Origin of the sequence: Metabacillus sp. KUDC1714, from assembly GCF_014217835.1 — a bacterium.
GTDB lineage: Bacteria > Bacillota > Bacilli > Bacillales > Bacillaceae > Metabacillus > Metabacillus rhizosphaerae.
In genome coordinates this window covers 3,220,243-3,681,615 of sequence record NZ_CP055263.1, presented here as the reverse complement: position 1 = coordinate 3,681,615, position 461,373 = coordinate 3,220,243, and the positions used below count along the sequence as shown (strand labels likewise).

The 461,373-nt window shown below is 35.7% G+C and carries 346 protein-coding genes, 3 pseudogenes and 1 other annotated feature (2 of these 350 cut by a window edge); of the genes and pseudogenes, 67 read left to right on the top strand and 282 right to left on the bottom strand.

Annotated features, from left to right (window positions below):
* The 14 genes from HUW50_RS16890 to HUW50_RS16825 form a co-directional block, all read right to left on the bottom strand.
* Positions 1 to 110 carry the 5' portion of a LacI family DNA-binding transcriptional regulator gene (locus HUW50_RS16890; RefSeq protein ID WP_185653063.1) on the bottom strand. 895 nt of this gene lie to the left of the window's left edge, so 110 of the gene's 1,005 nt are visible here — the first part of the coding sequence; it begins with the start codon at positions 108 to 110; its stop codon lies beyond the left edge, outside the window.
* Positions 111 to 244: 134 nt separating this feature from the next.
* On the bottom strand, positions 245 to 1,525 hold the full coding sequence (locus HUW50_RS16885) for an MFS transporter (protein ID WP_066325446.1): 1,281 nt from the start codon (positions 1,523 to 1,525) through the stop codon (positions 245 to 247).
* 1 nt (position 1,526) lies between these two features.
* On the bottom strand, positions 1,527 to 2,486 hold the full coding sequence (locus HUW50_RS16880; RefSeq protein ID WP_066325443.1) for a sugar kinase: 960 nt from the start codon (positions 2,484 to 2,486) through the stop codon (positions 1,527 to 1,529).
* On the bottom strand, positions 2,474 to 3,268 hold the full coding sequence (locus HUW50_RS16875; RefSeq protein WP_066325441.1) for a sugar phosphate isomerase/epimerase family protein: 795 nt from the start codon (positions 3,266 to 3,268) through the stop codon (positions 2,474 to 2,476). The genes HUW50_RS16880 and HUW50_RS16875 overlap by 13 nt, the downstream gene beginning before the upstream one ends.
* Before the next feature lie 371 nt (positions 3,269 to 3,639).
* On the bottom strand, positions 3,640 to 4,410 hold the full coding sequence (locus HUW50_RS16870) for a T7SS effector LXG polymorphic toxin (protein ID WP_066325438.1): 771 nt from the start codon (positions 4,408 to 4,410) through the stop codon (positions 3,640 to 3,642).
* A gap of 299 nt (positions 4,411 to 4,709) precedes the next feature.
* A complete protein-coding gene (locus HUW50_RS16865; RefSeq protein WP_066326269.1) occupies positions 4,710 to 5,969 on the bottom strand; it encodes a peptidase in 1,260 nt (419 codons plus the stop codon).
* 47 nt (positions 5,970 to 6,016) lie between these two features.
* Positions 6,017 to 6,679 (bottom strand): 3-oxoacid CoA-transferase subunit B, encoded by a 663-nt coding sequence (locus HUW50_RS16860; protein ID WP_066325436.1) that lies wholly within the window; start codon positions 6,677 to 6,679, stop codon positions 6,017 to 6,019.
* Between the two features lie 83 nt (positions 6,680 to 6,762).
* The gene (locus tag HUW50_RS16855) at positions 6,763 to 7,464 is read right to left on the bottom strand and encodes a 3-oxoacid CoA-transferase subunit A (protein WP_066326263.1); all 702 of its coding nucleotides are present in this window, start codon (positions 7,462 to 7,464) and stop codon (positions 6,763 to 6,765) included.
* Positions 7,465 to 7,479: 15 nt separating this feature from the next.
* Positions 7,480 to 8,817 carry an aspartate aminotransferase family protein gene (locus HUW50_RS16850; RefSeq protein ID WP_185653062.1) on the bottom strand — a complete coding sequence of 446 codons (1,338 nt, stop codon included), beginning with the start codon at positions 8,815 to 8,817 and terminating at the stop codon, positions 7,480 to 7,482.
* A gap of 191 nt (positions 8,818 to 9,008) precedes the next feature.
* Entirely contained in the window at positions 9,009 to 9,281 is a 273-nt protein-coding gene (locus tag HUW50_RS16845; protein WP_066325431.1) for a YokU family protein, read from the bottom strand.
* A 25-nt stretch (positions 9,282 to 9,306) separates the two neighbouring features.
* Positions 9,307 to 10,707 carry a lysine 2,3-aminomutase gene (kamA, locus tag HUW50_RS16840; protein WP_066325429.1) on the bottom strand — a complete coding sequence of 467 codons (1,401 nt, stop codon included), beginning with the start codon at positions 10,705 to 10,707 and terminating at the stop codon, positions 9,307 to 9,309.
* Positions 10,708 to 10,985: 278 nt separating this feature from the next.
* Positions 10,986 to 11,837 carry a putative beta-lysine N-acetyltransferase gene (gene ablB, locus HUW50_RS16835; protein WP_066325425.1) on the bottom strand — a complete coding sequence of 284 codons (852 nt, stop codon included), beginning with the start codon at positions 11,835 to 11,837 and terminating at the stop codon, positions 10,986 to 10,988.
* Positions 11,838 to 11,849: 12 nt separating this feature from the next.
* Entirely contained in the window at positions 11,850 to 13,247 is a 1,398-nt protein-coding gene (locus HUW50_RS16830; protein WP_066325422.1) for a sigma-54 interaction domain-containing protein, read from the bottom strand.
* A 159-nt stretch (positions 13,248 to 13,406) separates the two neighbouring features.
* On the bottom strand, positions 13,407 to 17,183 hold the full coding sequence (locus tag HUW50_RS16825; RefSeq protein ID WP_066325416.1) for a DUF6359 domain-containing protein: 3,777 nt from the start codon (positions 17,181 to 17,183) through the stop codon (positions 13,407 to 13,409).
* A 521-nt stretch (positions 17,184 to 17,704) separates the two neighbouring features.
* Here HUW50_RS16825 and sigH point away from each other — a divergent pair.
* The 3 genes from sigH (at position 17,705) to HUW50_RS16810 (ending at position 19,821) form a co-directional block, all read left to right on the top strand.
* Positions 17,705 to 18,352: an RNA polymerase sporulation sigma factor SigH gene (gene sigH, locus HUW50_RS16820; RefSeq protein ID WP_066325415.1), complete on the top strand. Its 648-nt coding sequence runs from the start codon at positions 17,705 to 17,707 to the stop codon at positions 18,350 to 18,352.
* A gap of 228 nt (positions 18,353 to 18,580) precedes the next feature.
* On the top strand, positions 18,581 to 19,381 hold the full coding sequence (locus HUW50_RS16815; RefSeq protein WP_185653061.1) for a helix-turn-helix domain-containing protein: 801 nt from the start codon (positions 18,581 to 18,583) through the stop codon (positions 19,379 to 19,381).
* Positions 19,382 to 19,389: 8 nt separating this feature from the next.
* On the top strand, positions 19,390 to 19,821 hold the full coding sequence (locus HUW50_RS16810; protein ID WP_185653060.1) for an SRPBCC family protein: 432 nt from the start codon (positions 19,390 to 19,392) through the stop codon (positions 19,819 to 19,821).
* Between the two features lie 62 nt (positions 19,822 to 19,883).
* On the opposite strand, the gene HUW50_RS16805 is transcribed toward HUW50_RS16810, so the two are convergent.
* The 29 genes from HUW50_RS16805 to HUW50_RS16665 all read right to left on the bottom strand — a co-directional run bounded on the left by HUW50_RS16805 (position 19,884) and on the right by HUW50_RS16665 (position 52,271).
* On the bottom strand, positions 19,884 to 21,089 hold the full coding sequence (locus HUW50_RS16805; RefSeq protein ID WP_157094279.1) for an MFS transporter: 1,206 nt from the start codon (positions 21,087 to 21,089) through the stop codon (positions 19,884 to 19,886).
* Between the two features lie 245 nt (positions 21,090 to 21,334).
* On the bottom strand, positions 21,335 to 22,783 hold the full coding sequence (gene panF, locus HUW50_RS16800; protein WP_066325410.1) for a sodium/pantothenate symporter: 1,449 nt from the start codon (positions 22,781 to 22,783) through the stop codon (positions 21,335 to 21,337).
* On the bottom strand, positions 22,780 to 23,052 hold the full coding sequence (locus HUW50_RS16795; protein WP_066325409.1) for a YhdT family protein: 273 nt from the start codon (positions 23,050 to 23,052) through the stop codon (positions 22,780 to 22,782). The genes panF and HUW50_RS16795 overlap by 4 nt, the downstream gene beginning before the upstream one ends.
* A gap of 204 nt (positions 23,053 to 23,256) precedes the next feature.
* The gene (locus HUW50_RS16790; RefSeq protein ID WP_066325408.1) at positions 23,257 to 25,842 is read right to left on the bottom strand and encodes a glycosyl hydrolase; all 2,586 of its coding nucleotides are present in this window, start codon (positions 25,840 to 25,842) and stop codon (positions 23,257 to 23,259) included.
* Between the two features lie 491 nt (positions 25,843 to 26,333).
* On the bottom strand, positions 26,334 to 26,834 hold the full coding sequence (locus tag HUW50_RS16785) for a GNAT family N-acetyltransferase (RefSeq protein ID WP_066325407.1): 501 nt from the start codon (positions 26,832 to 26,834) through the stop codon (positions 26,334 to 26,336).
* 230 nt (positions 26,835 to 27,064) lie between these two features.
* Entirely contained in the window at positions 27,065 to 27,310 is a 246-nt protein-coding gene (locus tag HUW50_RS16780; protein ID WP_066325405.1) for a hypothetical protein, read from the bottom strand.
* A gap of 413 nt (positions 27,311 to 27,723) precedes the next feature.
* Entirely contained in the window at positions 27,724 to 28,593 is an 870-nt protein-coding gene (locus HUW50_RS16775; protein WP_066325401.1) for a cation diffusion facilitator family transporter, read from the bottom strand.
* A gap of 159 nt (positions 28,594 to 28,752) precedes the next feature.
* Complete coding sequence (locus HUW50_RS16770; RefSeq protein ID WP_066325397.1) at positions 28,753 to 29,433, bottom strand: GNAT family N-acetyltransferase; 681 nt, start codon at positions 29,431 to 29,433, stop codon at positions 28,753 to 28,755.
* 64 nt (positions 29,434 to 29,497) lie between these two features.
* Positions 29,498 to 30,253 (bottom strand): APH(3') family aminoglycoside O-phosphotransferase, encoded by a 756-nt coding sequence (locus HUW50_RS16765; protein ID WP_185653059.1) that lies wholly within the window; start codon positions 30,251 to 30,253, stop codon positions 29,498 to 29,500.
* Positions 30,254 to 30,478: 225 nt separating this feature from the next.
* Positions 30,479 to 31,138: a thiamine phosphate synthase gene (gene thiE / locus HUW50_RS16760; RefSeq protein ID WP_157094277.1), complete on the bottom strand. Its 660-nt coding sequence runs from the start codon at positions 31,136 to 31,138 to the stop codon at positions 30,479 to 30,481.
* Positions 31,139 to 31,152: 14 nt separating this feature from the next.
* The gene (thiD, locus tag HUW50_RS16755) at positions 31,153 to 31,968 is read right to left on the bottom strand and encodes a bifunctional hydroxymethylpyrimidine kinase/phosphomethylpyrimidine kinase (protein ID WP_066325390.1); all 816 of its coding nucleotides are present in this window, start codon (positions 31,966 to 31,968) and stop codon (positions 31,153 to 31,155) included.
* A 22-nt stretch (positions 31,969 to 31,990) separates the two neighbouring features.
* Positions 31,991 to 32,797 (bottom strand): hydroxyethylthiazole kinase, encoded by an 807-nt coding sequence (thiM, locus tag HUW50_RS16750; RefSeq protein ID WP_066325389.1) that lies wholly within the window; start codon positions 32,795 to 32,797, stop codon positions 31,991 to 31,993.
* Positions 32,798 to 32,822: 25 nt separating this feature from the next.
* Complete coding sequence (locus HUW50_RS16745; protein ID WP_066325381.1) at positions 32,823 to 33,590, bottom strand: SDR family oxidoreductase; 768 nt, start codon at positions 33,588 to 33,590, stop codon at positions 32,823 to 32,825.
* 14 nt (positions 33,591 to 33,604) lie between these two features.
* Positions 33,605 to 34,624: an ABC transporter substrate-binding protein gene (locus HUW50_RS16740; RefSeq protein WP_066325379.1), complete on the bottom strand. Its 1,020-nt coding sequence runs from the start codon at positions 34,622 to 34,624 to the stop codon at positions 33,605 to 33,607.
* Complete coding sequence (locus tag HUW50_RS16735; RefSeq protein WP_185653058.1) at positions 34,621 to 35,376, bottom strand: ABC transporter permease; 756 nt, start codon at positions 35,374 to 35,376, stop codon at positions 34,621 to 34,623. The genes HUW50_RS16740 and HUW50_RS16735 overlap by 4 nt, the downstream gene beginning before the upstream one ends.
* Entirely contained in the window at positions 35,373 to 36,119 is a 747-nt protein-coding gene (locus HUW50_RS16730) for an ABC transporter ATP-binding protein (protein ID WP_066325371.1), read from the bottom strand. Before HUW50_RS16730 ends, HUW50_RS16735 begins: the two co-directional genes overlap by 4 nt.
* A gap of 11 nt (positions 36,120 to 36,130) precedes the next feature.
* Positions 36,131 to 37,582 carry an acyl-CoA reductase gene (locus HUW50_RS16725; RefSeq protein ID WP_066325362.1) on the bottom strand — a complete coding sequence of 484 codons (1,452 nt, stop codon included), beginning with the start codon at positions 37,580 to 37,582 and terminating at the stop codon, positions 36,131 to 36,133.
* Positions 37,579 to 38,661, bottom strand: a complete 1,083-nt coding sequence (locus tag HUW50_RS16720) for a LuxE/PaaK family acyltransferase (protein WP_232328952.1) — start codon at positions 38,659 to 38,661, stop codon at positions 37,579 to 37,581. The genes HUW50_RS16725 and HUW50_RS16720 overlap by 4 nt, the downstream gene beginning before the upstream one ends.
* A 347-nt stretch (positions 38,662 to 39,008) precedes the next feature.
* Positions 39,009 to 39,161 (bottom strand): hypothetical protein, encoded by a 153-nt coding sequence (locus HUW50_RS16715; RefSeq protein ID WP_185653057.1) that lies wholly within the window; start codon positions 39,159 to 39,161, stop codon positions 39,009 to 39,011.
* A gap of 42 nt (positions 39,162 to 39,203) precedes the next feature.
* Positions 39,204 to 40,502 (bottom strand): Glu/Leu/Phe/Val family dehydrogenase, encoded by a 1,299-nt coding sequence (locus tag HUW50_RS16710; RefSeq protein WP_066325356.1) that lies wholly within the window; start codon positions 40,500 to 40,502, stop codon positions 39,204 to 39,206.
* 118 nt (positions 40,503 to 40,620) lie between these two features.
* Positions 40,621 to 41,958 (bottom strand): YjiH family protein, encoded by a 1,338-nt coding sequence (locus HUW50_RS16705; protein ID WP_083964435.1) that lies wholly within the window; start codon positions 41,956 to 41,958, stop codon positions 40,621 to 40,623.
* A 32-nt stretch (positions 41,959 to 41,990) separates the two neighbouring features.
* The gene (locus tag HUW50_RS16700) at positions 41,991 to 42,968 is read right to left on the bottom strand and encodes an agmatinase family protein (RefSeq protein ID WP_066325354.1); all 978 of its coding nucleotides are present in this window, start codon (positions 42,966 to 42,968) and stop codon (positions 41,991 to 41,993) included.
* Between the two features lie 3 nt (positions 42,969 to 42,971).
* A complete protein-coding gene (hutI, locus tag HUW50_RS16695; RefSeq protein WP_066325352.1) occupies positions 42,972 to 44,228 on the bottom strand; it encodes an imidazolonepropionase in 1,257 nt (418 codons plus the stop codon).
* Complete coding sequence (hutU, locus tag HUW50_RS16690; RefSeq protein WP_185653056.1) at positions 44,228 to 45,904, bottom strand: urocanate hydratase; 1,677 nt, start codon at positions 45,902 to 45,904, stop codon at positions 44,228 to 44,230. The genes hutI and hutU overlap by 1 nt, the downstream gene beginning before the upstream one ends.
* A gap of 196 nt (positions 45,905 to 46,100) precedes the next feature.
* Positions 46,101 to 47,375 carry a Na+/H+ antiporter family protein gene (locus HUW50_RS16685; RefSeq protein WP_396652642.1) on the bottom strand — a complete coding sequence of 425 codons (1,275 nt, stop codon included), beginning with the start codon at positions 47,373 to 47,375 and terminating at the stop codon, positions 46,101 to 46,103.
* Between the two features lie 244 nt (positions 47,376 to 47,619).
* A complete protein-coding gene (gene hutH / locus HUW50_RS16680; protein ID WP_066325343.1) occupies positions 47,620 to 49,140 on the bottom strand; it encodes a histidine ammonia-lyase in 1,521 nt (506 codons plus the stop codon).
* Between the two features lie 123 nt (positions 49,141 to 49,263).
* A complete protein-coding gene (hutP, locus tag HUW50_RS16675; RefSeq protein ID WP_066325340.1) occupies positions 49,264 to 49,707 on the bottom strand; it encodes a histidine utilization transcription antiterminator HutP in 444 nt (147 codons plus the stop codon).
* Positions 49,708 to 49,979: 272 nt separating this feature from the next.
* Positions 49,980 to 51,449, bottom strand: a complete 1,470-nt coding sequence (locus HUW50_RS16670; protein ID WP_185653054.1) for a response regulator transcription factor — start codon at positions 51,447 to 51,449, stop codon at positions 49,980 to 49,982.
* Between the two features lie 36 nt (positions 51,450 to 51,485).
* Positions 51,486 to 52,271 (bottom strand): ABC transporter ATP-binding protein, encoded by a 786-nt coding sequence (locus HUW50_RS16665; protein WP_066325337.1) that lies wholly within the window; start codon positions 52,269 to 52,271, stop codon positions 51,486 to 51,488.
* A 185-nt stretch (positions 52,272 to 52,456) separates the two neighbouring features.
* Positions 52,457 to 52,670, top strand: a binding site (T-box leader).
* Positions 52,671 to 52,714: 44 nt separating this feature from the next.
* Here HUW50_RS16665 and argS point away from each other — a divergent pair.
* Positions 52,715 to 54,403 (top strand): arginine--tRNA ligase, encoded by a 1,689-nt coding sequence (gene argS / locus HUW50_RS16660; RefSeq protein ID WP_185653053.1) that lies wholly within the window; start codon positions 52,715 to 52,717, stop codon positions 54,401 to 54,403.
* 199 nt (positions 54,404 to 54,602) lie between these two features.
* The gene (locus HUW50_RS16655) at positions 54,603 to 54,890 is read left to right on the top strand and encodes a hypothetical protein (protein WP_066325334.1); all 288 of its coding nucleotides are present in this window, start codon (positions 54,603 to 54,605) and stop codon (positions 54,888 to 54,890) included.
* Positions 54,891 to 54,937: 47 nt separating this feature from the next.
* Here the strand turns inward: HUW50_RS16655 and HUW50_RS16650 are convergent, their stop codons facing one another.
* On the bottom strand, positions 54,938 to 55,570 hold the full coding sequence (locus tag HUW50_RS16650; RefSeq protein ID WP_066326251.1) for a LysE family transporter: 633 nt from the start codon (positions 55,568 to 55,570) through the stop codon (positions 54,938 to 54,940).
* Between the two features lie 166 nt (positions 55,571 to 55,736).
* Between HUW50_RS16650 and gvpU the strand changes: the two genes are divergently transcribed.
* Positions 55,737 to 56,165, top strand: a complete 429-nt coding sequence (gene gvpU, locus HUW50_RS16645; protein ID WP_066325332.1) for a gas vesicle accessory protein GvpU — start codon at positions 55,737 to 55,739, stop codon at positions 56,163 to 56,165.
* A 219-nt stretch (positions 56,166 to 56,384) separates the two neighbouring features.
* Positions 56,385 to 57,770 (top strand): amino acid permease, encoded by a 1,386-nt coding sequence (locus tag HUW50_RS16640; protein ID WP_066325331.1) that lies wholly within the window; start codon positions 56,385 to 56,387, stop codon positions 57,768 to 57,770.
* A gap of 127 nt (positions 57,771 to 57,897) precedes the next feature.
* Here HUW50_RS16640 and spoIIP read toward each other — a convergent pair whose 3' ends face one another.
* On the bottom strand, positions 57,898 to 59,055 hold the full coding sequence (gene spoIIP, locus HUW50_RS16635; RefSeq protein WP_066325329.1) for a stage II sporulation protein P: 1,158 nt from the start codon (positions 59,053 to 59,055) through the stop codon (positions 57,898 to 57,900).
* A 189-nt stretch (positions 59,056 to 59,244) separates the two neighbouring features.
* Here spoIIP and HUW50_RS16630 point away from each other — a divergent pair, with 189 nt between their 5' ends.
* Positions 59,245 to 59,799 carry a VanZ family protein gene (locus HUW50_RS16630; protein ID WP_066325328.1) on the top strand — a complete coding sequence of 185 codons (555 nt, stop codon included), beginning with the start codon at positions 59,245 to 59,247 and terminating at the stop codon, positions 59,797 to 59,799.
* A gap of 91 nt (positions 59,800 to 59,890) precedes the next feature.
* Here the strand turns inward: HUW50_RS16630 and HUW50_RS16625 are convergent, their stop codons facing one another.
* Genes HUW50_RS16625 through HUW50_RS16615 form a run of 3 tightly spaced genes read right to left on the bottom strand, consistent with a single transcriptional unit; the run spans position 59,891 to position 62,117 of the window.
* Positions 59,891 to 61,165, bottom strand: coding sequence for an FtsW/RodA/SpoVE family cell cycle protein (locus HUW50_RS16625; protein ID WP_232328951.1), 1,275 nt, complete (start codon positions 61,163 to 61,165; stop codon positions 59,891 to 59,893).
* Positions 61,162 to 61,578, bottom strand: coding sequence for a PadR family transcriptional regulator (locus HUW50_RS16620; RefSeq protein WP_066325323.1), 417 nt, complete (start codon positions 61,576 to 61,578; stop codon positions 61,162 to 61,164). The genes HUW50_RS16625 and HUW50_RS16620 overlap by 4 nt, the downstream gene beginning before the upstream one ends.
* A gap of 5 nt (positions 61,579 to 61,583) precedes the next feature.
* On the bottom strand, positions 61,584 to 62,117 hold the full coding sequence (locus HUW50_RS16615; RefSeq protein ID WP_066325321.1) for a sigma-70 family RNA polymerase sigma factor: 534 nt from the start codon (positions 62,115 to 62,117) through the stop codon (positions 61,584 to 61,586).
* Positions 62,118 to 62,421: 304 nt separating this feature from the next.
* Here HUW50_RS16615 and HUW50_RS27580 point away from each other — a divergent pair, with 304 nt between their 5' ends.
* The 4 genes from HUW50_RS27580 to HUW50_RS16600 all read left to right on the top strand — a co-directional run bounded on the left by HUW50_RS27580 (position 62,422) and on the right by HUW50_RS16600 (position 66,166).
* A complete protein-coding gene (locus tag HUW50_RS27580) occupies positions 62,422 to 62,889 on the top strand; it encodes a CBO0543 family protein (protein WP_396652641.1) in 468 nt (155 codons plus the stop codon).
* Between the two features lie 69 nt (positions 62,890 to 62,958).
* Positions 62,959 to 63,390, top strand: coding sequence for a CBO0543 family protein (locus tag HUW50_RS16610; protein WP_185653052.1), 432 nt, complete (start codon positions 62,959 to 62,961; stop codon positions 63,388 to 63,390).
* A gap of 860 nt (positions 63,391 to 64,250) precedes the next feature.
* Positions 64,251 to 65,792, top strand: a complete 1,542-nt coding sequence (locus tag HUW50_RS16605) for a glycine betaine uptake BCCT transporter (protein WP_066325316.1) — start codon at positions 64,251 to 64,253, stop codon at positions 65,790 to 65,792.
* A gap of 197 nt (positions 65,793 to 65,989) precedes the next feature.
* On the top strand, positions 65,990 to 66,166 hold the full coding sequence (locus HUW50_RS16600) for a hypothetical protein (protein WP_157094275.1): 177 nt from the start codon (positions 65,990 to 65,992) through the stop codon (positions 66,164 to 66,166).
* 34 nt (positions 66,167 to 66,200) lie between these two features.
* Here HUW50_RS16600 and HUW50_RS16595 read toward each other — a convergent pair whose 3' ends face one another.
* The 4 genes from HUW50_RS16595 to HUW50_RS16580 form a co-directional block, all read right to left on the bottom strand.
* A complete protein-coding gene (locus tag HUW50_RS16595; RefSeq protein ID WP_066325313.1) occupies positions 66,201 to 66,392 on the bottom strand; it encodes a hypothetical protein in 192 nt (63 codons plus the stop codon).
* Positions 66,393 to 66,490: 98 nt separating this feature from the next.
* Positions 66,491 to 67,936 (bottom strand): DEAD/DEAH box helicase, encoded by a 1,446-nt coding sequence (locus HUW50_RS16590; protein ID WP_066325310.1) that lies wholly within the window; start codon positions 67,934 to 67,936, stop codon positions 66,491 to 66,493.
* A gap of 194 nt (positions 67,937 to 68,130) precedes the next feature.
* Positions 68,131 to 68,331, bottom strand: a complete 201-nt coding sequence (locus tag HUW50_RS16585) for a DinB family protein (protein ID WP_066325309.1) — start codon at positions 68,329 to 68,331, stop codon at positions 68,131 to 68,133.
* Between the two features lie 140 nt (positions 68,332 to 68,471).
* Complete coding sequence (locus HUW50_RS16580; RefSeq protein ID WP_066325307.1) at positions 68,472 to 68,861, bottom strand: tautomerase family protein; 390 nt, start codon at positions 68,859 to 68,861, stop codon at positions 68,472 to 68,474.
* Positions 68,862 to 69,105: 244 nt separating this feature from the next.
* On the opposite strand from HUW50_RS16580, the gene HUW50_RS16575 reads away from it, so the two are divergent.
* The gene (locus tag HUW50_RS16575; protein WP_066325304.1) at positions 69,106 to 70,107 is read left to right on the top strand and encodes a DUF3231 family protein; all 1,002 of its coding nucleotides are present in this window, start codon (positions 69,106 to 69,108) and stop codon (positions 70,105 to 70,107) included.
* An 88-nt stretch (positions 70,108 to 70,195) separates the two neighbouring features.
* Here HUW50_RS16575 and map read toward each other — a convergent pair whose 3' ends face one another.
* Entirely contained in the window at positions 70,196 to 70,936 is a 741-nt protein-coding gene (gene map / locus HUW50_RS16570) for a type I methionyl aminopeptidase (RefSeq protein ID WP_066325301.1), read from the bottom strand.
* Between the two features lie 174 nt (positions 70,937 to 71,110).
* Positions 71,111 to 71,338, bottom strand: coding sequence for a hypothetical protein (locus HUW50_RS16565; RefSeq protein WP_066325295.1), 228 nt, complete (start codon positions 71,336 to 71,338; stop codon positions 71,111 to 71,113).
* A gap of 194 nt (positions 71,339 to 71,532) precedes the next feature.
* Between HUW50_RS16565 and HUW50_RS16560 the strand changes: the two genes are divergently transcribed.
* Positions 71,533 to 71,961: a VOC family protein gene (locus HUW50_RS16560; protein ID WP_066325293.1), complete on the top strand. Its 429-nt coding sequence runs from the start codon at positions 71,533 to 71,535 to the stop codon at positions 71,959 to 71,961.
* Between the two features lie 92 nt (positions 71,962 to 72,053).
* Here the strand turns inward: HUW50_RS16560 and HUW50_RS16555 are convergent, their stop codons facing one another.
* From HUW50_RS16555 to HUW50_RS16495, 13 genes are all read right to left on the bottom strand, one after another.
* Positions 72,054 to 75,278 (bottom strand): DEAD/DEAH box helicase, encoded by a 3,225-nt coding sequence (locus HUW50_RS16555; protein WP_066325291.1) that lies wholly within the window; start codon positions 75,276 to 75,278, stop codon positions 72,054 to 72,056.
* 502 nt (positions 75,279 to 75,780) lie between these two features.
* Positions 75,781 to 76,707, bottom strand: a complete 927-nt coding sequence (locus HUW50_RS16550; protein ID WP_066325285.1) for an aldo/keto reductase — start codon at positions 76,705 to 76,707, stop codon at positions 75,781 to 75,783.
* Between the two features lie 25 nt (positions 76,708 to 76,732).
* Positions 76,733 to 77,326: a YesL family protein gene (locus tag HUW50_RS16545; RefSeq protein WP_066325276.1), complete on the bottom strand. Its 594-nt coding sequence runs from the start codon at positions 77,324 to 77,326 to the stop codon at positions 76,733 to 76,735.
* 218 nt (positions 77,327 to 77,544) lie between these two features.
* Positions 77,545 to 78,426, bottom strand: coding sequence for an ABC transporter ATP-binding protein (locus HUW50_RS16540; RefSeq protein WP_066325273.1), 882 nt, complete (start codon positions 78,424 to 78,426; stop codon positions 77,545 to 77,547).
* A gap of 1 nt (position 78,427) precedes the next feature.
* Complete coding sequence (locus HUW50_RS16535; protein WP_066325271.1) at positions 78,428 to 81,250, bottom strand: ABC transporter permease; 2,823 nt, start codon at positions 81,248 to 81,250, stop codon at positions 78,428 to 78,430.
* A gap of 16 nt (positions 81,251 to 81,266) precedes the next feature.
* Positions 81,267 to 82,298 carry an efflux RND transporter periplasmic adaptor subunit gene (locus HUW50_RS16530; RefSeq protein WP_185653051.1) on the bottom strand — a complete coding sequence of 344 codons (1,032 nt, stop codon included), beginning with the start codon at positions 82,296 to 82,298 and terminating at the stop codon, positions 81,267 to 81,269.
* Positions 82,291 to 82,884, bottom strand: a complete 594-nt coding sequence (locus tag HUW50_RS16525) for an ABC transporter ATP-binding protein (protein ID WP_260445713.1) — start codon at positions 82,882 to 82,884, stop codon at positions 82,291 to 82,293. Before HUW50_RS16525 ends, HUW50_RS16530 begins: the two co-directional genes overlap by 8 nt.
* Before the next feature lie 184 nt (positions 82,885 to 83,068).
* The gene (locus tag HUW50_RS16520) at positions 83,069 to 83,908 is read right to left on the bottom strand and encodes a carbohydrate ABC transporter permease (RefSeq protein WP_066325263.1); all 840 of its coding nucleotides are present in this window, start codon (positions 83,906 to 83,908) and stop codon (positions 83,069 to 83,071) included.
* A gap of 14 nt (positions 83,909 to 83,922) precedes the next feature.
* Positions 83,923 to 84,807 carry a carbohydrate ABC transporter permease gene (locus tag HUW50_RS16515; protein ID WP_066326250.1) on the bottom strand — a complete coding sequence of 295 codons (885 nt, stop codon included), beginning with the start codon at positions 84,805 to 84,807 and terminating at the stop codon, positions 83,923 to 83,925.
* A gap of 199 nt (positions 84,808 to 85,006) precedes the next feature.
* The gene (locus HUW50_RS16510; protein ID WP_066325261.1) at positions 85,007 to 86,296 is read right to left on the bottom strand and encodes an ABC transporter substrate-binding protein; all 1,290 of its coding nucleotides are present in this window, start codon (positions 86,294 to 86,296) and stop codon (positions 85,007 to 85,009) included.
* Between the two features lie 517 nt (positions 86,297 to 86,813).
* Positions 86,814 to 87,071, bottom strand: coding sequence for a GlsB/YeaQ/YmgE family stress response membrane protein (locus HUW50_RS16505; protein ID WP_066325260.1), 258 nt, complete (start codon positions 87,069 to 87,071; stop codon positions 86,814 to 86,816).
* Between the two features lie 136 nt (positions 87,072 to 87,207).
* On the bottom strand, positions 87,208 to 87,879 hold the full coding sequence (locus tag HUW50_RS16500; protein WP_066325258.1) for a TrkA C-terminal domain-containing protein: 672 nt from the start codon (positions 87,877 to 87,879) through the stop codon (positions 87,208 to 87,210).
* A gap of 63 nt (positions 87,880 to 87,942) precedes the next feature.
* Positions 87,943 to 88,212, bottom strand: coding sequence for a hypothetical protein (locus HUW50_RS16495; RefSeq protein ID WP_066325256.1), 270 nt, complete (start codon positions 88,210 to 88,212; stop codon positions 87,943 to 87,945).
* Between the two features lie 196 nt (positions 88,213 to 88,408).
* Here HUW50_RS16495 and HUW50_RS16490 point away from each other — a divergent pair, with 196 nt between their 5' ends.
* Positions 88,409 to 89,347: a magnesium transporter CorA family protein gene (locus HUW50_RS16490; protein ID WP_066325254.1), complete on the top strand. Its 939-nt coding sequence runs from the start codon at positions 88,409 to 88,411 to the stop codon at positions 89,345 to 89,347.
* 47 nt (positions 89,348 to 89,394) lie between these two features.
* Here HUW50_RS16490 and HUW50_RS16485 read toward each other — a convergent pair whose 3' ends face one another.
* The 11 genes from HUW50_RS16485 to HUW50_RS16440 form a co-directional block, all read right to left on the bottom strand.
* Positions 89,395 to 90,579, bottom strand: a complete 1,185-nt coding sequence (locus HUW50_RS16485; RefSeq protein WP_066325247.1) for an MFS transporter — start codon at positions 90,577 to 90,579, stop codon at positions 89,395 to 89,397.
* Positions 90,580 to 90,755: 176 nt separating this feature from the next.
* Entirely contained in the window at positions 90,756 to 91,826 is a 1,071-nt protein-coding gene (gene uxuA, locus HUW50_RS16480; RefSeq protein WP_066325245.1) for a mannonate dehydratase, read from the bottom strand.
* A 124-nt stretch (positions 91,827 to 91,950) separates the two neighbouring features.
* On the bottom strand, positions 91,951 to 92,061 hold the full coding sequence (locus tag HUW50_RS27575; RefSeq protein ID WP_396652640.1) for a glycoside hydrolase family 2 protein: 111 nt from the start codon (positions 92,059 to 92,061) through the stop codon (positions 91,951 to 91,953).
* Between the two features lie 296 nt (positions 92,062 to 92,357).
* Positions 92,358 to 93,884, bottom strand: a complete 1,527-nt coding sequence (locus HUW50_RS16475) for a response regulator transcription factor (RefSeq protein ID WP_066325243.1) — start codon at positions 93,882 to 93,884, stop codon at positions 92,358 to 92,360.
* Between the two features lie 11 nt (positions 93,885 to 93,895).
* Positions 93,896 to 95,128, bottom strand: a complete 1,233-nt coding sequence (locus HUW50_RS16470) for a sensor histidine kinase (protein ID WP_185653050.1) — start codon at positions 95,126 to 95,128, stop codon at positions 93,896 to 93,898.
* 116 nt (positions 95,129 to 95,244) lie between these two features.
* Positions 95,245 to 95,658, bottom strand: coding sequence for a hypothetical protein (locus HUW50_RS16465; RefSeq protein ID WP_185653049.1), 414 nt, complete (start codon positions 95,656 to 95,658; stop codon positions 95,245 to 95,247).
* A 33-nt stretch (positions 95,659 to 95,691) separates the two neighbouring features.
* Positions 95,692 to 96,576: a carbohydrate ABC transporter permease gene (locus HUW50_RS16460; protein ID WP_066325240.1), complete on the bottom strand. Its 885-nt coding sequence runs from the start codon at positions 96,574 to 96,576 to the stop codon at positions 95,692 to 95,694.
* Positions 96,577 to 96,598: 22 nt separating this feature from the next.
* A complete protein-coding gene (locus HUW50_RS16455) occupies positions 96,599 to 97,474 on the bottom strand; it encodes a carbohydrate ABC transporter permease (RefSeq protein WP_066325237.1) in 876 nt (291 codons plus the stop codon).
* A gap of 87 nt (positions 97,475 to 97,561) precedes the next feature.
* Positions 97,562 to 98,866 (bottom strand): extracellular solute-binding protein, encoded by a 1,305-nt coding sequence (locus HUW50_RS16450; RefSeq protein WP_066325234.1) that lies wholly within the window; start codon positions 98,864 to 98,866, stop codon positions 97,562 to 97,564.
* A 250-nt stretch (positions 98,867 to 99,116) separates the two neighbouring features.
* Entirely contained in the window at positions 99,117 to 99,527 is a 411-nt protein-coding gene (locus tag HUW50_RS16445; RefSeq protein WP_066325231.1) for a hypothetical protein, read from the bottom strand.
* A 383-nt stretch (positions 99,528 to 99,910) separates the two neighbouring features.
* Positions 99,911 to 100,111, bottom strand: a complete 201-nt coding sequence (locus tag HUW50_RS16440) for a cold-shock protein (RefSeq protein ID WP_066325229.1) — start codon at positions 100,109 to 100,111, stop codon at positions 99,911 to 99,913.
* 382 nt (positions 100,112 to 100,493) lie between these two features.
* On the opposite strand from HUW50_RS16440, the gene HUW50_RS16435 reads away from it, so the two are divergent.
* Together HUW50_RS16435 and HUW50_RS16430 are read left to right on the top strand one after the other, a co-directional pair.
* Complete coding sequence (locus tag HUW50_RS16435) at positions 100,494 to 101,285, top strand: HAD family hydrolase (protein ID WP_066325227.1); 792 nt, start codon at positions 100,494 to 100,496, stop codon at positions 101,283 to 101,285.
* A gap of 346 nt (positions 101,286 to 101,631) precedes the next feature.
* A complete protein-coding gene (locus tag HUW50_RS16430; protein ID WP_066325221.1) occupies positions 101,632 to 102,741 on the top strand; it encodes a GerAB/ArcD/ProY family transporter in 1,110 nt (369 codons plus the stop codon).
* Positions 102,742 to 102,824: 83 nt separating this feature from the next.
* Here HUW50_RS16430 and HUW50_RS16425 read toward each other — a convergent pair whose 3' ends face one another.
* The 7 genes from HUW50_RS16425 to HUW50_RS16395 form a co-directional block, all read right to left on the bottom strand.
* A complete protein-coding gene (locus tag HUW50_RS16425; RefSeq protein ID WP_185653048.1) occupies positions 102,825 to 103,610 on the bottom strand; it encodes a DUF2935 domain-containing protein in 786 nt (261 codons plus the stop codon).
* A gap of 219 nt (positions 103,611 to 103,829) precedes the next feature.
* Positions 103,830 to 104,228 carry an NUDIX hydrolase gene (locus tag HUW50_RS16420; RefSeq protein WP_066325215.1) on the bottom strand — a complete coding sequence of 133 codons (399 nt, stop codon included), beginning with the start codon at positions 104,226 to 104,228 and terminating at the stop codon, positions 103,830 to 103,832.
* Positions 104,215 to 106,071: a 2-aminoethylphosphonate aminotransferase gene (locus HUW50_RS16415; protein WP_066325205.1), complete on the bottom strand. Its 1,857-nt coding sequence runs from the start codon at positions 106,069 to 106,071 to the stop codon at positions 104,215 to 104,217. The genes HUW50_RS16420 and HUW50_RS16415 overlap by 14 nt, the downstream gene beginning before the upstream one ends.
* The gene (aepY, locus tag HUW50_RS16410) at positions 106,064 to 107,200 is read right to left on the bottom strand and encodes a phosphonopyruvate decarboxylase (RefSeq protein WP_066325200.1); all 1,137 of its coding nucleotides are present in this window, start codon (positions 107,198 to 107,200) and stop codon (positions 106,064 to 106,066) included. The genes HUW50_RS16415 and aepY overlap by 8 nt, the downstream gene beginning before the upstream one ends.
* Entirely contained in the window at positions 107,197 to 108,681 is a 1,485-nt protein-coding gene (gene aepX / locus HUW50_RS16405) for a phosphoenolpyruvate mutase (protein WP_066325198.1), read from the bottom strand. Before aepX ends, aepY begins: the two co-directional genes overlap by 4 nt.
* A gap of 20 nt (positions 108,682 to 108,701) precedes the next feature.
* Complete coding sequence (locus HUW50_RS16400) at positions 108,702 to 110,114, bottom strand: Mur ligase family protein (protein WP_185653047.1); 1,413 nt, start codon at positions 110,112 to 110,114, stop codon at positions 108,702 to 108,704.
* A 25-nt stretch (positions 110,115 to 110,139) separates the two neighbouring features.
* Complete coding sequence (locus HUW50_RS16395) at positions 110,140 to 112,746, bottom strand: putative amidoligase domain-containing protein (RefSeq protein ID WP_232328962.1); 2,607 nt, start codon at positions 112,744 to 112,746, stop codon at positions 110,140 to 110,142.
* A gap of 331 nt (positions 112,747 to 113,077) precedes the next feature.
* Here HUW50_RS16395 and HUW50_RS16390 point away from each other — a divergent pair, with 331 nt between their 5' ends.
* Positions 113,078 to 113,755, top strand: a complete 678-nt coding sequence (locus tag HUW50_RS16390) for a hypothetical protein (protein ID WP_066325184.1) — start codon at positions 113,078 to 113,080, stop codon at positions 113,753 to 113,755.
* 95 nt (positions 113,756 to 113,850) lie between these two features.
* On the opposite strand, the gene speE is transcribed toward HUW50_RS16390, so the two are convergent.
* Positions 113,851 to 114,744, bottom strand: coding sequence for a polyamine aminopropyltransferase (gene speE, locus HUW50_RS16385; RefSeq protein WP_083964432.1), 894 nt, complete (start codon positions 114,742 to 114,744; stop codon positions 113,851 to 113,853).
* A gap of 246 nt (positions 114,745 to 114,990) precedes the next feature.
* Between speE and HUW50_RS16380 the strand changes: the two genes are divergently transcribed.
* The 5 genes from HUW50_RS16380 (at position 114,991) to HUW50_RS16360 (ending at position 118,977) form a co-directional block, all read left to right on the top strand.
* Positions 114,991 to 116,061: a hypothetical protein gene (locus HUW50_RS16380; protein ID WP_066325181.1), complete on the top strand. Its 1,071-nt coding sequence runs from the start codon at positions 114,991 to 114,993 to the stop codon at positions 116,059 to 116,061.
* Positions 116,062 to 116,173: 112 nt separating this feature from the next.
* On the top strand, positions 116,174 to 116,329 hold the full coding sequence (locus tag HUW50_RS16375; RefSeq protein ID WP_185653046.1) for a hypothetical protein: 156 nt from the start codon (positions 116,174 to 116,176) through the stop codon (positions 116,327 to 116,329).
* Entirely contained in the window at positions 116,322 to 117,683 is a 1,362-nt protein-coding gene (locus tag HUW50_RS16370; protein ID WP_066325178.1) for an arsenic transporter, read from the top strand. The genes HUW50_RS16375 and HUW50_RS16370 overlap by 8 nt, the downstream gene beginning before the upstream one ends.
* Positions 117,684 to 117,699: 16 nt before the next feature.
* Positions 117,700 to 118,374 (top strand): DUF2642 domain-containing protein, encoded by a 675-nt coding sequence (locus HUW50_RS16365; RefSeq protein ID WP_066325177.1) that lies wholly within the window; start codon positions 117,700 to 117,702, stop codon positions 118,372 to 118,374.
* Positions 118,375 to 118,596: 222 nt separating this feature from the next.
* Positions 118,597 to 118,977, top strand: coding sequence for a hypothetical protein (locus HUW50_RS16360; protein ID WP_066325173.1), 381 nt, complete (start codon positions 118,597 to 118,599; stop codon positions 118,975 to 118,977).
* 291 nt (positions 118,978 to 119,268) lie between these two features.
* On the opposite strand, the gene HUW50_RS16355 is transcribed toward HUW50_RS16360, so the two are convergent.
* From HUW50_RS16355 to HUW50_RS16330, 6 genes are all read right to left on the bottom strand, one after another.
* On the bottom strand, positions 119,269 to 119,958 hold the full coding sequence (locus tag HUW50_RS16355) for a pseudouridine synthase (RefSeq protein ID WP_066325170.1): 690 nt from the start codon (positions 119,956 to 119,958) through the stop codon (positions 119,269 to 119,271).
* Entirely contained in the window at positions 119,948 to 121,195 is a 1,248-nt protein-coding gene (locus HUW50_RS16350; protein WP_066325167.1) for a PucR family transcriptional regulator, read from the bottom strand. The genes HUW50_RS16355 and HUW50_RS16350 overlap by 11 nt, the downstream gene beginning before the upstream one ends.
* A gap of 212 nt (positions 121,196 to 121,407) precedes the next feature.
* Positions 121,408 to 123,516, bottom strand: coding sequence for an MMPL family transporter (locus tag HUW50_RS16345; protein WP_066325164.1), 2,109 nt, complete (start codon positions 123,514 to 123,516; stop codon positions 121,408 to 121,410).
* Positions 123,517 to 123,661: 145 nt separating this feature from the next.
* Positions 123,662 to 124,237, bottom strand: a complete 576-nt coding sequence (locus HUW50_RS16340; RefSeq protein WP_066325161.1) for a TetR/AcrR family transcriptional regulator — start codon at positions 124,235 to 124,237, stop codon at positions 123,662 to 123,664.
* Between the two features lie 417 nt (positions 124,238 to 124,654).
* Positions 124,655 to 125,698, bottom strand: coding sequence for a hypothetical protein (locus HUW50_RS16335; protein ID WP_066325159.1), 1,044 nt, complete (start codon positions 125,696 to 125,698; stop codon positions 124,655 to 124,657).
* A gap of 336 nt (positions 125,699 to 126,034) precedes the next feature.
* Positions 126,035 to 127,555 (bottom strand): DHA2 family efflux MFS transporter permease subunit, encoded by a 1,521-nt coding sequence (locus HUW50_RS16330; RefSeq protein ID WP_185653045.1) that lies wholly within the window; start codon positions 127,553 to 127,555, stop codon positions 126,035 to 126,037.
* 325 nt (positions 127,556 to 127,880) lie between these two features.
* On the opposite strand from HUW50_RS16330, the gene HUW50_RS16325 reads away from it, so the two are divergent.
* The gene (locus HUW50_RS16325) at positions 127,881 to 128,780 is read left to right on the top strand and encodes a TetR/AcrR family transcriptional regulator (protein ID WP_066325152.1); all 900 of its coding nucleotides are present in this window, start codon (positions 127,881 to 127,883) and stop codon (positions 128,778 to 128,780) included.
* A 90-nt stretch (positions 128,781 to 128,870) separates the two neighbouring features.
* Here HUW50_RS16325 and HUW50_RS16320 read toward each other — a convergent pair whose 3' ends face one another.
* The 11 genes from HUW50_RS16320 to HUW50_RS16270 form a co-directional block, all read right to left on the bottom strand.
* The gene (locus tag HUW50_RS16320) at positions 128,871 to 130,133 is read right to left on the bottom strand and encodes an MFS transporter (protein WP_066325150.1); all 1,263 of its coding nucleotides are present in this window, start codon (positions 130,131 to 130,133) and stop codon (positions 128,871 to 128,873) included.
* 259 nt (positions 130,134 to 130,392) lie between these two features.
* A complete protein-coding gene (locus HUW50_RS16315) occupies positions 130,393 to 130,989 on the bottom strand; it encodes a TetR/AcrR family transcriptional regulator (RefSeq protein ID WP_066325146.1) in 597 nt (198 codons plus the stop codon).
* A gap of 444 nt (positions 130,990 to 131,433) precedes the next feature.
* Positions 131,434 to 131,991, bottom strand: coding sequence for a ribonuclease FAU-1 family protein (locus HUW50_RS16310; protein ID WP_066325136.1), 558 nt, complete (start codon positions 131,989 to 131,991; stop codon positions 131,434 to 131,436).
* Between the two features lie 175 nt (positions 131,992 to 132,166).
* On the bottom strand, positions 132,167 to 133,630 hold the full coding sequence (putP, locus tag HUW50_RS16305) for a sodium/proline symporter PutP (protein ID WP_083964431.1): 1,464 nt from the start codon (positions 133,628 to 133,630) through the stop codon (positions 132,167 to 132,169).
* Between the two features lie 262 nt (positions 133,631 to 133,892).
* On the bottom strand, positions 133,893 to 135,440 hold the full coding sequence (pruA, locus tag HUW50_RS16300) for an L-glutamate gamma-semialdehyde dehydrogenase (RefSeq protein ID WP_066325135.1): 1,548 nt from the start codon (positions 135,438 to 135,440) through the stop codon (positions 133,893 to 133,895).
* Positions 135,441 to 135,519: 79 nt separating this feature from the next.
* Entirely contained in the window at positions 135,520 to 136,437 is a 918-nt protein-coding gene (locus tag HUW50_RS16295; protein ID WP_185653044.1) for a proline dehydrogenase family protein, read from the bottom strand.
* A 441-nt stretch (positions 136,438 to 136,878) separates the two neighbouring features.
* Positions 136,879 to 139,083 carry a dihydroxy-acid dehydratase domain-containing protein gene (locus tag HUW50_RS16290; protein WP_066325127.1) on the bottom strand — a complete coding sequence of 735 codons (2,205 nt, stop codon included), beginning with the start codon at positions 139,081 to 139,083 and terminating at the stop codon, positions 136,879 to 136,881.
* Between the two features lie 203 nt (positions 139,084 to 139,286).
* The gene (gene gucD / locus HUW50_RS16285; protein WP_185653043.1) at positions 139,287 to 140,753 is read right to left on the bottom strand and encodes an alpha-ketoglutaric semialdehyde dehydrogenase GucD; all 1,467 of its coding nucleotides are present in this window, start codon (positions 140,751 to 140,753) and stop codon (positions 139,287 to 139,289) included.
* Positions 140,754 to 140,792: 39 nt separating this feature from the next.
* Entirely contained in the window at positions 140,793 to 141,746 is a 954-nt protein-coding gene (locus HUW50_RS16280; protein WP_066325119.1) for a U32 family peptidase, read from the bottom strand.
* A gap of 208 nt (positions 141,747 to 141,954) precedes the next feature.
* Positions 141,955 to 142,632, bottom strand: a complete 678-nt coding sequence (locus tag HUW50_RS16275) for a FadR/GntR family transcriptional regulator (protein ID WP_066325116.1) — start codon at positions 142,630 to 142,632, stop codon at positions 141,955 to 141,957.
* 293 nt (positions 142,633 to 142,925) lie between these two features.
* Positions 142,926 to 143,258 carry a DUF1904 family protein gene (locus HUW50_RS16270; protein WP_185653042.1) on the bottom strand — a complete coding sequence of 111 codons (333 nt, stop codon included), beginning with the start codon at positions 143,256 to 143,258 and terminating at the stop codon, positions 142,926 to 142,928.
* A 339-nt stretch (positions 143,259 to 143,597) separates the two neighbouring features.
* Here HUW50_RS16270 and HUW50_RS16265 point away from each other — a divergent pair, with 339 nt between their 5' ends.
* The 3 genes from HUW50_RS16265 to HUW50_RS16255 all read left to right on the top strand — a co-directional run bounded on the left by HUW50_RS16265 (position 143,598) and on the right by HUW50_RS16255 (position 145,159).
* Positions 143,598 to 143,783 (top strand): hypothetical protein, encoded by a 186-nt coding sequence (locus HUW50_RS16265; protein ID WP_066325110.1) that lies wholly within the window; start codon positions 143,598 to 143,600, stop codon positions 143,781 to 143,783.
* A gap of 211 nt (positions 143,784 to 143,994) precedes the next feature.
* A complete protein-coding gene (locus tag HUW50_RS16260) occupies positions 143,995 to 144,174 on the top strand; it encodes a hypothetical protein (RefSeq protein ID WP_066325107.1) in 180 nt (59 codons plus the stop codon).
* A gap of 154 nt (positions 144,175 to 144,328) precedes the next feature.
* Positions 144,329 to 145,159 (top strand): AraC family transcriptional regulator, encoded by an 831-nt coding sequence (locus HUW50_RS16255; protein ID WP_185653041.1) that lies wholly within the window; start codon positions 144,329 to 144,331, stop codon positions 145,157 to 145,159.
* A 24-nt stretch (positions 145,160 to 145,183) separates the two neighbouring features.
* Here HUW50_RS16255 and HUW50_RS16250 read toward each other — a convergent pair whose 3' ends face one another.
* The 3 genes from HUW50_RS16250 to HUW50_RS16240 form a co-directional block, all read right to left on the bottom strand.
* Complete coding sequence (locus HUW50_RS16250; RefSeq protein ID WP_066325102.1) at positions 145,184 to 146,599, bottom strand: HEAT repeat domain-containing protein; 1,416 nt, start codon at positions 146,597 to 146,599, stop codon at positions 145,184 to 145,186.
* A gap of 469 nt (positions 146,600 to 147,068) precedes the next feature.
* A complete protein-coding gene (locus HUW50_RS16245) occupies positions 147,069 to 148,010 on the bottom strand; it encodes an aldo/keto reductase (RefSeq protein WP_185653040.1) in 942 nt (313 codons plus the stop codon).
* 18 nt (positions 148,011 to 148,028) lie between these two features.
* Positions 148,029 to 149,024: a Gfo/Idh/MocA family protein gene (locus tag HUW50_RS16240; protein ID WP_066325095.1), complete on the bottom strand. Its 996-nt coding sequence runs from the start codon at positions 149,022 to 149,024 to the stop codon at positions 148,029 to 148,031.
* Between the two features lie 124 nt (positions 149,025 to 149,148).
* Between HUW50_RS16240 and HUW50_RS16235 the strand changes: the two genes are divergently transcribed.
* A complete protein-coding gene (locus HUW50_RS16235; protein ID WP_066325093.1) occupies positions 149,149 to 149,997 on the top strand; it encodes an AraC family transcriptional regulator in 849 nt (282 codons plus the stop codon).
* Positions 149,998 to 150,133: 136 nt separating this feature from the next.
* Here the strand turns inward: HUW50_RS16235 and HUW50_RS16230 are convergent, their stop codons facing one another.
* The 10 genes from HUW50_RS16230 to HUW50_RS16185 form a co-directional block, all read right to left on the bottom strand.
* Positions 150,134 to 150,979 (bottom strand): aldo/keto reductase, encoded by an 846-nt coding sequence (locus tag HUW50_RS16230; RefSeq protein WP_066325091.1) that lies wholly within the window; start codon positions 150,977 to 150,979, stop codon positions 150,134 to 150,136.
* A 97-nt stretch (positions 150,980 to 151,076) separates the two neighbouring features.
* Positions 151,077 to 151,547: a Cys-tRNA(Pro) deacylase gene (gene ybaK / locus HUW50_RS16225; RefSeq protein ID WP_185653039.1), complete on the bottom strand. Its 471-nt coding sequence runs from the start codon at positions 151,545 to 151,547 to the stop codon at positions 151,077 to 151,079.
* A gap of 57 nt (positions 151,548 to 151,604) precedes the next feature.
* Positions 151,605 to 152,117, bottom strand: coding sequence for a methylated-DNA--[protein]-cysteine S-methyltransferase (locus tag HUW50_RS16220; RefSeq protein ID WP_066325085.1), 513 nt, complete (start codon positions 152,115 to 152,117; stop codon positions 151,605 to 151,607).
* A 342-nt stretch (positions 152,118 to 152,459) separates the two neighbouring features.
* The gene (locus HUW50_RS16215; protein ID WP_066325084.1) at positions 152,460 to 152,876 is read right to left on the bottom strand and encodes a VOC family protein; all 417 of its coding nucleotides are present in this window, start codon (positions 152,874 to 152,876) and stop codon (positions 152,460 to 152,462) included.
* Between the two features lie 188 nt (positions 152,877 to 153,064).
* Positions 153,065 to 153,493: an L-fucose mutarotase gene (fucU, locus tag HUW50_RS16210; RefSeq protein WP_066325081.1), complete on the bottom strand. Its 429-nt coding sequence runs from the start codon at positions 153,491 to 153,493 to the stop codon at positions 153,065 to 153,067.
* A 19-nt stretch (positions 153,494 to 153,512) separates the two neighbouring features.
* Positions 153,513 to 154,409, bottom strand: coding sequence for a fumarylacetoacetate hydrolase family protein (locus HUW50_RS16205; protein WP_066325077.1), 897 nt, complete (start codon positions 154,407 to 154,409; stop codon positions 153,513 to 153,515).
* A 23-nt stretch (positions 154,410 to 154,432) separates the two neighbouring features.
* Positions 154,433 to 155,206 carry an SDR family NAD(P)-dependent oxidoreductase gene (locus HUW50_RS16200; protein ID WP_066325073.1) on the bottom strand — a complete coding sequence of 258 codons (774 nt, stop codon included), beginning with the start codon at positions 155,204 to 155,206 and terminating at the stop codon, positions 154,433 to 154,435.
* A gap of 26 nt (positions 155,207 to 155,232) precedes the next feature.
* On the bottom strand, positions 155,233 to 156,027 hold the full coding sequence (locus HUW50_RS16195) for an SDR family NAD(P)-dependent oxidoreductase (protein WP_066325071.1): 795 nt from the start codon (positions 156,025 to 156,027) through the stop codon (positions 155,233 to 155,235).
* Positions 156,028 to 156,045: 18 nt separating this feature from the next.
* Entirely contained in the window at positions 156,046 to 157,206 is a 1,161-nt protein-coding gene (locus tag HUW50_RS16190; protein WP_066325069.1) for a UxaA family hydrolase, read from the bottom strand.
* Between the two features lie 24 nt (positions 157,207 to 157,230).
* Positions 157,231 to 157,545: a UxaA family hydrolase gene (locus HUW50_RS16185; protein WP_066325067.1), complete on the bottom strand. Its 315-nt coding sequence runs from the start codon at positions 157,543 to 157,545 to the stop codon at positions 157,231 to 157,233.
* Between the two features lie 135 nt (positions 157,546 to 157,680).
* Between HUW50_RS16185 and HUW50_RS16180 the strand changes: the two genes are divergently transcribed.
* Positions 157,681 to 158,541, top strand: a complete 861-nt coding sequence (locus tag HUW50_RS16180) for an AraC family transcriptional regulator (RefSeq protein ID WP_066325064.1) — start codon at positions 157,681 to 157,683, stop codon at positions 158,539 to 158,541.
* 98 nt (positions 158,542 to 158,639) lie between these two features.
* Here the strand turns inward: HUW50_RS16180 and HUW50_RS16175 are convergent, their stop codons facing one another.
* The 4 genes from HUW50_RS16175 to HUW50_RS16160 form a co-directional block, all read right to left on the bottom strand.
* The gene (locus HUW50_RS16175; RefSeq protein ID WP_232328949.1) at positions 158,640 to 159,644 is read right to left on the bottom strand and encodes a L,D-transpeptidase family protein; all 1,005 of its coding nucleotides are present in this window, start codon (positions 159,642 to 159,644) and stop codon (positions 158,640 to 158,642) included.
* A 249-nt stretch (positions 159,645 to 159,893) separates the two neighbouring features.
* Positions 159,894 to 160,514 (bottom strand): SGNH/GDSL hydrolase family protein, encoded by a 621-nt coding sequence (locus HUW50_RS16170; protein ID WP_066325061.1) that lies wholly within the window; start codon positions 160,512 to 160,514, stop codon positions 159,894 to 159,896.
* A gap of 241 nt (positions 160,515 to 160,755) precedes the next feature.
* Complete coding sequence (locus tag HUW50_RS16165; RefSeq protein ID WP_066325053.1) at positions 160,756 to 161,586, bottom strand: amidohydrolase family protein; 831 nt, start codon at positions 161,584 to 161,586, stop codon at positions 160,756 to 160,758.
* Between the two features lie 374 nt (positions 161,587 to 161,960).
* Entirely contained in the window at positions 161,961 to 164,357 is a 2,397-nt protein-coding gene (locus tag HUW50_RS16160) for a glycoside hydrolase family 95 protein (protein ID WP_066325050.1), read from the bottom strand.
* Between the two features lie 699 nt (positions 164,358 to 165,056).
* Between HUW50_RS16160 and HUW50_RS16155 the strand changes: the two genes are divergently transcribed.
* Complete coding sequence (locus HUW50_RS16155) at positions 165,057 to 168,497, top strand: glycoside hydrolase family 2 TIM barrel-domain containing protein (RefSeq protein WP_066325047.1); 3,441 nt, start codon at positions 165,057 to 165,059, stop codon at positions 168,495 to 168,497.
* 146 nt (positions 168,498 to 168,643) lie between these two features.
* On the opposite strand, the gene HUW50_RS16150 is transcribed toward HUW50_RS16155, so the two are convergent.
* From HUW50_RS16150 to HUW50_RS16110, 9 genes are all read right to left on the bottom strand, one after another.
* A complete protein-coding gene (locus HUW50_RS16150; RefSeq protein WP_066325042.1) occupies positions 168,644 to 169,126 on the bottom strand; it encodes a DUF456 domain-containing protein in 483 nt (160 codons plus the stop codon).
* A gap of 374 nt (positions 169,127 to 169,500) precedes the next feature.
* Complete coding sequence (locus tag HUW50_RS16145) at positions 169,501 to 170,601, bottom strand: Gfo/Idh/MocA family protein (RefSeq protein WP_066325040.1); 1,101 nt, start codon at positions 170,599 to 170,601, stop codon at positions 169,501 to 169,503.
* Between the two features lie 12 nt (positions 170,602 to 170,613).
* Positions 170,614 to 171,777 (bottom strand): Gfo/Idh/MocA family protein, encoded by a 1,164-nt coding sequence (locus HUW50_RS16140; RefSeq protein ID WP_066325038.1) that lies wholly within the window; start codon positions 171,775 to 171,777, stop codon positions 170,614 to 170,616.
* 19 nt (positions 171,778 to 171,796) lie between these two features.
* Positions 171,797 to 172,555 carry a sugar phosphate isomerase/epimerase family protein gene (locus tag HUW50_RS16135; protein WP_066325037.1) on the bottom strand — a complete coding sequence of 253 codons (759 nt, stop codon included), beginning with the start codon at positions 172,553 to 172,555 and terminating at the stop codon, positions 171,797 to 171,799.
* A gap of 15 nt (positions 172,556 to 172,570) precedes the next feature.
* A complete protein-coding gene (locus HUW50_RS16130; RefSeq protein ID WP_066325033.1) occupies positions 172,571 to 173,419 on the bottom strand; it encodes an AraC family transcriptional regulator in 849 nt (282 codons plus the stop codon).
* A gap of 382 nt (positions 173,420 to 173,801) precedes the next feature.
* Positions 173,802 to 174,494, bottom strand: a complete 693-nt coding sequence (locus HUW50_RS16125) for a YesL family protein (protein ID WP_066325030.1) — start codon at positions 174,492 to 174,494, stop codon at positions 173,802 to 173,804.
* A 156-nt stretch (positions 174,495 to 174,650) separates the two neighbouring features.
* Entirely contained in the window at positions 174,651 to 175,481 is an 831-nt protein-coding gene (gene kduI, locus HUW50_RS16120) for a 5-dehydro-4-deoxy-D-glucuronate isomerase (protein WP_185653038.1), read from the bottom strand.
* Positions 175,482 to 175,558: 77 nt separating this feature from the next.
* Positions 175,559 to 176,314, bottom strand: coding sequence for a 2-dehydro-3-deoxy-D-gluconate 5-dehydrogenase KduD (gene kduD / locus HUW50_RS16115; RefSeq protein ID WP_066325026.1), 756 nt, complete (start codon positions 176,312 to 176,314; stop codon positions 175,559 to 175,561).
* A 280-nt stretch (positions 176,315 to 176,594) separates the two neighbouring features.
* Entirely contained in the window at positions 176,595 to 177,362 is a 768-nt protein-coding gene (locus HUW50_RS16110; RefSeq protein ID WP_066325023.1) for a DeoR/GlpR family DNA-binding transcription regulator, read from the bottom strand.
* Between the two features lie 160 nt (positions 177,363 to 177,522).
* Here HUW50_RS16110 and HUW50_RS16105 point away from each other — a divergent pair, with 160 nt between their 5' ends.
* Positions 177,523 to 178,017 (top strand): CBO0543 family protein, encoded by a 495-nt coding sequence (locus HUW50_RS16105; protein ID WP_066325020.1) that lies wholly within the window; start codon positions 177,523 to 177,525, stop codon positions 178,015 to 178,017.
* A 112-nt stretch (positions 178,018 to 178,129) separates the two neighbouring features.
* On the opposite strand, the gene HUW50_RS16100 is transcribed toward HUW50_RS16105, so the two are convergent.
* On the bottom strand, positions 178,130 to 178,765 hold the full coding sequence (locus HUW50_RS16100) for a bifunctional 4-hydroxy-2-oxoglutarate aldolase/2-dehydro-3-deoxy-phosphogluconate aldolase (protein ID WP_066325018.1): 636 nt from the start codon (positions 178,763 to 178,765) through the stop codon (positions 178,130 to 178,132).
* Positions 178,766 to 178,778: 13 nt separating this feature from the next.
* Complete coding sequence (locus HUW50_RS16095; protein WP_066325015.1) at positions 178,779 to 179,729, bottom strand: sugar kinase; 951 nt, start codon at positions 179,727 to 179,729, stop codon at positions 178,779 to 178,781.
* Positions 179,730 to 179,958: 229 nt separating this feature from the next.
* Between HUW50_RS16095 and HUW50_RS16090 the strand changes: the two genes are divergently transcribed.
* Entirely contained in the window at positions 179,959 to 180,126 is a 168-nt protein-coding gene (locus HUW50_RS16090) for an SE1832 family protein (protein WP_185653037.1), read from the top strand.
* 45 nt (positions 180,127 to 180,171) lie between these two features.
* Here the strand turns inward: HUW50_RS16090 and HUW50_RS16085 are convergent, their stop codons facing one another.
* The 8 genes from HUW50_RS16085 to HUW50_RS16050 form a co-directional block, all read right to left on the bottom strand.
* Positions 180,172 to 180,855, bottom strand: coding sequence for a M50 family metallopeptidase (locus HUW50_RS16085; RefSeq protein WP_066325013.1), 684 nt, complete (start codon positions 180,853 to 180,855; stop codon positions 180,172 to 180,174).
* Positions 180,856 to 180,963: 108 nt separating this feature from the next.
* The gene (locus HUW50_RS16080; protein WP_066325011.1) at positions 180,964 to 181,923 is read right to left on the bottom strand and encodes a 2-hydroxyacid dehydrogenase; all 960 of its coding nucleotides are present in this window, start codon (positions 181,921 to 181,923) and stop codon (positions 180,964 to 180,966) included.
* A gap of 330 nt (positions 181,924 to 182,253) precedes the next feature.
* Complete coding sequence (gene ppc / locus HUW50_RS16075; protein ID WP_066325009.1) at positions 182,254 to 185,016, bottom strand: phosphoenolpyruvate carboxylase; 2,763 nt, start codon at positions 185,014 to 185,016, stop codon at positions 182,254 to 182,256.
* Between the two features lie 264 nt (positions 185,017 to 185,280).
* Positions 185,281 to 186,033, bottom strand: a complete 753-nt coding sequence (locus tag HUW50_RS16070) for an alpha/beta fold hydrolase (RefSeq protein WP_066325006.1) — start codon at positions 186,031 to 186,033, stop codon at positions 185,281 to 185,283.
* A gap of 171 nt (positions 186,034 to 186,204) precedes the next feature.
* Positions 186,205 to 188,427, bottom strand: coding sequence for a sensor histidine kinase (locus tag HUW50_RS16065; protein ID WP_066325002.1), 2,223 nt, complete (start codon positions 188,425 to 188,427; stop codon positions 186,205 to 186,207).
* Positions 188,405 to 189,097, bottom strand: a complete 693-nt coding sequence (locus HUW50_RS16060) for a response regulator transcription factor (protein ID WP_066325000.1) — start codon at positions 189,095 to 189,097, stop codon at positions 188,405 to 188,407. Before HUW50_RS16060 ends, HUW50_RS16065 begins: the two co-directional genes overlap by 23 nt.
* A gap of 278 nt (positions 189,098 to 189,375) precedes the next feature.
* Positions 189,376 to 194,454, bottom strand: a complete 5,079-nt coding sequence (locus tag HUW50_RS27395) for a rhamnogalacturonan lyase family protein (protein WP_083964447.1) — start codon at positions 194,452 to 194,454, stop codon at positions 189,376 to 189,378.
* 394 nt (positions 194,455 to 194,848) lie between these two features.
* Positions 194,849 to 195,664 carry a rhamnogalacturonan acetylesterase gene (locus tag HUW50_RS16050; protein WP_185653036.1) on the bottom strand — a complete coding sequence of 272 codons (816 nt, stop codon included), beginning with the start codon at positions 195,662 to 195,664 and terminating at the stop codon, positions 194,849 to 194,851.
* Between the two features lie 179 nt (positions 195,665 to 195,843).
* On the opposite strand from HUW50_RS16050, the gene HUW50_RS16045 reads away from it, so the two are divergent.
* From HUW50_RS16045 to HUW50_RS16030, 4 genes are all read left to right on the top strand, one after another.
* Positions 195,844 to 196,908 carry a LacI family DNA-binding transcriptional regulator gene (locus HUW50_RS16045; RefSeq protein ID WP_066324991.1) on the top strand — a complete coding sequence of 355 codons (1,065 nt, stop codon included), beginning with the start codon at positions 195,844 to 195,846 and terminating at the stop codon, positions 196,906 to 196,908.
* 194 nt (positions 196,909 to 197,102) lie between these two features.
* Positions 197,103 to 198,263, top strand: a complete 1,161-nt coding sequence (locus HUW50_RS16040) for a Gfo/Idh/MocA family protein (RefSeq protein WP_066324986.1) — start codon at positions 197,103 to 197,105, stop codon at positions 198,261 to 198,263.
* Positions 198,264 to 198,556: 293 nt separating this feature from the next.
* Positions 198,557 to 199,291 (top strand): ThuA domain-containing protein, encoded by a 735-nt coding sequence (locus HUW50_RS16035; protein WP_066324983.1) that lies wholly within the window; start codon positions 198,557 to 198,559, stop codon positions 199,289 to 199,291.
* A 91-nt stretch (positions 199,292 to 199,382) separates the two neighbouring features.
* Positions 199,383 to 200,480, top strand: coding sequence for a Gfo/Idh/MocA family protein (locus HUW50_RS16030; RefSeq protein ID WP_066324980.1), 1,098 nt, complete (start codon positions 199,383 to 199,385; stop codon positions 200,478 to 200,480).
* A gap of 989 nt (positions 200,481 to 201,469) precedes the next feature.
* Here HUW50_RS16030 and HUW50_RS16025 read toward each other — a convergent pair.
* The 3 genes from HUW50_RS16025 to HUW50_RS16015 all read right to left on the bottom strand — a co-directional run bounded on the left by HUW50_RS16025 (position 201,470) and on the right by HUW50_RS16015 (position 206,427).
* On the bottom strand, positions 201,470 to 202,504 hold the full coding sequence (locus HUW50_RS16025; RefSeq protein WP_083964429.1) for a SepM family pheromone-processing serine protease: 1,035 nt from the start codon (positions 202,502 to 202,504) through the stop codon (positions 201,470 to 201,472).
* A 252-nt stretch (positions 202,505 to 202,756) separates the two neighbouring features.
* Positions 202,757 to 205,513 carry a GTPase domain-containing protein gene (locus HUW50_RS16020; protein WP_066324974.1) on the bottom strand — a complete coding sequence of 919 codons (2,757 nt, stop codon included), beginning with the start codon at positions 205,511 to 205,513 and terminating at the stop codon, positions 202,757 to 202,759.
* Positions 205,514 to 205,962: 449 nt separating this feature from the next.
* Complete coding sequence (locus tag HUW50_RS16015) at positions 205,963 to 206,427, bottom strand: hypothetical protein (RefSeq protein ID WP_066324971.1); 465 nt, start codon at positions 206,425 to 206,427, stop codon at positions 205,963 to 205,965.
* Positions 206,428 to 206,791: 364 nt separating this feature from the next.
* On the opposite strand from HUW50_RS16015, the gene HUW50_RS16010 reads away from it, so the two are divergent.
* A complete protein-coding gene (locus HUW50_RS16010) occupies positions 206,792 to 207,247 on the top strand; it encodes a CotY/CotZ family spore coat protein (RefSeq protein WP_066324967.1) in 456 nt (151 codons plus the stop codon).
* Positions 207,248 to 207,293: 46 nt separating this feature from the next.
* On the opposite strand, the gene HUW50_RS16005 is transcribed toward HUW50_RS16010, so the two are convergent.
* Genes HUW50_RS16005 through HUW50_RS15995 form a run of 3 tightly spaced genes read right to left on the bottom strand, consistent with a single transcriptional unit; the run spans position 207,294 to position 209,289 of the window.
* A complete protein-coding gene (locus HUW50_RS16005) occupies positions 207,294 to 207,698 on the bottom strand; it encodes a DUF350 domain-containing protein (RefSeq protein ID WP_066324963.1) in 405 nt (134 codons plus the stop codon).
* Positions 207,699 to 207,715: 17 nt separating this feature from the next.
* Positions 207,716 to 208,969, bottom strand: coding sequence for a glutathionylspermidine synthase family protein (locus HUW50_RS16000; protein ID WP_185653035.1), 1,254 nt, complete (start codon positions 208,967 to 208,969; stop codon positions 207,716 to 207,718).
* Positions 208,969 to 209,289, bottom strand: a complete 321-nt coding sequence (locus HUW50_RS15995; protein WP_066324959.1) for a hypothetical protein — start codon at positions 209,287 to 209,289, stop codon at positions 208,969 to 208,971. The genes HUW50_RS16000 and HUW50_RS15995 overlap by 1 nt, the downstream gene beginning before the upstream one ends.
* Positions 209,290 to 209,400: 111 nt before the next feature.
* On the opposite strand from HUW50_RS15995, the gene HUW50_RS15990 reads away from it, so the two are divergent.
* Positions 209,401 to 209,841 carry a hypothetical protein gene (locus tag HUW50_RS15990; RefSeq protein WP_066324948.1) on the top strand — a complete coding sequence of 147 codons (441 nt, stop codon included), beginning with the start codon at positions 209,401 to 209,403 and terminating at the stop codon, positions 209,839 to 209,841.
* A gap of 147 nt (positions 209,842 to 209,988) precedes the next feature.
* On the opposite strand, the gene HUW50_RS15985 is transcribed toward HUW50_RS15990, so the two are convergent.
* The 16 genes from HUW50_RS15985 to qoxA form a co-directional block, all read right to left on the bottom strand.
* Positions 209,989 to 210,903: an AEC family transporter gene (locus tag HUW50_RS15985; protein WP_066324941.1), complete on the bottom strand. Its 915-nt coding sequence runs from the start codon at positions 210,901 to 210,903 to the stop codon at positions 209,989 to 209,991.
* Positions 210,904 to 211,043: 140 nt separating this feature from the next.
* Entirely contained in the window at positions 211,044 to 211,796 is a 753-nt protein-coding gene (locus HUW50_RS15980; RefSeq protein ID WP_066324939.1) for a LamB/YcsF family protein, read from the bottom strand.
* Positions 211,783 to 212,793, bottom strand: a complete 1,011-nt coding sequence (locus tag HUW50_RS15975; protein ID WP_066324937.1) for a 5-oxoprolinase subunit C family protein — start codon at positions 212,791 to 212,793, stop codon at positions 211,783 to 211,785. The genes HUW50_RS15980 and HUW50_RS15975 overlap by 14 nt, the downstream gene beginning before the upstream one ends.
* Entirely contained in the window at positions 212,790 to 213,503 is a 714-nt protein-coding gene (gene pxpB, locus HUW50_RS15970) for a 5-oxoprolinase subunit PxpB (RefSeq protein ID WP_066324929.1), read from the bottom strand. The genes HUW50_RS15975 and pxpB overlap by 4 nt, the downstream gene beginning before the upstream one ends.
* Before the next feature lie 242 nt (positions 213,504 to 213,745).
* Positions 213,746 to 214,990 carry a glutamate-5-semialdehyde dehydrogenase gene (locus HUW50_RS15965; RefSeq protein WP_066324926.1) on the bottom strand — a complete coding sequence of 415 codons (1,245 nt, stop codon included), beginning with the start codon at positions 214,988 to 214,990 and terminating at the stop codon, positions 213,746 to 213,748.
* A gap of 11 nt (positions 214,991 to 215,001) precedes the next feature.
* On the bottom strand, positions 215,002 to 216,102 hold the full coding sequence (gene proB / locus HUW50_RS15960; protein ID WP_066324925.1) for a glutamate 5-kinase: 1,101 nt from the start codon (positions 216,100 to 216,102) through the stop codon (positions 215,002 to 215,004).
* A 609-nt stretch (positions 216,103 to 216,711) separates the two neighbouring features.
* Positions 216,712 to 218,049, bottom strand: a complete 1,338-nt coding sequence (locus HUW50_RS15955; protein ID WP_066324913.1) for an MATE family efflux transporter — start codon at positions 218,047 to 218,049, stop codon at positions 216,712 to 216,714.
* Between the two features lie 226 nt (positions 218,050 to 218,275).
* Positions 218,276 to 218,614 carry a YrdB family protein gene (locus HUW50_RS15950; RefSeq protein ID WP_066324911.1) on the bottom strand — a complete coding sequence of 113 codons (339 nt, stop codon included), beginning with the start codon at positions 218,612 to 218,614 and terminating at the stop codon, positions 218,276 to 218,278.
* A 27-nt stretch (positions 218,615 to 218,641) separates the two neighbouring features.
* On the bottom strand, positions 218,642 to 219,217 hold the full coding sequence (locus tag HUW50_RS15945; RefSeq protein WP_066324909.1) for a TetR/AcrR family transcriptional regulator: 576 nt from the start codon (positions 219,215 to 219,217) through the stop codon (positions 218,642 to 218,644).
* 16 nt (positions 219,218 to 219,233) lie between these two features.
* Entirely contained in the window at positions 219,234 to 219,956 is a 723-nt protein-coding gene (locus HUW50_RS15940) for an MBL fold metallo-hydrolase (protein ID WP_066324902.1), read from the bottom strand.
* A 176-nt stretch (positions 219,957 to 220,132) separates the two neighbouring features.
* The gene (locus HUW50_RS15935; RefSeq protein WP_066324900.1) at positions 220,133 to 221,812 is read right to left on the bottom strand and encodes a glycoside hydrolase family 13 protein; all 1,680 of its coding nucleotides are present in this window, start codon (positions 221,810 to 221,812) and stop codon (positions 220,133 to 220,135) included.
* A gap of 70 nt (positions 221,813 to 221,882) precedes the next feature.
* Complete coding sequence (locus tag HUW50_RS15930; RefSeq protein WP_066324897.1) at positions 221,883 to 222,917, bottom strand: LacI family DNA-binding transcriptional regulator; 1,035 nt, start codon at positions 222,915 to 222,917, stop codon at positions 221,883 to 221,885.
* 397 nt (positions 222,918 to 223,314) lie between these two features.
* The gene (qoxD, locus tag HUW50_RS15925) at positions 223,315 to 223,617 is read right to left on the bottom strand and encodes a cytochrome aa3 quinol oxidase subunit IV (RefSeq protein ID WP_066324895.1); all 303 of its coding nucleotides are present in this window, start codon (positions 223,615 to 223,617) and stop codon (positions 223,315 to 223,317) included.
* Positions 223,614 to 224,231: a cytochrome aa3 quinol oxidase subunit III gene (gene qoxC, locus HUW50_RS15920; protein WP_066324893.1), complete on the bottom strand. Its 618-nt coding sequence runs from the start codon at positions 224,229 to 224,231 to the stop codon at positions 223,614 to 223,616. Before qoxC ends, qoxD begins: the two co-directional genes overlap by 4 nt.
* A 3-nt stretch (positions 224,232 to 224,234) precedes the next feature.
* Complete coding sequence (gene qoxB / locus HUW50_RS15915) at positions 224,235 to 226,184, bottom strand: cytochrome aa3 quinol oxidase subunit I (RefSeq protein WP_066324890.1); 1,950 nt, start codon at positions 226,182 to 226,184, stop codon at positions 224,235 to 224,237.
* A 17-nt stretch (positions 226,185 to 226,201) separates the two neighbouring features.
* A complete protein-coding gene (gene qoxA / locus HUW50_RS15910; protein ID WP_066324888.1) occupies positions 226,202 to 227,161 on the bottom strand; it encodes a cytochrome aa3 quinol oxidase subunit II in 960 nt (319 codons plus the stop codon).
* A gap of 465 nt (positions 227,162 to 227,626) precedes the next feature.
* Here qoxA and cyoE point away from each other — a divergent pair, with 465 nt between their 5' ends.
* A complete protein-coding gene (gene cyoE, locus HUW50_RS15905; protein WP_066324886.1) occupies positions 227,627 to 228,541 on the top strand; it encodes a heme o synthase in 915 nt (304 codons plus the stop codon).
* Positions 228,542 to 228,981: 440 nt separating this feature from the next.
* On the opposite strand, the gene cobA is transcribed toward cyoE, so the two are convergent.
* Positions 228,982 to 229,755 (bottom strand): uroporphyrinogen-III C-methyltransferase, encoded by a 774-nt coding sequence (gene cobA, locus HUW50_RS15900; RefSeq protein ID WP_066324876.1) that lies wholly within the window; start codon positions 229,753 to 229,755, stop codon positions 228,982 to 228,984.
* A gap of 219 nt (positions 229,756 to 229,974) precedes the next feature.
* Between cobA and HUW50_RS15895 the strand changes: the two genes are divergently transcribed.
* Positions 229,975 to 230,856, top strand: coding sequence for a dimethylarginine dimethylaminohydrolase family protein (locus HUW50_RS15895; protein WP_066324871.1), 882 nt, complete (start codon positions 229,975 to 229,977; stop codon positions 230,854 to 230,856).
* 31 nt (positions 230,857 to 230,887) lie between these two features.
* Here HUW50_RS15895 and HUW50_RS15890 read toward each other — a convergent pair whose 3' ends face one another.
* The 5 genes from HUW50_RS15890 to HUW50_RS15870 form a co-directional block, all read right to left on the bottom strand.
* Positions 230,888 to 231,664, bottom strand: coding sequence for a hydroxypyruvate isomerase family protein (locus HUW50_RS15890; RefSeq protein ID WP_185653033.1), 777 nt, complete (start codon positions 231,662 to 231,664; stop codon positions 230,888 to 230,890).
* Positions 231,661 to 232,644 carry a Gfo/Idh/MocA family protein gene (locus HUW50_RS15885; RefSeq protein ID WP_185653032.1) on the bottom strand — a complete coding sequence of 328 codons (984 nt, stop codon included), beginning with the start codon at positions 232,642 to 232,644 and terminating at the stop codon, positions 231,661 to 231,663. The genes HUW50_RS15890 and HUW50_RS15885 overlap by 4 nt, the downstream gene beginning before the upstream one ends.
* Before the next feature lie 95 nt (positions 232,645 to 232,739).
* Entirely contained in the window at positions 232,740 to 233,573 is an 834-nt protein-coding gene (locus HUW50_RS15880; protein WP_066324861.1) for a carbohydrate ABC transporter permease, read from the bottom strand.
* A gap of 19 nt (positions 233,574 to 233,592) precedes the next feature.
* Positions 233,593 to 234,543 carry a carbohydrate ABC transporter permease gene (locus HUW50_RS15875; RefSeq protein WP_185653031.1) on the bottom strand — a complete coding sequence of 317 codons (951 nt, stop codon included), beginning with the start codon at positions 234,541 to 234,543 and terminating at the stop codon, positions 233,593 to 233,595.
* A gap of 93 nt (positions 234,544 to 234,636) precedes the next feature.
* Positions 234,637 to 235,899: an ABC transporter substrate-binding protein gene (locus tag HUW50_RS15870; RefSeq protein WP_066324857.1), complete on the bottom strand. Its 1,263-nt coding sequence runs from the start codon at positions 235,897 to 235,899 to the stop codon at positions 234,637 to 234,639.
* Between the two features lie 263 nt (positions 235,900 to 236,162).
* Here HUW50_RS15870 and HUW50_RS15865 point away from each other — a divergent pair, with 263 nt between their 5' ends.
* Positions 236,163 to 237,014, top strand: a complete 852-nt coding sequence (locus HUW50_RS15865) for an AraC family transcriptional regulator (RefSeq protein WP_066324853.1) — start codon at positions 236,163 to 236,165, stop codon at positions 237,012 to 237,014.
* Between the two features lie 133 nt (positions 237,015 to 237,147).
* A complete protein-coding gene (locus tag HUW50_RS15860; protein ID WP_185653030.1) occupies positions 237,148 to 237,999 on the top strand; it encodes a DnaJ domain-containing protein in 852 nt (283 codons plus the stop codon).
* A 200-nt stretch (positions 238,000 to 238,199) separates the two neighbouring features.
* Here HUW50_RS15860 and HUW50_RS15855 read toward each other — a convergent pair whose 3' ends face one another.
* The 10 genes from HUW50_RS15855 to HUW50_RS15810 all read right to left on the bottom strand — a co-directional run bounded on the left by HUW50_RS15855 (position 238,200) and on the right by HUW50_RS15810 (position 259,375).
* Positions 238,200 to 239,876 carry an ABC transporter substrate-binding protein gene (locus HUW50_RS15855; RefSeq protein ID WP_185653029.1) on the bottom strand — a complete coding sequence of 559 codons (1,677 nt, stop codon included), beginning with the start codon at positions 239,874 to 239,876 and terminating at the stop codon, positions 238,200 to 238,202.
* A 72-nt stretch (positions 239,877 to 239,948) separates the two neighbouring features.
* A complete protein-coding gene (locus HUW50_RS15850) occupies positions 239,949 to 240,863 on the bottom strand; it encodes a carbohydrate ABC transporter permease (RefSeq protein WP_066324828.1) in 915 nt (304 codons plus the stop codon).
* 14 nt (positions 240,864 to 240,877) lie between these two features.
* Positions 240,878 to 241,849: an ABC transporter permease gene (locus HUW50_RS15845; RefSeq protein WP_066324823.1), complete on the bottom strand. Its 972-nt coding sequence runs from the start codon at positions 241,847 to 241,849 to the stop codon at positions 240,878 to 240,880.
* 313 nt (positions 241,850 to 242,162) lie between these two features.
* The gene (locus tag HUW50_RS15840) at positions 242,163 to 248,435 is read right to left on the bottom strand and encodes a TIM-barrel domain-containing protein (RefSeq protein WP_066324804.1); all 6,273 of its coding nucleotides are present in this window, start codon (positions 248,433 to 248,435) and stop codon (positions 242,163 to 242,165) included.
* Between the two features lie 176 nt (positions 248,436 to 248,611).
* A complete protein-coding gene (locus tag HUW50_RS15835; RefSeq protein WP_185653028.1) occupies positions 248,612 to 249,808 on the bottom strand; it encodes an ROK family transcriptional regulator in 1,197 nt (398 codons plus the stop codon).
* A gap of 238 nt (positions 249,809 to 250,046) precedes the next feature.
* A complete protein-coding gene (locus HUW50_RS15830) occupies positions 250,047 to 250,913 on the bottom strand; it encodes a peptidylprolyl isomerase (RefSeq protein WP_066324802.1) in 867 nt (288 codons plus the stop codon).
* Between the two features lie 126 nt (positions 250,914 to 251,039).
* A complete protein-coding gene (locus HUW50_RS15825; RefSeq protein ID WP_066324794.1) occupies positions 251,040 to 252,830 on the bottom strand; it encodes a glycoside hydrolase family 66 protein in 1,791 nt (596 codons plus the stop codon).
* Between the two features lie 227 nt (positions 252,831 to 253,057).
* Complete coding sequence (locus HUW50_RS15820; protein WP_066324792.1) at positions 253,058 to 253,915, bottom strand: hypothetical protein; 858 nt, start codon at positions 253,913 to 253,915, stop codon at positions 253,058 to 253,060.
* Positions 253,916 to 254,095: 180 nt separating this feature from the next.
* On the bottom strand, positions 254,096 to 256,639 hold the full coding sequence (locus tag HUW50_RS15815) for a glycoside hydrolase family 31 protein (protein ID WP_066324789.1): 2,544 nt from the start codon (positions 256,637 to 256,639) through the stop codon (positions 254,096 to 254,098).
* Positions 256,640 to 256,699: 60 nt separating this feature from the next.
* The gene (locus HUW50_RS15810; protein WP_198165121.1) at positions 256,700 to 259,375 is read right to left on the bottom strand and encodes a glycoside hydrolase family 31 protein; all 2,676 of its coding nucleotides are present in this window, start codon (positions 259,373 to 259,375) and stop codon (positions 256,700 to 256,702) included.
* A 697-nt stretch (positions 259,376 to 260,072) separates the two neighbouring features.
* Between HUW50_RS15810 and HUW50_RS15805 the strand changes: the two genes are divergently transcribed.
* The 3 genes from HUW50_RS15805 to HUW50_RS15795 are packed head-to-tail and all read left to right on the top strand — an operon-like array spanning position 260,073 to position 264,747.
* Entirely contained in the window at positions 260,073 to 261,884 is a 1,812-nt protein-coding gene (locus HUW50_RS15805; protein ID WP_083964424.1) for a cache domain-containing sensor histidine kinase, read from the top strand.
* Positions 261,885 to 261,887: 3 nt separating this feature from the next.
* Positions 261,888 to 263,462: a response regulator transcription factor gene (locus HUW50_RS15800; RefSeq protein ID WP_066324774.1), complete on the top strand. Its 1,575-nt coding sequence runs from the start codon at positions 261,888 to 261,890 to the stop codon at positions 263,460 to 263,462.
* Positions 263,463 to 263,514: 52 nt separating this feature from the next.
* Positions 263,515 to 264,747: an extracellular solute-binding protein gene (locus HUW50_RS15795; protein WP_157094271.1), complete on the top strand. Its 1,233-nt coding sequence runs from the start codon at positions 263,515 to 263,517 to the stop codon at positions 264,745 to 264,747.
* Positions 264,748 to 265,118: 371 nt separating this feature from the next.
* Here HUW50_RS15795 and HUW50_RS15790 read toward each other — a convergent pair whose 3' ends face one another.
* From HUW50_RS15790 to HUW50_RS15780, 3 genes are all read right to left on the bottom strand, one after another.
* On the bottom strand, positions 265,119 to 266,669 hold the full coding sequence (locus HUW50_RS15790; RefSeq protein ID WP_185653027.1) for a response regulator transcription factor: 1,551 nt from the start codon (positions 266,667 to 266,669) through the stop codon (positions 265,119 to 265,121).
* Positions 266,670 to 266,678: 9 nt separating this feature from the next.
* Positions 266,679 to 268,466 carry a sensor histidine kinase gene (locus HUW50_RS15785; RefSeq protein WP_232328948.1) on the bottom strand — a complete coding sequence of 596 codons (1,788 nt, stop codon included), beginning with the start codon at positions 268,464 to 268,466 and terminating at the stop codon, positions 266,679 to 266,681.
* 475 nt (positions 268,467 to 268,941) lie between these two features.
* Positions 268,942 to 270,342, bottom strand: coding sequence for a family 4 glycosyl hydrolase (locus HUW50_RS15780; protein WP_185653026.1), 1,401 nt, complete (start codon positions 270,340 to 270,342; stop codon positions 268,942 to 268,944).
* Positions 270,343 to 270,598: 256 nt separating this feature from the next.
* Between HUW50_RS15780 and HUW50_RS15775 the strand changes: the two genes are divergently transcribed.
* The gene (locus tag HUW50_RS15775) at positions 270,599 to 271,561 is read left to right on the top strand and encodes a D-2-hydroxyacid dehydrogenase (protein ID WP_066324732.1); all 963 of its coding nucleotides are present in this window, start codon (positions 270,599 to 270,601) and stop codon (positions 271,559 to 271,561) included.
* A 156-nt stretch (positions 271,562 to 271,717) separates the two neighbouring features.
* Here HUW50_RS15775 and HUW50_RS15770 read toward each other — a convergent pair whose 3' ends face one another.
* The 8 genes from HUW50_RS15770 to HUW50_RS15735 form a co-directional block, all read right to left on the bottom strand.
* Positions 271,718 to 273,190 (bottom strand): glycoside hydrolase family 32 protein, encoded by a 1,473-nt coding sequence (locus HUW50_RS15770; protein WP_066324729.1) that lies wholly within the window; start codon positions 273,188 to 273,190, stop codon positions 271,718 to 271,720.
* 317 nt (positions 273,191 to 273,507) lie between these two features.
* Positions 273,508 to 274,950: a PTS transporter subunit EIIC gene (locus tag HUW50_RS15765; RefSeq protein WP_066324713.1), complete on the bottom strand. Its 1,443-nt coding sequence runs from the start codon at positions 274,948 to 274,950 to the stop codon at positions 273,508 to 273,510.
* Positions 274,943 to 276,646, bottom strand: coding sequence for a glycoside hydrolase family 13 protein (locus tag HUW50_RS15760; RefSeq protein ID WP_066324710.1), 1,704 nt, complete (start codon positions 276,644 to 276,646; stop codon positions 274,943 to 274,945). The genes HUW50_RS15765 and HUW50_RS15760 overlap by 8 nt, the downstream gene beginning before the upstream one ends.
* A gap of 279 nt (positions 276,647 to 276,925) precedes the next feature.
* The gene (locus HUW50_RS15755) at positions 276,926 to 277,906 is read right to left on the bottom strand and encodes a LacI family DNA-binding transcriptional regulator (protein WP_066324702.1); all 981 of its coding nucleotides are present in this window, start codon (positions 277,904 to 277,906) and stop codon (positions 276,926 to 276,928) included.
* Positions 277,907 to 278,251: 345 nt separating this feature from the next.
* Entirely contained in the window at positions 278,252 to 278,875 is a 624-nt protein-coding gene (locus HUW50_RS15750) for a YesL family protein (RefSeq protein ID WP_066324693.1), read from the bottom strand.
* 177 nt (positions 278,876 to 279,052) lie between these two features.
* On the bottom strand, positions 279,053 to 280,600 hold the full coding sequence (locus HUW50_RS15745) for a type 2 periplasmic-binding domain-containing protein (protein WP_066324690.1): 1,548 nt from the start codon (positions 280,598 to 280,600) through the stop codon (positions 279,053 to 279,055).
* Between the two features lie 17 nt (positions 280,601 to 280,617).
* Positions 280,618 to 281,526, bottom strand: coding sequence for a carbohydrate ABC transporter permease (locus tag HUW50_RS15740; protein WP_066325779.1), 909 nt, complete (start codon positions 281,524 to 281,526; stop codon positions 280,618 to 280,620).
* 27 nt (positions 281,527 to 281,553) lie between these two features.
* Positions 281,554 to 282,522 carry an ABC transporter permease gene (locus HUW50_RS15735; RefSeq protein ID WP_396652535.1) on the bottom strand — a complete coding sequence of 323 codons (969 nt, stop codon included), beginning with the start codon at positions 282,520 to 282,522 and terminating at the stop codon, positions 281,554 to 281,556.
* A 303-nt stretch (positions 282,523 to 282,825) separates the two neighbouring features.
* Here HUW50_RS15735 and HUW50_RS15730 point away from each other — a divergent pair, with 303 nt between their 5' ends.
* Positions 282,826 to 284,526, top strand: a complete 1,701-nt coding sequence (locus HUW50_RS15730; protein ID WP_185653025.1) for a sensor histidine kinase — start codon at positions 282,826 to 282,828, stop codon at positions 284,524 to 284,526.
* A gap of 7 nt (positions 284,527 to 284,533) precedes the next feature.
* Complete coding sequence (locus tag HUW50_RS15725; RefSeq protein ID WP_066324686.1) at positions 284,534 to 286,156, top strand: response regulator transcription factor; 1,623 nt, start codon at positions 284,534 to 284,536, stop codon at positions 286,154 to 286,156.
* Between the two features lie 127 nt (positions 286,157 to 286,283).
* On the opposite strand, the gene HUW50_RS15720 is transcribed toward HUW50_RS15725, so the two are convergent.
* From HUW50_RS15720 to HUW50_RS15640, 17 genes are all read right to left on the bottom strand, one after another.
* Positions 286,284 to 287,117: an FxLYD domain-containing protein gene (locus HUW50_RS15720; RefSeq protein ID WP_066324684.1), complete on the bottom strand. Its 834-nt coding sequence runs from the start codon at positions 287,115 to 287,117 to the stop codon at positions 286,284 to 286,286.
* A 292-nt stretch (positions 287,118 to 287,409) separates the two neighbouring features.
* Positions 287,410 to 288,387 (bottom strand): sugar ABC transporter substrate-binding protein, encoded by a 978-nt coding sequence (locus tag HUW50_RS15715; RefSeq protein ID WP_066324682.1) that lies wholly within the window; start codon positions 288,385 to 288,387, stop codon positions 287,410 to 287,412.
* A 143-nt stretch (positions 288,388 to 288,530) separates the two neighbouring features.
* Entirely contained in the window at positions 288,531 to 289,520 is a 990-nt protein-coding gene (locus tag HUW50_RS15710; protein ID WP_066324676.1) for an ABC transporter permease, read from the bottom strand.
* Between the two features lies 1 nt (position 289,521).
* Positions 289,522 to 291,015, bottom strand: a complete 1,494-nt coding sequence (locus HUW50_RS15705) for a sugar ABC transporter ATP-binding protein (RefSeq protein WP_066324660.1) — start codon at positions 291,013 to 291,015, stop codon at positions 289,522 to 289,524.
* A 157-nt stretch (positions 291,016 to 291,172) separates the two neighbouring features.
* Positions 291,173 to 292,177, bottom strand: a complete 1,005-nt coding sequence (locus HUW50_RS15700) for a LacI family DNA-binding transcriptional regulator (protein ID WP_066324641.1) — start codon at positions 292,175 to 292,177, stop codon at positions 291,173 to 291,175.
* A gap of 307 nt (positions 292,178 to 292,484) precedes the next feature.
* Positions 292,485 to 293,921 (bottom strand): D-xylose transporter XylE, encoded by a 1,437-nt coding sequence (gene xylE, locus HUW50_RS15695; protein ID WP_066324639.1) that lies wholly within the window; start codon positions 293,919 to 293,921, stop codon positions 292,485 to 292,487.
* A 225-nt stretch (positions 293,922 to 294,146) separates the two neighbouring features.
* Positions 294,147 to 294,974: a sugar phosphate isomerase/epimerase family protein gene (locus tag HUW50_RS15690; protein WP_066324637.1), complete on the bottom strand. Its 828-nt coding sequence runs from the start codon at positions 294,972 to 294,974 to the stop codon at positions 294,147 to 294,149.
* A gap of 156 nt (positions 294,975 to 295,130) precedes the next feature.
* Positions 295,131 to 296,150 (bottom strand): Gfo/Idh/MocA family oxidoreductase, encoded by a 1,020-nt coding sequence (locus tag HUW50_RS15685; protein ID WP_066324634.1) that lies wholly within the window; start codon positions 296,148 to 296,150, stop codon positions 295,131 to 295,133.
* Between the two features lie 397 nt (positions 296,151 to 296,547).
* Positions 296,548 to 297,753 (bottom strand): Gfo/Idh/MocA family protein, encoded by a 1,206-nt coding sequence (locus HUW50_RS15680; protein ID WP_157094270.1) that lies wholly within the window; start codon positions 297,751 to 297,753, stop codon positions 296,548 to 296,550.
* Positions 297,754 to 297,875: 122 nt separating this feature from the next.
* Complete coding sequence (locus HUW50_RS15675; RefSeq protein ID WP_066324628.1) at positions 297,876 to 299,300, bottom strand: sugar porter family MFS transporter; 1,425 nt, start codon at positions 299,298 to 299,300, stop codon at positions 297,876 to 297,878.
* 25 nt (positions 299,301 to 299,325) lie between these two features.
* On the bottom strand, positions 299,326 to 300,303 hold the full coding sequence (locus HUW50_RS15670) for a sugar phosphate isomerase/epimerase family protein (RefSeq protein ID WP_066325776.1): 978 nt from the start codon (positions 300,301 to 300,303) through the stop codon (positions 299,326 to 299,328).
* Between the two features lie 398 nt (positions 300,304 to 300,701).
* Positions 300,702 to 301,634 carry an AraC family transcriptional regulator gene (locus HUW50_RS15665; protein WP_066324626.1) on the bottom strand — a complete coding sequence of 311 codons (933 nt, stop codon included), beginning with the start codon at positions 301,632 to 301,634 and terminating at the stop codon, positions 300,702 to 300,704.
* A gap of 294 nt (positions 301,635 to 301,928) precedes the next feature.
* Positions 301,929 to 304,838: an alpha-L-rhamnosidase gene (locus HUW50_RS15660; protein ID WP_066324616.1), complete on the bottom strand. Its 2,910-nt coding sequence runs from the start codon at positions 304,836 to 304,838 to the stop codon at positions 301,929 to 301,931.
* A gap of 128 nt (positions 304,839 to 304,966) precedes the next feature.
* Positions 304,967 to 306,235 (bottom strand): glycoside hydrolase family 1 protein, encoded by a 1,269-nt coding sequence (locus HUW50_RS15655; protein WP_185653024.1) that lies wholly within the window; start codon positions 306,233 to 306,235, stop codon positions 304,967 to 304,969.
* Positions 306,236 to 306,643: 408 nt separating this feature from the next.
* Complete coding sequence (locus HUW50_RS15650; RefSeq protein ID WP_066324602.1) at positions 306,644 to 307,633, bottom strand: AraC family transcriptional regulator; 990 nt, start codon at positions 307,631 to 307,633, stop codon at positions 306,644 to 306,646.
* Positions 307,634 to 307,734: 101 nt separating this feature from the next.
* Positions 307,735 to 309,123: an MFS transporter gene (locus tag HUW50_RS15645; RefSeq protein ID WP_066324594.1), complete on the bottom strand. Its 1,389-nt coding sequence runs from the start codon at positions 309,121 to 309,123 to the stop codon at positions 307,735 to 307,737.
* A gap of 496 nt (positions 309,124 to 309,619) precedes the next feature.
* Positions 309,620 to 312,451, bottom strand: a complete 2,832-nt coding sequence (locus tag HUW50_RS15640) for an alpha-L-rhamnosidase (protein WP_066324584.1) — start codon at positions 312,449 to 312,451, stop codon at positions 309,620 to 309,622.
* 309 nt (positions 312,452 to 312,760) lie between these two features.
* Here HUW50_RS15640 and HUW50_RS15635 point away from each other — a divergent pair, with 309 nt between their 5' ends.
* The 3 genes from HUW50_RS15635 to HUW50_RS15625 all read left to right on the top strand — a co-directional run bounded on the left by HUW50_RS15635 (position 312,761) and on the right by HUW50_RS15625 (position 315,940).
* The gene (locus HUW50_RS15635; protein WP_066324579.1) at positions 312,761 to 313,336 is read left to right on the top strand and encodes a TetR/AcrR family transcriptional regulator; all 576 of its coding nucleotides are present in this window, start codon (positions 312,761 to 312,763) and stop codon (positions 313,334 to 313,336) included.
* An 84-nt stretch (positions 313,337 to 313,420) separates the two neighbouring features.
* On the top strand, positions 313,421 to 314,425 hold the full coding sequence (locus HUW50_RS15630; protein WP_066324576.1) for a quercetin 2,3-dioxygenase: 1,005 nt from the start codon (positions 313,421 to 313,423) through the stop codon (positions 314,423 to 314,425).
* Positions 314,426 to 314,560: 135 nt separating this feature from the next.
* A complete protein-coding gene (locus HUW50_RS15625) occupies positions 314,561 to 315,940 on the top strand; it encodes an MFS transporter (protein ID WP_066325774.1) in 1,380 nt (459 codons plus the stop codon).
* 381 nt (positions 315,941 to 316,321) lie between these two features.
* Here the strand turns inward: HUW50_RS15625 and HUW50_RS15620 are convergent, their stop codons facing one another.
* The 7 genes from HUW50_RS15620 to HUW50_RS15590 form a co-directional block, all read right to left on the bottom strand.
* Positions 316,322 to 317,743 carry a sugar porter family MFS transporter gene (locus tag HUW50_RS15620; RefSeq protein ID WP_066325772.1) on the bottom strand — a complete coding sequence of 474 codons (1,422 nt, stop codon included), beginning with the start codon at positions 317,741 to 317,743 and terminating at the stop codon, positions 316,322 to 316,324.
* A gap of 259 nt (positions 317,744 to 318,002) precedes the next feature.
* A complete protein-coding gene (locus tag HUW50_RS15615; RefSeq protein WP_066324572.1) occupies positions 318,003 to 319,169 on the bottom strand; it encodes a Gfo/Idh/MocA family protein in 1,167 nt (388 codons plus the stop codon).
* 35 nt (positions 319,170 to 319,204) lie between these two features.
* Positions 319,205 to 320,128 (bottom strand): sugar phosphate isomerase/epimerase family protein, encoded by a 924-nt coding sequence (locus HUW50_RS15610; protein ID WP_066324567.1) that lies wholly within the window; start codon positions 320,126 to 320,128, stop codon positions 319,205 to 319,207.
* 332 nt (positions 320,129 to 320,460) lie between these two features.
* Positions 320,461 to 321,321, bottom strand: coding sequence for an AraC family transcriptional regulator (locus tag HUW50_RS15605; protein WP_066324558.1), 861 nt, complete (start codon positions 321,319 to 321,321; stop codon positions 320,461 to 320,463).
* A gap of 294 nt (positions 321,322 to 321,615) precedes the next feature.
* Positions 321,616 to 322,275: a 3-oxoacid CoA-transferase subunit B gene (locus HUW50_RS15600; protein WP_066324556.1), complete on the bottom strand. Its 660-nt coding sequence runs from the start codon at positions 322,273 to 322,275 to the stop codon at positions 321,616 to 321,618.
* Positions 322,276 to 322,296: 21 nt separating this feature from the next.
* Positions 322,297 to 322,986: a CoA transferase subunit A gene (locus HUW50_RS15595; RefSeq protein ID WP_066324549.1), complete on the bottom strand. Its 690-nt coding sequence runs from the start codon at positions 322,984 to 322,986 to the stop codon at positions 322,297 to 322,299.
* A gap of 28 nt (positions 322,987 to 323,014) precedes the next feature.
* Positions 323,015 to 323,179 carry a thiolase family protein gene (locus HUW50_RS15590; protein WP_083964419.1) on the bottom strand — a complete coding sequence of 55 codons (165 nt, stop codon included), beginning with the start codon at positions 323,177 to 323,179 and terminating at the stop codon, positions 323,015 to 323,017.
* A 139-nt stretch (positions 323,180 to 323,318) separates the two neighbouring features.
* Here HUW50_RS15590 and HUW50_RS15585 point away from each other — a divergent pair, with 139 nt between their 5' ends.
* Both HUW50_RS15585 and HUW50_RS27565 read left to right on the top strand, forming a co-directional pair.
* The gene (locus tag HUW50_RS15585) at positions 323,319 to 324,218 is read left to right on the top strand and encodes a LysR family transcriptional regulator (RefSeq protein ID WP_066324547.1); all 900 of its coding nucleotides are present in this window, start codon (positions 323,319 to 323,321) and stop codon (positions 324,216 to 324,218) included.
* A 195-nt stretch (positions 324,219 to 324,413) separates the two neighbouring features.
* Positions 324,414 to 324,614: pseudogene (locus tag HUW50_RS27565) on the top strand (diguanylate cyclase domain-containing protein); the annotation flags it as partial.
* Between the two features lie 239 nt (positions 324,615 to 324,853).
* On the opposite strand, the gene HUW50_RS15575 reads toward HUW50_RS27565, so the two are convergent.
* From HUW50_RS15575 to HUW50_RS15340, 50 genes and pseudogenes are all read right to left on the bottom strand, one after another.
* On the bottom strand, positions 324,854 to 325,456 hold the full coding sequence (locus HUW50_RS15575; protein ID WP_066324542.1) for a YesL family protein: 603 nt from the start codon (positions 325,454 to 325,456) through the stop codon (positions 324,854 to 324,856).
* Between the two features lie 27 nt (positions 325,457 to 325,483).
* Positions 325,484 to 326,980 (bottom strand): glycoside hydrolase family 32 protein, encoded by a 1,497-nt coding sequence (locus HUW50_RS15570; RefSeq protein WP_066324537.1) that lies wholly within the window; start codon positions 326,978 to 326,980, stop codon positions 325,484 to 325,486.
* An 87-nt stretch (positions 326,981 to 327,067) separates the two neighbouring features.
* The gene (locus HUW50_RS15565) at positions 327,068 to 328,687 is read right to left on the bottom strand and encodes an ABC transporter substrate-binding protein (RefSeq protein ID WP_066325770.1); all 1,620 of its coding nucleotides are present in this window, start codon (positions 328,685 to 328,687) and stop codon (positions 327,068 to 327,070) included.
* Between the two features lie 112 nt (positions 328,688 to 328,799).
* Complete coding sequence (locus HUW50_RS15560) at positions 328,800 to 329,708, bottom strand: carbohydrate ABC transporter permease (protein ID WP_066324535.1); 909 nt, start codon at positions 329,706 to 329,708, stop codon at positions 328,800 to 328,802.
* Positions 329,709 to 329,725: 17 nt separating this feature from the next.
* The gene (locus HUW50_RS15555; protein ID WP_066324527.1) at positions 329,726 to 330,682 is read right to left on the bottom strand and encodes an ABC transporter permease; all 957 of its coding nucleotides are present in this window, start codon (positions 330,680 to 330,682) and stop codon (positions 329,726 to 329,728) included.
* 295 nt (positions 330,683 to 330,977) lie between these two features.
* Positions 330,978 to 331,961, bottom strand: a complete 984-nt coding sequence (locus HUW50_RS15550) for a LacI family DNA-binding transcriptional regulator (RefSeq protein ID WP_066324526.1) — start codon at positions 331,959 to 331,961, stop codon at positions 330,978 to 330,980.
* Between the two features lie 447 nt (positions 331,962 to 332,408).
* Entirely contained in the window at positions 332,409 to 337,874 is a 5,466-nt protein-coding gene (locus tag HUW50_RS15545; RefSeq protein WP_066324519.1) for a GH32 C-terminal domain-containing protein, read from the bottom strand.
* 493 nt (positions 337,875 to 338,367) lie between these two features.
* Entirely contained in the window at positions 338,368 to 339,396 is a 1,029-nt protein-coding gene (locus HUW50_RS15540; protein ID WP_185653023.1) for a LacI family DNA-binding transcriptional regulator, read from the bottom strand.
* Between the two features lie 386 nt (positions 339,397 to 339,782).
* Positions 339,783 to 342,008, bottom strand: a complete 2,226-nt coding sequence (locus tag HUW50_RS15535; protein WP_066324517.1) for a GH32 C-terminal domain-containing protein — start codon at positions 342,006 to 342,008, stop codon at positions 339,783 to 339,785.
* A gap of 117 nt (positions 342,009 to 342,125) precedes the next feature.
* Entirely contained in the window at positions 342,126 to 343,727 is a 1,602-nt protein-coding gene (locus tag HUW50_RS15530) for an ABC transporter substrate-binding protein (protein ID WP_066324507.1), read from the bottom strand.
* A 672-nt stretch (positions 343,728 to 344,399) separates the two neighbouring features.
* Positions 344,400 to 348,131 (bottom strand): GH32 C-terminal domain-containing protein, encoded by a 3,732-nt coding sequence (locus HUW50_RS15525; RefSeq protein ID WP_066324505.1) that lies wholly within the window; start codon positions 348,129 to 348,131, stop codon positions 344,400 to 344,402.
* Between the two features lie 125 nt (positions 348,132 to 348,256).
* Positions 348,257 to 348,415, bottom strand: a pseudogene (locus HUW50_RS27135) (EamA family transporter); the annotation flags it as partial.
* 137 nt (positions 348,416 to 348,552) lie between these two features.
* Complete coding sequence (locus tag HUW50_RS15520) at positions 348,553 to 349,503, bottom strand: carbohydrate kinase family protein (protein ID WP_066324503.1); 951 nt, start codon at positions 349,501 to 349,503, stop codon at positions 348,553 to 348,555.
* Between the two features lie 85 nt (positions 349,504 to 349,588).
* Positions 349,589 to 351,079, bottom strand: coding sequence for a glycoside hydrolase family 32 protein (locus tag HUW50_RS15515; RefSeq protein WP_066324496.1), 1,491 nt, complete (start codon positions 351,077 to 351,079; stop codon positions 349,589 to 349,591).
* A gap of 102 nt (positions 351,080 to 351,181) precedes the next feature.
* Positions 351,182 to 352,795 carry an ABC transporter substrate-binding protein gene (locus HUW50_RS15510; protein WP_185653022.1) on the bottom strand — a complete coding sequence of 538 codons (1,614 nt, stop codon included), beginning with the start codon at positions 352,793 to 352,795 and terminating at the stop codon, positions 351,182 to 351,184.
* Positions 352,796 to 352,816: 21 nt separating this feature from the next.
* Positions 352,817 to 353,692 carry a carbohydrate ABC transporter permease gene (locus tag HUW50_RS15505; protein WP_066324490.1) on the bottom strand — a complete coding sequence of 292 codons (876 nt, stop codon included), beginning with the start codon at positions 353,690 to 353,692 and terminating at the stop codon, positions 352,817 to 352,819.
* A gap of 15 nt (positions 353,693 to 353,707) precedes the next feature.
* The gene (locus HUW50_RS15500) at positions 353,708 to 354,631 is read right to left on the bottom strand and encodes an ABC transporter permease (protein WP_396652639.1); all 924 of its coding nucleotides are present in this window, start codon (positions 354,629 to 354,631) and stop codon (positions 353,708 to 353,710) included.
* Between the two features lie 291 nt (positions 354,632 to 354,922).
* Positions 354,923 to 356,260, bottom strand: coding sequence for an ABC transporter substrate-binding protein (locus HUW50_RS15495; protein ID WP_066324478.1), 1,338 nt, complete (start codon positions 356,258 to 356,260; stop codon positions 354,923 to 354,925).
* Positions 356,261 to 356,284: 24 nt separating this feature from the next.
* Positions 356,285 to 357,880 carry a response regulator transcription factor gene (locus HUW50_RS15490; RefSeq protein WP_232328944.1) on the bottom strand — a complete coding sequence of 532 codons (1,596 nt, stop codon included), beginning with the start codon at positions 357,878 to 357,880 and terminating at the stop codon, positions 356,285 to 356,287.
* 137 nt (positions 357,881 to 358,017) lie between these two features.
* Positions 358,018 to 359,778, bottom strand: coding sequence for a sensor histidine kinase (locus HUW50_RS15485; RefSeq protein ID WP_066324476.1), 1,761 nt, complete (start codon positions 359,776 to 359,778; stop codon positions 358,018 to 358,020).
* Between the two features lie 287 nt (positions 359,779 to 360,065).
* Complete coding sequence (locus HUW50_RS27560; RefSeq protein ID WP_396652638.1) at positions 360,066 to 361,568, bottom strand: glycoside hydrolase family 32 protein; 1,503 nt, start codon at positions 361,566 to 361,568, stop codon at positions 360,066 to 360,068.
* Between the two features lie 1,449 nt (positions 361,569 to 363,017).
* Positions 363,018 to 363,635, bottom strand: a pseudogene (locus HUW50_RS27555) (glycoside hydrolase family 32 protein); the annotation flags it as partial.
* A 51-nt stretch (positions 363,636 to 363,686) separates the two neighbouring features.
* Entirely contained in the window at positions 363,687 to 364,619 is a 933-nt protein-coding gene (locus HUW50_RS15475) for an ABC transporter permease (protein WP_221629152.1), read from the bottom strand.
* A gap of 50 nt (positions 364,620 to 364,669) precedes the next feature.
* On the bottom strand, positions 364,670 to 366,235 hold the full coding sequence (locus tag HUW50_RS15470) for a sugar ABC transporter ATP-binding protein (RefSeq protein WP_185653019.1): 1,566 nt from the start codon (positions 366,233 to 366,235) through the stop codon (positions 364,670 to 364,672).
* 75 nt (positions 366,236 to 366,310) lie between these two features.
* Complete coding sequence (locus HUW50_RS15465) at positions 366,311 to 367,282, bottom strand: ABC transporter substrate-binding protein (protein ID WP_185653018.1); 972 nt, start codon at positions 367,280 to 367,282, stop codon at positions 366,311 to 366,313.
* Positions 367,283 to 367,705: 423 nt separating this feature from the next.
* Complete coding sequence (locus HUW50_RS15460) at positions 367,706 to 368,653, bottom strand: sugar ABC transporter substrate-binding protein (protein WP_066324447.1); 948 nt, start codon at positions 368,651 to 368,653, stop codon at positions 367,706 to 367,708.
* Positions 368,654 to 369,067: 414 nt separating this feature from the next.
* Positions 369,068 to 370,603: a response regulator gene (locus HUW50_RS15455; RefSeq protein ID WP_185653017.1), complete on the bottom strand. Its 1,536-nt coding sequence runs from the start codon at positions 370,601 to 370,603 to the stop codon at positions 369,068 to 369,070.
* A 26-nt stretch (positions 370,604 to 370,629) separates the two neighbouring features.
* Positions 370,630 to 372,360, bottom strand: coding sequence for a sensor histidine kinase (locus tag HUW50_RS15450; RefSeq protein WP_185653016.1), 1,731 nt, complete (start codon positions 372,358 to 372,360; stop codon positions 370,630 to 370,632).
* A gap of 155 nt (positions 372,361 to 372,515) precedes the next feature.
* Entirely contained in the window at positions 372,516 to 373,403 is an 888-nt protein-coding gene (locus tag HUW50_RS15445) for a carbohydrate ABC transporter permease (RefSeq protein ID WP_260445520.1), read from the bottom strand.
* 20 nt (positions 373,404 to 373,423) lie between these two features.
* Positions 373,424 to 374,314, bottom strand: a complete 891-nt coding sequence (locus tag HUW50_RS15440; RefSeq protein WP_066324439.1) for a carbohydrate ABC transporter permease — start codon at positions 374,312 to 374,314, stop codon at positions 373,424 to 373,426.
* A gap of 107 nt (positions 374,315 to 374,421) precedes the next feature.
* Positions 374,422 to 375,759: an ABC transporter substrate-binding protein gene (locus tag HUW50_RS15435; protein WP_185653015.1), complete on the bottom strand. Its 1,338-nt coding sequence runs from the start codon at positions 375,757 to 375,759 to the stop codon at positions 374,422 to 374,424.
* A 37-nt stretch (positions 375,760 to 375,796) separates the two neighbouring features.
* On the bottom strand, positions 375,797 to 376,924 hold the full coding sequence (locus HUW50_RS15430) for a glycoside hydrolase family 172 protein (protein WP_066324430.1): 1,128 nt from the start codon (positions 376,922 to 376,924) through the stop codon (positions 375,797 to 375,799).
* A 349-nt stretch (positions 376,925 to 377,273) separates the two neighbouring features.
* On the bottom strand, positions 377,274 to 378,566 hold the full coding sequence (secY, locus tag HUW50_RS15425) for a preprotein translocase subunit SecY (RefSeq protein ID WP_066324425.1): 1,293 nt from the start codon (positions 378,564 to 378,566) through the stop codon (positions 377,274 to 377,276).
* 34 nt (positions 378,567 to 378,600) lie between these two features.
* Entirely contained in the window at positions 378,601 to 378,777 is a 177-nt protein-coding gene (gene secE, locus HUW50_RS27130) for a preprotein translocase subunit SecE (protein WP_260445712.1), read from the bottom strand.
* A gap of 606 nt (positions 378,778 to 379,383) precedes the next feature.
* Entirely contained in the window at positions 379,384 to 385,764 is a 6,381-nt protein-coding gene (locus HUW50_RS15415) for an immunoglobulin-like domain-containing protein (RefSeq protein ID WP_185653014.1), read from the bottom strand.
* Between the two features lie 20 nt (positions 385,765 to 385,784).
* The gene (gene yjfF, locus HUW50_RS15410) at positions 385,785 to 386,780 is read right to left on the bottom strand and encodes a galactofuranose ABC transporter, permease protein YjfF (RefSeq protein ID WP_185653013.1); all 996 of its coding nucleotides are present in this window, start codon (positions 386,778 to 386,780) and stop codon (positions 385,785 to 385,787) included.
* On the bottom strand, positions 386,777 to 387,799 hold the full coding sequence (locus HUW50_RS15405; RefSeq protein ID WP_066324414.1) for an ABC transporter permease: 1,023 nt from the start codon (positions 387,797 to 387,799) through the stop codon (positions 386,777 to 386,779). Before HUW50_RS15405 ends, yjfF begins: the two co-directional genes overlap by 4 nt.
* 4 nt (positions 387,800 to 387,803) lie before the next feature.
* On the bottom strand, positions 387,804 to 389,291 hold the full coding sequence (locus HUW50_RS15400) for a sugar ABC transporter ATP-binding protein (protein ID WP_185654070.1): 1,488 nt from the start codon (positions 389,289 to 389,291) through the stop codon (positions 387,804 to 387,806).
* 132 nt (positions 389,292 to 389,423) lie between these two features.
* On the bottom strand, positions 389,424 to 390,440 hold the full coding sequence (locus HUW50_RS15395; protein WP_066324402.1) for an ABC transporter substrate-binding protein: 1,017 nt from the start codon (positions 390,438 to 390,440) through the stop codon (positions 389,424 to 389,426).
* 370 nt (positions 390,441 to 390,810) lie between these two features.
* Positions 390,811 to 392,805 (bottom strand): glycoside hydrolase family 43 protein, encoded by a 1,995-nt coding sequence (locus HUW50_RS15390; protein ID WP_269748928.1) that lies wholly within the window; start codon positions 392,803 to 392,805, stop codon positions 390,811 to 390,813.
* A 111-nt stretch (positions 392,806 to 392,916) separates the two neighbouring features.
* Positions 392,917 to 393,930 carry an endo-1,4-beta-xylanase gene (locus HUW50_RS15385; protein ID WP_066324400.1) on the bottom strand — a complete coding sequence of 338 codons (1,014 nt, stop codon included), beginning with the start codon at positions 393,928 to 393,930 and terminating at the stop codon, positions 392,917 to 392,919.
* Positions 393,931 to 394,107: 177 nt separating this feature from the next.
* Complete coding sequence (locus tag HUW50_RS15380) at positions 394,108 to 395,262, bottom strand: endo-1,4-beta-xylanase (RefSeq protein WP_066324393.1); 1,155 nt, start codon at positions 395,260 to 395,262, stop codon at positions 394,108 to 394,110.
* Positions 395,263 to 395,313: 51 nt separating this feature from the next.
* Positions 395,314 to 396,228 carry a carbohydrate ABC transporter permease gene (locus tag HUW50_RS15375; RefSeq protein ID WP_066324392.1) on the bottom strand — a complete coding sequence of 305 codons (915 nt, stop codon included), beginning with the start codon at positions 396,226 to 396,228 and terminating at the stop codon, positions 395,314 to 395,316.
* Between the two features lie 12 nt (positions 396,229 to 396,240).
* The gene (locus HUW50_RS15370; RefSeq protein ID WP_066324387.1) at positions 396,241 to 397,215 is read right to left on the bottom strand and encodes an ABC transporter permease; all 975 of its coding nucleotides are present in this window, start codon (positions 397,213 to 397,215) and stop codon (positions 396,241 to 396,243) included.
* A 129-nt stretch (positions 397,216 to 397,344) separates the two neighbouring features.
* Positions 397,345 to 399,003 carry an extracellular solute-binding protein gene (locus HUW50_RS15365; RefSeq protein ID WP_260445519.1) on the bottom strand — a complete coding sequence of 553 codons (1,659 nt, stop codon included), beginning with the start codon at positions 399,001 to 399,003 and terminating at the stop codon, positions 397,345 to 397,347.
* A gap of 341 nt (positions 399,004 to 399,344) precedes the next feature.
* Entirely contained in the window at positions 399,345 to 401,087 is a 1,743-nt protein-coding gene (locus HUW50_RS15360; protein WP_185653012.1) for a sensor histidine kinase, read from the bottom strand.
* A 25-nt stretch (positions 401,088 to 401,112) separates the two neighbouring features.
* Positions 401,113 to 402,660, bottom strand: coding sequence for a response regulator transcription factor (locus tag HUW50_RS15355; RefSeq protein ID WP_185653011.1), 1,548 nt, complete (start codon positions 402,658 to 402,660; stop codon positions 401,113 to 401,115).
* Positions 402,661 to 403,033: 373 nt separating this feature from the next.
* The gene (locus HUW50_RS15350) at positions 403,034 to 406,843 is read right to left on the bottom strand and encodes a family 43 glycosylhydrolase (RefSeq protein WP_185653010.1); all 3,810 of its coding nucleotides are present in this window, start codon (positions 406,841 to 406,843) and stop codon (positions 403,034 to 403,036) included.
* Positions 406,844 to 407,054: 211 nt separating this feature from the next.
* Complete coding sequence (locus HUW50_RS15345; RefSeq protein ID WP_185653009.1) at positions 407,055 to 411,575, bottom strand: family 43 glycosylhydrolase; 4,521 nt, start codon at positions 411,573 to 411,575, stop codon at positions 407,055 to 407,057.
* A gap of 762 nt (positions 411,576 to 412,337) precedes the next feature.
* Entirely contained in the window at positions 412,338 to 415,535 is a 3,198-nt protein-coding gene (locus HUW50_RS15340) for a glycoside hydrolase (RefSeq protein ID WP_185653008.1), read from the bottom strand.
* 269 nt (positions 415,536 to 415,804) lie between these two features.
* On the opposite strand from HUW50_RS15340, the gene HUW50_RS15335 reads away from it, so the two are divergent.
* The 4 genes from HUW50_RS15335 to HUW50_RS15320 all read left to right on the top strand — a co-directional run bounded on the left by HUW50_RS15335 (position 415,805) and on the right by HUW50_RS15320 (position 421,640).
* Positions 415,805 to 417,505 (top strand): methyl-accepting chemotaxis protein, encoded by a 1,701-nt coding sequence (locus HUW50_RS15335; protein ID WP_185653007.1) that lies wholly within the window; start codon positions 415,805 to 415,807, stop codon positions 417,503 to 417,505.
* Between the two features lie 180 nt (positions 417,506 to 417,685).
* Positions 417,686 to 419,323: a cache domain-containing sensor histidine kinase gene (locus HUW50_RS15330; RefSeq protein ID WP_185653006.1), complete on the top strand. Its 1,638-nt coding sequence runs from the start codon at positions 417,686 to 417,688 to the stop codon at positions 419,321 to 419,323.
* Positions 419,320 to 420,873: a response regulator gene (locus tag HUW50_RS15325; RefSeq protein WP_066324367.1), complete on the top strand. Its 1,554-nt coding sequence runs from the start codon at positions 419,320 to 419,322 to the stop codon at positions 420,871 to 420,873. The genes HUW50_RS15330 and HUW50_RS15325 overlap by 4 nt, the downstream gene beginning before the upstream one ends.
* 278 nt (positions 420,874 to 421,151) lie before the next feature.
* Positions 421,152 to 421,640 (top strand): pyridoxamine 5'-phosphate oxidase family protein, encoded by a 489-nt coding sequence (locus tag HUW50_RS15320; protein WP_066324364.1) that lies wholly within the window; start codon positions 421,152 to 421,154, stop codon positions 421,638 to 421,640.
* 83 nt (positions 421,641 to 421,723) lie between these two features.
* On the opposite strand, the gene HUW50_RS15315 is transcribed toward HUW50_RS15320, so the two are convergent.
* The 8 genes from HUW50_RS15315 to HUW50_RS15280 form a co-directional block, all read right to left on the bottom strand.
* Positions 421,724 to 422,113: a nucleoside/nucleotide kinase family protein gene (locus tag HUW50_RS15315; RefSeq protein WP_221629137.1), complete on the bottom strand. Its 390-nt coding sequence runs from the start codon at positions 422,111 to 422,113 to the stop codon at positions 421,724 to 421,726.
* A 276-nt stretch (positions 422,114 to 422,389) separates the two neighbouring features.
* The gene (locus HUW50_RS15310; protein WP_185653005.1) at positions 422,390 to 424,618 is read right to left on the bottom strand and encodes an alpha-galactosidase; all 2,229 of its coding nucleotides are present in this window, start codon (positions 424,616 to 424,618) and stop codon (positions 422,390 to 422,392) included.
* Between the two features lie 305 nt (positions 424,619 to 424,923).
* A complete protein-coding gene (locus tag HUW50_RS15305; protein ID WP_066325745.1) occupies positions 424,924 to 427,968 on the bottom strand; it encodes a beta-galactosidase, LacZ type in 3,045 nt (1,014 codons plus the stop codon).
* Between the two features lie 23 nt (positions 427,969 to 427,991).
* On the bottom strand, positions 427,992 to 428,810 hold the full coding sequence (locus HUW50_RS15300; RefSeq protein WP_066324360.1) for a carbohydrate ABC transporter permease: 819 nt from the start codon (positions 428,808 to 428,810) through the stop codon (positions 427,992 to 427,994).
* Positions 428,803 to 429,726, bottom strand: a complete 924-nt coding sequence (locus HUW50_RS15295) for a carbohydrate ABC transporter permease (RefSeq protein WP_066324358.1) — start codon at positions 429,724 to 429,726, stop codon at positions 428,803 to 428,805. The genes HUW50_RS15300 and HUW50_RS15295 overlap by 8 nt, the downstream gene beginning before the upstream one ends.
* A 155-nt stretch (positions 429,727 to 429,881) precedes the next feature.
* Positions 429,882 to 431,174, bottom strand: coding sequence for an ABC transporter substrate-binding protein (locus tag HUW50_RS15290; RefSeq protein WP_185653004.1), 1,293 nt, complete (start codon positions 431,172 to 431,174; stop codon positions 429,882 to 429,884).
* Positions 431,175 to 431,351: 177 nt separating this feature from the next.
* The gene (locus tag HUW50_RS15285; protein WP_066324346.1) at positions 431,352 to 433,121 is read right to left on the bottom strand and encodes a sensor histidine kinase; all 1,770 of its coding nucleotides are present in this window, start codon (positions 433,119 to 433,121) and stop codon (positions 431,352 to 431,354) included.
* Between the two features lie 11 nt (positions 433,122 to 433,132).
* Positions 433,133 to 434,689: a response regulator transcription factor gene (locus HUW50_RS15280; protein WP_185653003.1), complete on the bottom strand. Its 1,557-nt coding sequence runs from the start codon at positions 434,687 to 434,689 to the stop codon at positions 433,133 to 433,135.
* A 267-nt stretch (positions 434,690 to 434,956) separates the two neighbouring features.
* Here HUW50_RS15280 and ftsZ point away from each other — a divergent pair, with 267 nt between their 5' ends.
* Positions 434,957 to 436,099, top strand: coding sequence for a cell division protein FtsZ (gene ftsZ / locus HUW50_RS15275; RefSeq protein WP_066324342.1), 1,143 nt, complete (start codon positions 434,957 to 434,959; stop codon positions 436,097 to 436,099).
* A 223-nt stretch (positions 436,100 to 436,322) separates the two neighbouring features.
* Here ftsZ and HUW50_RS15270 read toward each other — a convergent pair whose 3' ends face one another.
* Positions 436,323 to 437,606, bottom strand: a complete 1,284-nt coding sequence (locus HUW50_RS15270; protein WP_066324340.1) for a Gfo/Idh/MocA family oxidoreductase — start codon at positions 437,604 to 437,606, stop codon at positions 436,323 to 436,325.
* Positions 437,607 to 438,100: 494 nt separating this feature from the next.
* Here HUW50_RS15270 and HUW50_RS15265 point away from each other — a divergent pair, with 494 nt between their 5' ends.
* Both HUW50_RS15265 and yidC read left to right on the top strand, forming a co-directional pair.
* The gene (locus HUW50_RS15265; protein ID WP_066324335.1) at positions 438,101 to 438,391 is read left to right on the top strand and encodes a hypothetical protein; all 291 of its coding nucleotides are present in this window, start codon (positions 438,101 to 438,103) and stop codon (positions 438,389 to 438,391) included.
* Positions 438,392 to 438,423: 32 nt separating this feature from the next.
* Positions 438,424 to 439,215 carry a membrane protein insertase YidC gene (gene yidC, locus HUW50_RS15260; RefSeq protein WP_066324332.1) on the top strand — a complete coding sequence of 264 codons (792 nt, stop codon included), beginning with the start codon at positions 438,424 to 438,426 and terminating at the stop codon, positions 439,213 to 439,215.
* A gap of 412 nt (positions 439,216 to 439,627) precedes the next feature.
* Here yidC and HUW50_RS15255 read toward each other — a convergent pair whose 3' ends face one another.
* Positions 439,628 to 441,457, bottom strand: coding sequence for an alpha/beta hydrolase family protein (locus HUW50_RS15255; RefSeq protein WP_066324325.1), 1,830 nt, complete (start codon positions 441,455 to 441,457; stop codon positions 439,628 to 439,630).
* A gap of 309 nt (positions 441,458 to 441,766) precedes the next feature.
* Here HUW50_RS15255 and HUW50_RS15250 point away from each other — a divergent pair, with 309 nt between their 5' ends.
* A complete protein-coding gene (locus HUW50_RS15250) occupies positions 441,767 to 442,342 on the top strand; it encodes a TetR/AcrR family transcriptional regulator (RefSeq protein WP_066324324.1) in 576 nt (191 codons plus the stop codon).
* A gap of 60 nt (positions 442,343 to 442,402) precedes the next feature.
* Positions 442,403 to 443,623 (top strand): MFS transporter, encoded by a 1,221-nt coding sequence (locus tag HUW50_RS15245; RefSeq protein WP_185653002.1) that lies wholly within the window; start codon positions 442,403 to 442,405, stop codon positions 443,621 to 443,623.
* Between the two features lie 528 nt (positions 443,624 to 444,151).
* Here HUW50_RS15245 and HUW50_RS15240 read toward each other — a convergent pair.
* Positions 444,152 to 445,279, bottom strand: a complete 1,128-nt coding sequence (locus tag HUW50_RS15240) for a 2-methylaconitate cis-trans isomerase PrpF family protein (RefSeq protein ID WP_066324318.1) — start codon at positions 445,277 to 445,279, stop codon at positions 444,152 to 444,154.
* 147 nt (positions 445,280 to 445,426) lie between these two features.
* Here HUW50_RS15240 and HUW50_RS15235 point away from each other — a divergent pair, with 147 nt between their 5' ends.
* Both HUW50_RS15235 and HUW50_RS15230 read left to right on the top strand, forming a co-directional pair.
* A complete protein-coding gene (locus tag HUW50_RS15235; protein ID WP_066324314.1) occupies positions 445,427 to 446,290 on the top strand; it encodes a LysR family transcriptional regulator in 864 nt (287 codons plus the stop codon).
* Between the two features lie 468 nt (positions 446,291 to 446,758).
* Positions 446,759 to 448,069 (top strand): CitMHS family transporter, encoded by a 1,311-nt coding sequence (locus tag HUW50_RS15230; protein ID WP_066324308.1) that lies wholly within the window; start codon positions 446,759 to 446,761, stop codon positions 448,067 to 448,069.
* A gap of 143 nt (positions 448,070 to 448,212) precedes the next feature.
* Here the strand turns inward: HUW50_RS15230 and yyaC are convergent, their stop codons facing one another.
* Both yyaC and HUW50_RS15220 read right to left on the bottom strand, forming a co-directional pair.
* Positions 448,213 to 448,824 carry a spore protease YyaC gene (yyaC, locus tag HUW50_RS15225; protein ID WP_066324305.1) on the bottom strand — a complete coding sequence of 204 codons (612 nt, stop codon included), beginning with the start codon at positions 448,822 to 448,824 and terminating at the stop codon, positions 448,213 to 448,215.
* A 94-nt stretch (positions 448,825 to 448,918) separates the two neighbouring features.
* Positions 448,919 to 450,055, bottom strand: coding sequence for an AbrB family transcriptional regulator (locus HUW50_RS15220; protein ID WP_185653001.1), 1,137 nt, complete (start codon positions 450,053 to 450,055; stop codon positions 448,919 to 448,921).
* 153 nt (positions 450,056 to 450,208) lie between these two features.
* Here HUW50_RS15220 and HUW50_RS15215 point away from each other — a divergent pair, with 153 nt between their 5' ends.
* Entirely contained in the window at positions 450,209 to 451,072 is an 864-nt protein-coding gene (locus HUW50_RS15215; protein WP_066324299.1) for a LysR family transcriptional regulator, read from the top strand.
* Between the two features lie 277 nt (positions 451,073 to 451,349).
* On the opposite strand, the gene HUW50_RS15210 is transcribed toward HUW50_RS15215, so the two are convergent.
* The 3 genes from HUW50_RS15210 to HUW50_RS15200 form a co-directional block, all read right to left on the bottom strand.
* A complete protein-coding gene (locus HUW50_RS15210) occupies positions 451,350 to 452,243 on the bottom strand; it encodes a carbohydrate ABC transporter permease (protein ID WP_066324296.1) in 894 nt (297 codons plus the stop codon).
* 15 nt (positions 452,244 to 452,258) lie between these two features.
* The gene (locus tag HUW50_RS15205) at positions 452,259 to 453,113 is read right to left on the bottom strand and encodes an ABC transporter permease (RefSeq protein WP_066325744.1); all 855 of its coding nucleotides are present in this window, start codon (positions 453,111 to 453,113) and stop codon (positions 452,259 to 452,261) included.
* Between the two features lie 149 nt (positions 453,114 to 453,262).
* Complete coding sequence (locus HUW50_RS15200; RefSeq protein WP_185653000.1) at positions 453,263 to 454,951, bottom strand: extracellular solute-binding protein; 1,689 nt, start codon at positions 454,949 to 454,951, stop codon at positions 453,263 to 453,265.
* A gap of 196 nt (positions 454,952 to 455,147) precedes the next feature.
* On the opposite strand from HUW50_RS15200, the gene HUW50_RS15195 reads away from it, so the two are divergent.
* Both HUW50_RS15195 and HUW50_RS15190 read left to right on the top strand, forming a co-directional pair.
* The gene (locus HUW50_RS15195; protein ID WP_066324287.1) at positions 455,148 to 456,704 is read left to right on the top strand and encodes a response regulator transcription factor; all 1,557 of its coding nucleotides are present in this window, start codon (positions 455,148 to 455,150) and stop codon (positions 456,702 to 456,704) included.
* A gap of 1 nt (position 456,705) precedes the next feature.
* The gene (locus HUW50_RS15190) at positions 456,706 to 458,415 is read left to right on the top strand and encodes a sensor histidine kinase (protein ID WP_066324272.1); all 1,710 of its coding nucleotides are present in this window, start codon (positions 456,706 to 456,708) and stop codon (positions 458,413 to 458,415) included.
* A gap of 275 nt (positions 458,416 to 458,690) precedes the next feature.
* Here the strand turns inward: HUW50_RS15190 and HUW50_RS15185 are convergent, their stop codons facing one another.
* From HUW50_RS15185 to phnE, 4 genes are all read right to left on the bottom strand, one after another.
* On the bottom strand, positions 458,691 to 459,338 hold the full coding sequence (locus HUW50_RS15185) for a GntR family transcriptional regulator (RefSeq protein WP_066324269.1): 648 nt from the start codon (positions 459,336 to 459,338) through the stop codon (positions 458,691 to 458,693).
* 254 nt (positions 459,339 to 459,592) lie between these two features.
* The gene (locus HUW50_RS15180) at positions 459,593 to 460,342 is read right to left on the bottom strand and encodes a tyrosine-protein phosphatase (protein ID WP_066324266.1); all 750 of its coding nucleotides are present in this window, start codon (positions 460,340 to 460,342) and stop codon (positions 459,593 to 459,595) included.
* A gap of 18 nt (positions 460,343 to 460,360) precedes the next feature.
* Positions 460,361 to 461,155, bottom strand: coding sequence for a PhnE/PtxC family ABC transporter permease (locus HUW50_RS15175; RefSeq protein WP_066324256.1), 795 nt, complete (start codon positions 461,153 to 461,155; stop codon positions 460,361 to 460,363).
* A 25-nt stretch (positions 461,156 to 461,180) separates the two neighbouring features.
* On the bottom strand, positions 461,181 to 461,373 hold the end of the coding sequence (gene phnE, locus HUW50_RS15170) for a phosphonate ABC transporter, permease protein PhnE (protein WP_083964411.1). The gene runs 605 nt beyond the window's last position; the window shows 193 of its 798 coding nt (coding positions 606-798); the start codon falls outside the window, past its right edge — the gene reads right to left on this strand; it ends in the stop codon at positions 461,181 to 461,183.

Sequence of the window (461,373 nt, the reverse complement as noted above, 5' to 3'; positions counted from 1 at the left end):
TTGACTCTTGTTTCTTGACTCATATATTCATATCGCTTATTTAAATATTGTGAAACCGTGCTTTTTGAAACTCCTGCCCTTTTAGCAACATCTGCCATTGTAATTGCCATGAAATCTTCCTCTTTTTACTATTATTTCTTTCATTTTATCTTTTAATGGTGGATTTAGCCAGCAAGAACATAAAAAGAGGATGACTCAAAAAATAGTCATCCTCTTCTATTATCCATTTTGTTTAAATTGACAATTATGCAATCGCTTTAACATTTTTAGCATCAATCTGCTTTTTTGCAGCATTCACCGCCAAAATTGTTAAAATTGCAGAAAGAAATAATGATCCTGCCATAAAGATATAGGATGCGCCAAAGCCTCCGGTTGCACCATTTAAATACCCGACAACATAGGATCCGGCGAATGATCCTAATGCTCCCATGCTGTTAATTAAGGCCATCGCACCTCCAGCAACATTACGAGGAAGAATTTCTGGAATGATCGCAAAGAACGGTCCGTATGGAGCATACATTGCACCACCAGCGATTACTAACAAGACGAATGATAACCAGAAGTTGGTTGTTCCGACTAGATAAGAGCCATAGAATGCAAGTGCTCCAATTAATAAAAATGGCCAAACAAATGCTTTTCTGTTTTGCAATTTGTCTGAGAAATGTGAGGCAGTTAACATTAAAACAATTGATAAGATATAAGGAACCGCAGATAACCACCCAGTTTTAATAATATCCATGTTTGGTGCGGCATTTAGAATTGATGGAAGCCACATAACGAATCCGTAAACCCCTACACTCCACAACGCATATTGTGCGCACAGCAAGATAACGGCTTTAGACTTGAACGCTTCAGCATAGTTTTTAACTGGTTTTAATCCTTGTTGCTCCTTTTCAAGTTCTTCATGCAGAAGTGCTTTCTCACGCTCTGAAAGCCATTTTGCATCCTTAGGCTCGTCATTGACAATTTTCCACCATATGAACGCCCAAATGACTGCAGGTAAACCTTCAATAATAAACATCCATCTCCAGCCATACGCTTCTAAAAGATAACCAGAAACGATCGACATCCATAAAACAGTTGCTGGATTACCTAGAATTAAAAATGTATTCGCACGAGACCTTTCTGCCTTTGTAAACCAATGGCTCAAGAACACAAGCATTGCTGGCATAACAGCGCTTTCTACAACCCCAAGCGTAAACCTGATTACAAATAGCCAACCAACATTACTAACAAGACCAGTCGCTGTCGCAAGTCCTCCCCATAAAATCAATGACCAGAAAACAAGTTTTTTTGCACTTTTATTTTCCGCATAATGTGCTCCTGGAATTTGAAAAAAGAAATAGCCTAGGAAAAACAAGGAGCCTAATAAGGATGAGATCGCAGGAGTGATTTGCAAGTCCTGAGCCATACCTGCAGCCGCACCAAAACCATAGTTTGCACGATCTAAGTATGCTAAGCTGTAAGTAATAAACACAATCGGAATTAAACGAAGCCATCTTTGTTTTGCTAATGTTTTCTGCATGTTAATTCACTCCTTGTAAATGTTTTTTCATATATTGGTCTAATTGGTGACTAGAAGGATAGCCATCATTGTCTCCAGGAGATTGAACGGCTAATGCTCCAATCGCATTCCCCCTCATGACAGACTCACGGATTGGGAGATTTTTCAGTAAACCACTAATAACCCCAACAGCAAATCCATCACCTGCACCAACAGTATCGATAACATTCTCAACATTATACCCTTTAATTGTACCTTCGTGGTTTAAGGTTTTATAATAAGCCCCTTCCTCACCAAGCTTGATAATGACTAACTTCACTCCTTTATCCAAATAAAAGGAGGCAATGTCCTGAGGTGCACTAAAGCCAGTTAATATACCACCTTCTAATATACCCGGAAGAAAAGTGTCTGTTTTAAACGCAATTTCATTTATCGCTTTCACCATTTCTGCTTTTGAATTCCACAGCGATGGACGTAAATTTGGATCAAATGAAACAGTCCGATTGTTCTTTTTCATATACTCAAGAGCGTATTTCGCAAATTCTCTCGTTTGATTTGATAGGGCTAAGGGAATTCCAGTCATATGCAGATGATTCGCTCTTAAGAAATACTCTTCTTGAAAGTCGTTTACTCCCATTTGACTTGCAGCAGAGCCTTTACGAAAATATTGAACCTCAGGATCGCCAACAACCACTTTTGATTTTACTTGAAAGCCTGTCGGAAAGTGTTCATCCACTAAAACATGGTCAATATTTACATTCTCTTCTTTCAGTCGTTGAATAATAAATTTCCCGAACGAATCATTGCCAACCTTGCTAGCCCACCCTGAGCCGAATCCTAATCTAGCCAAGCCGATTGCGACATTGGTTTCCGCACCAGCTAGACTACGCGTATAGTGATTCACTTCATGCAATGGCCCCTGCTCATCTGCGATAAACATTGCCATAGCTTCACCAAATGTAATAACATCTAAATTTTGCATATGATTTCCCCACTTTCTCTTTCTACTGCATTTTGAACCATTTCTATATAATGTTTTGTTTTAGAGATAGGATCAATTGGAAACTCAATTGCCTTTGTCAAGGATGCTGGAAATTGATTGACGATTTGTCTCCACTCTCCATTTTTGTCATCTGGAAGTGGCAAAGTAACTAGTCCGTTCTTAACCGTTTCAACATGTTTGAGATGCAGATACACAACATATGGGGCAAGCTGTTCAACAGCATAATGAACATTTTGTTCGGTATAATACCAGTTGCCTGTATCAAATGTCATTTTTACAGGTATTCCATAAAGCGAAGCGCTTTCAAAGAAAGCCTTTAATCGTTCTACATTTCCGCCATGCATCGTTTGGTCGTTTTCAACAAGTAATTGTATGGGTTCATTTTCATCATTAAGCTCTTCTAAAAACTGTTTTAATTCAATACAATTTGATCTTTCAGTTTGATAATGACCTAAAGAGGTTTTCACCCATGATGCTCCAAGATTTCTTGCTTCTACAAAGTTCCTTCGAAGGATTTCTTCATTTAATTGTGCACCTGAATTCCATAATTCTATTGGAGCCGAAAAAACGGTAAATAGCTTGAATTTTTCAACCTCCATTTTTATTTTTTCAAGTGGCAGATATCCTTCAGGAAACAATTCCCTACGAATCTCAATGCCATAAGAACCTGCAAGGGCAATTTCTTCAATAAATGATTCCTGCCCTTTCTCTAAAACTTCATTTCTATTAAAAGCATTTAAAGGAACTATTACATTATTCATTTGTAAATCCTTTCTAATCGTTTATAAATCGGTTTAGTAAATCGGTTTATAAACAGTATAAAATAAGTGTAAGCGCTTTTCAAGTAGAATATTTATTTTTTGTTTTTTACAGTTTCTATGTCTGGCGCTACTGTCCCTCAAATTTTAAGCGCATATTAGAAAAACTTGGCTTGTCGCCAAGTCTTAATGGAAAAAGCCCTTAGTTTTTCTTATATTATCAACCATAAAATATAATTTCTGATAGTATAAAAAAACTGAACCATTATCTGTAATTTCTAAAGATAATGGTTCAGGTTTTAGGGACTAGATTCAACTCGTATTTTGCTACTTTAATATCATTTTTAATCACTAGTAATCTCATTAGGATCTGTTTAACTATCATTTGATAGCTGATTTTCTAATTCCTTTTGCTTCCTCAGCTCTTCTCTAAATTTTTCTTGCTCGTCTTTAAAGGTTAGATATTCCTTAGCTTTGAGGTCTGCTTGTTTTTTTAATTGATAGACTTCGCTTGTCTTGTAGACTTCATTGTTAAAGTGTAGTGGTGAGATTTGAACTCCTTGACGAGATGATTCTTGGAGTTGCCGAAACAAGGTTGTGACATATTGTTCGTCTGCTTCAGTTGTTTGGTATTCTGTTTTAAGTTCATGATCTAAGTTATCCAATGCACGTATCGTGTCTCTGCGCATCATTTCTGCACGATCAGTACTCTCTTCAAAACGGGCTTTTGAAAATACTTCAAGTTCAATCAGGTCATCAATTTGTTTAAAAATAGAAGTTAGTGTGGAGTGTTGGGCTAAAACGATTTCTTCTGAGAGGTTAGCAGAATGGGGTAGTCCATCTTCAAGAAATGGGATATGAATCATTGTGTCTCCAGCTAAGTCCCTAGCCTCGGTTGTACCACCGATTCCATTAAAAAATGAGATTCGTTTAGTTATAAGAGAAATCCATGCTTCTATAACGTCAATTTGTGCTAGATAAAATTCTTTTATGGCAGTAGCTCCCTCTCCCGTAAAGTTTTCATCAAGATTCACAACATCCTGACATTTCTGTTTTAATTGTTCAAGATTATCATGAAGTTCATGGTACTGCCTAGCCCTTGCTTCCATGGAATCTACTAATGTCTTTGCATCAAAAACTTTCACAGGTACCTTTCCCTTCTTTGATCTTCAGATACAATTATACATTGGTGTTTCCACTATTCACATGAACCATTTTTCCTTACCTTTCCTACGTTCAACAGTACTATTTTTCAAACGATTCATTTATTTCTTTTAAAAAGTAGGAGATAAGTATGTGACGTAAAGGTTTCTAATTAATATGCATACCCGTATGCAAAAACAACTATTTACTGTAGGCTGTTAGTTTCTTTTTTTACTTTTAATGGACTCCACATGGAATAATCAAGGGCTAATGAATTTATAAAATAGGTAAACATCTTCACTTATCCTACTTCACACCAATCAACAATGGTTAATGCAATTATCTCTGCAACTTCAAACACTTTGTCAATTTCAATATATTCATTTGGAAAATGTGCTTTTTCAGTTACACCCGGTCCAAAAACGATTGTTGGAGTAAATCCAACCTTAGTTAATAGACCTCCGTCTGTCCCCCATGGAGATGCTTCAACAATTGGTGCAAAACCTAAAACCTTTTGATAGCAAGATGTCAATTTTTCAACTAATACATGCTCGATGTCAATTGCACCTGGAACCCACCTTGCACCAAACCAGTCGAGAGTAACGGGATGTTCATTAAACCATGGATCCAGTTCTTTTAATGTTAAGAGCCAGCTTTCCATCTCATGTTTTGCTTCTTCCATCGATTCCTCAGGAGAGATACCCATTCGCCCTTCTAGCTTCACACGATCAGCAACAGATGAGGGCCAATCTCCGCCCGCAATTTTTCCAATATTGATCGGAATTGGGATTGGAATGTTACTATATAGCGGGTCATTAATCCTCTCATTTCTACGTTTTTCTAGCTCGCGAATATGTTCTACAACAAGAAATGCTTTTTCAATTGCACTTACACCTTCATAGCGTGTACCGCCATGAGCTGAAAGGCCTTTCACTTGAATTTGAAACCACATTGACCCTTGTTGTTTAGGGAAGATTTTCATATTAGTCGGTTCGGGAATAATCGCCGCATCTGCCTTATAACCTCGTAAAATTGCAGCCAATGTGCCTAAACCGCCGCTTTCCTCCTCAATCACACTTTGAAAAATAACATCTCCTTTTAAAGGAATTCCAAGGGCACGAAGCGCAGATAAAGCTAAAAGAAGTGAAACATTGCCACCTTTCATATCGGTGGCACCACGTCCATATAGTTTCCCATCAATGATTTTTCCACTATAAGGGGCATGTTCCCATTGTTCTAAGTCTCCTTCAGGAACAACATCTATATGACCATTTAATATAAGGGAACGTCCTTCACCTGTTCCTTTTAAAATGCCGACAACATTTGGACTGCCAATAAACTCCTGCCGAGACGAGGAAAAATCAGGATGTTTGCTTAATTCGTTCCCATCAGGCTCCCAGACATCAACCTTTAATCCAATTTTATGCAATGTTTTAATGACAACCTTTTGTGCTTGCTGTTCATTTCCCTGTATACTATCAGCTTGCACTAATTTCTGTAGGAGCTTGACACCATGTTCTCGGTTAGATGTTAGCCATTGATTAATCTGAGTTTGTAACATTGAACGCTCATCACTCACTCTACTCTCCTCCTTATAAGAGTTCCAATTTAGGTAACAGTTTTGATCTCTTCAGAAATCATCAATGGTGCGTCCGTTTTAAGCGTGACTTCTTCTGCTGTAAAGGGTGCCATAACTTCTTTTAATAACAGCCCCTTATCTGTTACTTCAATTACAGCCATATCTGTAATGATCATACTGACACACTCTTTTGCGGTTAAAGGCAAAGTACAGGTCTTCAAAATTTTCGGTTCACCTTTTTTATTACAATGATTCATCACCACAATTACTTTTTTCGCTTTTTTAGCAAGCTCCATCGCCCCACCAATTCCCGGTACTCTTTTTCCTGGAACAATCCAATTTGCCAAATCACCTTTTTCACTTACTTCAAGCCCACCAAGTATCGTTATATCCAAATAACCTGAACGAATCATCCCAAATGCAGTAGCACTGTCAAAATAAGAAGCCCCAGGGACAATTGTTACTGGAAATCCTCCAGCATTACATAATGTTGGATCCTCTTCACCCTTATCTGGTGATTTACCCATTCCAAGTATTCCATTCTCCGCATGGAACATCACATAAACGTTATGTGAAAGGTGATTAGGAACTAGTGAAGGAATCCCAATTCCTAAATTGACAATCATGCCGTCTTTAATTTCCTTTGCTGCTCGTTTTGCAATTCGGTTTCTTATATCATGACCCATGCTCATTTCCTATCACTCCTATGCACAAAGTTCTACACTGCCTTTCTTCGACAATTTCTTACAAAACTCGGGTGGTGACAGGCACTCACTTATTCCCACGCCCACTTCCAATCAACCCCAGAACTCTGTACAACAAGATCCACATATATCCCTGGTGTAACGATCCTTTCTGGATCAAGCTCACCTATCTCAACAATTTCTTCGACCTCGGCAATTGTATATCTCCCTGCCATTGCTACTAATGGGTTGGTGTTACGGGCGCTCGTTTCATAGATTAGATTGCCAAAAGTATCGGCCTTTTTCGCGTAGACAATTGCGATATCAGCTGTTAGTGCTGATTCAAGTAAATACTCCCGGCCGTTAACCGTCACCTTTTGCTTCCCTTCCTCTACCATACTATCAAGCCCAATATCTGTTAAAATCCCAGCGAGACCAACGCCGCCCGCACGAATCCGTTCAGCTAAAGTTCCTTGTGGTGAAAATTCAACCTCCATTTTCCCCTCCATCATTAATTGACCTGCGACTGGATTTGAGCCAATATGTGAAACGATTAGTCTATTTGCTCTACCTTGACTCACCAGCCGGCCAATTCCGATGTCAGGAAATCCGCTATCATTTCCAATCAAGGTTAAATCGTTAACTCCTTTTTCAAGGATTCCATTTATAACTGTTGGAGGATTACCGATTCCTCCGAATCCGCCGAACATGATGGTACATCCATCTTGGATATGGACCATTGCATCTTCAATGCTGCCAACTTTATTGATTGATCTCTTTGGAGGTGTTGTCATCACATCCTCATCCCCCTAACTAAGGTCATGCTGAACCTCAAGTAGCGTTTCTTTGAAAATATCAACTAATTGATCCATTTCTGGTTTTGTAATGACAAACGGCGGAGAAATTATCACTGCATCACCATTAGCTCCCTCGTTCCCCGCAGATGCCGGATAAATAAGCAGTCCTTTGTCTCTAGCTTTTTCAACAACTTTACTTGTAATGTCAGCTTTTGCACTAAACGGTTGCTTTGTCTTGTGATCGGCGACAAACTCCACACCAATCATTAAACCTTTTCCACGAACATCACCAATTATGTCAACCCTGTTTTTTAGTTCTTGTAGCTTTTGTAGCAAGTAGACGCCACTTTCTTCCACTTTTTCTACCAATCTATTCGTTTCTATATATTCAAGTACCGCTAAGGCAACCGCAGCCGATTGCGGATTAGCGCTATAGGTATGACCGCTCATAATCGACCCTGAACCAAGTAAAATGGGTTTCATAACCTTCTCACTAGCAAGCGAAGCTGCGATCGCTGTATAGCCTGCACTCATTCCCTTTCCAAGAGCGATAATATCAGGCTTTATTCCCCAATGATCCATCCCTAACATTTTCCCGGTACGGCCAATGCCTGTCATCACTTCATCAGCAATAAATAAAATGTTATTTCGTTCACAAATGTCTGATAATTGTTGATAATAGCCTTTTGGTGGAACAATGACACCACCAGCAGCACCTATAATTGGTTCAGCAATAAATGCTGCAATATGCTCGGCACCGATCCGGGTAATCGCTGTTTCTAATTCATTGGCACAAAACAACTGACAATCAGGATATATTTGCTTAAATGGACAGCGGTAACAATATGGAGGTGATACGCTTGGGAAGTCTTCTAATAATGGTACAAACCGTTCCCGTCGTTTGACATGCCCTGACATTGACAAGGCTCCAAGCGTGATGCCGTGATAACTTACCCAGCGTGATAGAATTTTATGTTTCCGAAAATCTCCCTGCTCCTGCCAATGCTGGATGGCAATCTTCATCGCCGTTTCTGTTGCCTCAGAGCCACTATTGACGAAGAATGACCAATAGTCCTGATTGGCATCTACTAGCTCATTTAATTTTCGGGCGAGCTTCTCTGCTGGCTCTGATGTAAATTGTGAACGATACACAAAGGAGATCTTTTTTGCTTGCTCATGCATCGCTTCAATAATTTCAGGCACCCGATGACCAATACTTGCTGTGACAGCACCTGAGGACCCATCTATATACCTCTTTCCAGTATCATCATACAGATAGATCCCATCACCATGGGTAGCAGTTGGGTACATGTCATTCATCATTGGTTTAATCAATAACGAACGTTTCATACGAATCACCTCTTTCAACTTTGCGGTTTTCATAATTAAGATATATTGTCTGAATGTGATGTTTTTATTGTCTAAACATACCGTTTTATTATCTAGTTTTTATTTTTATTGTCCGACATCAACAAGATATCGACCAATCTACAATTTTAGGCATATTTCTCAACCGCACTGAAGCTACAAATTAGCTTAAACTAAAATTTAAAATAATTTCTTTTTAACAATTTCGGTTGAGCCATCAATGATTCATAAGAAACTTCTTTTCCAAGCTTACTCGTATCAATTAATAAAAGCTGATCTTCGAGCGCCTCAATCGTATCTTCTGATTGATATTCCATTCCACATGAAGAACACTTCATTCCAGGTGTTTCGGTTATTTCAATTGCACGTGTTCCATCTGGAAGTTCCCAATAAACGGTACAGGTGATTTCTTCGACTGTTGACTCATCACACCATTCACAGTTCATGTCATTCACACACCTCCTAAGTTAGTTACTCCGTGTCTTTGTTTTCCTTTTTTAGTTGTGCTTGATACTTTTTCTCTTTTAATTCATCACGCTTTTCACGCTTCTCTTTCAATGTTGAATAAGTTGGGCTTTGTTGAAAACTCTGTCTGCGATCATAGCGATCAAGTGAATCTGGAACAAGATTAAATTGCTCATCATTTAATAAGCCACTAATTCCTGTTTTCGTTGGTTTCATATCGTGGCTTTGATAAATTCCATTAAAATAATCATTTGCACGCCCAGCAACATAATTTTCTGGTTCTGGGTAAGTGGTAATAACACCTTCAAAATTGCGTAAAACTGTCTTTGTAGGACTTTGAGAAATCAGATAATTTGGCTGTAAAGTAATTTTACCTCCACCACCAGGTGCATCGACGACAAAGGTTGGTACTGCATATCCACTTGTGTGTCCACGTAACCCCTCAATAATCTCAAGCCCTTTTGATATCGGTGCTCGGAAATGTCCAATCCCCTCAGATAAATCACATTGATAAATATAATATGGACGGACACGAATTTTCACTAAATCATGCATTAGTTTTTTCATAATTGGAACACTGTCGTTTATACCCGCTAAAATAACTGCCTGGTTGCCAACAGGGACTCCTGCATCAACGAGCATTTCACAAGCACGTTTTGATTCTTCCGTAATTTCAATTGACGTATTGAAATGGGTATTAAGCCAAACTGGATGATATTTTTTTAATATTGAGCAGAGATTTTCCGTAATTCTCTGTGGGAAGACAACTGGCGCTCTTGTGCCAATTCGGATAATTTCGACGTGTGGAATTTCTCTTAGGTTTTTTAAAATATATTCAAGAATGTTGTCATTAATTAATAATCCGTCTCCACCTGAAAGTAATACATCGCGAACTTCTGGTGTATTGCGAATATAGTCAATCGCTCCATCTAGCTGTTTTTTCGGAACGCCCATGCCAATCTGACCCGAAAAGCGTCTTCTGGTACAATAACGACAATACATTGAGCATTGGTTTGTGACGAGAAACAAAACACGATCAGGGTATCGATGTGTTAGGCCTGCAACAGGTGAATCTTCATCCTCTTCAAGCGGGTCTTCCAAATCATATTTCGTTTTGTGTATTTCTTCCCCTATCGGAACGGATTGCATTCTAATTGGACATCTTACATCAGTTTGGTTCATTAAAGCTGCATAGTATGGGGTAATATTTAGTGGAATTGTTTTTGTAGAAATTCGTACTCCTTCTTCTTCTTCAGGTGTTAAGTCAATAACCTTTTTTAAGTCATCAAGTGTGCGAATCGTATTTGTTAACTGCCAAATCCAATCATTCCATTTTCCCTCTGGAACATCCTTCCATAATCCAATGTCTTTCCAATGCCGTTTCGGTTTATATAAATCATGTAACATGTTAGATTCCCCCTTAGTTTGCTGTTCACAAATTATATTGCAAGAATCGTGCCAACAACTTAAAAGGGGGGGATAATCCTATGAAAGCTCTTCGAAAAAGTTGAGAGTCATGACAATTGAATCGTACCATCTTATAAATAAACCTAAGGTGGTACATGTAACTGAGTATAACTGCCGAATAACTGGCAGATCTCTTATATTTGTTCTACATCTATCCTGCCTGAAAATTGGCATTGTGCTTAAAAACTGGCATTTTACTTTTTTCTATATTTTTTCACCTATCCGGACAGATCCTTTACCCAAACATTCATGTCTTCTAATTTATCAAAAATATAGCAGTTGTTCGTTAATCTTCCGTTGTACTGATAGCCAAGCTGATAAAAAGCTGCATTCATCCCAAACGAAAGGGCTCGTGCAATCGAAAATGCACAAAAAATGCCGCTACTCTTTAGATCTGCTTCGAGATGAATAAGTAGTTTTTTCATCAATCCATATTTTCTATGTTCAGGTAATGTCGCACAATCGGTTATTTCAGCATGATGAAAAACACGATTTATATCTGCTGAAGCTGCACTGACAAGCTGTTTGTCACATTCAACAATATAGAAAATGGTTCCGGCCTCAATCATACTTTTTACATATTTTGGATCATTCATCGGAGTTGGATAAATTTCAAACACCAAAGCATAAAGCTCGGCAAGCTTCTTCGCGTCTAAACTGGTTGCTTTTCGGAAATGATAGTGATCAGGTATCGTCGCTTCTATTTGTTTTCTTTCCTTTTCCTGGATTGTATGAAGGATTGTATCTTCTTGTATCCAATATTTATTCGTTCTTCGGCTAATCTCTTTGTAACAGGTCATTACATAATTGTCCGTGCCATTGAAAAAACCTTTAATTATCGCTTCTAGTTCAAATCCTCTTGTTAATAATTGCTGCCAATGCTCAGGTCTTGCAAAAAAGATAACTTTCGTAAACGAGTTTTTGTCGAGTATTTGATTAAGCTCATGAAGTATCCTTGACATATTTCCCCGGTAATTATCGACACGTAGTCGTTCATTAAAAAAATCAAGATAAAGCAGGACTGAATAATCCAAGGTTTTTATACTTTTCGTTTCATAGGCTGGTTTCATGCCCACCCTCCTCTATGTTTGTTCTGCTTGAATACTGTACTTTTTCATTTTATATTGAAGTGTTTGTCTTGGGAGTTCTAAGATGGATGAGGCTTTGAGGACATTTCCTTTCGTTACTCTTAATGCCTGTTGAATTAGCCTTTTTTCAGTCTGTTCAACAGTTACTCTTAATGGCTTTAAGTTAATCCTTTCGTCTGTTGCCGATTCTTTAAAAAAAGCGGGCAAATCATTCAATGTCATCATGTCACCGTCTGTCATATTCACTGCATATTCAATTGTATGCTCTAATTCACGGACATTCCCTTGCCAATGATGTTTTTCAAGCTTGGCAAGTACCTTTTGATCAACATTGATGACGAGCTTATTGAGGAGATAGTTATACTTTTTAATAAAATGATCCACCAATATAGGGATATCCCCATTTCTTTCTCTTAAGGGTGGGAGCTCAATAAAAAAGACATTCAAGCGGAAATATAAATCAGAACGTAATAGCTTCTTTTCGATACACTCAAATGGATGCTCATTCATTGCAACAATGATTCTCACATCAACGACATACGACTCAATGCCCCCAACTCTCCTAATTATCCCATCCTCTAGTACACGTAAAAGCTTTGTTTGAAAGTCTAATGGCATCGTATGAATTTCATCAAGAAATAGCGTACCACCATGGGCAAGTTCAAACAAACCAGCTCGATCAACAGCCCCCGTAAAGCTACCTTTTTTCGTTCCAAATAATATACTTTCTAGTAAGGATTCTGGTAAAGATGAACAGTTTTGTGCGATAAACGGTCTATTTTTACGCGAGGATTCATTGTGAATAGACTGAACAAGTAATTCTTTTCCTGTCCCTGTTTCACCGTATATCATTACAGGAGATGAACTTTCTGCAGCCCGTTTTCCTAACATCTTTACATTTTTCATTGAATCACAGTTCGTAATAAGATCATCCCATTTATATGTTGCTCCTGAAGTAGATGACGGTTTCGCTTTTTTATTATTCACTTTTTGTTGAAGCTCAATAAGCTTCTCAGCTAATTGTTTTACCCTTGATAAATCCTTTGCAATCTCAACCGCTCCAACATTTCGTTCCCCTACATGTATCGGTATCGTTGTGTTTACTGTATCAATTAATTGTCCTTTACTATTTTTATAGGTTTGAGATTGCTGGTAGATCGGTTTTCCGGTTTCGATGACTTTCAAAAGCGTGCTTGTTTGACTTGTTAATGATGGAAATACATCAAGTACATGCTTCCCAAGTACTTCATCAATCTCGACTCCGTCATGAATTGCAGCGACCTTATTATAAAAAATCGTTATGCCTTCAGAGTTAACGGCATGAATCGCTTCGTCAATACTTCCTAAAATTGCTTCAAGCATTTGCTTTGTTTCAAAAGACTCTAAAAACATATGAGGACACCTCAATTCTTTCTAGAAAGAGAAAGATCTCTCACTAGAACTTCATCTTTATATCTATTGATATTAAAAACTTTTTACAACTATTCTTATCCCCTTTAAGTATAGAAAAAGACTACTAGTAATAAGACTAGTAGTCCAAAAACTTATTTGTTATTTATCTTCGATACTAAAAATAACTTCATCTAGAAGATCTGCAATTTCTTGCTTCTCTTGATCTGATATTTGCTTTTTCGGTAAGTGTTTAACCATTTTTGACAAAGTGCCAAGAATAGAAATTGCACGGTTTGTAAAAAGTTCCTCAAATTGAGGATACCTCTCAGCTAACTCTAGGTTATTTTCAACCCTTCCAATTTGAATGGAAAGAGCCCGTTCTAATCCGAAATTTAAATCTTTTTCTTTTATGAGTTTTCTCACATCATCAATCGTTGGCTGTTTAATTAAAAATGTTACTGTCTTCGTATCTTCAACATTATGAACCTTATCAATCGCACGATAAGATAAAGTGTTTTCACCTTCATCTTTTACGGTGATAGACTGTTCATATGTTGTCCATTGACCATCATTTAGTTTGTATTCAATATGCCCTAAACCAACACCAGCATCTGAAGCAGTTAGAGTTATTCCTGCTTCTTCTGAGTATTCACCATTGTCTTTATCTGGTGCTGTTAAAGTATGTGTCGTTACTGGTGCTGTGAAATCTTCCGAAATACGACCTTCCGCGGTATACTCAATCGACCCTTCGATACTTTTCACATAATCAACTGTAGCCTGTAAGTCTTCTTGACCTTGTACAGGATTTTCACCAAGCTCAGCAATACGGTATTTGTCACTAGTATGAGGGTACATATAGTTATTTACCGTAACAGTATATGTCTTATCTGGATCTAGCTTTGAACCATCTGGTAAATACATATCAATCACTTCACCATAGGATCCCTTTATGCTATCCCATGTATAGCTAAACCCAGCAATACTTACGTCAGGACCGTAGCTGCTAAATTGGCTATTGATAATCGCTCGCATATCTGAACCTGTTACTTCAAGTTTAACCAATGTGTTGCCGAATGGTTGGATGTTGAATAGTTCATTCCATGTTATCTCACCCGCATTTAGATCATCACGGATCCCCCCACCATTCATTAAGGCGAAGTCACTATCCATTGCTGCAGCCATACCATCTGCAATTAAGTTTCCAAGTGCATTGTCACCAATTAATCCTTTTTGTGTATATCCTCCGGCCATTTCTGATTCTGCTACCCCAATTACTTCGTTTAGTTTAGGACCTACTGCTTCTAAATAATTATCTAAAATGGCTTTCACTTCTGTATCTGGAGTAATGTCAGTTTGAACAACATCCACAATATCAGCAGATTTTTTTACGATATCACCTGATAAACGATCGATTTCAAGCTCAATATCAGAAAATGCTTTTCCATATTCCCATGCTTGGACAATCAATTTATTATCAACAACAGCATTTAGCTTTACATGGTTATGTGCTGCAAAAATAACGTCAACTGCATCATTTACTTTCGTTGCGATGCTTGCGATATCACCAGAAGCAGTTTCACCTGATTGGTTTCCAGGTACATGCGCCAAAATGACGATGGCTTCAACACCTTGTTCTTGAAGCTCTGGTACGTATTTGTTTATAGCTTCCGCTTCGTCTGTGAATTGAATATGCTCATTTCCTTTTGAAATGATCATGTTTGGTGTATCGACAGTCGCTACCCCAATAAAGCCAATTTTCGCCCCATCTACTTCTTTAATTGCGTAAGGATCCAAAACTAAGGAACCTGATTCTTTATACTCTACGTTTGCTGCAACCATAGGAAAGTCAATTCCATCATAATTTGGTGTCCCATTTTCATGGTCACCTCCATTAATAAGTCGCATCATTTCATCGACACCTTCATCAAACTCGTGGTTTCCTACAGTACCTACATCAAATCCAATGGATTCCATCATTTCAACTGTTGGCTCGTCTTGTAATAGGGCAGATACAGGTGAGCTTCCACCAACCATATCACCAGCATGGACAATTAAAGTATTCGGATTTGTTGTTTCACGCTGACGTAAGTGTGCTGCTAGATAATCCATACGGCCGTAGTTCACACCACTTACGGTTCCCGTAATATCTACTTTACCGTGAAGGTCATTCACACCTAATAACTGAACACTAATATTGTCAGCTTCTTCATTGCCACTACCTGCAGAATAGCCATTTACTTCTGCTTCTTGTGCACTTGCAAAGAAAATTCTTTTTTCTACCGGTACATTCTCCCATTCTTCTGGAGTCACATATTTCTTTGTATCTGAGTTTCCTACAAATCTAGTAAACCCTTTCCCTTCTTCTCTCGCACGGAAGGCAAAAGGTAATTCCATTAACAGATCATTTGGATTCCAAATGCCTAATCCTGCAGCTTTTGCTTCTTTTACCGCTGTTTGAAACATATTGTAATCAGCTTCATTACCTACTGGCCATATAAAGTAAGTTGATGCATATCCTTTTTTCACCATCTCTAAGTTTGTGTTCAAATTATCGCTTTTTCGAATGACTTGTGCTAATAAACGCCCATAATCATCTGTAACTTCATCTCCAAGTTTAACAATAACCTCATCACCAGGCTTTAAAAGCTCATTTAAATAAGCTTTGGCTTTGTTTCCATGATCTAATTGATTTTGATCTGCTTCATTTTGTGGAGAATGATAGGTTTCTGGTGTATCAATGTTTACATATCGAACCTTTGTTGATCCTAAAACAGGTGTTTCTAAATGAATCGTGTCACCATCAACAACACTTTTCACTGTAGAAGAATACTCTCCAGCAGATTGTGGTGCTTCTGGTTGTGGATCTAGTAATTGAATATCCCCTTGCTTACGAGGTAATACCTGGTATGAATCATATTGACTTAACACGCCGGTAAATTCATACCATTTTCCAGCTTCCACTGCTGAAATCGCACTCGTTGCTTCCATAATTCGAATTGTTGTACTATTAAATTCTTCGTCAATTACAGAAACATTGTATCCGCCACCAGCAGGTGAACTTGGAACACTGTTAACATAACCTTTTACTTTAACAATTTGTCCTTCTTTTGGCTCTGCTATACTTTCATTATTTAAATCTATTAATGTCATTTCATTCGCTTGTGGCAATTGATTATTTTCTGATAAAACTTCAATCCCATTTGCGATTGGTGCAATTTCGGTTAAGCCCTTATACGAAGTAATCGTACCGGTAATTTTAATTTGCTTGCCTTCAGTTAATTCTGGAAAACTAGCTGAATTTAACGCAAAAATGTTTATACCCGCTGTTTCATCTTGAATATATGTAGATAATCTACCACCACCAATAGCCGAATTGTCAGCCGTAACTGTACCTATGACGGTCACTTCTTGTCCTGTTTTTGTCCGGGCATCCGCAATTGAAATAGGTTCACCTGGTGTTACAGGCTCTGGATCAACTGGGTCAGTTCCATCCACAAATTCTATAGAGGTTAGTGATTTCAGACCTGGTTTAGAAAAATAGGTTTCGATTTTTGCAGTGATTCTAACCTTTTTCCCAACAATACTAGGATTTGTTACTAGTCCAAAGTTTTCTCTAATAGTACTAGGGGAACTAGGGAGCTGTACTGGCATAATTTTAGCGCCATCTTTTTCCGAGGATACATCTGCTATCGCAATATTCGTATTACCAGCAAACGGTGCTTCAAAATCAAATGAAGTTGTGCCAGTCGTATATCCTATGATATATCCTTCTACAGTTACATTCTCAATACTTGAATTACTTGCAATAGCCTCTGCAACAGTACGTGGTGCTTCCTCCGCTTTTACTTCTGGTGTAAAATTTAATAACAGACTTGGTAGTACTAATGCTAGAATCATGAAAAATGATAGAATCCTATATACTCCTTTATCCCCCATTATTTCGCCTCCTAATTTGTTTTCATACATGTCTAAACTTACAATAGTATTGTTTAGGTATTGTAAATAGAATGTAAAATTTCATAGAAATACATTTAATAAACAAAAAACGAGTCGAATTTACTAGACTTTGAAAATATTTGTTTTTTCTCGTCGATGATGCTGTTTTTAAATTATTTCCTTTTCCCTTATTTGATAAACTAATTAAAATCCTGATACTCCTATATTAGATGGGAAATCTAGTTTTTATTAAAAATAAAACCCAATGATGCGAACTTTACATGTCATAATACATAGATGTTCTAATTTTTTTTAAACACTATTATATTTCGACAACGTTTTTAATTATTGTTCTTTATAATTTAGTTTAGATGTAGAATTGATTATATGATATCAAGATTAAACAAGCGTTATTTAATTTATGCGCTTTTACTTTCTATATAACTAGTATTTAAATCGAAAAAATTTCTCTATCAGTTTATTAACATTAATCAGATAGAGTTAATTGTGGAGGGGTATAAGTGAGTATAGACATCGGAGTACAACAGAGTAATAATTATGCTAAGATTGGTGATAAAATTTTGATAGAGATGGCTCAAAGTGGAGATAGTGAGGCATTGGCATTTTTAATAAATAAATATCAAAATTTTGTTCGTATGAAGGCAAGACCCTATTTTTTAATTGGTGCAGATAAAGAAGATCTTGTTCAAGAGGGAATGATTGGTTTATATAAAGCGATTCGTGACTTTAAAGAGGACAAGATGGCCTCTTTTTATGGTTTTGCTGAACTTTGTATCACACGACAAATAATAACGGCAATCAAAACCGCAACTCGTCAAAAACATGGACCACTAAATTCGTATGTATCCCTGGACAAGCCTCTTTCTAATGAGGAATCAAAATACACACTTATGGATATGATTTCTGGAGAAAAAATAACGAATCCGGAAGCAGTAATTATTAATCAAGAAAAAGCTGCTTATATCGAACTAAAAATAGCAGAATTGCTTAGTGATTTGGAAAGAAAAGTGTTGACCTTATATATGGATGGTCAATCCTATGTGGAAATTTCTGAAGAATTAAACACTCATATAAAGTCGATTGATAATGCTCTTCAGCGAGTAAAAAGGAAACTAGAACGACACCTAGAAATAAAAACGGCTATCTAATCAATATATTTTAGTACAGGACTGTCAGTGGACGGTCTTTTTTATGTCCTTATTCCCCTTTTTTAATAAGCAAATACTCCTACATATAAATCATTTTTCATGCAGATTGGGTTGAGTTAGTTCACCATTTTTTCCCATTTGTTTTACAAACCCCTTTTATGTTACTATTTAGTCACGAATTAAATGTGACCAAATGGTAACTTATTTTTAAAATTAAGGATGAGTAGCATGATTGACGAGCAACTTACGAACATTTTCAAAGCACTTGGTCATCCGATTAGAAGACAAATCTTAGACTTTTTAAAGGATGGACCAAGAACAACAGGTGAGCTAAATAACTGTTTTCAGGATGTTACGAGATTTGCAGTAATGAAGCATTTAAATTTATTAGAAGAGGCAAGCTTAATTTTAATTCGAAGAGAGGGTCGCACACGACTAAACTTCATAAATGTCGTCCCCCTTCAACAGATGTACGATCGCTGGGTAAGTAAATATCAAGCAAGCGATGTCGCTTCAATTTTAAAATTAAAACAAGTAGCTGAGAGGAGAAATGAACAAATGGAACAAGCATTAAAGCATGATACTTTTCAAATTGAGCAAGAGGTAATGATTGAGGCAGATCGTCAAACGGTATTTACTTCGTTAACGAAAGATATCAATCAATGGTGGGCATATCGTTTATTTGGACAAGAGTCTATATTGACCCTTGATCCTAAAGTCGGAGGAAGCTTTCTTGAAGATGCAGGTAATGGCGAAGGTGCAATTTGGGGGACTGTTACGTATGTGAAAGCTTACGAAGAAATTCGTTTAAATGGTTTATTAGGAATGCGTGGTGCGGTTAACAGTGCTTACTCATTTAAATTAGAGGAAAAAGTAAACTCTACTTTATTAAAGCTTTCTCATACAGCAGCAGGTCTGCTAGATCCGAATTGGAAAGATATGCATAGTCATGGCTGGGAGGAATTATTAGGTAGCTTTTTAAAGGAGTATGTTGAAACTGGCAAACTTCCTGAAGAAAGACAATCATAGGTGATCAGATGATAAAAGTAAATGTGTCGGTTAACATCAATAAACCACATCAAGAGATTTTTGCTTATATTGCAAACTTTGAAAACAACCCTAAATGGCAAGGTGGCATGCTTGAAGCTACTTTTACATCAGATGGTCCTTTGCAAAAGGGCTCAACGTATGAACAAGTTGCTACATTTTTAGGTAAAAAAATTTATACGTCTTTTGAAGTGATTCAGTTTGAAAAAGATCATTTGATTAAAATTAATAGTGTTGAGAGTTCATTCCCGATTACGGTAACACGGATTGTTGAACCTAAAGCTGCTGGTACAAAAGTATCAGCTATTGTCGAAGGTGATGCAAGTAAATTTTTTAAAGTTGCTGAAGGTTTATTGAAGGCAATGGTCAAACACTCTGTTACCTCTGATTATAAGCGGCTTAAAAAATTAATGGGAAATTAAAAAGAAGGAGAGGACCAATTTTCACTTGGTTCTCTCCTTCTTTTTGTAATTCGTTAACATTTTTAAACAGTAGCTGTTGATTGTTTTTTCTTAACTTGCTTTTGTTTTCGGTAATCAATCATTGTCATCATTATGACAATGACAAAACAAATACTGGAAATTTGAAAGACAGTACCTAATTCTACATATGAAGATACAACACCCAAAAGAATGGCACTTAAACCGATTCCTAAATCAATAGATGAATAATACATGCCATTGGCAATACCACGTTGCTCAGGCTTGGTTTTTGATAATACCCAAGCTTGGAGTGCTGGTAGCATTGATCCATAGCCTGCCCCAAATATACACCCTGCTAAAATAAGCATCCCAACAGAATAAGTGTATGATAAAACCCACAGCCCTGCAATTGTTAACACTGCACAGACAACAATCAATGACCAAGGTCCCTTAGAATCAAACCATTTCCCTGAAATAGGGCGAGCAATAGTAGCCATAATCGCATTACAGAAATAATATAAAAAGATTTGATCAATACCACGCTCTTCTCCAAAAATGACGATAAATGTAACAATTGCTCCGTAGCCAAATGTAGATAGAATTGTTACAACCGCTGGAAACCAGCTATCTTTATCGAATAAAGCGCTAATAAAAGAAAACTCCTTAGGATTAAAAGTCTTTTCTTGAACAGACTTTGGAGTATGATACTTACCGAGTGCCAATGTAACAATCGCAATCATACCTAGTGTTGCAGAACCAATTATAAGTGTTTGAAAGCCAAAGTTTTGATATAAAAAGATACCCACACTAGGAGCAACAATCATCCCAATAGTTACGGATAAGCCAAAATACCCTACTCCTTCACCAATTCTCTTTGAAGGGACTAGTTCAACCGCTACTGTACCATTTACGGTTGTTGACACTCCCCAGGCAAACCCGTGAATAAAACGAACCGCAAGGAATAGTAGAATCATGTATGTAAAGGAGTAACTAATCGTTAAAATTAGTAGAACTACAGCTCCAACAACAACAAGCCATTTACGGCTATTGGACTCTAACACAAAACCAACAAATGGCCGGACAAAAATTGCTGCAACAGCAAAAAGTGATGTGACAAGTCCAATCTGTAAGTCAGATGCACCAAGCGCTTTCGCCTGAGGAGGCATGGTTGGCATTAGCATCATAAAACTCATAAATAGAAATAGGTTTCCTATGATAAGTAAAATAAACGATTTCGTCCAAAGAACAGGAACGTCTTTCTTTTCCAACTCGATTCCTCCCTTCTCTAGCTGTGAATGACCGGTAAGCGTATAACAATTATTTTCAGGAACAATTCCATACTCTTAAAAAGACCATTCTATATTTATTCCACAAAAAGGCTTGTAGACCTTCTGAATATTTTACTTAGTTAATTAGTTAAAAATAGAGAACTACTACATGAATATCATATCACGATCCATTCATAAAATTAAGTATGAGGTGATAAGGTAAACAATTAAGAAAAAGGCAGTGATTAAAAATCAATGGCCTTTTTTGTACGAATAGATTTATGAGAAATTAAACTTACGATGACATAAGCGATAAGAGATAAGAAAATCGGTAAAACGACTGTATGCATCCCTAGTGCATTTGGTAATAAACGGTCAAACATAATATAAGAACCCATCCCAATTATCATTGATGAAATTGCACCATACTTATTGCCTTTGCTCCAATAAAGTCCAAACACGACCGGCCAAATAAACACTGATTCTAATCCACCAAATGAAAACAGATTTAACCATATTAGTAAATCTGGCGGACTTAATGCAAACAAAACAACTGATACGCCAATGATAGTCGTTACCCAAAAACTTGTCCTTTTCACTTGTTCCTCTGATGCATTTGGGTTAATGTAATTCAAATAAATATCCTTTGTTATGGCTGAACTGACTAAAATTAGTAATGAGTCTACTGTAGACATAATTGCCGCCATTGGTGCTGCAAGGACAAGTCCAGCAAGTAATGGGGGTAAAACTTTCAAGGTTAGTGTAGGCATAACCGTATCCCCCACTTCAATTCCTGGCAAGATCGGTCGCGCAAACACTCCGATTAAATGCATTCCCAGCATAATAAATCCAATGACTAACGTACCAATCACAATCGCTTTATGCATTGCTTTAGAGTTTTTATAGGACATCGCTCTGACCGTAATTTGCGGAAGACCAACAACCCCGACTCCAACTAATATCCAAAATGAAGAAACATAAAGTGGTGTTAAGTCTCTAGCAGCCCCATAAGGCGAAACTAAGTTGGGATTCTCTGCCACTAGGTCAGCCATAATATTAGGGATTCCACCGCCAGCAATTATTGTAGCAACTAACAACACAGCAGTTCCAATAAACATAATGACACCTTGAACCGCATCTGTTAACGCAACTGCCCTAAATCCTCCAATAATGACATAAACAAGCACAGATACAGCAAAAATAAACAATGCGGATGTATAAGATAACCCTGTCAATGATTCTATCAGCCTTGCCCCGCCTACCCATTGCGCAGCCATTGCTGAAAATAAAAAAACAATAATACTTACTGCAGAAATGATTACAACCGCATGACTCTGGTATCTTTCCTTTAAAAAGTCAATTAAGGTGATCGCTTTATATTGCCGAGCCATAATCGCAAACTTCTTACCTAACACCATAAGGACAAAATATCCTGTCGAAAGCTGAGCCATTGAGAGAAGGACCCATCCTAGCCCTCTCGTATAAGCAACACCCGGTCCTCCGATAAAGCTACTAGCACTTCCATACGTAGCAATCATTGTCATCGCTAAAACAAATCCACCTAACTGCCTTCCTCCTAAAAAATATTCTTGAAGAAATGAATCAGTTGATTTAACAAATTTGTTTGCCCAAAACCCAATTAAAAAAATTACAATGAGAAATAATAATAACGGAAAAATAACTCCCCAATTCAAGTACGTTCACCACTTTCCTCTTCGTCTTCAAAAGGTACATCTGAAAAGAGAAATTTCACAGCTAAAATAACAAGAATCCCGATAACAATAAACCCTAATACACAACTATAGAAAAACCATTCAGGTAGTCCAAATATGTAATTATAATGAGCTGGATCACCAGAACCTAATCCATAAGCAAAGCCGAACCACCAAATAAAATTAAAGATAACAAGTGCAATACCTATTTTCGCTTCCTTATGGGCAACTTTAAATCGTTTATCTTTCATATTAATCCCCCTCACTCACTTATCTTATGTTCCTTAAAGCAGTACTTGAAAAAACAAGATAATAGTTATCACCATTATTAGAAAAGAATATCATACCTTGTTATCTTTTTTTCATCAACAATGTAGTTCTTTTATAGGTAAAAACACCCTAAAAATAAGCTTCTAAAATTAAACCCCGCTAAGAACCTAGCGGGGTTTAAAAACTTATTCCGTTATAACACGAATATCATCAAAATAAAGCACACTAGACAAAGTCGTTCCTGGTTCTTTCGCATTTACATATATAGAGAACTCCTGAACTTTCTTCGCATTCACTGCATCTAATTTTTCACCTGTGTGGGATGTATCCCATGTTGCCACAACAAAAGTACTGAATGGAATCTGGATGAGTTGTGGTTCATCACCTGCTAGTGAAGGGTAAGCTTCAAAGGAAACATCATTTGCTTTTACTTGGATAACAAGCTTTTGGTCATTCCCATCAGGAGTATACCAAAATTGCAATGTATTTTGTTCAGACCAATCTACACCACCAAGTATTTTTGTCACACCTCCATAACCCGAGCCACCGAGGTTATATTCATATTTCAATCCATAATCCCCTGATTCTTTATGATCTTGATCAAGAGAAAGCTTTATCGGATCTCCTTGTGACGCAACTGTATACTTTTCATCAAGCTTTGCATTACTTCCATTATAGACTTCAAATTCATCAACAACTAACGGATCTAGAACAGGCTCCTTATAATCATTCAATAATTGAACATGATCAACGAATATTGGCCCCTGATAATTTAAGTTACTTGTTACAATTGATAACCCAAGTTCTGTTACTGCTTCCAGCTCCTCAACTGAGCTCAAATCGATTTCTGCTAGATATTTACCGTAAACATCATTGCCGATCTTGACTTTTTCCAAATCTGCTAATCGTTTAGATTGTCCCATTCCATATTTTTCTGACGAATTAGGAGGAACAGTTGCTACACCTTGAATAGTAGCTGATTCATTTCCTACAATTGGGAGATAGACATCATACTTCAGTTTATTAACATTGGTTAGTTCTAGGTTTTCCATTTTAAGCTTCAATTCCTGCCATGTTTGTGAAGCATCTGGAATATTTACATCTAACCTCACTGCACCATTGTTCAGCGTTTTTTTATCATGGCTTAACTCCATTGAGATCGATTCAGGATAGGTTCCCTCTGATGTCATTCCTGCAATCGAAGAATCAAAATCATAGGTTTTCGCTACAACATCGCTAGCTTCCACATTCACCGAAATCGGTTCCTCATACACTACTTCATTTCCTAAATATGCCTTTACAGTTATCTGAACAGTTTTCCCATTTTGACTAGCCTTTGGCTGCCAGTCAGCCATATAGTAGTTTTCTTTCGCATTAAACTTGAGCGTATATTCCTTATCTGAACCTTCAACAGAATACACAACCTTCGATACTGTAGAATCGATAGCACGAACACGAATAGTTGTTGTTGCATTTTTAATCGTCGCCTTATCAGTTGGTGACGCTGTATGAATGATACCATCTTCCTTTGTTGTTTTTACCTCAATATTATAAGCACCACTCACTTCACGGTTAAAGCCTGTATAACTGTCATTGTAATATGCGATAAAATCGTCTAGTAACTCATGATTACCATAGGTTCGGTGGTCACGGAAAGGTGTAAAAGAACCTTCAGCACTGAAATTTGCCCATGTTAACATGTAAGCCATTCGTTTTGCATCTGAATCAGACTTAAGTGCATTTAACAATCTTGTAAACCACTCTATATCTGGATTCCCAGATACTTTCATATTGCTATAACCAAATTCAGTAAAGGCTGCAACTTTCCCTTTTGAATCGGCAATCTTTGAAATCAATTTAGCATCTTCAACAACCTGTTTGAGCCATAATTCAGTTCCTTCACCATTGTTATACGTATCAAAGCCTAGAATATCGACATAGTCATCACCTGGATAGGTTGTTAAGTATTTAGCTTCTTCATTATTAAATGGACTCCCCGGAGAAAACGCATATAAAAAGTTACGTACTCGCTTTTTATCTCGTAAATATTCCACCGTATATCGATAGATTTCCTTATACTGAGCTGGAGTTGTAAATGCTGCTCCCCACCAGAACCAACTACCATTTTGCTCATGGAAAGGACGGAAAACAACCGGAATCGCATTTCCTTGATTATCTTTTAGATTGTTAGCAAAATCAGCAATCATATCTAAGTATTCATTGAACTCCTGATTTTTATTACCACCAGGTAAAATGTGAGTTACAACATTTCCTGTTGTATCGTAAAAGCTGCCATCGGTAACGAAATTTGGCATATGGGCACTTAAGTTAAGAACCCCACCCTTTTCATAGGCAATTCTCATTACATTAATTAATGCATCTCTGTTTTCAGCTTGAGTCCCTTCCCATTTTCCTGGTTTTTCTTTTCCTTCAAGACTTAAAGTGTCCCAGCCATACACTGCTGGAAAATCTCCAACTGCCTTGTTAACCTCTGATTCTGTCCCATCATTTACAGAAATGGTCGATCCTTCTGTTGTCGCATGTTGATGACCGAACAAAATGGAATTTCCACGAACACTCTCCAAATACGCAAAAAGTGATTTTGTTTGACTAGTAGCCTTTTGATCTACTAAATCAACATAACTTGGAGATTGTTTTTTCGTTGAAACAGGCTCTGATTCCTGGTGATTAGCATATGTTGGGATCGCCATGGAGAATAACAAAAGAATTGATAAAAGTGCTGGAATTACTTGTTTTTTAGGTTTGTTCATTCAAAAACCTCCCATTTCTTTGTTTTAATAAAACATAATTAGTAAGAATGGTATAGTCTGATGGACTTTCATTCTACTTTTCTTACAAATGTCTCTTTTCAAAGGTCGTAATGTTTACCTTTCTCATGAAAGATACTTCCTCAGAATGGAATCAATCCAACTGTCTATACCTGTAATCATCCCTCCAGTCACTTACTCATTAACAAATATATTATTTGCTAGCATTAATAATAATAGCGCTTTCATGTTGAGTCAATAATTTTATTAGGCATTCGATAAAGTTAGTAAAATAGTAGGTATATTCATATATAAGATAAATTATTTCTAAATATCAGTTCTGATCAGAATGAAAATATACGATAAATAGGGTAAACGATTAGCTATTAAAAGTAAATAAATTAGCCTTATCAGGGCCTAAAAAAAAGAACACTATCAAAATTTTTGATTGTGTCCTTCAATCTATTATTTAAAATGAAATATAGCTTTAACGCTTAGATCTTTTTATAATAAAAAACAGTAGTATGGAATTCCCCATTTTCCGATTTAGCATAGTATGGAATTTTTCCAGCTTCAATATAATTAAGTGACTGATATAGATTATTAGATGGATCTCCTTCTCTTGTGTCCAAAACAATTAAACTTCTATTTTCAAGTTTTGCTCTGTCCTCAGCCTTTTGCATTAGTGAACGACCGATTCCATTTCGTCTAAACTGAGGATCGGTCATAAGTTTGCCAATTTCAGCTCGATGCCTTCCATTTTCCTTTGTATCTAAATGTAATTGAACACTACCTGCCAATTGATTGTTTATTCTTGCTACAAATAAAATCACATCCGGCTTTAATACAGTCCGCCAATAATTTATTGCCTTGTTAAGTTTCATTGGTGGTAAAAAACCAATCGATGCACCATCATCCACTACAAGCTTCAATAATTCCGAAAGCTCATCAATTTCTTTGTCGATTACTTTAATTTCTTCTATTTTCAATACCATATTTTTGCTCCTTTCGTTTAGTTTAAACTTACTAATTATTGTATTGTTCTCCCTACCTTTACCAATTTATAGTAAATGCTTGTTATAAATATGTAAAGTTACGGTATTGTAATAATAGTAGATGTTATGACAACAGTAAAAAAATAAAAGGAAAATAGTTTGGACAGAAGTTTCAAAATAAAAAAATGAGCCACATGTAATAATGATAGCTCATTTTGTCTGCTCTTATTTTATTGTTGTGGATTGTTTTGATAGATCATTGCCGTAGCTTGTGCTTGTTGGAGTTTTTGTTGTGCATTTAGAACGTCGAGTTGCTCTTGCTCAGCTTTTTGTTGAGCTTGTTTTAGTTGATGAATTTCTGTTTGGACCTGCTGCTGAGCATGTAGTAATTGTTGATTTTCCGTTTGAAGCTGTTGATGAGCCTTTTGAACATCTTGTTGCGCTTGTTGGAATTTCTGTTGCTGATTTTGATCCATAAGGATTAGCCTCCAATAATTATAATCGGGTACAGAATTGCCCCATAATTATCGTGCTCCATATTCAATTTTCTATTCTAAGGCAACATCTAAATTGACACTACATAACCCTATTAATTGTTTCCTTAAACCTTTTCCTCATAAAGAAACTCTAAAGTTTTTACTTTACCCTTGCCATTTAAACTGTTTCCTTAATTCGCAATAAAAGGGGTTTTCAACAGATACTTGTTATCATGAATTTGCTGGATGAGAAAATGCGCAATGTCAGCATTCATTATTTTGGTACTTGGCACGTCTCTAGTATTTTCCTTTATGTATCCTGTCTATGGTCCTTCAACTACAAACGGTAGACGCACTAGGGTCCAGTCTAGCTCACTATTTTTTAGAATTTCATGTTTTGTTTCAATATCCAATTAATTAGGCTCAACATGGACATGTACGTCATAAACACCATGTTTGGTTTTTAGGACTTCTTCAACTTTTGTTGAAATATCATGTGCATCGCGAATCCCTAGATTTGAGTTCACAAGGATGACAATGTCAACGACAGAATTATTCCCATAGTTCCTCGCCTTAATATCTTTTACACCCTTAACACCATATTGAGAAAGAACAGTATCCTTATATGACTGAATCTTATCTGTATCATAACCGTCCGTTAAATGATGAGAGGCATCACGAAAAATATCCAATGCTGTTTTACAAATAAGTAATCCCACGATTACAGCTGTTAAAGGGTCTAGCCAAGGAAGTGCGAATTGTGAACCAATTATCCCAATAACTGTTCCAATACTTACCAACGCATCTGAAAGATTATCTTTTGCAGCAGCCATTAATCCTTGGCTATTGATCTTTCTACTTAAATTTTTGTTATATCGATAAACCAAAAACATAACGATTGCACAAAAAATCCCTGTCCATGCAGAAATTAAATCCGGAGCTTCATGCTCGTTCGCAAAAACAGATAAAATTGCTCCATACAATACTTGAATTCCTACGACAATCATGATGAACGATGCGACCATTGAAGCAACCGTTTCTGCCTTCCAATGACCATAAGGATGATCCTTATCAGCTGGTTTTTGTGATACCTTAAGTCCAATTAAAACTGCTACCGAGGCAATGATATCTGTGGCATTATTTAAACCATCGGCTTTTAGGGCTTCTGAATTTGCTGAGTATCCGACAATTAATTTCAACGAGGATAAACAAATGTAAGCAATGATACTAATCATTACCCCTCGTTCACCCAATTTTAAATCGTTATATTTTTGTTCTTCCATTTATGTTTGAGCCTCCACTTTTCAATTACTTGAACATAATAACAAGTAACAATCGTGTGGGTCTAGAGCAATCTTGTTTCACTATTCTATACTAGTAATGTTTGTGCAAAAAAGTTTCACCAGGCAAACTATTTTTATCTCTCTCGTAGATTTTGTTCTCTAGCTTATATGGAAGTCTACCCCATATGAATATAGTTTTAATTTCCCTGCAATTGTCTGTGAAGAAAAATTGTCCCAGGATGTGCTATACAAAGGAATAATCCCCTCCTCTTGCAATGCATTTGCCCATGCTATTGCAGTTTGAACACCATAGCCTCTACCTCGAAATTCTTCCATCGTTTCCACACTTGCCTCTGCAGCTGATGAACTTCTCCTCGCACTACAACATACTGAAACAACAAACCCATCTTCTATTATGCCAAAGCATGGTTGTCTCCACTCTAGTTGTTCAAAAATAGTTGGGAAACCTTCCAAAAGTAAATGTCTGTTCTCCTTGGTCATTCTTATAGCACTAGAAGGTCTATTGATGTTGTCTGGAAAAACATATGCAGGGCCAATCCATAAGTTTCTTATAGATTGAGTACTGCTCTTGAGTATTGTGATTAGCTTAGACAAGTTAACATTTGTTGAATCTTTAGCAATAACTTTTTTTATCTCGTCTATTTTCGTATTAGATAGAGCTGAATGAAATTTTGTAACATTTCCATCTTTTGTTCGTCCAAGAAAGAATAAGGGAGCATTCATTTTTAGAGGATCATTTATTTGTTCCATACGTCCAGATATATCATATTGAAATAAAACCTCGGCCTGAATTTCCATTAGTTCTAGATCTGAAAACATGTTACCTTACACCCCCTATAGCTCGATGCAGATATAGATTGAATGGAACCAAATTTACTCTTAGTCAATAAAACTCATCTAAAAGTTGATAATATTCGATTTTTGTCTCATCAGCTTCATAACCATACTCATTTAGAAAAAAAGGAACCATCTCTTCGCCAAAATTATACCTTATACTTCTTATTGCCAAAGCCAAGTCCTGATGTCTATCAGCAACTCCAGCTCGCCCCATATCAATAAAGCCACTGACTTTATCATTGTCCATTATGATATTTGGAAGACAATAGTCGCCATGAGTAAAGACCAATTCCTCATTTACAGGTTTCTTTATGATAAGGTCCTGAAAAAGTTGCTTGGCTGTTTTACCACTTCTTTTCTCATCAAAATCTTCTTCATCCACAAGCCCATTCTTAACTCTCCGCCTCGCTTCTTCTACTTTTTTCTCTAATTTCTCATTAAAAGGGCAGTCTTTGATGCTTATCCCATGCATCATTTTCACACCTATAGCCAACAATTTCATTAACTGCGGTAAGTTGTTTTCATAGAATTGGTTGGAGGCATCTTTTCCTTTTATTTCTGAAAGTAATAGGTATTCATTTTCTTCATCTTTTTCATAATGAAGAACCTTTGGTACAGGGAGCTTCCCCTGTAACCACTCTAAGCGATTCTTTTCATCTTGTAGATTTTCAATTGTCTTGATCGATTGTATCTTTAAATATTGATTGTGGTTATTGGTTTTCAAAAGGAAGGTTTTCGATTCAGAGAGCCCGATCGTTATCTGCTCCCATGTGTAGCCATTAACTAATTTCGTTAATGTCATTGGAAGATGCATCATCTTTGTTCACTACTTTCTCTATACTATTTTACGTTGCAACGATAAAAGACAGTTCAATTTTTAAGGATAGTTGTCAGAGTCTTTATTAAATTCGTCACTTTTAACTATGATAAATTTATGGTATAAACCTTTCTACTACAATACTCAATATTCCTCCATAAAAAAACAGCATCACTAATTAAAGTTATGCTGTCTTCGTTTTATTAATATTTAACCTAGTGAGTCAATTAATTCTTTCAGTTCTCTAGCACTTTTTGCTGGGTCTGCTGAAAGACTAATCGTTGTAATGACTGATACACCGTTACCCCCACTTTTCATTACAGGAGCTGCATTTTCTGAGGTAATCCCACCAATCCCAACGATAGGAACATTTATACCCTTGTTTCGAACCTCTAGAATTAGCTTCGTACCTTGAGCAGCTTTCGCATCCACTTTTGTTTCCGTGGAATAGATAGGACCAATTCCTACATAATCTGCTCCTTCGGCAATTGCTTTTTCAACTTCTAACAGATTATGAGTAGAAACCCCAAGAATTTTGTCCCCAATCTTTCGTCTGACTGCTTCTGCTGATTCATCATCTTGACCGATATGAACACCATCTGCATTAAGTGCTAAGGCTAACTCCACATCATCGTTAACTATGAATGGAATCATATGTTTTTTGCAAATGCTTTGTAATTCCTTGGCAAAGTGGTACTTTTCTTCACCAGAAAAAGCAGCGTTTCCTTTTTCTCTAAACTGGAATAACGAAATTCCACCTTTGATTGCTTGTTCTAGCACGTGTTTAGGGTCCGATTGGCAATTATTACTGCCCATTATAAAATATAATCGAAGCAAATCACGCATATCTTTTTTTGCAATTCTAGTCAAAAACATTCTCTCCTTTACTGACGAATCGTGGAGTGTTCTCGCTTTTGATACGCCCAGTGATTTGTTGGACCATGACCATTTCCAAGTTCTAAATCATATTCAATTGCAGCCTGGATAAAGCTTTTAGCTATTTCAACCGCACCTTGAACTGAGTTTCCTTTTGCGATCTCTGCGGTAACAGCTGCTGCAAACGTACATCCTGTTCCATGTGTATTTTTCGTAGTTATTCGTTTACCTGTAAAATAGGAAAACTCTTCACCGTTATATAAAAGGTCTATTAATTCTTCCTCTTCACCATGTCCGCCTTTAATGATGACATATTTAGTACCTAGCTGATGAAGCCTTTTTGCAGCTTCCATTCGATCATCCAATGTATGAATACTCATATCTGCTAACACTTCAGCTTCGGGAATGTTAGGTGTAATCACCATAGCAAGCGGTAACAGATGTTTTTTCAACGCGGTTACTGCTTCATTTTGAAGTAATGATGCTCCACCCTTTGCAATCATAACGGGATCAACAATAACATTTTCCCATTTGAATTTTTTTATACAATTTGAGACTGCCTCTATAATTTCACTACTAAACAGCATTCCTGTTTTTACTGCATTGGTTCCAAGATCTGTTCCGATTGCTTCTATTTGATTTATGACCGCTTCGACAGATAGAGGATATACGCCATGAACACCAAGCGTATTTTGTGCAGTAACAGCAGTAATTACCGACATTCCAAACACATTTAATTCTTGAAAGGTTTTCAAATCAGCTTGGATTCCAGCACCTCCACCACTATCTGAACCCGCAATTGTTAGTGCCTTATTAATCGCCATTTTCATTCTCTCCTCATTTCTATTACAGTTGAGTGATCTTGCCAAGCTCCCTTATATCTTCAGAAGAAACGTTGGATAATTGATTTAAAAATTCAATTTGAAAGCTCCCCGGACCTGCTTCTTCTATTTGATTTGCAGCAATCTCAGCAGCAACACCATACGTTGTAAGAGCTGCAACAGATGCATGTAGTGAGTCTTTTTCTACAGCTGCAAAGGCACCGATTACGGAACTTAGTAAACACCCAGTTCCAGTTACTTTAGTTAAAATGGAGTGGCCATTGTGAACGATATATGTGTTTTGCCCATCTGTAACCACATCATCCTTCCCGGTAATAATAACTGTAATATTTAGCTTACTTGCAGCTGTTTGTGCTAATTCAATCGTATTCCCCGTTCCTTCTCCAGCATCCACGCCCTTAATAGTCCATTCTTCACCAATGACATTAGCGATTTCTGCGGCATTTCCTCTAAGGATTGAAATTGATAGTTCCCCTACAATACGTCGTGCTGTTTCTGTTCGAAAAGGTGTCGCACCTGCACCAACAGGATCGAAAATGACCGGTACGTTATGCTCATTTGCCGATTTTCCTGCGATCAGCATTGCCTCAATTTCTGCCTGTGTTAATGTACCAATATTCAAAACGAGTGCCCCTGCAATCTTTGCCATATCTGCAACTTCTTCCTTTGCATATGCCATTACAGGTGATGCTCCTAATGCTAAAAGACCGTTTGCAGTAAAGTTTGTTACCACTACATTCGTTATATTATGGACAAGCGGATTTTGCTGTCTCACTTTTTCCAATGTATTCACGATTTGCTCATTACTCATTTCTTTTCATCCTTCCATTATTTTTTCACTTCATGACAAGTCCGCCATCTACATAAAGCGTCTGGCCTGTCATAAACTTGCTCCATTTTGATGCTAAAAATAAGACAGGTCCTTCTATATCACTTGGAGATGCTAGTCGTCTTAACGGAGTTTGAGAGATAATCATTTCTTTTACTTCTTCCTTCGTATAGCGGCTTGCATCAGTCGGATAAACGAGGCCTGGAGCAACACAATTCACGCGAATTCCGAAGGACCCTAGTTCTGCTGCTAAATTTTTACTATAACCTACTAGAGCTGATTTCGCTGTTGTATACTCTGGATATGGAATAATTGGTCTTTCTACTAAATTACTTACCATATTGATTATGCTCCCTTGGCTTTGTTTTTTCATTCCAGGTATAACAGCTTGACAAACGTTATGGGTAGAGCGAACTGCTCCATTGATCTGTCCTTGATAATCCTCCCAAGTTAATTGCCACGCCAACTTACGTTGATCTGGATCAAACACAAATGGTTTAAACGCATTGTTTACGACCACATCAATTTTCCCAGTTTCTAGGATGATTTCATCTACCATCTCAATAACAGCTTGCTCTGACGTGACATCGGCTTGGATTGCCCAGGAATCTCCGCCAAGATCAATACATGAAGAAACAACATCCTCAGCAGCTGTTTTATTTTGCAAATAGTTTACAACAACCGTACCTCCTTCTCTGGCAAATCCACGGGCAAGGGAAGCACCAATCCCACGACTTGACCCAGTAACAAGGATTACTTTGCTTTCAAACTTCATTTGATCTCACCCCATTATTTCTTTGGAAGAAGTTCTTCACTTACAATCCCTTCAATATCTAGTTTATTCTCAATCAAGCCTAATCTTTGATACGCATCTGCCGCTTCTTGAAGGACATCACGATCAAAAGCACCAAGGCCTCTTTCATCTGTTGTCGGAGAGACGCTTGATGCTTTTCGGATTTTAATGATCTCTAAATTATTTTCTTCGGCCTTACCATCAATTGCATGTTTAACAGCCAGTGTTGCTGCTTCATTTGGGTTTTCTATCATCCATTCAGCACTATTCTTATATCCTATTAAAAACTTTTGCAAAAGCTCTTTTTTCTCCTGATATGTCTCCTCAGTCACAACAAATACATCACTTGGAAAATTCAAGTAATCTTTTACCTCCATCACATTTACATCTCCAAGGCCCTTTTGTTTACCAGTATAAAGACCTGTGTCTGTAGCAGCTGTTGCATCGACTTGGCCTTGCATTAATGGCGCAAAATTCAACAGACCTGTTTCAACAATTTTAACATCCTCTTCGGTTAAGCCAGCTTCGTGTAACAGTACCAGTAGATTTTGCCTTGTACCACTCGAGAGACTATATACTCCGATGGTTTTCCCTTTTAAGTCTTCTGGTTTTGTGATGTTTTTTTCTTTTAATGACACGATATTAAAGACGTTTTGCGGATAAATATTGTAGATTACTCTCAGTTTTTCGCCTTTGTCTAAAGCAAAGAAAAGCGAACCAGGATCTGTAAAGGCAATATCGGCTTTCCTAGAAAGGATATTTTTTATCGCATCCCCTCCACCAGCACCTGGAATAAATGTCATATTTAGCCCTTGTTCCTCGAAAAAATGTTTCTCTTCATCAACTAATAGGTTAGTTTGTTCAGTAATCGGTTGACTCCAGCTAGCCACACGAATATTCTCGTTTGTTTTTTCTTTTGGTGGTGTTTCTTTTTTTAAAGTTGAATCTTGATTACATGCAGTTAATAATGTAAGTAAGCCTATTAAAACAACCATACAAACTAGTCTAAATCTCATCTTTTTTTCTCCTTTGTATATGGTCTTAAAAACCATTTTTCTATTATGTTCACGAACTCATATAGAATCATTCCTAGAGCAGTAAGTAAGATAAGTACAGCAAACATAAGTGGCGTATCCATCATTCCTTGAGAAGCAACAATCATCGCTCCTAACCCTTCACTCCCACCAATAAATTCACCAACCACTGCCCCGACAATAGCTAATACAACTGCGACACGAAATCCTGCCATAATCCCTGGCAAACCGGCTGGGATTTTAAGATGGATCAATGTTTGCCATCGCGTTGCGTCTAATACACGAAACAACTCTTTCTTGTTTGATTCTGTCTGTTGAATAGACGTAATCGTATTTTCAAGTAAGGGAAAAAAACAAATAAGTGCTGTAATCACAACCTTTGATGTCATCCCGAATCCAAACCATAAAATAAACAATGGTGCCAGGGCTAACTTCGGAACAGCTTGAGTCGCGATAACATATGGGAGTAGAATCCGACGTAAAAAGTCAACTTCCCCCATTAAAATACCTGTTAGAAGACCTAAAGCAGTTCCGAAAAATAGGCCGAGACAGACTTCCAGAGTTGTTCGATAGATATGTGGCAATAAATACCCAGTTGTTAATCCTTCCCATAGGACAACAAGAACAACGGAAGGCGCTGGTAAAACTAACTCTGACATCGAGCTTGCCGCAAACTCCCAACCAATGATCAAACAAAGGAATAGGAGAAATGAATAAAAACGATAGCTCTTCATGTCATTCCTCCATTCATAACATTTCGTACAGTTAAACAAAGTGCGTTAAAGGTTGAACTATATCTATTCTCACCCTTACGTGTCTTTGGTAATGTCACCTTGAGATCATAAGCAATTTGGCCATCTATCATTACTGCAACATGATCAGATAAGTAAACCGCTTCTGAAATATCGTGTGTAATAAACAGCACGGTTATCATATGGTTTTGACAAAGAGTTAACAGATCGTCCTGTAGTTCCTCTCTTGTCATCGCGTCAAGTGCAGCAAAGGGCTCGTCCAAAAATAACATGGATGGATTTTTAATAAGAGCACGTGCTATCGCAACCCTACTTTGCTGCCCACCCGAAAGCTCTGTTGGATAGTGTGTGTGGTAATCATCAAGCTTCATTATTTTTAATATAGAGCTTGCTCTTTCACATTCCTCTATCGTTGGCTTTCTTTTAAGTGAAATAGGCAAGAGGACATTGTCAATGACTGTCTTCCACTCCAATAAAGTAGGGGCTTGGAAAACAAACCCAACCTCAGGGGATGGCTTAAATACTTTCTCACCTTGTAAAAATACTGCTCCTTGGTCGGGTTGCAAAAGTCCTGAAGCAATTTTTAATAAGGTTGTCTTCCCACAGCCACTTCTACCTAATAAGCTATGAAATTCTCCTTCTTTTATTTTCCAAGTAGTATCTTTGATAATCTGTTTTTTATTCTCGTAGCTATATGTCACTCCGTCTATAACCAAAAAACTCATCTTGTCATCCCCTAATCTACATAAGAAGCGAGACTTTCTGCATACTCTTCTGCACTATGTTCAATATCAACCATATTGACAAGATCCAGTAAATTACAACGACCATCATGATGCCATCCCGCCTCAGGTGAAGTCATAGAACCTAACCCTGTAATGCGTGTTACACCTGCTTTCCCCAATAAATCAGAAAGAGCAAAAAGTTCATTTGGGGTACTAGCTATACCCACTGTTTGTAAATAAGCTCTATGCGTATCTATATATGGAATAACCTCAGTAAGCTCGTTTATTTCGGTCACTTTGATCACTCTATTTAAACAACTAGGTACAAGCTCTCCTTCCTTATCCGCATACACAACTGTCCATGCACCACTTACTTCACCTAAGACTTCCTTTTCACGATTTATATACATACTAAGCTCTTCACTTTGTCTCCACTCAGCCATACTCGCTCCTTCTTCGACAGATAGAGCCCGACGAGGATATCTTTTTTCAAAGCCCTCCAACTCATGTGCCAACAATCTAGCAAACTCCCTTGGAGAAACATTCCCACCCTTTTGCACATAAAAGACATGTGGGGAATAACAGCCCTGCTGATCATAGCGAATCACATCATATGCGGCATGATGGATCGTTTTCCATGATTTACGAGAGTCCAGACTCATCTTTGAAACAATCCCGAAACTAATTTTATGTCCGAATGGCAAGAAACGGGTTGTTATAGGAACTCGACTCTTAATAGAATCTAAGGATTCATTTCCACCATAAGCAAGTACAACATCTGCCTGTTGAAACAGATGTCTCTCCTTTTCTTCGTCCCCGCCCTTCCACCAGACCACCGCCATACAATCAGCCAATTTCGGTTCAACGTCTACTATCATTTTGGCAAACCAACCTGCGAATAGTGGTTCAGCACTCGGTACCTTTCCAATTGATCCTGATTTAACTAGAAGACTAGAAATCAGACTCCATAAAGGTAGAGCTGGTACATTTCCCGCCCATATTTGAACGATTAGGTTCGGACCAATTGCTTTCGAATATCCCCTTTTAGATCTCGGTTGAAAATCGTCAATAAGCAAAGGATTCCCGAAATCTTCTACGAGAAATCGCTGTAGATTTTGCTTGCGAAATGTTTTTAAATAAGCAGTTAATCCTAGTCTAACCAACTCTTCATCATAGCCTGTAATAATAGGCAAAAGCTGTTCTGCCTTTTGACGATACGGATTTGTCCTATCAAGAAGTTGTTCAATCACACGATCTATCACTTGAACAATTTCAGTAATGGTAAGTGATTTTAATACATTTGCGCTAGCTATTTTTATTCTCTCAGTAATTTTATCCATTTGTTCTTTTGTCAGAACAGGGACCTGAACAGCCAGCTTTTCATCTTTCGCTTCAAATGTTAAGGTTTTAAATGCAAACTCCTCACCTTCAATTGCTGGAAGATAGCCTGCTATTTCCATCATAATGAAGACCCTTTTGCAGCTCGTATAAATTCATCAACAGCGATCGAGCAACCCTTCGCTTCTGCTCCCTGCACCCTGCCTAATAATAGGAAACCAGCCTCTTTCTCAATTCCCAAATCCTCAGTTAAAATCGTTGTCACAGAATTAAAATTCGCTAAATCACAATGTACAAGAACGCCGCGTTCTCCTTTTGCAACCTCTCCCCCAGTCAATGGATTCACAACCCTAGTTCTAATCCAATGTGGACCTGACTTTAAAGATGGAACTACTTCATTACCAGAATCGTAGAATTGAGTACTTAGTTCTGTCATTCCATACATATTGATACAATTTGACTTTTCAACACCTAATAATGTTGATAGTTGTGTATAAAATGCTCCTAATTCAAGTTCCTTTGACTTATTTTTAAAACCACCCGTATCCAAAATTCTGCTTCCTTTTGGTAAGTTGAAAGATTTTCCCCGAGTTTGTAATTCTTCAAATAAATGAACAAAGCTAAAGGTTGCCCCTAATAGCGCATATGGTTCACCAAGCTCTTCAACTTCTCTCAGTTCTGCTAACAACTGTTCAACCTGTAATCCCTCATTATTAACAAAATAACGACTTTCACTGGTCCCGTAGTGTTTAAAAGCTAATGCTAAGTAATGAGACAACGAAGAATTAGACATCTCAGCTTCAGTCGGAAAGAGAATTCCCGTTCTTATGCTCTCATATCCATTCATGAATCGCGCATTAAAATTAATAAGCATTGAGTTGTCATAAACCTGTAGCGTTGGATGGAAATGCTTCCCCCTAACTCCCTTTGTTGTTCCACTTGTCATAAAAATATCTTCAGCTTTTTCTGGGTCTTCACAACTTAAGGTTAAATCTTTAAACGCATTGATCGGTACTGCAGGAATATCCTTCCACGTTTTGACCATTCTTGGTGTTTTCCCTTTTTGGCGACAATACATTTGAAATGGTAGATTATGTTTATATTGGTAATTGAATAGACGCAATGCCTGATCATTAAAAGCTATATCAGAAGTGGATTCATTCTTTAGAAATTGAAGTACGCTATCAACGATTTCGTGTGTCAATTTACTCAGTCCCTCTCATTTGAAAATTTCTTTGTTGACTAAACGGTTAAAGCAAAAGTTCTAAAATTTTAGCGTATGTAAACAAAAAAGAACACTCTGCTTATGCTACGCAAAGTGCTCTTAGTTTCCCTAATCACATTCCCTACGCTGGCATTATCCAACAGGTTATCACGGTCAGTAACGGAATAGTTACAATCTCAGCCAGTTTCCACCAGCCCCCGAAAAAAATTGAATTTACAGGTAGTTTACTTAAACTAGAAGGAAAAAACAAGGGATATGAAAATACTTAACACGATAAGGTTTAAAGAATTACTTCATTTCTATAAAAAAGAATTTATTTTCCTTTTTTACAGACCAACAATTAACCTATCATTAAAATAAATGACTTCAGTAAGGATTTTACTACCTGGCATTCTCTTAAATATTTCTTTTGCTTCCATTTCAGTGTCAAATTCATACATTTTAATGTTGTTCTTTGAATGAGTAGTGATGATCCACAAGAAGATCCCCTCCATTTAGTAGAAAATTAGAGAGATGGTTTTCTATACCCATCCCCGATAATGTGAAGCTTCAGCGTGTTTTCTTATGCCTACCATATATGCTGCTAATCGCATATCAACTTTATGCGACTGTGACATAGAATAAATCGCATCAAATGAATCAACCATTACTTTTCGAAGTTTCCTTGAAACCTCTTCCTCTGACCAATAATATCCTTGATTATTTTGAACCCATTCAAAGTAAGAGACAGTTACACCACCCGCACTTGCTAGGATATCAGGTACAAGGAGAACTTCTTTACTATCTAAAATTTTTGTTGCTTCTAGGGTTGTGGGTCCATTTGCTGCTTCCACTACGATCTTTGCTTTTATACGATCTGCATTTTGTGCCGTAATCTGATTAGAGATAGCAGCAGGGACAAGAATGTCACATTCCTTTTCTAGTAATTCCTGATTCGTGATAACATCAGAGAACAAATTCGTCACTGTCCCAAAACTATCACGACGATCAAGTAAATAAGGAATATCAAGTCCATCTAAATCATAAAGAGCACCATTTGCATCTGAAATACCAATTACTTTCGCTCCAGCATCATACATGAATTTTGCCAAGAAGCTTCCTGCATTTCCAAAGCCTTGAACAATAATGCGTGCTCCTTGTAAGCTAATTCCCTTTTTCTTGACTGCCTCTTCAATGCAGATTGTTACACCACGAGCAGTTGCTGTCTCACGACCTTGTGAGCCACCTAACACAAGCGGCTTTCCAGTAATAAAGCCTGGGGAATCAAATTCACGAAGGCGACTATACTCATCCATCATCCATGCCATAATTTGCGAGTTTGTATATACATCTGGTGCCGGAATATCTTTAGTCGGGCCAACTATTTGGCTAATTGCACGAACATATCCACGACTTAACCTCTCAAGTTCGCCAAACGACATATTCCTTGGGTCACAGATAATCCCACCCTTTCCACCGCCATAAGGAAGATTTGTAATCCCACACTTTAGACTCATCCAAATCGATAATGCTTTTACCTCCTCTTCATTGACTTCTGGATGGAAACGAACACCGCCTTTTGTTGGGCCTACTGAATCATTATGCTGAGAACGGTAACCTGTAAAAATTTTAATTGAACCGTCATCCATGCGTACAGGAATACGCACCGTGATCACTCTAAGTGGTTCTTTTAATAATTCATACATCTCCTCGGTATACCCTAACCTTTTTACTGCAGCTTTTATGATTGATTGTGTTGAACATAATAGATCCAGGGATTCACTTTGCTTATGCTCTGGTTTTTCAGTGTGATGACGATTTACAGGGGCTGGCGCTTTCATGCAATACACCTCTTATGTATATGTAATTTAATGAGAAAATCCTTGAATATTTTTGTAACCTATATAAAAGGGAAGGGGCGATCCCTTAAAGGAAGCCCTTAAATCTTTTCTTCCCTTACTAGAACAAGATAAATGCAAGTGGTGTTACGATGATAAGTGTAAGAATTACACGTTCAATCCAAATAATGATCAACTTGGGTATCGAAATAGGAATCTCTGTCGAAACAATACATGGTACAAGTGCTGAGAAAAAGATAATCGCTGAAACCGAAACAACAGCAATCACAAATTTTACGATAAGAACAGACTCAGTTACCAATAAAGCCGGCAAGAACATTTCAGCAATACTAAGGGCACTTGCTTTTGCTACAAGCATTGGTTCTGGTAATTGAAGTAAAGCAGTAAATGGATAGAAAATATAGCCAATCCAATCAAAAACAGGTGTATATTCTGCAAGGACCAATCCAAGTAGTCCAATCGATAAAATCGATGGAAGAATCGCCATAGCCATCTGTAATCCATCTTTCATATTCATCCAAATATTATCTAGTAAGCGAGGAGAACTAGCGACTGTTTCCTTTGCCTCATTCCAAGCTGCTGCAAGGAGATTGCTGCTTACCTTTATTTCCGGCTGTGGAGTTGATCCTTCATAGTACTCATCTTTCATTTTAGATAATGGCCATATTCGTACCGTGATTGCAGTTACTGTGAAAGTGACAATAAGTGTCAACCAAAAATACATATTCCAGATTTCCATTAAGCCTAGTGTTTTTGCGACGATAACCATAAATGTAGCTGAAACCGTTGAGAAACCTGTTGCAATGATCGCAGCTTCTTTTGCACTATATTTCCCTTCCTTATATATTCGATTGGTAATAAGAAGTCCAATCGAATAACTACCAACAAAAGAAGCTACTGCATCAATCGCAGAACGACCTGGAGTCTTCCATATCGGTCGCATAACTGTCTGTGTCAACACACCGATAAATTCAAGTAAACCGTATCCAACTAAAAGCGCAAGGAAAACAGCTCCAATTGGGACGAGCAATCCTACAGGAATAACAAGTTTATCAAATAAAAACGGTCCCATGTTAGGATCAAAAAGCCAAGCTGGTCCAAAGTTAAATACAAGCATTATACCAACAAATAAACCAAGCATCTTAAAAATTGAGAAAATAAGATTAACAGTTGACCTTTTCCATATTCCAGTCAAAAACGGATAAATAGCACCTGCTGCAATGACAAGTAACGCATAATACGGCAAAAAGGGTGAAGTGTGCGACTGAATATATGTGACAATATGATCAAGCATAATTGAGCTTTTCTCATCAATTGTGACTGGTACAAAGAAAATGAAAGCACCAATAAAGCTATAGACAAAAAATTTCCACATTTGAGGTGTTCCCAACTTTTTCTCAACTGTTGGTTTCTGTCTCGGCTGTTGATTTAACTCCATCCCAGTTCCTTCCTCTCTATGCTGAATTATGTTTATATTCTAATCTGGTTTATGCAGCCCGTAATAAATTGCAGCCATGCATATACCCCAATCTTAACTGTTTCAGATACTGCTGAATCTCTGCTCGGGTCGAGGCAAACAAAATCAATATGCTGAACCGAAGGATGCTTGCCGATTTCTAGTAAACTATCAAAAAGTTCAATTGCCGACATTCCACCTGGAGTGGATGCTGGAACACCAGGTGCAACAGAAATATCTAGAACATCCATGTCGACTGTCACGTAAATGCGATCAACTTTTTCTGATAACTGCTTAAGCGCCCCTTTAATCGTTTCAATTAGACCCAGCTTACGAGCCTGCTTTAATGTGACCATTTGAATGCTATGTTCATTTGCATAATTGATTAAAGGCTTTGCGTTGTAATAACCATGCAATCCAATATTGATGACATTTTCTCCCTTTACGATATTGCCATCGATTAATTGACGGATTGGTGTTCCATTTGCTGGTCCTAATTCTTTCGGATCCCTCACATCAAGATGTGTATCTAGCTGTAAGACCCCAATCTTTTCCCCGACAAAGACTTCTTTTATCCCACGGACAGCACAAGCTGTCGTTGAATGGTCGCCGCCAATCATACATGTTCGAGTAGTAGGATAGTGTGTAGCAAGATAGGCAGTTGTTTTCTGAATGCGTTGATGTGATAAAAGGATATCGGTCGTATGCATTGCCACATCTCCTGCATCACCTACTTGAAACGTACTTAAATCAATATCTTCGTCCAAGTTATATGTGGCGAATCCTTTCCACATTCTCCGAAATTCTGATGGGTATAAAGAAGCTCCAGATACACTGATTGAGGACCGGGAAATCGGTGCTCCATAAAGAATTAAATCCGGTGGTTGTTCCATTTCATGAAGCGGTTTAACCCAATGATGGACATATGCTGGTTCATCTTCAACAGGATGATTCCAAGACCATTCAGGTACTTGAAGAAAATGTTCACTCACAGCCTACACCACCTTTACACCTTTTTTCCATACTGCTTTAACATGGTTTACGCCGAATAAATATTGTAATTCCTGATAATTTTTCACATTCCATAGAACGATATCTGCTTGTTTTCCAACTTCAAGCGACCCCACCTTTTCCTCGCGGTTAATTGCACAGGCTGCATTATAAGTTGCTGCTGTTAAAGCTTCAGCAGGTGTGAGCCGCATTGAGATACATGCTAAATTCATCACGAGTGGCATAGATGTTGTTGGCGAAGAACCAGGATTACAGTCTGTTGAAATGGCCACAGCTACACCCTCATCAATCATTTTTCTACCTGCCGCTGCTTCTTCACGTAAATAAAGCGCTGTTGCTGGAAGTAAACAAGCGATTGTTCCAGCTTTCGCCATTGCTTTAATTCCTGCATCTGAAGCCTTTAATAAATGTTCAGCAGAAATTGAACCAATCTTTGCAGCCAATTCTGCTCCACCATATGACTCAATTTCATCTGCATGGATTTTCGGGATCAATCCAAACCTTTTTCCTGCATCTAATATTCGTTCAGTTTGTTCAGGGGTAAACACACCTTTTTCACAAAAAACATCATTAAATTCAGCCAGTTTTTCCTCAGCTACTACAGGTAGCATTTCATTTATCAATTGATCGACAAATTCATCCTCTCGTCCCTTATATTCTGCTGGAACCGCATGTGCACCCATAAATGTAGGAACGAGATCAATTGCATGTTGTTCCTGTAATTTTTTCATTACTCGCAACTGTTTTAGCTCAGTTTCCAGGTTCATACCATAACCGCTTTTTCCTTCCACTGTTGTTACACCATGTGCAAGAAACGAATCGAGACGGAGAGTGGTTTGTTCAATTAACTCTTCTTCTAATGCTTCTCTTGTCATGCGGGTGGTTGCATGAATCCCTCCACCCGCGTTCATAATATCCATATAGCTTGCACCTTCAAGTCGCATTTCAAATTCACGTTCACGACTTCCCCCATACACAACATGTGTATGAGGATCCACGAGTCCTGGAGTAACTAAATGGTCTGTAGCATCTACAACTTCCGCTTCATTAACTCTATCTGCATAACGTTCTTCAAGCTCATTTGTCGTACCAACAGCTTTTATCATCCCTTCTTCAATCCATATGCTACCATCTTCAATTAAACCAAGCTCAGACATCGCTTCTTTGGAACGCGGACCTTTTCCTTCAGAAGCTAAAGTAGCTAATTGAGCTGCATGCTTAATCCAGATCGGTTTTGACATTACTGATCAGCCCCTTTATCAAGCATTGGCATGTTGATTCCTTTTTCACGTGCTGTTTTCTTAGCTAGTTCATATCCTGCATCAGCGTGACGAACAACACCCATACCTGGATCTGTTGTTAAGACTCGTTCTATACGTGAGGCCGCTTCTTCTGTACCATCTGCAACAATAACCATACCAGCATGTTGTGAGTAACCCATTCCTACTCCACCACCGTGGTGAACTGATACCCATGTTGCTCCACCAACAGCATTTACCATTGCATTTAGAATCGGCCAGTCTGACACTGCATCTGATCCATCGATCATTGCTTCTGTCTCACGATTAGGTGATGCAACAGAGCCTGAATCTAAATGATCACGCCCAATCACAATCGGAGCTTTTAATTCACCATTTGCAACCATGTCATTGATGATTTTTCCAAAACGAGCACGTTCTCCATAGCCAAGCCAGCAAATACGAGAAGGTAGCCCTTGAAATTGTATTTTTTCCTGTGCCATACGGATCCAATTACACAAATGTTCATTATCACTAAATTCACGTAATATTGCCTCGTCTGTTTTATAAATATCTTCTGGATCTCCAGATAATGCTACCCATCTGAATGGTCCTTTTCCTTCGCAAAATTGCGGGCGTATATAGGCGGGTACAAAGCCAGGAAAATCGAATGCATTTTCTATGCCTTCATCTTTTGCAACCTGACGAATGTTATTACCATAATCAAATGTGATTGCTCCTTTTTCCATCATCACAAGCATTGCTTCAACATGCTTTGCCATGGATGCTTTTGAAAGTTTCACATACTCTTCTGGATTTGATTTTCGTAAATTTGCTGCCTCTTCAAGCGACATCCCTAATGGAACATATCCATTCAGTGGATCATGTGCAGATGTTTGATCTGTTAATGCGTCAGGGATAAAGTTTCTTGCAATCATCTCAGGAAGAAGTTCTGACGCGTTACCTAACAAACCAATTGATAATGCTTTCCCAGCAAATTTCGCTTCTTCAGCCAACTGAATGGCTTCTTCAAGTGTATAAGCTTTTACATCGGTGTAACGTGTTTCAATTCGACGATCAATTCTTGACTCATCAACTTCAATTCCGATACATACACCGCCATTCATTGTTACAGCAAGTGGCTGTGCACCACCCATTCCTCCAAGACCTGCTGTTACAGTAATCGTATTTCTTAGTGTCCCGTTGAAATGCTGTTTCGCTAGCTCTGCAAATGTTTCATACGTACCTTGAACAATTCCTTGGGAACCAATATAAATCCAACTGCCTGCTGTCATTTGTCCATACATCATCAATCCTTTTTTATCGAGTTCATGGAAGGTCTCCCAATTCGCATAAGCTGGTACAAGATTAGAATTTGCAAGTAAAACACGCGGGGCATCTTTATGTGTTTTAAAAATAACAACTGGTTTTCCTGATTGCACAAGTAAGGTTTCATCATTTTCTAGTTCTTTAAGTGATTTTACAATTGCATCAAATGATTCCCAATTACGTGCTGCTTTGCCAATTCCACCGTAGACAACAAGCTCATCTGGTTTTTCAGCAACATCCGGGTCAAGATTATTCATCAACATACGAAGTACAGCTTCTTGTTGCCAGCCTTTCGTATTTAATTCAGTTCCTTTATATTGAGTAATTTTACCATTTGTTATCGCTTTCATTTTTTCCCCTCCTAGTTGTGTTATCTTCATTTTATAATGAAAATTTAAGAAAAATATTATAAATTGATGATTTTTTTATAATTTATCTCAACTTACATTTATTCTTTTTATTTTTTATAAATGATCTCAATTCTCTTTCTATTACTCTTAATATTAATATAGGTCTTAAACCACAAACGTTTAGAAAGAACCAAAATTACAAAAACATCGCAGCAATCATACCAAATACAAATAATGGGATATTAAAATGAATAAACGTTGGAACACAAGTATCCCAAATATGATGATGTTTTCCATCTGCATTTAATCCTGAAGTTGGACCTAGAGTACTATCAGAAGCCGGCGAACCAGCATCCCCTAATGCTCCTGCAGTTCCAATTAAGGCTGCTGTAGCTAAAGGTGAGAAACCTAGTGCTGCACATAACGGGACGAACAGCGCTGCTAAAATTGGAATTGTTCCGAAAGATGAGCCAATCCCCATCGTAATTAATAATCCTACTAACAGCATGAAAAAAGCTGCCATAAACTTGCTATCACCAAGAAAACTTATTGTAGATTCTACTAAATTTTCAACTGCTCCCGTTTCCTTCAAGATCGTTGAATAACCTGAGGCGATTAACATGACAAAAGCAATCATCCCCATCATCTTTATCCCTTCATTAACAACGTGATCTCCATCCTTGAATGGAACAATTCTTAGTACGAACATAATGACAATTCCAGTCAGTGCTCCCATAATTAATGAGTTTGTCATTAGTTGTATGGCAAGGGCAGCAATTATCGCTATGATTGTAAACATATGATATTTTGTGAATGTTAAACTTTTCTCGACAGTTACAGCAATTTCAGCGATGCTTTCGTTTTCGACATTTACTACTCGGTCTTTTCGATACGTAATAAAAATGGCTATGAACAAACCAACAATCATTCCTAGCCCTGGTAAAAGCATAGCCATTGGAATTTGAGTAATATTAATTGGCATTCCATTCGCTTTCATTTCTTCTGCGATAATACCATGAAAAATAAGGCCAAACCCTGCTGGTATCATGATATATGGAGTTTTTAGCCCAAATGTTAAAGCAGTAGCTATAGCTCTTCGATCCAATTTCATCCTGTCAAATAAATGAAGCAGAGGCGGGATTAAGATCGGAATAAAGGCGATATGTACTGGAACAACATTTTGTGATAAACAAGCAACCCCAGCAATCGCTAACAGCATAATTGCTTTTTTCCCTTTCAACACATTTATTAAATAGTTTACGAGAAACCCAGTAATACCTGAGTATCCAATCATAACGGTAAATACCCCTAGCAAGATGTAACTTAATGCCGTATTTGCTTGTCCTCCCATTCCTGATACAAGGATATCTACTGTCTCGACAACGGATAATCCAGAAGTCAATCCAGCTGTTAATGCAGCGAATAAAATTGCTAACACAACATTTACCCTTAAAAGACTTAAAACGACCATGACAACCACGGAAATAAGAACAGCATTTATCAAACATTCGTCCCCCTTATGTATTAATAGTCGAAAGTTCAAATAGGTGTAGAAATTTATTAATGCTTATCACAACCTCTCTCTTGTCTTTAGTGATGTTTACAAAGGGAGACTTACATAGCCTCCCCATAAAATACTACTAATCAAGAATTAGCCTGTTACAATTTTGTTTCTATTTCTAGTAAACTACTATTTTAAAATAGCATCACTCTTATTATGAGTGAATTCCCTTTGTTACACTAGTATCAAAGTGAAATTCCCCTTCCTTTAACCACGCATTCATTGCTTCAATATCCTTAGAGAATATCCGATCTGCACTAATAAAGGGAACGATCTTTCTTCCATTTTCTAAAAATTCACTCGTCGCTGTAGCCATTTGATCTTTACCACGTATTTCGGCTGCCTGCATACTGCAAATTGCTTCGATTGCTAATACTCTGCGTGTATTCGTAATTACTTGGTAAGCATGTCTTGATCCAATTGTTCCCATACTAACATGATCTTCCTGGTTTGCAGATGATGGTATGGAATCAACACTTGCTGGGTGTGCTAATGTTTTATTTTCAGATACAAGAGATGCTGCGACATACTGCATGATCATTGCACCTGATTGCAAGCCTGGTTCAGGACTTAAAAACGGTGGTAAATCATTTAATTGAGGATTTACTAAGCGTTCAATTCGACGTTCTGAAATGTTTGCTAGTTCCGCAATCGCAATCGCTAAGAAATCCATCGCAAATGCAATTGGCTGTCCGTGAAAATTTCCCCCAGATAAAACCTTTTCACCGTCATCGAAAATTAACGGATTATCCGTAGCTGCATTCATTTCAATTTCCAATTTCTCCTTCACATAGTTTAACGTTTGCCATGTTGCCCCATGTACCTGAGGAATACAGCGAATTGAATAAGCATCTTGAACACGTATTTCCCCTTGTTTTGTCGTTAAATGACTATCCACAAGATGAGTACGCATTCGCTCAGCTACTTCTACTTGTTCCTTATAACCTCGTGCAAGATGTATATCTTCATCAAACGCATCAATAATCCCACGTAACCCCTCAATTGTAAGAGATGCGATTAACTCTGTTTGATATGCTAGTTTTTCAGCTTCTAAATAGGCAACAACCCCCATTGCTGTCATTGCTTGTGTTCCATTAATTAGAGCCAACCCTTCTTTTGCTGTTAAGGTGATTGGAAAAATTGATTCTTTCGTTAAAGCATTTATTGCAGGTAATCTCTCCCCTTTATAAAAGACCTCGCCCTCACCAATTAAGACAAGCGCCAAATGTGAGAGTGGTGCTAAATCACCACTTGCACCAAGTGATCCTTGCTGTGGAATCACTGGATGAATCTCCGCATTTAATAAATCCAACAATCGTTCAATTACAACTGGGCGTACACCAGAAAAACCTTTCAGTAATGCATTTGCTCGCAGGAGGATCATTGCTCTTGAAACAACTTCTGGAAAAGGATCGCCAATTCCGCATGCATGGGAGCGGATTAGATTTAGTTGCAATGCTTCAACATTCTCTTTATCTATAAACACATCACTAAATTTTCCAAAGCCAGTTGTAATGCCGTAAACGATTCTTCCTTCAGCAACAATCTTATCAACAGCTTTTCGACTTTCTTGAACTTTTCTCATACTCTCTTCTGAATAAACAACCTTTTCACGATCAAAAAGAACCTTCTCAACCTCTGAAAAACTTAGTGTTTGACCATTTAATGTAACCATTATTTTTTCTCCCTTCATTTCCCTTTAGCTAAGTAAAGGATCAATAGAAAAGGGGGCTATATCAATGAAATCCAAAAGGATTTCAAGATATAGCCCCCTATTAACTAAAATACTATGGGCAAATTATATGTGATTAATACCTAAACCAATGGTTTCATGCTCAGATCCCTTAACAGGTGCACCAATTGTGCCATATAAGGAAACAGCAATCCAATCTCCTTCTTGCTCATTATCATATGGGTTGCCTCGCAAAACAGCAAAAGATAAACCAACGGTTCTAAGTACTGATCCTAATTGCACTTGGCCTCTTGTAACACCATGCAATGCTTCAATAATCGCATGGTATAAAGCATGTGATTCGCGATAAACATCTGTTTTTACGATCTCATTTTTTTTAGCTGCTGTTTCAATAGCTGCAACTATTTTTTGAGCATCCATCGATCCAACTTTTCCTAAACAACCCTTCCAATTTGACTGCTCAAGCTTTGCCAACTGTTCAGTCGGATTATCTGACAGCAATAGAAGAATGGCGTGTCGACCTATTCGACGATCTTTATTCAATGCCATATAAACAACTCTTTCTTTTATCCTACTCATCTAAAATACTCTAATGTCTAATAACTAGTTTAATTGTAAGCGCTTCAACGATAACGTGTCAACCATAAGTTTCATGAATTAGTACTACATGGTTTTCTATGAAGCTCCACCTCTTATGCTAGCTTATGTAAAGAAAGCTGTAAATGTTCTTAAATACACATTGATGACAACAGCTGTCAATAAGACATAAATCCCAATCATTAGAGCTATTATCGTTTTACTTTTCCTACTTATCAATCCGTTTAAATCCCGGATCGATAGGCTAATGGTGTACAAGCTTCTAGCTGTTTGAATTTCGCACTAAAATAGGTTTGATGAGAATAACCTGTTAAACGGGAAATTTCTTCTAGAGATAAATCTGTTTCCTGCAAAAGACGTTTTGCCTCCCGAATACGTACTTGATGTAGGGTTTCTCGAAAGGACTGTCCTGATTCTACAGCAAAGCGACGACTTAGGGTACTTTTATTCATACGAAGTCCTTCAGCACATGCAGCTAAATTCCACTGGGTATCCCAATAGTTCGATTCGATCATTGTTTTTACCTTTTCGACAAGTGTACCAGCACCCTCCTGTAAACTGTCATGACCTGGTATTAGTAGCTGTGTGATAAATGTAAGCAGTTCTGAAACGATTTGATAGATTACAGGCTTTCGGATGATTTGTTGAAAGACATTATGATATGCCGCTTCCCATTCTACCTCATTTGTTTTGTAAGCCTTCATATAGCGACGGATTTGAGCTAGAACACTTGTAAGTCGGATTCTGACCATGTCGGGACTAGGATATGGCCGTCTATATGTAAAAAATTCATGTTCAACCCATTCACGAATTGCTTTTATGTCCCTCTTCTCAAGCATTTCAATCCATTGTCGTTGCTCAAGTGGTGTAAGGAACGGATCCAATTCCTGCCAGCCTGAACGATCATCTTCGGATAAAATTATGTCATAGCCCTCGAAGAAAACTTGTTCCGTTAATTGTTTTGTTTGTTGGTAAATCTCTTTTATTGTGGCCTTTTTTGTGGATGCATTTATAATAAGTGCAAGTGGCTCCTCCATTTTCTCTTTCCAGTGTGTAAGAAACCTGCGATATTCCTCCTTAAGAAGCGTTGATTCTTCCGTTTCATGTACCCCTAATATAAAGTGAGATAATGCAAAAAATTGATGCTTTCCAGTAAAGTGATAACCTTGTATGGTGTCATAAACAAATGGTAGTGTATTTACATGTGGAGTTAAAAAAGCCGACATGATAACTGGTTGGTTATACATTCTTTCTGTCATGAAAAAATCAGCGTAGTTTACGTCAACACCTTCTAATTTTTCATTCCTGCTATTTTGGACTTGGTGCTGTTCGTTCCTTATTTGAAAACGTACTTGCTGAATTTGTTTAATTAAATCTGAAGGAGAAAACGGCCGAAACAAAATGTCCTCTGCATGTAAGCAAAGTCCAAGATAGGCAACCCGAAAAACCCTTTCAGATGAAATTCCGAGCCAACGTATCTTATTAGTTTGTAAGGCATCTTTAAGTGTGTCATTTTCCCATGTCCATTTATCCATATCTACAATGATAAAATCTGGCTTTTCGTACTGTATTGTATTTAAAAGCCCTTTCATATTATCCAAAACTGTTAATTGAATTCCTGTGAAATGTGATTGTAAAATCCAGCGAATCCCCTGTGCTTCCAGTGCATCTTTTGCTACCATGAGAATCTTCATTGCTGCAACTCCAATTAATTAAAATAGTTTCAACTTTTAAAACTTTCTCCTTAAGCTTACACGACCCTTTTCCCATGTAACCAAAATATCACAGTCAAAAAGCTTTGATAGCTTTTCTTCTGATATCATCTCATTTGTTAGACCAGAATCAAATACCTCTCCATTTTTCAGCAGAAGGGTATGTGTGAAGATCGGCAATATTTCCTCAACATGGTGGGTAACATAAAGAAATGTAGGCGCATTTTCCCTCTTATTAATCGACTCGAGTCCTTCCAAAAGCTGTTCTCGAGCAAGAAAGTCAAGTCCTGTTGTTGGCTCATCTAATATTAGCAATTCAGGATCTGCCATTAACGCACGAGCAATTAACACACGCTGCCTTTCCCCCTGAGAAAGAGTTTCATATGCTCTATCTGCATAAGATAAACAGTGCAATTCCTCTAATAATCTAATTGCTTTTTCTCTCATTTCATCGGTCGGTTTTTCAAATAAACCAATCGAAGCAAATGCTCCACTTAAAACGATTTGGAACGCTGTATCAGATTGATACAACTTTTGTTGTAACTTGGATGATACAAGTCCAATTTTTTGACGGAGCTTCTCAGCTAAATAATCTCGTCCAAATACTTTTCCTAATACTGTTGCACGACCTTCTGTAGGGAAATAATAAGCACAAAGCATGTTTAATAGAGCTGTCTTTCCCGCTCCATTTAATCCATAAAGTACCCAGTTCTCTTCTTTATGGATACTCCAATTTATATCCTTTAAAAGCCAGTGTCCGTTTCTTTTTAAGGATATTTGTTCGAGTTCAACTATTTTTTCCATTTATATCCACCTCGGATTAATCTAAAACTTTTAAGCTACTATTTTTATCATATTACAAAATATTATTAAATTTTACCATTTACACAATTGATATTACATGACTAAATCCCAAATAAACTGATACCTTATTTTGTATATTCTTATTGCTTTCTCTTCATTATTTCTTTATAATCACTAAAAAGCTATACTGTTCGACGACGAAGAGAGTAATTTTATATGATGCCAAAAGCGAGTTAGGGATGGTGGGAGCCTAATGGATTCAATAAAATGAAGCGCACTTCTGAGATGCTAATCCGAAAATTCAAAGTAGGTCTAGCCGGGGAAAACCTCGTTATCAATGGCAAAGATGGTTCATGATGAACAATAAGAGTGGTACCGCGGGTTAATCTCGTCTCTAATTTAGAGACGGGATTTTTTTATTTTTCAGAAGAAAGGTGATGGATATGGAATTAATTAGCATATTTGCAAATGAATTAACCAAATGTTTAAAAGGCATTCTCCCTGTTAGTAACGTGACAAAGTTAATAGAAAAACCAAGACATACAAACCAAGGTGACATCGCATTTCCTTGTTTTACATTAGCAAAGATCGCAAAGAAATCTCCAAACCAAATCGCAATTGAGCTAGCAAACAACGTAAAACATCCTTTATTTGCAAAGGTAGTCGCTGATGGACCCTATGTGAATGGGTTCTTCAATAAGAAAATCATTAGCAAGGAAGTTATTCATTCAATTTTACAGCAGGGTGAAAAATACGGCTCGACTCAAATTGGGAATGGTGAAAACATTACGATTGATTTTTCTTCACCTAATATTGCAAAACCCTTCTCAATGGGACATCTAAGATCAACAGTGATTGGAAATTCTCTCGCGCATATTGTTGAAAAGTGTGGCTATAAGGCAATCCGAATAAATCATTTAGGTGATTGGGGTACACAGTTCGGAAAATTAATCGTCGCTTATAAAAAATGGGGTAACGAACAAAGTGTTCAGCAAAATCCAATAAAAGAACTCCTCGATCTTTATGTGAAATTTCATAAAGAGGCAGAAAGTCATTCACACTTAGAAGCTGAAGCCAGAATGTGGTTTAAAAAACTCGAAGATGGCGATGAAGAAGCTAAGACACTTTGGAAATGGTTTAGAAAAGAATCCCTTCAAGAGTTCTCAAAAATCTATTCCCTTTTAGGTATTGAGTTTGATACTTACCATGGTGAGGCCTTTTACAACGATAAAATGGAAGAAACCATAAATGTATTAAAGAATCAAGAGATTCTTTCATACTCAGATGGTGCAGAAGTAGTCAACTTAGAAGAATTCGATTTACCACCTTGTTTAATAAAAAAAACTGATGGTGCGACCCTTTACGCTACTAGAGATTTAACTGCAGCACTTTATCGACAAGAAACATACCATTTTTCAAAAGGGTTATATGTCGTTGGCCATGAACAAAGCCTTCATTTTAAACAAGTATTCCTCGTTCTTGAAAAATTAGGTTATAGCTGGGCAAAAGAATTAGTCCATGTTCCCTTTGGGTTTATATTAAAGGACGGCAAAAAAATGTCGACAAGAAAAGGGAAAATTGTTCTTTTGGAAGAGGTCATTAATGACGCGATTATTCTGGCTAATCAAAATATTGAAGCAAAAAATCCAACGTTAGAACATAAAGAAGAAGTTGCAAAAAATGTTGCGATTGGTTCACTTATCTTCCATGATCTAAAAAATGAGCGATTAAATAATATTGAGTTTTCTTTAGAAGAGATGTTAAAGTTCGAAGGTGAAACTGGACCATATGTTCAATATACACATGCCCGTGCATGCTCAATTTTAAGAAAAGTAAAGGAAACAAATGATTTACAAGCTGAAGGTTTAGAAGGAGAGGAAAGCTGGGCTTTGGTGAAACACCTTATGGAATTCCCAACTGTCATTAAAAAGAGCCTTACGTTATACGAACCATCGCAAATCGCAAAATATCTGATTGATTTGTCACAGGAATTCAATAAATACTATGGTCTTGTCAAAATCTTAGCAGAGGATAATCAAAAACAGAATCGGGTAGCTTTAGTGAAAACTGTGACGATTGTTTTGAGTGAAGGACTAAGATTACTTGGGATAAAGGCGCCTGAGGAAATGTAACAATTTTATCTATTAAGCAATAGACTCTGCATAAGTAAGTAGAGCCTATTGCAATTTTTCCCATTTCCATTCCCACGAATCTAACTAACAAAAAACTTCCTCTTTTCCCCAAAATAGTAAACTTTTCATATAATTCTCCATCATTATATTTTAGATCATAAGGTCAAACTAACAAAAAGAATTTAATGGAGGTGTAAACGTGAGCGATAATGAAGAAGAATATACAGACTTTTCGAATGTTGAAAAACAAAGGAACTTTTTAACACATGAGGATTTCCCTGAAGGTGCATATGGTTCTCCTTTCCGTAAAGATGAACCCGTAGAAAATAAGAGCACCCCATGGAAGGAAGGTCAGCAATACTATAGCAACTTTACTTACGAATACCGTAATATGCATGAAGATGTTCCTAGACAATTCCCAGGGGCCCACCCAACACATGATGAAAAAGATAAGGATACAGAAGCACCTTTTAATGATTCCCACTAAAAAATGAGGATGACTCAAAAAGATCAGACCAATTGAGTCATCCTCTACTAACCAAATAACGCTTTTAATCCTTGATATCCAAAGTACAGACCAAAGCCAAGTAATGATATCCCAGATATAATCGAAATTGCTTTTAAACTCTCATCATTTAAAAACTTACGAAAGCCGGTTGTTAAGCCAGCAACAAAAATATCCCATAATGTTAAACCTATAAAGATCATACAACTATAAATTAACAGCTGGCTTGTACCGTTTGTTTGCGCTGTTTTTGCTAATATTGATCCATATATCCCTAACCAAAATAAAATGGATAATGGACTTGTAACAGACATGATAAATCCTGTTAGAAAGCATTTTGATAAAGAGTCTTTTTTCCTGGTATATGTTAGGTTTACTTTATTCACACCTAAAATACTTTCAGTACCTGAATAGATTAAAATAAAGCCACCAAACAACCAAAGAAAAATTTGAACGATTGGTATTCCTAAGAACTGAACCATACCAAAATATACCATAAGCATGAACAAGGCATCAGCAACCATCGATCCTGCGCCTACAATCCATGCATGCCAAAATCCATTTTTTATCCCTTTATCTAAACGTGCAGAATTTACAGGTCCTATAGGTGCTGCTAAAGATAACCCTAAAAATATATAACTAATTAGAATACCAATACTCAACAAAACCACTCACTTCCATAATTAATAACTTGTACATTATATGAACTGAGTGATTTCCTATGACTTTTAATCCCAATTGGACAAGTCAAAGTCTGCTATTTATTTTTGGTTTAACTTAAAAATTAAGGACAAGATAAACATACATAGTAATGAAGAGGTGAGATATATGGCAAATAAAGAGAAAGAGAAAGAACAAGCTGGTACAGACGATGCCATTGTTCTTATGTTTTTAAATTTAGTTGAAGAAGACGGTATTGAAGTAGAAGTTACACTAAGCGTAAGGGGCACAATTGTGTCTGGCACTCTAATTGGAGCAAACGCCTATTATGAAGGAATAACAGAATCCTCTAAGAAACTAACTGATACAACGATGTCAAAAATCATCTCAAAAAAATTCGGAGATTTAAAAGATGCCTATGCAAAACAAAAACAAGATGAAGCAGATCAAGAATCAGATGAAAACACACTAACATTTATTCATTTAAAAGATGCTAAATATCTTAGTACAAGCAGTCAACCAATTCCATCTAGCGGCACATGGTGGAGAGGAAGAATTTCCTCTATAGATGGTTTTTCCTTTGACTCACTTGTTTAATTTGATATGAAAAATTCCCTTGAATATAGTTCGAGGGTTTTTTTATATGTAACACATATTAATCAGGTACATTTTGATCATGGGTAATTTTTAAGGACAAGAATAGTTCCCACTATGTAAAATTACTACGAAATTCAACTAGCCATCTGGTTGTATTCTATACATAAATAGGCCGCTTCCTTCTAACAATAATACTTAGGGAATACGAGGAGGTATTATATGAGTAACGCAAGTTGTAGTCCAGGTGGCTCTAGTCAAAAATCAAATAAAGGCCAAAATGAGGGAAATTTAAAGTGGTGGCAATTATCATTAGTCGGTATCGGCTGTACCATAGGTACTGGCTATTTTCTAGGTTCTAGTATCGGAGTCGGTATTACAGGTCCCTCTATCGTTTTTTCATTTCTTTTAGCAGCAATCGGAACATATATCGTATTTAATGTTTTGGCAAAAATGACTGCTGAAGACCCTCAGGAAGGTTCGTTTTGTTATTATGCCGGTAAGGCATATGGAAAATGGGCAGAGTTTAGTTGTGGCTGGAATTATTGGTGTTCGAATATTCTTATTATGGGGAGTCAATTGACAGCCCTTTCTATTCTTTCACGATTTTGGTTTCCTAATGTTCCTTTGTGGATTTTTGCAGCGGGTTATGCGATTCTTTCCATTCTTGTAGTATTAACTGGGACCAAGGGGTTTGACAAAATCGAAGATCTCCTAGCAATAATAAAATTTGCAGCAATCATTATGTTTATTATTCTTGCTCTTGCTGCACTTTTCGGATGGATAAATGCAGACAATGCTAAGCCTACTGGACTCCCTAATTCTGCAGGTGAATTGTTCGCAGGTGGATTTAAAGGATTTTGGGCTTCTCTCATCTACGCATTTTATGCTTATGGTGGAATTGAGGTTATTGGGATTATGGCAATGCAGCTTAAAAAGAAAGAGGATGCTCCAAAGGCAGGTACAGTGATGCTAATTTGCTTAACCTTTGTGTATGTCTTATCATTAGCACTTGCTGTAACGCTTGTATCACTCGAAGCCTTTCATGAGAAAGAAAGCCCATTTGTGACAGCTTTGGCAAATTACAATATATCGTTTTTTCCTCATGTGTTTAATGGGGCAATCATCATCGCTGGATTTTCAACGATGACAGCTTCCTTGTATGGCGTGACTAATTTACTTGTCACATTAGCAAATGGCGGTGATGCACCTGCAATATTTGCCAAAAAGCTAGATAAGTTCAAGAGCCTGCCTCTGCCATCATTAGGATTGGCAACAGTAGGTTTACTTGCATCTATCATTACCGCTTTACTGCTGCCTGGAAAAATATATGAGTATATCACAACTGCAGCCGGGATTTTGCTATTATACAACTGGTTTTTTATCATTATTTCTTCATTTCGAATCCTCGAATTTAAAATATGGAATAAAATCTTTGCCTTTTTTGGGCTAGCATTAATTTTGGCTGCTATTAGCGGAACTTTACTAGAAAAAGCAATTCGCCCTGGGTTCTTTGTAAGTTTACTTTTTATAGCAATTATTGGTTTAGTGTGCTTGAAAATGAAAAAGGGTTGGAAAAAAACGAAAAGTAAGATTCGGTATTATTAGTAGGCAAAAATAGCTATAGAACATTTAAAAGCCGAACTTTTCATATGCTGAAGTTCGGCTTTTTAAAAATTCATCCTAACAAACTTCTAATAAAAGTTATGATATAAGCAAGGATGGCAAATGGTTATCAATTGCCATTCACCTCTTTTGCTTCATTCCCTTCAAAATAATAATCAGCAAGCACATCTGAAAAGACATCGACTGTTCTTTCAAGCTCATCCAGATTATTATCAACTCCACCTATTTCCAATAACATCGCTTTTGTGGAAACATCCTGGTTATAAACCCCATTTCCTTCGCTTTTTGATTTTAGAAAAACTCCTCTACTTATACCAGGGTACTTTTTCTCTAGTTCAGCATGAAGTTTTTTGGCAAAATCAAGGTTTTCCAAATAATTTTCATGTTCTCTTCCAACTACGAAGTAAACCCTCGCATAGCTCTTTCCATTGATTGTTTTCGTTGTAATATTCTTTCGTGCAGAATCGCGATGGATATCAATAAAATAATCAAGATCATTATTTTTAGCTACTACAGCTTCATCAACAATCGTACCTGATACCGTGTATGCCTGCGTTGATTTCCACCCCTTTTTATGTAGTTCTTGTGTCATATTTGTTTTATCATGTTCTACCCCAATTCCTCTTTCCATTAAATTTTGAGCTAAACGATTGCCTAGACCTATGACGTTTACCCTCTCATCTGAGCTTATTGCATCGTTTGGATTTTCTGCACCTTCTAATAATGGAAGAAATGATTCCCAGCTATGGCTTTGATAAATAAAGACCGTTTTTTTATCAGGATTTGTTGCAGGCTTTTTATCCTCTTCAGACGTTTGTCTCTCCTGCAATTTTTCTTCTGCAACTTTTCTTTCATTAAGTAAGACCTCTGTAGGTGGTGGAGATTCATAAGGAATGTTGCTCAAATTCGTTCCTTCACCAGCAACAGCTATTTCTGTATCATATAGCCTTAATCCAGGTAATTCATTGCCAAGAAATGTTCTTGCATCAGTAGGTTTAATACTAGTTGCTAACTGGATCGCTAAAGAAGATAGAGAAGATGTCGTAAATAAGGGATCCTCTTGGTCGAGATAAAAGTAATGATTTTCTGCTTGAAGAAAATGAACAAACAAGTCTTCTGTATTTAGTTCACCAATTGTTCTCTGAATATTTTTGGAATCAATCGTTACATTCATCGTAATAATTAGTCCAATCAAACAAAACACAAAAATAATCAATAGAATCGGTACATACGCAGCCTTTATCCAGAAACGCCCTCTTGACTTCACCGAACAACCCCCTTCATTTATATATATGAAAAATAAAGGGTTGTATGGCATTTTTTTAGGATTGTTTACTTAGGTTACGATCATAAGAAAACATTCACTTTTCCTTTAATAAATCTTAAGATTTCATCGCTATACTAAAAGACATATCCATATTTGAGATAAAAAAACAAACTAGGAGGTTTTAACGATATGTCTATCATGTTCACAATTAATTCATGGTTTATTCTTGTACCATTATTCTTTATCTTTGTACTATTCATGATTTATTTCGCAAAGTCTAGAAAGCAATCATATAGTATTTTTCAATATACGTTATTAACATCGTTTGTCATTTACATATTAGGTGTCATATACTTTGTGTTCCTACCAATAGATGTAAATTTTGGAAAGTATGCTAATCAAGCACCATGGTATAGCTCGACGAATATCATACCTATCTTAACAATTGACTTAAAAACATTTCTATTAAATATCATGATGTTGATACCATTCGGAATGTACTTGCCATTTATAAACAAGAGGTTTGACAGCGTAAAAAGTGTTGCTAAACTTGGGTTTTCACTCAGTTTTTCAATAGAAGTCATCCAATTATTGATCAGGGTTTCATTAGGAAGTGCCAGGAGTACGGATATAAACGACTTGATTGCTAATACGCTTGGGAGTGTGTTAGGGTATTTGCTTATTAATATATTATCAAAATCATCATTTGCCAAAAATGTGATGAATAAGTTTTCGTTATCATAACTATTAACTTACCATAAAAAAGCAAGCAGGTTATGTATTTTGAGAAATACTCCTGCCTGCTTTTACTGATATACTAAACGACTTACTCGGGTTATATAAGACTATTTACCGATGAAAAATCTTTCCTCCTATAAACACTTAAAATAACTCCAATAATAATTGAGTTTAACATGACTGGCATAAATCCGTAGCTAATAAAGGGTAATGATACAGCTATGATCGGGAATAAACCTAGGGTCATTCCTATATTATATGAAACTTGTACAACAAATAGAGTCATCCCTCCAATAATAAGAAGATTGCCAAAGTGATCGTGGACCTTTTTTATAATAAAAAACATTCTAGCAAAAATGAACGACAACATAATAATAAGTCCAAATGCAAACAGCCAACCGAAATAATAGGTTAAACTTACGAAAACGAGGTCTGTATGTGCCCCTGGGATAAACTCATTATTACCGGTATTTCCAAACCACCCAGCGATTGAGATCAACTCCTTAATATGTAAGTAAGTGTATCCTGCAGTACTTGAATGATCCTCAGGATTCAAAAACCCTAGCAATCGTTCCAGCTGATCTGTATTTAGTGAAAACCAAAATATGAATCCAGCAATGATTGCTATACAAATAGATATGAATGTAATCTTCAGCACATTTTTTCTACTTCCTATACTCCAACATAGCATGACATAGACCATACTTGAGTATATAGCAGTGGTCGTGATACTTCCTGCTTCAAAAAAGAGAATAAATGACATTGAAAACAAAGCGGCAAACTGCCAGATTTTTAATTTATTACAATGGAAAAAGGAAGCCCATGCCAGCCAAAATATCGGTACAGCCAACATGCTTTCAATTGTTAACGGACTTACTCTTATGGCTAGTATTCCACCTACCATAGAATTCGGAAAAAAACAGATTCCAAACAAGATGATCATTCCAATGTAATAAAAAAGCCACCCGTGTTTCATTAATTTCCGATAATCAATCAACATTAGTCCTAGAGCTGTTACTCCACCTAGAACGACAAAAATCATTTTAGATAGTAAGAAATGTTTTTCATCCACGTAGCCAAGGGGGACTAATGGTAAAAACCCCACACAAAGAACTGTTATCAGTAAACTAACCATCATCCAATCAACCCTTGGTTGATGAAGTTTATTAAGTTGTTGTCCAAGCTTTATTGGACTACCCATTTGTTCAACAGCTTTTTTCTCTGCGTCAAGTTCAGGTAATCCCTTCTTAATCCACGTGTTTTTTACTTCTTTAATGTGATGATTCAATTCTACTGATACAGCTTTCTTCGCTTCCTTCGCTTTGATTTGATCTGTTACTTGTTTTAAAAAGGTTCCTCTTACATCATTCAATTCCATCCCCCCTCATACAATTCATTTAATACAAATCGTTTCCTTGCTTGTTTCTTTTCCAGCTTTCGCAAAATTTTTCTTCCCTTTTCAGTTAATAAATAATATTTGATCTCTGTCTCATCCCATCTCGATTGTAAGTAACCAACATTCTCTAATCGATGTAGCAACGAATATAAAAAACCATCATTATCCTCAAAATTCCGAATCCCCCTGCTACGTATTGAATTAGCTAGTTCGTAGCCTGATTTTTCTTGGGAAAGTAGATTCATAATCGCAAAAACAACTTCTTCTTCCTTCGTTTCTTGTTTGTTTATTTTTTCCTTGATATTCTTTTGAAGCTGTTCAGTAAATTCCAACTGGTTAAATGTATGTTTTTTCATCGCTATACGAAGTCCTTTTATACGATCTTCCATATTGCTTAGCCCTCCAATTGTATTTTCAGAAGTTCTTTAGCACGTTTAAGCCGAGTCTTTACAGTGTTTAATTTCACCTGTGTTACCTCTGCGACTTCTTTTATCGATAATTCTTCATAATAAAAAAGATAGATGACCTCACGATATTTAATTGGCAAGTTCATCACAGTTTGTGCTAATTGAGAATCTTCCTCCCTCTGAATAATTGTCTGCTCAACAGTAGTATTTTGAGTCGACCTATTCAACCAGTCATTTTCACCTATGTAAACATTTCTGTTATACCAACTTTTCAAATAATCCTTACAATGATTAATTGCGATTCGCCACAACCATGTTTTTATCGTTGATTTTTTATTGTATGTATGAAGAGCTTTATAACACTTAACAAATATGTCCTGTGTTAAATCCTCAGCCAAGGCTTTATTGTTTACATAAGAATAAACAAGCTGCAATATTTCTTGCCCATATTTGTTCATAATCTCATTGATCATCATTTCTTTATCTTCCGTTTCAATCAATTCTACTATTACGTCTTCCACAATTTCTCCCCTCTCTTAGTTCTTAGACGAGTTTAGCAAATAAAAAGTTTGCTTTTACATTAAAGTTGACTCTTTATTATTGATACTAATTATTAAGTCAGGTTTAATCGATTTTCCCATGCATAAATAAGTAGCATACTGTAAAATTCCAAACCCTTTTTCGTTTTTACACGTTATCGATTATCCAGTTACATTTTGGAAACACTATATCTATCGTCTTACTGGAAAGGGAATTAATTGCTTATGGTTTTCTTAATTATCTCTGTACTAGTTTTCATATTGGTAAAAATCTGAGTTATATGCGATTGCCTTATTTTCAATCGGTTTGGGGTTTTTTACTGATATAACCTTTGATCTTAAATATAATCTCTATGGCTATTTTACTACCGGTGTCCAGTTTGAAGGTTTTTTACCTATTTTAGTGCTTTTTCCTTGTTCAGGCGTATTATTCATGAACTTCTATCCATCTAAAAAATCAATACTTTATCAATTTTTGTATATCTTTTGTTGGACTATTTTTTGTCTTATTTTCGAGTTTCTCTCGATAAAGTCAGGATATTTTTATCACAATGGTTGGGAATACTGGCATTCTGCTATTACTTATCCTATTTTATTTTCGCTTCACATCATACACCTTAAAATTTTCAAAAGTTACACCTCTAAAAAAAATGATCTTATTAATTATCACCAATTGATTTGTTTTTCGCTTACTATATTCTTGTCTCGCATATTTTCAATAGGGAGAAAATTAACAATGAAAAATAAATTCTAACTGAACATACTTAAACTTTTAACTTTTAGTGGAATTTTAAGTTTTTTTAATTTAATGAGAAAACCACCAATGAAAGATTGGATTATGATTTTTCTTATTAAAAGTTATATTGCTACGTTTTTAGATAATCTTGCAGTAAGAAACGGGTATATTAGATACCCTGTGAAATTATTTAAATCATTTGATATAAGTGTTATTTTTAGTTATCTTATCTTTCCAATAACATGCATTTACTTTAATCAACTAACTAAACAGTCAAAGATTGTGGGCACACTATTTACATGCATAGCCTTTAGTGTTCCAATGGCTTTATTTGAAAATATTCTCGAGAAAAACACAAAACTCATTAATTACAAAAGGAATTGGAGTTGGGTACATAGTTTATGCTCCATTTTCTTTACTTTTATTGTAGTGCGGTCTTTGTATAAGCTAATTAATAGCTATGCTGAGAGACAAAGTAATGAAAAAACAGCAAACCATTTAAATACTATTGATCATTAAGGAATCGTTCTATCAACTTTTTATTTGGGTATAAAAACAGTATAATAATTCAATATTCGACTCATTTACTTTCCGTGTTTACTATTCATTCATCAGTTAATAAAAAAGCTTTGAACACAAAGAACATTTTGAAATAAGACACAGTAAAAACTCCTCTAGCTAAATTTTAGAGGAGTTTTCAAGTGAAGTGAACTAACAGTTAGTTTGAAATATGTAGTGCGAACGTTCTTTATTAGAACACATAATTGCGTCTACTTAAAATGATCAGAATGACTCTACTACAATTACTGACCACCTCCTACCTTTATAAGCGTTATAGCCTTGCTGAAAAGCCTCTTATTATATTTCTTTTTACTTTAGGAATCACCCTCTCTTAGAATGAAAAAATAAATTGAAGTAATTTAAAATATATGATTAAAACGGGATAGATTTATGGGGAATATGTAGGATATCGAAAGAATCTCTCGGATATTTGAGGATAAGTAAGGATACTAGCACTTCCTTTACTGATAGAAGTTATCCTTGTACTAGACATGTCTTAATCTATGAATATGGGATTATCAATATAGTTTTAATTACGATATAATTAATTTATACCTCTTACCTAACTCTTGGTAGCCTCTTCGAAGCGGACTGTTCACGAGACACACAAAAACACTTACTAAATTCAGACTGTAAAAATCCTGAAAATATGTATCTATCCCTTTGTTCACAGAGCGTTTAGTTTTGGTTTTCCAGTAACATTACATAGGTAAGAATAGCTTTATTTTTAAGTAAACTGATGTCGTTTTATTTTACTTATCAAAATTAAACAAAGCTATTTTGCAAGAATATAATAGATAGGAGTTTTTTATTATCATATGAAGAATGCATCAATTGTCTTTTACATTTCATTAGCCATTATGGCACTTCTTGTTTTTATAGGTGTAACAATGCCTTCAACATTAGAAACTGCAACAGGAAATCTGCAAGCATTTTTAACGGATTCATTTGGTTGGTATTATTTAATTATCGTAACCATTTTCGTTGGGGTGTGTATGTATCTATTAGTCAGTCCAGTAGGCCGCATTAAACTTGGAAAGCAAGATGAACATCCTGAGTTTTCACGTCCAACTTGGCTTGCCATGCTATTTAGTGCAGGAGTTGGAATTGGTTTAATTTTTTATGGTACTGCTGAACCGTTAAGTCATTACGCTCTCAGCTCTCCAACAGGTGAAGTAGGAACAAATCAGGGAATTAAAGATGCGATGAGATTTACTTTTTTCCATTGGGGTATTCATGCTTGGGCTATTTATGGCATTGTCGCATTAGCAATCGCTTATGCAACCTTCAGAAAAGGAGAAACAGGCTTAATCAGTAAAACATTACGACCGTTAATTGGAAGGCATGCCGATGGTGTCATTGGTAAAACAATCGATACGATAGCAGTTGTCTCGACTGTTATTGGTATAGCAACAACACTTGGATTTGGAGCGGTACAAATAAATGGTGGACTATCCTATTTATATGATGTACCTACGAATATTACTACACAGTTCTTTATCATTCTTGGTCTTACCATTTTATTCATGATGTCGGCATTAACAGGACTAAGTAAAGGAATCAAAATTCTTAGTAACTTAAATATGGGCTTAACATTTATCCTTTTCTTATTCGTGTTTATTTTCGGCTCAACATTATTTACCCTTAATATATTTACAGATACTATTGGCACTTATATTCAAAACTTTGTCAATATGAGTTTCCGTATTGCACCTGTAAATCCTGAACATCGTAGTTGGATAGACGGATGGACCATTTTCTATTGGGCTTGGTGGATTGCTTGGTCACCATTTGTTGGAATCTTTATTGCACGAGTATCAAAAGGACGAACAATTCGAGAATTTGTTGTTTGCGTGTTACTCGTTCCATCATTGATTAGCTTCATTTGGTTCTCGACCTTTGGTAGTGCAGCCATTTTAACAGAAAGAGCAGGAACAACTATTTCTTCATTATCGAGTGAAGTTTCGTTATTTGCTTTATTAGCTAATTATCCATTGCCAACGGTTGTATCCATTCTTGCAATCATAATTATTGTAACTTTCTTTGTCACATCTGCTGATTCAGGTACCTTTGTTTTAGGGATGATGACAACAAATGGATCACAAAATCCTAGCTCAAGCATAAAAGTGATTTGGGGTGTCCTTCTGGCGATTACCGCATTAGTACTTTTATATTCCGGTGGATTGCAGGCACTACAAAATACAATGATTATCGCAGCTTTACCTTTTTCAGTTATCATTGCGTTAATGGCAGGAAGTTTACTTAAGGCTCTAAATAAGGAAGCGAAGGAACTTGGAATTGGTCAATTAAAAATAAAACCTTTCAAAGAAAAGAAAGGTTTCGTCAAAACAAATAGTTAAAGGTATCAAAACCATTAGAGTTTCGATACCTCAGAGGGTGACTCAAAACCAAATGGTCAGACCCCTCCAACACAATATATAGCACCTTAAACGTTAAAGGCTACTATATATTAGTAATGTTGGGAGGTGTCAGACCCTTTTGAGTCAGCCTCTTTTTTGATTTAAACTGGAATTAAGAAAAGCTTGAGGTGATAATTATGATTTTGAAACATAATTCCTTTCAACGAGATCAAATTGAAATCATTGCTTTAGACCGACAAGTACCAGCAACCGTTTGGTTCGTAAAAGTGAGGCTGCAATTGATTTTGTCATTAGCTAAACATCACCGTCATCATAAAGAAATAAAACCAATCTCAAAAGGGTTCGGAATGTAAAAAAATCCGAACCCCTTTGTCGACAATCTGAGTCTTACCCTTTAGGTAAGTCAAGAGCTTGGTATGCTAACTGGTACTTTCCGCCTTCAGCAACTTCTGAATGATACAATGCCTTAAAGGCAAAGTTTTTCTCAAGATCGTGTTCCTCCATCATCTCTTTTAAACGAATTTGCAATTCTTTATTGTCTTTGACCAACTGTTTCATTTGTGATTTTACATATTTCATCTGATTGCTCACTCCTTTCCTATCTCATGATTCAATTATTCTATAATAGAATGAGAAAGAACGACTATGGTTGCATAATCGTCCTTGTTAATCAGTTATTACTTAATCGCCGGGCTAACCTTCAGCTTCTTCCCTTTGACTGTTGTTTTTTCCATCGCTTGTAGGACTAATGAGCCTTTTCCATTAAGAATATCAACATAGGTTAATTGATCCTGTATGGTTATAATGCCAATATCCTCTGAAGTAACTCCAGGAATTTTTGCAATCGTTCCAACAAAATCGACAGCTCTTAGCTTTTTCTTTTTTCCACCATTAAAATGTAATTTCATAATATCTTTGTTAATTCGAGCTGTCTTATTATTTTTAACGACGCGACGGCCATGGATTTTTTCTTCGAATGCTTCTTTTCCACTCGCAACTTCCTCGGGACTTGGCGCTTCCATTGTAGGTATATCAAAGCCAATGTATGTTTCAATGGCTTTAATAAATTTCCCTTCAAATGGTGTCGCAAATGTAATTGCTTTTCCTTTATTACCTGCACGCCCAGTTCTCCCTGTTCTGTGAACATAGCTCTCTTTTTCCATTGGAATATCATAGTTAATAACAAGGGTCACATTATCAATATCAATGCCTCTAGCCGCTACATCTGTTGCCACAAGATAACGGAAGTTCCCCATTTTAAAACCATCCATAACAGCAAATCGATCTTCCTGTTCCAATCCTCCATGGAGTCTTTCACATGAATAATTAGCTTGATCCAATTCGGTAAATACGTTATCGACATTTTCTTTCGTTCGACAAAAGATGATACAGCTTTCTGGGTTTTCAACGACCGTTATATCTTTAAGCAGTGACATCTTTTCATTATCTTTCACTTCGATTATACGATGTTCAATTGTGTTTGTTGTTACCCCAGTAGCAGCAATCTCAATATTCAGTGGATTTTCCATATATTTATGACAGAGACTCTCAACATCCTTAGGCATTGTCGCAGAAAAGACCATCGTTACTCTGCTAGAAGGGACTTCTTTTATTATCGCTTCTACTTCGTCGATAAAACCCATATTAAGCATTTCATCTGCTTCATCAATAATAAGATACTTTATTTGATCTAAAACTAAAGTTCCTCTCTCAATATGGTCCATTACACGACCGGGTGTACCAACGACGACATGAGTTTTTTGTTTCAATTCCTCTTTTTGTTTCGCAAAAGGTTCCTTACCATAAACCGCCATCGCTTTAATTCGTTTAAACCTTCCAATATTCGTTATATCCTCTCGAACTTGAACAGCAAGCTCTCGAGTTGGTGTAAGAATTAATGCCTGCGGCTTTTTTTCTTCCCATTCGATCATTTCGCAAATCGGAATACCAAAGGATGCCGTCTTCCCACTACCTGTTTGAGATTTTACGACAAGGTCTTGATTTTCCATTGCTTTTGGTATGACTTTACTTTGAACCTCTGTGGGAGTTTCATATTTTAACACAGAAAGAGCTCTTCTTATTTCATCGCTTAACTCGTAATTCTTAAAACTTATTTCATTCATCTAATAACCTCGATTTATTTTATTATCCGACATATATATAGGATTCTCTCGATAGAAATATCATATGCATAATCTGACTATATTCATTATACTTGAATTCTGAGTTAAATTAACTTTTATGTAAAATTTCTATTGAATATCGAATAGAAAAAAGGCAGCATACTCCTAAGTATTACTACCCTTTGATATACAGGTTATCCTTTTATTTCAAACAAATAAGAAACATAATCAGTAGGCTTTCCTTGATGTCCTAGTTGTCTCAACATAGCTGTTAGATTTCCACGATGATATGTACCATGGTTAGCTACATGTTGAATTAACTCAACACAACTTGTTGTAAAACCCCCATAACTAGGATGATAAATCGTAATAGTTTCACGTAGTGAAACATCCATATTATCGCCTCTTTTTTTGTTTATTTAATCGTTTTTTACCACCATCCATAAATACCAATCATAGATAATAGTTAATACTTGATGGTTCTCTCATCCCTGGTTTTCTTCGCAATTTATGAAACAAGTATTACTCGACAATTTTAAACATTAACCTTATAATCTAATGACAATTCATCTCCTGGTAAACCTCTTATTCCCCAATTATGCTTCGGTGTCTCAAAAATTGTTATTTCAATGTCTTGTGAGGAAATGTTTAATCCACTATTAATTCGTTCATATAGTAAACGGATCAGCTTCTTTTTCGCTTCAACCGTTCTCCCCTCAAAAATACTAACCTCAATAACCGTGTAAGATTCTGTCCGTCCATTGGCATAGTGAAAATCCTCTTTCTCCATCGGAAAAAACCGATGAAATCTTTTATCCGTCGGAATTTCAAATGCCTCTACTAAACATGAATGAATAATATTCGAAAATGACTCTTTAATTGGATTTAATCTTTCCTTAAGGCCATAAATTTTTATTTGTCCCATTTATTCATCTCATCCTCTCTCATTCTAATCATCCTGACTCAGCTATTTAACTTTAATTTATATTCGCTACAAAAAGTAATACCCCTTCCAGTAAATGCAAGAAACCTTCATACCAAAATCTTCACATTTCTCCTTGCACCTTATAACACTTTCTAATTTTAATATACGGATAATCTGTTAATAATGAATAACTTTTGAAATAAAGTGAAGTCTAAATGATAGCCAATTGTATAGGGGGGTGTCGGTGATTAAACATAATATCGGCTTAACAAGTGCTGAAATTGGTGGCTTGTGGGAAGCCTTTTTTCAAGAAACAATGTCTGTTTGTTTATTAAAATATTTTCTACACCACATAAAGGATGAAGAAATTAAGATTGTTCTAACCAAAGCATTAGATTTTTCTCATTTAAACATTAAAAAAATCAAAGAAATATATAGTAAAGAGAATATTCCATTACCTGATGGTTTCTCAGAAAAGGATATTGATTTATCAGCACCACCACTCTTTAATGAACCTTTTGCTTTAAGTTATGTTTACATCATGAGCCGAATGGGCATGATCAACTACGCGTTCATTACTGCCAATATTGCTCGCTCAGACATTCTTAGCTTTTTCACCAATGCTTTAGCCCAAGTTACAGAGCTTTATACAGATGCTACTACGATGATGTTATCAAAGGGGATTTATGACAGACCTCCTAAAATTAGCTATCCAAAAAAGATAGAATACATACAAAAAAAGTCTTATATTTCAGGTTTTATCGGGCAAAAAAGAACATTAAACGCTGTTGAGCTTACAGAAATCTTTTTTAACATTGAGCGTAATTACTTTTCGATTTTATTCTGTTTAGGTTTAATTCAAGTGGTTAAAGACAAGGAAATTAAAAACTTTATAAAAGATGGCAAAAGAATTTCTGAAAAACAGATAAACTTTTTTAACGAGATTTTGCAAAAAGAAGATTTTCTAGGCATAATTTCCGTCAGTATGGAAGTAACAGATTCAACGATTTCACCGTTTTCAGATAAACTTGTTATGTCATTATTTCATTTTTTAAACTCGATAGATATTACACTTATTGGCCATGCCCTCTCAATGTCAATGAGAGCTGATTTGTCAACTTTTTATAGTAAAGTCATTGGAGAAATATTACTTTATGCCGAATCGGGATTTTCGATTATGGTAAATCGAGGTTGGTTAGAAAAACCCCCACAAGCTACAAATCGTAAAAATCTGGAAAGCAGGTAATATGAATTGACTAATTCTTTGTTTATCGGATGCTGATTGACAAACAACAAAAAAAGACTCATATAACCGAGTCTTTTTCAGCTTTTATTTACAGTGTTAAAATAATTGGACCATTTTTCGTAAGGATAATGGTATGTTCTAATTGGGCAACATAGCTTTTTTCTGTAGCATATGTCCAACCGTCATCTTTTTGAAATACTTCCTCTTCAAGGTTAGAGATAAATGGTTCGAATGCGATAACCATACCTTCCTTTAATATTTCATCATCCCATGTATCATTATAATTATAAATATGGTCAGGTGCTTCGTGTATTGTTCTCCCTATACCATGTCCTGTAAGATTTTTAATGACAGTAAATCCGTGTTGCTTCGCAGTTTGGAAGACAGCTTTTCCAATTCTACTTTTCTTGGAGCCTGGTTTTGCTTTCTCAAGGCCTGCTTCAAAGGCCTTTTTCGCAACGTCACATATTTTCGTTAAAACTTCATCACCTTCTCCTACCACAAACGAGATGCCTGTATCTGCAAAATACCCATTCTTCGAGCCAGAAACATCAATATTTACAAGATCACCTGCTTCAATCACTCGCTTTCCTGGTATTCCATGTGCCACTTCATCATTTACGCTTATGCATGTGTAGCCTGGGAAATCGTATTCGCCCTTTGGAGCTGATACAGCACCTGCCTTCTCGAAAAGCCTAGCGGCTATGTCATCAAGCTCCTTTGTTGTTATTCCCGGTATTGTTTTCTGTACCATTTCATCTCTAATCTCGGCTACAATCTTACCAATTTCCTTTAAACCATTAAAATCCTCTTCTGTTTTTGCAATCATTGTTTTTTCCTACCTCATTATCTTTTTGTTATTACTAAGACTAAATATTATTATATCTTACCTTTATTCTCTCGAAAAATCTAACCAATGTAAAACATTTAATCCCCTAACTATTCATCGCCACTTTAGCAGTAAAGTTCTTCTGACTAAAACAAAAAAATCTAGTACAAAAACCTAGATTTTCTTTTTAACATCTTCTCTTATTGATTCAATGATCGTATCTGATAAATTTGCAGGAAGAGAGGAACCATTCTCAAAAATCCAGGTATTTATGATTTCAAGATCGGCTTTTTTAAATGTAATACTATAATCCTTCTGATTGTGAGTAATATCGGCTGTCACGAATTCTTCACCATCAAACTCGTCATCAATAATCATATTTTTTATTTCATATGGCTTCACGCGCTGTAATCTCCTTTATATCAATGTTTACTATGTATATAGAATTGACCTTATATCGTTGTTTATTCACTTTTTTCCCTCATACTTTTCGTTTTCTTTTTTAAAAAAATAACTATTATTAATTTTCGTTAATAGGCTACAATGAAAGAGTGGCATTTAACAATGTTTAGCGATTTAATTGAGGAGTGAAGCAAATGGCTGTTGAAGTGTATCTAAGTTTTAATGGTAACTGTCGAGAAGTAGTAGAGTTTTACGCAGAGGTTTTTGGAACTGAACAACCACAAATTTCGACCTTTGGAGATTCACCGCAAAATCCAGATTATCCTCTTCCAGAGGAAGCAAAAAATTTAGTAATGCACACACGACTTACGATTAGCGGAAGCACAATTATGTTTTCTGATACTTTCCCAGGTATGCCATTCGTTGAAGGAAATAATATAAGCCTTGCAATTGTTAGTAAAAACTTGGACGAAATTAAATCTGCATTTAATAAATTGAAAGATGGCGGTAATGTAGGCATGGAGCTGCAGGAAACATTCTGGAGCAAATGCTACGGCAATGTAACAGATAAGTTTGGCATTCAATGGCAATTAAACTATGACGATGGAGAAACGGGAATGTAATTTCCCTGTTTTAATGCCTTTTAGAATTTCTATGTTTTATGTGAATATCTTGATGAAAACCTCCTAAAATACTAGGAGGTTTTATAAACATTTTATATCATTAATATTTCGCGAATATCTTCTTCAGTAAGAGTAGATGAGTTTTTCTCCTTGGAATCGATGATTTCTTCAATAAGATGGCGTTTTTTCTCTTGAAGTTCATTCATTTTTTCTTCGATTGTGCCTTTGGCAACAAGTTTGATGATTTGCACCACATTTTTCTGGCCAAAGCGATGGGCACGATCTGCTGCTTGCTCTTCAACTGCTGGATTCCACCAAATATCGTAGAGGATAACAGTATCGGCACCCGTCAGATTAAGACCTGTTCCGCCTGCCCTCAAGGAAATGAGGAATAAATCACGTTTACCTGCATTAAACCGCTGACAGATCTCCACTCGCTCATCTGAAGGAGTTTGTCCATCAAGGTAGAAAAATGGTTTCCCTTTAGCAGTTAAATCTCTACCAATGAGATTTAGCATTTTCGTAAACTGTGAAAAAATCAATACCCTTCTTCCTGAAAGCTTTGATTCCTCTACGATTTTCAGTAGCTGTTCAAATTTCGCTGAGCTTCCTTTATAGCCGTCGACAAACAAGCCTGGATGACAACAAATCTGTCGTAATCGGGTCAAACCAGCGAGGATTTTGATTTTATTTTTCCGAAGTGTATCCTTATCAAGGTGTTTCAGCGTGTCGTGTCTTAGTTTTGCCAAGTAAGCAGTGTAAAGCTTCTTCTGATCAGGAAGTAGGTCTACTAATTCGATCGACTCTTTTTTTTCAGGAAGCTCTGAAAGGACATCCTCTTTCAGCCTTCGAAGCAAAAATGGGCGGATCCTTCTAGCAATCGTTTTTCTTGTGAGGTTACTGTAATCCTTTAATCCTTGGAATAATTCAGGAAAGACAACGTGAAAAATCGACCACAGCTCCTCAAGCGAATTCTCTACAGGTGTACCTGTTAGGGCAAAGCGATAATCTGCATGAAGTTTCTTCACCGCTTTTGCTGTTTGAGTAACGGGGTTTTTAAAGGCTTGTGCCTCATCAAAAAACACAGTGTGAAAAGCTTGTTTTTCATACCATTTAATGTCCCTTCGCAACAATGGGTAAGATGTAATGACTACATCTATATCCTTTACATTCTTCTGGATATCGCTCCGTTCTGTTTTATTACCATCAACGACAATAGCTTGTATATCAGGAGCAAATTTCATAAATTCACTAAGCCAGTTATACGTCAAAGATGAAGGGCAAATAATAAGAGCTGGAAGCTGTTTTTCACGGATGTTAGCAAGCTCTGATCGTACAAATGTAATACTTTGCAGCGTTTTCCCTAATCCCATATCATCTGCAAGGATTCCTCCAAATCCATAATGAGCAAGAGTTTTCATCCATTTGTAGCCATGTATTTGGTAGTCGCGTAATATCGGCTCCAGACTTTTCGGCACAGAAAACTGCAATCTATCTGGATTTCTGATATTTTCTAAAAACTGACGAAACGATTCCTCTACCGTAAAGGTATAATTGTCATCAACTGAATCTAATAACTGTAAACCTCGGATAATTGGTACATTCAAACCACTTTCTAGATCTTCATTCTGTACAGGAAGTGCATTCATGAAACGTTTAATTTCTTCAAACTCCCTTGTTTCCAACGAAAGGATCGATCCATTTCTTAAGCGGTAGTACTTTCGCTTTTCCTCAAGAGCTAATAGTACTTCACGAATGTGTTTCTCCGGAATTCCGTCCATCTCAAATTTGAATTCAAGCCAATTCGTTCTCTCCTTTTTCATCTTTATCCTGATCTTCGGACGAGCATTTCCTGTAAATATTCGGTTTCTCACTGCTGTAGTGGCATATAGTTGGAGAAGCTTTTGGAGCTTTGGAACAACATGGTACAAAAACTCATATTCCAGCTCTTCGTTATGCAAAAAATATCCGCCGTCCGTCTTGGCAAACGAACTGTTATCCATTAGCTGCAAAATCTCCTCTTCCTTCACTACATCCCTTATGAGAATAGAACTTGCTTGGAGCTTAGAAAAACTCTCCAATGGATTAATCACCACATTTTCATAATGAAACTCCAATCCTGCAAGCAGACGATTTTTCACCCTATCTAAGAATAGTTTGGCTATTAACGGTGTCTTATCAAGCTGCTCAAGCATTCTTCCCGATAATTGGACATGGCCAATTTTTTTTAAGCCTGGCACCACTTTATCAAGAAAAACACCAACTTGCTCCTGAGGAATTGGAATTTGATTTGTTCCTGATTCATCTAGCATCTCTTTTAGGTGTGAAAGTCGTTTGCAATCCTCACTTTTAAGCTTTATTAGTTTTCCTTCTGAAAGGACAGAATGATATGATTCCAATACAACCATTTGATTCATTCCTTTGATCTTCAGCTGATATCCCTTACTCTCTGTATCAGCAAAATTAAACTGTAAGGATAGAGGCTCATTTGATAAATGAATACCGTCATACACATACCCATCATTTTCTAGTTTCGCCGAGGGTGCTTTCTCAAGTAAAGGAAAAAGCTTGTCCCAAGAAGATGGAGGAATTACTAAGAGATGATTATGACTTACATAATCTGCAGTTTCAGGCAATGCCGCAAGATACATTTTTTCATCATAAATTATTTGAATGAGCTGTTTAATCACTTCATCTGTCTCTTTTTGAAAACAATGAAGGTTTGGATTGTATGTGAATAACTTAGAAAGCAAGAATGGTCTACCAGTCTTCACATGCTCGAGAAATCCCCTAATATTTTGGACATTAATTGGACCGATCTTCATTTCTATTCCAAACATATGACGTCCCTTACCTAAAATAACCGGTTTACATAAAAGCTCTGTATCAAGTACTTGCCTGTTTTCAAAGTGGCGCTGATGGCCACTTGCCCTTAAAGGCTGTTCATTGAAAAGGGACAATAAATCATTTGATAATGATGAATTTTTTGTAGACTCAGACTGATTGTTGTTCCTACTAATAGGAATAGTTCCATTACACTGATGTTCGTAAATCGATAGTAAAACAGCGGCAACATGCTGACAATCCTTTTGAAAGGAAGCAAGCTTAGGACAGCTACATTTCGTGTGAAAATCTCCACCTTTTTCCTGATCAACGGTTACATAGAAATCTTCCGTACCTGAAACCGTTGCTTCACAACCCTCATGACTGAAATATTCAAATGTTATTTTATTTGCGCGATAAAAAGCATCCCCTCTTTTAAAGGAGGCGGAACCGCACTTTTCTATAATAATTTTATGGTTTAAATGTATGTTCAAATGCCTTTCTCCTTCCTGAGGACATTTCGCATCTGTTATAAAGGCTTTTACATTAAAATGCTTTATAGTAAATGGTTTGGTAATTGTGGGATTTTATACACATTGCATGAGCACGAATTCGACAAGAAATAATTATGAACATCACGATTGTATCATATGGGGAGGCATATTTTTATTTTGTAAGTTCGAAAAGATCTATACCAAAGAAAAAAAGACCTACTCATCAATTTGAATAGGTCCCTGCTAGTATTTTTGAAATATGCTACTTTAGAGTTATGCTAGAAGTAGTGATTAGTTTAATCTATATTACATTTTATTATCCTAAAGTGTAACGGTAGGACGAAACTATACACAATAAAGAATATATGTAGGCTAAACATATGGTTCCAATGAGTAAGTTTCATATACCCTACCTGGACCACTAACCATTCAATTATAGTTGAAATTAGTGTGAATATTAACGTTTCTTCTTTTTATCGTTGTTTTTATTTGTTTTTGTTATTTAGCCATTCTCCAATTCTGCCATTTCTTCCACAGTAAGAGTCACATTGCTAGCTACTATACTTGATTGGAGTTCTTCAATATTACTTGGTCCGATAAGTGCACATGTTGGAAATGGCTGGTTTAAGACATATGCTAATGCTATTTGGTTTGTCGTCACTCCTTTTTTCCATGCTAGCTTTTCTGCTCGGCGATAGCGTTCCCAGTTTACTTCATTATAATAGACCCGGACCATTTCTTTATTTTCAAGATTTTCTGGTGTGAACCTCCCTGTGAAAAAGCCCCCTGCCTGTGATGACCATGCAAATAAAGGCAGCTGGTTTTCGGTGTGCCATTTTTTGTCCTTTTCATCTACTGATACACAGCCTGGCCATCTTGGCTCATTTGCTTTGGCTAAGCAGAGATTCGGACTATTGACCGCAAATCCAATTAAATTGTTCTTTTCAGCATATGCGTTTGCTTCTTGGATACGGCCTGTTGTCCAATTTGAGACACCAATTGCTTGAACAAGTCCAGCTTGAATATGTTTATTTAATGCGTTAATGATAACTTCAACAGGAATTGTAGGATCATCGCGATGTAGCATATAGATGTCGATATGTTCAACCTGTAATCGTTGTAAGCTCTCTTGCAAATCCTGTTCAATTGCTTCAGGTGTAACACGTGGTCCGTTTGCATCAGGGTGGGCCCCTTTATCTAATATTACGATTTCGTCTCGTAGGTTCGTTTCTTTCAGCCATAAACCCACAGCCTTTTCACTTTCACCACTATTGTATATATGTGCTAAATCAATTGTGTTGCCTCCTGCTTCAACATATGAGTTTAATAATTCTGTTGCAAATTCCATATTACTTGGTGAGAACATCATCGAACCAAGGACAATTTGCGAACAGTCTTTATCTAAACCATTTACATGAATCTTTTTCATACCAATCCCTCCATCGTTATGTTGATTAATTGAGAGTTTCTTTTCTCGTAAAAACCTTATTACAAAGTGTGAAAATAAGATAACCGCCTACACTAAAGCTAATAAAAACCGTAAAAGGTTGCCATAAAAACAAAACAAATATTCCAAAGAGAACAAGAGCAGCAAGTAAACTAGTTGGCAAAAAGCTCATCGACAATAAAAATGAATTTCTAATAATCCCGAAAACATTTAGCCTGTAATGAACCATTACCGGAAAAATATAAACGGTTGTAAAAACCATCAATACGCTAAATAGAACCAAGAATGGTAATAGGATGAATTTCATTGCTTCAAGCTGAACCATAACATTAAAGTTCATATATAAAATAAATGCAAAGAACCCCCAGAGGATACCAATTACCATGCTTTGTTTCAGATTTTCCTTGAAGTATTTCATAAAGACAGAAAATACAGCTGTATCATCATGTAAAATCCATTGTCTTACAACACCAATCATCGCTGCTGTTGCTGGGAAGATCGTAACAATCGGTAGACACATCAGCAGCCAGGTCAGGTTTAATAAAAAGAAGTTTGATAGAATTTCCATTACGCGTGTAAATTTACCATTCATTACATTCATTGTTTATCACCTCATGCTAGTTTAAAACAGGCTATTCTTGAGCCGTTTTTTTATTTTCATCGGCAAGAGTCCAACTACTGTGCTAAGGCATGTAAATGACTAATTGTCCGAAATTTCATCCTATTGCTGACTGGTTCATTTTATTGTCTAGATCTTTTATTTTATTGGGTAGAATGAGAAGAATATCGACCATTCGACAAAAAATGACAATTTCACCCTCATGAACTTTTCGGATTCACCAACGTAATTTTCCCATCTTCTAGCTCAACTCGCAGCTTGTTTGCGTCTCCAAGCTCAATCGAATCTAAATAATCGCGAGGGATTTGAATTCTTCCGGCACGATCAATGACGGCAAGCTCTACATGGGTTTCTTCCGCTTTCATCTCTTTTTCATTTAGTAGATCTTCAGCTTCATAAAAGGATTTCCGCAAAATTTCACTGGACGTCTTTCCGTCTCTTATCGCAACGACACGATCAAGCTTCTTCGTTAATTCCGTATCATGGGACACAATCACAATTGTTTTTTGAAGACTTCGATTTAATTCTCTAAAAACACCTAAAATAACATCTGCTGTTTTTGAATCTACACTTCCTGTTGGTTCATCAGCTAATAAGAGGTTAGGATCATTGGCGAGTGAGATGGCAATGGCAACACGTTGTTGCTCTCCACCAGAAAGCATGGTCAACTTATTATGAAAACGGTGTCCCATACCAACTAACTCGAGTAATTCTTTTGCTCTCTCTCGTTTATGGCGCCCTTTTAATAGCATGGGCAGCTCTACATTTTCGATTGCCGTTAAATAAGGGATGATGTTACGTGCATTGTTTTGCCAAACAAAGCCAACTGATTCTAACTTATAGCTGACTAACTCCTTAGGCTGCAGCCTTAATAGGTCCTTGCCATCTACGACACATTTTCCAGCCGTCGGTCTATCTAAGCCGCCAAGCATGTTTAATAGTGTAGACTTTCCACTTCCACTGCTACCGATAATCCCCATTAATTCGCCCTTTTGCACTTCAAGGTCTAAACCCTGTAGTGCCATGACTTCATGTTCATCATCCACTTTATATATCTTGACTAAATCTTTACACTGAATCATGTTAATCCTCACCTAACTTAATTGCTTGATAGATTTTTATTTTTTTCACAAGTACGACTAAGATCAATAAACCTACCGTTAACATGAACGATACAAATAAATATATTTTTTGTTCATCACTTGGATCGAACAATACTTGGAATGGTAATTGGTTATCCATTGAGAGATGGAAAAGTGGTACGAAAAGGACACTTGTCATTCCTCCGATTAATAAACCTAGTAAACATGCAATACCTGATGTGAATACTTGTTCATATACAAGGATTCCTATCAGTTTACGGAGTGGAATCCCCATTGCACGATACACTCCATATTGAAGAACCCTTGATTTAATCGTTAAAATCCAGAATAATAGAAAGCCAATAAAAGCAATTAAAATCGAGATGATAAATCCTAGAGAAAGCGTTCCATTTAAACCTAATAAAAAGGCACTATTTTTTAACGCTACTAACTCTGGATGAACATCATTAATCTCCAAGATTGGAAGATTTGCCTGTTTTAAATTTTCATATAAACTCTCCCTAGATGCATCAGGCTTTACTTTTACCCAGACTTCATATGGCTCAAGCCCCATCGCATTTTGAACGTAAGGTAAATTTGCTATGATTAACGCTGGCTGTTCTTCATCCTTTTCCTCTTTTTTCGGGAGAAAACCCGGCCAATAATCAATAATTCCATACACGACAACTTCCATCGTGTTTGTCTGATCCCCATCAAGCTTAATGTAATCTCCTTCCTTTACCCCAAGTGATTTTGCCACAGACCTTGAGATCAATACCGAGCTTGGTTCTTTAGCTAATAAATTTAAATAGTCGTACCAGTGATGTGGAAGTAAGGAAGGCTTAAACCAGGCTGTTTGCCCAAACTCCTTCGGTTCAATACCCATCACCTCGAAGGAATAGAGGCTATTCCCCTTTGCTTCTGCCTTCATACCATTCACGCGTAGCACCTTTGCTGCATGATCGATCTCTTCTATTTGTAAAAATGGTTCAAATGAAGGTTCTGTATAAACGATTTCATTTGCTGCTGAAACAGGTGTTTCTGTTGCTTCTGGTGCTCCATTTGTATCATTCGTCTCAGTAGGAGAAGCTACTTCTGATGTTGCTTGAATCTCATTACTTTCCCACTTAACATCTATAGTAAGATCAGCACCATTTTCATAGCGCAGCTGCTGCTCAAAATTTTCATTAAGTGTTCTTGCTGCACTAGCACTAAATACGCCAACACCAATTGTCATGATGAGAAAAAGCATTAGAAATTGATACTGCTTAATAGAGCGACTTACTTGGATAAATGTACTGTAGAGTGAAAGATTCCAATATTTTTTTCCTAGCTTGTATATTGACCCTAATAGAAGCGGGTAAAGATGTAACAGTATTAGTCCAAGTCCAATGATGAATAAAGCTGGAATGAAAAATAAAATCGGATCAACAAATAATTCTTGATTTGCTACTGGCTTTCGATTATTAAATACATATAACCCGTAACTTGAAATTACAATCAGAATTAGTCCTAGGATTAGTGTCAGCCAGTTCGTTTTTGTCATGGACTTTGCAGCAAGTTGTTTTTGATGAACAATACTTTGCCTCGATCCTTGATACACTGGGATCATAACCATAAAAACTGACGTTAATAAGGCTATTGCACCATATAGATATGATTCAGCTCCCACTCTTACAGGTAGGGACTCTCTTTGTACAAACTGAAGAAAGCCGTTTGTCCCACCTAATAATTTACACATCAGCATCCCAATCTGTGGTCCTAGAAGAAATGCAATGCCCCCTAGAATGCCAATCTCGATTAAATAGATAAACATAATTTGCAATCTTGTTGCCCCACGGCTAGATAAGACGGATATTTCGCTTAGCTGTCGATTTACAATTAAGCGTGAAACCATAAAGAGGTAGAGTGACAGCATAACAAGGACAGGTACATTTAAGGACCATAGCATTGTCTTTAATTGTTCCTCTTTTTTCTCATATGTTGCTAAAATATCAGCAATCGGAAAATTGACAATTACATTTGCGTCAATCACATCGCTAATTTCAGCTTTTACGTTTCCCTCTAATTGAAGCATGGAGGGGAGATGCTGATTTTCGATAGCATGATAATCCCAAGCTGAATAAAAACGTGCTGAAGCAAGAAACTCTTCTTTTAAAAGCTCATTTTTAAACTTTTCCTCCAACACAACAAAATCATCGGTATATCGTTCAGGTGGAATCGACCAATAAGGATCATTTTTTTCTTTTGCACGAAATGTACCGACTGGAATGACTGAAAACTTCTGATTCCCTTCTTCTGCACGTAATTTATTATTTAAGACAATACCTCTTTTTTTCAATGTTCTCTCTGGTACTAATACTTCGATAATCCCATTTTCAGTTTTTGATGGAAGCCTGCCATCTGTAATGGTAATATGCTGTTCAATATTTGTGAGGCTAACAAATCTACCATGCTTATCAGCTTCTGTCATGTTTTCCTTATAGATATTAAAAGGGACCGTATTTAGCACTGTGGTATTCGTTAAGATCGGTACATTCACTTCAGTAGTAAGCCTTTCATTTATTGCTTCGATTTCCTTCGTAGCATCTACTGAGTTTTTCCCTTCTGTAAAGCTTGTTAAAAAAGAAAATTCCCCCGGAAATTGTTTTTTATCTATTTGATGTTGTTCCAATTCCTTTACTAATAGCTTATGTAACACGCTTGAGGTATAGGTGGGTATACTTGAGACAAGTGAAACAGTCATTAAAAGCCCAAGGAATAAGCTGAAGGTTAACCATTTATTATTCAACATTTTTTGAATGATAATTTTAATTAATGCCACTCTCGCTCACCTCTTCCTACTTCAAAATGACTGTGTCTCCCACTTCTAAGCCACTAATAACCTCGACCTCAGTTGCTGAAACAAGCCCTTTTTCAATATCAATTTCTCGCTTTGCTTGACCTTCTAATATTTGTACGTAATCACGGCCAACTAAGGTTCTTAAGGCACTCTTAGGAATAATAAGGACATCCTTTTTCTGCGCAGTAATAATTTCAAAGTCAGCCGATTCTCCTACATTTATATCCTTTGGTTGCTTTTCAATGGCCATAAAAATACTTCGTTGATACAAATCAGGATTCTCTTCAAGCTTTTCGATCGGAACCTCCGAAGGTGTTTGGACCACTTTTCCTGTCATTGTTTTCCCATTAATTAAGATCTCGGCTTTCATACCAACCTTTGTATCCACTACTTCATCTCCACTGATGGCCGAGTAAACTAGTTGAAGATTTGATGTATCGGCAACATGAACAATTGATTCAAATGCTTCTACAGAATCCCCTGCCTTTTTTTCAGTAATAAATGTAACGATCCCATTTATAGGTGATATCATTTTTGTTTTCTCTAGCTCATTTCTAAGATTTTCAACCCGAATTTGCAGGCCATCAATATCTAATTCAGCCAATTCCATCGAATATGAATCAGCTGCCTGTGCACGTAATTGCTTAACCTTTATTTCTGCCTTTTTTAATTCAATTTCTGCTAACTCCAATTCAACAGTTAAGCTTCCTGGATCCAATTGTGCGATGAGCTGTCCCTTTTTTACTATCTCTCCCTTTTTCACACTCACCTTTTTCAAACGGCTACCTGACTGTGAAAAAGCTAAAGGTTGATTTTCTGCAGGTGTTAATGTGCCTAAGCCTTTTACACGTTTAATGACATCGCCTTTTTTCACTTCAACAGTATCGTATTCAATCTTAGCAGGCTCTACTAATGGAGGAGCAAGGACAGGTTCCTCTTTGGGAAGTAGTGAACAGGCTGACAAAGGTATCAGTAGGGCTAATGACAAACATGAATTTGTGACAAATCGAAACCCTTTCGTTTCATTCAATTCTTCCATCCTCCAATGTATACACATAATCCAGCATTTCCATAATAGCTGGATCATGTGTTGTCAAAATCATTGTCGTTTTTTTCTCGTTTACCAACTTTTTAAAAACTTGAACAATTTGATAGGCCATTGTACTATTCAATTCTGCTGTAGGTTCATCTGCTAAAATAAGCGATGGTTCAGTTGAAATTGCACGTGCAATTGCCACTCTTTGCTGCTCACCTCCGGAAAGTTCATACGGACGATGTTTTGCTCGATTTGTTAATCCTACTACGTCAATAGCCTCCTGAACTCTTGAATCCCATTCCTCTCTTGGAGCACCAGTAACACGGAGTCCAAATTCAATATTTTCTTCAACAGTCATAAGTGGAACAAGTCCATGAGATTGAAAAATAAAACCAAGTTTCGTTCTGCGATATTCAGCTTGCTGTTTCGTATTTAACAGGCTTAGAGGCTCCCCGTGAAAATAGATTTCTCCGTTTGTAGGTCGATCAAGTGCACCAATAAGATTCAACAAGGTTGTTTTTCCAGAACCAGATCTTCCCTTTAAGGCTATTAATTGATTTTCTTTGATGGAAAGATTAATCTGTTTTAATACTTGTACTTTTTGATTACCTCCGCCATATACCCTTTCAACATCCTTTAGTTCAACAACAGTATTGATCGCTAGTCACCTCCTGTTTGTTTTCTTTTCGAAATAAAACTCCTAATCTCATAAATTAAAAGAGGAAAAGAGCAAACATACTCTCTTTTCCTTAATTTTCATAATATTATTTAATAGACCCCTCAGTTAATCCTGCGATAAATTGTTTACTAAACATGAGGAAAACAATTAATATCGGAAGGGTTGCCATAAATGTTCCGGCTAAAATCATCGCAAAATCTTGATAGTATGCTCCATTTAATGTTCTTAGGGCAATTTGTATCGTATGCATGCTTCGATCCTTTAATACAACTAACGGCCATAAGAAATCATTCCATACATTCATAAAAGTAATTAAGCCTAATGTCGCCATCGCTGGACGTACAGACGGTAATACGACTTTCCAATATAACGTGAAGTTTGAACAGCCATCCATTCTTCCTGCATCCAAAAGTTCATTTGGAATAGTAGCTGATATATATTGTCTCATCCAAAAGACCCCAAACGCATTGACCATTGCTGGGACAATAACGGCATTTAAACTATCGATCCAACCTAATTTACTAACAATCATGTAGGAAGGAATAATCCCTAATTGAGAAGGTACCATCATTGTCGCAATGATAAAAATAAACAACCAATTCTTACCTTTGAACTCTAATTTCGCAAACGCAAAGCCAGCTAATGAGCAAAAGAACAGAACAGAAACTGTAATCGTTGTAGACGTAATCACTGAGTTCATAATTGCCTTAAAGAAATCAATATTCACAAAAACCTTTTGCGCATTTTCCATAAAATTCATACCTGGCAACATTGCTGGTGGAAATTTATTTACTGCAGATGTATGGTTAGATCCAATAACAAACATCCAATAAAACGGAAAGATCGATAGAAATGCCATAATAGTAAGCAATAAATAAGTAATTATCCTTCCAGGACTGTACCGTTTAACTCCTACTTCGTTCATTTTTATTCACACCCTTATTCAGCAGATTTGATTCGGTTTGTCACATATAGATTGACTAAAGAGAAAAGAACAATAATTAGGAAAAGTACCCAAGCAATTGCTGATGAATAACCAAATGAGTTCCGTACAAATGCTTCTTCATACAAATAGAGAGTCATTGTCAGTCCTTGGTCTAATGCTCCTCCTCCGTTTCCAGAGAACATTAGTGGCTCAGCAAAGATTTGCATTCCGCCAATTGTAGATAAAATAACTGTAAAAATCACCATAGGACGTATCATTGGGATCGTTATGTAAAAAAACTGCTGCATTTTATTCGCACCATCAATTGTAGCTGCCTCATATAAATCCTTTGGAATACTTTGAAGGGCAGATAAATAAATAATTGTGTTATAACCTGTCCATCTCCACATGACCATTGCGGAAATGGCAATATGAGTACCTAGGTAGGAAGCCTTCCAGTTGATTGGTTCAACACCTATAAACGATAGGAGGTAGTTTAAAATTCCGTAATGTTCTCCAAAGATGGCCCCAAAGATAATCGCTACAGCCACAACAGAGGTTATATTTGGTAAGAAAACAGCTAAGCGGAAAAATTCTTTTCCCTTTAGTAAGGCAGAATTTAAAATAAAAGCAAAAATTAATGCAAGAAATAGTTGGGGTAAAGTGGATATAAACCAAATACTAAATGTATTACCTAACGCCTTCCAAAAGAGAGGATCTGTAAATAGGAGTTGGTAGTTATTAAAGCCAACAAACTCTTTTGTGCCTAATATGTTCCATTTATGAAACGAAATATAGGCTGTAAAGATAATCGGAAATAGACCAAATACACCAAAAATGATAAAAAACGGAGAAATATATAAATATCCTGAAATATGATCCTTAGTCGATTGTTTCATCGTTTTTTTAGATTTCGTGACTGTCCCGATTGTTCCGTTCTTGTTCACTTCTAAATTTGAGGCCACGCTTCTCTTCCCCCTTTTAAGTAACATCTTAAAGATGAGAGACTGATAAATAACCAGTCCCTCATTTTTGAACTTTTAAACTAACGATATATAAAATGCTTACATAAATCTTTTTTCGCTTCCTCTTTTCCTATTAGCGAGCTAATTCACGTTCAAGTTGTTCCATTGCTTTATCCCAGCTAGCATCTGGTTTTGCTTGCCCGTCCTTCACTCGAGTAATGGCATCACCGATAATTTGCTCAACTTGGATAGACTCTGGTCCTTCAATGATAGGTTTTACATTTTGAGCAGCTTCTGCGTAAATTTTTCCTACAGGCGCGTTATTAAAATATTCACTAGTAAAACTCTGAATTTCTTCAGAATCGTAAATACCAGGTGTAGAAGGGAAATTACCAGATTCCTTAAATGTTACTAATTGTTGTTCAGGTGATAACAGCCACTCAATTAGTTTATATGCCTCTTCAGCATTCTTAGATTGTTTTGGAATGGTTAGGAATGAACCTCCCCAGTTACCTGATCCTTCAGGAAGTAATGTCATATCCCATTTTCCTGAAGCATCTGGTGCAGTAGCTTTCATGGAAGTCATCATCCATGCAGGAGCAAGAATTGTTGCATAATCACCATTTAACATTCCTGTTCCCCACTCTGATGAAAATTGTTCAAATCCTGCAGTTAAATCTTTATCAATAATCTCCATTGCAAAATCATATGCTTTTTTGATCTGAGCATTATCTTGTACAATGATATTTCCGTCTTTATCATAATACTTTTCGTCACCTTGTCCCTCCAAGACAGTATAAGCGCCATTAGGAGAATCAATTAATGCCTTACCTGTTTTTGCTTTAATTTGTTCACCAACTTTAAGGTAGTCATCCCATGTGTTAAACAGTGCTGCTACTTCCTCACGATCTGTTGGTAAACCAGCTTGTTCAAAAACATCTGCACGATACGCCATTGCTTGTGGCCCAATATCTGTTGGTAAACCTAGCAAGTGTTTGCCATCTGCAGTTAATGCTTGCTGCCATTTCCAGTCTAAATAATCGCCTTTTACATCTTCTGCCCCTAAATCAAGAAGGTTATGAAAGTGATCTGGATTCGCTTTCATTTTATCGATTCCTTTTACTTCAATAGCAGAGATGTCAGGAGCACCACTACCTGCAGCCAACGCAGTAGTTAAGTTACTATGTACATCTTCAAATTCTGATGTTTGTATATCAACTTCAATATTATTATCTTTTGCATATTGTTCAATCTGTTTTTCAATCCCCATGTTTGGCCATATCCAAATCGTCAGCTTTGTTTTTCCACCACTTTCTTTTTCATCACTAGATGTGTTGTTACTACTACAAGCTGCAGCACCAAATAAAAGCATGACACTAAACAAGAGTAGGACTAACTTTTGCACCCCAAACTTTTTTACCATACCAAATTCCCCCTTCTCCCCTTAAGTTTAACCATTAAACTAACTTACTTGTCTTTAATTATATTCTGATAATTCGCCATTGTAAATATTTTTGTAAGGGTTTTCATTTTACAAGCTTCGACTTATTTCTACTATCTCCAACAATAATTGACACGTATTTATTATCTTTATTAGTTGGTTGAGTATTTAACAATACAAGGAAGGAGAATTATGTAGTTTATTGTAAGTTGATGATGAAAAATTATTTAAGAATAGTTGGAATACGTTTTTTGAGTTCCGAAGACAGGTAGTAGAGATAAAACGATTAAGTAAGATGCAACTAAAAATTCGAAAATGTTCTAATTCATACTCTATATTGCACAAAAAAACTGCGTAAGTGTTTCATACCCAGTTGTAATGAACTACTATTATTCAGATGTCATAGAGAAGCTAATGTTAGCAAAAAAGGGTCAGATCCCAAAATGATTGGGTCTGACCCTAGTGTAAGTTGCAAAATTATTATTATTCTGATAAATCATTATGAAGCGTGTTTTCGCATGTTTTTCATAATAAAGCTAACAATGAATACTAAGATGATCGCTCCAATTAATGCTGGAATAATATAAAATCCACCAACCTCTGGTCCCCAGTGTCCAAATACAAGTGAACCAAGCCAAGCCCCAATAAACCCTGCAATGATATTACCAATAACTCCTCCTGGTATATCCTTACCTACTATTAATCCAGCTAACCAACCAATTATACCTCCAATAATTAATGCCCAAAGAAATTCCATCTTCAACACTCCTTTTATATTTTAGATTTAAATTTATGTTGTTGATAGTTAAATACCCCTTCTCTTAGGTCCTAAACTATTATTCTAAAAAATTTTTAAATAGATTTGTGATTAGAAGAAATGAATAACCTAGTTACTATTTTTCTTTTGTGAATGTCTTTTCAATTACTTGTTTTTTCCCGAATAAATAAAGCTGATCACCTGATTGTAATTTTGTTTCCTCAATATTTTTTCGAATCTTTACATCCTCTCTTTTTATCATCAAGAAATCAAAATCGACTGAATCTTGCTCTTTTATGATCTCTGTCATTTTATTATTAATAAGAGGAGAATCACTTTTTATTTGAAATTCAAATACTTGCTCATCCTCTTCCTTTAACGAGACTTCCCTAATTGGTAATGTAGTCGTATCTTCTTCGATTTCTCTACTTTTATATTCAAGTTTATTTAAGAGGAATTTCTGAACAAACGGTGCTTTTAACATACTAAAAACACAAATAACAAATGCTGCTATATAGAGGATGGCTCTTGTTCTTAGATCATCCTCTAAAAGACTACTAACAGAAGAGATAATAACCGCTAAGGAAAATGCGCCAAACAAGATTAAAAAGATTCCAAGCTTTCTTCGGAATGGGTGGGATAAAATGAACTCTGATTCACCTGTTGTATATCCTGTCCCCGTCATCATGGAAATAACCTGGAATCTTGACACCTTCTTCTTTAGTCCAGTTAAATGAAATAAAATCACGTGAATTTCAATAACCGTCATAATTATTGCAAAATAAATGAGTAAAAATAGTAGTGTCAATACATTCACCCCACAAAAATTGGTTGGGATTATTTGCATCCCAACCAACTAATAAACAGTTTATTACTGCTTCTTCTCATTGTAAAATTTTACAGAGTACATAGCACCTTCACTTACCATATTATTATCCTCTAGATCATAAGGATGTGGATGGCCCCCTTTTTCAACTGGAAGACTTTCACAATTATCAATTGCTGAAGGCTTCACTTTACGCTTCCATTCCCGTAAAGTATTTTCCACTTTTATACGATTTGGTTTTGATGACACCCAAAGTGCAATAGATGTTCCCATTCCAACGGCCATGATAGATTTAATCCCAATTATACGTTTCATAACACTCACTCCTCTTTAAAATAGGATTTTGTGAAACAATATTTATAGCCTTTACCATTTTGCAGGTGTAATTATTTATCTTACATACCCTTTTCAAAACTAGTAAAACATTTTTCTATTAAAAATTTAAAGGTTTTAAAGATATAGAAATCGGGCATTATCAACATTAAAAGTCTAACCATAAGTAGGGATTAAAATGGATCAAAAAAACTGGAAGTGGCACAGATTCACTAATAGTGAAGATGTGAAGAAAATGCAGCAATTTATTAATGTTGGAGAGAGCCATTTCATAAGTAAATGGCTCAGTGAGATTAATAGTAACAAATCAAATTGCATAAAAATTGAACAAATCAACGAAGATAACTATCTGCTTAAAGGAGCGCTCGTTTACGACCAAAATTTCAATGATGAACGTGAATATAAGATCTTTCATTTTTATCTAACGACAGAAACATTTATTACAGTTGATTTAGACCTTTCTATCTTTAAAAATAGTGATATTGAACAGATCCTACGTCACATTAGTAATTCAAAAAATCCTATTGAAGGATTCCTACTAATTTTAAAGGAAATACTTGCTGAGTATTTAATCAAAATTGATGTTTTTGAAGGAGAGCTACGTGAACTTGTTTGGGGAATTCACAATAAGAATAAAACGAGTATCCTCGAAAAAATTTATAAACGACGACATGATTTACTTGTTTGGAGTAATTTGCTCATTCCGATAAATGAGCTGATCATGGCAATAGAAGAAAGTTATCTTGATGTAATACATAATAATAAAATTTTTATGCGTACGGATAAACGGATAAAAAGAGCGCTTTATTTAATTAATGAATATGAGCATGAGGTTGATGCAATTATTAATTTAGAGGAAGTCATTTCTTCACATCGCGGAAATGAAATAATGAAAACATTAACTGTAATGACGGCTATATTCACTCCTGTTATGGCATGGGGTGCCCTTTGGGGGATGAATTTTAAATTTATGCCTGAACTAGAATGGAAATACGGATATTTTGTTTCCCTATTAATAATCACAATCTCGATGGTTTCTGTGTATGTCTACCTTAAAATGAAAGGTTGGACAGGTGACCTTTTAAAAGGGAAGAAAAAAGGGGCATTTTTCAAATAAATTATAAGGGACAGTCCCTTTGTTGTTGGGGACTGTCCCTAGCTTATCTAACTAGCTCCCTCTACACCTTTCATTTGCTTTAATCCTGCTTTTCTATCTTTCAAGTAAAACAGAATAAACCCAATCATTCCTGTAAAAGCGGATCCCGCTAATAATAGATATAAGGTTGTTCCGCCATAATTTTCAAACACAATACCACCGATCGATGAACCGATAATTCCGGTTATTCCAAAGGAGATTCCGACAAATACCATATGTCCGGTTGCCTGCAATTCTTCTGGAATGGCTTTATACAAATACTCAAGTGCACCTAAAAAGGCAATAGCAAAGCAGATTCCATGGAGGATTTGAATAGATAATAGCATGGTCGGATCTTCTACAAATGCTGTTAAAATCCATCGGACACTGTAAAGAAACCCAGCGATAATCATATAAATAATCGGACTAGAGGATCTAAACCACCTGCTGCTTAAAAAGAATAATAGCGCCTCACTTGAAACACCAATGAACCAAATCCAGCCCACAAGCATTTCATTTCCTCCTAGATCAAATAAATACAAGCTAATAAAGGAATCACTAGTCCTATGTGTAAGCATTATTAGTGAAATCAAGAAAAAGAATGCTAATAGTGTCGGATCCTTAAATAGTAGACCAATATTTTTATAGTTTACTTTTTTATTTCCTGCCTTAGCATCTGATAATAGCAATGCTAACAAACATGTTACAATCGCAAATACTGTAATTGGAATCACTAAAAACCCTATGCCAAACTTAGAAAGTAAAAACCCGCTAACAAGTGAGATTAAAGCAAAACCAATTGATCCCCACATTCGAATGGAACCAAATGTTACGGAATGAAGCTGAGATAGTCTTTTCCCAAGATTGTCTGCAAGGGGAATAATTGGTGAGAAAAAGAAGAAAAAAACTGAGCCTACAATAAGTACCCAGAGAAAAGAATCGATTTGAAACAACCAAATCACACTAACAACTAAGCCAAGTAAGCAAACAAACAGTATTTTTTTGACTGTTTTGTATTTATCGCTCGTATATCCCCATATTGGTTGAGCAATAAGACCAACAAATGGACCTATCGCTAAAAACCAACCGATTTGTGAACTCGTAAGTCCTTTGTTCTGAAAGTAGATTGGAAAAAAGCTGATCACCATTGAGGAAATGGCGCTAATAAAAAACATAAATAGCCTTAAAGGGAAAAGCGGATTTTTTGTTAACATTTGAAAACTTCCTTCGAGTTTAAATAGTAAGTATTAATATTGTCGTTTTATCTATTTTTAAAGTAACCGAATTCTCATCTATGATAAAAAGCATAACATATAAAAAGACACTAGGAAATATTGCATTTTCATCTAGTGTCTTTTTAATTCATTTCAGAACTTCTTATTTAATTACCTTATCTTGATTCCTTTATTCTTTCTAAAGTATCCCATATCCCCCAAAGATACATGATTCCTAAAGCACGATCATAAAGCCCGTAGCCAGGTCGGCATTTTTCTCCCCAAATATGTCTACCATGATCAGGTCTGACATATCCTGTGTAACCAACTTCATGATAAGCTTTGACAATTTCATTTATATCAACTGACCCATCACATGAACGATGAGAAGTTTCAACAAAATCACCATTCTCAAATACTTTTATATTCCGAATATGGGCAAATGGGATTCTATCTGCAAATTCTCTGATCATTTCAGGGATATTATTACTCGGATTAGCACCTAGGGAGCCACTACAGAGAGTAACCCCGTTGTAAGGACTATCTACTAAATTTAAGTGCTTACGGATATTTTCTTTATTTGTAATAATTCGCGGAAGACCAAATATAGACCATGGTGGATCATCAGGATGAATCGCCATTTTTATATCATGTTTTTCTGCTACAGGGATAACTGACTCTAAAAAATACGCAAGATTGTTCCAAAGCTTTTCTTCTGAGACGTTTTTATAGGCTTCAAAAAGATTAGACAAATCTTTTAATCTTTCTGGCTCCCACCCTGGCATTTTATATTCCAAATTGTTTGCATTTTGGTTTACAAGTTCAAATGGATCGATATCCTTTACCTTTGCATGTTCATAAAATAAAGCTGTAGAACCATCACTTAATGGTTTATATAAATCTACTCTAAACCAGTCAAAAATCGGCATGAAATTATAGCAAATAACCTTTACTCCAACAGCAGCCAGCCTTTCTATGGTTGTATTATAGTTTTGAATATACCTATCTCTCGTTGGTAATCCAAGTTTTATATCTTCATGGATATTTACACTTTCCACTACATCAATATTTAGGTTAAACTTATCTGCCTGTTCTTTTACTTCTAAAATTTTCTCCATTGGCCATTCTTCACCTACCGGGATATCATGAAGAGCCCATACAATTCCTTCTGTTCCAGGGATCTGTTTAATATCCTGTAAAGATATCGTATCATTTCCTTCACCAAACCATCGAAAGCCCATTCTCATGCTTGTACCTCCTTATTTATAGTTAGAGACTAGTGAGTTATCTTGTCTACAAATTGAATCTCCTAGTTTATTTTGACAAAAACATCTTTTTAATTGAACTACCATTTAATATATTTGTTCACTATTAATTGCAGTAATTATTATCTTCTTCCAAATGACGTAATTGAATCGATTTTGTTTCGCCTGGAGATAAATTAAAGAAGTTATCTGAACATTGAACTTCACTTTGTAAAATATCAATAATTTAGTGGTATATCAGGATCATGATCTAAAGACGCCATAACTGGATCAAAAATTTTCTTTGCATAATAGAAAGAAGCCTTTGGTAATTATTCATAATTAATTAATAACCAGCTTGTTCTTGGCAAGCAATCATTGTGATTACAAATAAGTGCCTCACAAGTACATGGCTTATTTCCACGGTGTGTTCGATGCTTAACTTAACTCCTCCTCTCTGCCTGTTTGAGCATAGAATAATTCATGATTCTTCTATATTCGATGGTATGCCTGTGAATCCTTCCCCAGTTAGCTTTAACTATTGAAATCAGTTACTATCTTCCGGTATTTAGTAGGGGTAATCGTAGTACTTTTTTTGAAAATATGAACAAAATATTTATAATCCTTGTACCCAACCATTTCAGCAATCTCAAATACACGAAAAGGTGTTTCTTTTAACAAGACTTTTGCTTGGTTTAGACGAACATCATGTAAATAATCGTTAAAATGAGTCCCTGTTTCTTGTTTTATAAGTTGGCTAAAATAATTTGGAGAAACATTTATTACATTTGCTACTTCAGACGCTTTTAGATCACTTGCATAGTTCTCTTTTATATAATTAACCGCTTTCATAATTAACCAATGTTGACCACCTTGTGTTGTAGATTGAAAACGAATGTAATCTTCAATGTCTTTCATAAATAGGCACTTAATTGCTTTATAAGAATTATAGATTGTTATATTAACGTTTTCCGAAAATCTTAAATACTGGTATTCCGGTAGATTAGTAAATAGTTTCTTTTCTAGCTTTTTTAGTACATTGACAACATCGTTCAATAAACACATTTGATTTTTCTCAAAATGAGTAAAAAGATCACCAATAATCTTTTGAATTTCTGGGTGTTCATCACTTAGCATTTTGCTCAAACATTTTTCAAATCTTGTTATTTCAAGATCAGTTATATGTGTTGGTAGTGTTTTAGCGTGATACACCTTTTCTGGTATACAATGTACAATTTCTATTCCTTCAGTAACGAGCTGATAAGATTTCAAAATATCATGTGTCTCTTTTCCCAATGACGAATAGCATCCACTTAAACTAAACCCTAATTGATTACTAACTCTTTCAACGACTTCATAAAAGAGTTCAGCAAAATCACTTAGATCGTTCATCACTTTACAACAGGTGAGTAAGCGATTTTCATCCAAAAATAGTGATACAGACATTAAGCCCTTTATTCTAAGCTCCTCACTTATTTTGGATTTCCATCTCTGTTTTAAAAGTTTCCGGTCGTCTTCATTTACTTGCGAGATGGTTGAATCATAGTCGTCTATTTCACTACAAAGAAACTGATATCCGCTGAAATTATTGTCTTTTAGGTTTACATTTATATCCACTTCCTGCCCCATAACAATTGAAGAAAGCAGTTGCTTCATACTGAAAATCGATGCTTTATCTCTTTCCTTTTCCATTTCTTTTTGGATCACTTTAACTAGTTTCATCAGTTCATCAATATCAACTGGCTTTAATAAGTAATCACTTACTCCCAACCTTATTGCACGTTTTGCATATTCAAACTCATCAAACCCACTAATGATAATCATGCGAATATGTTGGAAACGCTTTGCAACCTTCTCTGCTAGCTCTAATCCATCCATTACAGGCATGTTTACATCCGTTATAATGATATCAACATGGGTCTCTTCTAATATGCTAAGTGCTTCTTCACCATCGTACGCCTCACCAACCACTTCTACACAAAACTCATCCCATGGTACTGTCATTTTCAACCCTTGGCAAATGATTGGTTCATCGTCTACGATCAACAGTTTTAGCTTCATGTTGTTTTCACCTACACCTTTTTATCCAAGCCGTTTTCTTGATAAGGAATCATAACTCTGACCCACGCACCAGGAGAGTCTTTTAGAATGATCGAAATTTGCGCATCATCTCCAAATGCTAAATATAACCGATCTTGAATATTACTCAGCGCGTATCCATTTCTTATATACGCTTGAAAATCTTCACTTGGAAACCCTTTTCCATTATCAATCACATCAATGATGACCTTAGACGCTTCTCGAAAACAACGAATATAGATATGCCTCGAAATACGAAAATTTTCAAATCCATGATGAATACTGTTTTCAATGAGAGGCTGAATCATTTGTTTTAATACTTTTGCTTTAAGTACCTCATGATCACAATAAAATGTAAATGTTAAATGATTTCCCAACCGACCTTTTTGCAGTTCTAAATATATTTGACTATAGGTTAGTTCATCCTTAAGAGAAATCCAGTGATTTCCACGATTTAAACTAATTCGGAACATTTTTGATAACTGTTCAATTAATTTGCTCGTTTCCATTGCATGTTCAAGTCTTGCAGTCCAGCGAATCATATCTAGTGTGTTATAAAGAAAATGAGGGTTGATTTGGCTTTGTAATAATTTTAATTCAGATTCTCTATTTCTAATTTCCATTTTATATTTACTATCGATTAGAAATCTTATCCGGTCGACCATTTGATTGAACCTATAACCTAATAAGCCAATTTCATCACTTGACATATCAGGAACCCTAGCAAAAAAATCTCCTTTTTCAACTCGTTGAGTTTGGTTTGTTAAATAAAGAATGCGCTTAATATTAAAATGATAAAAGCCAATCATCGCGAGTATTCCTAATAAGGTTAATACTATGATCATCAATTTAATCGAAGCTTGTAGACCTGTTAATCCTTCTGCAACAGATTCCTTGTCAACTAAAGCAACTAGTGATAAATTCGTACCAGTTAATGGCTGTGTTACAACAGTAAAGTCTTCTCCACTCTTCTTATAATTAATAGCCCCTACCTTATCATCAATTTTTTTGATAGATACCAAGAGAGCTTTATCAGGATATTTCTTACCAATGTATTTTTGATTATAATGAAGAACAACATCGTTATTTTGATCTAAGACAAACATTTGTTTTTTTCCGCGTGAATTCGTTTCGATTAAATCATATAACTTACTAGCATCAAGCCGGATCGTTACCAAGCCAATTGGGCTAGACACATTATTGATGTCATTTATGACACGAAACAAGCTAATCACCTTGTTTTTTCTATCCCAATAGTCAGTAACGGTATATGCCCCACTCCATTGCACCATACCCTTTAGGACAATGGCTTTACTTTTCCAAACTTTCTCATCAGATGAAACTAGAGGGGGCCAATATGAAACCGATTTTCTTTCATACCTTCTATGGTAATTGAGTCCATGTACGGCTTTGAATTGAGATGAAAAACGGAATACCCATTTATACGATCCTCAATATTATTTAATGTGATTCTATTTTGAGCTGTATTACTAGTATTAAAAAAACTTCTAAAATCCTCACTATAAATCATATAAGAAGAAATATCCTCGATATCCTGTAGAACAGCAGATAAATTCTTTCCAGTTTTTTCTAGATGACTTTTTGTGTTATCAATTGCTTGCAGCTGGATGGCATGATTGGCTTTGGAATTAATAAACAAACTAAATGCCAGCATTGGGACAATAATTAAGACAATGAATATAAATAAAAACTTCCAAATAAGTTTCCAATTAGAAAAGAACAGGAGCTGTTTCATACAATCTTCCTCTTATACTTGTTTTCTATTAGATTACCCTTTTACTGCACCAGCTGTCATCCCTTTCACGAGATGTTCTTCTAAAAGCATATAGATAATAATGGTTGGAATAATCGCAATTGTAAGTCCTGCCATTTGTGCACCATAATTTGTTGTAAACTGTCCAGCAAAATTAGCTAGCCCTAATGGAAGGGTTTTAAGTGCTTCATCATTAATAAGCACTAGTGCAAACGAAAACTCATTCCAGTTATGAATAAAGTTTAAAATGACAACTGTTGCAATTGCCGGCTTTGTCATCGGGAGTATGATTGACCAAAAAATGCGAAATACTCCACATCCGTCCATAATTGCAGACTCTTCAATATCACTTGGAAAAGCCCTCATAAAACTAACTAAAATAAAAATCGTAATCGGTAGATTAAAGGCAATATAGGGTAAAATTAACCCGATATGTGTGTTTAGTAATCCGATATTCTTCATTAGGATAAACATGGGTACTAATGTTGCATGAATCGGTATTAGCATTCCAAAAACAAAGAATCCATACATTGCCTTTCCCCACTTATACGTAAAACGAGCGAGAAAATAAGATGCTAGGGCACCTGCAAATACTGTGATAATAACCGCTGCAACAGATACAATGACACTATTTAAAAAATACGTATCAAGTCTTGCGGTCTCCCAAGCAGTTTTATAGTTTTCAAACATCCATTGCACCGGTAATCCAAAAGGATTTTTCGCAAAATCCATATTGTCTTTAAATGAATTTAGGAACATCCACAAAATAGGATAAGCATTTATTAAAGCATATACACCTAGTAGAAGATAGATAATCGTCTTTTTCGAGACCTTTTTTGCCTTCAACGTTCGATCTTCCACACTGATATTTCTCTGGTTATAGATAATTGTTTGTGGCATAAGTAACTCCTCCCCTCATTTTCTACTCGGATTTTCTTCTTAGAATGAGTGTTGATAAATAGACGAGCCCTAAGCTAAAGAAGAAGATAAATAATGATAACGTACTTCCATATCCATATCGTGTGGAAGAGAATGTTTGATCAAACATATACATAGCTAAAACCTCTGTTGAATGACCTGGTCCCCCAGCTGTCATGACGTAAATTAAATCAAACGTCCGCAAGCTTCCACTAATACATAAAATAACAGCTACAATGATTGTTTCTCTCATCATTGGGAGAGTAATATGCAACGTTCGTTTAAATCCAGAAGCACCATCAATCTCAGCTGCTTCATACAACTCTTGTGGAATATTTTGCAATGCAGCTAAGAAGATAATTAAATATAGACCAACAAACTGCCAAATCATTGTGATACAAACGGAAATCATCGCCCATTTTGGATCTCCTAGCCAGTTTTGGGTTAAGTTTTCTAATCCAACTCCTTCAAGCATCTGGTTAAACAACCCTCGTCTAGAGTTATACATCATTCCCCATACTAAAGAGATAATGACAGTTGAAATAACGACAGGCATGAAGCCAATTGTTCGAAATAATTTTCCGCCCTTCATTTTTCTATTTAGCAAAAGAGCAAAAAATAATGCAATTGGAACCTGACCAAAAACAGATGCCACGACAACAAACAGGTTGTTTTTCAGAGCCTGCCAAAAAATCGGATCAGATAATGCCTCTTTAAAGTTACCTAATCCAATAAACCTCATTTCGGTAAATCCATCCCACTCCATCACAGAATAATAGAAAGAGATAATAATAGGGATAATCGCAAACAATACATATATGATGAAAGCAGGAGCTAACCCGATAATAGCTGGCCATTTATTTCTACTTAATAAATGCATGAAATTCCCTCCTTTTTAAATGCCCGTTAAGAATGGGGAAAAAGAAGGAAATCAAGTATTACGATAACTTGATTCCCTTATCTTCATTTACTTCTGTTTATCCACTGCTGCTTGGAGCTTTTCAGCTAGTTCTTCTGGTGTCAGCGTCCCAATTGAAACTTCTTGAAGTCCGGAATTGATCGCATCTGTAACATCTACCGGTACAGTTGCATCGTAAACAGGTGACGTTTGTTTACTAACGATTTCAGATACCTCTTTTAATGCGTCACTTACACCCTCAGGAGCTTCAATGTCAGCTGCTACTAAAATATCTGCTTTCATTAAATCTGAGTAATATTCTTCATCATAAAAGCTTTTCAAAAATTCCTGTGCAGCTTCTAATTTTTCACCTTCAAGCTTGCTATTTAAAGAAATCCCTGTCCCAGTTACTGCTGAAACAGCCTCTGGATTTCCGTCTCCACCTTCAATGGCTGGAAATGGAGCAATACCAAGATTTTCATCATCTTCCATTGCTTCTAATAATGGTCCAAGTGACCATGCTCCATCAATCATCATAGCAGCTTCATCTAATACAAATAGGTCACGATGCTGAATATTGTCTATGGAGTTAAAATCTTCATTAAACGCTTTCATATCTGCCAATTCTTTAATTACACCAACTGCTCTAACAAATCTTTCATCCGTAAATTTCTTTTCTCCATTTAAAACAGAAGTTAAGAAATCACTGCCAGTCATCCGATCTCCAATTGTTGAGATATAGCTAGACTGTAGCACCCACTGTGCTTTATTTCCAAGTGCGATCGGAATGATATCTTTATCCTGAATTTTAGTTACTAATGTTTTAAATTCTTCATATGTTTTTGGAAACTCATCATAACCTAGTTCAGCTAGCATGGCTTTGTTGTAATAGACAAGGCTTGTAGGTGTAACGTTAGCTGGTAATGCATATTGTTTATCCCCAACCTTATAATCACCTAACATCCCTTCATTAATTAATCCATCCCAATGGCTTAAAATATCATCGATCGGTTGAATCAGTTCACCATCAACTAATGGTGTTAATTCCGCACCTGGGAATACTTGAATTAAATCTGGAAGCTGTTGACCAGCTGCTTGTGTTTTCACTTTTACCTTAAATTGATCATGTGGTATGTTTTGTTGCTTAATGATGATATTAGGATGTTCCTCCATAAATTTTTCTACTTGTTTCAAACTTGCTTCATTTTGAGGTGATGGCTCAGTCCAGATGTTCCAAAATGTTAATTCAATCTTTTCCCCATTTTCCTTTGAACTACCCGAAGACTTTTCATTACTATTCCCAGAACATGCTGTCATGATAGATAAAACCATGATCATGAGAATAACTAAAGCTTTTATTTTGAGACTTTTCATAATTCCTTACCCCCTATGAACTGTTTGTATCATTCGTACAAATTAATTGTAAACGCTTTCTGTTAGATGGATAATCCCAAAATTTTAAGAAACTATCCTAAATTTTCACACAAAGATCGGAAAAAGAGTATTAAATTTTCACATAGATTAAAAGTGATTAGTCAGTTACAAAGTTTTTTCAAAATGAAAATAAGCCCTGTACGTTACAGGACTTGTTTGTTTGACCTATTATTAAAGACAATCTCCATCCCTACTCACCCGATGTGTTTAATGTTTCCTTTTCTCTTATATAGTTTAGGTAGTTTGTCTTATCCTCAAGTTCTCGTTCTAGGTAGCCGAGATAAGCAAATAGTAAGCTAATATCTTTTGATAAATTTCCATCATGATGGATATATTTTTCTCTAATTTTTTTAACTTCCTTTTTCACAATCCATCGTTCACTTTTATCCTCTTTTTCAACAATGTCGAAGCCCACTACATCCTCTGCTGGAATAAGCTCGATTCCCATAAAACGTTTCACTGGGTTCGCCGAACTGTTATTTATCATATAAACAAACTTTTCAGCTTCTAGCTCAGAAATTGCATCTGGATGAATTTTAATTGATTTTGGAATCACATCTTGATTGACGATAAATTCCTTTAATTGGTCAACTATCTTCATTTTCTTGCCCCCATTCAATAACTCTACATAGTACAACCTATTCGATGGGGCGATAAATAATAACTTGCAAATAATGTTCCTTAGGAAGCTGTTTTAATCACTTGAACCAGTTGCCAACGTTTTTTACCAACTTATTCAAGTATTAATTTAAAAATATAGTCACATTTACAAAACAAATTTATTAAACAGATCATTTGTATAAGTCAAAATTAATGGGGGTATAATGTAAATAAACCTTTTTCAATACCTGTTTTGTAGATGGATTCTCCACTGGGGGCTGGCTCATATCTTGAGTCAGCCCTTTTGTCTTTACACTTTTAATATTAATGGACATACAAAAACAGACCCTATTGTGAGGGCCTGTTTGTATGGTTCATTTGGTTTTATATTTTTTGAACGTTCGCAGCTTGTGGTCCTCTGTTTCCTTGCTCAATATCAAAAGAAACTTCTTGACCTTCATCTAAGCTTTTGTAACCTTCTCCTTGAATTGAAGAAAAGTGAACAAATACATCTTCTCCACCTTCAACTTCAATAAATCCAAAACCTTTTTCTGAATTAAACCATTTTACTTTTCCTTGTGCCATTAACTATTTCCTCCTAAATCAATCAAAACACGTTTGATGATAATTTCGATTACTATTATACCCGCCAGGAAACATAATAAACCTAAATTTGATAAAAATTTTTATTTCATTAAAAATAGGATATTTTCGCAAACTTTTTTTTGCTATTTACCTAGTAGTGTAGTGTGGTTGATTTCCGCTCCAATCAACCTTAATCAGTTTTCGCTTCAAAACAACAATTTCTTAGAAAAGTGCCTGAAAATAAGAACAAAACTCAAGTGTATAATCCTTCTAATATCCATAAATACACATTCCTAAAGTCTGGAAACTTTCACTTATGGGATTTTTTATGATAAAATTTGATTATAGAATGTAAACAAATAATAAAGAGCTGGAGTAGATAATGACTAATTATAAAATTTTATTTCTAGACATTGATGGAACCATATTAAAACCTGATGATACTATCGAAGATTCAACGAAGCAAGCTGTAGCTGAGGTAAAGCAAAAAGGGATCGAGGTTTTTCTAGCTACTGGTAGACCCTTGCATGAAATTGATCATATTGCAGAAGAGTTGAACATTCAATCCTTCATTGGCTATAATGGTGCATATGCGATTTATCAAGGAAAGGATATTTTCAAGTCACCAATGAGCGCAGATTCGGTTAAAAGCTTTGTCGACATTGCAAAAAACAACGGACATGAGCTTGTTTTGTACACTCATGAAAAAAATATCTTTTCAGATCTAGAAAGCTCTGTTGTACAAGAGTTTATTCACGCATTTCATTTACAGAAAAATGACCATTATTCTTTAGATGTTATTAATCAAATTCTAGGTATTACGCTAATTAATTTAAGTGAAAACGAACCTGCACTTTATGAAAAAAACGATCACAATATTCATCTATCTCAAGTAAATGTTGATGGATTACGTCATTGTTTTGACGTGATTAGGGATAATGTCAACAAAGGTATTGCCATTCAACACATACTTGAACTTCTCCAGATTCCTAGAGAATCATCGATTGCATTTGGCGATGGTATGAACGATAAAGAAATGCTTAGCTTTGTAGGTGAAGGCTTTGCAATGGGAAATGGGCACCCTGATCTGTTTCAGTATGCAAAGCACAAAACAACAAAAGTAACGGATTCTGGTATTTATAATGGGTTGAAATCACTTGGCCTTGTTAACTAAGAACAAAAGCGCAAGCGCCTTAATCAGCCCCCCGAGAGGCTAGGGGCTGGAGCTAGAAACCAAAAATAAGTACAAACTTTTATACTTTCTTACCTTTGAACAAAAAACCCTCACTTCTATTATAAGTGGTCATTGCCTTCTGCCATTTTCATAACAATAAAAAACAGTGCAATTCACTTATGAATTGGCACTTTTTTTATGAATCAAGAAAGTATTTCAATACACTTTTTAAAAGAGCTATATATATGTCACTACCCTACTGTATATCATTTCCTTTAATGTACATACTATTAAAATGTGAAAAAAGGTTAAGAATATTTATCATTCACTTTTATAGGGTGATCAAATGGGACAAACAAAAATAAATGCTCTTCAGCTATTTTATGTCATAGTTGGCTTTCAAATAGGAAACACCTTAGTTTACGGATTAGGAGGCGGGGCAAAACAGGATGCTTGGCTTGTTACTTTTACTGCGATGCTTGGTGGTTTAATCTTAATGTTTGTCTATATAAAATTAGCATCCTATTATCCAGAGGATACATTGCTTCAAATGATCCCTAAAATAATCGGTAAATACCTTACCTATCCGTTTATTTTAACTTACATCATCTATTTTACGTATCTAGCTTCAAGAGCTTGTCGGGATTTTGCAGAACTCATCGCAGCAACAATCTTAGTTGATACTCCATTGGTCTTTGTCATTGGAAGCTTTATGGTATTAATGGTTTATTGTCTAAGAGGTGGAGTGGAAACCTTCGGGAGAATGGGAGAAGCTGTGTTTCCAGTTTACGTCATGTCCATGTTTGTCATATGGATTCTATTATTTAGTGTAAAAGAATTCACTATTAATAATTTGACACCAATTTTAGGAAATGGACTGACCCCGATAATAAAAGAGGTATTCCCAACCGTATTAACCTTTCCTTTTGGAGAGTCGATCATTATTATGATGTTTTTTCCATTTTTGAATAATAAAAAGAATTTAATAAAAATTGGAATGGCAATTGTTCTAACTACAGGTGTTTTAATGACACTAAATTTAATCATGACCTTAGCCGTTTTAGGCCCAGAAATATATAGTCAGGATTTCTTCCCTCTTCTTTCGGCAACTCGAATGGTGTCGATCGCTGATTTTCTTGAACGATTTGATGCTTTAATTATTTTAATGATGGTAGCTGGGGTGTTTTTTAAGGTCGGGGGCTGGACATTTGGTGCTGCAATTGGGATTTCTCACCTGTTTAAATTAAAACAGACTAAATCAGTATTCCTTGGATTAGGTACCATTATCGTTCCACTTGCAATCGTATCTTCGCCAAATCAGGTAGCATATAATGAATTGGGATTGGACTTTATCACTTTATACGTACATGTACCTTTGCAAATTATGTTCCCGATTTTATTGCTTTGCATTGCATTTATTCGCAAAAAATTCAGCTCTTCCAAAAGTCAATCTTAACGATACAAAACACCGTACAAAATATCATTTCGTATTTAGAGATGGGGTTGCTGTAGCACCCCACCCTCATTTCAACTGTTAGTTTATCTTTTCAAACTAGCTTCAAATAGATCAATGATTTCCAAAAACCTTTCAGCTTCTCTAAATGTATGGTCCGCTAAAAGTGGATGAATGTTGCTTTTGATACGACATTCTTCTATCAATTCTCTTGCTGTTTTCTTAAAATCCCTTAAAGAAGCAACTGATACTTTATTTTGGTTTAAAAACTGACTTAGTAAAGGCTTAGTTTCAGATTGAGGTCTCATTGAATCCAAATCTATTGCCTGAAAGACTAATTGGTCAAAGTCATGACTAAATTCTCTAGCCTGTTCTACTAACTTTCTTTCCGAAGGGTCTAAAAGATGCCCTATAAATTTTGCATGGTCTGCCATGATTTTAAGAAAGAATACATTTTCTTCGATAATTGCTTCTGGTTTTGGATCTAGTACTCCTTGATTAAGTTCCTTTAATCGATTGGCAAAATAAGCTGCTTCTCTACTAATATGATCTACCAATAAAGGGTAGTTATTTGATCGAATTTCACAGCGTAAAGTTAAACCCAATACTTTTCTCTTATAGCTCCATATTGCAGCTGCAGCTTGGTAAACCTCGTTATTAAAAGACTGGATTTGTTGCCAATCAGAATTTATCGAAAAATTAGTCAACTTTTCCTCTATTCTTTCAAAAAGCGTGATAAAATGTTTTGCTTCATCAATTAATTGTTTCTGTTCATAAGTAAAACCCAAGCTCAAAAATAATGCATGCTCTTTCATAATCCTAGACCAAAATTTTATTTCATCTAATGACCTAGCAACAATCGGATTAGCCATATTGACCCCTCCTATTTTCCTAACATTCCTTTAATATAAATATGTTGAGTTTAATTGTCCTAATACAAACTTTCTATGTATATTCCTTCTTCAACTAAAATTCTGATTTTCCCCCTTAACAAATTAATAAATAAAAGCAGTCCAATGAATACAAGTTTTGGACTGCTAATTGGTATGTTATTTAATATTTTGTACCCGAAAACCGAAACCGTTAATAATCTATCGTGTAATAATCGAAGGGATTTCTTCATCATTTAAACATCGAAAGATTCGTTCTTTGAAATGCTCTATTGAGATCATATTCATAACTTCATCAAGAGGATAGTAGCCAACATCCTCTGTTTCGTAAGAGCTTGTAAGCTTTCCGCTAACTGGTCTTCCTTTAAACAAAAAAACACATGTTGTTCTTTCTATATCCTGCTCTAATCCTAAAAACTTCATCAGTTCGATGTTAATTCCTGACTCTTCCTTAACCTCTCTTATTGCAGCATCTTTGATTGCTTCTTCATCTTCAATAAAACCACCAGGGAATTCCCAGCCTCTCCGACTCTTAACAAGAAGAAATTCATCTTCAGCATTTATTACCATGACAGCAACAGCTACTTTATATCGTTTCATGTTTATTCCCCTCCCTCAGCCATTCGAGATATCGTTCAAGTAGTCTGATAAACCTCTCAATGTCCAGGTATGAAATGTCGCCTATATTCGCAATTCGGAAGGTTTGTAGCGTGTTCACTTTTCCAGGATAAATCGTAAAACCATTTCTGTAAAAATAATCATGCATCTCATTAAAATCATAGGTTGGCTGGGAAGGTTCGATAATCGATGTGATGATTCTAGAATGGCTATTTTTATCAACAAGATGCTTCAATCCTAGTCGACTAACCCCTTCTATTAATGTTTCCCATGATTTTGTATATCTTTTATAGCGCGACTGAATTCCTTCCCATTTTGTTTCAAGGATCGCTTGCTTTAAGGCATAAAGAGTTTGTACAGGAGGAGTAAATTGCATTTGATTTGTTAGTTTAAAATAATGATATTGTGTAAATAAATTTAGATACACATTACGCTGTTTATATTGCTTTGTTTTTTCTAATTGCGCTTTATCAGCAATGACAAATGAAACACCCGCCATACCTTGAAGGTTTTTATTTGAGCTTGCAGCAAGATAGCTTATATTCATTTTGTTCATATCGATTGGGATGGCTGCAAAGGAACTCATTGCATCAACGATCATCGATAATTTATATTTTTGGCACAGCTCTCCAACAGCTTCAAGATTATTTAATAGACCTGTTGATGTTTCGCAATGAACAACGGCAAGATGTGAAAGTTTTGTTGGGACATTGTTAATAAATTGTTCAAGAGAAGATAGATCAATTGCTTCATCAACAGGACTTGCATATTCAAAAAATTCAAGCCCATATACATCAGCAATTTTACACATGCGCTTACCATATGCCCCATTATTAATAATCAAAATAGCTTGATCATCAATTACTGAGCTTAGGATGGATTCAACTGCTGCTGTACCAGATCCACCAAATAGAACTGTTGTATATTCCTCTAGATTCCCAACAAACTCTGTTAATTCATTTGAGATAAATTCCATAACACGACCGAATTCTTCTTCTCTCGGACAAATATCCTCTACAACTTGAGCATACTTCACAGTATCTGTTGTTGTTGCCGGTCCTGGATTTAATAAGATCGTTCGGTTAATGGACTTCAAAACATTTTCCCTTGCCTTTATTAGTGGATAAATAAACTGAACAGCTCTCGTCCAATGTCCCTCGTCATCAACCTCACACCAAACGAGATCGTTTTCTTGATGCACATAAAAAGGAATTTGATCTGCAATTGCAACAATTCCATTTTCATAATCCATCTTGTGAAAATTAGGAAGAAGCTCTATATGGCTGCATATTTTTTGAAAGGTTGAATAAGAGAGCTTCGTTATTCCAACTAGCTCTCCAGATATGTTCATTAAATCCGCTTTCGCTTTCGACATGTTGACAAGATGATGTTTTTCATCTATTTCAATTAGAACCTCATCACCTGAGTCCGTTAACTTACTTGATAAAATAACATCCTTATATCCATGATTCATTAAAATAGATAATGCAGACCTTTCATAGATTAAATCTGATTCAACTAGTAAAAAGTCTTCGTTTATAACATCCTTCAACCTATATAGCGTATACATGCTTCCTGTGGTTTCAAAGTCTGGATTATATACACATTGAATTTGCTCGTATTTGTAAGCAAGTTTTTCATATGCTTCCTTCATAAAACCTGTGCCGATGAAAATTTTCTTAATTCCAGCAGTTAACATTTTTGAAATAGAATGTTCAATTAAAGGTATTTCATCAAGTTGTAAAAACCCCTTAGGATTGTACCCAGTTCGTTCACGAATTCGACTCCCCATCCCTGCTGCTAATATAACGGCTGTTTCAATCATCTAAAAACACCTGCAATCGCTCTTTGACTTCGAATGGCTTGATCGTTGGACGTCCAAGTCCTTTTTTAGAGCCTTCTGCAATTTTCATATATAAAAAGGTCAATTTTTGATGTTGTTTCCACTCCTTGATATACTCCGATAATTCTGCAAGTGTATGAACATAGATTGACTGTTCATATTTACATGCTGCAGCTGTATCAACAAAATCAACATTTGGTGATACAGTGAATTGTCCCCCCGTTGAGTCATGTATATGGTTATCAAGCAGTATATGAAGAAGATTATTTGGAGAATAGTAGCCATTTGTTGCTAAGTTGCCCATCCTCATAAGGAGTGCTCCATCACCATCCAGAGCAATAATTGCCTTTTCTCTTCTTACTAGAGCTAAGCCTAAACCAATTGAACTAATACAGCCCATTGATCCTACCATGTAAAAATTATTCGGTGTATCTTCTACATCATACAACTCTCTACCTAATTTTCCTGTTGTCGCCAAGTGAATCGTGTTATCATCCCTCAAGGCTGATATGACTTGCAATGCTTCGTATCTTGTTGGTTTTTCATCATCAAACACTTTCTCTCGTTTAATTGCTTGTATTGCCTTTTGTTTATTCAGTTGTTTATCCTGAAGGGTAACAGGCGCGAATGTTCCTTTTTTCACAATGAAAAAATATGGTTGATTTTGTTCGATACATTGATTTGCCCACTGAATCTGTTGTTTTGCATCATCAATGTTTGAGGATAAATAATCCCATTTAATTTGCATTAAATTTAGCATTTCTGGTGTAATCTGACCCATTAATTCATGCTGTGGTTCATCAGGGAATCCTGGTTCTCCCCTGAGGCTTACGAAACCTAGGATTGGAATTCGAAAGGGGTGAATGAGAGATGTTAACGGCGAAACGGCATTGGTTAATCCTGAATTCTGCATAAGTACAACAGACTTTTTTCCACCAATTGATGCTCCAGCAGCAATCGCTACAGCGTCCCCCTCATTGTTCGCCATGATAAATTCACATTCATTAATCGCGAAGTTTATAAGACTCTTTAAATATGAGCAAGGTACTCCGCTATAAAAATCAAAACCTAACTCTTTTAACAAAGAGCCAAACTGTGCGGTGTCCATCATACTTGATCACCTGCTTTTAGGTTCTTTTCATAAGCCTCCAAATCTAGCCAAGATCCTTTAATATAATTTATTGTAATCGGATGTAAAGTTAAAACATGATTTAACAAATCACCTATCGTTAGGTCAATACTATTTTCCTTATTTATTAGATCTTCTAATGCCCCCTTAATTACAGCTGCTCCTTTTTCGGACACCTTCCATAAGCCGATAAACTCACCATGAATATCATCCATACCTTCCTTATTTGCCATCGCTACTAAGTCTACTGTTTTACCGTACAAATACTTTGAATAAGGTTGAGATGCAGAAACAAGCTCCCGCTTTTCACCTGTTTTTTCAATGTCAGCGTCTACAACAATCGCAATTTCGTTATCCATTTCGATTAGATCTTGGAGAATATAAGATTTGTAGATGATATCATTGTAGCTAATGATCGTATTCTCACCGATATGATCCTTGGCGTTATAAAGCGATAGTAATTCTCCAGTATCGCCTTCAATTGTTACGATGTCTTTCACACCACACTCTTTAAATTGATCGATTTGCTCTGTTATAATGTGATTTGCAGTGGATTGTCTGGAAAGAATCATCGCATTTGCATTTTTCTGTGAAGAGGAGAGATACCTTTTCTCTGCAGCAGCAAGCTCTTCTTCTCCTTGCAATCGGAACACTTCATTTAATGGAGCAACTGCCTTTTCGACATGTAACAAGCTATCATCATGAAAAATTCGACTTGAGGTTTCTTGCATGGACTTAATGGAAGCACGTAGATTGTGATTAGCCCAGATTGTCAAACTGACACCCAATTCTCGAAATAGGTCTGTGGGAGTGGTATAATATTTCGTCGGAACAATGATAACAGGATGTCGATTTCCCCATTCCTTCATAAATGCTTCAATTTCTTGTGTATCCGATCTTTTACTATGCATGAGAATTGCGTCTGCCCCAGCTAGTCGGTAGGCTTCGGCACGCTTTAATGCTTCTTTTAATCCCCAGCCAGCAATAAATGCTTCAACTCTTGAGACAACAACAAAATCTTCATCCTTTTGCGTATCCTTCATCGCTTTTATTTTCCCGCAAAACTCATTGATATCAGCGAGGGGTTGAGCCTCACCTCTAATAAATGAATTTGTCTTCGGAAAAAGCTTATCCTCAATACATACACCAGCAATGTCTCGTTGCTCCAATTTTTTCACTAATCTTCTTGCATTGTTAAAGTTCCCGTAACCTGTGTCACCATCAAGTAGAATTGGAATGGTTGTCACATCACTCATAAATTCCAACACATCTAAAACTTGTGTCCAGGAAGCCTCATTGTTATCACGAACACCTAATGCCGCAGACATTGACAAACCACTTGCCCATATTCCTTTAAAACCAGTTTCCTCCACGATCTTCGCAGACAAGGCATTATGAGCCTCCATAATGGATTCAAGCTGGTTACTCTTTATTAACTTTTTAAGTTGTGTTGTTTTCTTCATCGCCATTCTCCCTTGCCCTTTTACTCATCATCATGTTGAATGAGGTTTTTTCTAAGTTTTTTAAAGCTTTCTCGCTTCATCACCCGATAAGTAATTTTTAAAAGAATATTTGTGTCGACTGATAAATATGGCTCTATAAGGTCAAACACCTCGTAACCTGTTTCACAGTAGTGAATCTTGTTTGGATCCATCCCATGCTTAATTGCTCCAAGGCCTATATACTTCGCTTTCTCCCCTACCACGACAAGCATGTCAATATTAGCTTCTACGGCTTTTCTTCCCATTTCTTCATACTGTTCAACTGCATATGGTCCTTTACCAAGCTGTGGCATATAGCCTAAAAGGGCAATTGACTTCTTGTCTTTCGATACATCACTTAACACTTGCAGCCCTGTTGCCATTGAGAGAGGTGCAGAGTTCCACGTATCGTCAATCACTGTACAGCCACCTTTTCCAGCTTTAAATTCTAAATGCTCTTTTACCTGTTCAAAGCTTGCCAACAATTCAATTGCCCGTTCAATCGTAACACCAGCATATGAAACAGCTGCAATCGATGCTAGAGCATTATAAATATTGTGCTCTCCATATCCTGGTACGAAGACATCATACTCATCGTCTAGGTATGCTAATGTAAATATCATGCCATCGTTAGCATATTGAATATTTGTTGCTCGAAAGTCAGAATGCTCACTCTTTCCAAAATAAACTACTCTTTTTAAGTGGTTAACATTCACTACTCTCTTGATATTTTCATCATCAGCATTTAAGATGAGTACTCCATGTTCAGGATCTAAACCATCAACAATTTCTGCCTTTGCCTTCATATATTCTTCAGGTGTTTCACAGTCAGCAAGATGATGCACACCAATATTTAGTAAAATTCTAATTTGTGGTTGAAAATACGTACAGGCTACCTTTAAATAACCTGGATATGCGACAGGCATTTCATAAACTGCAATCTCTGTTTCTTTTTCTAATTTCATTAAATAACGGAGATTAACAGACATAGAATTCATACTCATCCATGTTGCTTTTACGTTAAAATCATATTTTAGAATTTGCCGAATCATTTCTTTTGTTGTAGTTTTCCCACATGTACCTGTTACACCAATGACAGGGATATCAAAAAGCCCGCGATAATAGGTGACAAATTTCCAATAGGCTTCATCTAAATCTTCCGTCTTAATTAAAAAAATGGAATCACCAAGGTCGGTGCATAAATCTGGTCGATCTGTTACAATAACGATTGATTCGTTATTCTTCCAATACTTACCGTTTATTTTTTCATGATCCATATGAAATACCAATGTGTTGTCATCAATTTCCCTTTTTGACACATTCATGACATAGTGGATCACTGGATTCCCATACCCCTGTAGGAACTCAACACCACCGATTTGTAAAAGAATCGTACTTAAAGGTAGATGAATCACCGTAGATCACTCCTCACTTTAAATTTTATTGATCCCTGTAGCCAGCAAGTGAAGCTGCATAATTAAGCAAACGAATGCCAGCAAGAGAGCGCAGTTTATAAGCTCTAATTTGTGAGAATAAGTTGTCTGGCTTTGCGTTGATTTCAAGGAGCTTAATTGAATCATATTGATCAATACATAAATCTACTGCCAGCTCTCCAAAGCTTCCAATTTCCTGTTCCACAGTTGCGACAATCTTTTTGGACACCTTACCTAATTGATTTGTCATATATCGCCGTTCAGTTGGATCTAGATACAAGTTATTCATCACTTTGCTTAACCGCAAGTTCACCTCTAAATCCTCTGTCATCACTTCTTCACTCGTGAGTCGGGTAACCATCCCTGTTCGAAACCAAGTATGCTTTTCATTTTTTTGCATATACACACGAATCTCCAAATTTTTACCATTGTACTTTTTCCGACGAATTCCTTCCTGTATTAGATGTGGAGTTCGTTCAATAAGTGGAGATATAACTTCAAATAACTCATCTTCCCGACTAAATTGTTGCAGTGTTTTCGTATTCAAATGAAACATCAAGATTTCAGTTGGGCGCCTAATAATCCGAATGACTCCTTTACTCATCGAGCCACCTAACACCGGTTTTATATACACTTCCCCATAGCGATCAAGCATCTCTGTTAAATCTGTTAAATGTTCAATTAGACGTGTCTCTGGTAAATATTCTTCATGTTTATCCAATAAAAGTTGATGTGTTTCCCACTTGTTACCTGTCAGTTGAAATAATGCTGGTGGGTTAAGAAACGGGATTTTATAAAGTGTTTGCAGCTTCACTCTAATTTCATCGATATCATAGGTAATATTTGTTTTTCCACGAAATAAAAATCGATCATAAATTACTGCGGGGAAAGGAAAAATCCCTTCACCATCAAGTGTTGTTCCTTTAATAACCTGTTGATCCCAATTGATATCCTTAGGTTCGAATACATAAACAAACATTTGCTTTTCTTTGGCAAGTCTAAATAAATGATGAAAGTACGTGGTTTGCCGATCAAAAGGTCGTGCAGCTAATATCCCAATAATTGGCCCCAGTGTAATGACGCCACCAGCAGATACTAGTTTAGGATTCCAGTCTTTTGGAAGAGTTAATTTTGCGCGCAATGATTTTGAAAGCTGAATCATATTTGAATTGCGGAATGAAAAAGGATACGCATGAATGGTTGCCGGCGACATATTTTTCCCTGCGCAAACAAAGGTTGAATCTCCTTCTTTCAGGTTATACTTTTGCCTGATTTTTTTCGGAATTTGTATAATAAGACCGGTATCATATGTTTGATTCGGAATTGTCAACTCCCAGTTTTGACGCATGTCAGATGCCTCATGAACGCACTTTCCGTTTTCAATAATCTCAAAAAGGTAGACTAATTCACTTTCAAATTTTGAATAACTTGATGTGTTCATAAGTGTTGTTTTTATGTCTGGCCAAAGTGTTTTGAGTATAGGGAGGTTAGCATGGTAATACGCTCGTTGTATTGTCTGGTGGAATAAGAACTCACTTTGCAGCTCATGATGATGGGCAGCTACTAAGTAAGCAAGACATAGAATTGATTTCGTAAGCTTAGGATCCACAAGCCAAGAACTTAAGGATATATATTCAAATCCATATGTTTTTTTACGGAACCGACCTAATCCTCCGTGATTCGTTCTTCTTCTTAGTTTTGCTGTCCTTGGTTCCTCTATCAACGCGAATGGTACAGCAAGATAGTGATCAAGCGCTCGTAATAATGATAATGATGCTGGAATACCAAAATGGAGATGTCCCCCACATTGATAACCTCTAAAAGGCATACTTCCTGCAAGAAATTCAATATTTTCATAGGGGGCCATTTGAGATGCTTTTTCTACAAGATCTTTAACATGAATGTATAACTCCTGCGGGGACTCTCCCTTCTCTGGTCTTATTTCTACTAATGCATATTCCCCACTATCTTTTTCGATCTGTCTTTCATCACAGCCAACATCCCCATCTACTGGAAAGAAGGTTGATGCAGGTAATAACTCATGATCACAACTCAGCATAAATTCAATGTCCGCTCCAATTGAAAAGGGGAGCTTTGGTTCAACAATATCCTCTAAAAACGTCTTATTTGAGGGATTAATATCTAAGACTACGACTGATTCATTTGGTAGAACACCTATCTTTACAAAGCCATGTGTTAGTCCTGTCACATAGAGTGCCCGAATCGCCATTATCTTCCATTCAATTGGGATTGAGCTTTCGTCAACCTCTCTCCACTCCCATCCAAATGATGCGGTTCGAATTGGAATTTCATTGAAGATCGCCTGTTGGACAAAAGCGAGTTCCACCCCTTTTATGAAAAGACCTTCAACTTCCAAGCAGTATTCTGTTTCAATGGGATATAATTTCGTATAAAAGTCATAGCCTTCATCTATCGCTTGTTCCTTTGTATGAATCATTGAAACATCTTTCCCACCATGTTTTCCATACTTTCGACCAATGATCGGATACATACACGTTTTTGGATCTACTAATTCAATGGATGGAACATTGTTTAAATTTAGGATTTGTAGCAATAATTCCTTATCAGATTCGATCCAGAATCTCTCCTTCATCAAATCCACACAAAAAACCTCCAATACTAAAAAATCTAGGAAACTTCTATTATCGTTCCAGTACGCTTTACAGACCTTTACACTCTGTTTAAAGAAAGAAATTTGTTTCCGCTCATACTAGACAAAAGTAGTTTTTATATACTATGACACTCTTAATAATTTTCCAGTATGTTTACCCTAGAGCTATCGCCCTTTTAAGCTAAATGCTCACACTATTAGCATGGCAACAATATTTACTTTAAAATCGTTTGTTATAGTTCACATTATTCAACATTTTTGCATTTGTTAGTATAGGTGGAATATAGACATTAATACGTAAGGAGCATTCATCATGCCATTGAAATACATTCAACAAAACTATGTAAAATACAATAAAGGGAATGGGTATATCTGTTGTCTTTCCGATGCCTTACATGCCACACCACCAGCTGCAGATGTATTTACCGACAACATTGTTGAAGGCATTATGGAAAGAACAGGGTGTCCAGGCATTATTAGTACCGTTTCGAGAAAGCTAGCAGATTTGAATCGGAGTCCAAATGGTGATAATGATTTAGCCATAAAAGAATATAGGCATGCCCTAAAAGATATTTTGGAATTTCTGAACATTGTCGATTATGATCAACAACATCTCACACATCCATTCCTACATGTATCATTTCATGGGATGAAGGATGACCATTATGGTCCATACGGTGTGGAAATTGGAACTGTTCGCGGGCGCTCCTGTTCGGTAGAAATAAAAAATTGGTTTGAAGAAACACTTACGAAAAAAGCAAAACAATTGTTACCTAACATCAACCTTATCTTTGATCAAAAATTTGTTGGGAATGAGTCTATTACCTATCATAGACTTGGAGATGGAAATCGTTATCAAGGGTTTGGTTCCCACTTTCACACCTTTCAAATTGAACTATCCCGAACAATGCGGAAAGAGTACCGACCTCAATTAATCGATATCTTTTCAGAAATAATAATCGACTTCCAGACTACATGTGTGAGTAAGTAAGGACTGGGGATATGGATTAAAAAAGTAAAAAAATAAGTAGCCTAATGGCTACCTAACTTCTTTTTTAGGATTCCATCTTAAATCATAGAATCCCCCTAATTCGATTCTAATATCTCCTTCACATAATTAGGTAAAACGAATGAAGCATAAACAATCTCAGAGTTAATATATTTTGTGTCCTCAGCTTTTAGTCTAGATAAATCGGCATCTAAAGGATCGAATTTTTTTGATGCAATTGTAAAGCTCCACAATCCACATGGGAAGAGGGGAATTGTCACCAAATAGGTCCTAACGATTGGAAATAGTTCACATAATGAATGGTACGTTTTTCGTAGAGTCGAGGTGTTATAAAAAGGAGATCCAGACTGAAATACTGCAACACCTTCATCAGTAAGGCACTCAAATACATCCTTGTAAAATCCTTGGTTAAACAATTTTGCTGCTGGACCAACTGGATCTGAACGATCAATCATTAATACATCATAGTTACCTTTGTTTTCTTGTATCCAATCCACTCCATCCTTATGGATCATACTGAAGCGCTTATCACTATCATAATGGGAGGATGGCGTTAACCAAGTTCTACATACATCTGTCACTTGCTGATCAATTTCAACTACACTGATCTTTTCAATTCCTGAATACTTCATTGCCTCACGAGCAGGACCACAGTCCCCTCCTCCTATCATCCCAACAACTTTCGGATCGGGGTGAGTAATGATTGGGATATGGCTAATCATTTCATTATAGATAAAGCCTTCCTTAGATGAAACTTGTGGAACTCCATCTAAAACTAGCATTCTCCCAAAGCCCTTCGTATCGACAATGCTAATTTCTTGGAATGGAGATACTTCATGATGCAGTAATGAGTTTACTTTATAGTCTGTTTTAATTCTTGCCCTGGCCACATAATTTGAGATCCAGAGTTCTTCATCTTCCCACTTGTATTCTTTTAATGCATGTTCCTCTAACGTAGCTATCACCTCCATTTGATTCTCTTTTCTTATTAAATTATGAGAACTTATCCATACTTGCTATCCACATATAGCACAAAAAATGATAATTAGACTGATTGCCTGAATTTTTAACCATATGATGAAGAATAGGTTAAATGTCCTTGAGTCGTTAATGGATTTTTGCGGAATAGGGTACTAGTTTAATACCAAAGAGACCCCCACCACATATACTTACATTACAAACATAATTATAGTGAAAATGATAGGGAGGAAAAATCTATGAGTAATAAAAATAATTTGTCATATTTATTATCATTAATAGGTCGAAAAGTTCGCACATATAAAGGGGGACCTGAATCAAGGGAAGGTATATTACTTCAGGTAAAATCTGATTTTATTGCCCTTTTAACTGACAATAACGAAGTCGTCTATTATCAAACAATGCATCTAAAGAGTGTTGTAGAAGATACAAAAGCAAACTTTCAATCTACGACAGAAGCGGACACGAAACCTAAGGTCCTTAAATCTGAGTCTTTTAAAGACATGCTAGGTCAATTGAAGTCCCAAAATGTTCAAATTGATCGAGGTGGTCCTGAAAGTCTAAAAGGTAAGTTATTAGATGTATACGATGACTTTTTAACATTACAAACAGAAAAAGATGGTGTTGTCTTTTATCAAATCCATCACATTAAGAGTATTAGTGTTGATAATGGTCCATCAAAAGAAAATTCAAACCTAAGTTTACCTAAAGTAACTGCAAAAGTCTTTGCTGATTTGTTAAAAGGATTCCAACACAGCTGGGTAACAATTAACCGTGGCGGACCAGAAAGTGTTGAAGGTGTATTAGCTGATATAACAAGTGATTATGTAACAGTCATTCATCATGAAAAAGTTTTTCGTATCACGAATTACCACATTCGTAACATAAGCCATGGATCAAAACATGATCAAAAGAAACAACAGGAAAGCGAAAATAACGAGAACAACGAGGATAACAAGGACAATCAAAATAATCAGAACGAAGAATCCACTAATGAAAAAGATAAGAACCAAGAAAATGATACAAAACAAGAAAAAGATAATAACACTGAGCAAACAAGTAAACAAGAATCAAAACAATCTAACAAAGAAAAAAGCTCTAACAAATCGAGCAGCAAAAATTCTGCAAAAAATAGTGAAAAAGAAGCGAAACAAACGGACGATAGTCAATCTGTTCAAATGAACACAGACGTTAGTAAAAGTAACGAAGAAAAGTCTAATAAGAAAAAGGCCATTTACGATATGCTTATGTCTCAAGTCTCTGCAAACCTTGAGGAAGCATTAAAAAAGGCAAAAAATCTTAGTAACTAGCAGAGCGTATCATTATGCATTTTTTTGTTATTTGTGAAAATCACTGTTATTCATAGCCGTACAAATAATAAGCTGTGCGGCTTTCTAAAAAGAAATGGAAGAGGGTGATGAAATGCTGATAACACTCTTTTTTATTCTAGCTGGTTCTCTATTCTACACGATTTTATGTCCACCTAGACAAGAAAAGGAAACGATGGTTAGAAATCAAAAATTAGATATAAAAGGTAATGATTCTCCCTTAACAAGAGGAGCGAAACAACATGTTTGATTTTCAAGCTATGTTTATGTTGATGCTCTTTGTATTAACAGTCTCTTTTATTGTGTGGAAACCCCGAGGAATTAGTGAAACAGTACCAACTTCGATTTGTGCTTTTATCGTCCTATTAGTAGGGATTGTTCCTCTTTCTGATGTAAAAGAAATTTTTAATATTGTTAGCGGAGCATCTATTACTATAATATCTACAATTGTCATGTCAATTGTTTTAGAAAGTGTTGGATTTTTCAAATGGGTTGCTCACAATCTAGTAAAAAAATCCCGTGGCTCAGGGATCATTCTATATGTCTACATCTTAACACTATGTTATTTAACCACTTTATTTTTTAATAATGATGGCAGCATATTAATTACAACCCCCATTATTATACGAATTGTCACACTTTTAAGGTTAAAGCCACATCAACAAATTCCGTATCTACTATCTGGTGCTTTAATTGCAACGGCATCAAGTGCACCCATTGCGGTAAGTAATATTGCAAATTTAATTGCCCTTAAAATTGTTGGTCTTGATTTAAACAGCTATGTTGCTATGATGTTTGTCCCCTCTATGATAGGTATTGTGGCAATCTCACTTTTACTTTATCTGTATTACAGAAAGGATATACCGAAGAAAATCCCTTCGTTTAACCTTCCCTTTGGGATTCACTCTCAAAATAACATTCTTCTTGAACATCCATTAGCTGACAAGGGTAATCCCTTACATGACATTGACTGGTCAACATTTCGTATCTGTATCATCGTAGTGGTATTAATTAGAGGGGGATTTTTTGCCCTTACTCCGTTCGGTGTACCACTTGAGATAATAGCCATTGTCGGTGCTTTGTTACTAATCTATATCCGCTGGCAAAGGCAAGGAATCGGTGGTATGGATATTTTGACAAAAACACCGTGGCATGTATTATTATTTGCGTTTAGTATGTACATTTTAGTGTATGGTCTCCATAACGTTGGAGCAACAACATTAATTGTTGATTCGTTAAAAGAATATATGATTACAAATCGGTTTAACACAATCATGATCTCAGGAGTATTACTAACAGTCCTTTCAAATCTTTTTAATAACTTACCTGCTGTCATGATCGGCACGTTATCGTTTGTTGAAATGGGTTTAGATACACACACCTTACAGCTTGCCTATTTAGCTAATATTATCGGTAGTGATATAGGAGCACTTATCTCTCCAATGGGGACATTAGCAACACTTATTTGGATGTTTATTTTGCGTAAAAACAAGATTCAGATCTCCTGGGGACAATATGTTAAGGTGACAATCCTTGTTATCCCAATCGGTTTAATCATTACATTACTTGCTTTATATCTCTGGACAGAATGGCTATATTATTAGAAAAGGAGGAGGCTATATGAACAATTTCAAGGTATACATTGGCAAAAACATCTGCGTGGAAATTCCAGGACAAATCCATACAAGAGGATTACTAGTAGATACTGGTACAGATCTGATTGTTCTATTCAATGGAAAAGACTTTATCTATATTCCTATCGCTCACATCCACCTCTTATATTTAGATGAAGAAAATTATGAATCAATCGAGTTTCCAGAAGAATTACCATTAGAAACTGAATCAGATACATTATCCGTAAGAAAAATATTAAATAATTCTAAAGGCATGTTTTCTGAAATTGTCGTCGCGAATAATCAAGCAATTCACGGGTATGTCACGAATATCATGAATGATTATTTTGTTTTCTATTCACCCGTTTTTCATACGATGTACATTTCATTGCAGCATTTAAAATGGCTAATTCCATATAACAGCAACCAAGTCCCTTATGCATTAGAAAGATCTACATTTACTAGCTACCCTTCAACTCTCTCCCTAGCACGGTCCCTTGATGCCCAAATTAAAAAAATGTTTGGTAACATTGTTATTTTCGACTTAGGTGAAAATGTTCGGAAAATTGGTCAGCTCCGCAGCTTTCAAAACAATATGTTAGAATTGGTGACTGCTAGGGAAGAAGTAACTTATGTAAATGCTCGACATGTGAAATCAGTCCACCTACCTAACAAGGGTTAGACTAAAACATCATTAATACCCCGGCACATGTCAAATTGGGGTATTTAGTGTGGAAGAAGGATGGACAAGGCCTTAATTTCTAAAAAATTAGATCTCTGCTAGATGTTTAGAGCAGTGGTCTAATTCTTGATTAACGTCATACGAAAGTATCGAATATCCAAATTGAATAATTATCTATTATTTTGTACATATTAAAGGTAAAAACTTTAGGGAGCTATATGCATGTTAAATAATACCAACAATAATGATATAGAATTCATGGAAAAACGAATGAGGATTGCTAATATTACGAAGGATCCCTTATTACAGATCGAAATGTTCGAAAATGAATCGGCGAAAGAAAGATTATTGCAGACTGTTTCTGTTGCTCAAGAGACCTTTCTATATACTAGAGATACAATTGAAATTCACAGCTCTGACCTAAATCTCCTTTTTAGAGCCATCTTGCACTTAACACGATTAACAAAAGATGACCTCTCTGATCTTGAATATTGTTATGTTTTAAGTAATTTAGACCATGTAACAAATAAGCTATTAAAATCTTGTGAAGAAATGAAAAAACACTCTGATACACCTATGGTACGAAATAAAAGTAAATATTAACAAAAGCGTAAGCGCCCGTTTAACGACGAGAAACAAGAGCACTCCGTATGAGATAAAGCGAGACTTCCATCAGTGGGTTATCTGATGGATAGCGAGACTTATCGGACCTTTACGGGCAGTTATTATCATTTACTGCCCGTTAAGGTGGGGCAAAGGAAACACGAGGTGCACGAGCGTTCGATGTTGACTTAGCGTATAAGGAGTGTGAAGTTCACTTCTGCTTTAGCGCTGGAGCTGGATGTCAAAGTGTTACCCATAGTTTTAATAATTACCTAATTTTTGAAAACAGTGTTACTGTAACTTTCCTTTTAATTGAAAAAGTTCTTCTTGAGTAAGCTCTCTCCATTTCCCTCTCGGCAAATTATCCAGTGCTATATTCATAATTCGAATCCGCTCAAGTTTGATGACTTTATATCCGAAAACCTTAGACATTCTCCGAATTTGCCGATTAAGGCCTTGCGTCAAAGTGATCCTAAAGATGTTGTCGCTTATTCTAGTTACTTTACAAGGCTTTGTTTTTACACCAAGAATTTCAACCCCGTTTGCCATCCCATCAATAAACGAGTTACTAAAAGGCTTGTCCACTGTGACAACATATTCTTTCTCATGATTATTTTCTGATCTCATTATTTTATTTACAATATCTCCGTCGTTTGTTAAAAGAATCAGACCTTCTGAAGCTTTGTCTAAACGACCAATCGGAAAAATACGTTCTGGATAATTGATAAAATCGATAATATTTCCTTCAATATGCTTTGCGGCAGTACAAGTGATTCCCGCCGGTTTATTTAATACAAGATAAACTAGTTCCCCATTGCTACCCAATGGTTTCCCATCGATTAACACAAGATCCCCTTCCTCAACTGTAGCACCTGCTACACAAATCACACCATTTATCATAATTCGTTGTGACTCAATCAATCGATCTGTTTCTCTCCTTGAACAAAAACCTGTCTCACTGATGTATTTATTAATTCTCAAGATGCTTAATCCCTTTCATTAGCATTAGATCAAGATAAAGCTGGCATTTTTGATTAAAGTCTGAAAAATCAATCGTTGTGAGCTCCGTTATCTGTCTTATTCGATAGTTCAATGTATTAGGATGGATAAACATTTGTTCTGCAGTAGGTTTAAGTTTACAGTTATTAACCAAAAAGTATTCAAGTGTTTTTAGTAATTCTGTTTGGCTTTCCCTATCTTTTGCTTTTAACAATTGTAAATTCTTATTTAAATAATTACATTTCTTGTTTTTATAGTTGATCACATCAAGATAACGGAATATCCCTAATTTGTCATATTCGTATGGCACATTTTCCTGTGTTCCTAGCTTTTCTGCAATATCAACAACTTCAAGTGCTTCCTCATAGCTAGAATAAAGCGAGCCTAACTGCTGATATTCATTACCAATTCCAATATAAATATTTGAATAGCGTTTCTCATCAAAATTCGTTAATAAATTTTCAACGATTTGGAGCCCTGCTTCGATTGGAGAATATTTAAGTGAATAGCAGCCGACGATAATCACGATACTAGACTGATAAATTACAACATGACTCGTATTGTCCTTTAAATTTAGGTAGGATCTAATCGTTTCTTTTAATTCTTCAACAAGCTCTTCTTCTGCATTTATCGCATTAACAACCATGATACTGAATATAGAAGGTAAGATGATGTCTAGCTGTGCTGCTTCCCATCTAAGCTCTTTCTCGCTTTTATATCCATTATTAATCGCTTTTCTAAATAAATGTTCAATCGCTTCTTCTTTTTGCTGCTTGATTTTATTCCTTTTATGTATGATTTTCCCAACATGAAAAGAAACGTCATATAAAAACTCCATTTCTTCGTCAGTTAAATTCTCATCAATTTCTTGTACCCAAATATACCCCATGATCGTTTCTTTAAATTTAGCACTTACAACAACACGTTGGTTTAAACCAATTTCTGTCATTTCCTTAATTCGAAAAGGTGTTGGAATTGTTTTAAGCTGATCTATTACTCCTGTCTCAACAAATTTTTCAAAAATATTTAGCGGGCATTTTTTTGAAAAAATCGTTTGCTGATTCGCTAAATCAAAGTGATCTACATAATAGGAATTGTATGCTAATAGGAAAAAATGATCACTTTCTAGTATGACTGGCTTTTTTAAGCTATTACTAATATGATCAATGATTTCATTTATATCAGATAAAGAGAAAATTCTTTCTAATAATTCGTTCATACACACACTATCTCCTACACGGTTTTATCCTTATCATACTTTGCAATTCGTTGAATGTATAGTTGGTTTGTTAGGAAATCTTCAGAGACTTTTCGACCTTTACCGTGAACTTATGGTACCTTTTGGTTTACTGCTACAAGCTTGTAAAAAAGGGCAGTATTATTTAATATAATACTACCCTTTAGAACCATAAGTTTATTTGTATTAAAACCTTACACGTTTTTACTCACTTCTTTATCTTTTTCAAATAATACAAGCAAGCTTGGTAATAAAACCCCTCTTATTAAAAACGTATCTAATAAAATCCCAACTGCAACAATAAAGCCAAATACGAATAAAATTTCAATCGGTTGTGTCATCAAGACAGCAAATGTTGATGCAAGAAGAATTCCAGCAGATGAAATGACACCACCTGTTGATGAAACAGCTATTTCTACTGATTTCTGCACAGAATGCTTTCTTCTTTCTTCCATAAATCTTGAAATTAAAATAATATTATAATCAATTCCAAGTGCTACTAAGAAAACGAATGAATAAAGCGGTACTCTGTTACTGATCGAATCAATATCAAAGAACAAACTAGTTAAGAACATTCCTAACCCAAGTGCAGCCAAAAAGGATAGTAATATGGTTCCCATCATATATAATGGCATTTTAATTGATTTCGTTAGAAAAATTAACATGATAAAGATTAAAATGGTCTCTAGTAAGACGATGACTACAAGATCTCGATTATTTACTGATCGATCATCTACTTGTGTAGCTGTTTCTCCAGCGAAATATAGCTTCCCTTCAAGATGACTCTCTGTTAACAGATGTTCAGATTCATCAATCATGGTCACTAATGCATCCATCGTTTTAGTTGAATAAGGATTTTCTTCAAAAGTTAGACTATATTTAATGACTTTTTTATCGTCAGTGCTATCATCTATTCGAACATTACTAACAAGTGATTGAGCAGATAGCTGATTTAACAATTCCTTTTGTTCTTCAGCAGAGACCGCTTTTTGTGATTCAAGCAAAACAGTTGTCGGTGCTAAATCACCTTTTTCAAACTTGTCTTCTAAAATTTCAAAGCCTTGGCGAGAAGGCATATCTTCTGGAAATGACTTCAATGTATCAAACTGATAGTTCAATTGAAACATATTACTTGCAGATACTAAAAGAATGAAACCAACAACTATTGCCGATCCAATTGGTTTTTTTACAACAATTTGACCAATTTTACCCCAAAATGAACTTTTTGCAACCTTTTCAGCCCCTACTTTTGGTACTTTAGGCCAAAATGATTTTCTGCCGAAAAGAGTAAATAGGGCAGGTACCAATGTTATCGATGCTAACATAATAACAACCATTGTCGTTCCAAACGTTGGAGCAAAATTTCGATAATCACCAAATTCAGCAAAGAATAATACGAGCATTGCAGCTAAAACTGTTCCACCCGAATAGAAAACTGGTATTCCGGTTTCTCTCATTGCCGATTTCATTGCCAAATATTTATTTTCATGATCTTTTAACTCCTCACGAAAACGTGAGAAAACAAACAATGAATAATCAATGACGGCAGCAAATAACAAAATACTCATAATTGACAAGGTTTGTTTATCCATAACCAATCCAGCCTTACCCATTAATCCAAGAGTTTGGTTTACTACCTCATATACAATAGCTGCAGCTATTAATGGTATTAATGCTAATAATGGTGAGCGATAAATAACGATTAATAAAACTAAAATAATTCCTACTGTTGATAAAATCAGAACTACGTCTGCTCTAGAAAAGAGATCTAAGGTATTAACAGCGATCCCTGCTGGTCCAGTAATATACAATGTTAAATCTGTCGATGCTTCAGATATTTCTTGAATTTTTTCTTGAGCTTCTTTCATTTCCGTTGTGTCGAGTGATGATTCAAACGTTAATGGTATGACAGCTGTGGTTCCATCCTCTGAAAAGAACCCAGCAGCAGCCTGTGGCGGTAACTCACTTAAAGGAATAATTTCTTTTACACCTTCAATATCTTCCTCTTCCACTTTTGCTAATAATTCTGTCAACTCGGTTATTTCGATCTTGTTTTCTTTGTTTTGGAACACTAACAACGCTGGAAGCCCATCATTATCCTTAAAATAGTGATCAACTTTATTTTGTGCAATTACAGATTTTGCATCATCAGGTAGTGAATTGATGCCTGACACTTCATAATCCTTAGCACTCGGTGCAAGTCCTGCTAATAACAAAGTTATTACTAACCAAGCACCTAGTGTTAGCCACATCCCCTTTCTTGTTGAAACAAAATCGGTTATATAATTAATTACTTTTTTCATCTTTCTTTCCTCCTTTTTTAAGTACTTAAATGCTCGCCGTTTTGGTATACATACAACTTAAAAGTGACAGTAGTGTCACTTTAGTTAAAAATAAAATGACACTACTGTCACCTTTAATTATCATTAAGAATGATGCAAGTGTCAATTATCTAGGTGTGAACATTCCATGACTAATAATATGCTTAATCGATTCCACCCATTCATTGTATGGCACTCCGAAATGGTTCGGAATGGCGATCGTTTGAAATATAAAACCTAATACCAATCCGTCTGGTATTGCTTGTTTTAAGACGTTTTCTTTTCTTCCGAGTTCAACAAATGCTTGTAAATGGTGATACATATCCAGATGATGTTTTTCTAAATGATTGATATTTGCTCTTACCTTTTCATTTGATTCTTTTGGAATTTGTTGAGCAATCCCTATTAGGTGCTGAACTTCACTATGACTAAATATGAGATTTAACAGGAAGTCAAATTGTGCTTCAAAACCTTTAACATCCTTAATTTGTTCTAGTTCTAATAAAAATTGTTGCATTTCATAAATCATAAAATCTGTTATTAATTCATCTTTATTCTCATAGTATTTATACAAAGTCCCTCGAGCTACATGTAAACGATCAGCAAGGAGACTAAATGTAAAACCTTCATAGCCAATATCAAGAAGTAGTTCTTTTGTAGCTTTGAATAAATCCTCTGTCGAAAATTTCCGCTCGCGTGCCATATGTTCACCTCAATATCTATTATCATACTACTACTTTGCGATGAAATGAACCTCAAGAATTAATATGCTATTAGAAAGTAAGTTGTGGCTTCTAGATAATTATGTATTACTTCTTATGTTTGTTTGACGAAACTTAGGCTCACTCAGATTGAACTTACATGGATTAACGCCACGTTTACGATGCTTTAAACATAATTGGGCAGGTTACCCTACCCAATTATAACTACCGTATTTCTCAGACTCTGAAACTAATGTAAAGCGCTTATTTATATGCTGAGGTTTATCGATTCCAGTTATATTTTGTAATTCTTCGAGATTTTTCCCTTGATTTATTGACTTTTCCTTCTTTTATATTCAATGAATTTCCTCTTATGCTCTCACAAATTCATCAAACTCATCTAATGAACAAGCTCTATACTATTTGGCCACAATATTGGGATTGGCCAATATAATTTTCTCGGTTATCTCCCATAACCTAGGTAAAAACTTCATAACATCTTCAGCACGACGAATGATGTCTGCAGTCGAGGTGATACCAAGGTCTGCGACGATTGCTGCAAATGCTGGATAGTGTGCGCGGCGTAGCTCAGGTGTAGCATCTGCCGCTAAGATCTTGTGACAGCGTGCAAAGGTTGCAACGATCCAAAAGACAGCTTCCCTATGGTTACCAGCACGGATGAGTTCACGGCAACCATCAATTGCAATCGGTCTTGCTTTCGCGGTTATGTCTGTACTGAAAAAGAACGGTGTCTTCGCAACACTAGCAGTATCGTCAAAGGTTTGTGCAAGCTCATCAAGATGCTGTTCGACGCGCTCGGGAGTTAGATGTGCAAAACCAAGTAATTTTAGCAGATCTTCGTAAAGACTGTCATAACCGTATTCCATAAGCATCTCGCGAGCAGCAAGATAGCGAAGCCGAACGGTTGGATTTCTGAGTGCGGCTACGAGGAGGACGTGAGTAGTCACACCACCCGGAAAGATCAAAGACATTATCTGATCATGCAATGGTGCTGAGATATCAATTGCCCTTAGTCCGTTTTCTACCCTCTGTCGGGCATTCTCACACCTTCGTCGTACCCACATCTCTTCAGCAAAATGACGAGACACCTGTTTTTGTAGTCTGCTCAGACATCCGGTATGATCGGAAATAATCGTGTCGACTCGGAAGCTGCCTGCAAGGTGATAGGATGTTAGGACCTCTTCTACAGAAGCTAACTGTTTCCAAGTCAAATACGTGGCCTCAACCAGTGCATCGCGATAGATAAACTTCCCAAGCTTAGGTGGAGGCTCCGAATGTGCAGTGACAATGATTACGTCGACATCAGAACCCACCGATAACTCTTCCTCATCAGGCAATCCAACCGTCGATCCGCTGAAATAAGCCCCAAGAAATTCATTCATCTGACTTGCTTGCTGCATGACCCACTCAACAGCTGCAGCTCGAGCTGAACCTACTTTCATGTGCACCATCCCCTTCACATCGTATAGATTAGTAGTTTAACACCATATAAGAGTGGCCTGTTCTAAGAAATGTTTTTCTTTTCGAAAGTCTGTTAATAGGATGAACATTTAAAGGATATCTACTTGGTTAAACTGTATTACATTTACATTTTATCGGAATTTACCTTATAGGCACAATATACTTATAGCGAAAAACAGTCTTTATTTTTTAAACTTGTTAATTTTTTAATTCTAGAAAAAAAGCCAAAAACCACTAGATAAAAGCTCCAATGTTTTTTGGCCAGTCTATATATGTTTCGTAAATTAAAATATTATAAACTATAAATACGCGTGAGCTTACACAGCTGAACCTACTTTTTCATAAGAAGATTTTTGTTCATTTAGATCTTCAGCTGGTTTTGCTCGCTTAATAAAGAAAGAGAGAATCAGTGCTACTGCTGCAATAAATGCTGCGATAAAGAATGCAAAATTAATACCTTCTAACATGGCTTGGATAGCAATTTGTTGTTGCATGTCAGCAAGTGCAGCTTTTGTTGGTTCGCCAACGATATTTTTTGTTGCATCAACTGCTAACTCTGTTGTAGTTGATTCTGTACGATTAGACATGATTGTAACCAATAACGCTGTTCCAATCGCTCCAGAAACCTGGTTTAACGTATTGTTCATGGCAGTACCATGCGGATAAAAACGTGCTGGTAATTGATTTAAGCCATTTGTTGAGACAGGCATCATAACCATTGACATTCCGAACATTCTAACAGCATGCAAGATCATTAGGTACGTGTATGTCGTATCTAGTGATAATGTACTAAAAAAATATGTCGTTACTGTTGTAATACTTAAACCAATAATTGATAATACACGTCCACCAAATTTATCAAATAATCTTCCAGTAATCGGTGACATGAGGGCCATCGCAAGCGCTCCTGGCAGCATCATTAGTCCAGCATCAAATGGAGATATGCCACGAATTGTTTGGACATAAATTGGTAAAAGCAGCATACCTGAAAACATCGCCATATTTAAGACCATCGTAATTGATGAAGATAAAGCAAACATTGGATATTTAAAGATACTGAAGTTAAGCATTGGTCGTTCTAATTTTGTTTGACGTACGATAAACGATAGTAATGAAATAATCCCAACGATAATTGTTAAGTAAACTTGAGGACTAGCCCACCCTTTACTTCCAGCGGAACTAAAACCATAGAGGATACCACCAAAACCTATGCTTGATAATAAAAGTGAAAATATATCTAGACGGATATCGACTTTTTCCTTTTTATCTTTAAGTAAGAAAAAACCAATTAAAAGAACGATAATCGCAATTGGCGTGACAAAGTGGAAGAGCATTCTCCAGTCATAATGCTCGATAATCCAGCCTGATAAAGTCGGACCAATTGCTGGTGCCGCCATCAAAATCAAGCCAAAAACCCCCATCGCTGCTCCCCTTTTTTCTACCGGAAAGCTAACTAGCATAACATTCATTAAGAGCGGCATCATAATGGCCGAACCAGAAGCTTGTAGCATTCTACCTGCTAATAATATAGGAAATATTTCTGCAATCCCTGCGATAAGTGTTCCAATCGTAAACAATCCCATTGCAGCTATGAAAAGATGTCGAACAGAATATTTTTGAATTAAGTATGCAGTTGTTGGAATCATAATTCCATTTACTAACATAAAACCTGTCGTTAACCATTGGACAGTCGCTGTTTCAATATCTAAATCGATCATAATTGATGGTAAAGCAATATTTAGTAATGTATTGTTTAAAAATGCAATAAACGCACCTATCATCAAGACAGCAAGGATGCCGTATTTTGGACGATCAGGCTTATTTATGGAATGATCCATCGTTGTTCCCCCTCTATACTTCGAGTTCATTATTTTGTACTGTCATTTTACACAGACAATATCATATACCAATAGTTCAATTAATGCAATGATAATTTATTCCTTTATTTAAGGGGTTTGTTTAAAATTAAAAAGTGAGGTACGATGATTTTTATACTAGCAGTATAATAATGTATCTTATTAAAGCAAACTAGAAGGAAGAAGAAAATATCGACATTTTTTAAAGGGATGGGTATTGTGGTTTTTTAGGCCATAGAAGCGTCATTTGGTGTCTTTATACAGAAGTCAATTGAGCCTATAATAAATAAGAAGGTAGGTGATATATATGAACGATCGGAAACAGCATGTAATAAAAATGTCGCATCAATTATTTATTGACAAAGGTTTTCAAGCCACATCTATTCAAGATATATTGGACTACAGTGGTATTTCAAAAGGTACATTTTATAATTATTTTTCATCTAAAAGTGAATTATTAATCGCTTTATTTAAAGCCATTTATAAGAAGATGGAACAAGACCGGAATGAGCTACTTATTGGCCAAGATCCTACTTCAATTGAAATCTTCATAAAGCAAATTGAATTACAAATGAACACAAATAAAAAAAATAAATTGATTGCGCTTTTTGAAGAAGTCCTTGTCTCCAACGACCCAGAGCTCAAACAATTTATTAAAATGGGGCAATTAAAAAATCTTCAGTGGATATACAAGCGTTTCTTAGAAATCTTTGGTGAAAATAAACGAAAATATTTATTAGATTGTGCAATAATGTTCATGGGAATTTTGCATCATAACGTAAAGTATTATGTCATGGCACATGGTTCAAACTCCAGCATGCATCAAGTAGTCTCATATAGTGTTGAAAGAGTTGCGAACATCGTCAATGAAGTGGCAGCATCTGGAGAGCAACTAATCAAACCTGAGACTTTAGAGAACTGGATTCCAGAAAACAACAGAACCGACCAGGCACTTCAACAAAAGATTTCTGAAACGATATTAACTTTGAAAAAAAGTCTATACTTACATGAAGGACAGGCAAATTACAACGAGTTAATAGACTTTATCCAAGATGAACTATTACACTCAAAGAAACCTCGAAAATTTCTGATTGAAACTAGCCTGTTACCACTAAAAAATGTTCAGGATACTATAGTAAAGGAACTAGTTGAAAAGCTTGCTCAACTAGTTGCTAATTACTTTTCTATTTTAAAAGAAATAGAGTAAAGAGATTTGTTTTCTATAGATACTGTTATTATTTCCCTTTTATTTTTCAAAAAGGCTCAGTTACCATGCTGAGCCTTTTTGAACTCATATTCACCCTTTACTATCAAGAGAGGGAACCTTTAAAACAGGCTTTCCTGTTTCTATTAATACTTTGTTCCTGCCTAAGAAAAAAGAAAGTATTAAGATTAGTAATCCTGTTCCTATCAGTAACCATTCAATTTTCATTATATCCGCGATTGGACCGAAAATGAGCATCCCAATCGGCATCATTGAAGTAGAAATCATCCCAAATACACCAAAAATCCGTCCTAGATAATTCTCATCTATTTTCTCCTGTAATAATACAGTTGTTGGCGTATTAAAAATAGGCATCGCAAGTCCAAATACGGCCATAAATATTAAATACATCCAAAAGATAGGAACAATACCTAGTGCAAATGTACAAGCACCCATTAAAAGACTTGCAAATGTCATCGTATGAACCTTATTTTGAAAACCTCCCCAAGACGCGATTATTCCTCCACCAGCCATCATGCCAATTGAAAAAGCAATTTCGATTGCTGTTAGTCGCCAAACATCATCTCCAAAGCTACGGGTAACCTGCAGTGGTGTTAAAAATGCAGCAGGTGCCATTAAGACAAAGAAAATGGCAAAAAACAGAAAGAACGTCTTTAGAAAATCATGTTTATTAATATATATTACGCCTTGTTTAAAGTCGTTGAAATAGCTAGTTGTTAGTTTTTCGGATGCCTTCTCATGCAGAGGAATTTGAAAAAATGCAAGTAGCGTGAAAATTGCAATCACCGCAGTAATGACATCGATAAAGAGAATTATTTCGATGGAAGCCATTGACAATAGTGCCGCGCTAACCATTGGAGCCACGAACATAATGATTGCTTGCAGACTTCCATTAGTACCATTTACTTTCGTCAGCCTATCCTTTGGCACGATTTGCGGTAAAATAGCACCGACCGCTGGGGTTTGAATTCCTGTCCCGATTGCACGAATAGCAGCCATGACAAAAAGTAACCAAGTCGCATCATACCCCATTAAAAATACAATTGCGAGTATCAATGTCGCAAGCGCAATTAGTGCATCTGATAAAATAATCAAGATTTTTCGATTGTAGCGATCCGCCCATACCCCTGCTATAGGGGATAAAATAAAGGTTGGAATGAAGCCACAAATGATAAACAACGTCATCATCACACCTGACTCCGTAGTTAGCGTTACATACCACATAATCGCATATTGAACTAAGGCCGAACCAAAAAGTGAGATCGTCTGACTACTTAAAAAGAGAATAATATTCTTTTTCCAATTTCCCATTGCATGTTCATTTACTGAGTTCATATTTTCACGACCCTTTTTATTCATATTAAATTGTTTGATGCAATTTTTTTGAAATTTCATTCTAAAAAAACGCTAGGATATTTAACTACTCTCGATATTTTCTAAGGGCTACTTTATCTCCAATTCTAAAGCCATTAACACTTCATCTGGAACATCAAAAGGTGCTTTTATTCCCCATAAAGAAGCTTTTTGGAAGCCGATTTCTGGATAAAACTACGAATAACCCAAAACAAGACATTATCAAGCTGTACATTTCTTTTTAAGACTTGGTTAATATCCGCATTAAAAGATCGACTTTTGGTATCTGATAGAAGCTATTTTCTTGCGAATTTATTACCATTACTCCAGAAAGAATTGATAAATAGCTAGAAATCATTTCTTCCAAATCCCCTTCTACGATTTCGCCAACCCGCTGACCTTCCCTGAATAAGGGAAGCAAAAGGTCAATATACAATTTTAATGGATACTGTTCAAGTAACTGTTTTGTTTTTTCCGAAACTCCACTAGAAGTATGTGCTTGATGAATAAGCATGAAATAATACTTTCCACCATCGTCAAGAATAACCTCAGTCAAAGTTCTAATTTTCTCTTTAGGCGGGACAGATAGGCTATAGATTTTCTCTATTGAAGAAACCGACTCTTCCATTGCCTCCTGAATAAGCATCATGAAAAGTTCATCTTTTGATTTAAAGTAACGATAGAAGAGTCCTTGACTAACCCCTGCTTCTTTAGCAATCATGCTCATTTTAGTACCATTAATTCCATACTTTGCAAAGACTTTAAGCGCTACATGCTTGATTTGTACTTTACGATCATCACGAATTTGATGAAGCTGTTCTTCGTTTAGCGGAGCCATTCCACTACTCTCCTCATTTATTTATTTTCTTTGAATTTATAAGATTGTATTTTTAAAATGAATTGTTCATTCATTTTAAAAAATATAGGACTTTATTAAAACTGTCAATATCTAACTTGCTATGTCGGACGATTTTCAACGTATGGACCTCGCGAAATAGTATTAATTCATAAAATAAAAAAGCATCTCTCTAAGGAAAGATGTGTTCAGCGACACTAGAGTTTGTTTATAAAAATGACAAAAACCCCGTTCAGATCATTAAACTGGGTATATCATGTTATTAAGTTGAAAGGAATTACTTTATAAAGAACTAAAATTATCTTTAATGCTCCTTCGTATAAAAACAAACTGCTTCATTAAAATTATGTGCCCTCATCCATTTTTACATAAATGGAAACACTAAAATCTATTTATCCCTGACATGAACATCTAATTTTTATTTACCTAGGTTTTAACTCTATTCAGCCAAGGAAAAAGTTCTTCATGACTATAAGTATTCTCAGTTTCTGAAATAACTTTGGATAGAAAAATATCAATTGTATCTGTTAATAAGTTTAGAGTATGTTGAACATACCCATTTTCAAAATGATCTAATGGCTCTGGTAACTCATCCTCGTCTAAAATAAAGTATTCTCCACTTGGGAGAACCATAATATCAATAATCAAATCCTCAAAAGATACAAAATGATCATTCATATAAGTATTTTTTATAATATTAAAATAAGCACCTAAATAATTTCCTTTATTATCTCTCCAGATGTACAAATTATATGGACGATCATTCCAGTAATATGCAATTGTATAACTACCTTTGGGTATGGTTAATTTTGTTTCATTTGCTTTCATTGTAAAAGAATCTACTATTTTATGAAAAAGCACGATATTTTGATTTTTTGTTTCTAACACTAGACAGCTATGTTCTACAACTGTGGAGTCGTACCGTATTTTTCTCTCTTTCATTTGATCATAACGTTGCGGACTTGGTGTACTTAAATTGACCATTGCTTTCGTTTCTCCTATCTAATGTTATTTCACCAGGATAAATGGCTCTTATTCATTGTAACATCAATAAAACCATCAAGTAATTGTCACTCAAAGTGTTTATTGCTTGAAAAAAGCTCTATTCGCTTTTACACAAACAGAGCCTCGATTTAAGATAATTCTTTTGATTTTACTTTCACATCGATTTCGTAATCTCACTAAACTTCTCACTTACCTGCACAGAGGGCTTAGAAGTTAGTAAACTCACAATATAAACAGCTAAAAGGCTAGCAGCAAACCCTGGAATAATTTCGTATAACACATCAGATAACCCCAATTTCGACCAAACAATAACTGTTACCGCACCAATAATCATCCCAGCAAGGGCGCCCCATTTTGTCATTCTACTCCAATATAAACTTAAAATAATAACAGGCCCAAATGCAGCACCAAATCCAGCCCAAGCGTAGCTTACAAGACCAAGTATCGAGTTATTTTGGGTCCACGCTAAGCATAAAGCCAGGATGGATACAACTAATACAGATAAACGTCCCATGAAGACTAATTCTTTATCAGACGCCGATCTGCGGAAAAAGGTTTTGTATAAGTCTTCTGTTAATGAGCTTGATGTCACTAGTAATTGTGACGAAATTGTACTCATAACTGCAGCTAAAATGGCAGAAATTAAAAAGCCGGTTATGATTGGATGGAACAGAATATTTCCTAATTCAATAAAAATCGTTTCAGGATCACTGATTTTCATACCTTCTTTTGAATAGTAGGCAATGCCAAGAAAACCTGTTAGTATTGCACCGATACTTGAAAAAATCATCCAGCTCATTCCGATGCGACGGGCCTTCTTTATTTCTCTTACTGATGTAATCGCCATAAAACGGACAATGATATGTGGTTGTCCAAAATAGCCAAGACCCCAGGCAAATAATGAAATAATGCCGAGTAAACTTGTTCCTTGAAATATATCTAGCAGATCAAGATCAATCGAACGAATTTCAGTAACAGCTTCTGTTGGACCGCCAACGTGAAGCAATGTCACAACAGGCACTAATATTAATGCAACAATCATAATAATTCCTTGTACAAAATCAGTCCAACTAACCGCCAAGAATCCACCAAATAATGTATAGGCTACAACTACCCCAGTAATTAACCATAAACCGGTATGGTAATCAAGATTTAAAATACTATTAAACAATACCCCGCCTGATACCATTCCAGAAGAAACATAAAAGGTGAAAAAGATGATGATAATAATTCCTGAAAATAAACGCAGAATCATTGTTGTGTCATTAAAACGATTTTCTAGAAATGCTGGTATCGTAATTGAGTCATTTGCCTTTTCAGTATATGTACGCAACCTCGGTGCAACATAAAGCCAGTTAGCCCATGCCCCCAATGTTAGACCAATGACAATCCAGGTAGCTGATAAGCCAGTCGAATACATAGCACCAGGCAAGCCCATCATAAGCCAGCCACTCATATCCGATGCACCAGCACTTAACGCTGTTACTGCCGGACCAAGGTTTCTTCCCCCGAGCATATAATCTGATAGATTTGAAGTACGTTTATACGCATAATAACCAATTAAAAGCATCCCAACCATATAAACGCAAATCGATAAAATCAGCTGTAAATTAACCATCTTATTCCCCCATCGTCCACTTTCCCTTAATTTTTATATAAAATATTGTATAAATATACTACAAAAGTAGAATAATAGAAAGCAGATTTTAATATCACATCTTAACGGGCAGTAAAACCCCCACTTCAAGATTTGAGAGAAGCAAAGAAGATAAGTTTGGCTAACTGCCCGTATAGATCCGATAAGTGTCGCTAACCATCAGTGGGGGATGAAGCCCCCCTCTGATGGAAGTCTCAGTTTATCTACTTTCTATCAAAAATGGTTACAGCATTTCACTAATTGTTTTTGCTTGCATATGAAGAGCTAAGTAATCTGGACCACCTGCCTTTGAATCTGTTCCAGACATTTTGAAGCCGCCAAATGGATGATAGCCAACGATTGCACCTGTACAGTTTCGATTAAAATATAAGTTCCCTACATGGAATTCATGTTTTGCGCGCTCAATATGTTGTCTGTTTTTTGTAATGACAGCACCTGTTAAGCCATATTCAGTGTTGTTTGCAATTTTTAGAGCCTCATCAAAGTCTTTAGCTTTTGCAAACGCCACAACAGGACCAAAGATTTCTTCCTGCATGAGGCGAGAATTAGGATCTAAATCAGCAAAGATTGTTGGTTCGATAAAGTAACCTTTCGAATTATCACCTTTACCACCGCTCATTAAGCGGCCTTCTTCCCCGCCAATTCGAATGTAATCCATAATTTTATCATAAGAACTTTGATCAATAACGGGACCCATATACGTGTCTGCATGTTCTGGGTTGCCAGTGATTTTTTGTTCTGTAATTTCCACAACACGTTGAAGCACTTGATCATAAACTTCTGCATGAACTACAGCACGGGAGCCTGCAGAGCATTTCTGACCGGCAAATCCAAACGCAGAAGCGAAAATGGATTGAGCAGCTAGTTCCAAATCACAGTCTTTGTCGACAACGACTGTATCTTTTCCACCCATTTCAGCAATGACGCGTTTTAAATGCATTTGCCCTGGTTGAACCTTTGCAGCACGTTCAAAAATACGTGTACCAACTTCACGAGAACCTGTAAACGTAATAATACTTGTTTTTGGATGGTCGACTAAATAGTCGCCGACTTCAGCGCCACTACCAGGAACAAAGTTTACAACCCCCTTCGGTAAACCTGCTTCTTCTAACACTTCAACGAATAAAGCAGCAATTACCGGGGTAGTACTAGCAGGTTTTAGAACGACTGTATTTCCTGTCACAATTGGTGCAACAGTTGTACCAGCCATAATCGCAAATAAAAAATTCCATGGCGGGATGACAACTGTTACTCCTGTTGGCGTGTAAATATATTTATTGATCTCACCTTCTCGGCTATTCACTGGCTTTCCTTTTGCTAATTCAATCATTTGGCGACCATAGTATTCCAAAAAGTCAATTGCTTCAGCCGTATCCGCATCAGCCTCATTCCATGGCTTACCAGCTTCTTTAACGAGTAGAGCAGAAAAGTCATGCTTTTTACGACGAATAATCGCAGCAGCTCTAAATAGAATATTCGCCCTTTCTTCTGGATTCCAATATCTCCACTCTTCAAATGCCTCCGCTGCAGCTTGGATAGCCATGGACGCATGTTCTTTGTTCGCTTTCGATACAATACCGACAACCTCTTTTTTATTAGCGGGATTATAAGAAACAATTTTATCCTCTGTTGAAATTTTTTCTCCATTTATCACAAGTGGATAAGCTTTTCCCATTATTTCATTTACATTGGCAAGTGCCTTTTCAAACGCAATACGGTTTTCCTCAATGCTAAAGTCAGTAAATGGTTCATGCTTGTAAGCTGTTGTCATATCAATCGACTCCTTCTATTTTAATTTTCCCATTCTTAACGGACAGTAAGACCTTACCGAAAAAATTCAAAGACTCTTCTTATTTTTGTGTCATTCCTTTTAAAGCAAAAGCAATATTTGATGGACGCTCAGCAAGCCGTCTCATAAAATAGCCATACCAGTCATTCCCGTACGGAACATAAACACGCATTTTATAGCCCTCTTTGACCAATTCCTTTTGTGTTGCCGTGCGCATTCCGTATAGCATTTGAAACTCAAATTGAGTTGTTGGGATATGGTGTTCTTTTACTAGTTTTTTTGTATAGTCAATCATTGCATCATCATGTGTGGCAATGGCTGTGTAATTCCCATTTAATAAATGCATTTTAATAATTTTTTTGTAATTTTCATCAACATCCGCTTTATCAGGAAATGCAACTTTAGCTGATTCTTTATAGGCACCCTTTACTAGACGAAGAAATGGATTGTATTGATTTAAATCCTTCATATCATCTTCCGTACGATATAAATAGGCTTGTAGAACAGTACTAATATAGGTATAGCGTTGTTTAAAGTCTTTGAAAATATCAAGTATTTTTTGACAACGTTGTTCATCTTCCATATCAATTGTGACCATTATGTGGTGCTTTTCCGCGATGTCAAGGATTCTAGTCATATTTTCATAAACAAGTTTCTTATCAATATCTAAGCCTAATGACGTCATTTTTAGTGATACTTGTGAATCTAAACCTTGTACTGTGATATTCTCAATCGTCTGAATACACTCAGCTGTTCTTTCTCTTGCTATCTCATGGCTTGTCACAAACTCACCTAAATGATCCACTGTAACGGATAAACCTTCCTCATTTAGCTCTTTAATAAACTTAATTGAGCTAGGAAAATCTAGACCACCAACAATTTTGCCAGCAGCAATATTCCCTCCCCAATTTTGGGCTGCTCGATTCAACGCTTTGTTTTTTGATAGATATAAGAAAAAGTCTCTTGTAATAACCTGCACTGCATACACCCCCAGAGGATATAGATGAATAAAAGTTTCATAATGTTTTCTTACTGATAATTTTACAATTGTGAACAATTTGTAACAATGTATCGGAAATACAAAGATTCGGTTCAATCATTGTGTAAAAAACACAATATGATTGGAAACGCTTTAAAGAGTTAGATTTAGAGACTTCCAAACTCATGAGCGTTCTATATAATAACTGTTCCACACTTGAGGCTAGGTTAAACAATAGTTTTTCAAAAAACAAAAGCGCAAGAAGCGATCGATGTTGACTTAGCGTACAAGGGGTGTGAAGTTCACTAGTCGTTGGGCGCTGGAGCTGGATCTCAAAGTGTTATCCACAGTACAAGAATTTTATAATTTACGCTAATCAACAAAAAAAAGATGGATTCTCTTTATGAATAGAATCCATCTTCTTAATAGTTTATGTGTTAGTTAACTATTCTTTTGTTTTTCATTAGGGATGCTAACGTCTACGCGATAATCCAGTTCAGCATCACTCGATACTGCCAGTGGAACAACTCCGTATGCTGCATCAGTGTGTCCAAGCATTCGATTGCTGGCTGCAATTAACTTCTGGCGCTTCTTAATCCGTGATAGACGTTCTTCACCAAGATCATGACGAGTTGATTTTATTGATTCAAAAGAGAAACATACCTCTCCATTACGAAATGCTGCCTGATCTAGAAACTCAATGCTGTGTCCACGGAAATTTAGATAAAGCAGATCTCCTGTTTGTAAATAAAGAATGCCTCCTCCATCTTTAGCTTCTGGTGTCATATGTCCAATCGCAGCACCGTATGTGACTCCCGAGTAACGACCATCACTGATTAAGGTTGCTAGACGTTTTAAATTTCGATTTGCATTAATATGCTGCATCGGCGTAAACATTTCTGGCATACCAAAGGCAAGTGGACCCTGCCCCGAAATTATAATAGATATTTTTAAACTACCTTCCTTTACCATCACTTCAAATAACTCATCATATTCTAAGAGCTTACAAGTTTCATATAACTCAGGTGTGTTATGACGTACCATCGCGATCATATCTTTAAATGAAAAGCTTCTTTGATCCTTTAATTCCTCGAGAAGCTTACTATTCAATAAACTTTGATTTGCATCATCTTCATTTTCATAATAGAGCACAAATGCTGCTTTTTTATCAAACACATTCAGCTGATTTGTCGTCATTCCGCTAATTTTTACGACAGCGCTTTCAAAGAAGTTCCCTTTAAGTACATCAACACCACTAAAGGAACGTTTCGGAGTTGATAAAATGACAGGATTATCTCTAACATTTTTAGCCGATAATGCAGCTGTTTCATCTGATAAGCGCTCAAGCCAAGTCGTACCAGTAACCGTAGGTGCGTTAACATCCATTGGTACACCATTTTCTAGCAATTCGTGGAAAAGCGTCTCCATCCCGCGGCTTGATCCCGAACAGCATTGAGTAGCTAATGCAAAAATATCTCTGCCTTCTGTTAAGCTATAATTAAATAAATCTGGAATTGGTACTTCATGGTGAATCTCATCCAAATCCCACAAACTAAATTTAAATCCGCCATAGAGCATTGCTGCAACGATATGCATCATGAGATTGGTCGATCCACCTGATGCACTGTGGATACGAATAGCATTTTTAATATTAGCAGCTAGTATATTTGATACACCATATATAGGATCATTAATCATCGTTGCTAAGCTATCAACTGATTTATTTATTTGTTCCTGTGTTGGTGGTGCTGCCAGCAGCTCAAGCTCGGGATGAACAAGCCCCATACCTGCTACAAGATGTCGTGAGCTATTACCAGTACCATTAAATGCGCACACACCACCTTGACCATCACATGTATGAACCGCTAGTTGTCTTTCATATTCATCATGCTCTGCCTGTGTAATAAAACCATGCTCCTTAGCTCGTTGAAGGACACCTTGAAACGCTGTGTTTGAAGAGCACTGTAATATATAGGCCATAGTATCACGGAGGTCGAATGCAATATCCTCTGCACCTTGTGATTCCGCTCGTTTAGCAACTTCTTCTAACTCTGCAAACAATTTCTCTGGTATTGTTCCACCCTGAAGGACATGTGCTGGAGCAAAGGTTGCAAAAAATGGTGCCTCTCCACGGTCCTTTCTCACCCGGTCTAAATGAGCAAGCGCACTGACAACTCCTAAAGGTTGTTTATCACAGCCTTGAATCACAAAAGCTCCATGATAACTATGTGCCTCTAGCTGATTGACAACCATTTGTGCTACAGCATTTCGACTTTGTAGAGAATAGCTCATTCCTTGATTGCTTTGTGCCGTTCCATCACACATAACAGGAGTTGAAAAATAAAATGGTACACCGCCATTTTGCCAAATGCGAATAGCCGCTCGTGCCGACGTTTGAAAATCCATAATATGTGCAGGATGGTCCGACGATCCACCGATAATCGCTATCCTAGGGGCATTCTCGTGTAAACGATTATATACCTCTTCTAATGTCCAATCAGGCTTATCACCTTCATACGCTGCGCCTAAAATTTGTTTGGAACGATCTAGCAAACCAGCAACACAAATCGGCTCATTAGCCTTCCCCTGCACATTGTCGCGGTACGGGTTGATGCTATTGTTGATATATGGATACTTTACTGACATTTTTTGAGTCCTCCCTTGTGGTGGGGGACTGTCCCTCATCTAAGTGTGGGGACTGTCCCTCTTTTTATATTAATATCTTTATATAGGGCCATTTTCTTTATATGTAGGGGCTATCCTCCATTTATGGTTTAGGAGATGCAGTTTGGGGACTGTCCCCCATCAATGCGTAGGGACTGTCCCCAATCAACCGATCAATAATCAAATCACCCTTTTACAAACACTGTTTTAATAGAAGTAAAAAACTCGATTGCTGCTTGGCCTTGTTCACGTGAGTGGGAGCTGGATTGTTTCATTCCACCGAATGGTGCTTGTAATTCAACTCCTGCAGATTCTGCATTTATTCGAACGAGACCTGCCTCAATATCATTGATAAATGAAAGCATGTTTCCGATATTAGTAGTAAAGATTGACGCACTTAGTCCAAATTGAACATCGTTTGCAACTTGTAGAGCTTCTTCAATCGAATCAACTTTGATTAAAGCTAGTACAGGACCAAAGATCTCCTCTTGTGCAATAGTCATGTTTGGTGTGACATCTTCAAAGAGTGTTGGCTCAACGTAAAAGCCATCTTCAAATTCAGGACCTTCTAGTTTCTTTGCACCATAAAGGACAGTAGCGCCTTCATTTATCCCTTTTTCGATGTAAGAAAGAACTGTGTTTTGCTGGCTTTCACTTGCACATGGTCCCATCCAGATTCCCTCATGTAATCCGTCTCCAACTGTTATCTCACTAACTTTTGCTACTAATTTTTCTTTAAATTCATTATAGATTTCCTTCTGTACAATGACGCGGCTAGTTGCCGTACATTTTTGTCCTGTTGAGCGTAGACCACCGCTAATTGTAGCCTCTACTGCCAGATCTAGATCAGCATCAGCTGTTACAATTACTGGATTTTTCCCGCCCATTTCAAGCTGATATTTTGCACCGCGTGCTAATGCTGCTTGACCAACTCGTTTACCTACACTGTCAGAACCTGTAAATGTGATACCATTTATATCTGGATGATCACTTATTCCTTGCCCAATGACAGTACCTTTTCCAGTCACCATATTCACAACACCGTTTGGCAAGCCTGCTTCATCAAAGCATTCAATTATTTTAGCTGCAGTAACCGCTGTCTCTTGCGCTGGTTTAAATACGACTGAGTTTCCATAGACAAGAGCAGGTGCCATTTTCCAAATTGGAATGGCTACCGGGAAATTCCAAGGTGTAATCACACCAACTACACCAAGTGGTACACGGCTGGTGAACATTAATGCTTCACTATCTGTTGATGGAATTACATCGCCAACTTTACGCATTCCCTCACCAGCGTAATAGCGGAGAATGGCCACTCCACGAGCTGTTTCACCTTTTGCTTCCGGGAATGTTTTACCCATTTCCTTTGTCATCGTTTCTGCGATTTCGTCAATACGAGCTTCAATCGCATTAGCAATTTTAAAGAGAAACTCACCTCTTGCAGGTGCAGATAGCTTTCTCCAACTAACTTGTGCCTGTTTAGCTACTGCTACAGCTTTATCTAAATCCTCTTTATCAGATGTTTGCACATATCCGACTATTTCGTTCTTATATGCAGGATTAATGCTCGCACATACTTGCTCTGTTGTTGACGGCACCCAACTTCCATTAATGTAATTCAAATATGTTTTCACGTCTGCTAATGTTGTCATTTTAATCACCTTCCGTATTTTTATTAATTTACTAATTTATTAACCTCTAAATGTAGCATTTTCACTAATAGCAGGAATTCCTAGTCCTTCTGCACCTGATTTGGACATGATCGCATCTGGGCAATAGCGCTCAATGATTTGCATTCCTAGTTGTGCTCTACGTACTCTTTCTTTACATAAAGCAATATTTGTTGAATCGAGATGTGTTCCTGATGGATACACATCAGGATGATTTCGTAATCCAAATTTTATATAAACAGGTGCTAAGACTCGGATAAATTCTGGAATTTCATAATGACGAATAAATCCGCCAAAATTATCTGGAACTTCAACATAAAGATCAATTGGTATATCAATTGCTTGTCTGATTGCCGCTAATTTTGGAAGAGTAAGAGCAGTAGGCACGTTATATGTATCAGCTCCTAAATCCTGCATTAATTTAATCGAAACAGGATTTGAGGCCATCATTTGTACGGATACTTTCACAACAAAGTTTTGCGGAAGGATACCTTGCTTTTTCATTTCCTTTGTTAATATCAATAATCCCTCATCTGCTACTAAAGCTCCGCGTAAACCTAACTCTGCTCCACGTTTTAAATCTTCCATTGCATATACGAGCTGATCAGCACCTTCATGACGTAGGGCCACAACCTTCCCTGCACTTGTTAATGGTTGTGCACTAATATCCCAAGTGCCTCGTGGTCCAACAAACAAACTTAATTCCATTTGTTTCTGTGCACTCATCTCACACATCTCTTTAATTTCATCATCTGTTAAGAGCATGATGCCACTTCCTTGTGACACGCGATGTACTGTTAATTTTAAGCGTTCAATTTCCTCAAGAGTTGCCTCAAGTGCTCTTGGTCCCTCCACACTAGGAATTTCTACTCGATATTGTGCACCATCAGGAAAACGCTTTGTTGATGTTGGCAAATCGTATAAATCACCGGATGCAAAACCTAATGATGCAAGAAAGTCTTTTGACTCCTTCATTTGCTACACTCCTTTTAGGAATTCTCTTATAAAAAGATTTTAATAGAATCCACTAGTAGTGGAATCGCTTACATTTATTTAGTAAAGAAAATTCTTTTTGTAGTTTAAACACCATTCTATTAATGAGAAATGTTATGTACTTTTGTAATGTAAAAACAAGATCAGGCCTTTATTACGCTTGACCTGTCCTGATTCAAGTTAATTATCTTTAGACAGATGATTTTCCGCCAAAGTTAATATCGGAAATTGTATCATTTAGATGTGATTTCATGAGTAATTTTGCACGATCTGGGTCGCGATCACGTATAGCTTGCGCAATCATTAAGTGGTATTGTGCTGCTTTTTCAATTGCACCTGGAATTAGATTTGTATATTTACGAGATTCTAGTAGTTGAGGTTCTAGTGATCTAAACATGTCAAAAAGGAAGTCACTGTGTGCTGCTTTTGCGATTAAAAAGTGGAAATAAACATCTTCGTCTGCAAAACTTTCAAAACGTTCGATATGTTTTGCGATTTTTTCAGAAGAATGACAAATTTCTTCAATTTCTTGAATAAATGCTCTTTGTGCTGCAAAATATGCAAATTCTGTTTCTAAAAGTAGCCTTGCTTCAAATAGTTTAAAGAGGGATTCTGTACTTATTTTTTCTTGAGCTTTTTCAGAATAGATCATATCTTTTCGAACAAAAATTCCACGACCATGTTCAATGGAAATGATTTTTTTATCTTCTAATATTCGTAAGACCTCACGTAAAGTAGATGTACTTACGTTCAGTTCCTCTGTAAGTTTTACAAGAGTGGGTAACCGTTGTCCTGGTCTCCATATGCCATTCTTTATTCTTTCCATTACAAGTTCCAATGTCTCATCGAAAACTTTTCTCTTTTCCAACGATCATCCCCTCTATTCATCATATCAATATGTATCTTTTCACCATAATGATATGATCTATTTTCATAGATGTCAATATTATTCATTGTTATTTTTTGACTTTAATGAGTTTTAGAAAGAACAACTGCCTTTTCAAGGGCTTAAACTTGAAAATCTTTTTACCCTTAAACAGCCTTTTCATCATTGTGTCTCTTCTTGAATTAAACTCCTAATGCTCATTAATGAAAAGACCCAACAACAAACAACAATAACGATGGGCCATTTCATGAGTCAAGTGCTTCTTGTCAGTCCATTTATTCTGCACAGTGCTTTCCATTAGTATAGTACGCTTCTTCAGAATATGCAGTAAAGACAACCTCTACTTCAGGTAACCCTAATTCGAGAAGATAGTTTGTTACTGCTTGGGCAAATAGATTACGGATCTGTTGTCCACGCTCAAACCACTTCACTTCAATAAGCGGGAATGCTTCGGTTTCTTCACCATTAAATACAAACACAGAGCTTGGTAGCTCGAATGTGAAATTATCTGTCCCACATTCACAAATGTCTGCAAGTTCTTCTAGTAGTGGTTTACTGATGTTTTTTAATTGTTGAATGTTTATTCCGCGAAATACGATATGTGGCAAGGTAATTTCCTCCTTTGTATTTTCCATTATCTTAACATGATTTAGCTAGGCATCCATATAACCGATTATCTATTTAATAGCAGACGAAAAATAGAAGCATGTCACCTGTTCGACCTTATTATCAATTGATTTTTATTTTTTGACATTCGTCATACTTTATTCAATTGTTTAGAGAGTTTATTGGCCTTACCCAATTGAAGTATAGAAATTTACAATAGACTAATATAATATGTAGTTAGAATGATAAGCTAAATTTCAAGACGTAATTATTAATCGGTTATTATTAGTAGGAACAAACATATATCTTATATCAAACATCTTTTTCTTGGGGGGAATACCATGAATATAGCCATTATATTAGTCATTATTATCGGTTTATTAGCTCTTGTTGGAACTGTCTTTTTAGGTGGTAAAGGTGATCATAACTACGACAATGCGACAAAAGGAAACATCTCTCGCCTTTCTTGGATTTATATTATTCTTGGAATTGCTGTTGTTATTGCATTCGCAGTTTATCTTTTTTAATCAATGACAAAGGTTCTTCTTATGTTTATAAGGAGAACTTTTTTAGTAGATCGAAATGTAGTTTTCTCACTCACTTATCTTGTTAAAAGCATTATGAAAACACTTTCACACTATGTACACAATTATTTTAAAAAAACGCTTTCACAAATTGATAGATTTATTTTATAATAGGATTAACAAAACATAATTAAACATCTAAGGAGAAATCATCATGAAACAGTTTGTCTTTTTAATAGATACAGGTAATGAAACAAGAGAACATAAAATAGCAGCATCAGGTATGACGGATGCCGTGAATCGTATTAAGGATATAAAGAATCATTTAAAGAAAGACAGTAATTCAACCTTAAAAATTAAATTTAAAGGTGTTATTTATGAAAACGCTTTCTGACATATTTTTCAGTTAGGATATCCTTTTTCTAATCAAGCAACTTAGTATATACCCAACAATGATGTTCTAAACGATGACGAGGATGGCTCAAACGAAATGAGTCGTCCTCTTTTTCTATTCAACAAAGGATAATCGAAAGCGAGGGATAGATAATATGGAAACTCATAAAGGAAGGCTTTTGGGGAAGTATCTTGCGAATGTGCAGTTGGACGTTACAATTGCGGCTTATACGAAAGTCCCTATCACTTGGAATGAAGATCGATACACTACTGATTTTAATAAGTTCTATTACATAATGGAAGGTGAGGGATTTGTCAAAGTGAATGATGAAACGTACTATCCTAAACCTGGTGAACTTTATCTCCTCCCTTCAAGTTCTGTACAATCTTATGGAACAATCAGCAAAAATACATTCGGTAAATATTGGTGTCATTTCACTGCTAAGATCGGGGATTTTGATTTATTTCAACTGATGAAAACACCGGTATTTAGTAAACTAGATGATTTTGAACTGAAGGAAAAATTCGAGCAACTTATTTCCAATTGGCAAAGTGACAAGTTATCAAGCCATTTCCGGGTTCATTCAATATTATTGGAAATTATTGCGTTGTTTATTGAAAGAAGTGATCACATTCAATTAAAAGTGGATACATCTCCTTCTTTTAATAAAATGGATATCATTCTTACATATATAGAAGAACATTTGGATGGAAATTTATCAGTAGAAGATTTAGCATTAATAGCTAATTTCCATCCAAATTATTTCATTTCAGTTTTCAAACAATTCACTGGCTATTCTCCCATACAGTACATGAATCGAAGACGTATTGAGAAAGCCAAAGAGTTATTAATTATCAGTGAGCTTACTGTTTCTAACATTTCAGACTCGCTTGGAATGGAAATATCCTATTTTTCTCGATTGTTTAAGGAACTAACTGGATTCTCGCCAACTTCTTTTCGAAATTTGGCGAAAAATCTTAGATAAACCTCTAGCCAACACCTAAACTGATCAAGGATAAAACGTATTCGCAGGTGTGGTAGTCGGACACCATCTTGAATTAAATAAAAATGTGATCAGAGCTTTGTTTGCTTGTTCTGTTCCTATATATCGAAGTGCTTCTGCCGCATGTGCACGGACATATCTATTTTCATCCTGTAATGCGACTTCCAATTGAGGTACTGCTGAATCAGCAGGAGCACCGATTCGAGCTAATGAAAGCCCAGCCATAAAGCGAGTTTGGGCGTCTGGGTCTTGTAAACATTTTGTTAACCCAGCGACAATTTCGTTAGCTGGAGTAGCAATCATACCAAGTGCTTCAGTAACAGATCTGCGTATAATGACAGAAGGGTGCTCTACTAATTGAGTTAAAGCAGGAACAGCTTCTGCAGCCAAATGTCTATGTTCACTTAGGGCAAAAATAGCACGTATCACCGTGGACGTACGGCTACTATTCAATGCAATAATTAAACCTGGTATCGCATCTTTTCCTGCAATTGATAACCCATATGCTGCAAGTCGAGAAACATTAGCTTTTTCGTGATGCAGTGCTGATAAAAGGTTTTGCACGCCATACTTCCCACAGCATGCAAGTTCATATGCTGCATTCAGTGCTACCGGCTCATAGTCATCCTCTAAAGCATTAAGCTTATTTTCTATAAAATTCGAATCGTTCGTTGCTTTCTCTGACATGCTGCCAATTTTACCAGTTAACCAATTCCATGTTTCTTCCCACATCACCTCATGCTGTGCAAATAAAGGGCTTGTTGATTCGGGAAGCTTCCACTCACTTTCTGCATTGTTCCAGCTTGGCTTTGTCGGAGCTTGAGTACGCATAAATTCAAACTTCAGCATAAAGCGAGGATTTCCTAGTGTATTTGGTGTTGCACGATGCCAAATATCATAATGAATTAAGGCAAACGTTCCTGCTTCACCACAGGCTTTTACCTCTTGGTCCAATTCGTCAGCCTCAAATACACGCGAATCATAATTCTGCGTACCAGGCAGAATTCCCGTTGGCCCTAATTCCGCTGGTGTATCCTGTGGAAAATACATGATCATCGCCCACCATGGATGGTGATTTCTCATGCGATTATATCCCCAATAGCTATCTTTATGCCATTCACCAGCTACTTCAGAAGCATTATAATGTCCATGTCGATGTGCATGTAGCATGTAATCAGGCCCAAGTACACTTGTTAGTGCACCAGTAATTACTGGATGTTCAAATACTCTTTGAAGCTCAGTTACTCTAGGTAATAAATTATTTCCAGGATTACCTTCTTCTTCGTAAACATTCAATAATTGATCATTTAACTTTTCATGAAACCCCTTAGAAAAATCGGTTTTTAAAATTAGAAATCCTTCTGTAATAAACTTTCTCATCTCTTCATCTGTTAATAAAAGTGGTTTACTTTGTCTTTCCATCCCATATTGCCTCCTCTAATCGTTAGTTGAAGCTACATGATTATTATAAAAGAGGTAAATTTGTAAAAACATAGACGAAACTCATTTAGATTTGTACAAAACTAAGGTGTTTTCGCCTTAATAATTTTTTAAAGAAGTAAACCTATATAGGTCATACAATTACTAGGTTCACCTAAAAAAAAGGCTGTTTTCGCAAACTTTGTTGCTTTTAAAATAGTATTGGGTTGGTTGATTGGCACTCCAGGATGCTCGCTTTCCGTGGGGCGGGCGATGAGCCTCCTCAGCGCGAAGCGCCTGCGGGGTCTCATCTGTCCCGCTACTCCCACAGGAGTCTCGCATATCCGTTCCAATCACCCTAATCAGTTTTGTTCAAAAACAACAATCTTTTAGAAAAGAGCCAAAAAAAAAAAAGAATCAGGTGCTACCCCTAAAAGAGGAAAACACCAGATTCTTTTTAATTGCAAACTACCTAACGTACACTTTTTTCAACGTGTTCTAACCAGTTCAATTCTTCTGGCGTCAAGACTATATTGGATCCTTCTTCACAAGATAGTAATTCTTCTTCGTTTTGAGCACCAATGAGGGCACAAGTTGGAAACGGTTGATTAAGCACATAAGCAAGAGCGATTTGAATTGTGCTAACACCCTTTTCTTTTGCTAATTGTTCAGCACGGCGAAGTCGTTCCCAGTTTTCATCACTGTAGAAAACACGGACAAGATCTTCATTGCTACGGTCCTCTGGCGTAAATCGGCCTGTAAAGAAACCTCTTGCTTGAGAAGACCAGGAGAGAATTGGGAGCTGATGTTCTTCATGCCATGCACAATCAGATGCATCAGCAGAAACACAGCCAGCCCAGAATGGTTCTTTTGCCTTCGCTAAGCTAAGATTTGGACTACTGAAGGTAAAGCCAATTAATCCGTTTGCAGCAGCATATTCATTTGCTTCTTGTAATCGTTGTACAGTCCAGTTTGATCCACCTATTGCATTGATACGTCCCGCTTTGATATGTTCATTTAACGCATCGATAATAACGCTAACTGATACTGAAGGATCATCACGATGTAGTGCATATAAATCGATATAATCGGTTCCAAGGCGTTCTAGGCTTTCAAATAAATCTTTAGAAATTGCCTCAGGATTTACACGAGGACCGTTTTGATCATGATGTGCACCTTTTGTAAGGATTACGACATCTTCGCGATTATTGCGATCTTTCATCCATTGACCGATTGCAACTTCACTTTCACCACCACAGTAAATATGTGCGGTGTCGATAGTGTTTCCACCTATCGCAAAATACCGATCTAATACACTACAAACCTTATCATATACACTTGGTCTAAAATAGTCTGAACCTTGAATTAAGGTTGTTACTGGCTTTGCTAAGCCTGGAATCATAATCGTCTTCATAATGCATACCTCCTGAAATTATATTTCTACACGACGGCGTTCTTTCGCCGATGTTAAACAAGCATCAAGAACCTTCATATTATGGATCGCATCTGTTGCTGGAAAAGGAAGCGGCTCACCAGTTCGAATACTTCTTCCCAATGCATCCGCTTGTAAAGCATATTGATTCAAACGTGGGACTTCTACTTCTCTACGTCCGTCATTCGTAACCACATAAATATTGTCTGTTTCGTCCTGATTAACAACAAATGCTGAAGGAACTTCAATTCGGCCTTCTGTGCCAAGAATCTCAAGATTATTTCTAAACGCAGCCCACATTCCACAATCAAAGGTTAGTGCCACACCTTTATCAAACTCAAGTATTCCCGATGCCATCATGTCTACATTGTCATGCTCTTCAGAAAATAAAGCATGGACAGTAGCAGCTTGTGGTTCTTGATCCAACAGCATTCGCGCTGCACTTATTGGGTAAACACCAACATCATATAATGAACCACCGCCCCATTCTTGCTTATAACGAACATTCGCCATGTCTTTCGCATTGTTAAAGGTAAAGTTTCCATGGATGCCACGCAGCTCACCGATTTCACCTGATTTGATAATGTCCTGAATCATTGTGTAACGAGGGTGATAACGATACATAAATGCTTCAGCAAATACAACGCCAGCTTTCTCACAAGCTTCAACCATTTCCTCCGCTTCACTTGCATTGATTGCTAAAGGTTTTTCACATAATACATGTTTTCCTGCTTCTGCTGCACGAATCGCCCATTCTTTATGTAAGTGGTTTGGTAGCGGAATGTAAACGCCATCAATATTTGGATCAGCTAGTAACTCCTCATAACTCCCATAAGCAGTTGGAATATTCAATTCTTCTGCAGTTTGCTTTGCTTTGTCTAGGCCACGACTTGCAATTGCAGAGACTACCCCTGTTTCAGATTGTTGAATACCAGGTATAACAGCTCTTTTTGCGATACCTGCACATCCAATAATTCCCCAACGAATCTTCTCCATTCCGTTCCTCTCCTTTTTGTTAACTTAATACTATATTGTCATTATATAAGACTCGTATTAAAATAAAAATAGAATCTTATTGCTCTATATATAAAAGAATATTGCTGTGAAAGAGTGATAACTAATGCTTAGACAATACTTATTACCAACACTAAATGACCATGAATATATGGTCCTTCCCGAATCAATTGGATGGTATAGGGACTCACCTGAACATGAGGTAGATCGAAAAGTAGGCACACTAAATAATTTTAGTATTCATTTTGTTTTATCAGGATCTGGATTTGTTGAGATCGAAGGAAAGCAATTTTCGTTAAAACGTGGAGACGCCTTTTTATATTTTCCGATGCAGGAACAGCGGTATTATAGCAGCAAAAATGATCCTTGGGATATTCGTTGGGTTCATTTTTACGGGAGTATCCTAAATCAATTTTTATCTGAAAGAGGTTTTCATCGGTATTCACTTTGGAATGTTCAACATATTCGACCATTAGAGGAAGCCCACGAGCAACTTCTCATCGAAGCAGAAAAGAATAGTTTTTTACATTTGTCTCGATTATCAACTCTAACTTACACGTTTTTGATGGAGTTCATTACAAGTACAGTGCCCAGAACTTCTGATAGAAGACAAGAGTTAGATGATCGCATTCACCCTCTACTGCCATTAATGCAGAGAAAAGCATGTGAACCATTTGAATTGGATTACTGGGCGGAACAAGCTGGTGTGAGCACCTATTATTTTTGCCGATTATTCAAACGCGCTACACAAATGACACCAATGGCATTTATTACGTTATGCCGACTACAGATGAGTAAGCAATGGTTGTTAGACAATAAAGAGATGACGATAAAGGAAATTGCTTTAAAGGCTGGCTATCCGAGTATTAGTTATTTTAATAAACGATTTTTAGAACAGGAAGGTAAGACCCCTACAGAGTATCGTCAGCTGTTTCATCATAAAACAATCGAGTAAGGCGCTAAGTTTGTATATTCTAAAAATCCTAATCTCTCACTATCTTACGTGAGAGATTAGGATTTATTAATTCTAAGATACGTTCCCGATTGTTGAAGAGCTTTCTCTTTAAGAAACTTTAATAAAATCTAACAACCTAAAATTCTTCATATATAGCAGGGTCTTGATTGTTAATTCTGCCGTCATGTCGAGTTAACTGTGAAATAAGGCTCATTTCTGCTTCATCTAGGGAAAAGTCAAAAATTGATATATTTTCAAGTTGTCTAGTAGGAGATGAAGATTTAGGAATGACAATGGCCCCTAGTTGATAATGCCAACGCAAAATAACCTGTGATATAGATTTGTTATGGTCGTTGGCAATTTGTTGAAGAGTACTATTTTGTAAGACTTCCTTAGCTCGAGCTAACGGACTCCAGGATTGTGTCTTAATATTATTCTGTTCATGCCATTTTCTTTGCTCTGCTTGATTAAAAAATGGATGTAATTCGATTTGGTTTAAACTCGGCTTAACGCCTGTTTCCTTTTCTAAACGCTCAATATGTTCAGGCAAAAAATTACAAACACCAATCGAACGAATAAGGCCCTGCTTTTTAGCGTCAATTAATGCATGCCAAGCTTCCACATAATGATCTTGTATAGGGTTAGGCCAATGAATGAGATATAAATCATAATAATCTAGATTTGCACGATATAAGGATTCTTGAATGGTAGTAACAGCTTTTTCATACTGCTGGTAGCGTCCAGGTAATTTGGATGTAACTCTTAATTCTTCTCTCGGAACCGAACTACGTCTAACAGCTTCACCTACAGTGCCTTCGTTTTCATAATTATAGGCTGAATCAATTAGTCGATATCCTTTATCATCAATAGCACTTTGGATAGCATTCGCACCTTGATTCCCCTTAAGTGAATATGTACCCAAACCGATAACCGGCAAAGTAACACCATCATTAAGCGTTATTTCTGGAACTAACTTGTCCACAACCAACCACTCCTTTCAATAATATTTTAAGATTATCATAATTTCTGATGGATTACATAGTTTTGGAACTTTTGGGAGTAGTTTAAACAGATAGGTCTCATTTTGTTAATTCTAGAAACTTCGCTGCAACACATTTTGCAAGCAACTGAGGCTCAATTTCGATCTGCATACCTATCTTACCGGCACTTACAACGATCTTTTTTAAACCGTTGGCATGACGATCGATAAACGTTGAATAGTTCTTTTTCATACCTACAGGAGAACAACCTCCACGAATATATCCCGTCCATTTTTGAAGCTCTTTTACTGGAAGCATTTCTAGCTTTTTTTCACCTGCTGCTTTTGCGGCTTTTTTTAGATCAAGCTCCTCAGCTACAGGAATGACAAAGACATACAAACTTTTTTCTCGGTAAGCAACTAAGGTTTTAAAGACCACTTCCTGTGATCTGTTTATTTTCTCAGCAACAGCAATTCCATTTATCATTCCATCGCCTACATCATAGGTCAAAATGTCATAAACTATTTTTTGCTTATCTAGCATTCTCATTGCGTTTGTTTTATTGCTCATAAATCATCATCCTCTTCAGCATTTGAAATTTCATAGGACAATTAACTTTACATAACGTTACCGCTCCAACTCAAGGAGCTTTGTCTTCATTTCTAATCCACCACGATAGCCGGTAAGTTTTCCATTTTTTCCAACAACACGATGACAAGGGATTGAAATTAACACTGGATTCGCTCCAATTGCCGCTCCGACTGCACGTACTGCAGCTGGTTTATTGATTGTATTTGCTATATCTGAATAGACAATAGTTTCCCCATATGGAATCTCACAAAGTGCCTTCCATACGGCCATTTGAAATTCTGTCCCATGGTAATCAAATGGTACAGTAAAGCTTTTCCGTTCCCCTTCAAAATACTCAATTAGTTCATTCACATAAGGCTTAAGCCTTTCATGATCTTGAGTAAGCCGTCTTCCTGGAAAATGCTTCTCAGCCCATACTATTAATTCATCGACTGGCATATTCTGCGACCCTACGTAGCAAAGTCCTTGCGATGTGGCGGCTAGATAAATATTCCAATCTTTATGATGAAGCAATGTCCAATAAATTGTTGGCTTATTTTCTGTATTCACTTTTTTAGTCCCTCCTATTTCAATAACTAGCAATATTGGATTGGTGTTTATCCGTTAATATAAATTATAGCTTAACCGAATCTTTTATGTGGTGAAGATCATCATTCATCAGCCGAGCGCACACAATTCTCTACTCAACGGACACCTTCTAAACCAGCTTCAATTCCAGGATCCAAAAATCATTTAACTTTCTCCACAATCAAAAGCTCCCATCGCTCTCACTATTTACAACCCATAGATATTATTATAGAAAATAGTATATTACAAGCTGTTGTTTACACAAAAAAACCTCCCATAGTGCAAGGAGGTTACCGTCTAATATTTAACTCAAAACGTTCCTTCTCAATCTTGATTGCCTGCACTTTCATCCATGTACATAAGTTCCCACAAATGACCGTCAATATCCTGAAAACTCCATCCATACATAAAGCCGTGGTCGACTGGTTCATTTGAAGGCATCCCTCCAGCTGCTAAAGCCTTATGTACAATCTCATCAACCATTTCTTTGCTATTAGCAGAAAACGCTACAATAACCTCTGTACTCTTCGTAGCATCAGCAATGTCTTTTTTCGTAAAGGTTTTAAAAAATTCTTCTACCAACAGCATAACAAAAATGTTTTCGCTTACGACCATACACGTAGCATTTTCATCGGTAAATTGAGGATTAAACTCAAAACCTACTTTTGTGAAAAACTCAACTGATTTATTAAGATCTTTAACTGGTAAATTAACATAAATTTGAGCTGCTTTTAGTCCCATCTATTTATCACCTCCCATTTTTTACAATATCATCCATGTATTACTATAGTCAATTTTAAACACAGCACTATAAAGCATGCCACCAATCGGGAAAGTAGATTCCATTACCTTACAGAAATATGCTCCATATTGTGGAACTTTCACATTCCCGAGTTCATGTTTGTCTCTGTAAGTGATGATTGTTTCAACTATCCAATAACTCCCTTCTTCAAGATGACATTTGCGTAAAGTGCCCTTTCTCCAGTAGCAACAATCGCATACGTCTCTTTCGCTCTTTCATAAAAAGAAAAACGATCGATCATGTCAATTGAGATAGGCTTTCCTTCTTTTTCATTAGCAATCTGCTGATACTGTTGCCAGATAACTGGTTCTCCACCATCACCTGGCTCAACTGCCATTAGTGTGATCGGCTGTTCGACATACGAATCAAGTGGAAATAACGTTAGGATCGCCTTAAGTAAATCGGGAATAGAATGTCCATCTGCTCGAATTAATCTTTGCGCATGGCTTGCTGCTGGAAAGTTACCATCTGCTAAAACAATTTCATCACCATGTCCCATTTCAGTAAGAATTTTTAATAAATCTGGAGACAAGATTGGTGGGATCCCTTTTAACATATTATCAACCTACAATCGATTATTTTTCTTCAATAAAGATATTGGTTAACGAACCTAATTTTTCAATTTCAACAGTAACTTCATCTCCAGGATGTATGTACACTTGCTTTTCATCTGGGTAACCTAATACAACACCTTCTGGAGTCCCTGTTAAGATAACATCTCCCGGTGTAAGCGTCATATGCTGAGAGATGTAACTAACGATTTGATCTACGTAAAAGATCATATCTGATGTATTTGAATCTTGACGTACTTCGCCATTTACATACGTTTTTAATTGGAGATCATTAGGATTTCCAACTTCATCAGCTGTTACTAAATATGGTCCCATCGGGCTGAAATCATCACATGTCTTTCCGAGTAACCATTGAGGAGTTTTTAATTGTAAATCACGTGCTGATAAATCATTTACCGTACAATAGCCAAATACATGTTCCAACGCCTCTTCTTTGCTTACATATTTTGCTTTTTTCCCAATAACGACACCTAGCTCTACTTCGTAATCTAATTGTTTCGTTACTTTTGGTACAGCAATTTCACTTTTATGACCTGTCAAAGTATTATTAAATTTATTAAATAAGATCGGTACTTCTGGATATGGAGCATTTGTTTCATCCGCATGCTTGCGGTAATTTAATCCGACACAAATGATTTTATTTGGTTGTGTGACACAAGGTCCCCATTGGACTTCTTCTTCAGTTTTTAGATATGATGCTTCATTTGATGTTGGAAGTGTAGAAAGATAATCTTCGAGTACAGAAATGGTTTCCTTCCCGCCAGCGATGATTTCCATGATATTTGTTTGAATTTGAGCATTTGGTTTTTCATTTAATGCTGCTTCAAGATCGATAATACCATTGTCAATTTTTACTCCCAATGCTTGCTTTCCTTCTTTTATAAATGTTAATAGTTTCATAGAAAAATCCTCCTCTTTCGTTTTTACGCATCCTTACCAAATACAACGCCACCATCAATATAAAGCGGAGAGCCCATCATAAACCTTGATTCATCAGATGCTAGGAAAAGGGCTGCATAGGCCACATCTTCAGGTCTTCCTAAATCCCCACTTAACTGGCGGGTTTTAATCTTTTCAATCGCTTCCTCAGGATTTTCATACGATTGTTTTAAATAATGCTCTACAAAAGGCGTTAGAATGGTTCCTGGCAAAATAGCATTTACTCGAATATTATAGGCAGCATAGTCCACCTGCATCGATTTAGTTAAGGCTAAAATCGCTCCTTTTGTCGTTGAATAGGAGGCACGGTCAGCTAGTCCCATTTCAGCAATACATGAAGACATATTAATGATCGAACCCTTGTTTTGTTCCATCATATGAGGAATAACATATTTACTTGGCAGCATCACACCATTAATATTAACATTCAATGTTTTATTCCAGGCATCTAGATCAACCTCATGAAGCTTGCCTACACCGCTAATACCAGCATTATTAAACAAAACATCGATCTTCCCATATCTATTTATCGCTTTATCAACCATTGCTTTAACAGAGCTTGCATCAGTAACATCAGCTTGAATGAAATAGGCTTCACCATTTGCTTCGCTAATTTCAGCTACGGTGTTCGTCCCGCTTTCAACATTTAAGTCATTAACAATGATTGATGCTCCTTCTTTCGCAAACAATAAAGCTGTACATTTCCCAATTCCAGACCCTGCACCCGTAATTAGAATTACTTTATCTCTCAATCTCATATTCTTATATCCCCTCCCTTTGTCTGTTAATGTTCCATATGATCCTCTGGTTGTGCTGCTTTAACTGTTAATCCGCCGTCAACCATCATTAAATGACCATTGATTTGTTCTGCTTCATTTGATGCTAAAAACACAACTGCATCCCCTATTTGCTTTGCAGTTCCTAGCCGTTTCATCGGATTTGCTTCAATTTCCTTGCTTCGTATTTCCGGATCTGCTAGAAAATCAGTACACATATCTGTATCAACTGTACTTGGTCCTACTGCATTTACATTAATGTTGTATCTTCCAAGCTCGATAGCCAATCCTTTAGTTAACATATGTCCTGCTGCTTTTGAGGCTTGATAATGAGGAATTACTGGACTCGTAACCATGAGGCTGGCAGTGGATAAAATGTTAATTATTTTTCCATTGCGCTTGGGAATCATTCGCTTGGCCGCTAATTGGGATGTTAGAAAAATAGCCTTCACATTTGTATTAAAGGTACGGTCCCATGTTTCTTCTGTTACTTGCATAAAAGGCTCAAAAGGAGCAATTCCAGCATTATTAACCAGAATTTCAATTTCTCCAAGCTGTTCCTCTACTGCCTTGATCATTGCTTCTACATCTTGTTTATTGCCAACGTCGGCTTTAATTACAATTGCTCTTCTACCAATCCCCTCTACCTTTTTCCTAACCTCTTCAGCTTGTTCTCTTGAACGGACAGAGTTAAAATTAATTGCGACATCTGCCCCCTCTTCAGCAAGTCGCAAAACAATAGCTTCACCGATTCCACGGTTTCCACCTGTAACTAACGCAATTTTATTAAGTAAGCGCTTCACTAAATGTCCTCCTTTTTCCTACAGACTAATTCCTATTCGACTAATACTAAATTCTTGATGACCAAGAATCTCTGCTTTTGTAAGTTCTCCAGATGCGACACTGACAATTTCTTTAAATATCCGTTCCCCAGCTTGTTGAAGAGACTCTTTTCCTTGCAATACAGGACTTGTATCAACATCAATATTGTCAGCCATGCGCTTTGCCATAACCTCGTTTCCAGAAATTTTAATAACAGGTACAATTGGATTTCCAGTCGGCGTTCCACGGCCTGTAGTAAAACAAACGAGCTGAATGCCTGCTGCTGCCATTCCTGTGACACATTCAATATCATTTCCGGGCGAGTCCATAAAATAAAAGCCTTTTCCAGGTATTTCACTCGCAAAGTCAACGACACCTTGTAATGGTGCTGTGCCAGCTTTACTTATACACCCCAATGATTTCTCCTCAATGCTAGATAATCCCCCCTCAATATTTCCGGGACTAGGGTTACTACCTCGCATGTCAACACCCATTCGTTCGATCTCTGTTTCAAATTTCGCAATCGAATCATATAATTTTTTCGTCACTTCTTCATTTACTGCCTTTTCAGCTAGGATGTGTTCTGCTCCAATGATCTCAGTCGTTTCACCCATCACTATGCTTCCGCCTTTATCAATAATCATGTCTGACGTTCTTCCTAAGGCAGGATTACTGCATAAACCTGATGTTGCATCAGAACCACCGCATTTAACACCAACAATTAGCTCTGAAAGTGAAATATTTTCATATGGAATACTTGCAATTTTTTGTTCAAGTTCTTTTGCTATTTCTGTTCCTTTTTTAATTGTATTGACCGAGCCACCTTCATCTTGAATATCAATCCAAATCACTGGTTTTCCCGTCTCAGCAATTTCGTCACGTATTTGTTCAGCATTCATGACCTCACAGCCTAAGCTTACAACTAGGACAGCACCAACATTTGGATTTTTCCCCATCCCAACAAGAACCTTGTGTGTCCGCTCTTTATCATCACCTACTTGGCTGCAGCCATGCTGATGTGGAATAGCTACCGATCCTGGTACCTGCTGTTGAATTCGATTAACTACTTGATTTGCACACACCACTGTTGGTAAAAGCAGCAAATGATTCCGAATCCCTACTTTTCCATCTGGTCTGCGATATCCTTTGATCATTGTCATTTTTTCTCACTCCTCTTTCTAAAATTATTGGTCACCTCGACCGCGAACACCGATAAGATTGTGTACATGAACATGCTCACCTTCTTCAATAGTGGTTGTAGCGATGCCAATAGACTCTCCATATTTCAGGATTGTATCACCAATTTTAATTTGATTAAGTGCCAGTTTATGACCGAAAGCAACATCCTCTTTAGCTGTTAATGTACATGTTTGATCTTCAATTTGAAATGTTAATACCTCACCCTTATTAATCGAGCGCAGCAATGTGACAACGTTATCATTCTGATTCATGACAATACATGAAACACCTGCACCAAACGTTTTCTCTTTTGTTTCCATTCTTTTATCTTCCTTTCAAACTTGCTTTTTTTCATTCTATCACCTGTTAATTGTTATAAAAATTGCCTGAATTGACTTCTTTGTAACATATTTTGATATTATAGAAAGGAGAGATTAAGTGAGGTGGTTGAATAAATGTTACCAATTCGTAAACAATTTGAATCTAAAAAATCTTTCCCATTTCATATCGTCTATAAACAAACGAAAGATCTTCAAGATGAGCTTCCAGAACATACACATGAATGGTTAGAAATTGTGATGATTCATGAAGGAAAAGGAACCTTTTTCATAGATCAAACTTTTTATGACATACAAAAAAATGATCTAATCATCATTCCAAGTAATACGATTCACCGTACCATACCTGATAAGGATCATTCCCTTACTTCTACTGCTATCTTCTTTAGTCCTGCCCTACTTAATCATTCTACTTTTGGTAATGGTTTTTTATATTTGAAGATTTTTGGTGAATCAAAAAAAGGAAAGAATTATAAATATACGTTAGAGCATAATCACCAAACTAAATTAAATGACTACATTGATACCCTTATGCATGAAGTGGAGACAGAAAGCCCAGATCAAGTGAATGCGATCCTATTATGGTTGCACGTGACTATGCTTCACCTTAATCGAAATTGCCTTACTTGGAAAACAGGAATAGAAAAGCAGTCTTCCTTCGGACCAAAATGGTTTAAAGAGGCATTAATTTATATTGATCAACATTTAGATACTAGTTTAGATTTGAATTCTCTATCAAGACGCTTTTCCGTTTCAGCCGCTCATTTTAGCCGTGTCTTTAAACAGTTGATTGGCATTAATGTTACCGATTATATTACAATGAAGCGGATATTATTAGCAAAAGATCTACTAAGTAGTTATAATGAGAAAATTTCAACTGTGGCTGAGCAATGTGGATTTACGAGTATGCCCCATTTTTTTCGGACATTTAAGAAACTTACGTCGATGACCCCTTCTGAGTACAGAAAAAAAAGATGATTGATAATTTGCCTTAGTTCATTAAAAGGTGAAAAAATCCTCATGGGAAATAGTTTCCTTTCCATGAGGATAAAGGTGAAACGAGTAATTGTGTAAGATTATCTAAGTTCTTTTTTAGTGTTCGGTCCAACAATTCCATCTACTGCTAGACCACGTGCCTTTTGGAATTTACGGACTGCTTGATCCGTGTTTGAACCAAAAATTCCGTCCACCCCTTTTGTATTGTACCCTTTAGCAGTAAGGATACGTTGAAGTTCTTTTACAGAAGCACCTTTGCTTCCTTTTTTAAGGATGCCACTTTTGGCTAGGTCTGACCCATTTGATGGTGAAGAAGGAGATGTTGGCTTTGTCACTGTTGTTCCTCCAAGTGCTTTTCTTGTTGCTGGACCGACTACGCCATCTACAGTAAGACGTCGAGCCTTTTGAAATGAGCGGACTGCAGATTCTGTATTTTGACCAAATACACCATCTATCCCTTTTGTACTAAACCCTAGAGAAGTAAGCTTCCGCTGAAGCTCTTCAACAGCAGGTCCCCTGTTCCCTTTTTTGAGAGCGGTTCCATTTACAGTAACTGGAACTGAGCTTTCAGTTACTTTATATCCGTAAGAAACCGCTATTGAATCAAATGATTTCCCTGAAGTTGTGATTATAACAGGTGTATTGACAGGCACTTGATTGAACAGCCATTCCACCTCGTTATCATACATCCGTACACAACCGCTACTCACATAACCACCAATTGAATTAGGGTTGTTGTTACCATGAATTGCATAAGTCGTGCCCCATGTTCCCCTTGCATTTATTCCAAGCCATCTATTACCAAGCGGATTACGTGGGTCACCACCTGGAATGCCATCAGTGTAGTAAGGTCGATTCTTTATCTTGTTTACAATTTTAAATTTTCCCTCTGGTGTTAAGGATTGACTCCTCCCTGTCCCGACTTTAAACACTTTAGTTAGTTGATTATTTTCATAATAAGCAAGTTGGTTGTTTGACTTATTAATGATAATAAATTTGCTACCTGCTGCAGAACCAGAAGATATCCCTATACTACAAAACATCAGAATTGCCAATACAAATAGATAAAACCATTTTTTAATCAACTCTGTTCCCCCCTTAGTTGTGAATACACTTTATAAGACGGTATATATGCTAAAATTGTTTGATTAATTTACAATTTTTTGAAAAAATATTTAATTTTACTAAAATTCCACCATACAGCCTTAGCGTTTTCTATGCCCATTGTTGAGGAAATCATTATTTCGCTGAATATTGCTCATTCCTTTTTAGGTTCAGGAAAACATAAAAAAGAAGCTGACCCTTTTATGAGCCAGCCTCTTATCCCTATAATCTTATTTTAGTCGTTCTTCACACGCTCTAAGCCAAGTAGTTGCCATTAACATGTTTCCCGCGGAATTCATGTGAACGCCGTCTGTCGTGAGCTTATAATTGTTTTCAGCTTGTAAATACTTGATAAATACTTGATGCGTAGGCACGATTGTTGCATCGAATTGTTGTGCAAGATTAGTTATGATCTCCACATAGTCTTTTAACATCTTATTTCCTGTGGATTCTGTATCTTCCTCAATAATTGTTGGTTCCATTAATACAATTTGTGCGTTGGTTTCTTCTTTTACTTGAGTTAACAATTTTACGTAAACTTGGTGAAATGTCTCTGAAGTTACTTGCTCTATTTCAGGACGGTCAAGCTGTCTCCATACATCATTTATTCCTATTGAAATCGAAACATAATCTGGTTGATGATCAATGACATCTGTTTGCCATCTTGCAGCGAGGTCAGTGACTCTATCTCCGCCTATTCCTGTATTCACAATTTGATAGTCAGCATATGGATACGTTGTCACCAAGTAATCATGTAAAATTCTTACATACCCATATCCTAGACCCTCTTGATCTTCTCGTCTTCCACAATCTGTAATACTATCCCCTATTAATAAAATTTTTTTCGCCATTATCTAATCTCCTTATTCTCTATTAAAAATTAAGATATCTATTACTTTCATAGTTTATTATTTTACACTTATTGTATAAATACCTTCTCATTATGTAGGAAAACAGATTATTTTATTATTTTCATTTAAAAATCTATTTTTCCGTTATTTTTTATTTTATAAAAGGATCACTCTTGTTTATTTGCACCCAACTTATAGAATAGAACTACTACCTTCTCAAACCGATGGCTTCTCACCTTTCTTATTTTATCGAATAAAATTTTGCACAGTTCTCACCAAGGATCAGATTCTCCGATTCTGGAGCAAATCGCTTAACATAATCCAAGACAATTTCCATGACCGTTTCATAGCGATTACTAACAGTACAAACGGGCCAATCAGAGCCTATCATGATTCTGTTTGGTCCAAAGGCTTTAAATACTACGTCTAAATATGCTTCAAAGTTCTCTTTTCTCCAATTCTTCAAATTGGCCTCAGTCACCATGCCGGATAGTTTCACATAGACGTTCTGGTGTTCTGCTAGTTTTGTAAGATCTTCCTTCCATGGCGAAATCACTTTATTCTTTATATCAGGCTTGCCGATATGATCCAATACAAATTGCTGTTTCGGGAATGTTTCTACAAGCTCGATGGCATAAGGGATATGCACTGGAAAAAGCAGTAGATCATAGGTGAGGTCAAAATCGTTTAGTTCACTGATGCCTCTCTGAAAATCTTCTCTTAACAAAAATTGATCATCTACTTCATCATGGATGACATGACGAATTCCTTTAAGATAAGGATTATCTGTGAAATGTTTCAATTGTTCTGTTACATCAGGCGAACAGAGGTCAACCCAGCCAACAACTCCCTTGATACAATCATATTTTTGTGCTAGTTTTAAAAGCCAACTTGTTTCCTCTAATGTTTGTCTAGCTTGAACAGCAATCGCTCCATTAAAATCAAGAGATTGTAACAGTCCTTCAAGATCTTCTGGTAAAAAGTCACGTTGTAATTCAGACATGTCTTCACTAATCCAGCTATATTCGTTTTCGTTATAAATCCAAAAATGTTGATGTGCGTCTATTTTCATAACTGACTGATCCCTCTCTTTCCTAATGATGAGGCCCGATAACTTAGAGTAGAGATTTCTAGATTCGTATTCCCAAGTTTTCTATATTTCATCATGGTCTCTCTTTTTTAAAAGCGTTTTCAAAATTTTAACACGAGTATCAAGATATAAAAATGACTTATTCTGATGCTTTTATATCTTCTCATGTTATCTATCAAAAGGTACGGATCACTTCCAGGAAAAATATAAATGGGCGAACCAATACCAAAGGTTCGAATTCCTCCATCACAACATATAGCTCCTTAAAAGTTGAAAGGAGCTATATATTAGTGATGTTGGTAGTTGTCAGACCCTTTTAAGTCGCCCTCTAGCTAGTTATCAAATCTATTTCTCAACTAAACAGTAGCTGCTTTTATTGGGAGAATGGTATAATATACTCCTGCAACAGTAGCAAAAGAAATGGCGCCATATCCTATCTTTTCAATTTCAACAACTTTTTCCCCTACTTTTACTTCCACATTGACATCTGTTTTAAGAACACATCTTTCTCCTTGTAATGAATGTATCTCGACTTGCTTTAACTTCTTATTCTCCCACTGTAGAGCTATTTCAAATCCACCACGTGCTCTAAGGCCACGAACATGCCCATTTGGCCATGCATCAGGTAATGCAGGTAATAAATGAATTTCCTTTGTATGAGATTGAAGTAATAACTCAGCAACCCCAGCGACAAAACCAAAATTCCCATCAATTTGAAAAGGTGGATGTGCATCAAACAAGTTGGAATACACTCCACCACGCTGATAATTTGTGCTATTCTCATCAGTTACAAGCTGAAGAAGGTTAGTTATTAGACCTAGAGCCCGATTTCCATCTTTAAAACGAGCCCATAATGATATTTTCCAAGCAAGGCTCCAGCCAGTCCCTTCATCACCTCTACGCATAAGAGAATGTTTAGCAGCCTTAAATAATTCAGGTGTTTCCTTTTCAGTAAACTGCCTCCCTGGGAAAACCCCAAAAAGATGTGAAACATGGCGATGGTTAAGTTCCTGATCATCCCAATCTTTATACCATTCCTGTAGTTGCCCATATTGACCAACCTGAAGTGGAAATAATTTTGATCTTTTTTCTTCTAATTCTTGTCTAAACTCGATGTCATTATTTAACTCTTTTGTTGCTTCGATACAACTTGTGAATAAGTCCCATATTAATGACAGATCCATGGTTGTCGCCATACTAACTGCTGCCATTTTACCATCTTCCGTTACAAATTTATGCTCTGGGGAAGTTGAAGGCGCTGTCACTAAATATCCTTTTTCATCTTCAATTAGCCAGTCCATACAAAATAATGCTGCTTTTTTCATAATTGGGTAAGCCTTATTACGTAAAAATTGTTTGTCTCGGCTAAATGCAAAATGCTCCCATAGATGCTGTGAAAGCCACGCTCCAGCCATTGGCCAAATCGTCCAAACTGGATCACCATGACCATATGCCCCTACAGGAGCAGATTGACGCCAAATGTCTGCATTATGGTGTGCAGTCCAGCCTCGCAGACCATAATTTGTTTGAACTGTTTTTTCTCCATTGTGGGCTAATTCCTCTATGTAATTTAGGAATGGCTGATGACATTCAGCTAAATTACATGTTTCTACAGGCCAATAGTTCATTTGTGCATTAATATTGAGTGTGTAATTACTACTCCAAGGTGGCTGAATCATGTCATTCCAAATGCCTTGTAAATTGGCAGGCTGTGTTCCAGGACGGGAACTTGTGATCATTAAATATCGGCCAAAATGAAACAGAAGCTCCACTAATTTAGGATCACTTGCTCCATATTGTTCAATCCATTGGTCTGTCATAATCTCATTAGTAACTAATGATGGACCTAAATCAAGCTCAACACGATCAAACAGTGATCTGTAGTCTTTAATATGAGTTTCTCGAAGTGTTTCAAATGTACTTTTTTTCGCTTCATATAAGTGTTTCATGACTGTAACTGAAGGATCTTTCCCTTCTTTACGAGGGGATTTATCAAATCCATTGAAGCTTGTAGCAGCTGAAAAGAACAGTGTTACTGTTGTCGCATTTAAAACAGTAAGACCTTCATCATCTAAATAGGATACACCACCATCTTTCTGAACAGCTAACCGCCCCTCAAATGTTAGTGAGTTACCATTTCCCTCTTGTTCATAAATAATGGGATTCTCATTATCTCGGAAATAGCCTGGATCTACATTTTCCGGGCAAATCCCTCTAAGAATAAGTTCTTCATTAGACTTTTCTATTACGGTTTGAAGTAAGCTTTCTAATTTAGCAGTAAAGTTAATCTTGCCCGGTTTATTTGCCCTAAGGTGAATAACAATTACTTGATCCTCAAAAGATGAAAACATTTCGCGTGTATAGGTTACATCATCAATATCATATTGGACACGAGCTATACCATCCTGTAAATCAAGACTTCGTCTAAAATTTTTTTCATTTCCATCGTGAGCAAATTTTATTAATAAATCACCAAAAGGTAGATAGGATTGGGTATAGGGACCCATCATGTTTTTTGCAATATGATCAGCTTCTTCATACTTCCCCTCAAAAATAAGCTTTCTAATTTCAGGTAAATACTTTTTTGCCTCTGGATTATTAAAATCTTTCGGGCTTCCTGACCATAAAGTATCTTCATTTAATTGTAATCTTTCCAGTTCAACTCCACCAAAAATCATTGCTCCAAGTCGACCATTTCCGATAGGAAGTGCCTCTGTCCATGTCTTTGCACTAGTTTGATAGTTTAACTTCATTATGAATGTCCCCCTTTTATAATAATTAATAGGATAATAATTGAACATTTACCGACAGCAAAATCAACAATAATCTTAGTTCTTATTCTTTCATATTAACAATGTCCTTCAATGGTTCTTTAGAGGAGATCTCAATTATCTAACTTTCCATTCTGATAACGTCCTTTGATCATTTTTTTAAAAGGAGCGTGTAATTTAAAATCCACATCCCAATTGTCAGTCCATATTGGTAATAAATAAATGAGACTTCTAGATTAGTTCTTACAAGTTTTCTACATTTCATCATGACCCTTCAAATATGAAAGCATTTACAAAATTTTATCATGTGTATCAAGATATAAAAATGACTAATTATGATGTTTTTACACCTTTTTATGTTATTAACCTTAGTATAAGAAACACTTCTGCTCATAAGATATGTGTATCCTTTAAATTTCAATGGACATTTAATTAGCAGCCTCTTGAATGTTTATAGCGAATCTTCTTTATTTTCCCTCGTTTTATTACACTATTTTTTTTTGCACTCTCATTTCTTGAATGGAAATGTTAAACCATTCATTAATCCATCTTAAATTGCAAATCTACATAGATTGTTATATAGTAAGTATAGTCAATAAACTAAGTTCATGCTATTTTATTTGTATATTCAATCTTTTTCGACATTCAAAAAAATAAATGAAGAAAGTGAGTATTACAAACATGAATAAAAAAGTACTTTTTAATGATGGATGGGAGTTTTCCAAAAGTAGTTTAGAAGTTAGCGAAAGTGCTACTTTGACATTTGAACCAGTTGATTTACCTCATGATTGGCTAATATACAATACTTTAGACTTATATGAAAACAGTATAGGTTGGTATCGTAGGAAATTTATATATACGAAAGATGAAAAACAAAAACAGATTCTCTTGTGTTTTGATGGGGTTTACATGGATTCTTCCCTTTATGTGAATCAACAATTTATCGGAGAATGGAAATATGGGTATTCCTCTTTTGAACACGATATGACAGATACATTGGTTGAAGGAGAAAATGAAATTGTTGTAAAGGTCGTGCATCAAAGCCCAAATAGCAGATGGTACTCTGGTGCTGGAATTTATCGTAATGTCTGGCTAAAAACAAGGGATAAGAATCATATAGTTACAGATGGAATATACAGCACAACAAAAAAGAAAGAGAATGGATGGCAGTTAGAAGTCGACACAGAAATAGATATCTATGATGAAGTACAAATTTCGCATAGTCTCGTTTATAAGGATGAAATAATTACATCTACATCAGAGAGAGTTATTGCGGGCAGTGATTCTAGTACACTTAATCAACAAGTGTTATTTCTAGAAAATCCATTGTTATGGAGCACAGATGACCCTAATCTTTATCAGCTTATAACCCACCTACATGTGATAAATAACGATAAAAATCAGAGTTTAGAAGAAGTTGAAACAATCTCACAGAATATCGGATTTCGAGTAATAGAACTTGACCCTCATAATGGATTTCAACTAAATGGTAGAAAGATGAAATTAAATGGGGTTTGTGAACACCACGATTTAGGAGCCCTAGGAGCAGCCTTTAATAAAGCTGCACTAAAAAGAAGATTGGTAATATTGCAAGAAATGGGTGTTAACGCTATTCGAACTGCCCATAATATGCCAGCAAAAGAACTTATGGAATTAGCGGATGAAATGGGCTTGCTTGTAGTCACGGAAGCTTTTGATATGTGGGAGAGAGCAAAAACTCCTTTTGATTATGCTAGATTCTTTAAGGATTGGGCTCATATCGATGTGAAAAGTTGGGTAAAGCGGGATCGGAATCATCCGAGCTTGCTAATGTGGAGTATTGGAAATGAAATTTATGATACCCATGCAGATGATCGAGGACAAAAAATTACAAGCATGCTTATCGAATATGTACGAAAATATGATCCGAAAGAAAATGCAAGCGTTACCATCGGTTCAAATTATATGCCGTGGGAGAATGCACAAAAATGTGCTGATCTTGTTAAGGTTGCAGGTTATAACTATGCAGAAAAATATTATCAAAAACATCATGAAGAACATCCCGATTGGATTATTTATGGTAGTGAAACAGCATCTGTTGTGCAAAGTAGAGGGATCTATCATTTCCCATTTGATAAATCAATTCTTGCAGACGATGACGAACAATGTTCTGCACTTGGAAATAGTACAACCAGTTGGGGAGCAAAATCAGCCGAAGCTTGTATTTTAGCAGAAAGAGACACCCCCTTCTCACTCGGTCAGTTTATATGGACTGGGTTTGACTATATTGGAGAACCTACACCTTATCATACAAAAAACTCTTATTTTGGACAGATTGACACTGCTACTTTTAAGAAAGATTCGTATTACATCTATCAAGCAGCATGGACAGATTATAAAACAAAACCAATGGTCCATATCTTCCCCTTTTGGAATTTTAATAAAGGGCAAATGATTGATGTTAGAGTATGCTCGAATGCGCCAAAAATTGAACTTCAATTAAATGGGAATACAATCGGAATCTATGATATTGACCATGAACATGGAACACAGCTTGTTGGATGGTGGAAGATTCCTTATGAAGAAGGTGAGTTAACGGCTATTGTTTATGATGAAACAGGCAACATCATTGCGACAGATCGTAAAATATCCTTCGGAGATGCTAAAAAAATCTGCTTGAATACTGATAAAGAAAAACTTCTTGCTAATGGTACGGATATACTTTTTGTAGAAATAACAATGAAAGATAAAGATGGGAATCCAGTTGAGAATGCAACGAATAGAGTAAATGTACATGTCTCAGGAGCTGGACGTCTTATTGGTCTCGATAATGGCGATAGCACAGATTATGATCAATATAAAGGAGTAAGCAGAAGATTATTCAGTGGAAAATTAATGGCGATCATAGGGGCAACTTTAGAACCTGGGAAAATCCAAATTGAAGTTTCATCAAAAGGTTTGGAAACTAAAATCGTTGAATTTGAGTCACAAGCAATGAATAACCTAGCTTTAAATGGGATTTCTGCCAGTATGAAAAATCAAGAATTACCTGTTGTCATGGGTGGCAATGAGGAGATTCCTGTTCGTAAGATTGAAATAATCAGTGATTCTGGACAAGTATTTGATGAATCAAAAAAAGAGATTCTTGTTCGAGCAAGATTGTACCCAGTAGATACTTCTTATCAAGAAGTTGAATGGAGTGTAGTTAATGCTACAGGGATTGTGTCAAATATTGCAAAAGTAGAAGCATTTGGTGATGAGGCCAAAGTAACCGCATTTGGTGATGGAGAATTTCTACTTCGCTGTACAAGCAAGAATGGTAGTAACAAGACAAAAATTATCTCCCAGCTAGAATTTAAGGCAGCTGGTCTAGGTACAGCCTACAAAGATCCTTATGGATTTATTTCCGCAGGACTCTATGATTATAGTAAAGGGGAAGTTGGAAACGGTAACGAACGAGGAGTAGCGACAAGTAGAGACGGTGAGACTCAAGTAGGTTTTCGTGAAATTGACTTTGGTCCTTACGGCTCTGATAAAATAACAATTCCAATTTTCGCTTTAACAAGTGAAGAGTATTCTCTTCAGATTTGGGAAGGAATTCCAAATGAAGATGGATGTGAATTACTAGCTGATGTGACCTACCAAAAGGAATCCAAGTGGAATGTGTATCAAGAAGAAACTTATCAATTGTCAAAAAGACTGAAAGGTATTACAACCATTTGTTTTGTTCTCCAACAGAAGGTGCATATTAAAGGATTTTCATTTGAGAAAAAGAATAGAGCCTTTGAAAAAAATATCACGTCAGAATGTGACCACATCTATGGGGATACATTTACCTTAACAGAAAATAGTGTTGAAGGAATTGGAAACAATGTATCTCTAGAGTTTGAACAAATGGATTTTACAAGTGATGGTACAACGAAACTAATCATTTTTGGTAAGTCACATAATGATAAAAATACCATTCAGATCCGTTTTGCGAATGATGAAGAAGAAAGTAATCAACTCATCGAATTCACACAGTCAGATGAATATGAAGAACAACAATTTGAATTGAATAAAGTAACCAACCAACAAAAAGTCACCTTCATCTTCCTGCCTGGATGCCATTTTGATTTTGGCTGGTTCCGTTTTGAGAGGTAATAACCCTAACAAATGAACAAAAAGTCGATTTTCTTAGATAAATAAGAAATCGACTTTTTGTTTATTTCGCTGAAATTATTCGTATGTTAAATTACACGGATTCCAACTGTATTAAGTTGATTGGAGAAAAATTCAATCATTATTAGTTAAAAAACAACAGCCACAATGAACCAAATGATCATTAACAATTGAATTAATATTTTGGCTAAGCTTCCGCCTAAAAAACCAACGATGGTAGCAAACCCAATTTTAATGGCCTTCGTAGTATCTTTATGAATAATATACTCTGTAACAAGAACCGCTAAAAAAGGTACGAGAATAATCCCGAAAGGTGGGAGTATAAATGAACCAACAATAGTAGCAACAGCAGCTATTTTCTCAGACGTTTTAGAACCACCGTATTTTTTCACAAAATAACTGTTGGCAATAAGGTCTGCCGCGATTAAAACTGCACTTAATACTGTCATACTGATCCAGAACCATACGGATAGCTCATTCGAATTAATCAGAAATTGATAAACAACAAATCCTCCCCAAATGGCTACAACCGAAGGAATAATAGGATAGACTATTCCTACAAAGCTTAATACAAATAAGAGGATCGTTAATCCCCACCATAAAAATTCCATTTTTAATACCCTCTATCTTTAATTGATTTTTGTGTAAAAAATTGATGAATTAATAAATACCAGAAAGATATCACTGTGTCAGATTTGGAGTCCGCATATTTTTTCTTGAGTTAGTTAGGATGTAATATCCCATCAACATACTGTCCCTCTTTTCTTTATTTTGTATCTTATACGTATTTACATGAACAAAGGTTTCAATTTGTTTTTATTAACAACTTCTATCCGAACAATCTTACTTTTAACGATTGAAATTGAATTCTTTTGAAATATCGATTGAACTTAGGATATCAAACTTTTAATACAAGTTTTAGGGAGTTTCTCTATTATAGAATAAAACAGCCCCAGCACCTGTTTACGAGGAGCTGGGGCTGTTTTTATTTAATTTCACTTACACTTCTTTGTTCTGAAATGAATATTGCCTGCTCTTGAGCCCGCAAGCATAATTCAGCCGCTTTAAAGGCATGGGCTTGAGACATTGCTGTTTCTGTACGGTTCATACAATCAAGTATTAATTTCCCGAAGAAGGGGAAGCCAACCTTTCCAGAAACGTTGAAATGTTGTTCTCCGTCTTGATTTACTAAATAGACGTGATTTCCGTTTTTTTCTCTTGCAATATCAACGTATTTGCGGATTTCAATTGTCCCTTCTGTTCCAATAATAAAGGTTCTTCCGTCACCCCAAGTACTTAACCCGTCAGGTGTAAACCAATCGACACGAAAATAATTAGTTGCACCATTATCTCCTAGCAGCGTTGCATCCCCATAATCGTCTAATTCAGGGTATTCATTATGATGATAGTTTCCTATTTTACTATGCAATACTTTCGCATCGCTACAGCCAGCATAATATAAAAATTGTTCAATTTGATGACTGCCTATATCACATAAAATACCACCGTATTGTTCTTTCTTAAAAAACCACTCAGGACGGCTAGAAGCATTAAGTCGATGTGGGCCGAAACCAGTAACTTGAATAACACGCCCGATTGCCCCGTTCTCAATTAATTCTCCAGCAAAAACTGCTCCCTCTACATGAAGGCGCTCACTATAATAAACCATATACTTTTGTCCCGTTTGCTCCACCACTTGTTTTGTTTCTTCTAACTGTTCAATAGTGGTAAAGGGTGTTTTATCGGTAAAATAATCTTTACCCGCATTCATTACTTGAATTCCGAGTTCACTCCGTTTTGAAGGAATTGCAGCGGCGGCGATAAGCATGACTGATTGATCTGCTAAAATTTGCTCTAAAGATTCAGCTGGTAGCACATTAGGAAAAGCCTTGACAAACTGAGCTACTTTTTCGGGATCAGGGTCATATACCCATTTCAATGTTGCTCCCGCTTCAACTAACCCATTGCACATCCCATAAATATGACCATGGTCAAGGGCAGCTGCTGCGAATTGAAAAGCCCCTTTTTCCACCACAGGATTTGGTTTCCCTTTTGGAGCATAGTTCATTCCATCTTTCGTCATCATGATTCCCCTCTCTTAATGAGTACCTGCAACGTCTAAATTTACTTTCTTTACGTTCTTTTTTTGAAAAGTTGATTGGCTTATTTTTTCTTGTAATTTTTCATAATAAAGGTCTGCATCAATTGGCAATTCAACAGGCTGGTTTAACCAGGAGGATAAATAGATTGCATTTGAGATTTCCAAGCCTTTTATTCCTTCTTCACCTGGTGCCAACAATGGTGTACCCTTTATGATGGAATCAATCCAATTTTGAATAATACCTTGGTGTTCAGCGCTTTTACCTTGAATGGGGATGTCGATTGTCCAGCATTCAGGATTTCCAAAACCACCGGTATAGGTTGCATTGAATTCACGTTCTGATTGGGTTAAACGGTAAAAAGTAAGTTTATTATTTTCAACAACCATTTTCCCGCGATCACCAGCGATCTCAAAGCGGTTTGTTCCTGGTGTTTCACCTGTAGACGTAATGAATACACCTGTAGCACCATTTTCATATTCTACGTATGCTGTGATATCATCCTCTACTTCAATATCATGATATTTTCCATAGTTGCAAAACGCTTGAACTCTTTTTGGCATAAGTCCTGTGGTCCACTGCCATAAATCTAGCTGGTGAGGCGCCTGATTTAATAACACACCTCCACCTTCGCCTTGCCAGGTTGCCCGCCATTCGCTTGAGTCATAATAGCTTTGTGAGCGATACCAGTCCGTAATAATCCAATTTGTCCGTTTAATCTCGCCTAATTCACCAGCTTGAATAATTTCGCGCAATTTTTGATAAATTGGGTTAGACCGTTGGTTATACATAATGCTAAAGACTTTTCCACTTTCTTTGGCTGCTTTATTCATCTCAGCCACATTTTTTGTATAGACACCTGCTGGTTTTTCAATAAGAACATGCATCCCTTTAGCGAATGCCTTCATCGCTAATTTTGGATGATCGTAATGAGGCGTCGAAATAAGAACTGCATCAATACCAGATTCATTCAAAAATGCATCTTCATCTCGAAAAATCTGTACATCATCTTTTGCTTTAGTTTTTATCAATTCGAGTTGATCAGAATTTGGATCACATACTGCAGTAAGAGTAGCTCCGCTTATTTCACCTTTACCCAAAAGCTTTACATGAGAGCTTCCCATATTCCCAATACCTATTACACCAACTTTAATCAAACTCATATACCTCACCCCGTTTATATTATTTCACTTGTTTTGCGAAATTCTTTAAGTTTAGTAAACTAGTTTCTAAGCAATCCAAAGGAGAACGTTCGCATATGTCCTGCTCAACGGCATACCATTCAATACCATTCTTTTCACCCCACTCTAAAATCGGAACGAAATCAATGACACCGGTTCCCACCTCAGCAAAGGTTTGGCGTTGATCATTCGTCATATCCTTTAAATGAATGATCGGCATCCGATTGGCATAAAGAGTTATATAGTCGAGCGGATTTTTGCCAGCCTTTTTTAGCCAATACACATCAATTTCTGCTAAAATTTTATTATCATTAGTAGGTTCAAGTAGATAACGAAGTGCATCTTGCCCATCTATTTCAATATCAAATTCGAATGCATGATTATGATAGGAAATTCGATACTCTGGGGCTTCCATTGCAATTCGATTTAATGTTTGTTTGATTTCTTTAAATCCAGATTGGTTTTGTAATTCCGGAGCAACTGATGGAAGTATAATGTCTTTCGTTCCATATAAATCTGCTTCTTTCAAAACACCATTCAAGTTGTCTTTCAAACGGTCTAACGATATATGGATTCCTACTGCTTGTAAGTTATTTTCTTTCAGAGCTATCGCAACTTCGTTTTGATCATAGTCTTTTGGCAAGGCGGAAATTTGTACCCCTGCCCACCCCATATCTTTAAGCGTTTTGAATAACGGACGGATTCCTTCTTTTAACTCTTCTCGTAATGTATATAATTGTGCTGCAAATTTATGCTCCACTACAAAACACTTCCTTTATCTATTATTGAGGCGGATATGGCGATATTCTTTTGCCGACACACCTACCTTTTCTCGGAAATAACGGCTAAAATGTGTAGCGCTTTCAAATCCAGATTCATAAGCAACATCTTTTAACGGTTTTAGTGGCTCCATTTCAATTAAATATTTTGCCTGTGTTAATCTGCACTCCATGACATACTCCATAACAGTATAGCCTGTCATTGTCTTAAACACTTGTGCAACATAGGATCTGCTCAAATTCAGTTTTTCTGATATCCTCTGCAATGTTAATTTGTTCATATAATGCTGCTGAATATACTCTGCAATATTTTCAGCATGTACCGCTTTATCCTCTTTTTGATTTGGAATCTCAATCGAATTCATTTGTCCAAGTCTATGTAAGACAATTAATGCTTGGAGTAACAAAACCTTCATTTCTGTCTCAGCTTGAATGTTAGGTAATTTAGCTGTTCTTTTTAACTTAGCAAGACGACAAAAAACATGTTCCAATTCCTTTGATTGCTCATTTTCATTTGTTCGTATCAAACAATTGTGTAACGTTTGAAAGGTTTCAAGTAAATACATACTTCCCATTTCCATTAGAAGGCTTTTAATCCATAGAGGCGAGAATTGAATCACACTACGAACATAATCGGTGGTTGGTTTAACATTCGGCTTATGCAAAGTTAGACCATCCATGACTAAAATATCCCCAGGCTCAAGGTCATAAATTTGATTATGAATCAGATATCTACATTCCCCAGCATGGAAAAAATAAATTTCATAATCTTGATGAGAATGATAGTGAAAGGGATGCTCCCCTTTCCACTTATTTCGATAACTTGCTGTCAGCGTTTCATTCAAATCACTCAAACCTCCAATAAAACTATTATCATTATAGTGTAAATAATAAGTATATTCATGGTCTCAAATTATCTAGTTTTCTTCTAATATTATCTGAGCGTCTTTTTTAGGTTTGTCTCTAAAATATGAAGTACTTAAAAGAAAATGACTTAGCAAAACAAAATACTAAGCCTTTTCTATATGGTAGTTAATTTGTGATAATTCTAAATTCTATAGATTGTATGAAAAGATGTTAATTACAAAAAACTTTATTGCTTTATAAGGATATACTACCTTTTCGTGCCTATTAACACAGGATGAACTATAAAATATTCGTTGTTTCTTTATAGTATAAAAAACTTGGCTGCCTCATAGACAAACCAAGTTTTATTTGAATTTATTTTTATTCCGTTACTTCCCTATTGTCACCGTGAATCTTCACTACCTTTTGGTAATATCCAGCAAAAGCTATAAAAGCAATCAACGTGCCCATGAAAAACGGGATAAGAAATGTAAACATTGTTAGGCTGACATAGATGATGATTCCAGTAATAACAACAATCACGAGATTCGTTAATGGATATACTAATGATAGGAAAAACGAATTTTTAATGCTTGTGAATAACTTTAAGTCAGCATGTACTGTATTTGCAAAAAAGAATAGTGTAATTAAAAAAAGAAAGAAAAACCCTACTAAAAAGAGAGAACTAATGATGATGTTTACTTTTGAAAAAAAGTAGAAATCCACTCCCCAAACGATCCAAATCAGAGTAAAGATGATTCCTCCACATAAACTTCGAACATAGTTTTCCTTGTAATATTTCCAATATGACTTTACTAGAGGAACATCATGATCACCCATTACCCACTTTCTAGCAACCCCGAACATGGCAGTTGTTGCAGGGAAAAAGAAAAAAGGTGCTAAAATAATGATGGTTGCTAATAACATAAATAATGCGGATGAGTCATTTGCATATAATAAGGAAAGAACCAAATAACAGATTGGTAGATTAAATCCAATCCAAAGTAAATTTATCACGGACAACCGCATGACCCATTCTAGTATTCGATTTAGTCCACTCATTAAATCTGTCATTTACATCCCGCTTTCTATCTTTGTATTCTGTTACGTTTATTATATCATTTATTTTCATCTTATTATATGTTTCTACAAAATGAAAAATAGTGCCCTAATCCTTAACTTTTGTTTTCAAAGTTAAGAGATAACGGGCACTATTTATAATTTGATTATTTATTTTAATTCTTCCATTTTAACTGCATCCATATCAGTAAACGTATAGTTCTCTCCTGCCATTGCCCAGATAAATGTATAGTTGCTAGTTCCTACTCCAGAATGGATTGACCATGGTGGTGAAAGAACGGCTTGTTCGTTTTGGACAACAAGGTGGCGAGTTTCTTTAGGTTCACCCATGAAATGGAATACTCTAGAATTCTGATCCATATCGAAATAGAGGTAAACTTCCATACGGCGATCATGAAGATGTGCAGGCATTGTGTTCCACATATTGTTTGGTTCTAATAATGTCATACCCATCATTAATTGACAGCTTTGAATACCATCAGCATGAATGTATTTATAGATCGTACGTTTATTTGATTCACTATCAGAGCCTAAGTGATTCGGTTCAGCATCTTCGATTGGAGCTTTTTTCGTTGGGTATTGCTTATGTGCAGGTGTTGAAACGATATAAAATTTAGCTGGATCTGAAGCATTGCTGCTTTCAAATAAAACTTCTTTATTTCCTAATCCAACATACAGACAATCTCTTTTATTTAATGTATAAGCTTGACCATCAACTAAAACCGTTCCTTCAGCACCGATATTAATAATGCCTACTTCACGTCTTTCTAAGAAGTATTCTGTTTTTAATGTTTCTTGATCTTCAAGCTTAAGCGCTTGTGCTGTCGGAATTGCCCCACCTGTTACAACACGATCATAGTGTGAATAGGTCATATTAATTTGTCCTTGTACAAATAAAGAATCCATTAAAAAGTCACTTCTTAATCTTTCAGTCGTATATGATTTGAAGTCTGCTGGATTTGTCGCATGTCTGATTTCCATTATTATTCCCCTTTCAAATTTGAGAGTATTCAAAATTCAATGTTTAGCATAGTCGGGTTAAGACCCATTGGTATTTGTTAAGAGCTCATCCATCCACCATCAACACATAGGATATGACCATTCACATAATTTGAAGCATCTGATGCTAAGAATACGACAGCTCCTTTTAAGTCTTCTGGTGTACCCCAACGCCCTTGTGGGATTCTTGAAGTAATGTATTCATTTCGCTCAGAATTTGCGCGTAGCTGTGCTGTGTTGTCTGTTTCCATATACCCTGGTGCAATAGCATTTACATTGACACCTCTACTTGACCATTCATTCGCTAGTGATTTTGTTAATCCTGCAACAGCATGCTTACTTGCTGTGTAGGCAGGAACTCTTAAGCCACCTTGGAATGATAACATTGAAGCCACATTGACGATCTTTCCTGACCCATTTTCAAGCATATGTCTTCCAGCTTCTCTACATAGTTGGAACACCGCATGCTGGTTCACTTTGATAACTTCATACCAATCATCATCTGAAAAGTTCTCTGCATTTTCACGACGAATAATTCCCGCATTGTTTACTAAAATATCAATCTTGTTCGTTAATGTTAAAGCTTCAGAAACTAGTTTCTGAGGAGCCTGATCTTGTGATAGATCAATTTTCACCTCATGGAACGTTCCACCTATTGCTTCAATTTTATTTCGCGTTCCTGACATATCACTCATACCTGCACCAATAACTGTTGCTCCTGCTTCAGCAAGACCAACTGCCATCCCTTGTCCTAAACCACGACTAGCACCAGTTATTAATGCCACTTTACCTTTTAATGAAAAAAGAGATTCCATTTCCTAGCCTCCTCTACACCTGTATGTAAATGTTTATTTGTGTTCGTTATGGTTTGATTATAACACAAATAAAAAAGATGACAACGGTTAAATGTTCGTTTGTCATCTAAATTTGTTTTATAAGGGAAAAAGGAATAGCATTATGCACTATGCACTTTACACGATCCTAGATCAAAAATTGGTGAATTTTGATTAATATAGAAGCATTCTTCTAGATCTGTTCACACTACCATATTTGACTTCCCCTCATTTTCATATTTGTGTTGCCATCCAAAGCTTTTTACAAAATTTTCGCAAGATGTAAAGCTAATTCTTTATTTTCTAAATTCACCTTTATGTTTTCATCCAACCTTGAGTCGGTAATAATCTCATTAACTTCTTCAAGTGATGCGAATCGAATAAGTGCAACTTTATCAAACTTCGTAGAATCTGCTAATAATGTTACATGATCCGCACAATTAATAATTTGTTTTTTCCAATCAGCATGGATGCTGTTAATGACAGTTAAACCATGTTCAATTGAAACACCAGTTGTCCCAAAAAACAACCTATTGACCCTAATTCTTTGGAGCATTTCTGTTGCTTGTGCTCCCATTAATGAGGATGAATTATCAATCCTTGTTCCACCTAGGACCATCAATTGGACATTATTTTTTCCTAATAGAATATTGGCTATTTTTAAATCATTCGTGATTACCGTTATTGGGAATTCTCCAAGTAATTCAGCAATTGCAATCGTCGTACTTCCGCCATCCATGAGAATTGTTTCATTTGGTTTGATAAGCTTAACAGCCTCTTTCGCAATCGCAAGCTTAACCTCACTATGCCTAGATTGTCGCTCAGCAATTGGTAGCATTCTTCCTTCTTCTTCTACTATGACTGCACCACCGTGAATTCTTTTAAGAAGACCCCTTTGCTCCAGTAACTCAAGGTCACCTCTAATTGTTTTTTCGGTAACTTCTAATAACTTACTAAGTTCCGAAACTTTAACAATTTTACTTTGATCTAATTGATCTAATATTCGTTCATGCCTTTCAACTGAAAGCATTAATTGTTCCCCCGTTAAAATCGATTTAGTTTTTATTATAGAACAATTTCGAACAAAAACAAACAGTATTTTTGATAAAATTAACCTTTCAGACTAAATGGTATTATTTGTAATTGATTTGTTGATACTATGTAACAGAATGTAATCAGGAGAATTGTAGATGCACATAATCGTTATTATATTGGTGATATTATTCGCCTTGTTTAAGGGAGATTGGAAAAACTGGGAAGATTACTACCCTACAATGCTTTATATTTCTTTAGCAACTTTCCTTTATGAGTTTATATCACACAGTCATTTCCATTTGTGGGAGCTTCAAGAAACCTCTATCCTTACTCTTATGAATGTTCATTTTGCACACAACCTTATTATAAACCCTTTATTAGCAATTGTTTTTTTGTCTAATTATCCCAGCAAACTTAAGAAACAATTGACTTACATGTTAAAATGGATTATTCCTTTTTTATTAGTCGAATGGGTATGTAAACGTTTTGGGATACTAACTTATCATAATGGATGGCATTTTGGATGGTCAGCTTTATTTGTCATCATCATGTTTCCAATGGTTAGACTTCATCATGTAAAAAAATTGTGGGCACTAATCCTTTCCGTATTTTTTGCAGTATTTTATTTGAAAATTTTTAACTACATTTAAAATAATGATAAAAAAAAGGATAGACCATAGCGTGATGATCTGCTTTGGTCTATCTTTTAGTAAAACTAATTTTGTATTGTAAAAGGATTATCATAAATACCCTTTAGTAAATTCACCCACGTGCCTCTTTAACGGCTTGGATAAACCTTGATGCTGTTGCTGTGATTTCACTCAAATACGCATCTGTTAATTCCTTTTTCGTATTGACTAATGAGCTACCAACACCGACACCAACTGCGCCTGCTTTAATATAGTCTCCAACATTATCAACAGAGATGCCTCCAGTTGTTATTAGAGGTATCTGAGGCATTGGTCCGTGTATATCCTTTATATAGCTTGGTCCAAATACATTTGCAGGGAATACTTTGATTAAATCTGCACCGCTTTCAAAGGCGGTTAATATTTCAGTTGGTGTTAATGCACCAGGGATACTAACAACACCATATCGCTTAGCCATTTCTATTGTTTTGATATTCGTTGTTGGAGAAAATACAAATTTTGCCCCAGACATAATTGCCGTTCTTGCAGTTTCCGGATCTAATACTGTACCCGCACCAACTAACACATCGTCAAATTCAAGTGAAGCTTTTTCAATTGCCGCACATGCACCAGGGGTTTCAACTGTTATTTCTAATACTTTTACTCCACCCTCTTTTAACGCCCCTGCAATCGCGATAATATTGTCTTTTGTTGCACCACGAATAACTGCAGCAACACCAGTTTCTTTTATTATGTCAATATGATTCATTTCTTTATCCTCCTTATCGAACTACATCTTCGCCATTTTTTGATATTACTTGCTCTACTTCATCTCGTTCAGGTAATCCATCAACATCCCCATTTACCATAGTAACAAGTGCACCAACTGCATTTGCACGTTCAACTGCTTTGCTAAGTTCCAGCCCATCAATTAATCCTGATAGGAAGCCTGCAGCAAATCCATCTCCTGCACCAACTGGGTCGACTACCTGCTTTACAGGGAATCCAGGGATTAAAGCGCTCTCTTTTTCAGTGAAATAATAAGCCCCTTCAGCCCCCATTTTCATAACCACAACTGAAGCACCGTGGTTTAAAAATAATTGTCCTAGTTTAAGAGGATCACTTTCACCGAATAAAAATTCCCCCTCAGCAACTCCAGGTAAAATGATATCAGCTTCAGCCGCAATTTCAAGTAATGTAGCTCTTGCTGTTTTCTCGTCCCAAAGCTTTGTACGAAGGTTTGGATCAAACACAATTGTACTTCCATTGCTTTTTGCAAGTTTAATAGCCTCAAAGATTGTTTCCTTACAGCTATCACTTAACGCTGGCGTGATTCCTGTAATATGGAGGTATTTTGCTTTTGACAAGTAGCCATTGTCAAGATCACTAGGTGTTAGCTTACTAGCAGCAGAACCTTTCCGATAATAATAGACTCTCATATTATTTTGTCGTCGCGGCTCTTTGAAATAAATTCCAGTAGGAGCTTGCTTATCAAAGGTCACATTACTAACATCAACATTTTCACCCTTTAAGGATGCTAAAATAGCTTTTCCAAACTCATCATCCCCAAGCTTACTAATCCAACCAGCTTGATGACCTAATCTTGCAAGACCGATCGCAACATTGGATTCTGCTCCGCCAATCTTTTTCGTGAATTGAGTTGCATTTCGCATAAATCCGTCACTTGTCGGTGTAAATACAACCATTGATTCTCCTATTGTTACAACATCCATATTAAGTCCCCCCTATCTTTGTGCTTAGAAACCTTTCTATAACGATAAGTATATATATGTACGAGCATTTTCTCTACCATTTTTTAAAATAAACGGATAAATTTGTTCACTTATTTCCTTTTTCGTTTGTTTTTGATGTTAAAATGGAGGAATGTAGGGAGTTTTTGACCTTTGTAAAAGATTTCACATTTCGATACACTTTAAATAGAAGTTTGAAAGGGGGATCACATTGGACACACAAGAAATAAATCAAAAAATTGACGAACTAAAAATGGAGTATGTAAAGGTACAAGGGGATATTGAAAAGCTTGAAGCCACCGGACATTCAACAGGAATATTAGAAGCTAAGTTAAGTGAGCTTGAAAACAAGTTAAGAGAATATCGTTCTAAACTATAATCTCGATGATTAAAGAAGGCTGACTCATAATTTACAAAATGTGAGTTAGCCACTCAATGTAAAAGTAGGTATACCCTTTAAGTTTTGATATTGATTAATAGCTAAATACGCTATATATACTGCCTGAGCAAAAAAGAGAAACCCCCAAATGATTGCTGGGATCTTTGTATAATTGGCCAAGCTCGTTGCATCACCTGCAGACCTTCTCCTAACTATGCTTAACATAAAAATCTGTAGAGCAGATGAAACAGACTGTGTTAAAAGAACAGATGATAAAAAATATGCAAGGTTAGTCTGGATGCTGCTACTTCCGCTATGTAAAGTCCAGCCACATAAAGCAATAAAAGAACCAAGCCAAATTGCTCCATACATATTTCTAATCCACAGAATTAAATTCAACAGAGCAATTAAAAGTAATGCATATAAAATAAATCTTATATAACCTTTATGAAGCAACATAAAACAGGCATATGCTGTAATTGAAGAAAATGTATACCCCGCATAGGAAATAATGACATTAGAAATCCATCCTCTTTGACCTGTTAATGCTTCACCAGCTGTATTACTAAATAATTTTATTGAATAAACCTTTCCATTTAGAAGTAAAGCCGCAATTGCATGTCCACTTTCATGGATTAAAGTATTGAATATGGCTAAATAACGCCCAAGAAAGGGAACATGAGAAATAACATAAGCGACGATTAAATAAACAAATAAATGATTTTCCACCCTTGACTACGATCCCCTTTCTAGTTACACATATAACTAGTTTAGGAAAGAATCAATAAACATAAACATACCGTAAAAAAGAGACAGATCTAAATCTGTCCCTTTTCGTTATTTAATCAAGTTCAGCGGAACTTTCCCCGCCAACCCTTCCGCTAAATTTTTTGCTGCTAACCTAGCCATCTTTTCTCTTGTTTCCTTTGTTGCTGACCCAATATGTGGCAAGGCAACAACATTTGGAAGCTTTAACAATGGATTGTCTTTGTTTATCGGTTCGATTTCATATACGTCTAAACCAGCTGCAAGTATCTGCTGATTTTGCAGAGCATAAATTAATGCTGCTTCGTCAACGTTTTTACCTCTTGATCCATTAATAAAAATGGCGGTATCCTTCATTAAATGAAATTCCCTTTCTCCAATCATTTTGTCTGTCTCTGGAGTATGAGGTGTCATTAGACAAACGAAATCAGATGTTTTTAACAACTCATCAAGTTCACAGTAAGCTGCATTAAACTCTTTTTCAACCTGCTCATTGCGCGAACGATTATGATATAAAATGTCCATATCAAATCCAAAATGCGCTCTTTTTGCAATGGCTTTCCCGATACTTCCCATACCGATTATTCCAAGGACTTTATGGTGAACATCAACACCAAACAAGTCCTCATTTTTTGTGCCATTCCACTTTCCAGACTTCACATAGAAGTCCAGCTCAGGCATTCTTCTTGCTGTAGCAAGTAATAAGCCAAAAATCGTATCAGCTGTAGTATCAACCAATACCCCTGGAGTATTGGTTGCTTGTATGCCTCTTTTATTCAATTCCTCAATATCAAGATTATCATATCCTACTGAAATGTTTGAAACGATTTTTAAGTTTGGTGCATGGTCCAGTAATTCCTTATCAATTTTCAAACTTGATCCGAGTAATCCATGAGCAGTATGTAGTTCTTGAATAAAATTAGAATCTTTTCTGTCTTCTAAATTCTTGAAATATATCACTTCAAACTTTTCACTTAAAAACATTAATACATCTTCTGGTACTTTTTTATAGACAACGACCTTCTGTTTCAAAAACTTCACTCCTATATTCAACTTAAAGTTATCCTTTTACTTCTTTAGGTTAATACCTAATACTTCAAGTTAAGCAACAAAAAGTCCTGCTTTTTCCAAATGGAATTAATCCAAAACAACTTTTATTTTGAGTTCCCTAATCCAACAGTGGTGACTCAAAGGGTCAAACACTCATAACCACACAAATACATAGTGAATCAGCCTCTAAAAACAAACGGTCTCAACATACTTTTGAGCAGAGAATTGAAGAATTGTTGGAATTAGTAAGCGATTGAGATTAAATGCAAAGAGAGCTGCCAATTATGACAGCTCTCTTTGTATTATCGCAAATCAGCCTGTATTACGTAAGCCTGCAGCAATGCCACTAATTGTTAATAACACTTCATTTAACAATTCTTCATTAGGTTCTTCTTGTTCGCGAAGCTCTTTAATGAGTTCCACTTGTAAGAAGTTTAATGGGTCTACATAAGGGTTTCTACGATGAACAGATTCTTTAATATTAGGTGTATGATCTAATAGTTCTTCATCACCAGTTATTTTAAGTAGAATCGCTTTCGTTGCTTCATATTCCTCGACAATATTGTTGAAAATACGATCTGCAATTTCTTTGTCTTTGACAAGAGAAATGTATTCTTTAGCTGTAGTGATATCTGCCTTCATTAGCGCCATTTGCAGGTTATCAACTGTTGAACGGAAGAATGGCCATTCCTCGTACATACGTTGCAATAGTTTTAGGTTTTCTACATCTTTTGAAATAAAGCTATATAACCCTGTTCCCGCTGCATACCATGCTGGTAATAATTGACGACTTTGCGTCCATGCAAAAACCCAAGGAATCGCACGTAAATCTTCAAAACGATTACGGTTTTTACGCTTCATAGGTCGAGAGCCAATATTTAATTCAGCTAGCTCATTTAGAGGCGTTGCTTCTGTAAAATAAGTTAAAAAGTCAGGATCCTCAAAAACGAGTGATTGATATTTTTTTAGAGATATCGTTGAGATCTCTTCCATTGCATTTTCCCATGCTGTTTCACGAATATGTTGCTGTTCTGATTCTTCTGATAGGTTAACAGAAGCCTCAAGTAAAGTGGAAGTAGCTTGTTCTAGACTTCGGTAAGCAATATCTTCTATCAAGTAACGAGAAGACAAGACCTCACCTTGCTCTGTAATTTTCACTCCATCTCCAATTGTTTCAGCTGGCTGTGAAAGAATGCTTCGATTTAATGGACCGCCGCCACGACCTAATGAACCACCGCGACCATGGAAAAATTTCAGTCCGATTTCATAATTCTTCGCCATGTCATGGATTTCAAGCTGTGCTTTATAAAGCTTCCAGTTGGCTGTTAACGTTCCACCATCTTTACTACCATCAGAGTAGCCAAGCATGATTTCTTGAGAATCACCATGTATGCTCAAGTGATTTCTGTATACATCCATTTTAAAAAGTGTCTCTAAAATTACTGGACCAGCAGTTAAGTCGTCAATTGTTTCAAGAAGTGGTGCAACATTTAAATGACTTTCAACCGTACCGTCTGCATGAAGTCTGTAAATACCTGCTTCCTTCGCTAGCACCAATACTTCAAGTAAGTCACTTGCAGCCTGTGTCATACTGACAAGGTAAACCAGAATTGATTTTTTCCCAAAAGTATCGTGTGCTTTTTTGATCATCGTAAAGACCTTGATCATTTCCTGTGTCTCTTTTGAATAATCTTCATTTAATAATAGAACTGGGCGTGGATCTTTTAGCACAGCTTCTAATGTTTTAATTTTTTCATCTTCAGAAAGTGCCGTATAATCATCGGTTACTTTCACTTTGCGTAAGATTTCTGTAATAGCTGCTTCATGCTCTCCACTATGGTTACGAATATCAAGAGTAGCTAAATGGAAGCCAAATAACTGAACTTGGCGAATCAATTTTTTAAGCATTTTCAATTCACGAAGTGCTGGTTGATGATTGTTTATACTATTTTGAATTAAATAAAGATCTTTTAACAGCTCTTCAGATGTTTGATAACCGATTTCAGATTTACCAACTTCTTTTAAACGTGCTAATATCACCGCAATTTTGCGACGGTAGACCTCATTTTCAACAGGCCATTTCTTTTCATTTTCTAAGTAAGCAGCCTCTTCCTTTTCAACATTATCAAGTAGCTCTTTACTTACTTCTACACGAGTTGTTGAGTGACTAAAACGTTTCATCACTTCGACTAGGGCTTCTTTATATTTTTTTACCGCTAGATCGCGATGTCTTTCTAATGTTTCCCATGTGACTTCAGGTGTAACATTTGGGTTTCCATCACGATCCCCGCCAATCCATGAGCCAAAACGTAGGAAATTAGGAACTTCCCAATTATGACCTGGAAATTGTTCAACAAGACCTTCCTCTAGATCCTGATGTATTTCTGGAAGCACATCAAAAAAGGTTTGATCAAAATAATAAAGCCCATTACGTACTTCATCCATGACAGTTGGTTTACGATCACGTAATTCATCTGTTTGCCATAGAATTGTTACATCATTTAGTAAACTATCCTCAAGCTTTTTACGCTCTTTTTTCGTTAACATGTTATTATCTAAGCTTTTCAATATTGTCGAGATTCGCTTTTGAATCTCGATTACTGAACGCTTTGTTGCTTCTGTAGGATGCGCAGTAATAATTAGTTCCAATGATAACGTGTTCAGTACGTTTTGAATGGTCGTCACATCTATTTCATTTTCTTTCAGAGCTAATATAGCACTTTCAATCGATGCTGGTTGTACAACATGGTTATCTTGAAGCTGATATTCGCGACGTCGACGAATACGGTGATTCGACTCTGCAGCATTTATAAGATGAAAGTAAATAGAAAAAGCTCGAATAACTTGCTTTCGCATCGGAGTATCCAAATTCACAATTTCTTCTTTAAGTTCATTATATATTTGCTCGTCAAATTGATTTCGAAGAGTTTTCGCCATTCCCCTTAGCTTTTCAACTTTATCAAGAAGCTCCGTTCCCCCATGATGAACAAGGATTTCTCCCAAAATATGCCCAAGAGATTTTACATCGCGACGTAATGGAAGACTGCTATCATTTGTTTCAATTCTAGTTGTCATCGTGTCACCTTCTCCTTAAAAATTGTTATTCTATTAAATAGTAAGATAATTCTATCATATCATTTCTAAAGGAAAATTTCATCTTTAATTGCTAAAAGTGATATCATTTTAAGATTAAAAGCTAAATTTCTATCTAATTAATATATCATTTCCGCAAATAATCAACTAAATAATCCAATAAAGTAATTTTTTACCTATATACTTTATATTTTGAAATAATAAAAAGTCTGACACTTTATTCTTTTCAGACTTTTATTATTTGAATTACCCCTTTGCTTTGACTATTAAACTAGTTAAAAACTCTTCGTACATATCCCTAAAACAACTTGGACGGAACATATTTGCTGCATGCCCTGCATGTTTGATCTCCTTATATATAACGTGAGGGATTACTGTATTTAAATCTGTTAATGTCGATTTGTACATACTGTCATGATCCCCCATCACCCACAGAATTGGTACTTTTAATAAAGATAAGTCGCTTCGCAAATCATATTTAAGACGATGTTGAATCGCACTTTTTAAAATATTATCATTTAATTCAAGACCATATTTATAATAAATTTTGTTTGAAATAATTGAATAAGGATCTAACAAACTCTCTTTTGGATAGATATCATGGGAATATTTCCTTAACCATGTTGGGTAGTCTTCATGACGAATCTCCCAATAATGCTTGAACACATCAAATAGTTGTGATGGTGAATTATAATGACCACCTATAAAGCACAGACTTTTCACTTTATTATTCCACTTTTTTGCAAATATCGTACTAGGATAACACCCATAGCTAAGTGAGCATAAATGAGCCTCTTTAAGTCCTTCCTGCTCATAAAAATCCTCTAATTGTGAGACCAAATTAGTTAATGTAAAATCAACTGCTTTTCCTCGATCCTCACCATGTCCAAGTAAATTGTAAGAATACGTGTTAAACTGGCGGTTAAAGTACTCCATTGGCTTTTTAAACGCATCCTTTGTTCCAGTTAGTCCATGTATAAAAATTATATTTTCTTTCATTTTTCCTCCATTCAAAAACCGCAAGCACAACAAGAAACCTGAGAATTATAATAGTACTTTATATCCCAAATAATAATACATTAATGTAAAAAAACAATAACTTATTAGTTAATATTTTGTAATATGAAATAATAAAAAATCACCCTGCTTATAAAAAGCAGGGCTATTTACTTAATCATTCATTTCCTTTAACACAATTGTCACTTTAAACAAATCACCATCTACATCAATATCTAAAACACCATCATGTAAATCAATAATTGATTTAGCAATCGCAAGACCTAAACCAGACCCTTCTGTATGGCGTGATTCGTCACCGCGTTTAAATCGTTCAAATAGCTCATCACTATCATCGCTTAGCTCATATTTTGATACATTCTTGAACGTGATAATCACTTCGCTATTTTCCATTTTTATATTAATATACGCTCTAGTGTTTTCTAATGAATATTTAAGGATGTTGCCAATTAAGTTTTCAAACACACGCCAAAGCTTTTGACCATCCACAAATGCATATACTGGCTTATCTGGATTTCCAACGCGAAATTGCACCTGTGAAGCTTGAATAGTTTCATTGTATTCAGCTAAAGCCTGCTGGAGCAATTGAACAATATCAACTTTACTTTTAATTAGTTCAATGTTCCCGCTAGCCATTTTTGAGGCTTCAAAGAGATCATCAATCAACACTTTTAACCGCTTTGACTTCCGATCAATAATTTCAATATACGTACTACGTTCATCATCCGCTAACTCTGGGTTTTTCAAAAGTTCAGAATACGTGATAATTGAGGTTAAAGGTGTACGTAAATCATGGCTAACATTTGTAATTAACTCCGTTTTTAGTCGCTCACTTTTTGCTTGAGCTTTTTGTGAAGTTTTCACACCGCGCTTCATGATATTAATATCTTTCGCTAGGTTAGCGAGTACTGATTTTCCGACTATCTTTACATCTGGTTCAAAACGACCATTTGCTAAAGCACTTGTGTTGCGAATAATCACGTTAAAATAACCTATTCTTTTTATAATTAGAATAAAAAGTGGTATTCCTACTATAACAAAAGCAGGTATATATAAAAGAAGAAAAGCCTGTTCAACAAAAATGAGGACTGTCCCTACCCCAAATGAAAATACAATGGCTAATAGAAGAAACACTTGTGTTCCTACACGCCTATTTAGGAATGAGGTACTTACTATTTGTAAAAATTGTGCTATTAATGTATTTTTCCAGATTTCTTGATCAGAAGGTAAAGCTTTTAGTCTTGGATACAAATAAATTCCTTGTACTACTGTTAATCCAAAAAATATTGACAAGGTGATAAGGTGATAGATGATTATCTCCAGAATTCCTAATATATATACACTGTAACCTAAATAGGGCTGATCAAAAATAAATGCAATTGTTATGATTGCTGTGATACCACAAAGAAGCAGTGCAACATCAAATGGAATTTTATTATATAAACCTACCCATTTATTTGGTTTAATTCTTCTTAACAGCTTTGATTTTTTTTCAATGATTATACTTATAAGTAATGCGATGATCGCCCCAATTGTGTAAATCCAAAACACAATTCTTTGTATATTATAATCATGATAGTTAGCCATAATAAAATTTGAGTTTGGAGTTTTTTTCGAAATTGCAATCTTCCCTTCATATAAAGCGTTCGAATTATTGGTTATTTCATTGATGATTTCCTCATTCGCTATATGTAAAGGTACTTCCTTCATGTCAAGATAGCTTTGCTTTTGTGTAGGAAAACTACGGATAAAATACATACTTTTATCATTTATGCTATCTACTGATTTACTATCATTTTCAGGGAGATTTGTGTAAACTTCACCAGTTGTTGTGTTTTTCAGGTAATAAACAAATGCTTCTTTATAATTTGCAAAATCCCCTCGATAGCTTTCTAGCTCCTTATAATATTCATCAATTCTTTGTTCTTTTTCTTTGACAATTTTATCTTTGATATACTCATCACTCTCAAAATTTTTCGTGATGTCTTCAATCTTTTTATCTCTTTCTTTAATATAGATATCGGCAACTTTTTGGTTATCTTTCTCTAATGCGACATTAATTCTAGATTCATATTGCTGCTCAATACTTGTTATTTGTTCGGTTAAGTCGCCATATTGATACCGATGCTCTTCTATTTCATCATTTGATACAGTAATCGATTTTTTCATGTCTTCTTTCATTGGATAAGAAATTTCAAACGCATTTACATAATTCAATAATTGATCTACCGTGTCATCAAATTGCATTGTCTTAAAATAACTTTGTTTCGTAAACTCACTATTATTAGATAACGCTGACAAAACACCACTAATGCCATAGGTTACTAAAAAGAACCATGCGATAATCGCAATTCTATTTTTCCATTTTGTATCCAATTCCCCATACCACCTTTAAATATCTTGGATTTTTAGGGTCGATTTCAATTTTTTCACGAATTTTACGAATATGCACAGCAACGGTATTATCCGCATTGTAGCAAGGTTCCTTCCAAACCTTTTCGTAAATTTCAGAGATCGAAAACACTCGACCAGCGTTCATCATCAACAGCTCAACAATTTTATATTCGATCGGCGTTAATTTTACCGCATCTCCATTAACGGCAACTTCTTTCGCTGCTTGATCTATCGTAAGTCCGTTAAGATCAATCGTTTTATTTATTCCTTCAAACGGTCCTAATTTAACATATCTTCTAAGTTGGGATTTAACCCTAGCAATGAGTTCAAGAGGATTAAAAGGCTTTGTCACATAATCATCTGCACCTACTTGCAAGCCTAAAATCTTATCGGTATCTTCACTTTTAGCACTTAAAATAATAATCGGGATATTCTTTTGTTCACGTATTTTAAATGTCGTTGCAATTCCATCCATTCTTGGCATCATAATATCCAATAGAATAAGATGAACTTCATGTTCATATAAACGCTCAATTGCTTCGACTCCATCCTGTGCCGTTAACACGGTCATTCCTTCATTTTTTAAATATATTTCAATTCCATCACGGATTTCTTTATCATCATCCACTACTAAAACAACATAATTATTCATCGATTCACTCCTCCTTTCCAAAGTATACCATGAGTGTATTTGCTAGGAATGATCTAAGTATAAGCAAGAGTTCTTAAAATAAAGGTAGGGGAAAAATGAAGAATTTCTTAAGATATGTGAAGAATTGGAGAATTGTTTCTTTACTAAACAACGAAAAAACCCCCATCAAAAAATGGGGGTTCCTCAAGTTTTTCATATAATGAAAGTATCAGGGGGGATACTGTCACGTTTTTATTACCCTCTGTTCCTAGATGATAAACCTAAAAAAATAACTTTTTTTATTTAACGATTGATTGAGCGAGATTTATTAACACTTCTGCATGTTCTTCAGAAAATACTTTACCAGATTTCGCTTTTATTTGATTGATATAAGCTCCTATCTGTCCATCTCTAGCCTCCTTATTTCCATTTTCTTCAGATGCTTTAGCTGCCTCAAGTTTGCTAATAAATGGTTTAGCATTTTTCCCTTTGTCACCACTTTGAACTAGGAAGTGTTCAGTTAAATTCCTTAAACTATCATAGTTCACCGTAACCATAAAGTTTACCGAAGCATTTGACATATTTCCTGCGTTATCTGTAGCCTCTGCTTTTATAGAATGTGTCCCTAACCCTAACTGATAAGCCGGTGCTATTACATCCTCACAAGTTGAGGAGGAAATCCCTGATAGCTTATCTTCAGCTAAGCATGAAACTCTCACTTCCTGGTCCACACTGAACTCAGCAGCATCTTTTAAAGAGAAAGTAATTGTTGGTGCTGTTTGATCCAGATTGATTTCGACTGAATTCTTCTCTTCACGATTACCTGCCTTATCAACACTCCAGTAATGTAAAAGATGTTTGCCATCATTAGAAATCTTAACTGAATTTCCCGTTTTTTCTACTTCTTCATTTAACTCGTAGTGAGTCATATCAATACCAGAATCATTATCTTCAGCAATAAAATTCACAGTAACAGGCTCCAAATACCAATGAGTGTTTTCCTTCCCCTCAATTTCATGCTTCGTTATCGGAGCTGTTTTATCAGGTCGTTTAACTTCTACTACATCGATATTTGGTGCTGATGGTTTTTTCATTCCTTCACCAATAAAGAAGCTTGGATGTGGTGGCTGATTATAGCCGACATTTTGCCACGCTATCGCTAATCTGTATTGCGGGTCATGCATCAACGTAAAGATACGATGATCTGTTTTCTCTGTTGTCATAAAAATTCGTAATGCACTGCTATCCTCAGTTCTCCAAATGATCTCTTCACGCCAATCACCAAAAAGATCAGCTTGTAGGGCAGGACTACCTTTTGTTCCGTTATTAGATAAAGTTCCTTCTGCGGTTAGTAAGTTTACTAGCTTTCCATTTTCATAATCCCACTTGTCAATTGTTCCTTCTCCGGCGCCTTTTGCTTCATCAAAATTATGATCAGATACTTCACGAAGCAAGTCACCATCCCACCAAGTTGCAAAGTTGGAAGTAGGAATGCTTTCTGAAATTTTTTCACCCTTTGCTGTGTGTAAACCACCAATTTTGCTGTTCCATGCGCCTGAAATTGCCCAAGCTTCAGCCCCAGAATGTCTTGGATCGATATCTGCTGTCAATCCTCGACCTGTATCCTGTCCTGTTTTTTGCCCCCAAATAATGTCACCTGTGGCTGCATCACGCATATCATAGCCATATTCTCCATCCTTATGTTCCTGTACAGCATAAACTTCAAGTCCAGATCGTTCTGGTAAGAAATCACTTACATGAAGTGCGTCACCATGACCTAAGCCTGTTGTATAAAGACCTGTACCATCATCATCTACAACCATTTGACCGTATACAATTTCATCCTTACCATCTTTATCAATATCTGCAACGCTAAGTGAATGATATCCTTGTCCTGCATAATCTTGATTTCCATCATCATTTGAATCAAATGTCCATTGTTTTGTCAGCTTACCGTCTCTCCAATTATATGCAGTAAGCACAGTTCTTGTATAATAACCACGGGCCATCACAATGCTCGGTTGTTCACCATCCAGATAAGCAACACCTGCAAGGAAGCGATCAACACGGTTACCGTATCCATCACCCCATGAAGAAACATCACCACGTGGTGGTTCGTAATCAGTAGTTTGCAACTCTTTACCTGTTTTTCCTTCGAAAACAGTCAAAAATTCTGAACCTTGTAAAATGTAACCTGAACTATTTCGATGATCAGCCTCCGCTTTTCCGATGACATTTCCTTGTCCATCAACCGTGCCATCAGCTGTTTTCATCGCAATTTCCGCTTTTCCATCACCATCAAAATCATAAACTAAAAACTGCGTATAGTGTGCACCAGCACGGATATTTTTTCCCAAATCAATGCGCCATTTCAATGTTCCATCAAGCTCATAAGCGTCGAGATAGACATTCCCTGTATATCCAGCTTGAGAATTATCCTTTGAATTTGTTGGATCCCATTTTAGGATAACTTCATACTCTCCATCACCATCAAGATCACCCACACTCGCATCATTGGCACGATATGAGTACGGATCTCCCAGTGGTGTTACGCCGTCCTCAGGCTTTTGAAGAGGGATATCTAAGTAATTATTACTTAATACCTTGATGTTTTCTTGTGACTTCTGTTCTTTTCCATCTAAGACTGCACGAATCTCATAAACTGAATCAGTCTTGCCGTCCTTATCAACAAAGTTCGTACTTGATGTAATTGGTGAAGAATTAAGCTTTTCTCCATCACGATACACATTAAAGCTGATATTTTCAGGATCTGTTCCTAACATCCGCCAGCTGACATGTACACCCTCTTCTGTTTTAATGGAAACCGGTGAACGACCTAAATCCTCCATTTGTCTCTTTAAAACTGTAACTACTGGTGTTTCGATACTGTCAGAATGTTCAGAGATACCACCGGCATTTACGGCAGCAACCTTGTAAAAGTAAGGAATTGTTGTTAAAACCGTTTCATCTTTATAGCTTATTTTGTCTGTTCTACCGACTAATTCGTAAGTTCCATCCTTTTTCTCAGAGCGATAAATATTATAAGTGATCGCACCTTCAACCCCGCTCCAACTAATGATAAGATCGTTTTTGTTCACTTTACCCACTTCAAGATTCTCTGGAGCCTGAGGGACTGGCTGTGAATCATCGATCATTGAAACCTCAAGTGGCATTGATGGGACCGTTTCGACGTCTATCCGATCAATTGTCGTAACGGAATACTCATAATTCATTCCAACTTGAACAGAAGTGTCAGTAAAAGAGTTTGTCGTTGTACTATCAATTAACTCAATAGAATCTGAGCCAACCACTTTTCGATAAACATTATATTTAACAGCTTCTTCTACAGACTTCCATGATAAAGTAACTGATGGTTTTGAAACGTCAATGTTTTTGGCTTCAACCTTTAGTTCCGAAGGAGCTAACAAAACCGGTGTGAGTTCTACACCATTTACAATCCCAGTAGAACCACCAAAATCAAAATTCATTTGACCATCTTTAACAGAAACTTGAGGAATTACCTTCTCTGTGTAGTTTTTGCTAGGCGCTGAAATTTGCCCATAATCTTGACCTTCAATTTGAACTGTTGTTCTTGCACTACCTAAGAAATCTCCTACATACACCTTTACCGCATAGAGACCATTCGGAACATCAGCATTAAATTTCCAACCAACATTAAAATAACCGAGCCAGTCACGCAGAAGATCTCCACCTGTTCCGCGATCCCTGCCGATCATTCCAGTTGCATCAACGATCCCATAACCTCTTTCCTTCGTATATACTGTGGAAAGATTCACTTCTGTATATCCTTCAGCAACTGGATTTCCAGCTAGTCCAAAATCAAATTTAGTCGTTGCTTTTTTCGTTTGAATGTTTACGACATCTGATTGCTCTGATTCACCTTTACCGTTTATCGCAGTGACAATCACATCATATGCCTTATCCTCTTCCATACCGGTAATATTCAATCTTGGAACTGTAGCTGTCCCAATTAAATCGTACTCACTATCAGTTGAAAGCTTGCGATAAATCTTATATATATCAGCTGATTCTACTTCATTCCAGGTTAATACAGCTCCTGCATTACTGATGCTACTTGCGACTACACCAGTTGGCTTAGCAGGTACATTTGCTGGTGGTTCAATATCAGTAACATAAGAAGATAGCGGAATATCAAGCTCTTTTACATCACCAGAAATCAACCTTGCAAGTTGAATTGCTCCATATTCTTGGAAATGTGTATTATCTTGTGAACCATTTGGGAACGCTGTATACATTCCTGGCTCTGTATGAAGAAATACAGAAAGTGTCCCTTCAGGACCAATTGAATCATAATAAGCAACACTTAAAGTACTTAGGTCTACCAAAGTTACTTCAAGTTCTTCTGCAACTTCCTTCATCCCTTGTACATATTCAGGAAAACTAACATTAAATTTACCAGTATCTGCGTTAAAATCCCTGCGTCCCACAGGAGTTATCAATACTGGCTCAGCCCCACGTTGACGAGCTCCATTTATATATGTTTTTAAATAATTTTTGTAATCTGGAACCGATGCATAACGTTCAGGTCGACTGATTGTTGCATCATTGTGTCCAAATTGGATAAAGAAATAGTCATTTGGTTTAAGTTCTCTTAAAACTGCATCTAGTCTGCCTTCATTAATAAATGATTTCGAGCTTCTCCCACCTATTGCATGATTTTCAAATGTAATATCAGAGCTAAAGAAACGAGGTATCATTTGCCCCCAGCCTGCTTCTGGCTTCCAATACTCATCATATGTCTGTACTGTAGAATCTCCTGCAATAAACACGGTTGGATGCTCTCCAGCTGTTCGCTCCGGAAGCTTCTCAATGACTAATCCATTTAACTTAGGTGTTGTACCTGTAAATTCGAGTGTAAGTTGCCCATCAACAAGTGCGATGTCAAATGATCTTTCTACAAATTCTCCTGCTTGAATTGATGTGTTTTGGATCTTTTGAATATTTTCAGCCTTCACACCAATCTCAGTTGCTTCCTTCTCATCACCTGTTACCACCGTAACGGCATAATCTCCATTTGGAAGATCGACAATGAAAGAAGTTTCAACAGTCAACGTAAAATCTGATTTTAAAGGATCAGATGTCGCACGATCAGTTGCAGTCACCTTTGAAGTATCTGCAAAACCAAATGTACGTTCAGCTGTATAGCCTGTTTCATTGGTCACTTTCGTATAGCCTTCCATAACTGCACTATCTCCAGTACCAAAATCAAATTTTTTCTCTACTAATTCTTCGGCATTTGCATCGTGAGGTAAAATAGGAGCTGACGACAATAGAAGTAATAAACTAAGAAGTATAGCAAAAAACTTTTTTCCTTTGTTTTGTTTCTTAGTGTTCAATAAGTTTTCATTCCTTTCAAAATTCGTTATTTTTTTTGGAAAAACTATGGAGAATAACTCACCTCCTCCCACTTATTAGAAAGCGCTTACAAGTGTATGCTATCTTTTTGTTCATTCATTTAGTAGTTAAAAAACAGATGTAAATGTTTAAAAAACAGTCATGGACTAAAAATGAATCTATTTAACTAGTAAAATAAGTAAACCGATAGAACTACTTTTTCTTTTTTGTGTTTCTTATCTCCTACCTTTTTGAGCTGAGGGGATTTCTAATCTATAAAACGTAACGCGCCTCCATAGGATGAAGGCGCGTTACGTTTTTGGGAATTTTTTTTGTACTTATCATGTATCTAAGATTGTTTAATCGTATTTGTCATTAAGTAACAGACAAATTTCATTATTTTTCAACGGCTGGTGGATCGATATTGGTAACGTAAGAAGCAAGCGGAATATTAAGATCTTTAATTCCCAGGGATACCAAGCGAGCAATTTGAAGTGCTCCATTTTCCTGGAAATGGATATTATCATGTACACCTTTAGGGTACGCTTTATACATACCTGGTTTTGTGTGGAGAAATACAGAGAGTGTCCCTATTGGACCTAGTGTGTCATAGTACGCTACACTTGATAAACTTAAATCAACTAGTAGCACATCAAGTTCTGATGCAATTTCCTTCATTGCTTGTACATATTCAGGAAAGCTAATATTAAATTTCCCAGTATCACGATTAAAATCTCTAATCCCAACAGGTGTTACTAAAATTGGCGTTGCTCCACGACCACGTGCTCCATTTATATATAATTTTAAATAATTTTTAAAGTCTGGCAAAGTGGTGTAAAGGTCTGGGCGATTTTTTCTCGAATCATTGTGTCCAAATTGAATCAATAAGTAATCATTAGGTTTTATTTTTCTTATTATGGTATCAAGTCTTCCTTCATTAATAAATGATTTCGAACTTCTCCCCCTAAAAGCATGATTTTCAAACGTAATTTTAGGGCTGAAATAATTTGGTATCATTTGTCCCCAACCTGCTCTAGGCTTCGAAGTCTCATCATATGTCTGCACAGTCGAGTCCCCTGCTATAAACACTGTCGGATTTTCTCCAGATTTTCGCTCGGGAAGCTTCAAAGAAAAAACAGGCACCGAAATCAATAAAAGCAGTAAACTAAGAATAATAACAACATTACCTTTTTTCTTCCCCTTATTAAACATATGCTTTCTACCCTTCTTTAGAAAATTCCATTTATAGCATTACCAAAAAAATTCTTTAAAATGTATTAGTATTGCTAATCTTTATTTTAGCATCTCATAAGGAACAATCTTACTATAATGAAAAAAAGTTTACGAAATTAACAATTTAATAATTGACAAATCATAGAAAAAAAGAGAAAATGAACGCGTGTACATATTTTCGTTTGGAGGTGAATATCTTAGCTAATAGAAAAGATGTTGCAAAATTAGCTGGAGTGTCTGAAGCCACAGTTTCACGCGTATTAAATAATATTGGACCCTTACGCGAAGAAACAAAACGTAAGGTCTTGCTGGCGGCTGAAGAGCTTAACTATCACCCAAATGCAATTGCACAAAGCTTTGCAAGAGGTAAGAGTAACAATATTGGCGTCATTGTTCCTTATTTGCCAAAGGTTAACCTAATGTCGACACATTATTTTTCCGAGCTATTAAGCGGGATTGGTGCAAAGCTTGGAGAACTAGGTTATGGTTTGCTCCTGTTGTTTCAATCACCAGATGCACCAAAAGACTATGTTCAGCTTTTTCATTCCCAAAAGGTAGATGGATGCATCATACTAGGTTCAAAGAATGTTCCAGGTGAGCTCGAAGCACTTGAAAAGCTCCAACAATTGAACCTGCCATATTGTCTTGTGAATCAGACCTTTTCTGGTTATTCTCTTCATTCTATTGATGCAGATCATAGCAGTGGTAGTTTTCAAGCAGTGACCTCACTGTTAAAGAAAGGGTTTGAACACGTTATTTTTTTAAATGGTCCCACTGAATATTCGAATAGTATTGAGCGTTTATATGGATATGAAGATGCACTCGAAAAAGCGGGTATTCATCTAAATAAGGAGCTAATTTTCCAAGGGAATTACAGCAGAAAAAGCGGTGTTCAAGCTGCTGACTATATAGCTCCATTACTTCCAGATTTCCGAGCTATTTATGCTGCAAATGATCGAATGGCTATAGGTCTTATGCAAGCGTTAAGCGAAAAGGGCTATCAAGCTGGTCGTGATTACGCACTAATTGGTTATGATGACTCTGAAATTTCAAGAATGACCTCTCCGCCACTTAGCACAGTAAAGGTACCGCTTTTTGATATGGGGCAATTGGCAGCAAAAAAAGTGCTTCAATTAATCTCGAAGGATAGTGAGGAAGCAAGCACTGTACGTTTGCCAGTTACTTTGATAGAACGAGCATCCTCATTAATTAGCCGTTCATGAATCATTTCTTTTAGAATCATTCATGAGTGATTAGTCTCTGAGATACTGAATACTTAGATAAGCACAAGCACCACACAGACTACTAGAAGAAACCCGTAAAATAGCAGAGTTTCTCTTTAAGAAAGGGCGCTTGTGCTTTACAATAAAGAACTATCAACATCCTATTCTATAAAATAACGAAAAGGGGATTATTTATGGAAACGCTTAAAATTGGAATGATAGGTTATAAGTTCATGGGTAAAGCTCACAGTCACGCATATCGTGACATCCCACTCTTTTTCCCAAAAACCATACGTCCTGAGATGAAGGTTATTTGTGGACGTAATGCCAGCGGAGTAGCTGAAGCCGCTAAACAATTTGGCTGGGAGGAATATACAACAGACTGGCAAAGTCTTTTACAAAGAGATGATATTGATTTAATCGATATTAATGCACCTAGTAATGTACATAAAGAAATAACAATTGCTGCTGCAAAAGCTGGCAAACATGTTTTTTGCGAAAAACCGTTAGCGCTTACATTAGAGGACTCAAGAGAAATGCTCGAAGTTGTTGAAGCTGCCGGAGTTAAACATATGGTTGGATTTAATTATCGATTTGCTCCTGCTGTTATGCTTGCGAAAAAACTAATCGACGAAGGAAAATTAGGAGATATTTATCATTTCCGTGCTTGGTTTTTACAAGATTGGCTTGTCGATCCAAACTTCCCTCTTGCATGGAGACTACAGAAGGACATTGCTGGATCAGGGTCTCATGGAGATTTAGGAGCACATCTTATCGATATGGCCCACTATCTAATTGGAGATATTACTGAAGTGATTGGCATGAACGATACGTTTATTAAAGAAAGACCCATTCCTACTAACATGACTGGTTTATCTGCAACTGGTAGTGATAATGCAGAAAAAGGCGATGTCACAGTTGATGACGCTACCCTATTTATGGCTCGCTTTGCTAACGGAGCCTTAGGAAGCTTCGAAGCTACTCGCTTTGCTGCAGGTCATCGCTGTACAAATTCCTTTGAAATCAATGGTAGTAAAGGAAGCGTCATTTTCGACTTTGAGCGCATGAATGAATTGCAAGTCTATTTCACCGACGACCGAGATGATGTGCAAGGCTTCCGTCGTGTATTAGCAACAGACCCTGCCCATGCTTTCTCTGAAAACTGGTGGCCACCAGGACATACAATCGGTTATGAACATACATTTATTCACGAAATTGTTGAGCTAATGGAAGCCTTCCGCGAAGACCGACAGCCAGTTCCTAACTTCAAAGATGGTGTAAAATGCCAAGAAGTTTTGGAAGCAGTTGATCAATCTATAGAAAAACGCCAATGGATTAAAATTTCTGAGGTATAACCAAAAGCGCAAGCGCCCGTTTAGCGACGAGAAACAAGAGCACTCCGTATGAGATAAAGGAAACACGAAGAGCGTTAGCGATTCGATGTTGACTTATCGTAAGGAGGAGTGTGAAGTTCACTAGTCGCTGGGCGCTGGAGCTGGATGTCGAGCGCTTATTCAAAGGACTAGAATTTTATAGTTTCATACACAAGTCAAAAGCGCGCTGACGCCTTACAAACTATACTCTGAAGTTAGATGTCAAAGCGCTTATCTAATTAATTTTATCCAAATCAAAAAAGGAGTGTTGGAAAATGAAAAAAAACGCATTGATCGTATGGGGCGGTTGGGATGGTCATGAACCAGAGCAAGTCTCACATATTTTTAAAGGAATCCTTGAAGAAGAAAACTTTAATGTAGAGGTATCAAATTCACTAGATTCATATGCAGATCCTGAAAAGCTGAAATCATTAGATTTAATCGTTCCTCACTGGACAATGGGTGAAATTGATAAGAAGTATGTATTAAATATTTCTGATGCTGTTATGAGCGGTGTCGGTTTAGCCGGATGTCATGGTGGAATGTGTGACTCTTTCCGAAACAATGTTGATTGGCAATTTATGACCGGTGGAAATTGGGTAGCACATCCCGGAAATGATGGTGTTGAATATATGGTCAACATCAAGCATTCCACAAGCCCACTTTTAGAAGGTTTCTCAGATTTCAAAGTCGTGAGCGAGCAATATTACCTTCATGTCGATCCAGCAGTGGAAGTACTAGCTACAACACGATTCCCAGTAGTTGATGGTCCACATGCAACGAATAAAGCAGTCGATATGCCTGTCGTATGGACGAAACGCTGGGGTCAAGGACATGTATTCTATAATTCACTAGGTCACCAAGCTAATATTGTTGCTATGCCAGAGGTTTCCCTCATTATGCGCCGCGGATTTTTATGGGCAGCAAAAGAAAAGAACAGCTCTGAAGGATTAGTAGCATCTGCTAACAGCAATGGCCGTGTATATACCGGTATGGGTGATAGCCAATAATTTTATCATTTACATCGAGAGCACTGTACTGCTGCAAGAAAAGAAAACTCGGACAAAAACTTTTCTTATCTAAAAAAATGGAGGTTCTACAATGAAAAAACTTAAAATTGGTATTGTCGGTTGTGGGAATATTAGTTCAATTTACATGGAAAATTGCCAAAAGTTTGATCACCTTGAACTTGTTGCTTGTGCAGATTTAGATGAACTACGTGCACATTCTCAAGCTGAAAAATACGGTGTACCCAAAGCCTGCTCAGTTAATGAGTTGCTCTCTGATCCTGACATTCAATTGGTCATTAACTTAACAATTCCAAAAGCACATGCAACGGTTTGTATCCAAGCACTTGAAGCAGGTAAGCATGTGTATACAGAAAAACCACTTGCTGTCACACGCGAGGAAGGTAAACAAATTTTAGAAACAGCTAAAAAACATAATCTCTTAGTTGGCAGTGCACCTGACACCTTCTTAGGTGCAGGAATTCAAACAGCCATCCATTTAATTGAACAAGGAGAAATCGGTGTTCCGATTGGGGCATCTGCATTTATGATCCACCGTGGTCATGAGCATTGGCATCCAGATCCAGCCTTCTTCTATGACATTGGCGGCGGTCCGATGTTTGATATGGGACCATATTATTTAACAGCATTAGTGTCACTTTTAGGACCTATTGAACGGATATCAGGTTCTACTCGTATTAGCTATCCAGAACGGACAGTGACAAGTGAACCAAAAGCAGGCACTAAAATTCAAGTGGCAACTCCAACACATATTTCAGGAGTTATCGACTTTGCATCAGGTGCAATTGGCTCTATCACAACAAGTTTTGACGCATTTGGCGGAACAACACTGCCACCTATTGAAATTTACGGTAGTGAAGGTACTTTACTAGTTCCAGATCCAAACACATTTGGCGGTCCTGTCCGTATCAGAAAACGTGATGAAAAGGAATTTGTCGAAGTACCATTATCATACGGCTATTCACAAAACAGCCGCGGACTTGGAGTAGCAGATATGGCCAAGGCAATCCTTAATGGGGGAAAATACCGTGCAAACGGAGAATTAGCCTACCATGTATTAGAAGCGATGCACGGCTTCCATGATTCCTCTGATAATGGAACACATTACAAAATGGAGAGTACATGTGAAAGACCTGAATCTTTGGCTGTTGAACAACAGGTTTCTAAGTAGGTTTTATTCTTTTTTGTAGATTTACTTACTAGCATATTTAAAAAGCGTTCAGAGAATGGCAACATTTTTCTGGACGCTTTTGATTTATTTGTAATTTGTTTAGTGTGGATTGAACCGTTTTCCTGTAATTGATCCACTCTTCTTGTTTTATGAACCAAACTCCTTGCCAACCTCACTTTTAGCGGGCGATTGAACCGACTTTCACTATAATTGAACCACTTTTTCTTGCTTTTGAACCACTTTCACCCGTAATTGAACCACTTTTTCTTGCTTTTGAACCACTTTCACCCGTAATTGAACCATTCTCCTTGTTTTATGAACCAAACTCCTTTGCCAACCTCACTTTAGCGGGCGATTGAACCGACTTTCACTATAATTGAACCACTTTTTCTTGCTTTTGAACCACTTTCGTCTTTAATTGAACCACTCCTCTTGTTTTATGAACCAAACTCCTTTACCAACCTCACTTTAAGCAGGCGATTGAACCGACTTTCACTATAATTGAACCACTTTCGCCTTTAATTGAATCATTCTCCTTGTTTTATGAACCAAACTCCTTTGCCAACCTCACTTTTAGCGGGCGATTGAACCGACTTTCACTATAATTGAACCACTTTCGCCTTTAATTGAATCATTCTCCTTGATTTATGAACCAAACCGCTTTTCCCCTTCGATTGAACCTCACTCCAATTAATACATACCAGAACTCCTTACCTACCCTCTACTTATGCATTAAAACGAATCAGATACTATCCTCCCAACAAGAACAAAAGCGCAAGCGCCTTGAACAGCCTCAAGGAATATGATGATTTAGAATAGAAGGCGTTCTGTGCCTTCAAATCTAAATTAGCTAGACTCTAGAGGGGCTAGGAGCTGGATGTCGTGCGCTTATCCACAGTTTAAGAATTTTATAATTTCCTAACCGACAACAAAAAACCTCCATTCCCACGGAGGTTCCTCACCTTTTCATAGATTTTGAGTTTTGTAATCTATTCCTTAACATCAAGTCCTTGCAAATAATCTACTGCTTCGGCTATTGTAGCAATGGGTACGATTTCAATTTCATACTCATTTTCCTTTACTTCAGCTAGGACGTCTTTTTCATTCGTGTCTATTGAAGTGAGGTCTTTTGGTGTAAAGAAGATATCTGCCCCCTCTTCATTAGCAGCTGTAACCTTATGTTTTATCCCACCTATTTGACCAACATTGCCGTTATGGTCAATTGTACCAGTTCCGGCTATTTTATAGCCTTTTGTTAAATCTTCTGAAGTCAGTTGGTTGTAGATTTCTAAGGAAAACATCAAACCTGCAGAAGGTCCGCCAATGTCCTCACTATTTATTTTTACTTTTCTTGAGACCGTTGCTGTGAACTCTTCCTCTGGCGCAATTCCTATTCCCACTCGATCTGTCAAGTCATCTAGGGCAATCATATCGACTGTTTCTTCCAACTCTTTATCACCACGTTTTATTGTTAGGGTTGCGTGGTCTCCAACTTTTTTATTTTCTTCTATGTATGATATAAACTCTGGAGCTTCATTCATATCTTTACCATCAATGCTTGTAATCAAGTCACCGACTTTCAGAACTTTTTTTGCTGGTGAATCTGGTAAAATCGTACGAACAAAAATTCCATGGTACTCAATATCCACTTCTTCCCCAGCTTCAGTAAATCCTGCTACTAATGCATTTTGCTTTGAATCCTTCATCATAAAGTTTAGTATTTTCGTATATTCTGCATCTGTTAAATCACCTTTTACATCTTCTTCCTTAACGATATCTGTGTGGGGAGCAACTAGTCCATACACTAAAATATAAGGATTAAAAGCTTTCACAGATAATACAGTAGTCAAGTTAAAGCTTCCTTGTTCATCTTTATGTCCACCCTCTACCGACACTTTTGGCTCTAAATCTTCAATAGGTCCTGGTTGGTAAAGATAATATGGGGTCGGTATAAATGCAATGATCACTAAGAGTAGCAAAATGATCAATATTCGTTTAAATGTCAGTTTATTGTTTTTTCTCAAAATCGTAGTCTCCTTGTTTATGTCATAGCCGCTTACCTATCATTATATTCTAAAAGAATAAAAAATAGAATTTCCTATCTATTAAATAGGCACTATTAAACTTAGTTGTTGATTTCCACTATAGGCGTTCGCTTCAATCAACAAAGTGCAAAAACTCAACAATGAGCTCTACAGAGTCATTAAATAAAAAAGAGACTTCATTCATACGGAAGCATAGCCCTCCATACAAATTCAGTCTCTTTATAAGGTATACTATACCATTCGGCTATAATCCTTTTTCGCTTGTAGCATAAATTCCTGCTGAAGAAGATTAACTTCAAACAATTTTAATGGATCGTAAAAGAGCTCAGGATTTGCTTTCATTTCACTTAGCCCTTCTTTCTCCTCTTGGATAGTCGTTTCGGTTTCAACAATTGTTTCCTCAACCTCGCTAATTGGAGTAGTAAAGAAAGAGGATATATCTTGATTTAAGCCTTTTTCAAACAACTCAAATGGTAAAAATAATTTCCGGGAAATTGATTCCGTTACTTCTTCAAAGGTTTCATTCTCAACGTATTTTTTATATTGATTCACAAGCATCATCTTATTTTGATTCATGGCTCCGAATAGCTTTCCAGCACTTTTTAATAGGAGTTGTGCTGGTTTATTTTTCAGCATAATATTTTCGTTTTCATACTGAATTCTCCCTGTCATCCGATTAATATCACGACGCCAATCCTCTAAAATCGTAAACTCACAATTTAATTGAAGCTTTTCTTGCTGATAGATTTCATTAAAGGTTTCGCTCATTTCCTTTAAGTAGGATTGACTTTCATGTAATTCATCCTTTGATGTGGAAATCCAATTCTCAAGCTTATCGCAAAGCATCGGCACCAAGGTCTGTTCATAATATTCCTTTACTTTGGCATTCATGCTGTTATTAAGCATAATATGAATTTGTTTAAAATCACTGTCTTCTTTAATTTGCTCTGCACTTTCTTTTAAAAGCCTAGGTATTGTTACTTGTAGTTCTGTTTTACTTTCCTTCATTAATTCTTTATATGCAGCTACTATGGTAGCAACTTTTTCTTGTTGAAGATCAGTAAGTTTATTCGTAAAGCCTTTTAAACGACCTAATATATCTTCATTCCATTGAATGGAATCGATTAATCCCTTCTCCATATCAACGCGTTTTTGCAATAGATCCGTGAGCATTTTACGGATTAAGGTTAGTACCTTTGCTGTTCGTTTTTCTTGTTTTTCTTTTATGCTATAAGGAAAATGCGTGGATAAAAATATATTAAGCTTACTTAATTGCTGACTAAATGGATGTAATGATGAGTAAGGTAAAATTTCCGCCTCAGGATAAATAGCTCCAATTTGTGATTTTATTTCGTCCGTAAGAGCAGCGGTATGTGCGTCACTTGCAATTAAATCAACTTTATTTAATAAAAAGTGTACCTTTAAGTCTGGCGCAAAGTTTTTCATCTGACATAAAACATCATATTCTCGTTCTGATAATGACGAACCATCTAAAACATACAACAACCCGTCAGCTAATGGCAATGAATCAAATATCTGGTTTCTCATCTCATTACTACCATTGATTGGTGGTGTATCTATAATTGCACACTGATGCTCATGCAACAAAATACATGGTCGTTTAACATGGATAAGTGATTTCTCATCAGCTTGAATGTATTCATCTAATTCACGTTGATTGTGAACCGTTTGTTGTTCAGAATCAGAAATGTGATTCATTGTTAACTCGTCATCATCATGTAGGATTACGAAGGATGTTGTTGATCCTTTGAATAGTTGGTCTCCTAGTAAAGAGTTAACAAATGTCGTTTTTCCGCTTCCTGATTTTCCAGCTAACAGAAAATGATTCTTAATTTGTGGGTTGATTAGCTCTTCCAACCACCAATTTACTTTATTATTTACTTCAACTGAATGATTTTCTGCCCAGTCACTAATCGTTTTAAATAGTTGTAAGGCGTTTTCTAAGCCACTTTGCTCATTTTCAGCTTCAAAAATGATTGATTCTGCTTTATAGACAGCATCAGGTAGAACCGTTCCTGGAAAAATTTCATTCCAGGCTAATACTGTCGCCGATGGAAACAATCCATTCTCTCGTGTTGAAAGAAGTAACCAATTAGCCAATAAATTAGGAATAATATCGTGAAGCTCCCTTAGATAGTAGGATCCCTCAGTTAACCCAATAAATGTCTCCTCAAAAAGATGTATTGTGTGATCCCATTGATGATCATTTGCTTCAAGGTCAACAGTAAAAAAGAGATCATTGATTGTTCTTAACCAGGTTAGATATGATTCTTCATTTTTGTAGCTATGCCATAGAGCTCCGATAAATTGTGAAAAGGAATGTTTACTTACTTCAAAAAACGTTAGCAATGCTTCAGCGAAAAAATCAGGCTGAAACTGTTTTGTATACCCTGCTTTTACATATGAGATTAGAACTTGGAACCATTCTTCACGCTCAGTTCGAATCGATTCAGTAACCGCGAGCTTTATTGCATGAGCAAAATCATTCTTCTCTTCATAAAAGTCTCGAGCAATATTTGTTACTTGTGGATAATCTGGGTTAATATGTAATGCCTTTTGGATGATTTCATAAGCATTCTCTATCTTATTTCTTTCTTGATAAAGAGAAAAAAGCTTGAGAGCTACCTCAATGCTTAAGGTTTTGTCTTCTGTTTCAATTGAAATGTACTTATCTTCAGCGGCTGAAAGCAAGCCCAATTGATAATAGGCATCGCCAATATTTTTATTAGCCCATGGTTCGAGCTCGTTTTTTATATTTTCCCATTTAAAAATGGCTGTTTCATAATCCTGATACAGATAATAAATCTCGCCTTGAGCAAAACGTATGTAGGACAAATCGAAACTCTCATCGCTGTTCTGCTCCTCAAAATATGCTTGACCAAGTACTTCAGCCGGTTGTCTTTGGTCACTTCCAGCTATAAACGTCTCATAAAAGGTTTTATGAATTAATTGTTTTTCCGTTTGCATAGTATCCTCCTGCTAAAAATATAAGTTTATCATGAACATGTATAAAACATAAAATAGGAACAAAAGCTCAAGGCGCCTTTATCAGCAACATAGAAAAAAGAGCACTCCATATGTAATAAAGTGACTTAGTGTATAAGGAGCGTGAAGTTCGCTAGTCGCTGGATGTCAAAGAGCCTATTGGTTTATTTTAACAGAAATTCGTTCCCGAAAATGTTAATTTTATTTCAAATTTATTTATACTTAATTATCCTAGTAAAAAGAACAAAAAACCAATACCTTCTTAAACAATTCGTAAAAGGCATTGGTTTTATTAGGGTGTATGAAATAAACAAATTGTGAAAGTGACATTGGGGTTTTCAAGAAGAATTACTTAATTTTTTCTTCACTAAAAATAATTACATTGTAAAAAATTGTAGTTTGGTTAATACACTTGTCGATTATTTCATTTTTCATTTCTTATACTTCTTTACCCTATTTAAGATAAACCATATGATATAACCAATTAGTAATCCAGGAATGAGTGATAGCATTGGTGTCCAAATGGGGCCTAATAGCACACCATTTATTTTAAAAATCGGTGAATACATAAGACCAACGGTTACAAAATAGGCCCCAAATACAAAGGGAAAAAATGAATATGGAGACCTCTCACCCTCCGCATCCTTAAATGCATCCCACATAGCAAACATATATACACATGGATAAAACATAAGCCATTGATAGTTTACGATTTGGAAAGCTTTGTCAATTTCCCCTAAAAAGCTTGCCATAATCGCTGAATTAAAATTGCTGTTCACATTAATAAGAAACTCTAAAAAAATAAAAACAAAACCCTTGGCTAATTTTTTATTCAGAATTTGGGCAAATCCAGGTAGTGCTATACTCCATAAAATTGCTTCTGTTTTTGACGTCATATTACTGCTTCCTATTCATCATTATTAATAACAAATTACCTCACTAATTTCCCCTGTTTCATCCATAACTATTACGCTTATTAACGTCTAAAACAAGTACTTCAACCGTTTAATTGTTAACAAATGAAATACTTTGTTTTATTACTATTTACAATCACTTCCATTTATATTCTTATTTTGATAGAACAAACAGTAAAATATTGCAATATCAATATGATGGCTTTTTTCATACGAATTCTAAACCTTTAAGTAGATTAGACGATCTACCCAGCACGAATTCAATAGAAAATCTATATTCTAACATTAAGTAGTTCTTCGTTTAGTTGGAGATTTACTGTTTTTATGTGTAAGGTGGGAAATACAAATGATTGAAGACACGAACGATATGAATGCACATACGATTTCCTGTATTTGGACCGCACTCGAAACAATCAAAAATTCCCAGGACAAAGCCGCGTATCTTCGGTCCACCTGCAAACTAATTGAGGCACCGGCATTTAAAACGATTCCATTTATCCTGCAAACCCAAAAGGGAGAGCCATTTTTCACATGGGCTAAAGCTGGAAAACCAGAATGCTTTGTAACTATTTTCTTTAAAGTTATCAAATTGGATCGTGAATCAGGGTGTGTAACATTACGTTTATTACGTCCAAATAAATGTATATGGGATGACGAACTTAATGGGGTTAGATTCAGAAGAATCTGTGAGGTAGACTTTGTAACTGAATCGGATGAAGGTGTTACTATTGACCCTACTAACTTTAGTGCCATAAAATGCTTTGATCCCGCTTTTGTTAAGGAAGAAGAAGGTCTAGATTAAAAAAGCACAAACATTCAATTTCTTGTTTGTGCTCGATTGTTATTATTTAATACGTAAGTGATGCTGCAATAATTAGTCCGATTGATACAGATAAAAATAATAGAAATAATCCTACAGCTTGATTATCGTCATCAATTGCTTTGGTAATATTAAATTTAGGTGTTAAAAGCTCTGCCAAATAAAAAACAATGATCTGAATGACAATCGCTATGCTTCCCCACACCACCATATCCAGTATATTGACAGAGTTTGATATTGATGAATAGAGGACAATTGCTAACCCTAAAATACGACCACCAAATGCATAGACAGCCGCTTTGTTTCCATTTTTAATTAATTCAAATTCTTTATTTTTTGTTGTTACTTCAAATAGGATAATTCCAATAAATAGTAATACAACAGCTAATCCAATATAAGAAACTGTCGACAAAAACAATTCTGTAAATGACATACTATCAGGTCCCTTCTTTAACGTTTTACTCCTACTGGTAAAAAATAGGCATTGTTATCCGTTATTTGCTGTCCAGCTCTTAAACCGATTCCACAAGCTTTTCCATTTATTAAAAAGCTTCCGATTAATAGCTTCCCTTTTTTTAGCCCATCGATCGTTTTAATTTCTTTTGTCGGGAGTTCAATAAACTTTTGATAAACCGGCAATGACTTTTCATAGCTTTTATTCTTGTCTTCAAGAATCTTCTTTGTCCCATGAAAAATTGATACCGTATCTCCTTCCCGACCAAAGCTTGGTTTTTTTACATATTTTATACCGCTTGTTAGGAATACATCTTCCTCGAGATATGTAGGCAAAAAATAGGTTGAAATCCAATGCTTTTCTTCATCTGAGAAGAACGGATGATCACACTCCATCATCCCCCAAATAACTGCTTGAACAGCCTTCGATTGCAAAAGAAACGCTGAAATGGGATTGATCATTTGCAGCTTGTTTGAAGCAACTAGCTCGAGTAGTTGTAAACCTATTTTTTCATTTGTTTCTTCTTCGACGTCTTCAATTAAATGCTCTAACGGATATGTTTGCCGATAGAGAAGATCAATCTTTTTGCCTTCATCATCATACAATCCTACTTGCTCTTTAATTGTGAGCTTATGCAATGGAACATATTTCGCCGAAACATTTGCTGCTTCCATTAAAAACAATGTTGTTAATTTGTCTTCTTCATGTTCATCATGTGATGTGAAAACGATATGTGGTTCATCTGTAAGTTCAGAATGATGTAGCACTTCTGCTAACGCTTTTCGTATTTCTTTTCCTAGTATATCAACTAATCCCTTATTCGGATTCTCAACATTAAACTCTTCACACATGGCACCATTTACATAAAAAACTTCCTTCTCAAAAGTCGGAGTATCACTATTAAGCTCAAGTAGCTTCAATCCATTAGTCGTTTGAACTAAGTCCACACGAGCAATAACCGTTTCAACCGGTAAAGACCGATGTCTGATAAATGGGAGCATGCTTCTTGGAATATCTAATTGTAATAATGTTTCGTTAGATGAGTTTCTCAGTAAGTTTCCTAGCTTAAAGAAAATTTGACCGACTCTGTTTGTCACGTTACATACTTCATTAACCTCTTCTTTTGTCATAAGAGCGATATCATATAACGCATATTCACTATCATAAAGATTATGCCAAAAGGAGTTCATCTTGCTGTAAGCTTGATTCCGCTTTTGTCTATGATACTCTAGATTAAATGAGTGTAACATTACCCACCAAAACCTCCACTAGACCCAGACCCAAATCCAGATTTTCCTCCTTTAAATGAGCTACTCGATTTATAGCTTTGATAAGCGGAATTTGTTTTTAAGCTGCTTTTAGATGAAAACATTTTTCCACCGTAATAAAAATGACCATAGTGAGATGAATCATAATCATCACATTCCCAAACGCCTTCATCAGACTCCCATTCCCAATCCCCACAATCAGTTCCCTCAGGAACAGGTGGTAACGACTCATCACTACATCCAGTAGCTGTAATCATCGTAGCAGAAATGATTCCAGTTAATAATTTATTTGTCTTACTCAAACGCCTTCCCCCCCTTAAATAGCTTTTCTCTGTTAATAATTACAAATTAATTCATGATAAACTGCGCCCTAATATAGTATAGTAGAAATAATGACATCTTTGGAGGTATATATGAAAAAAAGTTATAAATTGGAATATCGTTTAAACGATGAACGGAATAGCTACCCTGCATTGTTTCATTACGAGTTTGCAGAGCCCTCAGAAATCTTTTGTCGAAGACTATGTGATTATTTTATAAAAAACAAAGAGGTGTATCATCAAACGTCTTCCAGTCTTGAAGACGAATATTATGTTATTTATGTAGAAAAAGATGATGAAGAACATATTTTTGACCATGCTATGCACTATACACATGTAACACTTGAAGTACGTGACTTTAAGGAATACAATGATTCACCACTTATCTTTACATATGATTTATATTCACATGAAGAAGCATTATCCCTGATCGGAAATGATTATTTATGGATCCAGGATCAAGAGTACGAAAAAATATCAGCTGAAATTGATGAGGACCGTTCTACATATGTTCTATATATGTCGAAGGCTTAGAACCTTTTGAATGCCTTTAGGAGGGATTATTAGCGCGTAATGTCATTCTTTAAAAAATACCGATAATCACTCAATATTCTAAGAAAATGTCTTGTATTTGGGTTTGTGATTAAATAAAAACCCCTGATATGCTCAGAGGTCTAAAAATCATCCATATATTAAACTAGATACATATAAAACAATTGGTAATGTCACCAAGCTTAATACCGTACTAAATAATGTAGCTGTTGATACAAATTGTGGTTCTGTATCATATTGGAGTGCATACATAGTTGTATTTGCAGCTGTTGGCATCGCTGAAAGTACGATCATAATTTGTTTTAATAAATCATCAATTGGCAGGAATAACGTAAATACGAATGCAATAACAGGTGATATAAACAGTCTTAAACCTAAAGATAATGACAGTGGAGCAAAATCTAATTTTTTTACAGATATTTTAGCAAGCTGCATTCCTAAAATAATCATAATTGTTGGAACTGCTGCATCCCCCACCATCTCAATGGCATCCATAAATGAACCTCCGACCGGTATGTGAAAGAGATGAAAAATGACCCCAAGCAGTGCACCGTAAACAATAGGTACTTTCACAACCTCTTTCAAAGCCATTTTTATACCGCCACCATCTGGAGAGCCCTTTGCAGCATAATAAATACCAACTGTACACATAAGAAGCTGCTGAATAACCATTAAAATAACGGCGTAATGAAGCCCTGCCTCACCGAAAGCAAAGAAAATAAGGGGTGTTCCATAATTTCCATTATTCATAAATGCAGATGCTAGGATCATTCCACATGTTTTCTTTACAGAATATCTTCTAATAAATGCAATAATATAAATAATGATAATAAGGCAAAGCGCAAGCCCGACCGTGTAAAAAGTCATCATTGCATAATCAATCGTCAAATCTGTTTTATAAAATGTTTGAAAAGCTAAAAAAGGAAGCATTAAATATATGGCCATAACAGATAATGGCTTCGTATCAAATCCAATCATTTTCTGACCAACAAACCCAATACCAAAAATAAAAAAAATCGGAATTAATACCGTGAAAAATTCCATTAGATCACCTTACCTAACTACGAATCTATGAATTGATTCTTCTAGTATACCATATCAATATAAATGGATTGGTTTATTTAGTTGTAGGCTATATTTCACCCGTGTGGGCAAAAATATTTCCCGGGCACTTAAATTCTCAGTTACAATCCTTTAACCTCTATACCATTATCCTGCAAAGCTCTATTTATTTTCTTAGCGAATTCAACCGAGTGTTCCCCGTCACCATGGATACAAATTGTATCAGCAGTTATTGGCACTTCATGTCCTGATGTGATAACCTTTTGATCAACAACCATTTTTATCACTTGAGCAATTGCTATGTTTTCATCTTTAATAAGTGCACCCTCTTGATGACGAGGTGTTAACGTACCATCTCTTTGATACGTTCGATCTGCAAATACTTCATTCGCTGTTTTTAAGCCGAATTTGTTTCCTGCTTTTATTAATTCACTTCCAGAAAGCCCATATAAAATAAGCTCAGGATTTATTTTATAAATAGCTTTGGCAATCGCCTCTGCTAAATCCTTCTTTACGGCAGCCATATTGTATAACGCACCATGTGGCTTTACGTGTTTTAATACGGCGCCCTCAGCTAATACGAAGCCGTGAAGTGCACCGATTTGGTAAACAACTAGATCATACACCTCCTCTGCTGTAATAGACATTGTTCTTCTACCAAAGCCTTTTAAATCATCTAAACCTGGGTGTGCGCCTATACTTACAGAATGATCCAATGCAAGACGTACGGTTTTCTTCATCGTTTCCGGATCGCCAGCATGAAACCCACATGCAATATTTGCAGATGTAATAGAAGTAATGATCTGCTCATCGGCACCGATTGTATATCTACCAAAACTTTCCCCCATATCACAATTCATATCAATACGAACCATGCTTCATCCTCCTAAAAGCTAATGAAATACCAATTTTCACTTTTGAAATCATATGCTCTCTCTCTAATAGCAGTCTTTGAGCATCTTGTATGCTTATTTCCTTAAAAGTCAGATTTTCACCTGGCATCACTTGTGATAATACTGAAAAATCAATACTTGCTACATAACCTATTTTCGGATAACCACCGATTGTTTGTCGATCTGCCATTAAAATAATCGGTTGACCATCATTTGGCACTTGAATCGTTCCCATCGTTACAGCTTCTGATAAAAGTTCAACATCTTTGGTTAACTTAAGTGCTTTTGCAGATAGGCGATATCCCATGCGATCTGAATTAGGTGTAACCTTATATTTTTCTGAAAGAAATTCTCTTTTAGATCTTTCTATAAATAGATCGAATTGAGGTCCTTTTATAAATCGTATTTCTGGGTCTTTCTTATAAACTGGTTTTATTAGCGAACTTACAGTCCAATTGACTTGTTTAAATGGTCCTGACCAAATTCTCGTACAAAGGAATTTTGCTAAATCACTCGGCTTGTAGTTGAGTACATCTCCCTTTTGCAAAGTACGGCCATGATAACCACCTAAACCACCCCTTACATATGTACTTCGGCTTTCCATTACCAATGGAACATCAATTCCCCCTGCAACAGCTAAGTAAGTTCTACAGCCTTGTAGTGGACGGCCGAAGCGAAGGACACTTCCTGCTTTCACAAAAATTGGTTTCCATAATGGTACAGGTTTGCTGCCAATGCTCGCAGACAAATCAGCTCCACAAAGCGATATTAATGTATCCTGTTGAAATAACAATGTTGGTCCTATTAACGTCATTTCTACCACTGCATCATCTTCGTTATTGCCAATGAGAAGATTAGCAATTTTTGCTGCGACCTCATCCATCACACCACCAACAACAACTCCATATTGCTGAAATCCAATTCTCCCTAAATCCTGCACTGTTGTCGATAAACCTTGTTCTAGCACCTTTATCGTCATTGCTTCTCTATCCTTAGAGCTTCAAATTGCTGTGGAGTAATTGGTTGAAAACGGACGAAATCTCCTGCACGTAATAGACTAGGTTGTTTTGCATCTTGCCGAAATAACCGTATAGGTGTTCGTCCAATTAACTGCCAGCCTCCTGGACTTTCAATCGGGTATACCCCTGTTTGTTCCCCGCCAATCCCAACACTTCCTACTGGTATCTTCAATCTTGGCGTCGCTTTCCTTGGTGTTGCAATTTCTTTTGACATTCCACCAAGATAAGGAAAGCCTGGCGCAAAACCAATCATATAAACTAAGTACTCTTGGTTAGCGTGGATATTAATGATTTGCTGTTGTGTTAAATGATGGTAGTCTGCAACATCTTGTAAGTCAGGACCAAAATCTCCGCCATAGCAAACTGGGATCGTGACTGTTTTTGATGGATGAGAAATGGATACTGGTAGGTTAGTTAGTCTGGATTTTAGTATGCTAAGGACAACGTCATATGGTGTTTTTTTGGGAGTAACCATCTCAATCTTTGTTGGTTCATAACTAATTGTGGCAGAAGTAAAGCTTGGGATGACCTCGAGCAATCCTGGAAAAGGGTTTGCTTCTATGAATTCAGTGAAGGCAATGATCTTCTGATGAAGGTCTTTATGTAGTTCTTGACCAAAATGAATCGTGATTGCCTTGTCGCCTTGTGGGTAAAAGGTGATTTGGTCCATTTTATCCTCCTTCTCGTTATGATTGATTGTAATTTGAGATCCCTTTAATCATTATTTATGAAACATTTTAGATTTAGTTTTATTATTATTTTACCATTAACCTGAGGTTTACTACTATTACCCTGTTTTGTAAGATTAAGTATTATCTGCATTACATGAAATTTATAATTTCCCAAACGACAAAAAAGAGCTAGACCTAATTATTCTAGGTTAAGCTCGCAATCAATCATGACTATCATTTATTAACGAATCTGGCCTGTTCCATAAACGAAAAACTTACTTGAAGTTAACGCGTTTAATCCCATCGGACCTCTAGCATGTAGCTTTTGTGTACTAATGCCAATTTCCGCTCCATATCCGAATTCAGAGCCATCCGTAAAACGTGTTGATGCATTATGATACACAGCTGCAGCATCTACTTTATTTAGGAATTTATTTGCACGGTCCTCACTTGCTGTGATGATTGCTTCTGAGTGATTTGTTCCATACTTATTAATATGGTTAATAGCTTCTTCCACACTTTTTACTACCTTAATACTTACGGAAAGAGCCAAGTATTCGGTATACCAATCTTCTTCAGTTGCTAGTTTCGCAGTACCAAACACACTACTTACTACACTATCCCCATAAATTTCAACACCATGGTCATTTAACGTATCAATTAAATCCTTACCATGTTGTGCAAACCATTTTTCTTCGATTAAAATTGTTTCAATTGCATTACATACAGAAGGACGTTGAGTTTTTCCATTAATCACAATACTTTCAGCCATCTGATAATCAGCTGATTCATCGATAAACACATGACAGTTTCCAGCTCCTGTTTCAAGAACAGGTACTGTTGCCTCTCTAACCACTGTATCGATCAGATTCTTACCACCACGTGGAATTAAGACATCTAAATATTCCTTTAAGTGAAATAGTTCTTTTGCTGTTTCTCTGCTTGTATCTTCAATTAATTGAACAGCATCTACAGGTACCTTGCTTATTTCTAATGCTTTATGAATCGACTGAACAAGTGCCTCATTTGAAAAACGTGCAGATGAGCTTCCTCTTAAAATAACAGCATTTCCTGTTTTTAATGTAAGTGTTGCCGCGTCAATTGTCACATTAGGCCTTGCTTCATAAATCATCCCGATTACACCCAGTGGTACGCGATTCTGTCTTATAAGCAGACCATTGTCTTTATGAATCGTTTCGAGTGTTTCACCGATAGGATCTTTTAGATCAATTAAAAGTCGTATCGCTTCTGCCATATCAAGAATCCGTTTTTCGTTTAGCATGATGCGATCTAATACGCTTTCTGATAATCCATTTTTTCTTCCAGCTTCAAGATCCTTTTGATTTTCTTCAAGGATATACTCTTGATCAACAAGTAACTGATCAGCGATTTTCCCCAACGCTTCATTTTTTTCCTCTGTTGATATGCCGACCATCATAAAACTTGCTGTTTTTGCTGCTTTTCCCTTTAGTAATACCTCACTCATCTTATTCCCTCCTATGCTTTTACCCATTTATTTCGATGTATCACAACAATTGATGATAAAACCTCGTCTTTACTTAGCTCTTCACTTCGTTTCCCCATGAATTTTTTTAACTCATCAGAAGAAAAAAGAACCTCACCCTTACCTAACAATCCATTTGGTCCAACTACTTCTACAACATCACATTTCTGAAATGAGCCTTTAATATCATAGACTCCTGCCGGAAGTAGACTTTTTCCATTGTATAAAAGTGCATCCTCTGCACCTTTATCAACGTATATTTTGCCTGATACTTCCGAATGAAACGCAATCCATTGTCTACTATTATTAATAGTAGTTAATCCGTTTTTTCCAATATAGGTTCCATTTCCAGCGCCCTCGATTATATCTATTAGCTTGTTATTTCCTTTCCCTAAGCCGATAAATACTTGAACACCTAATGAAATTGCCGTCTTAGCAGCCATTAATTTTGACTTCATTCCGCCTGTTCCTACCTTTGTTCCGGCACCTTCAGCGGCAGCAAGCATGTCTTCTGTCACCTCAGGTAGATAGTCAATTTTTTTTGCTAAAGGATTTGTCCGAGGATTTGAATCATATAAGCCATTAATATCTGTTAAAATAATAAGCTGGTCGGCATGAATAAGTCCGCTTACTAGCGCAGAAAGCATATCATTATCACCAAATGTCAACTCTTCAACAGAGACCGTGTCATTTTCATTTATAATTGGCAAAATTCCTCGTTCTAAAAGCTCTGTAATTGTCGCATAAGCATTTTTATAACGATCCTGCTTTGAAAAGTCATTTCGTGTTAGAAGAATTTGTGCTGGTATGATATCAAATTGACCAAACTGTTCAATATAGGATTGGACAAGTAGACTTTGCCCCACCGCAGCTGCTGCTTGCTTACCCTTTAATGTTATCGGTCGTGTTGGATATCCTAGCCGAGAAAATCCAGCAGCGACAGCACCTGATGACACAAGCAGTACTTCATGACCCGCTTCACGTAGTGCTACCACTGCATGAACATGGTCTGAAAATTTCTCTTGATCGATTTGACCCTTAGTATTTGTTAACGAGCTACTACCGATCTTGACGACAATCCGCTTTTTTTCCATGATCTCTTTCCTCCACTATTTTTCTTTAAATACATCCCATGCATAATTAAAACAAAAAAGCCCTATTCATCCCTAAAAATAAGGACGAAAAGAGCTATGCTTCCGTGGTACCACCTTTATTGAATGTGAATTAGAAATGCGGAAGCGCCTTGTTCAGCTCCGACAAGCATAAGACGCTAATGAAATGAAGGTGTTCTTTACCTTCATTTCATTAGTGGCTAGACCCTAGAGGCAGTTAAAACGCGACGTCCTGTCGCATTGACTGCACTCGCACGTCCTGTGCTTCGAAGCTTTGGCGCTGGAGCTAGACACGAAAATCTAAGTACCAAAACTTAAACCTTCTTATCTATTTTTCAATCACATCCCACTTTACCCTTTTAACGTCAGGGACACGCCTATGTTTTCATAGGACTCAGGAGGTAGGTTCGACGGCTTTTATGTTATGAAGTCTTCCAGCTAATAAACTTCACTCTCTGGTACTAAAAGTCCCGCTTACTATTCCTCCGTACACGTTCATCGATTTTTTACTATTATGCCGAGTATTTTGCCTACTGTCAAGACTGTAAACGCTAATTTTTAGAAAATTTGCAGATGGAGTTAGTGTTATTTTCACAGTACTTTACTAACCTTTATTTTATCCCATTTACCAAACTTATAATAACCATATGCAATCACACTGCTGATCACAAAACTTAGTCCCATTCCAACTGCAACCCCATTTTCTCCCAACCAAACTGAACATAAAAAAGATAGTGGGTAGCGAAGAATCCAAAAGGAAATCACATTAAGAACTAATACTTGAAACATTGCACCTGCAGCGCGGACAATACCATTTAAGATAAAATTAATCCCTAAAAACGGATAAAATAGGGCAATAATTTGTAAGTATCTCATTCCGAATTGAACAGCGGCTTCTTCATTAATAAATAGCCTAATCGCGATTTCTGCAAATATAACAACTAGAATACTTATAAAGACCATAATAAAAAGATTGATCAAAACTCCATATTTAGCAATCTGGTGAACACGGTCCATTTTATTTGCCCCGATATTTTGTCCAGCCATACTATTAACAGCTGTACCAAGCGCCATAGCTGGTAACATAATGACACTATCAAGACGCTGGGCAGCACCAAATCCTGCGACAACATCATTCCCGAAAGAGTTGACAACACTCATAATTGCCATCACACCAGCTGAAATGACGGTCATTTGTAGGCCTGATGGAATTCCAAGCTTCAAAATCGTCACGACTTCATCCTTTTTCGGTAGCTTAGGTAATATAAACGGGATAAGCGTTCGCTTCATCGTATCGAAAATACCATATAAAAAAGCAATACCTTGCGAAAGGATCGTTGCATAGGCTGCACCTTCAATTCCAAGCTTGAATACAAACAGATATATTGGATCGAGAAGCGCATTTAAAATAACTGCAATAACAACATATCGAATCGGTGTTTTACTATCACCTAGTGCCCTTAAGACTGTACCGATGAAATTGTAGCCAAATAAAAATAAGATTCCGATGAAATTGATTTGAAGATACGCCGTTGCCTCTTTGATCATTGATTGAGGAGTACCAAGAAGTTCTACGATCATCTCAGAAAAGATATAGCCGATGATACCTAACAATACAGATAAAATAGTTAATATCACAACAAATGCATTAATATAGCTTTTAAGCCCACTCTCATTCCCTTGACCTTTTTGCTGTGATAGAATCGTTAAAGTTGCGTTATTTATTCCAATAATGAACGATAAAATTGTAAAAATCACCGTACTAGAAACGGCAATAGCCCCTAGAGCATTTGCACCAAGAAGATTACCAACCCACAAGCTATCGATAAATTGATAGGATACTTGCAACAAGTTTGTAAGCATAATTGGCAGTGAGAAAAACCAGATTTGCTTTACAATCTTTCCATTTGTAAAATCTTGTTGATTCATGCCAAACCTTCCTTTCATGTCGATCCATTTATCTTATCATAGCCCTAGATGGACATGCACAAGGAAAGCATTTTATATAATGAGAGGTTTAAGATAAATTTTCATCTACGATTATGGGTCTTTTATCTTCGATTTTATTAATTTATCTTCGAATTTGATGATTTATCTTCGATTTTTTCATTTTATCGACTATTCGACAAAATCCATCAAATTTCCCTATTCTTCTTCACTGTTCCCAAACAATCATTAGGACTTTATTAATAATAACGACAACAATAAAAGTGCCAGCTAATGAAGCTTTGCCTGAAGCATATAATGCGAAAGCTGCTGCACCATTGATCACAATCTCTAATAATAGTCTAATTGGGACACCGACTTTGAAGGGTGCAGCCGGAGAGCCGAACAATCCCCAAAGAGTTGCAGCTGCTAATGGTGTTCCAAGCCCTAATATAACCTTCAAAAGGATACCATGACCTGCTTTAAAACCCCAATAACCAAGTGCTGCTAATGCACATAGTTCTAAAACAAACCGAAATCCTAAATTACTAGCTTTTAATAAAAGCATTCCAAGCTCCCCCATTACAGTGTTACGTTATGAATCTTTTTTCATCTTGTCAATTCCAGCTAAAAAACTGTCAATTAATAAATGGAGGCTAATATCAAGGTCAAGAGGCAAACCAAACCCACCCTTTTGTTCAAGAGAAGAAAATCCGTGCAAAATGCTCCTTAATCCACGAACAGCATGAAGCGCTGCATTTTCTTCTAAACCGTATCCATTTAACACTTGAATTGTTAAATCAACGATTCTTTGACCTGCTAATTGAATCTCTGTATCTTCCAGAGCAGATGTACTAATTGTTATCTCATATAATCCAGGTTGATCCCTTACAAATGCAACATAAGCATCCGCAATTGCATGGACTGCTTCATCCTTTGATCTTCCAATCGCAGCTTGAGTTAGCTTGCTATAAAGATCATCCATTCCGTGTATAGCTAATTTTCTTCGCAGACCAGTTAAGCCATCAATGTGGTTGTACAAAGATGGTGGTCGTACCGATAGTTTTTTTGCCAATGTTGCTAATGTTATAGCTTCAACACCCTCTTCATTAGCAATTTGAGTAGCTGTTTGTAAGATTGTTTGTAAATTAAGTCCGATTCTTGGTGCCATTCTAATCAACCTTTCTTTATTTCGTGGCTGTTGCAACATTTTTTTCTGCTTTCTGAATAGCCTTTTGGATAAGGAGTTCTGGTTTTTTTATCATTTCTCCATGTCCTACTGCCAATAAGCTAGGTTTTAATTTTTCAATCTTTTTTACACTTTCAATTGATAGTTCTTTGTCCCATGTGCCAAATGCAGGAAACGGAAAAAGTGGAACAATTTGGCCGCTTACCGCGGTTCCTCCTCTTGTCTGCATCGCATCACCGACAATTATTGCTTGGTTACGAGTATCAAAGAAAGAGATTGAGCCGGGCGTATGACCTGGAGTTGCGATAACCTGTAATGATCCAATGCGGTCACCTTCTTCTAGCAGACAATCAGCTTGTGTTGTTTTAAGACTTTTAGGAACTCCGCCTTTGATTGGTATTTGCGACTCATTTCTGTCTAATGTTTTATCCCCTTTTAGTAACCGACTTTCACGAGTAGAGATGGAAACAGGGACATGAGGGAATTTACTTTTCAATTCATCTAAGGCACCAACATGATCTACATGTGAATGTGTTAATAAAATGTTCGTAAGTGGCTTATCAAGTTTTTCAATTACATGTAAAATTCCTTTGTAACTGCTCGGTATCCCTGTATCAATTAGCGTAAGCTCCGTTTGCTCTTCAATTACGAAACAATTCACTGGAAAAAAGCCTGGTAAAAATGTAAGTTGATATACAGTTTCTTCCTTTGATAATTTCATAAAAAATCTCCCCTTTAATCTAATTAGTTTTAAAACTAATATAATTAGTTTCATTGTAACTAGTTTCATTATTTTTAACAAGAGGACTTTTTACATAATTTTCTAAAAATAATTTTAATTCCAATACCATATTAAAAAGGCATACCACTAAATGTGATACACCTTCATTAAATCAATCAGTTTTTAATTCGATATACTCTAGTTTCATATGGTTTTAGAGTAAACTTACTAACTAAGTCGTGGTCAAGTACAGCATGATTTGCTAGCAATAAGTCATCTGAACCTACAGAGAAATCCAATACATCATCCCAAGTCGCTATTTCCTCCGATAGATTTGAGAACACAACAACCTTGTCATTATCCATTGTACGTGTGTACGCATAAATTTGCGGATGATCATCAAGAATCAAATTATAGTTTCCATAGGTGAATACTTCATTTTTCTTCTTAAGTTGTATCATTTTTTTATAAAAATGAAGCACTGATGACTCATCTTGAAGTTGATTTTCTACATTTATTTCTTTAAAGTTCTCATTCACACCAAGCCATGGTTTTCCAGTTGTAAAACCTGCATTTTGCTCTGATGACCATTGCATCGGTGTTCTTGAATTATCGCGACTTGAAGACCAGATTACATCCATAATATCCCCATGTGCCACGCCTTCCTCACGTTTAATTCGGTACATATTTTTATCTGCAACATCATTGTAATCTTCAATGGAATTAAACTTTACATTCGTCATTCCAATTTCTTGTCCTTGATAGATAAACGGTGTTCCTTGCATAAGGAAGTACATCGCCCCAAGTGCAGTTGCACTTTCAAACCAATATCGAGTATCATTTCCCCAGGTAGATACTCTGCGTGGTTGATCATGATTTTCGATAAAAAGCGCATTCCATCCTTTGTTTTCAAGACCTTTTTGCCATTTTGATAAAACATTTTTCAATTCAACAATGTCTAGCTTTTTCTTTTTACCTGCATCCCATAACGATAAATGCTCAAATTGGAACACCATGTTGAATTTTCCTTTTTCTTCACCTACCCACTCGTCAAGGTCTTCTTTATCCTCTGCTTTCACGCCATTTGCTTCTCCAACTGTCATAATATCGTATTTAGAAAAGGTTTCTTCCTTTAATTCTTGAAGATATTTATGAATTCCACTTACATTCATATGCTTATCAAAAGATGGAACATATTTTAGTCCCTTCTCATTTGGCATATCCTCTAAGCCTTCTTCTTTATTAATGTGACTAATTGCATCAACACGGAACCCATCAATCCCTTTATCAAGCCACCAATTAATCATTTCGTATAAAGAATTTCTCACCTCTTTGTTTCGCCAATTAAGATCTGGTTGCTTTGTTGAAAAGAGGTGAAGATAATATTGTTGGGTTTTTTCATCATATTTCCAAGCAGAACCACTAAAAATACTTTCCCAGTTATTAGGTTCCTTGCCGTCCTTACCATCTTGCCAGATATACCAATCACGTTTAGGATCATCTTTGGATGAACGAGATTCAATAAACCATGGGTGTTCATCACTCGTATGGTTAATAACCAAGTCAATAATGAGCTTCATCCCGCGATTATGAACTTCCTCTAATAATTGATCAAAGTCTGCCATTGTTCCAAAATCACCCATAATATCTTGATAATCGCTAATATCATAACCATTATCATCATTAGGTGATTTGTACATTGGACAAATCCAAATGACATCAATTCCTAAATCTTTTATATAATCTAATTTTGAAATCATGCCTTGCAAATCACCGATACCATCACCATTAGAATCCATAAAACTTCTAGGATAGACCTGGTATGCGACTGCTTCTTTCCACCATACTTTTTTCATTTATTGTTTCCTCTCTTTCTTACGAATGGGTTCAGTTATCTACTCTCAAAATTTTCAATATATATATCTGTTACATTGGGATATTCTTATTATTTGCACAAGATTTACGCTCAATGATTTTCGTAGGAATTGTAATCCGCCTAGGTAACAAATCCGGGTTTTTTATGATTTCAATTAAACACTTTGCTGCCTCAAATCCAAGTTGATAAATCGCTATATCAACTGACGTAATTGATGGCTTTGAATGCTCAGAAAGCAATAAATTATTAAAGCTAACAATTGATACATCATCAGGAACACGAATCTTCATATCTTCAAGGTGACTAATTATTTCATAAGCTATTAAATCATCCTGAGTAACGAGCCCTGTTGGTGGTGACTGCAAATTCATGAGTGCGGTAATAGCTTTCTTACCATTTTCTTTTATTAACTCTTCATTGACTAAGTATTCATCATTGAATGGAATTCCTGCTTCACTTAGAGCTAATTTGAAACCATTTAATCGATCAATTGTGACAACAAAGTCTAGACTACCACCAACAAAGGCAATATTCTTATGGCCTAACTTGATTAAATAATTCGTAATTTGTTTTGTAATAAAAATATTATCGTTATCTACATACGTAACTCGTTCTTCATTTTCATCAGGCCTTCCAACTACTGTAAAAGGAAAATCTGCTTCTTGTAAAAATTTCATCGTTTTATCGTTCACCCGAGAATATAGGAGAACAATTCCGTCAACTCGTCTTCCTTGAACCATAGAGGTGACCTCTTCAAAGATTTCATCCTCCGTTGATCCGGTTGATAAATAAATACCATATTTATTAGTGTGTGCATTTGTGCTTATTCCCCTTAATACTTCGGGGAAAAAGGGGTTTTGAAATGCATGAAAAGCAGAATTAGGCATAATCACACCAATTGCCTGAGTGCTTTTAGCAGCTAGGCTACGAGCTTGAAAATTAGGGTGATAACCTAGTTGTTCCATTACTTCCCGAACACGTTTTTTCGTTTTTTCACTAATTCGTGGGCTATTTGAAATAACTCTCGAGACAGTTGATGGTGCTACATTTGCTTCTTTTGCGACATCTTTGATTGTAACGATCATAGCAACCTCCTTAACAAAGGAAAGAATTATCCATTTAAGTTGTGGTATAATATAAGAAATTTTTCGAACCAAAATTCCTTATTTTTTCAATATCTTAGCGCTACAGATTTCGACTCAATTCTACCCTGAATATTATATTTTATTCTAAACCTGATTAAAATGAGATAACGCTTCAAGGAAAACGTTTGCGCAAATCTAGAATGTAATAAATAGCATATCTCTTTGAAGGTTCTTCACCATATTTTAAAAAACTTTATGAAATCGTTTGCGCAATCTCGAATTTAATATATCATATATAAATTAAACACACAATATGTACTGTCTAGTTTAATTTAACGGTAGTATAAAAAACCCGAGTGAAGAACACTTAGTCCTTACTCGGGTTTTCGTATTATTATTAGTGCATAGATGTCATAACCCAAACTGTTCCTACAACGATGATGATTGCAATTAATGCTGCAGATATCATCTTACCTACCTGCCAAACACCACTTTCGCCTTCAGATACGTGCATGAACATAAATAACTGAATAGCAGCTTGGAGAAATGCAAGGCCGAATACAATAATTATAATTGTATTTAATGGTAAGTCTGTGTATAGACCCAACCAAACCGCTAGAAATGTTAAAACAATTGATAAGATGAAACCAATAACTTGTGACCACGGAAAATGGTTATGATTACTTGTATTATTTGTCATGATCCCACCAACCCTAATAGGTAAACACCTGTAAAGACAAAGATCCATACAAAGTCTAAAAAGTGCCAGTATAAACTTGAGATAAATACCTTTTTAGCTGTATCGGGTGTTAAACCTCTTTTTATAACTTGAAGAACAATTAAGATAATCCATCCAATACCGAGTGATACATGAAGTCCGTGTGTTCCAGTTAAAAAGTAAAAACCTGACCAGAATGCGTTTGTACCAAGAGTAGCACCCTCATGTACTAAATGGATGAACTCAGTAATTTCCATATATAAAAAACCTAAACCGAACAATAATGTAATCACGATCCAAACAATCATTGATTTAACGTTTTTTCTTCTCATTTCATTAATCGCTAATCCACTAGTAAAACTACTTGTTAGCAATAGCAATGTCATGATTAATGTGTTCTTAAGATCAAAAAGCTCACTAGGCAGAGGACCTCCGCCTGTGTGCCCATCTAGTACAAAAAATGTTGCAAAGATTGTAGCAAATAGAGCCATTTCAGCGCCCAGGAAGATCCAGAATCCAAAGATATTCAGTCTGCCTATTCCAGACTGATATTCCAAGGGCGTGTCAGGACTTATATTTTCGTTTACATGTGCCATCAATCACGCCTCCTTTTTCTCTTCCGTTTTTAAGATTTCATCCACGCTGACATAATAACCTTCATCTTCTTTATGTGAGCGAAGAGATCGAACTGCTAAACATGCTAGGACGCCGATGCCTCCCAATATAGCAATCCACCAAAGTTTAAAGACTAAACCGAAACCTGCAACAAAGAAGAAAGCTGACATAACAATAGGTGTTCCTGCGTTACTTGGCATATGAATTGGTTTATATTCGATTTTTTCTTTTTGTTTCTCTTGTTTCATAAGCCAGAATGCATCATAACCTTTAACTTCAGGAACAACTGCAAAGTTATAATGTGGAGCAACCGCAGTTGTTGTAGCCCATTCAAGTGTACGTCCATTTCCCCAAACATCTCCTGTTGTTTCTCTTTTAGAATAACGGAAGCTGTAATATACGTTATACACAAGGATCATGAAGGCAATCCCCATTCCAATACCGCCAATCGTTGATATAACGTTTAATCCAGTCCATCCATCTTCTGGACCGTAAGTGTATACACGTCTTGGCATACCATCAAATCCTAATAAGAATTGCGGTAAGAAACAAACATTAAAGCCAATCGTAAAGAACCAAAACGTCCATTTTCCAAGTCTTTCATTTAATTTATGACCAAACATTTTTGGATACCAGAATACAAACCCTGCGAAGCAAGCAAATACTGTTCCGGCAATTAATGTATAGTGAAAGTGAGCAACAAGGAAGTAACTGTTATGGTACTGAAAATCAGCAGCTGCCATACCAAGCATAACCCCTGTAACTCCTCCGATTAAGAAGGTTGGAATAAAACCGACAGACCAAAGCATTGGTACAGAAAACTCAATCCGACCTTTATAAAGTGTTAGTAACCAGTTAAAGATTTTAATTCCTGTTGGTATCGCAATGGCCATTGTCGTGATTGAGAACACAGAGTTAACCGCTGCGCTTCCACCCATTGTAAAGAAATGGTGAACCCAAACTAGGAAGCTTAGGAAGGAAATCGTCACGATTGAAATAACCATTGATTTATAACCAAATAATGTTTTTCTTGCGAATGCCGAGATAATTTCAGAGAAAATACCGAAAGCTGGCAAGATAACAATATATACTTCAGGATGTCCCCAAATCCAGAATAGGTTTGCCCAAAGCATCGGCATACCTCCGTCAGCTAACGTAAAGAAATGAGTACCAAATATACGGTCAAATGTCATTAACGCTAGTGTGACAGTTAATACCGGAAAGGCAAATACGATAATAAAAGCAGTTACAAGCGATGTCCATGTAAACATTGGCATTCTAAGTAACGTCATACCTGGAGCACGCATTTTAATGATTGTTACAATAAAGTTAATACCAGTTAAAAGTGTACCGATCCCTGAAATCTGTAAACCGAGTAAATAATAGTTTATTCCTGGTCCAGTACTACCTTCAATTGCTAAAGGAGCGTAGTTCGTCCAACCTGCATCTGGTGATCCACCAAATACAAACGAAATATTAAATAAAATTGCTCCAAAGAAAAATGACCAAAAGCTCAAAGCATTTAAATATGGGAATGCTACGTCTCTCGCTCCAATTTGCAGGGGAACAACGACGTTCATTAGCCCCATAACAAAAGGCATTGCCATGAAAATAATCATGATAGTACCATGTGTTGTGAAAATTTCATTATAATGATGTGATGTTAAAAACTCATTATTAGGAACAGTCAGTTGGGCTCTCATTAATAATGCATCAACACCACCACGGAAAAGCATGACAATAGCTGCAATAATATACATAATTCCTATTTTTTTGTGGTCGACAGTTGTTAACCACTCTGTCCATAACCATTTCCATTTTTTAAAGTACGTTAAGATAAATACGATCCCAATCACAGATAATAAGATGGAAATGTTAGCCCCAATAAGCATTGGATCATTTAAAATTAAATTATCCTTAATAAAATCGAACATTTGGTGTTCCTCCTTCCTTAGTGATGATGATGTGAGTTTGATTCATCCGTTGAATCTGACTCTTCTTGATCGTTTTCTTCTTCATCTTGTACACCTACTTCAATCCCGTATTTTTCACGAATCTTCATCGCATATTCACCGGAATCAACCCCGTGGTCTACAATATCTAAATGTGTATTTGAAAACGTCAATTCTTCTACTGTTTCAGGCAACATCAATTTTTCATATGTTTCTTCAGTAAGTTCTGGTGCGTTTTCTTGTGTATCTTTCAACCAATTTTGATACTCGTCTTCTTCTAAAGCAACAAAATTAAACTTCTGGTGAGTCATACCTTCTCCTGTAAAGTTAGAGTTCATGCCATCATATATTCCAGGTTCATCGGCCTGAAGGTATAAATCATTGACCATTCCAGGCATTCCATATTCTTGTCCACCTATTTGTGGAACCCAAAACGAACTCATCGAATCTGCTGAGGTAATTTTGAAAAGGATTGGATGATCTTCAGGAACATTCACATAATTAATTGTTTCAATATCCTCCTCTGGATAACTGAAAATCCATTTCCAATCTGCAGAAGTTGCATGGATCACAATCGGTTCTTTATGAGCTGTTTCCTTTGGTGGTTGTTCCAATTCATATAGGACCTTAACAGTTGGAATTGATAAGGCGATGATGATTACAATTGGAATAAGCGTCCAGATTATTTCCAACTTCGTGCTACCATGAATGTTTGGCTCATGATCCTTTTCATTGAAATTTTTTCGGTCACGAAATTTCACAATAACAAAGGCAAATAAGACGTAAACAACAATCATGATAACTAGCATAAAGTAGATAGAATACATAATAAGATCACGTAGAGTTTCAGCATTAGGGCCTTTCGGATCAAATACAGCAAGTTCACTACAGCCACTTAATACGATTAAAAAAAGCAAACCCATCACTACACTTATCAATGGTTTAAATTTTTTGAACATCTATGTTCACCTTCCTTTCTAAAAAGTAAAAGATTAAGAATGAAGTAGATACAATTTAAATAACAAAATGTTTACATCTACACATACTATCAAAATATAAAAAAAACGAAATAGCTGAATCCGCTTTATTGACTAACATTCAAAAATTAGACTAAGTTTTTTCACAGATTGTTAACAATATTGGTAAAGTATTTATGTATTGGTAGATAAAAAAGCTTTGTCCTTTCTAGCAATAAGCAATAATAGTAAATAAAAAACCCGTTATCTATCAATGGTAAGTGACTATTACACGTCTCTATATCTATTTAGACTGTTTTCCCATCTTTTAAGATCATAAACTTAGAAAATGTTAATAAATCGCAATAGCTTTATGACAATAATGTGTACTTTTGGAATTTGTGATACTATTTCGGTACTTTTTGCTCATAATTAATGTGTAATAGTAAAAGAAAGAGGAGAATGGTTGTGAAAAACACTGAACTAACTTTAACAGGTTCATTTTCATTGAAACAGTATTTTTCATGGAAAGTGATTAAGTTAATTATAAAAACAGGTATTATCAAATCAAATCTCATGGGGATGTTTGCAGGTCTCTGTCTTGCTTTATATATGAATGACTCAGGTTTTGTTGAACAGCTACCAAACATTATTATTTCCTTAATTGGAACATCCTTTGTCGTTGGTGGCTCAGGTGCGATAAATAACTATTATGATCGAGACATTGATTCTAAGATGCAAAGAACCAAAGTTCGACCTACTGTTGATGGATCGATTAATCCTAGATTTGCGTTATGGTTAGGCATCATTCTTGTTACTGTTGGATTAGCACTTCTACTATCGGTATCAATATTTGCAGCAATTATGGGCTTTTTAGGTTTTACCTTTTATGTGTTTGCCTACACAATATTCACGAAACGCTCTACTATCTATAATACTGAGGTAGGAAGCTTATCTGGAGCCATGCCACCAATTATTGGCTGGGCAGTTATTTCTTCAGATATTTTCCACCCAGTTGCTATCGCGCTTTTTGTGTTTATGTTCTTATGGCAACCTCCACATTTCTATGCAATTGCAATTAGACGATTGGAGGAATACAAGACAGCTGGAGTACCAATGCTTCCTGTAGTAAAAGGTATACATCGTACAAAAGTACAATCCCTTCTGTATCTAGTCATTTTGCTGTTTGCATCAATTTTATTTTTACCCTTTAGTAAAATAATTGCGTTTAGCATGTTTGGACTAACCTTAGCTTGGATGATTCTTGGTATCTGGGGCTTCAAGAAGGTTGACGATATCAAATGGGCGAATTTAATGTTTGCTTTTTCTTTAATTCATCTAACAATTCTTTTCTCACTTATGATTATTGTTTCATTAATCTAATATTTAAAAAGAGGCTGGGACATAACTAAATTGACCATTCTTAAAGCCGAATAATTTCTAATTTAATTAAGCGATATAAATAAAAAACCCAAACTATTACGAAACTCTAAATTAGAATTTCGCATGATAGTTCGGGTTTTTCTTTGGCTGAAATACTTTTGTCCCAGCCTCTTTAGATATATTTAAATTAGACTGTCGCATACTTTGTTGCTATTTACCAAGTAATGCGGTGTGGTTGATTTCCGTTCCAGTTGCTCGCTTTCCGCGGGGCGGGCGGTGAGCCTCCTCGGCGTATACGCCTGCATGAGTCTCACCTGTCCCACTACTCCCGCAGGAGTCTCGCAATCCGTTCCAATCAACCTGAATTAGTTTTTGTTTCAAAAGCAACAATCTCTTAGAAAAGAGTTTAAATTATAAACAAACAAGCTTTGGTCATTCGTTTACTTGTTACTTTTATGTTTCACAACATCCTCAAACCATTTTATTTTATCGCGCATTTCAACAACTTGTCCTACTAAAACAATGGCAGGGTGAGTGATATTATTTTTCTTTACTTCATCGACGATCGTTTCCAGGTTACCAGTAATGGTTACTTGTGAAGGTGTTGTCCCCCATTGAATAACTGAAACAAGTGTTTTACGGTTTTTACCATGTTCAATTAACTTTTGACAGATATATGGCAGATTTTTAATTCCCATATAAAATGCAATTGTATCAATCCCTTGTGCTAAAGCAGCCCAATTAATCGTATCTGTTTGCTTGTCTGCTCTGCCATGTCCTGTCACAATAGCAAAAGATGATGCATAATCACGATGTGTTACTGGTATTCCAGCATAAGCAGGTGCTGCAATCCCAGATGTAATCCCTGGAATCACTTCATAAGGAATCCCTTGATTTTTTAAAACCTCAGCTTCTTCCGCACCACGCCCAAAGACAAAAGGATCTCCCCCTTTTAAACGAACAACAACTTTATCTTCCAGAGCCTTTTCTACTAATGTCTCATGTATTTGCTCTTGAATTAGCTCATGTTTTCCTGGAAGCTTTCCGCAATAAATAAGCTCAGCATCCTGTTTGGCATGTTCCAATAACTCTTTACTAATCAGGCGATCGTAAACGATGACATCTGCCTTTTGAATGCACTCTAATCCATAAACTGTAATAAGTTTGGGATCCCCAGGACCCGCTCCCACTAAATATACTTTACCTTTACTCATTTTTTAACCTTCTTCCAATACCTTATGATTTTCTTTAGTTTTATTATAGTCTTTTTCTTTTATAAATTGGAGGATTTTCATATTGTTTATAATTGGATATAAGGAGTGTATTTGACGATTATTTTGAGATTTGGCTAGCAGATAGTTATGTTAATACGTTTTAATCTGTCAAAATAGGGCATATTACAACCAAACTGCTTTTAAGTTTGGAGGACACAAATGAATATACTACCAGATTACATAAAAAGCTCTTGTTTTAGTGAATACGATATATTAAAAAAAGTCGTTTTATGCCAACCTGATTTTATGACGATTAGAGAACCTATTAATGAAACGCAAAAACAATATCTGAAAGAAAACATTGATACAGATCTTGCAAAGAAACAGCATAAGATATTTGTCGAAACGTTACAAGAAAATGGAATTGAAGTCATGTTGCTTCCTCCTGCAGAAAAATTTCCTGAACAAGTATTTACTCGTGATATCGGTTTCACTCTCGGAAATCAGGTGTTTGTTGCAGAAATGGCACATGATGTTCGTAAAGGTGAAGAAAGACCATTTATCAATTGGCTAGAAAATGAAAAAATAACTTATACAAATCTGATTGGAGATAAAATTGAAGGTGGAGATGTTTTAGTTGATCGTAACACGGTATATGTTGGTGTTAGTAATCGAACAAATGAAAATGCCATTCAGCACTTACAAAGCATATTACCGTCTTATGACGTAATCGCTATTCCTTTTACTGATACCTATTTACATTTAGATTGTGTTTTTAATATTATATCGCCAAATGATGCATTAATTTTCCCAGGAGAACTTGATGAGGAAAAAGAAAGACTACTCTCTTCCAGATACAATTTAATTGAAGTTTCTAAAGAAGAACAAGCAACCTTAGGTACAAACGTCCTTTCAATTGGAGAAAAACGGGTCATCAGCTTGCCAATTAATAAACAAGTTAATAACAAACTTAGAGATCTTGGTTACCATGTCATTGAGGTAGATATTACCGAAATCATTAAATCCGGTGGTGCTTTCCGCTGCTGTACACTTCCAATTCTCAGGGATCAAGAAAATTTAGAAAAGCCAAAAAGCGATTAAAAAAATCGCTTTTTGGCTTTTTTATATAAGTTTAAACTGAAAGTGTCTCTACATTTTTTAAAATCGTTTGTTTAAACACATCTAATGCTTCATCTGTATCAATTGTATACCCACATTCCAAACCAACATACCCATCATATCCTGTTTCTTTAATGGCATTTAAAATGTTGATATAGTTCAACTCACCTGTGCCTGGCTGTTTTCTACCTGGATTATCAGCAATATGGTAATGACTAATTCGATCAATATAATTTGTTGCATTACGAATAACATTTCCTTCGGTAATCTGTTGATGATAAACGTCAAATACTAACTTTACATTTTGACTATTTACTTGATCAATGACAGACACTGCTTCATCTGAATATTGGAGAAAGTGTCCACGATGATCAACCAATCCATTTAATGGCTCGACCTCCAAGATAATGCCAGCCTCCTCACAAAGTGAAGCAGATTGCTTTAAAGTTTCAACCATTGCTTGTTGTTGAATTTCACGGGACATACCATCGATCACGTTTCCGGTTTGGGTAATAATCGATTTTGTACCAAGAATTTTACATGCCTCAATTGTTTGCTTTATTCCATCAATATATTCTAAGCGTTTCGACTCATCAACTAGGTTAAAAAATTTCGTACACGTAGCAATAATCCCTACACCGATTCGATCCTGTTCTTTAGCTACCTGTTTGATATCTAAGTCCCACCAGCTATAATACTCTAGACCTTGAAAACCATGCTCTTTTATTTTTTCAAGGTGGTAGACGACATCTTTTCCTTTATATGCTCCAATGCAAAGAGAGTATTTCATGTACGGGACAGCTCCTTTAAATGAATTGGTTTACCAATATCCGCAGATTTATTTGCTGCTAATGTGACATTATGAGTCTTAATGGCATCTCGATAGTCAGATAAAATCTTTGAAGAATCTCCAGTTAAAATTGCGTTAACAAAAACTTCATCCTCTATTAAATATGGGCTTTTTCTTTCTTTATACTCTGTTATCGATTCAGGTTTAATATCCTTTAAACCTGAACTACTAATTTCGAGTACTCCTTGATCTGTATATAAATCCAGACCCACTTTATGCCCAACCGGTGACATACAAGTATTAGAGATCGTTGCGATACTGCCATTTTCTAATTTCATTGTGACAGTTCCAACATCGGCAACTGTTGTCCCCTCTACCTTTTCATGCATAACCCGCTGACTGTATGCAGCAAAAACTTCAATAACCTCCCCACTAAGATACCGGAGTAAATCAACAATATGGGTTGTTTGTTCAACGAACTGGCCACCTGATCCAGTTTGAACTCTCCACCAAGGAACCATAGGCATTCCACCCATCCAGTATCCTAACGACATCCCTAGTTTTCGTTCATTTAGTAAATCCAAAGCTCTTCTTGTTGCTTCCTGATATCGCCAATGATAGCCAACAGAGGTAATGATCTTTTTTTGTTCAATTTTTTTAAGAATCCCATTTGGTGAATGATCAATTCCAAGGGGCTTTTCAACGAGAAATGGAATTCCTCTATCGATTACTGCGTTCTCTGCCTCACCATGTGCCATTGGCGGAACACATATGTATACTGCATCAAGCTTACGGTCATCCAACATTTCATTTAAATTATTGTAAGCCTTTGCATTTTTCCATTCACGAGCTTCCTTTTGTGCTCTTTCTAACTGAATATCAAAAAAGGCAGTTACCTCTGCATCTTGAATCTTCGCTAAATTATTTAAATGTGCCTTTGCTATACCACCAGTTCCAATAAAACCAATATTTAGAGCCAAACGAATCTCCTCCTATTATATAATAAAATTGATCAAATTAGTTTCTTAAAAATTGGTTAGATCACCCCCTTTTGATAAAAGAAAATAGGAAACTCCTAATCCTTTACCGCACCGGCTGCAATCCCTGAAATAAACTGGCGACTGACAAACATAAATAAAATAATTAATGGAAGAGTGGCTAATAGTGTTCCAGCCATGACCATTCCATAGTCAGTGTCGTATATTCCATTTAATTGTGATAGTGTCACTTGCAATGTATATTTAGCAGGATCATTTAAAATAACTAACGGCCATAAATAGTCATTCCAAATGCTTATAAACGAGAATATTCCTAAGAAAGCAAGGGCAGGTCTTAAGATCGGTAAGCCAATATTCCAATAAAGTCTAAAATGGTTGCACCCATCTAATCTTCCTGCATCAAGCAGACTATCATGTATCGCTTCTTCAGAATATTGCTTGATCCAAAAGATTCCAAAGGCATTTGCCAGACCAGGGATAATAAGCGCTTGAAAGGTATCAACCCAGCCAATCTTTGAAATCATAATGTAAGAAGGAACAAACGAAAGCTGAGACGGAATCATCATGGTAATTAATAGTGAAGTAAACAGAAGCTTTTTTCCAGGAAACTGAAATTTTGCAAATGTAAAACCTGCTAGTGAACAAAAGAATAGTATAGCAACAGCTGAAGTTGTTGAAACAAAGACTGTATTTAAAAAGGCTTTAAAAAAATCTACATTTTGGAGTACATTATTTATATTTGTAAAAAGTTCAGAACCAAAAATTAATTTTGGTGGGAACCTTAATATATCACTTGTTTTATTTGTCGACATTACGGCCAACCAATAAAACGGAAAGATCGAAATAAAAACACCGATTAATAATAGAAAATGTAAAACTAGCTTTTTAAGTCCTGCATACTTTCCATCCATTTTCAATCCCCCCTAATCATTATTTCGCTCCAGTTTTTTGAACGATTTTCCAATTCAGTAATGAGAACAGCGCAATAATGACAAATAGTGCCCATGATACAACAGATGCATAGCCATATTGACTCTCACCAAATGCTTGCTTATACATATATAATGTAATCGTTAAACCTGACCCACCTACTCCGCCTGAGTTACCAAGTAAAACCTGAGGCTCAGTAAATAATTGCATGGATCCAATCGTTGTCATTAATACTGTAAAAAGAATAATAGGTCTTAAAAGTGGAATTGTAATGTGGAAAAACATCTGAACAAGGTTTGCCCCATCCATTTTTGCTGCTTCATATAACGTATTTGGAATACCTTGTAATCCAGCTAAATAAATGATTGCATTATACCCTGTCCATCGCCAGACGACCATCGATGCAATCACAACCTTAATCAAAAACTCTGATTTTAGCCATTCCACAGGATCAAGACCAATTGTCGTTAAAACATAGTTTAAAAGGCCATAGCTGTCCCCAAAAATCGACTTAAAAATAATCGTAACTGCTACAATTGATGTTACATTCGTGACAAAAAAGGCTGTACGATAAAACCCTTTAAATTTTAAAAGTGGTGTATTAAGTAAGAAGGCAATCACTAATGCACCGAATAGCATCGGAATCGCCGAAAGAAACCAAATCGCAAAGGTATTTCCAACAGACTGCCAAAAAACCATATCGCTTAATAAATATGTAAACTGCTTAAGTCCTACAAACTCCATTGCACCGAGCCCACCCCATTTATGAAAGGATAAGTACAATGAAAAGACAATCGGAAACAAACCAAAGATTAAAAATAATAGATAGAAAGGTGAAATAAAAAGATAAAGGGTACGATTTTTATAGATTTCACGCCATAAGCTTCCTCTACTAGCTGGTGTTATCGGTTGAACACTTGCTACCTTTTTTGTATTAGCTACATTATTCATGCAATCCCTCCTCAATCTACAATCTGTCAAAGGAAAAGTACTAGGTTAATAGCCAAGTAATTCGGAGCACCTAGTACTTTCCTATTTATTTAGTTAGCGTGAAAGTTCTTTTTCAACCTGCTCTAAAACCTCATCCCAAGCCTTATCTGGATCAAGGTCCTGGTTCGCGACATTTGTTAATTGATCAAGAAACATTGTATTAACTGAACTGTAACTAGCACCAAAATAACGTGGCTTTACATTTTCTGCAGATTGACTAAAGATTTCTGTTGTATTTTGATTACCAAAGAACGCTTCCTCACTACTCATTTTTGGATCGTCGTATACACCAGGAGTCGATGGAAATAAATCCATTGTCGTATACGCCTGTAATTGATTTTCAGGGCTCATTAACCACTTAATTACTTCATATGCTTCTTCAGGATGCTTAGACGCTTTAGTAATCCCGATGAAAGATCCTCCATTATTTCCATCTCCACCTGGTGCTCGAGCAACACGCCATTTACCTGCTGTATCAGGTGCAGCATCCTCGAGGATTTTCTTTGTCCATACAGCACCAATAAACGAAGCAATTTCTCCATTATTCATTCCTGCATTCCATTCAGTACCGTCTACTAAATTTGCACTTAAGCCCTTTTCATGGACAGCCACTGCCAAATCCCAGGCTTTTTTGACATTACCGCCATCACCTATAAAATTATCTTCTTCATCAAAGTAAACACTGTCACTTTGACTTATATTTTGAGTAAAGACCCTATTAATGCTATCAAACATCTTTACTCCTGTTGCAGCTTCTACTTTTTCACCAGCCTCTATATAATCCTCCCAAGTAGAAAGTTCTGCAGAAACTTCAGCTGGATCTGTTGGCAATCCTGCTTTGGCAAAAATATCTTCTCTATAAAATAAAGCAGTTGGGCCAGTATCAATTGGCAAGGCAATTAACGTTTTATTGTCTGGAGTTAACGTATAATTCCATTTCCACTCTAAGTATTGGTCCTTTAATTCATCTGCGCCATAGTCTAGTAAATTTACAAATTGATCAGTATAGGGAAGGAATTCATTAGCCCAATCGTTCATTGCAACAATATCTGGAGCTCCTGATCCTGCTGCTAATGTTGTCTGAAGCTTTGTTTTATATTCTGCCCCATCAATTTTTTGCGGTTTAAGATTTACGTTTGGAAATTCCTCCTTAACTTTTGCCAATAAATCATCATCAAGCGAACGATTCCAATACCAGAGGGTAAGTGTTACCTTTCCATCACTATCTTCTTCAGTTGTGTTAGATTGTGAGGAACTACACCCTACCATTGCAAAAACAAGTAATAACACTAAAAGAAAGCTTAATTTTTTTCTCATCAGTTAAAAAACACCCCTTTTTAATGTAATCAACACTTGCAAATTGGACATCTAGAATTCCTACTCACCCCCTTGGTAGAAAAAGTAATAGACTTTTATGTATCCGCTTTCATTAAAACTATCACTAATCTTACTTCAAGAGTAACTTACATCAATACATATTGTAAGATTATTAGTTTTATAATAGTATTTATGTTGTCTACACATCAAGGGCATAATTGAACATAAGATTGGACAATTTGAACATGAAAGGAAAATGTCTCATGAAAGAATTACCAATCCGTTTTATTACCTCACCGTTTAATCAGGAGCTAATCCCATTACAAATGTACACGATAGGCTCCAATCACCAAACAGCGATTCACAGACCTAAAGGCTTTTCTGCGACTCAAGTATTCATAACTCTTAGTGGTAGTGGAAGAATTCGTGTTAACGGAGAATCTGACCTTGTGGTAAAGGAGCAACAGGCATTTATCATCTATGAAGGGGTCCCACATGAGTATTTTCCAATAACAGATGATCCATGGCTGGTCGGTTTTATATCGCTTCGAGGTGCTTCTGTAACAACTATGCTTGCAAATATGGAATTTCATAATTGTGAGGTATTACATATTCGTAATTTTGAGAAACTATGGAATTTGGCCGAACAAATTTGGCAATTAGCTGAAAACAATGGAACCGAGGAATTATGGCAAATTTCTGTGTTACTCTATACCTTTCTATTAGAATTAAGAAAACAGACCACAAATTTTTCCTATCAACCTCCAAAGATAAATAACTCTAATTCTTGTGAAGCCATTTTAGAACATGTAACTACCATTTTAAAGGAGCACTATACACAACCTATTCGATTATCTGAGGTATCAAAGTCTTCAGGTTATTCTCACCAACATTTGAATCGATTATTTCGGCAATTCTATGGTGTCACTCTAAACCAATACTTACAAAATCTGAGGATTTTACATGCAGTTGACCTAATTGAACGTAATAAGCATATTACGCTTTGTGAGATAGCTGAAGAGCTCGGCATCGACACTAGATATTTTACGAGATTGTTTAAAAAGAATATGGGGATGTCGCCAGGGGAATATAAGCGGATCTCTCATTATCATTGAAGCTTTATGTTGGCTTGAAGAATTTCATATTTTCTGAAAAAACTTTGTTAATATTTTCATAGATAGTGCAAAAGTTTTCTACTTGCGTTATCTTTAATATAGTCGTTATATGGAAAAAGAGAGGTGCGTTTCATTGGATATAAAAGAAGCATACAAAGTATTAGGTGTTTCAGAAAATGCTACAGATAATGAAATTGAAAAACAATACATGATTTGGGTTAGACGAAATCATGCCTATCAGAATCAACCAGATCCAGAGAAACCTTTTGATATTGAGGCTATTACGACAGCCTATAATATAATTAAACACCATAATGAATACGGTTCCAACCCGTCCCAAGAAATGAAATCTTTTCAAGGTAAATTCCAGCATTTCTTTCATTATTACAAACTTCATATGGTAGGTTTTTTGGTCCTTGTTGCTATTTTGGGTTCAATAATCCAAAGTGGCATTAATAATTATCAGGAGAAGAAGGAATTGGCAAGTCTTCCACCAGAAAGCCTAAGTATTATGATATATGGAAATTATTTTGATCCTAACAATCCGTCAAATTCTCTATCAGATAATATATTAGCAAAGTTTCCTACCTGGGAGCGAGTTACTGTTAACATGAATTACGCACCTACTGAAGTAAATGATTCCATTGATGCTACTCTTCAACAAAAAAGTGCTGTAACACTTGTTAGTGATAAATCAGATATTTATCTTATGGATGCTAAAAACTTTGAACGACTTATGAATAATGAAATCTTTCAACCTTTAGAGCAAATCGAGCCGACCCTTAAGGATAATATAGAAAGTGAAAATATTATATACGCTGCTACAACTGAAGATAAATCTGAGCATATATATGGGATTGTATTAAAAGACACATCCATCTTTAATGGGATGCCTGTAAATGATGCCAAAAAAATTGCTGCCATTCGCTTAGATGCCAAGAATAAAACGAATGCAATGAAATTGATTTTGGAGTTAGCAAACTGATTTTTGTCTATAATTACACAAAAAATCCCTCTTGGAATATAGAGGGATTTATTATTGAATCTTAGGATTCCTTTAAATTTGGCAAATCTTTAAGAGTTACGCAATAAGGATGTTCCTACACTTTTCGTAACTGTTCTTTCAAAATTGAGAATGCCCCCATAATCGTGACCCTTTCAACTTACAATTTCATCCGAGATGAATTATTCACTCCACAATTCAACTATATCTTTTACTATTTGTGTGTATTCTTCTTCTGCTTCTTCTACTCCTGCTTTATCTAAATCATCCATAAATTGCTCCCAGACATTATCAAATTCTTCTGGATCGGCAAGAATTGCTTCTGGAATACGTTTAAAGGTTATATCTATCATTCTTTTATTTGTTACTTCAAGAGTTGAACCAGCAGGGATTGCAAGATTGTAGGCAGCTCCCCATGGTTTTACTGGAAACTCTTCGCTAGTAGGGTATAAATCCTTCCATAATTCAGCATCATAATTTTTTAGCACTTCTTTTTCAACATCTGTTAGTCCTTCAATCGCAAGTTCACGTGTGTTAACCGTGTATGTTTGACCGGTTGAGTCTTCTACACCATCACCATAGCGTGGCGCAAACCTTTGGAAGTTATAACCAATTCCAGTTTTCTTTAAGTAGTCTTTATCATTACGGCGTTTTTCCCATTCATCTTCAGGAATAACACGCTTACCGTCTACAATATTATAATGTTCGCCTTCAATTCCCCAATTCAGCATAATTTGGGTTTCTTCTGATACTAAATAATCAAGAAATTTGATGGCTCGAACAGGATCTTCACAGTCTACTGATATTCCAATTCCCCAGCCTACTTGGAAACCATTACTTTGATAAGCAGTATGTTTATACTCTTCATTTAATGTAATTGGATAAAATCCATACATTCTTTCATACTTACCTGCATCACGTAAAGCATTTTGTGCATCATAAATCATATAGTCTGGTGCTATAGTAGCCAACGCACGTCCCGTAGACAATTTTGCTAGCCATTGGTCATGTTTTTGAACAAAAGATTCTTGATCTAACAATCCTTCAGTATTCATTTGGTTATACCAACGGTAAACCTCTTTTTCAACTGGACGGCGATAATGTAATGTCGCTTCATATGTCTCAGGATCAATATAATATTCACCATCATCGGAAGCACCAGTCATCATAAATCCACTATTTAAAGTAGAGGCTTGAAAACGCCATCCATCAGATTGGAGGGTTAAAGGAATGGTTGGTTGTCCATCAATTTCAGGATGTAGTTTATAATATTCGCTTATAACATTTTCTAAATCTTCCAATGTTTTCATTTCTGGGTATCCTAATTCTTTAACAACGTCATGCTGGACAAGTGCTGCAAAACCAGGGGTCATAGCTTCATTATCGACTGCTGTATTAGGTAAAACATAAATAGATGGATCTTCCTTACTCCATTTCATACGGTTAATTTCATCACCTAGCATTTTTTTAATGTTTGGAGCATGCTCTTCAATCAATGGCGCAAGATCAATTAATGCACCAGCTTCTACAAGCTGACTAGCTCCCTTAGATGTAATTAGGTCAGGGTATTCGCCACTAGCAACCATCAATGGAATCTTTGTTTGTCCACCTTCCATATCAAATTCAGGTTCAAGAGTTACACCTGTGTCTTCCTTAATTTTTTTACCAACTGGGCTCTCCATATTCTCCCAATCAGGGTTCGCATCAGAATCAAAGACCGAAAAAGTGATTGAACCATCTTCATCAGAAGAGCTATCAGAATCTGTTGAAGCATCTTCTTTTGAAGCCTGGCAAGCAACCATAATTGATAAAAGAACTGTTATAAAGACCAAACTAAAAACCTTCTGAAATGACTTCATTTCATGTTTCCTCCCCTTTGTTTATGATCATTTATTGTATAAACAGTGAATCTTTTGATACTTAATGAATGGCTACTGTTTTACTGCTCCTAATGTCATCCCTTGAATAAAAAACCTTTGAACAAATGGATAAACCAACATTATAGGTATGACAGTAACCATGGTGATGGCCATTTTAATCGATTCAGGTGATACCATATTCGCTTGCTGCTCTGCATTAGGTCGCATTTGGTTGGCATTTACATTACCACCCATCGAGGTATTATCTAAAATCTTCATTAGCTCGTACTGTAATGTTGTTAAATTTTCATTCAAACTGTTATATAAATAGGTATCAAACCAACTATTCCATTGCCCGACTGCCACGAATAAGGCGATAGTCGCTAAAACCGGCTTACAGAGTGGTAAGATAATTCGATAAAAGATTGTAAAGTCATTCGCACCATCCATTTTCGCTGATTCTTGAAGTGAAAACGGAAGTCCATCCATAAACGATCGAATAATAATAATATTAAAAGCACTTACTAATCCTGGTAGGATATAAACCCAAAACGAATTCATCATACCTAAATCTCTTATCAGCATGTACCCTGGAATTAACCCTCCTGAAAAATACATCGTTAAAACAAGAAAAGTAGATATAAATTTCCTTCCTTGGAAATCAGCACGACTCAACGTAAAAGCAATCATTGCTTGTGCAAAAACACCTAACACCGTACCAATTACTGTCCTCAAAACAGAGTTTACAAAACCCGTTACTAAGTTATCGTATTTCATTATTTCTAAGTAATTATTCAAGGTAAACTCACGCGGCCAAATATAAATGCCACCTCTTATGGTATCAGTTGAATCATTTAAAGAAATAACTAATACGTTTAAAAAAGGGTAAAGCGTTACAATCATAATAATTGTTAAAAAAGAATAATTTAGTATATCGAACATACGGTCCTTTTTCGTTAACTTAATCATGGCTCGTTTGGATGCCATTAAACTCCCCCCTCTTACATGACACTTTGATTGGAATATCGCTTAAATATACCGTTAGCAAGAAACAATAAGGTAATACTTACTACAGAATTAAAAATTCCGATTGCCGTTCCGTAAGAGAATTGTCCTAAACCAATCCCGTAATTAAGCGCATACAAATCTAATACCTCAGAATAATCAACAACTAGAGAATTTCCTAGTAACATTTGTTTTTCAAATCCAATACTAACCAAATGACCTATATTTAGAATAAGAACAACTAGAATTGTTGGACGAATGCCTGGTAATGTCACATGCCAAATTCTTCTTAACCTTCCGGCCCCATCTACTTTTGCAGCTTCGTATAGTTGAGGATCAAGACCTGCAATGGCTGCTAAAAAGATAATCGCATTCCAACCCATTTCCTTCCATATATCTGAAACCGTAACAATTCCCCAGAACCACGTACCTTGAGCCATAAATTGAAAAGGCTTATCAATAAAACTAAATTTCATTAAAAGATCATTTACAATACCACCATCAATAGATAACATTTTTGTAACAATACCAGCCACAACTACCCAGGATACAAAGTGGGGTAAATAAGTTATTGTTTGCACCGTTCTCTTAAATAAAGAATGGCGAACTTCATTTAGCAATACAGCGAATAAAATAGGAATGGTAAACCCTACTATTAAACCAAGAAAACTCATCGCAAGCGTATTTCTAAGTGCCATGAAAAATCGTTCATCAGTAAACAATGCGATAAAATGGTCGAGACCTACCCACTCTTGTTCAAAAAATGATCTGCCTGGTCTGAAATTTTGAAATGCCATCGTCCATCCCCATACAGGAAGATAATTAAAAACAAAAACCCAAGCAACAAATGGTAATGACATCATATAAAGTGTTTTTTGACTTAAAAATATTTTCCAAAAACCGTTCTTCTTGTCTTTTTTCTTCTGTAAGTTCATCTTTGTAATCGCTTTCTCTTTTACGGTTTCCATTTAGCCTCCTCCTCTTCTGTTACTTAATTTTAAATTAAATATTAACTAAAGGATACCTTAATAATTTTCACAAAATTCATATAATAATTTCAGAAAGCGTTATCATCAACAGGTTGATTAGAATTTCTAAGGAACGATATCTAATTTCCTTCACAAATTAAAAAGTGCCCGAACCTATATGGTCCTGGCACTTTTTCTTTTACAAAGGCTGACTCGCCAAACTTTGTTGCTATTTACCAAGTAATGCGGTGGTTGGTTGCAGCGAGAGTTGCTCGCTTTCCGCGGGGCGGCGACTTTATTATTGCTAGCAGCCTCAATGTTTAACCTTACCCAATGTTCTTCCCTTAAGATCAGTAGTAATTACTTGTGCTTCGGAAGTAGATACCTCTTTCGTTTTCACATATAACAATTCTGTTTTTGAGTCATAGTACCAAACATCATTGCCTTTTTCTACTGCTTCTTTGGAATCAACTAATATTAATTTTTTTCCGTTACGTTTAACAGAGTTAAGTACCCTATCACCAGCGTTAACTTTTATTTTTGCTGCCCAGTTTCTGTTTTCAATACGTCCGTCAAAACTGCCCTTCATTGCTGAAATCTCAAGTGTTACATTTTCCCCATTTGAGGAAGCGGTAATCTCTGTATTAGCTGATTCGCCTTTTTCATATTTGTATGTTTGCCCATCATCCTCGTATAAGTTGAAGCTTGAAGCTTCACCAGTTTGTTTCGGATAAACGTTCAATGTCATCATTGATGCTGGATTTTCATCTGTATAGTTTTGAATCTCACGCTGTGGAATAATTGCTCCTTCTTTTATAAATACCGGAATCTTAGACAAATCAGCTTCGTATTCAATTGTCTGTCCTCCTACAAATGTTTTATGAGAACTCCAGTCATACCATGTACCCTCTGGAAGGTAGATGTTTCTCTTAGAAATACCCTCCAAAGAAATCGGCGCTACCAGCATATTTGGACCAAACAGCCATTGGTCTTCAATCCCATATACATTTGCATCTGTTGTATAATCCATGACAAGCGGTCTCATTAATGATACATTTCCATCTGTTGTTTGCTTGGTTGCTGAATAAATGTAAGGCAATAGTTTGTAACGCTCTTCAATGCTTTGTTTTACAATGCCTTCTGCTTTCTCACCAAACGCCCATGGCTCTCTAGTGTTGGTTGGATCACCACATTCGCAATTATGAGCACGAAAGATTGGCATAAAAGATCCTGCCTGCATCCAGCGCGTATATAGCTCAGTAGTCGGTTTGCCATTAAATCCACCAATATCAGTTGTGAAATAAGGCATTCCAGACATCGAGGAGCTTAATCCCAATTGTATATTGTGTCTAAACGACTCCCAACTTGCATCGATATCTCCGCTCCAAACGGTTGTTCCATATTCTTGAATTCCAGAAAATCCTGATCGTGATAAGCTCCATAGGCGGTTATCACTGTAGCTTCTATGACCATTATAGAAGGCTTTTGCTTCGGTTAGTGCATACACATTTCTAATTTCAGCTGCACTCCCTTTAGAAAAATGATGCCTTAACGAATCTGTTGCCTTCTCTGGTTCATTTAAATCAATCCAATACCCTTTAACACCAGCATCATGTAAGGATTTAACCTGTGCATTGAACCATTCGACAGCTTTTGGATTGGTAAAGTCCACTAAACCTGATTTACCATACCAAGCATCATAAATAACAGTTTTACCTGAAGCATCTTTTACAAAATAACCATTTTGATCACCTTCATTAAAATTGTCTGCAGTAACTTGAATGTACGGATCGACTATCGGGACCGTCTTGATGCCTTTTTTCGTTAACTCCTCCATACTTTCTTTTGGATTTGCAAAAGCTTCGGACCAAGTCATGTCAAAGTAATGATTTTCTTTTGCCCAATAAACATCGAGAATCATTCCATCTAAAGGAATTTGTTTTTGGCGGAATGTGTCTACAATCTTATTTACTTCCTGCCAGCTCTTATATCCATACTTAGACTGGATATAACCTAAGGCCCATTTTGGCGGCAGCGGTGCCTTACCTGTTAAATCTGCAAAACTTTTCATGATACCAGTTAGCGTGCTCTCTCTTTCACTGGCCATAAAATAGTAAATCATTTCGCCGTTTGGTGAATGAAAAGAATACGTCTCTTTGTCTGTCGAACCCATGTCAAAGGTGGCATTTTCATATGTGTTATCAAAGTAAAGACCATAGCCCTTTGTACTAGTAAAGAACGTACCAGAAATATCAGATGTATTTCCGCCAAATCCCCCTTTCATTCCATTCTTCATTTCAACCTTATGGCCTCTTCGATCAAAGGATTGAGAGTCACGATCCATACCAAGGCCAAAGAAATGCTCTTTTGGATCTAGTTTCAAGGTAGAATATACTCCTGTATCTCCGTCATAACCCAATCCGTTTCCATCACTATGCTCCGTTAACAGCTTAGTATTCTCAGGATCATAGTAGGCAAGCTTAAATGGAGACTTATAAACTCTTAAACTCATTTTTTCAGTTTGAATTAATACATAATCCTCTTTATTAGTTACCTTTGGAACGATACTTGCTGCCTCTTGATCAACAACAAAGGATGACTTTTTCTTAAATGTTCCAGTCGGCTCCATCCATATTTTAGCTGTATCCTCTTGAACGAATTCGACCTTAACCTTTTCTTGGTTCGTTGAATTTAACACGATGGATGTTCCATCACTGCTTATTGTATACGGTGTGTCTGCATCCAAACTTTCAAGATATGATATACTTTGATACTCTGTTGGGTCTTTTTCCATCATTTTAACGCCGTCAAGATCAAGAATACTTTCAGCCTGACCTTCTGCTTTCACCCCGATCTTTACAACTTCACCAGCCATTAACTGGATATTTGGGACTCTTACTTCCTTCCAATCATCACTTGCAGGGATTGGAACTTCTTTTGTCCCTCCAGAGTAACTGACATAAAGTGTGGCATTGTTAAAGTTTCCAGATTTGCGAGTGTTAATTGATAGTTGATAGTTTCCATCAATAGGCGCATTTCCAAATTGCCATAGATCAGAAGAGTAATCATCCTTGCCTGAAATACGGACAAATGCCTCTTCATCTGCTGATTCAATTGATTGGTTGACCATATTTGTACGGCTCCAATCAGTGAATCCTTGTTCAAATTCTTTGTTAAACAGATTGACCTCTATATTCTCAGGTACTTCAGAGTTTGTTGATTGAAGCAACACATTATCAAGCTGCAAGGATGTATCTGCTTTAGGTGCTTCCATATAGAACTCTAACGTTAATTCACCTTCTGTGACGATAATCGTATCTGTGCTAAATTTTTTATACTCAAACTCATCAGCGTTCCATTTTTGCTTGATAGGACCATTTGGATCTTTTAGATTCGGTTCAATGTTCACTTCTATCTTCTCTTGGCCAGGCTGGGAGACAATCATTTTAGCAACTCCACCTGTAAATGCCGGATCCAAATGAGGCATTAGTTTAGCCATCGCTGAAACCGTATACTCACCATCCTTTAATCCAACAATCGTTTGCTTCGAAGTAACTTTCCCACCTTCATTAGGAGAATACAAGTATTGCTTATATCCTTCATAAGCATCATTTTTATCCACACCATGCCATACTGTCGTGCCAAATGTATCAATTGTCCAACCAGTTTCATTTCCCATTTCAAAGTCACCGTTAACGAGCTGACCTGTACTTGAGCCGAACTGAATGGAATCAATTAATGTCGAGCCTGTATCTTCACCTGTAAATTCCATGGTGATTAAATTTACCCCTTTGTTCAATTGTACAGATTGCTCGATGGTTCCCCATTTATCTCCTGTAACTGGGAACGACACCTTAGATGGTGCGTCAATAACATTCATCTTTTTATCCTCTACAGAAAGGGATAAGGTACTAGCCTCTGCATTTCCATTCACGTATTTTATTGATAATGGAAACTGCCCTGCTTCAGGCATTTCAACGGCAATTGTTACTTTTGATCCTTTTTTGTTCAAGCCAGTTAGATAGCCAAAACCATCATAGCCCATTTGTTCGTTATCAAAGATAGCTCCGCCTTGATAAGAAGCGACTTCTGTTTGAAATATTTTCTTTGTTGTTTTTGGAATTAGTTTCAATACTGTTGTATCATGAGGTTCGAGCATTTCAGAATACATCGTGCGGTAGCCGAGATCCTTATGCTCCCATAGATTGCGGGTAAAAGCTTCATCTTTGATTCCAAGGTCTTTTTTGAAATCCATTGATAGCCCTTTGCTTGTGTCACTGCGATTAAAGAGAGAAACGACCCAAGATCCGTCTGGTAACTGACCAGCCCATCTTTCACTGTCGCGGCTTACATTGTTCTTATAATGCTGATTTGAATAAAAGATCGGCTTTCCTGCAAAACCAAGTTTATTCAATTCAATCAATTCAGGGTTTTGATAATATTTGTAATTATCTCCAATTGTGTCATATTGATCTGCAATGGTTATTGGAGAACCTGCCATTGTGAATAATGATATTGCTGTTTTCTTTTCGTCCTCGGCATAACGTCCCTTAAATGTGTTTAACTTTAAGAAGTCACCGTCATTAATCATTGATCCACGTCCCGATATATCTGCAAATCCAGTAAATCCTTGGAATGGATTGGCCCATTGAGACCAATTATTTGTCCACTCTTGTCTTCGTCCCGAGATATGCTCCCAACCACCACTGAAGGCATCCTCATCAATTCGAATCATATCTCCATATTGATGTTCGTATTCACCATGTTTATTTAAGTCAGGCATGACTAAGCTAAGGAATACATCATTCTCTTTAGTAGCTTCATCCATCCATTGAAGAGCTTTGCGATACTGTTCTCTTGTATGACCTGTACCAATTTGGCCAAGCCCTTTATCGTAACCGCTTTCATACCAAGATAAAAAGTCTACACGTAAATACGAGGCTCCTTGATTTGCAAAGAAGTCTATATATCCTTTCAAATATTTTTCTGCATCTGGGTGGTCTACATTTAACCAATAAAGCGCTCTTTCGCCACCTTGCCCCCCATCAAAGCGATCTCCTTGAAGTATTTTACCACCGCCAATATCTTGTGGTTCTGTAATAACAAGATCAGCGACTGGTGTATCCGTCCCTTTCACTTTGTATTTATCCGGATTTTTTACAACTTCTGGACTAATCCAAAGCGGATTATAATAGATGCCAAACTTCATCCCTTTGCTTTTCACATAATCTGCCCAGTGTTTCCATGTATGTCCTTCTGGATAACGTTCGTGGGGATACCCTTGCCAATTGTCATATAAAACAGATACGTCATCAATATCGATTCCGACATCAGGCACTTGTGTTTCCGTTGGATCGACAATAAATTCAATTGTTAATTGACCTGACGTTACATTAATATTCTCTGCATACGTTTTCCAATCTTCTGTAGTCACTGGCTTACTTACAGAAGTTTCAGGGTTTGCCTTATCATATCCTGAAAGCTTCATTACTACAGTGACACCTTTGTCTGCAAAACCATTTTTCCCTTTAGCTTTAAATTTGACACCGTAGTTACCATTTGGCAAATCCTCGATCGTTTGAGAGATGATTTGTTTGTTCGGGTTTTTACTATATGTCCATAACGACTTATCTCCTTCAGGATCATCATTACGCCCATGACCGAATTCACCATTAAACGTCCAACCTTCTGTTTCGACTTGCTCAAATCCTCCGTTATCCACAATATTCCCCTCAGGAATTGGAGGTTGTTCAGAATCTACAGCTGTAAATGTAATGTCATCAAGCTGCAATGAAGCGTTTCCTTGTTTTGAATCAATGACAAATTCAACAGTCAAATCAGTCCCAATAGATTTCACATCAATTAAATAGTTTTTATATTTTGAACTTAACTCGATTGGCACCTTCTTTACTACTTCTCCATTTTGGCTGATCCGCATTTCAGCATAGCTGCCGTTCGCCTCATCAGTAAACTGGTTTGAACCACTAAAATCCCCTAAAGTTGCCCACGCAGAGAAACGATATGTTTTATCCTTCTCTAGTCCATTCACGGTTTGACTCAATGTTGCATCAAACGGAGAATTTTTATAAAAGTAAAACTTAAAGTTATTTCGGGCACCAGACTTATCGACTCCAGAATCTGCATTCCCCTTAATATCCCATCCTTCTGTGGTGGCGTATTCGAAATCACCGTTAAATAACTTTCCTGGTTTAACAAATGGTTTCTCGCGACCATCCATATAAATTGGATCACTTATCCATCGATCATTATGTGATACGACGTACCCATTTTCATTTAATAGAGTTGCACCCTCTATCCACCCATCAGTACTAATCATATCGTAACCATACGGTTGGAAGTTTTTAGCCATCCAATCAATATTGTCTTTAAGACGATGCTCTGGCATAAACACATCTTTTCCATATTGATGCTCATATGTAATCCAGTACATCGGCCCAGCACCTTGTCTAGTAAACTCACTATCTCTTGCAAACCCAGAACGAACATTAAATGCAGAAAAGACCAAATAAATCATAATTGATAGGATTATGGCTTTCAGAAACAATCTGTGTTTACTTGTTCGCATATTTACCCTCCCTATTTGTTTTTGTGTGTTAAAACTATTCTTAATAGCTTCTGCCTATATTATTTAGATGACCACCTCCTTTAAATGTATGCGTTATCATAAATGTGAGCTACAGATACTTTATTCAGTGAATAAAGTAATTATTCCAAAGGATCCAACAGAAGTTGTTTCCCTTTCTATTTGTAAATAGGTACTTTAAATAGATGACTAACAACAAGTGCACAAGCCCCAATCAACCAAACATCCTCACCTAGCTGTGAGGTTTTGAACTGAAGTTTGCGAGGATGCTTTATGAAAAAGTGGACTTCCAGCTCCTTTTTAATTCCTTTTAGTAGGAATTCTCCCTCTCTTAAACCTTCCCCACCTAAGATTATGGCTTCAGGATTAAATAGGTGTACCAAATTTTTAATTCCTATTGCTAAATTTTCTCCTTGCTTTACCAACAATTCTTGTGCATATACATCACCGTTTTGGGCTGCCATTACTATACTCTCTGGAGTAATGGGAGTATATGACTTAATTAAAGTAGGAACACCAATCGAAACCATGCGTTCAGCCTCATTCACTAGGAAAGAATCAGAAGCATATAATTCTAAACAACCTCGCTGTCCGCAATAACAGAGGCGGTCTCCTTGATAAATTGTAATATGCCCTAACTCTCCAGCACCACCAAAATCTCCTCTAAACAACATATTATCAATAACAATACCTGACCCTACTCCAGCCCCTACTGTAACACCAATAAAGTTTCTATACTCTCTCCCCAAGCCTATCCATTTCTCTGCAAGTGCAAATACATTTGCATCATTATCGATCATTAAAGGTACATCAAAATACATTCCGATAGGCTTCAAGTCACCATGGTCTACCTTTAATATAGGAGAATAGATTACTTCATTACTTTCCCGGTCCACTAGCCCAGGTGTAGCAATACCAATCCCCACTAATTTGGAAGCGCATTCATTACATTCGATAAAACACTCAAGTTTGTCAATAATAACTTGTGCTAATTTGTTCGCTTCACCGTGTGAATATGAAAATTGCTGTTTGTGAAGGATCTTGCCTTCCAAGTTAGATAGACACATCTTCACTTCCTGCATTTCTATCTTTAAGCCAGCGATTATACCAAAATCTCCATTAAACTTTAATAAAACCGGCTTTCTGCCACCTTGTGAGTCCCCAGTTCCAACCTCTGAGACAAGATTTTCCTTAATGAGTTCATCGATAATATTCGTAATGGTTGATAAGCCTAAACCTGTTTCTTTTGCTAAATCAGTACGTGAGATATTTCCCTGAAGGCGAACCCTATCAATCACGAGGGAGCGGTTCAGTTCTTTAATAAGCTCTTTATTTCCTTTTCTAAGTAAATTCAATACACTCGTCTCCCCTGAACACATTTCATATGGTAAATTTAACATAATTCATTCAGTGAAACAAGTTATATTTCAGATAATTCAAAAAATAAAAAATCGCTTCATCCTTTTTTAATGTATTGGTTAAATATCTACCTAATAACATAAAAAAAGACATAAAAAGACTTTAGCACTTCACAAAGCTTATCAGTCTTTCATGTCTCTAATTTTAATCTACCTAAGTATAATAGATTTGTTATTATTTTATTCCAGCAGATTGAGTTACCTCTAAAGCATCCTCCAACATTTTATCTTTAATCTTAATGTCAGCATCTTTTTGTAGCTCGGTTAGCACTTGGTTAATAGGCTTAGCATGCTTATATGTTAACTCTTTTTCAATTACAGCTTTCTTATCTTTAAACGTATTTGTTTTCTTATCCGTTACTTTAATAATATGATACCCAAATTCTGTTTTTACAGGTTCACTTATCTCATTAACATCCAATGAAAATACAACCTTATCAAATTCTGGAATCATGATTCCTTTTGGGAAATACCCGAGATCGCCTCCTTTGTCTTTTGAACCTGGGTCAGTAGAATATTTGCCAGCAAGGGTAGCAAAGTCCTCCCCCTTGTCAAGCCGCTCTTTTACTTCCTTCGCTGTTTTTTCATCCTTAATTAGAATATGGCTTGATTTAACTTCTACTTTATACTTTTCCGCAAATTCTTTTTTCACTTCTTCTTCTGAAACCTTCACACCATCTGTTGCTGCTTTTTGTGCCAATAAATCATGTTCTACTAGCTTTTTAAATGCTTTCTCATCTGTTATTCCATTTTGCTGAATAGCCTGTTTAAAACCCTCCTCACCTCCGAATTGCTCCTTATATTCCTTGATTTTTGCAGCAATCTCTTTATCTGTCACCTTGTACTCTTTTTCAAGTAACATAGTTTCAACCATTTGTTTTAAAACTTTTTCACCCGCATGACTCTTTAATTCATTGTAAAATTCCTCTTTCGTTATTTCACCTGACTTAGATTCAACAACTGATTCCGAAGAACTAAGGTTACATGCGGAAACTGATAGGACTCCTGCTACTATACCAAGGGAAACAAACATTTTTTTCATCAAAAACATCTCCTACTCTATTACTATTTTTTTGACCTGCTTGCTACTAGATGTAAGATCTTCATACTCCGTACATAAGTTACTAATTAAAGCTGTATATATAGGTATTTAGCAAATTTTCTTATCTTATTGTTTATACTCTATAACAACCATATCCCAATATTTAAGACTAGGAAGTGGAAAAATCACCTTGTTTTGGTCTTGGGTAAAGGGAAGAGCAATTGGCACACCATTTTGCTTGTCTGGAGAAGCCATCCAAACATTTTTAATAGGTTTAGTTTCCTCAATCTGAACAGTTAACGGCTTTCTATTTTTAGGTTCTGCTTGATTAGCATTTGTATCTCGCCATTCTAATGTTGTAGCATCTAAAAAATTAATAAAGTGAATGACCTTTTTATTAGCCTTTTGTTTTGCAAAGCTCCAAATTTTCCCTTGTTCAGGTTGAGAAGAGAACTGTGCCCAATCAGAAGAACCAATGGTTATTGGCACCTCTTGCAGATTATCTCGAAGCAGATTTTCATATGCTACAAGGAAATCATAATAATTCAAGAGCTTGCTTTGTAAGGAGGTACTCATCTTAAGATTTTCATGTGGAAAATATTCCTTTGACAGCATGTGTTCACCTAATTCCAAGTGCGAACCACCAGATGCAAAAATTACACTGTTTGTCAGCAATATACCTGGTGTATTAAAATCACCCAGCTGATTAGAAAACTCGTAATTCATATAGGCAGCTAAGATTGTTTGATATTTCTCTTTTGAATATTGATTGTTTTCATCAATAATTCGTTTTAAATCACTATAATATTTATCTTGATCCCATACTTCTGTATATAAGAAATCGACAGGAGCGTCGCCAAGATGTTTTTGCCCAAATTGGCTAACCGCGTTCATCACAATTCGTTTATCAGGCGTTTCATTTTTGATATGTTCCATAAAGGGTTTAAAAGATTCTTCAAGCACTACGGGATTCCCATTATAGTCATATACATTTCCCCGCGGACCAAGCTGATCGATATGCCAGCCATCAAAGGGAAGAGTCTCGTAAATTTTTTTTTGCTGATTAATTAAATAGGTTTGCCACTCCGAATTTGCCGGATTGACAAGAAATACATCACTTTTCCATCCCTCAGGTAGTGGATGGTAATCATGTAGATTTCTTTGCTGATCTTTAAATAAGCGCCATTCTGTTTTGACACCATCTTTTTCAGCTTCTGCAAAAGCACCGTATAAAAGGTTATATGCCATTGTTTTCATGTTTCGTTTATGAGCTAACTCAATATATGATCTAATCGTATGCAGCGAGGTTGGACGATTGGCGATGTCCTCCCATTGGGCGGCAGACTCATTGTTTTCTAATTTAATAGGTTGGTGGTGTTTGTAATGCCAATCGTAAAATTGCAATCCATTAATGTGATAACGATTCAGTCTGGAAATAACAGACTCCATATCCTTGTTGGACATATCATGAAACTTAGACAGAAATCCATATCTCGGAAATTTTGACCAATCGCTTGAAACATCAACAGCAATTGTTTCCTGATCTTGTTTAGAATGAGTATCTAACTGTACACGAACTAAATATCCTTTGAAATCCTCTTTTGGCGGCTTCCATGTCCAATGTATTTCTTTTTTATCTACCTTCACCTTTTGTTTAGAGATGACATCATCTAAGTGAAAGTATGTGATTTTCAACATTCCATCAGAATACTCAGCCGGTAATTTAGCCGTAAATTGAATCAATTCATTTGGACGATATGAAGCTTTATCAGTTGTAATATTTTGAATAATGCTGCTTTCCTCTATTTTTTGCGGTTTCGTTTGAATAAAGAGAGACTTCATTGCAACCACAATGACGATTAATAGCAATATTATAGAAAACATGATAATGATGATTGGTTTCTTTTTTGAAAGCATAAAATCTAACTCCCCGTAACGATCAACTAGTGTCTTTACTTTTCTTTGTCTAGTTGAATATACCCAAATCTCTTTAGCCTAAGGTCTTTATAAAAATATTAAATTTAACATGTTGCATATATGGTGAAAGATCCATTCTTTTATAAGAAGTCTGACTAAATTCTAATTGAATGTAGTCAGACCCTTTTCTCTCATTTTTGTTGGTTAACAATCATATGAGAAAGTTATCATTCAGCTTTTGGACCATAATCTGCATCAATGATTATATCCAGCGGGTGGCCGCATTTAGTTAATTTTTCTACTTCAGCTCCTAAATATAGATCTGTCTGAAAGTATCCATTCGGCAAATCAACTTGAACAGTATATGTACCTGGGCCATATACGTTCGTGACGTTATCAAAGCTAGTCTGCCCCTCATACGGCTTTCCATCTTCTTGAAGCACTGTCCCCTCCGGATAAGCATAACTTGTAAAACTAATCTCGATTGGATCCATGCCATCTGGGATCGTAAATGTTGCTGTTCCTTTATTCACACTACTATTAAAAAATTGATCGAAAGGTCGCTGTGATCCAATCTCTTCCGTCACTCCAGCTTCATTATTTATTGTTATGGAACCGCTCCACAATTCTCCCTTTCCTGGATGGCCAGTGCGCTGATAAGCTTTAAACATATAATTTCCGTCCATAAGCTGATCTGGTGTATACGTTAATTCTTGTGTTTCACCGGATGTTAACGCATTAACAATTCCAGAGTAAATAACCTCGCCACCTTTAGGATTACCATTCTCCGACCAGTAAACCTCATACGCTACTTCACCCTGCATGGCTTTTGAGTCCTGACCATTTTTTATTGTGGCAGAAATGCCATTGCACGTTACATTTTCAACAGTAAATGTTAATGAGCTTTTATCCCATGATGATTTATTCTGTAATCTTGTAAGTTTTGAACCATTTTGGTAACTGCCTTTTTCAGCTTGCTCATTCTTTATTGAAGCAGCAAATGTTGTATTTACAGGTTGTATAAAGGAAATTGAAAGTAATGTTGCAGTTATAATGCAACAAGATAGTTTATTTAGCTTTTTCACATGACACCCTCATTTCTAACAATCTTTTTATTCTCAAATCTTCTTATGAATTGTCGAGTTTATTCGTTTATAAAAAGAAAAAGGTGACTCAATAGGATCTAACATAGTGTTATTGGTCACCCCTCTTCTTACTACTATACTTTCACTCTTACATTTACCTCTGAATAGGCTGCTGTCTTTTTATCGGATTTGAACTTCTTTCTTCTCATCAGCTGGGATGCTTACATAAAGATCTTTCTCCTCTGCATCATAGAAGAAGCTATTAGTTTTCCCTTGCGTTTCCGCTAAAGAACCAACCTCTTGATATTTACTGTTTCCAGCTTGGATTCTCGATGGTTTTTCTGCATTGTTTAATTTCAATGTGTATTGCTCTAATTTTGATTCTTTGAAGTTTTTAACTTCTTGTTTTTGTTTGAATGTAATTTTATTGCCCTTACGTTCTACATCAAATGATGTTTCGTTGTATTCACCTTGTTTGTAGTCTTCTGTTGCACCATCATCCTCGTAAAACGTATAGGAAGCGTTTTTGTCTAAATACGTATCTAGCACAAGGTTTGTTAAAGGCTTTTCACCTGTGTATTGCTGTACTTCACGATTCGGAATAATTGAGTCTTTCTTCACGAAAATCGGTAAATGACCAAGTGGAGCATCTACAGTAAGAGTTTGTCCACCATCATATTCCTCACCAGTCCAATAGTCTGTCCAGTTTACGCCTTGTGGTAAGTAAACTGTACGTGATGTTTGACCTTTAGTAATAACCGGTGCAAGCATCATAGAGTCGCCAAACATGTACTGGTCACTAATATCATTTGTTTTTTCATCATCTTGGAATTGATAGACAAGCGGTTGATGTACTGGTTTACCACTGTCAGTTGCTTCCCTGAACTCATTGTATAAGTATGGAAGTAATTGATAGCGCAATTCAATGTACTTCTTGCTGATCTTTTCAACTTCCGGACCAAATGTCCAAGGCTCTTGACCTTGTTTAATTTCAGATTTTGCATCACTATCATAATGAATACGTGAGAATGGATAGAATGCTCCTACTTCCATCCAGCGAGCAAACAACTCTGCGTCTGGTCGTTTAGCAAATCCGCCAATATCAGTACCAACGAATGATACACCTGATAGACCAATATTTGAAATCATCGGGATTGACATTTGTAAATGTTCCCAGTTCGATTCGGAGTCACCTGTCCATAATGCCGCCCAACGTTGTGTACCTGCATACATGTCACGTGTTAATACAAACGGACGAGTACCTGGTTTATGAATTTTAAATGCTTGATGAGTAGCATCTGCTTCATCATGGCCGTATAAGTTATGATACTCTGTATGCATAATTTTGTTATCTTCTGTACCAAAGTAAGAATCCAAAGGCATCGTATGGTGCATTTCTGGAGTGTCAATAAATACGGCAGGTTCATTCATATCATTCCAGATGCCGTCAATCCCTTCATTGAATAACGTATCATGGTTATTTGCCCACCAATCGCGAACTTCTTGTTTAGAGAAATCAGGGAAAGCAGAATCTCCAGGCCATACTGGACCGATGAAAGTTGTTCCGTCAGCGTTTTTCGCCCAATAATCATTTTTAGTACCTTCCTGATACATACGGTAGTTTTCATCTTGTTTCACAGCTGGATCATTAATTGCAATAGCATGGAATCCAGGCATTGATTTTAGTTGTTTTAACGCTTGCTTATATTGTTCATTCCAAGTAAATACTCGGAAGCCATCCATGTAGTCAATATCAAAATGCATCGTGTCTAATGGGATTTGCTTTTCACGGTATGTTTTCGCAACATTTACGATTTCATCTGCTTTATATTCCCATTTACTTTGGTGTAAGCCCAATGACCACTCTGGAGGAGCTTCCATTTTACCTGTTAAATCAGTATAGCGGTCAACTACATCACTGATTTCCGGACCGTATGCGAAGTAATACGTTAACTTCCCACCATTTGCATAGAAATAGTAGTAATCGTCAGATTCAGTCGCCATTTCATAGTAGGAACGATGTGTATTATCAAAGAAAATACCGTACGCTTTTTTATCCTTTAATCCAATGAAGAATGGGATCGAAGTATACACGTATTTTGTATCTTTATTATAGGCGTATGCATCTGTGTTCCACATACCAATGCTATCGCCACGTTTGTTGAATTCCAAGCCAGATTGCTCACCGAAGCCATAAAAGTCTTCGTTATCATCTGTTTTCTTAAAGACATAAGGCTTTCCATTTTCATATCCTGAGGTCTTATCTTGGTTTACATAATCCTCGTTGATTACATTTCCTTCCTTATCAAGGAAGCGTACACCAAATGGCTTTAGCTTAATTTCAACAGTAAGTTCCTCTGTTTTTAATGTATACGTATCTGAGCTTGCATTTGCTTTAAATTTTGGAGTCTTCCACTCAGACTCTTTTTTGGCAATCCCTCTTGATTCAAATTCTTTTTCGCCTTTTTTCAATACAGAAACTTTTACAAGATCTTTGTCAAATAAACGAATGTAAGCTTCATTTGTTCCTAGGTCCAATTTGACACCGTTTGAAAGCTTCTCAACTCCTTGAACAGAGAGCTTTTCAAGATTTTCCTTAGCTAAAGGAGTGTCCGCTTCAGGTTGAGTAACTGCCAGAACATTTGGAGCTGCTGCAGTTAAACAAATAGTAGCTGCAATTGATGCTGTTGTTATCATTTTTAAATATTTTTTTGATAAGTTCATGGTTACACCTCTATTAAATTTTTTAAATTGATAGTAAAATTTCTTTTTTTACTTGCTAGCCTAACGTATTTGAACTTCTTTCTTCTCGTCAGCTGGGATGCTTATATAAAGAACTTTTGTGTTTGCGTCATAAAAGAAAGTATTTGTTTTTCCTTCTGTTGCAGCTAGTGAATTGACTTCTTTATATTTACTGTTTCCAGCTTGAATTCTAGAAGGTTTTTCTGCGTTGTTTAATTTCAAGGTATATTGCTCTAATTTTGAATCCTTGTAGTTATTAACTTTTTGTTTTTGTTTGAATGTAATTTTATTTTGCTTGCGTTCTACATCAAATATTGTTTCGTTGTATTCGCCTCTAGTGTAATCCTCTGTTTTTGCATCGTCCTCATAGAAGCTGTATGACGCTTTTTGGTCAAGATATGTGTCAAGGGTCAAGTTCGTCAGCGGTTTCTCATCTGTATGCTGCTGTACTTCACGACGCGGTATGATCGAGTCCTTCTTCACATAGATTGGAAGAGTTGCAAGATCTGCTTGTCTGTGAATCGTTTGACCACCTTTAAACTCTTCTCCAGTCCAGTAATCTACCCAATTCGTTCCAGACGGAAGGTATAAGTCACGTGATGTCTTTCCTTCGTGAACTACCGGAGCCATCATTAGCGAATCACCGAACATAAATTGATCTTGAATATTATGTGTTTTCTCATCCTCTTGGAATTGGTACACAAGCGGTTGCTGAATGAGTTTTCCGTTTTTAGTTGTTTCTTTAAAAGTGTTGTATAGGTACGGCATTAGTTCATAACGTAAGGAAATATATTTTCGGCTGATATCTTCGACTTCCTTGCCGAACTGCCACGGTTCTTGTCTTTGCCATTTTAAGAGATTGCCAGCTTCTGTCTCCATTGGGCTTTTGCCATCATTGTTGTAATGATCCCTGGAGAATGGATAGAAAGCACCAACCTCAATCCAACGTGCAAACAATTCTGATGTTGCTACAACTCCTTCATGAGGTTTTTTCGCAAAGCCGCCAATGTCGTTTCCGACCATCGCAAAACCTGTCAAACCAACATTCGCATTCTGGAAAATTGAAATTCTAAGCATCGCCCATTCGCTCCAGTTATCTCCTGTCCATGTGGCGGTTGCGTACCGCTGAGTACCGGTAAACGAAGCACGCGTTAAAACAAACGGACGCTCGTTCGGTTTTAATGTTTTGAAAGCCTGATCTGTTGCTTGATTTTCAAGGTGAGCGTAGATATTGTGAGCTTCTTCATGTGTCAGTTTTCCGCCAGTATCCGTTTCAAAAACAGTATCCAACGGTAAAGACCAATAGTCTTTTGTGCTAAAGTTAGCCGGTTCATTCATATCGTTCCAAATACCATCAATACCTCTATCAAACATCGTTTTATGCCAACCTGCCCACCAATCACGGGTTTCTTGCTTCAGGAAGTTCGGGAACACGGATAAGGATGGAACGCCCCATGGCCAAACTTTACCCAAATAAGGTGAACCGTCTGGATTTTTAACCCAAAGATCCTTATTTGTTCCTTCGGTATAAGGCAAATATTCCGGTTGGCCAGGATCAGGTACACGCATTGCTGGATCGACAATCGCAACCGTATGATAATTCTGGTTCTCCAGCATTTCGTTCAATCCGTCCGGATCGGGGAATTTATTCCCAAAAAAGAAAGTTTTATAATCATCCATCCATTCAATGTCGTACCACATTCCATCCGCAGGAATTTTCTTTTCACGGTAGGTTTTGGATACTTGCTCAAGGTCCTTTTGATGATAACCCCATGCAGCTTGGTGGAAACCCATCGCCCATTTGGGAGGCATTTGCATCTTGCCTGTCAAATCCGTATAACGGTCAACAACATCTTTAATTTCTGGTCCATTAATGAAATAATAAGTAAGTTTACCGCCATCAGCGTGAAAGTAGTAATAGTCATCGCTTTCTGCCGCCATGTTATAGTAAGAACGGTAAGTGTTATCAAATAAAATTCCGTATGAATTTGTACCTTTTAAACCAATAAAGAACGGGACGGAAGAAAAAGTGTACTTCGAAATGGGTTGCCCCTGATTCTCACGGTTCCACACTGCAATTTCTTTACCACGATGATTTAAACCGGTTGTTTTCTGCCCGAATCCATAAAAGTCTTCGTTTTTGTCGGTCTTCTTAAATACATATGGCTTACCATTCTCGTAACCGACGCTTTGCTCAGCGTCCTCGTTAATGACATTCCCGTCTTTATCCAAATATTTGATTCCGAACGGGCTTTTCTTAATTTGTACAGTTAAGCCGTCGGAAGACAAAACGATTTTTTCGCTATCTTCATTCATTTTGAATTTAGGTGAATTCCAATCGGTTTTTGCGATACCAACTGAGGTATACTCTTTTTCACCTTTTTTCAAGATCGACACTTTTGAAATATCTGAAGATAGTAAACGGATATAAGCTTCCATTTCTCCTAAGTTCAGCTTAATCCCGTTTTCTAATTTTTTGACGTCTTGGACAGTCATCGGTTTCTGCAAATTGTTTTTATCAAGAGGTCTGTCTGGATGAACATGTTGCACATTGCCGTTTTCATCTACCATCTGACCTTCCCACATTTGGGCACCAGGAGGAGCCACATACTCTGCTGCTTTTGAAACCAAAGGAGCAACAGTTCCACTAGTCACAACCGTGGCAGCAAGTAACATAGTTGTATAACTCTTTTTTAATTTCTTCTTTCTTAATTTCATCGATCTCTCCTTCTTCGATAGGAAATAATAATAAAAAACGAAATAAATACAAATCTTAAATACTTCACACAAACTTATTCTTTTTAGTTCATCTCTCCATTCATTGTTGATTTTTGAACCATGATGGTCCTTAGCTTCCCGGGATTACTATCAACTTAGCAACTAAAAGATGCCTAAACAATCGGGAAAAACTCCTACCAGTTCTTTGAATACGCTATCAAAATGCCCCTAAAACCTTAAAAAGGATTTGTTTAAAATTGATTTAAAGTAGAGTGGATCACGATTTTTGATTGTTTTTACAACTACGTAACCAGAGGGAAAATTGAGTCTAATTCTAAACCTAAAATGGATATTACTAGGAATTTGTACTCTATGAGAACTAAAGGACTATTTTCTTTACTGTCCTCCGTATTTGATCGTCAACCTTTTATTTATCGATGATTTCTTAAAATAAGACGATTGAACACCCCTTTTACCCATATTAAGGATTAAATTGTAATATAAGGGAATTTTAACAACGCTTCTTTTCGATATTTAGAGAGGGTAAAATATTATCCACTTTATTCAAAATAAGACACCACACCTATAAAAGCGCTAAAAATGAAGGGGTCGACAAATTCTATTACCAAATCCTTCATTGGCAAAGCAAGCACCTAACCCTGTACAATAATGATACAAACCAATAAGGCGGGGGAATATGATCCAAAGTTTTAACTTACTTAGAAGCTTTTCAGCAAAAATAATCGTAGCCTTTTTACTTGTGATTTTGATATCGACTCTCTTTATCTCGTTGTCTTTTTACTGGGAGTCCAATTCAATCTTGAAGAAAAATGTGAGGGAGTCCACTGTTCAAATCACTAAGCAAACAGCAGAATCACTTTCTTTTATATTAAATGTTGGGGTCGATACCTCTGATTTCATTAGCAGCGATCAGAATATTCAACGAGCTGCATTACAATTAAAGGACAAGCCGTCTTACGAACAAAATAGAGATTCTCAGTACATAAAAACCTTGCTGAATAATTATGTCTATTCCAACTCTTTCGTCAAAATTGTTTATGTGTTAAAAGAGGAAGGCAGCGGGTGGGGCAGCGGAACTTTTTCTGAAGCTAGACTTAAGAAAATTCGTCTTTCAGACCAAGAATGGGTAAAAGAAGTCAAACGAAAGGACGGAGAATTGGTTTGGCAAGGGCTTCAGTATGACTACTTCAGTGGAGGAGGAGTCAGTACGGATTTAATCCTTCCTATCGGAAGGGTATTAAAAGATTTTGACACGCTAAGTAATATCGGACTTGTGCAAGTTCATTTGGATGGTAGGTCAATACTTAATACGATTGAGGAATTGAAACTTGGCAAGACCGGAAAGTTTTTTGTTGTTGATAGAGAAGGAAGGATTATGATTGATTCAAATCTAGACATGATTAACAAAAAAGTGAAAAATTCAGATTTGTACAATCATATTGTAGGTAACGATTCGATTGAATTTGAGTTTGCCGCAAAAGGGGTGCCTTATTACGGTGTTAAGCAACCCCTAAGTAACGGCTGGATGCTTGTAGGTACTGTTCCTATTCATGAAATTAGCGGACAGTTAGACAGTCTCCAATCGTGGATATTATTTTCATCAGTTGTTTTCTCCTTGCTAGCAATTGCCATTGGGCTTTTCATTGCAGGTCGAGTAACTAAGCCTGTCAGACAACTGACCAGAACTATGCTGCATGTTCAACAAGGAAATTTTAATGTAAGAGCGGATGTTAATTCCTCTGATGAGATCGGCTTTTTAAGTAAGAAATTTAACGAAATGCTTAATGAAATCGTGAATTTAATACAACAGGTGGAATCTGAACAGAATGAAAAGCATCATGCTGAGCTTCGCGCTGTTGTACACCGGGTTCATCCCCATTTTCTTTATAACACGCTTAGTACACTCCGCTGGCTTATTGATTCAAAACAAAACGAACGAGCTTCATTAGTATTGTCAGCACTAACCCATCTATTGGAAGCAAATATGGGTAAAAGCGGCAATATTATTACAATCGGAGAAGAACTAGACATCATTAGGAAGTATTTGGTCATTTTGGAGCTTCGCTACGAGAAAACATTCAACCTAGAAATAGATATAGAACCAGAAACGGAAATACTCCTTATTCCTCGTATGTTATTGCAGCCTTTAGTTGAGAACGCTATTTTTCATGGCATCGTGCCTAAAAATACGGACGGACAAATCTCTATTAGGATTCATTCTGATGATGACTATATAGAATTTATTATTAGAGACAACGGATTAGGTATCAGAGATGATAAGTTAAAGGAATTGAACGATCCAAAAATAGCAGTCGAAAAAGGAAATATCGGGATCGGCCTACGGCATATATTTGACACGCTGAGATTGTATTACGCTCAACATTGGGAATGGACCATATCCAACGGTCAGGAGCGAGGTACAACGGTACGCATCTTGTTAAAAAAATTGGACATTCCCACAAAAAAACTAGGGGAACAGGAGGAATAAGTTATGTATAGAATTCTTATCGTCGATGACGAGCCTGTCATCCGCAAAGGAATCACTTCCTTTATTGATTTGGAAAATGAAGAAATTACAGTCGATGATCAATATGCTAATGGTGCGGAAGCCCTGGCAGCACTAAAAAAACAACCCTACGATATTCTTATTACTGACATCAAAATGCCTTTGATAGGAGGCATCGAACTCACAAAGCAAGCATTAGAGCTTTACCCGTGGTTAAAAGTCATTCTAATCAGCAACTACACCGACTTTGAATTTGTAAAAGAAGGGCTTAAGCTAGGTGCTGTCGATTATCTATTAAAGCTAACAATAAAAAAGGATGACCTTCTTTCCGTCCTTCAGCGGTGCATTACTATGCTGGTCGAAGAAAGGAAAAAGGATTTCGAAATGACCAATTACCAGCAAGGCGCTGTCTATCTGGAAAGAAAAAGTGTTGAACAGGAAATTAAACGAATGATCGCACAAGAGCGGACCTTCCCTATTCCAGCAGAATGGGCCCCGGAATGGTTGGAAAATTCCTATGCTTGCGTTTATCTTATGCTTGATCATGCTGATGAGTGGAGAGAAAATCACGGCTACCTATATGTGCAGCTCCTATTGGAAGAATGGCAGAATATGTTTTATTTGCATATTGAAGAAGGAACTGCACTGATTGTAGCTGAAAGCAGCTTGTTTATTATCGTACCAAATCGTGATGGGGATATGCATCGTGGTCGACTTTTGAAATGGAAGCAGGCACTGGAAAATGAATGGCAAGTTTCAACATCAGCAGGCATAGTGGCAGAACAAGGTATTAGCTGTATTATTAAAGGATTTATTAATAGTCGTGCAGCTTGCCAAAGACGTTTTTTCGAAGGTCTTGGCGGACTATACCCTACAAACAACTCAAATACCTTTACCGAAAAAATACCAAAAGGCAAAGAAATCCATCATGATTTTAGTCCTTTATTCGAAATGATCCGCAACGGAGATCCGATTTCATCAGCGATTGAATTTGCTCTAGAACGCTGGAATTGTGGGTATCTAACTCCTGAACAAGTGAAGCAAGAGGCTTGCATCGTTCTTACAGGTGTTTTCAATTTGCACGGCGTGGAGGAACCAATGCTTACAGAGCGCCATGATCTTATTTATCAGGCGGAAACAATGAAACAAATGATATCCCTTCTGATTTGCCAACTAGAAGAAAACAGGACTTCCTTCCTACCAAAACTGACTGAAGATGGATACGATGAGAACTTAATTACCAAGGCGCTTGAATATATTGCCGCTCATTATACCGAGAACTTAACACTTCAGAATTTAGCGGATACCGTTCATCTTAGCAAAAGTTATTTCAGTCTTTATTTTAAAAAACAAACAGGCCGAAACTTTGTCGATTATTTGATAGAACTGCGTATTAGAGAAGCAAAGCGACTATTGGTGGAAAGTGAAAGCCGTATTTACGATGTAGCCAAAGCAGCAGGTTTTAAAGATGTGAAATATTTTAGCAAGGTATTTAAAAAAACAACCGGATTAACACCAATAGCTTACAGGGAAAAATACCAGGTGACTAAAAGTGTTTAAGCTAAGAAACCGTCCTCTTGTGAAGTTTTTGTGGTGGATATTCTGTTTCATAATGTTATTGTTGTTTTCCGGTTGTAAAAATCCTTCCATGATTTCCGACCAAAAAAAGGTTGAATCGCTTAAGAATAGGGAAAAAACGGTCATTACTTTTTGGCACACATACAACGATAGAGAAACCCAACTACTAGAACTGAAGCTGATACCTGCTTTTGAGCGTGAGAACCCGAACATTCAGATTGAGTCTATAAACTTTGCTTTCAATAACGAACTTAAGAACACTTTAATTTCACGAGCCTCTTCAAAAAGAGGTCCTGATTTGGTACGTATTGATATTGCTTGGGTTCCAGAGTTTTCATGTAAAGGGCTTCTTGTACCTTTAAACGAATTCCCAGACTTTCAAGGTATTCGGAAGAGATTTAATCCTGATGCCATGGATATAGGTCTTTATAAAAATAACTATTATTCCCTGCCGCTTAATATTTACACGAAGGCGGCTATCTTTAACCGTGAACTTCTTAAACGTGCAGGCTATACAAACCCACCGGATACAATGGAGGAAGTTCTAGAACTAGCACACAAACATCGCTTTTCAATCGGTCTCGGAGGATTAAAACCATGGGATACGATTCCATATTTATACAGCCTCGGGGGTTCCTTATCCAATAAGAATTTTACAAAGGCTTCCGGCTATTTAAACAGCAAAGAAACAATCTATGCAGTGGAACAGTTAACGGCATTATATAAGAAAAAACTCATTAATCTTCCCGATCAGTCAGGGGACGACAAAAACTTCGAACGAGTACAATCAGGAAATATTCTAATGACCGACGAGGGACCCTGGTTCTACAGTCTACTTAATAAAGGAGAATTGGATCGTGCTCAAAAGCTGACTACTCCAGTACAGTTTCCACAAGGTAAAGAGCCAGCTATGATTATTGGCGGAGAAAACCTTGTTATTATGCAGGGCAGCAAACAACCGACTGCAGCATGGACTTTTATGAAATGGATGACGGAAAAGGAAACACAGCTTCTTATGGCGCAAACTGGATTGATGCCAACAAACCTAGATGCAGCAAAGTCACTGAAAATAACTAAAAATTCTTATCTTTATCCTTATAAGGAGGCTGCAGAGCATGCGTTTTTTTGGCCAAAAGTTAAGAATTGGAGTAAAATCGACGAAGTATATACAGAGTACTTAAATAAAATATTTGAAGGCAAATTGTCCGTTAAGGATGGGTTAGATCGTGCAGCTGCTGAAATAGATAGGCTCTTAGCAGATTCATGATTCGGATCCATGATACAAAGTGCTAAACACATAATATCAGGGAAGTTTTATTAAAGTAGTACTTACTACCTTCTTAGATTGACAAATACATTAACCTAAAAAGCTTTATGCAGAATAATGAGACTCAAAACCTAAGGTTTGAGTCTTAAAGTCATTGCTATATTTTGAATATCTTATTATTAAGCCGCACATCCCACTAAGATCATTTACCTAACAGTAACTGATTTTAGGGGATGTTCACTAGATTTTCTAAGTCTCTTATCTTGAAAAAGCCTTATTAAAAATATATAAATTAATAAAAGAAGGAACAATTCCCCAAATGTTCCAAAATATAGCCCTGATATAGAGATTTGAGCATAAGCGTTGTTCTGTTAATTCATCATTTTACTTTTGCGATAAGTAGATGGAGACATTCCTTCGTACTTTCTAAATTTACTATGAAAGTAGTCTACATTTGAGAAACCAATTCGTTCTGCAACTTGATATACTTTAAGTCCTTGTAATAACAAATTCTTGCCATTTTCAATTCTTACTTTATCGAGATAAGTATTAAAGTGCTCGCCTGTGTAATCTTTAAATAGCTTACCTAAATATGCCCTATTGTAATTAAGAACCTTAGATAATGTCTCAAGTTTTATGTTTTTATCGTAATTACGCTCAATAAGATTTATCATTTTTTTTACTAGAACATCTGTATTCTTCACGTCCATTTTCTCCAGAATCTCTGCAAGTAAGGAATTCACAAAGCTAAGAAGAGCTCTTATCTTTGGTTGATTTTCAATTTCAAAAACCCTTGTAAACACATTTGATAAAGTTTCTCGTATATCTTGATATTCATACATTAGTTTATTTAATAAGGAAGAAATAATTTGAATAAAGTTCTTCTTAATTATATTCTCTGAATAATTTTCATCGATCATCCACATTGCAACTTCATCACATATTCTTTTTATTGCACTTAAATCGCCGATCTCCATTGCAAATAATAATTTATCAACTACACTTGTCATTTTGAACTGTTCTACTTCATACTGAGAATCTTGTATTTCAACCTTTATAGCAGTCTCTGAACTTTCATTCAACAAATAACCTTCATCAAAGAAAAATTGGTGATTAATTAGTTTGCATGTCGATTCATAATATGCGAAAATATCTGTTATTTTGTCAAAAGGATTAGATATAGCAGCTGTAAAATGGGTATAGTTATTATGGAACACATTCTGCAAATTTTTGTATAAATAATCGTATTGACCATTAAATTCAAGCTCATCATTTAACAAAATACCGATATAAGAATTATAAATGAAAACGGTACCAATGTTTCCTTCTTCAAAAAACTCTCTAAAACTATTTTTAAGATTCATCAAGTCAGAGTTACTTTGTTCATCTACACTAATTAATAAGACACGATATTTATTCCATTCTAAAAAATGATCAGAACAATATTTAAATTCATCTAATCTTTCACCCTCTAGAGCAAAATGAATGATACGTTCTCTATTTTCCTCATCTTTTTTTACTTTTATATGATTATATTCTAACACCTCTACTAATTTTGTATTTATCTCTTGTAAATAACGAATCAATTCGTCTTCGTCGACAGGTTTTAATAGATAACCTTTTACATTATTACTAATTGCTTTCTTTGCATATTCAAATTCAGCATGTCCACTTAAAATTAAAAACTGAACTGAAGAATCACTTACCCTTATCCTTTCAATAAGTTCAATTCCTGACATTCCAGGCATCCTAATATCAATGATCATTAAGTTTGGAGAAAGACTACTATATTTTTCAATAGCTTCATTACCATTAGCTGCCGTACCAACTACCTCAAACCCGTAAGATTCCCATGGGATAAGCATAACTAATCCTTGACGGGTGATTGGTTCATCATCCACAATCAATACTTTAAACATCATAACTCCTCCTCAGATGGGTATGATAAAGGATATCTTTGTACCAATACCTTCCTTGCTATCAATGGCTAAACCAGTTATATTGCCGTATGTGAGTTGAAGTCTTTGATGGACATTGCGTAAGCCAATGCGAATTCCTTCCTTTTCTTCTTGTTCATTTAATAGTTTACAAATAGCTTCTTGTTTCTCTTCACTGATTCCAATGCCATTATCTGTTACGACCACATGTAATCCTTCTTCTTTCATTTTTGTATGTACAGATACTTCTCCTCCACTTTCTTTGTTTTCCAAGCCGTGAATCACAGCGTTTTCTACTAGTGGTTGGATGATAAGAGGTGGTATAGGTATATTTTTTGAAAGTGGGTCAATCGTTATTTCATAGTTTAACCGATCACCATGTCGAAATTTTTGTATTTCTAGATAGGAATGAACAACTTCCATTTCACTATTAAGTTTGACTTTTCCTGTTCCAACCTCAATACTATTACGCATTAATTTACCAAGTAATTTTACAACTTGAGCAATCTCCCTCTCTCCGCTTATATGTGCCTTCATTCGAATCGATTCGAGTGCATTAAATAAAAAATGTGGATTAATTTGACTAGCCATCATTTTAAATTTAATTTCATTTTGCTTTCGCTCCAATAATGTTTTCTGTCGATTAGATTCATATACTTCGTTGAGGAGTTTCCTCGTATTATTAACCATTAATTCTAGTTGTTTTGATAACTGTCCAATTTCATCTTCTCCGTCTATTAATATACGAGTATTAAAATTCCCTTTTCCTACAAGGTTAATTTGTTCACTTAATTTTATTAATCTATTTGAAAGTAGTTTTGAAATGTAGTAGATCAACAATAAAGAAACACAAACACTTACAGCTGCAACAATTACTCCCATCCTTCTAAACCGATTGGCATTTCCAACAATATCCTCATCTGTGATAATAGATACAATTCTCACCTTATTCAGACTATTCGCTAAAGGTATGGCCTCAACAAAAATGTGTGTAGGTTGTCCTTCCGAATTTCCTTGAAAAATACCAGTTTGTCCAGCTAATATTTTTTTAGAATTAATGATTGTATTCAGTTTTTTTCCTAAATAACCTGGTTGATTCGTGCTGATTATATTATTTTGATCATCCACAAGCATCGTTGGTTGAGCTTCTTGTGACAAAATCAAATTAAATGCTTTAGTATTTACATTAATAACTAGAACACCACTTGTATCATACTCAAGAAAGTCAACCCTGCGCACTAAACTTAAATACTTATGATCATTATTCGTTTCATCCTCTAGATATAACCAACTTGTTAATCCTTTTCCCTCCCTAGTGGTGGTATACCAGAACGAATTCTTTATCTGTTGATCAACAGGAATGATTTCCCAATCATTCAGCAATGTTGAATTTTCCATATAAAAACGAATATTAACGATCTCTTTATTGTATAAGTTACGATAACTTTGAAATGTATTGTATTCTCGATATGATGAAACAACCTCATAAATCGATTCATATTTTGTGTTAACAATTTGTTTTAAGCGTTGATCAAAAAGAATATTATTTGAAATATATAATGGCACGTTCATGACTTCTAACGTTCTTTCCTTTACTCTCTCCATATTGGCCGACGCTTGTTTTTTGGCATCCTTCAGCGCAAATTGTCTTAACTCATTTGTTAAAAAACCTCCTACAATAAAAACTGGAATAAACACAACAAAAATAAACGAAATAAGTAATTTATTTCTAAGCTTAATATCATTGATTTTTTTCATAATCGTTGAAAGTATTTTCCACACCACCTTATCCAATCTTTATATATAGGTAATCGTTAACCTTATAAAAGTGTACTAAGCCTTAAAAGATTATAGTAATGTTCAGCAATGTATACCCTTACATTTTGAACTAAAAAAATGTCCTTACCTTAATAGGTAGAATGAACCTGATCATACATCGTTTAAATTCTCCCTCTTATTCTATTACTATATTCAATCTTACCATATTTAATAAGTTAAATTGTAACCTTATAAGGCTTCTTAAGAACTTTATTGGAAAATAACGCTAAATTTCCCTACTCCTTCTTCTTTCCCTATAAAAAACGCTTTTTCTTACAGAAAAAACTCCTTTGTAGAAGGCTTGTTTATGGAAAAAACAAGTTCAACACCTCTACAATAGGAGTTTTTATGTAAATACTGTTATTCATTTTTGTCATTATAGTTTTTGGAGAATCGCCTGGTACGTTCTACAGAGAGGTTCAATTTTCAAATCGCATCCTTATACCTCTTGAAGCTCCCATCCATTCAAGTATTCACGTGTATTACCTAACATTTCCTCAAAAAGCTCTGCAGCTTCTTCAGGTGTTAGTGTACTTAATAAAGGATCTTGTATAAATGCTTGAAGGGCTAAGTCTTTATCCTGACCAAGAGCAGCTTGTAATGTTACTTCTTGGTTGTGAACGTGACGAATGACCAAATTATTAATAGAATCAGGTAATTTCCCGGCCAGTACAGGTCTTACATTGTCATAGCTTATGACCGCATTTGTTTCTACTACAGTTTCTAAAGGCACACCATTCATCTGGCCTTTATTAGGTATATTCACATTTGTGATTAATTCGCCTAACCCAAGGAGTGCTTTGATCATATCTACGCCTTCTTCTCCAGTTGGATTCAGTTCAAATGGCTCTACACCTGATGCTAATCGATTACTCTTTTCGATTAATTCTTGTTTGTTCTTTTTACGCCATTTAACAGGAGTTAATCCAAATTTCCACTCTCTAACTTTTTCAGGATTTTTTAAATACCAGGTATTCGGCATAAATTCAGCTAAGTGGCGGTCACCAGCTGCTGCAATTAATCCGAATCTTTTAAATAGGTCAAACTTTACCCTTTCAGCGGATTTAAAGTGATTATTCATCCAATGTCCTTCCTCTGAACCTTCAAAGCCACTTTCATGATACTTGTCGACAAACTGGGAATACAATGGAAAAAGATCTGTACCTTTATAAGAAGCTTTATCAATCCATGTGAAGTGGTTTATCCCTAATACGTTTATATCAATTTCTCTTCGGTCAACATTCTCAATACCTTGTAAAACCTCTAACATCGATGCTAATAATTTCTGGGTACCAAAAACTTCATGGCAACAGCCAATTGCTTTAATTTCTGGAAATGTCGTATATAAAGCTCTCGTACATAGTGTCATCGGGTTTGTATAGTTTATAACCCATGCATTTGGTGAATATTCCTTTATATGTTCTGCGATATCTACAAATATAGGGATTGTTCTTAATGCTCTGACTAAACCACCAGGACCGACAGTATCACCTACTGATTGGTACACACCATACTTTTCTGGTAAATGCACATCTGAATGCATCTCATCAAATGAACCAGGAAGGATAGAAATAATAACGAAGTCCGAACCTGTAAGCGCTTCCTCTAATGTCCTAACAGCTTCATAATCCCATTGCCCAACAACATCGACGCGATCCTTCAAGCGATTTCCTATTAACTCATTTTGATAGGCGGCATCATAATTAATATCATAGAGCTTAACCTTTCCAGAAAGAGCCCCTTCTGTAGCAAGATCGCTCATCAATCCCCAAGCCCATCCTCGTGATCCTCCACCAATATAAGCAATCTGTACATCTTTGACTTTAGTAAACTTATTCATTAATATACTCCCCTTTCTTTGAGATACTTTTATTTTACAATAAAAGCACTTACATATTACATAAAGAAAAGTAAGGTATATTATATTAAAAGTAAGATTTTTGATACTATTCTTACTTATGTTCACGTAATACTTTCCTAAATTTCTATTAATTAGAATGAAAAATGTGAGTAAATATATGATAATTATTAAATGTAGTGAATCTTTGCAACCAACAATATAATAGAATAAACTGAACATACTAGGGGGTTGGGATATGTCAGAAAGAAAGTTGATCATTAGCCAAAATATAAATGATTCTTTATTAAGTAAAATAAAAGAAATCATTCCAGATTGGACCATCATCGTCGGGAGTGCTCCATCCATATGGGAATCTCATGTAGCCGATGCCGAAATCATTGCAGGCTGGAAAAAAGAAATGAATGAAATTATTAATGCTAAACAGGCAAACCTAAAGTGGCTTCAAACATGGAGTGCAGGTGTAAACTCACTTCCACTTAAGCGTTTACAATCAAACAATGTGCAAATTACATCAGCAAACGGCGTTCATGCTTACCCGATTTCAGAAACAATCTTTGCATTAATGCTTGGATTAACACGAAAAATTCATACATATGTGAGACAGCAATTAAACCAAACATGGCACCATGCATCGATGAACCAGGAAATTCATGAAAAAACCGTCGGGATCATAGGTGTTGGAAATATTGGCTTGGAAACCGCAAAAATTGCAAAAGCATTTGGTATGACTGTTCTTGGTTTACGAAACTCAGGACAGGCAGAAGAATATGTCGATGAAATGTATACACCAGCTGATTTACATACGATTCTTCCAAAATGTGATTATGTCATTGTAACCTTGCCATTGACACCAAAAACAAAGGGACTATTTGGTAAGAAGGAATTTCAATCGATGAAGTCTTCTGCATTTTTCATCAATATTGGGCGTGGAGCAATTGTCGAAGAAAATGAACTAATAGAAGCTCTCGAGGAAAAACAAATTGCCGGAGCAGGGCTAGATGTTTTCGAAATTGAACCGCTTCCGCAGAAAAGTCCACTTTGGGAAATGGAAAATGTCATTATTACTCCTCACACTTCAGGCAGTACGGAATACTACAATAAACGGGTAATCGAAGATATTTTTGTCCCTAACTTGAATAGTTATCTTAATGGAAAAGTCCCAAGCATTAATCTACTTGATTTCGAGAAGGGGTATTAAAGGATAAAACATTTTCACTTATAAATATCACTTTAAAACAACTTCCCAGTTAAGAGACTTGGGAAGTTGTTTTTTAATCATACCTGAATTAGTTTTTGTTATATAAACGACAATCTCTCAAAAAAGAACCTGATTTTTTATTAAAGCACCTTTTAATTATTCATATTTCCATTGAATAGCCTCAATTTTCGCCGAGCCTTTTTCTGCAAAGAATTGAATGCCCTGACTTTCTATTTTAGGAAATAGACGTGAAGTAAAAACGATTTCTCCATCATTCACAAATACTTCTATTGAGGATATATCTATAAAGATTTGAAAACGCACTTTGTTTTTCTGATAATGCTTCTGACGAATTGTCCCATATTCTTGTGCAAAAGGAGTCCCTGTTTTGGTACGATCAAGCACTACTTTCTTAACTCCATGATCAAGATAAAGTAATGTTTCTTCCCCCTCACCGACACGTAGCTTCAATCCCGCCCTCTGAGCACTTCCTATTTCTACTTCACATATCATTTCAAACGAGTTACCTGAAAGTGTGCCAAGGTTTTCTACGCTGTCACTTAGTTCCAATTTTGCACTGACTTCATTTTTCCGTTTCTCTTTCAGTTCACGTATTGGTTTCTGATAGAGAACATTTCCCTCAATTGATAACTCTCTTGGTAGCGTTAAACAATGAGCCCATCCTTCAGAATCAGTGGGATACTCTATATCTGGTAATCCCATCCAGCCTACGAGCAGACGCCTTCCATCAGGAGATACAGTTGTTTGTGGAGCATAGAAATCAAAACCAGCATCTATTTCCTGAAAATCGCAGTGATCAAAATGACCATTTGCTATATTTAGAGGCTTCCCCACAAAAGCTCCAGATTGATAAATGTTTTGAAAAGAATCTCCTTTAGAATGAATCCCTTGAGGTGAAAATAGTAGAATTCCATGGTTTTGTAATTCAAAGTAGTCCGGACATTCCCACATAAAACCGAAATTCCGTTCTTTCGTTTTTACCTCTCCTTGCCAAGACCACTGTTTTAAATCATGCGATTGGTAAAGGAGAACACAGCCGGTTAAATCTTCACGCTGACCCCCAACAACCATATAGAAATTGTCTTTTTCTCGCCATACTTTCGGGTCTCTAAAATGCTCTGTGTACCCTTCTGGTTGGCTCTTAATAATTGGTGTAGCTTGTTTCGTCATTCTCCCTGTCTTATCCATAATCACTAAACACTGTGAGGCAAGGCGATTCCATTCTTCATCTCGTTTATTTGCAGTATAGAACAAATATAGGAGATTATTATGCACAATCCCACTCCCAGAATAGATTCCGTGACTTTCAAATGAATAATCTGGTTTGATCGCGACTCCTTTGTTTTCCCAGTTTACTAGATCCGCTGATTCTGTCTGGAACCAGTGTTTCATACCATGAACGGCACCAAAGGGAAACCATTGATAAAATAAATAATAACGTCCGTTATACCAAACAAAGCCATTAGGATCGTTTAACAAACCATACATCGGTTGAATATGATAATGTTGCCTCCATGGACTAGCCGATACTGATAATTCCAGTTTTTTTTGTTCTGCTAAGGTCATACTTTCATACGTACGATAGCGTGCTTCTTTTGTCCATTTCATAGTTAAATTTCCTCCGAAAACAATTTTAAATAATAGGCTGTTTTCGCAAACTTTGTTGCTTTTAAAATAGTATTGGGTTGGTTGATTGGCGCTGCAGGATGCTCGCTTTCCGTGGGGCGGGCGATGAGACTCCTCAGCGCGAAGCGCCTGCGGGGTCTCATCTGTCCCGCTACTCCCACAGGAGTCTCGCATATCCGTTCCAATCACCCTAATCAGTTTTGTTCAAAAACAACAATCTTTTAGAAAAGAGCCAAATAATAAAACGAGTTGCTAAAGCAACTCGTAATTAGCGAACAGATTCTTCTATATATTAACTATTAACTCACATTGCTTAATTTCTGATCTTGGTCTTCTTCCATCACTTCTTTTGGAACTGCAAATAAGTAAGTGATGATAAGTGCAGCAACAAAAATTAGAATGGAAACCACAAGATAAACGACTAGTTGATTCCACTCATAAATGTACATTAAAGGTGAAAGCACAACAGCCAATCCATATGAATTTGCTTGGATATTTAATAAGGATAAAATTGCCCCTCCAACAGCTGAACAAGCCACCATAACATAAAGCGGCTTCATGCTATATCTCATAACGACACCAAACAAGGCCGGTTCACTAACACCAAGTAATTGAGTAGCAGTTGCACTTGCGCCCATAACCTTTACTGCACTTTTTTTAGCTTTAATTGTTATCGCCAAACAAGTACCTGCATTCGCAAAACCGTACATCGCACATAAAGTAATTAGAGGATTAAATCCTGTATTCGCAAGTAGCGTTGTTTCAATCATGATAAATAAATGATGCATGCCCGTCATAACTGCTAGAGGATAGATAAATCCAATCAATAGTCCACCAATCCCAAAAGGGGCATCTATAAGTTGAGTAACAACTGTTATTAAACCAGTTTCCACAAAATGCAATAAAGGACCCAAAATGAGTAAACCTGTAATCATCATACATAATAAAACAAAGAAAGGCGTAAAAATTAAATCTAATGCATTTGGCATTACAGCCCGTAACCTTTTCTCGAGTTTTGCACCAAGGATTCCAACAACAAGAGCTGTTAACACACTACCTTGGTAACCAACAACCGGAATGAAACCGAAAGCCATAATTGGTTCTATTCCACTGTTGATGTCTGCAACTGCATATGCATTAGGAAGAGCGGGAGAAACAAGCATTAGCCCAAGTACAAAACCAATAATAGGCATACCGCCAAAATTTCTAAATGCAGACCAACAGATTAATGCTGGTAAAAAAGCAAAAGCTGTGTCTGTCAGAACAGATATAAGTGTCACCAGATAACTAGGAATATCATCAATACTCATGCCCATTAAGCCCAATAGTGCATCACTAAACAACACACCCTTTAACCCAAGGAATAAACCAGTTGCTCCAATAATTGGAATAATAGGAATAAAGATATCGGCTAACGTACGTACTCCCTTTCTTATTCCCTTGTCCTTTTTATTAGAAGATGCTTTCTTATCCGCTGGTTCTTCCTGATCAGGTTGATCCCCTTTTAAAGCTAAGTAGACTTTATTGACCGTACCTGTCCCTAAAATGACCTGGTATTGGCCAGCATTAAAAAATACACCTTTGACCTCATCAATCTTTTCAATCGCCTCATCATCTATCTTTTCACGTTCTTTAACAGAAAAGCGCAATCTTGTTGCACAGTGGACATACGATTCAATATTATCCTCACCAATTACATTAACAATCTCTTTTCCTATACGTTCATATTTATTTTCACTCATGATGGCTCGCTTCTTTCTTTAAGAGTACTAGTGCTTGATATGGCTTGAGAGAATCTTCTTGTTCAGATATCGTTTCTTTTTCCTCTTTGTAGTTGTTTAATAAAACATGATATTCGTTATGTTCAAGTTCGACTTTTTGACTCTCAGATGAAAAATTGAAATAACAAATAACTTCTTCACCATTCAGCTTACGCTTATACGAAACAATCGTTGGATGTTCTTCTAAAATAGGCTCAATCTCTCCATAAATTAAGCATTCACTTGCCTCACTTGATTGTCTAACTTGAATGATTTTTTTATAAAACTGTAAGATGGAATCTTGATCCTGCTCCTGTTGTTCCACATTAATCGTTTTATAATTCTCGTTCATACCTAACCAAGGCTTAACTTCTGAGAATCCACCATAATCCTGAGCACTCCAATGAAATGGCGTTCTTGAATTATCACGGCTTCTTAAATTTATAAAGTGTAAAGCTTCATCTTCACTAAAGCCTTCTTTCATGGAACGATAATACTGATCAATACTTGAAATATCATCAAATTCTTCAATACTTTTGCGTTCGAAGTTAGTCATTCCTATTTCTTGACCTTGATAGATAAAAGGTGTTCCTCTAAGATAAAAGAACATCGCTCCCAGCATTGTTGCAGAATAGAAATTTCGATTCTCTACCTTTTTTATATACTTACTTATTGAACGATTCTGGTCATGATTCTCTAAAAAGTTTGCTCCCCAGCCTGCTTTTTGGATTTCCCTTTGACTAGTGAAGATTAAATTCTTGAGGTCTAGTACATCCCAATCGACCCTTCTAAACCACTCACTACCTGAAGCTACATCGAGGTCTGCATAGCGAAAATCAAAAATCATTGAAAAGTAGCCATTGTCTCCAAGATAATCACCGTATTGCTCATAAGGTACTCCAGGGGCTTCACCAATCGTCACACAATCATATTTAGAAAATGTTTTATCTTTTAATTCATGTAAGAAATCTTCAATGCCCGGTTGATTACGTGCCTTTTTTGTACATTTAACAAGACCATCAACTCCATCAGCAGGGAGGTTATCATAGTTTTGATCTTTTTTTATAAATGTAATTGCATCTACTCTAAACCCTGCAATTCCTTTATCCAGCCAGTAATTGACCATTTTATATAACTCTTCTCGAACTTGTTTATTCTCCCAATTTAAGTCAGGTTGTTTCACTCCAAATGAATGAAAGTAGTACTCGTCTGTATTCTTCAAGGGCTCCCATACACTGCCACCAAAAACAGAGCGCCAATTAGTAGGAGGCAGACCGTTTTCACCTGATTTGAGAATATAATAGTCTCTATATTTACTATCATGTGGATTCTCTAATAAATCTTGGAACCATGGATGTTCATCAGATGTATGGTTGATGACTAGATCAAGGACGACCTTAATACCTTTTTCTTTTGCCTTTTTAATTAACTCGTCTAGATCTTTCATTTCTCCGAACTCTGGGTTTAATTGATAATAATCTGAGATATCATATCCGTTATCAGCCATTGGCGATTGGTAAATGGGACAAATCCACACCATCGTAATCCCCAAAGACTGTAAGTAATCTAGTTTTTGTGTAATCCCTTTTATATCTCCTATCCCATCATTATTTGAGTCATAAAAGCTTTTAGGATAAATTTGATAAATAACTTCTTTTTGCCACCACTTTTTCTTCATGTTGTTCCCTCCAACCGTTTATTTCATATGAAAGTAGCTTCCTAGATAACCATGATTGTTCACAAATGGAATCGGTTCCGTTTTATAACAAAAAAATACATGCACCCGTTATTCTTGGCTTTTTAAGCATAAATGTTTAATCGCCTTCATGAATTCGTGCAGTAAAACCTCCATAACATTATGGAATCGGTTCCTTAACTAGAGAAAAAAATATTAGTTAATCAATCATTCTCTGCATTGTATAGAACCGGTTCCGTATATGTATTATACTTTCCTGTTTTATATTTTGTCAACGCTTTCCCGCTTCAAAATTTCAAAGTCTAAGACTGTACACCTTTCAATATCCTTTTTACATATTAGATCATTTATTTTTCGGGCCGCAATTTGTCCTGCCAACTTATAGTTAAATTTAACTGTAGTTAATCCTGGATTCGTGTACTCAGAAACGCTATACCCTCCAAAACCCGTAATGGATAAATCATTAGGTATCCTTAATCCATTTTGATGGGCTGCTTTCATTACACCAAGTGCTATATTATCTGTTGCACACACAATAATAGATGGATTAAAGTTGTCAATTATCTCCTTGGCCATTTCCCTTGCATCATCACTATTAAATGTCGTTTCATAGTACTGAATACTACTATTCCATCCTTCCATAATAGCTTTTTTAAAACCTTCTTTTCTTTTAAAACCAACGGCGATATCTTTTTCTGTCACTCCTAAAAAAGCTATTTTTTTATGCCCTTTTGAAACCACATACTTTCCTAATTCATACGCTCCCTGTTCATCGTTATGAATTAAACAATGTATATCTTTATGTTTTTGACCAACAACTAAAATTGGAATGTTTATTTTTTTAAATGCTTCTAAATGAGCATCAGTAATCTCAGTAGCCAATAAAATTAATCCAGCAACTTTTTGTTTGGCTAGACTGTAGATGTTTTCAATTTCTCTCTCGACACTTAAACTAGAGTTGGCAACAATCATCTTTAAGTTTAACTCTCTAAGTTGATCGTCAATCCCTATCATTGTTCTTGAAGCAGTATAGGAATCAAGTCGTGGTACAACTACACCGATTAAATTTGTCATTCTTGCTTTAAGACTTTGCGCAAAAGAATTTGGGACATAGTCAGTCTTTTCAATGATCTTCTCTATTTTTTGTTTAGTAGCCTGACTCACAGAGCCACCATTTAAATACCTTGATACAGTACTTTTTGCGACCCCAGCCATTTTTGCAATATCTGCTATAGTAACCATATTTGATCTCCTAAAAATGAAAGTTAGTTTATTATAGTATAACAGGTGCTCCAAATCCAATTTTACCATCATTACATTTTAAAAAACTATTATCAAAATTCATTAAAAGAATATGGAGCACAATTATAATTATTGTTAGACAAAAAAATCCTTGATAACACAAAGGCTATCAAGGCTCTTATCTATGCAACTTCCTGTACAAATTGGTTCGAAAAAAATCCTAATAACGGAATTTTTTTATAAGTGGCCATTATTCGGATATAGATTAGACATGGGGAGTTGTTTTTTAGTTTAGTATCAACCTTATTACTATTTATATGTTCCCCCCTTCGTTTAATAGTTTTTCTATGTCTCATATTTTGAAAAAGCTTTATTAAAGATAGATGAATTAATAAAACAAAGTAATGCAATTCCCCCGAAAGTTCCAAAATATAACCCTGATAAGAATCCTATGGATGAAGAAAAAATAAAAATAACTGGAACGACGAAAAGAAATGATAATAATAGAAAATAGGGAAAATTAGATAGACCGATCAATAATGAATTTAATAGTGACTTTTTAATAGTATCTTCATATCTAGCCATATAAGGAAAAATAAAAAGCAAGATGCAAAGATAAACAAAACCAAACATTATTAACATGCTTACAAAAAAAAGCTTTGGCACTCCACTTAGACTTCCCAAAAGAAGGAAATTCGCAAGAAGGATAGATCCAGCGGCTAACAAAATGAACCAAATAATTGTACTTTGGGTAAAATTCTTTTTAAAAGATAATATGAAACTTTTAACAACATACTTATCTTCATCTCTTACCATTTTTATTAATACAGAATATAAAGCAGTGATTGAAGCACCAATGGTTATGATAGGCATACAAAAAAGTAAGAATATAAAGTTTAAAATTACTAGGTCTATTGCTCTTGATAAAAATCCAAATAATCGTCCATCTAAATTAAATAAATGGCTCAATTTTCACCGCCCCTTTCTAGCAATTATCAATTATCTATCCTCTAATTATAGTAAAAGTAACATATTAATTTGTACTCTCAAATAAATTTGCTTTATGAAAAACAACAGTCGTCTCCACGAATTAGGAGTAAACCGACTGTCATTTCTTTTAATGAGTTTCAAATTAATAGTCGAAATTTATTTGGATTCCACAAGACTTTTTTGATATCTATCAAATGCTTTGTTCTGAATATCCAAATATTCGTCCATACCCATTTGTTTTAATTGAGAGATATATGAATCCCACTCCTTTGTAGCTCCACCCTCAACAACCCACTTAGATTGCATAGAATTCACATAAGAATCAATGTCTGTACTTAATGTACTTAAACGGTTCATTTCTTCAGTTGTATAAACAACATTAGGATATTGTTCTTTTGCATACTTATTAATTTGTTTGTCTAATTCAAGCTTCAATCCATCTCCACCATTAGTTGGAAGTGTTACTTTTTCATTAAATCCTTCGCCGACATATTTTGGACCAAAATCTCGAAATGAGTTAATCCATGCAAATATATCTGCTGATTCACCTTCAGGAGCATCTAAGACTTTGTATGTTCCGTCTTCTCCTTTTTCAACACCAACACCGAAAGAACCGTAGAAGGTTTGAATACTTGCGTCTTCTGTGTAAAATTCATCTACCCATTTCAATAATTCAGCAGGATTCTCCGCTTTTGTTGTGATCATAAATTCATTTCTAGAATAAACGGGTGCATCTGTCATTACATACCGTTCTCCATTTGGTCCTTCTAGTGCAGGTATTTGCGCATACTCACCTGCATTTGGTCCAAATGTTGCGTCCGGCGTCCAACCAGATGATACCCCAACCAAGGAACCTTCTTCACTTTTCCGTTTTGCTTCAGCCATAGAAGTATCTTGCGTAAATAGCTCTTGATCAATTAGCCCTTCTGTATATGCTTTATGCATCCACTCAATTCCATCTTTATAGGCATCTTCAGTTGGGATATAGATTGGCTTTCCATCTTTTACAGTCATACTAGTTGAATAACTACCTTTAGGTAAACCAAATGGTAAAATAAACCCCATAACATCACCCTGATAAGCAATTTCATCATTAGGGTCTCCGTTTCCGTTTGCATCTTCCTCTTTAAATGCTTTTAAAACGTTATAAAATTCTTCATAAGTCTGTGGCATTGATAAGCCTAAATTATCCAACCATTTTTGATTGATGTACAATGAATTTCCTGCAATTGGTCTTAATGGTAGTTTCTTTGGCAGACTATAAATATGTCCATCAGGAGATGTAACCATAGCACGTAAAGTAGGATCTGCATCAAATGCAGCTTTTAAGTTAGGCATATTCTCTTCAATCAAATCTTCTAACGGAATAAACACGCCTGAGTTCTTAGCAATATCTGAATCACCTAGAGCCAAAGAACCCCAAAATGCATCAGGTAAATCTCCCCCAGCCATTAAGATAGATTTTTTGTCTGCCCATTCACTATTTAGATAAATATCCCAATCAATTGAAATTCCAGCTTCTTTTTCAGTCTCTTCCACAAACCCTTTTAAAAAGTCATCTCCCCAGTCTGACCAACGTACTGTCGCAATTTTATAGGTTCCATCTTCTTTGGATTCCGAACTAGATGAGTCCTTACTACATCCTACTATTAAACTAGCTGCTAAAGTAACATTTAATAACAATCCTAATTTTTTCTTAAGCATCTTATTTCCCCCTATTATTATTCTTTTATTGAACCAACCATAACACCTTGATTAAAATACTTTTGTAAAAATGGATATAAACACATAATTGGAAGAGTGGAAACGACTATTGCTGCATATTTCATCATCTCTGATAATCTTCTTAATTCCGATGCTAGATCCCCTGATGCAGTTCCAAGCAGCGATTCATTAGCTATCAAAATTCTTCGTAGTATCAGTTGTAGCGGTTGTAAACTTTCGTTTGAAATATAAATCATAGCATCAAACCAAGAATTCCATATCCCTACTGCTGTCCAAAGCCCAATGACTGCAAGAATTGCTTTTGACAATGGTAACACCATCGTTAGAAAATATCTGATCGTACCACAGCCATCAATCTGAGCTGCTTCCCAAAGACTTTCAGGAATACTGTTTTTAAAGAATGTTTTTGCAATGATAATGTTAAAAGCTGAAACAGAAAAAGGTAACACCAAAACCCAAAATGTATCTAATAAGCCAAAATTTTTCACTACCAAATAAGTTGGAATTAAACCACCACCTATGAACATGGGAATAATATAAAAGGTGGAAATCAATTTTCTTCCAAATAAATCTTGCCTTGATAAAACATATCCAGCTGGTATGTTCACAACCAATGCAATAAACGTTCCGACAATCGTGTAGATAATTGTATTTAGATATCCTCTCCAAATCATCTCTTGTTTCAGTAATTCAATATATCCATCTAGTTTCCACTCTTTTGGCCAAAACCACACATTTCCGTTTGCAATATCAGCAGGGTTACTAAATGAAGCGATTACAATAAACCATAGAGGATATATAATCATTACCATCATCAGTATCGCTATTCCATATACCGAAATATCAAAAATTCTATCTTTCCAACTCTTTTCAGTTCTTGATTTTTTGGCAAACTTCTTTTTCATTATCGTTTCCAAATCCTTACCTCCCCTCTAAAACAAGCTTGTTTTCGTTAGTTTCTTAGACATCCAATTCACTAAAAGTAAGATAACAATATTGACTACTGTATTGAATAACCCGATTGCTGTTGACAAGCTATACTGAAAATTTTGTAGCCCTATTTTATAAACATAGGTAGAAATAACTTCACTTCCAGCTATATTTAAAGGATTTTGTAGTAAAAGTACTTTTTCAAATCCTACACTCAAGAGACTGCCTGCACGTAATATTAATAGAATCATCGCGGTAGGTAAAAGTAATGGTATATCAATATGAAGAATCTTTTGCATTTTACTAGCGCCATCCATTGTAGCAGCTTCGTAATAGGTTGGATTAATTGCTGAAAGAGCTGCTAAATAAATGATACTGTCCCACCCTATATGTTGCCATACATCACTCCATACATAGATACTGCTAAAAAATGATGCCTTTGACAAAACATTTGGCATTTCAATCCCAATTAACCCCAAAAAATTAGAAATTAATCCATTGCTAGGTGACAAGAAAATCAAAATCATTCCGCACATAACCATTGTAGAAATAAAATGTGGTAAATAGGTAGTTACCTGAAAAACCTTTTTAAACATTCCAATACGTAATTGATTACAAAGTATTGCTAATGCAATTGGCAGAGGAAACCCCACTAAAATACTGTATAAACTGATATTTAACGTATTTTTTATTGTGAGATCAAATTGGTAAGAATTAAAAAATTGAATAAAGTGCTTTAATCCTACCCATGGGCTCTCTAAGATACCTAACGTTGGTGAATAATCTTTGAATGCGATTATTAACCCATACATAGGTAGGTAAGTAAAACAAATTAATAATATAATTGAAGGAAGCAACAAAACATATAATGGTCCACTTTTCTTAAACTGTTTCAGCCTTTTAGATGTATTACTATTGTTCGAGATAACTGTTGCATTAGTGATAGTTTGAGTAACAACTTTATTTTCCAATTTTCCCCCTCCTTTATTTACTATACAAATAATTTTGAAGTGCATTTAATAATAAGCTTGCTTATCCTTCACTGGGTATAATTCATTATATGGTAGCGCATTCACCATTAAATAGAAGTAAACGGTTAAGTCCCTAATACTATTCGGTGATAATTAGACTATTTATTGAAATCAAACTGAACAAAATAGCACTATTCAGTCTTCACTTGGAAAATTAACCGCTTTCTTGACGGTATTGTGCTAGAAAATGCAATTTGAATCTATATAATGTAGAGTAAGGTAAGCCTTGGAGGTGAAAAAGAATTGTGGTTGAATACTAGAAAAACTCCTTCACGTTCTGTTAATTATTATTCTAAAGTCCTATTGATCATTTTCATTACTATATTACTTATCAATATTTTCGTTAGTTTCTTTACTATTTCAATTACTAGACAACAAAGCATCGACTACATTACTAATACCGTTGACCTCTACCTAAAAGACGCACAACAAAAATTTAATGCTATCGATCATTTTATGATTTGGACTGTGAAGCACGAGCCTTTAATTAAAAATATTGAAGATGCCAATGATATGTCAGAATTACCTGAAAGCATCAGTGACTTCAGATCAAGAGTGAACGATTTTCAATATTCCACTGGAAAAGAATTTCAATTCTTTTTAGCATTAAAAAAAGAGAACTACTTTTTTAATAGTTCTCCCATTCAAATGGATTATTCTGAATATATAAAAGTGGAAAATTTCCTGATATCTAAAAAAACAACTTTGAATAATTATGAGGATATGTATACTTGGAAATCCCTCAAGCTCAACAATAAATTCTATTTATATCACTCATTAGAGTATGAAAATAGAATGTTTATTTCTTTGATTGATGTAGAGGATATTCTTTTGCCTTTGCAAGACATCAATTTAGGTAAAAATGGAACGATCATAATGGAGAATGATCAACATGGCTTTCTTTCTGACTTAGATCAAGTAAATTTGTTTAAAAAGGAAAAATCGAACGACTTTTTTAGTAGTCACCTTGTATTTAAAGGAGAAAATACCTCTCTACCTTTTACCTTACATGTATCTGTCGACCATTTTAGTGCTTATGAAAGAGTCGTGATTGCTCAGTTTGTTCTTATCTTTGCAACAATAGTTATCAGTTTCATTTTATTTTTAATTGTCCTCTATATGAAAAACAAAGTGATATCACCAATTCAAAGATTTTCTAAAAACCTATCTGATCTCAATCAAAATAATGAAGCAATTGATTTTAAAAGTAGCAGTATAATAGAGCTCGAACAAGCAAATACACAATTCAGAGGTTTGATAAGTGAAATAAAAAAATTAAAAGTTAATATTTATGAGCAAGAAATTGAAAAGAAGCAAATTCAAATGGATTTTATGAAACTACAAATTAAGCCACACTTTTATCTAAATTGTTTAACGACCATTTATAGCATGGCGCAAATGGAGCTGTATAAAGAAATAAAAGAAATGGCCTTATCCACATCTAAATATTTCAGATATTTATTTCAAACAAATCAAAACTTTGTAAAACTAGAAAAGGAATTAAACCATATTAACGATTATCTAGCAATACAAAAATTAGTACACGGTGACGCTTTTCTTTTTGATATTTTTATTGAGAATGATATTGAAAAAATGAAAATTCCGCCTTTAGTGTTACAAACATTTATTGAAAATACGATTAAATACTCAGTTTCTCTAGATGAACAAGTCAAAATATCCTTAAGGTTACAATATATAGATAATAAGAAGTTTATCAAAATAACTTTAAAAGATAATGGTCCAGGATTCCCTGCTGATATATTGAATAAGCTTAAGAACAATATTCCTTTAACTGATCAACATGGCGAAAAGATTGGAATCAACAATGTCGTTCAAAGACTTAGATTAATGTATAGTGGCGAATTTACGATAGAATTTTCTAATAATTTAGATGACGGCGCAGAAATTGTGCTAATCTTACCCTATCTCATTTTTGAGGAGTGAATTGTAAATGAATGTGTTGATTGTTGACGATGATCGATTTGTCGTATCTGCTTTAGAACAAAAAATAGATTGGACTTCTTTAGGCATCCAACATATTTACTCCGCTTACAATATACGTCAGGCGAAAAAAATATTTGATAAAAATATGGTCCATATTTTAATTTCCGATATAGAAATGCCCCAAGGTAGTGGGCTTGAATTATTGGCTTGGATAAGATCTGAGGGCTTTAATGTTCAAGCTATCTATTTAACTAATTTTGCTGACTTTAACTACGCCCAAAAAGCAATTGAACTTCAAAGTTTTGAATATTATTTAAAACCGATTGAATTCGATAAACTTGAATTAATAATTAAAAAGGCAATAAATAAAGTGAAACAAAGTCAAGTAAAAGATGATGCAGTAAAAGTTGGGCATTACTGGCAGCAAAACAAAGAAGAAATAGTAGAACATTTTTGGCACACTTATTTAAAAAACAACGACTCTATATCTAATGAAGAATTACAAGAACAACTAAAAATCAAACAGATAGATTATTCTTTGCATGATTATTTTGTGCCACTACTTCTTGATTTATTTCCTTATACATTAGTCGATAACATGGAAATAATTTCGTTATTTGATAAAGAAAACAATTTACAAAATAGGTTAAAATCTATTATTGCAGAAGCGTTCAAAGATGCTTCTTTTCGTTTAGATAGTTTTCTAGAATTTAGTAAAAGTAAAGAAGAGTATCTTGCTATTTTCAAATTACTAGATTGTACTTCTGAAGTATCATCTAAGGACTTGCTCTCTTCTTGTAACCAGATAATTGCAGCCATTAACAATCAATTAAAGTGCGATGTCCAATGTAGGATTGGAGCTATAAGTCCTTTAGACAATTTTCCAACTACTGTTAAGGACATTCAAGTGCTGAGTAAAGAAACTGTAGATTTTAGAAACAAAACCTTCCTATTAGAAACGACCATAAAAGAAGTCAAAAAATATGTTGAACCAAATTTACAACTATTGGAGCATTATCTCGAAACAGACAATAAATTAAGTTTCATTAATAAATGCTATCAATACCTTACAAACTTATTAGAAAAAAATGCGTTAGATCAAAATGTGTTGTGCAGTTTTAGATTAGATATTACACAATTAATCTATACTCATCTAAAGAAAAAAGAAATTCTAGCTAATAAGTTATTTCAAGGGAAGACTGGCGATTTATTACTAGCTCAATCATCAAGATCTATAGATGATTTAATGATTTACATTTCTTATTTAGTTGATGTTTCGCTAGACTATATGGCATTTACTAACTCACAGAAATCTGTCGTCAATACAATTTGTGATTATATTGATCAAAATTATCAGGAAAACATTACGAGAACTAGCTTAGCAAAAATTGTTTATCTTAGCCCAGATTATATTGCGAGATATTTCAAAAAGGAAACTGGTATATCACTTGTAAATTACATTATTAAAAAAAGAGTGGACATTGCGAAAGATTTACTAAATAATACAGACCTTCCTGTTCATATAATTTCTGATAAAGTAGGGTATGGAAATTATTCATATTTTACGAAGCTTTTTAAAAAAGAAACAAATTATACTCCTGTGGACTATCGAAAGTTAAGCAATTCTTAATGTGAATTTTAATTGAGCTATTTCTTTCTGGTGATGAGTTTAATTGGATAAACATTAACTTGGCTTATTACAAATAAATAGTGGATTAAAAGACAAAAGTTGCTTTAATCCACTATTTTTAAATATTTTACTCTGCTTCTTCCACATACACACTTACTATTTCAAAGCTTTCTGCATACTCACTAATGGAAGATGAGTTTAAATCCCAAGACATTCCTGGTTTTAAATCATATGCAGATGTTATTTGACTATCTACGATTGCACCTTTTTTATTGTAATATTGAATATCTACACTTATGTAACGATATTCCTTATCTGAGTTATTCTTAATTATCCCTTTAACTGTTGTGTCATACTCACCCTTCTCTATTGCTAAATTAGAGAATTCCAATTGATATTTTTCTTCACCTTCTTCCTTAGTCAAGGAATCAGTAATAGCTTCATCATATACCTCTACTACATGAAATTGAGGCCCTACTATGTATCCCGTTAGTACTGCAATTCCTATAAATAAAATATAACGAAGGAATCCAAACTTCCGTTTCTGTGTTTTACCCGTTTTATTTGCAGGATTATAGGTATCTATTTGAAAATTCACTTCATCCTTAATAGTGTTTGCATCATCTGGAGGCAAATCCATGATTTCAATTTTCGTTCCTGCAAAAAACAATTCCATTGCTACATAATGATTTAGTTGTTTTACATGAATATATTCTAATTTTTCATAGGGAACTTCCAACACTTTAGGCTGACTTATTTCATTATGATAAATAAACAGCACTCGATAAACAGTAGCTAAAAATAAGCCCTTATAACCTTCAACACTACCGATCGTTATATGTATAATTACTTCATCTTCATATAATACATTCTGTAATTCTTCTACTTCACGATAAGAAAGTAACTCATTCGCTTTTGAAAATTCCCGAATCTCTTCAATAATGCTATCTAAATCTCTCAAAAAATATCTCCTACCTTTTTGGAACTATTACCCAATATATTTATCACATTTTATTATAATATCATTAACTCTTACTTCACAGACTGAAAATGGTGCATGTTATAAAATTTGGTTGATTTTTAATTAATTTGCACTAGAAAATTGAAGCTTTGTTTTTGGATTAAAAACTATAAACCTAATTCACGGTAATATAAAAAGTCCTTAGTATTTGAGTAATACCAAGGACTTTTTATGATGATCTAAAGAGAGATTCGATCTCTTTACTTGTGAATACAAAGTTACTAGATATCTACTATTCCGAAATACTTTTTAAGAAATCAAGTCTCTCTTGAGCATTCTCTTTAGTAATAACCTCTGCACCTGTATCAATTCTTTTTTCGACACTATCACCTTTGATGGCTTTAATTGCATTTTCTACTCCCTTATATCCCATATCATAAGGATTTTGTGCAACCGTACCAACTGTATTATCTTTAATAACTGATTCAAGCGATTCAACCGTACCATCCAATCCAACAACCTGAACATCTGCTCCTTTATTCTGTACACCTCTTGAAGCTCCCATTGCCATATCATCACTACTTACAAATACACCTTTTAAACCTGTATTACTTTCAATGATATTTTCCATTACGTTCATTGCTTTACTTTTGTCACTATCAGCAGGTTGTTCAGCAACAACTTCCATACCAGCGGCAACTAATGCTTCTTTCGCACCATCAAGGCGATCTCTATGAGTTTGACTTCCTAATACTCCACCAATTAGGGCAACTTTATCCCCTTTTTGAAGCATTGATGCTAATAACTCCCCTCCCTTTTTCCCAGCAGTGAAATTATCAGTACCAATAAAAGTAACTTTGTTGTCCCAATCTACATCTTGGTTGATAAGAAGGACAGGGATATCACTTTCCTTATATTGATTAAATGTTGGAATTGCAGTTTCTGGTTGAGTAGCTGAGACAACTAAAGCATCTGGTCCTTTTGTCAAAGCATCCTGCATCATATTTATTTGTTCCATAACTTGAGATTCTGATGAAGGTCCTAATATTGTTCCATCAACATTAAAATCTTTAAATGCCTGCTTTGCCCCCGCTTGAACAAAATTCCAGTATTCACTTGTTAAAGATTGTAAAACAACGACCACTTTTGGTTTTTCCTCATTAGAAGACGTATCTGCAGATTCACTTGTTGTATTATTTGTGTTGCAACCAACCAATGTGCACAACAACATTATTAATACGATTATTTGAAATAAAAAATGTTTTTTCATTGATATCCTCCTAAATTATTATAATTTATTAATTTAATCCATGTTGATTAGAAGTCTGAATTTTCAGTTATTTATATTTACAATATCTCTCTTTTCCCAATTACGCTCTTTATTATCGTAACTGCTAACTTAAAACTATAATCTTAATTTTTATTTGGTTTTTGCCTTAAAACGTCGACATAAACAGCTGCAATGATAACAAAACCGATAAAGGCTAATTGTAAATCTGCAGGTACTCCGATCAAGTTTAGACCGTTACGTAAGACCGCAATTATTAAGGCTCCGATCAACGTGCCCCATACAGTTCCTACACCACCAAATAAACTAGCTCCACCAATGATAACTGCAGCAATTGCATCTAATTCATAGCCCATTCCAGCTAATGGAAATGCCGAATTTACACGACCTACCATTACCAATCCAGCTAATCCTGCCATTAATCCACTCAATACATAAACGAGTACAAGAACTTTATTGACATTGATACCTGACAGACGTGCGGCTTCTTTGTTACCTCCGATTGCATAGATATAGCGCCCTGTCATAGTTCGGTTTAAAAAGATATGGATTAATACCGCCATGATTAGCACAAGTATAAAACTAAATGGCACTGTCCCTGCAATGTTTCCACTTCCAAAATACTGTATAAACACTGGAAATCCTGCGATAGGGGCCGCTCCTGTAACAATTAGGGCAAGTCCTCGAGCTATATTCATTGTTCCTAAAGTTGAAATAAATGGATGCGGAAGTCGAAGCTTGGTTAACAAGAGTCCGTTTACTAGACCAAAAAAAGCTCCAGTTACTAAGCAAACCAAGATACCTACAAAAGGATTTGCTCCAAAATTGACAGTTACAACCCCCATCATCATAATCGAAATGGCCAAAATTGCTCCGATAGACAAATCGATACCTGCTGTTAAAATAGGAAGCAACACTCCTAAAGCCAATAAAGCGTTAATAGAGGTCTGATTAGCGATATTCATAAAATTATTAACCGTAAAAAACTGAGCATTTAGAAGTGACAATGTTATGACTAACAAAACCAATCCCAATAAAGAACCGAACTTACTAATAAATTCTTTTTTCGTCATTCCTGTACTAGCATTCTTTTTTTCTAACACTATTCCTGACATGTTACATCCCCCCTGTAGCAGCTTTCATTATTACTTCTTGGTTCGCTTCTTCCTTCAGTAGATCAGCAGTAATTTCCCCTTCATTCATTACTAACACTCGATCACATATACCAAGAATCTCAGGCAACTCAGAAGAAATTATAATGACTACCGCTCCGTCACTCACTAACGAATTAATTAAACGGTACACTTCAACCTTGGCCCCAACATCTATTCCCCTAGTAGGTTCGTCAAAAATAAATATTTTTGCTTGAGTTGCCAACCATTTTGCAATAACAACCTTTTGCTGGTTCCCACCACTTAAATTCCTAGCATGTTTTTCAGTATTGGATGGTCGAATTTGTAGCTCTTGAATGTAATTCTCTGAACTTTTCTTAATTTGTTCCCATTGAATAAATGGACCCTTTTTATAATTTTTCAAGCTGGCAATTGACATATTGTTTTTTAATGACTCATCTAAAATAAGTCCTTCCGTTTTTCGATTTTCCGTAATAAAAGCTAATCCTGCTTGAATCGCATCTTTCGGTGATTTAATTTTCACTTCTTTACCAAAGACAAAAACTTTACCTGATTCTACCGGATCAACTCCAAAAATCCCTCTAGCAACTTCTGTACGTCCAGCACCTACTAATCCTGATATCCCTAATATCTGCCCTTGATAAGCAGTAAAACTTACATTATTTATCCCTCCTTTTAAACGTAAATTTTCTACTGTTAGGCCTTCCTCTCCCAATTTGAATGATTCTTTCGGGAATTTATCCTTTAATTTTCTTCCAACCATTAATTGAACCATTTTGTCGGTACTCGTTTCTTTTACTTCCAAAGTGTCAATGGCATTACCATCTCTTAAAATTGTAATCCGATCACCAATTTGTTTCAGTTCCTCTAATCGATGTGAAATGTAAACGATTGCAATACCTTGTTTTCTTAATTCTATAATTGTTTTTAAAAGCTGTTGAGCCTCTGAACCACTTAAACTCGATGTAGGTTCATCCATAATAATTAACTTTGTATCAATAGTAAGTGCTTTAGCAATTTCGACTAATTGTTGTTGCCCCACCCCTAAAGATGAAACTAATGCTTCTGGTGATATTTCTTGACCCAAGCGCTTTAGATATTCTTTAGATCTTCTAATCATTTCTTTCTTATTGAGAAAAGAATACTTTCCATTCCTTTTTAGCTCTCTTCCAAGAAAAATATTTTCATAGACTGGGAGCTCTGGAATTAGGTTCAGCTCTTGATAAATTGTTGCAATTCCAAGCTTCATTGCATCAGAGGGATTTTGAATATTCACTTTCTTTCCTTCCCAAAACATTTCACCTTCATCCTTTATATAGGAACCTGTCATGATTTTTATCATAGTAGATTTGCCTGCACCATTTTCTCCAAGTAGGACATGTACCTCTCCTGCTCTTACATCTAAATCAATATTCTTTAATACGGGAATACCAGAAAAGCCCTTACAAATATTTTCAAGCCTAAGTAACTCTGTCATAACTAACCCCCTTTCAATTAATCAACTTCTCTTAGTTGCTCTTATTTAGATCAGAAGTTCTCTGAGAGAATACGCTTACAAAAAGTAGACAAATAAATTACCGAGACACTAAATAAGCTTTTCTTATGTTCTTAGTTATCGTATCTCGGATTTAGTTCTAGTTGTTCATTTCACTTGCAGTTCTTCGAATGACTAGTTCTGGTGACATAACAATTCGTTGTTTTAATTTTTTTGGATCCTTTATCTCTTCAACTAATAATTCAATTATTTTCTTACCCATTTCTTGTATTGGCTGCGACACAGTCGTTAACTGTGGATAGCACATTTCAGCAAGAATTGAATTGTCAAATCCTACTATAGAAATATCCTTTGGAATATCAAAGCCAGATTCACGAGCACCTTGCATTGCTCCAATTGCAAGAGGTTCAGTTGATGCGAAAATGGCTGTTGGAGGTTCCGGTAAATTCAATAGTTTAACCGTTGAATCTAAAGCATCCGTAAAGCTAGTATTATTTATCGTAACTAAATTTTCATTATAATTTATGCCTGCTTGTTCAAGAGCCTGTTTGTATCCATCAAGTCTAGATTTAGTTACAGGAAAATAGATATCTTCAGTGACCATGGCAATTTTTTGATGTCCTAGTTTTATTAGATACGAAGTAGCTTCGAATGCTCCTAAAAAGTCATTTACGACCACCGTATTAACTGCTAGTGATGGTACCTCCCTCGCTAGCAAAGCTACTGGGATTTCACTATTAATTAATTCTTTTAGCGCCACTGTATTTTTTAATCCGGTAGCAATAATAATTCCATCAATATATTTTTGCTTTAAAATTGAGACATATTCAATTTCCTTATCCAAATCATTATCAGTACTACATATCATTAGACTAAAACCAAACTTCCTCCCATGATCCTCAATTGTTCTTGCAATTTCTGCCATGAAAGGGTCTGCAATATTCGGAATTAGAAGTCCTATTGTTTGAATTCGTTTTTTGACTGATGCTGCAACACTAGGTTGATAATTTAATTTCTGCATTGTCTCTTCAACTTTTTTTCTTGTTTTTGCTCCAATACTTCCTGTATTATTTAACACTTTTGAAACTGTAGAAATAGCAACCCCTGCTTCTTTTGCAACATCATAGATAGTTGGTTGTTTCATTTATTCTTTCTCCTTCCCCTTTGGAACCTACACATATATTTTAATCAACTTTTAGGTAGATTAAAAATATTAGGAAAGGGATTTTCTAGCTTTTGTAACTATTTCTCTTAAAATAGGATCGAACTAGTATTTTAAACGATCGCTCACAACACCCTATACACACTTAATCTCATGACTTTACAGGATTAACTTTTACGTCCAACTAATTTTCTTTCATAGTTTTTTAATAACGTTTTCAATAATTACCTAATCACCTCCTTTAATAAGAAAAGAAATTGATGGTATTATCAACGTGATAAAATAAAGTCTATAAATCTATTTTTCTTTGACTTAAATTAGAAGCCACTTCTTTTGGTTTCCAATGTGTTTCAATCTCTTCAAGTGTTTGTCCTTTTGTTTCAGGAACTAACTTCCATACAAAAATGAACGAAAGAATACACATTACACCATAAAAGCTATAAGCCATTCCAGCACTTATTTCCAGTAAAGAAGGGAATGTCGCTGATATCAATAAATTACTTCCCCAGTTAGCAACAACTGTTATAGCCATCACTTGACTTCTTATTTTATTAGGGAAAATCTCAGCAGCTAGTACCCACACAAGCGGACCAAAAGATAAATTATAAAAAGCTACATATACTAAAATGAATAGTAAAGCACCTAACCCCATAGAATCAACGAACGATAAAGTAGCTACTCCAAACATTCCAACAGCCATACCAACTGATCCTAGTAGAAGTAAGGGCTTTCTTCCCCACTTCTCTACAAGTATTAGTGCTATTAATACAAAAATAAAATTTACAACCCCAATTAGTATCGTTTGAAGCATGGAGCTATCTGCACTTGCTCCCATATTAGCGAATATACGTGGTGCATAATAGAGAATTACATTAATCCCTACAAACTGTTGCGCTGCAGCTAATAAAACCCCTACAATAATGACCATCTTTCCATATGAAAAGATACCCGCTTTAGGTGAGTTAGGAGTGTCCAGCGTCTGTTTTATCTCTTGATAAATTTCTTTTGCTACTTTTTCTGATCCATTAACTTTCGTTAAGATTTTCATTGCTTCTTTATCTTTATTTTTCGATATTAAATAACGAGGAGTTTCTGGCACTAGAAATAGAAGGCCAAAGAATAATATTGCTGGAATTGCTTCGGAAGCAAACATGTATCTCCAACCGATATCGTGAATCCAACTTAGACTCTGCCCTGCTGCAATTCTCCAGTTAACAAAGTAAACAGCCAACATTCCAAATATAATGGCTAGATTATTTAGAGTTACTAATTTCCCTCTAATATTTGCAGGAGACGTTTCGCTAATATACAATGGCCCTAATCCTGAAGCCAAACCAACACCTATACCACCAATAATTCTATAGATGTTAAACATAATGAAAAGACCAATCGTTGGCTCACCTTTTGTAAAGAATAAGAATTCAGGATATCCAGAAAGTACCGCGGAAATAAAAAATAAAACAGCTGCAACTAGAAGAGAGTTTCTACGACCTATTCCATTAGAAAGCACACCGCTGATTAATCCACCTATAACACAACCAATAAGTGCACTAGATACCGTTAATCCATGGAATATTGTACTTAAACCAAGATTATCTATAAAATACACCTGTAATGATTGTTCTGCACCTGATATCACGGCTGTATCGTAACCAAATAAAAGTCCACCTAGCGCAGCAACTACAGACAGAAATATAATAAATCTCGTACTTTGCTTCATTTTTATGGGATTCCTTTCATGATCGATTTACTTAAATAAAATATTTCTAGATAATTTTCTAGATATTATTTGTAACAAGCCAACCCCTAGATATAATGCTGCGTTGGCTTGTTTAAGCATACACCTTTTACAAGCGCTTACAATTGACAATATATATAAACCAATCAATCTACGTCTTTCAATCTAACCACTTGCTTTTAACACAACCGACCTTTAAGAAGTTAGATTTTCTTATACATTAACTTTAACCGCATCCCATTCTCTTAGTTGTTTTAGAGATTCCTTATAGTAACTTACAACTATATCTAAATAGTTTCCATCCTTAACCGGTGTGAATGGATTTGGTCCTGCAGCAACCATTTCCATAATAATTGGTCCTTCATAGCCAAATTCATGTAATGCTGTAATTTGACCTTCTAGATCAGAATGTCCGTCACCTACACCTTGTCTATTTGAATCAGCAATATGATAAACACCTAACTTTCCCCCAGCATCTTTAAGAGCCTGAATAGGACAAGCTTCCTCAATATTCATGTGATAAGCATCTAATAGTACCTTAATGTTTTCACTTCCAACTTCATCAATTAGGCGTAATGCTTCTTTTGAAGTTACAATTTGATGATTCTCATAACGATTAAGTACTTCAAACACAACTTCGAGACCAAGTTCATCAGCTTTACGCACTACCACTTTCGAGCTATTCACAAGCAACTCCCAATCTTTCAATAAATCCCCACTACCCTGCGTTTTCCCAACATCTCCATGTAAACAAATTCTTTTTGCACCCAATTCTTGTGCCCAGTCTAATAAGTCTAGAAAATATTGAACCGCTCTAGAACGTACCTTTTCATCAGCACTTGAAATATCCACATTATCTGGAGTCACTGATAATACTTTTAAATCATATTTATTTAAAATTGCTTGCAAAATAGCAGGATTTTGTGATAAATCTCCTTGAACCTCAACTCCATCTACACCAATTTCCTTTGCTAGTTTGCATTTCTCTTCCAATGATATATCTCCAAAAGTCCATAGACAAAGACCATAATCCCTATTCATTTTCTTCCCTCCATGTATTTAATCGTTAATGATATTTTTTGGTTTTAGCATATAGACATATGTATAAGTAATGTTGCTATTTTTATTTAAAAGGGGGATTCATCCCCCTTCAAATGAATCCTACTCACATATTTCAGTAAAGCATTCTATATTCGATTAAATTAATACGTGTTGGTCAAGTTTAATTGGCAGGTTACTTTTCACAGATTCAATACTAGCTAGCGCGATTTTCAAAGCATATCGAGCATCATTAGCAGTTGCTAATGATGGTTTATTATGAATCACACAATCTACAAAGCTTCTTAATTCACCAACGTAAGCATCAAACAATAAATCTTGATCGTAACGGCAGGTATCAAAACTTACCCCATTATGGTTATATCTCGTCATACTTGATTCACGGATTCCTCCAGCAGTAATCATACCTTCTGATCCGAAAACCTCTGCTCTAACGTCATAACCATATACAGCCTGGAAATTCGCTTCTGCAGTTGCAATAGTACCATTATCAAATTTTACAGTTACAACAGCAGTATCTAATAAACCACTATCTTTTAGGTCAGGTCGAATTAATGCATCTGCAATCGCATAGACTTCAACAGGCTTTGCACCAGGATTTAAATACATTAGTGTATCAAAGTCATGAATTAATGTTTCTAAAAAGATCGTCCATTCTGGAATAGATTCAGCTCTATTTAACTTAGGATCTCTCGTTGTTGATTTCATTAATTGTGGTGTGCCGATCTTACCAGATGCAATTTCTGTATGAGCAGAATAAAATCCTTTTTCAAATCTTCTATTAAAACCAACTTGAACTAAAATGTTACTTTCATCACTCGCATGAACAATCTCATTTGCTTCTTTCAAATTAACAGCCATAGGTTTTTCACAGAATACTGCTTTACCTTGTTTAATAGCAGCAAGAACATTACTTGCATGTGTACGCGCTGGTGAAGCAATCACCACAGCATCTATGCACGGATCCTGAATTAATTCCATCGGATCTGTGTAAGCTTTTGCATTTACATCTAATTGACTTATTAATCCTTTAGCAGCACCAGGTACAGGATCTGCAACCGCATACAAGTTTGCTTGAGGTAAGCGTTGAGCAATCGTCTCACCATGAAAAGCTCCCATTCTTCCAGCACCTATTAAACCAATATTTAATTTATTCATAACAATGCCTCCTGAAATTTATGTAGTTAACACTATGTGCATTTTAGGAAAGTACTTTCCTTACTTTCACATTGTAAGCCGTTACATTTAATTAGTCAAACTATTTTTAATTTAAAAATTACTTAGGATGGACCTTTTTCTTTGTATCAATTTTCAATAACACCTGCTATATAAGCATTCACTATCATCTTTTAATTTAAAACTACACCAAGGAAATTTTTTTCGTAGGAAAGCACTTTCCTTAATGATCAAAAAATAACTTTATTGGTTGCTATTATGGTGAATACCAATCTGTAACCCATTCACCCTCCCCCCTTTCAAAAGAAAAAACGTAACCTCCAGAAATACTTCCAAAGGTTACGTACAATGAATGATTACTTATGAACTTAACTATTTTTTAACTTAACGTTTTTTCATAAACCTCATTAAAATCTACCCACACAGCACCATTATCTGCTGAACGAACACAATTTTCAATCCAACGAACTCCTTCAAGTCCAGCATTAATATCAGGGTATACCATTTTACTTAATGCTTCTTCATCACCGCGATTTTTCGCATCAATTGCTCTAGCAAACTTTAAATATATATTTGCCCATGATTCAGATAAACCTTCTACATGTAATGCTCCTAATCTCTCATCAGCATTACACATGTCATCCAAATATGGCATTGCTCGAATTAATGTTTGAATCGGTTCTCCTTGAACTTCATATCTAAGTTCACCAGGATTGCTATCCCACCACTCTAGGCTAGCCTTTGATCCAACTATACGAATTCTATGACCATCCATACACCCTGCATTAATGGAAGAAGTCCACATAGTACCTACAGCACCATTTTCATAATGCATAATAACGTGTGCATTATCCTCTAGTGGAGCACGACTACTAATAAAACTTTGGCGATCACATAATAACTTTTTAATTTTCATATGAGGCATAATTAACTGTGACATATAATAGGTGTGTGTAGATAGATCACCTAGAACAAAGCTTGGCCCAGCAATTTTCGGATCTACTCTCCATTTTTGGGCTTCACTGAATTTATCTGCGTCATCAGTAGCATTAAAGCCATGTGTATATTGCAGATCAACTACACGAATTTCTCCAATATCCCCTTTTTCAATCATTGCTCGCATTTGAAGTAACATTTGATTACCAGAGAATCCATAAGTTACTCCGACAATTTTCCCTTTCTGCTCAGCAAGTTCCTTAATTTCTAAAACCTCTTCACTAGTAAAAAATAAAGGTTTTTCACAAATGACATGTAAATTGGCTTCTAGTGCTGCTTTGCAGATTTCATAGTGAGTTCCATTCGGTGTAGCAATTGAAATAACTTCAATTCCATCCTCACGTGTAGCTTCTTTGACAAACATCGTTTTATAATCTGGGTAGCAACGATTTTCTTCAACACCTATGTTCGTACCAAAATCTTTTCCTCTTTCAGGATCAATATCAAATGCACCTGCTACTAGTTTAAAAGCAGTATTGTCTCTTAAAGCCCCAATACGGTGTTTATAACCAACTTGCCCATGTCTTCCACCACCAACCATAGCCCAGCGTAATGGTCTTTCAATTTTCTTCTCTCCATTTAACATCAAAATCTCCTCGCTTTCAGTTAAATTGTCAAATTATTTTTATTACCCCTAAATTCCCAATAAAATATAAAATGGTACCGTTTACACAAATACAAATTAATAGTGTTATATAATGAAAATTAGGATTATAAGTTACTTCTATACTCGACTTCTAATGCTTCTTCTTTATTCTGCTTTCCATTATAATTACGGAAATAGAGTTCTAATTCCTCAAGTGTTCGATCCTTTGTCTCAGGCAAATACTTCTTCACAAATGCGATAGCAAATACCCCCATTCCCGCAAAGACAAAGAATGTTGTAGATAGCCCAATACTTTCAAGTAATACCGGAAAAGCCAAACCAATAATAAAATTCGTTATCCAAAGACAAAACACACTAATTCCCATTCCAAATCCTCTAAGCCTCAGCGGGAAAATTTCTGCGAGCATAAGCCATGTTACAGGTGCAATTGCCCCCTGCATAAATGCTAGAAACATAACTGTTAAGCTAAGTACTACATATGGTAATGCTACAGAACCCTCCAGTACTTTAGAGAATATTCCTATAAGCATCAGGGCTGTAGTCGTTCCAATCAATCCAATTATTAACATCCGCCGACGTCGAACCTTCCCTAAGAGCCAAATACCTATGCAAACCGCTATAACTGATATTAATCCATTCGCAATATTAGCGATTAAAGCCGCCTCTGTTTTAAAACCTGCATCTTTTAGGATTTCTGTCCCATAATACATGATAGAGTTTACCCCAGTAATTTGTTGCACGATCGCAATACCGATTCCTAGAAATACGATACGACGTACCCAGGGTACAGCCATATCCTTATACGATGCTTTCTGTGTATCGGATTCTTTAGCAATAGCTGCTTCGATTTCTTTAAACTCTGATTCTGCTTTATCTGTCTCACGTATCTGCCTGAGGATACTTAAAGCACTATCTTTTCTTCCCTTTAATATGAGCCAACGAGGGCTTTCAGGAACTCTTAACATACCAATAAAGAGAAAAATTGCTGGTAATGCTGCAATAACTAGCATATACCTCCAAACGTGAGTAGTATCACCCAAGGTATTACCTAAAATGGCATTGAAAACGAAGGCTAATAATTGCCCACCTACAATCATTAATTCATTTTGTGTAACTACTCGCCCCCTTCTTTCAACAGGTGACATTTCAGCTAAATAAGTCGGTACTGTTACCGATGATCCTCCTACTGCTAGCCCTAGTAAAAATCGAAAAATCACCATGGTAGTAACATTTGGTGCAAGCGTACAACCAATTGTTCCAATAAAGAACAGTACCGCAAGATAGAGAATGTTTTTTCGACGTCCGTTAAAATCAGAAAGCCGTCCTCCAAATACTGCACCTAATGCTGCTCCAAAAAGGAGTGAACTTGCAACTAGACCCTCAGTAAAAGAGTTGAGCCCAAGATCCTCAGACATAAAAGGCAAAGCACCATTTATAACACCTGTATCGTATCCGAATAGTAACCCCCCTAATGTTGAAACCAAAATAATTGTTCCTAAAAAAGAGTTTTTCCTCAGTTTTCCATCCATAAAAACCATCCCCTTCTTTTGATTTTTATCTGACGTTAATAAGTGATTGACTTTTCCCCTTCTGAAAATCTCTTGGTAAAGCTTCTTTTAACACATCCATTGACTTTTTAACTCCTGTCAGAGGATCCATCGTTAAGTCCTCCATTTCAAGTACAACTGGCCCTTGATAACCTGTCATCTTAATGACTGTGAAAAATTCCTTCCAATAGCTAACATCATGTCCATAGCCTAATGCTACGTAATTCCACGAACGAGTTTGGAAACTTTCCATTGGTTTCACATCAATAAGACCATTAATATCATTAATGCCTCTTTCGATTCGGACATCTTTCGCATGTACATGATAGATCGCATCCCCTAATTCTCTTGCAGCTAAGATAGGGTTACCTCCCATCCAAAATAAGTGACTTGGATCAAAATTCATTCCAACCATATCACCTATCTCATTTCTTAATTTAAATAGCGTTTCTGGATTATGGACTAGGTTACAGCCTAGATTCTCAATAGCGATCTTATTCACCCCATACTCTTTAGCAACTTTTACAGCCTTTTCCCAATACGGGAAAGCAACTTCATTCCATTGCCACTCAAGAGTTTTAAAATGTGAAGGTAATATTGGATGTGTCAACCAATTCGGTGTCACATCATTTGGACCACTACTAGGACAACCTGACATCATAACAATTGTTTCCACTCCTAAAAGTCCTGCAAGTCGAAACGTTTTTTCAACAACTTCTTTATGTTCCTGCCCCTCTTCAGTTGGTTCTAGTTGATTACCTGAACAGTTCAAAGCAGCGATTTCGAGTCCTCTTCTTTTAATAGCATCTAGAAACTTTTCCCTATGAACAGAACTATCAAGTAAAAGATCTAAATTTACATGTGGTGCTTTTGACCAGTTTCCACAACCTAACTCTAGGGATTCCACACCATTTTCAACACATGTATCAAGCATTTCTTCAAATGACATGTATCCTAGAATATCAGTTACTAACCCTGTTTTCATCATATCAATTCCTCCTAAAAGAACTTATCTAATATTAAGTAAAATGAACTAAATTAATACCTAACCACGTTTGCAATAAATAAACAATTTGGAATCAAGTATAAATTTCAACACCTTTATGTTTTTAGGACACCAAATACTAAATTCCTTCATTTCTTTGTACTACATGATAACGATTCCTCTCTAAAAAGCTACCTAATTTAAGATAATCATATATTGGTTTTAAAAATGCCCAACCCAATAAAATCACCATTGTAATCGTTATCATTTTTTTGTGGATAGATAGTAATCTGTATCACTTCTAGTATGATTATATACACCATTTGGCTCGATGTATTTACACAAAATAGACTACTTTTTTATACTTTCAGGACATATCTAACAAAATTAAAAAAACCTCACTCTTGTAGTGAAGGTTTCTCTTTCTCTGAATATGTCTTTTTTTCTTGATTCGTATACAGTGTGCGAAAATTGCCAGGAGGATTTCTAACTGTAGCTGAGAACACACGAGTAAAGTAATGCACATTTTTAAAACCTGTTTGTTCGCTAATTTCTTTGATACTTAAATTTGTAGTTTTTAGTAACATAGCTGATTTTTGTATCCTCTCTTTTTTCACATACTCAGAATAACTAACTCCTAGTTCTTTCACAAACAGTCTTGATAAGTGCCGACTAGAAATATGTAAATGTTTAGCTATATCACTGAGTTTTAATGTATCAGATAAATTATCTTGAATATAAAGCTTTGCTTGCATTAAAATTGGTGATGTCTCTTCATTTGATATGTTTTGATTTGAGCTATCCGCATCCATTGGACTGAATCTTTCTAGTAATGAAAGAATCAAGGAGTTTGCTATATTCATAAGTATTTCTTCAAAAAAGGGATGGTCGTTTTGAGAAGCCTGAGAAAGCAATGATTCCCAAAGTAATGAAAAAGATGCCCTTTCTTCAACATCAATAATAATCTCGGTACATTCCTCAATTTGCTCCATAATCTTTAACCATTTGTCATTAGATTCTGATTCTATTAATTCTAATCCAATATAGAGAAGGAATAATCCATCCTCGCTCTTAATTTGATGTAAAACATTAGGCCTTGAAAGAAATAAGGTATTTTTTTGTAACTTATAGGTAGAGTTATTATCTATATATTCACCTTCACCATCTACAACAAAACACACCTCAAAAAAAGAGTGTTTATGAAGTAAAGTATTATAATGATTAGGCATAACTCCCCAATAATGAACATGAAAAGCTACTTCATTAAAAGATAAATGATGAACATATTTGTTTAATGAAGTTTTACCTGATAATAAATTATTGATATTCAAGAAGATTACTCCCCCTAATAATGATAGTTATAATTTTATAAATAATTTCAAGCCTTTAAAATAGCCAGGTTATATCGATTAACTAAATATTCGTATGAACATATTCTTGATTTTCTCACAAAATCCCTTTATACAGTTAGTGAATATCCTACAAAAAAGCTCCAATCCCTTTTATTATACTAAGGAACTGAAGCTTCTTACTCTTAGAATTTTAACCACTGATTACTACCCTGTAAAAATTAAAATTTGTGAGGTTAATATAGTTTATTGAATTTCAACCAACATAAAAGAACTTTATTTAACTAACTCCCATTCAATTTTATTTAACTCCTCAATAAGAGCTCTTACCATGTCTCCTGTAAGATTTGACTCTGGAAAATCAGCTAACGCTATCAATGTTTGTGATTTCATTGCAAAGATTCCTGGTGGTTTTGTTATACCAGGAGCATATTTATCTAATACCTTCATTGCTTCTTTTTGGTCAAGGAGATCAATAAGCCTTGTCTCTTCAGAATATGTTGGCTTTAATCCTCGCATGTTACGGTATTTAAAGTGATAGGTACCAGAACCAACTGTAAGACGAACTCCCTCTTTGGATTCAAAATAGGTAATAATATCCATAGAATCAATCAATAATTTACCACTTTCAAGAACATCAGATAAATCTGCATAAGGCAGAAGGATATCTGCTGTAGTATTAGGTGGAATTTCCACTTCCATTTCAACCTCTTCATGAGAAAGCCTCCATGAGGATAAAATTCTTCCATACATAGATTCAAAAGCTGCTTTTGCGTGAGTTAACTCAATTCCAGCAAATTTCGGTTCAATACGAATTCGTTTATATGCTGGAACAGCTTTGTCTTTACTAAGGCCCGCTACATTTTGATACATCCAATTACCAATAGACCCGTAGGCATAATGGTTGAAAGAGTTCATTTGATCGCTCCAGAATGAACCATCTTCCTTTATACTATCCCAATGCTCCCATATTGTTGTAGCACCCTTGTTAACAGCGTAAAGCCAAGACGGAAATTTTTCCTGCAACAATAATTTGACAGCTGTTTCATGATAACCACCTTTTGATAAGGCCAAGCAAAGATAAGGAGTACCAACAAACCCTGTTGTTAGATGATAATTGTTCTGGATAATGAGTTCGTTTAGTTCGTATGCTGTCCGCTCTTTAGCTTTCCCATCGACTAAATCGAACATGAGCGCTATGACATGAGCTGTTTGCGTTGGGGACACCAATCTTCCTGATGGTGAGACAAATTCATCGTTAAATTGGGCGATAATCTTTTCTAGCAAGACACAATATTCTTGTACGTCATCAGATTTCTCAAGAACCTCTGCTGTATCTCGAAGTATTCTTGTTGAATAAGCATAAAATACAGTGGCAATAAAGTCCTTTGGTGTAGCCCCTACAAAGCTATTTTCTTTTGCATCAAGTGCTAACCAATCACCAAAGTGAAAGCCTGTATTCCATAGATATTCACTTTTACCTTGTTTACGAATATATTCTACCCATGCCTTCATACTTTCATATTGCTCAGAAAGTAATCGTTTATCTCCATAGTTTTGATAGACTGTCCACGGAATAATTGTTGCTGCATCTCCCCAGGCCGCTGATCCAACTCCAGCCACAACAGCAGGAATAACAATTGGAACATTTCCATCAGGAAGCTGATCAGCCTTTAAATCACGGAGCCACTTCGTGAAAAATGGGCCCCCATGATAATTGAAAAGCGCAGTATCTATAAAGACTTGGGCATCACCAGTCCAACCTAATCTTTCATTACGCTGAGGGCAATCTGTTGGCAAATCAAGAAAATTCCCACGTTGCCCCCAAACGATATTTTTCTGTAATTGATTGATTATAGGGTTAGAACATTCAAATTCACCTGTCAATTCCATATCTGAATGGATAACTTCGCCAAAAAAGTTTTCAAGCGGTAATCCATTTTCCTGTCCAGGGTATCCCTCAATCTTTACGTATCGAAATCCTTGATAAGTAAAATGAGGGGCATATGTTTCTACGTCTTCTCCCTTTGTGAAATACTCAATTTTTTGCTCAGCTTTTCCTAGGTTTCCAAAGTAAATATTGCCTTCTTTATCTAGTACCTCTGCATGCTTCAGAACAATGCGTGTTCCTTCTTTGGCACTCACCTTGAATCTCACTCTACCTACCATGTTTTGTCCCATATCTATAACTGTGTCACCAGCTGGTGTGATGAAGGCATCAACTGGCTTAATCACTTCTGTAACCCGTGTCGGCCAGTTTTCCTGTGCAACCAAATTAGAGAAAGGTAAATCTTGAATAATCGTTCCTTTCCAATTATGATCATCAAAATTTGGAAGGCTCCAGCCACCTATTTCACGTCTGGCATCATACGTTTCCCCATTGTATATTTCTGAATATAAAATAGGACCAGTAGATGCTTTCCATGTGGTATCCGTCACAATCATTTCTTCCGATCCATCACTATATGTTACATAAAGCTGAAGTAATGCCGCTCTTCTATCGCCATATACATGTCGTTTGTCTTCAAAACTAAGAGTCCCTTTGTACCAACCATCAGCCAACACGATTCCTACCACGTTTGACCCTTCGGTTAATAGATCAGTTACATCATAGGTTTGATATTGCAATCGTTTATGATAACTTGTCCACCCCGGAGAAAGTAAATCATCACCAACCCGCTCACCATTTAGAAACAATTCATACAAGCCAACTCCTGTTCCATAAATGCGAGCTGATATTATCTCCTTCTTTACATTAAATCCTTTTCTTAATAAAAATGTTGGCTCAGAAAGTGGATCAAGTTGTTCAGTTGATGGTGTGATCCACTTTGCTTTCCACTCTGATGTATCAAGCAATCCGGTTTCCCACCAAGATGTAGTACTCCATGATGATTCACGGTCAAAATTATCCCAAACCTTTATTCGGTAGAAATACCTTGTTCGTGGTGTTAAATCAGGACCACCATATTCAATTTGAATTGATTCATCTGTATAGACGATTCCAGTATCCCATAGCATTTCCATGAAATCATCGCGACCTACCACTACTTGAATTCGGTAAGCCTTTTGCAATGTTCCACGGAGGTCAGATTGCATTTTCCAGCTAATACGCGGTTTCTTCACATCAATTCCAAGCGGATTAAAACGATATTCACATTTTAATGAATCTACCAATAGCTTTGTCATATGTTTTCCCCTCTCAATCTGTTTTTCGCTTCGGCAATAGGGAACTGGCATTTTATTAAAGAATGCCAGTTTTCCACGCTCTTCTATTTACAAGAAAATTTATTTTATAATAGAATGTTGATTCCACTTTATTTCGTTACAAGCGCGTTCATTTGAGCAATACGTCCAAGATAACGTGCGCTTTCCTTCACTTTTCTTTCCTGTGTAGTTCGATCAACCTCAATTAAACCAAATTGCATAGAATAACCAGAATTCCATTCAAAATTATCAAAAGTAGACCAATGCAGATAGCCGATAATATCAATTCCTTCGTTAAGACAAGATTGCACCCCTTCAAGACTTCTGCGGATAAATTCTACACGTCTTTCATCATTTGCAGTTGCCACTCCATGCTCAGTAATCATGATTGGAATTGACACAGCCTGTTTCACCTTACGAATAACATTTCCAAGTGCCTCGGGGCAATATACATATCCCATTTGCGTAAGCTCAGTTCCTTCAGTAGGTGCCACTTGGCCTTCTGGACCGTATGTCTCACGGGTATAATTTTGTAATCCAAAGAAGTCATCTTCAGCAATCATATCCTCAAATTGACCAAAATAACTTTGCCACTTCTTCTCGGCAAGCTCTTCACCACCTGAGATAGACTGAATGTCTGAAAGTGCCATCGAAAAGCCTACTTTAGTATCTGGAGCAATCCCCTTAATGACCTCACGTGCCTTTTTATGTGCTTCTTTTAATATCTTAATAGATTTTTCGTCTGAAATCATATGGAACGTGAAATATTTATCTGCTGTCGTGCCACATAACTGAGCTGCTGATTCTCTCCATTTTGGAGCCACCCATGCATCTCTTTCAATTCCTACAGGCGGTATAAAACCAATACTTGAAAAAACCTCCCTCAACATTACAGGTAAATTCACTTCATTCATTGTAAGAGTGTAAGGAATTAAATGCCCTAGTTCACGAAACACAACCTCACAATACTGGGAAAATAACTCTGGAATCTCTGGACTGGCCCATCCCCCCAACCGCATTAGCCATTTTGGTGAAGAAAAGTGATGCATAGCCACTACAGGTGTTATTCCATATTTATGACATGCTTCAAGAACACCACGATAATGTTCGATGGCAGAATTTGAGTATTCTCCCTGCTCAGGTTCAATTCTGGACCATTCTATCGAAAATCGGTAGGCTTTTAATCCTAAGCTAGCCATAAGTGCAATGTCTTTTTCATAAAGTCGATAATGATCAATTGCATCACCAGACCTATCTTTATATGGTGATCCCTCTGCATGCTCCTCTGCCCAAAAATCATTGTTCATATTATTTCCTTCAACCTGGTGTCCTGCAGTTGCTGAACCCCAAATAAACTGTGGCGGAAAATTAAATGTCATGTCGTTTCGCACTCCCTTTTACTTGTTCAAATGCTTTATTACTACATTTTAGCAAACGCATTCATTAAATTTAATGTTGAAAAGAAAGAGAAGTATTGCTCGATTCAAATATGATAGTCCATTGGATAATTGGATTCATTTAATAGGAATGCTCTTTTCTAAGAGATTGTTGCTTTTAAAACAAAAACTATTTTAGGTTGATTGGAACGGATTGCGAGACTCCTGCGGGAGCAGCGGGACAGGTGAGACCCCGCACTCGTTTACGCCGGCTCACCGCCCGCCCCGCGGAAAGCGAGCAACTCTCGCTGCAATCAACCACACGACACTTCATGGTAAATAGCAACAAAGTTTGCGAAAACAGCCAATAGGAAAAACCGCTTTTAGAAGCGGCTTTTCTGAAGGGAATGATTAAAGTTTATTTTCTCTATACTCTTTTGGAGTTTGTAAGAAGATATCATTAAATTTTTTATAGAAGAAAGACAAACTGGTGTAACCAACCTTTTCTGCAATTTCTGCTACAGGAAGGTCCGAGTTTGTTAAATATAACGCTGCTTTATTTAATCGTTGAATCTGAAGGAGATCCTTGAAGGACTTTCCGGTTGCTTTCTTAAGAACAGAGGAAGCATAGTTCGGATGATAATTATAGTGTGAAGCCATTTTCGTTAAACTACAATCTTTATAATGATCTTCAATATATTTTAGAAATTCGAGAACAATATCATCTTGCTTAGTATCGACCGGCTTTATACTATTGGAATTGTTACTGTGTCGAATTAATTCAGTGAACAAAATGAAAAGGTAGGAGTTTATCATATCTGCAGAGCAAAAGTCTTTTTCAAAATACTCACACATAATATGTTCCATAATTCCGGCTATATTAGAGCGATTTTCAAATGGAAAGTGTAGATAATTATTTACTCTTCGATTGTTTATCAGAGAGTCTACCAAAAATTGAGAAATAATGCTTTTATGTGTAAATCGACTAAGAAAACTAGATGATAAATAGTCGTGCTTTAGTTTAATATCTATTACAATATCTGATTCCGAAATCCCCTCTACTGCATGAGGGGTTCGTTTATCAATAATAATAATTTCTCCCTCAGAAATGGTCATTTTCCCGTTTTGCATAACGATTGTGCATTGTCCCTGATAAACATAAATTAATTCAATATAATGATGAATATGCATAGGAACATACGCAGTAGGTAACTGCTGAGAAATCCCAATAGGATCTTCAATAGGAGTGACTGTTAAATCAAAGATCATATCAAACACATAAACTTGCTCTCCATTTATTTCAACCGTTTCCGGATTAAATGCTTTTTTTATAGCATCCCATTCGGTTGCTTGTTTGGTATTGTTGGTTAATAGAAATGAGCGCAACTCATCACCATTCATAGGAATCCTCCTTACTTTAAATCATGAAATTATAGCATACAGATCCTAAAATGAAAATAACCTACTCAGGCTCACATGTCCCCGAGTAGGTTTTTGAAGAATTAACTATCTAGTTTAGATCTTCTTTGTTTTATTTCCTCTAAAGCATCTTCACGAACTTTTCCTGAAAACTTAATAAATTGGATCGGAATTGCTGCAATGATACTAATAATAGCAGGTATCAACGTAAACCCTAAGAAAATCCCATCAATTGTTCCCGTTCCTTGACTCTGCGATGCAGCTTCATATCCTATATAAGTAAGAATTAAACCAACAAGTAAACCCGCTATTGCTCCCTGACATTTACTCGTAAATGACTGTACAGCAAATGAAATTGCTTCAAATCGGTTTCCTGTCTTCCACTCTCCATAGTCAATTGCATCCGTAATTAACAATGCTACAATTGTTGAATTTATTAATGCAAATAAGAGAGTTATTCCATTAATGATGAAAACAAGTGGTTGAATATCATAACCAATTACATATAAAATAAAAAGTGTCACTGCATGTGCGATAGAGCAGACTAGAAATATATATTTCTTTTCAAATCGTTTTGTTAATGCCGGTACGATCATCGGAATTAACGGTATAATGCCCAAGGCTGGTATATTAAGCAAAGCCATATATGATATACTACCTAAATTATTCACTGCGAAATAAACGGAAAGTGATTGTGAAATTGGCATAGATAATCCTAGAAAAGCGGTTAGAAGTGTTAATTGTAAAGGTCTATTCATTTTCAAATAAGAGAGCGTTTTCTTTAAACTTACAACCTCACCACTAGATTTTACCCTTTCCTTACATACAAAAGCCATAATTAGCATGAAAATCAATGCCAAAACTGAAGCAAAAATTGCTAAATTCGAGTAACCTTTCCCTGGATTAATACTATCAATATAAGCTACAATTGGTCCACCTGCTAGCATTAAGAGTATTAATCCGACAAGTGTTGATACACGTGCAATTGAAACTAACCTAGTACGTTTTGATTCATCTTGAGTCATTACTGTAGAAAAACTCCAATATGGTACATCAAAGAAGGTAAAAGCTAGTCCCCATAAAATATAGATTGATAATAAATAGATAAATTTCCCCGAATCAGATAGGTCTGGACCATTGAACAATAGGATCGTTAACAATACCCATGCAATACTGCTTACTATTAAATAAGGACGAAATTTACCATAAGGTGTTCTTGTTCGATCAACAATGATACCAGCAATAGGATCTGAAATTGCATCTACAATTTTTGCGATAAAAAAGATTGATCCTACTGCTAAAGCTGATACTCCAAATACGTCTGTTGCATAAATCATTAAGTAAACATTGATAAGACCTGACAAAAGAGAGTTCCCTAGTCCACCACCAATATATGAAGCTGTTTCTCGTTTTCTTAGCTCTGTTTTTTGTGTTCTTTCATAATACAAGTTATATTTTTTGGCTGTTTCCATAAAATGAACACTCCTTTACTTGATACTACCATACTTTATAGCGGTTACATTTTTCAGCATTTGACCCTAGGCTTAAAATTAGAACTGCTAAGATTCAAATCTTAAATAAAGATTTCACTCTCCTTGTATAGATAATTTTACAGTACGAAATACTTACCTTATCTTCATTCTAGCAATCGCTTTCAAGTAAGGTAATGTTAAAATGAAAGCGATTGTTTGCTTGAATCAAAGATTAGTAATATCGTTTCATTCCTCCCTTTAGGTATAAAATGATCATAAGAGCAAACTGCAGAACTATGATTTTAAGCACTGATAATAATAAAATATGTATCGATCCATTCCCCACATTAAAAGAAAACAATCCGCGAGAAAAAACACTATTTCAAAAGTAGAAATAGCGTTTTTACCTGTTATATTCATTCTTCATTATCTACGATTAATCAACAAAGAACCCAACTTTTTGAAATTCAAATCGCATCATCAACGTTGTTTAATTTTAATTTGTAACAAACTGGAAAAGTTCCTCTACTTTTTCTAACCTATTAGTTGCTAACTTTGAGTCTCCTTTATCCAGAATCTCCTCAAGAGTTTTCGGTTCATATTGATCAAGCAAATATGGAGGGATCGATCTAATTTCTGGTACTTCCTTTAATACGATCTCCTTTATCGGCGGAATATCCAGCAATTCCTTAAGCTTTGTATGTCTAGTAAATTCTTTTACATATGAGGTAGTAGGTAAATAAGTAAATTGCCATGTTCCACTGTTCAATTCAATGATTACTTCATTTTCTTGTTGGATCATTTCTACCTCATCACCAACTATACTAACAAGCTGTTTAGTAGCATCAGGCAGGATAAGTGTAGCAGTTGAATTAAACGGGATTTCAACTTTAATATCCAAAAGCCCATTCTCTTGTATTTGCCATGAGACATAATAATTTCCTGATGCTGTATTCATATTCCCTTTTACCCATTTCATTCTCCAATGCGGTTTAGGGGCAATGATAGCATGTTTAAAGCCAGGTTTCGTTTCATCAGGGTTTATCCCGACCATATATCGATACATCCATTCTGCAATTGATCCATATGCATAATGGTTTAGCGAATTCATTCCTTCAGGATTCATCTTTCCATCAGGCATAACAGAGTTCCATCTCTCCCAAACAGTTGTTGCTCCTAACTTAATGGCGTACAACCAGCTAGGGTAATCTTCGTTAAGTAGTAATGTATAGGCCAAATCATTGTGTCCATATTTAGATAGAACCTGACAAATATAAGGAGTTCCTACAAACCCTGTTTTCAAGTGTTTATTATCTTTCATGAAACAATTTGCTAAATCATCAGCTACTCTTTGTTTGTGATCTTCTGAGACAAGATCCATAAATAACGCTAAAACATAAGCTGTTTGAGTATCAATCGTGATTCGTCCATTAGGTGATATATATTCGTTTTGGATAGCATTCCGAATATCCTCTGCTAGTTTTTTATATTCTCGTTCAACCTCTACTTTTCCTAAAACACTAGCGGCTTTTGATACAATGTCAGCAGAGTAATAATAATAGGCAGATGCAATAAAATATTTATCTGTTCCTCCCATTGGTAGTTTGGGATTTTCTCCATCTAATGCTAGCCAGTCACCGAAATGAAACCCATTTCTCCATAAACGGTGACCACCTGATTCTTCATCAAGCTGTTTTATATAATCAACCCAAGCCTTCATACTTTGAAACTGTTGCTTTAAGATGGAGTCATCTCCATAGAAAAGGTACATATTCCAAGGAATAATTGTCGCTGCATCTCCCCAAGCACTAGAACTGGTTTCAGGTTTAAAAGGTGAAGGAATTTCAGGGACTGTCATTGGCACTGCACCATTTCTTACCTTCTGTTCTAGCCATACATCATAGCCATATTTCGTAAAGAATGAATAAACATTCATGTTGTAGGCTGCAGTTCCAGAAAATACTTGTGCATCTCCGGTCCAGCCCATTCGTTCATCTCTTTGTGGGCAATCTGTCGGTATATCAAGAAAGTTTCCTTTTTGACTCCACATGACATTCTCAAATAACTTATTAACTAGAGAGTTACTTGTCTCGATAAAACCGGTTTGTGCGAGATCTGAGTAGATGACACAACCTATAAAATCATTGATATCCAATTCACCTTGCCAACCGCTTACCTTTACATAACGAAAACCATAGAATGTAAAGTGAGGGCGCACTGTTTTTTCTTCGCCGTCAGAAATATATGTGAATTCAGCCTTTGCTTCGCGAAGATTCTCACGATAAAAGTTTCCATCTTGAAGAATTTCACCATATTGTAAGGTGACCTTTCCTCCCTTTGGTAAACGATTTGTAAATTCAATCCACCCAACCATATTTTGTCCCATGTCGATGACTTTCTCACCAGCAGGAGTATCAATTATTTCAACTGGATTCAGCTTTTCCTTTATGATAACCGGTAGACTTAGTCGAGCAGTTAGTCTATCGTTCCCGAGATCTATTTTGTTCACAGCATATTTTTCTTGATCAGAAAATGTATCATCATATATTTCACCATCATAGATTTCACTAACCAATATCTTACTTTTATGAGCATCCCAGCTTGTATCTGTTGAGATGATCTCAGTTGTACCATCCTCATATGAGAGGTGAAGCTCGGCAAGTAATGCAAACCGATCACCATAAATGTTTTCATGTCCACCTTCGAAACCAAATCTTCCTTTATACCAACCATTTCCTAACAGAACATTAATCTTATTTTCACCATTACTAAAGCTATCTGTAATATCGTACGTTTGGTATTGAATCCAATTATCATAGTCATTGTTAAACGGTGCTAAATACTCATTGCCAACCTTTGTGTCATTAATATACATTTCATAAAGACCTAATCCACAAATGTATACTCTCGCCTGTTCTACTTTTTTGGTAATCTTGATATTTTTCACAAGCTCAGGATGAATTTCAGGTGAAAGATCTGGTGTGATCCATGTTCCTGTCCATTCTTCATTCATCTTTGCGGTTTCAAACCAAGCTACATCACTTGTCGAAACGTCTCCATTATCTGCCCATACCTTTACACGCCAGTAATATCTTGAACGTGGAGTGAGTTTGAGGTTACAGAGATGTCCTAAACTACTAAGGTTCTCATCTCTTCCTGTGTCATATAAAATGTCCTCAAATGCTGGTGACAAAGCGACTTGAATTTGAGCTGCAACTTGGTTTTTTCCAGTTGCCTCGATTACTTTATAAGAAAATGTAAGGTAGTTATTGAAATGAAATCCTAATGGATTGGAAATATGATTTGTTTTTAAGTCTATTATTTTCAATCTTTGTTCCTCCCTTTCCCTTTTCATAAAACTTAATTTTATCTATTTATCTTAATAGTCCTATTTTAGCAATCGTTTACAACAACGGAAATATCAAAAGCGAGTGAATGTTTGCTTGAATCAAAGATTCACTTATAAAAACAATGTATTTTTAAAAGAGGATTCTTGTTTTTGTTTAATTACTAAGTCAAATAATAAACTTGGAGTAATTCCTTAACTATAATTCAAAACGCTCTCATTTTGACAATGTACTATTTGTTTTCTATATTTATATAAGTCGGTCTTCATAACATATCAGGGGGAAACTTCATGGCAAATAAATCAGATTCTCGAGAAAAAATACTTCAAACAGCATCACGCCTTTTTCAGTTGCAAGGTTATCATGCAACAGGATTAAATCAAATAATCAAGGAAAGCGGTTCACCTAAGGGATCTCTTTATCATTACTTTCCTAACGGAAAAGAAGAGCTTGCCATCGAAGCAGTTAAATATACAAGCATTTACATTGAAACAAAGCTACAGGGATTTATGGATGAGGTGCCAGATCCTATAGAAGCTATTCAAGCCTTTATTCACGAAACTGCTAACCAATTCAATAACCCTCAAAATATTGAGGGAATCCCAGTCGGTTTGCTAGCAAGTGAAACCGCCTTAATAAGTGAGCCTTTGCGTATGGTATGTGTAGAGTCCTTTAAAAAATGGGAAACAATTCTTGCTAAAAAGTTAATTCAAAATGGGGTCCAAAACGAACAGGCAATTAAAGTAGGAATGTTATTAAACTCCATGATTGAAGGTGGAATTTTACTCTCTTTAGCAAATAAGGATAAAACACATCTTCTTACCATAGCTGAAACAATTCCTTTGTTATTAACAAAAAAAGGGTAGCATTTTTAGCCCCTTTACACTACTATTATATAGACTGGTCTATTTTATTTTATTACATATCAATGATTAGAGAGGAGAAATGTTATGTTCAAGAATGTATTACCAGAAGAAAAAGCACCTTATTTACTCAGAAGTGGAGAGGGAAAACGATACCTGTTAGGTAGACAGGTTGCAATTGTCATGGCAGATCCAAAAAGTACAGGTAATATTTTTGAAATGGTGTTAATTTCTGGAGGAAAAGAAGATGCTTTCCCTTCACATCTTCACCATCATACACATGAAGGCATTTTAGTACTTGATGGCAGACTTGAACTAACCCTTAACGAAGAGAGATATCTACTTACTGCTGGGGATTACGCCCATATTCCTGCTGGAACAATCCACAGCTATCGAATGAAGAGCCATAGAACCCGGTTTGTTTCTTACATGACAAAAGGTGAAGCTGCTACCCTTTATTCGATCATAGGAAAACCGTACGATAAAGTTGAGTATCCCCCACACGAAAGCAGTGAGCTTCCTTCTGAAGGCTTCCGCGAGGCTGAAGCTAAGGCTGATGTGAGCTTTATCCTTGAAGATAAACCAGCAAGTACTGCTACACTTGTTAAAAATTCTATTCGACCTGATCAAGTAATTCCTTATGTACTTGAATCTGGTGAAGGAGATCGCCTTTTGACTGGTGACCAATTGCATAGAATTGTCGCTGCCCAAACGAATACTGAAGGACAATTTATTATCGTTTCTTCTGAAGGCCCTAAAGGTGATCGAATTGTAGACCATTACCATGAGCATCATACAGAAACCTTTTTCTGTCTCGAAGGCCAGATGACAATGTGGGCAAATGGAGAGGAAATCCAATTAAATCCCGGGGACTTCCTGCATGTTCCGGCTCATACAATCCATTCATACCGACTAGACTCTCATTACACCAAAATGGTAGGCTTGTTGGCTTCGGGTCTGTTTGAACCATTTTTTCGTACTTTAGGTGATCCATATGAACATTATATTTTCCCGAGCGAGCCTCAGCCTCTGCGTTTTGACAGAGTCATGCAAACTATTGATAAATTAGATTTGAAAGTTGTCAGTAAATAACTCAAAATCAGAGAATCAAAAATCTATTTTATAGTTAAACATGAACAAGAGAGAAACCTTCCCATCTTGCTCATGTTTAATTGTATTTGATTTACATTTTTGAATAAGGAGAAAAAAATGAGTCAAACAAATTCAATGGTCGATCAACAACATAGAGAAAAGCTTATCTTGGTTCTTGCTTTCGCATTAGTTATTTCAGTGATGAATTCTACCATGTTCAATATGGCTATCCCAACTATTACAAAGGAATTCGGACTTCAGCCATCCCAGGCCGGATGGATTGTAACTGGCTATATTATCGTTTATGCGATTGGTTCAGTCATGTATGGAAAATTAGCAGATTGCTACAAACTTAAAAATCTAATTACCGTAGGATTAGTCTTTTTTGCGGTGGGATCAATCATTGGTTTTACAGCAGCTAGTTTTAAGATGATTGTAGCTGGACGGATACTTCAAGCAATGGGGGCATCGGTTATGCCAGCGACCTCTATGATTATTCCAACTCGTTACTTTTCCATTGAAACTAGAGGAAGAGCACTAGGGATTACTTCAGCGGGAATGGCTTTAGGAACAGCAATTGGACCTATTGTTGCTGGTCTTGTAACCAGCTTTATTAGCTGGAATTATCTGTTTATTATTTCCCTTTTAGCCTTGACCACCCTTCCCTTTTTTCGAAAATACCTAGATAATGACACACCGAAAGAAAAATCAAAGACAGATTTGATTGGGGCTGGGTTACTTGCGGGCACTCTAGCTTTCCTGTTACTGGCTATTACCCAAGGTTCACTATTATATGCGATAGTAGGAGTTATTCTCGTTACTTTATTTATTTGGAGAATTAACACCACAAATGAACCTTTCATTGAAATAAAACTATTCAAAAACAAAAAGTACACGATTGGTATTCTTGTGTCTGGCTTAAGCTCAGGGATAGGATTCGGGATTCCCTATTTAACACCACTCCTACTACAAGGTATAAATGGTTTATCACCTCTTGTTAGCGGATTAGTTATGTTTCCGAGCGCTTTATTGGCAGCTATATTAGGTAAAAAAGCTGGCAAACTAGCAGATATAAAAGGAAATAACTATTTAACCTATACAGCGTTATTAAACTTTTTCCTTGGATACAGCCTTTTATCCTTTATGGTAGGATTATCTTCTTTAATCATTATGGTTGTTTTGGTATTTGCTTGTGTTGGCCAAACATTCATTCAAATCGCATTAGCAAATACCGTTTCCCGTACATTACCGAGAGAACATGCAGGGGTGGGAATGGGAGTTTTTATGATGACAAACTTCATCGCAGGTGCTACTGCTACTACATTAATAAGCAAAGCATTGGAAATTAAACATTCTGCCCTTCATTTAAATCCTTTTTTACAAAATCAAGATAGCTTGAACTTTAGCTATATTTATGCTGTATTGGCTTTACTAATAGTAATTGTATTCATAATCTACTCCAGTAATTTCAGAGAGATTACTAGTCGGAAAATCGTAAGTAAGAATATAAATTAAGATTTTAAAAGATGGAGTTACTTAAAGAGCTATTCGAATGAATATACTTTAAACCTAGTTATAATTTTTCCGATAATCTCTTAAATGTAAGTGACATTATGCATACTGAACTATCATTTAAAATGCAAAAGAGCTCACCTTATTTTTGATGAAGTCAGTTGTATAATTCAATAATATGAGTAAGCCCGATTTCTCTATAATTCAAGAAGTAATCGGGCTTTTTAAAACGAGTATTTCTTTACCCTTGTCAGTATGCTATAGCTACTACTACTACTACTACTACTACTACTACTACTACAATATAGAGGACTTTCACTTTTAGAACCACGCGGGAAAACAGTGTAAAATTCATAATCTTTTAAAACTATCATTCTATAATTCTTATTGGGCCTTATAAATCGATTTCATCGTGCTCTCTTTATCGTATTGTGCACGGAAATGCTCCTCCAATTCTTCAAGCGTACGTCCATTTGTTTCTGGCATAAATTTATACACAAAACTAATTCCTAATAAGCCCAATGCAACGAAAATAAAGAATGTCGTAGATAAACCTACAGAGCTTAGCAATATCGGAAAAGCAAAACCAATAATAAAATTTACGATCCATAGGAAAAATATACTTATACCAGACCCAAGGCCTCTTAACCTTTGTGGGAATATTTCAGCAATAACTAACCATGTAACAGGTCCAACACACCCTTGCATAAAGGCAAGGAATAACACTGTCAAAGAAAGCACTATATACGGGAGTACAGCAGAACCATCAAGTACCATTGAGAATATCGCAATAAGTAAAAGTGCTGTAGTGGTACCACACAAACCAATAATCAACATTGGACGACGGTTAACCTTACCAATCAGCCAGATACCGAATATTACCGCAATGACTGATATAACTCCATTGGCAATGTTAGCGATTAATGCCGCCTTCGTACCGAAACCAGACTCTTGAAGAATTTGAGTTCCATAATACATTATTGAGTTGACACCTGTAATTTGATTCACAACGGCAACCCCAATTCCAATTAACAAAATACGTCGTAACCATGGTGTTGAAAAGTCTTTGAAAGACGCCTTCTTAAGTTCTGAATCTTTTTCTACTGCTTTTTCAATTACATTAAATTCAAATTTAGCTCGTTTCTCGTCACGTATTTGTTTAAGGACACTCAATGCCTCACTTTTCTTTCCTTTTGAAGTAAGCCACCTAGGACTCTCTGGAACAAAGAGCATACTTACAAATAGTATTAGTGCTGGAACTGCACTAAGGACAAGCATATATCGCCAAACATGGTCAGTATCAGCCATAGTAACACCAAGAATAGCATTGAAAACATAAGCTAATAGTTGCCCACCAACAATCATAAGTTCATTTTGGGTAACCATCCGCCCTCTTTTCTCATGGGGTGCCATTTCAGCTAAAAAGGCCGGTACCATAGATGATGCTCCTCCAACAGCAAGCCCGAGTAAAAAGCGAAAGACAACCATAGTTGAAACATTCGGAGCAAATGTAGTTCCAAGTGATGCTAACAAGAATAAGAATGATAGATTAAGGATCATCTTACGACGGCCATAGCGGTCTGCTAATTTACCGCATACTAATGCACCAAGTGCTGCTCCAAATAGAAGTGAACTTGTAACAAGACCTTCTGTAACTGGTGTTAGATTAAGTTGGTCAGGTTGGGCCATAAAAGGTAAAGCTCCATTTATTACACCAGTGTCATATCCAAAGAGAAGCCCACCAAATGTTGCTGATATCATAATAATTTGTAAATAAGCTTTATGACTCATTTGTTTCTTACTCATTCTAGTACTCATGATTATCCTCCTTAGCTGTTCACTAATTTAAATTTTACTTCATTATGAAATTAACAATTATTAAGGATAAAATATTTGATAGCGTTTTCAGTTTTACTTAATGAAAGTAAACAAAAATTAAACTGTTTCCTTTAGTCTTTATTTCTTATCTATAACTTCATGAGGACATTTGTTTTAAATAAAATTTTCTATAAGGCCTTTGAACGACACTTTCAAAGACCTTATTCCAATTGAACTTTTATCCCACTTATTGGTATTCAACCCAAACAGCACCATTATCTGCAGACCTTACACAGTTTTCAACCCATCGAACACCTTCTACCCCTGCCTGAATACCTGGGTACCAAACATCTTCTAATGTTTCTCCACGATCTTTTGCATTCATCGCTTTTGCAAATCGAGAATAAAGATTAGACCATGCTTCAAACAAGCCTTCTGGATGACCTCCACCTATACGATCATCGATAAGTGCTTCAGAATAAAGATAATCCATTCCACGATCTAAAATCATTGCTGGTTTACCTTGGACTTCATATCTTAACTGATTAGGATGTTCATCCCACCATTCAATACTAGCTTTTGAACCTATGATTCGAATTGTTTGTCCATGCATAGAGCCAGCATTAACGCAAGAAGACCACACCGTCCCCATGGCACCGTTTTCATATTCCATAATAGTAAAAGCATTGTCCTCTAGAGGTGAGCGGCTTTTCACAAAACTTTGACGAGAACACATCAACTTTTTAATCTTTAAGTTTGGTAGCATGACCTCAGATAAATACAAAGGATGTGTTCCTAAATCACCTAAGACATAACTTGGTCCTGCAACTTTTGGATCAACACGCCATTTAGTACTTGCATTATTCTTTTCGACAGCAGTAGAATGGAAACCATGTGCAAACTGCATTTTCACAATACGTATGTCTCCTAAGTCCCCATTTTCAATCATTTTACGCGCTTGTTCAATCATCTGGTGTCCTGAATATCCATAGGAAATGCCAACCACTAAATTTTTCGCATAAGCAAGTTCTTCTAATTCAATTGCTTCTGTAGTTGTAAAGCATAGAGGTTTTTCACACACAACATGCAATCCAGCAATTAATGCAGCTTTTGTAATTTCATAATGTGTTCCATTTGGAGTTGCTATTGAAACAGCCTGAATACCATCTTCACGCTTTGCTTCTGCTTCAAACATTGTTTTGTAGTCAGCGTAGCACCTTTCTGGGTCAACATGTAAATTCACTCCAAAATCTTTCCCACGTTCTGGATCTATATCAAAGGCACCTGCAACCAATTCAAAATTATGGTCACGTAACGCAGAAGATCGATGTATGTAACCAATTTGACTTCCGCGTCCACCACCTACCATGCCCCAACGTATAGGATTTTCTATATTTTTTTCACCATTTATCATCTTTCATTTCTCCTTTTCTCGTAATCTATTTTCAATCAATATCCAACACGCTTTAAATAATCAACACTTTGTTTTACATCACGTAAACTAGTATTAGAGTTTCTAGGGTCACGTTCTTGTTCAATTGTGATATACCCGCGGTAATTTATATCTTTTAACAAATGATAAATAGCATTATAATCAATGATTCCTTGTCCGATTGGGCACATTACCCCTCTTGCACAAGCATCAAAAAAACGAATTCTTTCTCCGATAACTTGATGATATATTTCTAGATCAATATCCTTAAAATGAATATAATCTAGTCGATCTGAGTAATCTCTGAGCCACTGAACCGGATCCATTTTTGAATAGTATAAGTGCCCAGTATCCAGGCAAAGTCCGGCTATTTCATAAGGAATATCTTTGATAAGTTTTTTGATTTCGTCTTCATATTCAATATAACCGCCAGCGTGTGGATGGATTACTGGCCGTACTCCAAACTTATTCCATGCCCGTTCTGAAAGAATTCGAATATGATTCATCATATTGTTCCATTTCTGTGTAGATAACCTTTTTGCCCTATCAGGATGGCCAGCATTAAAGTCTCTTTCATCATGTCCCCAATCAATAATAACTAAATAAGGGGGGGAAAATCGGTTACCTTCTTCCATTGGTGACTTTGGAAGCTTGGTTACCAAAGAACAAATATCATCCACCTGAGATAATAACTTTTCTAAGTTATTTTCTGATACTAGATCATCAAAAATGGTCCCCGCAATAATATTTAAATTATTTTTAGTTAGCTCCGCTTGTACTCTCTTAATATCCATAGGCATATAACCATATGGTCCTAATTCAATCCCTTTATAACCAGCTTGTGATGCCTCTTGTAATACTTTCTCCCATGGTGGAAGAAATGGATTTTTCGGATCATCGACGCCCCAGCAACAAGGGGCTCCTGAAATTTTAATACTCATTTAAAACACCTCCAAAACTAATACTTTCATTATAAATTTTATTAAAATTAAACGCTTTCATTATATTGTTTAATTTAAGCAGATTTTTCATATATATAAATGGAAACTTTCACAATCTTGTTTTTAATTGTTTTAGAGGTTTTAAATTATCAAAACGGAAAATTATCTAAGTTTACGGGAGGAGGATAAATACGTAGTGTTTTAAGCTGAAGAAAGGTATAACATTAAACTTACTTAAGAAGGTTGGCAAAAAGTTTAAGGAAAAAATAAAAAGCAAATAGTGGGTCACTATTGCTTTTTGTAAGTAGTTTTATCTATTTAACGTAAGAGATCTAATTTTCACTCCACAACTGACGATATTTCTTTGGAGACATACCTACAGTTTTAGAAAAGAGTGTCGCGAAGTAGCTAGTATTATCATAACCAACCATACCAGCAATCTTTGTAATACTATCATTTGTGTTGATAAGTAATGACTGTGCTTCTCCAATACGACGTCGGATAATATATTGAATCGGTGAAAAGCCTGTAGATTTCTTGAAAACATGGACTAAATAATAAGTACTTATGTGAAATCGTTGAGAAAGGGATTTTAAATTAATATCTTCCTGATAATGTTTATCTATGTAAGATTTAATATCACATAGTAATACTGATTCTTCAGATTTTGATAATACGAAGTTCTCTTGTGGAATTTGTAAAATAAGCGTAATTAGTGCTCGAAGCAAATAACTGCAAATTTCCTCTGCACCAGGTTTTTCCTTCGAAATTTGTGAATACATCATCTCTAGCAATGATTCAATATTCGAAGCATACTCCCCACTATGCAAAACATATGATTGTTCTTTTGAAATCAAATGGTTTCTTGGTAAACCAGCCAGCTTAACATCTGTAATGCCACAGCAAAACACACTCATATTCGTGTCAGAATCTCCGTTTCCGTATTCATCGTGAAGAACACCATTATTATAAATTAAAATATCACCTTTTTTGGTTTTATAATTTCGATCACCAATCAAATGACTGCCCTTTCCCTCTTTAACAAAAATGATTTCCATAATATCATCATGCATATGCATAGTTCGGGGGAATCTTGTATGGGTATCATCAACATTACAAATGTAGAGCAATTTAGGAACTAAACTATTATCAAAACTAGGATTCAAGTCTTTCTTAACAAAATACTGAGTCATTATTTCCCCCCCACCATTATCCTAGCTGTAAATGACCTTATATAGACTATCAGATTAAATATAAAATAACTCACTCTAGCTACATTCTTAGATAATTTCCTGAGTACTCTCTTTATCTTTTAATATTCCATATTTTTTTCAATAATATCACTTCCCTTATTGGAACTACAAGTATGCCTACCGAAAATTTGTCATTCCCCTATAAGTCTTGGACAGTCAGTTTCAAAATTAAATAACCCGAATAATCAAGCTTAGATTGTGCTTCCATTCGGGTTATTTATATTAAATATTTAGTTAGTAAACATCACTCATCACATTTTCAGAAATAATTAATGATGGTTCAGTTGAATTAATAATATCCTGAACACGATAACCTTTTGCAACTTCGATTAGCTTCAACCCTTCCTGTGTCACATCTAATACAGCACGATCTGTAATAATTCGATCAACGACCTTTTGACCAGTTAAAGGTAAGGAGCACTTATTCAATATTTTCGGCTCCCCCGCTTTATTAACATGTTCCATGATGACAATAATTTTTTTAGCTCCGTGCACTAAATCCATCGCACCGCCCATCCCTTTAATCATCTTTCCTGGGATCATCCAGTTCGCTAAGTCTCCAGTTTCTGAAACTTCCATTCCACCTAAGATTGCTAGATCAATATGACCTCCTCGTATCATGGCAAATGATTCTGCATTACTAAAGAAACTTGCTCCCTGAATTGCTGTCACTGTTTCTTTTCCAGCATTAATTAAATCTGGATCAACTTCCCCTTTCGTAGGAAAAGGACCAATTCCTAACAAACCATTCTCTGACTGTAAAACAACACTTTTATGGTCAGAAATATAATTGGCAACCATTGTCGGCATTCCAATTCCTAAATTTACGTAAAACCCATCTTGAATTTCTCTTTCAGCCCTTTGCGCAATTTGTATTCTTACGTTATTCGTCATTATTAAACCTCCTAATTCCTATTAAGCTTGAATGGTAAGACGTTCAATTCGCTTTTCATGCTCACCAGCAATCAGTCCCTGCACATAAATACTAGGCGTATGAATTCCGTCAGAGTCTAGTTCACCGACTTCGACAATTTCTTCTACCTCTGCGATTGTGAACTTTCCCGCAGTAGCCATTATAGGATTAAAGTTTTGAGCAGTTTTTCTGTAAATCACATTGCCCATTTTATCTGCTTTCCAAGCTTTTATTAAACTAAAATCAGCAGTTAGGGCCTCTTCAAGTAAATAATCTTTACTATTAAACTCTCGTATTTCCCTTCCTTCAGCAATTGGCGTTCCTACTCCTGCTGGGGTATAAAAAGCAGGAATACCTGCTCCACCAGCTCTGATTTTCTCTGCTAAAGAACCTTGTGGGGTTAGCTGAACCTCTAATTCTCCACTTAATACTTGTCTCTCAAACTCTTTATTTTCCCCAACGTAGGATGATATCATCTTCTTAATTTGCTTATTTTTTAAAAGTAGGCCGAGTCCCCAATCATCTACTCCACAATTATTTGAAATAACCGTTAAATCTTTAACATTACTTTCACAAAGGGCTTTAATCAGATTCTCTGGTATCCCTACAAGTCCAAATCCTCCAACCATTAGCGTCATTCCGTCTTTGATTTCTTTAACTGCATCTTCGAAACTAGTGAATATTTTTTTCATTTCTAAACTCCTCTCTTTTCATATTTTTCTATAATCGTTGCTCTATTTGATCTCCATGAATTCCCGCTTGCTCTATCACAGCTTTAATAACGATTGACCCTAACTGAACTGCACTAATGTTTTTTAAACTTCCTCCAAAAAGATCAATCGGAGTTATTAAAGCGCTTACAATCACTACTTCATTTGGATGCATATTCGCTGTTCCCCTTTTCTAAGAGTAAATTCTGAATTTTCACTATCTATTTACTTAATAATTTACAGTATTTTTATTTATGAGTAAAATGAATAATAGTTATAAAATTTATTCCACATTAGAATAAAAGGTGATTTCTTTGGAATTGAAGGATCTACGATATTTTACTGAAGTAGCAAATTACGGTAGCTTTACAAAAGCAGCTGCAAATACCTATATATCTCAGCCAACATTGAGTAAATCGATTAAAAAATTAGAGTCTGAGCTCAAAGTAGAGTTATTTGAGCGCTCTACACGTAAATTAATGCTGACCGATGCTGGAGAAATTGTTTATAAACAAGCTATTAAAATATTAGGTGCGACGGATGAACTCTCTACATTACTAGATGATTTAATGAATTTGCCAACTGGCGATATTAAAATAGGTATCCCTCCTTTAATTGGGACGCTATTTTTTCCAACAATAGCGAAAAACTTTGGAATCCTTTATCCAGAGGTTTCATTAGAATTAATCGAGCTTGGGGCAAAGAGGATTGAACATTTAGTAGATCAAGGGGAAGTCGATATAGGGATTATTGTATTACCCTCAGATAAAACTAAATTTAATACCCTACCTTTTATAAAAGAACAATTTATGCTTTATACATATAAAGAGCATATTTTGGCAGAAAAAAAGGCAGTCGAGCTCCTACAATTGGCGGAAGAAAACTTTATTCTGTTTAATCGAGAATTTGCATTACATGAACTAATCATTAATCATTGCCAAAAAGCTGGATTTTACCCAAACATCGTATATGAGAGCTCCCAATGGGATTTAATAACTGAACTCGTTAGATCTGAATTAGGTATTACTCTTTTACCTAAATCTATATTTGCAAAGATGGATCAAAACGCAATTAAAATGATTCCACTATCATCTCCACCTATGTGGGAACTTGGAATAATTACAAAAAAGGACCGGTACCAATCATTTGCAGTAAGGTCACTTCTACAGTTTATTACAGAAGAATTTTCAGGAACAAAAGAGCAAGCGCCTTGATCAGCCTCAGGCAAATAAGATGATTTAGAATAAAAGGCGTTCTTTCCATTCACTACTAGATGGCTTGACAGGGTTTGCCAACCGCCGCTGCTTTGACTAGGCATTAGAGAGAGAATGAAATAAACAAATGAATCTGACTCATTACTATTGTAATGCTTCCAAGTAGTACAGTAGAGCAAGCAATCCGCTAGGGCTAATTCTATTCAAGAAGCAGTAAAATACGCTAACATCGCCCATAAGGGATCAAAAATAAGTAATTATCTTACATTAAGTATAGGTGTTACGAAACTAATCGTTACGCCAATGAACAATCCTGCTGATCTAATAATTGAAGCTGATAAAGCATTGTACGACGCCAAAAGAAATGGTAGGAATCGGTTTAATGTACAAGCTTGAATGTAAACTTCTTTTTCATAGCTTTTTAATAGTAGGATTGAGTACAAAGTAGCTTTAAATTAACTGTTGAATAAAAAAGAGAGGTGAGCACTTAATTAATCTTAGGCGCTCACCTCTAACTGTATATTCTTTTTTTGATATATAATAACGATTTATAGTTTTTTAGCTGTTACATCTTGAACCGCATCAGAAATAACTGCCATTTTCTGTATCCCACAATAAAGTAAAACCCCTATATCCTAATCCATTTCCTTCTTCATCACAACTTGATTAAAAAACATCTGACTCATGTAATAAATCATATACGCTAACGGACTACCTACAATAAATATCATCGCTGGATACGTATATATAATTGCCAAACCTATTGCTGCAATTAGTAATAAAACAATCGTTAGGATCGGATTCATAAGCGAAAAGAAGAAAGCATTTCTTATAACTACTTTCCAGCTTAATTCAAAATGGACCATTGTGGGAAATAGATAAATAGAGATGGAACAAAACAAGACGACACCTATTATTAAGACGATATAAAGGATAAGATGGATGATTGAGCTATTAGGATGAATAACTATATAATCAAAATATAAAAAAGTGGCTACTAAACCCCAATAGATCGAGATAACCAAGCTTTGTTTAAAATTTTCATTAAACATGGTAAAGAAATCTTTTATAATTCCTTGAGAATCCTTTTGTAGCTGTCGTTTTCGGATCACACCAAACATTGCAGCAGTTGCTGGAAAAAACGTAAATAGGGGGATTGAGGTTAACACCCATAATAAATTTAATATAAAATAATCAACAATTGTAGTTAACGTATTAAATAGTCTATTCTCAATCATTCTTCATCCCCCTATTACAGATTTTCATTATTTACTCCAAGTAGATCTTAGAGTATATAGTTCTAACGAATTTATTTTCACATTTCCACCTTTAGCATACAATTCTAGATCTTGACTGTTTTCATTCGGGAAGATTAAGTCTGTTAACACCAGTTCACCATCATTTCCAAATACTTCGACAGAAGACCAATCAACGAATATATGCAGGTTAATTTTATTGTCTTTTGGAACTAATTCACCATCATGTATCCCTGCAAAAGAATCATTAAAGCTAGAATCCCCAGATTTAGTACGATCCAAAAATAGCTTTTTCTGTTCTACATGATATCCAATAATTGTTTCAGCACTATCTGATTTACACACTTTGAACCCAAATTCATCTGCTCCTCCTAGTTCAAACTCTACAACTATTTCAAAAGCATTGCCCTTTATATCTGATAGAAGATTGTCATTTGGTCTGATTGTTTTATTTGTAATCGTGATAGGATTTTCGCGAATTGTTTGTAATTCTTTTACAGGAGTTTGTACTAAGCACACTCCATCTTCTAGTGTTTTTAATGAAAGAACTCTTGGAATCGTCATCGCACTGCGCCACTCTTTTGTTGGGGTTACATTTGCATATCTCCAATTACTCATCCAACCAACATAAATTCTTCTCCCATCTTCATTTGGAACATCTGACCAGCTGACTCCTGCATAATTATCTCGGCCTCGGTCAATCCAGAGAATCGTCTCAGGTGAATGAATATTTGTAAATGTCTTTCCATCAAAGTCACCAATAAAATATTGCGTTCTTGATCCTTCTTCATATGTTGGATCATCACCAATACTTAAAAATAACACCCATTTTTTGTTATTTTGATCGCCATCAATCTCTAACTCAAAAAGGTCTGGACACTCCCAAACACCCTCATGTGAACCATGACCATCACCAAACTCACTAGCAAAATCCCACGTTTTTAAATCTTCTGATGTATATAATCTAACTGACTGACCTGAAGCTAATATCATAACCCATTGATTTGTTTCTTTATGCCAGAACACTTTCGGATCTCTAAAATCAGTAATTGTTTCATCTACTAGAACAGGATTTCCTTCATATTTCATCCATGTACGACCATTATCTTGACTATAGGCAATACTTTGTCTTTGTCTTGGACGTTCTGACTCAGGGTATAGATCAGCATGAGTAAAGATTGCTACTAATCCTGACTTCCCATTGAAAAATCCAGATGTATCATTCCAATCTACAACTGCACTTCCAGAAAAAATAGTCCCATTCTCATCGGGTTTAAGTGCAATAGGCAAGTGTTCCCAATGAACAAGATCCTTGCTCACCGCATGACCCCAGTGCATCGGCCCCCATGTAGTTCCATTTGGATGGTATTGATAAAACAAGTGATATTCTCCGTCATAATACACCATTCCATTTGGGTCATTCATCCAGTTAGCTTCAGGTGAAAAGTGAAACTGTGGACGATATCGTTCTGTATAATATTTTTGCTTAATCTCAATGTTGTTCATAGATTTTACTTCCTTTCTACCTAAGTGCTTATTAGTAACATTTCAAAGGCCAGATAACAAGAAACATCTGGCCTCTGAAAATACAAATCATAACTCTTCGTTAAAGCGGTCTAACCCTGTTTGATAAATTTCCATCAATTCATTTAAGCCCATATCTTCTAATTGAGCAACATAATCATCCCACTCTTCTTCAATTCCACCTTCAATTAACCATTGAGCTTCCTTCTGCTTTACAAATTCCTTAATTTCAGGTTCAATTGTGTTAATCTTTTCAAGCTCTTCGTTACTAAAGAAGATTTGTGGATAATTTTCCTCTACCATATGTGGTCTATAGTATTCCTCAAGAATTTCTAGACGTTCTTTTGCTCTTGGCTCCATATCTACAACCGAGTCAAAATGTTCCTTTAATACGACGAATGGTCCACCTGGAGCTACCTTTTGTCTAAATTCCCCCATTGCCACACCTTCTGGTAATTCTTTGTTAACTAACATACCATTCTCATCTTCTTCATAGATTTCTCCAATAGGCCCCCAGTTAATTTGAGCAGACATTTTCGGTTCATATAATTCATCGACCCAACGCATTGTAATTTCTGGATTGCTGTTTGCTGATGTGATAACAAAAGCATCTCTTCCATACTCTGAATGATTAGAACGTCCAACTCTTATTTCTCCATCTTTTCCTTTTAATGGTGGTAATACGGCATAATCTTTAACTCGATCTGGGCCAACTACCTCTGTATTTTCCCACCAAATAAATGAGCCTAATGAAGGATCTTCTGTTTTCCCTTTTGCAAATAATTGTGCTGTATCTTGTGTAACAACCTCAGGATCAATTAATCCTTCTTTCACCCAATTATGATAATAAGCAATTGCTTCTTTGTATTCTGGTTGTGTAGCAGCATAAATCACCTTACCATCTCGTACAACGCGGTGATCAGCTTCAAATGGTGAATCAGGAAGACCAAATAAACCGATCAAATCTCCTTCATTTCCACACCAGCCATTAAACCAAAACGTTAAACCAATTTCATCTTGCTTACCATTTCCATTTGGATCCTTCTCTTTGAAAGCTTTTAGCACATCATGATATTCTTCCAATGTTGTCGGCATTTCAAGACCTAGTTTATCTAACCATGTTTGGTTAATATACATGATATTTGGCATACCGACCAAATCCATCTCTTCAGCACGAGGTAATGAATAGATATGCCCGTCTGGTGCTGTTACCATTTGTTTTAATTCTGGTCTTTCTTCAAATAATTTCTTTAAATTTGGTGCATATTTATCGATCAAATCTTCTAAAGGAATAATGGTTCCGTTTTGTCCATGCTGCATGAGATCTTTGTCTGTAAAGCCAGAAGCATAAAAGGCATCTGGTAAATCACCACTTGCTAGTAATAGATTTTTCTTTTCTTGGTATCCATCTGCAGGGATATTATTCCACTTTATTTTCACATTTGTTGCTTCTTGGAGTCTATCAAAAATAACCATTTCAGAGTAATCAGGAGCTAACGCTGCCTTGGGAGAAACAAAATTTAATGTCACCTCTTTTTCAACAATAGGTAACCCTGTTTCATTAAATTTAGCTGCTTCTTCGTTCACCTTACTGCTTGTGTCATTGCTTGAACAACCTGTTAATGCAAGTGCAGTACTTAAACCGATGGCTAAAATTGCTGATGTTTTCTTTTTCTTATTTCTTTCCATACTTCTTTTCATAGATCTAATCATTTCATTTTCCCCCTCAAAGTCTAGTATTCAATGTTCAGGTGAGTAAAAGATTTGACCATCTCACCCTATAAAAGAACTTGCTAATTTATTAACCTTTGATTCCACCAATCATTACTCCCTTAACAAAGTACTTTTGGACAAATGGATACAAGATTAATAGTGGAATTGAAGCTACTATGATCACACCGTATTTAATTAACTCTGAAACTCTTTGTTTTGCAGCAAGTGAATCAAGATCGCTAATCATTTGAGTTGATGCTTCATTCTGAATTAAGATATTTCGTAATATCAATTGAAGTGGATACAAATCTTCATTATTCAAATAAATTAATGCATCAAAGTAAGAGTTCCAATGCCCCACTGCATAAAATAAAACCATAACTGCAACAATTGGTTTTGATAAAGGCACGACAATCTTCCAAAAGAATTTTGCATCAGAACAACCATCCATTTTTGCTGCCTCTAACAGCTCGTTCGGTATAGAAGTTTGGAAATAGGTTCGAGCAACAATAACATTCCACACAGCTACAGCTTTAGGTAGGATTAGAGCCCACATCGTATTAAGTAAGCCTAAATCCTTAACTACTAAATAAGTAGGGATTAATCCACCAGAGAAAAACATTGTAAATAGAAACAAAAACATAATTAAGTTTCTTCCATATAAATCCCTTCGTGACAATGCATACGCTGCCATTAATGTAAAAGAAACATTTACAATTGTTCCAACAAATGTATAAATAATCGAGTTCTTATAGCCTAGCCAAATCTTGCTGTCGTTAAATATCCTTTGATATCCTTCAAACGTGATCTCTTTTGGTAAAAACCATACTTTCCCTTCGTAGATCATGTTAGGATTACTAATTGAAGCAATGACAATAAAGTAAAGAGGGTAAACAACTAAAATAACCATGATTGCTACGAGGAATATATTGATCAAATCGAAGACTTTATCTTCTTTTGATCGTCTTGTTGTTCTTTTCATTGCTAGTAAACTCATAATCTTTTAACCTCCTTTTACCAAAGTCCTTGACCAGATAATTTCTTCGCAAACTTATTAACTGCTACCAATAAAATTAAGTTAATAATAGCGTTAAACAATCCAACTGCTGCAGCAAAGCTATATTGAGCTTGTTGTAAACCGAGCTTATAAACATATGTTGGTATAATTTCAGCTGCTGGTTGGTTTAAAGGCGTTTGCAATAAGTAAGCCTTCTCAAAACCGATATTCATCATATTCCCTACTGACAAGATTAGTAGAATGACTGCTGTTGGCATAATTGCCGGAATATCAACATGTAAAATCCGATGCCATTTGCTCGCTCCATCCATCACGGCTGCCTCGTGTAGCTCAGGGCTTACACCAGCAAGAGCTGCAAGATAGATAATCGCCGCCCATCCTGTTTCCTGCCATACACTTGAACCAATATAGAGTGGTTTAAACCATTCTGGTTTTGACATAAAAGAAATGGAATCCCCGCCAAATATCGTAATCATATTATTGATTAAGCCATTATTTGAAAAGAAAACATAAATCATCCCAGATAATACAACAACAGAAATGAAATGTGGCGCATATACAACTGTTTGAACAAAACGTTTATACTTCTCATGCCTAATTTGATTCATCATTAGAGCTAGAATGATTGGAAGTGGAAATCCTATGATTAGCTGTAGACCACTAAGTCCAAGTGTGTTTTTGATCAATGTCCAAAACTGGTAAGAATCGAAAAAACGCTCAAAGTGTTTAAATCCTACCCAAGGACTTCCCATAATTCCTTGCGTTGCTATAAAATCCTTGAATGCAATAACTACCCCATACATTGGGTAGTAATGAAAAACGATAAAATAAATAAGTGCTGGCAATAGAAATAAATAGAGCTGGTAATTGTTTAATATTTTTTTAAATTGTAGCTTTTTATTAGCTTTTGCATGAGTATCTAATGGTGGTAGTGTCCTTACCTCAGCTTTCATATCCTTTCCTCACTTTCAAATTGTTTTTTTATTGCTTATTATCTTCATAACTATCGAACTTACAAATAAGAGAATTACATATAGTAACAGCTTTCCTTATCACATTTTTCACGCCCTACATGCTTACAAAATGACCTAAGAATAAAACCTTAAATTTTATGTAATCCCTTACAACGAATTATATGTCATCCGGTTTCATATGTCAACCGGATGACATATAATTCAAAAAAATTTTTCAGGCTATATTTACTGTTTTATGAGAAAGCCTGAGTGGGATGATTCACCCACTTACTTTCTACGTCGTTTCACTATCAATAAGCTTTACAGGTAAGATCGTTTCTAATTGAATGTCATCATGCGGACCATCTATTTGTTGGATTAATATTTCAACCGCCTTTTCAGCGATTTCCTTAATGGGTTGTTCCACTGTACTTAATTCAGGTAATAGCAATCTTGTCGTCTCAGTACCATCATATCCTACAATTTTCAGATCGGCTGGAATGTTAATCTTCCTTTTTTTAGCTTCTCTTATTACTTTTGAAGCAATTAAATCATCACTAGCAAAAATACCATCAACTTGAGGATTTTCATTAAATAGTCTTAATATTATCTCTTGAACAGCTTCTGCAGTTGCTCTATAAGGAAATTCATATGTTATAGGGTTCAAGTGATTACTTCTCATCACATCTTCATAAGCCCTTCTTCTCAAGTTTGCCGGAGTTTCTAAAAAGTCTGGACCATTTATGTGAAATATATGTTTACAGCCTTTATCAAGTAATAGTTGAGTAGCTTGCTGACCACCATTGTAATTATCACTTGATACAACAGGTATTGTGCTTGATAAGTAGCGATCAATTCCGACAACTGGGAGTTTTGGTATGTCATATTCCTCAATTCCCCTATTATGTGCCCCAGCAATTATTCCATCAACTTGATTTCTTTGGAGCATTTTTACATAGTTTGTCTCTTTATCTTCACGATTTTGACTGTTGCAAAGTAAAACCTTATACCCTAAAGATGCACATGTATTTTCCAAATGAAAAATAAGCTGACCGTAAAAGGGGTTATTTGTTGTTGGAAAAATAAGACCTATTAAATGTGTTTTCTTAATGAATAGAGACCTCGCAACTTCATTAGGAAAATAGTTTAAATGTTCCATTGATTCTTGAACCTTTTTTCTCGTTTTTTCGCTTATATAGCCGCGATTATTTAATACTCTAGAAACAGTTGTTGGTGAGACACCTGCATGTTTGGCAACGTCTTCAATTTTCGGTTTCACATTAAACCTCCTCCCATGTTTCGTTTTAGAAAAGTGATATAAACTTTTAATAATGTAAAAATATAGTATTTGAATTCTTTATTTTCCGATAATAATCTTACCATATTTAAAGATGAAAGCGACAATACTATTTTTTAACACTATCTTCTAAGAAATGAATAGGACCTGTAAAAAGGTCCTAGCGAGTTGAAACATCTAGAAAATAAATTCGTGAATTACATTCCGAACTAAATCTATAAAAACCTTTCTGAACCAGCATCAGAAAGGTCTTTAAAACAGCATTTAGTGAAAACTCAAATTTTCATTTTAATTGGTTCTGTTAAACTGTTGATTTCCGCTGCAGGAGTTCGCTTTCCGTTGGCGGTCCGGGAGTCTCACTATCCGCTCCAATCAACAAATTTCAAAATAAATTATGAGCTTTAACAGAGCATTTTAATTAAGTGCAATTTATTTCCTATCTCCATCTTTCTTCTCTTTCTTCTTTTTGTCTTTGCTTATCGGTTCTTCTGAATTTGAATCTTCTCCTCCTTCAGTATGAACAGGTACATTTACGTCATCTAGATTAATATGGCCCCATCCTCCAGTATGCTGATCGACTAGCTGAAGATATAGCTCTTTACCTATTAATTCTGATGCATCCCAGCGTACACGACGATATGCTTCGCCATTATGACCAGTTGCTTTTTTCACAATTTCTTTTGTTTGCGCATCTATTAGAGCTAAATATAATAGTTGTTCATCAGCACCACCTGATGTTAAGAAATCAATTTGACCATCTCCACCAAGTGTAAAGGTTTCTGACTTTATTATGCCAGTTGCAGAATCCCCGCCATGATCTGGATGGAAGCCCCATAGATGGTTTCGATTAGGATCTGTTGAAGTTGTAGCTTGCCCGAATGGACCACCCCAGCCCCAATCATTTTTGTTAGTAATGTGGTCATTTGTAAAGGCATTTCCTTCTACAATTGTCCATCCCGACAAATCACCGGATTGAAAATCGTGATTCGTTAACTCACCATGAGGAATTTCTTCGGACTCATCCCCATAATATGCTGGTACAACATTGTCACTATAAGCTGAGCCAATTTCATGTACCTCCATAGCTACTACTTTAGCTTTACCATTTTGACTCCATAGTTCGATTCCGATAGCATCTGCTCTTGTTGGATATGCTCTTGTCGTTATACTTTTTTTACCATTAGCATAGGCTTCAATCATTGATCGATCTAGGTAAATATGGAGCTTTAGATTTTCACCATCAAGAGAAAGTGTTCCCTTACTACTTGTTTTTGCAATATCGGGATCTAAACTCATTTTTGTAGCATCCACTCCAAATTCTTTAGAATCTTCATCAAAATATAAATTTACTTCTTCTGAAGAATCTGATGATTGTCTTACTTTAATACCATATTTTTCATCAGAGTTCGCTTTAACCTCAAGCGTAATTTCTAACATATCGCCCTTTATATTAGCTAATCGTTCATTTGCTTTTGAAATCGTTTTATTTTTAAGACCTAATAACTTTTCACCACGAAGCGTACTTAATTCAGTAATTGGTTCTATTCCAAGCTCACCGTTTTCTAATAGAGATAATTCTAATGGCAAACCAGCATTATGGGCCCATCCAGCATCAAAATGCTGCTCATCAGTTCTTCGGTCTTGAGCAATACTAAATAAAATTGAACGTCCATTTTCATCAATCATCCCACTTGGCCCTGTAAAATGCTCGCCATAATCAAATAACTTTGGCTCTTCATGATCAGGTATAAAACGATTGGTTTCTTTGTCCCATGAACCAATCCAGTGGTAAACATATTTTACGTTATGTTCACTGTAGTTTTTAAACCATGGATTAATGAAAAATACATATTTTTGTTGACCTTTAGCATCTTTTCCGATCGGTAAAAACACCGGTAATTCCCAAACATCACCTGTTTTAGGATATGACTTTGAATCCCCTACAAAGAAAGGTCCCTTGTATTCCCAATTTTCTAAATCCTGAGATGTGTAAAGTAAGGCTGTACCTCCAACATTCTCAATACCCGAGCCAACAATTTGATACCATGTATCACCATCTTTCCAAACAAAAGGATCACGGAATTGACCATACATAACAGTCCCTTCCTCTGCTGGCAAATTAGGCTCTTGAATGGTTACAGGTTTTGGTAACATATCCCAATCCTTAAGCATTGGATCTGTTACATCAACTGGTTTTGCTAAACCTGTCATTTGGTTTGGTGTTTTGCTATCATCCCCTGCAGTAAAGAAAAGAACAGGATCACCATTTTTATCAAAGTTTGCTCCACCTGACCATACACCATCGGGTGAAACACCTGAAGGAGCTAAAGCTACTGGAGCATCTTCCCAATAAACCAGATCATCACTTACTGCATGACCCCAATGAATTTGGTGCCAATAAGGTCCTTGCGGGTTATGCTGATAAAAAATATGATATTTTCCGTTATACACAAACGGAGCATGTGGTTCATTCATCCAATGACCAGGTGAAAGAAAATGAAATTGTGGTCTATAACGATCACCATCATATACACTTCGATCAAAAGATAAATCAGGGCTAGGCAATTGTCCCCCATTGTTTTCGATTACTTGATGATAATTTGATTTTATTTCTTCATCTGTTAAAGATTTATTATAGATTTTTAATTCATCAATCATTCCGTTAAACATATTTGCAGTAAACGAACTTAATACGGCAGCAGAATTATGTTTACCTATTAACAAATCATTTTCAGTAGCTGTTATGGAGGCATTTTCTGGAGTTTCTACTTCTCCAACTAGCTCACCATTTAAAAAGAGCTTCATTTTTTGCTTATCTTGATCAAATGTGGCAACGACATATGACCATTTATCTTTTTCAAGAGGTTTATTATCTGCAGCCCATACCTCTTTCCATTCACCATTTATACCTGCTTGAAACGACCATTTACCATGTCGGCCCATTCCTAAAATATAGCCTTCACCTTTAGCTTTGTTATGTTGATTTACAATAGCTGAAAGTTGACCTAGATCACCCCATTCATATGACCGTGGTGCTACCCATGCTTCTATTGTTAGTGCATCATTAGGCTGTCTTGATTTCGATACAGGTTGTTTAATAAACGTAGAATATCCATCAAATAAAAGCGCATTGTTTATTACCCCTTTTCTCCAAAGCGGATCACTTGATGGTTTATATTCTGCATCTGTAAAGACATATTCCACCTTTAGTTCTTCATTTTTGACTACATCAAGAATGGTATTGCCTTTGATTTCGTCGAAGTTCCAATGGCTTAAAATTCCGCGATTTTGAACTTGAAAATCATCCACATTTATATGACCAAAGCCTCCCGTATGTTGATCAACAACCTTGATATAAACAGCTTCACCTAAGTAGTCCGCTGCATTCCAGGTTACACGTTCATATGTTTCTGATTCAGGACCCGTTGCTTTAATTAACTCTTTTCCATCTGAAGCTCGTACCAGTGCAACATATAAATCATATTTATTTTCACCATCGACCTCATCTCCGCCGCCGATAAGGAAAGAGATTTCTCCATTCCCAGACAAATGAAAGGTATTTGAAGTTAAACTTCCTGTTCTTTTATCTGCTTCTTCTGGTGCTACACCTTGAAAGCCCCATAGATGATAGTTCCCTTTATGTTCAAATGGGATTTCAGTGTCCCAGTAGGTTGCTTGACCAGTAACAGTCCCAGCAAATGCATTTCCTTCAGCTGTCCAACCAGTCAAGTCCCCTGTTTCAAACCCTGGGTTTAATAAGTTATTTTTAATTTTTTCTTCTTCCTTATAAACATGAAAATCATCCACATTAATATGTCCGAAGCCACCTGAGTGATAATCAACTACTTTTATATAAAGAGCTTCACCAATATACTCAGAAGCATTCCATTTTACTCTACGATATTTTTCTGTATTCGCCCCAGTTGCCTTCATAAGTTCCTCACCAGTTGACGCACGAACAAGTGAAACATATAACTTATTAAGATCTTGGCCACCACCAACTAAAAAGTCAATTTCCCCATTGCCCTCTAGTACAAAGGCCGATGACTTCATGACACCTGTACGTAAATCTGACTTTTCATCAGATTTCGCACCTTGAAATCCCCATGCATGATAGTCACCTTCATGCTCAAAAGGACCACCCCAAAATTCTGTAGCATTTGAGACAGGTGCTCTAAACGCTGATCCAGTAACTGTCCAGCCTGATAAATCTCCTGTTTCAAAATTAGGATTTTCGAGTGAATTAGGAAGATTACCAACATCTATATCTTCTTGATTAGTAGTAAAGGTAGCTTCTTTCATCGGATAAAAAGCTAGTGAATTTAACGTTACCTCACCGTCTTTAGCAAATAAATCTATTTGTCTACTAGTTTCACTTGGAAAGATTTGATTTGTAAATACAGCTGCTCCTTCATCTGCAAATACCTCAATAGAAGAACGATCCACCAATAGTTTGATATTCAGAATTCCATCTTTCACAGTCAAATTTGTATGTTGAATAGAGGGAAAGTCTTTATGAAAATCAGTCTTACCAGATTGTGTCCGGTCTACAGATAGTTTTTCTTCTGCGATATTATAAGAAACCGTTGTACTCTCATTTTCACCTTTACGTACATGAAACCCAAATTCATTCGCTGTTGCATCACTAAGATTAAATTCTGCATCAATCTCAAACATATCTGCTTCAACATCTTTTAAGATATTTTCAGTAGAAATTTTCTTATTGGTTATTTTCACTTCTTTTGCAGTATCTCGTAAACTTTTTAATTCATTTACTGGTTGCTGTTTTAAAAGGATTCCTTCCTCCTTCTCAATTAATGACAACTCACGTGGGATTGTCGTAGCACCTCTCCAAGGTGAAGTTGGAATTTGTCCAGCATATTGAGCAGGGTTATTCATCCATCCTAACCATATTTGACGACCATCTTCAGGTTGATGATATGTGTTGCTCCAGGTGACAGCAGCGTAAAAATCAGCTCCGAAATCAGCCCACTTAAATTCTTCAGAATTTTCATCAGGGGTAAATGTTTTCCCATCAAAATTCCCGACATAGTAGTGTAAACCTGTTCCACCAGTTGGTGATGGATTAATACTCACTGTTAACACCCATTTTGATCCTGTCTTGTTACCACTCTCGTCATAGACCGGCAACTCGAAAAGATCTGGGCATTCCCATAAACCAAGTTCTGCTGCTTTTGGATCGGAAAATTCACCAACTTTTGTCCACTCTAATAGATTACTAGATGAATAAAAATCAATTTGCTTCCCACTTGTGATAACAAAAATCCATTGGTTACTTTGTTCATGCCAAAAAACCTTCGGATCACGGAATACACCTGATCCACCATTACTTGCCTTCAAGTCATTAGGCATCGTCAGAATTGGATTTTTGTCTAATGTTGTCCATGTTCGACCATTATCCACACTATATGTAGCACTTACATGTTGATTATCTCCTCCATTTTCACTGGTATAAAGAGCGACCATTGGTGGATTTTCCTTAGTTCCTAGACCTGACGTATTATCATGATCAACAACTGCACTACCTGACCATGCAAATCCATTTTCATCTGGGTAGATCGCAATCGGGTAATGCTCCCAGTTCACTAAATCCTTACTAATAGCATGACCCCAATACATTGGTCCCCATACTTTATCTGTGGGATTATGTTGATAAAACAAGTGATATTCTCCGTTATGGTACACCATTCCATTTGGGTCATTCATCCAATTTTTCATAGGAGAAAAATGAAATCCCGGACGATATATTTCTTCATTTTCCACTGGAAGTGAAGCGGAGTTTACCGTCGCTAAATACGGAATAAATAATTGAATCGTTAGCATGAAAATAAGAAACAAATGCAGAAGTTTCGTTCGCTTAATTATTTGAAACACGCCATCACCTTTTTCTCGAATATTTTTATCCTTTTGGCACCGCTTCCAATATTGAGTTAGAAATTTTCCCCTTAAATAATAATGATTTAGATTAGCTACTAACGACATAAATAAGTTCTAAAATCATCGTTCATTGTAAATATAGAGATCTTCTTTCTTTACGTAATCGATTACGTAAATACCATTTCTATAGCTTTCAAGGAAAATACGACTTAATTCTTCTTATGTTCTATGCTTCCTTCACCTTTCCTTAGATGAGAAACATACCATGACCACCCCCTTTAGTTAGATGAGAAACATACCATGACCACCCCCTTAGTTAGAATAACGACTTTATTTATTGACAATCGATCATACCGAAGAATCTTTCAACTTTTCAATTAATCTATCATTAGACAAGATTTACTTATATAATCGTTTACGTAATCGATTAAATGAAAGATTCAATACTGATATCATCTTATATCAGTATTGATATGGTTAAGCAAAAGGATTAAATAGATTTGCGAATAACCATTTCTGTTGATAGTCGGTATTCCTCAAATATTTTTTCAGGATTATTAATTCTCTCTAATAATGCTTCTCCAGCGGTAACACCTAATTCAAATGCCGGCTGTTTAATAACGGTTAAAGGAGGAGTAGTAATTTTTGCCCAATCATAATCATCATAACCAATGACAGCTAGTTCCTCAGGAATTTTCGTTTGGCTTTCTTGTAAATATGCCATAGCCCCCATTGTCATGACATTATTTGCAACAAGTAATGCTGTTATCTTTTCTTTTTCCATTAGTTCTTTTGTTAGTTTATAACCTGTATCAAAACTTGCATCTCCGATTTTGATAAGTGATGACAATACAGGAATGTTGTGTTCTTCTAGTTCTCTTTTATAGCCACTAAGACGTTCATCACTAGTTGATATTCCTAATGCTCCCGATACATACCCGATTTTTTTATGTCCCTTTTGGAAAAGTAATTTAACAGCTTCATTTGTCCCTTGAAAGTTATCAACTAAGACACAGTCTCCATCATAACCTTGCGGCTTTCGATCAATAAACACAACCGGATAAGTTCCACTTAATGTATTCTCTAAATAGGATTGATCGGTACCTGTAGGAGCCATAATTAATCCGTCGATTAGCTGAGCATTATATGCTTTAATTTGTTCTTCCTCATTTTCCGGTTGTTCATTTGAGTTACTCAAAATCAAATTATAGCCGTGCTCTTTTAATTTATTTTCAATTCCTTGAGCGATTGACATAAAGAAAAAATTGGAGGTATCTGAACCCATTACTGGAATTAGGAGCCCGATTGTTTTTGATTTAGAACTTCTTAAACTCCGCGCTGCAGAATTTGGCCGGTAGTCAAGCTCTTTCATTGCTTGGATCACTTTTACCTTTGTTTCTTCGGCAACAAAACGTGTTTGATTAATTACATGAGAAACTGTCGCCGTAGAAACTCCTGCTTTTTCAGCTACATCTTTCATGCTAGCTGCGGGTTTTTCTCCGCCTTTTACACCATACATATTATTACCTCGTATAATTAGTTTGGATTGTGAAATAGACCTTGTCGGAACATTTCATTCTTCGTTTTTGTTTAAAACCTGTACTAGTTTAAACTCTTTAAAAGGAAACTCTATTAATCTTGGTTGTTGATTTCAGCTGCAGGCGTTCGCTTTCCGCGGGCAGTCCGGGAGAGTCTCCTCGATGCATTGCACCCGCGTAAGACTCCCTTGGACTCGCACTCCAGCAGGAGTCTAACGCCTTCCACTCCAATGTCAAAATCAACTGGACTATAACAAAGCCAAAAAGTAAACGATTACCTACTCGTTTCATTTAACATTATTACAACTTGAAAGCCCTGTCAATAAATAAGGAAATATACTAAATACCGACTTTTAAAGGGTTTAATTTAGTTAGAGTGTATCGATTTTAACTTCCATACCTCCATTGATTTTACTGTAACATTTCCCCATATTTTTAGACCTAGAGAGTCTTTTCTATTTGGATACACCCTTGTCGTTAAACTTTTTAATCCATTTGCATAAGCCTCTATCATTGATCTGTCCAAAAAAATATGAAGTCTTAAATTTTCTCCATTTAGCTCTAACTTTCCCCCTTGAACTCCTTTTGTCAACTCTTCTTGATTTTGGGTGGTTTTTTCTCGATTGACATTGAATTTTTCATCTACTTGATCATAGTAGATCAGTGTCTCTTCTTCACCCTCAGGAGAGCACCGTACCTTTATTCCATACTGTTTTGTCTTATTTGAATACAGTTCCAATTTTATTTCAAGCATATCGCCCATTACATTTTTTAATAATTTATTAACTTCTTGAGATGATTTGTTCACCATGCAGATTAGCTTTTCTGTTCGCAGGGACTGAAGCTCTTCAATTGGTTCAACCCCAAGACGACCATCTTCCCTCAATGTTAAATGAACAGGAAGACCGCCATTATGTGCCCAACCAGCTAAATACTCATTTTTAGGTGTACGGTTCCCTTGTGTGATCGTAAACAAAATCAACCGACCTGTTTTCGGATCAATCATTGCGCTTGGACCAGTAAAATGAAAATCACCAACATCAATAATCTGAGGCTCATCATCATCAGGTATAAAGCGAAAATGTTCCTTATCCCACACACCCAACCAATAAAAAACCTCTACATCTGCCCCTTTTCCAACTGGGCTAATTATTAAAATATGCTTCCCGCTTCGCATTGGCAGTAAGATAGGAAGCTCCCAAACTTCTCCTAGGTATGGAAATTTTTGATTTTGATCTTCGTATAGTAGGCCATGATAATCCCACTTTATCAAATCAGTTGAAGTAAACCCTGTAATTGCACCACAAATCCCCTCAATACCAGAACCAACAATTTGATACCATGTGTCTCCTTCACGCCAAACAAAAGGATCACGGAAACCATCATGATGAAGGTTTCTCCCTTCAGGTTGCACTGTTACTGGCTCAGGATGCTTCACCCACTTTATTAAATTAGAATCATGATCAAGTAAAAAAGTGCTCCTGGCTAAACCTGTCATTTGATTTGGGGACTTTTCTAAATTCCCTGCTGTAAAAAATAAAACAGGCAAACCATCTTGATCATAACTAGCATGACCCGACCATATCCCATCAGGTGCCAAGCCATCATCTTCAGTTGATAAAGCAATAGGTACATCAATCCAATGAACCATATCAGTGCTTATCCAATGCCCCCACTGAATATTCCCCCAATAGGGCCCTTGAGGGTTATGCTGGTAAAACAAATGATATTTCCCTTGAAAATATAGTGGTGCATGAGGTTCATTCATCCATTGTCCCGGTGCTGTTAGATGATATTGAGGTCGATGGCGGTCATGTTCTAGAATTACCCGATTAATCTTGATATCATCATAAGGAATAGAAGGAATTTCTCCACTAAATGGAAGTAAATAAGTATGAAAGCAATCCATTATTTCCTCTGCAGAGAGTGCTTGATTATGAATCTTTACTTCATCTATTAATCCATTAAACATATTTAATGAAAAAACATCAGCAACTATTTTTGAATGATTATTCTTTCCAATTAGTAAGTTCTCATGGCATGAGGCAATAACAGCAGAGGTATGTAGTTTCTTTGCTTCAATTTCTCTCCCATTTAAATACAATTTCATTTCTGCTTCTCTACTATTAAATACCGCTACAATGTAAGACCATTGATTTCTAGGTAATGGATGATTATTAGCCCAAATCTCTAGCCAATCTTCTTCAATTCCCACTTGAAGCGACCATTTTCCATGTTTATAGACACCTAGTATATACCCCTGTTTTTCTTTTCGATTGTGTTGATTAACAATCGCAGTGAGCTTTTCATCCTCATTACCACCAAAAGACCTCGGTGCTACCCATGCCTCAATTGTTAATGCTTCTCTACATATATTACTATTTTTATATTTTCTAGTTACCCAAGTAGAATATCCATCAAATAGTAACGCATGACCAACTATTCCTTTTCTCCACTGCGGCTCACTTGACGGCTGGAAGTGTGCATGATTAAAAACATAACTTATTGGGTCCCTCAATTTTTGAATGGAATCCTCCACCTCTTTGCCTTTTCCTTCATCAAACGACCAATGAGCAACCAAGCGCTTAGACATAACCTGCCCCCTTGTTAGATAAACGAAATCAATTTGTAAATAACCCTCCAAAAAATACAAGCTGGACAAGCTATGTATTTTTTCCAGCTTGCATTTCTAAGAATTATCTCAAAGTAGTTATGACTGATTTTGATTAAATCGATCAAGGCCTTCTTGATAGATTTCCATCAATTTTTCTAACCCCATATCATTAAGTTGTTTCAGGTAATCATCCCACTCTTTTTCAATGCCGCCCTCCATTAGCCAATGTGCTTGCTTTTGGTTAACAAATTCTTTGATTTCTACTTCAATTTGATTAATCGTATCTAGTTCTTCTGGGCTGAAGAAAATTTGCGGGTAGTTTTCTTCTTCTAAATATGGTGCATATATATTTTTAATATTATCTAAACGTTCTTTTGCACGAGGCTCCATATCAACTACAGTACCAAAGTCTTCTCTTAGTACAGCAGTAGGTCCATTAGGAGCAACCTTTTGGCGAAGTTCTCCCATAGCTATTCCTTCTGGAAGCTCTTTATTGACCAACATTCCATTTTCATCTTCCTCATAAATTTCCCCAATCGGCCCCCAGCTAATCTGTGCTGACATTTTTGGTTCATACAACTGATCAACCCATCGCATTGTAATTTCTGGGTGTTTATTAGCTGAGGTGATGACAAATGCACCTCGTTCATACTCAGAGTAGTTTGAGCGCCCTACTACAATATCACCGTTTGGACCTTCTAATGGAGGCAGAAGGACATAATCATCCTTACGTTCAGGACCAACAACCTCTTCCGTTTCCCACCAAATGTAGGAGCCTAATGTAGGAGCTTCTGTTTTACCTTTTGCTAGATATTGTGTTGCGTCTTGTGTAAAGGATTCTTGATCAATTAGACCCTCTTTTACCCATTTATGATAATATTCAATCGCTTCTTTATATTCAGGCTGAGCAGCTGTGAAAATAACTTTTCCATCACGTACAATTCGATGATCAACGTTATCTGGCATATTAAATGAACCAAACATATCACCGAAGTTTCCAGTCCAAAAATTATACATAAAGCTTAACGGTATTTCATCTTGCTTTCCATTTCCATTTGGATCCTTCTCTTTAAAGGCTTTCAAAACATCATGGTATTCTTCTAGAGTGGAAGGTACTTTTAATCCTAGTTTATCTAACCACGTTTTATTGATAGAGTGAAAGTTTGGAACAGATGATAACCCCATTTCCTCTGCACGTGGAAGAGAATAGATATGACCATCAGGAGCTGTTACCATACTCTTGATCTCTGGTCTTCTTTCAAATAGCTTTTGAATATTTGGGGCATACTCCTCAATTAATTCTTCTAATGAAATAAGCGCTCCGCTTTGACCATACTTAACTATATCTTGATCTGTAAATTCTGCTTTATAAAAGGCATCTGGCAGATCACCACTTGCTAGCATTAGATTTTTCTTTTCTTGATAGCCATCTCCCGGAATATTATTCCACTCAATATGAACATTTGTCATTTCTTCTAACTGTTGAACGATGGCCATTTCATTATAATTTGGTGCAAGAGGAGCTTTTGGTGATACAAAATTTAATGTTATGCTCTCATTAACAATCGGCAATCCTGTTTTATTAAAAGCACTTTTCGATTCCTTTTGTTTGTTTGAAGTTTCATTAGAAGTACAAGCAGTTAACAGAAGAACGGAGCTTAACATCACCGCTGAGAAGATCTTTAATCCCTTTTTCATTTACTTTAACCCCCTTGTTAATGATTCTAATTAAGCAATGTTTTGTATCCTTATCCTTGTAATCACCTCCCTTTAGTGAAAGTAAACAACAAGCAAAATCACAATCATTTCATCTAACTAAATCTTTTTTCAAAAATGGGCATAAGCGGTCAAAAAGGGTAATGTGACATTAATAATGTCACAAAATAGCGGTTAATGATTATTATCATGGTAGTTTTATTTTGGTGAAGACTCGATAATGGAAGATAAATAGTGTATGTTGTACAAACTCTCTGAGGTAATCGATTACGTAACACTTTCTAAAAAGTGAATATCTCTGATATTCATGTGTTCTCTCACTCTATTAATTTCAGATTATGTAATCGTTTGCGTAATCGATTAAATAAATAATAAATCATTCAACCATGATATGTCAACTACATGTAGAAAGCGATTTCAAAATAATCCTAAAATGTTTTTTCTCTAAATGAGTGACTTTTCTTTGATAAACTCAAAAAAAAGATTTTTCAGTTTAAACTCCTTATTTCATAATCTTATTTTCAACGTTAACTGTAAAAAAAAACCTAAAATGAGTAAGAATTTGTAGACAAACGTACATACTTCGTACAACATTTTAGGTCTTGCCTGCTTCCCAGTCACAAAAGTATTAATATTCACTTAATTAATACTCACTTATTTACTTGAAGGCACCTCAATCAACTTCCACTTCTGTGAAGCTTCACTATTAATTTCATTAATCTCTACAACTGTTCCATCTTCTATTTTGCGGTCTGGCACATCCAGCGCCTTTCCGCTGTTCACTACGTTAAATGTCACTGTACCGTCCCAATTATCTATAATTCTCCACTGTTGGTTACCGTAGCCAAAGTACTCCCATATCTGTACATCATCTCCATTAGAGGTTCCAGAAGCATCTAAGACTTTGTTACTGTTTTGGGAAAGAACTTTGTAAATACCAGATGGCTCCCCTTCTATATTCCATACCTGTTCCAAGGTACCACGCTTAGGTCTTATCATCACTTTTGAGCCATTTGATGTTCCAGCAACAGTAAGGGCCTTGCCACTATTATCTTCAACGATCTTATAAGAAGTTTTACTCTCCACAACAGTTGTTCCAATAACCTTTCCATTGTTTGCAACTGCTGAAATAGTCGCTCTTCCATATCCCACTAATTTTACATCTGCACTAGATTCATCAATTTTTTTCACCTCAGCGATAGCTGGATTACTAGTTTGCCATTTGATTCTTTGATTTTTGGCAGACCTTGGGAGTATTGATGTAGATAACCTATGTGACTGTCCAATCCTGAGTTCAAGCTTGCTATGATCCATTACAACTTTGTTTGGTGATGTCCCTTCATTAGATTCAGCTTTCCAGATCCCAGCTAATGGATACACATTTAGAGAAACAATTTTTACATTTCCGCCCTTTGTATAAAAGCTCATTCCATCACTTGCTCCATCAGGAAAGACCACATTTGAGAAAACAGCTTGACCTTCATTTCCAAATACTTCAACCGATGACTCATCAACATAAATTCTCATTTTAACCCGTTTATTATTTGGTTTTATTGTTGCTTCATGATAAGTAGAAAACTTATCAGAAAAATCAATTTCTCCTGATTCGGAACGGTCGAAAAACATCTTTGAATCGGTAACATTGTAGCCTACTACTGTCTTTTGATCTTGATCCACTGATTCTCTAAGACGAAAGCCGAATTCTTCTAAACCATTTTCTTCAGGTAGCTCAAATTCTGCAACAATTTCATAGGCTGAGCCATTCAACTCTGAAAGCAAGTTGGGATCATCCATTTTTACAATCCTATTGCTCCTTGAGAATGCTGGTCCTCTTAGTTTTTCTAATTCTTCGATCGGGTTTTGCAACATACGAACCCCCTCACCTGGAACTGTTTTTAATGTTAATTCGCGGGGAATTGACATTTGTCCCTGCCATGGGGAAGTTGGAAAACTGAAAGGGTAATCCCAATTGCTCATCCATCCTAATGATATGCGACGACCGTCTGATGCAGGAATATCAGAAAATGACATGGCTGCATACATTTCTTTTCCATATTCATTTTTCAATACAAAACCCTCAGGATGATCACTAACAAAGCGTTTACCATCAAAGGTACCAACAAAGTATTCTGAATCAGATCCGTTCGTATTTGGGTTGGCACCTGTACTGATTGATAACACCCATTTTTTATTAGTTTCATCTCCATCTACCGGTAGTTGAAAGAAATCTGGACATTCCCACACTCCACCTCTTACATACTTACCATAGCCAAATGATTCGATAAGTTCCCAATTCAACAAATCCTTGGACGTGAAAAATCGGATATGATCTCCTCCTGAAACAACCATCACCCACTGCTTATGATCTTCATCCCAAACGACTTTTGGATCGCGGAAATCCCAGCCTTCACCACCATAAAATTCACCAATATTAGGGATAATCGGATTTCCATCATAAAACTCCCATGTTCGTCCCTTATCCCGACTATAAGCCACACCTATCTTTTGATCTCCATTGTGCTTAGCTGGATTGAAAGATGTGTAATAGGCAATTAATCCCGAGCCTTCTTCATTAAACAATCCTGAAACATTATCATGATCAACTACTGCTGAGCCTGACCATGCATGCCCCATCTCATTCCAAGGGATCGCGATCGGCAATCTCTTCCAATGGACGAGGTCTGTACTAACAGCATGTGCCCATTTGCCGCCATCTTGGTGAAAGAGATGGTATTCTCCTTCATAATAAACCAATCCGTTAGGGTCACTTGCTGAACCTCTTGCTTGGGTAAAATGATACTGTGGTCGATATAGCTCTGAATAATAATCATCAAATGTCGTCGCATAAACATTTTGAAAATAGGCGGTTCCGTTATACACATTTAAACCAAATTTCCCATTAGAATAAGCAGAATCTTTTACATTTATGACAGGGTCAGCATATCCATCTACATATACCTTAAAATTCGATCCCTCTGCATGAACTTCAAAATGATATGTCTTGCCTACTTCAACATTTCTATCTGCCATACTAACAGTTCTATCTCCATTTAGATCCAATAAACGAATTTTATTTAAATTAGGATCAAGTTTTAGCATATACCCTCTTGTTGCATCTGAATTTGCACGAAAAACGAGTCCTGCCGTTCCATATGCAGTATCTGCATCCACCTTTACGTCACCTTCTAGAACGAAATCCGCTTTCGTTGTTTCAGCTACTTGATACGTATTATTAGCTCCCAAACTAACTCCTTTCACCCCTTCAAGATGTGGAGCCCATTCTCCATTATAGGAAACCCATCCATCTAAATTTGAATTCATTTCACTTATTTTTATGTTTTGAAAGACTACACTGCCATTTGACGCATGAAGTCCTAAGAAACCTTCCGTATAGACATCACTATCAACACGAATCACAGGTTCCGAATGGTTTTGCCAGTATACTTTTAAAGAAGTACCCTCCGCTTTTATGCGGATATGATAAAGGTTACCTGATTCGATTGAAACATTGCTTTTAGCAATTTCTTTATTTTGTTTCGTATTATATAAGCGAATACGATCTGATTTAGGATCTATTTGCAATCCATACCCCTGCAAACCTGATTCATTTGAACGAAAAATTAATGTTCCTACTGCATTTTTGTCTTTCACAATAACATCTGCTTCATAATTGAAATCCGTAACAGATGTATGTGATACAGCATAAATATCTTTTTTTGATTCAGTTGTACCAACTAATCCTTCTGCAGAAGTAGCCCATTTATCTTCTTGCATTTTCCAATTTGTTAGATTTGTTCTGACCTCATGTACGGACACTTTACTAAAGGTTGCTGTCCCATTATCAACATGAAAGCCTGTAACTCCTTTTAAATATCGTGAATCCTTTACATTCAAAATCATTTTTTCATTCAAGAATACTTTAATTGTTGGTCCATCAGCAATTATTTTTAATTGATAGCTAACATCTGTTTCAATTTCTTTTTTAATAGGCTTTCCTATATTTAAACCAGTTTTTCTATCAACTAATTGAATTTTATTCTTTTTTGGTTCTAAGCTAAGCATATAGCCACCTTTGCCTACTTGATCCGCTCGAAATACAATAGAACCTAACGCCCTAGAAGAATCAATCATTACATTTGCTTTATAGACAAAATTACTCCCAACCTCGGTAGTTGATAAGTTAATTGCAGGTTGTTTCTTTCCACTTTTACCTCTGATATCACCGCTTGATTCTTTCGACCAAGTACCCGATATAGGTAAATAACCGAATATAGCAGCTTTATGTTCAGATGCCGTAACTTGAAGATGACTATCAATATATAAAGCTGAGAAAACGAATACGATTAGCAAAGCTAATTTAATAACATTTGATTTCTTATTTTTCATTTAATCACATCCTATATATATATATTTAAGCGCTTTCAAAGCTGATGATAAAAAAAGGATTGAAGGTTAAATTTACGACTATACCAAATTTTTATATTTATTCTAGCTAAAATGTAGGCTGTTTAGGTAGTTACAGCAATTTGTGAATAATCACTAGGCAAGCATTTTATTAGTACCAACATTAACGCCCATGATAATGCAGCTATAATAAGGGATACTCCCCCTAGTGTGCTAGACATATTGATGTCATCAATTCCAACTATGGTAATAACACCTATAGTGGCTTAACTAACTTAAATAGCCTCCTTAAAAGTTAATGGAGATGACAGTTAACCAGTCTGATTGCATTAACACTCTTTGCATCAGCATTTTTCGAACATGATAGAAAAATGCTGATGTTTTTAGTCTAAAAAATTATAATCTATGAAACTTCCTCAATATTCGGGATTGCAGCAATTGCTCCTACCTTCATACAAACCATTGCACCTACTCTATTGCTAAAAGTAATGACTTGTTTAAGATGTTCAAAGTCTTCTAAAGTATTTTTAGGATCTCCTGCTTTAGCCAATTGAAAAAGTGTTGCTCCTACAAATGCATCACCAGCACCAGTGGAATCAATTGAGTTTACTTTGATACTCGGAACAATCTCAGTATTTTCTCCATTAGAGATAAATGTTCCCTCTTTTCCAAGTGTTACGGCAATTACTTTTGCTCCCAAGTTATGAAGTGATAAAATTCCTTGTTTTATATCATTCATTCCTGTTATAATCCTCAACTCATCATCACTTACCTTTACAAAATCTGCTAAGGCTATTCCCTCTTTAGCTAAATCAATAAATGTTTGTATTCTATCTGGCCACAGGTCTTTTCTAAAGTTAGGATCAAAAGAAATAAATTTATCTGCTTCTTTTGCTGTTCTCATTGCATTTAAATAAGTAGATTGAAAGGGATCCTCTAATAGAGCAGTAGCTGATCCGAAATGTAAAATGTTACTTTCTTCAAGTTTCTTTTTATCCAGTTCATCTTCAGATAAAAATGCATCAGCTCCTCGATTAAACACAAAATCCCTTTCTCCGTCTGCTTTTAGTGATACAAAAGCTAGTGTCGTTGGATGTTCCTTATCTAATACGATCATAGAAGTATCAACATTTAGATCATCTAATGTTTTCTTTAAAAAGTGCCCAAACGGATCATTGCCTACTTTCCCACAGAACTTTGCATTACCACCAAGTTTCACAATCGTGGCACACACATTTGCAGGGGCTCCCCCTGCTTGTTTTTCAAAACTCTGGCCATCAACTAAATCTATGTTTACATCTGTACAAAAAAAATCAATTAATAGCTCGCCAATGCAAATGACTGATGAACTCATATAAATTCCACCTTCCTTATGAGATTCTTAGCAAAATAAAGCTCTAACCACTTACCCGATTAGAGCTTTCAAAATATTTTTTAGTTTACTTCCAAATTGATTCTAGTTCAGTTACTTTTAATGTTGAGACATTTGTACTTCCGCCATTCGAGACCAATGTGAGACCTTTGCCAATCTCACTTGGGAAAATTAAGCTAGTCATGGCAATCTCACCATCATTTGCAAATAATTCGATTGATGAAGTATCAATAAACAGTTGAAGCTTTACTTTATTATTTTTCATTTTTAATGGCGCTTCTTGTACTGCTGGGAATGATGTTGAGAAACTATTTTCTCCTGAATTCGTTCTATCTACTAGTAGCGAACTATTCCTAACGTCATAACTAATAATGGTTTTTTCAGTCTCTGAATGCTGAATGAGTAAATCAAATTCCGATGAATTTATTTGTTCGAATTCAATTTCAATCTCCATTAATTTATTGTTCAAGTCAAAAAAAACAGAATTGTTCGAGTCAATGATGATTTCTTTATGAATATTCGTCTCTTTTCTTATTTTATTAATTTCTGATACAGGTTTTTGAACCAAGCGAACTCCTTCTTCGGTAGAAGTCATAGTTAACTCTCTCGGAAGTGTCATTGCGCTTCTCCACTCATTCGTCGGTACTTGATTTGCATATCGCCAGTTACTCATCCACCCAATATAAATTCTTCTTTCGTCTGGAGAATCAGACCAGGTAACACCAGCATAATTATCTCTTCCATAATCTAACCAAAGGATTGTATCATCGTCATTGTCATTTACAAAGGTTGTACCATCAAATTGACCAATGAAATATTGTGTTCTCGAACCTTCCTTAAATTCAGAGTTATCTCCAATGCTTACCAACATAGCCCATTTCTGATTGCTCTTGTCATCATCAATAGATAATTGAAATAGATCAGGGCATTCCCAAACGCCATCATGTGAACCTGCTTTATTTCCGAATTCACTTGCATACTCCCAATCTATTAAATTAGGGGATGTGTAAATGGTCACAGATTGTTCAGTAGCTAATACCATAACCCATTTATTCGTATCATGATGCCAAAATACCTTAGGATCACGATAATCTGTTATATTCACATCTGAAAGTACTGGATTCCCCTCATATTTCACCCAAGTTCTTCCATTATCAATACTATAAGCTAAACTTTGTCTTTGACGAGGGCGATCAGAATCCGGATAGTTATCAGCACTAGTATAAATAGCTACCAGTCCAGGTTGATCATCGAAAAATCCAGAAGTATTATTCCAATCAACAATTGCACTACCAGAAAAAATCGTTCCATGTTCGTCTGGAAATAATGCTATTGGAAGGTGCTCCCAATGAATTAAATCTTTACTAACCGCATGGCCCCAATGCATTGGACCCCATGTTGTTCCAAATGGATGGTGTTGATAAAACAAATGATATTCATCATTGAAATAAACCATACCATTAGGATCATTCATCCAATTTTCTTCTGGTGTAAAATGAAATTGAGGACGATACTGCTCTTTATATTTTTGTGCAACTTGATTATATTGTTGTTTCATATTTTTCACCTTTTCTAGTAATATAATTTTCTACCATCATTCAAATGGCTGTACCCACGTCATAGCAACGTACAGCCATCATAGTCATGTTATACGAATCTATTATTGCTGATTTCGATCATAACCTGCTTGTTTAATTTCTAACCATTCTTGTAATCCAAGTCTGTCTAGTTCAGCTAAATGAGCATCCCACTCTTCTTCAACTTTTCCATTTGTAATCCATTCTGCTTTTTTCCTTTTAATATATGGAAATAAATCCGCTTCGATTGTTGAAAGTTTATCTAATTCTTCAATTGAGAAAAACACTCTTGGATAAATGTTTTCTGCTTTCATATCTGGAACCATAACATCCTTCATTAATCCTAATCTCCATGCTGCATCGTCTGGTTTAGTCGTAACATGTCCATAATATTCATCCAGTATCGCTAATGGCCCACCGATAGACGTTTTCTCTCTTAATTCAACAGGAGCTGCACCATTTAATGGAAGGTGCTTTAGCAGATTAGCGCTTTCATCCAATTCAAAAATATTTTGTTGTGTTTCATCTCCATACGTACCCCAGTTGTTTTGAACAGATTGAAGTGGATCATAGAGTTCGTCGATCCATTTTGCTGTTAATTCCACGTTTTTGTTTGCACTTGTAATAACCATTCTACCTCTATCGAAGCCCATTCCATTTGTTCTTGCAACATTTTTATGTCCATCTGAACCTTCTAGGGCAGGCATTAAATCATATTTATCATTCATCCCCGTGATATTTGCTTTATCCCATGTGAAATATAAACCATAGCGTTCTTGTTTTCCTTTTGCAAGATACGTATTCCAATCCTGCTCAAATGCCTCAATATCAATTAAATCTTCTTCATATAATTCATTGAAAAATTTGATTGCTTCTTTATAGCCCTCATCTGCAGCTGTTAGTTTTACTTCTCCATCATTCGTTACAACAGTATGATCCCCGTTTTCACCTAGACCAAATGAGCCAAATAAGAATGATAAATCCTCACCACCATGATTAATGATGAAAGACATTGGGATTTCGTCTGCTTCCCCGTTACCATTTGGATCTTGGGTTTTAAAAGCAATTAATACTTCTTTTAATTCCTCAGTAGTCTTTGGCATTTTCAAGCCTAAATTATTCAACCATTCAACGTTAATCCAAGGGAAATCGTCCACTGAATGGATACTTTCTTTCCCTGAGCCTAGTTCCTCAATCCAAGGAAACGAATAAATATGCCCATCAGGTGCAGTTATCATTGCTTTATACTCAGGTGCAGCATCAAGCACTTTTTGTAAGTTAGGCATATGTTGTTCGATTAATTCTTCAACTGGAACAATTGCTCCATCTTTTGCTAGTTTTAATAATTCATAGTCACTATAACCTGCATTTAATATTGCATCCGGCAGCTCTCCGCTAGCAATGGCTAAATTTCTTTTTTCAACAAATGTATCCGCTGTATAGTTCGTCCAATCAACATGAACCCCTGTTTCCTCTTCTAATCTTTGGTAAATGAGTTTTTCATTTGGATCATTTGGTGCTAATGGAGAACTTTGAGTCATCATTTTTAATGTAACCTTCTCTTCTAATGGAAATGAAATCTCTTTAAGTTCAAAAGCCTCAGATGAAGCACTTTCATTGCTTTTATTACTACATCCCGTAGCAACTAATGCTCCGGAGAGTACCAATGCAGAAATTGTTTTATACATTTTTTTCATAGTAAACCCCCACTTTTTTTATTATTTTAAAGATCCAACCATAACACCTTTTTCAAAATATTTCTGGAAGAATGGATACATAACAATTAATGGTAAGCTGGCAATAACGATCGATGAATACTTAATCATTTCTGAAATCTTTTGCAACTCAGCTCTTGCAAGTTGATCACTAATCATTCCAGGCTGTACTTCGTTTTGAATTAAAATAGAACGTAATACCAATTGCAATGGATAGAGATCTCGATCTTCAAGATAAATCATCGCATCAAAATAAGCATTCCACTGACCGATAAAAGCATATAAAGCTAGAACAAAAATAATTGGTTTAGACAAAGGGAAGACAATTTTTAGGAATATCTTGAATTCAGATGCACCATCTATTCTTGCTGCTTCCTTTAACTCTTTTGGAATTGATTTAAAATAGGTTCGAGCTAAAATAATAAACCATACATTGATAGCATTTGGAACAATTATCGACCAAATTGTATTAAGCATTCCTAAATCTCGGACAACTAAATAAGTTGGGATTAATCCCCCATTAAAAAACATTGTAATGAGAAAGAATACCATAATTATTTTTCTACCAACTAAACCTTCTGTGGATAACGTATATCCCGCAAGAATACAAACTAATACTGTTACAATTGTAAATCCAGTTGAATAGAGAATTGAATTCATGAACCCTTTCACGATGGTACCATCGGTTAAAATTCTCTTGTAGCCTTCAAAAGTCCAATCAGATGTATTTATCTTAAATCCTTTGCTAATTAGCGCATTAGGTTCTAAAAAAGAAGCGAGCAATACATATAAGAGTGGAAAAACAACAATCATGACAATGACACTTAACAGAACTTTATTAAAAAGAAGTATTAATTTATCAGTTTTTGAATTATTCATGCTTTTTCCTCCTTTCTATAGAAGACCTTCACCTTCATTTAGCTTTTTCACCACTTGATTGACAAAGACGAGTAAAATCACATTAATAACGGCGTTAAATAATCCAACTGCTGTTGCAAATGAATAGTCGCCTGCTTGTAACCCTCTTTTATATACATAGGTTGGTATAATTTCCGCGCTTGGCAGGTTCATTGATGTTTGTAATAGGTAAGCCTTTTCAAAACCGATAGCCATAATGCCTCCAGCAGCTAGAATAAATAGCACTGCCATAACTGGTTTCAATGTGGGAAGGTCAATATGCCAAATTCGTTGTAAGAGTGATGCCCCATCAACTGTTGCTGCATCATGAAGTTGCGGATCCACATTCGCAAGTGCTGCAACGTAAATAATTGATGCCCACCCAGCACCTTGCCATACTCCAGACCAAATGTAGATCGTTCTAAATGCTTCTGGATCAGACATAAATGATATAGGCTTGTCTAAAAAAATAGATAATATCGCATTAATTGGACCTGTCGGTGATAAAAACAGGAAAACCATCCCTGAAACAACTACTACTGAAATAAAATGTGGTGCATAAAGAAATAATTGAACATTCTTTTTTACTTTAGCTCTTCTCACCTGATTTAACATGAGAGCTAATATGACGGGAATCGGAAATCCAATGAGAAGTTCAAAAGAACTTAATTTAAGCGTATTCATAAAAATTTCCATAAAATTAGGTGATGTTAAAAAACTTGTGAAATGCTTAAAACCAACCCATTCACTGCCCGTGATTCCCTTAATTGGACTAAAATCTTTAAATGCAATGGTTGCCCCATACATGGGTACATACTTAAAAATGATTGTAAGGATTACAGCAGGAGCAAGGAGCAAATAAAGAACGTAGTTTTGCTTAATAAACTCAAATTGACTCTTTATTTTAGATGCAACTTTGATTTGTTTTGCTGTTCCTTTGTTTGCCTTTACTAATTCTTGCAATTTATTAACCTCCTTATTTGAAAATAACCAATTTTGGTAACGATTTCATATTTACGTATGAATAATGTGAAATGTATGCTCATTCATTTGTTTGCCCCTCTCGTTGTTTTGTTCTCTCTCTGTGATTTCTACTATAACAAAGTCGAAACTTATAATATTTCAAAATTTTTGGTTGTGAATATTTAATTTCTTTGGTTGTTATTTGACGAAAAAAAATCCCCTGGCATAAAAACTAGAGGATTAGAAGTTTTATGGATTTTGAATATCATTTAAACTATTATTAATTTTCTCCACAGCTTCTGTTGCTGAAGCCTTTACATTTTTCCCGCCTATACCAACATCCTCAAATAATGTCTTAATCGCTTCACTTACAGCAGGATAGACAGGTGTAACTGGTCGGTTCTTAGAGTATTTTTGAGTTTGTTGTATAAATATGTTTTTCGGGTATTCATTAAGTTCAGGAAATGCATTGACTACTGAGTATCTCGCAGGTAAATCACCTGTCATTTCAACATATTTTTTTGAGCCTTCAAAACTTGTAGCATATTTAATAAATTCCCACGCTTCTTCAGGATATTTAGATTTTGCTGTGATCCCAAGAGCCCAACCACCGTTTGGCGTAACTTGATTTTTCACCTTTGGTAACGGTGCAACTCCAAAATCTTCCCCTAATTTAAAGTCAGGAAAATTCTTTTCAAGGTCTGCAACTACCCAAGAGCCCATCACCGTCATTGCAAGCTTTCCCGTCTCAAACGGATTAGGTGGTAATTCAACCGCAGCAACTTTATGTTTGTGATAGAGATCTTGATAAAATTGTAATGCCTTTAAAGCTTCATCCGAATTTAAGTAGCCCTCTGCTGATGTCGCATTAGGGTTAAGAACTTCAGCCCCAAACTGCCACAGAAGTGGAAGTTTAAAGTAAGCAGGAGCTTCACCCGCACCAAACCCCTGTGCTGGATCAATTCCATAAACACCATTCACAGAATTCGTTATTTTTTTTGTCGCCTCTAATACCTCAACCCAAGTCATCGGTTTATTAGGATCTTTAGATGGGAGTGGCACCCCCGCCTCTTTAAATAGGGGGATATTATAAAATAAGGCTACTCCAGATTCTACCATTGGTGAAAGGTAAATTTCATCTTCATACGTTAATCCCTTCAATGTAGCAGGAGGTATATCTTCAATATCACCTTCGGCTTTCATATATTGATCAATAGATAAAAGAGATCCTGAATTTGCATAAAGAGCTAAGTATGGGGTATCAATTGCCAGAATATCAGGTGGATTTCCTGCAGCGATTTCTGTTCGCAACCTTAATTCATAGTCTGCATATGGAATAGATACCATCTTAATTTCGATGGAAGGGTGTGACGCCTCAAAGGTTGAAATTAATGCTTCATACGCTTTATTTTCTGATGTAGTCCCCTTATTTCGCCAAAATGTGAGGTGAATCTTATCTTTTTCATCAATTTGATTCTTCCCTTGTCCTTTTTGGTCATTTGAGTAGGTATAATAAAAAGACAAAGTATAACCAGCTAGTATCATGAAAATAATTAAAAAAGTAATAAATGCTACTCTCTTTTTCATACGGTTCCCTTCTTTGTTATGAATTTATCTATTCAAATTTTGCGATTTACGGAATTCAACTGGTGTTTGACCAAAGTGTTTTTTAAATACTGTACTAAAATAACCTGAATTTGAAAAACCCACTAAGTGAGCTACGTCAATTATTTTAAGTTGTTTATCTTTTAAAAAAGCTTGAGCATGATCCATTCGTAAGCTGATCAGATAATCACTAAAGTTTTGCCCAATGTTGTGTTTGAAAATTTCAGACAAATACGTACTATTAATATGGAACTTATCTGCCAAAGTAGTAAGCGAAATTTCATTTGCATAATGCTGTTCTAAATAACGACGAACATTTTCTACGATTGCTACCCCATTTGAGGAGCAACGGTCTTCATGTACCTTTTTAATGATAGAGTGCGCCAAATGAATGAGCTGTTCTATGACCCTGTTTTGAGAGTTAAGCTCCCATATCCTCTGTTGGCAATTCCATATCGTATTATTTATTTCAATCGTATCAATATCATACTTTTTTGCTAAAGAACCTAACATAAATAGCACTCGATTGGCAACAAAAGAAAAGGACATAATCGATTGGTGATTCATTTCTCCCAAAATTGAATAAATAGTTTTCTTAAAGTCCTCATGATTTTCAGTTTCGATTGTGTTAATTAATTTCTTTTCAACATCAGCTGTAAACTCAAATACTTCCTTATTCATTGTCTCCTCTATCACCTGTGATTGTGAGCCTAATTGGCTTTGACTCCAAGAAAGCAATGCTGATATATAACCATTTTTACATTCTGTCAGACCAGTAACAACCTTTCCAATACCTATCACTGTTTCTATGTTCATGAATTCCTTTACATGTCGTTGAATTTTTCTAATCAATGGAGATTTAGAATTTAACTGGTTGGAATCTACTCTATGGATAAAGTGAATCATATTTGCATAACTTGCATCATAGAAAGAATAAGTTCCATCGTGTTCTTTAGCAATTTCCTTGCATAGCATTCTAAAAGGAAGCCACAGTTCCTTTATATTAGATTCCCGATCTGCTCCTCTTACTTCCACCGTTACAAACTGAAAATGTACGTCTTCATTCGCAAAATCATTTAACTGCAATTGCTGAAGCCTCTCAATTGTAACTGTGAGTTCTGACCATTCTTCCTTAACCAAATGGAGCAAATATTGTTCCCGCATTTCTTCCAACTGGTTGTGAACAAGCCTTTTCATTTGATCAGATTCGAGCTGCCTTTTCTTTTCTTTCTCTATTTCCGATCTAATTCGTCTCAAAGCTTCTACTAATTCATCAGGAGCGACTGGTTTTAAAAGGTAATCTTTCACACCTTCTATCATCGATGATCTTACATACTCAAAATCGGAATAACCTGATAAGACAATTACTTTAACATTCGGGTGTTCATGATGACATTGTTTCACAAATTCAATACCATCCATGATTGGCATCCTTACATCTGTAATGACTACATCTACCTTCATCTTTTTTAACAAGTCCAGTGATTCTTGTCCATTCGAAGCTTCTTCAACAATTTGAAAACCTTCCTCTTCCCACGCTACTTTCATCCGTAACCCTTTTCGAATTTGTATTTCATCATCAGCAATGATTACCTTCAACATGTATATCCCCCCCAATAACTTGATCGCTTGTTGAAATATCCATTTTAAACTTAAGTGGTTTATGGAAAGTGATAAACTATACCTTCCCGAAAAAAGCCTGATAGTCTCTCTAACCATATGAAGAAGAGAAATCCACCTTACTGATGGGAGTTTCTTTTTATACACAGAGTAATTTTTGTACCCTTTTCCCTTTCAGATTGAATGTTATAAGAGAAGTTTTCACCATAGTATAACTTCAAACGGCCTAATACATTTTTAAGACCAATACTGCTACCTTTGCTTTTTAACACATTGCTTGATTCATTATTTAATTCTGTATCCAGTAAGTCTGTAACGACCTCTTCAGTCATCCCTATTCCATGGTCTTCAACGATAATAAATATTTCATCTCCACAGTTTTCCGTTTTTATTTTTAGCTGGGCAAACTGTTTATTTATAAAACTATATTTTACTGCGTTTTCAACAAGAGGCTGTATAATAAATTTAATCATCGGCACAAATTTTGTTTCTGGATCTTCTTCAATTTCTACAGTAATCGCATCTTCATATCGAAGCTTTAATATATCAGTAAAATCTCGTATATAAGCGATTTCCTCACCTAATCTTACGACATCACTTTGAGTATTTAAGGAATACCTCATCATTCGGCCTAAATGAATGCTTACATTCATAACCTCTTTGTTTTTACCCTGGGCAGCTAATCCCCCAATAATTTCAAGAGTATTGTTTAAAAAATGAGGATTAATTTGTAATAATAAAGCTTTGTATTCAGCATCTTTTCTACGAATATTCGCTTCGTATTCTGTTTGAATTAAGAAATTTAGTTTGTCGATTGTATGATCAAATACTTTTATAGCATAGCCTACTTCATCGTTATAAGGTTTAATTGCCTGCATAAAACCTTTTGCTCCAAAAAAATCTCCATGTTCAATATATTTCATTGCTTTTGTAAGCTTTCCTAAAGGTCTTACAATAGTAGAGGAAAGAATATAAGATGCAATTATCGTTAAGATAAAAATTAGAGCACTTGTTATCAACAAGTTCTTTTGTAATGTATTAATTTTTAAGAACAATTCAGACTTGGTAATCTCACTAACCAGAACCCAATCACCAATTTTTAACTTTTGGAAAAATACAAGGTATTCTTCACCTTGATGAGCGGTTTCGATTAGACCTTTATTTTGTTGACTATTTGATATTTCTTTTAAACTTTTATTCAATACATAATTCGGAGTCTTGATCTTTCCTGATAATACATTTGCTCCTTTACTATCTACTAAATAAACACGACCCTTTTCACCAAGTTTGATTTTACTCAATGCTGTTTCAAGCAATGCAGATGGAATATTAACTTTAATTACTCCTGTTAAATCAAGCGTATACAAATCAAATAGAGGAATAAGATAACTATTTACATTTTCTGCAATAATGTCATTGTGGGTTTTTACCCACCGCTGGTCATTTTCAATAAAATTTGTGAACCACTCTGTATTCTGTAATGTTGAAAGATCCCCCCATACCCCGGTACCATCATTAAGAAAAACAGATATGGACATGGATTTGGAATTGTTAATCATCATGGAAGATAACTGTCTCTGCACCTGATTTTTCATTAATAATCGCTGATCACTTGTTACATTGGAAACCTCTGTTTCTGACTTCATCCATTGTTGAGTTGTTTGATTAACAAGAACCTGTTTCCCTAGGTCCTCTGCTTGTGAAGTGATTGAATCAATATAGATAGAATACTGGTCCATCATTTCCACTGTTGAATTCTTCGTTTGTTCCTCCATAATTGAAGTAAACCAACTTGGAATGATAATGGATAGAATAAGAAAAGGGATCGTTAATAATAAAGTAAAAATAATAAATAGTCGATTCCGTAATGAAAAAAGCATATAGCCTCCCAGATAATAAAAACCTTCTTTAAACATATTCAAGGCAATTGTAATTCTTTTTAATCTATTATAGACTTTTTCATCATACCATATGGTTTTGGATCAATTAATCTAACCAGTGTATTGTTCATATAATCAAATGCACGAAAAGAAAGGAAATATATAAAAGAATCATTTAAAAGAGCGACTATAGTAGCCGCTCCCAAAATATATAGAAAACTACCATGAAATGATATAGAATCTTTTTAACATTAATCTTTATCTATCCGATTCCTTATTTCCTTTCTTCATTTTACCTTCACTTTATTAAATACAACTGTTGAACTCCAAACATTTAATCCAAAATACCCTTCATTAAACGTATCGTCTTTCTTATTAATAATGAGCTTGTTGTCTAAATAAGCTTTAATGTGACTATCTTCCGTAACAACTTTTAGATGATACTCTTTATTTGTCATTAAATTTAGCTTTCCATCATCATTATAAACTACAAGCTCAGATCCAATACCATTAACAAACTTAATGAGTTTCACGACATTATTTCTTACATCAAGATTTAGAACATACGAGTTTTTCGCGGTTAAATCTGAGCGAAAAACCAAACCACCTGCACCAACTAAGTTTCCAATCGTATCTTTTTCTGGGTCATTTGGATGTGAATCAGTATCAAGTACCTTAATATCCGCTTCGTACGTAAAGTCTTTATCAGATTCATCAGCTAAAATGAAAGCATCGCCATCACTTTGTCCCTGTTTTCCATTTATTGTGTCAGCCCATTTGCCGTTAATTGTCGTCCAGCCTGATAATTTTGACTTAAATGGACTTTTTTTCTTCCATATACTTTTTAAAGGGTATATTTCCAATGATTTTAATGTAACATTTCCACCTTTACTATAAAGCTCTAATTCTTTACTTAATGGATCTGGGAAGATTTGATCTGTAATTACTGTTTCACCATTATTTCCGAATACCTCAACAGCAGAACGGTCTACAAAGATATGCATTTTTACTGTGCCATTAGTGTCAGTTAGAGGTCCCTCATGTTTGCCTACTACATTGCTGCCATAATCAAAGCTTCCAGAATTTGTTCGGTCAACGAAAAGCTGCTTAGTGCTAACATCATAACCAATTGTTGTATATTCCTTAGCTCCTTTACGAACCTTGAACCCGAATTCAGTTGCATCTGTATCCTTTATATCAAATTCAGCGATCATTTCAAAAGTATCTTCTGACAGGTTTGATAAAAGATTACGATCACTTGATATCACTTTATTCGCAAATGAAACTTTCTCTTTTCTATCACGAATACTATTTAAAGAGACTGGAGTTTGTTTTAAACGTAAGCCACCTTCTGTTTGAGTGAGCTCCATCTTTCTCGGTAATGTCGTAGAGCTTCTCCACGTTGTAGTCGGTGTATGATTTGCATATAGCCAATTGCTCATCCATCCAAGCCAATATTTTTCACCATTTTCTCCTTCAATCCCACTCCAATCAACTGCAGCATAATAATCAGCTCCATAATCAGCCCATAATACTTTATCCGCAGGATTGTCATTTTTAAACGTTTTACCATCAAAGCTACCTACAAAATATTGCATTCCAGACCCACCTGCTGGAGCACCGTCATTAATACTAACTTGTAACACCCATTTTGTTTTTCTAGGGTCACCATCAATAGGTAATTCTATTAACGTTGGACATTCCCAAATTCCACCATTACTACCATTTGTAGAAGGTATCCACTCTCCAGAAACACCAGTCCAATCTGAAATGATACCACTCTGTTTCATTTCTCTTTTTGCAGGTTTCTTTGCAACTTGGTCAACTTCATTTGGCATTGGTCCCTCATTATAAACATGAATATCATCTATGTTAATATGGCCCCAGCCACCCGTCGCATGATCAACAGCTTTAATATACAAGACTTCCCCAATAAACTCTGAAGCATCCCATACATATTTTTTATACTTTTCATCTTCAAATTTTGTATTAGCTTGACGAATTAACTCTTGATCATCAGAAGCTCTAACTAATGACACATAGCGGTTATTAATATCATTACCGCCTCCTATCATTAAATTGATCTCTCCTGAGCCGCCTAATTTAAAATAGGAAGAACGTAGTTCACCTGTTGCATCATCACCCTTGTGAAGATCAGAAAATCCCCATAAGTGATAGGTTCCTTGATGATCGAATGAACCTCCCCAGAAAATTTTAGCATCTGTCACATGATCTTTTGTAAATGCATTCCCTTGGATAGGAGTCCATCCAGTTAAATCACCTGACTCAAAATCATGGTTGATGATATTTTTCTCATTAGTCATGATATTTTTACCTAATTGGACATCTTGAAAAAGAACAGAAGAATTTGAAACATGTAACCCAAATTGCCCTTTCGAGAACGTTGAATCATTTACATTATGGATAAGCTTACCATCTAAATAAATCTTAATATTCTGATCGTAAGTACTAACTTGGACATGATAATTCTTATCTGTTTCTAGTGAAACTGTTTTTTCTGCTAGTTTAGAAGCGCTTCCATTTTCTATTTTCATAATGTTTAATTCATTGTTCAAAGAATCAAGAGTTGCAAAGTAACCATTTTTTGCATTAGCATCTGCTCGGAAAACAAGTGAACCTACTCCATTTTCACTCTTTGATAGATCAACATCAGCTTCATATAAAAAGTTATCCCCTGACTGTCCACTCATGGTAAACGCATCTTCCTTAGCAGTTCCACTTTTTCCATACAACGTATCTTCCCATATTCCATTTATTACTGTCCATTTTGATAAGTTGGTTTCAAAGTTAGATGAATTTTCAAACTCTACATTACGAAATGCAGCAGTTGAATTCCATGCAGATAAACCAAAATATCCGTAATTAAATTCATGATCTACTTCTTTCATAACTGCTTGATCATTCACAAATAGTTGAATCTCTTCATCTTCAGTTACCACTTTGACATGAAAAGTTGAAGACGTATCAAGAAGATAAGATTTTCTCGCCAATTCCTCTTCTTTTCCGTTAACAAGTTTAGTTAAAGTAATCACATTATTCTTTGCATCCAAGTTCGCCACATAGCCATTATTTGCACTTTTATCTGCACGAAAAACTAGACCACCGGCACCCTCTCGACTATTCTTTTCGTTTAGTGTTATATCACCCTCATAGCTAAATGAACCTCCTGCTTCTGAAGATATCGCATACGAAGTTCGATCAAGACTATTTGCTTGGATTCCACCATCTTGACCAAATTCACTTGCATACTCCCATTCTTTTAAATTTGAAGATGTGTAAAACATAATTTTATCCTTTGCTGCTAAAGACATCACCCACTTATTTGTATCATCATGCCAAAAAACTTTTGGATCACGCCAATCAGGAATAGGGGGATTTGGCATGACCGGATTACCTTTATACATCTCCCAATTTCTACCTTTATCCAAGCTATAAGCAAGACTTTGGACTTGACCTTTTTCCCCTGCATGAGTGAAGATCGCAACCATTGCTTCTTTCCCAAAGCCCGCTGTATTATTCCAATCAATCACAGCACTACCTGAAAAAATTTGCCCATTTTCATCAGGAGATAATGCAATCGGTAAATGCTCCCAATGAACAAGATCTTCACTTACAGCATGTCCCCAATGCATCGGTCCCCATGTTGTTCCATAGGGGTTATACTGATAAAACAAATGATATTCTCCTTCGTAATAAACCATCCCATTCGGATCATTCATCCAGTTTGCTTCAGGAGAAAAATGAAATTGATTTCGATATGGCTCTTGATAATAACCAGGATCTTCAGCAAAACTAGTTAATGGTATACAAATCATTATGAAAGAAATTAGTAACATACTAATTATTTTCTTCATTTACCCACACCCCTTTTTTAAAAGCTTTTACTATCATGCTAGGCTTTTTCCTCTTAATCGATCAATTAAGACAGCTGCTACAATCACTCCGCCTTTTACAACTAACTGCCAATAATAGTTCACATCCATTAGAGTTAGCCCGTTACTGATCACTCCCATAATTAAAACCCCGATAATTGTTCCTTGTATTTTTCCTTTTCCGCCTGTTAAACTTGTACCGCCTAAAATCACAGCAGCAATTGCGTCTAATTCATACATTTGTCCAGCAGTTGGTTGACCAGAGTACAACCTCCCAGCTAATACAACACCGCCTAAACCAGCAAGTAAACCACTAATTGAATAAACATTAATTAAAGACCTATCAACCTTGATCCCTGTTAGCCTTGCAGCTTCCTCATTACCACCAATTGCATAAATATGGCGACCAAACATTGTATATTTAAGAATGGCAATCATGACAGCATACACCAAAATCATAAGATAAATTGGCATCGGTATTCCTATAAAGCTTCCTCCACCAATGAATTTAAATGTTTCATTTTGTAAAACAATTGGATATCCACCACTAATGACATAGGCAAGCCCACGAACATATGTGAAACTCCCTAATGTTACGATAAAAGCTGGTAATTTTGCTTTGGCAGTTAAAAATCCATTAATGAGTCCTATAGCATAACCCACCGCTATACCTGATCCCATCGCGATGAAAGGATTAACACCCGCAGAAGATACCATTACAGAAATAACTCCAGAAAGAGCAACAGTTGAACCAACTGATAAATCGATTCCACCAGTTAAAATAACAATGGACATACCAGCAGCTAAAATAGCAATAATGGAAACCTGTTTTAATACATTTAATAAATTAGCAGTATCTAAAAAGTTTGGTGCTGTAAATGAAAGCACGATACACAGTAATAATAGAATCATCACCATACCTAATCGATTCCATAATGAAAGAAGCATTTTACTTATCTTTTGACTATGAATATGAGAAACTGTTTGGGTATTTCCATTCAATTACTTTTCCCTCCTAAACTTGCTAAGTACATAATTTTTTCTTGGGTAGCCTCTTCTTTTAATAGTTCTCCAGTTAATCTACCTTCGTTCATGACAAGGATTCGATCACTTACCCCTAATACTTCAGGAAGCTCAGATGATATCATTAATACAGCTAAACCTTCGTCTGCAAGCTGTGAGATAATTTTATGTATCTCAGTCTTAGCACCGATATCAACTCCTCTTGTCGGTTCATCAAGTAGTAATACCTTCGGTGATATCAGTAGCCATTTAGCGATTACTACTTTTTGTTGATTTCCACCACTTAAGTTTGACACCTGCTGATCTGGAGAAGCTATTTTTATATTTAAGTCCTTTATACAGTTGTTTGCGTTTTCATTTATCTGCTTCCAACTAAGAAATCCTGCTTTAGAATGGTTTTTCATCTTTGTCATGATGATGTTCTCTTTAACTGACATCGATAAAAATAAACCTTGTTCTTTCCTGCTCTCAGGTACATGGGCAATCCCATTCGTAATGGCATCAATTGTTGATTTAATTGTCACTTTTTTGCCATCGACGAGTATTTCTCCACTCCTTACCTCAGAAATACCGAAAATGGTTCTTACCAACTCTGTTCTTCCTGCACCCATAAGTCCAGCTAAACCGACAATTTCACCAGGATAAATTTTTAAAGAAACATCTTTCACAATGGTGTTATCGGAAATATCCCTTAACTCTAGAGCAGGTACAACCTCTTTAGAATCTGGTGAATATGATGGTTTTGAGCGATTAAATAAATCTTTTAAATCTCTTCCAACCATTAATTTCACGAGATCATCAGGATTAGTCTCGTGAATGGGCCCACTTGTTATCCACTCTCCATCACGTAAAACGGTAAACCGATCAGATATTTGAAAAATTTCTTCCATCCGGTGAGAAATATAAACAATGGCAACCCCTTGCTTCTTTAAGTCACTAATGATTTCAAATAGTTTCGTAATTTCTTTATCCGTTAAGGAAGCAGTCGGCTCATCCATTATTAGCACTTCAGCCTTAAACGATAACGCCCTTGCGATCTCAACCATCTGTTGTTGAGCAACGCTAAGTGACGAAACCAATTGACGTGGGTTAAGATTAGACCCCATCGAATCTAATACTTGTTGTGCTCGTTCATGAACTTCATCCCATTTGACCATTCCTAGTCTATTTTTGGGGAAAGTTGAGCCCAATAATATATTCTCACTTATTGTTAAATTAGGAGACAGATTGAGCTCTTGATGAATAACACTTATTCCTTTGTTTCTTGCATCAACAGGATCTTTCCAAGTAATCGGTTTCCCTTTCATCATAATAGTGCCACCATTATTGTCAGGAATATGAATCCCTGCTAAAATTTTCATGAAAGTAGATTTACCAGCACCGTTTTCCCCCATTAATGCATGTACTTCCCCTGGATAAAGCATTATTCTTACATTATTCAAAACCGTTACACCAGAAAATGTTTTACTAATACCCTCCATATTTAAAATGGGCTCTTTTGCAATTATTTCATTCTTTATTAACTTCTCTTTTAAAATCATTTATCATCACCTCTTTTAATGTTTTAAAAGACTGATAAGGTTATGGTTCCTATCAGCCTTTTGTATGAAGGAGGCTTACCAACCTTTGTAAGAATCTAATGATTCCTGTGTAACAAGCTCTACTGGAACTTTAATAAGCTCTTCAACATCTTCTCCATTTTTTACCTTCATTCCAATTTCAACTGCTTTTTTCACCATATCACTAGGCGATTGAGCTGAAGTAGCAGTAAAAGTACTTCCATCCTTAGCCATCGCTTCCGTTGCTTCAGGAGCACCATCGACACCAACAATGAAGAATTCATCTTTACGTCCAGCTTGCTCTTGAGCAATTTCAACACCAATTGCTTCTGGATCATTTATCGCAAATACGGCATCAATTGTACCTGAAGGATTTGCTTGTAAAATACTTTCCATCACAGTTAATGCCTTTTCACGATTTCCTTCACCATTTTGCTTTGCCACGACTTTAATTTCAGAATCTTTTATGACATCCTCAAAGCCTTTTATACGATCTGTTACTGCAGAAACTGGAGGTCCATCAATAATCGCTATATTACCTTTACCACCTAATTGCTCAACTACATACTCCCCAGCAAGTTTACCAGCCTGATAGTTATCTGAAGTTACTGTAGCATCAACACCGCCTTCCGCATTCGTATCAACTGCTATTACAGGAATTCCTTCAGCTTTTGCCTGTTGAACTGCTGCTGCAATTCCTTTTGTATCAACTGCATTTAATAGAATGATATCTACCTTTTTAGTAATAAAGTTTTCAATTTGCGAGGTTTGCTTTGCTAGATCATATTCAGCACTTTCTACAATTACTTCAGCGCCTAGTTCTTTACCCGCATCCTCAACTCCTTTGCTCATTGATAGAAAGAATGGATTTGCTAATGTCCCAACAGTTAATGCAATCGTTAATTTCTTTTCATTACCCCCTTCTCCTGAAGCGCTTTCAGAAGATTGGTTTGAATTGCTACAAGCAGTGATAAGACCAATTACTAATACCAGCAAAATTGAGACTAGTCTTTTTACATTCCTTTTCATACTGTTCACCTCATTATGATTAATAGTAATAAATGAAAATATAAATGATTTTGAAGTATTTACTCTACCATCGCATCACCTCATGATTGTTCCTATCTAATCGATCTTTACAGGGTTACAGAATTTTGCAGATCAACTAATATAGGTACAAAATGTTTTACACTTGTTACACTCTTCAATTTGATAGCGTTTTCATGATGTGTACTTAATTTACCAAAATTTTCAGTTGACTTATTTCGAAATTTTCGGAATTTAACCTTTAAAATTTTAAGGTGTTTAATTTTTTTAGATTCATTGAATTCAAATACTATTTCAAACATGTTGGAAACAAAAAAAATAAACCCATCTATTGATAGGTCAATTACTAATCTACTGTATTCATTTTTTTAGTTCATTTTTATAAAAAGGTGAATACAGACTACTTTATTTCAGCAATCTTTTCTGGAAATCTAACCTCTGCTCCACATTTCCTTTAATGATGATATCGATTCCACTGTCAATATGCTTTTCAACATTTTTCCCATTTAATTCCTTCTTGGCCGTTTCTACACTTAAATATCCCATATCATAAGGATTCTGTGCTACAGATCCGGGCAGATCTCCCTCTTCTATCAATTTAATCATTTCGTTTATTCCATCTGCTCCTATGATCGGCATTTTAAGATCATGCTTTTCAATCACCTGAAAGGCAATTAATGCCAGTTCATCATTGGTTGCCATTATCCCTTTAATCTTAGGATGCTTTTCTAAAATTGTTTCGATCTCCGATTTAACTCTTAAAGGTTCAGAGTATACATTTACCTTTTCTGCAATAATATTAATTCCTATAGTATCTAAACTTCGTTTGGCTCCCATAATGCGTTTAGATGCAACCGGACTATATAAATCTAATCCTATTATGGCAACTTCATTTCCAGTCTGCAGTTGCGATCCGAGCAACATTCCTGCTGTTCTACCTAAAGCAACATTATCAGTACCAATATAGGTTGTTTTATTATCCCATTGAAAATCTGTATCTAATAATAATACCGGAATATCTTGTTCGATAAACTTATCTAAAGTAGGGATACTATATTCCGGAAACATTAGGGAGATTATTAATATATCGGGTTTTTCCATAAGAATACTTTCTAACAAGTCAACTTGCTCAAAAAATGATACGCTAGTGGGTGCAACAATCTTACCCTCTATATCAAAATCATGGAATCCCTTTTTTAATCCAGCTTCTATCATTCTCCCATACTCTGAATTTAAATCTTTTAAAACAACTGTTACTTTAGGTTTTTCATCGATTGATTGTTGATATATATATGCTATTAAAATAAAAGACAATGTAATGATAAATAGAAGAAGTGTTAACTTTTTAAACATTTAATATCCCATCATTTCATATTTTTAAGACTCCGTTATTCCTAAAAAGTTTTACTTCTTAAAGCAATTTCAGTACCGAAGTATTGGACTGTAACGAAAGATATGATTGTAAGTAACGCCTCTAGCTTTAAGACAAGCACTCCTTTTCGTTACTATAACAGTATGATCAGAGGAAATATTTCAATGTTTTTGGTTTAGAAAATTTAAAATTTTCGGTAGTTCCCTAAGGAACCAACACACAAAGAAAAAGAGGCGTCCCTATACTACTCTAACTAGTGGACACCTCTTTCAGATGTTTATATACTGCTTAAGAAAAAGTCAAATCTTAATACGTAAGAGAGTTTAATTATATTCTAATAAAATTAAACTTACTTTTTTTATTAATTTATCAGTAGGTGAAAATAGGCACCCCATCTATTTAACAAGATGCTGTGACCTATACTGACTTGGCGTAATGCCTATATTTTTCTTAAAAACCTGATAGAAATATTTGTCGTTCTCATAACCTACTTTGGTTGCAATTTCTGAAACCTTATAATTTGAAGTTCTTAATAGCTCCTTTGCGCTGTTCATTCTCAAAATTGTAATATATTCAAAAATCGTCTTCCCAGCGCTTCTTGAAAACAAGCTGCAAAGATAGGCTGGACTTTTATAAAAGTGCTCCCCTAGCTCTTCTAACACAATCGGTTCTCTAAAATGAGTTTTTAAATAACTTTTTAGCTCCATAATGAGTTTGTCATTATAAGAGATTTTATGATTATTTAACATGTCTGTCATTTGACTGGCTAATCTTCTAAGCCATGCTTTCATTTCATCTAAAGAATCCAAAGAGTTAAGCTTTTCATATATCTCATGTCTTTCTCCCACTGGATTTGTTAATTCAAACTCATTTTCAATATACTCAAGGAGATTGATAGCCCACTTAAAGCATAAAAATTTTGATTTATTTGGAGAAAGCCTACTTTGCTTTGAATAATTGATGATGTGATCAATCATGTCATTTATTTTCAAAAAAACATCTGATTTACATATGGTAAAATACTGATCAATTTCCTCAATCATACTAGGACCGATTATATTATTCATATTTTCTAAATCAGTATATGTCGTGAATATCTTATTCGTAAAAATTCCAAGCTTAACTAAATCCTTCGCTTCTTGGTACGCATGGTTTACTTTGGAAAAATCAAAATAGCTTTGACTAATTCCGATGGCGACATCACTATTGTGATACTTTGATACCAATTTAAATACACCATCTAAAAAATCAGTGATTTGACTAGAGTTTGATACCAGAATTGTTATCGTTTTATCAATTGAATAAGGAAAAGCTTGTAATCCCTTTTCTGTTAATAAAGCTTTAATCCCTATAGTAATGAAATGGATTTTCTCTTCTAAAGAAGGTTCTTCCCTAAAACCTTTAAAATCAATTACAGTAAAGCTATACTCATTTACATTCCTCAATACATCGGGATGAACGTTTTGATTACCAAGAATAAATTCTAGTACCTGCTTTTCATCTAAGGCAGTTTCATATAACTTCATTCTCTTATCAATTTGTTTTTCTTCTTTGAGTTTATCAAATTTACAAATTGCTTTTTTTATAGAAGTAAGAATTTCTTCTACTTCAATCGGTTTAACTAAATAATCGATTGCTTCAAGCTCAATCGCTCTTTTAGCATAACTAAATTCAGAATATCCGCTAATAATGATAAATACAGTATCAAGATTAAGTTGCTTAGCTTGCTGGATTAAATCTAACCCATTTATTCCAGGAATTCTTATATCTTGTAAGACAATATCTGGTTTCATATCAACAATTTTTTGAAGAGCTTCTTTTCCACATGAGGCAGAACCAACAAGTTCTATTTGATTTTCGTTCCAATTAATTGCTGAATTTAAGCCTTCAATCACAATCTTTTCATCGTCGACGATTAAAAGTTTGTACATTTCTTATACCACCTTTTAGTCTGTCCTCAATGCTTCAAGCCAACTTTTAGGATGACAGTAGTGCCCTCATCAATTTTACTATTGATATCTAACCCAAATTCATCTCCATAATGTAACTTTAATCTTTCGTTTATATTTTTTAGGGCGTAGCCTTTTGAATAAATGTCTATTTCACTCGTGTTAAAGCCTTTCCCTGTATCAATGATTTTAAATAGTAAGCAATCATTCTGCATAGACCCTACTATTGTAATAGTCCCCCTACCATTTTTAGGTTCTAACCCATGGTAGACCGCATTTTCAACAATTGGCTGTAAAAGCAGTTTAATCAGTTTTTCCTCAAGAATATTAGGATCAACTTGAAAATGATAAAAGATATTATGATCAAATCGGATATTTTGAATGTCAAGATAACTTTTTACTTGTTCAATTTCGTTCTTAACGGTTGTTATAGGATTTCCATCGTTTAATGTAAGCTTAAAAATTTTTGACAAGCTTATGGCCATTTTAGCAATTGGCTTTGCCTTTGACTTTTCAGCCATCCAAAACATGGCATTTAAAGTATTGTAAAGAAAATGGGGATTAATATGGCTTTGCAGCGCCAAAAGCTCTGCTTCCTTCTCTTTCACTTTTGCTTCATATAGTCTTAAGGTTAAATCATTATTTCGATTATAAAGTTCGACAAAGCGGTTACCGATTTTACCGATTTCATCCTCTTTATTAAAATGAATGCCAGAAACGATTTCTCTTCTTTCCATTTGTTCAGTTACTAACCGCAATAAACCAAGCTCTCTCGTAATTCTGCTAGATAGATAAATTGCAAAGACGACAGAAATGATAAATGCAATTACTAGTAAGGTGATCGTGATCAACCTTATCTGATTGATATCTTGAACAACATTTTCAAAGGGAACAATACTAACAATCTTCCAATCCGTGTTCTCATTTGTATGATAGTTTATGATGTTCTTTTTGCCATCAATATAGTTAATGACGGTTCCATTATCCTTGGAACCATCAATTATCTCTGTCAGCTGTATTGGTGACATTTCCATCTTATTTCTTGAATAAAGTATTTTATCTCCATTTAAAACTAGAATATTTCCTTGAATATTGACCTCTTTAAACATATTTTCGAAAATCATTGGATCAATGCTTATTAGCAAAACGCCAATAGGATCCTTTGTTCCAAGATTTCTGATCATTCTCCCGAAAAGGAAAGGCTCGTCATTTCCAGCATTAAGCCTTAATTTGCTGCTATTAAACCACTGACCTTTCCATGGACTATCAAGTAATTGATGGTATAAGGTTGTATCCTCGATCTGACTAAATACATTACCATTCATATTGCTGTTTCCTTGGTTTACTTTTAAAAAACCATGGTTTTCATTTCCTATATAAATAGAATGAATATAAGGCTTGTTAACAACCGTGATATTACTCAATGTATTTCTTGATGATGTTTCATACATATAGTGCTTTGGGTCCTTTTTGTTATGTGTTAAGTACCGATGTATATCATTTGATAAGAAGACAATATTGGAAATATCCTCGATCTCTGCAACAAAGGTATTAATATTCCAGTTAACAATCGTTAAGAGGTTTGTGACCGTTGTCGATACCTTATTTTCAACTGACTTATTTAAAAAGGCAAATGTAATAGGACCAACAACAAGTAATGGAATGAGTGTGGAAAAAAGAGCAAGCAAGATAATTTTCTTTTTAATAGGAGAGCCTTTTATTCCGTGAAAAATGTCCATTTTTTTCTCCCCAGACACAATTTAACTCATGAAAGCACTTTCATTTTGTTCAAATTAAATAAAAAATTATGATTATTTTTAAGTATTCAAGCAATATACTCTTTATTCCTGCTAATCCTTCCTTTCAAAAAAAATATTTAATTTGAAAGGAATCCCTACTCTTTTACTGCACCTAAAGTCATCCCACTAACAATATAGCGTTGTAGAAAGAGTGAAAAAATCATCACGGGCAAGCTAAATGAAACTGCGGCCGCTGTCATAGGCCCCAGATCGAGATTATAGGCAGTTAAAAATTCCGATATTCCGACGGTTGCCGTTTTTGCATTAGTACTAGTCATGAGTAACGCAAACAGGAAATCATTCCATGCTAACATAAAAGTAAAGATCGCTGTCGTGGCTAACCCTGGGAGTGAAACTGGGATAATTACCCTAATGAACGAACCGAGCCAGCTACATCCGTCAATACGGGCCGCTTCATCAAATTCCTTTGGGATTGAGTCAAAAAAGCCAATCATAAGCCAAATCGCAAAAGGTACGTTAACACTTGTATACACTAATACTAATGCCAAGTGAGTATCTATTAATCCCATGTTTTTAATAATCATATACATCGGAATAGCAATACTAATCATCGGTACCATTCTAATCACAAGAGTGAATAATAAAAAGTACTTTCCTGTAACAGATGTAAATCTTGATATCCCATAGGCTGCCATTGAGCCTAATAAAACGCTTATAAAGGTACTTGTAATAGCTGTGATAAGACTGTTTGCAAAATATTTTCCGACTGGCAGGTAATCAAACATATTTCGATAGTTTTCAAAAGAAAACTTAGACGGCCATAAAGTAGGTGGGGAACTTACTGCCTCTGCTGATGGTTTTAATGATGTTAAAAGCAGATAAACATAAGGTCCTAGAAACAACATTGCTAAGATGCAGGTTAATGAAATGACAAATAGAAGCCATAGTCTTTTCTTCATCTTGTTTATATTAATCGATGTATATCTTGAAAGCTTTGTTTTATTTACTTGTACTTCCGCCATCCTGATTCACCTCACGTTCATTAAGAATGATTTTTCTTTGGTGACCAAATCTTTGAAATAAAGAAGGAGCTTAAGATTAGTAAAAGAATAATAAATATTACTGCCATGGCACTCGATTGTCCTACCTGTCCATAGCGGGTTAAGGTTTTATACATATACGTACTTAAAAGCTCAGAGGAAAATCCAGGTCCTCCTTGCGTTAATACCCATACAATATCAAATGTTCTTGCTGCGTCTATTATTCGAATTAACAATGCAACTGATGCCACTGGAATTAGTGAAGGCACAGTAATGTATCTAAATTTGTGCCATTTATTTGCACCATCAATATCAGCTGATTCATAGAGAGTTTTTGGAATACCCTGAATTCCCGCCAACAGAACAAGCATGATGAATGGAGTTGTTAGCCATATATCAGCTATAATTGTTGAATAAATAGCATAGCGAGAATCAGACAACCAGAGAATTTGATGTGGATCAGAGAGGATTCCTATTTTGTAAAGCACCCAATTGAAAATTCCAAATTGGTCATTTAGCATAAACTTCCAGATGAGACCTGACACTAATGGAGCAAGCATTAACGGACTAAGCAATAATGTTCTGATTACCTGACTTCCTTTAAATGCATGACTTAACAGGAGAGCAAGGATGAGACCCAGGATAAATTCCACGCCTACTGCAACACCAATATAAACAACCGTGTTCCATAGGGCCTTTAAAAATCGTTCTGAACTTAAAGAATCAATATAATTTGCGAGTCCAACAAATTCCTTTACACTAGGATTCATTAAGTCAATGTGATAAAAACTATCCTTCACTAAAAGGGTAATTGGATAAAGTAAGAATACAAGCATAAACATAGCTGCTGGCAAAAAGAACAATGTGGAAAGTGTACTGTTTCTTAAATTCATAATAAATCCTCCTTTCTACAAAAATAGTGAATCTATTCTTCTTAGAAGGGGTCTCTACCTATCTATCATTTATAATAGGTAGAGATTTCTACTTTCTAATGCCCACTTTATTTTGGAGGTAATATCCCTTTAATGATTTCCGCTGCCCAGTCTAGCGCTTCCTGAGGTGTCTTCTCTCCTGAAAGAGCATATTGAACTGCTGGTATTAGTGCTTCACTTTCTATCTGCTGCCATTCCGTAATATCTGGACGATTTTGCGTTTGTTCTCCACTTAACGTCGTCATTAAAGGCTCTAAATGTTCATATCCTTCTTTTTTGCTATATTCCTCAAAAACAGATACTCTCGCAGCTACTCCTAATGTTTCCATAAATAACTCATTCTTTTCATAGATAAACTCCAAATATTCCTTGGCGATCTCTTGTTTCTTCGAAGAACTTGGAATTACCTGATACCACGGACCAGGAACAGCTCCTATCCCCGCACTTCCTGCAATCATTGGTGCACTTCCAACTTTTCCAGCTACTTGTGATTGCTTAGGATCATTTGATGGAATATAAAAGTGTCCCCAGGCAATCATCATTGCAGCTTTACCACTCCAGAACAATTCAGAGGTTTCAGCTGATGCGATTTCTAGTGCACCATTCGGTACAGATTTATCGGTATTTAGAATATCTGTTAAAAATTGCAGTGATTCAACATATGGTTTTGTATTCACAATAACTTCTCCATTTTTGTCTATAACCAAGGATTCAGTTCCTGCTTGTGTCGCATGATCAAGCCAACTTGCTACAGCATCACCATTATTTGCACCAAATACTGTTGTTCCATACATATCTACTTTTCCATCTTGATCTGTATCACCAGTGAAGAATTTTGCAATATCCCTATACTCAGTCCATGTTTTAGGAGGATGTAAATCATACCCATATTCAGCTTTAAATTTAGTTTTATTTGTTTCATCTTCAAATAAATCTGTGCGATAAATGATATTTTTTGCATTTGTCCAGACTGGCATTCCATAGACTTTATCCTGGTAACTTCCTCCTGATATAAGACCTGGGAACAGGTCCTTTTCAATTTCGTTCGAGATCATTCCATCAAGAGGGAGTAAACCTCCGGCTAAAGCAGGGAACCATAAAATATCAATTGTTGCGACATCAAAGGCGCCTGCCTGTGAAGCTACTTCAGCTTTTAATTTATCGTATACACCTGTATAAGGAACAGACTCAATCTTTACTTCGTAACCCGTTTTTTCTTTAAACTCTTCTGCAGTTTCTTTAGCAACAGTAAATGCCGGACTACCTCCCTCTACAAGTACAGTGAGAGATTTGTCACGATTAGAAGACTCGCTGCCTCCGGTTTCTTTACCGGAACAACCATATAAACATAGTGTCACTACTAATAGTATTGAAAGAACACTGAATATTCCTCTCCTTTTGAACATCTATAAAACCTCCTTAAAGTGGTTTTTCATATCTATTTTAACGATCCCATAAACCATGTTCAGGCCATCTTCTAGGAAGTCTATCTTTTACATCAGGAAGTTTTGGTAATGGCTTATGAGGCTCAAGTTGATACCAATATGCAACACTTGAATAATCATTAGCTTGATCATTCGCATGACCATGTTCGATTGTAGCACGGATTGATTTTGTAAAACGGATCGGATCCTCAATATGGAATCGATATAAACTCCATTTTCCAAAATGCTCCTGAACATCGCTTCCTAACGATATTCCATGGTATGGACCTGCATACTCTCCACTAGGAAAGCCCCATGCCGCGTTAAAGTAATCTTCAGTTCCTGTTCCATGAAGAGATGGTGGCCATTCTTCTCCATCAATGAAGAACATGTCATCACCCTCGCCTGGCCAAGTAAACTCTTGATTGGAAGCATCGAAGTTATCAATATTTAATACACAACCAACATAGTGACCTTTTCCTTCAGCATCGAGAATAACATAGTTATCATCTCCAGTAAGATTTTCTCCTGGTAGATCCCATGGAGCTGGATTATCTATTTCCTTTTCAAATACAACTTTTTCACATGGATTTTCTCGATTCCAGGTAGCATGAAATCTCCCAACATCATCAGGTATTTGATCTTTATTATCATAACTTTCATAATCTACATAATAGAATAGATTTTCAATTTTTTTATCACTTTCATTGATTAATTGAATTCTAGCTCCATCTCCAAATGGCATTGAAAAATAACTATTCATTGATGCTGCAAAAGGTCCCTTAGGTCCTCGCTTTTCCCCCATAACCATGCTCAAAGGTAAAGAAACGTAATGTTTACATGTCGCATGCCCGATTCCAAAGAAATCTCCTAAAGGAACTCTTACACTCGGGTTTTCCTCACCATCCCAATACATTTCAAGAACTAGCTTACGTAAGTATTGTTCTGCATAACATCTAGTCGTCATCCAAATATGCTTAATACAACCTGCACCCTTTATATCAGCCATAACCGCTGTTTCACCTGGCTCTACAACTTTAAAATCTCTATTTCCTCCAGTACGGTCATAACTAGATTCTCTTTTGGAGCTCGCTTCTTTAATAAATGGGAGTCCTCCTAGTGGACTATTGGGTTGCCAAACATTCATTGTTTATATCCTCCCTTAATTTCTTTTTGTTTGTTGAATACGCTTACATTAACTAACCATGTATTAAATACTTTCTCTTTTTCTTCACCCCCGGCTATTTCCTTCTACATTTATAATTGTAAATTCAATTTAGACTTTGCGAAATTCTAATATCTTTAGATAAGGTTAGTTATATTTAGAAGTTTGTTATTTTTAGGGATTATATGTCCTTATTCTTACACACAACCAAAAGCCTACGGATCTAAATAGATCTGTAGGCTTTTTTAAGAATTTGAAGTTTAATATTTTAAACAATTAAAGATAGTTACTCGCTATACCTCAAGAAAAAGAGAATTCTACCTAACTTTAATTATTTAATAAAACCTTTATAATGACGTTTCACTAACTGACTTTCCAGCTGTTTCATCGTCTCAAGCGCAACACCAACAACGATCAACAAACTAGTTCCACCAATCTGAGCCGATTGAGGAAGATCAGCAAATTTAATAAAGAAAACAGGAAGAACAGATATTGCTGCTAAGAATAGAGAGCCAACAAAAGTTAAACGATATAATACCTTTGTAATATATTCTTGCGTGCTTTTTCCTGGTCTAATACCAGGGATATAACCGCCTTGTTTCTTTAAGTTTTCAGCCATCTGTTCAGGGTTAACTTGAACAAATGTATAGAAGTATGTGAAAGCAAGTATTAAAGCAATGTAGATAATCATACCGACAGGCTGTGTGTAGTCAAAGGTTTTCTGAATCCAATCTGTCACATCGTTAGGGCCAAAGAATGCAGCAATTGTTGGTGGTGTAATTATGAAAGAAACTGCAAAAATTACAGGTATTACACCCGCAGGATTCACTTTTAATGGGAGATGGGTTGAATTTCCTCCACGCATGTTTTGGTTGCTAGATCCTTTTGCATATTGAATTGGTATTTTACGAAGTGCTTGTTGGATAAAGATTACTCCTACCACAACAGCTAAAATTGCCAATATTAGAATAGCAACCGTAACAATTCTTAAGAATAGTTGGTCACCAGCATCCTCAAATTGTTGAGCATAGATTTGGTTCATAGTTGACGGAATTCCTGCAACGATCCCAGCAAAGATGATAATGGAAATACCATTTCCAACACCTTTAGAAGTGATCTGTTCTCCTAACCACATTAAAAATGCTGTTCCAGCAGTTAATACAATTGCAATTAATAAGTATGTACCAATCCCTGGATTCTCAATAAGCATTCCACCTGACTGAGTATTAAATCCGTAGGACATACCTAACGCCTGGATGAAACCTAATATGATTGTAAAGTATCGTGTAAATTGAGCGAGCTTACGACGCCCAACATCACCTTGCTTTGACCACTCAGTGAACTTCGGAACAACATCCATCTGCAGGAGCTGAATGATGATCGAAGCAGTGATATATGGCATAATCCCCATCGCTAGGATCGAAAAATTATACAACGCACCGCCACCGAATGTGTTTAAGATTCCGAATACATTAAGCTCATCCTGTGCTTGAAGAACATCTGCATTGACATTTGGCACAGGAATGAACGTACCAAGACGAAATACCACTAACATTAAAAGGGTAAATATGATTTTACTTCTAATATCACCCACACGCATAAAATTGGAGATTGTTTTAAACATTAGATCACCTCTAGCTTTAGCTCTAATATAGAAATCAGTTATTTAGAAAAAAACGAATAAAAAATGAAATACATAAGTCAATAATTGCAAAAAAAGCACTTGTTACGATCACAGTTGATAGAACTATAATTGTATATCTAGATAATTCTTTTCTCTTTGGCCAACTGACCTTCTTCATTTCACGATTTATATCACCGAAAAAATTCACAATACCCTTTTTTTCCTCCACTACTACATCTACTTTAAGCAAGTCCCTTGAAATAAAAATCACCCCCTGATTTTTTATCAATAGTTCTTTTTTATTAATTGTAATATATATATTCATATTGTAAAGCGCATTCACAACTAAAGAAATAGAATTTATTTTGAGAAAAGTATAATTTATTTCGTTCTCTTCAAATAAGTAATCTTCTGAAAAATTATGTACGGCAAATTTTAGTCATATTCATATAAAAAACTAGCTTCTTGTCCTAAGACTTGGAAGCTAGTTTTTTATCGTTTTTCATCAGTTAAGAAAGTATAAAATTTTGTACTTAGTTTAGGTGTCTAGCTCCAGCGCCTATCGCCTATCAAACTTCAGATCATCTCCCTACGATAAGTCAACATCGGTTCGCTACGCTTACCGTGTTTCCTTTATCCCACTTTAACGGGCAGTAGAAAAATGATCAAAGAACAATAACTTGTGAGTTAGCTGCCCGTAAAAGTCCGATAAGTCTCGCTATCCATTAGGATGAGGCCCTAATGGAAGTCTCGCTTTATCTCAGTCGATGCTCCTCCAGTTTGTACGGCGATGACCAAGGCGCTTGCGCTTTTCTTTCTATTTCAATTGTTCTAATAGGTTAATCAATATTATTGTATTTTCCTCAGGAATAGATTTTCCACTCTGAGCTTTCAATTGATTTTCATAAGCATTTAATTGCCCATTCATTGCCTGACTATTACCCTTTGCTGCTGATTCTTTCGCAGATTGAAGCTTTTTCGCTAGTGACCCAGCTACTCCTTCATTCGTGACTAATGCTTCTGTTAAACGACCTAAACTATCAAAGTCAACAGTCACTGTAAATTCGATTTCAGCTTTCGCTGTATTACCAGCATTATCAGTCGCTGTTGCAGTGACTTTATTAATTCCCAACTCAAATTCATAGGCTGGCCCTTCAACATTTTCGCATTCTTTTGATACAATCCCTGACAGCTCATCACTAATACTGCAAGTGATTTTAATAGACGAATCAACGGAGTAAGTTTCTTGATAACCCGTAAACTCTATCACTGGTGCAGTAGTGTCTAAAGTTATCTTCTGTTGATATGACTCGCTGATATTTCCAGCATGGTCTTTAAATTCAACAAAGACTGTTTTCTCTCCATCACCAGCTGGCAACGTTATTTCTAATGATGGTTTAAATTCCTCCCATTCACTCCACTCTTTTGCATTAGTTGAATAGCGTACCTGACTAACTCCGCTTATATCATCCTTCGCTTCTAGAGATAAAATGACAGTTGAATTATTAGTATACTTCGCACCATCATTAACTGTAAATTGTCCTTCTGGTGGTGTAGAATCTTGTTTTTTCTCTACTGTGACGACACTAACTGCCATTAATCCACCATCGACTGTTGTTGCACTGATTTTCGCGCTTCCTTCCTTCAGTGCAGTTACTTTCCCGTTTTCATCAACAGTAGCTACTTCTTCATTATTACTTGACCATACAACAGCTTTATTGACTGCGTCATTAGGTGCAACTGTTGCACTAAGCATTCCTGTTTGACCCTCTGACAACTTCAATGTTTCCTGATCAAGTGTTACACTTGTTGGAAGTTGTTCAGGATCTAAGACTTCAACTGCTGGAACATTTGCAAGTAAAGCCTCATGCTCAGCCTTTGTAACAGGAATTACGGTTCCATGACGCGGACGTTCTGGTAAGTCATAGTCTTCTGACATTTTCCATTCACCTGACTGCAAATCGGTTGTTTCAAAAGGAACATATCCTCTGCCGCCAAATTCATCAATAAACATATACCATTTTTCTTCAGTATTTGATTTAAAGATTGTAGGCCCTTCACCAGCACTTATTGAGCCTTTGCCAATCCCTTCTTTAATTAACTCGAAGTTAGGATCAAGTACTGAATCCCCTACTTCTTGGAAAATGAATTTACCATTTGGTGAAGATGAAGTATTGTTTCTTTCATCCTTCGATAATCGATAAACTTTATCGTCATGTTCGATCATTGTTGTATCAATAACTGAGTATCCACGATCAATATATACTTCAGGTTCAGTAAATGTATAGAAATCTCGTGTTTTACTGTACATCATTTTGTTATAAGTTGATCCACTATGGTCTTCATTGTCGTATAGCTTTGATGCCCAGAAAACAACATATTCTCCTGTCGAGTCATCGTAAAAGATTTCAGGTGCCCACGTATTTCCTGCCTCTTCTGGTGCAACTTCGACCATTCTTTGCTCAGACCAATTAATCAAATCGGTGGATTCCCAAACCATAATCGATCGACTTCCTGATCTTTGAGCCCGATCCCAATTCCAATCACCATTGATTTTTAAATCAGTTGCAATTAAATAGAATTTATCTCCTTCAGGAGAGCGAATGATAAACGGATCTCTAAGTCCCTTTTCACCTAATTCAGACGTAATGGCTGGTTCTCCATTGTTTAACTGTTTCCATTTAAGTGGATTGTTACCTTCACTTAAGGAGAAATAAATTTGCTCGCCATTCGTGTAGCCTTCGCCTGTAAAGTAACTGAAAACGTAACCTTCAAATTTTTCTTTTTTCGGCATTTCTTTGACATTTGCTAAAAATGCCTTTGTAATCGTCTCGTTATTTAATGTAATTGTTGCTGTTAACTTAACTTTAGTATTTCCTTCACCATGTTCAGGACGGGTTACCTCGCCAGTAGCTGTAACGATCTTTGAATCACTTGATTTCCATGTGATCGTTGACCCGTTTTCTCCGGATGTCGGTAAGGTTACATTTCCGCGAACATCATGAATGTTACGCACCTTTAATGCTTCTGCATCTGTTCTGACTGCGACAGAATCATGCGGTTTCTTTACTACAGTTACTGTAAATTCTTTTGTTGCCTCGTTGTTTCCGTCTGAAATAGTTGCTGTAATGGTTACTGTCTGATTTCCTTCTTCAAAGGACGGTCTAGTAACCTTTCCTTCATTTGTTATGATGTCTTGATTTTGTGATTCCCAAGTGATAGTTGTTCCGTTTGCTCCTGCCTTAGGGAAGGATAAATCTGTTGTGATTTCATCTTTGGTTTCGTTCTTATTAATAATAGTTGAGTAGTCTAATTGTTTAATTGCATTTTGAAGTAGTAAACCATTCATTTTAGCAATTTTTGTATCTGCTGCTTCTTTTAATTCACTCACCTCTGATGCCGTTAAGGGTCCATTATATACTTCAAAATCAGAAATCATTCCGCCAAAGTATGGATCACCAGAATAGAATGATCGTCCGATAAATCCGCTTAATCCATTACTATTGTTTATCTGTGCCAATGTATAACCATTTGTAGATCCAGTTGCAACTTCAACACCATCAATATACAATTTCAGTGTTTTATCTTCACCAGACATAACGGCTGTAACCAATTTCCACTCATTTGATTTTAAGGCACCAGTTGTTGCATTTGCCCCAGCCTCATTTTGCCAGCTTGTGATTCCAAGACCTACACGTGCAGATCGGTCACCTGAATTACGTTTTGGAGTCGTAAATAAATATTTATTGCTATCCTGGCCTAAAGCAAATATCCATTCAGCCTCATTTTTGCCTTCCCAATTTACTAATGAAGAAACGGTCACACTCTCTAACCCGTTTAGTACACCTTGAGGCATCTCAATATATGAGCTTGTGGAACCGCCTTTAAAGCCGATAACTCCTGTTTCATCCCCTTTAATCAGTTCAGCGTTCTGAGGATTGACAAGCTTCCCTTCAAAATTACCTGTACGATCTACTACTTTTGTACCTTCAATATTGTTCATATCATAATCAAGAATTAACTCAGCTTTTTCCGGCTCCTCAACTGGAGGTTCCGTAACCTCTTCATCTGCTAAACTAGCAACTTCTTCAGCATTAAGAGCACGGTTATAAATTCTAAAGTCATCAAATTTCCCGTTAAAAAGACTGTGGTTTTCGTTACTAGACTTACCTAAATAGTTCATCGTTGTTTCTAATAGCATTCTTGGCTCTACATTATAAGTTGAGCTCCTAGAAACTTCTTTTCCATCAACATATAAAACGGCGTCAAACCCTTCAACCGTCATCGCTACATGATGCCAATTTGCAGTAGTAAGCATTGGAGCTCTCACAGCATATTTATAGGTACTTCCTAAAAGAGAATTTTGATTTGCAAATTTTTCGGTGAAAGGTGTAACAATGGCAAATTCCAAGTTACCTGAATCACCCTGTGTACTTAAATACATCGTATTACGGTTTGCAATTCTACCAGTATTAGAAGAAAAATCAAAAATTCGTTGGTTTGCTTGATCTCCCTGTACTTTAACCCACGTAGACATTGTCATACTTTCTAGATTAAGGTCTTTAATTGTATTTTCTGGTAACTCAACATATCCCGAACTTCCATCTAATTCTACTGCTCCTGTTGATTTACCAACTGTGTCAGTTGAATCAATCTTAGATCCACCTACTAATTTTGCATCAAAACCATTATTTGAAACATCTTTTACAGTTGTTCCATCAATATCTTCCTTGTCAAATGTATAATGTACTACAGGTTCTTTAGATTGCTCAGGTGCAGGCATGCCATATTTATCTTGAAGGGCATTATATTCCGCGCGAGTGATTGGAATAACCGTACCATGTCTTGGTCCTGGCGGCAGCGCATATTCAGATTCTGAAAGTAAATTGTTGACAAATTGTGATCCATCTTCTAAATCTGTAGACCAACGTACATGATATGGCCAAGAATCTAAGAACATATACCATTTATCATCATGGATGTCTTTAAATATTGTTTGACCTTCATTGTTTCCTTGATGACCGATAAGTCCTCTGTTTCCATCTTTTGTACCAGAGATCACATCGTATTGGAATCCATTTTCCTTGATCCCATCTTTATCCTGGAAGATATCTGTTGCTTTCTCGTAATACACTCTATAATTGACTTCAGATTTTGTAAATCGATAAAGAGTGTCGTTATTTTGGACGATGCTTGTATCAATCGTAGGGAAGCCTTCATCAATAAACACTTTCGGTTCAGAGAATGTATGGAAATCCCTAGTCGTTGCATAATACATTACATTGTACTGTCCTGCCGGTCTTCCATTAGGGAAATCACCATATGTTTCTTCATTTTTCATTGAAGAAGCCCAGAATACAACGTATTCACCAGTTTTTTCGTTATAAATAGCTTCAGGTGCCCAAGTATTGCCACCAGTTTTAGGAGCAACTTCTACCATTCGCTGTTCGCTCCAATTTACAAGATCATCAGATTCCCAGATCATAAGGGAATGACTTCCAGTAATTTGTGCTTGGTCAAAGTTGGTGCTCTCACCCATTTTTAAGTCAGTTGCCAACATATAAAATTTATCCCCTTCAGGAGATCGAATGATAAATGGGTCTCTAAGCCCCTTTTCACCCATATTTGATTGAATAACGGATTGACCATTATTTAATGCTCGCCATTTTAATGGATCTTCTGCAGTAGCGAAGGAAATTTCCTCTCCACCTTCGTATTCACCAGTAAAATAGGAGAAGAAATAGGCATCATAAGTCAATTTGCCAGGATTTTTTATCACGTTAAGATTGAATTCTTTTTTCGTTTCAGCGTTTCCATTCGAAATTGTTGCTGTTAATGTAACCTTTGTATCTGCTTCAGGTCTTGTTACCATGCCAAGGTGATGAGCATTATCAGTTGCTTCTGCAGATCCTTTAACAATTGTTGAATTTGAGGATTCCCATGTAATGGTACTTCCATGTTCACCTTTAACTGGTAAACTTATGTTTCCTTTTACTTGATTTACATTTTGTAAAGTTAAGTTTGCAGCATCTAGCTGTACTATTTGTTCATCCGCATACTCTTTTAAAACGGTTACAATAAAGGGTTTCTTAGTAGTAAGTCCTTCATAAGAGATAGTAGCTGTTAATTCAACTTCAATATCCGATTCTGTTTTATTAGGACGAGTAACTGTTCCGTCATTTGCAACGACTTCAGTGTTACTTGAACTCCAAGTAATATCTACTCCATGCTTGCCCTTTGTAGGCAGTGCGAGATTATTCGTTATTTTATCAATGCTTTCATCACCGCTACCTAAATATTCAGCAATATCAAGAGATTCTGAGGCATCATTTATAACAAGCTGATTGATCTTATCAATTTTACTAGATGTTTCTGTATATAAATCAGTCACCTGTTCATCTGATAATGCACCATTATATACACGGAAATCACCGATCATCCCTTTAAAATATGGATCATTTTTAAAGATTGATTTCCCAAGAAATCCAGAAAAGTCTGCTGATGGATCAATAATCTCCGATAACTTTTTCCCACCTGCTGATCCTGTTGCTACTTTATTCCCATTTACATATAATGTCATCGCATTCGACTTTTCTGAGAAAACAACAGTTGCAACTTCCCATTTTCCAGCTCTCATTGTCGATGTCCCTTTAACTAGTGATTCATTTCTCCATCCAGCTTTGGAAATCCCTGTTGCTGCTACATTTCCTGAACCATGTCGTGGCGTAACAAAGAAATATTTATTCCCATTCTCAGCATCATCTGTCGCTGCACCTAAACCAAAGATCCAACGATTTGCTCCGTCATTATTCCAATTCACAAGCGCCGAAATGGTTACATCTTGTAAACCGGTTAATAAATCTGAACCATCTTCACTTTTTGGTATTTCAATATACCCGCTATTTGAAGTCGAGCTTCCACCATTGAAAGAAACATATCCAACTTCTTCATTATGAACCAATTGACCATTTTCTGAATTTTTGAATGTTCCATCAAATGCTATATCATTACCTGATACATCCTTCATAGTAATTTGATCACCATTTTTAACGTTTGATTTCATATCATAATGCAGAATTAATTCAGGGCTTGTAGAATTCAATTCTTCCGCAAATGATGATTGTGGGACTAATCCTGAAAAAGTCTGAAAGATCATAATCGATAATAGAAAGATAGAAAATCTTTTTCTATTTTTCATTTTTTCACTCCTTCACTATATTAGTGTGACGATACTGATGTTTGATTCGTCTTACTTCTAGCTACAATTACTCTTTGCAATACAATAAACAATAATAATAATGTTCCAATTGCAATCTTTGTCCACCAAGAGCTTAATGTTCCCTCAAATACGATTACGGTTTGGATAATACCTAAAATAAGTACCCCAACAACACTACCTGCTACATATCCTGCACCTCCTGTGAGCAATGTACCACCAATTACAACAGCGGCTATCGTATCAAGCTCCAGACCGTTTGCATGTAGTCCATATCCTGATAGCATATAAAAAGTGAAAATGATGCCAGCAAGGGATGAACAAAAACCACTAACTGTATAAATTAAAATTTTTGTTTTCGCTACAGGTAGTCCCATTAATAATGCTGATTGTTCACTTCCACCTAATGCATAAACATTACGTCCAAATTTAGAGTAGTGAGCAATAAACATTGCTGCAATTACTACTAGCATAGCGATTATTACACTTATGGAAATAAAATTCCCTCCGCCAACTGGGATTCGAGTACTAGCCATAAAACTAAAAAATCCATGGTCGATCGTAATTGATTCAACACTAATTAGATAACATAGCCCTCTGGCAAGAAACATTCCTGCAAGTGTAACGATAAATGGTTGTAAATTAAAATATTGAATCAGGCATCCCATACAAAAACCCAGTATTGTACCGACAAGTAGACTTGTTGGAATAACAAGTACGGGTGATAATTGGGCATTCATTGTAAGACTGGCTGCTACCATACTTGTTAACGCAATGATGGAACCAACAGAGAGATCAATTCCCCCTGATAAAATAACAAATGTCATTCCCACTGCAACAACGATCAAGAATGCGTTATCAATAAACAAATTCAGAAAAACTTGTGTTGAAAAAAATCCAGTATATCTAAGTGAGCCAAAAATAAACATCACGATAAACAATCCGATTGTTGCTATTAAAGGGAGATGTTTAGAATCTAATTGTAATTTTTTCGTCATGATACCGACACTCCCTCACTTTTCTTTTCTGTTTTTTTCGCTGTAAACCCGCCAAAGACTTTCTTTCTAAACTCAGGTGATTGTAAAAGACAAACAATCAATACTACAATTGCTTTTACGACAAGATTTATTTCTGGAGCAATTCCTATCGAATAAATAGTAGTAGTTAAACTTTGAATGATAAGAGCACCTATGACTGTTCCCATCAAATGAAATCTACCACCATTCAATGATGTTCCTCCTATTACTACAGCTAGAATAGCATCCAGCTCATACCAAAGCCCAGCATTGTTTCCATCTGCGCTTGCTACATTTGAACTTAAGATTAAACCAGCAATTCCTGCACATAATCCAGAAAACACGTAAACCATTAATAAAATATTTTTAGAATTTATTCCGGAAAGACGGCTTGCTTCTGGGTTCGTACCAACCGATTCAATAAATAACCCCATTGCTGTTTTTCTAGTTAAGAGTGATGCAACAGCCAATACAGCCGCTACAATAAAGATTGAAAAAGGTAGCATTAACAAGTGACCACCACCGATGAACGTATATGGATCATAATAAACGGTCATAATTTGTCCATCTGTGATTAATTGAGCAATTCCACGACCTGCAACCATAAGGATTAATGTTGCAACGATTGGTTGAACCCCAATTCTAGAAACAAGTACACCATTCCATATTCCAGTTAATACTGAGATACCAATAACTAAACCAATTGCTGTAAAAAGTGGTACTAAACTATCTCCACTTGCACCACTTACTGTCATAGCACCTACTGCACCAGCCATTGCGATGACAGAACCAACCCCGAGATCGACTCCTTTTGTAGCAATGACAAGAGTCATTCCAATTGAAACCAATAACAATGGAGCCCCTCGATTAAGAATGTCTATTAGACTACCAGTTAAATAGCCATTTTTCACTTCAATTGTAAAGAAATTTTTATCAAAAAATAGATTTATTAATAGAATGATTAATAAAATGACTATTGGCCAAAATAATTTTGATTTCATCACGTCATCCCCCAGCCATTGCCTTCATTATGTCTTTTTGTGTAATTTGCTGATCATTCTCAATCTCGGATACTTTCTTATGATCTCGTAGGATCGCAATTTTACGACAAGTACGTAACACTTCTTCTATTTCAGATGAAACAAATAAAATCGACATACCTTCTTTACTTAATGAGAGCATTAATTTTTGAATTTCCGCTTTTGCTCCTACATCAATTCCTCTTGTAGGTTCATCTAAGATTAATAATTTAGGATTCGTAATCAACCATCTAGCAAGCAAAACCTTTTGTTGATTTCCACCACTTAAATTTTTGATTAATTGCTCTGGATTTGGCGGATTAATGTTCAATAGTTTGATATATTCATCTGCAATTTCAATTTGCCTTTTCTTTGGAATATATTTAAACCATCCTTGAATTCCTTGCATAGCTAGGATCATATTTTCTCTTATTGTTAGGTCTGCAATAATTCCCTCTGTTTTTCGGTTTTCAGAACAAAAAGCGATTCCATTGGAGATAGCTTGTTTAGGGGAAGAAAGATTTGATTTACTACCATTTATCTTGATTTCACCTGTATCAGCTTTGTCTGCGCCAAACATTAATCTTGCTAATTCCGTTCTACCTGAACCAAGGAGCCCAGCAAGTCCGACAATTTCACCTTCATGTATATCAATATCAAAAGGTGCAATTTTGCCTTTTTTCGAAATGTCTTTTCCTTGCAAAAATAGCTTTTTCTTATCAAAAGAATTTCTACTAGTTCCTTTTTCTGTACTATTAAGCTCGTTTAAGTCTTTACCAATCATCTTAGAAACTAATTCAAGCCTTTCAATTTCATTTGTCTTATACTCACCAATCCATGTGCCATTACGTAAAACTGTTAGTCGATCTGTAATTTCATAGATTTGATCAAGAAAGTGACTAACAAAAACAATTGCTAAGCCTTCTTGCTTTAATTTTCGAATGACATTAAACAATTGGTTAACCTCATTTTGATCAAGGCTTGATGTTGGTTCATCCAAAATAAGTACTTTTGCAGATACTTTTAGGGAGCGAGCAATCGCAATCATTTGCTGAATTGCTACAGAATAGGAAGACAATAGCTTTGTTACATCAATATTTAAGTTTAGTCTTGTTTTCAATAACTCTTTTGCCTGTTTCGTCATTTCTTTCCAATCAAGGCGGCCTCTTTTCGTAATTTCTCGACCAATAAAGATATTTTCTACTACTGATAAGTTTGTACATAAATTCACTTCTTGGTATACCGTGCTAATCCCTAAGTTTTGTGCTTCAAGTGGATTTGTAACGCGAATAGATTTACCTTCTAGAGTTACTGAACCTTCATCAAACGTATAAACACCTGTTAATACTTTAATTAATGTTGACTTCCCTGCACCATTCTCCCCCATCAAGGCATGCACCTCACCAGGGTACAGTTTTAACTGAACATTTGATAAAGCTTTAACTCCTGGGAACTCCTTTGTTATTCTTTCCATTATAAGAACCGGAGTCTGTATCTTCACAATTTCCCCTCCTAACAATCTTTTATTTTAATAGCCACTAGTTAGTTAATAGTAAAGGATATACTATCTATCTAGTGGCTATATTTGTTATTTTATTTCCCTAGTTTAATACTCTCGTGTTGGGAGTAACTCCTCAGCTTGATCCATTGTGTACATGCTTTCTTCTACAGCTACACGCTTATCAATCTCTTCACCAGCTAAATGTGCCTCAATTAAATCAACCATTTGTGGACCAAATAATGGGTTACACTCAACTGTTACGTTCATCTTACCTGCTGCCATTGCTTCGAACGCACCTTTCACTGCGTCAACACCAATGATTTTAATATCTTCACCTGGTTTTAATCCGTACTCTTCAATTGCTTGAATCGCACCAATTGCCATATCATCGTTATGAGAATAAAGAACATCTATGTTTTCTCCATCTGCTTTTAAGAACGCTTCCATAACTTCTTTTCCTTTTGCACGAGTAAAGTCACCTGTTTGAGATTTTGTTATTTTTAGATTTGGATGATCTGCGATTACTTCTTCAAACCCTTCTTTACGGTCAATCGCAGGTGCTGAACCGACTGTTCCTTGAAGTTCAACGATATTGACATCACCATCTACATCAGCTGTTTCCTCAACTAACCAATTTGCCGCTTTTCTACCTTCTTCAACAAAGTCTGAACCTAAGAATGTTACCCATAAGGAATCATCTTCTATATCAACAGCACGGTCAGAAAGAAAAACTGGAATTCCTGCATCCTTCGCTTCTTGTAACACTGTTTCAAAACCTGTTTCAACAACAGGAGAGAAGACAATTGCATCTACTTTTTGCGCGATGAAAGAACGAATGGCCTTAATTTGATTTTCTTGCTTTTGTTGGGCATCTGAAAATTTCAATTCATGACCTGCAGCTTTAATGGCTTCTTGCATTGACTTCGTGTTTGCTGTTCTCCATTCACTTTCTGCTCCAACTTGTGAAAAGCCTATTACTAACTTATCACTAGACTTAGAATCTCCTGAACTAGTACCAGACTCTGTTTGCCCCCCTGTACCTGATGAGCTACATGCTGATAATAAGAGCATAAGTGCCATCATAAGTAGTAAAATCATTTTTCCTTTAAGTAATTTCTTCATAATTTGAAGCCTCCCCTTTTTCTTCAATTCAAAAGCTTTTTAACTTTTTTGAATTTGTATACTCTGATTATAAAGCGTTTACAGACAATTGGTGAATGGAATAACTTTCGAAAAAATTGTACATTCATTGTGTATTTATTAATCATAGACTTTTTTAAACTTCAAATTCTTTTTAAAAATTGCATTATTTTTCGCCTAAAACTTATAGATAATAATTAGGAAACCAAATCTTATCATTTCCACTTAAAGCTAGCATACTAAATTATTTGGATGTAAGATTGCTATTATTAACATGCTTTTTACTTATTCTACTTTGAAAAAGAAAACAGACATAGAGGATATCCCTATGTCTGTTTAAAATATGGGCTATTTATTTACTTGATATACTTTGTTCTGATGTTGTAAATTTCCAATAATCCATATTAAATAAGTTGTTTTCTCCTTCTCCTTTGAACATGAAGAATATATTGTGTCTACCGCTAACGTTCTTTACTTTGGTTTTCATCAGTTGCCATTCTTGGTCTCCACCAGTAGGTTTAACGTCGAGCGTACCAATAACTTTACCAATTGGACTGTCCAGGCGAATTTCAATTGTACCGCCTGAAGTTGACGCAATATTTGTTTCGAAAGATACAGCTCGATTTTTTCCAAAATCTGCTTGTGATACAGCAATCCATTCTCCATTATTGATGTCCGTTACATTAAGGTTAATGCTCTCTACCAAGCTGCCAGGTGCTTCGGATTTCTCAGTCGATATTCCAGCATTCCATGCGATTGTTTCAGCCTCGTTCCTCTTATATGGATCAAGGCTGGTAACCTGGGATACACCTTTCATATCTGCTTTGACATCTTTTATATGACCATTCTCGTCATATTCAACCTTATTAATGTGAGGAGAACGGTACCCTTGAGCAGTCCCTAATTCTTTCGCTAATGTTTGTGCATGATAGGTTATATACGTTTGGCCTTTAAACTCAAAGAAATCTTGATGATTGTTTCCTCCAACACCAAAAAATAGATATGGATTTTTAAGTGCTGTACCTACATATTTAAATGGACCCATCGGATCTTCACTTATCATATAAGCAATTTCACCAGTCTTCGGATCGTCTGCCTCACGTACACCAGAGAAGTTTGTACTATATGAATAGTAGTACTTACCATTACGTTTGTGAATACCTGAAGCTTCGAACAAGAATGGTGCATCAATTACTTTTGCTTCCCCTTCTGTATGAATCATATCATCACTTAACTTAATAACTCTAGCAGTTTTCGGAGATTCAGCTTGTTCTTGGGTTGGTGGTGAACCTGGTACACCTCCGCCGTAATACAAATATGCTTGACCATCATCATCGACAAAGGCTGCAGGGTCAAAGAGCCACGTTACCCCATCAGCTTCAGGTGTATTCCGGGCTACTAAAGGTTTTCCAAGCGGATCTGTCCAAGGCCCAATAGGACTATCTGATGTAAGTACACCAATACCTGACGCGTTATTTGAAAAATACAAGAAAAATTTATCCTTACCTTCAATATTCCTATGTTCAACAGATACCGCCCACGATTGAGTCGCCCATTTTGCTGCGCCATTAGGTCCTGCTACAGGAATTGCACCGTGGTCAGTCCAGTTGATCATATCATCAGAAGAAATGACGGTAACTGTATTAATCTTGCCATAGGTATTCGGTACGACATTTCCGTTTGCATCATATTCGTACTGATCATTCGTTAAATATATATATACCCTTCCATCGTAAACCATCGCATGTGGATCGGCCCCAAATTTATGGCTGATAAGTGGATTGGCATAACCAGGAATCTTTGCAACTGCACCTGTATCCAATAGTTTTAATTCAATGTTGGCTACTGCATCATGTACTGAATATTCAATGTCTCCACCATTAACCTTGATATAATTGGTCCTGATAACTTCCGTATAATCGGATGTCACAAAATCTTTTACTTTTAATTTAATCGTTGCAAATAAATCAGATTTTTTATGTGAGAAGCTTACATTACCACCCTTTACATGAAGCATTAAATGATTATTAGAATAAGTATATGAACTTGCTCCATTAATATTTTTTGAGTTGAATTCCACCCCAGTCACAGTTAGACTATCAGGGATATTGAATGATGCAGCAATGGAGGTGTATCGTCCTTTTGACAACTCATCCAATTTCACTGGGACTTCTAACTCTATATTTGGAGCACCAACGACTTCAAAAACATCTTCTAACTCCGCATTCAGAACTGTTGGTGATGTACCTGTACTTCTTTCATTTATTTGAGCAAATGATGTTTTATTTGGTACAAAATTCAGTAACATTGAAAACATTACAATCAGTAAAAACAGCTTCTTATACATTCTTATAAATCTCCTTCTACTAAGATTTTATTTATCAATAGGATTTTAAATCGAATGACTCTTAGAATCCTTTTTTCCTTTTTAGTAAGTAACATAGTTTAATTATTTAGATTATTTAAAACTAGTAATTTTATGAAACGCTTGTTTTGGAAGCTGATTGTCATCAAATAATAACGGCCAATTCTTTCTGCCTCTTACAGGGAAGTTGTCTAACCATGTATAATCATCTGCAACACCCCAGAAGGTAACGCAACTGATTACGTCCCTATATTCACGTAACAAAGCAAACAATTGCTCATAGCGTTCCTCTTGTAATGCAACCATTTCAGTCGTTGGCTCTTTTAGATCTGTTCGTCTGTCGGTAGTATCAAATACCGAAACATCTAGTTCAGTAAGCTGAATTTGCAAGCCAAGGGATGCATATTTTTCAATCGCAGCACGAATGTTATCTAACGTTGGACTAGTTAAATTCCAATGTGCCTGCATGCCTATTCCATGTAGTGGAACATCTTTTTTGAGTAAAGATTTTACTAATTTATAAATTTTGTCACGTTTTTGTGGGTGACTCTCATTATAATCGTTATAAAAAAGCAATGCCTTTGGATCAGCCTCATGGGCAAACCGAAATGACTTTTCTATAAAATCTTCTCCTACGATATCCAGATAGTTTGATTTTCTTAAAAAGAGATTCTCACTATCATCAATTACCTCATTTACAACATCCCAACTATGAATACGGCCTTTATAACGACCTACAACAGTTGAAATATGCGTTTGCATTCGGTCTAATAGCAAATCTCTTTTTGCAACTGAACCATCTGGTGTGGTAAACATCCAATCTGGAGTTTGATTATGCCATACCAATGTATGACCACGCATCTTCATTTTATGTTCTTCGGCAAAAGCTACAAATTGATCAGCCTTTTCAAACGTAAATTTATTTTCCTCAGGCTGGAGATTTTCAGGTTTCATATCATTCTCAGCTGTTATACTGTTAAAATGTTTGGTTAAGAGTTGTTTTGAGCTTTCAATTGTACGTTGATTGATAGCGGCACCAATTGAAAAGCAATCACTATATACGTCTGAAAAAGATGGAATATTCAACTTAGATTGTAGTTGACTCATATCTTTCCCTCCCTATGGTTAATAGAATTTATAAATATAAGTTACAAAGACCAGCTTTTTCCTTGATTAAGCCTAAACGATTTGTTATTAATCTTTTTTTATATAAGGCTATTTTGACTTTCTTCTTATCTAGAAAAGAGGTTGCCCTTTCATCTTGAAAAGGCAACTTCAAAATGGTTAATCCATAATTGACCAATATGCAGGTTTAACGTTGTAATCTGGATCAAAAACAAATGGTGCATCTTTACCGACTCCGTTATTGTACTGTTGTGCACGACCGTCTAACCATGTATGGTTATCAGCAATGCCCCAGAATGTGACATTACTAATCTTATTATCTAATTTCTCATATAAAGCAAATAAAGCATCATAACGTTCAGCCTGTGCTTGGAGCTTCTCTTCTGGAATGGCTTCATAAGTCTCATAAGCAGGTCTTGGCGGCCAACCATAAAGACTAACATCAAGCTCTGTAATTTGATTATCTAATCCAAGACTTGCAAACAAATTAATCGAATCTTCAATCTCTTGAATAGACGGCCAGCCAATTTGAATATGAGACTGATGCCCAACTCCATCGATCGGAACTCCCTGCTCCAGTAAATCTTTCACTAGATTATATAAGTAAGTTCTCTTCGGCTCTACTTCTGTATTGTAATCATTGATATAAAGCTTTGCATCTTTTCCGGCGTATTTTCTAGCTGTTTCAAATGCAACCTTAATATAGTCAGTGCCCGTAATTTGGTACCATGTTGATTCACGTAAACCTTTTTCATTCTGTGGGGAATCATCGATTACTTCGTTCACAACATCCCATGAGTCTACATCATCTTTATATCGTTTAACGATTGTTTTTACATGGGTTTCTAAGCGCTTTAATAAAAGCCTTGTATTTTTCTCGCGTTTTTTTGGGTCTGTCTCATCTACCATTTGATTTCCTTCCTTATCAAGGAAAAACCATTGTGGCACTTGGCTATGCCAGACCAGAGTATGAAAACGTAAGTCCATATCATTCTCTTTAGCAAACTTCACGATTTTATCAGCCTCTTCAAAGTTAAATTTTCCTTCTTCTGGCTGTATATTAATAGGCTTCATTACATTCTCTGCAACGATGCTATTATAATGGCGCTTTAGTATTTTGGCAGTCTTTCCTTCTAATTGATAAGGCTCGACGGCAGCACCGATTGTGAAAGAATCTTCATATCTTTCATTAATTGAAACTACGTTTAAAGCATCTAATGGTTTATCTAAAGCAGATACACTATTTGTACCTAGAGGTAATAATAATGCTATTGCTAATCCAGAGAAAATTTGTTTTCGTAATATTTTTTTCATGTCCTTACTCCTTTACATTTTTTAAGATTTTTAACATTAGAAAAGATTAAATTATTTAACTGCACCTAAAGTCATACCCTTTACAAAGTACTTTTGTAGAAATGGGTACACACAAATAATTGGTAGACTCGCTACAATGGTCATAGTAGCTTGAATAGACTTAGGTGTAACAGCTTGGACAGCGTGTTCACCATTTGCTTGAGCAGTATTCCAATCACCATTTGAAGTTGCAGTATTCTGAAGAATTTTCATTAACTCGTATTGCAATGTCGTTAAATTCTCATTGCTTGAGTTATACAAAAATACGTCAAACCATTGGTTCCATTGTCCTACAGCAACAAATAGTGCTACGGTTGCTAATACCGGTAAGGACAGAGGCAACACAATTTGAAAGAAAACCCTAAAGTCCCCAGCCCCGTCAATACGCGCTTGTTCAAAAAGACTTTTTGGAAGGCCTTCTATAAATGAACGCATGATTATAAGATTGAATGCACTTATTAATCCCGGTATTATATAAACCCAAAATGTTCCGATTAAATGTAAATCTCTCATTAAAAGGAATGTTGGAATTAACCCGCCATTAAAATACATAGTCATAATAAAAATAATTGTTACCGACTTTTTAAGAACAAATTTTTCTTGAGCAATCGCATATGCCACCATTGCAGTACATAATAATCCAATTCCTGTACCAACAACTGTTCTTGCTACCGATACGAAAATTGCCTGAATGATCGATGCTTGAGTAAATACATATTCATAGTTTCTCCAAGTAAATTCTCTTGGCCATAAATGGATTCCACCTTTTACAGAATCTGTTGCAGCATTAAAAGAAAGGGCTACTTGGTTTAGAAAAGGGTATAGCATGATGACACTAAGTAAAATCATAAAAATAATGGTACAAGTGTCAAAAACTACATCTTCTTTCGTTCTCATCAAGCTCTTCCTTTTTTTCACTCTTAACATTCTATATCCCTCCTAATATAAACCGCCTTGGCCCATTTTTTTCGAGAATGAATTTGCGGCAATCAAGAATATTAAGCTAATAACCGTTTTAAACACTCCTGCTGCCGTGGCCAATGAGAAGTTAAACATGGAAATACCATAGTTGATGACAAATACATCTATATTTTCTGAGAACTCTACGTTCTGTCCATTCCCTAATAAATATTGAGGTTCAAATCCAGCCTCAATAATGTACCCAATATTCATAATTAAAAGGATCACAATTACTTGCTTCATGCCAGGAAGTGTAATATAGCGAATTCTTTGTAAACGAGAAGCTCCATCAATTTTGGCTGCTTCATATTGTTCTTGATCAATCATCGAAATGGCTGCTAAATAAATAATGGTATTCCACCCTACATTTTTCCAAACTTCTGCAGCACCTAAAATCCCCCAGAAATACTCTCCGATTCCAAGCCAAAGAATTTCCTCATCAATAATATGAAGCCCTATCAATATTTCATTAATGACTCCATCAATAGACAATACAGATGAAACAAGTGCAGCTGCTACAACCCAAGAAAGAAAGTGTGGCAAATAGCTAATCGTTTGAACGACTCTTTTAAATTTAAGATTTGTTAATTCATTGATTAATAGAGCTAAACCAATCGCGGTTACAAATCCTAAAACTAAATTAATGATACTTTGAGCCAACGTATTCCTTAGTACTCCTAAGAAACGAGCATCTGTGAATAAAAAGGTGAAATGTTTAAAACCTACCCATTCTTGTTCTGAAAAAGGACGAGCCGGCTTAAAATCCTGAAATGCCATTGTCCATCCCCAAACAGGGAAATATTTAAAGATAAAGACCCAAATCACAAAAGGCATTGTCATCAATAATAATGCTTTTTGGCTACGACATTTTTTTAGAAACGCTTTCATTCCCTTCGCTTCATTTGGTAGCACTGTTGGAGATAAAAGTGCTTTTTCTTTCGTTTGCGCTTGCATATTTGTCCCTCCTATCCTATTCAATAAGTAAACTCTAAAAATTCATTCCATTCGTCGCAAAATTTACGTTAATAGAAAGAAGGCTGAACTTCTTTTATAGATCATTCAGCCTTCTTATTAAGTTCTTTACTACTTCATAAGTGAAGCTTCTTTTTTAACCGATTCCTCCATTACTTCTTCATAGGCTTTATATGGAAGCTTTTCAAAATCTTTCTTAAATTTGTTCCACTCGGAATCAAAATCAGATGGATTCGAAAGTATAATATCTGGATATGAACGTTTGATTAAATCACGAGACTGTTGATCATATAACTGTGCCTCAGATCCTGTCTCGATCGTGGCATCCCAGAAAGGAAACCATGGTGCTGGTTCTGGCTCAGTGAATAAATCAGTAAACGTTTCAATGTTATATGCTTTTAAAAACTCTTTATCCACTTCATCATAAGCAAGCTGGGCAACTTCAGGCTGCACATTTGGATCAACAGAGTTACCGTCATCAAATGTACCACTCATAATTGGCCAGTACCAACCAAGTGCAGAAAACCCAAATTCATCTCTAAACTCTTCTTTATTAACTAAATCAATTTGTTCTTGTGTTCGAACAAAACGCCCTTCTTCATTTACATCATATGTTTCTCCCTCTATACCCCAAGTAATTAATTTTTGGGAATCAATTTTAGCCATATGATCTAAAAATTTAATAATTCTAATTTGATCTTCTTCAGAAGTTCCTGTTGTTAATCCCATCCCTGGAGAGGTTACAAACGATTCCGGATTCAAGTATTGGTCTTTGATTCCTTCCTCAAATACAATAGGGAATCCCATAAAATCATTATACGGATCATCATCTTGTTCAAGAGTATCTAACGCTGTACCTGACTCCCATCGAGGTCCAAACCATCCTACAACTCGTCCTGAGGATATCTTCGCTAAATACTCATCATAGTTTTGTGTAAAAGATTCTTTATCAAGTAGGCCCTTTTCGTTTATTTGATTTAATTTCCCTAACCATTTCTTTGTAATATCCTTATTATGGAAAACAGATACATCTAGTGTTTCATTATCAACAATGATTCCTTCCTGTTCACCTGATAGAAAGGCTGGAGGATCAAATAGTTGCCCTACATGCCAATCATATTGTAATAATGTATATGGAATTGTTTTTGCACCGTTTGTCTTTGGGTGGGCTTTTGCATATTTTTCAATAATATCGAAATATTCATCTATCGTTTTAGGATGTGGATAACCTTGCTCTTTTAGTGCTTCACGTTTTATAAAAAATGCACTCTGTCCTATATTTGGTGGCTTTATATATCCATTAGATACACCAGATGGTAGAATATAAATGTTTCCATCCTCTAGTTTCATTTTTTCCCAAATTGGTTCATATAATTTTCTTAAATTTGGAGCATGCTCTTCTATAAGATCATTCAGTGGTACAAATCCACCTGCATCTATCACATCAGCTGTGGCATTTTGCGCATTAAGCAATTCCGGATATTCACCACTAGCGATCATTGTCCCGATCTTCTGGTTACTGTCCCCTACAATATGCTCAATATCAAAGTTAACACCTGTTGCCTCTTCGAACATTTTTCCAATTTTGGTATCACCCGTATTGACATCTTTTCCTGTAGAAGATGCATTAAAGAATGTGTAAGTCAAAACTTCTCCGTTTTCACTAGAGTTACTTTCTTTTCCACTCTTTTCTGCATTCGTACATGCTGAAGTGACGAGCAACATGACCATTAGTGCAAAAGCTAGAATTCTAGATTTCCTTTTTAACAATTTAACTCCCCCTTTGTTAAAGTTAAGTAATAGCTAAGCAACACCGATACCACAATATTGTAAGCACTTTCATTATAACTTTCATGCTTATCTTAAGTGACCATATAAAGTATAGTTTTTACTTTGTAAACTTTAGTACCTTATGGAAAAACGAAAACATCAGAATCAAAAATACATGTAAAAGATATAGATTATTGGGTGGATATAAAGAAAAGGCAACTTATTGAGCACTTAATCTATCATGATTTGCTACCAAAAAAAAACGAAACCAACACACATCGATCATACGATCGACATGTATTGGCAGGCAGCAAAGTTTATTTATCATCTACTTAATAGGGCTATTTTTGAAATGGTAAAACGATTTTAACAGTCGTTCCTTCTCCCTCAACACTTTTCACTTTAAAATCAAAATGATTTGAATAATGCAGCTTTAAACGATAGTAAACATTTTTTATTCCCACATGTTCTCCAATGTTTTCAACCTGTTCTATTGATCGCATTAACTGTTCAAATTCCTCTTTTTCCATCCCCTGCCCATTATCTGTTATCTGACATATTAAAGTATCACCATCACGTTTTATCGATATGTTGATCATTCCGTTTCCTTTTATCGGTTCAATTCCATGTATACTTGCATTTTCTACAAATGGAATAAGAGACATGTTCGGAATAATGCACTTCCTAGCTTCTGGATCAACGTCAATATGGTATTGCATTTTGTCATCAAATCGATAATATTGTATTTCTAAAAAGCATTTTATTAAATAAATTTCTTCGTCTACACTGACCCAATCTTTTCCCCAAATGAACGATTTTCTAAGCATTTTCGCCATATTATGAATGATTTTTGCCGTTTCTTCTTCATTTTTTAAAATACTTCTCATCCGAATGGTTTCCAATACATTAAATAGGAAATGTGGGTTAATCTGACTTTGTAAGGCACTTAATTGTGCTTGTTTACGTTGTAATTCTAAATCCTTTTTTTGAATATCTGCTTTATATACTTCATTGATGAGCCTCTTAATTTTAGATGCCATCCGATTAAATGCTTGGGTAAGCTCACCAATTTCATCCTGGTAATTCACACCCTTTATCAGTTCAAAGTTTTGATCTTCAACTTTCCTCATATGCTTTAAAATACGTAATAAACGTACATGAAGAGAGCTTGTAATATAAACAATAAAAAGAGATGGAAAGACTAAATTGATAAGAGCGAAATAGAGAATAAAATTTCGAGAACCCTGAACCTCTTCAAGTAATACCTTCTCTTGAGCAACACCCACTACCTTCCAATTATTTAAATAAGGAACATTAAAGGGTACTTCAAAAACTAACATATCCTTTGAAAATGTAATCGTATCATACTGAATATTTCCTTCTGACCAATTTACCTTTGGATTTGTTGAATATTCAATTGTTTCTTTCTCATCCAACAAATAAATATCACCCGGAAATGTCACATTATGAAAAATACGATCCATTATTCCAATATCAAATTGTAATTCTAATATTTTCTGTGTGGAATCTTTCGTGGTGAAATAATCCATTTCCCTTATTAAACTAAATGTATCTAGTTTTCCTGATTCTCCAATTCTACGAGTCAAAACTGGATAAGAGCTTCTTATTGACTCTGAATCCTTATACCAATGAGACTCTTTAACAAGGGTATCAATTTTATTGACACCCCCTGCATAAATAACCGTATCATTATTTGTGTATAAATTTAGTGAACGAACAGTCGAAAAAAGTGGCACTTCTTTATAAATTCTACTGTAATAATTATAATAAGCATGGATAAAATCGATGCTTGATTCATACTTGGTTTCTAAAAAATTATACAACTCATATTCCGTATATAACTTAGATGAAATTTCGACTGCATCATCTATCGCTGTTCGGAAATCATTCGATATTTGTTTTAAGGAAAGGGAAATATCATTCATCTTTTGTGCTCTTACATTGTTGGAAGTAATTTCATAAAATGCAATGTGCGTTAATGTAATTGGAATGAAAACTGATACAATATAAATGATTAATAGCTTATTTCTTAATCCTATATTATTAAAATTGAATAGATTCATTTTATCTCCATCTCAAAATCTTCCTTTATAGTTTTTTTCGATATTGAGTTGGGGTCATACCAGTCGTTTTCTCAAATTGAGTGACAAAGTAATCAGGATTTGAAAAGCCCACACTTTCTGCTACCTGATAGATACGCAAATCGGTCTGTCTTAATTGTTTTTTCGCTTCATTTATTCGGACTTGTAGAATATATTCTTTAAAATACATGCCATATGTTTTTTTAAATAACTGCCCCATGTAAACCGGGTTCATATAAAATGTATTCGCTATATGTTTCAATGTAAGATCATTTTTATAGTGTGTATCAACATATTTTTTGATCCTTCGTATGTTTCCTGAACCACACTCCTTGTTCAGTCGATTTAACAGTCCAGCTGCCTCTAATAAAAAGTCTAGAAACATGTTCTTAATCTCAATCAAAGTACTAGGCAGGTTGTCCCAATTTAACATGTTCTGTAGTGTAGTTAAATTTTTTTCATCTCCATCCATCGACTGTAAGGTTTTCACCACTTCATGAACTACCCGATTTATAGAAGTCCTTACTGCATCTTTTGCGAAAGCCTCTTCTTGAAACTGTTCAAACATCATGACAACATCTTTTCTAATCTCAGAGATTAGATTTTCTTCGATATGTTCCATTAACGATTGGTATTGTGTTTGATCAAGCTCAATGTAATTAACAGACCTATTTTTTGTGTTACCATATACGATCGGTTTTTCGGATGCTTCCACATACTTAAATTGCAGAGCTTTTATTGCCGTTTCATATGATTCCTTTATATCAATTGCATCATCTACAATCCTTCCGACGTAGATGGTGACATCTGTTTGTAAATGTATCGTGAGCTGAGCCTTTACTATTTCTGAAAAATGAAAAATCCCCCCGCTAAATGGTTGAATTTCTTTATTTGTGACTAGTAGGCCTATTCGGTTACTTCCGTGTTCACGAAACAAAGTAGTAGAATTTACAGCCTCACCATGAATAGTTCTACTAATAATTTCACGAATCTTTATCGTATTTACAGCCACATTATTTATTTCTATGATGATATAGGCAAATCCAATTGTTTGATCAATATTCAGTTTTTTCACACAATCTTGGCGGAGATCTTCTTCAAGTTCGATTGTTAATAAATCATTGAACGCAGTCTCTGCAACAATATTTTCTCTGTTTCTGTTTAACTGTAATTCTTTCGTATACTTATCTGCTACCTTTCTAAGTGTCTCTTCAATTTCCTCTTTATCTACTGGTTTTAAGATAAAATCATGTACACCATACTTAACAGCTCTTTGGGCATAGTTAAAATCACTATACCCACTAATAATAATGAAATTTGGGTTTGTCTTTTTAAGTTCAACTGTATGTTTTATTAATTCCAGACCATCTAAGACAGGCATCTTAATGTCTGTAATGACTAAATCTGGATGAAACTTCTGAATATACTCCAAAGCATCTTCCCCATTATCTGCTTCTGCACAAACTTCAAAACCACAGCCTTCCCAATCAATAAGATTCATCAATCCTTTACGAACATATCGATCATCATCTACTAAGAATACTTTGAAAGCCACCGTAATCATTCCTCCATTCAAAAAGGCACTAGATCAATCAGCACCCTTCATTATAGCGCTTTCATTTTTCCTCGTTACCATTTTATCCCTACTAGAGTCACATAGAGGTCTGATTGATTAAGTTTGTTTATTCTATAAACTAACTATATATTAAATATTCCCATTTTTCAAACTTTCCCGGAGAACTAAATTGAGAAAATCACGACAGGAAAAATCCTTCACCTGCGGTTAAATCAAGTTCATATCCGCTTGGAAAGTTTTTATATGATTGTTTTTATTGTGTAATCAGGAAAGATAACGAAGGAAAGCACATTTCAACTATTACGAATATGTGCTTCCTTCCTGTATTCATCTTTTATCTAACCGATTACGATTATTTTTTTAAAAGATCCGCAAAAGATCTTAATAGATTACTATCTTGTTCAGCAATAGCCTTCCCGCTTTGAGCATGGAGTTGATGATTGTAAGCATTTAGCTGTCCATTCAACGCCTTTGTATTTCCTTTGGTTGCTGATGCTTTTGCTGTTTGCAGCTTTTTCGTCAGAGAATCTGCGACACCTTGTTTTGTCACAAAGGCTTCCGTTAATCGGCTTAAACTATCAAAATCGACCGTTACTGTAAATTGGAATTCAACTTCTGTTGTATTTCCTGCTTTGTCGGTTGCTAAAGTTGTAAATTTATTGACTCCTACCTCAAACTTATAGGCCGGTCCTTCCACATTTGGGCATTCTTTAGAAGCTATTCCTGACAGCTCATCCACGATCTTGCAAGTAATCGTAATTGACGAATCGATCGAATAAGAATCTTGATGACCGATCAATTGGATGACAGGAGCTGTTGTATCAAGAATAATCTTTTCTTGGTATGTTTCACTGACATTTCCGGCTTGATCTTTAAATTCAACAAATACAGTCTTCTCTCCATCTTCAGAAGGTAACTTCAATTCTTTTGATGTTGTGTATGCTTCCCAATCTGTCCACTCTTTTCCGTCAGTTGAATAGCGCACTTGATGCACTCCACTGCTATCATCCGTTGCCTCAAGAGATAAGGTGACAGTTCTTTCATTTGTGTATTCGGCACCAGAGTTAAGAGAAACTTGACCTACTGGACTTTCTGTGTCTTTTTGTTCTGATTCTCCTATAATGATCGTAGCAGTCACCGTTCTATTTTCAGGAAGAATCTCTCTTTCAGGTATCATATCTAAAACTGGTGTCCCGTCCGTTGACCAGTGTACGATTCTTGCAGATATATTTCGTTGACCTCCCCCAGCAGGCATCGTGTGATAAATGTTAATCAAATTTCCATCCTCATCTAGTGTATATGAATTATGTCCTGGTCCATATTCTCCAGGTACAGATTCTGAGTTTAGAAGCGGATAACTATTTTTTGTCCAGGATGCAGGGTCTAATAAATCACTTTCTTCATTTGCTGTTAACATACCTATTGAATAGGTAGTATCTACTCCTGAAGCTGAATAAGTGAGAAATACTTTATCTCCATGTTTTAGGATAAATGATCCTTCTACAACCTCTGTTGTTAGACGCTCCCATCCAAAATTAGGTTTGTTTATAACAACAGGCTCAGTCGTTAACTTCCATGGTTCTTCAGGATTAATCTTTGCAATTAAAAGAGTAGAAATTTCATCCGGTGTTCCAGCCGGACCTCCATAATTATAAATGACATAATGTTCATTTTTATGCTCGAAATAGGTCATATCATAAGTGAGACCTGATGTGGAAAGGAGTTCTCCATCTTTTTTGAGTACCCTTTTTGGTGTTTCCCAGTCTGATGGTGAGATTGGATTTCCACCATCCTTTAACTTCATTACATAAGATTGAACGGTATACCAATGCGGACTGCCACCGGCAAAGAATACATATAAATCACCATCTATTATATGGAATTCAGGCGCCCATAGGGAACCAGATAATTCTCCTGATGGATTACGGTTGAATATTCTATTAACTGGTGCATCTTTTAAGTCTAATATTGTGTCTGCTTCCCGAACATCTAAGTAATTGAATCCGCTTTCACTAGTAGCTATCAAATAGTATTTATCGTTATACTTAATGACATTTGGATCTGCATACCCTTTTATCATCTCTTTTGGATAATCTGTTTGTTTGACAGTTCCGCTAACTGAATAAGTACCCGGCATGCTAAAATCATTTTGCGTAAACTGCTCCTCATTCCAATTCACAAACTTTTCTGCTGTTGAACCATCACTATAAGAAGCAGTAACTTTCATATTTTTGAGATCAGCAAACGTAAATTCTTGATTGTTTTCTACGTTAACTTCAATGTTCGAAACACTCGTATTGGTTACCTTTGCTAATTTTTTCGTTATTACTTTAGCTTCAGCCTTTGTAACTACAATGCGATTACTAGGAATGGAATTAGCAATATTTGTATTCACTTCATTTATTTGAAACTTAGCTCCTTCTTTCGGCTCACTAACAGTTTTAAAATCTTGTGTTGTATTAAAGTAGCTCTTTCCAGTTGACGTTTTCCATTCAATACGATATTCATCTGAAGAAGGGTCATATTCAGCAATTGGCTTAACGACTGTTTCATTTGTGTTTAGTGATACTAAACCTACTTCTTCATATGAAATTAAATCTTCTGATTTAAATAATAAAATAGATGACTGTTCAGCTTGGCTTTGAGAACCACCCTTGGTGGATCTTGTAGCAATGACACCAAAAGTTCCGTCCTTCATTCTAAAAATGTAGGGATTCACTAATTTTTTTGTTAGACCTTCTTTTGCGCTCCCAGCATTAAAATCAGCATTTGCAAATAAGACACCTGTATTATTATTTAAAGCAGTATAGTTCTCTCCATCTTCACTATAACCCAAGTGCATAGCATCTGTGACAACACTGCCACCAGCACGATGATAGCTTAGAATATAAGCTGCAGACGATTCAATTACTTTTACATGAAATTCTTTTTTTGTTTGTTGGTCTTTATAAGAAATCGTAGCAGTTAATGAGACTTCCTTCATGCCTTCTGAAGGCGAATGAATGTTTCCGTCTTTGTCAATAATCGACATATCACTACTTTCCCAGGAAATAGAGGCTACGCCACTAGTAGTAGGCAACTCATCATCCTCTGTAAGTACATATGGAATGTATAACTTTTTTTCAATCGTTTCAGTAACATTAGCTAAAGAAACAAGCGTTATCGTAAATTCCTTTGTGGCTTTGTAACCATTTATCTCAAGTGTTGCTGTTAGTTTTGCTGTCTGTTCTTCATCACTTAATGTAATGACACCAGCATTTGAAATGATATTTTCATTACTAGACTTCCAAGAGATGGTGGAACCATTACTACCCTTTGTAGGTAAGCTTAAATTGCCAAAAACGGTGGAAGTATCACCCAAAGTAAGGTTATTCTTGTCCTGGTGTAGTGATAACTGATTGACAGACTCCTCATATACGTTACTCACATTCATATCGTCTAAAGCATCCCCATAGATACGTAGATCTTGGAAGGAACCTGCAAACGTATGGTCATTTATATAATTTGATCTCCCTATATATGCATTTAATTCAGTACCAAAGTCACTAGTTGTTCTCGTTTTATTGACAGTACCTATTTTCTCCCCATTGATGTATCCGGTTACAGAATTAGGAGTGATAACAGTCGTATAGTGGGTCCATTTTCCATTGTTAGCTGTTGTATTTGTTGATGTTACCCCAACTTCGGTACTCCAAGGGGCACTGCTGTTTAAGGAGTTGGTAAATACCGATTTAAAGTTACCGCTTGGATTTGTTGGGTTGAATAACCAATAGTTTTCAGGAACTTTACTTGCATTTGCCGGTGTTCCGAAAAACAATGCTGAATAATTTCCACTACCTGTGTTACTTTTCAGCCACGTAGAAATGGTTAAACTATCTTGATGATCGAATAATCCATCTGGTAACTTAACGTAATTTGTATTACTATTCGTTCCACCAGGTAAAGTTAAGCCATCTGTATAGGTGATATTCCCAACAGCTTCTCCATGTTTTTCGTTACCTGAAACATCTTTAAGATCTTTAATTAAAGGGTAGTGTGCTAAAAGGTGTTCGTCATTACCCACTTTCGATTCTTCTACTGCTAATATTGCCTGTTGAGAAAACAAACTACTCCACAGGAGTATCGCAGCTAAGACTAATAGTTTACTATTTTTGAAAATCACTCTATTTATACCTCCCAAAGTAATATATGTTTAGTTACATGCTTCTTTAATATTGGCTGTTCACAAACTTTGTTGCTATGCCTTTTCATTTCACAAAAAGGTTCATTTCCAATAAAAACAGATAATAAAAGGAAGCACATTTTATCTATATCAAATATGTGCTTCCTTCTGTTTTGATATTTGTACCTGTTGAATCTAACCTATAAATATATTACTTTTTTAGTAGATCAGCGAAAGATACTAATAGATGACTATCTTGTTCGGTAATGACTTTCCCGCTTTGAGCATTGAGTTGGTTTTTATAAGCATTTAGTTGACCAGCAAATGCCTCTTTATTTCCCTTGGCTGCTGATGCTTTTGCCGCTTGAAGCTTTTTTGTTAGTGAATCTACAACTCCTTGTTTTGTTACAAAAGCTTCTGTTAATCGACTTAAACTATCAAAGTCAACTGTTACTGTAAATTGGATCTCAACATCTGTTTTATTACCAGCTTTATCAGTTGCAGAAGCAGTGACCTTATTTACTCCTACTTCAAAGCTATATGCTGGTCCTTCAACACTTGAACATTCTTTAGAAGCTACTCCTGACAACTCATCGTCTATCTTGCAAGAAATCTTAATAGACGAATCGATCGTATAGGAATCTTGATGACCGTTAAATTTTATTACAGGAGCAGTCGTATCTAATATGATTTTTTGTTGATATGTTTCACTTACATTTCCAGCTTGATCTTTAAATTCAACATATACTGTCTTATCACCATCACCAGATGGTAACGTATATTCTTTTGAAGTTGTATACGCTTCCCATTCTGTCCATTCTTTAGCGTCAGTTGAGTAGCGAACTTGATGAACTCCACTACTGTCATCCGTTGCTTCAAGAGATAAGGTAACAGCTGACTTATTTGTATACTCCGCGCCAGAACTAATTGTAAAGTGACCTACTGGACTTTCTGTATCTCCTTTTTCTATATAAACAGGTTCAGTAATACCGTTTAATGTTGGTTTAACTTGTTTGATCGAACCATCCGTGTTAAATTCCATCTTATCAATGACAACTTCACGGTTAAAACCGTTACCATCAGGAATGGCATGCCTTGCATAAACAATATAATAATCATCTGTGTTCGGTATGTTTAATACAGAGTGATGACCAGGTCCTTTGATTCCAAGGCTTAAATCTTTACTAAGAATGACACCTTTCTTCGTCCAAGGCCCCATTGGAGATGATCCTGTTGCATATGCAACTTGATAGTTCTCACTACCAGTATCATCTTCTGACCACATTAAGTAATAAATACCATCCCGCTTAAAAACAACAGGAGCCTCTCTAAAATTCGCAGGTGTCATATTCACTGGATCCTGGGCAAATGAAACCATATCATCGTTTAGCTTCGCACCAAATAAATTTCCATTCCCCCAATAAAAGTAATACTGTCCATCATCATCTTTAAATGCATAGGGGTCAATGGCTTGGCCTGGATATATTCCACTTGGCACTAATGGTTTATCTAGAGCATCTTTAAACGGTCCTGTTGGAGATGTAGATGTTGCTACACCTATGTTGGCGTCTGCAGAGAAGTAGTAATAATACGTCCCATCTTTTTCTGTAATGGTAGGCGCCCAAGCACGATTATCTGCCCAAGTCACATCATCTGTTGCAAGATCTAAAATAACACCTTCATCCTTCCAATTGATTAAATCCTTTGAAGAAAACGCTTTAAATTGTGAACCTGACCAGCCATCAAATCCATCTGTTGTAGGATAAATATAATACGTATCTCCAAAAACAGCGATTTGTGGATCTGCATAAAGTCCTGGCAATGTACCTGATGGATACATCTTCAATTTCACAGTCCATTCCTGCTTGTTTCCATCTTTGTCTGTCACTGTATATGTAACAGGGTTTGTAAAATCTTGTGTTTCACCTGATGCTGGACTCACTGTAGAACCTGGTAAAAGGGTAATCGCCGGTGTTAATTTTGTAATATCTATATCTTGCCCCTCTTTAATAGGAACAGCAATTGTATGAGCTTTCTTATCAATTTCAGCTTGACCCTTTTGACCAGGAACTTCAAAGTTTCCAATACCAGTCGGTTCAATGCTCATTTCAAGGATCTCAGCTTCTGAGAGCGCACGATTATAAATCTTTACATTGTCGAAAGATCCTTTAAAGTATTGATCTCCAGAATAGAAGGATTTCCCTAAGTATGCTGATAAATCTGCTCCTAAGTCTTTCATTGCCACTGTTACATTGTTATTTTCAGCTACAAGAATACCATCCTTATACATCTTCATACTTGTAGGTGTCATGACAAGTTTGATATTCATCCACTTGTTCTTAATGGAAGATGTATTCGTTTTAACCTCCTGCTCGCTAGACCAACTGTTTACCGTAATGGCATTTCTTATTTCACTATCACGTGTTCTTAAGAACATATATTTTTGGTCATTCTTACCTACTGAAAAGGTAAAGAAGTTTCCTGATACTGTTTCCGCCTTCATATCCATGGAAATAGATACTGTATCTCTGCCATCAAAGAAACCGGTTGGGAAGGCAGCAAATGTATTAGTCGTACCGTCAAGAGATAATACCTTAGAGTCTTTTTCTTCATCTGTCACATAAGTTGCATTACCATTCAACGTACCAGTATAGTTGTTGCCTGAATCATCCTGAATCGTGTTGTCAGTTGTTGTTTCTTCAAAATTGTACTCAAGGATTGGCTCTTTTTGTTCTTCTTCGTCTGGTGCCTCGACCACTTTGTTCCATTTAGCCATGACAGCTTCGAACTCTTCTTGTGTTATAGGTAAGACAGAACCATGTCTTTTTTTATTAGATCCTAAGGAATAGACTGAAGTTGTTAATTTAGTAAATTGACCACTTGAGAGCTCGGTCGTTAGTAACGGGAGATAACCTTTTCCTGTTGAATACTGATCGACCATTAGGTTCCATTCTTCTCTATCATTAAATTTAAAAATTAACGGACCTTCTACATCACGCCCTGTTAATCCTGTTGAATCTTCAATTGTTCCAAGCTTAGACCATGTGCCAAGTATTTGATTACTTTTTTCGATCGTAATTTGTCCATCACCTGAGTAACGGTAATACATATCATTTTCTTTAATGATCGTTGTATCAATAATATGAGTATCACCTGGACGGTCAATAAACACCTTTGGTTCGGTAAACGTATAGAAATCTCTAGTCTTTGCATAATAAATATTGTGTGGTTCAAATTCCCCTTGCTCATTACTAGTCGTTGAAGCCCAAAATACAACATATTCTCCTGTTTTTTCATCATAAAAAGCTTCAGGTGCCCATGCATCGCCTGCATTAGGTGGGGCTACTTCAACCATCCTAGGTTCAGACCAGTTTACTAAATCAGTAGATTCCCAAATAATAAGAGATTTGCTTCCAGCAGTTTGCGCTGCCCCCCAACCTTTTCCATTGGCTATACGTAAGTCTGTTGCGATGAGATAGAATTTATCCCCTTCTTGAGAACGTAGAATATAGGGATCACGCACACCTTTTTCACCAATATCAGACATTAATACTGGATTACTTTCATTTAAATCTTTCCAGATTAGTCCATCAGAACTACTCGCGAAATAAATCTGTTCTCCGATATCGTGTTCACCGGTAAAATGTGTCATTAAATAATTAGTGAAATTCTTTTTATCCGTTTTCGCCTTAACAGTAAGTAGAATTTGCTTTGTATCACTTACTTGACCAGAATGAATAGTCGCTGTTAATTTTACTTGTGTATCAGAGTCCTGTCTTGTTACAACACCAGCAGGAATATCATCATAATTTTCATTTTCTTCTTTATTTACACTTACTACATCTGGGCTGTCGGTTTCCCACGTGATTGATGCTCCTTTATCAGAACTTGTAGGTAACGTAATATTGCCGCGGATGTCATCTGCATTTGGAATTTTTAAGTTAGCTTTTGCTAATTCAACAATTTCAACATCAGTTAATGTTACATTTTGTTTCACTTCTTCTGCCGATAATGTATAGTTATATACTTTAAAATCAGCTAATTTACCAGTAAAGGCAGCATCAGGTTCAAAAAGTGATTTCCCAATAAATCCAATAGAATTTGCTGTAGGATCAACACCTTCTTTTAAAATGTCCATTACTGAATAAGTATGTGGTAGAGTTCCAACTGGTTCCCCATTAAGATAAAGAGATATTTCCCCTTCTTTAAAAGTCGTTGTGAAGGTATTTTTTTCTCCTGAATGAATCGTTGCATTTTGAAATAGAAGCTCCTTATCGGAGTTCTTGATCCCAAATCTAACATTACCATTTCCTTGTTTTGGATTTAAAAAGATATAATTTTTCACATTTGGCCAAACACCTGTCTTGTTACCAATACTATAAAGCCAATGTGCAGCACTTGTGCTTGTGCTAAATGTTGTTTCAATGGTGAATGTTTCATCATCAATAATCCCCAAAGGTAATTTTACATATTTAGACTTATCACCAGTGAAGTTTAAGATTTTATCGTTTTCTTCTTCTAAGAAGTCTCCTTCAGTAAATCCAACATATTCTGCATCAAATCCACTGTTCGTCACATCTGTTAACTTACCATTAGCTATTGACATATCATAATGTGCGATTAAGCTATCTTCCACTTTAACAATCTCCTCTGCTTGTATTACTGGTATTGGGAGGAGTGAAATTATTATTACTATTGTTATAAATAGTGATAACCACTTTTTACCCTTCATAGCACTTTACCTCCTTGGTTAATAACACTTACCGAACTTAATAGGCTAAATAATAGATATCTTTCTATTACTAAATTAAAAACCTAACTTTTTTTGGCATCACCTCCAGCACATTAGGAACTAACGTTTAAAAAGTTTTACACTTTTATATTCCACCCCCTTTCAAGTTTCGATTTGTCTAATACGAAATGGATTAGTTCTAGAAAGATAAGTAGAGTTCAATTAATCTACTTATTAAAATGAGAAAGGATGCTTTTATTAGATGAATAGAGAAGAGATCTAAAGAGGTAGATGAAACTATAAAGATTGTATTTTGTTCATTGTTATTTTTACTGGTAAGTAAAAAGGCAAGTAATTACTAGTAACTTAAATACGGTTACAAACGATCTCTTAAATAAATTGTTTTCTCATGAACTTGATACCCTCTAATTATAAAGCGTTTACATACATGAGGTTAATGGAGTAACTTTCGAAAATATTGTAAATTCATTTTTTATTTCTCAATTTAAGGGTTCAAAAACTTCAAAATTTTTCGATTTACTGCAATTTTTTTGTAACTAAATTGGGAAATGGGGATAAAGTTCCAGAAACTGAATGTACCTCTAAAAAAACTTAAAGAACCAGAGAGCAATCGCTGAATTTTACTAACAAATCCACTATAAATACCAAAAGGAGGTAAGAATGAAAACATTCGAACCCCCTTTTGGAAACAAATTGCGAAGCCTTTATCTTTGTTTTGTTTAAACGTTATTTCTAGTTTCTTTAATTTTTCTCACTAAATTCAACTGTATATTTTGCATGATTCTTCCCATCTTCTGACTTAACCGTGATAACAGCCTCACCTTCTAACGAAGATGGTGTTTCAATTTGGTAAGTGGCAAATAAATCATTAGTAACTGCCTCAATAGTCGGGATTTCTTGCTGGTTCTTCTTTATTTTAACTTGATAATTATAGGTATTCTTATCAAATTCTTTTACTTGCTTCCCATTAATTAAAATAGTTTCCAATGTTGCATCACTACCTTGTCCTGGAATTTGGTTTTCACCAATCCCCAATACCTCCATTTCTGAAATGGCTATACAAGCACCTTCTTTGGCCTTCATTACAGCACGAATATGTTTTGTTTCAATTTGGGTAAAGTCAATTGTTAACTCCTTGTCTTGAACATCTGTCTGTGTCCCTTCGATTTCTTTCCACTCTGTTCCATCCAGGTATTCAAGTCGTAAAGAGTCTGCAGGTCTTGTGCCGCCATTGTCATCATAGAAGTGAAATTTCACTTGTGATACTGTTTCCGCTTTGTCGAATTCAATAGCAACCCAATCTTCTTCTCTCCAGCTATTTGGATCCCAGTTCGTCCATCTAGCACTAGAGATAATTCCATCGTTGACATTACTCGTGCTATCCCATTGACCAGTAAAGGAAGCGCTCACTTTTGGGTACTCATTTTCTGAACTAGAAGGCTTTACAGCTAAATTTTCTAGAGCAGGTTGTGTAACTTGGATATTAGCAATTGCTTTAACAGGACTTTTCGATATTGATCCTTTCACTGAAAACTTACCAAAATCCGCATACTCATTTTGATCAATTTCATTCCATTCAACAGGTACTTTTCCAAATGTACCACTTTTTAGTTTAGCTGTTACTTTATTAGGTAAAATTGGTGCTTTACCTGGAGTTGTTTTTATTTTTATAGGTTGAATACTTTCAATTTTACTTACTGTTATTGTTGCTACTGCTTTAATCGTTGTTCCCTCAACAGTGCCTTCAACTTTAAAGATATTTTCCTTTGCATATAAATCAGGATTGATTGTATCCCAAACTACTTTTTTCTGAACCTCTTCACCATCTCCGTAAATGGTCGTTACCTCATCAGGTAATTCTGGTGCAGTCTTTTTCTTCGTAACGACGACATCAACTGGCTCTACCTTGGCAATTCCGGCCTTTACTAGTCTCCAAATCTGGTGGTTACCTGTTGTTGGTTTCCAAAGGCCAACTTTAGCTCCTTCCTCCTTTGATTCCCCGCCTACTTCTATTAGATTTCCGCTTTGAACATTTATAAATGTGTACTCTCCATTTCCATAGGTTGACAGCATCCATTTTTGATTTGATTTATTTTCATTGGCTTGGAGAGTAATGGAACCATTCTCATCACTAAGTACACTTCCACTATCACTGTTGGCTATTTTGTAAATTTCTTTTGTACTATTTCCATCTGTTATTTTTTGGATACTAAAGTTTTGTTTTTCCTCATCACGAATATTTGTTTTTTGAACAATGGATTTTCCATCTTGTCCAATATCAAGCACTTTCCCACTATTTTTATTAATGAATTTGTATGTTTCGTTATTATTTAAAAACGAGTTATCCTCATTCACACCTGATACACCAGATACAACAAATGTCGTAATTGATTGGGGCTGAACAACTGCTGAGAGCTCGTTACCTGAGATCATTACATCTGACTTTTGGGCTAAATTTTCTGTAGTAGATGTTACATAAGGTGTTGCCTTTGCATTCGCTTCTACAGTATCGAACCCAGATAAATCAAAGTTGATTGCTTTCTCTTCTGTGGTTGAATTTGTATAGACAACAACAACTGAATTGTCATCTTTATTAATTGCGGCTAATGTATCACTACTATTTGAATTAATGACTTGATAGCCTGGTCGAATAAACTTACTGTAATTCCCCATTGCATAATACTTTTTATTTTTATAGATTTTTACGTTCTCAAAATCAGCTGGATCAAAATCAACTTGGATAAGTCCCCAGTTGCCATTTTCATGTTCTGGGCTCATATTCACTTCGTCTTCAATTGACTGCCAAAGCACCCATGCTTCTGATTCCAATTTCTGAATATCAGTCGTAATGCGCTGTGATAATGCAAGACCTGGAATTATATCCTCATGATTTTGTGCACCAGAACTAAGGTCCACCTCAGACATCCACAGCTTTTTTCCTGCTGACTTTGCAATATCCCTTGCACCAATCTGCTGTGTAGGACCGTAAGTATGCACATTTAACTGTTCAATATTATTTCTCGTTGTGCTATCGTATTGCTCCCAATTTTGTCTGAATTTTTGTGGATTCGTTTCGTCCATACCTGATACAACTGTACTAAGACCTTTTTCATCCAATTGCTTCTTTACTTCATTAATAATTTTAGCTTGTGAAGCTGGAGACCAGTTTGAACCTTCCTGTCTGCCTTTAGCTCTCCAATAGCCAGTATTAGGTTCATTTACAGGTGAGAGAGTTTGAAATTCAACATCCATGTCCTTTTGTAAATGCTCTACTACGGTTGTTAAATATGAAGCAAAATTTTCAAATTGATCTGGTTTAATATTATCATCCCATGAATTCCAGTTACCTGATACATAACCACTTTGAGTCATAAAATATGGCGGTGAGTTTGAAAAAGCTTCGAAGGTATCAGCTCCCCTGGCTTTAGCAGCACTAACCCACCAGCGTTGGTTAGCATCAGCTTCCAAGTTCCAATGCTCAGGATTTTCTGGATTCCACCAGTTTTCCTGCTCTGTCCATTCATCTGTGTTACCTTCCGGTGGGCTGTATTCGGCAGGACGATTCCAATACCCTGGAACTGCTCCACCTTTACGCATATAAGGCTCTGTCTCAGGAGAATCACCACCACCAATATTATAGCGGGCAATATTAAAATTCAGTCCATCCTTACCAAAGAGATCATCAGCAAGCTCATTTCTTAATTCATCAGGCCAGCCACCTGTCACATTCGCGAACCATACAAGAGCTGTTCCCCAACCATCAAATGGTTCATGTTGATAACTAGGATCTAGTTTTATTTGCTCTGAATCAGAAATCAATTCATTCTCCCCCTCCTCTGCATTCGTCATAGTAGGTAGGGCAGGCAAGATACTTCCTACTACAACGACTAAGATCAAACATTTAATTAGTAATCTCTTAATAAACATTTCTTGCAACATAAAATTATGTCTCCTTTCTATTCTTTTAACTTTCCATGTTAAGATTTCAACAAATGCATTTATATTTTCTTTGAATTGCAGCACTCTAATTATAAAGCGTTTACACCCCTAGATTGAATGGAATAACTTTCGAAAAAATTGTAAATTCATTTAGTTTATATAGAACTTTTAAATTTAAAAACTATAAATTTTTTCAAAAAAGTGCAAAATATTTTTATCTACTTTTAACTCTTACTATAGTAAAATGGGTCTAGGAAGGGGGATTTTGATTGAAAGCGCATTCAATGCTATCTGATTTATCTTTACGTAAAAGATTAATCCTTGTTTTCATGGTCATTTTATTAGGGCTTGCAACAATTAATTGCGTACAAATCTATCTTTTCCTCGGGTATGTTCGTCAATATAATGCAATGATGGAAACAATCACATTGACGAATTCAATTAATGGTTCACTTAAGCAAAAGCTAGATGAGGAAATTAGGGATATTGTGTATGGAAAAGTACTTTTTGAAAATGGTACTCAATATGATCATCTACACAATATGTATCAAAATTTAGATAAAATTGAACGTGACGATAAAAATGGCCAATTTACTGAGGAAATTACAGAGGTTCGCCAAACATTAACGACTACGACTGAATATATTGACAAGCTTGGAGAGCAAATCCAAGAAAATGTTCCTGCAGATTCAAGAAATATCACCTATGAATATATTACAATTCTAACAGACCTCATCGATGAAAAGGTTCAGTCACTCTTACAAAAAACCCTTTTGGTAAAAGGGGAATCACAGAATATCATTTCCACTAACTTAACAAGAGACATAACTATTTATATTTGTTCATTTATTGCCGTTATCATCATTTCATTATTATTTGCCATATATATATCAGGAAGTTTTGTAAAACCTATTCGTAGTTTAGGACAAAAAACAAATGAAATTGCAGAAGGAAACTTAACCATAGGAGCAATAGTAAATCCGTCTAAGAATGAAATAGGAGAATTATGTCGTTCTTATAATCGAATGTTTCATAATTTAAAGGATATTATCTTAAACGTGAGAAATACAAATGATCTAGTTGTTTTAACTTCAAAGGATATCCACCAAAGTATTCTTGAAAACCGACTAGCTGGGGAAGAAGTTGCTGAAGCAACACAAACAATTTCGAACAATCTTCATACACAAGATAAACTGATTCAAAAATCAGTAACTACATTTGAACATTTACTTTTTAAATATAACGAAGTACTAGGAAAATCAAATAAAATAAATCTTCAATCAAATGAAACCTTACATATTACAAATGAAATAAGTCATGAACTTGTCACCTTCCATCAGCAACTTGAAAAAATGAGCCAAACTATCTATCTAGTAAACAGAGATACAGAAGAACTTCAGAGAGTTTCAGGGGAAATGAATGAATATTTGCGATTAATTAAGCTTGTTGCACGAGAATCTAGTTTATTGTACCTCACTCTTATAAATGAAATTCCTAAAAGTTCAATAAATGAAAGAATAGAAAAAGCTTTAACTAGTATAAAGGAAGTTTCTGATGAAACAAACAAGGTTTCACAAGACTCCGATTACAAAGTAAACCATATCTTGAGCCTAACATCTTCAATCAGAAAACAAAACTCTGAAACTCTAGAAAACATTCAACTTTGCAGATTCAAAACTGAGCAAGTAAAGAATCGATTTCAAACTATTCTTTCAGTTAGAAATAGACAGCAAGTTGAAATTGAAAGCATAAAACAAGACATGCAGGAGGCATTTGATCAAATGCTTTCTATTCGTCAAATAATCTCAGACATTGAGCAGAGTTCGCAAATTACGAATGCAGAAGTTGTTGGAATTGCGGCTATGGGTGAAGAACAATTAACTACTCTTGAGGAAGTTTCCGATGCATCTTATAAACTTGTAGAACGAATTCAACAAATGAAAGATAACATTAGGCAGTTTAAAATATAATAATCAAACACATATAATATTGATTCGAATCAATAATAAATCTTCTAATAATACTACTGACAGGTTGGTTCGCTTATGAAATTCAAAAAATGGGTTTTTTCAAGTTTACGTACAAAACTTCTTATGATGTTCCTTTTTCTAACGGTAATACCCCTCATCCTTGTTGGGGTAATATCCTATATGAAATCTTATAATATTGTTGCCGAAAAATCATATTCATTAGCTCAAATCCAAGTAGCACAATTACGTAGTGAATTTGATGATGTCCTTCAGGATATTAAAAGATTTACAGAAGTTGGGAAAAAGGATAGCACTGTTCAATTTTTAATTGACAAACATAATACGGCTGAGGAATCTAAAAGTATTTTAGGAATGATAAAACTTTACAGAGAAAGTTATCAATATAGTGAAAGCATCATGAATATTAAGATTATTAGTCTTGATGGAAAAGCTGTTAGTGAAGACCGTGGCGTTCATCAATTAGATGGTCAGGCGCTCACTAAGCTTCCCTACACGAAACTACTAGATCAGCCAACTAATACACTAATAGAACCAATCTATAAAAACAGTAATCCAGCACTTTCTATGACAAGTACAATTACTTCGGATAATTCCAATGAAGTAATTGGTTTCATAAATATTGTTATTAAAGCTTCAATTTTTAAGAATATTCTTAGCGATGCTTCTTTAAAAACTTCCAGTACAATTCAAATTGAATCTGAATCGGGTAATATTTTATTTTCGCACCCACAATTTGCAAAGACTTCACCTAATTTAGAAAGAAAACAAATAGAAGAAAACCACTCTGGCTATTTTACGCATGGTGCAACATTTTTCGTCTTTGAAACATCTGAATTAACTGGTTGGAAATTCATTCGATATACACCGTTATTAGACATTACAAAAGAAGCTAATGAAATAAGAAGTCTAATTGTATTAACTGTAGGATCAGTTTTAATTTTTACCATTGCATTATATTTCTTTATCACTTCAAGATTAATTCTTCCAATTCGTATTTTAAAAGAGAAAATGAAACAGGTTTCACAAGGTGATCTTAATGTACAGCTCGTTAATAAAGGTACTGATGAGATTGCAGACCTAGGTGAAAATTTTAATAGTATGATTATGAAAATCAAAGCTCTACTAACAAAAAGTGTTAATGAACAAAAACAATTAAAAATTGCAGAATTACGTACTATGCAAGCACAAATTAATCCACACTTTCTATATAACTCACTTGAAACAATTATTTGGATGGCAGAAGCAAAAAAAAGTCAACAAGTAATAGAAATTACGAAGGCATTATCCCATTTCTTTAGAATTTCTTTAAGTAAAGGAAAAGATTTAATTCTTTTAGAAGATGAGATTGATCATATTCGAAATTACCTAATTATTCAAAAAATGAGATACCAAGATATTTTAGATGTAACCTTTCATTTAAATGAAGATATTTTACATTATGAAATTATTAAATTAACACTTCAGCCAATCGTAGAAAATGCTATCTATCACGGCATAAAAAATAAACGCGGTAAGGGATTTGTCCGAATTAAAGGTGATTTTACTCCAGAAGGATTTATTTCCATTGATGTGATAGATAACGGAATTGGCATTAAAGAAGACAAGTTAAAAGATATTCGATTTCAATTATCTCAAGGAGTCCCATTTGAAAAGGATCAAGGAGGCTTTGGTATGGTAAACGTTCATAATCGGATTCTTTTACACTATGGGGAGCCTTTTGGTATAACAATCAATAGCTGGTATGGTTCTGGCACGCGTGTAAGTATAATTATTCCAGCAGAGAGGGGAATTAAATGAAAAGAGTATTCTTAGTAGATGATGAAATGGCTATCCGAGAAGGGATTGGAAAATGCATTGATTGGAATCGCGAAGGGTTTATTTATTGTGGTGATGCTTCTGATGGTGAAATTGCTCTTCCTTTAATTGAAAAACACCAACCTGATATTGTCATTACGGATATTAAAATGCCTTTTATGGACGGTTTGGAACTCAGTCGTATTCTACGCGAAAAAATGCCCTCAATAAAAATAATTATTTTAAGTGGACATGATGAATTTGAATATGCTAGAGAAGCAATGCGCATCCAAGTTACTGAATATTGCCTAAAGCCTGTTAGTTCACAAGATTTACTTACTATATTAAAAAAAGTTTCTTCAAAAATCGATGAGGAAGAAATGAACAATAAAAGATTAAGTGACTTAGAAAATCAATTATTGCAAAATAAATCTGCTTCTCGAGATAAATTTTTATATGAACTCTGTGAAGGGTTATATACTTTTTCTGAGGCGATTAAGGAAGCTTCAAATTTAAATCTTAATCTTATCGCAAGTTATTATTATATCATCATCATAGAATGTACAATCGACTCTGATTCGATTGACTGGATAGAAGATGAATATGATTGTTTGCGCTTTAGTAGAAAATTAAAAGAATCTATTTTTATTATGATGGGAGAATCAAAACAAACACTTGAACAGGAGTCCGAGATAATAAGACAGCGGTTGGTGTCACATGAAGAACTACAACCTGAGAACCCATTAATCTTTGGAATCGGAAGAGTAGAAAGCCGTATTCAAGGTATTACCTTATCTTTCTCAGAAGCCGATGAAGAGAAAAGCTATTCAACGATTATTCATAAGTACAGTTCGAAGGAAACTGAAATAGACATAGAGTCTAAAAAGGAATTACAACATTTTAACCGAAGAGATTTAATTGACTTTCTAAAATTTGGATTATCAAGCGATATTTCTTGTTTTTCCCGTTCTTATTCATCTTATCTAGAAAAAGGGAATGTTCGATCTCCTTTTACAACGTATTATTTTTTAATGGACTTTACCATTACGATTTCACATTTTTTAAAGGAAATAGAAATGGATAATCTTGAAGTTATGCAGGAAATTAATCAATTAGAAATGAAAGCAAGCTGGATTAGGAATTATAATGAAGTATTAAGCTATATTGAAGAGATGCTAAACCTCGTTACTTCAACTAGAGATCGTTTAACTACAAAATACTCTTCAGCAGTTCAAATGGCGTTATCTTATATTAACGAAAATTTTACTGACTCTCAGTTATCTCTTCAAACTGTTGCAGACGCAGTGAATGTAAGCGCATCCTATTTAAGTCATATGTTTAGTCAGGAGACAGGTAAAACATTAATTGAATATTTAACAAACACCCGAATTGATATGGCCAAAGATCTTTTGAAGACGACAAATAATAAAACATATGAAATTGCCCATCAAGTTGGGTATATTGATTCGCATTATTTTTGCAGAACCTTCAAAAAGGTAACTGGATTGACTACAAAACAATATAAAAATCAAAAGCAAGTTTTCTCCCTTTAATTTACAAAGTTCTAACGGGTACAGTTTTAAAGTACAAAATCAAAATTAGAAAGTTTAACATAAAACCAGAATTAGCAGCGTAACAGGCGAGGTAAATCGCATTATCGGCATTACTATGTAAATTTTAGGCTTACGCATTCTCACCTTTAAAACGTTTACCCCTCTTTTTTTTCCGGTTGTTTGGCTTCATTTTGTTAGAGTTAAGTAAACCGCCATACCGGATTAAAAGTTGGTGTAAAGGGTAGTATACCTCTATAAACATTAATGAGGTGATGGAAATGTCTAACATGATGAAACAAGAAGAAATGGAAACATTAAGAGAGTTAATCAAAGACGTAGAAACGGCCATGCTGACTACGGTAACTGAAGAAGGGCTTATTTCTCGTCCTATGAAAACACAAGAATTAGAGTTTGATGGTGATTTATGGTTTTTTACTAAAAAAGAGACTAATAAATATGAAGAAATTTTACACGATCATGATGTTAATGTGGCTTATGCAGGTAAGTCCTATGTCTCCGTCCGTGGCAGAGCGGAAATCGTTGAGGATTTAGACAAGAAAAAGGAATTGTGGAGCAAAACATATGAGAAAATTATGCAAACTTCTTATGATGATCCTAACGTTGTTTTGATAAATGTAAAAGCGGAAGCAGCCGAATATTGGGAAACAGGTAATTTTACGAAGAAAGTTGCCTTTTTCTATAAACGAATAACAGGGCAAAGTTCTAAATCGACTGATGTTAATGAAACGATTGAATTGAATAAATAATCACAAAAATGGGTTGTCTGGATATAGGACAATCCATTTTGCTATGTTGAGTTATGTTAATCCATTTCCATGGTTGTTATAGCTTAAATTTGACGTTGACGTTTATTTTCTTCGCTTTGACGGACGATCTCGTCAACGACGTGCTCGATCGGTAAGGTGGCGTCGATTATAATTCCGTTTTTCGGAATGTCTTCTTTCGTTTGGTGCAATCGCGCAATGAGTTCCCGTTCCGTATTCTTTCCGCCCCACTCATTTTCCGGTCGCTCGTCAAGCCGCCGGTTCAATGTGTCAAGGTCGACCTCGAGGACGAACACGCCGTCAAATAGATCTATGAATTTCGAAAAGTTCCTAGAGCCACCGCAGAAGAATGTTACCGCCTCATCCTGGTTGGCGACCAAAGCCTTTACTTTATCTACATGCCAAATGTGGTTCTCCGTCCGTGTACCAGTTTCCGGATCGCCTTGATAAGCCAATTCACGGTCACCATGAATGGCATGGTAGCCGCGCCTGTACCATGGAAATCCGTGTTACCCTTAATAAATGTAAAATTTCCCTTTTAATACGAGTTAGGTCATTTTTAAGTCAAAAAAAACTTAAATCCTTTAACTAACCAAGGAATTTAAGCTTCTAACTCTGATGCTGTGTCGACTACCACAGTATAAGTACCTATTCTTCACCTAATTTATTTTAAGGACTTATTAGACTGCCCTATTTTTTAGTAGGTGGTTGTCTTGTGATGCTAAGCTACTTTATTTATCCTTCCCTACTAAATGGAATACAACTGATTGATAATCTCCTCCACGTTTTGCAAATGGGGCGTTTACTCCATTAAACTCAGTAGGTAATTGTAAACCATTGTAAAGTAATTCATCACCATAGTATGTTCCTTTGCCGTTCACTTCATAAAGCTTATTTTCATCAAGTCCTTTTAGTTTAAGAACTTGTTGTTTCTTTGGATTTACTGTGGCAAGCACCTTATACCACCCTATCAATGCCTCATTCTGATCTTTCGATACGATCATCCATGCCGTTTCATTTCCATCGAAAGGACTTTGAAGACGATAAAAATCACCATCTCTTACTAATTTACGTTGATTTTTATAAAATTGAACTTGAGTCTTAATCAATTCTCGTTCCTCTTCGCTTAATTCGAGTGGGTTTAATTCATACCCAAATGTCCCAAAGTACGCTGTATTCGCTCTTGTTTCAATAGGTGTTTTTCTTAATGTTTGGTGGTTTGGAACAGCTGATACATGTGAACCCATACTATAAATCGGGTAAACAAGTGAGGTTCCATACTGAATTTTTAAGCGCTCAACCGCATCCGTATCATCACTTGTCCAAGCTTGTGGAGCATAATAAAACATACCTGGGTCGAATCTTCCTCCACCACCGGCACATGATTCAAATAATACGTTCGGAAATTCATTCGTAAGTCTCTCATATAAATCATACACACCTAGAATATAACGGTGGTAAAACTCACCTTGTTGTTCTAGTTTAAGTGCAGCTGAATAAGCATCTGTAATATTCCGATTCATATCCCATTTAATATAAGAAAGCTGTGTTTTGTGAATGATTCCCGCCATTTTTTCATAAATATAATCTACAACTTCACGTCTTGAGAAATCCAACACTAATTGATTTCGGCCAAAAACTAAGTGCTCTTCTTGCCTACCTACGATCCAATCTGGATGTTCCTTATATAACTGACTAATTGGATTAATCATTTCAGGCTCAAACCATAAGCCGAATTTGATGTCTATTTGCTTTAATTTTTCTACCAAAGATTCTAAGCCATTTGGAAGCTTTTCTTCATCTTCAAACCAATCTCCAAGTGAGGATGTATCATCGTTCCTTTTCCCAAACCAACCATCATCCAGAACAAACAACTCAATTCCTAGTTCCTTTGCACTTTCTGCAATATTTACAAGCTTTTCTTCGTTAAAATCAAAGTAAGTAGCTTCCCAATTGTTAATTAAGATTGGTCTTTCTTCAATTTTCCATGGGTCACGGATTAAGTGCTGGCGATATAGATTGTGATAGGCTTGACTCATTCCATTTAATCCTTCATTTGAATAAACGATCACAACTTCTGGAGTTTGAAAGCTTTCTTGATTGGTAAGCTGCCAATTAAATTGATGTGGGTGAATCCCCATCATGACTCTTGATGTATCATAATGATCAACCTGCACTTGTGCTAAGAAATTACTACTGTAAACAAAATTAAATCCGTACACTTCGTTGTCATGCTCTGTTGTTTCTTTTCTTTTCAAAGCAATGAATGGGTTATCATGGTGTGAGCTTGCACCTCTTATGCTGGAGATTGAAGAAATCCCTTGTACAAGCTGTCGTTCTTTAATATGCCTTTCCCTTGACCATGTGCCAGACAGATGAACCATCGTATAATCTGCATCAGGTAAATCGATTGAGGCACTCATAATCTTTTTCAGAGAAAGAGTGTGATCTCCATTATTTACGATCCTTACATTACGTGTAATAACAGGATGCTCGTGAAAAATCGTATAAGATAGCTGAAGGCTTGCACCAATCAATTGATCTTCAAGTTTAATAATAAGCGTTATTGCTTCCTCTTCATTTGCATATGTAGCAGGAAGTCCATCTAATTTAAGCTTTCCTTTTATCACTTCATACCCTTGATAAGCAAATAAATTTCCAACTCTTCCCTCACTTGTTTCAACCTCGATTGCAGCTTCACGAAAATCTCCCTTACCAGGTACCGGAAACTCTTGACGTGTTGTTTCTAGAGAAAAGGCTGGATCTTCTTGATAAAAGTGACAGCTCGCTGCTGTCGGAATATCATTTACTTGAAAATGTGAAAAATCATCGCGATGACGAATGGCCTTACCAAAATAAAGCTGACCTAGACTCCCGTTCTTTAAAACTTGAAAAATATAGCTAATTTGGCCGTTTGTTAAGTGAAATTGTTTATTTTGCTCATTTATATGAATAGACACTTTTTTCAACTCCTAATTCTTATTTAAAGGCTGTTTCCCCAAACTTTGTTGCTTTATACCTAGTGGTGAGGTGTGGTTGATTGCAGCGAGAGATGCTCGCTTTCCGCGGGGCTGGCGGTGAGCCTCCTCGGCGTAAACGCCTGCGGGGTCTCACCTGTCCTGCTACTCCCGCAGGAGTCTCGCAATCCGTTCCAATCAACCTTAAGCAGTTTTAGTTTTTAAAAGCAACAATCTCTTAGAAATGAGACAATTTAAAAAAGCCGAAGAGCTTGAAAAAAATCCAAGCTCTTGTTTACTTTGTATGATTAAAACCCTTCACGTTGAATGATAAATTCAAAATCTAAATCAGTATTTCCTTTTATGATATGCTCTTCATGAACTGGAGCACCCCAGCTGTCATCTCCACCAACACCCATTTGCTTACCAGCAACAGTAATCACTGAATAATGAACATTTGGTAGCTCATAATGATGATTCGCATTTTCAAGCTCAAAAGCTGTGTATGGTGAGACATTACATTCAATTGGCGTATCCTTAGATAAAATCATGACCCCTTCACCGTCAGAATTTGTTACACTTACCCGACGTACTCCTGTACGATTTCCCGACTCTTGTGGATTTAAATAACCTTCGACATTGTCTTTTGCCGTATTCTTAAATACTCCAAGACGTGCTCCATGAGCTCGATCAGAATAGTTTTCTTCAGGTCCCATGGCATACCATTCTAACTGATTATATTTTGCCGGAACCTTGAAGGATACTGCGAAAATTGGCATTTGCGGCAATCCTTCTGCTCCTTTATAGGAAGACTTAACATGAATACTTCCATTAGGATAAACTGTATAGCTCGTGGTAACTTCAATTTTTTCATGAATAGAAAACTTGTAGGTAAATGCTACTTGAACAGTATCTTTTTCTTCGGATACATCAACACTAGTACATCTACGAGCTAAGCTTGCTGCATGCCAACAACCTGAAACAAATGATTGTGCAAAACCTCGGTCATTATCTGTCGTTGCTCTCCAAAACAATGGAGCAGGAGGATAAGCAATCATTTCTTTTCCAGAATAGTTTACTGATACTAAACTACCTACTGCCTTTGAGAAGATAATGCTAAAGTCTCTTCCATGAACACCGATATTCACATCGCCTTCGACTAACCTGAATTCCCCATTTGCTGCAATTGGCGCCATTTTACTAGCTTTCTTCGCAAAGATATATTGTCCAAATGCAACCTCATGTCCAGCATTTGCCCATATCGTTTCTTCTTTTAAAAGAAAAGCAACATGAACATAATACTCTTCTGGTTTGTTCATTAATTCTTTTGACCAATCATAGTCGATTCGCTGTTCACTTTGTGGTGATACATTTACTTGTAATGTTTTTTCATACACTTCTTCTCCTTCAAGAAAAAGCGTGTATCTTAATTCATAATCAGATGTATCTTTAAACAAATTCTTGTTTTTGATCGTTACACCTGTTTCATCTGCTTCAAGCTTAATATTTTGATATAAATATTTCACTTCCTGCATTTTCGGTGAAATTTTACGGTCTGCATAAACAATTCCATTTGTACAGAAACCATAATCTGTTGGGCGATCATCAAAATCTCCACCATAAGCTAAAAATTCTTTCCCGTAACGGTCTTCTTTAACAAGAGACTGGTCAATATAATCCCAAATGAATCCACCTTGATACATTGGATATTTATCCTCTAGCTCTGTGTAATAATTCATACCACCCAATGAATTCCCCATCGCATGCATATATTCACAGCTTACATATGGTTTTTCAGGGTTATTTGTTAAATATTCTTCAATATCTGCTGGCTTTGCATACATACGGCTTTCCATATCACTTGTGTCATTGTAATTACGGTCATAAAACACGCCTTCATAATGAACAAGTCGACTAGAATCAACAGATTTAAAGTATCTTGTTACATTTAATATCACTTCACCTGCATATGACTCATTTCCACATGACCAGATGATAATTGAAGGATGATTTTTATCTCTTTCAAACATCGATTTCGCACGATCTAAAACAATGTCTTGCCATTCTGGTTTATTACCTGGAATATTCCAAGAAGGCTCAACAGCGCCCATCTTTTGCCACGAACCATGTGTTTCTAAGTTCATCTCATCAATCACATACACGCCATACTCATCACATAATTCGTACCAATAGCTTTGGTTTGGATAATGCGATGTACGAACTGCGTTAATATTATTTTGCTTTAATGTCTTAATATCCCATAGCATATCTTCCTTAGTAATTGCACGCCCTGTTCGATGGTTAAACTCGTGGCGGTTTACTCCTTTAAAGATGATACGCTCACCATTTATTTTCATCACTTTATCTACTAACTCAAAACGTCTAAAACCAACCTTTTGCGGAACAACTTCTACTACATCTCCTGATTCATTCACAAGCTGGATGTAGAGCTTGTATAGATTAGGTGTTTCCGCACTCCATAATTCTGGTTGATCCACATTGATCGTAAATGTTGGGTTTTCATCGTTCATCGCAACACTTGTTGATTCAATAACGTTATGATCTTTATCTACCAAACTAGCGATTACCTTTGATCCAGATGCAGCAGGAGCGTTTAGCTGAAGATCAACTTTAAGTGTTCCCTTTGTATAAGTTTCATCCAAATCTGCATGAACATATGCATCATAAACATGCATCTTCGGCACTGTATAAAGATACACTTCACGGAAAATACCTGAGAAGCGCCAAAAATCTTGATCTTCTAACCAACTTCCTGTACTTCTTTGATACACTTCAACTGCTAGTTTATTTTCCCCCTCCTGTAAAAAAGGTGTTAAGTCAAACTCAGCAGGTGTGAAGCTGTCTTCACTATATCCGACAAACTTACCATTTAGCCATACGTAAAAAGCAGACTCAACCCCTTGAAACGATACATATACAGGCTTTTCTAGCATGTTTTCAGGGACATGAAAATACTTTACATAGCTTCCAACAGGATTATGATCAGTAGGAATCTCAGGAGGACGAATGTCATTTATCCCGTCCCACGGATACATCGTGTTTACATATTGAGGTTTGCCATATCCTTGAAGTTGAATATGACCTGGCACTTTAATATCATTCCAGCTATCACAATCAAAATTCAATTCATAAAAAGTTTCCGGACGATTACTCGGATTAATCGCATAATGAAACTTCCAATTTCCATTTAAGCTTTTTCTCATTTTCATTGGAGCAGATTTTTTTGCCTCTTCCATTGTTTCGTAATACATATGACTAGAGTGTGCAGGAAGTCGATTTACTGCAAATACATTTACGTCTGTTAGCCAATTTAGATCTGGATTCGTTGTCATAATTATCATTCTACCTCTCTATCTTATTTTACTGAGCCCATCATTCCTGCAACAAAGTGCTTTTGCATAATGAAGAAAATCAGTGCAGCTGGTAATGTAGCAATCACAATCGCCATCATAATAACCCCAAAGTCAGGCGAATAACTTGAACCTAAGTTTGAAATCAATAATGGAATCGTCTGATTTTCTGGAGATTGTAAAACAACTAGAGGCCATAAATAGTTGTTCCAGCTAGCCATAAATGTAATGATTGCCGCTGCTGCATATGTTGTTTTCATTGTTGGTACATAAATTCTAAAAAATACTCCTAACTCACTTAATCCATCAATTCGACCGGCTTCAAGAATATCCTTTGGAAACATTTTTGTACTTTGTCTGAAGAAAAAGATTAAAAATGCTGTAGTTAATGTTGGTAAAACCACTGCTGTTAATGTATCAATTCCTAAGAAAGGCACTGTTTGTGAAATCGTACCGAACATCCTGAATAAAGGGACCATTAACGCTGCAAATGGAATCATCATTGATAGTAGTAAAATATTAAACACAACATCCTTTGACTTACTTTTGAAAATTTCAAATCCATATCCCGCTAAGGAAGCGATTAATAACGATAAAATTGTTGTTGAAATAGAAATTTTTGCTGAATTGATTAAGGCCGGTACAATATCAACTGTGGTTAATAGATTTTTAAAGTTTTCTACAAGATGAGTACCAGGTAATATCCTCCCCTGTGTTACATCAACTGATTTATTTGTTGCTGAAACTACCATCCATAAAAACGGAAAGATTGACACAATACTCGCAATAATTAATACACCATAACCGAATAATTTTTTAAGCATTTTTCTCACCTGCCACTTTGAACTGAATAATTGAGAAGATCACAATCATAATAACAATTGCATACGATACGGTTGCCGCATACCCAAAGTCTGGGGTGTATTTAAATGAAAGATTATAAATATATTGAGAAATTGTCATAGTAGAATTACCAGGACCACCTTTTGTAATATTCATAACCTCATCAAACAACTGTAGTGTTCCAATTGTAGAAGTAATCGACGTAAAAAGAATAATAGGTTTTAACATTGGAATCGTAATCTTAAAAAATTGTTGTATGGAAGATGCTCCATCAATTTTTGCAGCTTCATAAATTGAATGATCAATATTTTGAAGTGATGATAAATAGAAAATCATATTATAACCAGTCCAGCGCCATGTAATTGCAATAACAATTGTAATCTTGGCCCAGAACGGATCTGTTAACCATTGAATTGGTTCAGAAATAAATGCAAGCTTCATTAACATCATATTGATAATTCCATCTACACCGAATAAATACTTAAAAATAACGGAATAAGCTACAAGTGATGTAACACATGGTAAGAAGATCGCAGTACGGAAAAATCCTTTAAACTTTAAACGTTTGTCATTTAATATAACGGATAAAAATAAGGCTAATAAAATCATAACTGGCACTTGGATAATTAGATAAATAACCGTGTTCTTAACTGCAGTTATAAAAGTAGGGTCTTTAAGTAATCGAGCGTAATTATCTAATCCTGTAAACGTTAAATTCGTACCTGTACCTGATTGGAAAGACATGATTAAAGCCTGAACCATTGGGTAAAAGTAAAATAAGCAGATTAATACAGAAGCGATTGTGATAAAGGACCAACCGATGATTGTCGTTTTATTTAAAGGTTTCCTTTTCGAATAAGAAACAGAAGTGTTTGCGTTTGATTTTGCTGATAACATATTATGTCAACTCCTTAACTTGTCAAAATAAGATAGAAGCCTTGAAATCTCGACTGTACTTCTCATAAGTTATCCTTATTAACAGAAGCAGATGAGGTTTCAAGGCTTAGCTTCTCATACTAAGTTAGCTTTGAGAAGAATTGTAGGAAAGGTAATTATTGAAGCTGTGCTTCTGCTTGTTGTTGAGCATCTTCTAGCACTTGATCAAGATCCTTACCGTTAAGGTAGTTTTGCATTTCAACAATTAAAATGTCGTCAATTGCGTATGTGTGCAGTCCATAATTGACTTGTGGGATTTCTTTTACCCATTGTGAAAAGTCAGAGATAATTGGTTGCCCAGCAAAGAATTCATCCTCTGCTTTGTATGCTTCCCCAGTAGTTGCAGGAGTGTACGTTCCGATTGCCCCAACTTCTGTTACTAAATCTTGATAAAAATCAACGTTTGAACCAAACGTTTTTGCTAAGAAATCTGTTGCTTCTTCTTTTCCATCTACATCAAGAACATACCATGAGCTTCCACCTAGATTAGATGCATTCACTGAACTCTCAACATCTGGAAGTTTTGGCTGTGGCACAACTGCCCATTTACCTGATTGAGATGCTTCTGCTTTAATAGATGGTGTGATCCAGTTTCCAGTTGGTACTGATGCTACTTCGCCACTATTGAATGCTGCTAAGAATTGACTCCAATCAGAGTTTGGTTTTACGATATCAGCGTCCAACATTGCTTTGTATGTTTCAAAAGACTTCTTAAGTGCTTCATTATCAGCAATAAATGGTGTCACACCATCCTCTTTTAAGTACCAAGAACCACTAGATTGCAACATCATACGAATAAGACCTTGGTCATTTGGATCAAGTGTAATCATTTGCTTTCCAGTTGCTTCTTTTACTTTTTTACCAATTTCAATATATTGATTCCAATCAATACCTTTTAAATCATCAACTGTATGGCCTGCTTCTTCTAAATAATCCGTTCTTACGTATAAACCAGTTACACCTGTATCAAATGGTAAACCATAGTTTTTACCATCTAAGCTAGTTGGTGCAATTTTATATGATGCAAAATCTTCCGCTTTGAAAGATCCAGTAATTTCATGGAAAGAATCTGGATATGCTTGAAGGAAGCTTTGTGCACGATAGTCTTCGATCAACACGATATTTGGTAATCCTTTTGTCGTACCAGAACTTAAGCTTGTATTTAACTTTTGAATAATATCAGCTTGCGCATTATCTACAATCTTGATTTCTACATCAGGATTTTCTTTTTGATAATACTCTTTTGCTATTTCCATCGCTTTAATATTAAAGTTTGGGTCCCATGCCCAAATTGTAATTTCTTTTGAACCCGATGATTCACTTGAATCTGATTCTGTCTCTTGAGACCCAGATGAGCATGCTGCCAAAAACATCATGCAAGCCATCATAAGTACGAGTAGCTTTTTCATAAAAAATACCCCCATATTTTTGTTTTCGTAAGCGCTATCACCCTTACAACTACAATATTAGCACCTATGTTTCGTTTTTCTTTAGGACAATATTTTCATAAACTTGTGATTTTTTTATAGAATGTATCCGTTTACAATTAATTGGGGTTGTATTTTTTTTAGATACTTGTACTTTTTTTATATTTCGGAGATCGGAAGTGTAATCTTCACTCTTGTTCCCTCTCCTAAATTACTTGAAATCGATACACCATATTGATTACCATACAAAATTTGAATTCTTTCATTTACATTTCTTACACCTATCCCTGTAAAATGCTGTTTCTTACTCTTTGTTTTCGGAAGTTTATTAGATGAAATCTCCATTCCATCTCCATTATCCATGATCTCGCAAATCAAAGTACCCTTTTCTTGCCACACCATTACATTGATAAAGCCAGATGTTTTGTTGTTAAATCCGTGGAAAAATGAATTTTCAATAAAAGGCTGTAAAATCAGCTTAGGAATTTGTTGGTCTACACAATCTGGTGAAAGTAAATAATTTACTTTAATTCTGTCTCCATAGCGTTTTTGATTAATAAGAACATAATCTTTTAAGTTATTTATTTCTTGCTCAACAGAAATGGTTTCACTCCCATTTCCAATTGTATTTTGAAGTAATGAAATCAAGGAATTGATCGTTTCCTCCGCTTCCCCTTTTCCACCTTGCTGAATCATAAACTTAATGGAAGTAAGTGTATTATAGAGAAAATGCGGATTAATTTGCTGTTGTAAAGCCGCTAATTCTGCATTGCGTTTTTGCTTTTGGAAAAGAACGAGTTTTTCCAAGTAATCATGAAGTTCATCCAGCATTGAATTAAATGCCTTACCGATTTGCATTGTTTCATACGTACCACTTACTGAAACATACTGATCAAAATCAAATTTCGAAGCATCTGAAATTTGCTTTACTAATGTTGATAATGAATTTGTCATTCTTCTCGATATAAGAAAAACAATAATAAGGGCGATAGCAACAATGCAAATACAAATCAGCACAATTTGCTTTTTATTAATCAAATCACCAATTGCTGTTTTCTTGTCTATTAAATTAAATAAATACATATCAAAAGAAGGAATATATTCCATAAAGATGATTTGATCTGTTCCCATGAAATTTGCAATTATATAATCATTATTCTTTTGTTCATTTTCTTTTGCATAGTGCAAAAGATTATTAGCTTCATCTCCAATTAATTCCGTTTTATTACTTGACACAATGGTACCAGTTTTATCGAGAATAAAAACATCATTTCCTGTACTTGTGTGGCTGTTATAAAAATTCCTAATTTCACTTTCTTGTATTGCGAAGTACATCATTCCGTATATATTACCTGAAATCCTTTCCATTAAAGGTTTTGAAGCAACGATAAATTGAGCATCATTAGCACTATTTGTATTTTCGTTACGCTGATCATATTGATAGATCAACCTCTTTGGATTTTTTAACGAATTTTCAGTCATAATATGACTCTGCAATTCTTCATCGGTAATTAGCCAGTATGATCGATTTGTCGCATAGCTCATTTCATTCACACCGGTCACAATAATTTCAGTTTCATAAGCATCAACATTTGATTTCGTTCGTTTCATCTGCTCACTCATTTGAAAATAAGATCGCATTTTTTGCGCATTGGATTGCTCCTCCGTCATAATTCTTCTTATCGTTCCACTTTGTAAGATGTTGTTTGACGCAAGAACAATCGAGTAATTATAGGATTCAAAACTATCTTTAACTTGATTCATGACTTTCGCATTTGTAATACTAAACTTATCAATAAAAAACTGCTCAGACATACGAAACGTTGTCCACGTAATAATGATTGAAACCGTAATAATACTGATTACACTAATTAAAAACATAATGACAAACAAACCATTATGTTTAAAATGATTTTGGAAAAATTTCATACTGATTCACATCACTTATTCAATTTTTGATTTCTTCGATATTGACTCGGAGATAAACCTCTTTGCTTTTTAAATACCTTGCAAAAATAACTATGATCGGAATACCCAACATGTCCACTAATCTCAGATATCGGAATAGAGCTATTCATTAATAACTTCGTAGCCTCTTCTATACGAATTCTATTTAAATACTCATTAAAGCCTTCTTTGTTATGTGTCGCAAAATAACTTGATAAATAGGAAGGATTAAAATGAAAATGATTTGCTACACCAGTTAAGCTCAACGGCTCTGCATAATTTTCTTCAATATAATCAAGAATTTGTTGAAGATTTGAATGTCCGGTTTGATTTTTCCTTGATAAAATAATTTCTTTCGCCTTTTCTACAAAGCGATGCAACTGTTCAACAACACTCGCAGCCGTTTTGGCTTCATCAATTGCATTAAAAAAACTAAACTTTTCATTTTCTAAATTCTTCACATCATACTCCAAATTACTTAATAAAATGGAAATATTGAAAATGATGTTGCCAAAAAACGCTTTATATTCAAAAATATCCGTCGTAAATGCTGCTGATAATTCTCTTACATGTTCCTCTAAATAGTCAAATGCAGAATCAAAACGCTCATGCTTAAAATCATTCGTAAACTTATCCAAATTAAAAGAAGTGATTTTCGGACCTTCTTTTGCTAAGTCTTCCTCAACTATTATTTTAGTTTCAGGAAAATAAAATCGATATTGAAGCATTTTCTTGATCACGTCATTGTACTTAATCCCAATTTTTGAAAAGTTTTCAAACGTGTCACAAATAAGCACTGAAAGCTTTGAATCTAACTCTAATAGTTCAGCAGCTACTCCCTGCATTTCTATTAGTTCATCTTCTTGCCCATTAACAAGGAAAACACTTACATTTTCTTCTGTTGTGAATTCCTGTATTTTTATTTTCTTTAATTGAGTATCGAACAATTCTTCAAATCGAAGAATAATCAAATCCTTGTTTATAGCATCTTTATCTTTAAGGAGTCTTGTATCAGCAGCTACTAAGCAAAAATATTCATAATTAAACGTCTCTGACATTAATTTTTCATCATATTGAGTGTCATAACCTGATACAAACTTTTCGATCATATGTCCAATATTAATGGCAACATTGGTATCTCCATTTGCTGCTTGTAGTGATGGTATTCTACTTGCTGCAGTTTTTAGCACATTAAGTAATGTATCAGCATCAAGCTTTGGCTTTAAAATATAATCAACTGCCCCGCTTTGAAAAGTTGATCTCACATATTCAAATTCCCCAAAACTACTTAATATGATAATCTCAATATGTGGGTACTTACTTTTCACAATACGAGTTAATTCTTCCCCGTCCATAATCGGCATAACAATATCCGTTAACACAATATGCGGCTTTGTTAACTCAATTAACTCAAGAGCCTCTTGACCATTCGATGCTTCCCCAACGATTTTAAAGCCTTCCTGCTCCCATTCCACATAATGCTTAATCCCTTGTCTTATTAATTGCTCATCATCCACAATGATGATTCTACAACCTTCACCAGATTTCAAAAAAATCCCCCCAGACTTTGTAGACTTATATGTTCATCTCATTTTTTCTCCTATTATACACGTGAATGGTTCGAATATCATAGGCTTGTCTTATTTACTATTTTTGATATAGGGACAAAAAACCTTATAAAAAAAGCAGATTATCCAGACTATTAATCTACAAACCATACAAAAATAGCCAGAGAACTTCGAATCATATTAGAGTCTATGGCTTTTATTGAAATAATTTATAATTTAGGCAATTTGGATGATTTAGGAGGAATGAACATGTTGGATTTTGATACAAATATTGACCAATTCGCAACAATTAAAGTTATTGGTGTAGGCGGTGGGGGAAACAACGCTGTAAACCGTATGATCGAGGACGGTGTTGAAGGGGTAGAATTTATTGCAGTTAATACAGATGCACAAGCTCTTAATCAATCAAAAGCAGAGATTAAGATGCAAATCGGTGCAGCATTAACTAGAGGTCTAGGCGCAGGGGCAAATCCGGAAATTGGTAAAAGAGCTGTGGAAGAAAGCAAACAACAAATCGAAGAAGTGTTAAAAGGGGCAGATATGGTTTTTGTTACTGCAGGAATGGGTGGTGGAACAGGCACAGGAGCAGCCCCAGCCGTTGCTGAAATCTCCCGTAATCTTGGAGCTTTAACCATTGGGGTTGTCACACGACCGTTCAAATTTGAAGGTTCCAAGCGCGCTGCAAACGCCACAAAAGGAATTAACGAAATGAAGGAGTCTGTTGACACTCTAATTATTATTCCAAACGATCGCTTATTAGAGATTGTAGATAAAAAAACACATATCCTTGATGCTTTCCGAGAAGCTGATAGCGTTCTTCGTCAAGGCGTTCAAGGAATTTCTGATTTAATCGCTATTCCAGGTTTAATTAACCTTGACTTTGCTGACGTGAAAACAGTTATGTCCCAAAAAGGAACTGCTTTAATGGGCATTGGTATTGCTTCAGGTGAAAACCGCGCTGCTGATGCTGCCCAAAAAGCAATAAATAGTCCGTTGCTAGAAACCTCCATCAATGGAGCCAAGGGAGTGATCATGAACATAACCGGCGGTCGCAATTTAAGCCTTTTTGAAGTTCAGGAGGCAGCCGATATGGTTTCATCTGCTTCACATGACGATTTAAATATGATTTTTGGCTCTGTCATCAACGATAATTTAAAAGATGAAATTATCGTAACTGTCATAGCTACTGGATTTACTGCAAAGGATTCATCAATAGTACAAACACCTGAAGAGCCATCAACTGAAGCAACGTCTAATCGATATCCAAAGGAACAACATATACAACCTGAGAAAGTAGAACCTAGAGGATCAATTCCGTTTTATGAACGAAACTTGGAACCAGAAGAATCATTAGATACTCCAGCGTTCTTCCGCAAACGGAAAAACCGATAGTAAAAAGCTTACATTGACATACAAAAAAGCTCAAAGATCAATTAAACTGCACCCCATTTGTTAGACACAATCTAACAATTGGAGTGCAGTTTTTGTATGGTTAAATTCACCTGTAGCTATTTCTGGATATTGTATTCTATAGTTGTGATCAAATCATGCTTGAAAACGAAGTTGATCCCCGTTTTCTTTTATATTTTCAAACCATCGTTGTAACACCAATAGCTTAAAACTTCACCAATCCGTCAACTTTCACTGGCTGTCCAGTATTTAATGAAATATTTCCTGCAATCCCAGTAAGTATTGACATGGCTCCGTCTACATGGGAAGCTGCTCGGTTAAATTCATCCTCTAACGGTGTACCAAACAGATCTTGTAATAAGATTGGGTCACCACCACCGTGGCCACCTTCACCTTCTTCTATTTCTACCTCATACGATTCACTAAACATCGGCATAACAGTAATTGATTTTTCCTCTAGTCTTCCTTCATCCTCTTTATTTCCACCTGAATTAATATATGATTGCTCCCGGACATGAACTTCGATTCGTCCTTTACTACCATTAAACGAAACAATATAGCCTTCCCATGGTAAATAAGCATTTAAAGAATAGTTTAAAATAGCTTTATTTTTGTAATGGACCATCACGCCTAATGTATCTTCAATATTAATGCCATCTCCAAACACACTTTGATCACGCTGATAGCCATCTTCTTTTTCGGCATCTAAATACATTGCTTTTAAATGTTTGTTTTCTTCTAGATTAATAGCAAACGGATCATTCTTGGCCACTTCACTTCCATGTGCCCGTTGATAAAAGTTAGTTACTCCCCTTGATTCTGCATTTTCTCTGCCATAAAAACGTAATCCACCTAGGGCATAGACTGTCTCTGGTGTTGTTCCTAACCAGAAGTTAACTAAATCAAAATGATGGGTAGATTTATGAACTAACAAGCCACCACTATTTCGCTTATCTCGATGCCATCTTCGGAAGTAATCTGCCCCATGCTGAGTATTTAATGCCCACTCAAAATTGACCGAAAATACTTCACCAATCACACCGTCTTTAATTAACTCTCTTATTTTCGTGTTATGTGGTGCATATCGATAGTTAAAAGAAACGCGAACCTCTCGACCTGTTTTCTTAACAGCATCAATAATCGCCTGACATTTTTCGGCATCGGTGGTCATTGGTTTTTCGGTTATCACATCACACCCTAGTTCTAATGCTTTAATAATATACGTATGATGGGTTCGATCGACGGACGTAACGATCACCGTATCAGGCTTTTCATTAGCAATCATTTGTTCAAAATCCTTAGCAAGATAAGTCTCGATTTGCGGATGATCATATTTCTCTTCCAATAAACGGTTCGCATAATTCATTCTCGTTTGATTGATATCACAAAACGCAACTAGTTCACTCGTCTCCCTAAAATCACGGACAACCGCACCATAGAAATATTCTGCTCTTCCACCTGTTCCGACTAATACATATCTTTTTACCATTATAAAAACTCCTTATTGATAATTTGTTTAACATATTTGGATGCGCTTACAAAATTCACAGCCTTCTTAACACAAGGTAAACATTTACTTATTTTCATTATATTTAAGAGTTCTTTACCTTTACATATAAAAATCCGATCTCTTTTTCTAAATAACAGTGTTGTTTATTTTATCAAAATAATAAAGAGAAACAATGACTAGATCATTATTCCTCTTTTCTATTTGGTACTCCTAATGAATTGCTCTTTTAATGAATTAATGATGAAAACTAAAGGCATTCTTCCTTTTTCGTATTTCAACAATCGCGCCTTTCTGCGAAAAATAGATTATTAAAGAGTAATCATAAATACATATATTCGACAAAAAGACCCCACCCCCTTGTCATTACTGGATCCTTTGTTTATTCAGCAGCCCCTATTTAGATATCCATTCCATTGCCTTGCACTCAATTTTTTATTATACTTCTCTTAGTTGCTCTTTTTAGGGGTGAAAATTTGTACGAGATTATTTTAGATTTTACAAACATTTCTACTATTAATACATTCTATGCTAGCTTTCTATTAAGCTTAACGATTAAATATATTTGGACTTGGCATATTGAATATGATTTTATTGAAGCAACATGTGTCTCACCTTCAAAGGTAAATATAACTTTATCAAGACCTTCTATTCAGCAGATAAATGACTGGAGGTCTAACTCATTATTAGGTTGGATTGCAAGATATATTCGCAGAAAAGAAAGCTCGGGTGACGATTCGGAAGGTTTCCATTCTTTCTCTTACTAAGCATTTTTAGAAAAATGACTGGAGGAAGAAAGATGAAACCTACTAAAAACATACTTGTTATTATTGTAGTTATGATATCTACCTTTGTACTTTCTGCATGTTCTGCACAGAATTCAAATGGGAATGGTTTTTTTCAAAATGTGTTTGTTCATCCATTTGCATCAGCCATTCATAGTATCGCTATTTTATTTAATGGCAGCTTTGGGTTGTCAATCATACTGATTACACTAATTATTCGTCTCATTCTGTTGCCATTGATGTTAAAACAGTATAAAAATCAACAGCATATGAAGGAAAAGATGGAATTATTAAAGCCTGAAATGGATGCTATTCAGAAAAAGACTAAGGCTGCCAAGGACCAGAAAGAACAACAAAAGCTACAGCAGGAAATGTTTGGATTATATAAAAAGCATGGAGTTAATCCACTTTCTATCGGTTGTCTTCCAATGCTTATTCAAATGCCGATCTTGATGGGGTTTTATTATGCAATCAGGGGCTCAGAAGAAATTGCGACACACTCATTTCTCTGGTTCAGCCTAGGACAGCCGGATATTTGGATTACAGCAATTGCTGGGATCGTTTACTATGTACAATTTAAAGTATCGATGTCAAATATGCCTACTCAAAACCAGTCTCAAATGAAAATTATGGGGCTCATGTCACCACTTATGATCGTGATATTCTCTCTAAACGCTCCAGCAGCACTCCCGCTATACTGGGCAGTCGGAGGAACTTTCTTAATTTTTCAGTCCATATTAGGGAAGAAATTATACCAGCAAAAAGCAAACATAGCAGATGAAACAGATAAAACAGAAAACGTATAGCAAGTGTTCTAATATTGGGATTAATTACACTATTTTTCTCAAAAAAATTGTTAAGCAGTCAGGGAAATTTCCTTTCCCTTTATGATCTATAACAAAAAACGCTCCAAATTGAACTGCACCCCAATTGTTGGACACCATCTAACAATTGGAGGTGCAGTTTTTGTATGGCTAAATTCACTGGAGAAGATAAACTAGTAATTGTTAAACGCTATTTAGCTGGTGTGGAGAGTTATAGTACGATTGTGAGGTATATTGGGACATCAGACAGTGTTATAAGAAATTGGGTAATGCATGGTGCAGAAGTGTTATTTAGGAAATCCTATACAAGTTACTCAGTGCTATTGAATATAAGTACTCATTCGTATTATAAGGTCAGCCAGCTATTTAATCTGGTCCTTTTTTACAATGATTATTATGCTTTTAAATGTTCATCTAAAAATTCAAGTACGGCCTTGTAACCGTTTATTTTATTTTCCATTTTCATAAATCCGTGTCCCTCATCAGGGAACACTACATACTCAACAGGTACATTATTTTTTTTCAGTGCAGCTACGATTTCATCAGATTCAACCTGAAGTACTCGTGGGTCATTTGCACCCTGCAGCACAATGAGTGGTTTATTAATTTTCTCCGCATGGAACAATGGTGAAATACTGCGTAAATACTCAGTTTGTGTAAAAGGGTTACCTAATTTTTTATAAAGTGCATCTCGGTAACTTTCCCACCATGATGGGATGCTTTTTAATGTTCGTTCCCAATTTGAGACACCAAAAATGTCTACACCCACTTTAAACTCTTCCGGCCTGAATGCTAATGCAGCAAGCACCATAAATCCACCATAGCTATCTCCAATTATCCCGATTCTTTCTCCATTTATATAATCTTGCTCTCGAAGGAAATTTTTTGCCTGAATACAATCCTCCAAATCGATTTCCCCCTGCTTTAAATCTGCAGCACTAAAGAAAGACTTTCCATATCCAGAGCTTCCTCTGTAATTTACGTCTAAAATGGCATAACCTTGATTTGCCAGGTATTGAAATAATGGATAATATTCAGTACTAGACTGCCCTCCGGGGCCTCCATGAACAAATACTAGAGCAGGTGCTTTTTCACCTGCATTTACTACAGGCTTATAATAAATCGCAGGTATCTCTAATCCATCAAATGATGGATAGCGGATTACCTTAGCTACTACTAATTCCTTTGGATCAATTTCAGGATTTAAGGTATCAGAAAGCTTTTTTAATTCTTTTGATTCGAGATAATAGGCATACAAATTCGATGGTGCGTTTGAGCTATTTAATAGAAATGTTATTAATTCCTCGCTTTTAGAAAGCTGTATATTGACAATTTGTCCTTCAGGCAATGACGGAAGTTCAATCTGCTGGTGAGTGGTTAAGTTTATTATTTTAAATTCTGTTTTTGCATCAATGTTAATCGAGTAAACAAGATAGTGATAGTCACTTGAAAAAAATATAGTCGTAATATCCCAATTTTCTTTAGCCACTTCTACGGATTGGTTGGTATCGAAGTGATACTTTTTCAAATATTTAAATTCATAATTTTCGTCGGTTAAAAAGTAAAGAGAATCGGAATCTTCGCTGAAATTTTGAGGAAAATAATTAACATCTCCTTCATGAGCAGTTAAATGAGACAAACGATCGAACTCAAGGTCATATAAATAAATATCCGAATCATTTAAATTACTCACTTTTGCTAACGATATAAAACGCTTATCAGGTGATATGGATCCAAATTCATATCCGGCATTATTCGTAAAAATACAGGTTGATTCATATGTTTCGATATTCATTTCATAAACATCGATAAAACTTGGATTCCTTTTATTGGATCCATAGAAAAAGCTTTTCTCATCCTTACTCCAATCAAAAAATACCGCACGCTCGTTTTCTCCCGGAGTTAAATCAATAGCTTCCCCATTTTCATTTTGCACATAAATATGTAAAATTTCATTTCCGCCTTTATCACTTAAAAATAAAAAGCGATTATCTTTCGGAAAAAAAGAAACGGCATAGACTGCATTATCCGTTGAATAGGTAACCTGTTGCTGGCTATTATCCTCTAAAGAAACCATGTAAGCATTATAGATCCTACTTTTATCACTCGAATATAAAACTTTTTTTTCGTCGAAAGAAATGGAGTTCGATATAATAGATTCAGTGTTGAAAAAATGATCAATTGAATATTTTTTGACACTGGTATCCTTAGCATCTTTTGTCATCCTATTACCCCCTTTACAATGTTTTATATATATTCTCGTTAGAATATAAAAAACCTTTTTATTAGGGGTAGCGTCTGGAAAATACGCATATTTACAACGTTAAGGAAATTACAATATTAGAAAGCCCAATTTCTCAGCATTAAAATTGAGAAATTGGGCTTTTTTTCGTTACTCCAGAAAATCGATTGATGAAAAAGTTTGGATTCAATCCAAGCTAGACTCTTGAAGGCTTGATTTCAAGATACGTTTTTCTGGACTCATCGTTCCGAAAACTTTATACTAAATTATATGAATGGAGGTGCATGTAAATTGGGTAGAAATATTAGTTTTAACAAAGAACATGCTTTGAATAAAGCGATGTATTTATTCTGGGAAAAAGGTTATGACGCTACATATATCTCAGATCTTATTGAAACGATGGGAATAAGTCGATCTACTCTCTACGATAGTTTTGGAGATAAGGATGAACTATTTAAACTGGTTTTAGAACATTATAAAAACGTTGGCTCTCGGAAGAGAAATTTACTTTTTAGTGGTATAAACACTAAAGCATCACTTAAATCGTTTTTTTATCAACAAATTGAAAAATGCTATTCAGATGACATTCCCAAAAGTTGTATTATAACTAATTCTTCGCTGCTTATTGGACATATTGATCCTTCCATAGAAGAAATACTTCTGAATGATTTTAATGAACTTGAAAAAGTATTTAAACAAGTTATTGAAGAAGGAAAACAGAAAGGAGAAATTTCACAAGAGGCTAACTCTGAATTAGTTGCATATTCTTTATTAAGTTTAAATCATAGCCTTAATTTAATGTCCAGATATAAAAAAGAGAAATATCTTGCCTATAATCTAGTGGATAAGACTATTGCAGACCTATAGTCTTTCTTTTTTAAACATTTCGGAACGAACGTACCAAAAAAATAAGCGTAATCAAAAGGAATGATAACGTTGACTAAAAAGACAAATTTTCTACTATTTATTTTGGCAATTAGTTGCGGTTCACTTGCTGCTAATATTTATTATGCACAACCAATTGTCCAATTCATTGCAACTGATCTGAACATCTCTTCTGATTTATCTGGATTGCTTACTACCTTGACACAAATTGGGTATGGATTGGGCCTATTTTTTATCGTACCAATGGCTGACCTATTTAAAAGTAAGAAAATAATAGGAATTCTTATCGGGCTTATTATTCTTTCATTAATTGGTACGCTAATTTCAACAAATGGAATTGTTTTTTTACTATTAACAATCATAATTGGCATCGGAGCTTGTGCGGCTCAAATGTTAGTTCCACTAACAATGAGGATTGTACCTATAGAAGAGACTGGTAAATATGTAGGTAAAGTGATGAGTGGTTTATTGATTGGGATTATGATTGCTCGCCCATTATCTATCGGAATAGCTGACTGGTTCGGCTGGAGAATGGTATTTCTTTTTTCATTAATAACGCTAGTTGCCGTATTACTGCTAATTATTAAATTCTTGCCCAACTATGAAGTAGTATCAACTAGTAACATGTCATACCCAAATTTAATAGCTTCTATGGTGAAGCTATTAATAAATACATCTCCTTTACAACAAAGAGCTTTTTATCACGCATGTTTATTTGCAACATTTAGTCTTTATTGGACAGTTATCCCAATTTTATTAAGGTCTGAGCCATTACATTTTTCAAATAATGAAATTGCATTAATTGGCTTTGTTGCAATAGCTGGAGCTTTATTAACTCCTACTATTGGTAAAATAGCAGATAAAGGTTATATTTTTACAATGACTAATATATCAATGGCGCTCGTACTATTATCTATCTTACTTTTATTTTTTGTTCAAGATCATTCACTATTTAGTGTGATTTTACTCCTTATCTCCGGCATTAGCATTGATATCGGTGTAGCAGGAAATTTATTATTAGGACAAAAAGTTATCTTTGGTTTGAATCCCGAGATAAGAAACAGACTTAATGGATTATATATGACTATTTTCTTTTTGGGAGGAGCCTTTGGTTCATGGATTGGAAGTTATACTTACTATAAATTTAATAGTGAAGTAACTTTACTCATTGGAACAGCTTTGCCTTTAATCGCCTTATTAGTTCATTTAATAAAAAATAATACAATAAATTTATCAAAAACCAAAAGTAAATACATGTCCTAACTATTAATGTAACCCAAAAGTTAGAGTGAAAATCTAATTTTCGGGGTAGCATTAGCATTTTCTTCTACATCAGAAACAAATTAATCACTATCATATTGTGTAATTACAACAACATTATTCCCTCTTCCCAGTGGACTTTTATACTTAATAAAATATAAAGAAGCACCATGCTTATTTATAAATAACGCCTCGATTATTGAAAAGTAATCCAGCCTATCCACCAGTGAACAGGCTGGATTACATTATTAGTTCAGAAACTATAAACGTAAAAAATAATTTCATAATTAGGGTTTAAATATAACAAGGATCATTAAAATAAACTATCTCAGAAAGAATTTTGTCGCCTTTTATCTTCCTAAAAGCCTCCCTCGCCTCTTTTTCTGTATTAAATTCGTACATCTTCATATTTTCATTTAAAAAGATAGTAATTACCCACACGAATAGTTCCTCCATTTATAACCTAAATTTTTTTATAATTAAGAAAATAATTTACATTTTATCCAATTTCTTTTTACAAAATTATATTATTTAAGCTAATTTAGAGGTAAACTCATAATTTTTCTTTGTAAATGCATAACCTTCCAAAATCATACGGGCTGTACGTACTACCTTGATTGCACTAATACTTCCAGCTATTAACTCAACCTTGGTTTCCATGATCCCAGCAGGATGTCCTAACCTGACAACTTCTTGATTTACTTTTACAATATCGGATAAGATTGAATCTTTTAAAAATGCTCCTGCAGTGGTACAGATGGCACCTGTTATAGCAAGTGCTTGATGTGGTTTTTGCATGGACATCATTCTGATTGTGCAGTCCATATCTGAAGCTTTTCTTTCCACTCCTGTTACATCAATATAATCCATAGGAGGAGCAATAATTGTCATTTTAGGGACAGCAGGTGATTTTTTTGTTGCATCCTCTTTTGAAGAAAATTGGCACATTTCGGCTGCAATTGATCTAATATTCTCTAGTTCTGTTAGCTTTTTTTGTGTAATTTCATGAGGTAGTTCAGTACCCGTAAGACCGACATCTTTGGCATTAACAAAAACTAATGGATTAGCAACATCGATAATAGAAACATTTATAGGGCCTTTAGGTGATTGAATGACATCAATAGAGTTTCCAGTTGGAAATAGTTTTCCTGTTACTGCACCTTCAGCATTAGTGAATGAAAGATAGATAGGAGAACCTGTTCCTGGTACTCCAGGGATTGCACACATACCTTCAGTTTTTACTTGGCCATTTTCAACTTCTACCTCAGCAATAATGACCTTTTGAGTATTTGTATTAAATATTCTAACTGTTGTAATAGGCTCAATTGCTGGTACTAGGCCTTGTTCAATTGCATAGGGACCTACCGCAGAAGAAATATTTCCGCAGTTTCCTTTGAAATCAACTAATTGATTTTCAATACTTATTTGGGAAAATGTGTATTCAATATCAATCTCTTCTAGTTCTGACTTTTTGATAATTGCAGCTTTACTAGTTAATGAATTTGCCCCACCAAGGCCGTCAATTTGTCTATGGTCTGGACTTCCCATAATATCCAATAAAAATTCATCCCAAAGCAAACGATCAGTCGGCATATCTTCAAAATTAATAAATACCGCTTTACTAGTTCCACCACGCATAACAACAACAGGTACTCTCATCCAAATTACCACCTTTTCTTATTCACTTTTTAAAAAGTACCGGTGCTTTTAAAATTATAGTATGACATGTGTTATCATAAGTAAAATAGATAATTTATTAAAAAAATACAAAAAAAAACTTATAATCAGTTGATGGAGATGAACATTATGGATGAAAAAGATTGGAATGCGATCCGAATTTTATATCAAGAGAAAAATATTAGCCGTGCATCAGAACGTTTATATATTTCACAACCTGCATTGACTTACAGACTTAAAAATTTAGAAAAGGAGTTTGGGACTAGATTATTTTTTAAAATAAAAGGGGGAATTGAGTTTACTTCTGAAGGCATACATTTAGTTGAGTATTCCGAAGAAATGATAAATAAGTTACAAAAAACGAAAGACTATATGATTAATATGCAAAATGAGGTAAAAGGAACATTAAGGTTAGGAGTTTCAAGTAACTTTGCTCAATATAAGCTTCCCAAGATATTAAAAAAGTTTTCAACTAAATTCCCCAATGTACAATTTAATATAAATACAGGTTGGAGTACCGATATTATTAACCTTCTTAATTCTGCTACTGTGCAATTAGGAATTTTACGTGGAAATTATGAATGGTATGGAAAAAAAGTATTATTACATAAAGAAAGACTTTGTTTGATTTCTAAAAAAGAAATAGACATGGAAAATTTACGTGAACTGCCATTTATTAATTACAAAACGGATAGTTCTCTAAAAGCTCTAATTACCGGTTGGTGGCATGACAGATTTTCCGAACCGCCATTTGTTATGATGGAAACAGACAGACTAGAAACATGTAAAGAAATGGTCAAAAATGATTTAGGTATTGCAATTGTACCTGAAATTTGTCTTCAACCTTCAGATAACCTCCAAATACATGAATTATTCTATAACAATGGAGAACCAGTATTTAGATATACATGGTTAATGTATAATCAAGATTCATTAAAGCTCTCGATTGTAAAAAATTTCATAGATTTTTTAAATGAAAATCCAAATATTTAATAAAAATTTCTTTATTTAAGGCTGTTTTCGCAAACTTTGTTGCTTTTAAAATAGTATTGGGTTGGTTGATTGGCGCTTCAGGATGCTCGCTTTCCGTGGGGCGGGCGATGAGCCTCCTCAGCGCGAAGCGCTTGCGGGGTCTCATCTGTCCCGCTACTCCCACAGGAGTCTCGCACCTTCCGCACCAATCAACCTAATCAGTTTTGTTCAAAAACAACAATCTTTTAGAAAAGAGCCTTATTTAAAGAGGAATTTAAAGTAATTCCCTTATCTATCATCTTGATTATAAGTTTTTTTTTAGAAAAATCTCAAAAAATATATATTTTACTTATTAATCCACGTATTATATTCTAAAAACACGAAATATTCTTAAATTCTAATCTAGGGATGTAGTAAATCAAAACTCTATTTCTGGAATATTTCCAATATGTTTTGTAAGCGATTTCTTTATTTTAGGAGGGGATTAAAATTCTTACTTTTTTAGGAATTTCAATGGTTGTCGTTTTTACTTATTTGATCATGGCAAAAAAATTATCTCCTGTTACAGCTCTTGTTATTGTGCCAATAATATTTGCAGTAATTGGTGGGTTTGGCTTAGAGCTCGGGGGTATGATGCTAGATGGCTTAAAAGAAGTTGCTCCTTCAGCTGCCTTATTATTGTTTGCTATTTTATTTTTTGGAATTTTAATCGATGCAGGCTTATTTGACCCACTAATTAATAAAATGATGAAATTCGTTAAAGGAGATCCCGTTAAAATTGCTATTGGAACCGCAATAATCGCTATGACCGTTGCATTAGATGGCGATGGAACGACAACTCATATGATTACTATTTCTGCTATGTTGGCACTTTATCTTCGAATTGGTATGAACCCACTTGTACTTGCAACAATTTCTTTACTTTCTGTCAGCATAATGAGCGGTATGACTCCTTGGGGAGGACCAGCTACAAGAGCCATTGCCTCTTTAGGTCTTGATGCTAATGAGTTTTTCCTCCCACTTATACCAACAATGTTATCAGGAATGGGATGTATTCTTTTTATAGCTTTTGTTCTTGGAAAAAAGGAAAGAGCAAGAATTGGTGTTATTAATGTCGAGGAAATTCCACATCAATCATTAAAATTGAGCGAGGTTGCTGCCACTTTTGCCCTGCAAGATGATATTAAACGCCCTACATTAAGATGGGTAAACTTCATTTTAACAGTAACGATTATGGTGGTTTTAGTCATGGGGTTAATTTCAGCTCCAATCCTATTTCTAATTGGATTTGTACTCGCTGCTATGATTAACTATCCAAATTTAGAAGAGCAAAAAGAACGTATTTTATCACATGCAGGAAATGCTTTAACTGTTGTCATATTAGTGTTTGCCGCTGGTATCTTCTCAGGAATTTTTTCCGGAACAAAAATGGTAGACGCAATTTCAAATGCATTAGTATCGATCATTCCAGAATCTGTAGGTTCCTTTTTTCCTCTTGTCGTGGCACTAACTAGCATGCCATTTACTTTCGTTTTATCCAACGACGCTTATTACTTTGGAGTTTTGCCAATTCTAGCTGAAGCAGGAGCAGCTTATGGGGTAAGTCCTTTAGAAATTGCAAGAGCTTCCATATTAGGGCAACCTGTACATTTTCTAAGTCCTCTTGTTGCATCTACTCTTTTACTAGTAGGAATGGTTAAAACAGACATCGGGGAATTTCAGCGCTATGCGTTTAAATGGACTCTTCTTTGTTCGGTAGTCATTATTGCTGTTGCTTTTTTAACAAGTTCTATCAGCTAACCTTTATTCCTTTGTGATTTTTCAACTTAAATTCCAATAATAAAGCTGAGCCATTCAAATTCAGTTACGAACCTGATCTGGATGGCTCTTTTTTTATGATTATGAAATAATCTATACATTAAATAATAAGCATTAGAATTAGTCTAACTCTCTTTTCCCTCTGAGATATTGTCATATACCTTTATTTTAGTAACCACTTTCACAATCGTTTTTGCAAGATTCATTACAGTATACAATCTTGTATCATTTAAAAATTGTGAAGTTGGCAAAGGATCTATATAATTAACAAATCCCACGAAATGGTAATCCCCTACTTCAGGGAGCATCTTTTCAAGTGCTTTTCCAGGAGTTAATGGTCCCTCTTTAAACATCACATAGCCCACTTGATTTTTATCACCAATGGATGAATCAATACTAAAAATAAGAGGCTTTTTAAATTGTTTATTGATTTCCTTTAATATCCCTTTTAAATTAAATGCATGTACGGGCTCTTCTAATGTTCCATAAACACGAAAAGGAACTTGACTATCTTTAAGCATCGTTCCTACTAATGGTCCTAATGAATCACCAACATATCGATCAGAACCTATACATAAAAAGACAATATCTTTATCCTCTCGTGATGAATTTTGAATAATTTCTTTCATTTTAAGTGCTAATACTTCAATATCTTTTTCTTCTGTACTTCCATTAGATTTCAAATTATATGAATATTTTTCTAGATTCTTTTGTTCTTTTTTATAATAATAAGACACACTATTATCACCCTTAATGTTATTTTTTCCGTAAACTATAAATAAAGTTATTGAAATAATTATAACGTTTAATAAAAAAATAAAACAATACTAACTATGCAGATAGATGAGAATGAGATTTCTTCTTGACCTCCCAATATCTTAAAAATCTAAATAGAGGAGGAAGAGTAATGCATACAGTGACGACCCTGAGCACTTGTACTGCTATGACAAATGTAGCATCACCATTAAGCACAAGAGCAGTTGTTGTCATCTCTGCAATTCCACCTGGTGCAAAAGCTAAACCTGCAGTCAGAAATGTTATATCCGTTACAATCGATACAAAATAAGCGCATATAAATACAGAAACAATTAAGCCTATTGTACTCAAAAATGAAATTATTAAAGTTCTATTTAACCCTATAAACATATTTTTATGAAAACGCGAGCCGATGCTTGCACCAATAAAAATTTGTGATACGATCATTAAACTTTGCGGCCACCAAGTTACAAGTTCATATCCAAAAAGTTCTGAGCCAAAAGATTTGACAATAGCAACACTAACCATACTACCAATCAGCCATGGAGCTGGAAACTTCAAAAATTCCCCTATATAATATCCACTCCACGCTATACATACAAACAAAATTGTAAAAGCAAGCTGTTCAATTCCAAATTTTGTTAATTCCGTTGAGATAGTATAGTTGTTTGCATTAGCCTCAGAATGACTATTCAAGAAAGATATAATTAGAGGAATCGTTAGGATAACTAAAAATACACGCATAGCCTGAATAATACTGACAACACCAGTGTTAGCACCAACCTCTTCTGCAATGCCAGGGATTGAGGAAAGGCCCCCAGGTGCAGTAGCAAAAAAACTTGTTAACATATCCAAATTGCTGTATTTCCATAAAACAAAACCTGAAAGTAAAGAAATAAAAATAGATAAAAGTAGCATTATGGTAATAGTTGACCAATTTTCATGAAAAATGTATAGAACAGAACTATTCACTTTCCGTCCTAATTCAATCCCTAAGATACACTGTCCAATATATAACCAATATTTTGGAATACCCTTTTGATTACGAGGTAATTGTAATAAATTCGGACGTAAAATTGAAAGAAAAGTTGCCATGAGGAGTGTCCCGATCATCCATCCAATAGGGAGACCAGTTAAAGAGAGAAATAATCCACCTACTCCGCTTACTGTTACAAACAACCCAAACTGAATAAAATCCCTATTTTTTTTCATTCCGAATCCTTCTTTCGATATTTTACTTAGGTGAAGTATTTTGTAATCTTTTCTTGATAAATCAAATATAGTATACTTTTAGAAATAATTAAAATATTGATTTATTATAATTATCCATAAATAATCTTGATAGTAGAAATGGAGGTTATTAGTTTGGATGAACGAGATTGGATGGTTTTGCAAACCCTCTATAAAGAAAAAAATATTACAAAGGCTGCTCAACTTTTGTATATTTCTCAACCGGCTTTGACAAACCGATTAAACCAATTAGAAAAGGAATTTGGCGTAATTATCGTAAATAGAGGAAGGCGTGGAGTTCAATTTACTCCACAAGGAGAGTATTTAGCCAAAAGTGCACAAGAAATGTTATTAACCATACAAAAAATTAAGGAAAATGTCCTTAATATGGAGGATAGAGTTGTAGGTACACTAAGATTGGGTGTTTCTAACTTTTTTACTGATTACATGCTTCCCAACCTATTAAAGCTATTCAAAGATCAGTATCCTAATATTGAATTTAAGGTAACGACAAACTTTAGCAGTCACATTGCTCAGTTAATTTACAATCAAAATGTCCATATTGGAATAGTTAAAGGGGACTTTATTTGGAAAGATCATAAACATTTATTATTTGAAGAATCCATTTGCATAGCTTCTAAAGAAAAAATAGACATACATGACCTTCCTAACTTGCCAAGAATTGATTATCATACTGACACGTCATTGAAGAATTCCATAGATAAGTGGTGGTCTGAAAATTTCACCCAACCCCCACTTGTCAGCATAGAAGTAGATAAAGCAGACACTTGTAAAAAAATGGTCATAAATGGATTAGGCTATGCTATTTTACCTAGTTTGATATTAAAGGATGTAAATGATATACATATAGCTGATATTAAATCTATTGATGGGAAACCTATTGTTCGTAAGACATGGATGATTTATCACGAGGATTCATTAAAATTAAACATTGTTAAGGCATTTGTTGATTTTATTGAAAAAGAATTTAGAGTGTAGCAATTAGTCGTAACAGATAATAGTCTATTAATAAAGTTAATAAGAAATCCTTTAATTAAATGCTTATCATGCCCTCCTTTTTTTACTATATTTTTATTAGCTAGAAAGAAAGCACCTACAAATAGTGTAGATGCTTTTCTCATACTTATTTATTATTGTTATCACCATTAGACGAGATCATGCCCTGTAAAAGAGACTTCTCCTCTTTTTGTTTTCTCTTAATGAATTAATAATACATAGTGAGGTTTTATTGGACCCAATCTCTATCTACAGGTCACTATTCCTTTACGGAACCAACCACAATACCTGTAATAAAATATTTCTGTAATATTGGATAGATTAGTAATAATGGAATAGTAGAAATGACGATTTTTGCAGCGTTTAAATTTCTATTTGAAACTTCCATTATATTTTCCAATTGACTTGAGTTTGCCCCTGCTTTTAATATATCTTGAATATCAATTGATAATGACTGAATATAAGTCATGATAGGGTAATTGCTAACTTTCGTCATGTAAATTAATCCTGAAAAGAAGTCATTCCAGTTTCCAACAATACTAAATAATGCAACCGTTGCTAGGGCTGGTAAGGAGATAGGAATATAAACCTTTATTAATATTTGCCATGGGTTAGCGCCGTCCATAATAGCTGCTTCTTCTAACGATTTGGGTACACCTATGAAGAAATTCATTACTAAAATAATGCTAAAAATTTGGACTGCTCCGGGTAATACCAAGGACCATATTGTATTTAGGAGATCTAAGTTTTTCACGACTAAATAAGTAGGAATCATGCCGCCATTAAACAACATCGCAAAAATAATAAGATTCATATATATATTTCTACCTCTAAAATTTCGTTTCGATTTAGAAAGTGGATATGCCATTAAGACAATTAATATCATATTAATAATAAGTGAAAGAATCACTCGTTGAATGGATATAGAAAATGAGCGCCAAAATTGTCCATCCTGCATGATCATCGTATATGCTTTTGTTGTAAAATTTATCGGTGTTAAACCTACGGCATTTGCCGCAACCGCCTCACTACTACTAAAAGAAATAGCGACAATATTCCACAATGGCAGGAGACAGATTAGCCCTAATAATATGACGATTGCATAGATGATTACTTTTCCTAATCGCGCGGAAAATGTTTTATTCTGTACCACAATCCCTCTACCTCCTTAGAATAACTTTCGATCTGTATATTTTTTAGCAGCATTGTTTGCTGATAATATTAAAACTAATCCTATTAATGATTTAAATAAACCAACTGCTGTACCAAAGCTATATTCACGGCCAATTAACCCGATTCGATATACATAGGTATCCAGAATGTCTCCTGTCTCATAAACCATGGGTGAATACAGGTTATAGATTTGATCAAAACCAGCATTCAAGATATTAGGGAGACTTAGAATAGCCAATAGAAGGATTATAGGCAACATGCCAGGAAGTGTAATGTGCCAAACTCTTTTCCACCAATTGGCTCCATCAATCCCTGCTGCTTCATGAAGCCCTGGGTCTATTGCAGTTATTGCAGCTAAGTATACAATGGAATTAAATCCAAATTCCTTCCAAACATCTGTACCAATTATTAATGGTTGAAATAGCTTATTACTTCCAAGAAAGTTCAGCTTTTCAAACCCAAAAAAAGTTAAAATTTGATTCACAGTTCCATCAAGATTAAACATATTTAACACAACAGATGCCAATACAACCCATGATAAAAAATGAGGTAAATATACAACGGTTTGAATTGATTTTTTTAACAGTTTAATCCTAACTTCGTTTAATAAAATTGAGAATACAATTGCCATTAAAGTTCCTAAGACTATTTTTCCAAGTGCGATTACAATTGTATTTGAAAATATTTGCCCGATATCAGGTAATGAGAACATATAAGTAAAATGATCAAATCCAACAAATTCAGAACCTAACAATCCTTTTGCTGGAATATAATCTTGAAAAGCCATGATGATCCCAAACATTGGGATATAACTAAAAATGAATAGAAAGATCATCCCGGGCAACAGCATAAGGTGATACGAGGCTTCAATTTTAGTCAATTTTCTTCCTTTTATCTTCTTTTGATAGATAGGCTCTATCCTTGTATTTGCATGCTCTATCGGTTTCATAATGATTTTCCCTCCTTATAGAATAAGGACTGCAAAGCAGCCCTTATTCCTTATTCATTACTCCTATCAGCATTTATTGCTTCGATTTCAGCGATGATTTCATCTCCGCCTTGACTTTTCCAATTTGATACAAAGGTATCAAAATATTCAAGAGGCTCAGCACCTGTTACAATTTTAATGAAGTCTTCTTCTTCTAATTTAAGAAGGTTCGCACCTTTTTTCTCTAATGTCTCCGTATTTCCGAAGTACACTGGATTTACCCAATTGAATTTATCCTCTTTTGTAAGTTTATCGATCAAACCCATACCTTTCACTCTAGAGTGATATTTTGACCAATCTGCCGTATCAGCATCACTAGGATTTTCGGTATATTTTTTAATACTAGTTGCTGCATCTCTTGCTTCAGATGAAGCGATTTCTCCCATCTCAATTTCACCGTTTACTGCACCCATTATAGTTGAATAGTCAAATAACAAATTATCTGATTTTAACACTTCGATATTAAACGGTCTCGTTGACCCATCAACACCAAGTTCTTTGTATTCTGCAACTTCTGGATAATCAGTTTCTAAGTCTTTTGAATTTGCTAGCTCGTCATAGAAGAGATTCAAAATCTCAATCGCTAATTCTGGATGTTCATAGTCTTTTCTGACAACGATAAAAGCACCAGTTGGGTTCGTGTGAGCAACGTTTACTTTTCCATTTTCATCTTCTAATGAATAAGCTTCGAAATCTGCATTCTTATCCATTTCTCTTACAGTTGATAATCCCCAGTCCGGAATATGCCATGGACCAGTAACTATACCTGTTTGTCCATTTGTTACAAGAGCCATTATGTCATCCCATGTTCTAGTTCCAAACTGTGGATCAAGGATCCCTTCCTTATACCAATCAGACAAGACACCTAGTGCTTGCTTAGTTCCCTCTGTTATTGAGCCATTCGTAATCTTTCCATTTTCATCTTCTAGCCAAAATCGAGGATAAGCATTAAAGATTCCAGCAATTGATGTCATATTAAGTGCAGAGCCTCCATAACTTCCGGAATTTAACCAGTAAGCCATAGGGATTCCGATTGGATTGCCCGTTTCCCCAGGATCATTTTCTATGAAAGCCTTCGCAGTTTTTTCTAGTTCATCTAATGTGATGCTACGATCACCATCACTATCAATTTCTAATCCTAACTTTTCCGTCCAGTCTTTTCTAATCCAAATCATATTAGGAGCTTCATCCCCTATTGTTGCTGGAAGTGCCATTAGTCGTTCGTCGAATGATGCATCTTCTAAACTTCGTCCATCATAAGAATCATATATATCTTTAATGTAATCGCTTGCATTTTCGTTATAAACATCCGTCAAATCTGCTATTAAGTCATTCTCAACTAACTCTTTCAATTCTTCTCTTGAATCGACTCGCATCATATCAGGTAGTTCTCCAGAAGAGATAGCAAGTGCAACCTGTCTCGTATAATCTTCTCCTTCACCTTCAAATGCATTTTCTATTTTCACACCTAATTTCTCTTCTACTAGACGGGTATAGGCATTATCTTCATAAGTATCACCTTCAGGTAATTTTGAATTAGCTGAAGTTACTCGCCCCATTTTAATGATTTTTTCTCCATTTTCTGATGCAGAATCCGCTGCATTGGATGGCTCTTTTTCTACACATGCCACTAAAGAAAATGTCATAATAGATGCCATAGATAGCATGGTAACCCTCTTAAATAATGAGTTGCGCTTCATTGTTCTCCCCCTCGTATATCTCCTTTTTGTTTAAGCCATGTCATTGGCACACTTTTAGTTTAATTGTTTTAGCGTTCTTCAAAAATATTAAATAAACCGTTTTCATGTACTTTTTTCCGGAACATTTATCTCTAATTGTTTTTAAAAAAACCTTAAATGATATAATGAACAAATATTATATCTTGGAGGCAAAAATATGTATCGAATCTTAATTGTAGATGACGAAAAAGACGAACGAAACGTCATTCGTTTTCTTCTAAATAAATACCGTTTTCAACTTGATATAATTGAAGCAAACAATGGAAAAGAGGCTCTTATTCAGTTAGAAAAACAGCCTATAAATATTTTATTTACAGATATTAAAATGCCCTTTATAGATGGGATTGAGTTGGCTACAAAAGCTAGAGAACTTTATCCAACTATTCAAACGATCTTTTTTAGTGGTCATGATGATTTTAACTTTATTAAAAAAGCTCTTTCATTAAGAGCTGTTGATTATATTTTGAAACCAGTAAAACCTGATGAATTTCAACAAACACTTTGTTCCGTCATACAAAATATTAAAACTCAGGAGAAAGAACGAGCACAAATAGAAGCAAATACTGAGCTTCTTAAAACCCATATTCTCAATCGTCTTATAAATAAGACTCCTTTGGAAAAGCTTAAAAATGAATACCCTTCCATAAATTTCGCCTATTTAAATGAATATTCTCAAATGATTTTAATGCAGTTTGATGAACCTTTTTTCGATCGACTTCCTAAGGAAAAAGACACTCTTTTCTTTTACCAACAAATCGAGGAAGCTATTCCAAACTTTTCTTGCGACTTTATTGATCTTAATCCTTTTCAGATTATATTGTTACTAAAGAAAAATCGGGATAACTCATTACACACTAAACAGATTGCAACCAGAATACAAAAAAAAATCCACTTAGAATATCGTATAAACTGTTTTATTTCAATAAGTAATGAAATCTCAGCTCCATATGAAATGCCTAGATTATACGAGGAGATGGAAAAGTATATAGAGGACCACTTTTTCTATTCTGACACCTATGCATATTCAAAAGAAGCAACATCAATCGAAAGTAAAAACTACCCTGAAACAGATGATGACCTACTACAGGCCATACAAAATGCCATTAAATTTGCAGATACCGTTAGTTTTAGACAAAATATGAATTCTTTGTTCGAAAAGTACCGTTCAAATCTAGAAATATCCCATGTATATGTGCGATTTTTATTTTCAAAACTATTACAGCTGCTTTGTCATGATCTACCCTTATATGATAAAAGAACAATTAATAAAACAATGGAGGCTATATATTCCTGTCATCATTTTTCTGATATAGAAGAAATTTTGATTTCGGTTCAAAATGAAATCACAAAAAGATTAGAGGAAGAAAAAAAATCTCCAAAACATGTTATCCAAATCGTAAAACAATATATACACGAACATTATCAAGAAGACTTATCTTTGAATTTATTGTCTGAACAAGTGTACTTATCACCTGGATATTTAAGTGAAATATTCATCCAAGAAACAGGTTGCGGAATCAATAAATATATTAAAAATCTAAGGATGGAAATAGCAAAAGATCTCCTCCATAGTACAAATATGAAAGTGAATGATATATGTCATAATGTAGGCTATCAAAATCTTTCATATTTCGTTCGTAGTTTTCGGGAACATTTCGGAGCAAGTCCAGAAAAATACCGGCAAATGGAAAGAAAAATGAAAGAGAATTCTTAATATGAACAAAATAAAAGTCTGGTTTAAGAACTTAAAATTCAGAAATAAAATTTTATTTATCTGTTTACTAGCAGGTCTACTCCCAGTCATTACATTGGGAAGTTTTTGGTATAATCAGATTCAACATTTATTTATTACACGCGAAAATGAAGTGTTAGATGAATCTCTTAATCAAGCAATCTCCAGTCTTGATTATAAAGTAAATACTTATTTTGATGCTATGAATCATATAGTTTGGAATGAAGATGTAAAAAGAGGAGTTACATCTCATTATGACAATAACTATGAAATGTTTTTATTCTATCACTATACACTAGATCCTCTATTAAACACTTCAAAATTTTTACAAACGGATATCAATAGAATTACGATATATAGTAATAATAAAATGCATTCACACGGTGAGAGCCTTCGTCCTTTATCAGATATTGAACAATACAGTTGGTTTGAAAGTATTTCGAAAGCGACCACACCAAAACTAATTGTATCAGCTAAAGAGGAGACATTCGAGGTTGCGAGCCAATTATTTGATCGTCATCATAATACGACTAATATCGTTTACATGGATATCGATTATGAAAATGTGTTTGAATCAATGTCCACCTTATATGAAAACAACTACGGACTAATTATTCTTGATGAAAATGATCTGCCTGTGTTCCAAATAAACAAATTTTCAGAAAAGAATAAGTCTTTTGCGCTAACAGAAAACGAATTGCTAAAACAATTAAGCGAAAATTCCATAGAAGAACAGTACATATATAAGAAAGCTGAACTTATACCCTATAACTGGACAGCATATCTATATCGTCCTATAGGTACAGTCTCTGCCTCTTCTTATGAACTTGAATTCACATTTTTTATCGTCGTTCTTTCTTCAATCCTAATCTTGTTTTTATCAATCTATTTTCTTTCAAAAGTGGTAGTCCGGCCGTTAATCATGCTATCAAAAAATATGGAACAGATTGAAAAAGGGGAATTGGTCGTAACTGTTACCAACACTGCATCTGACGAAATCGGTAACTTAATTCAAAAATTCGGAAATATGGTTCATAAATTACAAACCATGATTAATGAAGTATACAAAAGTAAAATCGCTCGTCAAGAATATGAGATGAAAGCATTACAAGCTCAAATTAATCCTCACTTTTTCTATAACAGTCTATCGCTGATCAACAGCAAGGCAATTATGGCTGATCAAGAGGATATTAGTCAAATGGCTCAATACCTTTCATCGTTTTACCGTACGACGTTGAATCAAGGAAAAAGTATCATCTCAGTCAAAGATGAACTCGAAAATACAACTTCTTATATTCAAATTCAACGAATGATGCATTCCTATTCATTTGAAGTTCATTGTGAAGTAGAGAAAGATATCCTTGATTACACGATGATTAATCTTCTTTTACAGCCGTTAGTAGAAAATGCCATAAATCATGGGATTGATCACAAAGAAACATCCGGTAAAGGAGTTTTAACGATATCAGGCAAACAAAATGAGGATAACTTGATTTTCACAGTATCTGATAATGGTTGTGGAATAGTCCCTGAAAAGCTAAAAACAATTTTAACAAATAAAACAGAAGGATATGGAGTAAGGAATGTCCACGACCGCGTACAACTTTCTTACGGTCAAAAGTTTGGTTTAGCTTATCAGAGTGAAATAAATGTAGGAACAACAGTAACCCTCACCATTCCTAAAAGACTGTAAAAACAATTGATTAGATGTATTGCTATAATTTTTTCAGTTTGTAAAAAATGAGATAAAGAAAAAACACCCCTTGAGTCGTATTAGTTATCTAAACGATTTTGGAGGTGTTTTTCTTTATGAAACAAGAGTTCACTACCACGAGGAACTCTTTGTCACCTAATCTCTGATCACCCATTTATCTTAATTGAAAATCAAAACTAAGTGTCACCTTAAAGCACATAGGTATTCATTTTACTAGCCTTTGGCTGTGTCAGTTATTTGTTGCATTAAAAGATTTATAATGCAACGGAATTAATGATTCTTTCTCGACTTTTTGATAAAGTTTCTTTACAAATTTGCTTAACTCTAGAATAATTTTCCGAACAAATAGCTTCATAAATTAATTTATTCATTTGATTGGCAGAATAATGCTTTTGGTTAGGGGTCAATTTCCAATTAACCATAGCCATTCGTACAAATTTATCTTTCAAGGAATCCATGAAGTCCAACATTGTATTATTGTTAGCAGATGCAATCATACAACGAGTAAAAAGAATGTAGTTTTGAATATATTCATAGTAATCTATATTCTTTTCTGCTTCAAACTGGAGGTCTAAATACATTTTCAATTCCTCAAGATCGAAGCGGTTGCCCCTCACTGCTACTTCATCTACAGAGAAATCTTGTAAAAGTAAGATTACTTGCGAAAGGTCTAACATTTCTTTCATTGAAATCTCTTTCACTATAATTCCACGATTTTTAATTGTTGCGACAAATCCCTCTGACTCTAAACGGGAGATTGCAACTCTAATTGGAGTGCGACTCATGTTTAGTTCTTTTGCTAATCCATTTTCCGATAGAAACTGTCCTGGCATAAAAGTTGCATTAATTAAATTTTCGCGAATTTTCGTATAAGCTATATCAACCAGTGAGTGTTGGGTCATTTTTACAATTCCTTTCAAACAGAATTACACACTAATTCTATATAAATCTATAATGATCCGCAAGATCATTTAGACTACTATCGTCTAATGGGAAGGAAGATCAATCAAGATTATCCTATTCACTTAATAAATTTCCTTTTAATAAGTTATATTGATAGAACCATCATAACATTATTGTTGTAAGTTAATTATTTTATTAATTGAACAAAAAAAGAAGTGCTTTAACACTTCTCCTTTTTACCTTCTGGATGTCACTATGATGCAACAGTTTCACCTAGACCTATTAATCGTCCCCTTACTCGATCAATCACATCCTGCCCCACACCTTTTGTCAGTAAATATTGTCCAACACTTTGATAAGTATGAAGGATGTATTCATATGCTCTTATGATATAGTCACGATTTGAATACATGTACTCCCTTGGAATATCTCCATAAGGATTTTCAATCTGATGAATGGACTCAAGGTTCGTGTAGGTTACTTCATAATTTGAGACAATATCTTTCTTTTCTACTCCCGCTAAGCCTAACAGCAGCATGGCTAAGATCCCTGTTCGATCTTTTCCGGCCGCGCAATGAAAAACGATGCAGCCTGCTTTTGCTTGAGCGATCACATCAAAAATTCTTTTTACAGAATCGTTTTTTTGCTCCAATAAATCAATATAAAAATCTCCCATTGTAATCTCATATGAAGTTACAGTAATATCTGAAACGTTCTCGGTAATAAATGGGATGTTATAGTATTCACAAAAATCCTCTTCCGCAAGTGGATTTTTATGTGTTTCAATTTCATCTTCTCCTCGCAGATCAATGACAGTTTTCACTCCATACTCTCCTAAAAAGTCGATTTCCTCTTTAGAGAGTTTGCTCATATCACTTGATCTTAAAAACGAGTGCCACTTTGTTTGGTCCCCACATTCGGTACTGTATCCACCTAATTCCCTACAGTTTTCTAGACTATCAATGGGCAAGCGGACCCAATTTAATTTAGCATTTTTCATCATCTTAGTTTCCTCCTACAATCAACTGTTTCCAAATTTAATCTTATTTTTCATCTTCGTCATCACCAGTTCAAGCACAACCATGAGTAAACAAATCATAATGACAATCGTGGTTGTTTGTGCATAGTTATACGTATTAATCGCTTGTGTCAATAAAAGACCAATCCCGCCAACCCCAATGATTCCTAAACCGATTGATTCTGAAACATTGGTTTCAAAGCAAACGGTAATCCAAGCAACAAAAGCGGTAATACAAAGCGGGATCAATCCGTGATAAATAATTTTAAACCAAGAAGCACCGGTTGCCTTCATCGCTTCAATAATCTCGCTGCCTGTCTCTTCTATACTCGCTGTAAAAGTTTTGGTTAGATAGCCGACAGCTGAAATCAAAATCGCAACAAATCCTGACACATTGCCAAACCCTAGACTCGCAATCACCATTAGCCCCCATACCAGCGAAGGAACAGAGCGAATGATGGCAAAAAAACCTTTTATAAAAATCGCTAAGTATCGATTCGGTGCAATATTTGATGCTGCTAAAAAACTTAAAAACATGGCTAAAAAAACAGCTACAACCAATGTTAACAAAGCCAATGCTAAACTGGTCACAATATTCAAAAGTGCATCAGGAACAATTGAAAAATCGACAGCCATCATTCTACTTAAGACGACGGGAACATTTTCTAACCGTTCATAAAATTTTTGCATATCTAAATTGATAAGCTTTACAGCTGCAAAAAACACAGCTCCCAAAATAAGAACAAGAAGAATCGACTTACCAACACTTCCTTTTGAAGTGACTCGAATGTGCTCCATTGTGTTTTCAATCTCCTTACTTTAATTAGACGAAACGTTTACGAATCGAATTGGTTACTAACTCTGTTAATAAAATAATCATGACGATTACGGCAATAATGGTAATTGCTTCTCCATATTTAAACAAATTAATATTTGTATCTATTAGAACACCAATACCGCCAGCCCCAACGAGACCTAAAACAGCAGACGCTCGGACATTAATTTCAAAGGCAAAT

Bases quoted from the DNA above. Each gene is read 5' to 3' on its own strand.
- HUW50_RS16885 (WP_066325446.1), bottom strand. From the start codon at position 1,525: ATGCAGAAAACATTAGCAAAACAAAGATGGCTTCGTTTAATTCCGATT.
- HUW50_RS16880 (WP_066325443.1), bottom strand. From the start codon at position 2,486: ATGCAAAATTTAGATGTTATTACATTTGGTGAAGCTATGGCAATGTTT.
- HUW50_RS16875 (WP_066325441.1), bottom strand. From the start codon at position 3,268: ATGAATAATGTAATAGTTCCTTTAAATGCTTTTAATAGAAATGAAGTT.
- HUW50_RS16865 (WP_066326269.1), bottom strand. From the start codon at position 5,969: ATGTTACAAACTCAGATTAATCAATGGCTAACATCTAACCGAGAACAT.
- HUW50_RS16860 (WP_066325436.1), bottom strand. From the start codon at position 6,679: ATGAGCATGGGTCATGATATAAGAAACCGAATTGCAAAACGAGCAGCA.
- HUW50_RS16855 (WP_066326263.1), bottom strand. From the start codon at position 7,464: ATGACAACACCTCCAAAGAGATCAATCAATAAAGTTGGCAGCATTGAA.
- HUW50_RS16850 (WP_185653062.1), bottom strand. From the start codon at position 8,817: ATGAAACGTTCGTTATTGATTAAACCAATGATGAATGACATGTACCCA.
- HUW50_RS16845 (WP_066325431.1), bottom strand. From the start codon at position 9,281: ATGAACTGTGAATGGTGTGATGAGTCAACAGTCGAAGAAATCACCTGT.
- kamA (WP_066325429.1), bottom strand. From the start codon at position 10,707: ATGTTACATGATTTATATAAACCGAAACGGCATTGGAAAGACATTGGA.
- ablB (WP_066325425.1), bottom strand. From the start codon at position 11,837: ATGAAACCAGCCTATGAAACGAAAAGTATAAAAACCTTGGATTATTCA.
- HUW50_RS16830 (WP_066325422.1), bottom strand. From the start codon at position 13,247: ATGTTTTTAGAGTCTTTTGAAACAAAGCAAATGCTTGAAGCAATTTTA.
- HUW50_RS16825 (WP_066325416.1), bottom strand. From the start codon at position 17,183: ATGGGGGATAAAGGAGTATATAGGATTCTATCATTTTTCATGATTCTA.
- HUW50_RS16815 (WP_185653061.1), top strand. From the start codon at position 18,581: ATGATTGACGAGCAACTTACGAACATTTTCAAAGCACTTGGTCATCCG.
- HUW50_RS16810 (WP_185653060.1), top strand. From the start codon at position 19,390: ATGATAAAAGTAAATGTGTCGGTTAACATCAATAAACCACATCAAGAG.
- HUW50_RS16795 (WP_066325409.1), bottom strand. From the start codon at position 23,052: ATGAAAGATAAACGATTTAAAGTTGCCCATAAGGAAGCGAAAATAGGT.
- HUW50_RS16790 (WP_066325408.1), bottom strand. From the start codon at position 25,842: ATGAACAAACCTAAAAAACAAGTAATTCCAGCACTTTTATCAATTCTT.
- HUW50_RS16785 (WP_066325407.1), bottom strand. From the start codon at position 26,834: ATGGTATTGAAAATAGAAGAAATTAAAGTAATCGACAAAGAAATTGAT.
- HUW50_RS16780 (WP_066325405.1), bottom strand. From the start codon at position 27,310: ATGGATCAAAATCAGCAACAGAAATTCCAACAAGCGCAACAAGATGTT.
- HUW50_RS16775 (WP_066325401.1), bottom strand. From the start codon at position 28,593: ATGGAAGAACAAAAATATAACGATTTAAAATTGGGTGAACGAGGGGTA.
- HUW50_RS16770 (WP_066325397.1), bottom strand. From the start codon at position 29,433: ATGTTTTCAGATCTAGAACTAATGGAAATTCAGGCCGAGGTTTTATTT.
- HUW50_RS16765 (WP_185653059.1), bottom strand. From the start codon at position 30,253: ATGACATTAACGAAATTAGTTAATGGCTACACATGGGAGCAGATAACG.
- thiD (WP_066325390.1), bottom strand. From the start codon at position 31,968: ATGGCGATTAATAAGGCACTAACAATTGCGGGTTCAGATAGTGGTGGA.
- thiM (WP_066325389.1), bottom strand. From the start codon at position 32,797: ATGAGTAATGAGCAAATCGTGAATACATTGGAAAAAGTGAGACAGCAA.
- HUW50_RS16745 (WP_066325381.1), bottom strand. From the start codon at position 33,590: ATGAAGTTTGAAAGCAAAGTAATCCTTGTTACTGGGTCAAGTCGTGGG.
- HUW50_RS16740 (WP_066325379.1), bottom strand. From the start codon at position 34,624: ATGAGATTTAGACTAGTTTGTATGGTTGTTTTAATAGGCTTACTTACA.
- HUW50_RS16735 (WP_185653058.1), bottom strand. From the start codon at position 35,376: ATGAAGAGCTATCGTTTTTATTCATTTCTCCTATTCCTTTGTTTGATC.
- HUW50_RS16730 (WP_066325371.1), bottom strand. From the start codon at position 36,119: ATGAGTTTTTTGGTTATAGACGGAGTGACATATAGCTACGAGAATAAA.
- HUW50_RS16725 (WP_066325362.1), bottom strand. From the start codon at position 37,582: ATGATGGAAATAGCAGGCTATCTTCCAGCAATTGAAGGTGAGGAGTTT.
- HUW50_RS16710 (WP_066325356.1), bottom strand. From the start codon at position 40,502: ATGAAAGCGCCAGCCCCTGTAAATCGTCATCACACTGAAAAACCAGAG.
- HUW50_RS16705 (WP_083964435.1), bottom strand. From the start codon at position 41,958: ATGGAGTTAAATCAACAGCCGAGACAGAAACCAACAGTTGAGAAAAAG.
- hutI (WP_066325352.1), bottom strand. From the start codon at position 44,228: ATGTCAAAACCGATCTGGATTAAGCATGCAGCTCAATTAGCTACTTTA.
- hutU (WP_185653056.1), bottom strand. From the start codon at position 45,904: ATGAAAGCGATAACAAATGGTAAAATTACTCAATATAAAGGAACTGAA.
- HUW50_RS16685 (WP_396652642.1), bottom strand. From the start codon at position 47,375: ATGGTCGTTTTAAGTCTTTTAAGGGTAAATGTTGTGTTAGCAATTTTA.
- hutH (WP_066325343.1), bottom strand. From the start codon at position 49,140: ATGGTTACATTAAATGGTCAAACACTAAGTTTTTCAGAGGTTGAGAAG.
- hutP (WP_066325340.1), bottom strand. From the start codon at position 49,707: ATGGCATTGAATAAAGATCGTCGAATAGGTCGACACGCCATTCTTCTA.
- HUW50_RS16670 (WP_185653054.1), bottom strand. From the start codon at position 51,449: ATGAAGATTCTCATGGTAGCAAAAGATGCACTGGAAGCACAGGGGATT.
- HUW50_RS16665 (WP_066325337.1), bottom strand. From the start codon at position 52,271: ATGGAAAAAATAGTTGAACTCGAACAAATATCCTTAAAAAGAAACGGA.
- argS (WP_185653053.1), top strand. From the start codon at position 52,715: ATGGAATTAATTAGCATATTTGCAAATGAATTAACCAAATGTTTAAAA.
- gvpU (WP_066325332.1), top strand. From the start codon at position 55,737: ATGGCAAATAAAGAGAAAGAGAAAGAACAAGCTGGTACAGACGATGCC.
- HUW50_RS16640 (WP_066325331.1), top strand. From the start codon at position 56,385: ATGAGTAACGCAAGTTGTAGTCCAGGTGGCTCTAGTCAAAAATCAAAT.
- HUW50_RS16630 (WP_066325328.1), top strand. From the start codon at position 59,245: ATGTCTATCATGTTCACAATTAATTCATGGTTTATTCTTGTACCATTA.
- HUW50_RS16620 (WP_066325323.1), bottom strand. From the start codon at position 61,578: ATGGAAGATCGTATAAAAGGACTTCGTATAGCGATGAAAAAACATACA.
- HUW50_RS16610 (WP_185653052.1), top strand. From the start codon at position 62,959: ATGAAAGATTGGATTATGATTTTTCTTATTAAAAGTTATATTGCTACG.
- HUW50_RS16605 (WP_066325316.1), top strand. From the start codon at position 64,251: ATGAAGAATGCATCAATTGTCTTTTACATTTCATTAGCCATTATGGCA.
- HUW50_RS16600 (WP_157094275.1), top strand. From the start codon at position 65,990: ATGATTTTGAAACATAATTCCTTTCAACGAGATCAAATTGAAATCATT.
- HUW50_RS16595 (WP_066325313.1), bottom strand. From the start codon at position 66,392: ATGAAATATGTAAAATCACAAATGAAACAGTTGGTCAAAGACAATAAA.
- HUW50_RS16590 (WP_066325310.1), bottom strand. From the start codon at position 67,936: ATGAATGAAATAAGTTTTAAGAATTACGAGTTAAGCGATGAAATAAGA.
- HUW50_RS16585 (WP_066325309.1), bottom strand. From the start codon at position 68,331: ATGGATGTTTCACTACGTGAAACTATTACGATTTATCATCCTAGTTAT.
- HUW50_RS16580 (WP_066325307.1), bottom strand. From the start codon at position 68,861: ATGGGACAAATAAAAATTTATGGCCTTAAGGAAAGATTAAATCCAATT.
- map (WP_066325301.1), bottom strand. From the start codon at position 70,936: ATGATTGCAAAAACAGAAGAGGATTTTAATGGTTTAAAGGAAATTGGT.
- HUW50_RS16560 (WP_066325293.1), top strand. From the start codon at position 71,533: ATGGCTGTTGAAGTGTATCTAAGTTTTAATGGTAACTGTCGAGAAGTA.
- HUW50_RS16550 (WP_066325285.1), bottom strand. From the start codon at position 76,707: ATGAAAAAGATTCATGTAAATGGTTTAGATAAAGACTGTTCGCAAATT.
- HUW50_RS16545 (WP_066325276.1), bottom strand. From the start codon at position 77,326: ATGAATGTAATGAATGGTAAATTTACACGCGTAATGGAAATTCTATCA.
- HUW50_RS16540 (WP_066325273.1), bottom strand. From the start codon at position 78,426: ATGATTCAGTGTAAAGATTTAGTCAAGATATATAAAGTGGATGATGAA.
- HUW50_RS16520 (WP_066325263.1), bottom strand. From the start codon at position 83,908: ATGAACGAAGTAGGAGTTAAACGGTACAGTCCTGGAAGGATAATTACT.
- HUW50_RS16515 (WP_066326250.1), bottom strand. From the start codon at position 84,807: ATGAAACAATCGACTAAGGATCATATTTCAGGATATTTATATATTTCT.
- HUW50_RS16510 (WP_066325261.1), bottom strand. From the start codon at position 86,296: ATGGTAAAAAAGTTTGGGGTGCAAAAGTTAGTCCTACTCTTGTTTAGT.
- HUW50_RS16505 (WP_066325260.1), bottom strand. From the start codon at position 87,071: ATGGAATTTCTTTGGGCATTAATTATTGGAGGTATAATTGGTTGGTTA.
- HUW50_RS16495 (WP_066325256.1), bottom strand. From the start codon at position 88,212: ATGAAACGTATAATTGGGATTAAATCTATCATGGCCGTTGGAATGGGA.
- HUW50_RS16490 (WP_066325254.1), top strand. From the start codon at position 88,409: ATGGATCAAAAAAACTGGAAGTGGCACAGATTCACTAATAGTGAAGAT.
- HUW50_RS16485 (WP_066325247.1), bottom strand. From the start codon at position 90,579: ATGTTAACAAAAAATCCGCTTTTCCCTTTAAGGCTATTTATGTTTTTT.
- uxuA (WP_066325245.1), bottom strand. From the start codon at position 91,826: ATGAGAATGGGCTTTCGATGGTTTGGTGAAGGAAATGATACGATATCT.
- HUW50_RS16475 (WP_066325243.1), bottom strand. From the start codon at position 93,884: ATGAAGCTAAAACTGTTGATCGTAGACGATGAACCAATCATTTGCCAA.
- HUW50_RS16465 (WP_185653049.1), bottom strand. From the start codon at position 95,658: ATGAAACAGCTCCTGTTCTTTTCTAATTGGAAACTTATTTGGAAGTTT.
- HUW50_RS16460 (WP_066325240.1), bottom strand. From the start codon at position 96,576: ATGCCACAAACAATTATCTATAACCAGAGAAATATCAGTGTGGAAGAT.
- HUW50_RS16455 (WP_066325237.1), bottom strand. From the start codon at position 97,474: ATGCATTTATTAAGTAGAAATAAATGGCCAGCTATTATCGGGTTAGCT.
- HUW50_RS16450 (WP_066325234.1), bottom strand. From the start codon at position 98,866: ATGAAAAGTCTCAAAATAAAAGCTTTAGTTATTCTCATGATCATGGTT.
- HUW50_RS16445 (WP_066325231.1), bottom strand. From the start codon at position 99,527: ATGAAGATAGTTGACCAATTAAAGGAATTTATCGTCAATCAAGATGTG.
- HUW50_RS16440 (WP_066325229.1), bottom strand. From the start codon at position 100,111: ATGGCACAAGGAAAAGTAAAATGGTTTAATTCAGAAAAAGGTTTTGGA.
- HUW50_RS16435 (WP_066325227.1), top strand. From the start codon at position 100,494: ATGACTAATTATAAAATTTTATTTCTAGACATTGATGGAACCATATTA.
- HUW50_RS16430 (WP_066325221.1), top strand. From the start codon at position 101,632: ATGGGACAAACAAAAATAAATGCTCTTCAGCTATTTTATGTCATAGTT.
- HUW50_RS16425 (WP_185653048.1), bottom strand. From the start codon at position 103,610: ATGGCTAATCCGATTGTTGCTAGGTCATTAGATGAAATAAAATTTTGG.
- HUW50_RS16420 (WP_066325215.1), bottom strand. From the start codon at position 104,228: ATGAAACGATATAAAGTAGCTGTTGCTGTCATGGTAATAAATGCTGAA.
- HUW50_RS16415 (WP_066325205.1), bottom strand. From the start codon at position 106,071: ATGATTGAAACAGCCGTTATATTAGCAGCAGGGATGGGGAGTCGAATT.
- aepY (WP_066325200.1), bottom strand. From the start codon at position 107,200: ATGATGGACACCGCACAGTTTGGCTCTTTGTTAAAAGAGTTAGGTTTT.
- aepX (WP_066325198.1), bottom strand. From the start codon at position 108,681: ATGAAGAAAACAACACAACTTAAAAAGTTAATAAAGAGTAACCAGCTT.
- HUW50_RS16395 (WP_232328962.1), bottom strand. From the start codon at position 112,746: ATGAAGGAGAGATTCTGGATCGAATCTGATAAGGAATTATTGCTACAA.
- HUW50_RS16390 (WP_066325184.1), top strand. From the start codon at position 113,078: ATGCCATTGAAATACATTCAACAAAACTATGTAAAATACAATAAAGGG.
- speE (WP_083964432.1), bottom strand. From the start codon at position 114,744: ATGGAGGTGATAGCTACGTTAGAGGAACATGCATTAAAAGAATACAAG.
- HUW50_RS16380 (WP_066325181.1), top strand. From the start codon at position 114,991: ATGAGTAATAAAAATAATTTGTCATATTTATTATCATTAATAGGTCGA.
- HUW50_RS16375 (WP_185653046.1), top strand. From the start codon at position 116,174: ATGCTGATAACACTCTTTTTTATTCTAGCTGGTTCTCTATTCTACACG.
- HUW50_RS16370 (WP_066325178.1), top strand. From the start codon at position 116,322: ATGTTTGATTTTCAAGCTATGTTTATGTTGATGCTCTTTGTATTAACA.
- HUW50_RS16365 (WP_066325177.1), top strand. From the start codon at position 117,700: ATGAACAATTTCAAGGTATACATTGGCAAAAACATCTGCGTGGAAATT.
- HUW50_RS16360 (WP_066325173.1), top strand. From the start codon at position 118,597: ATGTTAAATAATACCAACAATAATGATATAGAATTCATGGAAAAACGA.
- HUW50_RS16350 (WP_066325167.1), bottom strand. From the start codon at position 121,195: ATGAACGAATTATTAGAAAGAATTTTCTCTTTATCTGATATAAATGAA.
- HUW50_RS16345 (WP_066325164.1), bottom strand. From the start codon at position 123,516: ATGAAAAAAGTAATTAATTATATAACCGATTTTGTTTCAACAAGAAAG.
- HUW50_RS16340 (WP_066325161.1), bottom strand. From the start codon at position 124,237: ATGGCACGCGAGCGGAAATTTTCGACAGAGGATTTATTCAAAGCTACA.
- HUW50_RS16335 (WP_066325159.1), bottom strand. From the start codon at position 125,698: ATGAAAGTAGGTTCAGCTCGAGCTGCAGCTGTTGAGTGGGTCATGCAG.
- HUW50_RS16330 (WP_185653045.1), bottom strand. From the start codon at position 127,555: ATGGATCATTCCATAAATAAGCCTGATCGTCCAAAATACGGCATCCTT.
- HUW50_RS16325 (WP_066325152.1), top strand. From the start codon at position 127,881: ATGAACGATCGGAAACAGCATGTAATAAAAATGTCGCATCAATTATTT.
- HUW50_RS16320 (WP_066325150.1), bottom strand. From the start codon at position 130,133: ATGAACTCAGTAAATGAACATGCAATGGGAAATTGGAAAAAGAATATT.
- HUW50_RS16315 (WP_066325146.1), bottom strand. From the start codon at position 130,989: ATGGCTCCGCTAAACGAAGAACAGCTTCATCAAATTCGTGATGATCGT.
- HUW50_RS16310 (WP_066325136.1), bottom strand. From the start codon at position 131,991: ATGGTCAATTTAAGTACACCAAGTCCGCAACGTTATGATCAAATGAAA.
- putP (WP_083964431.1), bottom strand. From the start codon at position 133,630: ATGGTTAATTTACAGCTGATTTTATCGATTTGCGTTTATATGGTTGGG.
- pruA (WP_066325135.1), bottom strand. From the start codon at position 135,440: ATGACAACAGCTTACAAGCATGAACCATTTACTGACTTTAGCATTGAG.
- HUW50_RS16290 (WP_066325127.1), bottom strand. From the start codon at position 139,083: ATGTCAGTAAAGTATCCATATATCAACAATAGCATCAACCCGTACCGC.
- gucD (WP_185653043.1), bottom strand. From the start codon at position 140,753: ATGACAACATTAGCAGACGTGAAAACATATTTGAATTACATTAATGGA.
- HUW50_RS16280 (WP_066325119.1), bottom strand. From the start codon at position 141,746: ATGAAGGAGTCAAAAGACTTTCTTGCATCATTAGGTTTTGCATCCGGT.
- HUW50_RS16265 (WP_066325110.1), top strand. From the start codon at position 143,598: ATGAATATAGCCATTATATTAGTCATTATTATCGGTTTATTAGCTCTT.
- HUW50_RS16260 (WP_066325107.1), top strand. From the start codon at position 143,995: ATGAAACAGTTTGTCTTTTTAATAGATACAGGTAATGAAACAAGAGAA.
- HUW50_RS16255 (WP_185653041.1), top strand. From the start codon at position 144,329: ATGGAAACTCATAAAGGAAGGCTTTTGGGGAAGTATCTTGCGAATGTG.
- HUW50_RS16250 (WP_066325102.1), bottom strand. From the start codon at position 146,599: ATGGAAAGACAAAGTAAACCACTTTTATTAACAGATGAAGAGATGAGA.
- HUW50_RS16245 (WP_185653040.1), bottom strand. From the start codon at position 148,010: ATGAAGACGATTATGATTCCAGGCTTAGCAAAGCCAGTAACAACCTTA.
- HUW50_RS16240 (WP_066325095.1), bottom strand. From the start codon at position 149,024: ATGGAGAAGATTCGTTGGGGAATTATTGGATGTGCAGGTATCGCAAAA.
- HUW50_RS16235 (WP_066325093.1), top strand. From the start codon at position 149,149: ATGCTTAGACAATACTTATTACCAACACTAAATGACCATGAATATATG.
- ybaK (WP_185653039.1), bottom strand. From the start codon at position 151,547: ATGAGCAATAAAACAAACGCAATGAGAATGCTAGATAAGCAAAAAATA.
- HUW50_RS16215 (WP_066325084.1), bottom strand. From the start codon at position 152,876: ATGGGACTAAAAGCAGCTCAAATTTATGTTAATTTACCAGTTAAAGAT.
- fucU (WP_066325081.1), bottom strand. From the start codon at position 153,493: ATGTTAAAAGGGATCCCACCAATCTTGTCTCCAGATTTATTAAAAATT.
- HUW50_RS16205 (WP_066325077.1), bottom strand. From the start codon at position 154,409: ATGAAACTATTAACATTTATAAAAGAAGGAAAGCAAGCATTGGGAGTA.
- HUW50_RS16200 (WP_066325073.1), bottom strand. From the start codon at position 155,206: ATGAGATTGAGAGATAAAGTAATTCTAATTACGGGTGCAGGGTCTGGA.
- HUW50_RS16190 (WP_066325069.1), bottom strand. From the start codon at position 157,206: ATGACAATGATCAAAGGATATCGCAGACCAGATGGAAAAGTAGGGATT.
- HUW50_RS16185 (WP_066325067.1), bottom strand. From the start codon at position 157,545: ATGGAAACAAAAGAGAAAACGTTTGGTGCAGGTGTTTCATGTATTGTC.
- HUW50_RS16180 (WP_066325064.1), top strand. From the start codon at position 157,681: ATGTTACCAATTCGTAAACAATTTGAATCTAAAAAATCTTTCCCATTT.
- HUW50_RS16170 (WP_066325061.1), bottom strand. From the start codon at position 160,514: ATGGCGAAAAAAATTTTATTAATAGGGGATAGTATTACAGATTGTGGA.
- HUW50_RS16165 (WP_066325053.1), bottom strand. From the start codon at position 161,586: ATGAAAATAGACGCACATCAACATTTTTGGATTTATAACGAAAACGAA.
- HUW50_RS16160 (WP_066325050.1), bottom strand. From the start codon at position 164,357: ATGAAGTTAAACTATCAAACTAGTGCAAAGACATGGACAGAGGCACTT.
- HUW50_RS16155 (WP_066325047.1), top strand. From the start codon at position 165,057: ATGAATAAAAAAGTACTTTTTAATGATGGATGGGAGTTTTCCAAAAGT.
- HUW50_RS16150 (WP_066325042.1), bottom strand. From the start codon at position 169,126: ATGGAATTTTTATGGTGGGGATTAACGATCCTCTTATTTGTATTAAGC.
- HUW50_RS16145 (WP_066325040.1), bottom strand. From the start codon at position 170,601: ATGATGACGAAAGATGGAATGAACTATGCTCCAAAAGGGAAACCAAAT.
- HUW50_RS16140 (WP_066325038.1), bottom strand. From the start codon at position 171,777: ATGAGTTTGATTAAAGTTGGTGTAATAGGTATTGGGAATATGGGAAGC.
- HUW50_RS16125 (WP_066325030.1), bottom strand. From the start codon at position 174,494: ATGACAGATTTAATGAGTGGACTAAATCGAATACTAGAATGGGTCATG.
- kduI (WP_185653038.1), bottom strand. From the start codon at position 175,481: ATGGAAATCAGACATGCGACAAATCCAGCAGACTTCAAATCATATACG.
- kduD (WP_066325026.1), bottom strand. From the start codon at position 176,314: ATGGAATCTCTTTTTTCATTAAAAGGTAAAGTGGCATTAATAACTGGT.
- HUW50_RS16110 (WP_066325023.1), bottom strand. From the start codon at position 177,362: ATGCTTTCAGTTGAAAGGCATGAACGAATATTAGATCAATTAGATCAA.
- HUW50_RS16105 (WP_066325020.1), top strand. From the start codon at position 177,523: ATGCACATAATCGTTATTATATTGGTGATATTATTCGCCTTGTTTAAG.
- HUW50_RS16100 (WP_066325018.1), bottom strand. From the start codon at position 178,765: ATGAATCATATTGACATAATAAAAGAAACTGGTGTTGCTGCAGTTATT.
- HUW50_RS16095 (WP_066325015.1), bottom strand. From the start codon at position 179,729: ATGGATGTTGTAACAATAGGAGAATCAATGGTTGTATTTACACCGACA.
- ppc (WP_066325009.1), bottom strand. From the start codon at position 185,016: ATGACAACTAGAATTGAAACAAATGATAGCAGTCTTCCATTACGTCGC.
- HUW50_RS16070 (WP_066325006.1), bottom strand. From the start codon at position 186,033: ATGAAAGAAAATATAATTTTTATACATGGACTAACTGGAACAAAGGAT.
- HUW50_RS16060 (WP_066325000.1), bottom strand. From the start codon at position 189,097: ATGAATAATTATGTTGTTTTAGTAGTGGATGATGATAAAGAAATCCGT.
- HUW50_RS16050 (WP_185653036.1), bottom strand. From the start codon at position 195,664: ATGTTTAATAAGGGGAAGAAAAAAGGTAATGTTGTTATTATTCTTAGT.
- HUW50_RS16045 (WP_066324991.1), top strand. From the start codon at position 195,844: ATGAACGCGTGTACATATTTTCGTTTGGAGGTGAATATCTTAGCTAAT.
- HUW50_RS16040 (WP_066324986.1), top strand. From the start codon at position 197,103: ATGGAAACGCTTAAAATTGGAATGATAGGTTATAAGTTCATGGGTAAA.
- HUW50_RS16035 (WP_066324983.1), top strand. From the start codon at position 198,557: ATGAAAAAAAACGCATTGATCGTATGGGGCGGTTGGGATGGTCATGAA.
- HUW50_RS16030 (WP_066324980.1), top strand. From the start codon at position 199,383: ATGAAAAAACTTAAAATTGGTATTGTCGGTTGTGGGAATATTAGTTCA.
- HUW50_RS16020 (WP_066324974.1), bottom strand. From the start codon at position 205,513: ATGCAAACGGAAAAACAATTAATTCATAAAACCTTTTATGAGACGTTT.
- HUW50_RS16015 (WP_066324971.1), bottom strand. From the start codon at position 206,427: ATGACGTCAAAAACAGAAGCAATTTTATGGAGTATAGCACTACCTGGA.
- HUW50_RS16010 (WP_066324967.1), top strand. From the start codon at position 206,792: ATGATTGAAGACACGAACGATATGAATGCACATACGATTTCCTGTATT.
- HUW50_RS16005 (WP_066324963.1), bottom strand. From the start codon at position 207,698: ATGTCATTTACAGAATTGTTTTTGTCGACAGTTTCTTATATTGGATTA.
- HUW50_RS16000 (WP_185653035.1), bottom strand. From the start codon at position 208,969: ATGTTACACTCATTTAATCTAGAGTATCATAGACAAAAGCGGAATCAA.
- HUW50_RS15990 (WP_066324948.1), top strand. From the start codon at position 209,401: ATGAAAAAAAGTTATAAATTGGAATATCGTTTAAACGATGAACGGAAT.
- HUW50_RS15985 (WP_066324941.1), bottom strand. From the start codon at position 210,903: ATGGAATTTTTCACGGTATTAATTCCGATTTTTTTTATTTTTGGTATT.
- HUW50_RS15980 (WP_066324939.1), bottom strand. From the start codon at position 211,796: ATGGTTCGTATTGATATGAATTGTGATATGGGGGAAAGTTTTGGTAGA.
- HUW50_RS15975 (WP_066324937.1), bottom strand. From the start codon at position 212,793: ATGACGATAAAGGTGCTAGAACAAGGTTTATCGACAACAGTGCAGGAT.
- pxpB (WP_066324929.1), bottom strand. From the start codon at position 213,503: ATGGACCAAATCACCTTTTACCCACAAGGCGACAAGGCAATCACGATT.
- HUW50_RS15965 (WP_066324926.1), bottom strand. From the start codon at position 214,990: ATGAGTGAGGTATTACTAAAGGGAAAAGCAGCAAAAACAGCAAGTTTT.
- proB (WP_066324925.1), bottom strand. From the start codon at position 216,102: ATGGAAAAAAAGCGGATTGTCGTCAAGATCGGTAGTAGCTCGTTAACA.
- HUW50_RS15955 (WP_066324913.1), bottom strand. From the start codon at position 218,049: ATGAATCAACAAGATTTTACAAATGGAAAGATTGTAAAGCAAATCTGG.
- HUW50_RS15950 (WP_066324911.1), bottom strand. From the start codon at position 218,614: ATGCTTTTATTAAAAGCTAGTAATTTAGGATTTCGGTTTGTTTTAGAA.
- HUW50_RS15945 (WP_066324909.1), bottom strand. From the start codon at position 219,217: ATGGCACCAAGAATCGGACTTAATTTACAAACAATCTTACAAACAGCT.
- HUW50_RS15940 (WP_066324902.1), bottom strand. From the start codon at position 219,956: ATGAAATTATCAAAGGAAGAAACTGTATATCAACTTACATTTTTACCA.
- HUW50_RS15935 (WP_066324900.1), bottom strand. From the start codon at position 221,812: ATGAAAAAAGTATGGTGGAAAGAAGCAGTCGCATACCAGGTCTATCCT.
- HUW50_RS15930 (WP_066324897.1), bottom strand. From the start codon at position 222,917: ATGATCGTTACAATCAAAGATGTCGCAAAAGAAGCAAATGTAGCACCA.
- qoxD (WP_066324895.1), bottom strand. From the start codon at position 223,617: ATGACAAATAATACAAGTAATCATAACCATTTTCCGTGGTCACAAGTT.
- qoxC (WP_066324893.1), bottom strand. From the start codon at position 224,231: ATGGCACATGTAAACGAAAATATAAGTCCTGACACGCCCTTGGAATAT.
- qoxB (WP_066324890.1), bottom strand. From the start codon at position 226,184: ATGTTCGATTTTATTAAGGATAATTTAATTTTAAATGATCCAATGCTT.
- qoxA (WP_066324888.1), bottom strand. From the start codon at position 227,161: ATGTTCAAAAAATTTAAACCATTGATAAGTGTAGTGATGGGTTTGCTT.
- cobA (WP_066324876.1), bottom strand. From the start codon at position 229,755: ATGAGTAAAGGTAAAGTATATTTAGTGGGAGCGGGTCCTGGGGATCCC.
- HUW50_RS15895 (WP_066324871.1), top strand. From the start codon at position 229,975: ATGAATATACTACCAGATTACATAAAAAGCTCTTGTTTTAGTGAATAC.
- HUW50_RS15890 (WP_185653033.1), bottom strand. From the start codon at position 231,664: ATGAAATACTCTCTTTGCATTGGAGCATATAAAGGAAAAGATGTCGTC.
- HUW50_RS15880 (WP_066324861.1), bottom strand. From the start codon at position 233,573: ATGGATGGAAAGTATGCAGGACTTAAAAAGCTAGTTTTACATTTTCTA.
- HUW50_RS15875 (WP_185653031.1), bottom strand. From the start codon at position 234,543: ATGAATAATGTAGCTAATACAAAAAAGGTAGCAAGTGTTCAACCGATA.
- HUW50_RS15870 (WP_066324857.1), bottom strand. From the start codon at position 235,899: ATGAGAAAAAAATTAAGCTTTCTTTTAGTGTTATTACTTGTTTTTGCA.
- HUW50_RS15865 (WP_066324853.1), top strand. From the start codon at position 236,163: ATGAAAGAATTACCAATCCGTTTTATTACCTCACCGTTTAATCAGGAG.
- HUW50_RS15855 (WP_185653029.1), bottom strand. From the start codon at position 239,876: ATGAAGTCATTTCAGAAGGTTTTTAGTTTGGTCTTTATAACAGTTCTT.
- HUW50_RS15850 (WP_066324828.1), bottom strand. From the start codon at position 240,863: ATGGCATCCAAACGAGCCATGATTAAGTTAACGAAAAAGGACCGTATG.
- HUW50_RS15845 (WP_066324823.1), bottom strand. From the start codon at position 241,849: ATGGAAACCGTAAAAGAGAAAGCGATTACAAAGATGAACTTACAGAAG.
- HUW50_RS15840 (WP_066324804.1), bottom strand. From the start codon at position 248,435: ATGCGAACAAGTAAACACAGATTGTTTCTGAAAGCCATAATCCTATCA.
- HUW50_RS15830 (WP_066324802.1), bottom strand. From the start codon at position 250,913: ATGAAAAAAATGTTTGTTTCCCTTGGTATAGTAGCAGGAGTCCTATCA.
- HUW50_RS15825 (WP_066324794.1), bottom strand. From the start codon at position 252,830: ATGCTTTCAAAAAAGAAACCAATCATCATTATCATGTTTTCTATAATA.
- HUW50_RS15815 (WP_066324789.1), bottom strand. From the start codon at position 256,639: ATGAACTTATCAAAAAAATATTTAAAAATGATAACAACAGCATCAATT.
- HUW50_RS15810 (WP_198165121.1), bottom strand. From the start codon at position 259,375: ATGAAATTAAGAAAGAAGAAATTAAAAAAGAGTTATACAACTATGTTA.
- HUW50_RS15805 (WP_083964424.1), top strand. From the start codon at position 260,073: ATGATCCAAAGTTTTAACTTACTTAGAAGCTTTTCAGCAAAAATAATC.
- HUW50_RS15800 (WP_066324774.1), top strand. From the start codon at position 261,888: ATGTATAGAATTCTTATCGTCGATGACGAGCCTGTCATCCGCAAAGGA.
- HUW50_RS15795 (WP_157094271.1), top strand. From the start codon at position 263,515: ATGTTATTGTTGTTTTCCGGTTGTAAAAATCCTTCCATGATTTCCGAC.
- HUW50_RS15790 (WP_185653027.1), bottom strand. From the start codon at position 266,669: ATGATGTTTAAAGTATTGATTGTGGATGATGAACCAATCACCCGTCAA.
- HUW50_RS15780 (WP_185653026.1), bottom strand. From the start codon at position 270,342: ATGAATAAGTTTACTAAAGTCAAAGATGTACAGATTGCTTATATTGGT.
- HUW50_RS15775 (WP_066324732.1), top strand. From the start codon at position 270,599: ATGTCAGAAAGAAAGTTGATCATTAGCCAAAATATAAATGATTCTTTA.
- HUW50_RS15770 (WP_066324729.1), bottom strand. From the start codon at position 273,190: ATGAAATGGACAAAAGAAGCACGCTATCGTACGTATGAAAGTATGACC.
- HUW50_RS15765 (WP_066324713.1), bottom strand. From the start codon at position 274,950: ATGAGTGAAAATAAATATGAACGTATAGGAAAAGAGATTGTTAATGTA.
- HUW50_RS15760 (WP_066324710.1), bottom strand. From the start codon at position 276,646: ATGAAGAAAAAGTGGTGGCAAAAAGAAGTTATTTATCAAATTTATCCT.
- HUW50_RS15755 (WP_066324702.1), bottom strand. From the start codon at position 277,906: ATGGTTACTATAGCAGATATTGCAAAAATGGCTGGGGTCGCAAAAAGT.
- HUW50_RS15745 (WP_066324690.1), bottom strand. From the start codon at position 280,600: ATGCTTAAGAAAAAATTAGGATTGTTATTAAATGTTACTTTAGCAGCT.
- HUW50_RS15740 (WP_066325779.1), bottom strand. From the start codon at position 281,526: ATGAAAAAGAAGTTTGCCAAAAAATCAAGAACTGAAAAGAGTTGGAAA.
- HUW50_RS15725 (WP_066324686.1), top strand. From the start codon at position 284,534: ATGAATGTGTTGATTGTTGACGATGATCGATTTGTCGTATCTGCTTTA.
- HUW50_RS15715 (WP_066324682.1), bottom strand. From the start codon at position 288,387: ATGAAAAAACATTTTTTATTTCAAATAATCGTATTAATAATGTTGTTG.
- HUW50_RS15710 (WP_066324676.1), bottom strand. From the start codon at position 289,520: ATGTCAGGAATAGTGTTAGAAAAAAAGAATGCTAGTACAGGAATGACG.
- HUW50_RS15705 (WP_066324660.1), bottom strand. From the start codon at position 291,015: ATGACAGAGTTACTTAGGCTTGAAAATATTTGTAAGGGCTTTTCTGGT.
- HUW50_RS15700 (WP_066324641.1), bottom strand. From the start codon at position 292,177: ATGAAACAACCAACTATCTATGATGTTGCAAAAGAAGCAGGGGTTGCT.
- HUW50_RS15690 (WP_066324637.1), bottom strand. From the start codon at position 294,974: ATGAATAGGGATTATGGTCTTTGTCTATGGACTTTTGGAGATATATCA.
- HUW50_RS15685 (WP_066324634.1), bottom strand. From the start codon at position 296,150: ATGAATAAATTAAATATTGGTTTAATAGGTGCTGGAAGAATGGGAGCT.
- HUW50_RS15675 (WP_066324628.1), bottom strand. From the start codon at position 299,300: ATGGATGGAAAACTGAGGAAAAACTCTTTTTTAGGAACAATTATTTTG.
- HUW50_RS15670 (WP_066325776.1), bottom strand. From the start codon at position 300,303: ATGAAAACAGGGTTAGTAACTGATATTCTAGGATACATGTCATTTGAA.
- HUW50_RS15660 (WP_066324616.1), bottom strand. From the start codon at position 304,838: ATGACAAAGCTATTGGTAGATTCATTAAAATGTGAATATCGTTTTAAT.
- HUW50_RS15655 (WP_185653024.1), bottom strand. From the start codon at position 306,235: ATGACATTTAATTTTCCGCCACAGTTTATTTGGGGTTCAGCAACTGCA.
- HUW50_RS15650 (WP_066324602.1), bottom strand. From the start codon at position 307,633: ATGAATGGTGATGAGTTGCGCTCATTTCTATTAACCAACAATACCAAA.
- HUW50_RS15645 (WP_066324594.1), bottom strand. From the start codon at position 309,123: ATGGAAACAGCCAAAAAATATAACTTGTATTATGAAAGAACACAAAAA.
- HUW50_RS15635 (WP_066324579.1), top strand. From the start codon at position 312,761: ATGGCAAATAAATCAGATTCTCGAGAAAAAATACTTCAAACAGCATCA.
- HUW50_RS15630 (WP_066324576.1), top strand. From the start codon at position 313,421: ATGTTCAAGAATGTATTACCAGAAGAAAAAGCACCTTATTTACTCAGA.
- HUW50_RS15625 (WP_066325774.1), top strand. From the start codon at position 314,561: ATGGTCGATCAACAACATAGAGAAAAGCTTATCTTGGTTCTTGCTTTC.
- HUW50_RS15620 (WP_066325772.1), bottom strand. From the start codon at position 317,743: ATGAGTAAGAAACAAATGAGTCATAAAGCTTATTTACAAATTATTATG.
- HUW50_RS15615 (WP_066324572.1), bottom strand. From the start codon at position 319,169: ATGATAAATGGTGAAAAAAATATAGAAAATCCTATACGTTGGGGCATG.
- HUW50_RS15610 (WP_066324567.1), bottom strand. From the start codon at position 320,128: ATGAGTATTAAAATTTCAGGAGCCCCTTGTTGCTGGGGCGTCGATGAT.
- HUW50_RS15605 (WP_066324558.1), bottom strand. From the start codon at position 321,321: ATGACTCAGTATTTTGTTAAGAAAGACTTGAATCCTAGTTTTGATAAT.
- HUW50_RS15600 (WP_066324556.1), bottom strand. From the start codon at position 322,275: ATGACGAATAACGTAAGAATACAAATTGCGCAAAGGGCTGAAAGAGAA.
- HUW50_RS15595 (WP_066324549.1), bottom strand. From the start codon at position 322,986: ATGAAAAAAATATTCACTAGTTTCGAAGATGCAGTTAAAGAAATCAAA.
- HUW50_RS15590 (WP_083964419.1), bottom strand. From the start codon at position 323,179: ATGCATCCAAATGAAGTAGTGATTGTAAGCGCTTTAATAACTCCGATT.
- HUW50_RS15575 (WP_066324542.1), bottom strand. From the start codon at position 325,456: ATGATTGAGAATAGACTATTTAATACGTTAACTACAATTGTTGATTAT.
- HUW50_RS15570 (WP_066324537.1), bottom strand. From the start codon at position 326,980: ATGAACAACATTGAGATTAAGCAAAAATATTATACAGAACGATATCGT.
- HUW50_RS15565 (WP_066325770.1), bottom strand. From the start codon at position 328,687: ATGGAAAGAAATAAGAAAAAGAAAACATCAGCAATTTTAGCCATCGGT.
- HUW50_RS15560 (WP_066324535.1), bottom strand. From the start codon at position 329,708: ATGAGTTTACTAGCAATGAAAAGAACAACAAGACGATCAAAAGAAGAT.
- HUW50_RS15555 (WP_066324527.1), bottom strand. From the start codon at position 330,682: ATGAAAGCTGAGGTAAGGACACTACCACCATTAGATACTCATGCAAAA.
- HUW50_RS15540 (WP_185653023.1), bottom strand. From the start codon at position 339,396: ATGTATGGTGTAAAAGGCGGAGAAAAACCCGCAGCTAGCATGAAAGAT.
- HUW50_RS15535 (WP_066324517.1), bottom strand. From the start codon at position 342,008: ATGTCTAAGCGCTTGGTTGCTCATTGGTCGTTTGATGAAGGAAAAGGC.
- HUW50_RS15530 (WP_066324507.1), bottom strand. From the start codon at position 343,727: ATGAAAAAGGGATTAAAGATCTTCTCAGCGGTGATGTTAAGCTCCGTT.
- HUW50_RS15525 (WP_066324505.1), bottom strand. From the start codon at position 348,131: ATGAAAAATAAGAAATCAAATGTTATTAAATTAGCTTTGCTAATCGTA.
- HUW50_RS15520 (WP_066324503.1), bottom strand. From the start codon at position 349,503: ATGAGTTCATCAGTCATTTGCATTGGCGAGCTATTAATTGATTTTTTT.
- HUW50_RS15515 (WP_066324496.1), bottom strand. From the start codon at position 351,079: ATGAAACAACAATATAATCAAGTTGCACAAAAATATAAAGAGCAGTAT.
- HUW50_RS15510 (WP_185653022.1), bottom strand. From the start codon at position 352,795: ATGAAAAAAATGTATAAAACAATTTCTGCATTGGTACTCTCCGGAGCA.
- HUW50_RS15505 (WP_066324490.1), bottom strand. From the start codon at position 353,692: ATGAATAATTCAAAAACTGATAAATTAATACTTCTTTTTAATAAAGTT.
- HUW50_RS15495 (WP_066324478.1), bottom strand. From the start codon at position 356,260: ATGAAAAAGAGAGTAGCATTTATTACTTTTTTAATTATTTTCATGATA.
- HUW50_RS15490 (WP_232328944.1), bottom strand. From the start codon at position 357,880: ATGTTGAAGGTAATCATTGCTGATGATGAAATACAAATTCGAAAAGGG.
- HUW50_RS15485 (WP_066324476.1), bottom strand. From the start codon at position 359,778: ATGCTTTTTTCATTACGGAATCGACTATTTATTATTTTTACTTTATTA.
- HUW50_RS27560 (WP_396652638.1), bottom strand. From the start codon at position 361,568: ATGAAACAGAGTGGTATCATTTCAGATTGGACTGGTGTTTCTGGAGAG.
- HUW50_RS15475 (WP_221629152.1), bottom strand. From the start codon at position 364,619: ATGCTTCTTTCATTATGGAATCGATTAGGTATGGTGATGATTCTATTA.
- HUW50_RS15470 (WP_185653019.1), bottom strand. From the start codon at position 366,235: ATGATTTTAAAAGAGAAGTTAATAAAGAATGAAATAATTGCAAAAGAG.
- HUW50_RS15465 (WP_185653018.1), bottom strand. From the start codon at position 367,282: ATGAAAAGGAATGTAAAAAGACTAGTCTCAATTTTGCTGGTATTAGTA.
- HUW50_RS15460 (WP_066324447.1), bottom strand. From the start codon at position 368,653: ATGTTTAAAAAGTTAACACTTCTTCTATTTATCATTACATTGTCTTTT.
- HUW50_RS15455 (WP_185653017.1), bottom strand. From the start codon at position 370,603: ATGTACAAACTTTTAATCGTCGACGATGAAAAGATTGTGATTGAAGGC.
- HUW50_RS15450 (WP_185653016.1), bottom strand. From the start codon at position 372,360: ATGGACATTTTTCACGGAATAAAAGGCTCTCCTATTAAAAAGAAAATT.
- HUW50_RS15445 (WP_260445520.1), bottom strand. From the start codon at position 373,403: ATGGCGGAAGTACAAGTAAATAAAACAAAGCTTTCAAGATATACATCG.
- HUW50_RS15440 (WP_066324439.1), bottom strand. From the start codon at position 374,314: ATGAATTTAAGAAACAGTACACTTTCCACATTGTTCTTTTTGCCAGCA.
- HUW50_RS15435 (WP_185653015.1), bottom strand. From the start codon at position 375,759: ATGTTCAAAAGGAGAGGAATATTCAGTGTTCTTTCAATACTATTAGTA.
- HUW50_RS15430 (WP_066324430.1), bottom strand. From the start codon at position 376,924: ATGAATGTTTGGCAACCCAATAGTCCACTAGGAGGACTCCCATTTATT.
- secY (WP_066324425.1), bottom strand. From the start codon at position 378,566: ATGTTTAAAACAATCTCCAATTTTATGCGTGTGGGTGATATTAGAAGT.
- HUW50_RS15415 (WP_185653014.1), bottom strand. From the start codon at position 385,764: ATGAAAAATAGAAAAAGATTTTCTATCTTTCTATTATCGATTATGATC.
- yjfF (WP_185653013.1), bottom strand. From the start codon at position 386,780: ATGACGAAAAAATTACAATTAGATTCTAAACATCTCCCTTTAATAGCA.
- HUW50_RS15405 (WP_066324414.1), bottom strand. From the start codon at position 387,799: ATGAAATCAAAATTATTTTGGCCAATAGTCATTTTATTAATCATTCTA.
- HUW50_RS15400 (WP_185654070.1), bottom strand. From the start codon at position 389,291: ATGGAAAGAATAACAAAGGAGTTCCCAGGAGTTAAAGCTTTATCAAAT.
- HUW50_RS15395 (WP_066324402.1), bottom strand. From the start codon at position 390,440: ATGAAGAAATTACTTAAAGGAAAAATGATTTTACTACTTATGATGGCA.
- HUW50_RS15390 (WP_269748928.1), bottom strand. From the start codon at position 392,805: ATGTATAAGAAGCTGTTTTTACTGATTGTAATGTTTTCAATGTTACTG.
- HUW50_RS15385 (WP_066324400.1), bottom strand. From the start codon at position 393,930: ATGAGTCAACTACAATCTAAGTTGAATATTCCATCTTTTTCAGACGTA.
- HUW50_RS15380 (WP_066324393.1), bottom strand. From the start codon at position 395,262: ATGAAAAAAATATTACGAAAACAAATTTTCTCTGGATTAGCAATAGCA.
- HUW50_RS15375 (WP_066324392.1), bottom strand. From the start codon at position 396,228: ATGTTAAGAGTGAAAAAAAGGAAGAGCTTGATGAGAACGAAAGAAGAT.
- HUW50_RS15370 (WP_066324387.1), bottom strand. From the start codon at position 397,215: ATGCAAGCGCAAACGAAAGAAAAAGCACTTTTATCTCCAACAGTGCTA.
- HUW50_RS15360 (WP_185653012.1), bottom strand. From the start codon at position 401,087: ATGAATCTATTCAATTTTAATAATATAGGATTAAGAAATAAGCTATTA.
- HUW50_RS15345 (WP_185653009.1), bottom strand. From the start codon at position 411,575: ATGAAGGGTAAAAAGTGGTTATCACTATTTATAACAATAGTAATAATA.
- HUW50_RS15340 (WP_185653008.1), bottom strand. From the start codon at position 415,535: ATGTTGCAAGAAATGTTTATTAAGAGATTACTAATTAAATGTTTGATC.
- HUW50_RS15330 (WP_185653006.1), top strand. From the start codon at position 417,686: ATGAAATCTTATAATATTGTTGCCGAAAAATCATATTCATTAGCTCAA.
- HUW50_RS15325 (WP_066324367.1), top strand. From the start codon at position 419,320: ATGAAAAGAGTATTCTTAGTAGATGATGAAATGGCTATCCGAGAAGGG.
- HUW50_RS15320 (WP_066324364.1), top strand. From the start codon at position 421,152: ATGTCTAACATGATGAAACAAGAAGAAATGGAAACATTAAGAGAGTTA.
- HUW50_RS15305 (WP_066325745.1), bottom strand. From the start codon at position 427,968: ATGACAACGAATCCAGATCTAAATTGGCTAACAGACGTAAATGTATTT.
- HUW50_RS15300 (WP_066324360.1), bottom strand. From the start codon at position 428,810: ATGCTTAAAAAATTATTCGGTTATGGTGTATTAATTATTGCGAGTATT.
- HUW50_RS15295 (WP_066324358.1), bottom strand. From the start codon at position 429,726: ATGTTATCAGCAAAATCAAACGCAAACACTTCTGTTTCTTATTCGAAA.
- HUW50_RS15290 (WP_185653004.1), bottom strand. From the start codon at position 431,174: ATGAAAAAGCTACTCGTACTTATGATGGCTTGCATGATGTTTTTGGCA.
- HUW50_RS15285 (WP_066324346.1), bottom strand. From the start codon at position 433,121: ATGAAATTTTTCCAAAATCATTTTAAACATAATGGTTTGTTTGTCATT.
- ftsZ (WP_066324342.1), top strand. From the start codon at position 434,957: ATGTTGGATTTTGATACAAATATTGACCAATTCGCAACAATTAAAGTT.
- HUW50_RS15270 (WP_066324340.1), bottom strand. From the start codon at position 437,606: ATGGTAAAAAGATATGTATTAGTCGGAACAGGTGGAAGAGCAGAATAT.
- yidC (WP_066324332.1), top strand. From the start codon at position 438,424: ATGAAACCTACTAAAAACATACTTGTTATTATTGTAGTTATGATATCT.
- HUW50_RS15255 (WP_066324325.1), bottom strand. From the start codon at position 441,457: ATGACAAAAGATGCTAAGGATACCAGTGTCAAAAAATATTCAATTGAT.
- HUW50_RS15245 (WP_185653002.1), top strand. From the start codon at position 442,403: ATGATAACGTTGACTAAAAAGACAAATTTTCTACTATTTATTTTGGCA.
- HUW50_RS15240 (WP_066324318.1), bottom strand. From the start codon at position 445,279: ATGAGAGTACCTGTTGTTGTTATGCGTGGTGGAACTAGTAAAGCGGTA.
- HUW50_RS15235 (WP_066324314.1), top strand. From the start codon at position 445,427: ATGGATGAAAAAGATTGGAATGCGATCCGAATTTTATATCAAGAGAAA.
- HUW50_RS15220 (WP_185653001.1), bottom strand. From the start codon at position 450,055: ATGAAAAAAAATAGGGATTTTATTCAGTTTGGGTTGTTTGTAACAGTA.
- HUW50_RS15205 (WP_066325744.1), bottom strand. From the start codon at position 453,113: ATGCTGTTGCCCGGGATGATCTTTCTATTCATTTTTAGTTATATCCCA.
- HUW50_RS15200 (WP_185653000.1), bottom strand. From the start codon at position 454,951: ATGAAGCGCAACTCATTATTTAAGAGGGTTACCATGCTATCTATGGCA.
- HUW50_RS15195 (WP_066324287.1), top strand. From the start codon at position 455,148: ATGTATCGAATCTTAATTGTAGATGACGAAAAAGACGAACGAAACGTC.
- HUW50_RS15190 (WP_066324272.1), top strand. From the start codon at position 456,706: ATGAACAAAATAAAAGTCTGGTTTAAGAACTTAAAATTCAGAAATAAA.
- HUW50_RS15185 (WP_066324269.1), bottom strand. From the start codon at position 459,338: ATGACCCAACACTCACTGGTTGATATAGCTTATACGAAAATTCGCGAA.
- HUW50_RS15180 (WP_066324266.1), bottom strand. From the start codon at position 460,342: ATGATGAAAAATGCTAAATTAAATTGGGTCCGCTTGCCCATTGATAGT.
- HUW50_RS15175 (WP_066324256.1), bottom strand. From the start codon at position 461,155: ATGGAGCACATTCGAGTCACTTCAAAAGGAAGTGTTGGTAAGTCGATT.